The sequence below is a fragment of the Nocardioides euryhalodurans genome, from assembly GCF_004564375.1.
Classification (GTDB): Bacteria; Actinomycetota; Actinomycetes; order Propionibacteriales; family Nocardioidaceae; genus Nocardioides; species Nocardioides euryhalodurans.
The window spans coordinates 2,445,139-2,897,015 of record NZ_CP038267.1 but is presented as its reverse complement, the minus strand read 5'-3'; the positions used below and the strand labels follow the sequence as shown (position 1 = coordinate 2,897,015).

Genomic DNA, 451,877 nt, shown 5'->3' with positions numbered 1-451,877 from the left:
ACAGGTTGTCCGACGTCCACGATCCGACCACGGAATTCCCGGCCGGGGGCGACCCGCGAGTAGCCACTAGGGTGGCAGGCATGCCGATCGCCACTCCTGAGAAGTACGCCGAGATGCTCGACGCGGCCAAGTCCGGCTCGTTCGCGTTCCCGGCCATCAACGTCTCGTCCTCGCAGACCCTCAACGCCGCCCTCAAGGGCTTCGCCGACGCCGAGTCCGACGGGATCATCCAGGTCTCCACCGGCGGTGCCGAGTACCTCTCCGGGCCGTCGGTGAAGAACATGGTGACCGGCTCGGTCGCCTTCGCCGCGTACGCCGCCGAGGTGGCCAAGGCCTACCCCGTCAACATCGCGCTCCACACCGACCACTGCCCGAAGGACAAGCTCGACGGCTTCGTCCGGCCGCTGGTCGACATCTCCGCCGAGCGGGTCGCCCGGGGCGAGGCGCCGCTCTTCCAGTCGCACATGTGGGACGGCTCCGCGGTCCCGCTCGACGAGAACCTCCAGATCGCCGAGGACCTGCTCGCGCGCTGCGCGGCCGCCCACATCGTCCTCGAGATCGAGGTCGGCGTCGTCGGCGGCGAGGAGGACGGGGTCGCCAACGAGATCAACGACCAGCTCTACACGACCCCCGAGGACGCGGTCGCCACGGTGCGCGCGCTCGGAGCGGGCGAGAAGGGTCGCTACCTCACCGCGCTGACCTTCGGCAACGTCCACGGCGTCTACAAGCCCGGCAACGTCAAGCTGCGCCCCGAGATCCTCAAGGCCGCCCAGGAGGCCGCCGCCCAGGAGCTCGGCCGCGACACCGGCGACCGTCCCTTCGACCTCGTCTTCCACGGCGGCTCCGGCTCGACGGCCGAGGAGATCAGCGCGGCCGTCGACTACGGCGTGATCAAGATGAACGTCGACACCGACACCCAGTACGCCTTCACCCGTCCCGTCGCCGGCCACATGTTCGGCAACTACGACGGCGTGCTCAAGGTCGACGGCGAGGTCGGCAACAAGAAGGCCTACGACCCTCGCGCCTGGGGCAAGGCCGCAGAGGCCGGCATGGCCGCCCGCGTGGTGGAGGCCTGCGAGAACCTCCGGGCCAGCGGCCACACCCTGCGCTGACCGGGATCACGACCCCGCAACGATCCGTGACGGGCTGACGCCGACGCGGCCGGGGCTGTGACATGCTCGGCGGCGGTCGGCGGCCGGGTGTGCCGCCGGCCTTCGTGGGAAGCGGGGGTAGGCAGGCGGATGGACGAGCAGGTCGCCGGATGAGGCTGCCCGCGACCCTCGCGCTCGTCCTGCGTCGCGCCGGCGCCAACCCCGCCCCGGTCGTGTCGGTCGCCGTCAACGTCCTGGTCGTCTGCACGCTGGTCGCCGGCCTCGCGGCCAGCCTGACCCTGCTCCAGCGCGAGGCGCTCGCCTCCGCCCTCGCGGTCGCCCCTGCCGAGGACACGGTGCTCGCCGCCTCCGCCCCGTACGACGCCGACGACCCGGCCGGGCAGGACGCGGCGGTCCGCGCGGTGCTCGACCCGGTGGTCGGGGTGGCCGGCGGCATCGTGGTCGGGCTCTCGGGCTCCGGCACCTACGACCTGCTCGGCCCCGCCGCCGGGCGCGATCCCGGCCGGACCTTCGCCACCGTCGATGGTGCCGAGGACCGGCTCGACGTCACCGAGGGCCGGCTGCCCGCCGACTCCTCCGGGCCGCTCGAGGTCGTCGTCCCCGCGAGCGGCGACCTCGCCGTCGGTGACGAGCTCCGGCTCGTCGGTCGCGCCGACGAGCGGCGGGTCGAGGCCGTGGTGGTCGGCCGCTGGGGGCTGCCGCCCGGCACCGAGCGCTGGCTCTCCGGGCTCGACCCCGAGGCGCTGCTGGTCGCCCCGGAGCGCTTCGCCGACGTCGCCGGCACCGGGACCGCCGCGCGGTGGCGCGCCGTGCCCGACCTCGAGGCGCTCGGACCCGACCAGCTCGCCCCGCTGGTGGACGAGGTGGTCGCCGCGTCCGCCGAGCTCGAGGCCGTGGGCGAGGAGCTCTCGACCACGGTGCAGGCCGAGACCGGGCTGGTCGAGTCGCTCAGCACCCGGGCCCGGGAGCTGACCGTGCTGCGGGCGCTGCTGGTCCCGGCCGGGCTGCTGGTGCTGGTCGCCGCGGCCGGGCTGGTGCTCGTCGCGGCCGGCCTCGCCGTCGTGCGCCGGGACGACGAGGCGCTGCTGCGCTCGCGCGGCGCCGGCCACTGGCAGCTGACCGGCCCGACCACCACCGAGACGCTGCTGCTGTGCGGCGCGGGCGCCGTGGTCGCGCCGCTGCTCGCCTCCGCGGTGGTCCGCATCGGTGACGTCCGGCCGCCGCTGACGCTCTCGGCGTGGGTGGCCAGCACCGCCGCGGCCGCGGCCTGCGCGCTCGCGCTGTCGGTGCCGGTGGCCGTCCGTGCCGTGACCGGCGACCGGGGGCAGCAGCTCAGCGTGGAGCGGCAGCGCCGGCGTACGCTCACCGTCCTGCTCGCGACCGTGCTGCTGGTGGCCGCGCTCGGGGTGCTCGCCGTCGTCGAGCTGCGGGCCTTCGGCGGGTCCGTCGAGTCCGCGACCACGACGTCGACCGTCGACCCGCTGCTGGTCGCCTCCCCCGCGCTGCTGATGCTGGCCGTGGCCGTGCTCGTCGCGCTGCTCGGCCTGCCGCCCCTCTTCCGGCTGCTCGCGCGGCTGGTGGGCTCGCGCGGCGTGCCGCTGGCCCTCGGCTCGCGCTTCGCCGCCCGCGCCGTGTCCCGCACGGTCCCGCTCGCGCTCGCGGTCACCCTCGCCTCCGGCACCCTCGCCTTCGCCGCGGTCGAGCGCAGCAGCAGCGAGGCCGCCCGGTCGGAGCGCGCGTCGTACGTCGCCGGGCCGGACGTCCGCGTCACCGCACCCCCCGACGCGCAACGGGCCGGGGTCGAGGCGGAGCGCGAGGCACTCGCCGCGGTGACCGGCGTGGAGTCGGTGAGCCCGGTGGACCGGGACAGCCTCTTCGTCGACGACCTGCCCGCCGACGCGCTGCTCGCCGACCTGTCCGCGACCGACCCGGCCGACCTGGTCGGCGACGCCGACGTGGACCTCTCTCCCCTCGCCGACGGCACCGGCGACACCGTGCCCGTGGCCGTCACCGAGGACCTGGCCGACGACGCCTCGCTCGACGTCGGCGACACCGTGACGCTGTCGGTGTTCGGAGTGCCGACCGGCCTCGAGGTCGCGGTCGTGCTGCCCGCGCTGCGCACCGTCACCGACGGGAGCGGCGGCATCCTGATGGACGCCCGCGCCGCGGGGCCGGTCGTGCGGGCCGCCGAGGAGCCCGACGAGTGGTGGCTGACGGTGGCGTCGGGCCGCGAGGACGACGTGGCCGACGCGGTCCGGGAGCGTCCCGACCTCGCCGCCGACGTCCTCACCCGCGACGACGTGCTCCGCCGCCTCGACGACGACCCCAGCACCGGCGGCGCGGCCCTGGCGCAGGTGCTGGTCCTGACGGCGGCCGGAACGCTGGTGGTCGGCACCCTGCTGCTCGTCTCCGTCGTGCTGCTGCGCCGACGGGAGCGGGCCGACCAGGCACGGATGCTCGGCGCCGCCGGCGGTGACCGACGGTCGCTGACGGGGGTCCTCGCCTGGGAGCATGCCTTCGTCACGGGCGCGGGCGTCGTGGTCGGCGTGCTCGCCGGTACGGCGGTCGCCGCGGTGACCCTGGTCTCGATGACGCTCGGCCCCGACGGCCGGCTGCTGCAGCCCGAGCCGCAGCTCGTGGTGCCGTGGCTCCCGCTCCTGCTGCCGCCCCTGGTCATGGTCACGCTGCCGCTGCTGGCCCTGGTCTGGCTGGTGCGCCGCGACCACGGCCCCGGCCTCTCCGCCCCCGACACGGGAGGTGGCCGATGAGCGGCCTGATCCCCCGCGCCAGCCTCGCCGAGCGCGGGATGGTGCTGCTGGTGACCAGCCTCTGCACGCTCGTGGTCGCGGCGGCGGCCGGCACCGGGCTCTGGCTGCGCAGCAGCGCCGACGACCTGGCGGCCTCGCTCTTCGAGAGCGCGAGCTACGGCAGCACCCAGCTGCAGGTGACCTACACCGCCGTGACCAACGACGCCCTGCCGCCGACGGTGAGCGACCGCGTCGAGGAGGCGCTCGCACCGCCCCTCGCCGCCTTCTTCGACCCGCCCCGGGCCCTCGCGGTCACCACGGAGATGGCGCCCGACCGGTTGCCGCGCCGGCCCGGCGAGCCCGCCTTCCTGTCGGTGGCGGGTATGACCGATCCCGAGCCCCTCGTCGACGTCGTCGAGGGCCGGCTGCCGCGCCCCGGCAGCGCGGTCCGGACGCTGCCGCCGAGGATCGCCGCCTCCTACGACGGCCCCGCCGACTCCGCGGTGGTGGAGGTCGTGCTCGAGGAGTCCGCGGCGGTCGAGATGGAGCTCCCGGTCGGCAGCTGGGTCGCCCTCGACAGCCCGACCTACCGCGGCGACGTCGCACCACCCGCGGTGCTCCGCGTCGTCGGGACCTTCCGCGGGGCCGACCCCGCCCCGACGGCGCTCGACGACGTCACCGCCCTCCGCAAGCCCAACATCTCGGTCCAGCCGGAGTTCAACCTGGTCCGCGCCACCGCCCTCGCCGCCGACGTCGACACCGTGCTGGGTGCGCCCTGGCTCGGCGACCCGAGCGTCCTGGTCACCTTCGACCCGGCCGGGACCCCGGCGGCCGGTGACGCCGAGGTGCTGGTGGAGGAGGGCCGGCAGGTGCAGCTGCAGGACTGGCCGCCGGCGGTCGAGGCGGCCGGGGTCGGGGCCGCGACCGGCATCGCCGACCTCGCCCAGGACGTCGTCGACCAGCGCCGGACCAGCGACGGGCTGATCGTCCTGACCGCCACCGCCCTCGCGACGGGGGCGCTCGCGGTGCTCCTCGCCGCGGCCACGGTGCTCGGCGGCCGACGTACGCCGGTCACGGCGGTGGTGCGCGCCCGCGGCGCCTCGGGCCGGTGGCTGGTGCTGCGCCGCGGGGCCGAGGCGCTCGCGATGGCGATCCCTGGCGTGGCGGTCGGGCTGGCAGGCGTCTGGCTGGCCTCCGGCAGCACCCCGTCGGGCTCCGACCTCGCCGTCGTCGCCGCGGCGGCCGCCGCCTGCGTCGTGGTCGTCACGGCAGCCCAGGTGGTCCCCCGCTCCTCCGGCGACGGACAGCTGCAGGCCGTCGTCGCCGACGCGCTGCAGGTCGTGGCCGTCGTGCTGGCCGGGGGCGCGACCGCGCTCGTCCTGGTCGGCGGCGCCCTGGCGCCGGGCGACCCGTTGCTGCTGGCGCTGCCGCTGCTGGTTGGTGCGGCCTCGGCGGTCGTGACGGTCCGGCTGCTCCAGGTCGGCCTCGTGGCGCTGCGCCGGGTGGCCCGCCGCAGCCGGTCTGTGTCACCTGTCGTCTCCCTCACCGAGTCGGTCGCCGTGGCCCGGCAGGTCGTCGTCGCCAGCACGGCGATGGTGCTCGCGGTCGCCGCCGCGGTGCTGGCCGTCTCCGCGACCGACACGCTCCGCCGCGGCGCCGAGCTGGCCGGCTGGGAGCAGGTCGGCGCCGACGTCGGCATCCTCGCCGGCGGGCTCGACGACGAGGACGTCGACCGGCTGGCCGCGCTCCCGGGCGTCTCGACCGTGGCGCCGGTCTTCAGCGCCGACAGCACCTCCTTCTCCACCCGCACCGGGGTCGAGGGCGTGCAGCTGGTCGGGGTCGACCCCGCAGCCCTCGCCCGGGTCGGCGACGGCTCGCTCTCCGGGCTCGACCTCGCCCCGACCGCCGACGGCACCCTCACCGGCGTCGCCTCCCCCGACCTCTCCCTCGACGACGATCGCGGGCTGCTGCGCTACGCCCAGTCGCAGGTCGACGTCGAGGTCGTCGACCGCGTCGACTCGCTCCCGGGCATCAGCCAGGGCGGCTCGTTCCTGCTGGTCGACGTGACCCAGCTCGAGGAGGCGACCGACCGCGACCTCGGCTCCTACGAGATCGTGCTGCTGGGAGGCAGCCCCGACATGGCCGACGTCGTCGAGACCGTACGCCGGAGCGACCCGCAGGCCATCGTCACCAGCCGGGCCGGGATCACGGCCGAGCACCTCGAGGCCCCGGCCGTCGCCCGCACGCTCTCCACGCTGACCGTCGCGCTGGCCGTGGCCGGGGCGCTGGCGGCCTTCGCGGTCCTCCTGACCGCGGCCCTCGGGGCACCGTCGCGACGCCGGGTCGCCCGGGTGCTCGCCGCGATCGGCGCCGACGCCGGGGCCGCCCGCCGGATCGGCGTGTGGTCGCTGGTGCCGATCGTGGTCGCGTCCGTGCTGGCCGCCGCCGCCAGCGGGCTGCTCCTGACGGCCGTGGCGGGCGGCGGCTTCGACCTGGCCGCGCTCAGCGGCACCCGGGACGCTCTCGCCGTACGCCCCGACCTGCTGACCGCGCTCGCGATCGCCGCCGGGCTCGCCGGCCTCGTCCTCCTCGCCGTGCTCGCCGCGCGTGCGGGCCACCGACCTCCCGCCACCGACCGACCGGACCCGGAGCCGCGATGACGACCACGACACACCCCCAGCCCGAGACGCAGATCGAGTGCGAGGGCCTGGTCCGCATCTACAAGCGCAAGGGCGTCGAGGTGGTCGCCCTGCAGGGCCTCGACCTGCACGTACGCCGGGGCGAGCTGGTCGCGATCGTCGGCGCGTCCGGCAGCGGCAAGTCCACGCTGCTCAACATCCTCTCGGGGCTCGACAGCCCCAGCGCCGGCCGGGCGCTGGTCGCCGGGCACGACCTGCTCGGGATGGGGCGTTCCGAGCGCCGCCACTACCGGCTGCGCACCTGCGGCTTCGTCTGGCAGCGGGCCACCGACAACCTCGTCCCCTACCTCGACGTCGCCCAGAACGTCGACCTCCCCCAGCGGCTCGCCGGCAGCCACCGCGGCGAGCGTGCGACCCGGACCGCGCTGCTGCTCGACCTGCTCGGCATCGCGGACCAGGCCGGGGAGCGGCCGGCCGACCTGACCGGCAGCCAGGCGCAGCGCCTCGCCATCGCGGTCGCCCTCGCCAACGAGCCGCAGGTGCTCTTCTGCGACGAGCCCACCGGCGACCTCGACTCCGCCGAGTCGCACGAGGTCTACACCGCCCTCCAGCAGGTCAACGAGGCCCACGGGACGACGGTCGTCGTGGTCACCCACGACCCGGCCGTGGCCGGCGAGGTGCGGCGTACGGTCGCGATCCGCGACGGCCGGACCGCCTCGGAGACGCTGCGCCGCCGGTCCGGCGAGGGCGGGGCCGACCACCACGTGCTGTCCGAGGAGTTCGCGGTGCTCGACCGGGTCGGGCGGCTGCAGCTGCCGCGCGACTTCGTGACCGCGCTCGGGATGCGCCACCGGGTCCGCGTCGAGCTCGCCGAGGACCACATCCAGATCTGGCCCGAGGAGCCGCCGTCGTGAGCAGCCCGATGATCCGCATCCGCGACCTGCACAAGAGCTACCACCACGGCGGCGGCGACGTCCACGCGCTCCGCGGGGTCGACCTCGACGTCGCCCCCGGGCAGCTCACCGTGCTCACCGGCCGGTCCGGGGCCGGCAAGTCGACGCTGCTCAGCCTGGTCGCCGGCCTGCGCCGGGCCGACCGCGGCGAGATCGAGGTGGACGGCCGTAGCGTCACCGCCGCCGACGAGGGCGAGCTGGTCGCGCTCCGGCGTACGACGGTGGGGGTGGTCTACCAGGACTTCGCGCTGCTCCCGCTGCTCACCGCCGAGGAGAACGTCGGCCTGCCGCTGCGGATCACCCGCACCGACCCGGCCGAGCGTGACGCCCTCGTCGCCGAGCTGCTCGACCGGGTCGGGCTCGCGGCGCACGCCGGCCAGCGGCCCGACGAGATGTCCGGCGGCCAGCAGCAGCGAGTGGCGATCGCCCGGGCGCTGGCGATCCGGCCGACCGTGCTGCTCGCCGACGAGCCGACCGCCCAGCTCGACTCCGAGACGGGTGCGCAGGTGATGGACCTGCTCCGCACGCTGGTCGCCGAGCAGGGCACGACCGCGATCGTGGCCACCCACGACCCGGCGGTCGAGGGCTACGCCGACACGGTCGTGCACCTCGACGACGGGACGCTGACCCCCGCGGCGGTGGCTGGGGGGTAGGGGTCGGTGGTCCCCCCTCGTTTGTTGGGTAACGGTGGATCCGATGCGCTCCACACGGCCTGCAACGCGTGTGGAGCGCATCCGAGCACCCGTTGGCCAAGTCGCCACCGGCCGTTACGGTGGACCGCATGCTCGCGCAGCGCCTCGACGGCATCCCGCCCACGATCTTCACGACCATGTCGGCGCTGGCCGTCCGGACCGGGTCGGTCAACCTCGGGCAGGGGTTCCCCGACGACGACGGGCCGGCCGGCATGCTCGAGGCGGCGCAGCGCGCCATCGCCGCCGGGCACAACCAGTACGCACCCGGCACCGGGGTGCCGCCGCTGCGGGAGGCGATCGCCCGCCACCAGCAGCGCCACTACGGGCTCGACGTCGACCCCGACACCCAGGTGACGGTCACGACCGGGTGCACCGAGGCGGTCGCCGCCGCGCTGCTCGGGCTCGTCGACCCGGGCGACGAGGTGGTCGTGCTCGAGCCCTACTACGACTCCTACGTCGCGATGATCCAGATGGCCGGAGGCGTACGTCGGCCGGTGACGCTCCGCTCCCCCGACTTCCGGCTCGACCTCGACGACCTGCGGGCCGCGGTCACCCCGCGGACCCGCTTCGTCCTCCTCAACTCCCCCCACAACCCGACCGGCACCGTGCTCACCCGGGCGGAGCTGAAGGCGGTCGCCGACCTGGCGATCGAGCACGACCTCGTGGTGATCACCGACGAGGTCTACGAGCACCTCGTCTTCGACGACGCCGAGCACGTGCCGATCGCGACCCTGCCGGGGATGTGGGAGCGCACCCTCACCCTCTCGAGCGCCGGAAAGTCCTACTCCGTCACCGGCTGGAAGATCGGCTGGGCGACCGGCCCGGCCCACCTCGTCGACGCCGTCACCGCGGCCAAGCAGTGGCTCAGCTTCTCCTCCGGCACCCCCGCCCAGCACGCCGTCGCGCACGCGCTGGACCACGAGGCGGACTTCCCGCGCCGGCTGGCGCAGACGCTCCAGGGCCACCGCGACCTGCTGTGCGAGGGCCTCGTCGAGGCGGGGCTCACCCCGCGGGTGCCCGAGGGGACCTACTTCGCGCTCACCGACGTCGGCGACCTCGGGTGGGCCGACGGGATGGAGTTCTGCACCTCGCTGCCGGAGCGGGCCGGGGTGGTGGCGATCCCGTGCCAGGTCTTCCACGACGACCAGGACGCCGGGCGCCACCTGGTCCGTTGGGCCTTCTGCAAGGAGCAGTCGGTCATCGAGGACGGCCTGGTGCGGCTGCAGAAGGCCGACCTGCGACGGTGAGTCAGGGGCGGCGGGCGCTGGCCCGCTGCATCCGGAACCACTCGCGGGCGGGCTTGGTCAGCAGCAGCAGGAACGTCGTCACGCAGGCGACCAGCGTGATCACCGCACCGGCCGCGAGCACCGACACCGTCAGCGACACCGAGCCGGCCACCGCCGAGGACAGCAGCAGCCCGACCCGGCCACCCGGCGACCCGCGCAGCACGAGCACGGCGAGCAGCATCGAGATCACGCACCAGAGCAGCAGCAGGCCGAACGCGACGATCACCGACCCGCGAGCGAGGCCCTCCGGGATCCGGGCGTCCTCCACGATGACGGGGTAGAGGGCGAGGTAGACCAGCGTCAGCGCGCTGACCGTCAGGGCGATCATCCCCGCCCCGGTGACCGATCCCGGCCGGGTCAGGTCCGGCGGCCCGCCGGCGGCTGCGTCAGGCAACGGGAGAGCGCGTCATGCCACCGTGGTTGGCACCACTGGGGCCGGCGAACCACGCGCTCGCACCACCCGCGAACAGGCACACGATCACGGCGACCGAGGCGGCCAGGGTGACGATCGAGCCGCCGGAGGCGATGCTCACCAGCGACAGCAGCGCCACCAGCGCGGACGACACGACGAGCGCGATCCGTGCGCCGTTGGAGCGGCGCATCGCCAGCACGGCGAGCACCATCGCGACGACGCACCACACCGCGAAGGCCCCCATCACGACGACCATCACCGACACGACGTCGCCGGGCGAGATGCCCTCGAGGCCCGGGGTCGTCGCCATCTCGTCGACCATCTCGTCGCGGGCGACCACGAAGGCGACCAGGACGACGACGAAGAGCAGCAGCGAGAGCCCGGAGCTGATCAGGGTGATGATGCCCGCGGCCGTCACGGTGCCGGGCCGCTTGCCCGGGTCGGCGCCCGGCTGGCCGTACGTCGGCTGGCCATAGGCCGGCTGGCCGTAGGCGGGCTGCGCGTAGGGCTGCTGGCCGTACGCCGGCTGCTGGGCGTAGGGGTCAGCCTGCGGGGGCTGGCCGTAGGGCGAGGACTGCTGCGCCGGCTGGCCGTACGGCGAGGGCTGCTGCGGCTGGCCCTGTCCGTAGGGCTGCTGCTGCGGCGGCGGGTAGGCCGGCGGCTGCTGGGAGCCCTGCGGGTCGGGCTGGTCGTGGGAGTCGTGCCCCGTCGTGTCGCTCATGGCGTCATTTCATCACGGATCGCGGCGCCGCCGGACGGAACCAGGCACGCACCTCCGGGCGCGACAGCAGCGCGACCGTGGCCAGGCAGCCGCTGGCGGGCACCAGCATCACCGCCGAGCTGAGCGTGGCCAGCAGGCAGAAGCCGGCGGCGATGCCGGCACAGACGAGCAGGGCGATCCGGGCGCCGCGGGAGCGCCGCAGCACGAGCACGGCGAGGGTCCCGGCGGCCAGCGTCCAGGCCACGACGACCCCCATCGTCACGTACGTCGCCTGCACCAGGCTGTCGCGGTCCAGGCCGCTGCGGGCCGCGAGGTCGGGGTCCTGGCGCTGCAGCTCGTCCCAGACGACGCCGGGGTCGGCGACGAGGAGGGTGAGGCTGGCGCCGACGAGGACGAGGGTGACGCCGCAGAAGGCCCACGTCAGCACGCACGCCCAGAGCACGGCGTCGGGACGGCGCTCGGGCCGCGACGGGGCGGCGAGGGCGGGAGGCGGCCAGGCCCCCTGCGAGGAGGTGTACGGCGGCGGCTGCCCGGGGCCGGCGTACGGCGTGGTCGGGGGCGCGGCGGGCGGGCCGGCGGGCGGCGGCCACTCCGGGCGGGCCTCCGGGCGGTTCTCCGGGCTGGTCGGAAGCGGCGGTGGCCACTCGGGCCGGGAGGCAGGCGTGTCCCCGCGCTGCCCGGGCCGCGGTCGGGACGGCGCCTCGGGCTGGGGCACGCCGTCGAACCACAGCTTGCTGGGGCCGATCCACAGCAGCATGGAGGCGGCGGCGACGAGCGAGGTCAGGAAGCCGCCGGTGGCGAGGCCGCCGACGAACAGCGGCACCGCGAGCACCGACAGGCCGATCCGGGCCCGGTGGCTGCGCTGGAGCACGTGGTAGCCGAGCACGGCGGCCGCGGTGGCGCACCCCGCCACGACCATCAACGCCACCCGGAGGAAGGCGAGCGCACCGGAGACGTCGAGGCCGAGCGCGTCGCCCGGCGGCTCGGCGAGGAAGGTCTGGACCGCCTCCCGGGTCTCGAGCGAGCTGAGCCCGCTGAGCTGCTCGGCGACCGTGAGCACCACGAAGACCGAGCCACCGATCACCATGCCGGCGGCCATGGTGGTGTGGGAGGGGCGCGGAAGGGTGTCGCTCACACCTGACATTGCATCACGCGGGCCCTGAGGGCTCCGCGTCCCGGGCCTCCGGGGCGGCCCGGTCCGGGCGCGCGACGGCCCGACCGGCCGACTTCACCCGGCGGCGCAGCCGTCGGACCTGCTCGTCGACCGGGCGGCCGAGATAGGTGCCGAGGGTGGCGCCCGCGGCGATGCCGAGCGCGACCAGGATGCCGACGAACAGGGTCCGGCCGCCCGCGACGATCGCCGGGTTGCCAGGATCCTGGGCCATCATCTTGAGCAGCCCGTTGAGCAGCGTCAGGCCGGGGACCAGCGGCAGCAGGGCGCCGCTCTCCATGCCGAAGCCGGGTGCGTTGGTGCTGCGGGTGATGACCGTCGCGAGGAAGCCGACCACCAGCGCGGCGGTCGTGTTCGCGACGATCTCGGAGGAGTTCGAGCTCGCCAGGGCGACGTACACCGACCAGCCGACGAGGCTGATCGAGGTCGTCAGCGCGATGGTGCCGATGTCGGCGTAGCAGTAGACGGCGAAGGAGAGGGCGATGACGCCCGCGCCGGCGTACTGCGCCCAGAGCGGAGCGGTCGAGGTCGGGCTGTTGACGATCTCGAAGGCAAAGCCCTGGCTCTCCAGGATGGTCAGCGCGACCAGGATCCCCGCGGTGATTCCGGCGGTGCGCATCACCACCTCCAGCATCCGGGCCGAGGCTGTGACGTAGAACTGGTCGATCGCGTCCTGCACGGCACCGACGATCATCACGCCGGCGAGCAGCATCACGATGCCGCCGACGACGATCAGCGTGGGATCGAGGTCCTCGAAGAGCCACCAGCCGCGCTGGCCGAGCTGGAAGACCCCGGCCGCGACCATCGTCATCGCGCCGGCGACGAGCGCCTGGCCGAAGAACGGCGGCACCCGCTTGCGGTTGAGGACGCCCATCAGCCGGTCCATGGAGGCGGCCGCGACGAACGAGATGAGGACCAGCACCCAGGAGGTGGAGAAGGTGAGCGAGGCGCCGGCCGCGATGCCGCCGCTGCCGAGGTTCGCCACCCAGGCGGGGTACGGCGGCCGGGCGAGCGAGATCTGCTCGTACTCCAGGGTGGCGCGGTCGATCGACAGCCCGTCCTCGATCCGGGCGAGCAGCTGGTCGAGGTCGCGCACCTTGGTGTAGTTGACGGCGAGCGGCTGCACGACGCGGACGATCGACAGCGGCTGCCGGGTCGGACCGCGGTGGTGCGTGACCGAGATCGAGGTGTAGGTCAGGTCGACGTGCACGCCGGAGAGCCCGTACGCCCGGGTCACGCGCAGCATCTGCACCACGACGTCGTTGGCGGACATGCCGGACGCCAGCAGGTGGTCACCCACCCGCATGGTGAGGTCCAGCACAGGCATCGAGGGCACCCGCGTGGTGACGCGGGGCCGGCGCTGGGTGGAGGTCACCAGACGATGGTGGCAGCCCGGAGGCCCCCGTTCACAACCCGTGTGATGGTGCGTTCTGCCACACCCGTCGCACGTGCTCGATCGCGGCGACGGCCGCTATTCCAGCTCACCGTCGATCCGGCGGCGCAGCCCCCAGGGGTTGTCGTCGCGGACTGCCTCGGGGAGCAGGTCGGCCGGGACGTCCTGGTAGGCGACCGGCCGCTGGAAGCGCTCGATCGCGAGGCTGCCGACGCTGGTGGTGCGGCTGTCGGAGGTGGCGGGGAACGGCCCGCCGTGGACCATCGCGTGGCCGACCTCGACGCCGGTCGGCCAGCCGTTGAAGAGGATCCGGCCGGCCTTGAGCTCCAGCGTCGGGAGCAGCGCGGCGGCCTCGGCGCTGTCGGCGGCGGTCGCGTGGATCGTCGCGGTGAGCTGGCCCTCGAGGGCGTCGAGGTGCGGCAGCAGCGAGGCGACGGAGTCGTAGCGGACGACGACGCCGGAGGCGCCGAAGACCTCGTGGGCGACCGCGCTGTCGGCGTCGGCGAGCAGCTCGGCCGGGGCCTCGCTGACCATCGGCGCCGGGGCCTGGTCGCCGCCCTCGTCACCGCTGGCGACGACGCGGACGCCGTCGGTGTCGCGCAGGGCCGAGGTGCCGGTGGCGTAGGCCTCCGCGATGCCGGGCGTCAGCATCCGCTGGCCGGTCACCGCGGCGACGGCCTCGGCGGTGGCCTCGAGGAACGCGTCGCCGGCCTCGCCGGCGGGGAGGAAGAGCAGGCCGGGGTTGGTGCAGAACTGTCCCGAGCCGAGCGTCAGCGAGCCGACGTACGCCTGGGCGAGGGCGGTGGTGTCTGCCTCGGCGAGGGCGCCGGGGAGCACGACGACCGGGTTGATCGAGGACATCTCGGCGTAGACCGGGATCGGCTCGGGGCGGGCGGCCGCGGTGGCGGCGATGGCGAGCCCGCCGCCGCGGGAGCCGGTGAAGCCGACGGCCTTGATCCGCGGGTCCTGCACGAGGGCCTGGCCGAGCTCGACGCCGTCGCCGAGGACGAAGGAGAAGGTGCCGGCGGGCAGGCCGGCCTTCTCGACGGCGCGGCTGACGGCGCGGGCGGTCAGGGTGCCGGTCACCGGGTGGGCGGGGTGGCCCTTGACGACGACCGGGCAGCCGGCGGCCAGGGCGGAGGCGGTGTCGCCGCCCGCGGTGGAGAAGGCGAGCGGGAAGTTGCTGGCGCCGAAGACGGCGACCGGGCCGAGCGCGACCATCCGCTGCCGGATGTCGGCGCGGGGCATCGGGGCGCGGTCGGGCATCGCCGGGTCGATGCGAACCCCGAGGTGGTCGCCGCGGCGGACCACGCCGGCGAACATCCGCAGCTGACCGGTGGTGCGCCCGACCTCGCCGGCGATCCGGGCCTCGGGGAGGTTGCTCTCCGCGACGGCCGCCTCGACGATCGCGTCCTTGTCGGCCTCGATCTCGGCGGCGACGGCCTCGAGGAAGTCGGCGCGCTGGGTCGGGGTGGTGGCGCGGTAGGTCGAGAACGCCTCGGCGGCGGCCAGGGTGGCGGCCGCCACGTCGGGGGTGTCGGCCTCGGTGCCGGCGACGATCGAGCGGGCCTGGTCAGCAGTGCTGGTCATGGTGTCCTCTCAGGAGATGCGGGCGATCAGGTCGCGCAGCTCGTCGACCTCGTCGGCCCGCAGGTCGGTCAGCGGGGGGCGGACCGGGCCGGCGGGGCGGCCGACGGCGGCCAGGCCGCCCTTGACGATCGAGACGGCACAGCCCGACGTACGGTCGCGGATGTCGAGGTACGGCAGCACGAACTCGTTGAGTCGACGGTAGACCTCGTCCCGGTCCTGGGCACGCACGGCCTCGTAGAACTCGATCGCCCAGGCCGGCACCGAAGTTGAAGAGCGCCGAGGAGTAGGTGCTCACGCCGAGCTGCAGCAGCGGGCAGTGCGAAGGTCTCGGCGGTCGGGAGGCCGCCGACGTACGTCAGCCGGTCACCGACGCGGGCGTAGGTGCGCGTCATCTGCTCGATGTTGCCGACGCCGTCCTTGAACCCGATCAGGGTCGGGTTGCGGTCGGCCAGCACCTCGACCGCCTCGTCCTTGAGCACGGCGTTGGCGCGGCTGTAGACGACGACGCCGAGGTCGGTCGCGGCGCAGACCCGGCTGACGTGCTCGACGAGCCCGGCCTGGCTGGCCTCGGTGAGGTACGGCGGCATCAGCAGCAGCCCGTCGGCACCCGCGGCCGCGGCCGCCTCTGCCTGCGCGACGGCGTTCTTTGTCGACCCGGTCGCGGGAGCGAGGACCGGCACCACCCCGGCGACCTCCTCGACCGCGGTCCGCACGACCTTGTCGGTCTCCTCGAAGGTCAGGCTGAACCCCTCCCCCGTGGCGCCGGCGGCGAAGAGCCCTGCGACAGGGTGCTCGCCCAGCCACGCGAGGTGCTTGCGGAAGCCCTCCTCGTCGAAGGCGAGGTCCTCGGTGAAGTGGGTGACGGGGAACGAGAGCAGCCCGCTCTTGAGCTGGGCGGCCAGGTCGGTCGGGCTGTAGGCGGTCACGCGGCGTCCTTCGGTCGTGGCGATCGGTGCTCGCCACGCCAAGGAGCAGGCATGATGCCTGTCTAAGCCCGATTTTGTATCTGGTGATGCTTGGGAGGCATTGTCGCTTCGGGGCGCGCTCTCACCTCCGGACCGGGCGCCCCACTTCGCCGCCCATGTCGCGCCCTTGCCCACATGCGGAGGGATGCGGGTCTCGGGAAGAATGATCGCGGCCGGCACGGGTCGCGATGGCGGCCTGCATTCCCCACTTCGGCGCGCGGCGAACAGCGACAAACGTATGGTCACCTCATCAGGTCACTTGCTCAAGCATGATCAGAGGGAGATCCGATGGATGCGTCTAAGTCGGATGCGGCCCAGACGGATGACCAAGAACTGCCACTCGGCGTCCTGCTCTTCATCCCCAGTCGGGCGATGGAGGCCGCCACGATGGAGGGGTTGGCGCGTGCGGGGTACACCGACATGACCGTGGCCCAAGCGCGCATCGCGGCCCGGGTGGCGCCGGGCGGGTCAAGGGTCACCGAGCTGGCCGAAGCCGCCCACGTCACCAGGCAGAACGCCGGCTTCCTGGTTGAGCAGCTGGAACGCGCCGGCTACGTCGAACGCGTTCCCGACCCGGCTGACGGCCGCGCCCGGCTGGTCAGGATCGCCGCCCGGGGTCACGCCGCGCGGGCAGCGGTCCTCCCCGTCCTCGCTGAGGTCGAAGCACAGTGGTTGGCCCACCTCGGACCCCAGCGGATGACGCAACTGCGCGAGACCTTGAATCTCTTGCGCGAGATCACCGACCCCTTCCTGAATGACTAGACCACCATTGCAATTAGGCAAATCATTTGTCTAATCTGCAGGGAATGGCCGAGTCCTCAGGAGAAGCGCCATGGGCACCGAAGCGAGCATGGGCGTCAACGAGAGCTGGCAGGTGGTCGTCGATCAGCGACTGGCGATCGCCGAGATGCTGGCTGGACTGTCCGAGTCGCAATGGGAGCAGCCGTCCTTGTGTGCCGACTGGACAGTGCACGACGTCGCCGCCCACGTCACGTTGATCCCCATCCCGCCATCGCCTGGCAGCATGGTCGTCGACTTCGCAAAGGCCCGCGGCAACTTGGCCCGGGCAAACACCGTGGCCACCCGACGTCGCGCCCAGCGCACGCCCACCCAGATCCTGCAGGACCTCCGGTCCAGCGCCGAGTCCCGCTCGGTCCCCCGGCCGGCCAGCCCGGCTAACGTGATGTGGGACATCCTGGTGCACGCCCAAGACATCGCGATCCCGCTTGGCATCGACTTCCCCACCCCGCCGACCGCCGGTGCCGCCGCCGCCACCCGGATCTGGGAACTCCGCTGGCCCTTCTCATTCGGCCCCAAGCGCCGCCTCGGCGCGTACAGACTTACGTCGTCGGACGCCGACTGGTCCGTCGGCACCGGTCCTGAAATCGCCGGCCCGATCTCGGCAATGCTCCTTCTCCTGACTGGCCGCACCGCAGCGGCAGTCCCACTACTGACCGGCCCGGGCGTGTCTGGCCTAACGACCTCCCCACCCTGACCAACCCTCCCGCAGTCCCGGAGGACTGGGCCTTCTTGCTGCGTACCGTCCGGGGCGCGACATCGCGCCGCGTACGGGCCGGCCAACAAAGCTAAAGTCGCGGCAGTTGGACACGAGGTCGCCATTCTGATTGGTAGTCGGCATGGTCCGCATAGCGGGCTGCCATCAAGTTCAAGGCTTCTGACCCAAGTCGAGTCACCGGCCCGCTCTCGAAGGACGAGGCGCCGGCGGCCAGGGATCCTTGCTCATCCCGCATCGCTTCAAGGTGCAGAGCGACCAAGGCTTGGTCTGTTTGCACGCGATGCAGCAGAGCCCTGCGATCGAGGAACCGCCGCTCGAACTTGGCGTCGTTCACTTCGAGGCCGAACATCGGGGTGTCCGAAAGGATCAAGCCGATGTCTTGAGTGAGGCGATCTTGAAGGAAGCGGAGAAGACTCAGATCGGTGGTCATACCGCCGCCTTTCGGCGCGAGCCCAACTCGGCGCCCCGGTGTCGGGACCAACGATGAACTGCTGGAACGGCGTCCGTTGGATGCGGCGCCGCGCAAGCGCCGACGGCAAACCGCCGTGCGCGGACCTGGAGGAAGCGTCAGTTGCTGCCTCTACCTTCCACTCCTCTGCTCGTACGACGAAGAGCTCCTGGGGCAAGGGCGGCTAAGACGGCTCCGGTGACTGCCATGAACCAGGGGCCTCGGCGTCCGCCGTCGCCGAAGAAGGTCTCCGCGACCCCGAGACCAGAGAGCGTGTAGACCACCGCGAACACTGGGCCGGTGAGCAGCATCGTGAGCGCGAGGATCCACCCGGTGCGGTACTTCTGTACGGGCGAACGCAGGAAAGCGCCACGCACAAACATCGTGAGTACTCCGACGACGAACACGGCCCATGCGGCCAATTCGCATGCCCTGATCGCGGTCATCGCGTCAGGGTAATCCTGATCCCGCGCCTCGCAACGAGGCGACGCACGTCCGGATATCCGGCAATGCTGCGTCACTCCGCCGCGAGCCGCGCGCACGGCGCCAATGAATGCCAGGACTCTCGGTGGGCTCGGCGGAAGGCACCCCCTGGGGTACCACTGCACTCACGGCAGCCCTGTGGAACGCGCCGCTCGTGGGCGCCCCGGATGAGGCGACCACGAGGTCGTCCTCGAAGAACAACTGCAAGCGACCGGATCACACTTCGGCGGTGGCTCGATAGACAGAACGTGGAGACCAGCTCCGAGTGAGCCGAGGAATCTCGGGCAACCGCTTCCACGGATGCCGCGTCGGACGGGATACGTTCGGACCGTCAACGCATCGCCGGCCGTCCGGCGTCCGGACGCACGCGTTGGTCGGGGTGCCGAGACCGCCCCTCGTTCGAAGCCCCGACCAAGCTTCTTCAGCGTCCCCGCGCGCCGCCACGGCACCGTTGGGACGGCAGCCCCGTCAGCTGATCGCGGCTCGCATCTGCACCGCTTCCATGCTGATGGCCGCGGTCTCAGCGATCTCCAGCACCGGGTACAGGCTGAACTCGAAGAACGGCCCGAACGTCGCCAGGTCCTTGGCGACGAGCGCAGGGTCACTGGTCTCGACGACCGCGAAGCCACCTCGACCGTCGACGCGACCGAGGAACTGCTGGAAGTCCGTGCCCTCTGAGGGCGACCATCTGCTGAACACCTGGAGCCCGCGTGCCTGGGTCTCCTCACTCGTCGACTGACGCGTCTCCCACATCACTACGTATTTCATGGCTCATCCCTTCGCGGACCGCTGCTGCGCCGGGATGACGCGTGTGCGGCGCCACTTGCCAATCAACTCCTCAACGACGTCGCGGTCAAGGTGTGCACAGCACGGTTAGCAGCCGTCAAGGGTGTGGATGATGAGTGCGGGCGATTGGTTGTCCCGTCTCGTTCGACGGTCACCGCCTGCCCTCGCCGTGGAACCCTGGCTGATGGATGCCCGCGTCTTCCCGCCGAGTGGCTACACCACCCGCCCGACCCCCGGTAGGCGCGTCACGGCGTACCCGACCGCGAAGCACACGGGTACCGCGACGATCGACACGACGACGAACTTGACCTCGGCGCCCAGGGGCAGCGCCCGGAAGGCGAGCATCACCGAGACGAGCACGACCGGGTGCAGCAGGTACGTCGCGTAGGAGCCCCGACCCGCCTTCGTCATGAGCGGGCCGTGGGTGGGCCAGCGGCGGCGCAGCCAGGCGAGACACCACAGCGTGAACGCGATCGAGACGACGCCGTAGAGGACGGCGAAGGAGATGCTGGCCCAGGTGAGACCCCCCAGCGCCAGATCGAGCTGGTCGCGGGCCCCGGCGTAGGAGACCAGCACCAGGGTGAGGACGAGGCCGAGCGCGGCGACCTGGCCGAGCCTCTGCTCGACGTGCCGGGACAGTCGTCCGTCCCACTCCGCCTCGGCCGCCATCACCCCGAGCGTGAACAGGACCGCGCCCTGGGTCCAGGCGCTGACGCGCGCGTTGAGCAGGTGCGTGTCCAGCAGCGTCGTGAGCTGCCACACCGCCAGCGACCCGACCGAGATGACCGCCGCCGCCACGACCAGCGACCTCCCGCCCGGTCGCGGGCGAGGACCGGTGAGCGGTCGGATCGACCGGAGCGCGGCGTACCCCAGCGAGCAGGCGAGCAGCGCCACGACGAACCACATGATCGAGAACTCGGTGACGGCCAGGTAGTCGAGGAAGCCAAGGCGCTCGTCCCACAGGTTGCCGAGGTAGTCGGCCAGCGGGTTCACGACGAGCAGGAAGAAGACGAGCGGGACCCCCAGCCGGAGCAGGCGGCTCCCCACGAAGCCCGCCGCCCCGCGGCGCACCATCGACCGGACCGAGAACCACCCCGCCACCACGAACAGCGGGCCGAGGCCGAAGACCCCGCCCATCAGCGCCGGAAGCGCGAGGGCGATGGACAGGCCACTGCTCGTGACACGCTCGTCGTCGTAGTAGTAGCCGGCGAAGTCCGTGACGTACGCAGTCGCGGTGTGCACCACGATGACACCCGAGATGAGCACGACCCGCAGCGTGTCGACCCACTGCTCGCGCTGGTCGACCCGCACCGCCTTCTCGTTCGAGGTCATGGAGCACCCCCCGGCCCTGCTTCAGGGTGCGCGCGCCGGGGTTCTCACGGGCAGGGGCGGAGGACCCGACCTGACGGGCCGCGGTGCCCGTGAGCCGTCAACTCACCAACCCCCACCCTGGGTCCCGGCAACCAGGGCAGCGATCTCTCCAGATGTGACGGTCGTTCCAAGCGTTATGAGTGCAGACGTGTCGGAACGGTAGATGGGGATCGGGGGCTCGGACTGCGCCGAACCATCGCCAGTCGACCCGGTGCACCGCCACACCGGCGTTCAGTGGAACGTCATTCCGCCGCGTATGTCGTAGACGCTGTCGCTCTGCTCTGACCGGTCCTGCTGAGCCCGCGTTGGGCGTCGCCGCCAAGGCCGCCAGCGGACCGGCAATGCAGGCTTGCCAGCTCCGCGCTATCGCAGGTCGGCCCACCCCACCTGCGTACGAACGGGGGTGTCTACCAGTCGTGCAATCGGCGTACCTTGAGACGATCCGTGGAACGAGGAGGGGGCATGGGTAACGGATTCGCGCAGGAGCAGGACCCGATCGTCGCGGGTGTCGGGGAGGCCGCTGATCGGTGTGCGAGCTTGGGCATCGACTTCAGCCCAACGGTCTTGCAGCAAGCCGAGGCAATGGTGCGAGGAACGATTGGGGAGCTCGGTCAACCGAGTCCCCTGGCCATCAATCTCTTCAGCCAAGTCGTGACGACAGCGACCCTCGCCCGATCCGTCAACGCCGAGCCCGATCTCGGGTACGAGGAGATCATGTCGTTCGGGTCCGGCATGCGGGCGCTGATGAACAGCTGGTGGCACGAGCTCTAAGGCCTTGTCATGCCTGAAGATGCCGGCGTCGAACCCGGTCCCGGCTCGACAGCAGCCGCGGCGGACGCCAAGGTGGAGGCTGCAGAAGAGCGCCCGACCAACGCCGAGAAGGCGGCTTGGTATGCGAACCAAGCGCAGTTGACGACGTACGTCGGTGGTGGGCTTGCAGGCACGGCTGTTCTGAGCGCGGAGTACATCGGAAGTGGCGCCTTCCTGGAAGACCACGAATGGATGCGCGCCGTGTTCTTCGGGCTCATCCTCGCGAGCGGAGGACTCCTCGGGTGGGCGTACAGCAAGCTCCATCAGGACGCGGTGTCGTTGAGCAGGACCAATGAGGCGGACCCGGATTTCGGGACGCGAGAGTTCAACCGGGATGACAGTCCCCCACAGAGATGGACCAAGGGGGTCTACGCCGCGGGACTCTTCGGTGTCGTGGCCACGGCGACCTGGTTGATGGTCATCGCCATTGCCGACTCACTCTGCTGAGCCTCGCCCACGACGTCGATCAGTGCTGCCGGCCCCAGCGGGAGCTGCGCCCGAACCGAGCGAGCAGTTCCGCCTGCCCATCCCCCGCCACCTCCACCCGCGGCGCGATCATCCCGGCCGAGCGATAGAGCTCCTCACGCTCGGCGAACCACTCCGCAACCGCCGCCACCAGGTCGTCGTCGAGAGAGGTGTCGCTGCCCGTCGCCGCGGCGAGGTCCCAGGCGTGGACCAGGTGGTCGGCGGTGAGCTGGGCGACGTACTCCTCCATCCGCTCCTCGCCGTAGGACAACCGGACCGTCCCCTGCGTCGGTAGCCTGTCGGCCACGGCGCGGATCGCCTCGGCGGCCGCGTCGGCCGCGGCTCGGCGCGGGTCGTCGCCGAGCAGGTCGCCGTCGAGTCGGTCGCCCACCTCCTCGATCGTCGAGCCGCGCATCAGCGGATCGGTCCACCGGTCCTCGCCGACCACGTGGTTGACCAGGGCGCGGACGTCCCAGTCCTCGCACGGGGTGGGCAGCGCCCACTGGTCGGGGCCGACGGCCTCGACCCGGGCGGTCCAGCCGTCGACGGCACGGCGATAGGCGATCTCCTGGTCCATCATCCTGCTCCTCTCTCGATGGCCTCCCGTGCCTGCCCGATCCACCACGCGAGGCTCGCGCGCTCACGCTGGCGCACGTCGTCCTCGTCGCTCTCCACGATGTCGAGCGCCTTGTTCCACCCCAGCCAGCACAGCGCGGAGAGCAGCGCCAGCCGCATCGAGCCCTCGTCGTACGCCGGGCCGGCGGCCGCCGCGTACGCCGCGATCACCTCGTCCGGGGACAGGTCGATCACATGGCCACAGCCGACCAGCAACCGCGCGACGTCGAGCGCTCCCGGCGCGGCGACCGGCATCGCCCAGTCGAGCAGCACCAGCTCCTCGCCCGGCAACGCCAGGTTCACCGTCGCGAGGTCGCCGTGCGCGAGGGTGACGGGTCCCTCGCGCAGCCCGTCGACCAGTGGTCGTACGTCGGCGTGCAGCGCGAAGACCGCGTCCGAGACGTCGGTCGGCACCAGCGCGGGGTCGGCGAAGTAGTCCCAGCCGCGCATCGCCGCCGCCAGCAGCTCGTCGCCGGCGTCGGCCAGGCCGGCGATGCGGTCGGGGGCGAAGAGACCGAGGGCGGGCGCCAGCGGCACGACCGCGTCGGGCGGGTCGCCGAGGTAGGCGCGGTGCAGGGCCGCGACACGCTCCAGCACCCAGCGACACGTACGCGCGTCGAGCCGGTCGTCCCAGCCGAGGACCGTGTCGCCGAGGTCGCGCATGACCAGCACCGTGGTGTCCTCGCCCTCGGTCCAGCCGTCGAGGATCGCGTGGCCGACTCCCTCGGGAAGACGGTCCAGCCCGCCTGACTGCCACAGCAGCAGCTCCTGGGCGACCGGCTGGCCGAGGAAGGCTTGGGTCAGGTCGGTCGCGGGCGTGATCCGCTTGACCACGACCGTGCGCCCGTCGGCGAGCGTCACCCGCTCGAGGGCAGCACCCGACTTCCCGACGTGCTCGGCCAGCTCAGCGCGCCCGATCGCGTCGTCCAGCAACCCCCCTGGCGCCACGTCTCCACGGTCCCACCACGGGCGCCCGGGCGCCACTGCTCGACGGGTCCCTCGTGCAGGTCCACACTGATCAGATGGCCTCCGGGTTCCACGACGGCAGCCGATCCCTGCAGGACCGGTTCGACACCCGCGCGCTCGCCGACCGGATCGACGGGCTGCTCGTCAGCGACACCATCAGCGACGGTGACCGCGCCTTCATCGAGGCCCGCGACATGTTCTTCCTCGCGACCGCCGACGCCGAGGGGCGGCCGACCTGCTCCTACAAGGGCGGCGAGCCGGGGTTCGTACACGTGCTCGATGAGCACACGCTCGCCTTCCCCAACTACGACGGCAACGGGATGTACCTCTCCACCGGCAACGTCCTGCTCAACCCCCACGTCGGCCTGCTCTTCCTCGACCTCGAGAAGGGCCACCGGATGCGGCTCGAGGGCGAGGCGAGCATCGACCTCGACGACCCGCTGCGGTCCTCGTGGCCCGAGGCGCAGTTCGTCGTACGCGTACGGGCGCGGGCCGTCTACCCCAACTGCCCGCGCTACATCCACCGCTACGAGCTCGTACGCCGGTCTCGGTTCGTGCCGCAGCAGGACTGCCTGACGCCGGTGCCCGAGTGGAAGCGGTCGGACTGGGCGATCGACTCGCTCCCCGCCGACGACCCCGCGCGGGACCCGGGCGAGCGGGACGTGCTCGGTCGCTGAGACCCCGGCCGGCGTACGCAACTGAACCCGGGAGGGGCGGGACGGCGTTGAGGTAGGTAGGGATCCACGAGGGGGCGGCATGCGTCAGGACGACGAGGAGCGGTTCACCGCCTTCGTGCACGCCCACCACGCAACGCTGTTCCGGACCGCCTACCTGATGACCGGTGACTACCAGCGAGCCGAGGACCTGCTGCAGACGACGCTCGTACGCCTCTACCAGCGCTGGCCCCGCGTCGAGGCGATGGAGCGACCCGTCGGCTACGCGCGAAAGGTGCTGCTGAGCCAGGCCGCCTCGTGGTGGCGCAAGCGCTCCTCGCACGAGTCGCCCGTGGTGCTGCTCGACGAGCCCGCGTGGGGCGGCGAGGTGGACGACGTCGTGGAGCACGACCGGGTGTGGAGCGCCGTGCTGCGGCTCCCGCCACGGCAGCGTGCGGTGACGGTGCTGAGGTACTACGAGGACCTGAGCGAGGCCGAGATCGCCGCGACCCTGGGCATGGCGCCCGGCACCGTGAAGAGCCACAGCCACGCGGCGTCACGCCGGCTGGCGGAGCTGCTCGGGGAGCCCTCCGTCCACCCGCCACTCCCGACCGAGGAGGCGACGCCATGAGCCTCGACCAGCGCCTGAGCCGAGCCGCCCACGAGGTCGCGGACCGCGTCGTCGTCCCCGAGGTCGACCTCGACGCCGTGCGGTCGCGGGCGCGGAGGAAGCGCCGCGCCACGGTGGCCGCGGCCGGCGCGGCGGCCGTGACGGCGGCGGTCCTGGCAGTCGTTCTCCTGGTGGGGGCTCCGGACGCCGACGAGCCGGCGCCCGTGGACCCGAACCCGTCCCAGATCCTCGGACCCCGCGGTCCGGTCTGGTGGGACGCCGCCGGCCTCCACCACGGCCGACGCGTCGAGCCGACCCCGGTCGACCTGATCGGGCAGACCGGGGTGAGGGACGGGGCGGCCGGCGGCGTGCTGGCGCTCGTACGCACCGGCGCGCTCTACCGCGACCCGGCGACCGACGACGTGTGGTTCCACCCGTGGGACGGCAGGCCGCGGGTCGTGGGGCAGGGCTCGGCGACCGGCCCGGGCGGCGACCCCCACGGCGACCTCGCTGCGTGGTTCGAGGGTGAGGAGCTGGTCGTGTACGACACGGCGGCCGGGCGCCAGGTCTCCCGGACCACCCAGGTCCCGGTCGACGACGCGTTCGTCGCCGAGCACGTGGCCGGCGGCAACGGGTTCATGCACGTCTCCACCGAGGAGGTGGTGTGGCGGACCGAGGCCGAGACCGGTCACGACACCGTGCACCGGTTCGACCTCGCGACCGGAATCACCTCGCTGCTCTTCGAGGAGCAGACGGACGTGGAGTACCCCGACCGGCTCCAGGACGTGCACGACGAGACCCGCGTCTGGGGGGAGTTCACGCCCGTGGCCCTCGTCATCGAGCACACGGGGGGCGAGACGGCGGCGCCGCCGGGCGTGGAGCCGGACGGGCGGCTCAACGCCGACGGCTCGCTGCTGCTGTCGCCGACCGAGATCGACGGGTCGCACGGTGCGGCCGTGGTCGACGTACGCAGCGGTGAGATGTGGCCGCTTCCCGGACGCAAGTCCTATGCCTGGATCTCGTGGTCCTACCGCGACCTGGCCGTCATCGACGTCCAGCGCGACGGCCGGGACGTCCTGCTGGCCTGCGACGCAGCGACGCGCGAGTGCACCGGGCTGCCGCGCGCGGGGACCGTGGTCCTGCCCACGTCCTGAAACACGGGTGAAACCCGGGCATCGCAGAATGGTCCCGTGCTCCTGACCGTCTCCCCCGCGGACTTCGCCGACCCCCGGCTCACGGCCTTCCTGCAGGCCCACCTCGACGACCTCGCGCCGACCGCGCCGCCCGAGAGCCGGCACGCGCTCGACGTCAGCGCCCTGCAGGCGCCCGGCGTACGACTCTGGGTCGCGGCCGGTCACGACGAGATCGCCGGGACGGTCGCCCTCGCGGCACTGGAACCGGGGCACGAGGAGCTGAAGAGCATGCGGACCGAGCCCCGGCTCCGCGGCCACGGCGTCGCCGGCCGGCTGCTCGCCCACGCCGTCCAGGACGCCCGGGCGCGAGGGGTCCGCCGGATCTCGCTGGAGACGGGGAGCATGGAGTTCTTCGTCGCGGCCCGGACGCTCTACGCGAAGGCGGGGTTCGTGCCCTGCCCGCCGTTCGGGGCGTACGTCGAGGACCCGCACAGCGTGTTCATGTCGATGGCACTGGCGGACACCCGGCGTCGCGCCGGGTGACCTCGTCGCTCAGCCGCGGGCGTCGGCCAGGGCTCGCAGGAGCCGTCCGGTGGCGGCGTCGGCCGGGAAGAACGTCTCGATCGCGATCTCGTCGAGCGTGACGTCGCGCGGCGAGCCGAAGACCGTGGCCGCATAGAGCAGCGACAGGTCGCCGTACGGCGTGGCCAGCTGGAGCGGTACGACGAGGTCGTGGTCGGCGTCCTCGGAGGGGACCTCGCCGTCGCCGTACCCCTCGAGCTCGGCGAGCAGCTCGCCGAGCCCGTCGGCGGCGGTGCGCTCCAGCTGCCGGCGTACGCGTCGCAGCACGTGGGACCGCCACTGCCCGAGGTTGCGGACCTGGGGCGCCAGGCCGTCGGGGTGCAGCGTCGCGCGCAGGATGTTGACGGGCGCGCGGCCGAGCTCGTCTGGGAGCCCGTCGAGGAAGGCCAGCATCGCGTCGTTGGCCGCGAGCATGTCCCAGCAGACGTTCACGGCGACGGCCGGGTTGGGTTCCATGCCGGTGAGCACCGCGTCGACCGCCTGCCTCGCCGCACCGAGGTCGGCGAACGGCCGCTCGGGGTGGGCCGGCGCGAAGCCGGCAGCGAGGTGGAAGCGGTTGCGTTCGCGCAACGGCACGTCCAGCTCGTCGCAGATCCGCTCGATCATCTCCGGACTCGGTGTGGAGCGTCCGGTCTCGATGTAGCTGAGGTGGCGGGTCGACAGGTCCGCGGCCAGGGAGACGTCGAGCTGGGAGCGACGACGCCGTTCGCGCCACCGCTTCACGAGCAGCCCGACGGTCTCCTCCTGGTCCACGGCGATCGCACTCACGAGGGCAACGATGGCGCGGCCGCCGACGCCGGGCAATGACCTCCGACGTCATTGCAGGGCCCTCTGGCCGGATCCACAGTGGTCGTCGCGCCGCCGTTCCCGGCGGGGCACATACATCCGATCGACAAGGAGATCCACCATGTCCGACACCACCACCCAGGCGCCGACCTCGCCCGGACTGCAGGCCGTCCAGCGGTACGTCGCCTTCTGGAACACCGCCGACCCCGACGAGCAGATCCGTCTCGCGGCGGAGACCTTCACCGACCACGTCCGATCGCACGTCCCCGTGGGCGTGCTGCGCGGGTCCGAGGAGCTGATCGGCTTCCGCAACCGCTTCGCCCAGCACGCGCCCGACTACTCGTTCCGGGCCCGGGTCGAACCCGACGCCCACCACACCCGCGCCCGGCTCCAGTGGGAGCTGCTGACCGGCGGGACCACGTTCGCCACCGGCACCGACGTGCTCGAGCTCGACGGTGCGGGCCGGATCGCGTCGATCACGGGGTTCCTCGACCAGGCGCCGGAGGGGTTCGATCCTGACGCGCCGCACGACTGACCGGGTCGGACCGGAGCGACACGGCGGTTCTCCACAGATCCGATCTCAACCTGTTCCTCGAACATATGTTCGACTAGGATAAGGCATGACAGCGGTGCTCGACCTCCACCCCACGCCCGGCCACCCGGCCACGGCGGTGGCGATCGTGCACGAGGCGCTGGACGGGATCGAGGTCGAGGCGCTGGCGCCCGACCAGTACGCCGCGACCATCGCCGAGCTGGCGCGGGCCCGGTCACGGCTGCACGCGCTGGAGCTGAAGCTGGTGGCCGCGGCGGAGCGGGCGAGGGTGGCCGCGGAGGCCGGGTGCGCGTCGACCGGGGCCTGGCTCTCGCGGCAGACCCGGTCCGGAGGCGCGGCCGCCGCACGGGCGGTCAAGCTCGCCACCGACCTCGACGACCGCCTTCCGGTCACGGCCGAAGCCCTCTCCGACGGAGCCGTGTCCCCCGAGCACGCCTCGGTGATCGCCCACGCCACCTCCCGGCTCCCCGCCGGGCTCACCGGTGACCAGGTCGCCACGGTGGAGGCCTCGTTGGTCGCGAAGGCTCGCCGGGTCGATCCCGTCCAGCTCCGCCGGCTCGCCCGCCGGGCGCTGGCTGCGGTCGAGGAAGACACCTCGGCCGTCGACGCCCACGAGGACGCCCAGCTCAGGGACGAGGAGGCTGTCGCGCTGGCCAGGACGCGACTCACGCTCCACGACAACGGCGACGGCACCACCAGTGGTCACTTCACCGTCCCGACCCTGGCGGCCTCGATCCTGCGCAAGGCCCTCGACGCGATGACCGCTCCGCGCCGGGGCCGACTCGGCGCCACCCGTGCGCAGGCGGGCGACGCACGCGTCGACCGCGACTGGGCCCACGAACGCGGCCTCGCCTTCACCGACCTCCTCGAGCACCTGCCGACCGACCGGCTCCACGGCAAGGTCGCCGCGACCCTCGTGGTCACGCTCGACCTCGACACCCTGCGCGGTCAGCTCAAGGCCGCCGGCCTCGACACCGGCGACCTCGTCTCCGCCGCCGAGGCGCGGCGCCTCGCCTGTCAGGCGGGACTGGTCCCCGCCGTGCTCCGCGGCCAGTCCCAGCCGCTCGACCTCGGACGCTCCAGCCGACTCTTCACCGAGGCGCAGCGGGTCGCCGGCGCCACCCGCCACACCAGCTGCTCCGCCGACGGCTGCGAGGTGCCGTACGCCTGGTGCGAGCTCCACCACCGACGACCCTGGAGCCGCGGCGGCCGGACCGACCAGGCCGACATGGTGCCGCTGTGCGGGTTCCACCACCGGCGGATCCACGACCCCGGCCACCTCCACCAGCGACTGCCCGACGGGTCGGTCCGCTTCTCCCGGCGGACGTAGGAGAGGTATGCGTCCTGACGACTTACTGGCCGACGCGACCGTCGACCCGCTCACGCAGCAGGTCGGCGTGGCCGCAGTGCCGTGCGTACTCCACGACCTGGGCCACGAGCATCTCGCGCATCGACAGGTCCGCGCCGTCCGGGCCCAGGTCGGAGACGCCGGCGTTGTGGACACCGAGGTCGGTGACCCCGTCGAGGAGCCGGTCGGACGCCGCCATCTCGGTCCGCCACTGCTGCCAGGCGTCGTCGACGACGGCGGGGTCGGCGACCGCGCCGTTCCAGTCGCCGTCGCGGTCCTCGGCGGTGCAGTAGAGCTTCGGCGCGTCCTCACCGGCCATCACCCGGCGGAAGTGCCGCTCCCCCTCCGTCAGGTGTCGGACCAGCCCCAGCAGCGACATCGTGGAGGGAGGGGACGACCGGCGAGCCAGCTGCTCGGCGTCGAGGTCGGCGCACTTCAGCTCCAGGGTGAGCCGGTAGTAGCGCAGGTAGTCCAGCAGCACCGCCCGCTCGTCGTCGCTGTCGACCTCGGTCTCCCGCGGGTCGTCGTCCGGGTCCACCCACATGTCCGCGAAGACGGTGGCCTCGGTCCACCGCGTCGCCTCGTTGCCCGTTTCGTCCGCAGGTGTGCTCATGCGCGGATTGTGGACGCTGCCCGACCGCTCGCGACAGCGAATATCCGCCACAGACCAACCCGGGAGCGCGGGCAGGTGATCCCCGCTCGACACCCGCGTCCCGCCGCGACACGATGCCCGCATGCCGACCCGCGACCACGTCCTCGAGGTGCCGCTCGACCACGACCGACCCGACGGACCGACCATCTCGGTCTACGCCCGCGAGGTGGCCGAGCACGGCGGTGAGGACCGGCCGTACCTCGTCTTCCTGCAGGGCGGCCCCGGTTCGGAGAGCCCGCGCCCGAACGCCTTCGAGCAACCCGCCTGGATCGCGCGGGCGTTGCGGGACTTCCGGTTGCTGCTGCTCGACCAGCGCGGGACGGGGCGGTCGACGCCGGTCGGGTCGTACGAGCAGGTCCCCGGCGGGGACGTGCACGCGAAGGCGGCGTACCTCACCCACTTCCGCGCGGACGCGATCGTCCGCGACTGCGAGCTGCTCCGCGAGCACCTCGGGGTCGAGCAGTGGAGCTTGCTCGGCCAGTCGTTCGGCGGCTTCACCGCCACGACCTACCTCTCCCTCGCCGCCGAGAGCCTGGCCGCGGTGCACATCACCGGCGGGCTCCCCGGCATCGGCTTCACCACCGAGGAGATCTACGCCCAGACGTACGTGACGATGCAGGCGAAGTGCGAACGGTTCTACCGCCGCTTCCCCGGCGACCGCGACCGGCTGCGCGCCGCGCTCGACCTCGCCGGGGCCGGCGAGCTGCGGCTCCCGAGCGGCGACGTGCTGACCCCGCGGCTGCTGCGCTCGATCGGCGGCGCGCTCGGGATGGACGGCGGCGAGGAGCGGCTGCACCACCTGCTCGAGCTCGACCCGACCTCGCCGGCGTTCTCCCACGACGTCGCCGCCCAGCTGCCCTTCGGCGCCCGCAACCCGATCTACACCTTCCTCCACGAGTCGTGCTGCGCGGACGGCCAGGCCACCCGCTGGGCCGCGCACCAGGTCCGGCCCGCGGCGTACGACGAGGACGAGACGCTGCTGAGCGGCGAGCACATCGCCCCGTGGCACTTCGAGGATTGCCCCGACCTGCGCCAGTACGCCGAGCTGGCCGAGGTGCTGGCCGCGCACGAGTGGCCGCGGCTCTACGACGAGCAGGCACTGCGTCAGGCCGACGTCCCGGTCGCGGCGTGCGTCTACTACGACGACGCGTTCGTCGACCGCGAGATGTCGCTGCGGACCGCGGCGCTGCTCCCGCGGGTGGACACCTGGATCACCAACGAGCACGAGCACAGCGGCCTGCGGACCTCCGGGGAGCGGGTGCTCGACCGGCTGATCGGGCTGGCGCGGGAGGTGTGATCCCTGCCCGGGCTCGATAGTCCGCCGCCCGATGCGTCACCGGAGCCCGGGAAGAGACGCATCCGGCGGCGGACTATCGACCTAGCGCAACACCAGCCCGTTCTCGTCGGCGTCCACGGTGACGCTGCCGCCGTCGGTCACCTCGCCGGCGATCAGCTGCCGCGCGAGCGGGTCGCCGATGGCGGTCTGGATCAGGCGGCGCAGCGGCCGGGCGCCGTACGCCGGGTCGTAGCCGGTCTCGGCGAGCCAGCGCTTCGCGGCGTCGGTCACCTCGATCGTGATCCGCCGGACCGCCAGCCGCTTCCCGAGCAGCGCGAGCTGCAGGTCGACGATGTGGGTGAGGTCGTCCTTGGAGAGCGCCTCGAAGACCACGATCTCGTCGAGCCGGTTGAGGAACTCCGGCTTGAAGCTCGACCGCACCACGCCCATCACCGACTCGCGCTTCTTGTCGGGGTCGAGCGTCGGGTCGACGAGGTACGCCGAGCCGAGGTTGCTCGTCAGGATCAGCAGCGTGTTGCGGAAGTCGACCGTCCGCCCCTGCCCATCGGTGAGCCGGCCGTCGTCGAGCACCTGCAGCAGGATGTCGAAGACCTCCGGGTGCGCCTTCTCAACCTCGTCGAGCAGCACCACGCTGTAGGGGCGCCGGCGCACGGCCTCGGTCAGCTGGCCGCCCTCGTCGTAGCCGACGTAGCCCGGAGGGGCACCGACCAGGCGCGAGACCGAGTGCTTCTCGGAGTACTCGCTCATGTCGATCCGGACGATCGCCCGCTCGTCGTCGAACAGGAAGTCGGCCAGCGACTTGGCCAGCTCGGTCTTACCGGTGCCGGTCGGGCCGAGGAAGAGGAACGAGCCCGTCGGGCGGTTCGGGTCCGAGATGCCGGCCCGCGACCGACGTACGGCGTCGGAGACGGCGTTGACGGCCGCGCGCTGCCCGACCAGCCGCTCCCCCAGCACCGACTCCATCTCAAGCAGCTTGGCGGTCTCGCCCTGCAGCATCCGGCCGGTGGGGATCCCGGTCCACGCCTCGACGACCTCGGCGATCTGCTCGGCCCCGACCTCCTCACCGACCAGCGGCTCGAGGTCGACCGCCTCGGCCCGCTCGGTGTCCTCGATGCGGTGCATCAGCTCCTGCTTGAGCGCCCCGATCTCGGAGAGCCGCTTGAGCATCGGGATCCGCTCGACCTCCGAGATGCCGGCCTGCAGGCCGCTCTCGAGCTGGCGCTGCTCGGTGGACAGGGCGTCGACCTGCTTGCGCAGCTCGCCCTCCCCCTCCAGCAGCGAGCGCTCCCGCTCCCACCGCGCCTCGAGCCCGCGCAGCTCCTCCTCGTGGTCGGCGAGGTCACGGCGCAGCACCTCGAGCCGCTCCACGGAGGCGTCGTCGGACTCCTTCTCGAGCGCGAACTCCTCCATCTTGAGCCGGTCGACCTGCCGCCGGAGCTGGTCGATCTCCTCGGGCGAGGACTCGTGCTCCATCCGCAGCCGCGAGGACGCCTCGTCGATCAGGTCGATCGCCTTGTCGGGCAGCTGCCGGCCGGAGATGTAGCGGTCGCTCAGCGTCGCCGCAGCAACCAGCGCGGCGTCGGTGATCCGCACGCCGTGGTGGGCCTCGTACTTCTCCTGGATGCCGCGCAGGATCTGGATGGTGTCCTCGACGCTCGGCTCGCCGACGAAGACCTGCTGGAAGCGGCGCTCGAGCGCGGGGTCCTTCTCGATCCGCTCGCGGTACTCGTCGAGCGTGGTCGCGCCGATCATGTGGAGCTCGCCGCGGGCCAGCATCGGCTTGAGCATGTTGCCGGCGTCCATCGCGGAGTCGCCGCCGGCGCCCGCGCCGACGACCGTGTGGAGCTCGTCGATGAAGGTGATGACCTGCCCGCCGGCGTCCTTGATCTCCTCGAGCACGGCCTTGAGCCGCTCCTCGAACTCGCCGCGGTACTTCGCGCCTGCCACCATCGCGGCCAGGTCGAGGCTGAGCACCCGCCGGCCCTTGAGGCTGTCGGGCACGTCGCCGGCGACGACGCGCTGCGCGAGGCCCTCGACGACCGCGGTCTTGCCGACGCCGGGCTCGCCGATGAGGACCGGGTTGTTCTTCGTACGCCGGGAGAGCACCTGCACCACCCGGCGGATCTCGGCGTCCCGCCCGATCACGGGGTCGAGCCGGCCGTCCTCGGCCGCACTGGTGAGGTCGACCGAGTACTTCTCCAGGGCCTCGTACGTCGACTCCGCGTCCTGGCTCGTGACGCGCCGGTTGCCGCGCACCGCCGTGAGCCCCTCGCGGAGCCCGTCGGCACTGAGGCCCACCTCGGTGAGCAGCTGGCGGGCCGGGGACTCGATGGTCGCCAGCGCGATGAGCAGGTGCTCGGTGGCGACGTACTCGTCCTTCATCGAGGAGGCGAGGTCGATCGCGGAGGCGAGGACCCGCGTGAGCGAGGCGGACGCGGCCGGCTGCTGCACGGTCGTGCCGCTGGCGCGCGGAAGCTGCTGGACGGCCTTCTCGACGCGCGCACCCAGGGCGGCCGCGTCGACCCCGGCCTTCCCGACCAGGTTGCGGGCGGTCCCGTCCTCCTGGCGCAGCAGCGCGGCCAGCAGGTGGACCGGCTCGGTCGTCGTGTTGCCCGCGGTCGTCGCCGCCAGCTGGGCGGCCTCGATGACCTCACGGCTGCGGGTGGTGAACTTCTCTGCTCCGAACTGGCTCAACGTGCCCCTCCTGGCTCTTTGGCACCTCGTGGTCCCGTCGATCACAACGCTCACAAAGTTGAGTCTGTTCCACTCAACTTTCGCTTTTACCGACCGGTCCGCCCAGTCTCACCCGTGGCGGCGCCCTCCACGGCTAGGATCCTCCTCTGACGAGGGGAGGGCGACCATGGCACTCGGAAAGCTGTTCGGGAAGGGCCGGAAGGCGGAGACGGAGACCGTCGAGCCGGAGCCGGAGCCGGTGGCCCCTGCCCTCAAGGTCGTCATCGTCGACGACGACCCCGACGCGCGCGACTTCATCCGGATGGGGCTCGAGGTCGGCGGCTTCGACGTCGTCGGCGAGGGCGGTGACGGCGCCTCGGCGGTGCAGGCGGTCCGCGAGGGCGAGCCCGACCTGGTCCTGCTCGACCTGCACATGCCCGACATCGGCGGCATCGAGCTGCTGCCCCAGCTGCGCGAGGCGCACCGTCCGGCCCGGTTCGTCGTCGTCTCCGCGATCGGCGCGACCCACATGGTCGAGGCCGCGATCGAGGCCGGCGCCGTCGGCTTCATCGAGAAGGGCGTCTCGCCCCGCAGCGTGAACCTCCACCTGCACAAGGTCGCCTCGATGGGCGCGGTCAAGGTGGTGCGGCCGTACCCGCTCAACAGCGAGTACCCCTAGCACGGTTATTTCCCATGAGGTGTGGGTTGCTGCACACCTCGCCCGGCAGGTCGAGCGTGAGAGGCGGGCACTCTCCAACATCACATGGGATATGCCCGCCCACGACCTCACCCCACCGACCCCGGACCACCCGGTGGTCCGTCGTCGGCCAGCAGCACCGCCTCGCAGAAGTCCACGCCGAACGGCGTCAGGTGGATGCTGCGCCGCAGCACCTTGGTGAAGCGCTGGGCGTGCATCGCCTCGAGCACGTCGGGCTGCGCCTCCAGCACCTGGTACTCCATCGGGTCGTCGAGCTGCTCCCGCGAGAACCACACCAGCCCGAGCCGGTGCAGGTTGTCGAGGTACGCCGGCACGCGGTCGACGTGACGCAACCCGGCCCGCGCGCCGACCATCGTCAACCCCGGCGCGATCAGCTGGCTGTGGACCCGCCCGACGGGGCCGCCGCTGCGGACGTCGACGCTGGGCTGCGGCCCGGAGCGGGCGAGCAGCACCAGCACCCGCGCCTCGTCCGGGGCGAGCTCCTCGAGGATCCGGGCGTACGCCGGGTGCTCCTGCTGGTCGTCCCACACGTCCCGCGAACGCGCCAGCAGCTCGGCTCCTCGCTTGCGCAGGGAGCCGTCGCGGCGCTCGTCGACCTCGCCGGCGACGACCTGCGCCTCCTCGACCTCCACCGCACGGGCCAGCGCCTGCGGCACCGGCGTGCCGCCCGCCACGGCCCGGGCCAGGTCGAGCACGGTCGCCACCGTGACGCCCAGCTCCTGGGCGAGGGCGGCCGCGGCGGCCGGGTCGCGCAGCGCCTGCAGCAGCCGGCGGCTCAGTCGCAGCGTGGTGAGCAGCCCCCACCGGGTCGCGTTGAGCCCGGTGGCCGCCGCGATCCGGGTCAGACCGGGCAGGGCGCCCACCACCGCGCCGGGCCGCGGCAGCGCCGGCACCGGGGACGGGACGGTCGCCGGCACGACGTGGTCGTCCGGGACGTCCTCGCCCGGGTCCGGGTCCACTGCCTCTGTCATCCGCCACCTACTCCGAAGATCCACAAGTGCAGCACACCGCCGCCGAAGCCCATGATCGCGCCATGGGCGTAGAGCATCCACTCGTCCTCCCGGATCGCGGCCCGCATCATCTCCACGAAGTCGCGCGGCGGGAGCTCCCGGGTCCGCGTGGCGACCAGGGCCCGGATCTTGTCGGCCTGCTCGCGGCTGAAGTCCTTGTCGCGGAACGGAGTCATCGTGTACTCGACGCCCTCGCGGGCGATCGCCGCCCGGATCGCGTCGTAGCGGCCGCGGCCGAGCGCCACCCGTACGGCGGGCCGGGCGACCCCGGCGGCGCGGTCGATCGCCGGACCGAGGGCGACCGCCAGCATCTGCCGGGTCCGGTCGCCCCGCGGCCCGTTGAGGAGGAAGTCGCCGATGTTCTCGAGGGTGATGACGTCCTCGGCGATGATCGCGGCGTACACCTCGGCGGCCTCGCGCTGGCGACGCGGGAAGAGGCCGTGCACCTTGACGCCCCACACCCGCCGTGGCTCCGGCGGCTCGAAGATCAGCCACATGCCGAGCGCGTTGGTGGCCCAGCCGACGACGACCCCGAGCACCGGCAGCAGCCACCACTGGTGGAGGGTGAGGTCGAGCACGGCCACGGGGATGCCGAGCAGGAAGCCGAAGATCCCTCCGAACCGGACCATCAGGTCGAGCTCGCGCTGGCCGAAGTCGCGGAAGATCCGGACCACCAGCGCGGGGTCGGCCCGGAAGTGCTCGATCACCATGATCTTGGGGTCGAGCAGCTGGTCGATGTGGTTGCCGATCTCGGTGGTGATGCTCCGGACCACGCCGGGGAGCTGCTCACGGACGCGGCCGATCACCGCCCGTCGGCCTGCCGGGGGCAGGTCCCGCCAGAGCGCGGGGTGCTCGGCCTGCATCACCTCGTCGATCAGCGCGGGGAGCTCGGGGCTGAAGATCTCGACGATGTGCTCGGCGATCCGGTCCGGCTCCAGCTGCTGGTAGAACTCGGCCGGCGTCCCGAGCTTGGAGATGGCCTTGTCGACGGCGATCGAGCCCATCTTGGCGGCCCGCGCGGGGATGATCCCCTGCCAGCCGAGGCCGCCCTGCATCACGCCGGGCACCTCCTGCAGCTTGTGCGGGAGGACCGAGGACAGCGCGCGCAGCCCGGGGAAGGTGACGCCCCGGAAGCGGACAGGGCTGAAGAGCATGACCAGTCCGGTCCAGTTGATCAGCCACCCGATGACGCCGGTGAAGACGGGGATCGACCAGAACGCGAGCCAGTCGACCTCGGCGAGCCACTCGCTCGACGTCCTCACCCCCTCCGGCTGATCGGTGTGCAGAGCGTAACGACCGCGCGAGGAGGTGGACACGGCCTAGCATGGGGTGATGCGCGAGCCGGAGCTGGTGGCCGACTGCAGCCGCTGCTTCGGACTCTGCTGCGTGCTCCTCCCCTTCAGCCGCGCCGGCGGGTTCGGTGCCGACAAGGACAGCGGCGACCCCTGCCACCACCTCGACCCGCACGACCGCTGCGGCATCCACGACCGGCTCCGCGAGGACGGCTGGCCGGGCTGCACGGCCTTCGACTGCTTCGGTGCCGGGCAGCACGTCTCCCAGGTGACGTACGCCGGCACGTCGTGGCGTGAGCACGACAACCTCGGCGAGATGGCGGCGGTGCTGTCGGTGGTCCGGCAGCTGCACGAGATGCTCGCCCACCTGACCGAGGTGCAGCGACGGGCCCCGCACGCCGGCGCGGCGGCGGTGCGCGAGGAGCTGCTCGCCCTCACCCACACCGACCCGGTGACGCTGCTCAGCGCCGACCTCGACGAGGTCCGGAGCCGGGTGAGCCCGGTGCTGCGCGACGCCACGAGGCGGCTCCACGGCCCGGGTCGTCCGATGCCCGACGACCTCGCCGGCGCCGACCTGCGGTCGAAGGACCTGGTCCGGGCCGACCTGCGCGGCTCGCTGCTGATCGCGGCCGACCTCCGGGGGGTCGACCTCGCCCGCGCCGACCTGCTCGGGGCGGACCTCCGCGACGCCGACGTCCGGGGGGCCAGGCTCGCGGACTCCTGGTTCCTCACCCAGGCTCAGCTCAACACCACCCGAGGCGACCTCGCCACGACGCTGCCTGACCACCTGGCCCGGCCCGCTCACTGGCAGGCGTAGCCGGCGACCCTGCGCGCGAGCAGCGTGCGGGCTGCGTCGGGAGCGACCGGCCGGGCCTCCGGGAGCAACCACGTGCCCTCGGGCCCCGACCGCACCGAGGTCCGCTGCGGCGGACCGGCGCCACGGCGACCGAGCAGCACCGTGACGAGCAGGCTGCGGTCCGCCGGCTCCGGCGGCGCACCTGTCCCGGGGGCCGCGTCGGGGACCACGGCGGCCGCGACGACGAGGTCGGCGAGGTCCTCGCCGCGGGCCAGGGCACACCGGCTGCCACCGGCGGCGTCGACCTCCTCGAGCAGCACCACGTCCTCCACGACGTGGGCGAGCCACGTGTCGCTGCCGCCCCCGGCGGTCCGGACCAGCGAGACCCGCAGCCGGGCGGCGTCGCGCAGCGCCGCCACCTCCGGGGCCGCCGCGTCGACGGGGACCGCCTCGGTGCCCATCAGAAGAGGTCCCCGAGCGCGTCGAGCCGGTCGCGCGCCCAGGCGACGGACTCCTGGACCTCGCCCGCCGCCCCGACCGCCTGCTCCCCCGCCCAGACCGTGACGTCCTCCGCGGCCGCCTCGACCTGGTCCCAGTGGTCGGCGACATAGGTGCCGGCCTGCCACGCGCCGTACGCGAGCACGGCCGCACCGCCGGCGACCACGACCCCGGGCGCCAGCACCGGCGCCAGCATCACGGCCCCCGCCCCCGCCGCGCCGGCCAGGCCGAGCCCGCGGGTCGCCCACCCGCGGGCCCCGTCGTGGCCACCGCCGCTGGCGGCGTCCTGGACTCCGTTGACGACGGTGAGGGGCAGGAACACCTTGCCCATGGCCTTGCCGAGCGGTCGGCTCCGGCTCCCCTCGCCGAAGGACCGCAGCGCAGCGGCCGCCTCGGACGACCCCGCCGCCCCGACGCGGGCCAGCGAGCCGTAGGCCGTGAGCGACCGGCCCCTGGCGACCATCCCCAGCACAGCCCGCGCGGTCTGGCCGGCGACCACCGCACCTCCGACCGTGCCGAGGGCCGCGACCGGGTCACCGAGCTCCAGCGTCCGCGCCACGTGGGCCCGCATGGCGGACTCCGGCGTCTGGTGCAGCGGCAGCGCCACGAGGGCGTCCGCGAGGCGCTCGTCGACGGCCGCGACCTCGTCCAGGCACCGGTGTACGTCGGCCTCGGCGGCCACGCGCCTGGTCTCGACCAGCGCCGCGGCCTCGACCCGCTCGGGCAGCTCGGACGGCGGCGGGACCAGGGCGCCGTCCGGCCGTGGGGCCGGCGGGCTCGTCACCTCGCCGTCCGGCCCGACGACGAACCCCTGCTCGCGAGCCCGCGCCACCGTGTCGAGCAGCCGCGACCGCGCCGCGGCGAGCTCGGCCGCCCCCGACCTGAGGGTCGACGCGGCCGCCCCGAGGTCGTCGGCGAGTTCCACCCCCACCCGCGCCTCCTGCTCGGCCCGCGACCCTGCCGTCGTCGCCCAGGCGCCGCCGCCGACCGCCATCGCCTCGTCGAGGTGACGGCGTACGGAGGCCGCCTCGAGCGCGACCACCTCCGCGGCCCGGTCGAGCTCGTCGGCCGCCACCAGGAGGGGCTCGGTCCGCCACGCCTCGACCTGGTCGAGCGCGGGCGCGCTCACGGGGATCCTCCGCCGGGGAACCGGTCGGCGACCACGCCGTCGGTCACGGCCGCGTCACGGGCCACCAGGCGGGCGCTCTCGCAGAGCTCGACGAGGTGACCTGCCCAGACCTCGAGCGAGGCCTCCGCCCGGCTGCCGAGCCACCGGCAGCCCTCGACGGATGCGGACCCCGGCAGCGCCGCGGCCACGTCGCCGAGCGCCCCGGACACCTCCAGCCGGCTCACCGCGCCGGCCGCGTCGGCGATCCGGGCGGCGGCGTCGGTGAGGACGAGGGGGTCGACGGCGAACATGCCCCAGTCCTACCTGCTCGCGGCCGCCGTCACACCCGCCCCTCCACAGGCCTGCCCACCGCCGGGTCTCGAGGCTCGGCCGTGGCCGGCCTCGCACCTCGCCCTCCGGTCCCAGGCGGGAGCGGGATCAGAAGCCGCGGCGCCAGACCACGACGGACTGCCCGGGGTCGGGCGGTCGCAGCACCGGGAGCCGGTCGGCGGGCGCCCGGGTCGCCAGCGTGCGGCGGAGCGCCTCGCGCGTCGCCTCGAGCTCGGCGACGAGCTCGGCGTTGCGGGACTGCAGTGCCTCGAGCTGGTTCTCCAGCTGCAGCAGCCGGCGTACCCCCTCGACGCCGACGCCGGCGGAGGTCAGCTCGGCGATGGAGCGCAGCCGCTCGACGTCGCGGTGGGAGTAGCGGCGCCCGCCGCCGACGGTGCGGCCCGGCGTGATCAGGCCCATCCGCTCGTAGGCGCGCAGCGTCTGCGGGTGCAGCCCGGAGAGCTCCGCGGCGACACTGATGACGTACACGGCGACCTCGGGGCCGGGCGCCTGGAACTGGGTCACGAGCCGGCGTCCCCGAACAGGTTGGCGCGGAGCCGGGAGCCGGACGTCGCCCGGCGGTAGGCCTCGACAGCCTCACGGGCGGCGGGGTCGAGCACGGCCGGTACCTGCACCTCGACGGTGGCCAGCAGGTCGCCGACGGTGCCGTCGTTGCGCCGCGCCCCCTTGCCGCGGACCCGGAAGGTGCGGCCGTTGGGGGTGCCGGCGGGGAGCTTGAGGGTGACCGGCGTGCCGGTGAGCGTCGGGACCTTGATCTCGGCGCCGAGGGCGGCCTCGTCGAACGAGACCGGGACGTCGAGGGTGAGGTTGTCGCCCTTGCGCCCGAAGGTCCGGTGGGGACGGACCTTGACGGTCACGAACAGGTCGCCGGCCGGGCCGCCGCTCTCGCCGGCCGCGCCCTTGCCCTTGAGCCGGATCTTCTGGCCGTCCTTCACCCCGGCCGGGATCCGGGCCTGGATGGTGCGTGCCGACATCCCGCGCCCGGAGCCCTGGCAGGTCGGGCACGGCTGGTCGTAGACCAGCTGGCGACCGCCGCACGCGGGGCACGTCTCGTTCATCGAGAACGCGCCGCCGGTGGAGACGACGACGAAGCCCGCGCCCTCGCACTCGGTGCAGATGTGGGGCGTGGTGCCGGGCTTGCCGCCGGTGCCCGAGCAGTCGGGACAGGGGGCGTCGGAGGTGAGCCGCAGCGAGATCGTGACGCCCTCGAGGGCCTCGGTGAAGCCGATCGTGGCGGTGGTCTCGACGTCGGCGCCGCGCCGCGCCCGCGGCTGGGCGGAGGTGCGTGCCCGACCACCGCCGAAGAGGTCGCCGAACATGTCGCCCAGCCCGCCGCCGGACCGCGCCCGGTCGCCGAAGAGGTCGCTGACGTCGAAGCCCCCCTGGCCGGCGTCGTAGCCGCCCCGTGGGAAGCCGAAGCCCCCCGAGGCGTACGCCGCCCGCACCTCGTCGTACTTGGTGCGCTTGTCGGGGTCACCGACGACGTCGTAGGCCTCGGCGACCTCCTTGAATCTGGCGTGCTTGGCCCTGCTGTCGGGGGAGTCGCCGGGGTTGGAGTCGGGGTGGTTCTCGCGCGCGAGGGTGCGGTACGCCTTCTTGATGTCGGCCGCGCTCGCGTCCTTGGGCACGCCGAGGACCTGGTAGAAGTCCTTGGTCGCCCAGTCAGGGCGTACGCCCTCGCTCGTGCTCACCTCACCCCGCTCCTCTCCGCCTCGTCGGTCGTGGTCGCTCGTCCGGTCAGGACGCCGGGTCGACCACCAGCACCTGCGCGGCCCGCACGACGCGGTCGCCGATGCGGTAGCCCGCCTTGGCGATCACCTTGCAGGTGGTCACCGCCACGTCAGGATCCTCCCCGATGTGGGAGAGCGCCTCGTGGAGGTTGGGGTCGAACGGCTCGCCGACCTCGCCGAACCGGGCGAGCCCGAGGCCGGTCACGACCCGCTCGAGCTGCTCGGCGACGGCACGGAAGCCGTCGTCGAGGTCGCCGTGCTCCTTGGCCCGGTCGACGGTGTCGAGCACCTCGATGATCGGGACGAGCACCTGGTAGCGGGCGTTCTCCGCGTGGAGCTCGCGGTCGCGGTCGACCCGCCGCTTGTAGTTGAGGAACTCCGCCTGCAGCCGCTGCAGGTCGGCCGTACGCTCCGCGAGCGCGACGGCCACGTCGTCGCCGGCAGCAGCGACCTCCTGCTCGACCTCGGCGACGTCGGACGGCTCGAGCGGCCCGCCCTCCTCGACCCAGTTGTCGACGCCGCTGATGTCCTGGCCTTCGGCCGGCTCCTCGGCGGCCGGGGCCGAGGCGGCCTGCTCGCGCAGGGCCGCCTCGACCTCGGTCTCGTTGGCCATCTCGGCCGCCTCGTCACCGAACCCGTGGGGGCTCTGGGTCACTTGGACTCACCCTCGGTGGCGTCGCTGCCGCCCTCGTCGGTCTCGTCGACGATCTCGGCGTCGACGACGTCGTCGTCGGCGTCACCGGTCGCCTCGCTGGTGCCACCGGCCGCGGCCTGGTCGGCCTCGGCGGCGGCGTACATCGCGGCGCCCATCTTCTGGCTGGACTCGCCGAGCTTGGTCACGCCCGCCTGGATCTCCTCGGCGGTCGCGTCCTCGCGCTCGAGCGTCGCCTTGAGGGCGTCGACGTCGGTGCGGACCTCGGTCTTGACGTCCTCGGGGATCTTGTCGTCGTTGTCGCCGAGGAACTTCTCGGTGGAGTAGACGAGCGAGTCGGCCTGGTTGCGCGTCTCGACGGTCTCGCGGCGCTTGGCGTCCTCCTCGGCGTACTGCTCGGCCTCCTTGACCATGCGGTCGATCTCGTCCTTGCCGAGGGCCGAGCCGCCGGAGATGGTCATCGACTGCTCGCGGCCGGACGCCTGGTCCTTGGCGGAGACGTGGACGATGCCGTTGGCGTCGATGTCGAAGGTGACCTCGATCTTCGGCACGCCGCGCGGGGCCGGCGGGAGGCCGGTCAGGTCGAAGTTGCCGAGGGGCTGGTTCTGGGCCCACATCTGGCGCTCGCCCTGGGCGACCTTGATCTCCACCGACGGCTGGTTGTCGTCGGCGGTGGTGAAGATCTCCGAGCGCTTGGTCGGGATCGTGGTGTTGCGCTCGATCAGGGTGGTCATCACGCCGCCCTTGGTCTCGATGCCCAGGCTCAGCGGGGTGACGTCGAGGAGCAGCACGTCCTTGACCTCGCCCTTGAGCACGCCGGCCTGGAGCGCGGCGCCGACGGCGACGACCTCGTCGGGGTTGACGCCCTTGTTGGGCTCCTTGCCGCCGAGCAGCTCCTTGACGACCTCGGTGACCGCCGGCATCCGGGTGGAGCCGCCGACCAGCACGACGTGGTCGATGGCCGACACGGCGACGCCGCCGTCCTTGAGCACCGACTGGAACGGCGCCTTGGTGCGGTCGAGCAGGTCGCTGGTCATCTTCTGGAACTCGGCGCGGGTCAGCTTCTCCTCGAAGTGGAGGGGGCCGGACTCGCCGTGGGTGATGTAGGGCAGGTGGATGGTGGTCTCGCTGGAGCTCGACAGCTCGATCTTCGCCTTCTCCGCGGCCTCCTGGAGGCGCTGCTTGGCGATCTTGTCGGCGGCCAGGTCGACGCCGTTGCCCATCTTGAACTTGTTGACCATCCAGTCGACGACGCGGGCGTCCCAGTCGTCGCCACCGAGGTGGTTGTCACCGGAGGTCGCCTTGACCTCGACCACGCCCTCGCCGATCTCGAGGAGCGACACGTCGAAGGTGCCGCCACCGAGGTCGAAGACGAGGATCGTCTGGTCGTCGCCCTTGTCGAGGCCGTACGCGAGGGCGGCCGCGGTGGGCTCGTTGACGATGCGGCTCACGTTGAGGCCCGCGATCTCGCCGGCCTCCTTGGTGGCCTGGCGCTGCGCGTCGGAGAAGTACGCCGGCACGGTGATGACCGCGTCGGTCACCGGCTCACCGAGGTAGGCCTCGGCGTCGCGCTTGAGCTTCTGCAGGACGAAGGCGCTGATCTGCTGGGGGGTGAAGGACTTCTCGTCGATCTTCACGTCCCAGTCGGTGCCCATGTGGCGCTTGACCGAACGGATGGTGCGGTCGACGTTGGTGACCGCCTGCCGCTTGGCCACCTCGCCGACGAGCACCTCGCCGGACTTGGCGAAGGCGACCACCGAGGGGGTGGTCCGCGCACCCTCCGCGTTGGCGATGACGGTGGGTTCGCCACCTTCGAGGACCGCGACGACGGAGTTCGTCGTCCCGAGGTCGATGCCGACCGCACGAGCCATGATCAGTGTCCTTCCGTTGGTGCGTGGGTGCCCCGGGTCGGGGCTGCTCAGGGAGTTGAGTCCTACTGGCTCAACTTATGTGTGCCACGGTAACGCAGCAGTCGCAACGGATTGTTCCCGGGTCCCGCACCGGGTTCCCTGCCTCGTCGTCCACAGGTCGTCGCGGCGACGTGAGGTCCGCCGGGGCGGGCCCTACAGTGGGGGCAGCGGCCGTGGGGGCCGCAGGCGCGCGGGGACTCGCGCCGACGAGTGGGGGTTTGTCCATGGGGTCCATCAGGAGACGGTTCACGGCTGCGCTGCTGGCGCTGGCCTCGACAGGGCTGGCGCTCACCGTGCCGCTGGCCGCGACGCCCGCCGAGGCGGCGTGGAGCAACGCCGGCGGGCTCACCCGCTTCCAGGTGTGCCGCGCCCCGGCGCCGACCGGCCACGGCTGGGTCGTCCTCGCCAAGGTGCGCAAGCGCGCCGGAAGCCCTGATGCCCGGGCGGGCATGACGGTGCTGCACGGCCGCGAGGAGCGCCAGCGCTGGTCCTCGGGCTGGCTCCCCCGCCACCGTGCCGAGCGGGGCTGGGTGCGCAGTCGCCGGGGGCCCGACGTACGCCTGCGGGTCTGGCAGGAGGCCGGCGACCGCGACTCCCCCGTCGGCACGGCGCTCGAGGTCGCCACCTACGACCTTCGCAGCCTGCGTCGCTGCGCGGCCTGACCCCGCCGGGGAATACTCACGGCCGCTTCATTGTCGGCCCTGCATGACGGTTCCGACGATCACCCTCCATGACCAGACGACCATCCCCCAGCTCGGCTTCGGCGTCTTCCAGGTCCCGCCGCCCGAGACGGCGCGTGCCGTCGAGCAGGCCTTCGAGGTCGGCTACCGCCACATCGACACCGCGCAGATGTACGGCAACGAGGCCGGTGTCGGTGACGCGATCAAGGCCTCCGGGCTCGCCCGCGAGGACCTCTACGTCACCTCCAAGCTGAACAACGGCTTCCACCGGCCCGACGACGCCCGCCGCAGCTTCGGCGAGAGCCTCGACCGGCTCGGGCTCGACCGGATCGACCTGTTCCTCGTCCACTGGCCGCTGCCCACCCGGTACGACGGCGACTTCGTCTCGACGTGGCGCACGCTGGCCGAGTTCGTCGAGGACGGCCGGGCCACCTCGATCGGCGTCTCCAACTTCCAGCCCGACCACCTCGAGCGGATCATCTCCGAGACCGGCGTGGTCCCGGTGGTCAACCAGGTCGAGGCCCACCCCTACTTCCGCAACGAGGTCGTCCGCGCCGCGGACGCCAAGCACGCGATCGCCACCGAGGCATGGTCCCCGATCGCCCAGGGCGCGGTCCTCGACGACCCGGTGATCACCGGCGTCGCCGACGAGGTCGGCGCCACCCCGGCGCAGGTCACCCTCGCCTGGCACCTGCAGCGCGGCGACATCGTCTTCCCGAAGTCGACCCGGATCGAGCGGATGCGCGAGAACTTCGCCGCCCTCGACGTGCAGCTGTCCGCCGAGCAGATGGCGGCGATCAGCGGCCTCGACCGTGGCGAGGAGGGCCGGACCGGCCCGAACCCGGACGAGTTCGACTACATCCCCGGCTGACCGCCTCCCGCTCGGGGTGCTGAGAGGATCGGCCGGGTGACCCAGGCCCCCGCCGCGTTCCGGCTGCGCGACGTCGCCCTGGCGGCGTACGGGCCGACGCTGGTGATCTCGATCGGGCACGGGGCCGTCATGCCGGTCACCGCGCTGCGGGCCCGCGAGCTCGGGGCCGACGTCGGGACCGCCGCCCTGGTGGTCGCGATGCTCGGCCTCGGGATGCTGGTGGCCTCGCTCCCGGCCGGGGCGGTCGTGGCCCGGATCGGCGAGCGCACCGCGCTGCTGCTCGCCGGGCTGCTGGACGCCGCCGCCATGACCGCGGCCGCGCTGACCGACAGCGTCGTGGGCCTCGCGGTCGCGGTCGCGGTGAGCGGGTCGGCGTACACGATGTTCCTGATCTCGCGGCAGGGCTTCATGATCGAGGCGGTCCCGCCGGACTTCCGGGCCCGTGCGCTCTCGACGCTCGGCGGCAGCTTCCGGGTGGGGGTCTTCGTCGGCCCGCTCCTCGGGGCCCTGCTGATCAGGACCTCCGGGCTGCCGGGCGTCTTCTGGATGGCGGCCGGACTGTCGGTCGTCGCCGCGTCGATGGCGCGACTGATGCCCGACCTGGGTGCGGAGAGCCGCGCCCAGGAGCAGGCTGCCGGCCACGCCTCGGTCCGGTCGGTGCTCGTCGCGCACCGACGGACCTACCTCACGCTGGGGGTGGCCGTGATCGTCCTGGGCGCCTCGCGCTCGGTGCGCAACGGCCTGCTCCCGCTCTGGGCCGAGTACGTCGGTCTCTCGGCAGCCACCACCTCGCTGATCTTCGCGCTGGCCGCGGCGGTCGACATGGTGCTGTTCTATCCGGGCGGCTGGATCATGGACCGCTACGGCCGGGCCGTGGTGGCCGTCCCGGTGGTGCTCTCGGTGGCGATCGCCTGCCTGCTGCTGCCGCTCACGTCGGGCGTCGTCGGCGTGGCCGCCGTGATGATGCTGATCGCCGCCGGCAACGGGATCGGGTCGGGCATCGTGATGACGATCGGCGCCGACACGGCTCCGGTCCGGGGCCGCTCGCAGTACCTCGGCGGCTGGCGGCTGTGCGGGGACATCGGCGTCTCCGGCGGCCCCCTGCTCGTGGGCGCGGTGGCGGCGGTGGCGCCGCTGGCGACCGCGTCGGTGGTCGTCGGCGTGCTCGCCCTGGGCGGGACCGCGTGGGTGGGCTACTGGACCGCCCGGCTGGACCGCTCGCGCGCGGTCAACCGATCGTGACCTTGACCTCGTTGGAGGGCTTGCCGGTGTCGGTGTCGACGACCCGGAAGCGGTTGGGGCCGGTCTGGCCCGTCTGGACGTAGGTCGTGAAGGTCCCGTTGCTCACCGAGACGGTGACCGGGAAGTCCTGCCAGCTGCCGCCCTCGAAGCGCTGCACCTGGAGGATGGCGCCCTCGCCGCCGGGGTAGACGCCGGTGAGGTCGATGTTGTCCATCGGGCTGACCGTGCTCTGGGCGACCTGCAGCGAGATCCCCTTGGCCGGCTTGTCCGAGGACTCGTCCTCGGAGGGCTCCTGCTCCTCGGGCTGCGCGGTCTCCTGCCCGGGGGCCAGCGTGATCAGGGGCCCGCGCGGCCCCTTCGTCGGCTCGGGCTTGGGGAGGAACAGCGTCGCCCCGCCGCCGTTGCCGTCGCCGGAGGGCGACTCGTCGCCGAGGCCGGCGACGCGCGCGCCGGCCAGCGCCGCCATGCCCGCGATCAGGCCGACGACGATGGCCACGCCGACCAGGGCGAGCAACCCGAAGGCGACCGGGTGCTCCTCGCGCTCGAGACGATCTGTCACGCGGCCATTGTCACGGACAGTCCGGGTGGGGCCAAACGGGCGATCACTCCGCGGGCCCGCCGTGATCCCCGGCCGGCCGGGGATCCTGTGCCGGGGTGGGTCGGACCTGGTGGGCGAGTCTGTCGGTTGGAGGGGGATGCTTCCCCCTCCAGGCGTCGGTTTCCCCGCTCAGGCGGGGAATCCGACGCCGCCGCGACGCGACACCCGCACCCGCGCACCCCGCCGCGGCACGCTCGTGATGTTGCGGACCAGCGGTTCGTCGGCGCCGACCGACTCCACGTCGTACGCGGAGAACACCTCGCGGAGCACCGCCACCCCCTCCATCAACGAGAACCCCGCGCCGATGCAGCGCCGGACGCCGCCCCCGAAGGGGATCCAGGTGTTGGTGGCGGGGTTCTGCCCGAGGAAGCGCTCGGGCCGGAAGGCCTCCGGCTCGGGGTGGTTGTCGGGCCGGCTGTGGGCGATGAGGATCGACGGTCCGACCGTCACGCCGGCGGGGAGGTCGAGGCCGCCGACCGTCGCCGGCCGCATCAGCGTGCGCACCACCATCGGGATGACCGGGTGGAGCCGCATCGACTCCTTGAGCAGCGCCTCGAGCCAGTCGTCGTCCCCGTCGCGGGCGGCGGCCCGGGCGCGCTCGCGCTGCGCCGGGTCGCGACCGACCTCGTGGAGCGTCCACGCCAGCGCGCTGGCGGTCGTCTCGTGACCGGCGAGCAGCAGCGTCACCAGCTGGTCGCGGAGCTCCTCGTCGGTGAGCCGGTCGCCCTCCTCGTCGGTCAGGATCAGCCGGGACAGCACGTCGGTGCGGTGCTCGAGGTCGGGGGCGTCGCGACGCTCACGGATCTCGGCGTACATCAGCCGGTCGAGCGCGTAGGCGTTCTCGACCGTCGCCCGCCAGCGGCCGAAGCGCTGCAGCCAGGGGTAGCCCCAGCCCAGGAGCACGCTCGGTCCCACGTCGACCGTGGCGTTGACACGCGGTCGCAGCGCGGCGAGGCGCTGCACGTCGGTGACGCCGAAAACGACGCGCAGGATCACCTCCAGCGTCAGCGCGTTCATCCGCTCCAGGGAGCGGAAGTCCTCGCCGTCGCGCCAGGTCGCGACCTCCGCGCGCGCCACGTCGGTGACCAGGTCCTCGTACCCGCGCAGGGCGTGGCCGTTGAACGCCGGCATCAGCAGCCTGCGGGCCCGCTTGTGCTCGCCCGCGTCCTGGAGCAGCAGCGAGTGCTCGCCCATGATCGGGCCGAGGATCGCGTTGCCCTTGCCCGCGTGGAACACCTCGGGGTCGCCGGCGAAGATCTCCTTGGCGTGCTCGGGCCGCGTGAAGAGCACCAGCGGCCGCCCCTTGGGGAGGATCCGGACGGTGAAGACGTCGCCGTAGCGCCGGTGCAGCCAGGGGACGAACCGGTGCCGGAAGCGCAGCAGGCCGATGCTCTGCAGGATCAGCGGCCACCGCGGCCCGGGTGGCAGTCCCGCGGTGCCGATCGGGTGCGGCGCGTTCCCGCCGAAGGGACGCATCTTCGCGAACCGCTCCTCGGTCAGCCGGGTGACGTCGTCCTCGAGGGTCGCCATCTGGGCATACTACGAGTATGTGATCGCGAGGTCACCCCCTCGGCGGCTCAGGCGCGGACGAACGCGGCGATGCCGTCGGCCTCGCGGACCCGGGACTCCTCGTGGAGGTAGGGCATGTGGCCGGTCTCGAACCAGTCGTGCTCGATCCGCTCGCGTTGCTCGGGCGTCAGTCGCAGGTGGGCGACCATGTCCTCCGCGGCCCCGAACGGCGTCGCGAGGTCGTAGTAGCCGTACTCGACCCGGACCCGCAGGTGCGGGTTGGCGCGCATCAGCCGCTCCAGCTTGTCCGAGACGTTGACCGGCCGGCCCTCGAACTCCTTGTAGGACCACTCCTTGATCTGGTTGGCGAAGACCTCGTAGGGCAGGTCGAGGTCGCTCTCCAGCTCGGCGCGGAGGTAGTGGTGCAGGGCCGCGGCGTACGGCCCGACGATCGCGTCGATGGACGGGTCGGCGTCCCACATCTCGGCGACGCGGGAGTGGATCGGCCCGGTGAACCGACCGTCGATCCTGCCCACCACGAGGCCCTCGTCGCGGAGCAGCTCGGTGCAGAACCGGACGTGCTCGACGCGGAGCTCGCTGCGGTCGACGTACTCCTCGGAGATGCCGGCGAGCCGAGCGACGGTCGCCACGACCTCCTGCCGCTCCTCCCGGGTCAGCCGCGAGCCGCGGCCGAGCGCCCAGCGGTAGCGGTCGCCGGCGAACCGGTTGGCCTCCTCGACGACGTCGTCGAGGGAGCGCCCCTCGTGACGACCGTGGTAGTGGGCGATGGCGGCGTACGTGGGCAGGAAGTTCTGGCAGGCCTCGTCGGCGCGGTGGTAGCTGAAGTCCTGGGAGCCGAAGTCGAGCACGCTGGAGACCAGCACCAGCCCGTTGAGCGCCATCATGTGGGTGCTCCACAGCCGCTCGGCGACCGCGACGGCGCGGATCGTGCCGTAGGACTCGCCGATGAGGTACTTCGGCGACATCCAGCGGTCCTCGCGGGTGCACCACAACCGGATCAGCTCGGCGACCTGCTCGACGTCCTTGCCGAACCCGTGGAACTCCTTGGCCTTGCCGCCCTCGACGGCCCGGGTGTGACCGGTGGACATCGGGTCGATGAAGACCAGGTCGGAGTCGCGCAGCAGGGTCTCCGCGTTGTCGACCAGGCCGTACGGCGGCGGCGCGAGCGACCCGGCATCACCCATGTCGACGCGGCGGGGTCCGAGCAGCCCGAGGTGCAGCCAGATCGACGACGACCCGGGACCGCCGTTGAACACGAACGAGATCGGCCGCGCGGTGACGTCGACCCCGTCGAGGGTGTACGCGGTCACCGACATCTCGGCGCGCGCCTTCCACCCGGTGAAGACGTCGTCCTCGAAGGCCTCCTCGCGCAGCACCACGCGTCCGGTGCGCGCGGTGTAGCGGAGCTCGCCGTCGGGCGTGGCGAGGCTGTGCCGGGTCTCGACGAGCGCGTCCGCCGGCTCGGGCTTCTCCTCGGTGGGGGCACCCTCGCGGGGCTTCTCGCTCATGACGCCGAGACTAACCGCGCCTGACGTGGAGCACCTCGTGCTGCGGGACGGGGTTCTCGCGCCCGGCCCGGCAGGTGAGCCGGTGCTGATCGGCGCCGGGACGGGTCCGTACGGCGACCTCCCACGCGACGCCGCCGACGGCGAGCACGACGTGGCGCGTGTCGCCGTCCCGGCGCTGCGAGACCAGGCGGACGGCGTCGACGCGGGTCTCGCCGAGCTGTCGGCGGAGCGCGACCTCCGCCGCCTGCACCGGCATCGGCCAGCCGGACCGGCCACGGAGGTGGTCGAGGTCGACGTGGCCCACGAGGTGGTCGCCGGCCACCGCCACCGCCGTGACCGCGTCGAGCCTGCCGTAGTACAGGCCGTGGGGCAGGAAGAGGGCGTTCCCGGCGAAGCGGTCGCCCCCGATGTGGGAGATCTCCCAGGCCTGCTCCGGGTGCGCCGCCGCGAGGGCCGCCGCCACCGGGCGCCCGAGCTCCGCGCAGCAGGCGTCGTGGCGGCCGTGGGTGCAGACGCAGAGGAGGCTCTCGTCGGTCGGCTCGAGTCCCGGCGACCGACCCTCCCCGAGCGCCGCGAGGTCGAGGTCGAGCAGGTCCGAGGGCGCGTCGAGCACGGCGGTCTCGAGCCACGGCTCGGCGCCGTCGGCCCAGGCGGCGAACACCCGGAAGCCCGTACGGGGCGCCGGCTTCCGGTGACGGCGGACCAGGTTGAGCCGGACGCCGGCAGCACGGGCGGCGGCCGCGAGCGGGCGCTTGACGTCCTCGGGCAACCGGTTGTCCCGGACCGCGTCGACGCCCCACGGGCCGGGGTTCTCGACGAGCAGGAACGCGCGCACCGTGGAGGCCGTCCCGGCGAGCTCGTCGCCGCGCAGGAGCCCGGCGGCGGCGCAGCGGAACGGCTCGCTCACCCGGTCACCACGGTCAGCAGGCCCTCGCGCACCAGGCGCCGGCACAGCACCAGCCTGCTCTCCGGGTCGAGGTGGTCGGCGAGGTCGGCCGGCGCGAGGGTCTCGCGCTCGCGGACCAGCTCCAGAGCGGGGCGAAGCCGGGCGGGGACGTCGAGGGTGCGGTCGCCCAGCAGCACCCGCAGCCCCGAATCGGTGTCGACGAGGACGCAGGGGTGGCCGGCCCGCCGGCGCAGCACCGTGTCGTCGTCGAGGTCGCTGACGGCGAGCAGGTCGCGCAGGCCGCCGGGTAGCCGGGTGCCGCGCGAGGACAGGAACCGCTCGACGCGCTGGTCGACGACCTCGGCGGCGTCGAGCCGGCGTACGGCCTCGGCGACCTCGTCGAGCCGCTCCCGCAGCCCGGCGACGAGACGCTCGGGGTGGTCGAGGTAGCCGGCCGGGAGGTGGTCGTCGGGCACGGCGGCCACGACGTCGAGGAGCGTCCGCTCGAGGACGCGGCGCCAGGTCACCTGGTTGATCCCGATGGTGACGTGCAGGGACGCGGACTCCTCGGCGCGCGCCGCATGGGGCGTGCCGGTCGGCAGGTACATCGAGAGCCCGGGCTCGAGCAGCACGTCGTCGACGCGACCCTCGGTGTGGATCTCCCAGCGCTTCTGCCCGTGGGTCTGGAAGACGAAGACGTCGTGGGTGTCGGAGTGCACGGCGAAGCCCTGCGAGCCCGGCGGGGTGAGGTAGGCGTTGGCCTGGCAGGGGTGGCCGAGGTCCAGCTCGAGCTGGGCGACGAGGTCGCGCAGCGGCGGCCAGGAGCGGTGCAGCCCCTGGAGCACGGCGGTCGCGCCGTCGTCGACCTCCGCCAGCAGCCGCCGCGCGTCGACCAGGCCGGTCAGCGGGGCCCCGGCGAGCGAGGCCCCGCGGCGGGTGTAGCGCGACTCGGGCAGCACCGACCCGTCCCGCGCCAGGCGTACGGAGGGCGTGCGGATCGCGGTCTCGGTCAGCAGGTGGTCGACGTCGTCGAGCGAGAGCAGGCCGGTCAACCGCGAGGGCTCGGTCTGGTGGAGGTGCACGCGGGTCGCCCAGACCTTCGACAGGAAGGTCTGGGCGTCACCGCTGAGGAGGTCGAGCGCGTTCAGTGTCCGGCACCGTCCGTGCCGTCGGCGTCACCGTCGGTCCCGTCGGCGTCACCGTCGGTCCCGTCCGCGTCACCGTCGGTCGCGTCGGTCGAGTCGCCGTCGGTGCCGTCGGCGTCGCCGTCGGTGCCGTCCGCGTCACCGTCGGTGGCGTCCGTGCTGTCGCCGTCGGTGCCGTCGGCGTCCGCCGCGTCGGCGTCGGCGTCGGACGGGGTCGAGGAAGCCTGCGGGGTGGCGCCGGTGGTCATGTCCTCGTCGCTGAGGGGTTCCTCGGGGCTGTTCGACATCGGGTCTCCTCCACTGTCCGGGCGGCCGTTCCGCCCCCTGGCCCGAACCTACCGAGCCGGGCATGGGCGAGGACACCCACCGAGGGGTGAAGTCAGCCAAGCAGGCCGTCGCGGCGCGCGATCGCCGCCGCCTCGGTCCGGCTCGCGGCGCCGAGCTTGCCCAGGATGTTGGAGACGTGCACCGACACCGTCTTGGTGCTGATGAACAGCTGCTTGCCGATCTCACCGTTGGTGCGGCCGGCGGCGACGAGCGCCAGGATCTCCTGCTCGCGCGGGGTCAGCACCACGCTCCCCGGGCCGTGCCGTTCGCGAGCCTCACCGAGGTCGCCGAGCTGCTCGAGCAGCGGCGTGGCCCCCAGGGCCAGGGCGGTCTCACGCACGGCCGCCGCGACCTCGCGGGCGGCGGCGACGTCGCCGGTCGCGCGCAGCACCCCGGCCAGCACCGCCCGGACCCGCGCGAGCTCGTGGACGTCGCCGAAGGCCTCGGTCAGCGCCTCCGTCCGGCGCCACGCCCCGAGCAGGTCGGCCAGCGATGGCGGGTCACCGGCGAGCCAGCGCAGCCGCAGGTGCTCGGCGTCCAGCCGCTCGGCCCACGCCTGGCCCTCGGGGCCCCAGAACGACGCCTGGCCCTGGGAACGGTCGAGCACCACGTGGCCGTCGGCGTGCAGCCGGTCGGCGGTGGCCAGCAACCACGTACGCCGCTCCCCGGTCGCCTCGGGAGCGAGCTCGGCGAGGGCGTCGAGGGCGACCGCGGCCAGCCGGATCCGCGCGCCGAACCACGGGTGCCAGAGCCGCGACAGGATCGCCACCGCGTCGTCGTAGGAGGTGAGGACACCCTCCGCGTCGCCCCGCCGGCCGGCCACGCGCATCTCGAGCGCACTGGAGTGGATGACGATCAGGCCCTCGTCGGCCCAGTGCCGGCGCAGGGACGGCAGCCGGTCGCCGACGTCGAGGCCGCGGGCGAGCTCGACCTGCAGGGGGAAGACCGCCAGCATGTCGCGCCCGATGGGCGGCGGGTCGCCCGCCGCCGCGACCAGGTCGAGCGCGGCGTCCCACTCGCCGCGCACGACGAGCTGGAAGGCGAGGAACCACCGGGACTCGAAGGCGAACGGCGCATAGGGCAGGCCTGCCTCGACGGCCCGGTCGATGGCCCGCCGGTAGGCGGTCTCGGCCTGGTCCCACTCCCCGTGGTCCTGGAAGGACCGCCCGAGCAGGTAGTGGCCACGCAGCTCGGCAGTGACGGACCCGGACCGCCGGGCGGCGTCGACCGCCTCGCCGAGTGCCTCCCGGAGCCCCGCCCGGGGACCGGTCTGGCGCGCCTGGGTGAGGGTCAGCACGAGGTCGGAGGCGAGGTCGGTGAGCTGCAGCCGCTCGGCCATGGTCAGCCCCTCGAGGCCGACCTCCTCGGCCTCCTCGAAGCGGTGGTAGCCGACCAGCACCCGTGCATGGGTGGCGAGGGCCCGGGCACGGACCGCGTTGTCGCCCTCGGGCGCGAGCCGGACGGCCTCGGCGGTCAGGTCGCTGGGCTCCTCCTCGGACTCGGTGATGAGGAGGAGGTAGCCGCGGGCGGAGAGCATCCGCGACCGCCACGCATCGGGGGCGTCGGCGGGGAGCCGGGCGAGCTCCTCGGTGAGCAGGGCGACCGCCTTGTGGGGACGGCCCGAGGAGGTCAGCGCCTCCGCGAGGGCGACGACGAGGGCCGCCCTGTCGACGGCGGTGTCGCCGCGGCGACGCGGGTCGGCGACCAGGGCGAGGGCCTGCTCGAAGTGGTGCACCGCCTCGTCCGGCCCACCGACGGCGACCGCGTCGTGGCCGGCCCGGATGCTGGCCAGCAGCGCGGTCTCGAGATCGTGGGCGAGCCGCGCGTGACGGGCCAGCTCCGCGGCCGTCCCCGCCACCGCGGTGCCGCTGAGCGCAGCCGCGAAGCGGTCGTGCAGCCCCACCCGCTCACCCGGCAGCAGGTCGTCGTAGACGGCCTCCCCGAGCAGCGCGTGGCGGAAGGCGTAGCGGTCGCCGTCGGGCACGAGGACGTTCATCTCCACGGCCTGCCGCAACCCCTCGTCGAGGGCAGGACCCTCGAGCCCGGAGACGGCGGCGAGCAGCTCGTGGGAGACCTTGCGGCCGGCGACGCTCGCGGTGCGGACCACCTGCCGCGCGTGGTCGTCGAGCCGGTCGAGGCGCACCAGCAGCACGTCGGCCAGGTCGGCCGGCACCCAGCGGCCCGGACCGGCGGCCGCGCTGGTCAGCTCCTCGACGAAGAAGGCGTTGCCCTCGGCACGGTCGACGATGTCGTGGGTCTCGGCGGTCCCGAGCCCCTGCGGGGCGAGCTCGGCGATCAGGAGGCGTACGGCGTCCTCGGCGAGCGGCCCGAGCGTCATCCGGCGTACGCCGGGAAGGCGGGCCCACTCGGCCACCTGGGTGCGCAGCGGGTGACGCCGGTGGAGGTCGTCGGCCCGGTAGCTCACCACCACCGCCACCGGGCCGGCGAACCGTCGGGTCAGCAGGAAGGTCAGCAGGTCGCGGGTCGAGCGGTCGGCCCAGTGGGCGTCCTCGACGACCAGCAGCAGCCCGTCACCGGCGGCCTCCTCGAGCAGCCCGCGGACCGCCTCGAAGAGGTCGGAGCGGTCGACGCCCGGACCCTCGGAGCCCTCGGCGGCGAGCACCCGGCGCCCGGGCTGGAGCCGCGCGAGCGCGGGATGGCGGCCGGCGACCACGGCCACCGCGTCGGGCTGCTCGGCAGCGAGCTGGCCCAGCACCTCGGAGAACGGGAGGTAGGGAAGGGCGGTGTCGCCCAGGTCGAGGCAGTGGCCGACGACCACGCGCCAGCCGTCGAGGGCGAGCCGCTCGCGGGCCTCACCCAGCAGCCTGGTCTTGCCGACCCCGGCGTCACCGGCGAGCAGCACACCCGTGACCGCGCGCCGGCTGCCGTCGGTGTCCGGGGACTCGCCGAGCCAGGACAGCAGCTCGGTGAGCTCGCCGTCACGGCCGACGAGGGTGCTGGTGTGGGTCGCCACGACCGCCATCATGTCGTGGCCGGCCGACACCATGCGTCAGCGGACCGTGCCGCGCCGCAGGATGCGACGCCGGCGGGGGTTCTGCCCGCTGCGGATCGCGTGGTGGTGGTCGTCGGGTCCGCCGCGGCCGGTCAGCCGCTCGTTGCGGTAGGCCAGCTCGTAGGCCAGGTAGGTGTTGTCGATCTCGTACATGGTCTCGCTCCTCGTGTGGTGGTGAGGTCGAGACTCGTCCTCTGAGGTAGCCCCCCACATCGGGCAGGTGCCCTAGGTGGGGTCGACGGCTACCTCAGATCCTCAGCCGGGCCGGCCCGCCTGCCAGACGCCGGCGACCAGCGGGACGCCCGGCCGGTAGGCCAGGTGGACGTACGACGGGGCGTCGAGCAGCACCAGGTCGGCGCGTCGGCCGGGGGCGATCACCCCGACGTCGTCGCGGCCGAGCGCCCGGGCACCGCCGGCCGTGGCCGCCCAGAGCGCCTCGGCGGGCGTCATCCCCATCTCGCGGACCGCCAGGGCCAGGCAGAACGGCACCGAGCTGGTGTAGCAGGACCCGGGGTTGCAGTCGCTGGCGATCGCCACCGTGACCCCGGCCGCGAGCAGCCGGCGGGCGTCGGGGTAGGGCTGGCGGGTCGAGAACTCCACCCCGGGAAGCAGCGTGGCGACGGTGCCGCTGTCGGCCAGCGCGGCCACGTCGTCGTCGGCGAGGTAGGTGCAGTGGTCGACCGCGGTCAGCCCGAGCTCGGCGGCCAGCCGGACACCACCGCCGTACGTCAGCTGGTTGGCGTGGAGCCGCCCGCGCAGTCCCGCGGCCTCGCCCGCGGCCAGGACCGTGCGCGCCTGGTCGACGTCGAAGGCGCCCTCCTCGCAGAACGCGTCGATCCAGCGGGCGTACGGCGCGGCCGCCTCGAGCATCGGACCGGTGACGAGGTCGACGTAGGTGTCGGGGTCGGTGCCGGCGGGCACCACGTGGGCTCCGAGGTACGTCGTCTCCTCGGTGAACTGCCGCGCGACCGCCAGGCTGCGGGCCTCGTCGTGGACGGTCAGCCCGTAGCCGCTCTTGATCTCGAGGGTCGTCGTGCCCTGGCGGCGCATCTCGGCGACGAGCCGCGCGACGTGGCTGGTCAGCTGCTCGTCGGAGGCGGCCCGGGTCGCGGCGACGGTCGTCCTGATTCCTCCGGCGGCGTAGGACTCGCCCGCCATGCGGGCCGCGAACTCCGGCGCCCGGTCGCCCGCGAAGACCAGGTGGCTGTGGCTGTCGACGAAGCCCGGCACGACCGCGCGGCCTCCCGCGTCGACCTGCTGGTCGGCCGCGGGCGCCTCGGCGGCGCCTCCGACCCACGCGATGTGGCTGCCCTCCACGACGACCGCGGCGTCGGTCAGCGGGCGGTCGTGGCCGGGGGCGTGCGTGGTGAGCTCGCCGATGCCGGTGATGACGGTGGTGGTCATGCGTGCACGCTCCTGATCGCGTCGTCGAGGTCGCGACCGAGGTCGTCCCGGTCGTCAGCGGTGGCCACGACCCGGCCCTCGACGACCACGTGGGTGACGTCGGCGGCGGTGGCGGCGAAGACGGCCGTGTGCTCGTCGGCGCCGGTGCCGGCCGTGCGCGGGCTGGCGGTGTCGAGGGTGACCAGGTCGGCGCGCCGACCGACCGCGATCTCGCCAGCGTCGTCCCAGCCGAGGCTGCGATGGCCGTCCGTCGTCGCGGCGGTGAGCAGCTCGCCGGCGGTCCAGTGGCCGCGCTGCTGCCTGGCCAGCCGCTCGTCGAGCTCCAGCGCCCGCAGCTCCTCGAACGGGTCGACCACCGCGTGGCTGTCGCTGCCCAGGGTCAGTCGGACCCCGGCCTCGTGCAGCCGCCGGCCGGGACCGATCCCGTCGCCGAGGTCGCGCTCGGTGGTCGGGCAGAAGCCGGCGTACGCCTGCGCCTCGGCAAGCAGCCGGACGTCGTCGTCGGTGAGGTGGGTGGCGTGCACGGCCGTCGTGAGCGGGCCGAGCACGTCGTGGTCGGCGAGCAGCTCGACCGGCGTGCGTGCGTAGGCGGCCACGCAGGCGGCGTTCTCGGCGACCTGCTCGGAGACGTGGGCGTGCAGCGGCCTGCCACGGGCCCCGTCGACGACCGTCGGCATCGCCTCGGGCGGGACCGCGCGGACCGAGTGGATCGCCGCACCGTGCTTCAGATCGTCGCCGTCCGACAGCCGCTCGACGCGCTCCCGCCAGCGGTCCGCGTCGCCGTCGGAGAACCGCCGCTGCACGCCTGCGGGTGGTTCGCCGAACCCGCTGGAGAGGTAGCAGGTGTCGAGCAGGGTCAACCGGATCCCGGCCTCGCGTGCCGAAGCGACGAGGGCGTGGGACATCGCGTTCGGGTCGTCGTACGGCGTCCCGTCGGGCTGGTGGTGGAGGTAGTGGAACTCCCCCACGCTGGTCATCCCGGCCGCCACCATCTCGCGGAAGACGGCCGTGGCCAGCCGGTGGTAGGAGTCCGGGTCGAGCCGCTCCGCGACGGCGTACATCTGCTCGCGCCAGGTCCAGAAGGTGCCCCGCTCCCGCTGCGTCCGTCCGCGCAGCGCGCGGTGGAAGGCGTGGCTGTGCGTGTTGGCGAGGCCGGGGAGGGTGAGGCCGGGGAGCGTGTCGGCCTCCCCGCCTGAGCGGGGAGACCGACGCCTGAAGGGGGAAGCATCGGCCGCCGGGTGACCGACTCGCCCACCGGGTTCGACCCGGCTGAACCGCCCGTCGACGATCTCGACCAGCACGTCGTCCCGGACCGCGCCGCCGACCCAGGCCCGCTCGAGCAGGAACGAGGTCGTCACGACAGCAGCCGCTCGAGGGTGTCGGCGAGCGCGGAGACGCCGACCAGGCAGTCGGCGGTCTCGGCGTGCTCGTCGGGGGAGTGGGAGACGCCGGTGGGGTTGCGGACGAACAGCATCGCGGTCGGTACGCCGGCCGCCGCCAGGATCCCGGCGTCGTGGCCGGCAGCCGTCGGGATCACGGGCCAGTCGCCCTCGGCGTGGTCGGTGGCGATCCGCGAGGCCAGGTCGGCGTCGAAGCCGACCGAGCCCGACACCGACTCCGGGGTGACGACGAGCGCGGTGCCGTCGCGGCTCGCGCGGTCGCCGGCCTGGCCGGAGATCGCCTCGACCAGCGCCTCCAAGGAGCCCTCGGACTCGGCGCGCGCGTCCAGCCAGGCGGTCACCCGCGAGGGCACCGCGTTGGTGCCGTTGGGCTCGACCGCCACCCGTCCGAAGGTCGCCCGCTGACCGGCCAGCCGCGCCTGCTTGTTGGCCGCGAGTGCCGTCATCGCATAGCTGAGCATCGGGTCGTGCCGGTCCTCCATCCGCGTCGTCCCGGCGTGGTTCGCCTCGCCGGTGAAGTCGAACCGGTAGCGCCCGTGCGGCCAGATCCCGCTCCCGACCCCGACCGCCGCGCCCCGGTCGACCAGGTCGCGCCCCTGCTCGACGTGGAGCTCGACGAAGCAGCCGACCCCGTCCAGCTCCGCCCACCGTCCGCCCTCCCCCAGTCCCGAGGCGGCCAGCGCGTCGGGGAGGAAGACGCCGTCGCGGTCGCGCAGCTCGCGGGCCTGCGCCCAGTCGAGGGTGCCGGTCGCCAGCCGTGAGCCGAGGCAGGCGAGCCCGAAGCGCGAACCCTCCTCCTCGACGAAGACCGAGACGCCGAGCGGCCGCGCCGGCTCGACCCCGCGCTCGCGGAGCAGGTCGACCGCGGCCAGCGCGGACACGACGCCGAGCGGACCGTCGTACGCCCCGCCGTCGAGGACGCTGTCGAGGTGGGAGCCGGTGAGCACGCCGGGACCGGTGCCGGCGTCCCACCAGGCGACCTGGTTGCCGATCGGGTCGGTCTCCAGCCGCAGCCCGCGGGCGATCGCCGCTTCCGCGAACCACGCCCGCAGCTCGCCCTCCGCCGAGGTCCAGGGCTGCCGGAAGTAGCCCCCCGAGGAGTCCGAGCGACCGACGGGTGCGATCTCGTGCCACATCTCCTCGAAGCCCATGGGGTCAGTCCATCGCCGCACCGGTGCGGCGGCAAGCACCGAGCGGTGGCCCGGGTCTCGGATCCGAGATCACCGACGCCACCGGCCGCGGTGGACGAGGTCCTGCCACGGCCGCCGGGGGCGTCGGGACGGCGACCCGGCAGGGCCGGCGTCCTCGAGCCGGTGGCCGAGGGTGATCGCCCCGACGGGCAGCCGGTCCCCCGGCACCCCGAACGCCTCGCGCAACGCCGCCACCCGCCCCGGCGGGATCCCGAAGAAGCACGCCCCCAGCCCCTCGTCGACCGCGGTCTGCAGGACCAGCAGCGAGGCCATCCCCGCGTCGACGTACCAGAACGGCACCGGCCAGCGGCCCGGGTCGCGGTCGGTCCAGCCCTTGTCGGCCTCGGCGTACCGGTCGAGGTAGGCCTCCCGGCTCGTCAGCGGTACGACGACCACCGGGGCGGACCGCATCCCCCTCAGCCAGGAGCTCTCGGCTCCGGCATCGGCGGTCACGTCCCAGAAGCGCGCGACCTGCTCCCGCTCGTCGAGCACGAGGAACTCCACGGCCTGCGTGAAGCCGGCGCTCGGCGCCCGGGAGGCGTGCTCGAGGGCGCGGTCGACGAGGGCGGGATCGACCGGTCGGTCGGCGTACCGCCGCACCATCCGACGCCGCCGGACCACCTCACGGAGCTCCACGACCCACCGCCGTCCTCACACGTTCACGAGCGTGTCCCGCCACCCGCAGGAGGCTAGGGCACGACCGTGCCAGGTGGCAGCAAGGAGTCACCCCGGATTTGCAACCTGACCCCGGAGCAATCACGGTTGTGCGGTTGTCGAAAAGCCACAGGAAGGTAACAACCATGGCCACGACCGTCGATCCGCAGCCTGATCAGGCCCGAGGGGAGGACGCGCCCCCGCCCCGCAGGCGACGCCACCCGGCCCTCGACTTCCGCTTCCGCGACGAGTCGACCAAGGACCTGCCGATCGATGCGTTCGTCTTCGGCGTGACCGCGACGATCGCCGTCGGCTTCCTGCTCTGGGGCTTCCTCAGCACGGCCTCGCTGTCGTCGGCCTCGAGCACCGCGCTCGGCTGGACGATGCAGGGCCTGGACTGGTTCTTCGTCCTCATCGCCTCCGGCTTCGTGGTGTTCTCGCTCTGGCTGGCCCTGGGCAAGTACGGCAACATCCCGCTCGGCCGTGACGGCGAGCGTCCGGAGTTCCGCACGTCGTCGTGGATCGCGATGATGTTCTCCGCCGGCATGGGCATCGGCCTGATGTTCTACGGCGTCAACGAGCCGCTGACGTTCTTCGCCGACGGCGGCGACTTCGCGGTCCCGGGCACCAACGGCCTGACCCAGGCCGAGCTGGCCGACGTCGCGATGGCGCAGACGCTGTTCCACTGGACGTTCCACCCGTGGGCGATCTACGCGGTGGTGGGCCTCGCGATCGCGTACGGCACCTTCCGCAAGGGTCGCCGCCAGCTGATCAGCGCGGCGTTCATCCCGCTGCTCGGCAAGCGTGCCGAGGGCCGGGCCGGCAAGGTCATCGACATCCTCGCCATCTTCGCGACCCTCTTCGGCTCCGCCGCCTCGCTCGGTCTCGGCGCCCTGCAGATCCGCAGCGGCCTGCAGATCGTCGCCGGCCTCGGCGAGACCGGGAACGCCCTGCTGATCGGCATCATCGCGGTGCTGACGGTCGGCTTCGTGCTGTCCGCGGTCTCCGGTGTCGCCAAGGGCATCCAGTGGCTCTCCAACATCAACATGGTGCTCGCCGTCGCGCTGGCGGTCTTCGTGTTCGTGGTCGGGCCGACGCTGTTCGTCCTCGACATCGTGCCGTCCGCGATCGCGGCGTACTTCGGCGAGCTGCCCGAGATGGCCGGCCGGACCAACGCCCAGGGCGGCAACGTCGCGACCTGGCTGTCGTACTACACGGTCTTCTACTGGGCCTGGTGGATCTCCTGGACCCCCTTCGTCGGCATGTTCATCGCCCGCATCTCGCGCGGTCGCACGATCCGCCAGTTCGTGACCGGCGTGCTGCTGGTGCCGAGCCTGGTGAGCCTCGTGTGGTTCGCCATCTTCGGCGGGTCCGCGATCAAGCTGCAGATGGACGGCACCGACATCTACGGCGCCGGCGGCGTCGAGGCGCAGCTGTTCACCCTGCTGGAGAACTTCCCGTGGGCGACCGTCACCAGCATCCTGGTGATGGTCCTGGTGGGCATCTTCTTCGTGTCCGGCGCCGACGCCGCTTCGCTCGTGATGGGCACGCTGTCGCAGAACGGTGCGATCGAGCCCCGCAAGGCGGTCGTCGTCTTCTGGGGCGTCGCGACCGGTGCCGCCGCGGCGGTGATGCTGCTGGTGGGTGGCGAGGACGGGCTCAACGGCCTCAAGACCATCACCATCGTCTCCGCGGTGCCCTTCGCCGTGGTCATGGTGGGCCTGTGCGTCGCCCTGGCCAAGGACCTCTCGCAGGACCCGCTCGTCGTGCGTGCCGACTACGCGAAGGCCGCCGTCCACGAGGCCGTGGTCGCCGGCGTCACCGAGCACGGTGACGACTTCCGGCTCGCCGTCGAGCAGGACACCCCCGGTGCCGCCGGCGACGAGGTAGGCGACCGCGCCGAGCAGCGCTAGCTCCTCCTCCGGATCACCCCCTGCCTCGTATCCTGTCGGGGCAGGGGGTGATCTCGTTGTCGGACCACGACAGCCGTCCTGAGCGGGTGGAACGCACCCGCGACGCACGCACCGGCGACCCCGCGGCCCGGGCCCGGATGCGTGAGCAGCACACCTGGGTCGACCTGCAGGTGCGCCGGGCCATGGAGCGCGGTGACTTCGACGACCTGCCCGGTGCGGGCAAGCCGCTGGGGGACCTCGGCGCGGACCACGATCCCGACTGGTGGCTCAAGCAGCTCATCGAGCGCGAGAAGGTCACCGGCGTGCTGCCGCCCGCGCTGCAGCTGCGCAAGGACGACGCCGAGCTCGACGCGCTCCTCGACGGGCTCGCCAGCGAGCGAGACGTACGCCGCGAGATCGAGGACTTCAACGCCCGCGTGATGCGCGCCCGCTACACCCCCGTCGACGGACCGCCGCTGGTCACCCAGCCCCGCGACGTCGACGCCGAGGTCGCGCGGTGGCGGGAGCGACGCAGCACGCGGCACACTGGGCACCAGGCGCCGGAGACGGCGGATCAGCCGCGGCGCAGGCGCTGGTTCCGCCGCTGAGCACGGTCGGCGCCGGGGGAGGCTCAGGTGTCGGTCGCGGCCGCCAGGGAGGCGTACGCCCGTGGTGACTGGCGGGCCGCCTACGACGCGCTCGACGCCGACCGTGCCACGCTCGACACGGGCGACCTCGACCTGCTGGGCGAGGCTGCCTGGTGGCTCGGTGACTCCCCCGGCTCGATGGCCGTCTCCGAGGAGGTCTACCAACGCCTGGTCGCGGCCGGGGCCGAGCAGGAGGCGGCGGACCGCGCGCTGCGCCTGACGCTGGAGTGGTTCACGCGTGGCGACGTCCAGATCGCCCTGGCGTGGCTGGCCCGGGCCCGACGGCTGCTCGGCTCGCTGCCCCGCTGCGCCCTGCACGGCTACCTCGCCTACCTCGACGCGGCCGCGGACCTCGAGCTGACGGCCGACCCCGAGCTCGCCGAGGTCGCGGCGGCCGAGCTCCGGGCGTTCTCCCAGGAGTTCGACGACCCCGCGCTCGCCTGCTTCTCGCTGGCGCTGAGCGGCCTCGCCGGCATCCGCCGCGGGCGCACCGCGCACGGGTTTGCCGACCTCGACGAGGCGATGCTCCCGGTGCTCGCGGGCCACGTCGACCCGCTGTGGTCCGGCGACCTCTACTGCACCGTCATCCACCTGTGCGACGAGCTGGCGGACCTGTCGCGGATGCGGGCGTGGACCGACGCGCTCGCCCGGTGGTCGCGGCCCCGGTCGGAGACCTTCCTGTTCGCCGGCGTCACCCGGGTCCACGAGCTGCAGCTCGCCGCCGCCGAGGGCGACTGGGTCACAGTCGAGCAGGAGCTCGGCGAGCGCAGCGCCGACCTCGTCGGGAAGCACGGCTGGCTGGCGGGCGAGGGCTACTACACCCTCGGCGAGGTACGTCGGCTGCGGGGTGACGCGGCCGGGGCGCGCACGGCCTTCGGGCAGGCCCGCGAGCTCGGCCACGCCGCCCAGCCCGGCGAGGCGCTGCTGCTGGCGTCGGAGGGACGGTGCGCGGAGGCGCTCGACCAGCTCCGGGTCGCCCTCGCCGAGCGCGACACCCTGGCGCGGGCCCGGATGCTGCTGCCCGCGGTCTCGCTGGCGCTCCGCGAGCAGGAGCCGGCGTACGCCATGACGCTGGCGGCCGAGCTGGAGTCGACCGCAGCTCGGTTCGGGACCCCCGGGCTCCGGGCCGCGGCGGCCCAGGGGCGCGCCACCCTCCACCTGGCAGCCGGGGACGCAGCGGCCGCGCTCCCACTCCTCACCGACGCGCTCGCCACCTACCGCGACCAGCGCCACCGTCACGCGATGGCCCTCGTCCACGAGCAGCTGGCCGCCGCCCACCGGGCGCTGGGTGAGGTGCACCGTGCCGCGGCCGACGTGGCCACCGCCCGGGCGATCTACGGCCGGCTCGGCGCCGAGCCGGACCTGGCACGGACGGCACCGGCGCAGCGACCCGGCGGGCTCACTGCGCGCGAGGTCGAGGTGCTGCGCCTGGTGGCCGGCGGCGCCAGCAACCGCGACGTCGCCGCAGCTCTCACGATCAGCGACAAGACGGTCAGCCGCCACCTCGCCAACATCTTCACCAAGCTCGATGTCAGCTCCCGGACGGCCGCTGCCGGGTGGAGCCGCGAGCACGGCCTCTGAGTGCACGATTCACCTCACGAGCACGGGTCCGGGATGGGGCATCCGGTCGAGGCGACGGCCGCGGCTGCGCTCCTAGCGTCGGAGGGCGCCGGCGACCCTGCCGGGCGCCCGCCCACCCTTGGAGGACACCATGACCGCGCTCGACAGCCCGACCACGACCGCAGCCGATCCCGAGGAGGTCGCCGGCCGCATCCTGGGGATCCTCAACGACGGCGCCATCTGCATCCTCACCAGCCTCGGCCAGCAGCTCGGCCTCTTCGACACCCTCGCCGCGCTGCCGCCGGCGACCAGTGCCCAGCTCGCCGACGCCGCCGGGCTCGACGAGCGGTACGTCCGCGAGTGGCTCGGCGGTGTCGTGACCGCCGGCTTCGTCCGGTTCGCACCCGCGTCGGGCACGTACGAGCTGCGCCCCGACCACGCGCCGTTCCTCACCGGGACCGGGCCGGACAACCTCGCGCGCCAGACCCGTTACGTCGCGCTCATGGGCGAGGTCGCTCCACGGATCGCCGAGAAGTTCCGCACCGGTGGTGGCCTCGGGTACTCCGACTACCCGGGCTTCCACGACCTCATGGCCGCGGACAGCGCGGCCGTCAACGACACCTCGCTCGTCGACACGATCATTCCGCTGACGGGGCTGGCCGACCGCCTGGAGGCGGGCGTCCGGGTGGCCGACGTCGGCTGCGGCGAGGGCCACGCGATCAACCTGCTCGCCCGCACCTACCCGGCGAGCCACTTCGTCGGCTACGACTTCAGCGAGGAGGCGCTGGTCGCCGCGCGGGCTGAGGCCGCCACCTGGGGGCTGCCCAACGCCCGCTTCGAGACCGCGGACGTCGCCCAGCTCGGTGCGGCCGCGGAGTACGACCTGGTGACGGCCTTCGACGCGATCCACGACCAGGCGCACCCCGCGACCGTGCTCGCCAACATCCGCCGCGCGCTGCGGCCCGGGGGCACCTTCCTGATGGTCGACATCAAGGCGGACAGCACCCTGGAGGGCAACCTCGAGCTGCCGTGGGCCTCGTTCCTCTACGCCGTCTCGACCGTGCACTGCATGTCGGTCTCGCTCGGTCAGGGCGGCGACGGTCTGGGCACGGTGTGGGGCGTCCAGACCGCGACCCGGATGCTGCACGAGGCGGGATTCGCCGAGGTGACCCTCCACGACCTCGAGGAGGACCCGTTCAACGCCTACGTCGTCGCCCGCGCCTGAACCCGAGGTGTCACCTTCGTCATACCGACGGCGAGCGGGCCGCTGCTAGGTTCCGCGGCATGCGCCCCGCCAAGGACTTCTTCCGCCCGCTCGCCGTCGGTGCTCCCGAGCCACTCCGCGAGGTCCCGGCGCGTCCCAGCCGGGCGATCCACTTCTTCGACCCGAGCAACCCCAAGATGGCGGCCAAGGTCCCCGACATGGTCGGCACGGTCGACGTCCTGCTCGGCAACCTCGAGGACGCCGTCAAGGCCGACCGCAAGGAGGCGGCCCGCGCCGGGCTGGTCGAGATCGCGCAGGCGACGGACTTCGGTCCCACCCAGCTGTGGACCCGGATCAACGCGCTCGACAGCCCGTGGGTGCTCGACGACCTGACCACCCTGGTCACCGAGATCGGCGACCGGCTCGACGTGGTCATGGTGCCGAAGGTGCAGGGCGCCGAGGACATCCACTACGTCGACCGGCTGCTCGCCCAGCTCGAGGCGAAGGCGGGGCTGGAGCGGCCGATCCTCGTCCACGCGATCCTCGAGACCGCCCGCGGCGTGGCGAACGTCGAGGAGATCTGCGGCGCCAGCCCGCGGATGCAGGGCCTCTCGCTCGGCCCGGCCGACCTCGCGGCGGACCGGCGGATGAAGACGACGCGCGTGGGCGGCGGCCACCCCGGCTACCTCGTGCGCGAGGACCCGGTGCTCAACGCCGACGGCGTGGAGTCGCGCGAGCGCGCGACCTTCCAGCAGGACCTGTGGCACTACACGATCGCCCGGATGGTCGACGCCTGCGCCATGCACGGGATCTACCCCTACTACGGCCCCTTCGGCGACATCGCCGACGAGGTCGCCTGCGAGGACCAGTTCCGCAACGCCTTCCTGCTCGGCTGCGTCGGCACCTGGTCGCTCCACCCCAAGCAGATCGCGATCGCCAACCGCGTCTTCAGCCCCAGCGTCGAGGACATCCGTCACGCCCGCCGGGTGGTGGCCGCGATGGGCGACGGCACGGGGGCGGTGATGCTCGACGGGAAGATGGAGGACGACGCGTCCCTCAAGCAGTGCCTGGTGATGGTCGACCTCGCCGAGCAGCTCGCCGCGGTCGACCCCGAGCTCGCCGCGAAGTACGAGGAGCTCGGCGATGAGTGACTTCCGCCCCCGCCGCTCGGTCCTCTACATGCCCGGCTCCAACGAGCGGGCCCTCGAGAAGGCCCGGTCGATCCCGTGCGACGGGCTGATCCTCGACCTCGAGGACAGCGTCGCCCCGGACGCCAAGCCCGCCGCCCGGGAGGCTGCGTGCGCGGCCGCCGCCTCCGGGGCGTACGGCGCCCGCGAGGTCACCATCCGGGTCAACGCCGCCGACACCGACTGGCACGCCGACGACCTCGCTGCCGCGTGCGCGGCAGGCCCCGACGCGATCGTGGTGCCCAAGGTCGACAGCGCCGACGCGGTGCTGCGGCTGGTGGACGCCATGGCAGCCCACGACGCCCCCGACCGGACCACGCTGTGGGCGATGATCGAGACGCCTGTCGCCATGCTCCACGCGGAGGAGATCGCCGCCGCGTCCGAGCGCCTGACCGTCCTGGTGATGGGCACCAACGACCTCGTCAAGGAGCTGTACGCCGAGCACGTCCCGGGCCGCCAGCCGCTGCTCCCCGGGCTGGGCCTGGCGCTGCTCGCCGCCCGCGCGACCGGCAAGGTCGTCCTCGACGGCGTCTACAACGACGTCAAGGACACCGACGGCTTCCTCGCCGAGTGCGACCAGGGCCGGCAGCTCGGCTTCGACGGCAAGACGCTGATCCACCCCGGCCAGGTCGAGGGCGCCAACCGTGCCTTCGCGCCGAGCGAGTCGGCGGTGGAGGAGGCGCGCGGGATCCTGCAGGCGTGGGAGGAGGGCAAGGGTTCCGGCGTGGTCACCTACCGCGGCCGGATGGTCGAGAACCTCCACGTCGAGTCGGCGGAGCGCATCCTGCGGATCCACGACGCGATCGGCGCCCTGGCGCCCGGCGGCGCCTGAGCGGAAACGCCCGCGCGCGGTCGGCAAACCTCTGCCACCATCGGCGCATGGTCGCCGGCGTCGTCCTCGTCGCACTGCTCCACGAGGGGCAGGTGCTCGTCGTCGACGGCCGGCTGCCCGAGGTCGAGGTCGACGAGGACGCGGACGACCGCTTCCCCACCGCGCTCGAGCGGGTCGGCGCGGACGTCTACCTCGCGCCGGTGCTGCGGTTGGGCGTGGACCGGTTCCTCGACGTCGTCGGCTGCCGCTCCCTGCCGGTGCCGCACGGCACGTGGGTGGCCCCTGCCGACCTCGCCGACACCGAGGTCGCCGAGCTCCTGGGGCGGACCCTGCGCGAGCGCGAGGAACCACCACCGTTGCGCCCGCCGTGGTTCCTGCCCGGCTGGTACGACGAGGTCGAGACGTGGGTCGACGAGCAGCTGTCCCGGGCCGGCCGGCCGCGTACGGGCGTGATGGTGGTCCACCGGGTCTGGAGCATCTCGGCGGTGCTCCGGGTGCCGACCGGATCCGGCGTGCTGTGGTTCAAGGCGCCGTGCGACCTGTTCGGTCGCGAGGCCGCGATCCACCGGGTCCTCGCGCGGCACTTCCCCGACGACGTCCCGGTGCTGGTCGCCGCCGACGAGGAACGCGGCTGGACGCTGATGGAGGCGATGCGCGGGGCCGGTGAGTCCGACCGGTCACCGGGTGCGGCGGCCGCGCTCGCAACCCGCTGGGCGGAGGTGCAGCTCGCCTCGCTCGACGTGGTCGACGAGCTCCGGGAGGCCGGTGGGCTGGTGCGCGACGCCGCGGCGACGCTGGCCGCCCTCCACCGGGTGCTGTCCGGCAGCCCCGAGCTCGGCTCCCTCGACCCCGACGAGCTCGCGGCGGTAAGAGCGGTGGTCGGCAGGGTCGAGGACCTGGTCCGTGAGCTGTGGGACTGCGGGCTCCCGGACACCCTGTGCCACGGCGACCTGCACCTGGGCAACGTCGCCTACGACGGCCACGAGCTCCGCGTCTTCGACCTGACCGACTGCTGCATCGGCCACCCGTTGCTGGACGGCTGCCACCTCGCGCACTTCGACGAGGGCCGGCCCGCGGACGACGACCTCTTCGCGGCGTTCGCCCGCCCGTGGCGCGAGGCGTTCCCGGAGGCCCGGATCGACCGCGCCGCGGCGCTCGCGCCCGTGGTCGACCTGGTCTTCCAGCTCGACGTCTTCGACCGGATCGCCGCCGCCACCGAGCCCGCGTCGGCGTACGAGCTGGGCGGTGTCGTGGCGTGGCTGCTGAAGCGGCTGCCGGGGGCGGTGGCCGGGCTGGAGCGATAGCTGACCGCGATCATCATCACCTTGCCGGCGGGAGCGATGATCTTCGCGGTCAGGTATCGCGCGGCGGGGGCGTCCGCCACCACGGCGGAGGGGCCAGCGTCCACTGCCGCTCCGAGGGGCTCCCGAAGCGGGCGCGCGCCCGCGTCGACCGGATGCGGTCGACCACCAGCCGCTCGTCGGAGAGGTCGCCCGCCACCACCGTGAAGTACTCCAGCCCGACGTCGCGGAAGCACTGCTCGCGCGCGACGTCGCGACGGTGCCGGTCCCGCCCGCGGTGGGCGGCACCGTCGTACTCGCCGACCACGCCGGCGACGGGGTCGAGCAGGTCGGGGTATCCGAGCAACCGGCCGCGGAGGTCGAACACGGGCCGGTTGACCAGCGGGACGGGCAGGCCCGCGTCGAGCACCCAGCGCAGGAACAGGTAGACCTCCGGACCCGACCGGAAGCCCTCGCTGCTGAGGGCCAGCGCGTCGCGGAAGAGCGGGATGCCCTCCCAGGCGACCCGCAGCTCGGCGTACTCGCGGAGCTGGCGACGGGTCGTGATCCCGGAGGCCAGAGTCATGCAGATCGCGGCCACCGCCGGCCGCAGGGTCCGCCGCCGCCGTACCTCGTCGAAGAGTGCGCGCTGGGCGGTCGTGCACCACAGGCCGTGCACGAACTGGCGGTCGTACGGCGGCAGCTGCCGCCGGCTGCGGCGGGCACGGTCGTCCTCCCACGGGTGGTAGCCGGACCGCTGCAGCAGATCGACCGGCAGCACCGTGCCGGCCGCGTCCACCGTCCCGTCGAAGTACGCAGCCCCCAGCCATCGCAGCGCGGCCCACCCGGTCACCGCACCCGTGCCCCGCACACGCATCCCCTGCTCGAGGATGCGCTGCTCGACCCTGCTCGAGTCGACGTCCGCCGGCACGTACCAGCCGTGCGACACCTGCCGGAACCGGCCGCGCTGCGTCTGGCCCCGCGTGGGACCGGTGAGCCCCGCGGGGTCGATGCGCGCGGGCCGCACCAGGTCGGCGGGCAGCGCGCCGCGTGGTGACCAGTGTGCTCCGTCGTCGTGCTCGTCCCCCCGGGCACGGTCCGCCCGTTCCTGTCGTCACGCACCCGGGTGACGGCCCGACTGTGGACAACCTCGTCCGGACGCAGGCTGTGGATCACGACGGGTGGATAGCTGACCGCAGAAATCATCACCGGCCGTCCGCGAAGGATGATTTCCGCGGTCAGGTATCCCCTACTCCGCCATCGGCACCCGCACCCCGCGCTCGGCGGCCACCTCGATCGCACGGTCGTAGCCCGCGTCGACGTGGCGGATCACGCCCATCCCCGGGTCGTTGGTGAGCACCCGCTCGATCTTCTGCGCCGCGAGGTCGGTGCCGTCGGCGACGCACACCTGGCCGGCGTGCAGCGAGCGGCCGATGCCGACGCCGCCGCCGTGGTGGAAGGAGACCCAGGTCGCGCCGGAGGCGGTGTTGACCAGCGCGTTGAGGACCGCCCAGTCGGCGATCGCGTCGGAGCCGTCGAGCATCGCCTCGGTCTCGCGGTAGGGGGAGGCGACCGAGCCGCAGTCGAGGTGGTCACGGCCGATCACGACCGGCGCGCTGAGCTCGCCCGAGGCGACCATCTCGTTGAACTTCAGCCCGGCCCGGTGGCGCTCGCCGTAGCCCAGCCAGCAGATGCGGGCCGGCAGACCCTGGAACTCCACCCGCTCCGACGCCATGGTGATCCACTTCCGGAGCTTCTCGTCCTCGGGGAACAGCTCGAGGATCGCGCGGTCCGTGGCGGCGATGTCGGCGGGGTCGCCGGAGAGCGCGGCCCACCGGAACGGCCCCTTGCCCTCGCAGAACAGCGGCCGGATGTACGCCGGGACGAACCCGGGGAACTCGAAGGCCCGGTCGTAGCCGCCCTTGCGGGCCTCGTCGCGGATCGAGTTGCCGTAGTCGAACACCTCCGCGCCCCGGTCCTGGAACTCCACCATCGCTCGCACGTGCGCGGCCATCGACGCCTGCGCGGCCTTGGTGAACGCCACCGGGTCGGCCTCGCGCTGCGCCTGCCACTCCTCGAACGGCACCCCCACCGGCAGGTAGAACAGCGGGTCGTGCGCGGAGGTCTGGTCGGTGACGACGTCGATCGGGGCACCCTGCTCGAGCAGCGCCGGCACCATCTCGGCAGCGTTGCCGAGCACGCCGATCGACAGCGGACGGCGCTCGTCGCGAGCGGCCACCGCGAGCTCGAGGGCGTGGTCGAGCGAGTCGGCGCGTACGTCGAGGTAGCGGTGCTCGATCCGCCGCTCGATCCGGGACTCGTCGCACTCGATGCAGATCGCGACGCCGTCGTTCATGGTCACCGCGAGCGGCTGCGCGCCGCCCATGCCGCCGAGTCCGGCCGTCAGGGTGATGGTCCCGGCCAGCGTGCCCCCGAACGTCTTGTCAGCGACGGCGGCGAAGGTCTCGAAGGTGCCCTGCAGGATCCCCTGGGTGCCGATGTAGATCCACGAGCCGGCCGTCATCTGGCCGTACATCGTCAGGCCGAGGTCCTCCAGCCGGCGGAACTCCTCCCAGTTCGCCCAGTCGCCGACGAGGTTGGAGTTGGCGATCAGCACGCGCGGCGCCCACTCGTGGGTCCGCATCACCCCGACCGGCTTGCCGGACTGCACGAGCAGGGTCTCGTCGTCACCCAGCGTGCGGAGCGTCCGCACGAGGGCGTCGTACGCCTCCCAGCTGCGGGCGGCCTTCCCGGTGCCGCCGTAGACGACCAGGTCCTCGGGGCGCTCCGCGTTGGCCGGGTCGAGGTTGTTCATCAGCATCCGCAGCGGCGCCTCGGTCTGCCAGGAGCGGGCGGTCAGCGCGGTGCCGTGCGGGGCGTGGATGGGCAGGCGGTCGTTCACTGGAGGTCTCCGATCACGGACGAGGCGGCCGCGAGCACGGCGCCGGACTGGACGAGCGAGACGCAGGCCTCGATCTCGGGCGAGAGGTGGCGGTCGGGGCCGGGTCCCTCGATCCCGGCCTCCCGCAGCAGGCGGACGACGGCACCCGTGGCGGGCGAGGGCGTCAGCGGGGCCCGCAGGTCGAGCGCGCGGGCCGCGGTCAGCACCTCGACCGCGACGACGCGGGACAACCCGTCGACCGAGCGCCGCAGCTTGCGGGCGGCCGACCAGCCCATCGACACGTGGTCCTCCTGCATCGCGCTGGAGGGGATGGAGTCGACGCTCGCGGGGACGGCGAGCCGCTTGAGCTCCGAGACGATCGCGGCCTGGGTGTACTGGGCGATCATGTGGCCACTGTCGACGCCGGGGTCGTCGGCGAGGAACGGCGGGAGCCCGTGGTTGCGCGCCTTGTCGAGGAACCGGTCGGTGCGCCGTTCGCTGATCGAGGCCACGTCGGCGGCGACGATCGCGAGGAAGTCGAGGACGTACGCGACGGGGGCACCGTGGAAGTTGCCGTTGGACTCCACCCGGCCGTCGTCGGGGAGCACGACGGGGTTGTCGACCGCGCTGGCGAGCTCGCGGGTGGCGACGCTCGCCGCGTGCTCGACGGTGTCGCGGGCGGCGCCGTGCACCTGGGGCGAGCAGCGCAGGGAGTAGGCGTCCTGGACGCGGTTGCAGTCCGGTCCGCGGTGGGAGGCGACGACCGCGGAGTCCGCCATCAGCGCCACCAGGTTGGCGGCGGAGGCGGCCTGGCCGGGGTGGGGCCGGATCGCCTGCAGCTCAGGAGCGAAGACCCGGTCGGTCCCGAGCTGGGCCTCGACCGACATCGCGGCGGCCACGTCGGCGGTGCGCAGCAGCAGCCGCAGGTCCTCGACGGCCATCACCAGCATGCCGAGCATGCCGTCGGTCCCGTTGATGAGGGCGAGCCCCTCCTTCGCCGCCAGCTCGACCGGCGCGAGCCCGGCCGCGGCCAGCGCGTCGGACGCCGGCACCAGCGCACCATCCGCGTCGCGGACCTCGCCCTCCCCCATCAGCGCCAGGGCGCAGTGCGACAGCGGCGCGAGGTCGCCCGAGCAGCCCAGCGAGCCGTACTCGCGGACGACGGGGGTGATGCCGTGGCTCAGCAGCCCGGCGATCAGCCGCGCGGTCCCGAGCCGGATCCCGGTGTGGCCGGTGGCCAGGGTCGAGAGCCGGAGCAGCATCAGCGCCCGCACCACCTCCGGCTCCACCTCCGGACCCGACCCGGCGGCGTGGGAGCGCACCAGGGACCGCTGCAGCTGGGCGCGCAGCTCGGTCGGGATGTGGCGGGTGGCGAGCGCGCCGAAACCCGTCGAGATGCCGTACGCCGGCGTCGGCGCCTCGGCCAGCTCGTCGACGACGGCCCGGGCGCGCTCGATCGCAGCCTCGGCCTCGGGGGTGAGCGTCACCGGCGCACCGTGGCGGGCGACGGCGAGGACCTCGGCGAACGAGACCGGGCCGACGCCGACGGCGACCGGGCCCGGCGAGGAGTGGGTCGTCATGGCCCCATCCAACGACCGCCCCGTCCCCCGCGCCAGACCGACGGCGCCCGACCTGTCTCGGATCCGAGACGAGCTCGAATCCCGTTGCCGCCCACCGCGGCGACTCCCTCCAGTGAGGAAGGTGGGGGGAGGGGGGACCATGCCCACCGTGCGGCTCAGCGAGCCGAGGCAGGTCGCGTTGACGGCCCTGCTCGCCCTCGAGCCCGCTCCCGACTCCGCTCGCGCCGACCGGCACCCCGACCGACGTACGCTCGAGGCGCTCGGGCGCCTGATCCCCTGCGACGTGATCGGCCTCGGCGTCGTGGACGCGGACACCGGCACCCTGCTCTACTCGGTCTCGCTGCCCTCGTGGCGCGCCTGGGTCCACGACGAGGGCCTCGACGAGGAGTGCCCCGAGGGCGTCCTCCACGAGCTCGACGACCCGCGGTTCCGACCCCAGCTCGTGCGGACCGGCATGAGCGACGGCCTGCTGCTGTGCTTCCGCGACGGGCGCGACCGGGTGGTGCAGGTGTGGCTGGACCGGGAACGCCGCCCGTTCACCGAGGCCGACCTCGCCCTGCTGCGGATGACCGAACCGATCCTGCGCCGGCTGCTCCGCGAGCGGCCCACCCTGCGGCTCCACGCCGACCTCACGACCCAGGAGCGGCGGGTGCTGCGGCTCGTCGCCACCGGGATGTCCAACGCCGACGTGGCCGCCCGGATGTCGGTGGCGCCGTGCACGGTCCGCAAGCACCTCGAGCACGCCTACCGCAAGCTCGGCGTGACCAACCGGATGGCGGCCGTGCAGGCCTTCGAGGGGCGGCCGGCGTACGCCGTCACCCGTGGCCAGACCTTCGCCTGATCGCGAATAGCCACCGGACCTGCGCGGCTCCGAGACTGACAGGGCCAGTCGTACGTCCGAGGGGGCCCACCATGTCCGTCCGCCGTCACCTGCTCGCCGCCACCGCCTGCCTGGCGCTCGTGGTCCCGCTGGGACCCGCCACCGCCGGCGGCCACCCGCCGGGACACGACGACGCGGCAGCCGCGGCGACCGCCGTCGCGTGGCAGCGGATCGCCCTGCGCACGATCTACACCGAGGGCCTCTCGTCGCCCCCGGTGGGCATCCTCTACCTGGCCTTCACCTCGATCGCCGTGGACGACGCCGCGGATCGCGTGCAGAAGCGTGGCGGGTCCGCCGAGGCAGCCGTGGCCGCGGCCGCGCACGGCGTGCTGAGGGAGTACTTCGCCGCGACGTCCGCCGCCAACCTCGACGCCGACCTCGCGAGCACGCTCGCGGCCGTCCCCGACGGACCCGCGGAGGCCAAGGGCGTCCGCATCGGCGAGAAGGCCGCCGCCCGCATGGTCGAGAGTCGCGAGGACGACGGACGCAACGACCTGAGCGTCATCTACTCGCAGCCCGACGAGGTGGGCTACTGGCAGCCGCCGCCGGGCGCACCGACCACGGGGGGCGGCATGGCCGGCGCATGGATCGGCTTCGTCGACCCGCTCGTGCACATCCGTCGGGTCAAGCTCGACGGTCCCGACCCGCTCGACAGCCACGCCTACGCCGTCGACTACCAGGAGGTGCTGGAGACGGGCTCGTCCACCCCGACCCCCGACCTGGCCGACGAGGCGGCCACGGCTCGCTTCTTCGCCTTCAACCCGCCGGTGATGTACCGCACCGCGGTGTGCGACCTGCTGACGGCCGAACCGATGGGGCTCAGCGACACCACGGAGCTCTTCGCCACCATCGACACCGCCGTGGCGACGGCGGCCATCGAGACCAACCGGCTCAAGTTCGAGATCGGCTTCTGGCGCCCGTTCCAGGCGATCAACGACCTCCGCGACGACGGCAACCCCGCCACGACGCCGCAGCCGGGCTGGGCGCCGCTGGTCCCGAATCCCTTCTACTCCGACTACACCAGCGGACACGCGTCCGCGACGGCACCGTTCGCCGAGGTGATGCGGAAGGCCTTCGGTGACGACGTCACGCTGACCCTGAAGAGTCCCCTCCTGGCCGACCCCGCGCAGCGAGAGCGGACGTACTCGTCCCTGTCGGACATCGAGCACGACGCGCTGCACGCCCGGATCTGGGGCGGGCTGCACTTCCGCGATGCCATGGACGACGGCTACCTGCTCGGCCACAAGACCGCGCGGCGGGTGATGCGTGCCATGCGCTGAGGTCCGGCCGGCCGCCGTACGTCTCGGATCCGAGACCACACCCTTTCAGGTGTGCCTGCCGTCCCGCCGCCGACCTAGGTTGGGAGGTCCGCCCACCAGGAGGTAACCCATGGACACCAGCCAGATCGTCTGGATCGTCGTGGCTGTCGTCGTCGTCCTCGCCCTGATCGGGCTGGCCCTGACGATGTCGCGCAAGCGCAAGGCCGAGCAGAACCGTCAGCACGCCCAGGGCCTGCGCCAGGAGGCACACGCCCAGCAGGGCGCCGTGCAGCAGGAGGAGCTGAAGGCCCGCGAGGCCGAGCTCGAGGCAGAGCGCAAGCGGCTCGAGGCCGAGCGGGCGGAGGCGGAGGCCGAGCGGGCCCGCCAGGGCCACCTGCAGGAGCACGCCAAGGTCGAGGACCAGGTCCGGGAGGCCGACCGGGTCGACCCCGACGTCGACCACCGCTCGCCGGACTACGCCCCGGGCACGACGCCTGCCGCCGGGCCCACCGGCACGCCTGCGGAGGGCACCAGCACGCCCACCACCGGGACCACCGGCGCGCACGCCTCCCCGACGCCCGACGACCGTGTCGCGGAGGACCCGCACCACGAGCGGACCACCGAGGAGCCCGGCTCCGGCACCCACCGCGCCTGATCCCGCCGCCGGCACCGCACGGCTCGTGACAGCATTCCCCACATGAGCCAGGTGCCGGCGGCCACGCGCACCCTGCGGGTCCTCTCCTTCCTCGCCTCGCAGCCCGACCCGGCCCCGCTGGACCGGATCATGCGGGCGTGCGACCTGCCGCGGAGCACGGCGTACCACCTGCTGCGCACGATGGTCGACGAGGGTTTCGTGGTGCACCTGGTCGAGGAGTCCCGCTACGGCCTCGGCCCGGCCGCCCACGAGGTCGGGGGCGGTTGGGTCCGCCAGGCGCCCCTGGCCCGGATCGCCCGGCGTCCCCTCGCCGACCTCTCCGACGAGTCCGGGCACAACGCCCACCTGGCCGTGCTCCACGGTCGCGACGTGCTGTACGTGATCGAAGAGCGCGCCGCCGGCCAGCCCAGCCTGGTCTCCGACGTCGGCGTCCGACTGCCGGCGCACCTGACCGCCAGCGGCCGCGCCATCCTCGCCGCCCTGAGCGCCGCGCAGGTGCGAGCCCTCTATCCCGACCGGGACGCCTTCACGCTGCGCCACGGCACCGGGCCGGCCTCGCCCAGTGCGCTCCGGGCGGTGCTGGCCGAGACCCGGCAGCGCGGCTACGCGACCGAGGACGGCGACGTCACCCCCGGCTTCGCCAGCGTGGCCGCCGCGGTGCTGGACCACACCGGCCATCCCGTCGCCGGGGTCGCGATCACCGTCGACGTCCGGACGGCCTCGCCCGAGACCTACGTCGAGGCCGTACGCCGTGCGGCCGCCGGGCTGACCCGACGGCTCGGCGGCACCGCCGGCGAGTGACCCCGCGCACCCTCCGTCGTTGAGCCGGGCGACCCGCCACCCGGAGGTACGCCCGTGTCCGACCGCCGTCCGTCCGTGCGCCGCGTGCTCGTCACGGGCCTCGCCGCCACCGCCCTCGTCGCGGGCGCGCTCACCGCCGCCCGTGCCGGCGACCGGGTCGGCGACCTGCCGTCCCGCTACGACCGCTCGGTCCGCGAGGCGGCCGCCGAGGTCGCCGAGCAGCGACCGCACGCACACCGCGAGCCCCGCGCCGGAGGTGACGGTCACGGCCACGACCACACCGACGGGGCGACCAAGAACGCGCTGTCCCGCGCGGGTGAGCAGGGCGCCGAGGACCCGACGAGCGCCGTCACGCGAGCGGCGCACATCGCGGCCGTCGCCCGCGGCCGCCAGACCCCGGAGCCCGAGCTGACCACCGTCCCGCTCCGTCAGCGTCGGGACCGCCACCCGGGGACGCGGTACGCCATGGCGGGCGGCTGCTACACCCTGGTCCGGGGCGGCGAGCCGCTGTTCTTCCAGGCGACGGACCTCGGCGACTACCTGCTGCAGGACACCCGCCGCCGCTTCGTAGCCTCCGGTGGCGGCACAGCCGCGGAACCCGCCGACGACACGGTCTGGACGGCCCGCCGCGCCGGCACCTTGACCACGTTCACCAGCCACGGCACGACGTTGAGGCGCGCCGGCCGCAGCCGGTTCCTGCTGACCCGCGCGACCGGCTGCTCCTCGTTCCCGGAGGCGCGGGTCAACGTGTCGGGCGATCCGTTCGTCGGCGTCTCGCCCTTCCAGGAGGTGCGCGGCTACGTCGACGCCCACACCCACGGGATGGCCTTCGAGTTCCTCGGCGGCGAGGCCCACTGCGGCAAGCCGTGGGACCGGTTCGGCGCGCCGGCCGCCCTCGTCGACTGCGAGGACCACCAGACCGGCACCAGCGCGCTCGAGACGCTGCTCTCCGGAGAGGCGCGGCACGACCCCGTCGGCTGGCCGACCTTCCGCGACTGGCCGGCGCCTGACTCGCTCACGCACGAAGGCACCTACTACAGGTGGATGGAGCGCTCCTGGCGTGGTGGGCAGCGACTGTTCGTCAACCTGCTCGTCGAGAACAACCAGCTGTGCATGCTCTATCCCTTCAAGCGCAACTCGTGCGACGACATGGACTCGATCCGGCTGCAGGCGCAGCGGATGTACGAGCTGCAGGACTACGTCGACGCGCAGTGGGGCGGCCCCGGCAAGGGCTGGTACCGCATCGTCACCAGCCCGTGGCAGGCGCGGCGGGTCATCAACGCGGGCAAGCTGGCGGTGGTCATGGGCATCGAGACCAGCGTCCCCTTCGGCTGCAGCTTCACCGCCGGGCCGACCGGCGACCGGCCCGACGCCCGCTGCACCGAGGCGTCGATCGACCGGCAGCTGGCCGAGGTGCACCGCCTCGGCGTGCGCCAGATGGAGCTGGTCAACAAGTTCGACAACGCGCTGTCCGGGGTGGCCGGCGACGAGGGCAGCACCGGGGCCGCGGTCAACGCCGCCAACTTCCTGGAGACCAACACCTACTGGGACATGCGCCACTGCGAGCCGGCGCACCCCGACGCGCACGACCGCAACCAGCTCGCCGCGCCGTCGATCTCGCCGGACCAGCAGGACGCGCTGTTCGGCGCGATCGGCAGCCTGTACGGCGCGGTCGGCTCGGCGCTGCCCGTCTATCCGCGCCCCGACCACTGCAACGAGCGCGGCCTCACCGGCCTCGGCGAGCACCTCGTCGGTCGGCTCGCCGAGCGCGGCATGCTGGTCGACCCCGACCACATGAGCGTCAAGGCCCGCGACTCGCTGCTCGACCTGGTGGCGGCCCGTCGCTACTCCGGCGTCGTGTCGAGCCACTCGTGGTCGACCGAGGACGCCTACCCGCGGATCTACGAGCTGGGCGGCTACATCGCGCCGTACGCCGGCGACTCGACGGGCTTCGTGAAGAAGTGGCGTGCCCACCTCGGCTGGGCCGACCCGCGCTACTACTTCGGGTTCGGCTACGGCGCCGACATGAACGGCCTCGGCGCCCAGGGCGACCCGCGCGGCGCCGACGTGCCCAACCCGGTCACCTATCCCTTCGAGGGCCTCGGCGGCGTCACCGTCGACCGGCAGCGCGCCGGCCGCCGGGTCTACGACCTCAACACCGACGGCGTGGCGCAGTACGGCCTCTACCCGGACTGGATCGAGGACCTGCGCCTGGTCGCCGAGGCCGAGCAGGGCGACGGCGAGGCCATCGTCACCGACATGGCCCGGGGTGCGGAGGCGTACCTCCAGACGTGGGAGCGGGCGCAGGGCATCGACCCCGACTCCTGCCGCAACCCCGACCTGCGCCGCACCGTGGCCGCCTTCCGGACCGCGGCCACGCGCGGGCTGCCGATCCGGGGGCTGCTGCAGCGGGTGGGGCAGCCCTACCTCCGCCAGGACCTGACCTACACCTACTGCGTCCGCAGCGCCTCCGACCCGGAGCTGCGCGTCGTGGTCGACCTGACCGCCCGCGGGCGTGTCGCCGGGGTCCGCGTGGCCCGGTGAGGGCCTGGTCCGCCCCGGCTCCCGGCGTCTGGTTACTCGGAAGTAGCCTGTTTCACACAGCTCGCCCGCTGACCGCGGCGCCGGATCGCCGTAGTCTCGGCGCGACGCACCGCGTCGTCGCCCCCTGCCCCGAGGAGACGTTGTGAACTGGGTCCTGATCGTCGGCCTGCTGCTGAACCTGGTCCTGCTGCCGATCGCAGCCCGACGGGTGGTGTGGCTCTACCGCCTGATCACCAGCGGCCAGCCCGACCCCGGCCGTGTCGAGGGCGTGACCGGTCGCGTCGGCCAGGTGGTGAAGACCCAGCTGGTCGAGGTCTTCGCCCAGCAGAAGCTGCTGAAGTGGACCGTCCCCGGTGCCGCGCACCTGTTCGTCTTCTGGGCGTTCCTGATCCTCGCGACGGTCTACCTCGAGGCCTACGGCGTGCTGCTGGTCTCGGAGGACTTCGCGATCCCGCTGATCGGCCACTGGGAGGTGCTGGGCTTCGCCCAGGACCTGATCGCCGTCCTGGCCCTGGTCAGCCTCGGCGTCTTCGCCCAGATCCGGCTGCGCAACGCCCCCGAGAGGCTGGGCCGCCGGTCCCGGTTCTCGGGCTCGCACCTCGGCGGGGCCTGGATGGTCCTGTTCATGATCTTCAACGTCATCTGGACGATGTTCCTGTTCCGGGGCGCCGCCTCGGCACTGGGCAACCTGCCGTACGACGGCGGCGCGTTCGTGTCGGTGGCGCTCGGCAACGCCCTCGACGGACTGTCCGAGGACGCCCTCCACGTGCTGGAGGGGATCGGCCTGCTGCTCCACATCGGCGTGATGCTGGTCTTCCTCGTGATCGTGCTCAACTCCAAGCACCTCCACATCTTCGTGGCGCCCCTGAACGTGATGTTCAAGCGCCAGCCGGTCGCGCTCGGCGCCGCCCGCCCGCTCACCTCCGGCGGCAAGGCGGTCACCCTCGACGACCTCGAGGACATGGACGAGGACACCAAGCTGGGCATCGGCTCCATCGAGGACTTCTCGTGGAAGGGCATGCTCGACTTCGCGACCTGCACCGAGTGCGGGCGCTGCCAGGACCAGTGCCCGGCGTGGAACACCGAGAAGCCGCTCTCGCCCAAGATGCTGATCATGAACATGCGGGACCACGCGTTCCACATCGGTTCCTACCTGCAGGCCGACCAGGCCAAGCGCGACTCCATGCTCGAGGCCGACCCCGAGCTCGCGGCCGAGGTCGAGCGGGCCCTGGTCGGCGCGACCGAGGGCGAGGCGTGGCACCCCACCGGCGGCGCGGTCATCGACCCCGACGTGCTGTGGTCCTGCGTCACCTGCGGCGCCTGCGTCCAGCAGTGCCCGGTCGACATCGAGCACGTCGACCACATCATCGACATGCGGCGCCACCAGGTGCTCGTGGAGAACAACTTCCCCGCCGAGCTCAACCAGCTCTTCAAGGGTCTGGAGTCCAAGGGCAACCCCTGGAACCTCTCCCCCAACATGCGCATGGACTGGGCGCAGGGCCTCGACTTCGAGGTGCCCGTCGTCGGCGAGGACCTCGAGTCGCTGGAGTCGGTCGACTGGCTGTTCTGGGTCGGCTGCGCCGGGGCGTACGAGGACCGCGCCAAGAAGACGACCCGGGCCGTGGCCGAGCTGCTCGACATCGCCGGCATCTCCTTCGGCGTGCTCGGCAAGGGCGAGACGTGCACCGGCGACTCGGCCCGCCGAGCCGGCAACGAGTTCGTCTTCCAGGGCCTGGCCCAGCAGAACGTCGAGACCTTCAAGGAGTTCAAGGTCAAGAAGGTCGTCTCGACCTGCGCCCACTGCTTCAACACCCTCAAGAACGAGTACAAGGAGTTCGGCATCGAGCTGGAGGTGGTCCACCACACCCAGCTGCTGAACCGGCTCGTCCGCGAGGGCAGGCTGACCCCGGTGGCGACCGGCGAGGGCGCCGCCAAGCGGTCGATCACCTACCACGACCCGTGCTACATCGGACGCCACAACCAGGTCTACGAGCCCCCGCGCGAGCTGCTGCAGGTGCTCCCCGGTGCGGAGTTCGTCGAGATGGAGCGCAACTCCGAGCGGTCCTTCTGCTGCGGTGCCGGTGGCGCCCGGATGTGGATGGAGGAGACGATCGGCGAGCGGATCAACACCAACCGCTCCAGCGAGGCCGTCGGCACCGGTGCCGACCAGATCGCGGTCGGCTGCCCGTTCTGCCGGGTGATGCTCTCCGACGGAGTCACCGCCCTGCAGGACCAGGGCGAGGCCCGCGAGGAGGTCGAGGTCCTCGACGTGGCGCAGATGCTGCTCGCGTCGGTGAAGGGCGAGCCCGCCACGCGCCAGAAGAAGGCGGCCGCCTCGGCGTCCGCGGCCGGTGGCACGGCGACCGCGACCCTGACCCGCGACGAGGAGACTGCCGCCGAGCCCGAGGCCGGCGACGCCACTCAGACCGAGGGGACCATCACCGAGACCTCCGACGCCGGCCCGGCCGCCAAGGCGAGCGGTGGATCGTCCCTCTTCGACCTCGGTGGCGACGACGAGCCGGGGACGACGTCCGCGGAGAAGTCGGTGCCCGAGGAGGCCGCGGCCGCCAAGCCCGAGACGTCCGGAGGTTCGCTCTTCGACCTCGGCGGCGACGAGCCGGCAGCCGAGCCGGAGCCGGAGAAGCCGGCCGCTGCTGCCGACGACCTCGGAGCGAGCGGCTCCCTCTTCGACCTCGGCGGTGACCAGCCCGAGGCCGAGCCGGACAAGCCTTCCGCTGCTGCCGACGACCTCGGAGCGAGCGGCTCCCTCTTCGACCTCGGCGGCGACCAGCCCGAGGCCGAGGCTGAGCCGGAGAAGGCGGCACCCGTGGTCGAGGAGACGACCGCCGAGACGGAGCCCGAGAAGCCCCGGGCCGACCTCGGATCGGGTGGCTCGCTCTTCGACATCGCCGCCCCGGAGCCGGAGCCGGCGCCCGCCGCGGAGGCGTCGCCCCAGCCCGGGCCTGCCGCCGCGGAGGCCGAGGCGCCGGAGGCCGAGGCGCCGGAGGTCGACGCTCCGGAGACCGACGCCTCCGAGCCCGCCACGGCCCCCGCGTCCTCCGAGATCCCGGAGGGTAGGTCGCTGTTCGACATCCCGGCACCCGAGCAGGCCGAGAAGTCCGACGCCCCGGAGGTCGAGGTGCGAGGAGCGTCAGCGACGAACCTCGAGACCCCTGACGCCGACGAGTCGGCGTCCGACGGCGCCGCGCTGAGCGAGGCCGCCACCGCGGCGGCGACCGACGACGCGCCGACGGCTGGCGAGGAGCCGCAGGCTCCGGCCGAACCCGATGCGGAGTCGGACTCGGAGCCCGAGCCGGCGACGGACGAGACGACCGACGAGTCGAGCGAGGAGACCACCGAGGACGAGGAGTCCCCGGAGGAGCCGAAGCCGTCGAGCAGCGGCCCGTCGCACCAGCCTCGTACGGACGCCGACATCAACGAGTCGGGATCGCTCTTCGACCTCTGACCGATCGGCTCACCGCGCTCGCCAGCCCGGCGACGAGGGGGACGGCCAGGCTCATCCCGACGAGGACCAGGATCGCGCCCACGAGCCACAGCCCGCTCTCGTCGGACGCCTGCGCCTGGAGGGACAAGGCCGTCGTGTAGGCCACCGGCATGACGACGGTGGCGGCCCAGAAGTGTCCACGGACGCCTGCCACGACCGCGACCCCGAGCAGGGTGAGGACGCAGCCGGCGACCTGCCAGACCTGGTAGGGGCCGCTGACCGCACCGGTGCTCGGGTCACCGTCGTACTCCACGTCCCAGCCGAGCCAGACCCAGTGGGCCGCGAACGAGGCGGCGGTGAGCACGACGGCGGCCACCAGGAAGCGGCCGACGGCGTGCCGGGGACGGTGCGGGCGGGAGGTGCTGACGTCGGTGGAGGTCACGTCCACCAGGGTGACGCCCCTGACCCGGGTCCCGCCTGAGCCCGGGCACTCAGCCGGGCGCCGTCGCGGTCAGTGCTCCGGACGCGCCTTGAACTCGTCGTGGTCGACGGTCGCGGGCACGACGATCGGGCGCAGCCGGGCCCAGGCGAGGAAGATCGCGCCGACCGCGAGCAGGACCAGACCGGCCCAGAGGTTGGCGTTGGGGCCGCCGGTCTTGTCGGTCTCCGGGTCGCCGAAGAGCCCCATCAGGGTCAGCACGACGCCGTAGATGCCGAGCAGCGAGCCGATGATCGTACGGACGTCGAACGCGCCGGCCTTCTTGGTCCCGGACTCGGCCTGCGGGGTCTGCGAGGTGTCGGACATGCGGAGCTCCTCAGAACAGGATGTTCAGGACGGTGACCATGGCCAGGGCGACCCCCGCGAGCGGCAGGGTACGGCGGTACCACGGCGCCGACGCCTCGTCGGGGTCGGTGCGCATCTCCTTGGGCGTCTCGGAGTAGACCAGCCCGACCAGCGAGCCCTCCGGCTTGGGACTGGTCACCAGGGAGATCACGATGCTGAGCAGCACGTCGACCACGAAGGCGGTCGAGGCGGCGAGGAACGCGGCCCCCTGCCCGCTGATCGGGATCACCCCGAGGCTGAGCGACCCGAAGGCGTCCTCGCTCAGCAGTGCCACCAGCACCGCCGACAGGGTGCCCGCCACCAGGCCCATCCAGCCGGCGGTCGCGGTCATCCGCTTCCAGAACATGCCGAGGATGAAGGTGGCGAAGAGCGGGGCGTTGAAGAAGCCGAACAGCGTCTGCAGGTAGGACATGATGTTGGAGAAGCTCGCCGCGAAGGTGGCGGTGCCGATCGCGACCACGGTCGCGCCGACCGTGGCGAGCCGCCCGATGCGCAGGTAGTAGCCGTCCTCACGGTCCTTGACGACGTACGCCTGCCACAGGTCGTAGCTGAAGACGGTGTTGAAGGCCGAGATGTTGGCCGCCATGCCTGCCATGAACGCGGCCAGCAGGCCGGTGATCGCCAGCCCCAGCAGGCCGTTGGGCAGCAGGTCGCGCATCAGGTAGAGCAGCGCGTCGTTGTAGGTGACCTCCGCGCCGGTGGCCACCCCTTGTGGTGTCTCTCCTGCCTTCAGGTCGGCGATCTCGGTGACGAGCACCGCGGCGATCATGCCGGGGAGGATCGTGATGAAGGGGACGAACATCTTGGGGAACGACCCGATGATGGGCGTACGCCGCGCGGCCGAGATCGAGTCGGTGGCCATGGCGCGCTGGACCTCGACGAAGTTGGTCGTCCAGTAGCCGAAGGACAGCACGAAGCCGAGCCCGAAGACGATGCCGATCACCGACAGGATCGGCGAGTCGAAGCCGGACAGCGCCTGCCCGGGCCAGGAGTTCAGCTGCTGCTCGGCCGGCGGGCCCGCCCCGGCGTCGGCGGCCTCGGTGATCCGCGCGGTCAGTCCGTCCCAGCCGCCGACGTTGTGGAGCCCGAGCAGGGTGAGCGGGAGCAGGCCCGCGACGATCACGAAGAACTGCAGCACCTCGTTGTAGATCGCGGCCGACAGTCCGCCGAGGGTGATGTAGGAGAGCACGATGACCGCGGCCACGACCAGCGCGACCCAGAGCGACCAGCCGAGCAGCGCCTGCACGATCGTCCCGAGCAGGTAGAGGTTGACGCCGGCGATGAGCAGCTGGGCCAGGGCGAAGGAGAGCGAGTTGACCAGGTGGGCGGCGGGACCGAAGCGGCGGAGCATGAACTCCGGGACCGAGCGCACCTTGGAGCCGTAGTAGAACGGCATCATCACGACGCCGAGGAACAGCATGGCCGGGATCGCGCCGACCCAGAAGTAGTGGACCGTCGGGAGCCCGAACTCCGCACCCGAGGCCGACATGCCCATGATCTCGACCGCGCCGAGGTTGGCCGAGATGAAGGCCAGGCCCGTCACCCAGGCCGGCAGCGAGCGGCCGGACAGGAAGAAGTCGACCGAGTCGGACACGTGGCGCCGGGCCAGGATCCCGATCCCGAGCACGAAGGCGAAGTAGGTCGCGAGGATCGCGTAGTCGACCAGACGGGCGTCGATGAGGGTCTCCGCCATCACCGTCAGCTGCACGGACACGTTGCCTGACACCTCCGAGACGTCGCTCGCTGGCCGGTCCCGGCCCGCCGGACCACCGTAGACCACCGGAACCTGCGGCAGGCTGACGCCATTCGCTGTCATCCAGCCCTTGCCGTGACGTCACAGTGATGTCATAGTGGTGCGCATGGACATCACCCCGTACGTCGAGAGCCTCCGCCAGGACCTCGTCGCCGCCGCCGAGGCCGGGGGCGACGACATCAAGCAGGCCGCCGAGCGCCTCGTCCTCGCCCTGGCCCCGGCGACCCGGCTCGCCCTGATGGAGGCGATCTCCCAGGCCGCCGCCGAGATCACCGCCGAGCTGCCCGACGGCGGCGTCGACGTACGCCTCGACGGCCGAGAGCTCGACTTCGTCGTCCACTCGGCGGCCCAGGCCCCGTCGGCGCCTGCGCCGCCGGCCCCGCCCGCTCCCCCGGAGGAGACCGACGAGGGCGGGCTCGCCCGGGTCACCCTCCGGATCCCCGAGTCGGTCAAGGCCCGGGCCGAGGAGAAGGCCGCCCGCGCCGGCGACAGCCTCAACACCTGGCTGGTCAAGGTGGTGCGTGCCGCCACCCGCGACTCGGCCGTCGACGTCGACATCGACCTGTCGAGCATCCCGTTCCCCGACGGCTTCGACGTCTTCCGCAAGGGGAGGGGCAGCCGCCGCATGACCGGCTGGATCTGACCCGGCACCACCACCCACCCACACCCTCACGGGACCGGCACCGGCCGGCCCCCTGGTCCCGCACACCCTGGAGGAACCATGACCGAGCACCACTTCCAGACCCCCGAGCCGGTCCGGCTCGCGGTCGAGAACGGCTCCGGCCACGTGCACGTCACCGCGGCCGACACCACCGAGTCCCACGTCTCCATCTCCGGCCGTCACGCCGAGGAGGTCGAGGTCGTCCAGGACGGCCGCACGATCCGGGTGACGCCGCCCCACCGGAGGACCGGCTTCTTCAGCGGCGACGACGGGCTCGACATGACGATCACGGTCCCGGCCGGCAGCGAGGTCGCCGTGAAGACCGGCAGCGCGGACGTCGAGCTGCACGGACCGGTCGGCACCACCCAGGTCAAGACCGGCTCGGGAGACGTCGACGTCGAGCACGCCGCCGGGGACCTGCAGGTCAAGTGCGGCTCGGGCGACGTACGCCTGGGACAGACCGACGGCTCGATCGCGGTCTCGACGGGTTCGGGCGACGTCGAGGTCAGCCGCAACCTCGGTCCGGCGGTCGTCAAGACCGGCTCGGGGGACGTCCGCTTCCGCGAGGCCACCACCGAGGTGTCGGTGATGACCGGCAGCGGCGACCTGATGATCGACACCGCCCGGCACGGACGGTTCCACGCCAAGGGAGCCTCCGGCTCCGTCCACGTCGGGATCCCCGCCGGGGTCCCCGTCTGGACCGACATCTCCACCGTGTCGGGCCGCATCCACTCCGACGTCGAGGGCGCCGGCGAGCCGGTCGAGGGGGCCGAGCACATCGAGCTCCGCGCCAGCACCGTCAGCGGCGACGTCGTCCTCACCCAGCGCTGAGCACCGCCCACGAGAGGAGCACCGCCATGTCGCTCTACCTGACCGAGGCCGAGGAGCTCGTACGCCAGCACCACGAGGCCGAACGGCACCACCGGCCCCGCCACCCCGCGGCCCCGCACGTGCCGACCCGCACCAGGGTGGCCGCCCGGCTGCGACGGGTCGCCGACCGCCTGGAGCAGTGAGCGGTCCGTCTGCAGGGATCGCCCGTCGATGTGACGGGTGGGGCGGCCGGCCTCAGGAGCGCATCGCGACGCCCTGGCGCCAGTAGCCCATGAAGGCGACCTGGCGGCGGCCGATCCCGAGCTCGGTAACCAGGTGGCGACGCAGCCTGGTGACCACCTTCGACTCGCCGGCGATCCAGGCATGGAGGTCGTCGTGCCGGCCGGGCGTCACCGCCGGGGCGTCCTCCTCACCGGAGGAGGAGTACGTCGGCGTCTCCCAGACGTTCGGGTCGACGTCGTCGTCGACCAGCCCCACCGCCACCGGCGCCGCCCCGAGGTGGGCCACGACCGCAGCGTGCAGCCGCTCCCCCAGCACGGCACCGTCGCGCGGCAGCCAGACCACCTCGACGCCGACCGGCGCCTCGACCTCCAGCACGTCGGCCCCGACCGGGACCTCGAGGAACGCCGTCCCGCGCGAGCCCTCGGGCAGGCACTCGAGGATCGCCGAGATCGCGGGTACGGCGGTCTCGTCGCCGGCCAGCAGCAGGTGGCGTGCGGTCCCGGGCGCGAACTCGATCCCCCCGAAGGCCTCACCCTTCCGCGGCGCGATCAGCACCAGCCGGTCGCCCACCCGGGCACCCGCCGCCCAGCGACCACCCGGGCCCGAGGCGCCGTCCTCGAGGTGCAGCACGAAGTCGACGACGAGCCGCGTGTCGACGCCGGTCCCGCGCACCTCCCGGACCGTGTAGGTCCGCATGTGGCCGCGCTCCGCCTCGGGGATGTCGAGCCAGGTGCTGAACCACGACTCGTCGGCACCGGAGAAGGACGCCAGTCGACCGGCGTCGTTGGGGAAGACGAGCTTGATGCGCTGGTCGTACAGGGGCCCGTCGACGCCGAAGTCGGCGAGCACGGCGGCGCCGAGCTCGACCCGGACGAAGCTCGGCGAGAGCTGCTCGACGCGGACGACCTCGACCTCGTCGAGGATCATCGGGAGACGGTCGGTGGTCATGGCGGTCAACGATCGGCCTTTCGTGGGGATCGCCCCAGCGGGACGACCAGCGGGGTCCCCGAGACGGGGTCGGGGATGACACGGCACGGCAGCCCGAAGACCTCGCGCACCGTCTCTTCGGTCAGCACGTCACCCGGGTCGCCCGCGGCGACGATGCGGCCCTCGCACATCGCGACCAGGTGGTCGGCGAACCTGGCCGCGAGGTTGAGCTCGTGGAGCACCATCACGATCGTGGTGCCACGAGCCTCGTTGAGGTCGCGCAGCAGCTCGAGCAGCTCCATCTGGTGCGCCACGTCGAGGTACGTCGTCGGCTCGTCGAGCAGCAGCAGGTCGGTGCCCTGCGCCAGCGCCATCGCGACCCACACCCGTTGCCGCTGGCCGCCGGAGAGCGCGTCGACGTCGCGGTCGGCGAGGTCGGTCGTGCCGGTGAGGGCCAGCGCCTCGGCGACGGCAGCGTCGTCGTCGTGGCTCCACCGCCGCGTCGCGCCCAGGTGCGGGTGCCGGCCGCGGGAGACGAGGTCGACGACGCTCACGCCCTCGGGCGTGACCGGCGCCTGCGGCAGCAGCCCGAGCGTGCGGGCGACCTGGCGGGTCGGCGCGCGGTGGATCTGCTGGCCGTCGAGCAGCACCGAGCCGGCAGTCGGACGGAGCAGCCGCGCCATGCCGCGCAGGAGCGTGGACTTGCCGCACGCGTTGGCGCCGACGACGGCCGTGACGGCGCCGTCGGGGACGACCAGGGAGAGCCGGTCGACGACGGTGCGGTCGCCGTACCCGAGGCTGACGGCGTCGGCGACGAGCCGCCCGTCGGGAGCCAGCGGGTCGGTCGAGGTCTGCGGGTCGGTGGTCATGGCGGTCACGCCACCCTCCTTCCGGTTCGGCCGCGGGCGAGCAGCCACAGCAGGAACGGCGCCCCGAGCGCACCGGTGACGACGCCGACGGGGAAGTTGATGTCGGCGAGCAGGTAGTCGGCGACGTAGTCACCCGCGACCACGATCAGACCGCCCGCGAGACCGGCACCGACCAGCGTGGTCCGTCCGCGGTTGAGGGCCCGGGCGATCGGCGCGGCCAGGAACGAGACGAAGGCGATCGGGCCGGCGGCAGCCACGCCCACGGCGCCGAGCAGCACCGCCAACATCAGGAGCAGGTCCGTACGCCGGGGCGTGATGCCGAGTCCGGCCGCCGCCTCGTCGCCGAGCTCGGTGGCGCGCAACGACCGGGCGAGCAGCGCGACCGCCGGGAGCAGGAGCGCCAGCAGCAGGACCAGCACCCGGATCGTCGGCCAGTCGGCGCTGCTCACGCTGCCGGTCAGCCAGCGCAGCACGAGCTGGGCGTCGTACTCGTCGGCGCGGGTGAACACGTACTGGATGACGGCCTGCAGGGCCGAAGCGACCCCGATCCCGACCAGCACCAGCCGGTAGCCGGCACCCGGGCCGGCGGCGACCCGGACGAGCACGGCGATCCCGATGGCGCCGGCCACGGCGGCGACCGAGACCGGCACGCCCTGCAGGTCCAGGAGCACGATCGCGACCACCGCTGCCGCACTGGCGCCCAGGTTGATCCCGATGATGTCGGGGCTCGCGAGCGGGTTGCGCAGCGTGGTCTGGAAGATCCCGCCGGCGACGCCGAAGGCCACGCCGACGAGGACGGCGAGCACGGCGCGCGGCAGCTTGCTCTCCATGACGATGTAGGAGGCGCCCGGGATCTCGGTGCCGGTGAGGATCCGCAGGAAGTCGGGGATGGTGACCGTGTAGTCGCCGAGCAGCACGCGGGCGCCGAAGGCCAGCAGCAGCGCGACCGCGAGGCCACCCACCACGAGGCTGCGGCGGCGGGCGGTCCGGCCGCGGGCCCGGCGTACGACCTCGACGTCGGGGGTGTCGCGCTCGGGGGCGAGCAGGAGGGCCGTCACAGCGAGGCCGTCCCACCGCGCCGGATCAGCACCAGGAAGACGGGCACCCCGACGATCGCGGTCATGATCCCGACCTGGACCTCGGCGGGGGGCAGCACGATCCGGCCCAGGGTGTCGGCCAGCACCACCACGACGGCTCCGGTGACGGCGCTGAGCGGCAGCACCAGCGCGTAGCTGCCGCCGACCATCGCGCGGACCGCGTGGGGAGCCATCAGCCCGACGAAGGCAATTGGTCCGGCCAGCGCGGTCGCGGTGCCGGCGAGCAGCACGATGGCGACCCCGATGACGACCCGGTCGAGGACCGTACGTCGGCCGAGGCTGCGGGCCAGGTCGTCGCCCAGCGCCAGCGCGTTGAGCACCCGCGCCCCCGAGAGCGCGAGCAGCGCGCCGACTGCCAGGAACGGCAGGCCGAGCAGGAGCACGTCGAGGTCGCGGCCGCCGACGGTCCCGACCTGCCAGAGACGGAAGGTCTCCATGGTGCTGCGGTCGATGAGCAGGACGCCCGAGGTCCAGCTGGTGACGGCGGCGGTGACCGCGGCACCCGCGATCGCCAGCTTGACCGGGGTTGCGCCCTCGCGGCCGAGCGAGGCGACGAGGTGGACGACCACGGCGGCGACGGCGGCGCCGAGGAAGGCGAACCAGACGTAGCCGGTCACGTCGGAGATCCCGAGGACGGAGATCGCGACCACCATCGCGAAGGCGGCACCCGCGTTGATGCCGAGGATGCCGGGGTCGGCCAGCGGGTTGCGGGTCAGGCCCTGCATGCAGGCTCCCGCGAGCCCCAGCGCAGCACCGACGGCCAGGCCGAGGAGGGTCCGCTCGATGCGGGCGTCGACGATCGCCCGGAGCGGGTGGTCGGGGTCCAGCGCCGCCGCGACGGGAAGCGTCCTCGCCCCGACGAGCACCGACACCGCCGAGACCCCGACCACCGCCGCGACCAGGGCCGCGACGGTGATCGGGGTCCGGGAGCGGGGCGCCGCAGCAGGCGCCTCGCCCTCCGGACGGGTCGGGGCCAGCGTCACGAAGCGTTGCCCTCCGCTGCGTCGACGACGTGGGGCAGGAAGTCCTCGATGATGACCGGGATCGACAGCGGGGACGGGTTGGTCACGGCCAGGCCGAGCTCCTTGTCGGGCTCGGCGTACGCGTGGCCCTCGGCCAGCGCCGGCACCTGGCCGACCAGCTTGTCCTCGGTGAAGGTCTGCAGGTCGTCGGCGGCCTCGGCGTAGGTGATGAGCACGTCGGACTCGAGCTCGGAGGCTCGCTCGGCCGACACCGTGCCGTAGAACTGGCCGTCCTTCGCCAGCTCCTCGACCATCGGCGCGTTGGTCATGCCGAGGTCGTTGAGGATCGCCACGCGCGGGTCCTGCGGCATGTAGAACCCGACGGACGAGAGGTCGGCGGCGGAGAGGAACGCGAAGATCAGCGACTTGTCCTGGATCTCCGGGTTGTCCTCGCGGGCCTGCTCGATCGCGGCCTCGGTGTCGGCCGTCACCTCGGCGGCGATCTCGGCCCGGCCGAGCGCCTCGCCGGCCATCGCCAGCGAGTCCTGCCACGGGGTCACCCACGGGGCGTCGGGGTAGGCGACGACCGGGGCGATCTTGCTGAGCTTCTTGTACTCCGCCTCGGTGATGCCGGAGTTGGTCGCGAGGATCAGGTCGGGCTGCGCCTCCGCGACGTCCTCGATCGGGGCGCCGTCCGCGTCGTCGTAGCGCACCGGCGCCTCGGCGTCGAGCTCCTCCACCTCGGCGTCGAACCAGTCGGAGGAGCCCTGCTCGTTGCCGCCCCAGGTGAGCTTGGTGGCGGCGACCGGGACGACGCCGAGGGCGAGCGCGTTGTCCTGGTCGGTCCAGCCGAGGGTCGCCACGCGCTGCGGCTCCTTCTCGATCGTGGTCTCGCCGAAGGCGTGCTCGATGGTGACCGGGTAGGCGTCCGCGTCGACCTCGGTGACGGTCTGGGCCTCGACCTGCTCGGTCGTGGAACCGGTGGCGCAGGAGGCGAGGACGGGAGCGCCGAGGGCGGCGACCAGCGCCAGCGCCGTACGGCGGGGAAGACGGGCCATCACGGGATCCTTTGAGTTAGGTGAGCCTTAGGTTGGTGAGGCTAGCCTAACTTCCTCGCCCGATGGCCAGGCGGGGTCCCCTCCGTGGGACGCCGGGAGTCAGATCGAGGTGCGGTGGAAGCCCTGGAAGGAGCGCGAGGGGGTCGGGCCTCGCTGGCCCTGGTAGCGCGAGCCGTACTTCTCCGAGCCGTACGGGTGCTCGCTCGCCGAGGAGAGCCGGAAGAAGCAGAACTGCCCGATCTTCATGCCCGGGTAGAGCTTGATCGGCAGCGTCGCCACGTTGGCGAGCTCGAGGGTGACGTGACCGGTGAAGCCCGGGTCCACGAAGCCGGCGGTCGCGTGGGTGAGCAGCCCGAGCCGGCCGAGCGAGGACTTGCCCTCGACCCGGGCCGCGACGTCGTCGGGCAGCCCGACGACCTCGTACGTCGACCCGAGCACGAACTCCCCCGGGTGCAGGATGAAGGGCTCGTCGCCCTCGGGCTCGACCTGGCGCGTGAGGTCGGACTGGTCGGCCGCGGGGTCGATGTGGGGGTAGCGGTGGTTCTCGAAGACGCGGAAGAAGCGGTCGAGCCGGACGTCGATCGAGGACGGCTGCATCATCGCCGGGTCCCACGGGTCCATGGTGATCCGTCCGGCGTCGATCTCGGCCAGGATGTCGCGGTCGCTGAGCAGCACGGGCGACAACCTACCGGCCCCCACCCGGACCCGCGGGGCGTCGGGTACGATCCATCCGCACTGCGGATGTAGCTCAGTTGGTAGAGCGCGACCTTCCCAAGGTCGATGTCGCGAGTTCGAGTCTCGTCATCCGCTCCACGTCCCCACCGGCGATCGGGCCACCGGCGCCTCCCCGGAGATCGAGGTGCGAAGGCCGCCCAGGCCTGAGCCACGAGATCCCCGCACCCGCGCACCCCCCTGCCTCCCTCACCGGGTCTCGAGGCTCGCTCCGCTCGCACCTCGACCACCGGCGCCACCCCAACGGCCCTCACAACTGTGAAACTTGACGATTCGTGTGACCAGTGGGGACAGTGTTGTGTCACCTTCCCCGACACCGAGGGCCCCCGCCATGTCTCGGAACCGCCTCCACCTTCCCCTCCGACCCACGCCCGGCACGCTCGTCGCGGCCGCCGTCGTGGCGCTCGCGCTGGTCGTGACCATGGCGACGTTCCTGCCCGACGGTCGCCACCGCGACGGCGCGCTGACCCCGGCGACGGAGCAGGAGTACGCCGCCACGTCCGGCGCCCCCGGACCGGGCACCGTCGACGCGGCCGCCCGTGCCGAGATCGACCGGGTCCTCGCCGACTCCCCTGACGGCACCAGCGCCCGGACGACCCTCGCCGGGCAGGCCGCCCAGCTGATGCGCTGTGCGGAGTTCGAGGGCCAGCGCTACTGCCTCGGGCGCGGGTGGACGCAGGCGGAGGAGTCCGAGGTCCAGGCCCGGGCGGCGGCGAGCGCCTCCCGGCGTACGACTGCCACCGAGACCACCGGCGACCTCAGCGACGCCGACTTCCTGGCGCAACGTGCTGCCCTGGACCCCGCCGAGCGGGAGGCCGCCGAGCGCGCCGAGCTCGAGGCCGCGGCGCGGTCGGTCGCCAAGGTCGTCCTGCTCCGCCACCAGGTCCTGGGTGAGCCGCTCCCCGCCGGCTTCCTCGAGCGCCACCCCGAGGCGCGCGCCACCACCACCGCCCAGACGACCTCGGCGCGCCAGGCAGCGGCCCGTCCCAAGCTGATCCGCGACTACCCGCGCCGGTCGACCGTGCTGCTCCCGCGCCGGACCTCCGAGCAGGTACGCAGCTACTGGTGCGGCCCCGCCACGATGCAGATGATCACCTGGGGCTGGAGCCACCGCCAGCGCTCCCAGAAGCACTGGGCCCGCCGGCTCGGCACGACCACCAGCGGCAGCGCGATCTCCGAGATGGTCCGCGTCGTCAACCAGGACACCGGCTGGGACCGCGACAGCCGTGCCGGGCGGTACGTCGTCCTCGACATCTCCGACTACGGCTACAAGAAGTGGCTGCTGCTGACGATGCGCCACATCGAGGACTACCGCGCCCCGATGGTCTACCACCCGATCCTGCTCAAGCGCTTCTACCCCTACCTCGACGACGACGCCTCCGGGCACTTCCAGGTCGGGCGTGGCTACGACAAGCGCGGTCGCAAGCCGGCCGACGTCGGCTACTTCGAGCCGTGGAACCAGCAGCGCTTCGACCCCTCGGAGCCCTACATCAACCGGGTCCAGTGGCGCAGCGCCTACCGCAGCTTCCGCGCCAACCAGGCCCACCCGCACCAGAACATCGGCGTGTGAGGTGAGGCGGCTCCTCCTCCCGGTCGCGCTCGCGGCCGCGCTGCTGGCCGGGTGCTCCGGCGACGACCCGGCGCCCACCCCGGCACCGGAGCCGACCGCCTCGGACTCCCCCACCAGCACGCCGGACGAGCCGTCGCCGAGCCCCACCGACGAACCGCCCTCGAGCCCGACCCGCGAGCCCGGCGCCGGCGCCCTCGACTGGCAGCCGGTCGCAGGCCCGGTCGAGGACCTGGTCACCGTCAGCGGACCGTGGACCCTCACCCAGGGTGAGGACGGCTCGTCGGCGGAGCTCAGCGGTCCCGACCCGCGGACCGTCGGGGCACCCGCCGGCTTCCGGATCACCGACACCCTCATCGACGGGGAGTACGCCGTCGTCGTCGCCGGCCACGAGCAGGAGACGAAGCCGGGCATCGCGACCGTGGTCGAGCTCGCCACCGGCGACGTGACGCGCATCGACGGCTCCTCGGATCCGGCCACCACCAACGGCGGTTCGTGGGCGCTGGGCTCCGGGTTGCTCACCCACGCCACCGTCCGGAAGGGCGACTACTGCCTCGCCGTGGTCGACCTCGTCGCCGGCAGCAGCCGGCTCGGCCCGTGCGCCCCACCGCGCAGCGGCTTCAACAACGTCACGACCACCGCGGCCGGCACCTCCGCGATGACCTTCGACTCCGGCCGCCCCTCGTGCCGCACCCTCAACCGGGTCGAGGGCGCCTCCTTCGTGCCGCTCGCCGGGGTCACCGACTGCGTCGGCTGGGACTCCGCCGTCACCGAGGTGGCCCAGGTCTGGTCGGAGATCCCGGACGAGCGGCGGATCGAGGTGGCCGAGTTCTTCACCGACGACGGGAACGGCACGGTCGAGCTCGGACCGGGCACCTCCGGCACGCTGACCTGGTGCGGCGACGCGGCGTACTTCGTCCGCGACCCGCAGCGCGACAGCGACCCGGCCCGGCTGGTGCGGGTGCTCGACGGCGAGGCCGAGGTCGTCTACGAGTCCCCCGGGACCGGCCGGGCCTTCTTGAGCGCACCGCGCTGCGGCGGCACCGACCTCACCCTCACCGCCTTCAGCGCGGCCGGCGACGAACAGGTCACCACGTCCCTGCGCTGACCCCGCCGCCCGGCCTGCGTAGGGTCGTGGCGTGGACGAGTTCACCGGCTTCCCCGTCAGCGCGCTCGACTTCTACGACGACCTCGAGGTGGACAACACGAGGTCGTTCTGGGAGCAGCACAAGGCGACGTACGCCGAGGCGGTGCGCGCCCCGATGACCGCCCTGGTCGCGGCGCTGGAGCCGGAGTTCGGCGAGGCCAAGGTCTTCCGCCCCTACCGCGACGTGCGCTTCGCCAAGGACAAGACGCCCTACAAGACCCACCAGGGGGCGTTCGTCGCGGCCGGCCCCTCGACCGGTTGGTACGTCGAGATCTCGGCGCGCGGCACCCGCGTCGGCGCGGGCTTCTACGAGGCGTCCGGCCCGCGGCTGGCCGCGATCCGGGCGGGCATGGCCCACGACCTGCACGGTCCCCGGCTGGAGGAGCTGCTCGCCGGGCTCGAGCGCCAGGGCTTCGAGATCAGCGGTGACCAGCTCAAGACCAGCCCCCGCGGCTACGCCGCCGACCACCCCCGGATCGGGCTGCTGCGCCACAAGCAGCTCTTCGCCGGCAAGCCGTACGGCTTCGGCAGCGAGGCCATCGGGGAGGAGCTGCTCGAGCAGGTGCGCACCGACTGGCGGTCGCTGCGACCGCTCGTGGAGTGGATCGCCGACCACGGCGACCGCGCGGAGTGACCCGCAGCGTCAGTGCGGCTGCCAGGCGTCCTCGTCGACCGTGCGTGAGGTGACCGCCTCGGGGAGCTCGCCCACGGCGAGGTCCTGGATCGACACGTGCTCGAAGACGTCGCGCAGCGAGCGGCGGGCGGCGATCCACACCTGCTGCAGCGCGGCCGCCTGCTCGTTGTAGGTGACCGCCTCGGGACGCAGCCCGTAGACCGACACCAGCGGGCCGTCGACCGCGCGGATCACGTCGGCCACCGGGACGCTGTCGGCCTCGCGGGCCAGCCGCCAGCCGCCGGACTGCCCCCGCTGGGAGATGACGATGCCCGCGCGCCGCAGGTCGGCCAGGATCGCCTGCAGGAAACCGTGGGGGATGTCCTGCCGACGACCGAGCTCCTCCGCGCTCACCGCACCTCCGTCGGACTGGCGGGCGATCTCGATCAGCGCCCGGAGGGCGTAGTCGGACTTGGCGGAGACGCGCATGGGGTCAGTTTGTCAGACGGGCGGGGACGTGCCGTACGTCACACGGCGGGCGAGGGCAGCGCGATCTCCTTGCGTGCGGAACGGTGCCGGGCGATACTGGATGTTACCGACGGGTAGGCATCCCGCGACCCGTCACCCACGACCCCGAGAACGAACAGGTGGAAGCAGTGAGCCACTACCAGAGCAACCTTCGCGACATCGAGTTCAACCTCTTCGAGGTGCTCGGTCGCGACGAGGTCCTCGGCCAGGGCCCGTTCGCCGACGTCGACGGCGAGACGGCCCGCTCGATCCTCGCCGAGGTCGACCGGCTCGCCCGCGAGGACCTCGCGGCGTCGTACGAGGACAGCGACCGCAACCCGCCGGTCTTCGACCCGGCCACCAACACCGCGCCGCTCCCGGAGTCCTTCAAGAAGAGCTACCAGGCGTGGATGGACGCGGAGTACTGGCGGCTCTCGATCCCCGAGGAGATCGGCGGCACGCCCGCCCCCTCGACCCTCAACTGGGCGATCGGCGAGATGGTGCTCGGCTCCAACGCGCCGGTCTGGATGTACGCCTGCGGCCCGAGCTTCGCCTCGATCGTCCACCGCAACGGCAACGAGCGGGACCAGCGGATCGCCGAGCACATGGTCGAGCGCGGCTGGGGCGCCACGATGGTGCTCACCGAGCCCGACGCGGGCTCCGACGTCGGCGCCGGCCGCGCCAAGGCCACCGACAACGGCGACGGCTCGTGGAACATCGAGGGCGTGAAGCGGTTCATCACCTCGGCCGAGCACGACATGAGCGAGAACATCATCCACCTCGTCCTGGCCCGCCCGGTGGGCGTCGAGGGCGTCGGCGGCCCCGGCACCAAGGGGCTCTCGCTCTTCATCGTGCCCAAGCACCACTTCGACCACGAGACCGGCGAGCTGACCGGTGAGCGCAACGGCGCCTACGTCACCAATGTCGAGCACAAGATGGGCATCAAGGTCTCCAACACCTGCGAGGTCACCTTCGGCGACCCGTCGGTGGGCGGCGGCGAGCCGGCCCGCGGCTGGCTCCTCGGCGAGGTGCACGACGGCATCGCCCAGATGTTCCAGGTGATCGAGAACGCCCGGATGATGGTGGGCTCCAAGGCCATCGCCACGCTGTCGACCGGCTACCTCAACGCCCTCGAGTACGCCAAGTCGCGCGTCCAGGGTGCCGACCTGACCCAGGCGGCCGACAAGACCGCGCCCCGCGTCACGATCACCCACCACCCCGACGTCCGTCGCTCGCTGATGACGCAGAAGTCGTTCGCCGAGGCGATGCGCGCGCTGGTCCTCTACACCGCCACCTGGCAGGACCGCATCCAGATGGCGGAGCACGCTGCCGTCGAAGGGGGCGAGAAGGACGACCTCGCCGCCGCCGTCAACGACCTGCTGCTCCCGATCGTGAAGGGCTACGGCTCGGAGCGCTCCTGGGTGCTGCTCGGCACCGAGTCGCTGCAGACCCTCGGTGGGTCGGGCTTCCTCACCGAGTACCCCATCGAGCAGTACGTCCGGGACGCCAAGATCGACACCCTCTACGAGGGCACCACCGCGATCCAGGGCCAGGACTTCTTCTTCCGCAAGATCGTCAAGGACCAGGGCCGGGCCCTGGGCCACCTCGCGAAGGAGATCGAAGGGTTCGTCGCGAGCGAGGCGGGCAACGGTCGCCTCAAGACCGAGCGGGCGCTGCTCGCCGGTGCCCTCGAGGACGCCAACGCCCTGGTCGGCCACATGATCAACGACCTGATGTCGGCCGATGCCTCTGCCGAGGGTGGGGACCTGCGCAACATCTACAAGGTCGGGCTCAACACCACCCGGCTGCTGATGGTGCTCGGCGACGTGGTCTGCGCGTGGCTGCTGCTGCGCCAGGCCGAGGTCGCGCTCGGCAAGCTCGCCGGCGAGGTGTCGGCGAAGGACAAGCCGTTCTACGAGGGAAAGGTCGCGGCGGCGCAGTTCTTCGCGCAGACCAACCTGCCGCGGGTCCGGGCCGAGCGGAAGATCGCCGAGGGGATCGACCTGTCGCTGATGGACCTCGACGAGTCGGCCTTCTGACCCGCGCCCCCGACCGACGTACGTCACGGCCCCGCCCGGCACCACCGGGCGGGGCCGTCGTCGTTGCGGGGTGGAGCGCCCGGGTGGGACTACCCTGCCGGGAGCACCCCCACTCACCGAGGAGTCACCATGGGAATCGGGATCGGCATCCTGCTGCTCGTCATCGGCCTCATCCTGCTGACCGACGCGATCTCGCTGCCCGACGCGGTCACCGACGTCGTCGACGCCCAGACGGTCGGTTGGATCTGCACGATCGTCGGCATCCTGGCGATCGTCCTGGTCATGGTGATGAACCAGCAGCGCTCCCGCACCACCCACGTCGAGAAGCGCCGGCACGGCTGAGCGGCGCCGGGTGACGCGCACGATCGGGATCGTCTCGCCCGGCGCGATGGGGTCGGCCCTCGGCCGCGCCTGGGCGGCGGGAGGAGCCCGTGTCGTGACCACGGTGGCCGGCCGCTCGCCGCGCACCCGCGACCTCGCCCACGGGCTGGAGCTGCTGCCCTCGCTGGCCGACGTGGTCGCGTACGCGGACGTGGTGGTCAGCGTGTGCCCGCCGGCCGCGGCCGCCGAGGTGATGGACGACGTGGTCGGCGCGACCGGTTCCGACCGCCCGCTCCTGGTCGACCTCAACGCCGTCTCGCCGACGACCATGACCGGCCTCGAGCAGCGTGCACGCTCCGCCGGCCTCGACCTGGTCGACGGCTCGATCAGCGGCGGTCCACCCCGCCCGGGCGGCGACACGATCGTCTACCTCAGCGGCACCCGTGCCCGGGAGGTCGCGGACCTGGCCGGCGACGGGATCCGGGCCACGGTCGTCGGCGACGAGGTCGGCCGGGCCTCGGCGGTCAAGATGTGCACCGCCTCGGTCTACAAGGGAACGACCGCGGTCTGGGCGCAGGCGCTGCAGACGGCGTACGCGCTGGGCGTGCTCGACGTGGTCCTGGCGGACCTGGCCGAGGAGCACCCCGACCAGGTCGCGGCCGCCGGGCGGCGGATCGCCGTGGCCACCAGCAAGGCGGACCGCTTCGTCGGCGAGATGGACCAGATCGCGGCGACCCAGGGCGCGGCCGGCGCCTCCCCGGAGCTGTTCGCCGGGATGGCGGCCGTCTACGCGCGCCTCGCCGCCACCGACCTGGCGGCCTTCCCGCCGGAGCAGGCCGCCGACCTGGCCGACCTCGCCGACGTGCTGCGCCGGCTGTCGCCCTGATCCGTCAGCGGGTGGAGGACGCGGGCTTGCCCCAGGTCTCGTGGCGGTCGGGGCGCCGACCCTGGGTGCGGTGCGGCTTCCCGCCCTGACGGCCGCGGTTGCCGGCATACGGGGTCCGGCTGCCGCGCGACGGTGCCCCTCCGCCCTGCTGGCGGACAGGACCGGGCCGGCCGGACGCGGCGAGCGCGTCGGCGGTCATCGGCTGCGGGGCGGTGCGCAGGTCGTGGTGGAGCACCTCGACCCCGGCGTCGCGCTGCAGGCGTGCGACCTGCTGGACGAACTTGGGGGTCGAGAGCGTGACCACCATGCCGTCGGCGCCGGCGCGCGCCGTACGCCCGGAGCGGTGCAGGTAGGACTTCGCGTCGTTGGCGGCGTCGAAGTGGACGACGAGGCCCACGTCGTCGACGTGGATGCCGCGGGCGGCGACGTCGGTCGCCACCACGGCCTGGGCGTCGCCGCGCGAGAAGCGGTGCAGGTTGCGCTCGCGCACGCGCTGGCTGAGGTTGCCGTGCAGGTCGACGGCGGAGACGCCCGCCTCGGTCAGCGCGCCGGCCAGCTCGACCGCGCCCTCCCGGGTGCGGGTGAAGACGATCGAGCGGCCGTTGGCGGCGATCAGCCGTCGGGCGGCGTCGACCTTGTCGCGGAAGCCGCCGACGACCAGCGTGTGGTGGGTCATCGTGGTGACCGCGCCGGCGTTGGGGTCGAGCTCGTGGCGACGCGGCTGGCGCAGGTGACTGCGGACGAGCCGGTCGACGTCGCCGTCGAGGGTGGCCGAGAGCAGCAGCCGCTGGCTGCCGGCCGGGGTGCCGCCGACCAGCCGGTCGACCGCGGGGTAGAAGCCGAGGTCGCACAGGTGGTCGGCCTCGTCGAGGACGGTCAGCTCGATGTCGTCGAGGTGGACGTGGCGCTTCTCGATCAGGTCCTCGAGGCGACCGGGGGTGGCGACGACGATGTCGGCACCCTGCCGCAGCTGGCGCACCTGGCGCTCGTACGGCGTGCCGCCGTAGACGGTCGTCAGGCGCAGCCGGGTCGCCTGCGCGAGCGGTCGCAGCGCGCTGGTCACCTGGTTGGCGAGCTCGCGGGTCGGGACGACGATCAGGGCGCGCGGGTGCCCGGGGCGGCTTCGGCTGCCCGCGAGACGGGCCAGGGCGGGGATGCCGAAGGCGAGCGTCTTGCCCGAGCCGGTGCGGGCGCGGCCCAGCACGTCGCGGCCGGCGAGCGCGTCGGGGAGGACGGCAGCCTGGACGGGGGTCGGGTCGGTGATGCCCTGCTCGGCGAGCGCGCTGACGATCTCGCGGGGCAGGTCGGGGAACAGGTCGGCAAAGGACACGGTGGAGCTTTCGGGTCGGGTGGGATGTCGTCTCCGGCACCCGTCCAGCTGGTCTCTGCGCGAGTGACTGCGCACCACACCGGGTCTCGTGAGAAGGCGGCGCCACTCCTCAGGGGCGCCGCGGTGGCTCCATCCTCCCAGCGCAGGGCGTGCGCCACCCAAACGCGGGGACGGTGCGCTCCGTCACTAGGGTCGGAACATGAGCGACTCGGAACGGCTCGGCGGCTTCGTCGAGGTCTGGTGGCAGGCGATCCACGACTTCACGGGCCTGCTGGAGGAGCTCACGCCGGAGGACTGGACACGCCCGACCGACCTCGCCGGCTGGGACGTCCTCGCGGTGGCGGCGCACGTCGCGCACCTCGAGGCCATGCAGGCCGGCCGGCCGCTCGAGGAGGTCGAGGTCGGCGACGCCCCGCACGCGCAGGGCCTGATGGGGGCCTTCACCGAGCAGGGCGTGGTGGCCCGCCGCGGCCACGGTCCCGACCAGCTGATCACCGAGATCCGCGAGTGCGCCACGGCCCGCCACACCCAGCTTCTCGACGAGCCGCCGCGCGACGGCTCGACCCCCGCGCCGGGCGTCTTCGGCGCCATCGGGTGGACCACCGAGGTGCTGCTCCGCAACCGGCCCCTCGACGTGTGGATGCACGAGCAGGACGTACGCCGCGCGGTCGGCCGTCCCGGCAACCTCGACGGCCCCGCCGCGGTCCACACGGCCGACTACCTGGCCGAGAGCCTGGGCTTCGTGCTCGGCAAGCGGGTCGGGGCCACCCCCGGCACGTCCCTCGTCGTCGACGTCGCCGGCCACCCGACCCGGGCGGTCGCGGTCGGCGAGGACGGCCGGGCCCGACCCACCGAGGTGCCGGCCGAGCCCACGACCCGGCTGGCGATGGACCGCGAGACGTTCATCGTCCTCGCCGGCGGCCGACGTACGCCGGAACCCGGGGCAGTCACCGTCAGCGGGGACGTGGCGCTCGGGCAGCGGGTCGTCGAGCTGATGGCGGTCACCCCGTGACGTGGTCGGGATCCTGGCGGCTGAGCGACCTGCCCGACCAGACGGGGCGGACGACGGTCGTGACCGGCTGCACCGTCGGCGGCCTCGGCTTCCACACCGCGCTGGAGCTCGCGCGCGCCGGCGGCGCCGTGGTGCTCGCCGGCCGGTCCTCGGACCGGCTCGCCGAGGCGGAGGCGGCGATCCTGCGTGAGGTGCCGACAGCGGTGCTGACGCCGCTCGTGGTCGACCTGGCCGACCTCACCTCCGTCAGGCTCGCCGGCAGCGAGGCCGCGACGTTCGGCCCGATCGACTGCCTGGTCAACAACGCGGGCGTGATGGCGCCGCCGTACTCCCGGACCGCCGACGGCTTCGAGCGCCAGCTGGGCACCAACCACCTCGGCCCCTTCCTGCTGACCGGTCTGCTGCTGCCCCAGCTCGCCGAGAGCGGCGACGGCCGGGTGGTGACGGTGTCGTCGCAGCTCCACCGGATGGCTCGCTCGGCCCCGCTCGACGACCCGCGCCAGCAGCAGGGTCGCTACCTGCGCTGGCCGGCCTACGCCGGCACCAAGCTCGCCAACCTGCTCTTCACCTTCGAGCTGGACCGTCGGCTCACCGCCGCCGAGCTGCCGGTGAGGGCCCTGGCCGCCCACCCCGGTTACGCCGGCACCCACCTGGTCGCCAACGGCCGGTTCGGCCGCTCCTCGGGCGGGGTCGCGTCGATCGTCGACGCGGCCAACCGCGCCCTCTCGCAGTCGGCCGCCGACGGCGCCCTCCCGCTGCTGATGGCGGCGACGGCCGAGCTGCCCGGCAGCACCTACTGCGGGCCCGGTGGCCCCGGCGAGGGCCGCGGCCTCCCCCGGGTCGTGGGCACCGGCCGCAGGGCGACCGACCTGACCGCCCAGCGAGCCCTCTGGGAGCTCAGCGAGCGGGCGGTCGGGATCACCTACCCCTGACCGTGCCCCCGCGACCGAAGTCGTCGCGGTGCCGACCATCGTCCGATGTGTCGCGGCCGAGGGCTGCCTAGCGTGGTGGCATGCAGACCTGGACGCTGACCGTCGACGGGCGCGAGCACCGCGTCACCGCGGCGGGAACGTTGCGCCACGCCGTGGAGTGGCAGGTCGACGGCGAGGTGGTCGCGCTCAAGAAGGCGGCCGAGGAACGGATCCGGCTCGAGGCCGACGACCATGGCTCGATGGACGTCCGCTTCTCGACGACCGGGTCTCCCCGCCGCGCCACGTGGCACGCCCCGGACGCCGACGCCGCGGGCCTGGCCGGGATCGGTGGCCTCGACCTCGAGCCCGAGCCGGGCTCACCCGCCGCGGCGTACGAGGAGCGGGTCCGCGCCCACCCGCGCCGCTACGCGACGATCCAGACCGCGGGCGGGGTCGGCAAGGTCGTCGTCCCGATCCTGTTGACGCTGCTGGTGATCACCCTGCCGTGGCCCTCGATCCCCTGGCCCGACCTGCCGTCGATCCCGCTGCCGGACCTGCCGGAGGTCCCGTGGCCGGACCTCCCCGCGATCCCGTGGCCCGACCTCGACCTCCCCGACTGGCAGCTGCCCGGGTGGGTGCGGTGGGTGCTCGACAACGCCACGTACGTCGTGCCGATCGTCCTCGCCTTCGTGCTCGCCCGGGTCGAGCTCCGCCGCCGCCGTCACCAGGACGAGCTGCGCGAGCAGCGGCGTCGGGAGCTCGACGACCGGGACCAGGACCAGGCCTAGAGGAGGCCGCTGATCTGGTCGCGCAGCTGCTGCACAGCCAGCACCAGGAACACCAGCGCCGTCGCCGCCATCAGCACGTTGGAGAAGAGCTTGTTGCGCCACCGGCCCGGCACCCGGTCCGAGTTGAGGATCAGCAGCAGTGTGATCGCGAGGAACGGCATGAAGAGCGCACCGAGCACGCCGTAGAGGAGGATCAGGTAGAACGGCTCGCCCATCAGCAGCGGCACGATCGGCGGGATCGTCAGCCACAGGATGTAGCCCTTGTAGGCCGTGCCGTGCGGGCCGCGCTCGACGTGGTCCTCGGGCAGCTTGCGGACGTGGCCGAGGAAGTCGGCGAACATCATCGAGACGCCGTTCCAGACCCCGACCAGCGACGACATCGCCGCGGCCCAGAAGCCGATCAGGAAGATCGTGCCCGCGGCGGCGCCGTAGCGGTCCTCGAGCACGTTGCCGAGGTCGAGCAGCCCCTGCTCCCCCTCGGAGATCGCGATGTTGGCGGAGTAGAGCAGCTCGGCACCGACGATGAGGGTGGCGACGACGAAGAGGCCGGTCACGAGGTAGGCGACGCCGTTGTCGAGCCGCATCACGCGCATGTGGGACTCGGTGCTCCAGCCCTTCTCACGCACCCAGTAGCCGTAGGCCGCCAGCGTGATCGTGCCGCCGACGCCGCCGGCCACGGCGAGGGTGGTGAAGAGCGCGCCGTCGGGCACCATCGGCGCCAGCCCGGTGGCGAGCTCGGGGAGGTTCGGCACCGTGAGCGCCGCGGCCATCACCATCGCCACGAACATCAGCCCCACCAGGGCGGCGCACACCTTCTCGAAGAAGCCGTAGCGGCCGCTCCACACCAGGGCGAGGCCGAGCAGCCCGGAGATGATCCCCCACGCCTCGATCGGCAGGAACGGCAGCAGCGAGGCCAGCGGCAGCCCGGTGCCGGCCATGGCGGCGGCGCCGTAGACGAAGCCCCAGATCACGATGTAGGGGGCGAAGTACCAGGTCGTCCAGCGACCCAGCGAGGCCCAGCCCTCGTAGATGGTGTGCCCGGTGGCGAGGGTGTAGCGACCGGCCCCCTCGACGAGCACCACCTTCATCAGGCACCCGATCACGACCGCCCAGAGCAGCGCGTAGCCGTAGTTGCTGCCGGCGATCAGGGTGGCGACGAGGTCGGCTCCGCCGACTCCGGTGGCGGCGACGACGATGCCGGGGCCGATGAGGGACCAGCGGGGCTTGGTCTCACGGGTCGACGGTGCGGACGAGGTGTCCATGACTGCTCCTTGGCCGAGAACGGGGGCGCCAGCACCGTACCCGAGACGCTCGGCGGTGGTGGCGGGCCAGCCCGCAGGCCATGATGGCGACATGCCTCCCGAGAGCCGCGCCGGCCAGCCCGCCACCGAGTCCGACCTCGTCGACGTCGAGGCGTTGCTGGCGGCGTACGCCGACCGGCAGCCGGACCCCGACGACGTCGACCAGCAGGTCGCGTTCGGCACCAGCGGCCACCGGGGCACGTCGTTGCGGACGTCCTTCAACGAGCACCACATCCTGGCGACGACGCAGGCGATCTGCGAGTACCGCCGCGACCAGGGCTACGACGGCCCCCTCTTCCTGGGCCGCGACACCCACGCCCTGTCCGAGCCCGCCTGGCACACCGCACTCGAGGTGCTGCTCGCCCACGACGTCCGGGTCATGGTGGACAGCCGCGACGGCTTCACCCCGACCCCCGCCGTCTCGCACGCCATCCTGCGCGCCAACGGCGGCCGCACCACCGGCGCCGGCCTCGCCGACGGGATCGTCGTCACGCCGTCGCACAACCCGCCGGGTGACGGCGGCTTCAAGTACAACCCGCCCCACGGCGGCCCGGCCGACAGCGACGCCACCTCGGTGATCGCCGCCCGCGCCAACGAGCTGATCCGCGACAGGCTGCGCGGGGTGCAACGGGTCGCCGACGTGTCGGGCGCCGGGCGCTACGACTTCCTGGCGGCGTACGTCGACGACCTTCCGCAGGTGCTCGACCTCGCCGCGATCCGCGACGCGGGGGTCCGGATCGGCGCCGACCCGCTCGGGGGCGCGAGCGTGGCCTACTGGGGCGAGATCGCCGACCGGCACGGGCTCGACCTCACCGTCGTGAACCCGGAGGTCGACCCGACCTGGCGCTTCATGACCCTCGACTGGGACGAGAAGATCCGGATGGACTGCTCCTCGCCCTACGCGATGGCGTCGCTGATCGCGCGCCGCTCGGAGTACGACGTCGCGACCGGCAACGACGCCGACGCCGACCGCCACGGCATCGTCACGCCGGACGTCGGCCTGATGAACCCCAACCACTACCTCGCCGTGGCGATCGGCCACCTCTTCGGCGGGGCGCGACCCGGCTGGCCGACCTCGGCCCGGATCGGGAAGACGCTGGTGTCGAGCTCGATGATCGACCGGGTCGCAGCCGCGGTCGGCAAGCCGATGGTCGAGGTGCCGGTGGGCTTCAAGTGGTTCGTGCCCGGCCTGATCGACGGCTCGTTCGGGTTCGGCGGCGAGGAGTCGGCCGGCGCCTCCTTCCTCCGCCTCGACGGGACGGTCTGGACGACCGACAAGGACGGCATCATCTTGGCGCTGCTCGCCTCGGAGATCCTCGGCCGGACCGGCCGCAGCCCGAGCGAGCACTACGCCGACCTCGTGGCCGAGCACGGCGACCCGGCGTACGCCCGGATCGACGCCCCGGCCGACCGCGCCCAGAAGGCCAAGCTGGCCGCGCTCTCCCCCGAGGACGTCACGGCGACCACGCTCGCGGGGGAGCCGATCACCGCGCGGCTCACCGAGGCGCCCGGCAACGGCGCCCGGATCGGCGGGCTCAAGGTCACCACCGAGAACGCGTGGTTCGCCGCCCGCCCGAGCGGCACCGAGGACGTCTACAAGATCTACGCCGAGTCGTTCAAGGGGCCCGACCACCTGGCCGAGGTGCAGGCCGAGGCGCGCGAGGTGGTCTCGGCGGCGCTGGGCTGAGGACTACCCCACCCGCCGGGTCTCGGTGAAGAGCGCCGAGTAGGCGTTGAGGGCGGGCTGTCCGCCGAGGTGGGCGTAGAGCACGGTCGAGTCGCGGCCGATCTCGCCGTCGCGCACCAGGTCGACCAGGCCGGCCATCGACTTGCCCTCGTAGACCGGGTCGAGGATCACGCCCTCGAGCTGCCCGGTCAGCCGGATCGCGTCGAGCGTGCTCTGCACCGGGATGCCGTACGTGTCACCGGCCCAGCCCTCGAGCACCGTCAGCTCGTCCTCGCGCAGGTCACGGGGGACGCCGATGAGCTCTGCCGTACGACGGGCGATGCGCTCGACCTGGTCACGGGTCTTCTGCAGCGTGGCCGACGCGTCGATCCCGATCACCCGGCGCGGCCGGCCGCCGGCGGCCTCGAGGTCGGCGAAGCCCGCGATCATGCCGGCATGCGTGGACCCGGTGACGGTGCAGACCACGACGGTGTCGAAGAAGACCCCGAGCTGTTCCTCCTGCGCCGCGACCTCGTGGGCCCAGCGGGCGAAGCCGAGGCCGCCGAGGCGGTGGTCCGAGGCGCCGGCGGGGATGGCGTACGGCACGCCGCCGCGTGACCGGACGTCCTCGATCGCCTGCTGCCAGGAGTCGCGGAACCCGATGTCGAAGCCCGCCGGGTCGAGCCGCACCTCGGCGCCCATGATCCGGCTGAGCATGATGTTGCCGACGCGGTCGTTGACGCTGTCGGGCCAGTCGACCCAGCGCTCCTGCACCAGCACCGCCTGCAGCCCGAGGTGGGCGGCGACGGCGGCGACCTGCCGGGTGTGGTTGGACTGGTAGCCACCGATGCTGACCAGGGTGTCGGCGCCGCTCGCGAGCGCCTCGGGGACGAAGTACTCGAGCTTGCGGGTCTTGTTGCCGCCGTAGGCGAGACCGGCGTTGCAGTCCTCCCGCTTGGCCCAGACACGGGCACCACCGAGGTGGTCGCTGAGCCGGTCGAGAGGGTGCACCGGGCTCGGCCCGAAGGTCAACGGGTGGCGTGGGAAGTCGGCGAGAGCCATGTCAGGTCCTGTCGGTGGGAAGGGAGTGCCAGGTGTCGAAGGCGACCGCCGCGGCGGCCTCGGCCTCGCCGGCAGCACAGAGCCGGAGCAGGTCGTCGTGCCGGTCGATCGAGTCGCGACCGGCGAGAGACGAGAAGCGCAGCCGCTCGGCCCGTCGTACGACGGGGGTGTACTGGTCGAGCACCGCGGCGACGGCCCGGTTGCCGCTGACCTCGACCGGCACCCGGTGGAGCCGGTCGTCGGCGGCCAGGGCGGCCGGGACGTCGCCGGCGCGGATCGCAGCCGCGAACTCGGCCGCCGCCTCCTGCATGGCCCGCAGGTGATCGGCGGAGAGCCGGCCGACCGCGTCACGCACCGCCACCTCGTGCATCGCCGCGACCACGTCGCGGGCGTCGCGGACCGCTCGTGCGTCCAGCGAGCTCACCACGGTCGAGGTTCCCGGACGGGCGACCACGAGGCCGGCCTCGGCGAGCATGAGCAGGGCCTCGCGGACCGGTGTCCGGCTCACGCCCAACCAGCTGGCGAGCTCCTGGTCGCGCAACGTCTCACCGGGTGCGAGGGCACCGCCCACGATCGCCTCGCGCAACCGCACCAGCACCTCGTCGCGCAGCAACGAGCGCGGGACAGCGGCCTCGGCGGTCAGTGGCATGCAATATATTAGACGCAGGCGACGTCGAAGGAGACAACCCCTGCGGGCGGATCCGTCAGCAGATCCAGCGCCCCCGGTGCATCACCCGGCGCACCCGCAGGTCCTCGTCCAGGGCCACCAGGTCGGCATCGGCACCCGGCCTCAGGGCGCCGGTGCGGGCGAGCCCGTGCAACCCGGCCGGCGTGGCAGTGGCGGCACGGACCGCGTCCTCCAGGCGGAGCCCGGCGGCCCGCACGGCGTAGCGCACCGAGGTGGCCAGCGTCGCCGTCGACCCGGCGAGGGCACCGCCCGGGAGCCGGGCGACGCCGTCGCGCACCTCGACCCCGAGCGCCCCCAGCCGGTAGTCGCCGTCCTCCGCGGCCGCGGCTGCCATGGCGTCGGTGACCAGCACGGTGTGGTGCGGCTTGGCGGCGGCCGCGAGGCCGATCATCGCCGGGTGGACGTGCACGCCGTCGGCGATCAGTTCCACGTGGGCGTCGGGGTGCTCGAGGAGTGCCGCCACGGGTCCGGGCTCGCGGTGGTGGAGGCCCCGCATGGCGTTGAACAGGTGGGTGCCGGCGGCCGCCCCGGCATCCAGCGCGGCCCGCGCCTGGTCGTACGTCGCGTCGGTGTGGCCGATCGCCACGACGACCCCGGCTGCGACGAGGCGGCGGACCGCCTCGGTCGCCCCGGGCAGCTCCGGCGCCAGCGTGACCATCCGCAGGTGGCCGCGGGCCGCCTCGACGAGCCGGTCCACCGTGGCGGCGGTCGGGGTGCCGAGCAGCGCCGGGTCGTGGGCACCGGGGTGGTGCGGGCTCAGCCATGGCCCCTCGAGGTGCACGCCGGCGAGCAGGCCGTCGTCGACGAGGTCGGCCAACCGCCCTGCCGACCGCACCAGCCCGTCGACCGTGTCGGTGACCAGGCTCGCCAGCAGCGTGGTCGTCCCCTGCGCCCGGTGGGCGCGCACCACCTGCTCGACCGCGGCCGGGTCCCCGCCGTCGAAGGCGGCTCCCCCGCCACCGTGGACGTGGCTGTCGACCAGGCCGGGCACCAGCGTCGATCCGACGAGATCGACGTCGGCCACGCGTGGCGGGGCTCCGGCGCCGACGTCGGAGATCGTGCCGCCGACCACGTGCACCCAACCCGGCGCGAGCACCCGGTCCGGCGCGACCAGCCGGTCGGCGCGCAGCACCAGGTCGGCCATCAGAGCACCCGGCGGATCGCCTCGGTCGCCGCGGCGAGGTAGCGGTCGACGACCTCGCGCTCGGCGTCGCTCAGGCCCCGGTCGAGCTCGTCGAGGGCGGCGAACATCGGCATCAGGTGGCCGAGCACGTCCCGGCGACCGGACTCGGTCAGGACCACCTGCGTCCGTCGGCGGTCGGCCTCGTGGGGCACCCGCTCCACGTGCCCCCGGGCGGCCAGCCGGTCGACGATGCCGGAAGCGGCGGCCGAGGTGACCCCGAGGTGCCGGGCGAGCTCCCCGGGCCCCCACGCCTGACGGGTGAGCATCTCGAGGGCGGTGAGCTCGGTGTGGCTCAGCTCGGCACGCCGCGCCACGGCGGGACCGCTCTGCTGCGCGACGTCGAGGAGGCGTCGGAGCAGCTGCAGGGTGGAGGTCCCCATCGCCTGCTCGACGTCGTCCGGCGACATTCCCGACTGGATTTCGCTCACCAACTTAGTTAATTTGGTTACTCACCTGCTGAGCGATCCAGTCTACTCAAGGAGCCGTCCCGTGTCCCGGACCTCGACCCCCCGCGTGCTCCGTCCCGGCGTCGCCGTGACCGTCGCGCTGCTCGCGCTGCTGCTGTCCGGGGCCCTGATCGGTGCGGTCGGGGAGGCCGAGCGCTCACCCTCCGCCACCGACTCGCTGCCCGACGGTTACGACTCCACGACCGTCACCGAGCTCTCCGCCGAGCTGCCCAGCGGTGAGGGCTCGGTCGCCCTGGCGCTGTTCACCTCCGACGACGGCACGCTCGACCGGGCCACCCTCGCCGAGCTCGAGACGGTCTACGGCTCCCTCGTCACGGAGGCGACCGCCGGCGCCGAGGGCGGTCCCCCGCCCGGCACCGAGGGCGGCGGCCTCCAGGTCAGCGAGGACGGGACGGCCGCCATCGGCGTGGTCCCGGTGCCGGTCGAGGGTGCCACCGAGACCGCCGACGTGGTGGCCGACCTCCGCGGCGTCCTCGACGCCGACGTCCCCGACGGCGTCACGGGCAGCCTCACCGGGCCGGCGGCGATCGAGGCGGACCTGGCCGGGGTCTTCGACGGGGCCGACCTCACGCTGCTCGCCGCCACGGCGACGGTCGTCGCGGTGCTGCTGATCATCACCTACCGCAGCCCCTTCCTGTGGCTGGTCCCGCTCGCGGTCGTCGGGATCGCCGACCGCGTCGCCGCGGTCGCCGCCACGCACACGCTGGCAGCCTTCGAGGTCGCCTGGGACGAGTCGACCGTCGGGATCCTCAGCGTGCTGGTCTTCGGCGCGGGCACCGACTACGCCCTGCTGCTGATCAGCCGCTACCGCGACGAGCTCCGTACCCACGACAACCGCTACGCCGCGATGGCGGCAGCCGTCCGCGGGACCGCCGAGGCAGTGCTCGCCAGCTCCACCACGGTCGTGCTCGGCCTGCTGACGCTGCTGCTGTCGGTCGTGCCGACCACCCGCGGGCTGGGCCTGGCCTGCGCGGTCGGTGTCGTGGTGGCGGCGACCTTCGCGCTCGTGGTGCTGCCGTGCGCGCTCGTGCTCTTCGGCCGGTGGGTCTTCTGGCCGCTGGTGCCCCGGGTCGGACAGCCCGTCCTGGTCGACTCCCGGAGCTCGCTGTGGCGCCGACTCGGCGACCGCGTCGCCGGTCACCCGGCCCGGTTCGCCACCGTGGCGGTGCTGCTCGTCGCCGGGCTCGCGACCGGGCTCACCCAGGTCGAGCAGGGCCTCTCGCAGTCCGAGCAGTTCCTCGAGACGCCCGAGTCCATCGTGGCGGCCGAGCGGCTCGGCGAGTCCTTCCCCGCCGGCACCGTCGACCCGACCGTGGTGCTGACGCGTTCCGACGCCGAGGAGGTGCTGCGGGCCGCGGAGCAGACCGACGGCGTGGTCTCGGCCACCCCGGGGGCGTCCTCGGACGACCTGGCCCGGATCGACGTCGTCCTGGACGCACCGGCCGGCTCCGAGGCCGCCCAGGCGGCGATCGTCGAGCTGCGCGGCGAGCTGTCGTCGTACGACGACACGTGGGTCGGTGGCAGCGAGGCCCAGGCCGTGGACGCCATCGCCGGGGCCGAGCGCGACCGGCAGCTGCTGATCCCGCTGATCCTCGCGCTGGTGCTGCTCGGGCTCACCCTGCTGCTGCGCTCCCTGGTGGCGCCGTTGCTGCTGGTCGCGACCGTGGTGGGGACGTTCTTCGCCGCGCTCGGGGCGTCGTGGTGGATCTACACGGGCGTCTTCGGGTTCGAGGCGATCGACGTCGGCGTCCCGCTGCTGGCGTTCCTGTTCCTGGTCGCGCTCGGCGTCGACTACAACATCTTCCTCGTGACCCGGGCGCTGCAGGAGGCCGGCAGCCACGGGGTGCGCGAGGGGATGCTCCGGGCACTGACCGCCACCGGCGGGGTCATCACCAGCGCCGGGATCCTGCTCGCGGCTGTCTTCGCGGTGCTGGGCGTGCTGCCGCTGGTGGTGCTCGCCCAGCTCGGGATCGTGATCTTCGTGGGCGTCCTGCTCGACACCCTCGTCGTCCGCACGGTGCTGGTCCCGGCCCTCGCGCTGATCCTGGGTGAGCGGTTCTGGTGGCCGCGACGGGTCACGGGCCGGGCGACGGGGTCCAGCGCCGTCGGGGAGGACGCGGTGGCATCAGCCGCTGTCCGGACGGACCCGCAGGAGCAGGCGTCGCCCCGGTGACGAGGCCTGGGCCGCCCAGGCCTCGGCGACGTCCTCGAGCGGCCGGGTGACGTGGTCGACGAGGAGCCGGCCGGCGGCGAGGTGGCCGAGCACCTCGCTGTAGCGCTCCCGCCGCAGGGACAGGTCGTCCATCGCGGTGGAGATCGCCCGGACGACGGCACGGTGCCCGCGCAGGGGGACCGACGGCATCTCGACGCTGGTCCCGGCGGCCTGACCGACGTTGACCAGTCGTACGCCGAGGTTGCCCGCGGCCAGGGCAGCGACCGCCGGCTCGCCCCACAGCGGGTCGACGACGACGTCCACACCTCCCCCGGCCGCCTCGCGGAAGGCCGCGGCCAGGTCGGCCACCGACCGGCCGTCGAGCTCGACGGCGGCGTCCGCGCCCAGCACGGCGACGGCCCGCCGGAGCTGTTCGGGGTTCCGACCGGCCGCGACGACACGACCCGCACCGCGAAGCCGGGCGAGCTGGACGGCGACCGCCCCCACGGCGCCGGTGGCCCCGAGGACGAGCACCCCCTCCCCGGCGCCGAGGTCGGCCAGGTCGAGCGCCCGCGCCGCCGTGATGCCCGCGACCCCGAGCGCGGCCGCGTCGTCGTCGGCGACCGAGGCCGGCAGCTCGACCATGCTCTCGTCGTCGACGACCACCTGCTCGGCGAGCGCACCGTTGCCGCCGTAGCCCGGGTGGCCGAGCTCGAAGCGGACCCGGGTCCCGGCCGGGAGGTGGTCGGACTCGAGCACGCGCCCCACGCCCTCCACACCGGGGACGTAGGGCACCTGCGGCGGGCCCTGGAAGAACCCTCCCGAGGCCACGTGGAGGTCGATCGGGTTGAGCGCTGCGCAGGTGACCGCGACGAGCGACGACGCGCGCTCGGACGGCGGTCGTGCCGGGGCGTCGCCGTGCTCGATCGGGAACCTGGGCGGGACGGTGGTGGCCCGATCCGGGTACGCGAAGGTGCCGAACAGAGGAGGACTGCCGACCTCGCGGACGGCGGCCGCCCGCATGCCTCCGGTCACGGTGCCGGCTTCTCCCCGACCGGCGCCGCCTCGGCGATCGTGGCGTCCTCGACCTCGGTCTCCGACACCGTGCCGCCGAAGTACATGGTCGCGAGGTCGGGATCCGAGAGGATCTCGGCGGCAGGTCGCTGCGTGATGACCTTCCCGCTCTCCATGACGATGCCGTCGGTGGCCATCCTCATCCCGAACCGCACGTTCTGCTCGACCAGCAGGATCGTCTTGCCACTCCGGCTGAGCACCATCACCGACTCGTACAGCACCTGCAGTGCCTTGGGGTCCAGCCCCAGCGACGGCTCGTCGAGCAGCAGCAGGACGGGGTCGAGCATCAGCGAGCGCGCGAACTCCACCATCCGCCGCTGGCCGCCCGAGAGGTTGCCGGCGTTCTCGTTGCTGCGGTCGGCGACGATCGGGAACAGCGAGGCGACCTCGTCGTAGCGCTTCTTGATGAGCGCCTTGTCGCGCCGGATGATGTACGCGCCCAGCAGCACGTTCTCGCGCACCGTCATCGTCGGGAACAGCGCGTTGGACTGCGGCACCTGCGAGACGCCCCGCTCCAGGATGGTCGCCGCGGAGAGGGTGTGGATCGGCTCGCCCTGCAGGTGCACCTCTCCCAGCCGGGGCGTCAGCAGGCCGCTGACCGTCTTGAGGACGGTGGACTTGCCGGCACCGTTGGGCCCCACGATGCAGGCCACCGACCCCTTGGCCACGGTGATGTCGACTCCCTGCAGCACGTCTCCGCCGCCGTACCCGGCGACCACGCCGTGCATCCGCAGCATGGGCTCCTCGCCCGGGGTGCCCGTCATGGCTGGACCGCCTTCTCCTCGGCCACGAAGTCGTCGCCCAGGTAGGCGTCGATCACCGCGGGATCGCTCTTGATCTCGTCCGGCGTCCCCGACGCCATCGTGCGGCCACGGCCCAGCACGTGCACCGGGTTGCACAGGCCGAGCACGAACGGCATGTTGTGCTCGACGATGAGGAACGTCTTCCCGTACGAGTTGAGCTCCCGGATCATCTCGCCCATCCGGTCGATCAGCACCGGGTTGATGCCGCCGGCCGGCTCGTCGAGCAGGATCAGCTTGGGGTCGAGCATCAGGATCTGCGCCAGCTCCACCAGCTTCTGCTGGCCGAACGAGAGCGCGCGCGCCGGCTGGTCGCGGAAGTCGCGCATCCCGACGAACTCCAGCAGCTCCTCGGCGGCCCGCGCCTCCTTGCCGCTGACCGCGATCCGGCCCAGGCCGGACACCGAGAAGGAGCGCTGGACGGCGACGACGTTCTCGAGGACGGTCATCTCGCGGAAGAGGCGGGTGATCTGGAAGGTACGGCCGAGGCCGAGGTGCGCGCGCGACCACGACGGCTTGCCGTCGATGCGCTCACCGCCGAGCCAGATCTCGCCGGACTCGGCCCGGATGGTGTCGTCGATCAGGTTGAACAGCGTCGTCTTCCCCGAACCGTTGGGCCCGATGAGCCCGGTGATCGAGCCCTCGGGCACCGAGAACGAGGCCCCGTCGACCGCCTTGACGCCACCGAAGTGGCGCTTGAGGTCCTTCACCTCGAGGAGCGGTCGGTCCGGCAGCGTGCTGCGGTCCACGAGCTCGACCCGGTCGGTGAGCGAGGCGAGGCTGCCCCCGGTGCCGATCCGGGCTCCGACCAGGCCGGCCCGGCCGCGGGTGCGCAGCCAGTGCAGGAACGACTCGATCGCGGGGAGGATGCCCTTCGGCAGGAAGATGACCACCGCGACGAGCAGCCCGCCGAACAGGAAGAGCCGGATGTTGCCGCCGCCCCACTCGTTGTTGGCGGTCTCGTTGAGGTACTCGACCAGGAAGGCGCCGAGCACCGGGCCCCAGAGCGTGGCCTTGCCGCCGATCAGCATCGACAGCACCAGCTGGACGCTGACCAGGATGCTGAACATGCCTCGCGGGTCGATGAAGGTCAGGTAGTAGCCGTAGACCGCGCCGGCCATGCCGACGAACACGGTGCTGGCCATGAAGGCGATGATCTTCTCGGTCGGCAGGTTGATGCCGATCGTGGCCGCCTTGCTCTCGTCCTCGCGGATCGCGATCAGGCCCATGCCGAGCTTGGAGCGCCGGATCCACCACGTCATGAGCAGCTGCAGCGCCAGGATCGCTACGAGCACGTAGTAGAACGGCAGGTTGCCCAGCTCGGGGTCCCAGTCGGGCAGCGGGAGCGTGAGCCCGGCGGTGCCGTTGGTCAGGAAGTCCCAGTTGACGGCGAAGACCTGGACGAGGAAGAGGAACGCGACGGTGATGATCACGAACGCCGGACCGCTGGAGCGCAGGGAGACGAACCCGAGCACCAGGGCGACGACGGCCGTCACCAGGCCGGCGACGGGCACGAACAGCCAGGGACTGGACTCGGGCATCCGGGTCGCGAGGACGCCGATCGTGTAGCCCCCGAGGCCGATGAAGGCTCCCTGTCCCAGCGAGATGTAGCCGGCGAACCCCGAGATGATGTTCAGCCCGCTGGCACCGATCGCGAAGACCAGCGCCAGGATGATCATGTTCTGGTAGTAGAGGTCGTCGCTGGCCAGCGGGAAGACGACCAGCAGGATCCCGGCCACGAGCGCGATCGCGCGCCCCGTCCACAGGACGGGATCGCGACCGGGACGGCGGTGGCCGGAGGAGTCGGCAGGGTCGCCGTTGTCGCCGTCGTTGCTGGTGGCCACCGGGGTGGTCGTGCTCATGTCGCGACCGCATCCTCTCGAAGTCGGGTGCCCATCAGGCCATGCGGCCGCACCAGCAGCACGGCGAAGACCACGGCGTACGGGACGGCCGTCGCCCACGAGGGCGACCAGTACGCGGCGGTGAAGGTCTCGGCGAGGCCGAAGAGCACCGCACCGAGGACGGCTCCGTTGAGGCTGCCGAGGCCCCCGAGGACCACGATCGCGAGGAGCCGGGCGATCCACTGGTAGTGGGAGCCGGGGACGAACGGGTAGAGCACCCCGGTGATCGCTCCGGCCGCCCCCGCCGCGGCGATGCCGAGGGCGAACACCAGGGCCGCGACAGCTGCGACCTTGATGCCCACCAGCTCGGCCGACGACGGGTTGCTCGCGGCCGCCCGGATCGCGCGGCCGAGCCACGACTTGGTCAGGACCAGCCACAGCAGGACCAGCACCAGCACCGCGATCAGGCCGCCGTACACCTGCGCCTTGGGCAGGAAGAGCCCGGCGAAGGTGAACGACTCGTCGGCGTACGACGGCCTGATCGCTGTGGAGTTGTTGCCCCAGATCTCGCCCATCGCACCCTCCAGCACCAGGGCCAGGCCGAAGGTGAGCAGCACGGTCGACGACATCGGGGCCGTGCGGATCGGTGAGACGACCACCTTGTAGGTGACCCACCCGAGCGCGAACACGATCGGGGTCGTGATCACGATCGCCAGGAGCGGGTCGATGCCGTAGGCGTCCCACAGCGAGAAGGTGATGAAGCCCGCCAGCACCACGAACGCACCGTGGGCGATGTTGATCACCTTCATGACCCCGAAGATCAGGGTCAGACCGCTGGCTGCGAGGGCGTAGACGCCGCCGAGCAGCAGCCCGAGGGCGAGGGTCTGGAGCAGCTGGGTCATCAGCCGGTGCCTCCAGGCTGCCAGCCCTGGATGAAGGTGTCGGTCGTGGCGATGCTCTCGGGGAGGACGAACTCCACCGAGTCACCCTGCCACTGACCGATCAGGAACTCGCCCGTCGGGGAGCCGTCCTCGTTCCAGCTGAGGTCACCGAGGATCGTCTCGACCGAGTTCTCACGCAGCCAGTCGGCCATCGCCGTCTGGTCCTCGAGGTCGCCCACGGCCTCCACGGCCGCGGCCAGCACCTGGCCCGAGGCGAAGGCGTCCGCGGCGTCCTCCGGCGGCTCGCCGCCGAACATCTCCTCGTACTTCGCGACGAACTCCTCGTTGCCGGGGGTGTTGGCCTTCGGGGAGTGGCTGATGCCGAAGAGGATGCCCTCGGTGTTCTCCGGGCCGATGGCGTCCGCGTACTGCTCGCCCAGCGAGGGAGCGGTGGTCTGGTAGAGCCACTGCGGCTTGAAGTCGGCCTTGAGCATGGCGCGCACCATGCCGACACCGTCCTCGAAGACCGAGCCGTGGACGACGACGTCGGCGTCCTCGCTCTTCATGGAGGTCACGATCGAGTCGAAGTTCTTGGTGTCGATCGCGTACGTCTCGGTGTAGACCGTCTCGATGCCACCGGCCTCCATGATCTCGCGCATGCCCTCGACGGCCGGCAGGGCGAACGGGTCGTCGATGCTGGGGTACGCGGCCGTCTCGGGCTTCTCGCCCTCGGGGAGCCCGGCGAGGTACTCGGCGAACAGCTTGCCCTGCAGGTCTGCCGTCGCCTGCTGGGTGAAGAAGAGGTACTTGAAGCCCCGGCTGAACATCTCCGGGGAGCCGCCCGCCGGCTCGACGTAGAGCATCTGGTTCTTCTCGGCCACGGCCGACGCGGGCAGGTTGAGCAGCGAGGAGAAGGTCCCGAGGAGGAGGTCCACCTCTTCCTGGCTGATCAGCGCGTTGTAGTCGGCCACGATCGTGTTCTGGTTGGAGGCGTCGTCCTTGACGACGAGCTCCACGTCGCGGCCGAGCAGGCCGCCTTCGGCGTTGATCATCTCCTGCCAGACCTCGTAGCCCTGCTGGGCCGCCAGTCCCGGCTGGGAGAACTCGCCGGTCAGGGGCAACGAGGTCCCGATCCGGATCGGTCCGTCCTCGCCGCCGCCGCTGCCGCCGTCATCGCCGCCGCACGCGGCGAGGCCGACGGCCAACACACCCGTCAGGGCCGTGGCCACCAGGCCGCGGCGCCGGAAGATCTTCGCCATACTTCCTCCTCGGTGAAGCCGCAATCGATTGCGGCATCCTCAGTGTTGTGATGCGGCCCACACCGTGTCAAGGGGGCGTGACCGATTTGACGCTGACCGCTCCCCGATTGATGCAAACGGTTGTGGATCGAGCCCTTCAGTGGGGAAGGGCCGCCAGCCGCTCGCGCATCCAGTCCGCCATCATCGGCCGCACCGCGGCCGAGAGGTTCGAGCAGCCGTGGTTGCCGTCGTCGTAGGCGAGCAGCTCCGAGCCGGCGGTGGCCTCGGACTGCTGCCGCGTCTGCTCCCACGGCACGAGCCGGTCGAGCTTGCCCGTGACGTAGAGCGCCGGGACGTCGATCCGCTCGCACACCCCGGTGAGGTCGAGCAGGGCCGCCCGGTCACGCGCCTCCCCGGAGGAGGTCGCGTGCGACTTCACCGTCCACGTCTCCCGGGTCATCGGTGGCAACGAGTCCCACAGGTCACCCCAGCGGTAGGGGCCGGCCATGGCCACCATGGCCCGGACCCGCGGCTCGTGCGCCGTCACGCGCGGGGCGTAGTACCCGCCGAGGCTCACGCCGTAGAGACCCGTGCGGGCGAGGTCGAGGTCGTCGCGGCCGGCGAGCACGTCGAGCAGCGCCGACACCGCGACCTCGTAGTCGTGGCGCGCCGGCAGCAGGGCAGCCGTCTCCCCCTGCCCGGGACCGTCGAGCGACACCGTCGCCATGCCGCGGTCGAGGAAGGACTGCTCGAGCCAGAAGAACTCCTCCTTGGTGGAGTCGAGCCCCGGCACCAGCACGACGAGCGGCGGCCGCGGCACCCCGGGAGGCCGTCGCAGGTTCGCCACGACCTGCTCTCCGTCCAGGGGGACGGCGACCCGCTCGGCGGTCGGGTCGAGGTGGGCGTGGGCGTGGTACATCGCGGCGACCGCGCGGTCGCCCGCCGCGGCGGCGAGGTCCCTGTCCACCATCCACACGAACTTCCCGAAGTGGTGGCACACCGCCGCCCGGAGCCAGGCGTGGCCGGCGCTCAGGGACCGGTCGCGCGCCTCGCACTCCTGCGCCTCGCGCTCGTGCACCGCGGCGGTCCTGCTCCACTCGGGGAGCCAGTCCTCCCACGACGAGACCCGGGCGGTGGTCGCGACGAAGTCGTTGTAGTCGACCCCGTTCTGGATGAACCTGGGCGCCCAGTGCTCGAGCGCGGCGGCGACGCGTGCGTCGGTCATCGGATCACGCTCCCGCTCGTGCCGCGACGACGTCGGCCAGCTTCGACCCGCGGTCGTCGAGGATGACTTGGGCCGCGTTGCGGCCCGGGGCACCGGTGATCGAGCCGCCGGGGTGCGTCGTGGCTCCTGTCTGGTAGAGCCCGCGGATCGGCGTCCGGTGCTGCCCCCAGCGGGGCGCGGGGCGCAGCGCACCGATCTGGGCGATGCCGCGCTCGCCGCCGTGGAAGGAGCCGTCGACCATGTGGGGGTTGCCCTTCTCGATGTCGCGCGGGCTCTTCACCAGCCGGGAGAGCACGTGCTCCTCGGCGAGGTTGGGCACCAGCCGGCGTACGTGCGCCAACTGTCGTTGCGCGTGCTCCTCCTTCACCTCCTCCCACGGACGGCCGTCGTCGGGGTCGGGCCGCTGCATGCTCAACAGCTTCACGGTGTGGTGCCCCTCGGGCGCCCGGGAGGGGTCCACCAGCGTGGGGGTCGCCACCAGCAGCCAGGGCACGCCGGTGACGAACTTGCCGTCCTTGAGGTCGCGGCCGTACTGGACGACGTCCTCGAGCCAGCCCACGGTGCCGGCCGAGACGGCCGACTGCGAGGCGTCCTCGGTCTCGAACACCGGGGCCGCGTCGGTGGCCAGGTAGACCGCGAACGCCGAGAGACCCAGGTCGTAGGTCGAGATCCCGTAGAGCCAGTCGTCGTCCCACGCCTCGGTGGGCGCCATCTCGGTGAGGTGCTTCACGTGGATGGTGGAGACCACGCCCTCGCGGGCGCGGTAGACCTCGCCCGAGGCCGTGCGCACCCCGACGCACCGGTCGCCCTCGAGCACCAGCTCGGTCACGGTGGTGTCGCAGACGACCACCCCACCGAGGTCCTCGAAGGCTCGGACGAGGGCGGCCGTGAGCGAGCCGGACCCGCCGCGCGGGATCGTCCAGCTGCGCTTCTGGCGGCCGGCCTGGATGGAGATCGCGAGCATCCCGGTGCCCCCGGCGTCGATGGGCTGCGCGGTCTGGAAGGCCTGCCAGGCCAGGTACGCCTTGACGTGGCGGCTCTCGAACTCCCGGTCGATGACGTCGGCGGCGGTCATCATCCGGCGGCGCAGCCAGCGCCCGGCCCGCGGGTGCGCCTCGAGCGCGGCGGGGAGAGGGGTGCCGTAGCCGGGCGGGGTGAAGTTGGCGTCCCGGAGCAGCCCGGAGATCTCGCCGTAGTCGGTGATCATGCGGCGGTACGTCTCGGCGTCCGCGCGCGAGTGCCGGGCGAACTGCTCCACGGTCCGGTCGAGGTCGAGCCAGCTCGTGAACGAGCTGCCGTCCGGCAGCACGACGTGGGCGATCGGGTCCGGCATGTCGTACGTCAGCCCGTAGTCGGACAGCAGGCCCAGCTCGTCGTCGGCGAGCAGCGGGTTGGCCTGGATGAGCGTGTGGCCGGTCGAGCAGCTGTCGAAGCTGTAGCCCGGGCCGAGGAGCTCCTCGCTGGCCGCACCTCCCCCGGGGATGCTGCGGGCGTCGAGCACCAGGCACTCGTAACCGGCCCGGGCCAGGTAGGTGGCGGTGATCAGGCTGTTGTGCCCGCCTCCCGCGATCACGAAGTCCACGGTCTCGCTCATGCTGGGCCTCCCAGGTGGGCGCACCAGGGCGCCGCAATCGATTGTGGCGATCCTAGGCCCAGAGTGACGCGGCTCACAAGAGTCGTTTACCGACAGGAGAAATGATTCTTCTCCTCCGGGTCAGCCCAGGGTGCGCCCGACCCACGAGAAGCCCTCGGGCATCGCCATGTGCTCCTCGAGCAACCGCTCTGCCCGGACGGCGTCGCGGTCCAGCGCCGCGTCCAGGAGCGCCCGGTGCTCACCGGCCACGTCGCGCTCCGACTCCTCCGGGTCGGCGACCCAGAGGCGGTGCAGCTCCGCGGAGTCCCAGAACCGCTCGCACACCTCCAGCATCAGGGAGTTGCCACAGGCCTGGAGCAACGCCCGGTGGAAGGCGGAGTGGGCCCTCGCCCACTCCGGGTTGCGGCGGTCGGGCTGCTCCGCGGACTGCCGGGGCTCGCGGGCCAGCCGGTGGTGGGCGGCCACCACGTCGGACTCCCAGTCGAGGTCGCCACGACTCACCGAGAGCCTCAGCGTGATCCCCTCGACCAGGCCCCGGGCCTCGACGACCTCGGCGAAGGACTGCTCGGACAGGGGCGTCACGCAGTAGCCGCGGTTGCGCTCGAGCCGCACCAGACCCTGGGTGGAGAGCAGGCCAAGCGCCTCGCGCATCACCCCGGCGCTGACCCCCAGCCGGCGGCCGATCTCGAGCTGCTTGAGGCGCTCGCCCGGCTGCACCTGCTGCTCGAGGATGTCGGCGCGCAGCTGCTCGTAGACCTCGAGGGCCAGACTGTCGCTGTCACCACGCCGTGCCACGGCCAGAGTCTAGCGCCGGAATCGATTGTCGGGTCAGCGCGCCAGGAGGGCCGCCAGCGCCTGCTCGGTCTCGCGGACGACCTGCTCCTCGTCGATGTCGACGAGCCGCCCGCCGCGCTTGCGGATCCGTCCGTCGACGATCACGGTGTCCACGTTCTCCGCCCCGGTCGCGAGTGCGAGCGTGTTGGGGACGTCGGTCACCGGCGCGGTGCCGATGTCGTGCTCCCGGACCAGGATCAGGTCGGCCCGCTTGCCCGGCGTGAGCGAGCCAACGACGTCGCCGAGCCCGAGGCTGCGGGCGGCGTCGACGGTCGCCATCTCCAGGACCCGGCGGGTGCTGATCGACAGCTCCTGCTCGGCGATGCCGCGGTGCAGGCCGGTCGTCAGCCTGAGCACGGACCAGAGGTCGGCCGACCCCGTGAGCGGGAGGGTGTCCACCGACAGGGTCAGCAGCAAGCCGCTCGCCTCCATCTCGGGCACCGGCGTGACGCCGTACCCGATGAGGAGCTCGGACCAGGGGCTGATGCTGACCGAGGCACCGGTCTCGCGGACCAGCGCCCGCTCGGCCTCGGTGGTGTAGAGCGCGTGGATCAGCTGGGTGTCCGGGGTGAGCATCGACTGCTCGCCGAGCTGCCGGATCATCCCGAGCGCGCCCTGGGCGCGGGTCGAGTTGGCGTGGTAGCTGACCGGGATGCCGAGCTCGCGTGCGGCGTCGTACTCGGGACGGAAGACCGACTCCGGCGCGAGTCCGGGCGGTCGGCCCGCGAGCCCGAGGTGCATCAGGGGCAGCCTGCCGGACGCGAACCACTCGTCCTGGACCCGGGCGATGTCGGCGAGGTCGATGATCTGCGTCAGCGGGTAGCCCTGCGGGGTGCCGTAGGAGAAGCGGCCGCGCAGCCCGATCTCCTCGTGCGCCTGCAGGTTGCCGTCCGCGTGCTCGGGCGAGCGCAGGTTGTGGGCCCAGTCGTGGACCGTGGTGATGCCGGTGTTGAGGGCGTCGACCAGCCCGAGCCGGGTGCCGTGGAAGAGGTCGGAGGGGAGGCAGCGCACGCCGTTGCGCACGTTGAGCGCGAAGTACGCCGTCTCCGGCGAGGAGCTCGACATCGACCGGTAGAGGGTGGTCCACAGGTGCCAGTGGGTGTCGACGAGGCCCGGCATCGCGATCATGCCGCGGCCGTCGACCTTGGGAGCGCGGACCTTCAGCCCCCGGCCCACCGCGACGATCTCGCCGTTGCGAACGTGCACGTCCCCGTCGGGCAGGTCGCCGATCGTCGGGTCCATGGAGATGACGTGGGCGCCGGTGACGACGAACTCGCGGTGGCGGTGGTCGCGGCGCTGCCCCCGGCCTGCCGTCGCCGGCGCGGCCACCCCCGTGGCCGTCCCGAGCGCGCCGGCCGCAGCCGCCCCGCCCAGCACGGACCTCCTGGTGATCTCCATGGTGTCTCCCTCTCGCAGGACTGCCCCGAGCCGGACGGCTCCGGGCTCAGGCGAGCAGCCGCACCGGCCGCTCCAGAAGCTCCGTGAGCACCGCCAGCCAGCGTGCCGCCACGACACCGTCGACCGGCCGGTGGTCGACCGAGAGGGTCAGCGTCATGACCTTCCCCGCGACCACGGCGCCGTCCTCGACGACCGGCTCCTCGCGGACCGCACCCACCGCGAGGATCGCGGCGTGGGGCGGGTTGATGATGGCGGCGAACTCCTCGACGCCGTACATGCCCAGGTTGGTGACCGTGATCGAGCCGCCCTCGAGCTCGGCCTGCTTCAGCCGGCGCTGCCGCGCCCGGTCGGCGAGGTCGCGCACCACTGCGGCGAGCGTCGTGATCGGCAGGCTGCCGACGTCACGCACGACCGGGGTCAGCAGGCCGTGCTCCGTCGCGACGGCGACGGCCACGTCGGCCGCCCGGTGCACGCGGACCGCCTCGGACGTCCAGGTCACGTTGAGCTCGGGCACCCTGCGGTGGGCCACGGCGACGGCCCTCACCACCAGGTCGTTGACCGAGACCCGGACCTCGGCGCCGTCGTTGAGCTCCTCGCGCAGGGCGAGGAGCCGCTCGGCGCGGACGGTCGTCCGGAGGTAGAAGTGGGGTGCCTGCTGCTTGCTCGCCACCAGTCGGTCGGCGGTCAGCCGACGGGCCCGGGTGTGCGGCACCTCCTCGTACGCCCCTCCCACGTCGGGCCGGAGCGGCGCGGCCGTCTCCGGCGGCGAGGCCGAGCGGTGGGCGATCGCAGCCTCGACGTCGCGTCTCAGCACGCGATGGCGGGGCCCGGTGCCGTCGATCTCCTCCACCGGGATGCCGGCCTCGCGCGCCATCTTCCGCGCCAGCGGGCTCGCGAACACCCGCCCGTTCGGCGCCGGCGGCACCGGCGCAGGTGTCTGGTCGGGCGTGGGGGTGGGGGTGGTGACCGGCCCGGGCTCGGGTACGGGGGACCCCGAGCCCGGGTCGGTGTCTGGGACGTCCCGGCGGTCCGGGACGACGGGGGCGGAGGCTTCGGCGACGCCCAGCTCCCTCAGGAGGGCGTCGAGGTCGTCGACCTGCTCGCCGGGGCTGCCCAGGACGGCGATCGGCGCGCCGACGTCGACCTGCGCCCCGGGCGGGACCAGCGTCTTGAGCACCACGCCGGCGGCGTCGGCCTCGACGTCGACCAGCGCCTTGTCGGTCTCGACGGTGGCCAGGGCCTCGGCGGCGGCGAACTCGGCGTCCTCGGCGACCAGCCACTCCGCGAGCACCGCGGCCGTGGCGTCCGCCGAGACGCCGGGCATCCGCATCACGCGCGGCACCTCAGTACCTCGCGATCTCGGCGAGCTCGGCGATGACCTCGTCCTTCTGGGCGATGGCCGCGCGCTCCAGCACTCTGCTGATGCTGGGCGAGGCCTCGGCCCCGGTCACCCGGCGGACGGGCGCGTCGAGCAGGTCGAAGAACCGGCGGTGGATCTCGTCGGCCAGCCAGCCGCCGTACGACGTGCCGACCGCACCCTGCTCGGCGATCAGCAGCTGGTTGGTCCTGGTGAGGGATGCCTCGATGGTGTCCCAGTCGATGCTGGCCCGGTCGAGCCAGCGCAGGTCGATCACCTCGGCGTCCACCTGCCCGAACTCCTCGACCGCCTCGAGGACGTACGGCACCATCCCGAGGTAGGTCAGGATCGTGACGTCCGTGCCCGCTCGGCGCACGGCCGCCTTGCCGACGGGCAGGCAGTAGTCGAGGTCGTCGACGGGTCCGGGACCGGTCGAGGTGTAGAGGTCGACGTGCTCGAGCACCACCACGGGGTCCTGGCAGCGCAGGGCGGAGTTCATCAGCCCGACGTAGTCGTAGGGCGTGGACGGCGCGACGATCCGCCAGCCCGCCGAGGTGGCGAGGATCCCCGCCGGATCCATCGAGTGCTGGGAGCCGTAGCCGGTGCCCATCGCGACCTTGCTGCGCAGCACCAGGGGCACGCCGTTCTCGCCGCCGTACATGTGGCGGGCCTTGGCCACCTGGTTGAAGAGCTGGTCGGCCGCGACCCACATGAAGTCGGCGTACATGAACTCCACGACCGGGGTGAAGCGGCCGTCGAGGGCCACGCCGCAGGCGAGCCCGGTGAAGGCGTTCTCGCTGATCGGGGTGCCGAGCACCCGCCCCGGGAAGCGGTCGGCCAGGCCGCGGGTGGCGCCGTTGGTGCCGCCGTTGAGGCGGTGGACGTCCTCGCCCATGACGACCACACCCGGGTCGGTCTCCATGCGGCGACCCATCACCGCGGCGACGGCGTCGATGAAGCGGGTCTCCTCGACGTCGACCGCGAAGCCGTCGGGCGCGACCACGGGGGCGTCGTCGAACTCGCCCAGGTCGCCGCGAACGCCGACGTCGACCCACGTCGGGTCGGGCCACTCCTGCTCCTTGATCCGACGCTGGCCGGGCTTGCCCCCGGGGACGGGCTCGAGCAGCTCGGAGCCGACCTGCTCCATCACCTCGCGCGCCTGCGCGGCCGCTCGCTCGGTCTCCTCAGGCGTCATCAGCCCCAGCCGCTGCAGCTGGGCCGCGGTGGTCACCAGCGGGTCGCGCTCGCGCCAGGCCTGCTCCTCGGCCTTGTCGCGGTAGCCGAAGGCACTGCCCGCGAAGCCGCCGTTCTGGTGGAAGAAGCGGTAGGTGTCGACCTCGACGACCGTGGCGCCGCGGCCGCGCCGCATGTGCTCCACCGCCTCGGTCATCGCGAGGTGCACGGCCAGCGGGTCCATCCCGTCGACGCGCCACGAGGCCAGGCCGAAGCCGGCGCCGCGCCCCGACAGCCGCGGGTCGGCGGTCGCCTCGGCGACCGAGGTGGAGACGGCGTACTGGTTGTTCTCGACGAAGAAGCAGACCGGCAGCGACCAGGCGCCGGCGAGGTTCATCGACTCCAGGGTCGAGCCGATGTTGGCGGCGCCGTCCCCGAAGTAGGTGACCGCCACCGCGTCGGTCCCGGACCGCTGGTGGGCGAAGGCGAAGCCGGCCGCCTGCGGCACCCCGCCGCCGACGATGGCGTTGGTGCCCATCGCCCCGGCCTCCTTCCACTGCAGGTGCATCGACCCGCCCCGGCCGTGGCTCCACCCGCGGTCCAGCCCGCAGATCTCGGCGAGCGTCCGGAGCAGCACGTCGCGGGCCTCCGGCGACGGCGGCGCGAGCGGGTCCATGCCCTTGGGCTCGACGTGGTGGAGCGCCTTGGCGAGGAACTGGTGGTGGCCCCGGTGGGAGCCGTTGACGGAGTCCTCGCTGGTGAGCGCCAGCACCGAGCCCACCGCGCCGCCCTCCTGCCCGATGCTCGAGTGGGCCGGCCCGTGGACCAGCCCGGCGCCGGCGAGCTCGAGGACGTACTGCTCGAAGGCCCGGATCCACACCAGCTGGGCGTAGATCGTGCGCAGCAGCCCGGGGTCGGCGACGTCCCAGTCGGCGTCGGTCGCGACCATCTCCACCCAGGGTGCGGCGGGCTGGAGCGGGTGGTGCTGAGGCATGCGTCCTCCTGCGGTGCGGGGCGCCCGGGTCTGGCCACTGTGACACACGATTGGATCCAATCGCTACCCTCGGAGGTGATGGACATCGCACGAGCACGCGTGCTTTGCTGGTGCGACCAGTCATTTCGGATCCAGAAGGGGTACGCATGGGCCTGCCCGGGTTGCGACGGCTGGACCACGTGGGCTTCACCGTCCCCGACCTCGCGGAGGCGCACCGCTTCCTGGTCGAGGTCCTCGGCTGCGAGTACCTCTACTCCCTCGGACCGTTCTCCCACCCGGACGAGGGGGACGACTGGATGACCACCCACCTCGACGTCCACCCCGACGCCGTGATGGTCGAGAACCGCTGGTTTCGCTGCGGCGACCAGACCCTCCTCGAGGTCTTCCACTACTCCTCCCCCGACCAGCGCACCGTCCGGCCGCGCAACAGCGACGTCGGCGGCCACCACCTCGCGCTGTACGTCGACGACCTCGACGTGGCCGTCGCCCACCTGCGCGACCACGGCGTCCGCGTGCTCGACGGCCCCACCGCCAGCAGCGGTCCGGCCGAGGGAAACCGGTGGATCTACTTCTTCGCCCCGTGGGGGATGCAGCTCGAGCTGGTCTCTGCCCCCGGTGGCAAGCGGTGGGACCGCGAGCGCGCCCGCCCCGCGAGCGACGAGAATCCGGTGCCATGAGCGAGACCAGCAGCGGCATCGGCAGCACGCGGGTGGCGGCGTACCTCCGGGAGGCGATCCTGGGTGGGGAGCTCCGCCCCGGCGACCGGATCCGCCAGGAGGAGGTCGCCGAGCGGCTCGGGGCCAGCCGGCTGCCGGTGCGCGAGGCGCTGCGGATGCTCGAGGCGGAGGGCCTCACCGAGCACGAGGCCCACAAGGGCGCTCGGGTCCCGCGGCTCTCCCAGCACGAGGTCGACGTGATCTACCAGATGCGGGAGCGCCTGGAGCCGCTGGCGCTGGTCGAGAGCCTGCCCCGGCTCAACGCCGCGGACCACGAGCGGCTCGAGGAGGTGCAGCAGCGGATCGAGGACAACGACGACCTCGAGAAGTTCCTCGACCTCGACCGCGAGTTCCACATGCTCACCTACTCCGGCTGTGACATCGACCCGCTCATGACCAACGTGGCCCGGCTGTGGAACTCCACCCAGCACTACCGTCGGACCTACGTCGCGCTCGGCGGGCGCAACCGGATGTGGGTCGTCAACAGCGAGCACCGGCTGATCCTCGACGCCGTGGTCCGCCGGGACGTGCAGGACGCGGAGCGCTACCTCGGCGGCCACATCCGGCGGACCCGGATCGAGCTCGCCCAGCACCCGGAGGTGTTCGCCGGGCCATGACCGAGGTGACCGTCAACGGCGTCGCCGTCACCCTGACCAGCGACGGGGACACCCCGTTGCTCACCGCCCTGCGCGACGAGCTGGGCCTGGTCGGGACCCGGTTCGGCTGCGGGCAGGGTCTGTGCGGGGCGTGCTTCGTACGCCTCGACGGCGACGGCGGCACCGCGGTGGTGCCGTCGTGCCAGACGCCGGTGTGGCAGGTCGAGGGCCAGGCGGTCACGACGGTCGAGGGGCTCGCCGGCGACGGCTCCCACCCGGTGCAGCGGTCGATCCTCGAGCGGCAGGCCGCCCAGTGCGGCTTCTGCCTCTCGGGCATCGTGGTCCGGGCCGCGGCGCTGCTCGACGAGGAGCCCGACGCCGACGCCGCGCGGGTCGCCGAGGCGCTCGACCGCAACCTCTGCCGCTGTGGCACCCACCGGCGGATCGTCGAGGCCGTGCTGGCCGCGGGAGATCCCGGATGAGCACGGTGCCGGCCCACGTCGAGGCCAATCCCCGACTGGGCACCTGGATCTCCGTCGCGGACGGGCAGGTCGAGGTCCACGTCGGCAAGGTCGAGCTCGGGCAGGGCATCCTCACCGCGCTCGCCCAGGTGGCGGCCGACGCCCTCGCCCTCCCGCTGGCCCGGGTCCGGATGGTGACCGCCCACACCACCCGCGGCCCCGACCAGGGGCTCACCGCGGGCAGCCTGTCGGTGCTGCAGTCCGCCCCCGCGCTGCGCCGCGTCGGCGGGGTGGTCCGCGCGCTCGCCGGCCCGACCGCCCCCGAGGCGGCGTACGTCGACCGCGTCGCCGCCCTCGACCCCGACACCGACCTGCGGGAGGTCGCTCCTGCAGACCCGGCTCCCGTGTCGGTCGTCGGACGCAGCGAGCCGCGGCTCGACCTGCCCGACAAGGTGCTCGGCCGACCCCGCTTCCTCGCCGACCAGCGGCCCCCGGGCCTGCTCCACGGCCGGGTGCTCCGGCCACCCTCTCCCGGCGCGCGGCTGCTGGCCCTCGACGAGGACTGGAAGGCGCCCGGTGTCGAGCTCGTTCGCGACGGCTCGTTCCTCGGGGTCGTCGGCGAGCGGGAGGTCGACGTCGACCGGGCGCTCGAGCGGCTCGGGCGCGACGCCCGGTGGGACGAGGGCGACCTGCTGCCCGACGAGGACGACCTGGTCGCCTGGCTGCGCAGCGGGGAGCACGAGGAGGTGCCGGTCCTCGACGAGGGAACCCTGCCGGAGCCGACCCTGTCGGCGACGTACTCCAAGCCGTTCCTGGCCCACGGCTCGATCGCCCCCAGCACGGCCATCGCCCGGTGGGACGACGACCTGCTGCACGTGATGAGCCACAGCCAGGGCATCCACGCGCTGCGCGACGCGCTGGCCGCGGTCCTCGGGATCCCCGCGGTGGACGTCACCGTTGAGCACGTCGAGAACGCCGGGTGCTACGGCCACAACGCGGCCGACGACGCGGCCCTGGATGCCGCGCTGCTCGCCCGTGCGGTCCCGGGTCGGCCGGTGCTCGCCCGCTGGACCCGCCCCGACGAGCTGACCTGGGGGCCGCTCTCCTCGGCGATGACCGCGACGCTCTCGGCGACGCTGGAGGGCGGACGGGTGACCGGTTGGAGCCACGACGTGTGGAGCCAGGGCCACAGCTCGCGCCCCGGCTTCCGCGGCACGCCGGGTCTCCTGGCAGGAGCCCACCTGGCCGAGCCGACGCCACTGCCGCCCGCGCACGACCCGCCGCTGGCCGCCGGCGGCGGGACCACCCGCAACGCCGTGCCCGGCTACACGGTGGGTCCGCGCCGGGTCGCCGGCCACCGCAAGCTCGACTCCCCGCTGCGGACCTCGGCGATGCGGGCGCTGGGGGCCTACCTCAACGTCTTCGCGATCGAGTGCTTCCTCGACGAGCTCGCCGACGCGGCCGGCGCGGACCCGCTGCAGCTCCGGCTCGACCACCTCGACGACCCCCGCGGGGTCCGTGTCCTCGAGACCGCCGGCCGGCTCGCCGAGTGGGGTGCACCGCTGCCCGAGGACGTGGGGCGCGGCCTGGGGTACGCCCGCTACAAGGGCACCGGAGCCCACTGCGCGGTCGTCGCCGAGGTGGCCGTGCACAGCGAGGTCCGCGTACGCCGGCTCACGGTCGTCGCCGACGTCGGCGAGGTGGTCAACCCCGACGGCGCCCGCAACCAGCTCGAGGGCGGCGCCACGCAGGCCACCAGCTGGACGCTGCACGAACGGGTCCGGTTCGACCGGCATCGGCTGCTGACGACCGACTGGGAGACCTACCCGGTGCTCCGCTTCTCAGAGGCGCCGCCCGTGGCGGTCGAGCTCGTGGCGAGCGCCGAGCCGCCCGTGGGGGCCGGTGAGGCCGCCCAGGGACCGACCGCGGCCGCGCTCGCCAACGCCGTCCACGCGGCGCTCGGCGTCCGCGTGCGCGACCTCCCCCTCACCCCCGACGCCATCGTCCGCGCCATCGAGGCGGCCGACGCCTGACCCGCACCACCCGACCGAGAGGACCCACCATGCCCCGCATCAGCTACGTACCGATGGACGCGATGGACGAGGAGATGCGCACCGAGATGGAGCGCTGCGCCCGCGAGGGCACACCCCGCCCGGAGAGCTCGGCGATCCGGGCGCACGCGCCCGAGGTCTTCAAGACCTTCACCCCCTACTGGCACGCCACCTTCCGCGAGGGCGAGCTCGACCACGCCACCAAGGAGCTGTGCCGGCTCTACATCACCCGGACGACCAACTGTCAGTTCTGCGGCAACCAGCGCTCGTCGACCGCCGGCCTGCCGGAGTACGCCGACGACGACCTGCTCAACTTCGAGGCCGCCGCCGGCTACGACGACCGCCAGAAGGCGGCGTTGGCGTACGCCCAGGCGATCGCGTGGGGCGAGCAGGACCTCGACGGCCTGTGGTCGCGGCTGCACGCACACTTCACCGAGCGGGAGCTGGTCGAGCTCGGGTGCTTCGTCGCGCTGACCTTCGGGCAGCAGTCGTGGATCCGGCTGCTGGGGATCGGCCACCAGGAGTACGACGTCGAGGGCATCGACTCGACGGCCGGGATCGCGCCGGGCGTCAGGAGCTGACGGCCCGCTCGACCAGCGCGGCGATGGTCGACTCGTCGGCCGGCGTGAGGTCGGTGACGGCGTACGCCGTGGGCCACATCGTGCCGTCGTCGAGCGTCGCCGGGTCGTTGAAGCCGAAGGTGGCGTAGCGCGCGTCGAACTTCGCGGCCGCCTGGAAGAAGCAGACGATCTTCCCGTCCCGGGCGTAGGCCGGCATCCCGTACCAGGTCTTCGCACGGAGCTCCGGGGCCACCTCGGTGACGATGGCGTGGATCCGCTCGGCGAGCCGGCGGTCGTGGTCCGGCATCTCGGCGATCTTGTCGAGGAGGGCCTGCAGGTCGTCGGCCAGCTTCCGGCCGCCCCTGCCGCTCGCGCGCAGCTCGGCGGCACGCTCCTTCATGGCCTCGCGCTCGGCGTCGGTGAATCCTGATGACTTCTCGGTCGGCATGGGTCCGACGCTACCCACACAGAGCGCTCCCGGCTTCTCGGATCCTGATCGGTCCGACAGCCGTACGATCCGGGCATGGCCGACCACGCGGAGTCCCCCGAGGACGCGCTGACGCGGACCGTCGGCGCCCGGATCCGGGAGGCGCGAGAGGCGCGGGGGACGTCGCTGCGCTCGCTCGCCGCGGTGGTCGGGGTCTCCCCGGGCATGCTCTCGCAGATCGAGACCGGTCGGGCGCGACCCTCGGTCGGGACCTTGTGGGCGCTGGTGAGCGAGCTCGGGCTGTCCCTGGACGCGGTCTTCCCGGACGGCAGCAGCCGCCGTTCGTCCTCACCGGTGGTGCAGCGGGCCGGGGCGCGCGAGCCGCTCGAGCTCTCGGGCGGCGTGACGTGGGAGCACCTCGGCAGCAAGGACGACCCGGGCGTGGTCTTCGCGCACGTGACCTACCGGCCAGGCGAGCAGTCCGGCGGCGGTCACGAGGAGCTGCCGCTGGCGCGGCACCGGGGCTGGGAGTACGGCTACCTGCTGTCCGGCCGGCTCGCCGTCGAGGTGCGTGGCGAGAGGGTCGAGCTCGGTCCGGGCGACGCGATCAGCTTCGGGTCCGACGTCCCCCACCGCTTCCACGCGCTCGGCGAGGAACCCGCCCGAGCGGTCTGGTTCAACCGCCTCGGCTGAGGTAATCTCGGGCTATGTTTAATCAGATTGAACAGGTCGGCTTCGTCGGCCTCGGCGCGATGGGCAGCGGCATCGCCCGCCGCCTGATGGAGGCCGGCCATCCCGTCACCGGCTGGAACCGGACCAGGAGCAAGGCCGAGGACCTGCTCGCCGCCGGCATGGGCTGGGCCGACACGCCGCGCGAGGTCGCGGAGCGGTGCGACGTGGTCTTCACGATGCTCACCAACACCGCGGCCATCGAGGGCGCCGCCCGCGGCGAGGACGGCCTGCTGGCCGGACTCCGCGAGGGCACGGTCTGGGCCGACCTGAGCACCATCTCCCCCGAGGCCAGCGTGGCGCTGTCGGAGGAGGTCGCGGCGACCGGGGCGTCCTACCTGGACACGCCCGTCTCAGGCAGCCCGGCCACCCTGGCCGCCGGCCAGATGTCAGTCATGGTGGGCGGCGACCGCGCCGCCTTCGACCACGTCGAGCAGCTGCTCCACGCGATCGGCCCCAAGGTGACCTACATCGGCCCCCACGGCCACGCCATCCTCACCAAGGTCGCCATCAACCTCGCGCTGGTGGTCTCGGTGACGGCCTTCGCCGAGGCCGTGACCCTGGTCGAGAAGGCCGGCGTCAGCCGAGCGGCCGTCGTCGACGCGGCCCTCAAGAGCGTGATCGCCTCGCCCGTGATCGGCTACCGCGCGCCGCTCCTCGTCGACGACGACACCGTGTACGCCGACGTGGAGCTGCAGCAGAAGGACCTCGTCCTCGCCCAGGAGCTCGGCCGCCGCTACGGCGCGATGGTGCCGACCTGCTCGGCGGCCAGCGAGATGCTCAGCGCCGCGCGCAGCAGCGACCTGAGCGACCGCGACTTCCTGGTGAGCGTCGCCGACGTCTACCGCCGGGCCGCGGGGGTGGAGGTCCGATGACCGTCAGGCCTCCCTTCCGGACCACCGTCGCCGACGTACCGCTCGAGCAGAACCTGCGCGAGGACGAGGGCTGGGTCGACATGCAGGTCCAGTACCTCGTCAACTCCGAGCGCGGCGGCTCCGACGGGCTGACCGTGGGCCGTACGGTGCTCCCGCCGGGCGCCCGTCACGACCGCCACCTCCACACCGACGCCGACGAGTTCCTGGTCGTGATGTCGGGCCGTGGGGAGATCCACACCAACACCGGCCGCGAGCCGTCGCAGGCCGGCGACGTGATCTTCACGCCGCGCGGCAACTGGCACGGCTTCGTCAACACCGGGGACGAGGACGTGCTGCTGATCTGGGGCTGGAGCGGCGCCGGCTCGCTGGCAGCCGCCGGCTACGGGCTGCCGTCCGACGACGACGAGTTCGACGACCCCTCGTGACCCCGCTCGATCCCAGGATCGCCCGCGGCACCACCCGGATGCTGGCGGCCCGCTCGGCCGCGCTCGAGGCGGGGGACGCCCACCTCGGCTGGAAGGTCGGCTTCGGCGCACCTGCCGCCCTGGCGACGTTCGAGCTGGACCGCCCGCTCGTCGGCTTCCTGACCCGGGAGCGGTTGCTGACCTCGGGGGCGACGGTCGACGTCTCGGGCTGGACCAAGCCCGTGCTCGAGGCCGAGGTCGCCGCCCACCTGGGCTCCGACGTCGGCGCCGGCGCGTCCGGGTCCGAGGCGCTCGCCGCGGTCGCCGGCTGGTCGGTCGCGATCGAGCTCGCGGACCTCGACCACACGCCGTCGGACGTCGAGCGGATCCTGGCCGGCAACATCTTCCACCGCCAGGTGCTGCTGGGGCCGGTCGTGGCCGACCTCCCCTCGCCCGGTCGCTTCTCGGTGTCGCGCGAGGGCGTCGCCGTCGCGTCGACGACCGAGCCCTCCGCGCTGACGGGGGAGCTCGGGAGCGTGCTCGCGTCGACGGCGGACACGCTCGCAGCCTGCGGTGAGGGCTTGCGCGCCGGCGACGTGGTGATCACGGGGTCGGTCGTGCCACCGGTCGCCGTCGCCGGGAGCGGGGTGTGGGAGGTCGCGGCGAAGGGCCTCGGCAGCCTGTCCGTCCGGCTCCCCTGAGCCGGGCGCTCCGGTCAGCCGGGCACGACGGTGGCGACGTCTCCGGCATGGATCCGGCCGGGCACGGTGACCTCCGCGTCCACGCCGAACACCGGCTCGCCCCGGGAGGAGCGACGGTCGGCGAGCGACGACAGCAGGGCCAGGTCGCGGACCCCGGTCTCCGGGTGGACGTCGACCACCGCGCAGCGGGGCACGACGCCGCGGACGCGGACCTCGGCCACGCCGATCCGCACCCGACGACCCACCCACTCCTGCTCCGCGTCCGGGTCCAGCTCCCCGCCGTCCAGCTCGAAGGTGGCCCGGAACCGGGCGGCGTCGACGGGCGCGCCGACCTCGTCGGCCAGCCGGGCCAGCGACGCGCTCGTCACGAGGGTGACCGGACCGCCGTACACGAGGTCACCCGGGGCGCCGGAGACCAGCACGACCTCGCGGCCCAGGTGGGCGGAGTACGCCGCCGCCCACGGTCCCGCCACGACCTCAACGGCGGTGGACCTGCCCCAGTAGTCGACGTGGTGGACCTCCCCGGTCGCGACCGGCGTGCCCTCGACCACGCCCGAGGGGAGCGCCACGGACAGCACCGTCCAGTCCCAGACGGCGGAGGTCTGGAGCAGGGTCGGGTGGTGGACCGTGCGCAGGCAGCGGCCGGCCGCCAGGTCGACCAGGCAGAACCTCCGGTCTCCCTGCGGCCCGCCCCGGGTCAGGCTCACCGCAGGGTGGGTCAGGTGGCGACCTCCCTTGACGGGCGTGAACCCGATCCGCGCGACCCGCATGCGCCCACCCTGCCACCCGTGCGTCGGGGCGCCCGTCCGACCGCTGCCGAACAGGCGCCCGCGCGCTCAGCCGAGGGTGGCGGTGTCGATGACGAACCGGTAGCGGACGTCGGAGGCCAGCACCCGCTCGTACGCCTCGTTGACCTGGTCGGCGGCGATGACCTCCACCTCGGCGCCGATCCCGTGCTCGGCGCAGAAGTCGAGCATCTCCTGCGTGAGGGCGATGCCGCCGATCATGGAGCCGGCGAACGAGCGACGGTTGCTGAGCAGCGAGAACACGTTGACGCCCAGCGGCTCGCTCGGGGCGCCGACGTTGACCAGCGTGCCGTCGACACCGAGCAGCCCGAGGTAGGCGTCCAGGTCGATGCTCGCGCTGACGGTGTTGACGATCAGGTCGAACCGGCCGGCGAGGTGATCGAAGGTGTCCGGGTCGGAGGTGGCGAAGTAGTCGTCCGCCCCGAGCCGGAGCCCGTCCTCCTGCTTCTTCAGCGACTGCGACAGCACCGTGACCTCGGCGCCCATCGCGTGGGCGATCTGGACGGCCATGTGGCCGAGCCCGCCGAGCCCGACGACGGCGACCTTCTTGCCCGGGCCGGCCTGCCACTTCCGCAGCGGGGCATAGGTCGTGATGCCGGCGCAGAGCAGCGGGGCGGCGGCGGCCGGGTCGAGGGCCGCAGGGACCGAGAGGACGTAGTCGGCGTCGACGACGACGTGGGTCGAGTAGCCGCCCTGCGTCGTGGTCCCGTCGCGGTCGGTGCCGGCGTACGTCGGGACCATGCCCTCGACGCAGTACTGCTCGTCACCGTTGGCGCAGTTCACGCACTCGCCGCAGGAGCCGACCATGCAGCCGACGCCGACGCGGTCACCGACCCGGTGCCGGGTGACGTCCGCGCCGACCTCGGCGACGGTGCCGACGATCTCGTGGCCCGGGACGACCGGGAACGGCTGGGGACCCCAGTCGCCGTTGACGGTGTGGATGTCGGAGTGGCAGATGCCGGCGTACTCGATGTCGATGAGCACGTCGCGGGCGCCGACGTCGCGGCGCTCGATCGTGGTCGGGGCGAGCGGCTGGCCCGAGGCGGGCGCGGCGTAGGCATGGACGTTCGTGGGCATGGTGGTTCCTCCCGTGGGGGGTTGGGTGGTCTGGACGTCCTGGGTGTGCGGGGCTACCGCGAGCCGGACTGCTTGAGCTCGTCGGCCAGGGCGCGGGCCCTGCCCGAGAGCCGGTCGGCCCGGGCGGTGTCACCCGCCCCGACGGCCTTCCAGTAGTCGATCTTGATCCGGACGTACTGCTGGCGCAGCGCGAGCTGCTCGGCCTCGGCTGCGAGCCGACGCTCCTGCCCGGCGAGGAGATCGACCTGCTCGCCCGCCGCCTCCGCACCGAGTCGGCCGTTGGCGACGTACGTCTTCATGTCGGCCACGGACATCCCGGTCGCGGCGAGGCAGGCGATCCACATCAGCTGGTCGAGGTCCGCGTCGTCGTAGACACGGTGCCCGCTGCTCGCGCCGCGGCTGACCGGCGCGATCACGCCGATCGACTCGTAGTAGCGCAGCGTGCTGGCCGGAAGACCGGTCAGCGCGGCCGCCTCCTTGATGGAGAAGGTGCGCCGGGCAGCTCGTGTGCTCACGTCCTCGACCGTAGGAACTTCAAGTACTCGAAGTCAAAGCTGTCCTCGCCCACATCTGTCGCCTCCTAGCGACCGCAGCGGTCCACGCGCTCCCAGGGCCAGTCCGTGGCGAGCCAGCGGGCGACGGCGTCGGCGAGGGGGACGTCGAGCGCCGAGCGGTCGGCCCGTACCCAGGACTGCACCGTGACGTCCCAGTCCTCGGAGTGCGAGGGATACAGGTAGACGCACCCGATGACGTCGTCGTCACCCGGGTCGAGGACGGTGAAGGTGAAGCCGGCTCCACGCGCGAAGTCGTCCGCGTGGCGACGGAGGTCACCGAGGTTCTCCTCCAGCGTCATGCCGCCGAGCGGGGGCCAGGTGCCGTCCGGATACCCGGCGGTGGAGCGGATGTGCTCGATGCTCGAGGTCCAGGCGGCATGGTCGGCCCCGTTGTGCTGGGGGCCCAGGGGTTCGAGGCGGAACTGGTCGGTGGCGAGCGAGGTGGGCGCCTCGAAGCCTGCGGGCACGAACGCGTGCGAGGTCATGCCGTGAACGTACTGCGCCGGCCGCCGATCCGGCACCCGCGTTCTCCCCCCGGCAGCGAGCCGGCCGGGCGCCTGCCCTGCGTCACCGGCGGACCGCCACCCACACCTCCTCGGCCGGCCACCGGGTCGCCCAGTCCTTCGACACGATCTCGTAGAACGTGTGGTCGTGCGCCTGTGCCGGCGCGTAGACCTCGCGCAGGGCCGCGACCACGAAGCCGGATCCGCGCAGCAACCGCACCCAGTCCCCGTGCGAGGGGTGGAACTCGGCCCCACCGCCGGGCCACCGCACCCGGTACGCCTCACGCTGACCGCGGAGCAGTCGCTCGCCGGCGACGCCCTCCTCGAGCGGGACGCACAGTGCCGAGAGGAGGCTGTTGGTCAGGAAGACCAGCCGTCCTCCCGGTCGGAGCAGCCTGGCGGCCTCGGGCAGCCAGCGCTCCGGATCACACCACGCGGCCGCTCCGTGCTCGCTCACCACCAGGTCGTAGGCGCCGCTGCGCAGGGGGACCCGCTCCCCGTCACCCTGGACGAGCGGGAACGCCGGTCCGACCTGGGCCTGCATCCTCCGCGCAGTCGTGAGCTGCTCGTGCGAGAGGTCCACCGCGACCGTCCGCGCACCGGCCCGGGCGAGCCACGCGGAGAAGTAGGCGGTGCCGCAGGCCAGCTCCGCGACGTCGAGTCCGCGCACCTCCCCCAGGACTCCCAGCTCCCGCTCCGGGACGGAGAAGAGTCCCCAGACGGTCTCCGGCCGCGACCACATGTCCGCGGCGGCCGCGTCGGTGAAGCGCTCGTTCACCACCGCCCACAGGGCCCGGTTCAGCGCCTTGTCGGAGTCGCTGACCTCGGCCATCCGGTCATGCTAGGTCCGCGAGGCTACTCAGCGTCCCGTCCCGTCGGTACGGTCGACACCGGAGGAGGCGGGCCATGGGCAGCCGGTCGGAGGACGTGGACGCCGTCACCGAGGTCGCCACGGAGTACTTCCAGGCGTGGTTCGCCGGCGACGGTGATCGGATGCGTGCGGTGCTGCACCCAGCACTGGCGAAGCGGACCCGCGCGGCACCAGGCACGCACTCCCTGGCGCTGCACGAGGACCCGGTCGAGACCCTCGTCGCCGACACCGCCGGGGGCGAGGGGACCGGCTTCGTCCCGTGGCAGGAGGTGACGGTCCTGGACGTCGTCCGGGACATCGCGACGGTGAAGGTGCACTCCGAGCCCTTCGACGAGTACCTCCACCTGGCCCGGTTCGCCGACGGCTGGCTGATCGTGAACGCGCTGTACCTGACCGCGGAATGACGCGCTCGCGGGAGAGCAGGACGAGCACCTGTGTCAGCACGCGAGCATGTGACACGTTCGCACACGGTTGTAAGACCGGAGGGACCTGTACAGCCCGCCGTTGACACGTTCTCGCCGTGTGGCTAGCGTCACAAGTTGCTACTGCTGCATACGTTTGCAGTCATCCATGCGGGAAGAAAGCAAGCGGTTCCGACATGAAGAAGATCGCAGTTCCCTGGCGGGGCACGGTCGTGCTGGCCTCCACGCTGGTGCTGGCCACCTCGGCCTCCATCGTCGCCAGCGCCGGGCCAGACAGCTCCCGCCGCGCCACGCCTGACGCCTCCGCCCAGCGACCAGCAGACATGGTGCTCCTGGACGGCAAGATCTCCATGCTCGACGACGCCAACCGGACGGTGTCGGCGCTCGCCATCACCGACGGCCGCATCGTGCAGGTCGGCTCGGACAGGACCGTCCGCAAGCTCGCCGGCAAGGGCACCGAGGTCGTCGACCTCGACGGGCGGCGGGTCATCCCCGGCCTGATCGAGGGCCACCTCCACGCCCTGCGCACCGGCTACCACTGCTGGACCCAGACCGTGCGCCTCGACCAGGTCACCACCCGGGCGGACGCGCTCGCCGCGTACGCCGACAAGGCCGCGTCCCTGCCCGCTGGCGCCTGGATCTGGACCACCGCCGGTGGCTGGAACATCGGCCAGCTCGACGACCCGGCTCCGTTCACCCTCGCCGAGCTCAGTGCCGCCGCGCCCGACAACCCCGTCTGGGTCACCGGGTCCGGCATCACCGGCGCCCGGGTCAACCAGGCCGCCCTCGACGCGATCGGCCTCGGGGCGGGCGACCCCGGGGTCGAGGTCGACGGATCGGGCAATCCGACCGGCGGGATCTCCGGTGCCGCCAACACCGCGGCCGGGACCGCGATCCGCGCGCAGCTCGACCAGCTGGGCATCGAGGGCGAGGCCGCCTGCCTCTCCGACTTCCTCGACGAGGCGGCCAGTCGCGGCCTGACGTCGATCAAGGACGCCGGCGGCAACAACGCGCCCTGGGGCACGACCGGCGCCATCAGCGACGGACTGCACGGCGAGGAGCCGGGCATGTACCTCTATCGCAACGAGGGCCTTCCGGTGCGGATCGCCTACCACCAGATGTCGCGCTACGCCGGACCGGCCTCAGCGATGGAGGACCTGCGCAACGCGGTGGGCTTCCTCGGGGACGACTGGTTCAAGTACCTCGGCCCCGGTGAGGACACCATGGCCACCGACGCCGGCTACGCCGACTTCACGACCATGGCCGCCCGCAAGCAGCTCAGTCTCGAGACCCACGTGGGCAACGTCGACGCCATCCTCGCCGGCTTCGAGGCAGCAGCAGCCGTGGCGCCGGTCGAGGACCTGGAGTGGCGGATCGCCCACCCGGCGGACGGCCAGCCCACGGACGAGCAGCTCGCCCGGGCAGCCGCCCTCGACGCGGGGTGGATCCTCACCTTCTCGTCAGTGCGCAACGGCGCCACCGGTCCCCGCTACAAGTCGGTGCTCGACGCAGGCGCGAAGTTCTGCCTCGCCTCGGACGCCATGAACGTCGCCCCGTGGCAGCCGTTCCAGAACCTCTGGTACGTCACGACCGGCGACACCATGCTGCCGGGCGTCCCCGGCGTGCCGGCCGACCAGCAGCTGACCCGGCTCGAGGCGTTGCGCCACCAGACCGTGGAGTGCGACTGGGCGATCGACCAGGAAGGAGAGATCGGGTCGCTCGAGGTCGGCAAGCTCGCCGACCTGCTGGTGCTCGACCAGGACTACTTCACGGTGCCTGACGACCGGATCCGCACGATCAGGCCGCTGCTCACCGTGGTCGGCGGCAAGGTCTCCTACTCCGCCGGGCCCTACGGAAAGCTCGGCTGACCACCGGCTCGGGGCCGCGCCGTCCCCCCGCCGGCCGGCCCCGAGCCCCTACTGTTGAGTCGTGCCCTCCGAGCATCCGACCACCGTCGTCCTCTTCGGCGCCACGGGCGACCTGAGCCGTCGCAAGCTGCTGCCCGGGCTGCTGCACCTGTTCAAGACCGGGCTGTTGCGCGACATCCGGGTCGTCGGGACGTCCCTGGACGACTACACGACCGAGACGTTCCGCGACTTCGCGAAGGAGGCCGTGGACGAGTTCGGCGGCGACGACGGGGACAAGGAGGCGTGGCCGGAGTTCGCGCCGCTGCTGCACTTCGCGCCCGGGTCCGAGGGCGCGGCCGGGTTGCGCCGGACCGTCGAGGAGGTCGAGGCGACCTGGCCCGACGGCACCGACCCTCGCCGGCTCCACTACCTCAGCGTCCCGCCCAAGGCGGCGTTGTCGGTGGTCGACCAGCTGCGCGAGGCGGCCCTGGTCGAGCGCAGCCGGATCATCATGGAGAAGCCGTTCGGCACCGACCTCGCCTCGGCGACCGAGCTGAACCGGCAGCTGCACGAGGTGTTCGAGGAGGAGCAGATCTTCCGGATCGACCACTTCCTCGGCAAGGAGGCGGCGCAGAACATCCTCGCCTTCCGGTTCGCCAACGGGCTCTTCGAGCCGATCTGGCACCGCCACCACATCGACCACGTCCAGATCGACGTACCCGAGGAGCTCGGGCTGGCCCAGCGGGCGAGCTTCTACGAGGCCACCGGCGCCTACCGCGACATGGTCGTCACCCATCTCTTCCAGGTCCTCGCGTTCACGGCCATGGAGCCGCCCACCGCGCTGGAGCCGGCGGCGATCTCGGAGGAGAAGAACAAGGTCTTCCGCTCGATGCTGCCCATCGAGCCGCACGACGTCGTCCGGGGCCAGTACGTCGGCTACCGCGACCTCGACGGAGTCGCCCGCGACTCCGAGACCGAGACCTTCGTCGCCCTCAAGTGCTACGTCGACAACTGGCGCTGGGCCGGCGTCCCGTTCTACCTGCGCACCGGCAAGCGGATGGCGCAGGGGGCGCGGATCATCTCCATCGCCTTCAAGGAGCCGCCGCGCTCGATGTTCCCCGCCGGTTCCGGGGTGGGCGACCACGGCCCCGACCACCTGACCTTCGACCTGGCCGACCAGTCGCGCATGTCGCTGTCCTTCTACGGCAAGAAGCCCGGCCCGGGCATGGCGCTGGACAAGCTGTCGATGCAGTTCGCGATGCACGACACCGGCTGGGCCGGATCGGTGCTCGAGGCGTACGAGCGCCTCATCCACGACGCCGCCCGCGGTGACCACACCCTGTTCACCTCGGCGCGGGGCATCGAGCGGCTGTGGGAGATCTCGACGCCGCTGCTGGAGAACCCCACCGTGGTCCGGCCCTACGCCCCCGGCTCGTGGGGACCCAACCAGATCCACCAGCTGGTGGCGCCGTTCACCTGGCGGCTGCCGTTCGAGCGGAGCTGGCGCGACCCGAACGTCGCCGGCGCCTGACCCTCACCAGGACACGGCGACGTACTTGCTCTCCAGGTAGTCGAGCATGCCCTCGTGCCCGCCCTCACGGCCGATGCCCGACTGCTTGGTGCCACCGAAGGGGGCGGCCGGGTCCGAGACCAGACCGCGGTTGAGGCCCACCATCCCGGAGTCGAGCCGCTCGCTGACCCGCAGGCCGCGGGCGAGGTCGCCGGTGTAGACGTAGGACACCAGGCCGAACTCGGTGTCGTTGGCCATCGCCACCACCTCGTCCTCGTCGGTGAACGTGACCACCGGGGCGACCGGGCCGAAGATCTCCTCACCGAGGATCTCGGCGCCACGCGGGACGTCGACCAGCACGGTCGGGGAGTAGTAGAAGCCCTCCCGCTCCGGGCGGCCACCGCCCACGACCACCTGCGCGCCCGCCGCCACCGCGCCTCGGACCAGGTCGTCGACCTTGGCCGCCGACTCCTCGTTGACCAGCGGACCCACCTCGGTCGCGTCGTCGGTGCCGGGGCCGACCACCATGCCCGCCATCCGGTCGGCGAGCCGGCGGGAGAAGTCGGCCGCCACGTCGGCGTGCACGAAGAACCGGTTGGCGGCCGTGCAGGCCTCGCCGGCGTTGCGCATCTTGGCGACCATGGCGCCGTCGACGGCGGCGTCGAGGTCGGCGTCCTCGAAGACGAGGAACGGCGCGTTGCCGCCCAGCTCCATCGAGCAGTTGACCACCTGGTCGGCCGCCTCGCGCAGCAGCACCCGCCCGACCTCGGTGGAGCCGGTGAAGGACAGCTTGCGCACTCGCGGGTCGTGCAGCATCGCCGAGACCACCTCGCCCGAGCGGCGGGCGGGCAGCACGTTGACCACGCCCGCCGGTACGCCGGCGTCGTCGAGGATCCGTGCCATCAGGAGAGCCGTCAGCGGAGTGTCGCTGGCCGGCTTCAGCACCACCGTGCAGCCGGCCGCGAGCGCCGGGCCGATCTTGCGGGTCGCCATCGCCGCCGGGAAGTTCCAGGGCGTCACCAGCACCGCGATGCCGACCGGCTGCTGCAGCACCACGATGCGGTTGGCACCGGACGGCGCCGTCATCACCGAGCCCGCGGCGCGGACCGCCTCCTCGGCGTACCAGCGGAAGAACTCCGCGGCGTACGCCACCTCGCCGCGCGCGTCCGGCAGCGCCTTGCCGTTCTCGAGCGAGATCAGGTGGGCGAGCTCGTCGGACCGCGCGGTCATCAGCTCGAACGCCCGCCGCAGCACCTCCGCCCGCTGCCGCGGCGCGGTCGCCGCCCATGCCTCGGCCGCCGCCGCGGCCGCGTCGACGCACGCCATCGCGTCGTCGACCGTGCCGTTGGCCACGGAGGTCAGCACCTCGCCGGTCGCCGGGTCCAGGACGTCGAAGCGTCCCTCGTCGGAGGCGGGCACGGCGCGGCCACCGACCCACAGGTCGAGCGGCAGGTCGGTCAGCGAGGACAGGGAGAAGTCGCCCATGGCACACCTTCGAAAGTCAGTAGGGATTGGTGACGAAGAGCTCCTGCGCCGGGAAGAGGGTCATCACCTGGGGGCCGTCCTCGGTGATCACGATCTCCTCCTCGATGCGCGCGGCGGAGACGCCGTCGCTGGCGGGGCAGTACGTCTCGAGCGCGAAGACCATGCCGACCTCGAGCTCGACCGGCTCCTTCATGGAGTTCAGCCGCGAGATGATCGGCCGCTCGTGGAGACCGAGACCGAGCCCGTGGGCGAACTGCAGCCCGAAGGCCTCCATCTCGCTGGCGAACCCGAACTCCTCGGCCCTCGGCAGCAGCGCGGCGACCTCGTCGGTCCCGACGCCGGCCTTGATGCCCTCGATCCCGCGGTCCATCCACTCCCGTGCCCGCGTGTAGGCGTCGCGCTGAGCGGGCGTGCTGCTGCCGACCGCGAAGGTCCGGTAGTAGCAGGTCCGGTAGCCGTTGAAGGAGTGGATGATGTCGAAGAACGCCTGGTCGCCCGGCCGGACCAGCCGGTCGGTGAAGTTGTGCGGGTGCGGGTTGCACCGCTCCCCCGAGATCGCGTTGACCGCCTCGACCTGGTCGGAACCCATCTCGTAGAGGCGCTGGTTGGCCAGCGCCACGATCTGGTTCTCGCGCACGCCGGGCTTCAGCGCCTCGGTGATGTCCTGGTAGACGCCGTCGACCATCGCGGCCGCCTGGTTGAGGAGCATGACCTCGTCGGCGTTCTTGATGACGCGGGCGTCGAGCATCAGCTGCTGCGCGTCGGCGACCCGGAGCCCCTGCCGCTCCATCTCGAACAGGAAGGGCGGCTCGACGATGTCGAGGCCCACCGGCAGGTCGGCGACCCCGGCCTCGACGAGCAGCGACTTGATCTCGGCGACGGCCGTCTGCATCAGGCCCACCGACGGCGCCACGGCGCCGCGGAACCCGAGGAAGCCGGCCCGGTAGTTCTCCTCCGGCACCCACTGCGAGTAGATCTTGTGGTGCTTGACCGCCGACCCGAAGTCCCACAGCACCGGGTCCTTGCCACGCGCGAGCAGGACGTAGCGGATCATCTTGTCGCCGAGGGCGCCGCCGATCCAGGTGTGGGTGGTGTAGCGGATGTTGTAGAAGTCGAAGAGCAGGAACGCCCCGCACTCGCTCGACTCGAGCGCCGCTCGGGCCCGCTCGATGCGGTAGCGCCGGAGCCGGTCGAAGTCGACCCGCTCCTCGTAGTCGACCCCCATGTGGCCGGGTGCCGAGAGCCTCCCGGACGGCCCTGTGGTGCTCATCGCCGCCTCCGCCTCACGCCTCGTCGGCGGCGGAGAGCCCGTCGTCGACCGGCGCGTCCTCGGGCTTGAGGGTGATCCCCGACGCCGCGGCCTGCTGGTCCAGCAGGATCGCGAAGTCCTCCTCGACCCGACCACTGCTCACGCTGGCCTGCACGGCGGCAGCGGTGGCCGCCGCGACCGGCATCGGGACGTCGAGCTCGTGGGCGGCCTGGAAGCCGAGGTCGAAGTCCTTGCGCAGCAGGATCGGTGTGAAGGTCGGCGTGTAGTCGAGGTGCACGAAGGCCGGGCTCTTGTAGCGGGTGAACACCGAGCCCATCACCGAGTTGTTGAGGAACTCCAGGAAGGCCGCCCGCGGCATGCCGCCCTTCTCGGCGAGCACCGTCACCTCGGCCATGCACTGGGTGACCACCCCGAGCATCAGGTTGTGGCAGATCTTGGCGAGCCGGGCGACGTCGCCCTCGCCGACGTACGTCGCGCCCTTCCCGAGGTGGGCGAGCAGCGGCGCCACCCGCTCGTAGGTCTCCTCCGGCCCGGAGACCACGAGGCTCAGCCCCCCGGCGCGCACGACCTTGCCGTTGCCGCTCACCGGCGAGGCGAGGAAGTCGACGCCACGCTCCGCGCACGCCGCCCGCATCGCCGCGGACGACTCGGTCGAGACCGTCGAGCAGTCGACGACGGCGCCGGGGACCTGGTCCGGGTCGGCGAGCAGCCCGTCGGGGCCGGTCAGCACCTGCTCCAGGTCGGCCGGCGTGGAGACCATCGTGAAGACGACGTCGTGGCCGCGCAGGTCCGCGATCGTGTCGGCGACGGTGCACCCGACCTCGGTGAGCGCCTCGGCCTTGGACCGCGTGCGGTTCCAGACCGTGACGTCCTCGCCTGCCCTCGCCAGTCGCGACGCCATGGCGGCGCCCATCCGGCCGGCTCCGATCCAGCCGACACGAACGGTGCCGGGGGTGGCAGCGTCGGAGGTGTCCATGGTCATCCTGCTTTCGTCATCGAGGGGGTCGGAGCGACGTCGGTGAGGCTCGGCTCGGGACCGCCGGCAAGCCGGGCGACCAGCCAGTCAGCCGTCCGTGGGCGGTGCTGGTCGGCCACGTTGGCGCAGCCGTGGTTGCCGTCCTCGAGCATCAGCAGCGTGGCCGGCCCGGCGGCCCGCAGGTGCAACCGGTCCGCCTGCTCCCAGGGGATCAGCCGGTCACGGCGTCCGAAGACGACGAGCAGCGGTGCGACCAGGTCGTCGACCACGTCGGCGAGGTCGAGGGTCAGCGCCACCGCACGCGCCTCGTCGTCGCTCGCGGCGCCGGAGCGCAGCCGGAAGGTGTCGCGGGTCAGCTGCGGAAGCCCGTCCCAGCACTCGCCGAAGCAGAACGGACCGCCCAGGGTCACGCAGGCGGAGACGCGATCGCCCAGCGCGGCCGCCACCCGGGCGGCGTAGTAGCCGCCGAGGCTGACCCCCCAGACGGCCAGGCGGGCCTGGTCGAGATCGGGCTCGTCGCGCACCGTCGACCACACCGCTTCGGCGACGGGCGCCCAGTCACCGCGGATCGCGAGGTCGTACTCCGCCTCGCCCTGGCCGGGACCGTCGAGCGTGAAGGTGGCGAGGCCACGGTCGAGGAAGGTCTGCTCGGTGGAGCCGAGCTCCTCCTTGGTGGAGTCCAGCCCGGGGACCAGGACCACGACGGGGTGGGGCCCGGCCCCACGCGGGGTACGGACCACGGCCACCAGGCGGCTCCCCTCGAAGGGGATGCAGACCCGCCGGCCGGGCGGGTCGAGGTGGGGCAGCGCGTCGGTGAGGCAGCCGACGGCTCGCGCGTGCGCAGCGCGCATCTGGTCGGGGTCGACGACGAAGACGAACTTCGCGAAGTGGTGGTAGACCGCGGCCCGGGCGAGGTGGCCGCCCGCCGAGCGGGTGCGCCCGTCCGCGAGCGCCTGCCGGCCGAGGTCCTCGTGGACCGACCCGGCCAGGCTCCAGGCCGCGCACCAGTCCTCCCACCGCTCGAGACCGGCGGTCACCCGGGTGAAGTCGGCCTCGGTCACGCCGTTGACGGTGAACCGGGGACCCCAGTGCGCGATGGCCGAGGCCACCCGCTCGTCTTGCGACATCACCACTCCTCCCGTTGCTCGGCACGCGGTCGTGGGCACGATGCAATCGAGTGCAGCCTTGCTCACCGGGAAGGGGGCTGTCAAGACAACGATTCTTGCGTGGGAGCAGCGGAACGGCGTGTCTGCAATCGAATGCACTACACTCGCCAGCCATGACAGCCTCGCGGCCCCCGGACCCGCCCACCGTCCTGACCGTGGGCACCTTCACGCCGTCGGTGCTGCTCGCCGTCGCGCGGACCACCGGAGCCCTCGCCGCCGCGGGGCTCGACGTCGACGAGCGGCCGGTGACCTCGTCGCCGGCGCAGTTCGCCTCGCTGCGCGACGGCGAGCTCGACGTCGCGATCACCAGCCCCGACAACGTGCTCGCGTACCGGTTCTCCCCCGGCAACCCGCTCGGGACGCTGCTCGACGTCTCGATCGTCTCCGGGATCGACCGCGGAGTCGGCCTGGGCCTCTACGCGCGACCGGGGCTGGACCGTCCCGACCAGCTGCGTGGGGCCGTGATGGGGGTGGACGTGCCGGTGTCCGGCTTCGCACTGGCCCTGTACGCCCTCGCCGACGCCCTGGGCGTGGGGCGGGAGGTCTACCGGCTCGAGACCCTCGGGTCCACGCCACGCCGGCTCGAGGCGCTCCTCGACGGCCGCTGCGACGCGACGATGCTCAACGCCGGCAACGAGATCCGGGCCGAGGCAGCCGGCTGCCACCTGCTCGCTGCCGCCTCGGAGCACTGCTCCCCCTACCTCGGCACCGTCGTGGCGGTCCTCGGGACCGCGCACCTCGACAGCGCCACCCGGCTCGGCGACGCGCTCGCCGCGACCGCCCGCCGCGTGCTCGCCGGTGAGCTGGACGACGAGACGAGCGCGGCCGCCGGTGAGGTGCTCGGGCTCGAGGGCGCGCTGGGGCGCCGCTACACCGAGAAGCTCAAGGACCCCGCCGAGGGGCTCACGTCCGGTGAGGTCGACCTCGAGGCACTGGCCACCCTGATCTCGCTGCGCCGCCGCTACCTGCCGGAGGCTCCCGGCACCGCCGATCCCTGGGACGGCGCCCTCGACCCCGGGCGCGGCCTGCTCGCCACGGCCGCCGGCCGGGGGTGAGGGGTGGCACGCCGACCCCACGACGGATCTCACATCGGGTTGCTGCAGGTCACCACCTTCGTCAGCACCACAGACCGCTTCGTGATGCCGCCCATGCTGGTGGCCATCTCGCTCGACCTCGGCATCCCCCTGTCGGCGGCCGTGCAGGCCGCCGGCGCGTACTTCCTGGCGTACGGCGTCATGCAGCCCGTCTGGGGTGTCGTGTCCGATCGCGTGGGCCGGGTCCGCACCCTGCGCCTGACCCTGCTGCTCGCCGGGCTGGCGAGCATCGGCTCCGCCTTCGTCGCCACCCCGCTGCTGCTCGGCATCAGCCGGGCCGTCGCCGGCGGCTTCTTCGGGGCCGCCTACCCCTCGACCCTCATCTACGTCGGGGACACCGTCCCGCTCGGGGTGCGTCAGCCCGCGATCGCGCGCCTGATGGTCGGCGTCGCCCTGGGTGCTGCCCTCGCCTCCGCCGGGGCGGGGCTGCTGGCGGACGTGACGTCGTGGCGGCTCGGGTTCGTCGCGACCGGGGGCGCTGCCCTGGTGCTGGTCGTGATCCTGCGCAGGCTGCCGGAGCCGGAGCAGCCGGACGGCCCCCGCCCGACGCCGCTGGCCATGCTCGGTGCGGTCGCCCGGTCCCGCGTCACGCTGTTCGTCCTGGCGCTCTCGTTCGTGGAGGGGATGGTGCTGCTGGGGACGCTGACCGTGCTGCCGCCTGCCAGTGAGGCCGCCGGCGCGACCAGCACGCTCGCCGGCCTCCTGACCGGCGTCTACGGCGTCTCGGTCTACCTCAGCTCACGCATGGTGCGCACCGTCTCGATGCGACGCCACCCTGCCTGGCTGCTCGGCGGCGGATCGCTGGTGCTCGTGGTGTCGATGCTGCTGCTCGCCCTCTCGCAGGGCCCCTTCGCCGCGGCCGGCGCGGCGCTGCTGGTCGGCGTCGCCTGGGTGTCGATGCACTCCACCCTGCAGACCTGGGCGACCGAGGTGCTGCCGGGGGCCCGCGCCACGGTGATCTCGCTGTTCGCCGGGGCGCTGTTCGCGGGCAGCGCGCTCACGGCCGCCCTGGTGGCCGCACCCGCCGAGGCGGGTCGCTACGACCTGATCTTCCTCGCGGGGGCGGCCATCGCCGTACCCCTCGGCGTGGCGGCCACCTGGGGCCGGTGGCGGTGGCGCAACCCCTCCCCCGGGCAGCGCGCTGCCGGAACCTCCGACGACTAGGCTCACCGGCATGTCGACACCGACCCTGCGCGACGTGGCCGAGGCCGCGGGCGTGCACGCCGCCACCGCCTCGCGGGCGCTCAACCCCGCCACCCGGGGGCTGGTCAACGCCGACACCGCCAAGCGCGTGATCCGGGTGGCCGAGTCGCTCGGCTACCGCCCGAACCCGATCGCGCGCAGCCTCAAGACCGCGAAGTCAGGGACCATCGGCCTGGTCATCCCCGACCTCACCAACCCGCTCTTCCCGCCGATCGTGCGGGGGATCGAGGACGTCCTCGAACCCGCCGGCTACAGCGGGCTGATCGTCAACACCGACAACGACCCCCACCGGGAGCGCGCCCAGATCGACCTGCTGCGTTCCCGGCAGGTCGAGGGACTGATCGTGGCGACGGCCATGCTCGACCACCCGCTCCTCGAGCAGCTGCACCGCGAGGGCGTGCCGATGGTGATGGTCAACCGGCGGCCGGAGGGGGTCGACGTCCCGTCGATCACGCCCGACGACGCCACCGGCGTGCAGCTGGCCGTGGAGCACCTCGCCTCGCTCGGCCACGAGCGGATCGCCCACCTGGCGGGACCCGTGGCGACCTCCACGGGGGTGGCGCGCGCCCGCGCGTTCCGCGGCACGGTGCGCGACCTCGGGCTCGCCGACGACCCGTCGCTGGCCGTGCCCTGCGACTACTGGACCGAGGAGGCGGGTGCCGCCGCGCTCCGCTCCCTGCTCGACGCCGGCGAGTCCTTCACCGCGGTCTTCGCGGGCAACGACCTGATCGCCCTCGGCTGCTACGACGTGCTCGCCGAGCGCGGGATCTCCTGCCCCGGGGAGCTGAGCATCGTCGGCTTCAACGACATGCCGTTCCTCGACAAGCTGGCCCCGCCGCTGACGACCATCGCGATCCCGCACCAGCAGATCGGCGCCGAGGCCGCGCGGCTGCTCCTCGACGCGATCGCCGACCCGGACCGGGCCGCACGGTCGGTGCTGCTGCCGCTGTCGCTGGTGGTCCGGGGATCGACGGCGCCACCGCCCTGACCTCGCAACCCGCGTGGTCCGCAGGCACCACGGTCACGGCGAGACCCGCCGTCCCTCGAGGGAAGCCTGCGCCGGACCTGCGGTCGGCAGGTCGACGAGGTCGTGCCGGAGCCATCCCCGGTAGACCGAGACGAAGATCAGCGAGGGCACGACCGTGGTCAACGGCCAGAGCACGTAGAAGAACAGTGCCGTCGTCGTGGGCAGCCCGCCGATCGTGCCGGTGCCCTCCGCCGTGGCGTGGGCGGCGGCGAACAGGACCAGCGTTGCGGCACCGAAGAGCGCGATCTGGGTGACCGACGACCGGGACCAGCGACCGGCCCGGTTGAGTGCGCCGAGCAGCATCATCGACGTGGTGAGGACCGGGACGGCGTAGTAGACCGGCTGCCACCAGTCCCAGACCATGCCGGCCGTGGCGGCACCGATGGTGAGGAAGGCGACGGCCACCAGTGTGTCGACGCGGCGGGGGTGTCCGCCGAGCCCGTCGGACGCGCTGACACCGAGCTCGACGAACTGTCGGGACGAATCCGCGGAGGGCACCGCGACCGACAGCGCCACGAAGATCAGGATCCCCAGGCAGATGACCGCCCCACCGGCCTGGAAGTAGGCCGGCAGCGTGAGCACTCCCTCGGTGGTCAGGATCGTCACGAGGAGGTTGGCCACGATGCCGAAGGTGACCGCCACGGTGGTGGCGAGCGCTGTCGCGCGACGCCAGTAGAGGCCCAGCACCAGCGGCCCGAAGATCGCGGCAGCGAACGCCGCCCAACCGATGGCCCCGAGGATGAAGACGACCTGGCTCAGGTAGAGGGCGAAGACCAGCGAGCACAGGACGACGAAGGTGCTGGCGATGCGCGCCCACCGCAGTTCGTGGCGGACGGTGATCCCGAGGGCGCCGGTCAGGTCGCGCATCAGGGCCGAGGCGCCGACCGCGATGAAGGAGTTGGCGCTGGACATGATGGCGGCCAGGAGCCCGGCGAGCACGAACCCGGCGAAGGCGGGCGAGACCATGCTGTCGAGGTACCAGGTGGCGGTGTTGTCGATGTTGTCGAGCTCGGGCGCCCGCCCGGTCATGGTGAGGCCGCGCATCGTCAGCCCGATCCCCAGCGCGAACAGGGTCGTCACGGCGTACGCGACCGCCGCCACGAGCGCCCCCCACTTCAGCTCCGAGGGGGAGCGCAGCATGAGGAACTTGGTGACCAGCTGGGGTTGGGCTGCCGCGCCGAGGATCGCGAGCAGGACGAACGTGAACACGTAGGTCAGTGGCTGGCTCCCGTCGAGCCTGAGGAACGACACGTCCTGCGCGGCGATGGTGTCGAGCGTGGCTCCCCACCCGCCGAGGGTGTTCGTGGAGACGACGAAGACGCCCACCGACATCGCGACCATCAGCAGACCCTGGACGAAGTCGGTCCAGGCTCCGGCCAGCATCCCGCCGACGACCGTGTACAGGGCCACCACCGCCGAACCCACGATGGCCCCGACCGTCACCGAGGTACCGAAGATCAGGCTCATGATGACGCCGATCGCGGTCACCTGCGCCGTCATGTAGGCGACCGACCCCACGAACATCGCCACTGACATGGACAGGTGGGCCGCCCGTCCCGGGTACCTGAGCCGGATCACGTCGGGCACCGAGTACACGTCGTGGTGGCGCGCGAGGCGGTAGAGCCGGCTCCCGAGCAGGAACCAGGACAGGGCGAACGACAGCGGCACGAACAAGGCGGCGGCCACCAGGGCCTGGACGCCCCACGCATAGGTGTTGGCCGTGTGGCCGATCATGCCGAAACCGCTCTGGATCGAGGAGAACGTGCCGACGGCCATGACGAGGAAGCCCAGCGTCTGGCCCGCGACCAGGAAGTCCTTGGACGAGGTGACCCGGGACCTGGCCCAGGCCCCGATCCCCAGCATGAGGGCGAAGTAGACGAGGACGATCGTGATGGCTGAGCTCATGGTGGGGTGCGCCTCCCGAGGGCCCGACCACCGAGCTCTGGTCGGTGGTCCTGTGGAGTGATACTACGTAGTATTATGTGACGCGACCCACTCTCGTCAACCGCCCAGGAGTCCCGATGAGCGCCGCCACACCACGCGAGGCCGGGACCGACGGCCGGAGGACGCAGGCCCGCGCACGGGTCCTCGACGCCGCTGCGGAGGCCTTCATGCGCGGTGGTTTCGGCGCCACGACGATCGACGACATCGCCGAGGAGGCGGGCGCGACCAAGGGCCTCGTCTACTACCACTTCCGGTCGAAGTTCGACGTGTTCCTGGCGGTGTACGGCGAGGGGATGCGCCGGGTCCGGACCCGGGTCGAGCCCCACGCCACCGGGCCGGGCACCGGGCGGGCACGGCTCTCGGCCATGTCCCACGCGCACCTGATGAACCTGATGACAGACCTCGCCTACCACCACGTCGTGCACCAGGGTGTGCGCGCCCAGGACTCCCCGGAGCTGCGGATCCGGCAGCGCGACGCCCTCAGCGCGCTCAACGAGCTGCGTGGCGGCTACGAGCTGATGTTCCGGGAGGTCGTGGTCGAAGGGATCGCCGACGGCTCCCTGCGCGAGGTGGAGCCTGCGCTGGCGACACGCACCCTGCTGAGCAGCCTGAATGCGGTCGACGTCTGGTTCCGCAGGGTCGACGCCCAGCCCGAGTCGGAGCTGGAGGAGCTGGCCGGCCGGGTCGTCGACGTCCTCGTCGGCGGGCTGGGCGCAGCACCCTCCGCCCGCTGAGGCCGAGGCTCAGGCCGCGGCGCCCACCTGCTTGCCCGCCTCCTGGCGCTTGGCGAGCTGGGTCAGCCGGGCCTGGGCGGCACGGCGGACCTTGGGCCCCTTGGTCGACATCGCCCACAGCGTCTTGAGCTGCGAGGGCAGGTTCTTCCTGTTGGTCGTCGCGAGCCAGCCGTTGGGCAGCGACAGCCGGACCACCTTGTGCCAGGCGGAGTAGACCTGCGGCACCAGCGGGCGGGAGCAGTAGGTCAGGTCGTACTTCTCGAAGAGCGCCTGCACCTTGGGGGCGATCTCGGCGTAGCGGTTGGACGGCAGGTCCGGGAACAGGTGGTGCTCGACCTGGTGGGAGAGGTTGCCGCTCATCACGTGCAGCGCCTTGGAGCCGGAGATGTTGGCCGAGCCGAGCATCTGCCGGACGTACCACTCGCCCTTGGTCTCGCCGTCGATCGAGCGCTTCTCGAAGGTCTCAACGCCCTCGGGGAAGTGGCCGCACAGGATGATCGAGTTGGACCAGAGGTTGCGCACCACGTTGGCGGTGAAGTTCGCCGCCAGCGTCGGCAGGAACGAGCCGGTGGGCAGCGACAGCAGCGGGTGGACCACGTAGTCCTTGGTCGCCTGCTTGCGGATCTTGGCGACGACCTCCTTGGCCCGGCGGCGGAACTCCGGGTCCTTGGTCTGCTTCTTCTTCACGACGGCGCCGAGGTCGAGGTCGTACGCCGCGATGCCGTACTCGAAGAAGACGGCGTTGATGAAGCACCAGACCGGCTGGCCGAGGTGGAAGGGCGACCAGCGCTGGTCCTCGTCGACGCGCATGATGCCGTAGCCGAGGTCGTTGTCCTTGCCGATCACGTTGGTGTACGTGTGGTGCACCTGGTTGTGGCTGTGCTTCCACTGCTCGGCGGGCGAGGCCATGTCCCACTCCCACGTCGTGGAGTGGATCTTGGGGTCGCGCATCCAGTCCCACTGGCCGTGGAGGATGTTGTGGCCGATCTCCATGTTGTCGAGGATCTTGGCGACGCTCAGGCCGGCGGTGCCGACCACCCAGGCCGGCGGGAAGGCGCTGAAGAGCAGCACCGCGCGGCTGCCGAGCTCGAGGCCGCGCTGGGTCTTGATCATCCGGCGGATGTAGGCCGCGTCGTCGGCACCGCGGGAGTCGATGACGTCCTGCCGGATGGCGTCGAGCTCCATCCCGAGCTGCTCGATGTCCTCGGGGGTGAGGTGGGCGATCGGGTTGTCGGCCTTCTTCTGGATGACAGTCATGACTCTCCTGTGATCAGTGGTCGATGTGGCAGGCGCCGGCGGCGGCGCTGATGCAGGTCTGGATCTTGATGGCGCCGCTCTCGCCGGGGATGGCGGTGGTGACCTCGCCGTTGCGGAGGTCGCGGACGGTGCCCTCCTTCATGGGGAGCACGCAGCCGAAGCAGATGCCCATCCGGCACCCGCTCGGCATCAGCACCCCGGCGTCCTCGGCGGCGTCGAGGATCGGGGTGGAGCCGTCGGCCTCGAGGGTGCGGCCGTCGGCGAAGGTGACGGTGCCGCCCTCGCCGGCCTCGACGCGGGTGGTGCGGAACTGCTCGGTGAACAGCTCCAGGCCCTTGTCCTCGTGGAAGTGAGTGAGCGCGTCGAGCAGGCCGGCCGGTCCGCACGCGAAGGTGGTGCGCTCGGCGAGGTCGGGCACCATCGCCGGCAGCTCCTCGACGTCGAGCAGGCCGTGCTGGTCGTCGTAGCGGGGAACCAGCCGGATCGCGCCGGCCTCGGCCAGGGCCTCGAGGTCGCGGAGGAAGATGGAGTCGGGGCGGCTCGGCGCGACGTGGACGACCACCACGTCGTGGTGCGTGGTCCGGTTCGGGCGCAGCACGCCCTCGTCGGTCGAGGGGAAGAGGTTGCGCAGCATGCCGATCACCGGCGTGATGCCCGAGCCGGCGGTGACGAAGAGGAACCGGCCACCCTGCGGCGGCAGCACGAACTCACCGGCCGCCTGCTCCAGGTGGACCATCGTGCCGGGACGGGTGCGGTGGACCAGGTGGTGGCTCACCAGCCCGTCTGGGACGGCCTTGACCGTGATCGCGATCCGGCCGTCGGGCCGCGGACCGTGGGTGAGGGAGTAGGCGCGCCACTGGCGTACGCCGTCGACGTCGATGCCGATGCGGAGGTACTGGCCCGGGACGTGGCCGGCCCAGTCGGCGCCCGGCCGGATCACCAGCGTGGCGGCGTCGCGGGTCTCGGGGATCACCTGCTCGATGCGGCCGCGCAGGTCGGCGCCGGCGCGCAGCGGCGCGAAGAGGTCCAGGAAGTCGGCCGGCACGAGGGGGGTGGTGGCAGTCTCGGCCAGCCGGACCAGGCGGGACCGGAGTGCTGACGTCATGGCACCAGCCTGACTGAACGGTAGGCTCAAGGCATGACCAGCAGGCGTGAATCTCGCGCCGTGTTTTGTTCGGAGATGACAAATGACGACATCCTCGGCCTCACGCCGCCTCGACCACGAGGTCCTCGAGCTGCTCCGGGGCACGCTCTCGGACGTCGCCCAGCACACGATCGCGGCGGTCCGCGAGGAGGTTCCGGCGTACGGCGAGGGGCTCGGCGACCAGCTCGCCGCCACCATCGAGCAGGCCGTCCAGATGGCGCTCGCGGGCTTCCTGCGCGTCGCGAGCAGCACCACCGACCCCGGGACGCCCCTGACGCCGACGCTCGAGGGCGCCTACGCGCTGGGCCGCGGTGAGGCCCGGGCGGGGCGGTCGGCCGACGCGCTGCTGTCCGCCTACCGGGTCGGGGCGCGGGTCTCGTGGCGCGAGCTCTCGGCGACCGCGGTGGCGGCCGGGGTGCCGGCCCAGGCGGTCGCGTCGTTCGCGGAGCTGGTCTTTGCCTACATCGACGAGCTCTCGGCGGCCTCGGTCGCCGGCCACACCGACGAGCTGGAGACCTCCGGCCGGGTCCGGCAGCGCTACCTCGACCAGGTGGCGGCCGGGCTGCTGCGGGGCGAGTCGCCGGAGTCCCTGGCGCCCGACGTCGAGCGCGCCGACTGGAAGCCGCCGCGCACGCTGACCGCCGTCCTGCTCCCGGAGGCGCAGGTGAGGCCCGTGCTCGGGCTGGTGCCCAGCGGGGCACTCGTCCCCAGCGAGCACGGGCTGCCCGAGGAGGGGCTGGCGGCGGTGCTGGTGCCGGACATGGAGGGGCGCTCCCGGACCCGGCTGCTGCGGGTGCTCACCGACCGGCACGCGGTGGTCGGCCCGGCCCGGCCGTGGCCGGAGGTGCGGGCGTCCTTCGACCGGGCGGTGCGGGCGCTCCCGCTGCGGCGGACGGCGAGCACGGTGGACACCGACCAGAACCTGCCCGCGCTCGTGGTCAACGCCGACCCCGAGGCGCTGGCCGACCTGCGCGCGGTCGCACTGGCGCCGCTGGCCGACGTACGGCCGTCGACCGCGGAGAAGCTCGAGGCGACGCTGCGCTCGTGGCTGCTGCACCAGGGCCGGCGCGAGGACGTCGCGGCCGACCTCTTCGTGCACCCGCAGACGGTGCGCTACCGGATGAACCAGCTGCGGGAGCTCTACGGCGACCGGCTCGAGGACCCGGACACGGTGCTGGCCCTGACGCTGGCGCTGGCCTGAGCCCCGTCCGGCGTTACAGCGAGCCGTGGACCAGCTCCCCCGCCACCCACGTCGCGTGGACCGAGGTGGCGAGCAGGTGCTTGGCCTCCTCGGCGGGGTCGGCGCGGGGGGACAGCGGGTCGCTGTCGAGCAGCACCAGGTCGGCGGGGTGGCCGGCCGCGACCGTGCCGAGCCCGTCGGTCGAGGCGGCGAGCGCCTCGCGCGGGGTGATCGCCTGCTCGGGGTGCCACGCCTCGCGGTCGTCGGCAGTGCGGTGCACGGCGGCGGCCATGGCCAGCCACGGGTCCAGCCGCGCGACCGGGGCGTCGGACCCCAGCGCCAGCCGGACCCCGTCGTCGATCATCCAGCGCAGCGCGAAGCAGCGGTCGCCCCGGCCCGGCCACAGCCGTTCGCTGACGTCGCGGTCGTCGAGCAGGTGGGCCGGCTGCACGCTCGCGGTGACGCCGAGCTCGGCCATCCGGCGCACGTCCTCGCGGCGTACGAGCTGGGCGTGCTCGATCGAGCCGTGCGCCGCCGTCTCCGCGAAGGCGTCGAGCGCGTCGCCGACGGCCCGGTCGCCGATCGCGTGCACGGCGACGGACAGCCCGTGGCGGGTGGCCCGGCGCAGCAGCCCGCGCAGCTCCTCGGGTGTCTGGTTGGGGTGGCCGTGCGGGAAGCCGAGCGGCGAGGGCCCGGCGTACGGGTCGCAGCACCACGCCGTCTTGGTGTTGAGGGAGCCGTCGCTGATGATCTTGAGCGGCCCCATCCGGGCGCGGTCGTCGCAGCCGGGCAGCAGGTCACCGGTCCGCAGACCGGCCCCGATCACGCCGTCCAGCCCGTCGGCGTACGTCGCCATCCGGATCCGCAGCAGCCCGGCGCCGGCCACCCAGCGCTCGGCCCACTCCTCGTGCCCGCCGCTGAACTCGAAGTCGGTGAGCCCGACCACGCCGAGCTCGGCGGCGGCCTCCATGGTGCGGCGGTAGGCCTCCGGGCCGGTGCCGTCGTCGCCGAGCACCGACGCCAGCCGGCCGTACGCGCGGAACCACTCGGCCTCGGCGACGACGCCCTCGCGCAGGGGCATCGCCAGCATCATCAGGGCGGTGGAGTTGAGCCAGGCGTGGTGGCCGTCGCCGGCGATCAGGATGATCGGCTGGTCGGTCCCGATCGCGTCGAGCATCGAGACCACCGGCTCCTCCGGCCAGGCCGTGGGCCGGTGCCCCCACCCGATCACGGGGAGGTCGGGCCACTCTGCGAGCCGCTCGCGGACCAGTGCCACGGCCTGGTCGGCCGAGCGGGCGCCGGCGAGGTCGAGACGCGCGCTGGCGAGGGTCCACTGCGCGAGGTGGACGTGGTGGTCCCACAGGCCGGGCATCAGCCAGCGGCCGTCGGCGTCCACCTCGGGCAGGCCGGGGTCGGCGACGTCGGCGCCGACGGCGGTGACGACGCCGGCGGTCACGCGGACGTCCACCGGTTCGCCCGGCCCTCCCGCGCCGTCGACGTCGACCAGCCGGGCACGGCGCAGCAGGAAGCTCGTCATGGCGTCACGGTAGGACGGCGCGGCTCACACCGGGCAACCGGACGCAGGGCGAGACGGGACGCGGTGACCCCGGTCGCGACGACGGGGCGGCTCAGTCGACGTGCCGCCTCGACTGCACGACCCGGAACCGCGAGGCGACGTAGGCGCCGTCGGTGTAGGAGGCGTTGGCCGCCGGGTTGGCGCCGGTGCCGTGGAAGTCGGAGTAGGCCGCCGACTGGTTGACGAAGACCCCGCCGAGCAGGTTCTCGCTCAGCGCGACCCCGGCGTCGAGGGCAGCCTCACGCATGGCGGCGACCACGTCGTCGGAGGTGGAGTAGACCGAGGCCGTCATCGCGCCGTGCCGCTGGACGGTGTCGCGGAAGAGGTCGATCGACTGGTCGGTGCCCTCGGTGGAGATGAGGTAGGCCACCGGGCCGAAGCACTCCTGCTCGTAGACCTCGGCGTCCTCCGCGGTCAGCCCGACGATGGTGGGCGTCCGCACGGTGGCGTCGGCGTACGCGGGGTGGGTGACGGTCCGCGACGGGACCAGCACCTCGCCGTGGGACCCGGCAGCCTCGAGCCGCTCGAGCACGCCCGGGTTGACCACGCCGCCGAGCAGCTCGACCGCACGCGCGTCGTCACCGAGCAGCTTCTCGAAGGCGGCGCCGATCCCCGCCGCGACCTCGGTGGGCGTCTTCACCCCGTCGTCGGTGCTGATGCCGGCGGCCGGGAGGTAGACGTTCTGGGGCGCTGTGCACATCTGGCCGGTGTAGAGGGCGAAGGAGAAGGCGAGGTTCTGGCACATCGCCCCGAAGCTGTCGGTGGAGTCGACGACGACGGTGTTGACGCCGGCCTTCTCCGTGAAGACGGTCGCCTGCCGGGCGTGCTCCTCGAGCCAGTCGCCGAACGCGTTGCCGCCGGTGAAGTCGATCAGCCGCACCTCCGGGCGGACGGCGAGGACGGCCGCCAGGCCGTCGGCAGGGTCCTCGGCGGCCAGCGTCACGAGGTCGGGGTCGAAGCCCTCCTCGGCCAGCACCTCGCGGCACGCCTGGACCGTGATCGCGAGCGGCAGCACCGCTCCCGGGTGCGGCTTGACGACGACCGGGTTGCCGGTGACCAGCGAGGCGAAGAGGCCGGGCCAGGAGTTCCAGGTGGGGAAGGTGTTGCAGCCGACGACCAGCGCCACGCCGCGGGGCACCACGGTGAAGGTCTTCTCCATCGTGATCGGCACCCGTCCCGGCTTCTCCCAGCGCGCCGTGCTCGGCGTCCGGGTCATCTCGACCCAGGAGTAGGCGATCGCCTCGAGGGCGCGGTCGAGAGCATGGGCGCCCCCGGCCTGGAAGGCCATCACGAAGGCCTGGCCGCTGGTGTGCTGGACGGCGTTGGCGAGCTCGAAGACGCGGCCGTGCAGCCGGTCGAGGATCTCCAGGCAGACGCCGGTCCGACCCTCGGGCCCGGCGTCGCGCCAGTCGCGCATGCCCGCGGAGGCAGCGGCCAGCAGCGTGCCGACGGCCTCGTCGGTCGCCGGCACGCGCGGGTAGCGCACGCCGAGGTCGATCCCGAAGGGCGACTTCTCGGTCGCCACCGTGCCGACGCTCCCCGGCGTCTCCAGCGGGAAGGCCTGCCCCAACCAGGCGTCGAACGCCGCCTTCCCGGCGGGCGCCGCGTCCTCGCCGTAGACCCGGGGCGACGGCGACTCGTCGAAGGCCGAGAAGTACGCCCGGGTGGCGCTGGCGGCGACCGCGGCGTCGAGCCGGTCGCGGTGCTGGGAGAGCAGGTCGTGGGTCATGGGCCACACCCAACCACAACGGCCACTACGGTGACCCCGTGAGCGTACGGGGACTCGGCCTGGTGCTGGTCCTGCTCGCCCTCGGCGTCCTCGGCGGCTACGCGTACGCCGGCCTCGGCCTCGACCCGGTCCGCTCCGACGGGGCGCCCGCGCCGCTGGAGGCGGCCGACCCGGCCCTGCCGTTCACCCCGCCCGAGAAGGTCAACCCGGACGCCGACCTGCCGCCCGTGGCCACCGACCTGCCCGTCGCCCCGGCACGGGTCGGGAGCCCGCCCGAGGGCGTCGTCGTGCCGGCTCCGGTCGGCTGGGAGCGCACCGACCTGCCGACGACCGAGTCACGGTGGAGCGCCCCCGGCCGGCCGATCGGGAGCTACGGCGTCCGGGTGCAGGTGCTCGACCGCAACCGTTCGATCCCGCAGGCCGTGGCCGAGCGCGCCGCGGCGCTCCCGCTCGACCCGCTGGTCAGCGACCTCGAGGTGCTCGACCAGTCAGGCGACACGCTGCGGGCGTCCTTCATCCTCGACGGCTACCGCAAGCTGACGATCATCCGCTGGGTCAGCTTCGACGGCGGCATGGTGGACGTCGAGATCGCCGCGACCGGGCGGCTGATCGACCAGCCCGGGCTCGAGGCGCTGGTGGCGCGGATGGCGACCGACGTACGACGTCAGCCGGAGCGCGGCGAGCCGGAGGAGTAGGGGCGGCGCGCCTCGCGATCCTCAGCCGTCCCGCTGCTCGCGCTTCGTCGCGATGGCGCGGCCGGCCCGGAAGGCCAGCAGCGGCGCCATCACCACGGCGACGGCGAGCACGACGAAGATGACCGCCACCAGCACGATCTCCCCAGCACCCATGGGGCGAGCATAGGCCGTGGCCCGCCCGGGGTCAGAACCCCGGGACCTCCACCGAGCCCAGCACCTCGTAGGCCCGCGACCGGCTGTCGCTGCGGACCTGGATCCACAGGGAGCGGTTGCTCGCCACCTGCCGGACGCGCTCGACGATGACGCCCGGACAGCCGAGCGAGACCTGGGTGAGCAGCGGGTCCTGGCCGACGGTGTCGCCGACCGGCGCGAGGACCGTCTCGCACTCCTCGTGGCCGGGCAGCTGCTCGGGCAGGTCCTCGGCCGCGAGCACGCCGACGAAGACGCCCTCTGCACCGGCCTCCCCGTGGTGCCAGTCGGGGTCGGTCCCGACCGACAGCGCGGGCAGGACCTGCGACTGCCCGGGCGGCCTCCACTGGCCCGCGACGGTCGAGCCCGACCACGTCTCGGGGACTGTCACCCTCAGCGAGCCGGTGACGTCCTCGACCTCCACCGCGCGGTCCTGCCCCCGCCGGAGCGCGTAGCCGGCTGCCGCTCCGGTGACCACGACCAGCACCGCCACCAGCGCGAGCGCGAGCACCCGGGCCCGGGTCGGCCGGGGCCGCGTGGGTGGTTCCGGCGGCGTCAGCGGCTCCTCGTCGGGCAGCGACGTCGGCCGAGGACCGGGCTGGGTGAGGTTCGGGTCGAGCGGCAGCCACGGTCCCGGCAGCCCGGGCGCACGCCCGTCCGGCTCCGCGCCCAGCTGCGGCTGCAGGGCGGCCTCGAGGGCGGACACGAACGCCGCGACGTCGGTCCAGCGCTGCTCCCGGTCCGGCTCCAGCCCCCGGCGTACGACGGCCTCGACCTCGGGCCGGAACGGCCGCTCGGGCTGCGACAGCCCGGGAGCGGGGCCGGGGTCGGCAGCGGCCGAGAGCGACGCGTGCGTGAAGGGTGCCCGGCCGGAGAGGAGCAGGAAGGTGAGCGCGGCCAGGGAGTAGAGGTCGGCGCGCCCGTCGAGCCGCTCGCCCTGCGCCTGCTCCGGCGCCACGAACGACGGGGTCCCGGCGATCACGGTCAGCCGCGAGGACATGTCGAGCGCCTTGCCGAGGCCGAGGTCGGCGAGCATCGCGCGGATCTGCTGGCCGCCGCCGCCCTCGCGCGTGTCGACGGTCCGGAAGAGGACGTTGGCCGGCTTCACGTCGCGGTGGAGCACGCCCCGCTCGTGGAGCGCGGTCAGCCCCAGCCCGACCTGGCGGACCACCTCGAACGCCTGGCCGGTCGTCAGCCCCTCGACCTCCAGCCGGTCGGCCAGGGTGCCCTGGTCGGCGTACGACATCACGAGGTAGGGACGGCCGTCGTCGAGCTCACCGGCGTCGTAGACCGCCACCACGTGGGGTGACTCCACCTTGCGGAGGAACCGACCCTCCTCCTGGAAGCGGCGCCGGACGTGGCCGTCCTCGGTCCAGTTCTCCGCGAGCACCTTCACCGCGACCGGGGAGTCCAGCTCCTCGTCGTAGGCGAGCCACACGGTGGCGAACCCGCCCGACCCGATGCGTCGACGCACCGCGTAGCGGCCGATCCGAGAGGGCATGGACACGACTGCATTATGTTCGACGGCACGGGGAAGGAGGCGCAGCATGACGAGGAGCACCGCAGGCGGCGCGACGCCGGACGAGATCGACGACCTAGCCCGACGCGCCCAGCTGGGCGACCGCGAGGCGCTCGAGGACCTGCTCGCCGCGGTGCGGCCCCGGACGCTGAACGTGTGCCGCGGGGTGCTCCCCCACAGCGCCGACGCCGAGGACGCCTGCCAGGAGGCGCTGGTCAACGTCGCCCGCCGGATCGACTCGTGGAGCGGCCACGGGCGCTTCACGACCTGGCTGCACGTGGTGGCGGTGAACGCCGCACGGTCGACCTACCGCCGGCTCAAGAACCAGGCCGTTCCCACCGACGTCGGCCCCCTGGAACGACCCGACCCCCGCACGACCAGCGTCATCGCCGGCACCCGGCTCGACCTGCTCGAGGCGATGGAGTCCCTGGAGCAGGAGCATCCCCAGTTCGTCGAGCCGCTGCTGCTCCGTGACGTCTACGGCCTCCCCTACGACGAGATCGCGGGGCTGCTCGACGCGCCGCTCGGCACGGTCAAGGCGCAGGTCCACCACGGTCGCCGGCTGGTCAGGCCGATGCTGCGCGGCGACGCCTGACGCGGCGCGTCCGCCGGCGCGCCACGGCGGTTACCCTGCCGTCGTGACCGACCGGCTCTCCGCCCACGCCCTCGTCGACCTGGTGCTCGACGAGGGTTCGTGGCAGGGCTGGGACACCCCGCCCGACCGGACCGGCGTCTCCGACGCGTACGCCGCGGAGCTGGACCGGGCCGCCGGGCGCAGCGGCGTCGACGAGTCGGTCGTCTGCGGCGAGGGCCTGATGCGCGGGCGCCGGGTCGCGGTGCTGGTCGGCGAGTTCGGCTTCCTGGCAGGCTCGATCGGACGGGCGGCCGCGGACCGGCTGGTCACAGCGGTCGAGCGCGCCACCCGCGAGGGACTGCCGCTGCTCGCGGCGCCGGTCAGCGGTGGCACCCGGATGCAGGAGGGCACGCCCGCCTTCGTCCAGATGGTCCGGATCTCGCAGGCGGTCGCGGCCCACAAGTCTGCCGGCCTCCCCTACCTCGTCTACCTCCGCAACCCGACCACGGGCGGGGTCATGGCGTCGTGGGGCTCGCTCGGCCACGTGACGGTCGCCGAGCCGGGCGCGCTCGTGGGCTTCCTGGGCCCGCGGGTCTACGAGGCGCTCTACGGACGGCCGTTCCCCGAGGGGGTGCAGACCGCCGAGAACCTCTACGCCCACGGGATCATCGACGCCGTCATCGCCCCCGACCGGATCGCCGACATCCTCGACCGCGCGCTGACGATCCTGATGGCGCCCCGGCTGGGCATCGGAGGTGTGCCCGAGCCCGGCGACGACCCGGTCCCCGACGTCGACACGTGGGACGTGGTCACCCGCTCCCGACGGACCGACCGGCCCGGCGTACGCCGGCTGCTGAAGTACGCCGCCACCGACGTCGTCCCCCTCAACGGCACCGGCCAGGGCGAGGCCGACCCCGGGCTGATGATCGCGCTGGTCCGCTTCGGCGCGGCACCGTGCGTGTTCCTCGGCCAGGACCGTCGCGGCCAGACCACCGACCACCCGCTCGGCCCCGAGGCGCTCCGGGAGGCGCGCCGCGGGATGCGGCTGGCCAGCGAGCTCGGACTGCCGCTGCTGACCGTGATCGACACCCAGGGCGCGGCGCTCTCCCCCGACGCCGAGAACGGTGGGTTGGCCGGCGAGATCGCCCGCTGCCTCTCCGACCTGGTGACCCTCGACGCGCCGACGCTGTGCCTGATGCTCGGCGAGGGCAACGGCGGCGGGGCGCTCGCCCTGCTCCCCGCCGACCGGGTCGTCGCCGCCCAGCACGCCTGGCTCTCGCCGCTGCCGCCGGAGGGGGCGAGCGCGATCGTCCACCGCGACACCGCGCACGCCCCCGACATGGCCCGCGCCCAGCAGGTCCGCGCGATCGACCTCCACCGGCTCGGTGTCGTCGACCGCATCGTCGCCGAGCTGCCCGACGCCGCCGACGAGCCCGAGGCGTTCTGCCAGCGCATCGGCGCCGTGCTCGAGCACGAGCTGGCCACGCTCCTGGCCACCGGACCCGGCTCTCCCGCCGACCGCGCCAGCCGCTACCGCTGACCCACGGTCAGGGGGCGAGCAGCACCACGTCGTGGGCCGCACAAGAGTCGGCGAGGTCCTCGCCGGGCGTCTCGGTGACGAGGGTCCAGGGGCCGGGCATCCGGGTCCAGGAGGGCGCGGTGGCGCCGACCTTGGAGGCGTCGGCGAGGACCAGGGTCTGCAGCGCCACGCTCGCGACCCGTTCCTTGAGGGTGGTCTCCTCGATCGTCGGCTCGCCGACCCCACGCGCCGGGTCGACGGCATCCGCACCGAGGAAGGCGACGTCGAAGGACATCCGCTCCAGGGCCAGGTCGGCCATCGGCCCGACCAGCCCGTGGCTGAGCCGGCGCACCTGACCACCGAGGAGGTGGAGCTCCACGTGCTCGGCGTCGGCCAGCACCACCGCCGTCTCGAGCCCCCGGGTGACGACGGTCAACGGGCCGAGCGTCTCGTCGGCGGCGAGCAGCCTCGCCAGCGCACCGCAGGTCGTGCCGGCGTCGAGGAACACCCGGGCGCCGGGCGTCACCAGCGGCCGGGCCAGCCGCGCGATGGCCGCCTTGGCCTCGGTCCGGACGCGGGCGCTGTCGCCCACCGAGCGCTCGTGGAACGGCGTGACCATCGCGCCGCCGTACGTCCGGGCCACCGCGCCGTCCTCGCGCAGCCGGGCGAGGTCGCGCCGCACCGTCGAGGCCGAGACCCCGGAGCGAGCAGCGAGCTCCTCGACGGAGGTCACGCCCTCCCGCAGCAGCCGCAGCAGGACGGCGTGGCGGGCGCGGGTCCCGGCCCGGGCGGTGCTCATGTCAGGAACCGTAGGCGCTGCGCATCCGCGGCACGAACGGGGCGTAGTCGACCGCCGCGAGGTACGCCGAGCGCATCGTGCCGTGGTCGGCCCGCCCGGTGCCTGCGATGTCGAAGGCCGTGCCGTGGTCGACCGACGTGCGCAGGATCGGCAGCCCGACGGTCACCGAGATGGTGCCGTCGAAGTCGTAGGTCTTGGCGGCGATGTGGCCCTGGTCGTGGTACTGCGAGAGCACGCCCTCGAAGCGACCCTCGAGCCCTTGGTGGAACACCGAGTCGGCGGGCACCGGCCCGTGGACCGGCAGCCCCTCGGCCCGCAGCTCCTCGCAGGCGGGGATGATCTCGTCGAGCTCCTCGCGCCCGAACGCGCCGTTCTCGCCGCCGTGCGGGTTGACCGCGGCGACCGCGAGCGTCGGCTGGTCCACGCCGTAGACCTCGAGCGCCTGCAGCGCCCGGCGGATCGAGTCGACCTGCCGGTCCTTCGTGAGCTGGTCGAGCGCCTTGCGCAGCGACACGTGCCGGGTCGCGAAGAAGACGCGGAGGTGGTGGTCGGGGGCGTGGCGGGACCGGACGACGAACATGGTGTCCTGCTTGGTGACGCCGGTGAGCTCGCCGAGCATCTCGGTGTGGCCGAGGTGCTCGCTGCCGCTCGCCCAGATCGCCTCCTTGTTGATCGGACCGGTCACCACGCCGTCGACCTGCCCGTCGAGCGCGGCCTTGGTCGCGACCTCGATGGCGGTGACAGCGGCCCTGCCGGCCGTCGCGTCGACCTGGCCCCAGGCGAGCTCCTGGTCGCCGAGGACCCCGATGTCGAGGACGTCGACGACGCCCTCCCCGGCCGACGGGGTGTCGAACCCGGTGACCTCGCGGACCTCGACGTCGAGCCCCGTCGCGGCGACGGCGCGCCGTACGGCGGCCGCGTCACCGACCGCGATGCCGTGGTGGCCGGGGTCGCCGGCGTACTCCGCCAGGGTCCGGACGGTGATCTCCGGTCCGATGCCGACGGGGTCGCCGAGGGTCAGGGCGAGGACGGGGGTGCTGGGCTTCGTGGTCATGGGTTCTCCTCCGTGGGGTTTCAGCGGACGCGGGTCCGCGCGGGCTGGACGTGGCGGCGGCCGGCCTCGGCTGCCTGCTCGAGGAAGGCGAGGCAGGCGACCGTGGTGTCGTCGTCGCCGACCAGGCCGCCCTTGGTGACGACCGGCAGCCCGGACCACGGGCCGCCGACGAAGCTCCCGGCGACGGCGAGCGGGACCACCTCGTCGGCGACGTCCAGGCCGTCGGCCGCGAGCTCGGTGAAGCAGGCAGCGGCGAGGTCGCCGCCGGTGAGGTAGAGGCCGTCGACGCGCTCGGACTCGAGGGCCCGACGGGCGGCCCGTGCAAGGGCGGCGGGCACCAGCGAGCGCACCGCGGGGGCGAGCAGGTCGCCGTCGCCGAGCGCCGAGGCCAGCAGCACGACCTCGCCGGCACCGGCAGCGGCGATCGCCGGGACGAGGGCGGCCGTGGTCGCGTCGGCGTCGGGGAGCCCGTCGGCGTCGAGCGCGAGACGGACGACGTGGACCGGCCGCACCGCCTGCAGCCGGGCGAGCTGGCGCCGGGTGAGATCGGTCGCGGAGCCGCTGACGGCGAGGTACGGCGACCCCTCGCTGCCGCTCCCGAGCCCGAGCGCACGTGCCAGGGCGACCGTCGCCGGGCCGGGGTCGACGCTGAGCCAGGTCACCCGCTCGACGCGTACGGCGGCCGCCGCCACCCGGTCGACGTGGTCGAGGGTCAGCGCGTCCGCCACGACGATGCCCGCCCCGGAGCGGACCGCCTCGGCGAGCGCCTCGACCAGCCCCTCGACCGGGCCGGTGACGGTCTCGAGCGGGAGCGACACGATCGGCAGGTCGGTCTGGGCGGCGAGCAGCCCGGCCACGTCCGAGCGGGCGATCGGTGAGCGCGGGTCGGCGGCGAGCTCGGTCTCCTCGAGCCGGCGGCCGGCGAGCAGCTGTACGCCGGCCACGGTCTGCCGCTGCGCGTCGGGATGGGCCGGGACGCAGAGCGCGACGACCGGCCCCGCGACGAGGTCGCGCAGCTCCTCGACGAGCGCCTGCGTGGTGGCGCCGATGTTGCCGCGCAGCGTGGAGTCGATCCGGTTGGCGACCAGGGTCGCCGGCCAGCCGGCCCGCACCGCCCGGCGTACGTCGTCGGCGGCTGCCTCGGGGGTGGCGTGCCGGTTGTTGGCCGAGACGACCACCGCGTCGAACCGGGACACGAACTCCGCGACGACCTCGGGATGGTCGGCGTCGGTCACGGTGACCGCCCGCAGCCGGGCCCGTGCGAGCCCGGCCGCGGTGGCGTTGGCGCCGGTCAGGTCGTCGGCGACGACCAGCACCGTGCCCCGCTCGGCGGCCTCGGTCACAGCAGCCAGCCTGCCAGCAGCACCAGCGGGATCGAACCGGCCCAGGCTGCGGTGGTGATGCCGGACCAGCCCTTGAGCGCCGCCACCCCGTCGAGTCCGGTGAAGCGGGTGACGACCCAGAAGTAGGAGTCGTTGAAGTAGCTGAAGACCATCGACCCGGCGCAGCAGGCGAGCGCCGCAGCGAGCGGGTCGAGGCCCAGCCCGGTGACCAGGGGCGCCGAGACACCGGCCGCCGTGATCATCGCGACCGTGCCGGAGCCCTGCGCGAGCCGGACCAGCGTCGCCACGAGGAACGGCACCAGGATGCCGGGAAGTCCGGTGCCGGCGATGGCCTCGGCGAGCTCGTCGCCGACGCCGGAGTCGCGGAGCACCTGGCCGAGGGCGCCGCCGGCGCCGGTGATCAGCAGGATCAGGCCGGCCGACGCGGCGGCGTCGGCGAGCCAGCCGCTCACCTTCTCGCGCGGGGTCCAGCGCGGCAGCAGCACGTAGACGGCCAGCACCAGGCCGATGAGCAGCGCGACGACGGGGTTGCCGATGAAGGCGAGGGTCGCGGCCCAGCCCGACGCGGTGTAGTCGTCCTCGGGGCCGAGCACGCCCTGGTTGCTCCGGTCGATCGCGGTGGCAGCGGTGTTGAGCACGATCAGCAGGAGCGGGACCAGCAGCGGCAGCGAGGCGACGCCGGCGCCGAGCTTCTTGCGCTCGGGACGCTCCCCGGAGGAGGTGGCCGGGTCGTCGACGACGGTCCCGGTCCCGGTCCCGCCGTGGCCGCCGCTGCCGACGGTGGCCGACTCGTAGACCGCGTTGCGGACCTCCGCGTTGATCTCCGACTCGAGCTTGGGGCCGATCCACTTCGCGTACGCCACGACGACGGGGAGCAGCAGCACCGAGAAGAGCAGTCCGACCAGGATCAGGCCGCCGAGGTCGGCGCCGAGGATGCCGGCGACGCCGAGCGGGCCCGGTGTCGGCGGGACCAGGTGGTGGGTCAGCGTCATGCCGCACCCGAGCGCCAGGGCGAGGGTGACGTAGCCGCCCTGCTTGACGCGGGCGATCGAGCGGGCGAGCGGGTTCATGATCACGTAGCCGGAGTCGCAGAACACCGGGATCGAGACCAGCGCACCGGTCGAGCCCATCGCCCACGGTTCGCGGCCCTTGCCGAAGGCCCGGAGGAAGGCCTTCGCGAGCGAGTCGGCACCTCCCGAGACCTCGAGGATCTTGCCGACCGCGACGCCGAGGCCGATCACGATGCCGATGCTCCCCAGCGTCGTACCGAATCCGGTGGTGATCGAGGTGATGGTGTCGGTGGGGGCGGAGCCCGCGATGGAGCCCGTGACCAGGGCGGCGATCAGCAGCGCGGCGAAGGCGTCGAGGCGGGTGCGCAGCACCAGCACGACGATCGTCGAGATGCCGACCACGAGGGCGAGCAGCAGCTGGATGTCCATGTGTTCCTCCTGTGTGACTGCGTTCACCATCTCAGGAAGAACTTGGTTGTTGCAAGCAGTTCGGACCCCCTAATTGCGCATTCTGCGCAATTAGGGGGTCCGACACGCTGCGGGTCAGCCCGTGGCGGCGAGGCGGGCCGGAGCGGGACGCCGCGCCGGGACCGGCAGCCCGTAGTGGTCGCGCAGCGTCGAGCCGGTGTACTCGCGGCGGAAGAGCCCGCGCTCCTGGAGGATCGGGACCACGTGGTCGACGAACGCCTCGAGGCCCGACGGCAGCACGGCCGGCATCACGTTGAAGCCGTCTGCAGCACCGGCGCCGACCCACTCCCCGATCGTGTCCGCGACCTGCTCCGGGGTGCCGACGAAGGCGCGGTGCCCCCGCCCGCTCCCCAGCCGAAGCAGCAGCTCGCGGACCGTGAGCCGGTCGCGACGCGCCATCGCCACGGTCAGCTCGTAGCGCGCCTTGTTGCCCTGCTGCTCGGCAACCGGCCGGATGTCGTCCGGGAGCGGCGCGTCGAGGTCGAGCTCCTCGACCGGGATGCCGACATCGGCGGCGAGCTGCCGGAGCGGGTGGTCGAGGACCACGAGCTCGTCCAGCCGGCGCTCCAGCTCCCGCGCCTCGGCCTCTGTGCCGCCGAGGACGGGCACCAGGCCCGGCAGGATCCGGAGGTGCTGGGGGTCGCGGCCGGCAGCCGCCGTCGCGTCCTTGAGCTTCCGGTAGAACGCCCGGCCCTCCTCCAGGGTCGGCTGCGCGGTGAAGACAGCCTCGGCGTACGCCGCCGCCAGCGCGACGCCGGGGCCGGAGGAGCCGGCCTGGACGATGACCGGCCGACCCTGCGGGCTGCGTCCGACGTTGAGCGGGCCGGCGACGGAGAAGTGCTCACCGACGTGCTCGAGCGGCTGGATCCGGTCCGGATCGGCCCAGACCCCGCGCTCCCGGTCCGCCACCACCGCGTCGTCCTGCCAGGTGTCCCAGAGTCCCAGCACGGCCTCGAGGAACTCGGTCGCGCGGGCGTAGCGCTGGTCGTGGCTCGGCGGCTCCGCCCAGCCGAAGTTGGCCCCCGCCCGCAGGTCGGCCGACGTGACCACGTTCCAGCCCGCGCGACCGCCGCTGAGCGCGTCCAGCGACGCGAACGTCCGGGCCAGGTTGTAGGGCTCCTCGTACGTCGTCGAGGCCGTGGCGACCAGCCCGATGCGCTCGGTGGCCACCGCCATCGCCGCCAGCAGGATCGCCGGCTCGAGGGCCTCGGCGGGACGCCGCGCGACGTCGGTCATGATCGAGGGGCTGTCGGCGAAGAACACCGAGTCGAGCCGGCCCCGTTCGGCGGTGCGGGCGAGCTCCTGGAAGTAGCGGGCGTCGCGGGTGACGGTCGGGTCGGCCCCCGGCAGCCGCCAGGAGGCCTCGTGGTGCCCCGTGCTCATCAGGAAGGCGTTGAGGGTGATCGACGTGCTCATGGTCCAGCTCCTGTCGTGGTCGGTGGATGGTCAGGCACGCCAGCGGGAGAACCGGCGCTCCAGCGCGACCAGTCCGTAGTTGACCGCCAGGCCCAGCAGGGTGGTGGTCAGGATCGCGGCGTACATCTGCGGGATGAGGAAGTTGTTGTTGGAGTAGTTGATGAGGAAGCCGATGCCCACGGTCGCGCCGATCATCTCGGCGGCGATCAGCACCAGGATCGCGGCGGCGCCGGAGATCCGGATGCCCGTGAAGATCGTGGGCACCGCCGCCGGGAAGACGACCTTGCGGAAGGTCTCCACCGAGGACAGGCCGAGCACCCGCGCCGTCCGGAGCAGCTGGACGTCCACGGCGGCCACGCCCGCGATCGTGCTGAGCAGGATCGGGAAGAAGCACGCGAACAGCACGATCGCGATCTTGGACGTCTCGCCGATCCCGAAGACCAGCATGAAGACCGGCAGCAGCGCGAGGGCCGCGGTGTTGCGGAACGCCTCCAGCACCGGCGTGAGCAGCTGGCGCACGGGGGTGTACCACGCGATCGCGGCCCCGAGCGGGATCGCGGTCGCGACCGCGAGGCCGAACCCGGCAGCGGAGCGCACGAGGCTGGCACTGATGTGCTCCCACAGCTTTCCGGACTCGACCAGCCGGCCCATCGCACCGAGGACCTCGGAGAGCGGGGAGACGAAGTTCGGGTCCAGCAGGCCCCACCGGGGAGCGAGCTCCCAGACGGCGGCGAGCAGCACGACACCGGCGAGCCCTCGCCAGACGCGGGTCAGGTTGCCGCGCGACGGCGTGTGGCGCACCCGCGCCGCCTCCTCCTGGCGGGGGTTGGGTCGCGCCTCGGTCCTCTCGGTCAGCAGGTCAGGCAACGCGCTCGACCTCCTCGAGGCGGGCCCGCTGCCCGGCGCTGCGCAGCAGCGTCCAGATCTCGTGACGGTGGTGGGCGAACTCCGGGGCCGAGCGGATGTCCTGACGGGTGTCGTGCCGGTCCAGGGCGATGTCGACCACCGCGCTGACCCGGCCCGGGCGGCCGCTCATGACCGCGACCCGCTGGCCGAGGAAGACGGCCTCCTCGATGTCGTGGGTGATGAAGACGACCGTGGTCCCGGTCTCGCGCCAGATGCCGATCAGCTCCTCCTGCAGGTGCTCGCGCGTCTGGGCGTCGAGGGCACCGAAGGGCTCGTCCATCAGCAGGACCTGCGGCCCGTGGGAGAGGCTGCGGGCGATCGCCACCCGCTGCTTCATGCCGCCGGAGAGCTCGTGCGGGTAGCGCGTCGCGAAGTCGGAGAGCCCGACCAGGTCGAGGTACTCCCTCGCCCGGTCGGCCCGCTCGCGGCGGTCCATCCCTCCGGCGGCCTCGAGCGCCAGCTCGACGTTGCCCTGGGCGGTCCGCCAGGGCAGCAGGGTGTACTGCTGGAAGACGACGCTGCGGTCCAGGCCCGGCCCGGTCACCGGCTGGCCACCGACGAGCACCCGGCCGCTGGTCGGGATCGTGAGCCCCGCGACCAGGTCGAGCACCGTCGACTTGCCGCACCCGCTCGGGCCGACCACGCACACCATCTCTCCCGGGTCGACCCGGAGGTCGAGGCCCTCGAGCGCCACGAACTCCTCCGGCCGACCGTCCACGTCGCTGCGGACGCGGAAGACCTGCCCCACGTCCTCCAGCTCAATGCTGCTGCTCATCGGTTGCTCCTCTCCCCCGCTGCGGGGTTGAACTCGTTGGTGTACAGATCCGGGATGCTGAGGTCGTCGACGTCGATCTGGCCCTCCGCCTCGAGCCAGTCGGTCCAGAGCTCGAAGTCCTCGTCGCGGAGGACGCCTCCGGGCGTGGCGATGCCGTTGCCCTGCCAGGACTCCAGGACGGGGAGCTCGTCCGACCGTCCGTGCTCCTCCAGCCACCGCGCGAAGACCTGTCGGGTCTCCGCGAGCGAGTGCGCCTGCTCGAAGCGGATCGCCCGGACCAGCACCCCGACCAGGGTGCGGGTCAGCTCCGGGTGCGCCTCGATGAAGGAGTCGCGCAGGACGTACGAGCCGCCGTTGTAGTCACCCACGAGGTCGACGTCCCTGACCAGCGATCGGAGGTTGCCGTGCTTCATGGCGAAGTCACGGGCCGCGCCGTTCATGAGCGCGGCGTCGACCTGCCCCTCACGCAGGGCAGCCTCCTGGTTGATGCCCGGGAGCGGGACCAGGGCCACGTCGTCGATCTCGTCCTGGGTCAGCCCCTCCTGGGCGAACCAGGTGTCGAGGATCGCCTCGGCGTTGGCGCCGAGGGTGTTGACCGCGACCTTCCCGCCGATCAGGTCGCGGGCGTCGTCCAGGCCGCCGTCGTCGAGCGTGACCACGTCGAAGGTCCGGCCCTCCGCACGGTTGGAGCCGTACGTCGCGGCGACGGCCGTCAGGTCCACCCCGGTGGAGACGACGCGGGCCGTCGCACCCTGGAACGGCCCGACCCCCAGGTCGGTCTGGTCGGTGGCGACCGAGCGCAGGATCTCCGGCCCGCCCGCCACCGGGCCCTCGTAGTCGAGCTCGATCCCCGTGCCCTCGAGGTAGCCGAGCGCGTCGGCGAGCTCGAGGTGGTTCATCAACCCGGGGCCCGAGTGGTACCGGATGGTCATGGCCTGCTCGGTCGGTCGTTCGCCGGGCGCTCCCAGCGCCTGGCACCCCGTCAGCAGCCCCAGGCACAGCACGGCGGCCACCAGCCAGGGGGGTCTGGCACGCGACATCCCCGTCTCCCTTCTCAATCTCTACTGAATCTGTAGAGATACTAGAGAAAGAATCCGGGAATGCACGCACCGGGTCGGCGTGTGACGCGCCACAGTCGGCGCCGGGAACGACGACGCGCGGCCACCCGCACCGACCGCCGGTCGCTCAGGACCGAGTGGGTGCGGATGGCCGCGCGTGGCGGCGCAGCCTCAGAAGAGCAGTGCGGAGGCGGGGTCCTCGAGGATCCCGGCCACGTCCGCGAGGAACCGCGAACCCTTCTCGCCGTCGATGTGACGGTGGTCGAACGAGAGCGCCAGCGTGGTGAGCTGGCGGATCCCCAGCTCGTCCTCGCCGGTGGGGCCGGTCACGACCCACGGCTGCTTGCGGACGGCGCCGAAGCACAGGATCGCCGACTCGCCGGGGTTGATGATCGGCGTCCCGGCGTCCACACCGAAGACCCCGACGTTCGTGATCGTGAAGGTGCCGCCGCTCATCTCGGCAGGCTGCGTCCTCCCCTCGCGGGCGGTGGCGGTCAGCTGGTTGAGCGCACCGGCCAGCTCGAGGAGGCCGAGCTGGTCGGCATCCTTGACGTTCGGCACGACCAGCCCACGGGGGGTGGCCGCAGCGATGCCGAGGTTGACGTAGGACTTGTAGACGACCTCCTGGGCTGCCTCGTCCCAGAACGAGTTGATCTCCGGCGTACGACGCATCGCGAGCATCACCGCCCGCGAGAGCACCAGCAGCGGGCTGACCTTGACGTCGCGGAACTCCCGACGCGCCTTGAGCCGGTCGACGAACTCCATCGTGCGGGTGACGTCGACGGTGATCCACTCGGTGACGTGGGGGCTGGTGAAGGCCGACTGGCTCATCGCCTGGGCCATCATCTTGCGGACGCCCTTGATCGGCTCGCGGGTCTCACGCTCGCCGCTGCTGCGCGGCGCCGGGACCACGGTGGACGGGCCGGTCTCGGCCTGGACGGGGGCGCCGGCCGCAGCCTCGACGTCGCTCCGCGTGATCACCCCGCCCGCACCCGAGCCGGACAGCGTGGCCAGGTCGACCCCGAGGTCCTTGGCGAGCTTGCGGACCGGCGGCTTGGCCAGCACCCGCGCCTCCTCCTGCGACCGCGCGGGAACGAGCGCCTCGGCGGGCTCGGACCGGTGCCGCGCGGAGGTCGCCGGGACCGGCTCCTCGTCCGCGGCCACGACCTCGTCGGAGCGGGCGCCACCGGGGGCGAACGCCCCCTGCAGCTGCAGCTGGGCGTTGGCCCCGGCCTCGGAGGCCGGCGTCACGGGGCCCTTGCGGGCCCGGCGTACGGGTCCGCGGTCCGCCTTGTTGCGGCCGACCAGGCTCTCGCCCTCCCCGCCACCGCTCGCGGCGGGGTTGGAGAGGTCGATCTCCAGCTCGGCGGCCTCCTTGGCGGCAGCCTTCTCGGCCATCCCGAGGTACGGGTCGGACTCGGTCTGCGGGGTCGGGACCGCCTCCGAAGGATCACCGATCGCGATGATCGGCGTCCCGACCGGGACCATCTCGCCCTCCGCGACCATCAGCCGCTGGACGGTGCCGGCAAACGGCGAGGGCAGCTCGACCAGGGACTTCGCGGTCTCGATCTCGACGATGATCTCGTTGATCCCGACAGTGTCGCCCTCCTTGACCTTCCAGGAGACGATCTCGGCCTCGGTGAGGCCCTCACCGACATCGGGCAGCTTGAACTCGGCCATCAGAACTCCAGGCTCCTGTCCACGGCGTCGAGGACCCGGTCGAGGTCGGGGAGGTAGTCCTCCTCGATCCGCGACGCGGGGTAGGGGGTGTCGAAGCCGCCGACGCGGAGCACCGGCGCCTCCAGGGAGTAGAAGCACTCCTCGGTGATCCGGGCGGCCACCTCGGAACCCATGCCGAGGTTGACGTGGGCCTCGTGGGTGATGACCGCACGGCCGGTCCGGCGCACGGACTCCAGGACCGGCGCCATGTCGAGCGGGCTGAGCGTCCGCAGGTCGATCACCTCGAGGCTCTTGCCCTCACCGGCAGCCGCCTCCGCGGCGGACAGCGCGGTCTTGACGGTCGGGCCGTACGCCAGCACCGTCACGTCGCTGCCCTGCCGGACCACCCGGCTGCTGAAGAGCGGCTCGGGGGTGGCGGTCTCGTCGAGCTCGGCCTTGTCGGCGTGGTACTGGCGCTTCGGCTCGAGGAAGATGACCGGGTCGTCGGAGGCGATCGCCTGCTGGATCATCCAGTAGCCGTCGATCGGGTTGGAGCAGGCGACGACCTTGAGGCCGGGTGTGTGCGCGAACTGCGCCTCCGGGCTCTCGGAGTGGTGCTCGACCGCGCCGATGCCGCCACCGAAGGGGATCCGGATGACCATCGGGATCTTGTACCTGCCCTTGGAGCGGTAGTGCATCTTCGCGACCTGGCACACGATCTGGTCGTACGCCGGGTAGACGAACCCGTCGAACTGGATCTCGACGACCGGTCGGTAGCCGCGCAGCGCCATGCCGATGGCGGTGCCGACGATGCCGGACTCGGCCAGCGGCGAGTCGATGACGCGGTCCTCACCGAAGTCCTTCTGCAGGCCGTCGGTGATCCGGAAGACTCCGCCGAGCTTGCCGACGTCCTCACCCATGAGCAGGACCTTGGGGTCGTCCTCCATCGCCTTGCGCAGGCCCATGTTGAGGCCCTTGGCGAGCGTGATCTTCTGCGTGCCCATCAGTGGTGGCCCCCCTCGAAGGTCTCGAGGTACGACGCGAAGCCCTCGCGCTGGACGCGCAGCTCCTCGGTCTCCTCGGCGTAGACGTGGTCGAACATGTCCATCGGCTTCGGGTCGGGCAGTGCCTTGCACCCCTCGCGCAGGTGGTGTCCGAGCTCGTCGGCCTCCTGCTTGAGCTCGTCGACGAACGCGTCGTCGACCAGGCCGTTGCGGCGGAGGTAGACCTCGAGCCGCGCGATCGGGTCCTTGAGCTTCCAGTGCTCGACGTCGTCGTTGAGCCGGTAGCGGGTCGGGTCGTCGGTCGTGGTGTGCGCGCCCATCCGGTAGGTGTAGGCCTCGACGAAGGTCGGGCCCTGCCCCTCACGGGCGCGCTGCAGGGCGGCCTGCGTGACGGCGTACGTCGCGAGGACGTCGTTGCCGTCGACGCGGACGCCCGGGAAGCCGAAGCCGAGCGCGCGCTGGTAGAGCGGGATCCGCGACTGGCGCTCGATCGGCTCGGAGATCGCCCACTGGTTGTTCTGGCAGAAGAAGACGACCGGCGCGTTGTAGGAGGCGGCGAAGATGAACGCCTCGTTGACGTCACCCTGGCTGGAGGCACCGTCGCCGAAGTGGGCGATCACGGCCGCGTCGCGGTCGGGGTCACCGGTGCCGACGTCGCCGTCGCGCTGGATGCCCATCGCGTAGCCCGTGGCGTGCAGCGCCTGGGCGCCGATCACGATCGTGTAGAGGCCGAAGTTGTTCTCGTTGGGGTCCCAGGCGCCGTGGTCGACACCGCGGAAGAGGCCCAGCAGGTTGAGCGGGTCGACGCCCTTGCAGTAGGCGACGCCGTGCTCGCGGTAGGTCGGGAAGACGAAGTCCTGCTTCTTCAGGGCCCGGCCGGCGCCGATCTGCGCGGCCTCCTGGCCGAGCAGCTGCGCCCAGATGCCGAGCTCGCCGTGCCGCTGGAGCGCGGTGGCCTCGGTGTCGATGCGCCGGGTGAGCACCATGTCGCGGTAGAAGCCGCGCAGCTGCTCGGCACTGAAGTCGAGGTCGAGCTCCGGGTGGTGGACGCGCTCGCCCTCCGGCGTCAGCAGCTGGATGAGGTCGGGGCCGCCGTCGCGCTGGGAAGGACCGAAGACCTCCACCAGGTCGGGGCCGAATCCTGCCGTGGTCACAGGCACTCCTTTTCAGGTCACCGGCACTCGCGGGGTCTCCGCTCTCGCCGAGCTGGGCGTCGTGCTTCCGCTTGTGACGGGGGACACAACGTGTGCGTCCCAACGTACCGGCGCGGCCGGTCGAGCCGCCAACCGAGGTGTGCCCCGTTGTCCCTGTCGGTCGGGACATCCGGCCCGGCACCGTCCTTCCACACCACCTGGAAAGGAACCACCGTGAGCACCCACGTCACCACCCAGAACCTGGCCCGCGCGGACGTCGCCGACGACGCACCGGCCCCCACCGAGCGCCGTACGGGGTCGCGGGGCTGGGCCCTGGCCGGCATCGGCGCCGGCATCTGCGGCATCGGCACCATCGTCTTCTCCGGCATGGTCGACGCGATCTACGACCCGGCGCTGGTGGGAGACCCCGCCGGCATCACCGCGAAGCTGGCGACCCAGACCGGCGCGATGTACGCCTTCCACACCTTCACGACCGTCGGGGCGGTGCTGCTGGTCGTCTTCGCCGCCGGGCTCCACCGCCGGCTCCGGGCCGCCCTGCCCGACTCGGCGATCCCCACGGTGGCGCTGGGCGGCCTGCTCGGCACCGCGGTCGTCTCGATCATGGGCAGCGGCCTGGACACCGAGTTCATGATGGGCGTCACCGAGCCGGACCTGGTCCAGGACGCCAACGCCGCGATGTTCAACCACTGGATCGGCACCATCCCGTGGTTGTGGACGCTGGCCGGGCTGGCCGGCCTCGCCCTGTGGGCGACCTTCCGCCGGGGCGGCGTGCCGCGCTGGATCGGCATCGTCGGCCTCGTGCTCGGCGGCCTCACCGTGCTGCTCGGCGTCTCGCCGGCGCAGTACATGGCCGGCATGACCGGGCCGCTGTGGCTGCTCGTCACCGCGATCGGCTTCACCGTCGGCGACCGGGCCCACCGGGCGTGACCACCGCGGGCCCCGCGCCCACCGACGACGTCGATCCGTCCCTGCGAGGGGCGGGTCGGCGTCGTCGTGTCCCGGCACGACCGCCCTCCGCGCGCCACAATGTCGCGGTGACCACAGCACGGGGGCGCCGTTGGGCAGCGGTCGGCCTCGCCTCGCTCACCGTGACGGCGTTCGTGCTGACGGTCGTCCTCGACACGCTCGAGCCCGTCGGCGGCGAGCCGTTCCCCCTGGCGCCCGACCCGGGCTGGGTCTTCGCGGCCAACGGCGTCGTCCTGGGCGCGCTCGCCCTGGTCGTGCTCCACCACGACCCTCGTCACGGCTTCGGCTGGGCGCTGTCGTGGCTCGGGCTGTTCTGGGCGCTCGACGGCCTCGCCCAGGCGTACGTCAGGGTCGGCCTGTCCGCTGACGAGGCGTGGCCGGGGATGACGTTCGCGCTGTGGTTCCTGCTGCGGTTCACGTCGTTCCTGCCGGTCACCATCGCCGCACTGCTGCTGATCTTCCCCACCGGCCGCTTCCTGCCCGGACGGTGGGGCCTGGCCGGCAAGGTCAGCCTGGCGCTGCTGTGCGGCATCTGCGTGCTGGTGATCGTGGCGCCGGCGACGGGCTTCCTGGACGTGGCGGTCCCGCCCGGGGTCGACCTGGAGCCGACGACGGTCCCGGTCTCGCCGGGCATCGGCAGCACCGTCGCCGGCGGCGTCCGCGTCCTCGCGGTGCTGCTGTTCCTGGTCCCCATGGCGACCGTCGTGGTCCGCTACCGGCGGGCCACCGGCGTCGAGCGCGACCGGATGCGCTGGCTGCTGTGGGCCGTCGTGGTGATGGCGCTGACCATCCTGCTGACGACCGTGGTCCGGGTGCCGCAGCTGGAGCACCTGGTGACCTTCGTGATCATGGTGCTGCCGGCCGGGGCGATGACGGTGGCGATCGTGCGCCCCGACCTGGTCCCCATCGACGACCTCTTCGGCACCACCCTCGTCTACGGCTCGCTGTCGGTGATCGTCGTCGGTGTCGACCTCGCCGTGCTGGCGGGCGTCACCGAGCTCCTCGGCGACGCCCTGGCCCAGCAGCAGGTCGTGCTGCTGGTGCTGCTCCTCTCGGCGCTGCTCTACGCACCGCTGCGCGACCGGCTGTGGCGGGGCGTACGCCGGCTCGTGCTCGGCGAGCGCGACAACCCCTACGACGTGGTGGCCGGCTTGGCCTCGACGCTCGAGACCACCGGCGACGGGGCGGACCAGCTCGCCGCGGTGGCCCGCGCGGTCGCGACGGCCTTCGGGGTCCCCTACGTCCGGGTGGAGGTCGACCGTGGCGGCGGGGAGCGGCTGATCGCCACCCACGGCACGGCCCCGGCCGAGACCCGGACGCTGCCCATCACCTACCGCGGCGACGCCGTCGGGCGGCTGGTGCTGCCGGCGCGCGGGCTGCGGAGCCGGCTCTCGCGGCGCGACGAGCAGCTGCTCGGCGACCTGGTGCGGCAGGCCGCCACGGCGGTCCGTACCGGCCGGCTCGCCGCCGAGCTGCAGGAGAGCCGGGAGCGGCTCGTCGTGGCGCGCGAGGAGGAGCGGCGACGGATCCGGCGGGACCTCCACGACGGGCTGGGGCCGGCGCTGAGCGGGGTCGTCTTCCGGCTCGAGTCGGCCCGGCTCCTCGTCGAGCGCGACCCGGCCGCGGCGGCCGACCACATCGAGGCGACCAGCGAGCACGTCCAGGAGGTCGTGGCCGACGTACGCCGGCTGGTGCACGACCTGCGGCCTCCCGCCCTGGACGACCGCGGGCTGGTCGGCGCGCTCAGCCAGCTCGGGGAGCGGGTCGCCACCGGGGGGCTGGCGGTGCGGGTCGAGGCCACCGACCTCGGGCCGCTGCCCGCAGCGGTCGAGGTGGCGGCGTACCGGATCGCCGGCGAGGCGCTCACCAACGTCGCCCGCCACGCCCACGCCTCGCTCTGCGTGGTCGGTCTCGCGGTCACCGACGGCGACCTCGTCGTCGAGGTGGTCGACGACGGTCGGGGCATCCCGGCCGACGCCGAGGCCGGGGTCGGCCTGGTGTCGCTGCGCGAGCGGGCCGCCGAGCTCGGCGGGAACAGCGAGGTCACCTGTCCTCCCGGCGGCGGCACCGTCGTCCGGGCCCGGCTACCGATGGGGAGCAGCACGTGAACGACGAGACGCCACCCGTCCGCGTGGTCGTGGCCGACGACCACCAGATCGTCCGCGACGGACTGGTCGCGCTGCTCGGGGCGCTCGACGGCCTCGAGGTCGTCGGCACCGCGGCGGACGGGCGCGACGCCGTCCACGTGGTCGGGGAGACCCGGCCCGACGTGGTGGTGATGGACATCCAGATGCCGCACCTCGACGGGATCGAGGCGACCCGCTTCATCACCGGCGCGCACCCCGACGTCCGGGTCGTGATGCTCACGATGAACGAGGACGACGAGACCGTGCTCAGCGCGATCCGGGCCGGCGCGTCGGGCTACCTGCTCAAGGGCTCGGGTGCGAGCGAGGTGCTGCGGGCGGTGGAGGCCGCCGCGGCCGGGGGGATGGTGTTCGGTGCCTCCCTGGCCGGGCGGGTGGCGACGTACCTCGCCGGCGGCGGCCCGGCCCCTGCCGAGCACCCCTTCCCCGACCTGACCGAGCGCGAGCGCACGGTCCTCGACCTGCTCGCCGCGGGCCGGACCAACGACCAGATCGCCCGCGAGACCTACGTGTCGAACAAGACGGTCCGCAACACGGTGTCCTCGATCTACGCCAAGCTCCACGCCGCCGGCCGGGCCGAGGCGATCATCAAGGCGCGCGAGGCCGGGCTGGGCCAGGAGCGATAGCTGACCGCGAAGATCATCGTCCTCGGTCTCCAGGTGATGATTTCTGCGGTCAGCTATCGGGAGGGTCACGCTGGAGCACCGGCCGGAGGGTGTCGAGCACCCCGGCGTCCTCGATGGTGCTCGGGACGGCCGCGTCCTTGCCGTCGGCGATCTCGCGCATCGTCTTGCGCAGGACCTTGCCGCTGCGGGTCTTGGGCAAGCCGTCGACGACCGCGACCTCGCGGAAGGACGCGACGGCGCCGATCTCGTCGCGCACCATCTGCACCAGCTCGGCGCGCAGCGTGTCGGGATCGGCCTCGGCACCGGCCTTGAGCACGACGAACCCGCGCGGCAGCTGGCCCTTCATCGGGTCGGCGACCCCGATCACCGCGCACTCCGCGACGGCGGGGTGCTGGGCGATCACCGCCTCCATGCTCCCGGTCGAGAGCCGGTGTCCGGCGACGTTGATGACGTCGTCGGTGCGACCCATGACGTAGAGGTAGCCGTCGGTGTCGACGTAGCCGCCGTCGCCGGAGAGGTAGTGCCCCTCGAAGGCCGAGAGGTACGACGCCACGAACCGCTCGTCGTCGTTCCACAGCGTCGGCAGCGCGCCCGGCGGCAGCGGCAGCCTCAGGCAGATCGCCCCCTCGGTCCCGGGGGCGACCTCGTCGCCGTGCTCGTCGAGGATCCGGACGTCCCAGCCCGGCACCGGCACCGACGGCGACCCGGGCTTGATCTCCAGCGGCTCGAGCCCGCGCAGGTTGGCCGCGATCGCCCAACCGGTCTCGGTCTGCCACCAGTGGTCGACCACGGGCACGCCCAGGGTGTCGGTGGCCCACTGCCAGGTGTCGGGGTCCAGCCGCTCGCCGGCGAGGAAGAGCGTCTCCAGCGACGAGGTGTCGTACGACGCCAGCTGCGCTGCCTCCGGGTCCTCCTTCTTGATCGCCCGGAACGCGGTCGGCGCGGTGAAGAGCGCCTTGACGCCGTGGTCCTCGACCACCCGCCAGAAGGCGCCCGCGTCGGGCGTGCCGACCGGCTTGCCCTCGTAGAGCACGGTCGTCGCCCCGGCGATGAGCGGCGCGTAGACGATGTAGGAGTGGCCGACCACCCAGCCGACGTCGGAGGCGGTCCACCAGACGTCGCCCGCCGCCACGCCGTAGATGTTGGGGAGCGACCAGGCCATCGCGACCGCGTGACCGCCGTTGTCGCGCACGACGCCCTTGGGCTTGCCGGTCGTCCCGGACGTGTAGAGGACGTAGAGCGGGTCGGTGGCCCTCACCTCCACGCAGGCGGCGGGGCTGGCCCGGCCGGCACGCATGACGACGTCCCAGTCGAGGTCGCGCCCCTCCTGCATCGAGGCCGCCACCTGCGGGCGCTGCTTGAGCACGACCGCGTCCGGCTGGTGCGTCGCGAGCTCGAGCGCGCGGTCGACGTACGGCTTGTACTCGACGACGCGGCTCGGCTCGATCCCGCAGCTGGCGGTGACCACGACCTTCGGCTGCGCGTCGTCGATGCGCACCGCCAGCTCCTGGGGGGCGAAGCCACCGAAGACGACGCTGTGCACCGCCCCGATCCGGGCGCACGCCAGCATCGCGACGACGGCCTCCGGGATCATCGGCAGGTAGATCACCACCCGGTCGCCGTGGCCGACCCCGAGCGCCTGCAGCACCCCGCCGAAGGCCGCGACCTCCTCCAGCAGCCTGGCGTACGTGAAGGTCTGCTTCGTGCCTGTGACGGCGGAGTCGTGGATCAGCGCGACGCGCTCCGCGTGGCCCGCGGCGACGTGGCGGTCCAGGGCGTTGAAGCAGGTGTTGAGGGTGCCGTCGGGGAACCAGCGGTGGAAGGGCGGGTTGCTCGAGTCGAGCACCTGCCGGGGGCGCTGGATCCAGTCGACCAGCCCGGCCTGCTCGCCCCAGAACCCCTCGGGGTCGGAGATCGATCGCTCGTACGTCGCCCGGTAGTCACCCATGGCGCCACCCTGCCGCGAACCGCCCGTGCCGTCCACGCCGCGCCACGGCCGTGTCGCCGAGCGCGGCCGGGTGTGCGGTCAGTGGACCTCGCCGAGGTGCTCGTGCTCCTGGTGGCGCATCGGCTCGACCTGGAAGGTGGCGTGGTCGACGCCGAAGTCGCTGGCCGCGCACGCCGAGAGCCGGTCCAGGATCGCGCCGACCCCCTCCGCCGCCAGGGCCTCGTCGGTCACCCGGACGTGGGCGCTGACGCTCGGGATGCCGCTGGTGATCGTCCACGCGTGCAGGTCGTGGACGTCGACGACGCCCGGCACCGCGCACAGCCGGCGCTCGAGCTCGGCGAGGTCGAGGTCCTTGGGGGCGATCTCGAGCAGGACCACGGCCGAGTCGCGCAGCAGCGAGAGCGAGCGCGGCAGGATCAGCACCGCGATCAGCAGGCTGGCGATCGGGTCGGCACGGTCGAAGCCGGTCAGCCAGATGACCACGCCCGCGAGCAACGCCAGCACCGAGCCGACGAGGTCGGCGAAGACCTCGGCGGTGGCGCCGCGCAGGTTGAGGTTGTCGCTGCCCGACCGCTGCAGCACCAGCAGCGAGACGCCGCTGGCCAGTGCCGCCACGCCCGCGAAGAGCACCATCGGCCCGCCCTCGACCGGCTGGGGGTCCAGCAGCCGGGAGACGCCGGCCCAGGCGAGGTAGGCGCACACGACCAGCAGCACCGCCGCGTTGAGCAGCGCGGCGAGGATCTCCGCACGGTGCCAGCCGAAGGTCGAGCGGGGCCCGGCCGGGCGGGTGGCGACGTACGACGCCCCGAGCGCGAGCACCAGCGCGGCGACGTCGGTCGCCATGTGGGCGGCGTCGGCCAGCAGCGCCAGCGAGCCGGCGTACCAGGCGCCCACCAGCTCGACCACCAGCACCGAGCCGGTGACCGCCAGGACCAGCCTGAGCCGGGCCCGGTCCTCGGCCCGTCCGGCGGCGTGGCCGTGCCCGTGGCCCATGGTCCCGGGTCCTCAGCCCCGGCCGTGGGGCGTCAGCCAGACGTCCGGGTCGGGGCCGGCGGGGACGACTCCGGTGGGGTTCACGTCACTCTGGACGCGGTAGTAGTGCGCCTTGATCTGGTCGAAGTCGGTGTTGTCGCCGAACCCGGGCGTCTGGAACAGGTCGCGCGCGTAGCCCCACAGGTGCGGCAGCTCGGTCAGCTTCTGCCGGTTGCACTTGAAGTGGCCGTGGTAGACCGCGTCGAAGCGGGCCAGCGTGGTGAAGAGGCGTACGTCGGCCTCGGTGATCGTGTCGCCCATGAGGTAGCGCCGGCCGGCCAGCCGCTCCTCGAGCCAGTCCATCGCGTCCCACAGCCGACGGTAGGCCTTCTCGTAGGCCCCCTGCGTGCCGGCGAAGCCGCAGCGGTAGACGCCGTTGTTGACCTCGGTGAAGACGTGCTGCATGACGTCCTCCATCTCCTCCCGGACCGCGGCGGGCCACAGGTCGGGAGCGTCCTCGCGGTGGTGGTCGGACCACTCGAAGAAGAAGTCGTGGGTGATCCACGGGAAGTCGTTGGTCACCAGCTGCCCGCTGGGGACGTCGACCATCGCCGGCACCGTGATGCCCCGGGGGTAGTCGGGGAACCGGGCGACGTAGGCCTCCCGCAGCTGCTCGATGCCGAGCACCGGGTCGCGGCCACCCTCGTCGAGCTCGAAGGTCCAGCTGTCCTCGTCGTGGACCGGGCCGGGCATGCCGAGCGAGATGACGTCCTCGAGGCCGAGCAGCTGCCGGACGATGATCGCGCGGGTCGCCCACGGGCACGCCTTCGCCGCCACCAGCCGGTAGCGCCCGGGCTCGACCGGCCAGCCGTCACGGCCGTCGCGCGTGATCCGGTCCGGGACGTAGTTCATGTCCCGGTTGAAGTGGTCCTTCTCGACGTACGGCATGGGGCAAGCCTACGGGCGCGGGGCGCCCGGCCCGCGAGGACCGGAGCGGCTCAGCGGGGAAAGCGGCGGGCCAGCTCGACGACCCGGTCGTTGGCCTCCGGCTCCCCGATCGAGACGCGCGCTCCCTCACCGGCGAACGGCCGGACCACGATGCCGAGCTCGTCGGCGACGACCGCGAAGTCGGCCGTCCGGTCCCCCAGCTCGAACCACACGAAGTTGCCCTGGGCCTCGGGGACGTCCCAGCCCACCTCCCGCAGACCCGCCACCAGCCGCTCGCGCTCGGCGACCAGCGCGGCCACCCGCTCGAGCAGCGCCTCCTCGGCCGCCAGCGAGGCGACGGCCGCCGCCTGGGCCACGCTCGAGACGCCGAAGGGCAGCGACACGGCGCGCAGCGCGGTGGCGACCGGCTCGGGCCCGACGGCGTACCCCACCCGGAAGCCGGCCAGGCCGTAGGCCTTGGAGAAGGTCCGGGTCAGCAGCACGTTGTCGTGGCTGCGGTACGTCGCGATGCCGTCGATCGGGTCGGAGGAACGGACGAACTCGACGTACGCCTCGTCGACCACGACCAGGACGTGGGGCGGGACCTTCGCGAGGAAGGCGTCGAGCTCCGCCTGCGTCACGGCAGGACCGGTCGGGTTGTTGGGGGTGCAGACCAGCACCACCCGGGTCCGGTCGGTGACCGCCGCCGCCATCGCGTCGAGGTCGTGACGACCGTCGGCCAGCACCGGCACCCGGACCGAGGTCGCCGCGGCAGCGGTGACGGCGATGGGGTACGCCTCGAAGGAGCGCCAGGCGTAGACGACCTCGTCGCCGGGCTCGCAGAACGCCTGCACGAGCTGGTAGATCAGCGCGACCGAGCCGGTGGCCAGGGCGAGGTGCTCGCGGGGGACCTCGAGCCGCGCGGCGAGGGCGTCGTAGAGCTCGCTGCTGCCCATGTCGGGGTAGCGGTTCATGCGGGCCGCGGCCTCGGTGGCGGCCTCGACGACCCCGGGCAGCGGCGGGTAGGGGTTCTCGTTGGAGGAGAGCTTGAAGACCGTCAGGCCCTCCCGCGGCCGGGGCGGCTTGCCCGCGACGTAGGCGGGGATGGCGGCGACGGTGGGGCGGGGCTGCGGTCCGGTCATGAGCCGCAGGCTAGTGCCCTAGCGGCGCCGCCACGGCCGCAGCACCACCGACAGCAGCAGCCCTGCGGCGAAGCCGATCGCGGCGCCGATCACGTTGTCGACCAGGTCGGTGACGTCGCAGGCGCGGTCGATGCGGGCCAGCTCCAGCTGCACCAGCTCGATCATCAGGGAGTACGCCGCCAGGGCGAACAGGCCGAGCGGCGCCATCACCCACCCGATGCGCCAGCGCGCCGACGCGACCACGAGCAGCGCGCCCGCCGGCACGAAGAGCGCGGTGTTGAGCAGCCGCTGGCCACCGGAGAAGATCCAGAAGCCCTCGGGAGCCGGCCCGCCGTAGTCCAGCGAGCACGTGTCCGAGCGGGTCTCGGCGGGGACCGCCAGGTCGATGCCGTAGAGCGGCACGAGGGTGACCAGGGCGATGACGACCAGCCACCAGGCGAGGCCGCACCACGACCACGCCGCGACCCACCCGACCCGTCGCTGGAGACCGGCGGCGAGCAGCGCGAAGAGCAGGCCGGACACGAACGCGCCCGCCACCATGCTCTCGGTTCCGCCGATCTCCACGCGGCGAGGCTAGTCGGCGCTCCCCCGCGAGATGGGCAGATGTCACGCTCGAGATGGGCCGGCGTTCCCATCTCGTACGTTGCGGGGGCCCATCTCGGCGACCGGGGTCAGGGGATGACGACCTCGCCGCCGGGGACGACCGGCAGGTCGCGACCGAGCCGGACGTCGAGCGGGTTGGTCAGGCACCGGATCGAGCCGCCGCCCTTGTGGAACTCCGAGAGGTCGAGGATGCGCACGGCGTAGCCCCAGTCCTCCAGCTGCGCCCGGACGTGGTCGGGGCAGGCCGGCATCAGCACGGTGTCGCCGACCACGATGGAGTTGGCGGCGAAGGTCGAGAGCGCCTCGGCCTCGGTGAGCACCAGCGGCTCGGGCACCATCGCCATCAGCGCCGCGGCCGAGGCCTCGTCGAAGGCGTCGGGGCAGACGATCGCGCGGGTGCTGTCGATCGGGCAGAACGCCAGGTCGAGGTGGTACATCCCCGGGTGGGTGATCCGCAGGCCGCGGACGCGGACCCCGAGGTCGGTGGCGAGGTGCTTGAGCCCCAGCTCCTCGGTGCGGGGGCCGTAGCCGACGACGAGCGCGTCGCCGAAGGCGAAGGCGTCACCGGCCTCGAAGTGGGCACCGACGCCGTCGCGACCGACGTACGAGGTGGTCGCGCCGAGCCCGGCGAACCACGGCTGGGCGGTCAGGGTCTCCATCCGCCGCTCGGCGTAGCGCATGTGGGACAGGACGACGTGGCGCGTGCCGTCGTGGCGCTCGACACCGAGGCCGAGGTTCATCGCGTAGACCATGTCGGGGGCGTCGGGCCGCTGGTCGAGGACGTGCACGGTCCCGCCCAGCTCCTCGATGGTGGCGACCAGGGTGTCCCACTGCTCCCGGGCCCGCGCCGGGTCCGGCTGCACGGTGGGATCCATGAACGGGTTGATCTGGTACTCGACGCGGAAGTGGTCGGGTCGGACGGCGACGTACGTCGTCCCCCATGCCAGCTGCTCGCCCATGGTTCGCCTCCGTTTCGGGGATGTTTCAGGAGTGTTACGGATTGTCAGACAATCTGACACTCGAGTATAGACACACGAAGGGGTCCGGGGACAAGCCGCCGCCGCCACGACCCGGGGGCGGGTCGCGGCGGCGGTGAGGGGACCTGAGGTGGGAGGGGTCAGCTGACGGTGATGGTGGCGCCGCAGCCGGCCGTGGACCCGAGCCGCTCGGCGCGGAACCGGAAGGTGTCACTGCCGGCGGTGTCGTTGCGGAAGCGCTCCACGTCGAGGTCGCCCTCGTGGTCGGCGCGCAGCACGTTGCGGTAGAACCGGTTGCCGTCGTGGCGGAGCACGACGCGCCACCGGGAGCCGGGCTCGACGCGGTCGACGTCGGCGGAGACCTCGAAGCCGCCGTCCTCCCGGTCGACGCTGAGCTCGTAGGTGCCGCCGCCGCAGGAGCCGTGGCGTTCCACGTCGGCGTTGGCGGGCGTGGCGACCGCGAGGGCGGTGGGGACGGCGAGTGCGGCAGCGGTGCCGAGGGCGATCGTGGTGCGCTTGACGTTGAGCTTCATGACGTGCTCCTCCAGGGGCTGGTTGCGATGACAGGAGGAGCGTCACAGCGGCCCCGCTAACCGCGAACCATGCGACCGCTAACGGCAGGCAAAGGTCAGCGCGGGGCGCCGATCCGCACCTCGGTGCGTGCGCCGCCGAGGTCCGAGCGCAGCAGCCGGACCTCGCCGGCCGACTCCTCCGCGGTCGCCGCGACGATGCTCATGCCCAGGCCCGTCGACCCGCCACCGCTGACGCCGCGGTGGGTGACGTCGAGGTCGGCCGGGTAGCCCGGACCGGCGTCCTCGACGACGAGCAGCGCCCCGCCGCCCGGGGCCGGCGTGAGGCGGACGCGGACCGCGGCCCCCTCGGGCGTGTGCGTGAAGACGTTGTCGAGCAGGGCGTCGAGCAGCGCGGCGAGGTCGCCCTCGCTCGTCGAGACCGGGATCGGCCCGCCGGGCACGACCACCTCGAAGGCACGTCCCTGGTCCTCGGCCAGCGGCTCCCAGAAGCGGGCTCGCTCGCCGAGCACGGCCACCGCATCGCTGCGCGCGACGAGCCCCTCCCGCTCGGAGCGGCGGGCCTCGGTCACGAGGTGGTCGACCATCCCCTCGAGCTCGTCGAGGTCCGCCTGCAGCCGGGTCGCCTCGGTGGGGTCACCGAGCCGCTCCACGCGCAGCCGCATCGCGGTGATCGGCGTCCGCAGCCGGTGGGAGAGGTCCGAGACACCGCGGCGCTCCCGCTCGAGCAGCACCTCGATCCGGCCCACGAGCCGGTTGAGCGCACCGCCGAGCGCCTGCACCTCGGCCGGCCCCTCGACCGGCACCGCCGCGTCCTCGCGACGGGGGTCGCCCAGGGTCTCCGCGCGGGCTGCCAGCGCCGCGATCGGGCGTACGAAGGAGCGGCCGAGGCGATCGGCCAGCACCACCGCCCCCACCCACAGCACCAGGCCGAGCGCGGCGAGGATCAGCCACGCGCGCAGCACCCCGGACCCGAGCCCGGGCTCGCCGACCTCCACGCGCACCACCGGGGTGAGCTCCGGGAGCGTGCTGTTGCCGCCCAACGACACGGGCACCAGGATCTGCGCGCCGTCACCGGCGTCGTCGACCCGCGCCCGGCCGGTCCGGCGGGCCTCGGCCACGCGGTCGTCCTCGCCGGGGGTGGGCCCGATCGCGGTCCCGTCGGGGTAGAGCACCGTGGTGCGGATGCCGGTCCCGGCGTCGTTGACGCTGTCGAGGTAGACCGACACGGCTCCCTTGTCCTGCCCCGACACCACCGTCTCGGTCGCCTGCACCTCCAGCGCGGCCTGCGCCAGCCGGTCCTCCAGCGCATAGCTCTGGACCAGCACCGCCATCGGCACGAGCATCGCGACCAGCACCATCGCGACGGTGGCCGCGACGGTGACGATCAGGCTGCGCCGCACGGGAACCTCACTCCCCCGGGGCGGCCAGGCGTACGCCGACGCCGCGCACCGACGTCAGGTAGCGCGGCTCGGCCGCGGTCTCGCCCAGCTTGCGGCGCAGCCACGACAGGTGGACGTCGACGGTCTTGTCGGAACCACCCCACGCCTGGTGCCAGACCTCGGTCAGCAGCTCCCGCTTGGTGACGACCTCGCCGGCCCGGCCGGCCAGGTGGGCGAGCAGGTCGAACTCGCGCGGCGTGAGGTCGAGCAGCTCGCCCCCGAGCACCGCCCTCCGCGAGGCGACCTCGATGCTCAGGTCCCCGACCACCACGGCCCGGTCGGCGGTCCGTCCGGCTCCGGTCCGCCGCAGCACCGCCCGGATCCGCGCCTCGAGCTGGGCGGTCGTGTAGGGCTTGACGACGTAGTCGTCGGCACCGGCGTCGAGGGCTGCCACCAGCGAGGGGTCGTCGTCGCGGGCGCTGGCGATGATGACCGGCACCTGGCTCACCGCCCGCAGCATCGCGAGGACCTGCGTGCCGTCGACGTCGGGGAGGCCGAGGTCGAGCACGACCACGTCGGGCCGGGTGTCCACGGCCAGGGACAGGCCCGACATCCCGTCGCGGGCCGAGTCGACGGCGTGGTCCTGGTCGCGCAGCGAGCGCACGAGCAGCGTCCGGATCCGCTCGTCGTCCTCGATGATCAGCACGTGCGCCACGGGGCGAAACTACCGGTCGCCGGCCGGCCTCCCGGGCCTCCACAGCCGGAAGCGCGGGACGTTATCCCTGCCTTAACCGCGCGCTAGGGATTCCCGGCCTCCCACCCCGGCACAATCGTCGGGTGGACAGCAGGAGGCTCGGCTACGTCGTCGCGTGGATCGTCGCGGCCACCCTCGCGGTGGCGGTGGGGATCGCCGCGGTCTCGACCGTCGGCGCCTCCATCCGTGGCCGCGGACCGCTGGGCAACGAAGTGGTCCGCGACGTCGGTCGTGGCGAGCGGGTGCCGGCCCCCGACCCCGAGGCCTCGCTGGTCGAGGACAGCGTCGACGGCCAGCACGGCTCCTTCGTCGTCGGCTGCCGTGGGGTCGTCGCCTACGGCCTGGCCGCGGAGCCGGCCCCCGGGTGGAGCGTCGTCAGCTACGAGCAGGGCCCCGACGACGACGTGGACGCCGTCTTCAGCAGCCGTGGCCGGTCGATCGACATCGAGGTCTTCTGCAACCAGGGCGAGCCCACGGTGGCCGAGATCGAGCGCAACACGCTCCCCGACGACTGACCGTGCACCGTCGGGGTGAAGCCCGAGCAGGCGTCGTGGGGGACAATGCGCCCATGCCGGGAACCGAGCCGTTCACGACGCTCAACCTCGACCTCGAGCACGTCTCCACGGTCGACCGCGCCGCCGACGAGCTCCGGCGGGCGGTCTTCGACGGCGAGCTCGAGTCCGGGACCCCGCTGCGCGAGGTCGCCATCGCCGACTCCCTCGGCGTCAGCCGACCCACCGTCCGGGAGGCCCTCGGCGTCCTGGTCGGCGAGGGACTGGCCACGCGCGAGCCCAACCGCGGGGTGTCGGTCGCCACCCCCGACCCCGACTCCATCCACGACGTCTGCCGGGCCCGGCTGGTGCTGGAGATCGCCGGCGTGCGTTGCTGGCCCGAGGCCGACGAGGAGCAGCGCGACACGGTCCGCGAGGCGCTCACCGCCCTCATCGAGGCGGCCGACACCCAGGCGTCGTACCAGGTCCTCAACGAGCGCCACCTCGCCTTCCACCTGTCCCTGGTCGGACTGGCGGGCTCCCCGCGGCTGGAGGCGATGGCGATGAACCTGTACGCCGAGCTGCGGCTCGCCCTCGCCCAGGTCGACCGCGCCCGGCAGAACGCGCCCGACCAGGCCGGCTCCCACACCCTTCTCGTCCGGCTCCTCGAGAGCGGCGACATCCCCGCCACCGTCGCCGAGCTCGAGCGGCACCTGGCCGGGGCCGAGGTCGCGATCCTCGAGCGGTTGCACCTGCAGGCCTGACCCACCCACCACTGCTGCACCTAGGCTGGGCGCATGAGGATGCTGACGTGGCTGCTCACCAACACCCTCGCCGTGGCCGCGGCGGCCTGGCTGGTCGAGGGCATCTACATCACCGGACCCCGGCAGTGGCCGGCCGAGCTGGAGGAGAAGTGGCTGACGGTGCTGGCCGTCGGCGTGATCCTCGGCCTGGTCTCGATGTTCGTGAAGCCGATCGTCCAGGTCCTCTCGATCCCCTTCATCGTGGTGACGCTCGGCCTGTTCCTGTGGGTCATCAACGCCGGGATGCTGATGCTGACCGCCTGGCTGGCCGACCTCTTCGACCTCGGCTTCCACGTCGACGACTTCTTCTGGGCCGCCCTGCTCGGCGCCCTGGTGATCACGGTCGTCAACTGGGTCGTCGACGGCGTGCTGATGAACGACTGATGCTGCCGGCACCCCGGACACCGGGCCACTACCGGATCGCCCTGGTCTGCCTCGGCAACATCTGCCGCTCCCCGATGGCCCACGTCGTGCTCGAGCGGCAGCTGGCCGAGGCCGGGCTCGCCGGGACCGTCGCCGTGACCAGCTCCGGCACCGGCGGCTGGCACGAGGGCAACCCGATGGACGAACGGGCCGCGGCCACCCTGAGCGGGGCTGGCTACGACCCCACCCGCCACCGTGCCCGGACCTTCGACCAGGACTGGCACGACGCCCACGACCTGGTGCTGGTCATGGACCTCGCCAACCTGCGCGACGTCGGCGGCGCCGGCGAGCGCGTGCGGCTCTTCCGCGACTTCGATCCCGTCGAACCTGGTGGTGAGGTGCCCGACCCGTACTACGGTGGGGACGCCGGCTTCCAGGAGGTGCTGCGCATGGTCGAGCGCACCAGCACGTCGCTCGTGACGACGCTGCGCGAGGAGCTGTCCCCGACATGACGCGGCAGCCGCTGATCGCCAAGCGCGCCGAGGACCTCCTCGGGGCGTCGGTGATCGCGACCGCGCCGGTCGCCGGCGGCGACATCTCGACCGCGACCCGGATGCGGCTCAACGACGGCACGACTGCCCTCATGAAGACCCACCACCACGCCCCCGACGGGTTCTTCGACGCCGAGGCGCGGGGGCTGACGTGGCTGGCCGAGGCCACCGCCGAGGGCGGGGTCGCCGTGCCCGAGGTGCTCGCCCACGACCACGAGTGCCTGATCCTGCGCTGGGTCGAGCCCGGCAAGACGACCGTCGACGCGGCCAGCGGCTTCGGCCGCGCCCTCGCCCGGACCCACCGCGCGGGCGCCCACGCCTTCGGCGCGGAGCAGGACGGCTTCATCGGCCGGCTGCCCCTGCCCAACCGCACCGCGCCCACCTGGGCCGAGTTCTACGCGACCCGACGGGTGCTCCCCTACCTCAAGCTGGCCCGCGACCGCGGTGCCGCCACCGCCGAGGACGCCGCCGCCGTCGAGGGGGTCCTGGGGCGGATCGCCGCCCTGGTCCCCGACGAGCCGCCGGCCCGGCTGCACGGCGACCTCTGGAACGGCAACGTGCTCTGGGGACTCGACGGCGCCTGCCGCGTCGTCGACCCGGCGGCGTACGGCGGCCACCGCGAGGTCGACCTCGCGATGCTCGCGCTGTTCGGGCTGCCCCACCTGCAGCGCGTCACCGACGCCTACGAGGAGGAGCACCCGCTCGCGGACGGCTGGCGCGACCGGGTCGGACTGCACCAGCTGTTCCCGCTGCTCGTCCACGCCTGCCTCTTCGGTGGCGGCTACGCCGCGCGCGCGGCCGGCGTGGCCCGCAAGCTCGGGTGAGGGCGCCCCCCGACTCTCAGTGACGACTCAGGCGAGACTGGCACAGTAGGGGCGTGAGTCCTGTCGCCCGCCCCCGCGTCCTCGTCGTCGACGACGACAAGGCGGTCCGGGAGTCGCTGCGCCGGTCGCTGGAGTTCAACGGCTACGACGTCGCGCTCGCCGCCGACGGGGCCGAGGCGCTCGCCACCATCGCCACCGTCGGCCCCGACGCCGTGATCATGGACGTGATGATGCCCAGGCTCGACGGGATCGAGGCGACCAGGGCGATGCGCTCGGCCGGGCACGACCTGCCGATCCTGGTGCTCACCGCCCGCGACGCCGTCGGCGACCGGGTCGAGGGCCTCGACGCCGGCGCCGACGACTACCTCACCAAGCCGTTCGCCCTCGCCGAGCTGCTCGCCCGGCTGCGCGCACTGCTTCGCCGGGTCGTGCTCGACGCCGACGAGGACGAGGTGCTGTCCTTCGCCGACCTCTCCATGGACATCGCCACTCGCGAGGTCCGTCGCGGCGACCGTCCGATCGAGCTGACCCGCACCGAGTTCACGTTGCTGGAGATGTTCCTGCGGCGGCCGCGCCGGGTGCTCGAGCGCTCCTTCATCCTCGAGGAGGTGTGGGGCTACGACTTCCCGACGACCGCCAACTCCCTCGAGGTCTACGTCGGCTACCTCCGGCGCAAGACCGAGGCCGAGGACGAGCCGCGCCTGATCCACACCGTCCGGGGCGTCGGCTACGTGCTCAAGCAACCATGACCGAGGCCCCCACCACCGGCCGCTGGCACTACCGCCGCTCGCTGGCGAGCCGGCTGATCGTGCTCGTCACGCTCGCCGTCGCCCTGGCGGTCGGCTTCGTGGCCTTCGGGGCGTTCTGGACGGCCAAGATGCAGATGCAGTCGACCCTCGACGAGTCGCTCGTCGACCGGGCGACCAAGGCGGCGTACGGCGGGATCACGCTGGACGCCGAGGTCCCGTCGTGGGCGCTCGGCGCCGCGGACATCCGGATCCTCTACATCACCTCCGACAAGCGCTACCAGACCTTCGACCAGTTCCCGAACCTCCGGCTCGGCGAGGAGGAGTTCGACGTCGCGGGCGGCACCTCGGAGCAGAGCGTGCGGACCCTGGTCGACGAGAACGGCGAGCACTACCGCGTCGTGGCGGTGCCGGCGCGGGTCCCCGGCCAGGCGCTGGTGCTGGCGCAGTCGCTCGAGCCGCAGCGGCAGACCCTGGCCAAGCTCGGCGGGGTGATGCTGCTCTTCGGCATCGCGGGGGTCGTGGGCGCGGCCGCGGCCGGGTGGGCGGTGGCGCGCAACGGGCTGCGGCCCGTACGCCGGTTGACGCGCAGCGTCGAGGAGATCGCCCGCACCGAGGACCTCCGGCCGCTGCCCGTCGGGGGTGACGACGAGATCGCCCGGCTGGCCACGGCCTTCAACCACATGCTCACCGCGCTCGCCGCGTCCCGCGACCGGCAGCGCCAGCTCGTGGCCGACGCCGGCCACGAGCTCCGGACGCCGTTGACCTCGCTGCGCACCAACCTCGACCTGCTCTCCCAGGCCGGGGCCGACCTGCCCGAGGAGGCGCGGGCCGAGCTGCTCGACGACGTCGGCGCCCAGATCGAGGAGCTCACCACGCTGATCGGCGACCTCGTCGAGCTCGCCCGCGACGAGCCGATGACCACGACCGTCGTCGAGACCGTGGACCTGGAGGACGTCGTCGACCGGGCGCTGGCCCGCGTCCGGCGGCGCGCACCGACGGTCGAGTTCGACGCTACCACGGAGCCCTGGTGGCTGACCGGGGACCGGGCGGCGCTGGAGCGGGCGGTGACCAACCTGCTCGACAACGCCGCCAAGTGGAGCCCGTCCGGCGGCACGGTCACGGTGCGGCTGACCCACGGCGTGCTCGTCGTCGACGACCAGGGCCCGGGGATCTCCGAGGAGGACCTGCCCCACGTCTTCGAGCGGTTCTGGCGCTCGCGGGAGTCGCGGTCGATGCCCGGCTCCGGGTTGGGCCTGGCGATCGTGGCCCAGGTGGTCGGCCGCCACGCCGGCACGGTCACCGCGGGGTCGGCGCCCTCCGGCGGCGCCCGGCTGACGATGACCCTGCCGGGGGGCTCGACCGAGCCCGTGACCTGATCCCTGCCGCGAGCATCACCCCTCGAACACCGCGCGCAGCCGGTCGGCCTTCCACGCCGCCTCGGCGTACTCGCTCGCGACGTCGGAGTGCACCGTGATCCCGCCGCCGGTGCCGAGGGTCCAGGTGCCGTCGCCGGCGGAGACCAGGCTGCGGATCACCACGCCGAGGTCGGCCCGCCCGTCGGCGGCGATCCACCCGAACGCCCCGGAGTACGCCGAGCGCGGCGTCGTCTCGACCTCCTCGACGATCTGCATCGTGCGCAGCTTCGGTGCCCCGGTCATCGAGCCGGCCGGGAAGAGCGCGCGCAGCGCGTCGAGCGTGGACACCCCCTCGCTCAGCCGACCCCGCACGGTGCTGACCAGCTGGTGCACGCCGGTGTAGGTCTCGACCTCCATCAGCGTCGGCACCTCCACGGTGCCCGGCTCGGCGACCATCGAGACGTCGTTGCGCAGCAGGTCGACGATCATCAGGTTCTCGGCCCGGTATCGGGGATCGGTGGCGAGCTGCTCGCGGTGGTGCGCGTCCGCCTCCGGGGTGGACCCACGGGGCGTGGTGCCCTTGATCGGCTTGGTCTCGATGGTGCGGTCGGCGGCGACCAGCGCGTAGCGCTCGGGGCTGGAGCTCAGCAGCCAGGCCCGCGCGCCGGGCACGTCGTGCTGGAGGAAGCCGGCGTACGGCGCGGGGTTGAGCGTGCGCAGCCGGAGGTACGCCGACGCGGGGTCGAGGTCGGAGGTGAGGGTGTCGCGATGGGTCAGGTTGACCTCGTAGGAGTTGCCGGCGTGGAGGTGCTCCTGCACCCGCTCGAAGGCGGCCGCGTAGGCGGCGGTGGGAGGAGCGTCGGCCCGGCGCGGTGCCGCGGCCGGAGCGGCGGCCTCGGTGGCCGGCGGGTGCTCGAAGAGCCGGACGTGGCGCGGCCGCAGCCACACCGCGTCGGGCACCGGACCCCCGGTGCGGGCGGGCAGGTCGGGACGGCAGGCGTAGCCGAGGTAGCCGAACCACTGGTCACCCTCGGCGCCGGAGGCGAGCTCGTCGCGGAGCACCTCGAAGACGTCGCCGCCGACCACCTCGGCCACGCCCCCGGCGTGCCGGGTCACCTCGCGGGAGGCGGCGTCGTAGGTCAGCGAGACGTCGTCCTCGTCCAGCCAGCCCACGATCGAGCGACGGCCCGACCAGTGGCGCGCCCCACCGCCGTCGAGCCAGAAGCAGCGGGCGTGGCGGGCGGCCACCTCCAGGAAGGACGACGACGGGTCGGTCACCGCACACCAGCCAGGAAGCTGCGCACCATCGCCGCGCCGTGCTCGGAGAGGATCGACTCGGGGTGGAACTGCACGCCCTCGAGCGGCAGCTCGCGGTGGCGTACGCCCATCACGGTGTCGCCGGCCCGCGCGGTCACCTCGAGGCAGGCCGGGACCTCGACCGCGGCCAGCGAGTGGTAGCGCACGGCCCGGAAGCCCTGGGGCAGCCCGGTGAGCACGCCGCGGCCGTCGTGCTCGACCAGCGCCACCTCCCCGTGGGCGGGCACGTCACGGCCGACGGTGCCGCCGTACGTCGTCACCAGGCCCTGCATGCCCAGGCAGACGCCCAGCACCGGCCGGGTCGCGGCCAGCAGCACCTCCCGACCCACCGCGAAGTCGGCCGGGTCGTCGGGCCGGCCGGGACCGGGCGAGAGCAGCACGTGGGAGTGGCGCAGCACCTCGGCGGGCTCGACCTCGTCGTGCTGGACCACCTCCGGCAGCTCGCCGGTCACGGTGGCGACCAGGTGCACGAGGTTCCACGTGTAGGAGTCGTGGTGGTCCACGACCACGACGTCCGGCACACCCCGACTCGACACCGGCTCAACCTACTGTCAGCGGGTCAGCCTCCGGCAGTGGTCCGGCACCTCCTCGTCGCGGGTGAAGCGCTGGCACGCCTCGAAGCGCGCGAGCCGGTCGGTGAGCAGCCTGACCTGAGCCCGGTGGGCCGGGTCGGCGTAGCCGTTGGTCCGCTCCCAGCCGACCCGGGTGTAGTCGTAGAACTCCCAGGCGTGGTCGATCCCCTCCCAGGTGGGGTCGAGGTCGTAGCGGACCAGCAGGCCGGTACGGCTGCGGACGGCGAGGTAGGACGGGATCAGGTCCATGGTGCCGCCGGCGTACATCGCGTCCGGATCGGTGCCGAGGGAGCGCGCCCAGGTGTGCTCGACGAAGGCGAAGCGACGCCGGTCGAGCTTGGGGTCACCGAAGGTCGGCAGCAGCGAGGTGCCCGACCGCCACGGCGACGGCGGCAGGCCGGCGAGGTCCTCGAGGGTGGCGGCCAGGTCGAGGTTGGAGACGACCTCGCTGCGGGCGCCCGGGGCGACCCCGGGACCGGTGACCAGCAACGGCACCTGCACGTCGGAGGTGAAGGCCGTGCCCTTGCCCTGGCCGAGGGCGTGCTGGCCGAGGTGGAAGCCGTTGTCGGAGGTGAGCACCACGTAGGTGTCGGGACCGACCTCGTCCCGGATCCGCGCGACCATCCGGTCGATCGACTGGGCCATCTGTGCCCGGGCGCGCAGGGCGGCGACCGCCTTGTCCTCGTCGGGCGTCATGCCGAGCGGACGCCAGGGTGCGGCGGGAGTCCCGTCGGAGCGGAGGGGCTCGTTGTCGGCCTGCGGGTCGCCGAAGCCCGGCAGGTCGTCGACGCCGAGCGAGGCGCAGGCGACCGGCCCGCAGTTGCCCGGCCGGCCGGCCGAGGGCCGGTCGCCGAAGGCGGGCGGGAAGCCGGGGTCGCCGGGATAGGAGGGGTCCGGCCCGACGCGCGAGTGGGTGCCGTACGGCGCGACCGTGAGGAAGTACGGCGCCCGGTCGTCGCGGTGCTCGCGCACGAAGTCGACCGCGCGGTCGGCGATCACCGTGCCGGCGTACGCGGCGTCCTTGGCGGCGTCGCTCGCCTCTGCCGGCGGAGCGTCCACGTGCTCCACACGGACCCCGTCCGCGTCGGCGTGCAGCAGGTCGAAGTCCCAGCCGTCGTAGGCGTTGCCGAAGACCGGCTGCCAGTCCGACCAGCCGGGCGGCACGAGCGGCAGCTCGCCGCCGGGGCTGTAGTCGTACTCGTTGAGGAACTTGCCGACGAAGCCGGTCGTCCAGCCCGCCTCCCGGAGCTGGAGGTTGACGCTCCGGGAGGCGTTGCCGTAGGCGGCGAAGGCCTCCCAGCCCCCGAGCGGACCGAACGCGTTGGGGGTGTTGGCGGTGTTGGTGAGCACCCCCGTCTGGTGGGGGTACTGGCCCGTGAGCAGGCTGGAGCGCGAGACGCAGCACAGCGAGTCGACGACGAAGGAGTTCTCGTACGAGGCGCCGGCGCGCGCCATCTCGCCGGCCTCGTCCATGGTCTGCAGCAGCTCGGTCGAGAGGTCGTCGACGAGCACGAGCACCACGCTGGCAGGCCCGGCGGGCGCGGCCGGAGCACTGGTGGCGCGCGGCTGGAGCCGGTGGCCGTCGACGACCGGGGTCCGCGGCTGTGGATCCGCCTCGACGGGCTCGCGGCGCGCACCGCACCCTGCGACGAGTGCCGTCACCAGCACCGCCACCGCGGCGCGCGCCACGATCCGCATCGTTCCCCCGGTCCGTGTCTCCCCTGTCACAGGAGTAGACGCGGCACCGGGGCCGGAGGTTGCCTCAGCGGCCGATGAGATCCCGGACCAGGTCGTGGATCAGGTCGTAGCCGCGCTCGGTGAGGATCGACTCGGCGTGGAACTGGATGCCCCGGTAGTGGGGGCCGCGCACCAGGTGGACGTCACCGGTCGCCTCGTCGGCCTCGACCTCCACCCCGTCGGGGAGCGGGCCGGAGACGCGGGCGACGAAGGTGTTGTAGAAGCCGACCCGCTCGGTCCGCCCACCGATCCCCACCGGCGACTGCGTGCCCTGGAAGACGATGTCCTTGTAGCCGAGCTCGAGCCCGAGCCGGTGGCAGAGCGCCTGGTGGCCGAGGCAGACCGCGAGGAACGGCTGCTCCCGCTCGAGCAGCCGGTCGACCGCCGACCGCAGCGTGGCCATCTTGGGGTCGTCCCCGTCGCGCGGGTCGCCCGGGCCCGGGCCGACGACGACCAGGTCGGCCTCGTCGAGCCGTCCGGGCTCGTACGCCTCGTGGCGCACCACCTCCGTGGTCATGCCCAGCACACCGAGCACGTGGCGCAGCATGTTGACGAAGTCGTCCTCGCCGTCGAGCACCACGACGTGTCGCCCGCGCAGCGACGGGTCGGGCGGGGAGCCCGCCTGGTCGGTCAGCCAGAAGCTGCTGAGCCGCCGGTTGCGGGCGTTCAGCGCCAGCAGCACGTCCTCGTCGCTGACCAGCTCGGCGAGGTCGACCGACGGGACCGGCGCGGGCGGCACCAGGCCGAACGCGCTGAGGATCCCGCCCGCCTTCGCGTGGGTCTCGGCCACCTCGTACGCCGCGTCGGAGTCGCGCACCAGCGTCGCGCCGGCCGTCACCGTGAGCCGGCCGTCGAGGTCGACGTCGGCGGTCCGGATCACGATCGGGGAGTCCACCATCCGGCCCCCCTCGGGGTCGCGTCCGAGCAGCGCCAGGGCCGCTCCGTAGTAGCCGCGGCCGGTCGACTCGTACTGCTTGATCAACCGGCAGGCGTTCTCGACGGGCGAGCCGGTGACCGTGGCGGCGTACATCGTGTCGCGCAGCACCTCGCGCGGGTCACGGGTCGTCCGGCCGGCGAGGAGGTACTCGGTGTGGACCAGGCGGCTCATCGGCTTGAGGAACGGTCCCAGCACCTGCCCGCCCTCGCTGCAGATGTCGCACATCATCTTCAGCTCCTCGTCGACGACCATGAAGAGCTCGTAGATCTCCTTCTGGTCGTGGAGGAAGTCGAGGAGCGGCCCGCGCACGTCGCCCTCCCGGGGGATCCGGAAGGTGCCGCTGATCGGGTTCATCCGCACGTCGCCGTCGTGGATGGAGACGTGACGCTCCGGGCTGGCGCCGATCAGGTAGCGGTCACCGGTGAAGAAGACGTAGGTCCAGTACGCGCCCCGCTCCTGCTCGAGCAGCCGCCGGAACACCGTCAGCGCGCGGTCGGGCCCCCAGTCGGCCACCGTGGCGCGGTAGTGGCGCCCGACGACCAGGTTGGCACCCTCGCCCTGCCCGATCTCGTCCTCGATGATCCGCGCGACCGTGCGGCCGTACTCCTCGTCGTCGGTCTCGAAGCCGCCCGCGTCGGCCAGCACGACGTCGACCTCGTCGATCGCGGCCACCACCTCCGCGACCGAGAACTCCTTCTCGGAGTCGACCTCCACGACCACGAGGGGGGTGCCGTCGTCGTGGGCCTCGAAGCCGCGCTCGCGGACCTGGCGGAACGGGACCGCGAGCAGCCGGTCGGCGATGTGGCCGGCCTCGGGCACCCCCGTCTCGAGGGGTACGTCGAGCAGCGACTCGACCACGGTCCGGCGACCGCCGACCAGACCGACCGTGTCGCGGTCACCCGCCCGCGTCGAGCGCCGGATGATCGCCCACGCCTCGTGCTCCCGCAGGGCCGCGATGGCTTCCCGGGCGGACGTGGTGTTCGGCATGGGGTGCAGCCTACGGATCGACGCGGCGTGTGCCCGAGACCGGCACCGGCGCCGGTCTCAGGCACACGCGGCGGCTCGGCGCTGGCACACTCCGGAGCGTGCACCACTCCCACCAGGCCCAGCGGCGCGGCCTGGTCGAGGTCGTGTGCGCCGGCGTCCTGTGGGGCACCGGCGGGCTGGCGATGCAGCTGCTGCGCGAGCACGACCCGATCTCCCCGCTGGCGGTCATCTTCTGGCGGGCCCTGATCGGCGCGGTCGTCGTGCTGCTGGTGCTCGCGGCGCTGCGCCGCGGACACGAGCTGGTCGCGCTGGGACGTCGTCACCCGTGGCGGCTGCTGGCGGTGGGGACCGGGACCGCCGGGATCCAGGCCTTCTTCTTCCTCGCGGTCCCGATGGCGGGCGTCGCCGTCGCGACGGTGGTGGGCATCGGGCTCGCCCCGGTGCTGCTCACGGTCACCGACGCCGTGCGGTCCCGTCGGCCCCCGACCCCGGCCCGCGCAGCGGTCCTCGTCACCGCGCTGACCGGGCTGGTGCTGGTGAGCGTCGTGGCCGGCGCGGCCGGCACCGGCCCCCGTCCCGTCGCCGGGGTGGTGTTGGCGGCGGCCTCCGCGACGACCTTCGCCCTCACCACCACCCTGGCCGGGGGCCGGATCAGCCGCAGCGCCTCACCCCTGGTGCTCACCGGCGGGATGGCGATGGTCGGGGTGGTCGTGGTGACGCCGACCCTGCTCCTGGTCGACGGGTCCGTGACCAGCCGCGACCCGGCGGTGTGGGCGTGGCTGGTGTACCTCGGGGTGTTCACGCTGGTGGTCGCGTACGTGCTGCTCTACTCGGCGCTGCGCGTGACCCCCGCGAGCACCGCGGTGACGGCCACCCTCGTGGAGCCGGTGACGGCGACGCTGGCAGCGGCGGTCGTGCTGCAGGAGCCGATCGGCGTCGTCGGGGCGCTCGGGGTGGTGCTGGTCCTCGCCGGCGTGGCGGGGCTCGGGCGGCCCGCCGCGGCGGCCGGGCCGGTCGTCAGCCCACCGTCGTCAACAGCTGCGTCGCCCGGGTGAGCACGACGTAGAGGGTCGCCCGTCCCGTGGCGGACTCGTCCTCGATCTCCTGCGGGCGCACCACCACGATCCCGTCGAACTCCAGACCCTTGGTGTCGAGGCCGGTGAGCACGACGATCCGGTCCTCGCCCGAGGGCGAGACCGAGGAGTCGACGGCGGCACGAGCGCCGGCGGCGTCCTCGGCGTGCTCGGGCCAGGAGGCCAGCCAGGCGTTGACGTCGGAGCGCCGGGCGACCGGCACGACGATGCCGACGGTGCCGGCCACCTCCTCCGCGATCGCCGAGACCGCCTCGCGGGTGGCCTGCTCGAGGTCGGTCACGTCGGTGACGACGCGGGGCTCGACGCCGGTCGACCGCACCGCGGTCGGCAGGTCGGCGTCGAGGCCGACCCGCTCTGCGTAGGCGGCGGCGTGGGCGTAGATCTCCGAGGAGTTGCGGTAGTTGGTCGACAGGTGGAAGTCGTGCTGCTGCTTGCCCTCGAGCACGGCGGCGCGGGCCTCGGCCGCCTCGGCCGGGACCGGCCAGGACGACTGGGCGGGGTCACCGACGATCGTCCAGGTCGCGGCTCGTCCGCGACGGCCCACCATCCGCCACTGCATCGGGGTGAGGTCCTGGGCCTCGTCGACGAGGACGTGGGCGTAGCCGTCGTCCTCGATCCGGTGGCTCGGCGGCGACCACGAGCGGCCCCGGGGGGCGTACTCGCGGTCGGAGGCGGTGGTCAGCTCCTGGAGGTCGGCACCCACGTGGTCGTCGAGCTCGTGGTGGTCCTCGTGGCGGGCGGGGATGTCGCCGAGCGCGTAGCGCAGCTCGTCGACGAGCGGCACGTCCTCGACCGCCAGCGACCCGTCGCCGCTCCACGCCTTGCTGAGGATCCGCTGCTCCTCGGGCGTGAGCACGCCCTCCGCGACCCGGCTGAGCATCTCGGGCTCGCGCAGCCAGCCGAACACGTCGGTCGCCGCCAGTGGCGGCCACCACTGGACGGCGAAGTCGACGAAGTCCTGGCGGGAGAGCATCTCGTCCTCGAACGCCTCGCGGCCCCGCTCACGACCGCGCTCGCCGCGGACCTGGCGCCACATCGCGTCGAGGAGGGTGCTGGCGACGCGGGGGAGCTGGCGGTTGCGCTGGCCGTGGGACATCAGCTGGCGGCGCAGCCGGCCGAGCACGGCCCGGTCGAGGTGGATCACGTCGTCGCGCCAGAACACGCGGAACTCCTGCGGGGTGCCGGGCGCCTGCTGGCGGGCGACGCGGCGCATCAGCTCGGCCATCCGGGCCGACCCCTTCAGGTCGGCGACCGCCGGGTCGTCGTGGCGGGTGGCCCGGAGGCCGTCCACGACCTCGCCGAGCGAGCGCAGCGCGACGGCGGTCTCGCCGAGCGAGGGCAGCACCCGCTCGATGTAGCGCATGAAGACCCCGCTCGGGCCGACGACGAGCACGCCGCCGCTCTCGTAGCGGCGCCGGTCGTTGTAGAGGAGGAACGCAGCGCGGTGCAGCGCGACCACGGTCTTGCCCGTCCCCGGACCGCCGGAGATCGAGACCACGCCCTTGCCCGGCGCGCGGATCGCCTTGTCCTGCTCGGCCTGGATGGTGGCGACGATGGAGTGCATCGACCGGTCGCGGGCGCGGGAGAGCTGCGCCATGAGCGCGCCCTCGCCGACGATCGGCAGGTCGGTCTCGACGCTGTCGTCGAGCAGCTCGTCCTCGACCCCGAGCACGGTGGGGCCGCTGCAGCGCAGCACCCGACGGCGTACGACGTCCTGCGGGGTGGCCGCGGTCGCCTGGTAGAAGACGGCGGCAGCCGGGGCACGCCAGTCGATCAGCAGCGAGTCGCGCTGCTCGTCGCGCAGCCCGATCCTGCCGATGTAGCGCGGCTCGGGGTCGCGCTCGGGGCGCAGGTCGAGCCGGCCGAAGACCAGCCCCTCGTGGGCGGCGTCGAGCTGGGCGATCCTGCGCGCAGCCTGGAAGACCATGGCGTCCCGCTCGACCAGCCCGCCCTCGTGGCCGAGCCGCCCGCGGCCGTGGCCCTCGCGGGCCAGGGCCTGGGCGGCCTCGGCGGAGTGGCGCAGCTGGACGTGGACGCGGTCCACGAACTCCTGCTCATCTGCGATCTCGCGCTGGGCGAGGTCATCGGTCACGTGCTTGTCCCTGTCCCCGTGGGCCTGATCCGGCAAGTCGACAAGCCTACAAGGTGGTCCGGACACGGTCCGCAGCATTCCCCGATTCAGTCGAGCCGCTCGTAGACCGCGAGTCCGAACTCGGCGCCGGATGGGACGGGAGCGCCCCGGGTGCGCACCCGCATCGTGACCGTGTCCCCGGGCTGCAGCAGCTCCCGGATGTCGGACCCCCCGAGCCCGCCCGAGGTCCGCTCGAAACCGCCGTCCGGCGTGACGAGCTCGAGGCTGCCGCGCCCGATCCTGCTGAAGGAGCCGACGACCAGCAGGTTCCCGCCACCCTCGTTGCGGTAGGCGAGCCGGTCCTCCCCCGAGGAGGACGTGGCCGTCTCCACGAACTGCCACCGGTGTCCCTCGTGCTCCACGACGGGCTGCATGTCCCACCCGGCCACCTGGGCAGCGGGCTCGCCCCGGGCGTAGAGCCCCAGGGCCAGTCGGGCTCCGGGGGCCTCGTCGACAGCCTCGTCACCCAGGCTGCGCCGCGTCAGCCAGACCCGGACGTCCACCGTCTCGCCGGGTGCCCCGGCGTCACCCTCGTCGAGGAACGTGGCTGACCCGACGGCGGCGTCGAAGCGAGCCTCGTCGCAGCCAGAGCTCGCGCTCCCCCCGTCACCGTTGATCGACAGGTTGATCCAGAGGTCCTCGGGCACCCCCGAGCAGAAGTCGGCCAGGCGCAGGTCCCCCTCCGGCAGGGTGGTGCGGAAGATCAGCTCGGTGTCGCCGACCTCGCTGAAGGCCGCCTCGACGAGCTGTTCGCTGTCGACCTGCTCCCGGAAGAACACCCCGTCCTGCTCCGCACCGGGCGGCAGGTCGTCGGTCAGCTCGTAGACGGCGAGCCCCACGTCCTCGCCACGGGCGCGGACCGACCAGCGCCCGCTCTCCGCCCCGTCGACGATCGCGAAGTCGTCGAACTCGGTCCGGTCCGACCTGGTCCGGTCGTAGGGCGTGTCGACGAGCACCTGCTCCGCGTCGGAGGCCCAGGTGATCAGCCGGGGGCCGTCGGCACGCAGCAGCCGGAGCGAGGCCCGATTCCCGTCGCCACTCTCGACACCCTCCACGAACTGGTAGGTGTAGCCCAGCGAGGTGAGCTCGGCCGGCGCGACGTGCCCGGCGAGCAGCCGCTCGGCCGGCACGGGCGGCGTCGTGTCGACGAGCATCGGGACAGAGACGATGCCGACGACCACCGCGACGGCACCGGCGACGACCGCGCCGGCCCGCTGCCGGCGTACGCGCCGGGCGCGGCCGCGGACGGCGGCGACCCGGGCGGAGACGGGGTCGTCGTGGACGGCGCCGGCGTGGGCGTCGAGCGTGGCGCGGAGGTCCTGGAGCGTGTTCATCGGGTGGGTCCCCCTTCTGCGTCGACCAGGGACGGGTCGATCCGGAGCTTGGCGAGCGCCTTGCTGGTCTGGCTCTTGACGGTGCCGACCGAGATCGCGAGCAGCTCGGCGGTCTGGGCCTCGCTGAGGTCCTCGAAGTAGCGGAGCACGACGACGGCCCGCTGCCGGCGGGGCAGCCGGCCGAGCGCGTCCCAGAGGTCCCCGGACTCCCCGGCCCGGTCGTCGTGGTGGCCGGTCTCGGGCAGCTCGTCGGTGGGCTGCTCACCGTTCCACTTGCGGCGCCACCACGACGAGAAGGTGTTGACCAGGATCCGCCGGACGTACGGCTCGGGGTCGCCCTCGATCCGCTCCCAGGCGAGGTACGCCTTGGTGAGCGCGGTCTGCAGCAGGTCCTCGGCCAGGGAGTGGTCGTGGGTGAGCAGGTAGGCCGTGCGCAGCAGCCGCGAGGAGCGGGCGGCCACGAACTCCTCGAACGCCGGGCTCCCCACGTGCGCCCTCCCCGAGACGGTCATGGTGGTCATGCCCCCGAGGACCGGTCGGAGGCTGCGGAAGGTTGCCCGCTCCGGGCTACTTCTTCTTCCGCTCCAGGAACGCGGTCATCGCCTCGCGTGCCTCCTCGCTCGCGAACAGCCGGGCGCTGAGCGCGGCGAGCTCCTCGCCCCGGGCGTCGATGGCCGCCACGAGGTCGCGGTTGAGGATCGCCTTGGACTCGCGCAGCCCCTGCGCCGCCCCGGTCGCGAGGCTCGCGCAGGCACGACCGACCTCGGCGTCCAGGTCCGCCGCCGGCACCGCCCGGGTCACCAGCCCGTACGCCGCCGCCTCGGCGCCGCTGAACACCTCGCCACCGAGCGTGGTGAGCGACGCGGCGCGGGGTGACATCCGGTGGTGGACGGTGAGGCTGATGATCGCCGCGGCGAGGCCGAGCTTGACCTCGGTCAGCGCGAAGGTCGCGTCCTCGGCGACCAGCGCCACGTCACTGGCCGCCACGATCCCGATCCCGCCGGCGCGGACCGCGCCGAGGACCTCGGTCACGACGGGCTTGGGCATGGTCGCGATGAGCCGCTGCAGCTCCACGATCCGCAGGGCGCCCTCCTCCATGCCGTCGGCGGTCGCCTCGGACAGGTCGGCACCGGAGCAGAAGACCCGGTCGGCCGAGCGCAGCAGCACCACCTTCACCCCGGGGTCGACCGCCGCAGCCCGCAGGTGACCGAAGAGCTCGCTGACGAGCTGCCGGCTGAGCGCGTTGCGGTTGTGCGGCGAGTCCAGCGTGATGGTGGCCAGCCCACCGCCGTCGAGGGGGGTCACGTCGAGGTGCACGAGCTCGGTCATGGCCTCATCGTGCCCGACGGCGACCCATCCCTCGACACGTCCGCTCCGAATGCCCCGTATGAAGCAGCGACTGACGTACGCCGGGTTCGGCATCCTCGCCACGCTGGTGGGGATGGCCGCGGGCCACCTCGTGGCCTCCCTCATCGACCCCGCGTCGTCCCCCGTCCTCGCGGTCGGTTCGACCGTCATCGACCTCACCCCCACCCCTGTCAAGGAGTGGGCGGTGGCGCAGTTCGGCACCGCCGACAAGCCGATCCTGGTCGGCTCGGTCATGGCCGGGGCCGCGGTGCTCGCCGCGATCGGGGGCATCCTCGCTCGTCGACGCTTCTGGCTCGGCGCGAGCGTCCTCCTGCTGCTGGTCGTCGTGGCCGCCGCCGCCGCCGTGCTGCGCCCGGGCGCCGGCCCCCTGGACGCCGTCCCCGCCCTCGCCACCGCCCTCACCGGCGTCGGCGCGCTGTGGTGGCTCACCCATGCCGCGTCCGCCGCCGACCGCGAGGTGGAGTCCGACGCACCCGGGCCCAGCCGTCGCGGGGTGCTGATCGCCACCGGTGCACTCGCCGTGGCTGCGGCGGCGATGGGCGGGGTCGGCCGACTCGTCACCGGCCTGCGTGCCGACCCGAGCGACGTCACGCTGCCGAAGGCCACCGACCCGGCGCCGGCGTTCCCGCGGGGCCTGGAGGAGAAGTACCCCGGCATCGCGTCCTTCCGCACGCCCACCAGCGACTTCTACCGGATCGACACCCGCCTCAGCCTGCCGACGCAGGGCATCGAGGACTACACGCTGGTCATCGACGGCGACGTCGAGGAGGAGCTCACCCTCACCTTCCAGGACCTGCTCGACATGGACCTGATCGAGCGCGACATCACCCTGACCTGCGTCTCCAACGACGTCGGCGGCCCGTACGTGGGTGGGGCCCGCTGGCTCGGAGTCCGGCTCACCGACCTGCTCGACCGCGCCGGTGTCGGCGGCAGCGCCGACCAGATCCTGTCCACCGACGTGGACGGCATGACGATCAGCACCCCGCTGGACGTCGCGACCGACGGCCGCGACGCGATGATCGCGGTCGGCATGAACGGGGCGGCGCTCCCGCGCGAGCACGGCTTCCCCGTGCGGATGGTCGTGCCCGGCCTCTACGGCTTCGTCAGCGCGTGCAAGTGGCTGACCCGCATGACGCTCACGACGTACGACGAGCAGGAGGCGTACTGGACCGAGCGCGACTGGGCGATCGACGCCCCGATCAAGATCTCCAGCCGGATCGACACCCCGAAGTCCTTCGAGGAGATCGGCTCCGGCAAGACGTTCATCGGCGGCGTCGCGTGGGCCCAGGACCGCGGCATCGGCAAGGTCGAGGTCCAGGTCGACGGCGGCGACTGGCAGACCGCCGAGCTCGGCCCCTCGGCCGGGGTCGACTACTGGCGCCAGTGGTACCTGCCGTGGGAGGCCGAGTCCGGCCAGCACACCCTCACCGTCCGGGCCGTGAGCCAGGAGGGCGAGGTGCAGTCACCCGCCCGTGCGATGCCCTTCCCCGAGGGCTCCAGCGGCTACCAGCAGATCATCGTCCGCGTCGGGTGACCTGACCGGTGCCTCACCGAGGTCGCGCACGTCGCCGAGCCTCGAGGCCCCGCCCCCGACCGCCCAGCTCGACCCCCGGGCAACGGCCCGGAAGAAATGTGGAGAACCGGCAATCCGGACTCCGCACAGCACCGAACACCCAGTGTTCAACCACCAATGGAAGGTATGCAGCTATGAAGCGCACCACCGTACTCCGCACCAGCGGTCTGGCCCTCGCGGCTCTCACGATGTCTGCCGGTCTGGCTGCCTGCGGCGGCGACGACGAGCCCGCCGACGCCACCGGGACCGACACCTCCTCGGAGACTCCCATGGAGGAGGAGGAGACCCCGATGGAGGAGGAGTCCGACTCGGGCGAGATGGACCCCGCCGCGAACCTCTACGGGCCGGCCTGTGCCGAGGTCCCGACCTCCGGTGACGGCTCGGTCGAGGGCATGGCCACCGCGCCGGTCGCCTCGGCCGCCAGCGCCAACCCGCTGCTGTCCACGCTGGTCTCCGCGGTCACCGCGGCCGACCTGGTCGACCCGCTGAACTCCGCCGAGGAGCTCACCGTGTTCGCCCCGGCGAACGCGGCCTTCGAGCCGATCCCGAAGAAGGACCTCGACGCGCTCCTGAAGGACAAGGAGACGCTGACCCAGGTGCTCACGCACCACGTGGTCCCGCAGCAGATCTCCCCCGACCAGCTGTCGGGCGAGTTCGAGACGCTGAACGGTGACATGCTCACCATCAACGGCTCGGGCGAGGAGGCCACCATCGGCGACGAGAAGGCCACCGTGCTCTGCGGCGGCGTCCAGACCGCCAACGCGACGGTCTACATCATCGACACCGTCATGATGCCCTGATCTTTCCTTCGGACATCGAAGACGCAAGGATCGAGCCTGTGGACCACCTGCGCGCCGTACCTGCCGGCGTCTCCCCCTCCGGGGAGGCGTCGGTGGGCCTCGGCCTCTCCGACCTGTTGAAGCGATCCTCTCGCGGAGACGGTGCGGCCTTCGCCCAGTTCTACGACGAGACCTCGACGAGGGCCTTCGGGCTCGCGGTCAGGGTCGTCCGCGACCGGGCCCAGGCCGAGGAGGTCACCCAGGAGGCGTTCCTGGAGGTCTGGCGCAGTGCCAGCCGCTACGACGCCGCCAAGGGCAGCGCGATCGGCTGGCTGCTGACCATCGTCCACCGCAAGGCGGTGGACCGGGTCCGCTCAGCGGAGGCGGCCAGCCGCCGTGACACCTCGTACCACCAGGACAACCACGCGGTCGCACACGATGCGACCGCCGAGGCCGCCGAGGCCACGATGGAAGCACGCCGGGTGCGGTCAGCACTCGGGGAGCTCACGCGAGTCCAGCGTGAGGCCCTGGAGCTGGCGTACTTCGGCGGATACACACACACGGAGGTGGCGAGCATGCTGGACCTACCGGTCGGCACCGCCAAGACCCGCATCCGCGACGGACTGATCCGGATGCGCGACGCGATGGGAGTGAAGGGGTCATGAGCGACGTCCATGCCTTGGTCGGCGCCTACGCCGTCGACGCCGTCGACGACCTCGAGCGCGCCGCCTTCGAGCGTCACCTCGCCGAGTGCCCCGCCTGCCAGCAGGAGCTGCAGGGCCTGCAGGAGACCGCGGTGCTGCTCGGCACCACCACCGAGACCGCCCCTCCGGCCCACCTGCGCGACCAGGTCCTCGCCGGCATCGAGACCATCCGGCCGCTCCCTCCCCGGGTCGAGACCCCTCGGGACGCGGCGGTCGGACGCGGATCCCGCCGATTTCGCCCGGCGACGTTGGTCGCTGCGGCAGCCGCGGTGATCGCCCTCGGCGTCGGTGGCACCGTCGCCTGGCAGCAGGTCACCGAGGACCAGACGAGCCAGCCGCCCCAGGTCAGCGCTGCCGACCAGGTCCTCGCCGCCGACGACGCCGAGGAGTACACCCAGACCCTCGACGACGGCACCGAGGTGACCATCGTCCGGTCGCCGTCGCTGAACCAGGCCGTCCTCGTCGCCGACGACATGGCTCCCGCCCCCTCGGGCAAGGTCTACGAGCTGTGGCTCAACCACGACGGCGTGGGCATGGTCCCGGCCGGCCTGATGACGGGCACCGAGGAGCAGGTCGTGTTCGAGGGTGACCCCGCCACCGCCGTCGGCGCCGGCATCACCATCGAGCCCGAGGGCGGCTCGGAGGAGCCGACGCTGCCTGCCGTCATGACCTTCGCCTTCAAGAACGTCTGATGGGTACGCCCCGACACGTCGCCGTCATCGGGTCCGGCGTCGCAGGACTCCTCGCTGCCCACGTGGCCGCGCGGACGGCCCACGTGACCCTCCTCGAGGCCGACGACCGGATCGGGGGCCACGCCGACACCCACCAGGTCGACGACCTGGCCATCGACACCGGCTTCATCGTCCACAACCGGCGGACCTATCCCACCCTGCTGCGCCTCTTCGCCGAGCTCGGTGTCGAGACCCAGGAGTCGGAGATGTCGCTGTCGGTCAGCGACGACGAGACGGGCGTCGAGTGGGCCGGCGCGCTGGGTGCGCGCGGCCTGTTCCCGACGTCGGCCAACCTCAAGCGGCCGGCGTACCTCCGGATGCTGACGGAGATCCCCCGCTTCCACCGCCGCGCGCGTCGGCTGCTCGCGACCGAGGCCGGCGCCGGTCCGGAGCAGACGCTGCGCGACTTCCTCGCCGAGGGTCGGTTCACGCCCTACTTCGAGCGCCACTTCATGGAGCCGGTGGTCGCAGCCGTCTGGTCCTGCGACCCCGCGGTCGCCCTCGACTACCCCGCGCGCTACCTCTTCACCTTCCTCGAGCACCACGGGATGCTCTCGGTCTTCGGGTCGCCGACGTGGCGCACCGTCACCGGCGGCTCCCGCGCCTACGTGTCCCGGGTCCTCGAGGGGCTCCCCGACGTCCGGACCGGCACCAAGGTGACCTCGGTGCTGGAGACGGCCGGCGGCGTCGAGGTGACCGACGGCAACGGCGTCACCACGACGTACGACGCGTGCGTGGTCGCCACCCACCCCGACCAGGCCCTCGCGATGCTCGCCGAGCCGAACGCCCGGCAGCGCGAGGTGCTCGGGGCGCTGCCCTACTCGACCAACAGCGCGCTGCTGCACACCGACACCACCCTGCTCCCGGGCGCCGACGGCGCGCGCGCCTCGTGGAACTTCCGCCGCGTCGCCGGCAAGGCCGGTGAGGTCACCGTGACCTACGACCTCACCCGGCTGCAGCGGCTGCCGACCGCGACCCACTACCTCGTCACGCTCGGCGGCGACGACCTCGTCGACCCGCGGAGCGTGATCGCCCGGCGCGAGTACGCCCACCCGCTCTACACCCCCGCCTCGGTCGCCGCCCGGGCGCAGCTCCCCGAGATCTCGACCGACCGGGTCGCCTTCGCCGGCGCCTACCACGGCTGGGGCTTCCACGAGGACGGCGCCCGCTCCGGGGTGGCCGCCGCCGAACGGCTGGGCCTGAGCTGGGACGACCCGCCGGCACCCGAGGTCGGCGAGGGGCGCGTCTACGACACGACGATCTCCCACACCCGCCGGCGTCCGTTCCGGCGTACCTTCACCCACCGGTCGCACACCTGGCTGGTCGACCTCGACCGGCTGCCCGACCGCGGAGTGCTCGCGCGCTTCGAGGCGCGCGACCACCTCGGCGCTCCCGACCGGTCGATCCGCGGCAACGTCGAGGCCCTCCTCGAGCGTCACGGCGTCGCGCTCGACGGCGGCCGCGTGCTGATGGCCGCGATGCCGCGCGCCTTCGGCTACTGCTTCAACCCGATCAGTGTCTTCTGGTGCTTCGGGCCCGGCGGCGAGCAGCGCGCGACCGTGGTCGAGGTGCACAACACCTACGGCGACCGGCACGCCTACGTCGTCCATCCCGACGGCCAGGGCCGCGCCCGAACCGACAAGCAGCTCTACGTCTCCCCGTTCCACGGGACCGACGGGCACTACGAGCTCGCGGTCCCGGTCCCCGGCGACAGGCTCGACGTCGCGGTGTCCCTGCACACCGACGACGGCGCGCTCTTCACCGCCACCCTCAGGGGCGAGGTCGGCGACGCCGGGCCGCTCCGCGCGGCCCCGGCGGCGCTCCGTGCCTCGCTGCTCATCCGCGCCCATGGAATCGTGCTGTGGCTGCGCCGGTTGCCCGTACGCCAGCGCCCCTCACACCACCAGGAAGGTGTCTCCCGACCATGACCCTCAGTCCCTCCCGCCCGACCGCCGACAGCTGGCCGGGGCTCTTCGACCTCCCCAGCGGTCCGCGCAACGCCGTGGCGAGCCCCATCGCCCGCCGGCTGTTCCGCGCTGCGGTCTCACGGCTCGACGTGACCGTGGAGATCACCCTGGGCCCCGGCCGCCGCGAGGTGCTCGGCCGGGGTGGGCCGCTGATGCGGATCCACCGGCCCGAGGAGTTCTACGCGCGCATCGGCCGCGACGGGCTCATCGGCTTCGGCGAGGCGTACATGACCGGCAGCTGGGACGCCGACGACCTGGGTGGGTTCCTCACGGTGCTCGCGGCCGAGATGGCCACGCTGGTCCCGGCCTCGCTGCAGCGGGCGCGCGCGCTCGTCGTCGCCCGGACCCCCCACTTCCACAAGCCCGACCGGGACCGGTCGCGCGACCTCATCGCCCACCACTACGACCTGTCCAACGACCTGTTCCGACTCTTCCTCGACCCGACGCTGAGCTACTCCTCGGCGCTCTTCGAGTCCGACCCCTCCGGCCGGCCGCTGCTGCCCGCCGACCTCGAGACCGCCCAGGTCCGCAAGATCGAGCGGCTGCTCGACGTCACCGGCGTCGGCGAGGGCACCCGGGTGCTCGAGATCGGCACCGGCTGGGGCGAGCTGGCGCTGCGTGCCGCGCAGCGCGGCGCCCACGTCCACTCGGTGACGCTGTCGACCGAGCAGCTGGAGCTGGCCCGAGAGCGGGTCGCCACGGCCGGCGTCGCCGACCGGGTCGACATCGAGCTGTGCGACTACCGCGCGATCCCCGACCAGCACCCCGGACGGCAGTACGACGCGGTGCTGTCGGTCGAGATGATCGAGGCCGTGGGGGCGGAGTACTGGCCGTCGTACTTCTCGACCATCGACACCGTGCTGGCCCCCGGTGGCAAGGTCGGCATCCAGGCGATCACGATGCCCCACGACCGGATGCTCGCGACGCGTGGCCAGTACACCTGGATCAACAAGTACATCTTCCCCGGCGGCTTCCTGCCGTCGGTGCGCGCGATCGAGGAGGTGACCCGCGACCACACGACGATGCGGGTCGCCGACATCCTGGGCTTCGGCCAGCACTACGCCGAGACGCTGCGGCAGTGGGACACCCGGTTCCTGGCCGCCCGCGACGAGCGCGCCGAGCTCGGCTTCGACGAGGTCTTCGAGCGGATGTGGCACCTCTACCTGGAGTACTCCCGGGCCGGCTTCGCCTCGGGCTACCTCGACGTCAACCAGATCGTCCTCGAGCGTCCGCAGGAGAAGGCATGACCGTCACCGAGAGCCGGGCGGCCACCTCCCACGGCGTGGCGCAGCGTCTCGCTGACGCGCTCCGGCCCTTCGTCGGCGGCGACCTGCCGGTCCGGCTCCGGGCCTGGGACGGCTCCGTGGCCGGCCCCGAGCACGCGCCCGAGGTCGAGCTCCGCACCCCCGACGCGCTGCGTCGCGTGCTCTGGCACCCGGGCGAGCTCGGGGCGGCGCAGGCCTACGTCACCGGTGAGCTCGAGGTCCACGGCGACCTCGGCGCGGCGCTGACCCACTCCTTCGCCGTCGCCGCCGACCGTGGCCTGACCGGGCGACCCACCCCGAAGGCGCTGGTCGGCGCGATCCGTGCCGCGGCGGACCTCGGGGTCCTCGGCCGACCGCCCGCACCCCCGGCGACCCAGGCCCGGTTGCGCGGCCGGCTCCACTCGCCGCTGCGCGACCGGCGGGCCATCTCCCACCACTACGACCTCTCCAACGAGTTCTACGAGCTGCTGCTCGACCCCGCCATGGCCTACTCCTGCGGATACTGGACCGACCGGGACGACCCGGCGTACGACGTGGCCGACGCGCAGCGCGACAAGCTCGACCTCGTCTGCCGCAAGCTCGGGCTCGAGCCGGGGATGCGGATGCTCGACGTCGGCTGCGGCTGGGGCTCGCTGTCGCTCCACGCCGCCGAGCACTTCGGTGCGCAGGTCACCGGCGTCACGATCGCGGCCGAGCAGAAGCGCTTCATCGATGCGAGGATCGCCGAGCGCGGGCTCGCGGACCGGGTCGAGATCCGGCTCCAGGACTACCGCGAGGTCCCCGAGCGCGACCACTTCGACGCCGTCGGCTCCCTGGAGATGGGCGAGCACGTCGGCGAGGGCAACTACCCGACGTACGCCGAGGTGCTGCGCCGGTCGGTGAAGCCGGGCGGCCGGGTGCTGGTGCAGCAGATGTCGCGCCCGAAGGGCCGCTGGCCCGGCGGTGGACCGTTCATCGAGAGCTTCATCGCCCCCGACATGCACATGCGGCCGGTGGGCGAGACCGTCGGCTTCCTGGAGCGCGGCGGCCTCGAGGTCCGCGACGTGCACGCGATGCGCGAGCACTACGTGTGGACGGTGCAGGCGTGGCTCGACACCTTCGAGTCCAACCTGCCCGCCGTGATCGACCTGGTCGGCGAGGAGGCCTCCCGCGTGTGGCGGCTCTACCTCACCGGTGGCATGCTCACCTTCCGTGACGGACGGATGGGGGTCGACCAGGTGCTGTGCGTGAGGCCCGGGGGTGACCACACCCTGGCGCCGGTGCGCGCCTGGTGAGCGACGCCCTCGTCGTCACCGCGACCGCGCTCGTCACCGTCGCCCTGCTGATGACCGCGACCGCGCTCTGGTCGCGCCGGGTCGGCCGCGTCGCCGTCGTCGACATCACCTGGGGCCCGGCGTTCGTCGTCGTCGCCCTGGTGTCCGCCTTCGTGGGGCTCGTCCTGGGCGCCGGCGACGACCTGCGGCGCTGGCTGGTACCCGCCCTGACCGCCCTGTGGGGACTCCGGCTGGCCTGGCACATCCGCGGCCGCGCCGGCTCCGGCGAGGAGGACCCGCGCTACGCCGAGCTGCTCGGCGACGGCGGCTTCCGGGTGGCCGTCCGCAAGGTGTTCCTGGTCCAGGGCGTCGCCGTGTGGCTGATCTCGCTGCCGGTGCAGGCCTCGGGCGTCACCGAGGTGTGGAGCTGGTGGCTGGTCGGGCTCGGCGTGCTGGTGTGGGCCCTCGGCATGGTCTTCGAGGTGGTCGGCGACGCCCAGCTCGCGGCGTACCGAGCCGAGCCCCGCGACGCCCGCCCCCCGGTGATGGACCGCGGGCTGTGGGCCTGGACCCGGCACCCCAACTACTTCGGCGACGCCTGCGTGTGGTGGGGCCTCTGGATCGCCGGGGCCCTCGCCTCCGGCTGGCTCCCCGGACTGCTCACGGTCGTCGCGCCGCTGGCGATGACCCACTTCATCCGCAACGTCACGGGCGCCCGGCTCCTCGAGAGGACCATGTCGCAGCGGCCCGGCTGGGACGCCTACGCCGCGCGGACGGCGTACTTCTTCCCGCGCCCGCCACGCCGCCGGGTCGGGTGACGGCGGCTCGACTGCGCTCCACACGGGTTGCAGCGCGTGTGGAGCGCCCCGGATCCCCCGTTACCGGGTGCGGTCGCGCGACACCTGCTCGATCTCGTGGGTGTCGCCGTCCCGGCCGTCGAAGCGGACCGTGACCGTCTCGAAGCCCTTGTGGCGCTGGGCCTGGGCATAGAGGGCGTACGCCTTCCGGTCCGCGTCGGTCAGGTCGACGGCGTCGGTGAACGGGGTCAGCAGGGCGCGCGGCCAGAGCCGGCGGGCGAGGACGACGTTGATCTCGATGCCGAGCACGGCCGTCAGGGAGGCGATGAAGATCAGGCCGATCAGCCCGAGGACCAGCCCGAAGGTCTGGTTGAGGGCCGAGGTCCCCGCCAGGACCGAGGTGGCGTACATGGCACCGACGTTCTGGAGGACCTGCCAGCCCACGGCCGTGAAGAACGCACCCGGCAGGGCGCCTACCCAGGAGTGGCTCCGGGCGGCGGCGAGCCTGAAGAGGGAGGTCAGCACCGCGGTGAGGATGAGGACCGTGCCGATCCGGATCAGCCAGGCCACCGCCGCGTTCCCTGCCGGCCCGAAGACCTCCGCGTTGCTGCCGAGCGCGGAGAAGATGGACAGGCCGAGCACCGCCGTGCCGGCGAGCAGGAGCAGCAGCAGGCTGCGCAGGCGCATCAGGACCGGGTTGGGCCGGCTGTTGCGGGGGACCGACCAGGCCGCGTTCATGACGTTCTGGATCGCCTGCCCGAGGCCGAGCGCACCGTAGATCGCCGCGAGCGACCCGACGACCACGGCCGTCACCGACCCGGTGAGGCCCTCCGGCCGGCCGAGCTGGTCGCCGATGATCGGGAACTGCGCCAGCGCTGAGTTGAGCGCCGCCTCCTCCAGGTCGGGCCGGCCCTGGAGCACGAAGCCGAAGATCGAGGAGGCCAGCAGCAGCAGCGGGAAGATCGCGATGAAGGCGTAGTAGGTCGCCATCGCTGCGAGGAAGTTCCCCTGGTCCTCGAAGAACTTGTAGATCACCGCGATCGGCACGCCCAGGACGGGGTGCCGGCGCTGGAAGCCGTCCACTCCCCCGGTTGCCATGGCACCAGTCTGCCCGGCGGTAGGTTTCCGGCGTGGACCTGACTGCCCAGGAGGACACGAACCGTCGCATGCTGCGAGCCCGTGACGAGATGGACCGCCGCTACGCCGAGCCGCTGGACGTCCCGGCGCTCGCCGCGATCGCGCACCTGTCGGCCTCACGCTTCGGGCGGGTCTTCAAGGAGGTCTACGGCGAGACGCCCCACCGCTACCTCCAGCGTCGGCGGGTCGAGCGGGCGATGGCCCTGCTGCGCCAGACCGAGCGGCCGGTGACCCAGGTCGCGTGGGACGTGGGCTTCGCCAGCCTCGGCACCTTCAGCCGGACCTTCAGCGCGGTGGTGGGCTGCTCGCCGAGCGAGTTCCGGGCGCAGGCCGAGCCCGTGGACGTGCCGACCTGCTTCGTCGCGGCGTGGACCAGGCCCCGGGAGAGGACGACGTTTTCGGAGAAGCAGGACGGGGCCGCCGCTGACTAGCGTCGTCGGCATGAACACACACGTCTCCTCACTCCGCATCACCAGCGTCAAGGTCCTCGACCAGGACGAGGCGCTCGACTTCTACTGCGGCCGGCTCGGCTTCGAGGTCCGCGACGACGCCGACCTCGGCTTCATGCGCTGGCTCACGGTCGCCCTGCCCGGCCAGGACTCCCCGCAGCTGCTCCTCGAGCTGCCGGGTGGACCCCACCAGGACGCCGAGACCGCCGCGCAGGTCCGGGACCTGCTGACCAAGGGCGCGCTCGGCGGCGTCTTCCTCACCAGCGACGACGTGCACGCGACGTACGCGCAGCTGCGTGAGGCCGGCGTCGAGATCACCCAGGAGCCCGTCGAGCAGCCCTACGGCACCGACTTCGGGATCCGTGACCCCTTCGGCAACCACATCCGCGTCAGCCAGCTCTCGGGCGCCACCGACCGGGAGATCGAGGAGAGGTACCGCGAGCAGGCGAAGGCGTGAACGAGGCCTAGCCTGTCGGCCGGTCGACCTGGGCGGCGAGGTGCTGTGGCGCCTGCAGGCAGTAGGAGTCGGTCAGCAGCTCGGCCAGCTCCTGCCAGTCGGTGTCGTCGTCGAGCAGCATCCCGACGGCGTTGCCGCTCCAGCCGACGGTGAAGTAGGGCTCGCCGAGGTGTCCGAAGGCCATCACCTCGTCGGGCTCGGCGCGGAAGGTGATCCGGAACAGCTGGTCCTCGCCGCCGAAGACGTGGGCGACGGTCGCCTGGCCGACGCGCCAGCGGGTGCCGACCCAGGCGCTCTCCTGGTGGACCCGGGGCAGCCGACCCAGGATGGCGTCGAGGCGGAGCACCCACTCCTCCGGCACGAGCGGACGCTCGATCTTGCGGGCCACGGGACGACCCTGCCACGGGACACCGACACCCCGCCACGTGGCAGAGTCGGAACCATGGACGCGGTCGCCTCGGCCTTCGCGGCCCACCCGCGGGAGGGCTTCCTGCCGCCCGCCGAGCGCGGGCGGGCGGCGTACGACGGCCCGCTGGTCATCGGCCACGGCCAGACCAACAGCCAGCCGCGGACCGTGGCCGCGATGCTGCGCCTCCTCGACGTCCGGCCCGGGCAGCGGGTGCTCGACGTCGGGGCCGGGTCGGGCTGGACCACCGCCCTGCTCGCCCACCTCACCGGGCCCGAGGGTCGGGTGCTGGGGGTCGAGCTCGAGCCGGACCTGGTCGAGTTCGGGTCGGCCAACCTCGCCCGGACCGGCCAGGCGTGGGCCTCGATCCGGCAGGCGGAGCCCGGCGTGCTCGGGCTGCCCGCGGCGGCGCCGTACGACCGGATCCTGGTCTCCGCGGAGCCGCGGACGCTCCCCGACGAGCTCGTCGAGCAGCTCGGCGAGGAGGCCGTGATGGTGATCCCGGTCGCCGGCGAGATGCTGCGCGTCACCACGCCCGGGCCGTCCGTCACCCGGCACGGGGGCTACCGGTTCGTGCCGCTGCGCTGACACGGTGGTCAGGACGCGCCCCCGTGCGACAGCTGACCGCGATCATCATCATCCGGTCACCGCGATCGATGATCTTCGCGGTCAGGTATCCCACCCCGGCCGAACCTGAGCCGCTCCACCGACGCCGGGACCGGGAGCGCCTCCTGGCCGGGGGTCGGCTCCGGTTCGCCGTACGCCGGCTGCACCGGCACCACGCCGGTCCACACGTCGGCGGGCACGTCGGCGGGGTCCTCGCCGGTGCCGCCCGTGCGCACCTTGAGGATCCAGTTGTCGTCGGTCAGGTCGAGCGCGAGCGCGACGGTCGCCGCCACCTCCTTGGCGAGCATCGGGCGCACCTCCTCGCGCCGGCCCGGCAGCAGCCCGTCGGACACCGCGTCGAGGGCGGCCCAGGCCTCGTCGCCGGTGAGCGTGACCAAGGGTCCGCGGACCACTGCCGAGCGGTAGTTGGCCGAGTGGTCGAACATCGAGCTCGCCAGCACCAGCCCGTCCACGGCGTACGCGCAGAAGGCGGCCTCGGCACCGGCCGCCACCTGCCGCAGCGCCCCCGCCCCGGTCGAGCCGTGCAGGAGCAGCCGGTCGCCGTCGCGGGCGAAGAGCATCGGCACCACCCAGGGGCGGCCGTCCTGGGTCACCGTGGACAGGGTCCCGACCAGCACCTCGTCGAGCAGGGCGTCGAGCGCCGCCCGGTCCTGGGCGCGGCGGTCCTTCTTGCGGGTCAGGTCCTCGAGGGTCACGGGGCGATGCTGCCCGATTTCCGCGGCGTGTGCCCGAGGCCGGTCCATGGGCCGGTCTCAGGCACACGCGGCACCCTCAGTAGGACTTGGGCAGCCCCAGCGAGTGCATCGAGACGAAGTTCAGGATCATCTCCCGGCTGACGGGGGCGATCCGACCGGCGCGGGTGGCGACCAGCAGCCCGGCCATGCCGTACTCCTGGGTGATGCCGTTGCCGCCGTGGGTCTGCACGGCACGGTCGGCCGCGTCGCAGGCCGCCTCGGCGGCGGCGTACTTGGCCATGTTGGCCGCCTCGCCGGCGGCCAGGTCGTCACCGGCGTCGTAGAGGGCGGCCGCCTTCTGCGTCATCAACCGCGCCATCTCGACCTCGATGTGGCTCTGGGCCAGGGGGTGCGCGACGGCCTGGTGGGAGCCGATGGGTCCCTGGAAGACCGTCCGCTCCTTCGCGTACGCGACCGCCCGGTCCAGCGCGAAGCGCGCCAGTCCGGTCGAGAACGACGCCGCCATGATCCGCTCGGGGTTGAGGCCGGCGAAGAGCTGCACGAGCCCGCCGTCCTCGTCGCCCACGACCGCGTCGGCGGCCAGCCGGACGTCGTCCATGAACACCTGGAACTGCAGCTCCGGGCTGACGATCTCCATCGGGATCGGCCGCGCCTCGAAGCCCTCGGCGTCGGTCGGGACCACGAAGAGGACCGGCTTGACCTTCCCGGTCCGGGCGTCCTCGGCACGGGCCACGACGAGCACGTGATCGGCCTCGTCGACCCCCGAGATGTAGGTCTTGCGGCCGTTGAGGACCCACTCGTCACCGTCGCGGCGGGCCGTGGTGGTGATGTTGTGGGTGTTGGTGCCGGCGTCGGGCTCGGTGATCGCGAAGGCCATGGTGCCGGTGCCGTCGGCGATCCCCGGAAGCCAGCGCTGCTTCTGGGCGTCGGTGCCGTAGCGGGAGATGATGGTGCCGCAGATCGCCGGGCTCACGACCATCAGCAGCAGCGGGCAGCCCTGGGCGGCGAGCTCCTCGCAGACCGCCGCGATGTCGCCGATGCCGCCACCACCGCCGCCGTACTCCTCGGGGATGTTGATGCCGAGGTAGCCGTTGCGGCCGATCTCGAGCCACAGGTCGGTGGTCTTCTCCCCGGACCGCGCCTTCTCGGTGAACCACTCGCGGCCGTAGGTGCCGGCCAGCTTGCGGACCTGCCGGCGCAGCTCGGCCCGCTCCTCGGTCTCGGTGAACGCGATCTCGGTCATCCCTGCTCCTCTTCCACGACTGCCAGGACCTCTCCGGCGGCGACCTGCGCGCCGGGACGTACGTCGATCTCGGTCACCGTGCCGGCGTGCGGCGCGGCGACGGGGTGCTGCATCTTCATCGCCTCGAGCACCAGCACCTGCTGACCGGCCTCGACCACGTCTCCGACGGCGACCGCGACCCGGACGACCGTGCCGGGCATCGGCGCCAGCAGGCTGCCGCTCGCGACCGCGTCGGCCGGGTCGGTGAACCGCGGGCGCTCGACCAGCCGCGCGTGACCCACGGGGCCGTCGACCTCGACTGCCGTGCCGTCGACCCGGACGGCGTACGTCGCCGCGATCCCGTCCTGGACGAGCGTCACGGAGCGCGGGGTGACCGAAGCGACCTCGAGCCCGTCGACGACGTAGCCGTCGCGGCCTCCGTACCAGGCGACCTCGAGGTCCGGCTCGAAGGTGGTCACCTGCGGCTGCGAGGTGACGTTGCGCCAGCCGACAGGGACCCCGTGCTGGACGACCCGGCGGTCGCGCCGGGCCTCGGCGAGCGCGACCGTGGCGGCCACGAGCAGCTGCCGCGGCGGCTCCCCGGTGTCGCTGGCAGCGACGACCGAGGTGCGGTCGAGGAAGTCGGTGGCGACCCGGGCGGCCAGGAAGTCCGGGTCCCGCAGGATCCGGACCAGCAGGTCGCGGTTGGTGGTGACCCCGTGGATGCGGGCCCGGTCCAGCGCGCCGGCCAGCCGCCGGGCCGCGGCGAGCCTGGACGGGCCGTGGGCGATCACCTTCGCGAGCATCGCGTCGTAGTGGGTGGAGACCTCCGACCCGGCGGCGAATCCGGCCTCCACCCGGAGGCCCTCACTCACGGGGATCTCGAACGCCGTGAGGACACCGCTCTGGGGCTGGAAGTCCTGCGTGGGGTCCTCGGCGTAGAGGCGGACCTCGATGGCGTGACCGAACGGCCGCAACCCCGCGGCGTGTGCCTGAGGCCGGTCCATGGACCGGCCTGGGGCACACGAGGCGCCCTCGGCGACGGCGAGCTGCAGCGCGACCAGGTCGACGCCGAAGACCTCCTCGGTCACCGGGTGCTCCACCTGCAGCCGGGTGTTCATCTCCAGGAAGAAGAACCGCTCGGTCTCCGGGTCGTAGAGGAACTCGACGGTCCCGGCGCCGACGTAGCCGATCGCCGTGGCGGCGGCGCGCGCGGCCTCGTGCATCGCGGCCGCGACCGTGCGGTCGAGGTCGGGCGCCGGGGCCTCCTCCACCACCTTCTGGTGCCGGCGCTGGATCGAGCAGTCGCGCTCGCCGAGCACGAGGACGTCGCCGTGCCGGTCCCCGACGACCTGCACCTCGACGTGGCGGCTCCGCTCGACGTACGGCTCGACGAAGACGGTGCCGTCGCCGAAGGCGCTCTCGGCCTCCGCCGTCGCCAGCGCCACCTCGGCGTCGAGGCGGGCCAGGTCACGCACGATCCGCATCCCCCGCCCGCCACCCCCCGCGGAGGCCTTCACGATGAGCGGCAGGTCGGAGTCGCTCGGCTCTGCTGGCGCCTGCAGCACCGGTACGCCGGCATCGCGCATGATCCGCTTCGCCCCGATCTTGGAGCCCATCGCCTCGATCGACTCCGGCGAGGGGCCGACCCAGGCCAGGCCCGCGGCCCCGACCGCACGGGCGAAGTCGGCGTTCTCGGACAGGAAGCCGTAGCCGGGGTGGATCGCGTCGGCGCCGGTCCGCTTCGCCGCGTGCAGCAGGGCGTCGACGTCGAGGTAGGTCTCGGACGGCGCGTTGCCGGGCAGTCGGACCGAGACGTCGGCCTCGCGGACGTAGGGCAGGCCGGCGTCGGCGTCGGAGTGGACCGCCACGGTCTGGATGCCGAGGCTGCGGCAGGTGCGGAACACCCGGCTGGCGATCTCGGCCCGGTTGGCGACGAGCAGTCTGGAGATCATCGCCATCACATCCTGAAGACGCCGAAGCGGTCGGTGCCGGCGTACGCCGAGGTGTCGATCACGGACAGGCAGATGCCGAGGACGGTACGGGTGTCGCGGGGATCGATGACGCCGTCGTCGTAGAGCATCCCGGAGAGCGCGAACGGCAGCGACTGCTCCTCGACCATCTGCTCGACGTAGGCGCGCATGCCGGCGTCACCCTCCTCGTCGTAGGCCGTCCCCTTCGCCTCGGCCGCGGCGCGGGCCACGATCGAGAGGACGCCCGCGAGCTGGGCCGGGCCCATCACCGCCGACTTGGCGGAGGGCCAGGTGAAGAGGAAGCGCGGGTCGAAGGCGCGGCCGTTCATGCCGTAGTTGCCGGCTCCGTAGGACGCACCCATGATCACGCTGAGGTGCGGGACGGTGGAGTTGGAGACCGCGTTGATCATCATCGCGCCGTGCTTGATGATCCCGCCCTGCTCGTACTCCGCGCCGACCATGTAGCCGGTCGTGTTGTGGAGGAACAGCAGCGGGGTGTCGACCTGGTTGGCGAGCTGGATGAACTGCGTCGCCTTCTGCGCCTCCTCGCTGAACAGCACGCCCTGGGCGTTGGCGAGGATGCCGACCGGGTGGCCGTGGATCCGCGCCCAGCCGGTCACCAGCGACGGACCGTAGAGCGGCTTGAACTCGTCGAAGGCCCGGCCGTTGGTGGCCGAGGCGCCGTCGCAGATCCGCGCGATCACCTCGCGCGGGTCGAACGGCTCCTTGAGATCGGCGGGGATCAGGTCGAGCAGGCCGTCGGGGTCGCTGTCGGGCTCGGCGTACGCCGTCGGCGCGGTGCGCGCCTTGCGCCAGTTGAGCCGCGCCACGATCCGCCGCCCGATCCGGATCGCGTCGCGCTCGTCCTCGGCGAGGTAGTCGGCCAGGCCGGAGGTCCGGGCGTGCATCTCGGCACCGCCCAGCGACTCGTCGTCGGACTCCTCGCCGGTGGCCATCTTCACCAGCGGCGGACCGCCGAGGAAGACCTTCGCCTGCTCCTTGACCATCACGGTGTAGTCGCTCATGCCGGGGACGTAGGCACCCCCGGCGGTGGAGTTGCCGAACACCAGCGCCACCGTCGGCTGCCTGGCCGCCGAGCTGCGGGTGATGTCGCGGAACAGCCGGCCTCCGGGGATGAAGATCTCCTTCTGGGTCGGCAGGTCCGCGCCGCCGGACTCCACGAGCGCGACCGTCGGCAGCCCGTTCTCCTCGGCGATCTGGCTGGCGCGGAAGATCTTGCGGACCGTCCACGGGTTGCTCGCGCCGCCCTTCACCGTGGGGTCGTTGGCGGTGATCATGCACTCGACGCCCTCGATCACACCGATGCCGGTGACCACGCTGGCGCCCACCGTGAAATCGCTCCCCCAGCCGGCCAGCGGCGAGAGCTCGAGGAAGGCCGAGCCCTCGTCGACGAGCAGCTCGATCCGCTCGCGGGGCAGCAGCTTGCCGCGGGCGTGGTGGCGGTCGACGTACTTCTCGCCGCCACCGGCGACCGCCCGCGCGTGCTCGGTGTCGAGCTCCGCGAGCTTGTCGAGCATCGCCTCCCGATTCGTCACGCCTGGCCCTCCTCCAGGACCGCCTTCATCCGCTCCAGCGTGGTGCGCATGCCGTTCTCGTTGGTGCGCTTGCGCAGGAAGCCGAGCGCGGTCCAGTAGGCGCGCATGGGCAGCGAGGTCTCGAGCCGGAAGTACTCCGTCACGAGCGTGCCGCCGTCCTTCGGCTCGAGCCGGTAGCCCCAGTTGTTGACCTGCGTCCCGTCGGTGCCGACGGAGAACTCGAAGAGCCGCTCGGGCTCGCAGGCGGTGACGGTGCAGGCACTCCAGTACGTCGGGCCGACGCCGTTGCGCCTCACGTGGCCCTTGAACTTGGCACCGACCTCGGGGCCGTCGTACCCGCGCCGCCAGCGGGCCTCGAACGTCTCGGGGCTGAACTCGCCGATCCGGGTCACGTCGCTCACGAGGTCCCAGGTGGCGGCGGGGGTGGCGTCCATCCAGACCGACACCTCGCCGGTCGGCGGCGGGAAGAGCGTGGTCACGGTGCGCTTGATCATGGTGCGTAGCCCATCAGTCGTGCGGTCAGGTCGGTCAACACCTCGGTCGCTCCTCCTCCGATCGGCAGGATCCGGGCGTCGCGGTAGTGCCGCTCCACCTCGGTCCCGGTCAGGTAGCCGGTGCCGCCGTGCAGCTGCACCGCCTTGTCGCAGACGTACGTCGCGCACTGCACCGCGGTCTGCTTGGCCAGGCACGCCTCGGCCACGACGCCCTCCCCGGCGACGTGCCGGCGGGCGACCTCGTGGGTGTAGGCCCGGGCGACCTCCACCTGGCGCCGCATCTCGACCAGCGTGTGTCGGACCACCTGGTTGCTCACCAGCGGGCGGCCGAAGGCCTCGCGCTCGCGGACGTAGGCCGCCGTCAGCGCGAGGCTGCGGGCCGCGATGCCGTAGCCGTGGACCGCCAGGGCGAGCCGCTCGACGACGAACTGCTCGGCGATCTGGGCGAACCCGGTGTCCTGCCGACCGACCAGGTTCGCCGCGGGGACCCGGCAATCGGCGAAACCGAGCTCGGCGGTGTCGGAGCAGTGCCAGCCCATCGTGGTGAGGGCACGGTCGACGGTGAAGCCGGGCGTGCCCTTCTCGATCACGAGCAGGCTGAGGCCGCCGTGGCCCTCGCCTCCCGTGCGGACGGCGGTGGTCACGAAGTCGGCGCGGACGCCACTGGTGATGAAGGTCTTGGTGCCGTTGACGACGAGGTGGTCCCCGTCGCGCCTGGCGGTGGTGCGGATCGAGGCGACGTCAGACCCGCCACCCGGCTCGGTGATCGCCAGGCTGCCGATCAGCTCCCCGGCGAGCGTCGGCCGGACGAACCGCTCGACCAGGTCGGCGTCGCCCGAGGCCGCGATGTGGGGCAGCGCGATGCCGCTGGTGAACAGCGCTGCCATCAGGCCGCTGGACGCGCCCGCCTCGAAGCAGCCCTCCATGGCCGCGATGCTCATCAGCAGGTCACCGCCCTGGCCGCCGACCTCCTCGGGGAAGGCGAGACCGAGCAGGCCCTGCCTCGCCGCTGCGCGGTGCAGGTCGCGCGGCACCTCGCCAGCCGCCTCCCAGTCGTCGAGGTGGGGGGCGACCTCGCGGCGTACGAACTCGGCGGCGGTCTGCTTCAGCGCTTCGTGGTCGGTGGTCATGGTGTGTCACCTGCTGGGCATTTCCCATGAGATGTAGGGAGGTGCTCACTTCTCATGCTCGGTCGGCCGTGAGAGATGAGCACGCGGCAACAGAACATGGGAAATACGCAGGCCCTCACAGCAGCCCCTCCTCGATCGACACGAACCGGGACCGCACCCACTCGCCCAGTCCCTTGGCCTGCGGGTCGAAGCGGGTCGAGGCGGCGACGCCCTGGCCGAGCAGGCCGTGCAGCACCACGTTGACGCCGCCGAGGTCGGGCAGCAGGAAGACCTCCACGTCGAGGTCGGCCGCCTCGGGGACCAGCTCCCGGATCCGCTCGGGAGTGATCAGCTTGGACAGCCACGCCACGCGGGCGGCGTGCTTCTCCGGCGCCGCGGAGTCGTGGGCCACCCACAGCCCGAGATTGGCGTCGCCTCCCTTGTCGCCCGAGCGGGCGTGGACGAAGGTGCCGAGCGGCACCCGGCGGGTGAGGGTGTCGATGGGGTGCGGGTACGGCGAGGGCCGGGTGCCGGTCCGGTCCTCCGCGGGGTGCGGCGTGGTCGGCGGGTCGGGCACCACCTCGCGCCGGCCGTCGGCGTGGACGACGGTGTGGCGGACGGCCGAGCGGTCGACGTACGCCGCCCGGAAGATGCCGTACGGCGTCGCCGGGCCGGGCGGCGCCGTCATCGTGAAGCCGGGGTAGGAGGCCAGCGCCAGCTCGACGGCCGCGGCCGTGAAGGGGCGGCCGACCCGCTCGGCGTCGGGGTCGCGGACGGTGCACCGGAACAGCACCGACGCGGACTCCTCGGTCGCGGCGTCGGTCGCCGGGGCGACCACCGGCGACCAGTCGACGTCGGCCGGAGCCGGGTCCAGCGCGGCCTCGAGCTGCTCGCGGACCCACGCCGCCTTCGCCTCGACGTCGAGGCCGGTCAGCACCAGCTCGACGGCGTTGCGGAAGCCGCCGAGCTCGTTGACGCCCACCTTCAGCTGCTCCGGCGGCGGCGACCCGCGGACGCCGCTGATCGTGACCCGGTCGGGGCCGGTCTGCTCCAGCCGGACGGAGGCGAGGTCGACGGTGACGTCGGGTCCGAGGTAGCGGGTGGACTGGATCTCGTAGAGCAGCTGCGCGGTGACGGTGTCGAGGGTGACCGCGCCACCGGTGTCGTCGTTCTTGGTGATGACGCTCGACCCGTCCCCGGCCACCTCGGCCACCGGGAAGCCGAGGGGCCGCGAGCGGGCGGCGGCGGGCAGCGACGCGAAGCCGGAGAAGTTGCCGCCGGTCGCCTGCGTGCCGCACTCCAGGACGTGCCCGGCGACGACCGCGCCCGCGAGCGCGTCCAGGTCGCCGGTCGTCCAGCCGTGGTGGGCGACCGCCGGCCCGAGGACGAGCGAGGCGTCGGTGACCCGGCCGGTGACGACCACGTCGGCGCCGGCGGCGAGGGCGGCGGCGATGCCGAAGCCCCCGAGGTAGGCGTTGGCGGTCAGGGCGCCCTCGAAGGACAGCTCGCGCACGTCGTCGCCCTCGACGTGGGCGATCGCGGGGTCGAGGCCGAGCCCGCCCGCGACCTCGCGCAGCCGGGCGGCGAGGCCGGCGGGGTTGAGCCCGCCGGCGTTGGCCACGATCCGTACGCCCCGCTCCAGCGCGAGACCGAGGCAGTCCTCGGCCTGGCGCACGAAGGTGCGGGCGTAGCCCAGCGACGGGTCCTTCATCGTGTCGCGGCCCAGGATGAGCATCGTGAGCTCGGCGAGGTAGTCGCCGGTGAGCACGTCGAGCGAGCGGCCGTCGGCCGAGCCCTCCAGCATCTCGCGCATCGCGGAGAGCCGGTCGCCGTAGAAGCCGGAGCAGTTGCCGATCCGCAGGGGCTCAGCCATCGGAACCCGGCTCCCGACCGCCGCCCGGCGGGCCGGCGAAGCACTGCGCGATCTCCAGCCAGGTGTTGGCGTCGCGGCCCTGTGCGACCAGGGCGGTGTCGAGCCGGTGCACGCGCTGGGTGACGAGCAGGCAGAAGTCGTACGCCGACCCCCTCACCGACTGCGCCGCGTCCGCGGGCCCCCACGTCCACAGGTCTCCGCTGGGCGCCGTGAGCTCGACCCGGACCTCCTCGGTCGGAGCCTCCTGGCCGTGCACCACGAACGCGAAGCCCCTCGTCCGTACGCCGAGGTGGGCGACGTGCCGGATCCGGTCGGTCGGCTCGGGGCGTGCGCCGAGCCCGTCGTGGACGTCGAGGCCGTGGGCCCAGGTCTCCATGAAGCGGGCGGTGGCCATCGAGGTGGCCGACATCGGCGGTCCGAACCACGGCATCCGCCCCCCCGGAGGGTGGGCGCGCAGCGCATCCGCCAGCGACCGCCGCGCGGTGTGCCAGCGGGCGAGCAGCGCCTCGGGCGGCACCCGACCGCCCTCGAGCGCGGTGCGGTCGACCACTCCCTCGGGGTCCTCGAGCATGTCGAGGAGCAGCGTGTCCCACGCCGCCTTGTCGGTCGCGGCGAGGACGGCGGCCTCGTCGGTCCACGCGAGGTGGGCGACCTGGGTGGCGACGTCCCACCCGTGGGCCGGCGTCGGGCGCCGCCAGTCGTCCTCAGGGAGGTCGTCGAGCAGCGCGTCCAGCCGGGCACCCTCGGCGTCGAGGTCGGCGAGCACCTGCTCCAGCACGTCGTTCATCGGGTCGCCTCCAGCTCGCGGTCGAGGACGGCGGCCCAGTGGTCGAGGATCCGGGCGCGCCGACGCGCGTCGTCGGTGATCGTGTCGGCCAGGCCGAGGCCGCGCACCAGGTCGAGCGTCGCCTGCACGAGCTCGCGGCTGCCGGGCCGGGACTCGTCGACGCCGAGCGCCTCGACGGTGAGGCGGTGGGTCTCGCGGCCCACGCGCTGCTCAAGCGGCGCGACCGCGGCCAGCAGCAGCTCGTCGGTCCGGGCGGCCACCCACAGCTCGAGCGCGGCCACGAACACCGGCGAGCTGAAGTGGTCGCCCAGCACCCGCACGACCGCCTGGGTCCGCCCCCTCCCCCTCGGCAGCCGCCCGAGGGCCTGCTCGAGCTCGAGGCCGCGGAGCTCGGTGAGGTGCTCGACCGCGGCGACGACCAGGTCGTTCTTGGTCGGGAAGTGGTGGAGCTGGGCGCCCCGGGAGACCCCGGCCCGCTCGGAGACCAGCGTGGTGGAGGTGCCGGAGAAGCCACGCTCGACCAGCAGCTCCACGGTCGCCTCGAGCAGGCGCAGCCGCATCGCACGCGTGCGGTCGGCCTGCGGCACCCGGGTCGTCGCGGTCACGGGTCCATCGTGTCGGCGTACAAACAAACAGTCAAGCCTGACTGTTTGTGTGACGGTTCCCCGGACCAGCTGGCGGGGTGGAGCCCCCCTCGCCATCCAGCATCCGCGCGGTCTCCGCGTCCGCGTGGTCGCGCTCGCGCCACAGCCTGGAGGGCCACCAGATGGCCGGCCCGACGTCGTACGCGAGCGCGGGGACCAGCAGGGAGCGGACGACCAGCGCGTCGAGCAGGACGCCGAACGCCACGATGAAGCCGATCTGCGCGAGGAACAGGATCGGGACGACTCCGAGCGCGGCGAAGGTCGCGGCCAGCACGATCCCCGCGGAGGTGATCACGCCGCCGGTCGCGGACAGTCCCTTGAGGATGCCCGGGTGGGTGCCTTGCCGGATCGACTCCTCGCGCACGCGCGTCATCAGGAAGATCGAGTAGTCGATGCCGAGCGCGACCAGGAAGACGAAGCCGATCAACGACGTCGACGGGTCGGAGGCGGGGAAGTCGAAGACGTGCTCGAAGACCAGCGCCGAGATGCCGAGCGTGGCGCCGAAGGAGAGCACGTTGGCGACGATCAGCAGCACCGGCGCGACCAGTGCCCGGAGCAGCAGCGCGAGCACCACGAAGATGACGATCAGGATCGCCGGGATCACCTTGGCCCGGTCGCTGCCGGTGACGTCACGGGTGTCGAGGTTGATCGCCGTGGAGCCGCCGACGAGCACGTCGGTGGACACCTCGTCGAGGTCCGTACGCAGGTCGCGGACCGTGTCGCTGGCCGCCTGGCTGTCGGCCGGGTCGTCCAGTGTCGCGAGGACGATCGCCTCGCCGTCGACGATCCGTGGGACGGTCGGATCCCCAGGGGACGGCAGCGGGAAGACCGCGGGCTGGGACGGCTGGCCGGGTGCGCCGGGCGACCCGGAGTCCGCGATCCCGGGGTGGGTCGAGACCAGCTCGAGGGTGGCCTGCAGGTGCTCCTCCGGAGTGACGATCTGCACCGGCGAGGCGTTGTCGGCCTCGAAGTGACGGTCGATCACCTCCTGCGCGGTCACCGACTCGACCTCGGTGAGGAACAGCTCGGTCTGCGGGACCTGCTCCTCGTCGAGCTGCGTCACGAAGGCCGCCGAGCCGGCGAGGACGAGGAAGGTGACCAGCCAGACCACGCGTGCCCGCGCCCGGATCAGCCGCGCCAGCCGTCCCCAGAGTCCCTTGGTGTCGGTGTGCTCGGAGCCGTAGCGAGGGAGGAACGGCCAGAAGGCCCATCGGCCGAGCAGCACCAGCGCCGCCGGCAGCAGGGTCAGCGAGCTGAGCATCGCGCCGGCGATGCCGATCGCCCCCACGGGCCCGAGGCCGCTCAGGGAGGCGAGGTCGGAGAGCAGCAGGCACAGCAACCCGAGGATGACGGTCGCCCCCGAGGCGACGATCGGCTCGAAGGCCCCCTTGTAGGCGACCCTCATCGCGTCGTACTTGGACTCGTGGTCGCGCAGCTCCTCCCGGAAGCGCGCGACGACGAGCAGGGAGTAGTCGGTGGCGGCGCCGACGGCGAGGATGAAGAGGATGCCCTGCGACTGGCCGTTGAGGGTCAGCACGTCGCCGGCCGCCAGCCCGTAGATCGCGGCGGAGGCGACGCCGAGCGCGAGCACGGCGGAGAAGACGACCACGAGCGGCAGGATCGGGGTCCGGTAGACGACCACCAGGATCAGCAGCACGACCGAGATCGCGACGACGAGCAGCACGCCGTCGATCGCGCCGAAGGCGTCGACGAAGTCGCCCAGCACCCCGCCCTGACCGCCGACCAGGGCGGTGAGGCCGTCGGGCGGGTCGGCCAGCACCTCGCGGACGCCCTCGACCGCGGTGATCAGCTCCTCGCCGTCGGTGGTCGCGACCTGGACCACCACCTGCGCGGCCTCGCCGTCCTCCGAGGGGATCGGCTGGCCGACCCCGCCCTCGGCGATCTTGTCGACCTCGGCCAGCTCCTCGGCGTACGCCGCGATGGCCTGCTGGTCCTCAGGCGTCAGCCCGCCCTCGCGCTCGAAGACGACCGTGACCGGGATCGTCTCCTCGTCCTGGAAGCCGACCAGGACGTCGAGCACCTCGGTCGACTCGGCGCTCTGCGGCAGGAACGCCGCGTTGTCGTTCTCCTGCACCTCGGCCAGCCGGCCGGCGAAGGAGCCGAGCGGTCCACCGACGAAGAGCCACAGCAGCACGACGAGCAGCGGCCAGATCCAGAGTCGTCGCGTCTCCCTCGCCATGGGGGAGATTCTGGCGGACCCGTGTGAACGGCGGGTGACCGAGGCCTAGTCGATCCGTGCCACCAGCGGCAGCCGGGACCGGGTGGTGAGCCCGACCACCAGCGCGGTGACCAGCGGCAGCGCGACCACGAGCGAGCCGATCAACAACCACGGCACGTCGAGGAAGTGCGTCGGCAGGGACGGGTCGGTCTCCCCGCTCCAGCCCGTGAGCGGATAGGTCACCGCGATGCCGGGGATGAAGCCGACCGCGGCGCCCAGCGCGGCGCCGACCAGCCCGATGACCGCCGCGTACGACGCCGCCACGCCACGACGGGTCCGCGGCGCGGCCCCGATCGCCGCGAGCGTCGCCAGGTCGGGCCGCGCGTCGGAGAGCGAGAGGAAGGTGGCCGTGAGCGTGCCGCCGAGCATCAGCACCCCGCCGAGGGCGCCGAGCACGAGCAGGACGATCACCGTCTCGTCGTCGGCCTGGTAGCCACGCTCGACGTAGAAGGACAGGTCCTCCGACACCGCCGCCAGCGCCTCCTGTACGTCCTGCTCCTGGGCCTCGCTGATCGGGACGCCTGCGACGAGCAGCCCCGTGGCCTCCGGCTCCACGCCGACCGCCTCGGCGGCCTCCGCGGACAGGACGCCCTGGAACGACGTCTCGAGCGGGCTCACCTGGACCGTCGCGGCCGGGACGGTGGCGCGCACCCGCGCCTCGGACCGGTCGCGGGGTCCGTACTCGCGCACGACGACGGTGGCCTCGTCGACGGTGAGGTCCTCGTTGACGAAGACCACGACGCCACCCCGGGACAGTGCGTCCTCCGCTCGTGCACGCTCGTCGTCGTCGAGGCCGGTCACCACACCCGGGAGAGCACCGCCGGCCTCAGCGACGGGGATGCTCGTGCCGAGCGAGGACCCGTAGGAGGACAACCAGGAGGGCTCGCCGTCGAGGCGGAAGGTCACCTCGGTCCAGCCGGACCGGTCACCGGTGTCGTCGACGCCCTGCACCGGCGTGACCTCCGCGCCGGGCACGAGCTTCTCCGCCACGGCCCGATAGGCGTCCCAGTCGGCACCGTCGCGGTAGGTCGTCAGCGAGGCCTGCCCCATCGGCAGGCTCTGGGCGTACGTCGCCTCGTTCTCGGCCGCGTCGCTGGCGTTGGCGATGCCGAGGGCGACCACGCCGGCGACCGTGGCCGCCACCGCGGAGACGGCCGGGACGGTCCGGGTCCGGTGGCGGGCCGCGTCGCGGACGGCGTAGCGCAGCGGTAGCGGCAGGCCGCGGGCGACCCGGGCCAGCGTGGCCACGACGACCGGCACCAGCAGGATCATGCCGAGCACGGCGACGATCGCGGAGCCGGCGATGACGTACTCGCCGTTCTGCCGGCTCACGGCACCGTAGGCGGCGCCACCTGCACCCGCGGCGAGCAGCACCAGCCCGAGCAGTGGCGAGCGCAGCGAGGGCCGTGCGTCGCCACGCCGGCCGGCCAGCACCGCGACCACGTCCTGCCGGGAGGCGAGCCACGCCGGGACCACCGCCGCGAGCAGCGCCGAGACCAGCCCGAACGCCGCGATGCCCAGCAGGTGGAGCCACGGGACGTCGTACGGCCCGAGGTAGCTGTCGGAGAAGCGCTGCACGACCGGCAGGGCCAGCCACGCCGCCAGCAGGCCGAGGCCGACCCCGAGCGCGGCGCCCGCCGTGCCGAGGACCAGACCGCTGGCGAGCACGACCCGTCGCGCCTGTGGCGGGGTCGCGCCGGTGGCCGCCATCAGGGCGAGGGATCGCTGCAGCCGCCGGGCGATCACCGCGAACGCCGGGCCGGCGAGCAGCACGACCTCCAGCAGCGCCATCGCGACGACGAGGACGGCCACGGCCACGACGGCGTCGTCGGTGCCGGTCGCCCAGCCCAGCTCCGGGTCGAGCTCGGAGTCGGCGGGCGGGTCGATCAGCACCGCCCGCGACAGCACGGTGGCGCCGATCGCGTTGAGGGCCCGGACGTCCTTCCACGCGACCTCCCCACCCGCGTCGACCAGCCAGGTGTGGCTGCCCGCCGTCGTCCGCAGGTCGAAGGTGCCCGGCTGCGCGACCGCGATCGAGTGGCCGCGGTACGACGTGTTCTCGCCGATCCCGACGATCGTCAGGTCGGCCAGGCCCTCCCCCTCGAGCTCGTCACCGAGGGCGTAGCCGCGCTCCGCGAGGTGGCCGTTGATGGCGACCTCGCCGGCCTGCTCGGGCATCCGGCCCGCGGTGAGCCGGTAGGTGCCCTCGACCAGGTCGGAGGTCCAGTCGGTCTCGGTGACCGCGACGTCGGCGCGGCCGGCGTCGGTCTCGACCAGGACCCCACCGGTGACGAGCTCGACCGCCTCGACCTCCCGGCCCAGGGCGTCCTCGACGTCGTCGAGGGTCCTCGGCGCCTGTCCGCGCCCGCCACCGCTCCAGCTCAGGCCCCCGGTGTCGGGGTCGGCGGTCTGGGCGACCTGACCGGTGCCGCGCTCGACGCTCACGCGCGCGTCGGCCGTCCCGATCCGCCGCTCGATCGCCTCGGCCCCGCTGATCTCGGAGGTCTGGATCACCACGTCCGCGGCGGTCACCCCGAGGACCGGCAGCGCGATCATCACCAGCACGAGGATGCTGCGCCCACGCGAGCGCAGGGCCTCCCGCCGGGCCACCCGCAGCGCGGGCGCCCAGCGTTGCCGCGGGCTCACCGAGCCAGTCCGGGTTCGAGCAGCGCCTCGACCGGGGCGGAGCCGGTCTCGTCGATCACGACGCCGTCGCGCAGGAAGACCACCCGGTCGGCCCAGGCGGCGTGCCGGGCCTCGTGGGTGACGAGCACCCCTGCCGCCCCGGCGTCGCAGCGGGCGCGGATCAGCCGCAGGATCTCCTCACCGGTCTCGGTGTCGAGCGCGCCGGTCGGCTCGTCGGCCAGGATGAGCCGGCGCTCGCCGACGACCGCCCGCGCGATGGCGACCCGCTGCTGCTGGCCGCCCGACATCTCGTCCGGGTAGCGGTCCGCGAGGTGGCCGATGCCGACCTCCTCGAGCGCCTGCCGGGCCAGCCGGCCGGCCGCGCGGGCCTTCTCGCCGTCGAGCTCGCGCGGGAGCGAGACGTTCTCGGCAGCGGTGAGGGCGGGGATCAGGTTGAAGTCCTGGAAGACGTAGCCGATGGAGGTACGCCGCAGCCGGGCGCGGCCCTTCTGGCCGAGCGGGCCGAGGTCGGTGCCCTCGACCGAGACGGTGCCGGTGGTCGGCTGGTCGAGGCCCCCGGCCAGGGTGAGCAGCGTCGACTTGCCCGAGCCCGAGGGGCCCATCACGGCGACCAGCTCGCCGGCGTACGCGGCGAAGGAGACCCGGCGCAGGGCGTGGACCTCGGTGGCGCCCTCGCCGTGGGTGCGGGAGACGGCCTCGAGCTGGAGCACGGCGCTCATCGCCGGACCTCCTCGGCGTCCGTCGCGGTCGGGGTCTGCGCCGAGCCCGCGGCGGGGCGCAGGTCACCGGCACGGCGCAACCGGGCCTCGCAGTGGTCGAGCCACCGGACCTCGGCCTCGGCAGCGAAGACCAGCGAGTCGAGCACCAGGCTCCACGCGAGGTCCTCGGCGACCTCGGGGCTCGCGGCACGGCCGGAGCGCTTGAGCCGGGTGTAGTCCTGGAGCGCGCCGATGGTGGCGGAACGCTGCTGCTGGATCACCGCGCCGACGTCGACGCCCGGCACGGTCACGGCCAGCGCGAGCTTGATGGCGAGCTCGTCACGGGGTGGCTGGGTCCGAGGCACCGGCGTGGTGAACCACTCCGACACCTCGGCCCGGCCCGGATCGGTGACGCGGTACATCACGTGGGCGTCGTCCTCGGCGGGACCTGGGGTCACGTCGAGGGGAGCCTTCTCCACGAGCCCGTCCCGCTCGAGCCGGGCCAGGGTCGTGTAGACCTGCCCGACGTTGAGCGGCCAGGTGGCCCCGGTGCGCTGCTCGAACTCGGCACGCAGCTGGTAGCCGTACATCGGGCCCTGCTCGAGCAGCGCCAGGAGCGCCTGCCTGACCGACATCCTCGTCCTCCGATCGTCGCTCCACGACTCCCCCGCGAGTGGTGGATACGCAGTATGTATACCACGTATGCACGAGTCCGGCGAGCAGACCGCGGCGTGTCCCGGCCAGACTGGCCGCATGACGACCACCCTCATCACCGGCGCCTCCTCCGGGCTCGGCGCCGAGATGGCCCGCCAGCTCGCCGCCCGGGGCCAGGACCTCGCCCTCTGCGCCCGCCGCACCGACCGGCTCGACGAGCTCCGTGCGGAGATCCTGGCCGCCCACCCCGGCCGACGGGTCGAGGTCCGGGCCCTCGACGTCACCGACGACGACGCCGTCTTCGCGGTCTTCCGCGACTTCGCTGCCACCTTCGGCCGGATCGACCGGGTCGTCGTCAACGCCGGCGTCGGCAAGGGAGCCCCGCTCGGCACCGGCCGCTTCGAGGCCAACCGCGAGACCGCCGTGACCAACTTCGTCGCCGCGCTCGCGCAGACCGAGGCCGCGATGGAGCTCTTCCGCGCCCAGGAAGGCGGCCACCTGGTGATGGTCTCGTCGATGTCGGCGATGCGGGGCATGCCGAAGTCGATGACGACGTACGGCGCCACCAAGGCAGGTGCCGCCCACCTCGTCGAGGGGCTCCGGGCGGAGTTCCACGGCAAGGACGCCTACCGCTTCACCGTGCTCTACCCGGGCTGGATCGCCTCGGAGATGAACGCCGGTGCCGCCGGCCGGAACCGGATGATGGTCTCGACCGAGAAGGGCGTCACCGCGATGGTGGCCGCCATCGAGAAGGAGCGCGCCTCGGCGTGCGTCCCGCCGCTGCCCTGGGCGCCGCTGTCGGTGGTCCTCAGGCACGCGCCGATGCCGGTGTTCCGCCGGCTGGTCTGAGGGGGTTCGGCCGCCTTCCCGGGGAAAGCCCCCCGCTCGCCAGCCTCACCCCATCGTCTTGTGCCCGTCGATCGCCTCCCGGATCACGTCGGCGTGGCCGGAGTGCTGGGCCGTCTCGGCCACGATGTGGAGGAACGTACGCCGGGCGCTCCGGGTCGCGCCGGGCTCGAACCACGGCGCCTCGGGCAGCGGCCAGGCCCGGTCGAGGTCGACGGTGGCGACCAGCTCGTCGGTCCGGGTGGCCACCGCGTCGTACCGGGCGAGGACGTCGGCCAGGGTCTCGTCGTCGGTCAGGCTGAACTCGCTCTGCCAGGCGGAGTAGTCGCCGTCCTCGGGCGGCGCCATCGACTCCGTCCCGTGGACCACGAAGTCCGCCCAGCCCCTCTCGGTGGCGGCCACGTGCTTGACGAGCCCGCCGAGGGTCAGCTCGCTGACGGTGCTGCGCGTGCGCGCCTGCTCCTCGGACATGCCCTCGGTCGTGGAGCGGAGGAACCACCGGTGCAGGCGAAGGGTCTCCAGCAGGTCACGTCGTTCCTGGCTGAGGTCGGGCTCGGTCATGGTGGTGGCTCCTCGCGTCTGCTCGTGCTGTCAGGCACCACGCTAGGAGGGATTGCGGCCACTTCCTGACCGGTGCGCTCAGCGGTAGGTGATCATCTCGGCAGGCAGGTGCTGGTGCTCGTTGTAGGCGACCAGGGTGAGGCCGCTGCGACCCGAGACGATCCTGGTGACGCCGGTGTTGACCGTGGTCGGCAGCAGCCGGGCGTACGTTGCCGGGCCCCCCGCCAGCAGCTGGGTCACCAGCGCCGAGATCGGCCCGCCGGAGGAGGCGACGACCACGGTGCCGGCGCCGGCGACGTCGGCGAGCGCCGCGGCCGCCCGGTCGTGGAAGGCGGCATAGCTCTCGGTGTAGTCGTCGTCGTGCTCGCCGCCGCTCCACCGGCCCATCGCCGCCTCGTACCACCGCTGGAAGGCGACGGCGTCGGACTCGTCGGGCACGGCCTCGATCGTGGCGAACTGGGCGAACTGGTCGAGCTCGTCCCACCGTCGGTCCTCGTGCAGCGGGGCCGACCAGCCGGCGGCGTCCGCGGCCAGCTCGGCCGTGTGGCGCTGGCGCCGCAACGAGCCGTGCACCACCAGGTCCGGCTCGAGGTGCGCCAGTGCCCGGCCGACGACCCGCGCCTGCTCCTCACCCGTCCCCGAGAGCACGTCGTAGTCCTCGGCGCCGAACGACGCTTGTCCGTGCCGGACCACCACCACCTGGCCCATCAGGCGCCGACCACCCGGCGGCAGCGCTGCTCGAGGTTGCCGACCGCGGGACCGAAGACGGCGTACGCCTCGTTGGTGGTCTGGCCGAGCGCGTAGCGGTACCAGATCTGCTGGGCGATCACCGCCAGCCGGAACAGCCCGAAGACCTCGTAGAAGCGCCACTGCTCGGCGGTGACGGTGCGGCCGGTCCGCTCGGAGTAGTAGTCGACGACCTGCTCGCGTGACCACATGCCCGGGGCGTTGGACGGCTGCCGCCGGAACCGGCGGAAGAAGTCGTCGTCGTCCTCCTGCACCCAGTAGGACAGCGATCCGCCGAGGTCCATGAGCGGGTCGCCGACGGTGGCCATCTCCCAGTCGAGGACGCCGGCCAGCCGGACCGGGTCCTCCGGCGAGAGGACGACGTTGTCGAGCCGGAAGTCGTTGTGCACCAGGCAGCCGGCCACGTCGGCGGGCTGCTGCTCGTCGAGCCAGCCGGTGATGTCGGACCAGTCGCCGAGGTCGTCGGTGCGGGCGTTGCCGAGCCGGGTGGTCCAGCCGCTCACCTGGCGAGCGACGTACCCCTCACCCCTGCCGAGCGTGTCGAGCCCGGCGGCCTCGAGGTCGACGGAGTGGAGCTGGACGAGGACGTCCCAGAAGTTGCCGCACAGGGTCGCGGTCTGCCGGGGGTCGAGGTCGACCCCGAGCTCGCGCCGCGGGATCACGCCCTCGACCCGGGTCATGACGTAGAAGGGAGAGCCGATCACGGCGTCGTCGTCGCAGTGGGCGACCATCTCCGGCACCAGCGGGAAGACCGGGGCGAGCGCCGCCTGGATCCGGTGCTCGCGTCCCATGTCGTGGGCCCCGCGGGCCTTCGCGCCCCCCGGTGGCCGGCGCAGGATCACCGCGTCGTGCTCGTAGGTGAGCAGGTACGTCAGGTTGGAGGCGCCCCCGGGGAACTGCCGCACCTCCGGCGTCCCCCTGAGCCGGTCACGCCAGCCCTCGGCGGCGTGCTCGCGCAGCCACGCCGCCACCGCCCCCACGTCGAAGGCGTCCTCGTCGCGGACGTCCGTGGTCCGGTCGCTCACTCAGCCCAGCTCCTCGAGTCGCGCGGCCTGCCGCCGCAGCTGTGCGTCGTAGGCCGGTCGGTCGGCCTGCTTCAGCTCGTACGCCGCCCGGGCGGCCGGGTCGGGAAGGATCAGCTCGTCGCCGCGGTCGAGGCCCTCGAGCACGGCAGCCGCGATCTCGTCCGGGCCGAGCGGCGCGTTCTCGACCAGCGACGCGATCACGGCGCCCAGCGCCCGGTCCTCGCCCTGCATCCGCTCGACCAGCCCGGTGCGGAAGTAGGACGGGCAGACCACGCTGGCCCGGACGCCGTACGCCGCCAGCTCGTGGCCGGTCGTCTCCGTGAGTGCGACGACGGCGGCCTTGACGGCGTTGTATCCGGCCATGCCGGCGGGGTGCACCAGCCCGGCCAGGGAGGCGATGTTGACGACGTGGCCGGAGCGCTGCTCCTTGAGCATCGGCACGAAGGCTCGCGTGCCGCGCACGATCCCGAACAGGTTGATGTCGGTGATCCGGCGCCACTCCTCGAGCGTGGCGACGTCGAGCCGCCCGCCACCGGCGACGCCGGCGTTGTTGACCAGCACGTCGAGGCCACCCCAGACGTCCGCGACGTGACGTACGCCGACCGCCCAGTCCTCGTCGCTGGTCACGTCCAGGCGGAGGTCGACCTCACCGTCGAGGTCGGTGGCCAGCACCTCGTCGCCGCGGTCCCGGAAGGCAGCGGCCAGCGACGCTCCGAGGCCGCGGGCGGCGCCGGTGACGAGGACGCGGCGAGGCCGCGTGTGCCTGTGACCGGCCCGGGCGCCGTCCTCAGGCACACGGGACGTCACCGGTATCTCCCCAGCTCGTGCCGCGCGACCAGCCCGCGGTGCACCTCGTCGGGTCCGTCGGCCAGCCGCAGGGTGCGGGAGTTGACCCACGACATCGCCAGCGGGAAGTCGTCGGACATGCCGGCGCCGCCGTGGAGCTGGATGGCCATGTCGATCACGTCGAGGGCCATCCGCGGGACCGCCACCTTGATCTGGGAGACCTCCGAGACCGCGTTGGCCGAGCCGCCCTGGTCGAGCTTCCAGGCGGCGTGCAGCACGAGCAGGCGGGCCTGCTCGATGGCGATCCGGGCCTCGGCGATCCGCTCGCGGTTGCCACCCAGGTCGACCAGCGGCTTGCCGAACGCGGTCCGTTCCAGCCCGCGGCGACAGGCGGCCTCGAGCGCCACCTCCGCTGCGCCGATCAGCCGCATGCAGTGGTGGATCCGGCCGGGGCCGAGCCGTCCCTGCGCGATCGAGAAGGCCTGGCCGGGCCCGGAGAGGATGTTGCCGACCGGCACCCGGACGTCGGTGAACGACACCTCGCCGTGGCCGATCGGCTCGTCGGCGTACCCCATGGTCGTGAGCAGGCGCTCGATCCGGACGCCGGGGGTGTCACGCGGGACGAGCACCATCGTGTGCCGGTGGTGGCGGTCGGCGTCGGGGTCGGTGAGCCCCATGAAGACGAAGATCGCGCAGTCGGGGTGCCCGACCCCGGTCGACCACCACTTGCGGCCGTTGATGACGACCTCGTCGCCGTCGACGACCGCCGTCGCCTCCATGGTCGTGGCGTCGGAGCTCGCGACCCCGGGCTCGGTCATGGTGAACGCCGAGCGGATCCGGCCGTCGAGCAGCGGCTCGAGCCAGGTGTCGCGCTGCTCCTGGGTGCCGTAGCGGAGCAGCACCTCCATGTTGCCGGTGTCGGGGGCGTTGCAGTTGAGGACCAGCGGCGCGATCGCGGAGCGGCCGGTCAGCTCGGCTAGCGGAGCGTAGTCGACGTTCGTCAGCCCCTCGCCGCCGTCGGTGCCGAAGCGGCGGGCGTACTCCCCCGCGTGCTCGCGCGGGAGGAACAGGTTCCACAGGCCCTGGGCACGGGCCTCGGCCTTCAGCTCCTCGATCACCGGGAGCGGCGTCCACTGGGTCCCGGCGAGCCGGGCCTCGGCGAGGTCGCGGTGGTAGGCGGCCTCGACGGGCTCGACGTGCTCGGCCAGGAACCCAGCGACCCGCTCGCGCAGGTCGGCGGCCCGAGGGGAGGGGGAGAAGTCCATGGCATGTCACCCTAGGGCGTGCCCCAGCTCGCGGTCGTCGGCCTGCTCCTGGTCCTGCTGGCCGCCTGCTCCTCGTCCGGCGACGGTGAGCCGGAGCCCGCTGCCGTCACCGGCAGCCCGGACCAGACCGCACTGCGCCAGGACCTCGCCACGCTCTTCGCCGGGGACTCCCCCCGGCCTGCCGATGTCGCCGACGGCGAGTGCTTCGCCGACCGGCTGCTCGCCGACACGACGCCCGAGCAGCTCCAGGAGGGCGGCCTGACCGACTCGTCCGGGCAGCTGGTGGGCGAGCTCCCCTCCCTGCCGGAGGAGCTCGCGGGGACCGTCGCCGACGCCCAGCTCGCCTGCATCGACGTCGTGGAGTCCTCGACCCGCGCCCTCACCGCGGCCCGCAAGGGCGACCTCGACGCCGAGGCGTACGCCGACTGCCTGCGGCGCGACCTTCCGCCCGACACCCAGCGGGAGGCCCTGGTCGCGACGCTGATGGGCGAGTGGGACGACCCCGCGCTCGGCCGGCTCGCCGACGCGCAGCTCGCCTGCGTCGACGAGCAGCAGCGGCCCTGACGGCTCTAGCCCGCCACCACCGTGACGACCCGGGCACGGATCTCCGGGACCGCCCACCGGTGCGAGGACCGGACCAGCCGGATCGAGGACCAGGTGAGGAACAGGATGGCGAAGAAGACCGAGATCGCCGGCTCCGGGACCCTGGCCAGGCCCGAGAACACCAGCCCGGTGAGCGTGGTGACGATCGCGAGCCGGGCGGAGTAGCCGACCATCACGATCGGCGGGGCGGGGGTGGCCCGGGCGCTGCGGAGGTCGACGGGGTAGGGACGCTGCTCGGACCACCGCATCGACGCCCCGACCACCTGCACCGTCACGACGACGATCGTGCAGAGCAGGGCGGTGAGCTCGCTCGGCGAGGGGATGCCTGCCCGCAGCGAGCCGAGCAGCACGGTCACCAGCGAGGCCAGGGCGAGGAACTCCGCCAGCACCAGCACGCGCACCCAGAAGATCAGCGTCGGGGACACCGGGAGGTTCTCCCGCCAGAGCACCCCGCGGGCGTCGAGGCACCACGCGTTGACGCCGAACAGCAGGGCGCCGCCCGAGACCACGAGCCCGGGAAGGATCGTCATCGATGGCCAGGGGAGGTCGCCCAGCAGCGCGACCAGGCCGGGACCGACGGCGAGCACGGCGAGGCCGCGCCGCATCGGGACCGCCCGCCACACCGAGGAACGGTCGAGCCGGAGCAACGCGGTGAGGTCGGACCAGGGCATCCCGCGCGGGGTGTGGGTGTCGGCCTCCATGTGGAGCTCGTCGTGGGGCATCCGGCGCGAGGCGAGCGTCACCGGGACGACGCCGAGCAGCACCACGAAGACCAGCAGCACCAGCTCGAGGGCCAGGGTCGTCGCCCAGCGGCCGCTGACGCCGTCGATGCCGCCGACCACCAGCCAGAGCGTGGGGATCCGGTCGAGCAGGTCCGTGGTCCGCCCGGTCAGCTGCACCAGCAGCGCACCCAGCGCGAACCCGGCGAGCGCCACCCGCACCGCGACGATGCCGTGGCGCCGGCGACGCACCATCTCGACGGTCCACGCCACCAGCTGGCCAGCTGCGGTGGCGAGCGCCAGCCACAGCACCAGCACCGACTGCACGGTCACCAGCTGCGACGGCCCGAGGGCGTACGCCGCGGAGCCGAGCAGCACCCAGGCCTGGATCAGCCACGCGATGTTGAGCGGCGCGAGGATCAGCGCGCCGAGGTGGTCGGTCGCCGGGCTGACCGGGAACGCCACGCCTTGGTCGCGCGGGACCAGCTCGCGGCCGCCACCCGAGGCAATGGCCGAGACGATGGCGATCAGCAGCAGGCCGGCCATGCCGGTCGGGAGCAGCACGGCGATCTGGAGGCGTCGCTCCTCGTCACCGGCAGGCAGGTACGCGGGGCCGATCGCGGCGACCAGGGTGAGCCCGACCATGACCACGGTGGCCCACCAGAAGGCCGCGCGGCGACGTACGGACGCGGAGCGGAAGCGGAGCAGGTGCCCGACGTCGAGGACCGGCCGCAGCCAGCCGACCTCGCGCCGGGCGCTGGCCGGAGCCTCAGTCGAGGAGAGCGCGGTAGGCACGCGCCCCCTCCTCCCCTGCCATCTCGTCGGCGGTGAGCATGGCGACCTGCGAGCCCCCACGCAGCACGAGCACGTCACCGCAGGCCTCGATGGCCAGCTCGCGCAGGTGGGTGGAGACCAGGACGCAGGCACCGCGGGCGCGGGCGTCGGCGATCGCCTCGAGCGTCGCCTCGACACCGAGGGGGTCGACGCCGTCGAAGGGCTCGTCGAGCAGCAGCACCTCGGGCTCGTGGAGCGTCGCGAGGACGACCGAGAGCCGTCGGCCCATGCCGTGCGAGAAGCCGCCCGTCACGCGGTGGGACGCGTCCCCCAGCCCGAAGCGCTCGAGCAGGTCGCGGCCGCGGTCCTCCCAGCCCACGAGCCGGCGCAGCCGGGCCGCGAGCTGCAGGTGCTCCCACGCGGTCGCGCGCGGCACCAGGCCGCCCACGTCGGGGCAGTAGCCGGTGGCGCGCTTGACCGCGACCGGCTCCCGGCGTACGTCGAAACCGGCGACCGTGGCCGAGCCGGCGGTCGGCGGCACCACGCCCGCCAGCACGCGCATGGTGGTCGACTTGCCGGCGCCGTTGCGGCCCAGCAGCGCGGTCGCCTGGCCGGCTCCGGCCGCCAGGTCGACACCGGCGACGGCCTCGACGTCGCCGAAGCGGACGTGCAGGCTGCGCACCTCGACGGCAGGGGGCTGGTCGTTCACCCGCCCATCCTCCCCGAAATCACGCGGCGTGTGCCTGAGAACGGCCTATTGGTCGTCCTCGGGCACACGCCGCGAGAGGAGTCAGGCGGGGAAGGACTCGCCCTTCGCGACCAGGTCGCGGAGGTACGCCGAGGGCCGGAACCGCTCGCCGTAGGCGTCGGCCAGCTCGTCGGCCCGGTCGCAGAACGCCGCCAGCCCGATCGGGGCGTCGGTGTCCTCGGGGTCCTGGTAGCCGGTCATGAACTGGGCCGCGCCCCCGGTGTTGGGCGGGAAGCCGATGCCCATGATCGAGCCGATGTTGGCCGCGGCAGCCGAGGTGATGACGCCCTCGTCGAAGCACTTGGCGGTCTCGAGCGCCTCGAGGAAGAGGATCCGGTCCTTGACGTCGCGCAGCGGGATCTGCTGCTCGGCGACCGGGAACACCTCGCCGAGGCCGGACCACAGGCCCTGCCGGCGCCCGTTCTCGTCGTACTCGTAGAAGCCGGCGCCCTTGAGCCGCGAGGGCCGCCCGATCTCGATCATCGTGGTCACGACGGCCGAGCCCGGGTGCTCCTCGTAGGCGAGCCCGTCGCGCTCGGCGGCGTCGCGGGTGGCCTTGCCGATCTTGGCCATCAGCTCCATGTTGAGCTCGTCGGACAGCTGCAGGGTGCCGACCGGGTAGCCGGCCTGCGTGGCCGCGCGCTCCAGCGACACCGGGTGCACGCCCTCGGCGAGCATCGCGAGCCCCTCGTTGACCATGAAGCCGATGACGCGACTGGTGTAGAAGCCCCGGCTGTCGTTGACGACGATCGGGGTCTTCCTGATCTGCTGCACCACGTCGTACGCCTTGGCGAGCGCGACGTCGGAGGTCTCCTCGCCGCGGATGATCTCGACCAGCGGCATCTTGTCGACGGGCGAGAAAAAGTGCAGCCCGATGAAGTCGGCCGGTCGGTCGACGCCGGTGGCCAGCTCGGTGATCGGGAGCGTCGAGGTGTTGGAGCACAGCAGCGCGTCGGCGTCGACGTGCTTCGCGGCCTCGGCGAAGACCTGGTGCTTGAGCGAGGGGTCCTCGAAGACCGCCTCGATGACCAGGTCGCAGCCTGCGAGGTCGGCGTAGTCGTCGGTCGGGTGGATCCGCGCCAGCAGCTCGGCGGACTTCTCCTCCGTCAGCCGGCCGCGGCCGACCGCCTTGGCGTTGAGCTTCTCGGAGTAGGCCTTGCCCTTCTCGGCGCTCTCGATCGCGACGTCCTTGAGCACCACCTGCATGCCGGCGCGGGCGCAGGAGTACGCGATGCCGGCGCCCATCATCCCGGCACCGAGCACGGCGACCTTGGTCGCCTTCCACGGCTCGATGCCCTGCGGCCGCAGCGACCCGGCGTTGATCGCCTGCAGGTCGAAGAAGAACGCCTGGATCATGTTCTTGCTGTTCTGGTTGACGATCAGCTTGGTCAGGTAGCGCGACTCGATCCGGCTGGCGGTGTCGAAGTCGACGGTCGCCCCCTCGACGGCCACCGCGAGGATCGCCTTCTGCGCGGGGTAGTCGGCGCCCTTGACCTGCTTGCGGAGCAGCGCCGGGAAGGCCGGCAGGAACTGCGCCAGCTTCGGCGAGGTCGGCGAGCCGCCGGGCATCCGGTAGCCGGGCGCGTCCCAGGGGTTCTGCGCCTGCTCCGGGTTGGCCTTGATCCACGCCTTGGCCGCGGGGACCAGCTCCTCACGGGTGGCGACCAGCTCGTCGACCAGGCCCTTGCCCTGGGCCGTCTGCGGGTCGAACTGGGGGCCCTGGAGCAGCACGTCCATCAGCGCCGACTGCAGGCCGAGCATCCGTACGGTGCGGGTCACGCCGCCGCCGCCCGGGAGGAGACCCAGGCTGGCCTCGGGCAGCCCGATCTTCACCGACTGGTCGTCGACGGCGATCCGGCGGTTGGTGGCGAGCGCGATCTCGAGGCCGCCGCCGAGGGCGGCGCCGTTGATCGCCGCCACGACCGGCTTCGGGAAGGTCTCGAGGCGGCGCAGCGTCGCCTTCATCGCCTCGACCTCCTCGAAGATCCGGGGTGCGTCGTCCTTGGTCGCCTGGCTCATCAGCTTCAGGTTGCCGCCGGCGAAGAAGGTCTTCTTGGCGCTGGCGACGACCACGCCGTTCACCTGGTCCTGCTCGGCGTAGAGCCGCTCCACCGCGGCGTCCATGGACCGCTGGTAGAGCTCGTTCATGGTGTTGGCGCTGGCCGTCGGGTCGTCCATCGTCAGGGTGACGATCCCGTCCTCGTCCCGCTCGTAGCGGACGGCGCTCTGCTCGGTCTGGGTGGCAGTCATGTGAGGTTCTCTCCTGGAGTACGGCGGGTCAGACGAGCTCGACGATGGTGGCGATGCCCATGCCGCCACCGACGCAGAGGGTGGCGAGGCCGCGGCGCAGGTCGCGGCGACGGAGCTCGTCGACGAGGGTGCCGAGGATCATCGCGCCGGTGGCGCCGAGCGGGTGGCCCATCGAGATGGCACCCCCGTTGACGTTGGTGACCTCGTGGCTGATGCCCATGTCACTCATGAACCGCATCGCGACGGCGGCGAAGGCCTCGTTCATCTCCCAGAGGTCGATGTCGTCGACCTCGAGGCCGGCCTTGGCCAGCGCCTTGCGGGAGGCGGGGGCCGGGCCCGTGAGCATGATCGTCGGGTCGGCGCCGGAGACGGCCGTCGCGAGGATCCGCGCCCGCGGGGTCAGCCCGAGGTCCTGGCCGACCTGCTCGCTGCCGATCGCCATGATCGCGGCGCCGTCGACGATGCCCGAGGAGTTGCCGGCGTGGTGGACGTGGTCGATCGCCGGCACCCAGTGGTACTTCTCGAGCGCGACGTCGTCGAAGCCCGCGTCCGCGCCGATCTGGGCGAAGCTCGGCTTGAGGCCGGCGAGGCCCTCCGGGCTGGTGTCGGGGCGGATCAGCTCGTCGTGGTCGAGCACGGTCAACCCGTTGCGGTCCTTGACCGGCACGACCGAGTCGGCGAAGTAGCCGTTGGCCCAGGCCTTGGCCGCGCGGTGGTGCGACTCCGCGGCGTACGCGTCGACGTCGCTGCGGGTCCAGCCGCCGAGGGTGGCGATCAGGTCGGCGCCGATGCCCTGCGGGACGAAGCCGGTCTGCAGGGCGGTGGCCGGGTCCATCGCCCAGGCGCCGCCGTCGGAGCCCATCGGCACCCGGCTCATCGACTCGACACCACCAGCGAGGATCAGGTCCTCGAAGCCCGAGCGGACCCGCATCGCGGCCTGGTTGACCGCCTCGAGCCCGGAGGCGCAGAAGCGGTTGAGCTGCACGCCCCCGACGGTCTCGGGGTAGCCGGCGGCCAGGGCCGCCGTCTTGGCGATGTCGCCGCCCTGCTCGCCGATCGGGGTGACCACGCCGAGCACGACGTCGTCGACCCGGTGGGGGTCGAGCGTCGGGTTGCGATCCTTGATCTCGTCGAGCAGGCCGACCATCAGGTCGACCGGCTTCACCTCGTGCAGCGAGCCCACCGCCTTGCCCTTGCCGCGTGGCGTGCGGATGTGGTCGTACACGAATGCTTCAGCCATGGTCCATCCTGTCCTCGACGCTTGCCTGACCCCGATTGTGACACCGATACTGTCAGGGTCGTCAACGTGGTACGGATCACCCAGACCGACGCGCCGAGGAGAGACGTGGACGAGAGCATCGAGTCGCTGCGGGAGCTGCTGACGCTCGACGAGCTGACCAACCGGGTCGGGCTCAGCGTCCGCAACGTCCGCTTCTACACCACCAAGGGGCTGGTGCCGCCCCCGATCCGGCGGGGTCGCTCGGGCTACTACACCCCCGACCACGTGGCCCGGCTCGAGCTGGTGCAGGAGCTGCAGACCCACGGCTTCACGCTCGCTGCGATCGAGCGCTACCTCTCGCGCATCCCGACCGACGCCACACCCGAGGACATCGCGCTGCACCGCACGATGCTGGCGCCGTGGCAGGCCGAGGCCCCGGTCGAGATGAGCCGGACCGAGCTGGACCGGCGTACGAACCGCACGCTCTCCGACGACGACCTGGCCACGCTGGCGGCCCTCGGCATCGTGCTGCGCACCAAGCGCGGCCGCTACCAGGTCGCCGTCTCACAGCTCTCGGTCGGGCTGGGGCTGCTCGACCTCGGGTTCCCGACCGAGGCGGCCCTCGCCGCCGCCGACGTCTACGCCGAGCACGGCCGTCAGATCGCCAAGGAGCTCCACGACCTCTTCCGGACCATGGTCTGGCCGCTCTACAAGGAGTCCGGCGCCCCGCCCGAGAAGCTCCGCGAGGTCGTCGAGCGGCTCAAGCCGCTCTCGATCGCCTCGCTCGTGCAGGCCTACGAGTCCGCCATGGACGAGACCAAGCGGGAGAGCATCGCGCAGCGGGCGCGTTGAGGGGTGCGCCCTAGGGTGAGGGCATGACCCCACCCCGGACCGTCCTCGTGACGGGAGCGACCGGCTTCATCGGACGCCGCCTGGTCCCCGTCCTGGTCGAGGAGGGCCACGAGGTCCGTGCCATGACCCGGCGCCCCGAGGAGTACGACGGACCCGGCACCCCGGTCGCCGGCGACGTCTTCGAGCCGGAGAGCCTCACCGGTCCGCTCGCCGGCGTCGACGTCGCGATCTACCTCGTGCACTCCCTCGACGACCCCGACTTCGAGCGCAAGGACGCCGAGGCGGCCCGCACCTTCGCCCGTGCGGCCGCCGACGCGGGCGTCGACCAGATCGTCTACCTCGGCGGCCTCGGCGCCGAGGGTGAGGACCTCTCGCCCCACCTCCGCTCGCGTCGCGAGGTGGAGAAGCTGCTCGGCAGCACCGGCGTCCCGGTGACGGTGCTGCGCGCCGCGATCATCGTGGGCGCCGGCGGGATCTCCTGGGAGCTGACCCGCCAGCTGGTGAAGAACCTGCCCGCGATGGTGGTCCCGCGCTGGGTCGCGACCCGCACGCAGCCGATCGCCGTCGACGACGTGATCCGCTACCTCGTCGGCGTGACCGGGCGCGAGGAGGCCCGGGGCCGGGTCTTCGAGATCGGCGGCCCCGACCAGATGACCTACCTCGAGATGCTGCAGGTCGCGGCCGAGATCTCCTCGGGCCGCCGGGTCCCCATCGTCAAGGTCCCCGTGCTGACGCCGCGGCTGTCGTCGTACTGGCTGGCGCTCGTGACCGACGTCGACGTCACCACCGGCCGCAACCTCATCGACTCGATGGGCACCGAGGTGACGGTGACCGACCACGCGATCCGCGACGTCGTGCCGGGGGACCCGCTCCCCTACGACGAGGCCGTACGCCGGGCGCTCGCCGACCACTGACCACGATCAGCCGAAGACCAGCGGCAGCACGAAGAGCATCGTCAGCGACCACGTGCAGTGGGTGAGGATCGGCCCGAGGATCCCGCCCGACGCACGGCGTTGCAGCCCGACCACGGCACCGAGCAGGACGGCCGCGAAGCTGAGCATCACGTTGCCGGTCGCGAGCGTGGCGATGGTGTAGGCGACGGTCGTCCACACGACCGGGTGCCGGGTGATGGCGGCGTACGCGGCGCCGCGGAAGAAGAGCTCCTCGGCGATGCCGTTGACGAGGGTGATGAAGGCCAGGATCGGCAGCGACCCCTGCTCGGCGAAGTCGAGGACGCTCGTGACCTGGTCGCCCAGGAACGGGATCTCGCGGACCACCAGGGCGCCCACGACGAAGACCCCGGCCAGGCCGAGCCCCAGCAGCACCGGCGCGACGACCGGTCGTACGTGGACGTCGTCGCGCGCGATCCGGCCGAGGTGGAGCGGCCCGGAGGCGAAGGCACCCACGGTCCACACGGCGGCCAGCCCGAACGTGGCGGGGTAGAACCAGGGGCTGCCCGGCTCGATCCGCAGGCTGACGCCGAGGAGGGTGCCGCCGAGGACCACGACGGCGGCCGTGACGACCTGGCGCCGGCGCAGGGCCGAGGGCGTCTGCCAGTGGTCGCGCGGGACCTTCTCCCACAGGGCGTTGCGCAACCACACCCGCACCGCCGACCACCTCCCTCGCCGTCGCGACTCTACGTCGGGCACGCACAGCGGCGCCCCGCCTCCCGGGGGAGACGGGGCGCCGCCGATCAGGTCCGGCTACTTCTTGAACGCGTCCTTGGCGTCCTTCGCCGCGTCCTTGGCCTTCTCGCCGGCGTTCTTCATGGACGCCGAGGCCTGGTCGCCCTTGCCCTCGCCCTCGAGCCGGGAGTTGCCGGTCGCCTTGCCGGTGGCCTCCTTGGCCTTGCCCTTGAGGTCCTGTCCCTGGTTCGAGGCCTTGTCGTCGATACCCATGTCGATGCCCTTCGTCGGTGTCACCCCAACCTTGCACGGGCTGCCTGACGGGGCCTCACCCGAGGGGGCGAAGCGCGACAGGGTCAGCGACGACCGCTGAACGACGCCGCGCTGTGGCTGCCGCTGCCGGCACCCCGCGGGGCACCGGCGCCGCTGCCCGATCCGCTCCGGCGACGCGACCGGTTGCGGCTCGGCTTCTCGGCGGTCTGCTGCGCGGACCGGGACTGGCCCGACGCGGTGCCGTTGCCCTTGCCGGCGCCCTTGCCGCGACCGCGACGCGAGCGGTTGCGGCCGCTGCCACCGTTGCGGGCCTCACCCTGCTCGCCGGCGGAGCGGCCGGCTGCCGGGGCCGGCGGCGCGAAGCCGCCCGGGACCAGGCTGCGCTCGCCGGGGGCGAGCTCGACCAGGATCGGGTGGGCCGGGCCGGGGACCTTCGTGGTGACCGGCTTGATGCCGGCCAGCCGCGTCAGCTGTCGGACGTCGCGCACCTGCTCGTCGGTCATGAAGGTGATCACGGTGCCCGACGCGCCCGCGCGGGCCGTCCGGCCCGAGCGGTGCAGGTAGGCCTTGTGCTCGACCGGCGGGTCGGCGTGGACCACGAGGGCGACGTCGTCGACGTGGATGCCCCGGGCCGCGATGTCGGTCGCCACCAGGGTGGAGGCCTTGCCGGAATGGAACGCGTCGAGGTTGCGCGTGCGGGCGTTCTGGCCGAGGTTGCCGTGCAGCTCGACGGCCGGGACGCCGTTCTTGTTCAGCTGGCGAGCCAGCGCCTTGGCGCCGTGCTTGGTGCGGGTGAACACCACGGTCCGGCCCGGCGCACTGGTCAGGTCGACCAGGATCGGGAGCCGCTGCTCGCGCTGCACGTGGAGGACGTGGTGGGCCATGCTCGAGACCGGCGACTGCGCCGAGTCGGCCTCGTGGGTGACGGGGTCGACGAGGAACCGCTTGACGATCACGTCGATCGCGTTGTCCAGCGTCGCCGAGAACAGCAGCCGCTGGCCGCCGCGGGGCGTCCGGTCGAGCAGCCGTCGTACGCCGGGGAGGAAGCCCAGGTCGGCCATGTGGTCGGCCTCGTCGAGCACGGTGACCTCGATCGCGCCGAGGTCGCAGTGACCCTGGCCGATCAGGTCCTCGAGCCGGCCGGGGCAGGCCAGGACGATGTCGACGCCCTTGCGGAGCCCGGCGACCTGGGGGTTCTGGCCGACGCCGCCGAAGACGGTGATGGTGCTGAGCCCGGCCGCATCGGCGAGGGGCTTCAGCGCGGCCTGGATCTGGCCGACCAGCTCACGGGTCGGGGCGAGGACCAGGGCGCGGGGCCGGCGCGGTGCGGCGGACCGCTCGCTCGCGACGAGGCGCGCCACGAGCGGCAGCAGGAACGCGTACGTCTTGCCGGAGCCGGTGCGGCCACGGCCGAGCACGTCGCGGCCCGCGAGCGAGTCGGGGAGCGTCGCGGCCTGGATCGGGGTGGGGGTGGTGATGCCCTGTCCTGCCAGGACGGCGGAGAGGACAGTGGGGACGCCGATCTCATGGAAGGAGGTGGCGTCGAAGGACTGCGTGGTCAAAGGGAAGTCTTCCGGTTGGTGTCTCACCAACGCGCGTCCGCCGGTCGGCGGGGTCGGCAGCCCTGCAGCTGCAGCGTGTGCCTCGCGAGGTCGCGAGGGGCGCCTCCTCGACGGGTGCGCCGACGACCCGAGGCAAGACTGGACGGGTCGCGTACGCCCAGCCTAGGGCAGCCGGGCTGCTGCCCGCGCATCGACGCCGCGTGACCTCGGGCACGCCGGGGCGGCTCCCCAGGTCAGTGGAAGCGGAGCACCCCGTCGTCGATCGGCGAGCGCCGGATCGACCGCACGTCGTGGAAGTAGTTCTGGCGCAGCCGCCACGGCTCGCGGTCGCCCTGCTTGGGCAGCCGCTCCATGGAGCGCTGGACGTAGCCGGGCGTGAAGTCCATGAACGGGGCCTCGGTGACGCTCGGGTCCGGCACCGGTACGGCGACGGAGTGGCCGGTCGCGTCCAGGTGGGCCAGCAGCCGGCAGACGTAGTCGGCGACCAGGTCGGCCTTGAGCGTCCACGACGCGTTGGTGTAGCCGATCGTGAAGGCGAAGTTGGGGACCCCACCGAACATCAGCGCCCGGTAGGCCATCTTCTCCCGCAGGTCGACGGGCTCGCCGTCCACCGAGAGCTCGGCCCCGCCCATGATCTTGAGGTTGAAGCCGGTGGCGGTCACGACCACGTCGGCGAGCAGCTCGTCGCCCGAGCTGACGCGCACCCCCTTCTCGACGAACGTCTCGATGGTGTCGGTGACGACGTCGACCCGGCCCTCGCGGATGGTGCGGAAGAGGTCGCCGTCGGGCACCAGGCACAGCCGCTGGTCCCACGGGTCGTACGTCGGCCGGAAGTGGACGTCGACCGGGAAGTCCTCGGGCAGCTGGCGGGCCGCCGCCTTCCGGATCACCTTCCGCGCGAACCGCGGCCATCGTCGGCTGACCTGGAAGCTGGCGACCGCGACCCCGATGTTCTTCCACCGGGTCGCCCAGTAGGACAGCCGCTCCGGCAGCCAGCGACGCAGCACCCGCGCCACCGGGTCCACACCCGGCAGCGCCAGGACGTACGTCGGCGACCGCTGCAGCATCGTCACCTGCCCGGCCCCGGCGTCGGCGAGCGAGGGCACCAGCGTCATCGCCGTCGCCCCGCTGCCGATGACCACCACCCGCTTGCCGGTCGTGTCGAGGTCCTCGGGCCAGTGCTGCGGGTGGACCACCGTCCCGGCGTACTGCTCGAGGCCGGGGAGCTCGGGACGGTAGGGCTCGTCGTAGTCGTAGTAGCCGCTGCAGGCCCACAGGAACCCGGCCGTCAGCCGCACCTCGCCGTCGGGAGTCGTCGCGGTGACGGTCCAACGCGCGGAGGCGGAGTCCCAGGCGGCGGCCGTGACGCGGTGCTGGTAGCGGATGTGGCGGTCGACGCCGTAGGCCGTCGCGGTGTCGCGGACGTAGGCGAGGATCGAGGGGCCGTCGGCCAGCGCCCGGTCGCTGCGCCAGGGCCGGAACCGGTAGCCCATCGTGAACATGTCGGAGTCGGACCGGATGCCGGGGTAGCGGAACAGGTCCCAGGTGCCGCCGCTGACCTCGCGCGCCTCGAGCACGGCGTAGCTGCGCTGCGGGTGCTCCTGGGCGAGCCGCGCCGCGGCTCCGATGCCGGAGAGGCCCGCTCCCATGACGAGGACGTCGACGTGCTCGGGGGGTGGGGTCATGGTCTCGCGTACCTCTCGACGAAGGTGGCCAGCATCCGGGGCGGCTCGGTCACGACGCTGCGCCGCGCCATGTCGATGAAGGCCTGGGCCTGTGCTGGTGGAAAGTACCCGTACTCGCGGTACGTGTCGATGCGCAGCACCAGTCCCTCGACGTCGAGCTCGGGGTGGAACTGCGTGGCGTAGACGTGCTCACCGAGCCGGAAGGCCTGCACCGGACAGGTGGTCGACGACGCGAGCAGGACCGCGCCCTCGGGCAGCCGGCGGACCGCCTCCTTGTGGCCGAGGAACACGTCGAAGCGCTCGGGGAGGTCGACGAGCAGCGGGTCGGCCCGGCCCTCGTCCGACAGCGTCACCTCGACGCAGCCGATCGGCTCGCCGTGGGTGCGGTCCACCAGTCCGCCCCTGATCCCGCCCAGCACCCCGATGCCGTAGCAGGCGCCGAGGAAGGGAAAGTCGGCGTCGACGACCTGCTCCGCCAGCCGGGCCAGCTCGGCCTCGGCCCGCCGCTGGACGGCGGACTTCTCCTCGGCCGGGTCGCTCACGTTGAAGGGGCCGCCGCCCAGCAGGATCCCGGACCAGTCGTCGAGCACGACCGGACCGAGCGCCTCGCGCTCGAGCCGCACCCGGCGTACGTCGGTCTCGGCCAGGCCGGTGCAGCGCAGGATGGCGGCGTACTCGCTGTCGGCGGCCTCGTCCTCGGCGCGGGTCCCGAGGAACAGGAAGGGCCTCACGGCCGGCTCACGCCTGCACCGCGGTGCCCGAGGCGAGCAGCGCGTCCACGTCGTCGATCCCCCACGCAACCAGCGCCTCGCGGGTGTGGGCCCCGGGGGCGTCGGGCGCCATCGAGACCGCAGCCGGGGTCCGGCTGAAGCGGGGCGCGGGTGCGGGCTGGGTGGTGCCGTCGACCTCGACGAAGGTTCCCCGGGCAGCGAGGTGCGGGTGGGTGACCGCCTCGCTGAGCCACAGCACGGGCGCCACGCAGGCGTCGGTGGCGTCGAACACCGCGGCCCACTCGGCCTGGGTCCGCTGGCGGAAGGTCTCGGTGAGGAGCTGGCGGAGCTGGGCGTGGTTGGCGGGGTCGTCGCGGTCGGGCGCACTTCCCTCGAGGCCGAGCAGCCGGATCATCTCGGCGTAGAACTGCGGCTCGAGCGGGCCGACGCTGACGTGGCGACCGTCGGCGGTCTCGTAGAGGTCGTAGGAGGGGGACCCGCCGTCGAGCGGGCCGCTGGCCCGGGTCTCGGGCTGGAGCCCCAGCGCCGCGAACGTGCTGCCGGTCGCGTTGAGGCTGGCGACGCCGTCGACGATCGCGGCGTCGACGACCTGGCCCCGGCCGCTGGTGCGGGCCTCGAGCAGGGCTGCGAGGACGCCGATGACGAGGTACGTCGAGCCGCCGCCGAAGTCGCCGAGCAGGTTGCCCGGGAAGTGGGGCCGGGCGGGGTCCTGACCGGCGGCGGCGAGGGCGCCGGTGATCGAGAGGTAGTTGAGGTCGTGGCCCGCGGACCGCGCCCACGGACCGTCCTGCCCCCACCCGGTCATCCGCCCGTAGACGAGCCGCTCGTTGCGCGCCCAGCAGTCCTCGGGGCCGATGCCGAGACGTTCGGCCGAGCCGGGACGCATCCCCTCGACCAGCACGTCGGCGGCGGCCACGAGGTCCAGGACGGTCCGGACGGCGTCAGGCTGCTTGAGGTCCAGCGCCACGCTCGGACGGCTGCGCGCCGTCACGTCGTACCGGCCCATGCTCAGGAACCCGCCGCCCGGGCGCTCCACGCGGATCACGTCGGCACCGAGGTCGGCCAGCAGCATGCAGGCGTGCGGCCCGGGACCGATCCCCGCGATCTCGACGACCTTCACCCCGCGCAGCGGGCCGGTCCCCTGTCCGAGTGCGTAGCTCATGGGGCGATCCTCACAGACCGCCCGGGTGGTGGTGGGGCGCCGCGCATTTCCCATGAGATGTGGGTGGGGGCTCGCTCCTCATGGCTGATCGTGCGTGAGCAGTGACCAGACCCCTGCATCTCATGGGAAATGCGAGAAACCCCGACCAGCTCAGTGGTGGCCGGCGTGGTGCATCTCGTGGACCACCGCGTGGCCCTTGCCGCGGCCGATCATCCACTTGTTGACCGGGACGGTGACGACGAAGGCGACCGCGAGGGCCACGGCCAGGGCGCCCCAGAAGAGGCCGCTGGCCAGGCCTGCGGCCATGGCACCCGGGACCACCAGCAGGATCGCGTTGTCGACGATCTCCATCACCAGGATCGAGACGGTGTCGGCCGCCAGCGCGGTGCGGACGGCGGTGCGCACGTCCAGGCCCGCGCGGCGGACGCCGACGAACGTGAGCAGGTAGCCGAAGAAGAAGGCGAGCCCCACCGCCAGCGCGATGCTCGCCAGGTCACCCCAGCCCCACCACGTCGCCAGCACCATGCCGAGCACCTCGCCGATGGCACAGCCGGTGAGGCAGTGCAGTGTCGCGGAGATTGCCGTGCGCCAGGTGTCCATGACTCAGCAACATATACCCCCTAGGGGTATGTGGTCAAGTGATCCGGACCACGGATGGTTGCAACTCGTTGCATAGGTCGGGCAGAGTCCCGCCCGTGGCCCTGGAGCACGCCCTCCTCGTCGCCCTGCGCGAGCACCCCGCGTCCGGGCTGGAGCTGGCGCGCCGCTTCGACCGCTCCATCGGGTTCTTCTGGCACGCCACGCACCAGCAGATCTACCGCGTGCTCGCCCGGATGGAGGGCGACGGCTGGCTGACCGCCCGGGCTGTCACCCAGAGCGGCCGGCCCGACAAGAAGGAGTACGCCGTCTCGGCCGCCGGCAGGCAAGCCCTGGCCGACTGGCTGGCCGCGGACAGCGACGTCGAGCCGTTGCGCAGCGAGCTGGCCGTCCGGCTCCGCGGGGCGTCGTACGGCGACCGGGCTGCGGTCCGCGCGCAGGTCGAGCGGCACCTCGCCGAGCACGGGGCGAGACTGGCGGCGTACGAGCAGATGGCGCGACAGCAGTACCCCCACCCCGACCGGCTCGCCGGCGCCGACCTCGACCGCTGGCTGGTGCTCCGCGGCGGGGTCCGGCTCGAGGAGTTCTGGGTCGGCTGGCTCACCGAGTACCTGGAGGCGACGTGACGTACGAGAACCTGCTGAGCCCGATCCGGCTGGGCGACCTCGAGCTGCGCAACCGCGTGGTGATGGGCTCGATGCACACCGGGCTCGAGGACAAGCCGTGGGACGTGCCCAGGCTGACGGCGTACTTCGCCGAGCGCGCCCGCGGCGGCGCCGGCCTGATCATCACCGGCGGGTACGCCGTCAACAAGCGCGCGTGGCTCAAGCCGTTCGCCGGCGAGATGACCACCCGCCTGCAGGCGATGCGGCACCGTCAGGTCACCGACGCGGTGCACGAGGCCGGTGGCGCGATCGCGCTGCAGCTGCTCCACGCCGGGCGGTACGCCTACCACCCCTTCGGCGTCGGCGCCTCCGCCATGAAGTCGCCGATCACGCCCTTCACCCCGAAGGCGCTCTCGACCCGCGCGGTCCACCGCACGGTCGACGACTTCGCCCGCTCGGTCGTCCTGGCCCGCAAGGCCGGGTACGACGCCGTCGAGATCATGGGTTCCGAGGGCTACCTCATCAACCAGTTCCTGGCCGCGCGGACCAACGACCGCACCGACGAGTGGGGCGGGTCGGCGTCGGCCCGGATGCGGTTCCCCGTCAGGGTCGTGGAGCGGGTCCGCGAGCTGGTGGGCGACTTCCCGGTGGTCTACCGGATCTCCCTGCTCGACCTGGTCGAGGGCGGCCAGACGTGGGACGAGGTCGTGGAGCTCGCGCAGCGGCTGCAGGAGGCCGGCGTGACGGCGTTCAACACCGGCATCGGCTGGCACGAGGCACGGGTGCCGACGATCATCACCCAGGTGCCGCGCGGCGTCTGGGCACCGCAGACGGCGAAGCTCCGCGAGGTGGTCGACGTCCCGGTCATCGCCTCCAACCGGATCAACACCCCCGAGCTGGCCGAGCAGCTGCTCGCCGACGGCTCGGCCGACCTGGTGTCGATGGCCCGCCCGTTCCTCGCGGACCCCGACTTCGTGCGCAAGGCGGCCGAGGGGCGGGCCGACGAGATCAACACCTGCATCGCCTGCAACCAGGCCTGCCTCGACCACACCTTCGCCAACCGGACCGCCTCCTGCCTGGTCAACCCGCGGGCCTGCCACGAGACGACGCTCGTCCTCGCCCCCACCCGGCGCCGCGCCTCGGTGGCCGTCGTGGGGGCCGGTCCGGCCGGTCTCGCGACAGCCGTGTCCGCCGCCGAGCGCGGCTTCCCGGTCACCCTCTTCGAGACCGGCCCCGAGCTGGGCGGCCAGTTCCGGCTCGCCATGGCGGTCCCGGGGAAGGAGGACTTCGCCGACACGCTGCGCTACTACGCGCGGCGGCTGGAGGTGCTCGGGGTCGACGTACGGCTCTCCACCCGGGCCGGCGTCGACGACCTGGCCGCGTACGACGAGGTCGTCGTGGCCACCGGCGTCGAGCCTCGGATCCCGGACATCCCCGGGATCGACCACCCCTCCGTCGTGTCGTACGCCGACGTGCTCTCGGGCCGCGTGGTGCCCGGCCGTCGGGTCGCCGTGATCGGGGCCGGCGGCATCGGCGTCGACGTGTCCCACTGGCTGACCCACGACCCGGCGGACACGGTGGAGGACTGGCTCGCGCACTGGGGCGTCGGCGACCCGGCCCTGCACCCCGGCGGGCTGACCGAGCCCAAGCCGCGCACCCCGGTCCGCGAGGTGACCCTGGTGCAGCGGAAGACCACGCCGATCGGGGTCGGCCTCGGCAAGACCTCGGGCTGGGCGCACCGCGCGGTGCTGCGACAGGCGGGGATCGTCCAGGTGAGCGGAGCGAGCTACGACCGGGTCGACGACGCCGGGCTCCACGTGACCGTCGACGGCGCCCCCCGCCTGATCGAGGTCGACCACGTCGTCGTCTGTGCCGGACAGGAGTCGGTGCGCTCCCTCCACGACGAGCTGCTCGCCGCCGGGGTCTCCTCCCACCTCGTGGGCGGTGCCGACGTGGCCGCCGAGCTCGACGCCAAGCGGGCGATCGCCCAGGGCACCGAGGTGGCAGCGGCGCTCTGAGGTGGCGCGGTGGGACCGGCCGGTTAGCGTGGTCGACATGATCCGGGACCTGACCGACGAGGAAGCCCGCCGCGCGCTGGTGCTCAAGTGGGGCTCGGTCGAGCCCGACGTGCTGCCGGCCTGGGTGGCCGAGATGGACTACGCCCTGGCGCCACCGGTGGCCGAGGCCCTGCAGCAGGCGGTCCTCGACGGGGTGACCGGCTATCCGCCGGACGCGGTCGACGGCCCGCTCGGCGAGGCGTACGCCGGCTTCGCGCTGCGGCAGTACGGGCAGAAGGTCGATCCCGCGCAGGTGCTCCCGACCGTGGACGTGACCGCGGGGGTGCGGATCGCGCTCGAGGTGCTCAGCGACCCGGGACCGGTCGTGCTGCCGACGCCGGCGTACCACCCCCAGCTCGATGTCGCCGGCCTGTCGGGCCGCGAGACCTGGGAACTGCCCGTCGACCCGGGAGCGGACTCGGCGATGCCCGACCTCGACCGGCTCGACGACCTCTTCGCCCGGGGCGCACGCACGCTGCTGCTCACCCAGCCGCACAACCCGCTGGGCCACGTCCACACCCGGGCCCAGCTGGAGGCGCTCCGCGACGTCGTCGTCCGCCACGGCGCCCGGGTGGTCAGCGACGAGATCCACGCGCCGCTGGTGCTGCCGGGGGCCGAGCACGTGCCCTACCACTCCCTCGACGGGACCGCCGACCACGCGGTCGCGGTCCTCGCCGCGAGCAAGGCGTTCAACACCCCCGGCCTGCGCTGCGCGCAGATCGTCACCGCGGACCTGGCCACGCGCGACCGGCTGCTGGCCGAGCCCCTGGCACGGAACGACTCGTGGTCACCGCTGGGCGAGATCGCCGCGGTGGCCGCCTACCGCGAGGGCGACGCCTGGCTCGCCTCGCTCGTGGAGCGGCTCGACCAGCAGCGGTCGCTGCTGGCGCGGCTGCTGGCCGAGCACCTGCCGGCGGCCCGGATGCGGCCGCTGCAGTCGACGTTCCTCGCCTGGATCGACCTGCGGGCGTACGGCCACGCCGACCCCGCCGCGGTCGCCCTGGCGCGGGGCCGGGTGCGCGTCGAGGGCGGCGGCCGCTTCCAGCACGGCCTCGAGGGCCACGTCCGGGTCAACGTCGCCACCTCGCCCGAGCGGCTGACCGAGATCGTCCGACGGCTGGCGCTCGCGCTGGCCTGAGGCGTCGCGGGACGTCAGCCCTCGGCCGGCGCGTTGGCGGAGGGCTGGGCGGCGATCATGTCGGCGTACCAGCGGAAGGACTTCTTGGGTGTCCGCACCTGGGTGTCGTAGTCGACGTGGACCAGGCCGAAGCGCTGCTTGAAGCCCTCCGCCCACTCGAAGTTGTCCATCAGCGACCAGGTGTAGAAGCCGCGGACGTCGACACCGCGCTCGATGGCCGTGGCGACCGCCCGCAGGTGCGCGTCGAGGTAGTCGATCCGACGCTGGTCGTCCACGACGCCGTCGGCGTCCGGGCCGTCGTCGTAGGAGCAGCCGGCCTCGGTGATCATGATCGGCGGCAGCGCGGCGCGGTAGCGCGCGCGGAACATGATCAGCCACTCCCGCAGCGCGGTCGGCACGATCGGCCAGCCGAAGTCCGTGGTCGGGTAGCCCAGCAGGTCCAGCATCTCGAACGGCATCGCCGCGTCCTCGGGAGCCGCCGCCACCTTCAACGGGTTGTAGTAGTTGACGCCGTAGAAGTCGAGCGGCTGCCGGATCGTCGCCATGTCGCCCGGCTCGACCAGGTCCTCCAGGATCGGCGCGAGGTCGGCGGGGTAGCGGCCGAGCAGCATCGCCTCGATGAAGGTGCCGTTCCAGAGCGCGTCGAAGAGCTTGGCGGCGCCGACGTCGGCGTCGCTGTCGCTGGCCGGCCAGATGGGCGCATGGTTGTTGGCGCAGCCGACGCTGGTCGCACCCGCCTCGCGGAGGGCGATCGCGGCCCGGCCGTGGCCCACCAGCAGGTGGTGGGCGACCCAGAGCGCGTCGAAGAGCAGCGCCCGGCCCGGGGCGTGGGTGCCGATCGCGTGGCCGAGCATGGTCACGACGTTGGGCTCGTTGACGGGGATCCAGTGCTCGACGCGGTCGGCCAGCCGGCGACCGACGATGTCGGCGTACGACGCGAAGTGCTCGATCGTGTCGCGGTTGAGCCAGCCACCGTCCTCCTGCAGCGCCTGCGGCAGGTCCCAGTGGTAGAGCGTCACCATCGGCTTCACGCCCGCCTCGAGCAGCGAGTCGACGAGCCGGTCGTAGAAGTCGAGCCCGGCCCGGTTGACCTCGCCCTTGCCCGTCGGCAGCACGCGTGGCCAGGAGATCGAGAAGCGGTAGCCCTCCGCCCCCAGCTCCTTCATCAGCGCGACGTCCTCGGGCCACCGGTGGTAGTGGTCGCAGGCCACGTCACCGGTGTCACCGTTGGCGATCCGGCCCGGCTGGTGGCTGAAGGTGTCCCAGATGCTGGGTCCCTTGCCGTCCTCGGTCGCGGCGCCCTCGATCTGGTAGGCGGCCGTGCTGGTCCCGAAACGGAAGCCGGCGGGGAATTGCGGGAACACGGGATCATCTTTGTCCATGAGCACCGAGCTGCGTCGCGGAACTCGACGATTGGTCAGCCGGGAGGCGGGTCGGGAGACGTTCCACTCGTTCTCCTTCGGCCCCCACTACGACCCCGCGAACCTCGCCCACGGCCCCCTCGTCTGCCACGACGAGCACCGGCTGGAGCCCGGCGCGGGCTTTCCCGACCACCGGCACACCGACCTGGAGATCGTCACCTGGGTGGTGAGTGGCGAGCTGGTCCACGACGGCACCTCGGTGCTGCGCGCCGGTCAGGTCGCGGTCCAGTCAGCCGGGTCGGGCGTGGTGCACAGCGAGGTCGCGGGCGGTGAGGCGGTCCGCTTCGTGCAGGCCTGGCTGCGCCCGGACGCGGTCGGTGGCACCCCCTCCCGCGAGGTCGCCGAGGTGTCGTACGTCGACGGCGCCCTCACACCGGTCGCGGGCGAGGGCAGCGCCCTGCCCGTGGGGGTGGCGGGCGCGACGCTGGCCGCGGGCCGGCTGCGCGAGGGGGACGCGGTCACCCTCCCGCAGGCGCCCCTCCTCCATGCCTTCGTCGTGACCGGCCGGTTGCTCGGCGACGACGGGGCCCTCGACGCCGGGGACGCGCTGCGGCTGACCGCCGAACCGGGCCCGACGCTGACGGCCGCCGAGGACGCCGAGCTGCTGGTCTGGACCTTCCACGCCACTGTGTGACGTCCTGCGCGTCGGGTCAGGGCAGCAGCACCGTCAGCGCACCGGGGAGCAGCTCGACCACGGCGGGCTCCTCGGTCAGCCCGGGCAGCACGCCGAGCGGCTCGCCGTCGCCGCCCACTGGGATCGGCTCGCGACCGCGACCACGCAGCTCGACCCTGGTGCCGGTGAGGACCTGCACCTCGTCACGCTCGACGTGACGGCCGTCGTAGACGCTCGGTAGCGCCCGGACCAGGGCGAGCCGCGAGGCGGCACCGACCACGACGACGTCGAGCAGCCCGTCGCCGACCGAGGCGGAGGGGGCGATCCGCATGCCCGAGCCGTAGTACGCCGAGTTCGCGACCACCACGGTCGCCGCCGTGACCTCCTGCTCGAGCCCGTCGACCGCCAGCCGGTAGCGGCCGGCCCGGTGGCCGGCGAGGGCGCGGACCGCCGCAACGGGGTAGTGCAGCGCCGAAGGCAGCCGGTGGGCGCGGCCGACCAGCTCCGCGGCCCGGGCGTCGACGCCGGCGTACACCGATCCGGCGACGACGTGGTCGCCGTACGCCAGCAGGTCGACGCGACGGGTCCGACCGGCCAGCAGCAGGGCAGCCTGCTCCGCCGGCGACGCCGGGAGGCCGAGCATCCGCGCGAAGTCGTTGCCCCGGCCCGCGGGCAGCACCCCGAGCACCCCGCCGGCCCGGGCGACCGGCCCGGCGACGGCCGAGAGCATCCCGTCGCCACCGACGCTGACGACCGTGTCGCCCCGGCCGAGGGCGGCGTCGACGAGGTCACGGATCGCCGCCGGTCCGGGAGAGTAGCTCACCTCGACCCGGGCGCCCGCGTCGCGGAGCAGCCGCGCCACCGGGACCACGGCACCGGCGGCGGCGCCCCCGCCCGAGGCAGGGTTGACGAGGAGGGAGAAGCGCCTGGGGGGTTCCGTCACGGGACCAGGACACCCGGGTTCATCACGCCGACCGGGTCGACCGACCGCTTGACCGCCCGCAACAGCTGCACCCCGACCGGACCGATCTCCTCCGCGTACCAGGGCAGGTGGTCGGTGCCGACCGCGTGGTGGTGGGTGATCGTGGCGCCGGCGGCCACGATCGCGTCGGAGGCCGCGGTCTTGGCGACCTGCCACTGCGCGACCGGGTCGTCGCCCTGCTTCGCTGCCACGGTGAGGTAGAGCGAGGCGCCGGTCTCGTAGACGTGCGAGACGTGGCAGAGCACCATCGGGCCGTCGAGCGTGGCGTCGAGCGCCGCGCGCACGCCGTCGTACACCGCGTCGAGACGGGACCAGAACGTCGCGGTCTCGAGCGTCTCGACCAGCACCCCGGCGTCGAGCAGCGCGTCGCGGAGGTACGGCGCCCCGAAGCGCCCGCGCTCCCAGGCCACCCCCGGCTGCTCGCCGAGGCCGGTCCCGCCCAGCCCGGACAGCACGGCCGTGACCGCGTCCCGCCGGGCGGTGACCGCCGTCGGGGTCCCCTCGTAGCCGGTGATCATCAGGCAGCCGCCCTGGCCGCCGGAGCCGCCGATCGCGTCGGGGTCGGCGAGGTTGACGGCCGTCTCGTTCTCGTCCGAGAGGCGCAGCACCGTGGGCAGCAGTCCCGCCTGCGCGAGGGTGCGCAGCGCGGTCACGCCCGCCGTGAAGGACGGCCACCGCCAGCCCTCGTGGACGGTGGTCTCGGGCACCGGGCGCACCCGCACCGTCACGGCGGTGATCACGCCCAGCGTGCCCTCCGAGCCCAGCAGCAGCTGGCGCAGGTCGGGTCCGGCCGCACTGGCCGGGGCGGTGCCGAGGCGCAGGTCGCCCGAGGGGGTCGCGGCGGTGAGCCCGACGACCATCGCGTCGAACCTCCCGTTCCCGGCGCTCGCCTGGCCGCTCGACCGCGTGGCGGCGAAGCCACCGATCGTGGCGAACTCGAAGGACTGCGGGAAGTGCCCGAGCGTCAGCCCGTGCTCGGCCAGCAGCGCCTCGGCCTCGGGGCCGCGCAGGCCGGGCTCGAGGGTCGCGGTCATCGAGACCGGGTCGACGTCCAGCAGCCGCTTCATCCGGACCAGGTCCAGGGAGACCAGGCCGGCGAAGCCGTCGCGCCGGGCGGCGAGGCCACCGGTGACGCAGGTGCCGCCACCGAACGGGACCACGGCGATCCGGTGCTCCGCCGCGTACGCCACGACCGCCGCGACCTCCGCGTGGTCTCCGGGCCGGACCACGGCGTCGGGGGCATCGGCGAAGTCCCCGGACCGGTTGCGGAGCAGGTCGGGCGTCGACTTGCCACGCGTACGCCGTCGACGCACCTCGTCGTCGGTGAGCACGTGCTCGCGACCCACCACCGCGCGCAGCCCGTCGAGCACGGCGTCGTCGAGCCGGGTCGCCGGCAGCTGCTCGGGGCCGGGCGCCGGCTCGGTGGTGGCAGCCGGCCCGAAGGCGAGCTCGACCAGCTCCCGGGCCGTCGGGGTCAGCGGGGCGGCAGCGGCCGGGTCGCCCCAGCGCTCGGGGTCCATCTCGGGGATCATGCGTTACAGTGTGACACATGACGTCAGTTCGTAACATCCGTGCCGAGCGTGACCCGCGCGACGCCTACCTCGACGCCGCCCGTGCCTGCATCCTCGACGTCGGCTGGCGGCGCACCACCCTCACCGAGGTGGCCCGGCGGTCGGGCGTGAGCAGGATGACGATCTATCGCGCCTGGCCGGACATGCCGACCCTGCTCGGCGACCTGATGACCCGGGAGTGGACCGGTCTCGTGGCGGGGCGTCAGCCGGCCGGTCCGGTGGCCGCGGTGGTGGCGACGGTCAGGGCGCTGCGCGAGAACGAGCTGTTCGTCCGCATCGTCGAGCTCGACCCCGAGCTGCTGCTGCCCTACCTGCTGGCGCGGCGGGGACGCTCGCAGGAGCTGGTCGTCGGCCTGCTCGCCGAGGAGGTGGCGGACGGCCAGGCGGCGGGCGAGGTCCGCGAGGGAGACCCGGTCACGATCGCGCGGGCACTGGTGCTGGCCACGCACGGCTTCGTCCTGAGCGCGCAGACGATGGTGGACGACCGGGTCTCCCTCGACGACCTCGACGACCAGCTCGCCACGCTGCTGACCCGGGCGCTGGCCCCGTGATCGCGGCGCCCCGGATCGGTCACGGCACGGCCGACCTCGCCCCGTCGTACGACGTGGTGGTGGTCGGCCTGGGCGTGACCGGCGCCGGGGCCGCCCTCGACGCGGCGAGCCGTGGGCTGCGCGTGCTGGCGGTCGACGCCCACGACCTGGCCTTCGGCACCTCCCGCTGGTCCTCCAAGCTGGTCCACGGCGGGCTGCGCTACCTCGCCCACGGGCAGGTCGGCGTCGCCCACGAGTCCGCCGTCGAGCGGGGCGTGCTGATGGAGACGACCGCGCCCCACCTCACCCGGCCGCTGCCGATGCTGATGCCGCTGACCTCCGGGGTGTCCCCGGCGCAGGCCGCGCTCGCCCGGGGCGGCTTCGTCGCCGGCGACCTGCTGCGGCGGGGCGCACGCACGTCCCGCGAGACGCTGCCGCGCCCGCGCCGGGTGTCGGCCACCGAGGCGCTCGCCCTGGCCCCCGGACTGCGGCGCGCCGGGCTGCGCGGCGGCCTGCTCTCGTGGGACGGCCAGCTCGAGGACGACGCCCGGCTGGTGACGGCGATCGCGCGGACCGCCGCGGCCCACGGGGCGGAGGTCCGCACCCGCGCGCGGGTCGTCGCCACCGACGGGACGAGCGTCACCCTGCGCGACGGGCTCACCGGGGAGGTGATCCGGGTCGGCGCCCGCGGGGTCGTCAACGCGACCGGGGTGTGGGCCGGCGACCTGGTCGACGGCCTGGTGCTGCGACCCAGCCGCGGCACCCACGCGGTGCTCCGCGCGGGGGCGTTTCCGGCGCTGCGGACCGCCGTCACGGCCCCGGTCCCGGGGTCGTCCAGCCGGTTCGTCCTGGTGCTGCCGCAGCCGGACGACACGGTCTACGTCGGCCTCACCGACGAGCCCGTCGACGGGCCGGTGCCGGACGTGCCGCAGCCGACCGAGCCGGAGATCGGCTTCCTCCTCGACGTGGTCTCGGCAGCCTTCGACCACGACCTTCGGCGCGACCACGTCGTCGGGGCGTACGCCGGCCTCCGCCCGCTGCTCGACGCCGGTGACCGGGCGACGGCCGACCTGTCGCGCCGTCACGCCGTGGTCACCTCGGCGACCGGCGTGGTGAGCGTGGTCGGGGGCAAGCTGACCACCTACCGCCGGATGGCCGAGGACGCGGTCGACCGGCTGGTGGCCGAGCGGCGGCTGGACGCCGGGCCCTGCCGAACCCGCGCGCTGCCGCTGACCGGAGCCGCCCCGCGCACGGAGCTGGCCCGGGTCGAGGCACCCTCCCGGCTCGTGCGCCGGTTCGGCACTGAGGCGCCGGCGGTCGTCGAGGTCGCGCGCGCGGTCACGCGGCTGCCGGACGGGGAGCTGCTGGCCCCCGTCGCCGCCGGCGTCCACGTCACGCTGGCCGAGCTGGTCTTCGGCGCCACCCACGAGGGTGCGGTCGACGTCGACGACCTGCTCGACCGCCGGACCCGGGTGGGACTGGTCCCGGAGGACCGCGCGTCGGCGGTGCCCGCGGCCGAGCGGGCACTCGCCCTGGCTGCCGGGAGCACCCCGATTTCCGGACACCGATGAGTTCTCCCGTCGACGCGGGTCCACCTCTCTTGGCACACTGACCGAGCCGGAGGAGCCAGCCACATGAGGACGGCCACGTTGACCGCGGACCAGACGACCAGCGAGCTGCAGGACTTCGACGCGCTCACCGCGCGCTACGAACGCGAGCTGCTCGCCCACTGCTACCGCATGAGCGGGTCGGTCCACGAGGCCGAGGACCTGGTCCAGGAGACGTTCCTGCGCGCCTGGCGGGCGAGTGCCGACTTCCAGGGTCGCTCGAGCGTGCGGACCTGGCTCTACCGGATCGCCACCAACGTCTGCCTGACCAACCTCGAGGGACGGCCCCGACGTCCCCTGCCCACCGGGCTCGGCGCCCCCGACGTGGGGGCCCAGGACGCGCTCGACGCGCAGCCGGAGATCCCCTGGCTGGAGCCGATCCCCGACGCGGCCGTGCAGGTCGAGGAGAAGGACTCGATCCGACTGGCCTTCGTCGCGGCGCTCCAGCACCTCCCGGCCCGGCAGCGGGCGGTGCTGATCCTGCGCGACGTGCTGCGCTGGTCGGCCGCCGAGGTGGCCGAGGCGCTCGACACCACCGCCGTCGCGGTCAACTCGGCCCTGCAGCGCGCCCACGCCCAGCTCGACAAGCAGCACCTCTCCCCCGACGGCGTCTCGGCCGACCTGACCGCCGCCCAGCGTGAGCTGCTCGACGACTACGTCGAGGCGTTCTGGCGCAAGGACATCGACCGGATCGTCAGCCTGCTCACGGCCGAGGCCACCTGGGAGATGCCGCCGTTCACCGGCTGGTACTCCGGCGCCGGCACCATCGGCGACCTGATCGCCCAGCAGTGCCCCGGCGGCAGCCACGACATGCCGATGCTGGCGACGCACGCCAACGGCCAGCCGGCGTACGGCCTCTACATGCGCAGCGCCGAGGGCGACTTCGTCCCCTTCCAGCTGCAGGTGCTCGAGCTCGACGGCGAGCGGGTCCGCCACGTCAGCGCCTTCCACGGCACCGCGCTCTTCGAGCGGTTCGGACTGCCCGCGCGGCTGCCCGCCGACCATCGCTGACCCGGCGATGAGGAGCGCGCTCGCGGGCGCGGTCGAGCTGCTGGACCGGTCCCTGGCCTACACGCGGACCGCGCTCGCCGCGGTCACGCCCGACCGGCTCGACGCGCCCACCCCCTGCGCCGACTGGGACCTCGACGCCCTGCTCGAGCACATGGACGACGCCCTGGACGCCTTCACGGAGGCGGCCACGGGCTCGGTGGCGCTGGTCCCCACCACCGGGGCGCCCCGGCTGGCGTCGATCCGCGACAAGGCCTGCGCGCTGCTGGGCTGGTGGTGCGAGCACCCGCCGTCGAGCGTCGCCGTCGGCGGGGCCGCGCTGCCGGCCGACCTGCTCGTGGGTGCCGCAGCGCTGGAGATCTCGGTGCACGGCTGGGACGTGCACCGGGCCCTCGGCCACGACGAGCCGCTCCCCGAGGAGCTGGCGCGGGTGCTGCTGCCGCTGGCCCGGCTGCTCGTGGGCGCGGAGGACCGACCGTGCCGTTTCGCCCCTCCTGTCACGCCCGCACCGTCCGCCACGGCGAGCGAGCAGCTGCTCGGGTTCCTCGGGCGGAGCTGAGCCGTCCGCGAAGGTGAAGGTTTCGCCGTTCGCCCTCGGTGGGACCGGGTCCGTCCCTACCCTGAGCGCCATGCTGGTGACGCCGACGTCGGCCGTGTCCGAGCTCGTCCGAGCGGGTCGTATCGCCGACGCCCTGGCGGTGCTCGCGACCGGTCCGGAGCCCTCGGTGGCCGCGTCGACGCTGGCGATGGAGTGCCGGCTGGCCCGCGGTGAGATCGACCTCGCGCTCGGCCTCGGCGAGGCGCTCGCCGACGCCGTCGAGGGTGCGGACGGGGCCCGGGCGGCCCACGCCCTCGGGGAGCTGGCGGCCGCGACCGGCCGCGACGACGACGCCGTGGGGCACTTCCTGCGGGCGGGCGAGCTCGCGACCGGCGACGAGGACGACCCCGTCGAGCTGCCGTGGCGCGCCGGCGCCGCCCTCAGCCTGATCCGGCTCGGCCGCCACGACGAGGCCCAGCAGCACGCGCAGGCCCACCGGGTGCTCGCGGCACGGCAGCGGTCGGCGTACGCCCTGGCCGGTGCGCTGCGGACCATCGCCGCCGTCGGAGCCGGCGGGCGGCGCGAGGACCTGCTGCGCGAGGCCCGAACGCTGCTCGGCGACGGCCACGCCCGGCTCGCCGCCACCATCGACACCGACCTGGCCGGGCTGCTCGCGCTCATGGGCGGGGCGGTCGGCCGGCAGGAGGCCGTCGTCCTGCTCCGCTCGGCCGAGGTGTACGCCGACATCGAGGACCTGTGGCCGCTCCACGGCCGGGTCCGGCGGCTGCTCGAGCGGCTCGGCGAGCAGCCCGCGACCCTGCGCTGCGAGGCGATCGCCCGCCTCACCGACCTCGAGCACCACCTCTCGCGGCTGGCCGGCACCGGCTCCAGCAACCGGCAGATCGCCGAGCAGGAGGGGCTCACCGTCAAGGCGGTCGAGTGGCACCTCTCCCGTGCCTACCGCAAGCTCGGCATCCGCAGCCGGCGCGAGCTGCCGCGGTCGCTCAAGCTCGTCTGAGGTCTGCTGCGCATTTCCCATGAGACGAGGAGACCTGGTCGCTTCTCATGGTCGACCGACCGTGAGAAGTGCGCACCTGGCGCCAGGTCATGGGAAATGCGCGGCCCTGCAGCTCACAGCAGCCGCATCGACGCCCCGTGGCCATGGGTCCACGCGGTCGCCCGGCCGTCCACCCCGAGCACGAAGGTGGCCAGGCCCTCGGGCACCTCAGGTCCGGTGGCGGTCACGCCCGGCAGCACGCGCGGGGCCTCGTTGCTCACCCAGTGACAGCGCCCGGCAGCCACGAGCGAGGCCATCAGCGCGGCGAACCGCTCCCGGTCGTCCGGCTCGAGGTAGGCGATGACCGCGCTGTGGAAGACCACCACGGGGCCGAGCTCGGCTGCCTCACCCACCAGCTCGGGCAGCTCCTCGAGCAGGTCACCCGTCACGAGGCGGGGCGGGTCGGCCCGGGCGATCCCGATCGCCGCCGCCAGCCGCTCGCGGCGCTCGTCCTGCTCGGGCCACACGAGGTTCGTCAGCCACGCCATCGCGTCGTCGTCGCGCACGTCGAGGGGGTGCAGGTCGATCCCACCGCGCCAGGCGACCCTGGGCGGCTCGGTCCCGACCGGCAGCTCGCCGGTCACCTCGCACCGCAACAGCGGTCCCGCGCCCGCCGTGACCGGACCGGCCGAGGTGTCCCAGGCGTAGGAGAACCGGTCGGGATAGAGGCACAGCCCCGCACTCGCGCCCACCTCGAGCAGCGCCAGCGGCCGGCCCGCCTCGACGCCGAGCCGCGACAGCGCCGGAACCAGCGTGGCCAGCCGGCCCACCTCGTTGGTCTGGGTGGCCCGCGCGCGGATGGTCGCCCGGATCGACCCCCGGTCAGCCAGGAGCGCCTCGCGGAGGCCGGCGTACGGCCCGGGGGCGGGGACGCCGTGCCAGCGTGCCGCCGCGAACACCAGGTTGGGCTGCTGCTTGAGCGGCGGCAGCTCCCCGATCCACGCCAGCACCTCCGGGTCCTCGGCGACCGCCAGCGCCCAGGCCTGGAAGCACGGCGAGTCACCGGCGTACGCCGCGAAGTCGGCGTACTGCGAGGCGACGTCGGTGTAGAGCTCCATCAGCCTGCCGGCAGCGCGACGTACGTCGTCTCGAGGTACTCGTCGATCCCCTCGAAGCCGCCCTCGCGGCCGAAGCCGCTCGCCTTGACCCCGCCGAACGGCGCGGCCGGGTTGGAGACCAGTCCGGTGTTCACCCCGACCATGCCGAAGTCCAGCGACTCGGCCAGCCGGATGGTGCGCGAGAGGTCGCGCGTGAAGACGTAGGACGTGAGGCCGTACTCGCTGGCGTTGGCCCGCTCCACCGCCTCGTCCTCGCTGGCGAAGGTCGTGATCGGCGCGACCGGCCCGAAGATCTCCACCTCGTTGATCCGTGCCTCGGCCGGGACGCCGAGCAGCACCGTCGGGGCGTAGAAGTGGCCCGGCCCGTCGGGGGCGGACCCGCCCGTGACGACCGTGGCGCCGTCGTGGACTGCGTCGGTGACCAGCTCCCCGACGGACTCGACGGCGTCGGCGTTGATGAGCGGGCCGACGTCGACCCCGTCGTCCTGGCCGCGTCCGACCGTCAGCGCCCCCATCCGCTCGCCGAGCTTCTGCGCGAAGGCGTCGGCGATGCTCTCGTGGACCAGGAAGCGGTTGGCGGCGGTGCAGGCCTCGCCCATGTTGCGCATCTTGGCGACCATGGCGCCCTCGACGGCCGCGTCGAGGTCGGCGTCCTCGAAGACCAGGAACGGCGCGTTGCCGCCCAGCTCCATGGAGACCCGCTGCAGCTCGTCGGCGGACTGGCGGACCAGGATCTTGCCGACGGCGGTGGAGCCGGTGAAGCTCACCTTGCGCAGCCGGTCGTCGGCCATGAGCGTCTTGCTCAACCCGGCGGAGTCGCTCGTGGTCACCACGTTGAGGACGCCCGGGGGCAGCCCTGCCTCCTCCATCACCGCGGTCAGCGCGAGCATCGTCAACGGCGTCAGCTCGGCCGGCTTGACCACCATCGTGCAGCCGGCCGCGACCGCAGGGCCGATCTTGCGCGTGCCCATCGCGATCGGGAAGTTCCACGGCGTCACGAACAGGCACGGCCCGACCGGCTTGCGGATCGTGAGCAGCCGGCTGCCGCCTGCGGGCGCCTGCATCCAGCGGCCGTGGATCCGGACCGCCTCCTCGCTGAACCAGCGGAAGAACTCCGCACCGTAGGTCACCTCGCCCCGCGCCTCGGCCAGCGTCTTGCCCATCTCCAGCGAGATCAGCTGGGCGAAGTGGTCGGCGCGCTGCGTGATGAGCTCGTACGCCGTCCGCAGGATCTCGCCACGCTCGCGCGGTGCGGTCCGGGCCCAGTCGTGCTGCGCGGCCGCCGCCGCGTCCAGGGCGTCCATCGCGTCGCCGGGTGAGCCGTCGGCCACGTCGGTCAGGACGGTGTCGTCCGCGGGGTCCCGGACCACGAACCGCTCGCCGCCGTCGGCCTCGCGCCACGAGCCGTCGATGTAGAGGTTGCGCTGCTCGTCCGGCAGCAGGGTGAAGTCGGTCATGATCCCAGCCTCGCACCCCCGTCCACTTGCGCGATACGGGGTGACACCGGGCACGACAGCGTGGGATTCTGCTGCCGTCGGTTGCGGAGGGAGCACTCTGCGTCGACCCGGACCCCTCGCCGACCCCATGCGGTGGGGGGTCCGGCTCATTTCCCCACCCGATCTGCCCCTTGCCAACGGCGCGCGAGCGGAGTTGCCTTCGCTGTGGAGGTGGCGACATGGCCGAGAAGGGGAACCCACGCAGACCACCCGGGCAGGACCTCGCGGCGAGCAGCCCGGACCGGATCAGGAACGTCGTGCTGGTCGGGCCCGGAGGCTCCGGCAAGACCACCCTGGTCGAGACGCTGCTCGCCACCGCCGGGGCGGTGACCCGGACCGGCTCGGTCACCGACGGGACCACCGTGAGCGACCACGACCCCAGCGAGCAGCGCCACGGGCGGTCGAGCGGGCTCACGGTCGCGCCGCTCGTCCACGACGGGGTCAAGGTCAACCTGGTCGACACCCCGGGCTACGCCGACTTCGTGGGTGAGCTCCGCGCCGGGCTGCGCGCCGCCGACTGCGCCCTGTTCGTCGTGGCCGCCAACGAGACCGTCGACGACGCGACCCGCACCCTGTGGCGCGAGTGCGCCGAGGTGCGGATGCCGCGCGCGGTGGTGGTCACCAAGCTGGACCAGGCGCGCGCCGACCACGAGGGGGTGCTGGCGCAGGCGCAGGCGGCCTTCGGCGAGACGGTCGTCCCGCTCTACGTACCCGTCCGCGCCCCGTCGACCGGCTCAGGGCAGGCGGGCGAGGTGACCGGGCTCGCGGGGCTGCTGGAGCCCTGCGACGACGACCTGGCCGAGCTCCGGGGCGCCCTCATCGAGGCGGTGATCGAGGAGTCCGAGGACGAGACGCTGATGGACCGCTACGTCGGTGGCGAGGAGATCGACGCCAAGATCCTGCTCGCGGACCTCGAGCGGGCGATGGCCCGCGCGACCTTCTTCCCGGTCGTGCCGGTCTGCTCGATGACCGGCGTCGGCTGCCGCGAGCTGCTCGACCTGGCCGTCCGCGGCTTCCCCTCCCCGGCCGAGCACCCCTCCCCCGAGGTCTTCACCCCCGCCGGCAAGCCGGCCGACGGGCTGACCGGCGACCCCGACGGACCGCTGGTCGCCGAGGTGGTCAAGACCACCAGCGACCCCTACGTCGGCCGGCTGAGCCTGGTCCGCGTCTTCAGCGGGACGCTGCGACCCGACGCCGCCGTTCACGTGTCCGGCCACTTCACCTCGTTCTTCGGCGACGCGGGCATGGGCGCCGGCCACCCCGACCACGACGAGGACGAGCGCGTGGGCGCGTTGTCGTACCCCTTCGGCAAGCAGCTGCTCCCCGCACCCCAGGTCGTCGCCGGCGACATCGCCGCCATCGGCCGGCTCACCCGCGCCGAGACCGGCGACACCCTGTCCGACGTGGAGCACCCCGTCGTGCTGCGGCCCTGGTCGCTGCCCGAGCCGCTGCTGCCGGTGGCCATCGCGCCGCGCAGCAAGTCCGACGAGGACAAGCTGATGCAGGCGCTGGGCCGGATCGCCGCCGAGGACCCGTCGCTGCGGATCGACAACGACGCCGAGACCCACCAGCTGGTCGTGTGGGCGATGGGCGAGGCCCACGTCGACGTGACCCTGGAGCGGCTGGAGGAGCGCTACTCGGTCCACGTCGACCAGGAACCGTTCGTCGTGTCCCTGCGCGAGACCTTCGCCGGGCCGGGGTCGGGGCACGGGCGCCACGTGAAGCAGTCCGGGGGCCACGGCCAGTACGCCGTGTGCGACCTGACCGTCGAGCCGCTGCCCGAGGGGTCGGGGTTCGAGTTCGTCGACAAGGTCGTCGGTGGCTCGGTGCCCCGCCAGTTCATCGCCAGCGTCGAGAAGGGCGTCCGCGCCCAGATGCAGCGGGGGGTCCGGCTCGGCCACCCGGTCGTCGACATCCGGGTCACGCTCACCGACGGCAAGGCCCACAGCGTCGACTCCTCCGACGTCGCGTTCCAGACCGCGGGCGCGCTCGCGCTGCGGGAGGCGGCCGCCGCGACCACGATCACCATGCTGGAACCCTTCGACGCGGTCGACGTCCTCGTGCCCGACGAGCTGGTGGGCGGGGTGATGAGCGACCTCTCCGCACGCCGCGCGCGGGTGCTCGGCACCGACAAGGTCGGCGAGGACCGGACCCTGGTCCGCGCCGAGGTGCCCCAGACCGAGCTGGTCCGCTACGCGACCGACCTGCGCTCGGCCACCCACGGCGCCGGAACCTTCACCCGCTCCTTCGCCCACTACGAGCCGATGCCCGAGGACGTCGCCCGCGCCCTGCAGCCCCGCCCCCGTTGAGGTGGGCCCCCGCAACCGTTGAGGTGGGCCCCCGCAACCGTTGAGGTGGGCCCGCGCAACCGTCGAGAGGGGGCCGGCCCCAGCTCCGCGAGACGTTGGCCCATCTCGAGCGTTGCGGGGGCCCATCTCGACATCACTCGGCGCGGAGGAAGGCCTCCAGGATCGGACCGGCGGTGCTCGACCCGGACTCCCCGGTCTCCACGAAGACGGCCACGGCGAGGCCGTCCTGGGCGCCGATCATCCAGGCGTGGGTGCGGAGCGCGCCGCCGTCGTCGACGTACTCCGCGGTGCCGGTCTTGGCGATCACCGGGCCGCCGGGGACGTCGGCGAGGGCCGCGCCGCTGCCGCTGGTCACCACGCCGCGGAGCATCGCCTTCAGGTCGGCCGCCTCACCCGGCTCGAGGGCGGGTACGTCGGCCTGCTCGACCTCGTGGTCGCGCACCAGCGACGGGAGCACCGTGCTGCCCGACTGCACGGAGGCGATCACCGCCGACATCACCATCGGCGAGGCCAGCACCTTGCCCTGCCCGATCATGTCGGCCGCCGCCTCCGTCTCGGACTGCGCCGGCGGCACCTGGCCGAAGTACGACGGGAACCCGAGGTCGTGGTCGACGCCCAGCCCCAGCGAGGCCGCCGCGTCGGCGAGGTCGCCGCGACCGAGCTGCCCGCGCTCGTCGATGAAGGCGGTGTTGCAGGAGTTGGCGACGGCGGTCCGCAGCGGGATGGTCCCGATGCCGCTCGCGGGGTAGTCGTCGTAGTTCTCGAACTGCTTGCCGTCGACCACGGTCGTGTCGCTGCACTCCACCGACGCGTCCGGGCCCAGCCCGGCCCGCAGCAGCGCCAGCGTGCTGACCGCCTTGAAGGTCGACCCCGGCGCGAACTGGCCGTACGTCGCGACGTTGTAGCCCTCGGTCCCGGGCCCGTTGGCGGCGGCCACGATCTCACCGGTCCCCGGCCGCATCGCGACCAGCGCGCTCGCCGGTCCGACCGGCGCCAGCAGCCGCTCGGCGGTCTGCTGCAGCCCCGGGTCGAGGGTCAGCCGCAGCGGCCGTCCCCGCACCGGCTTCTCGCCGAACAGCTCGCGCTCCTTGTCGTCGGAGGCGATCGCGACGACGCTCACGCCCGGCGTCCCGGCGAGCTGCTCGTCGTAGCGGGCCTGCAACCCGGAGAGCCCGGCCTCGTCGCCGGCCTGGTAGCGGTCGGGATCCTCCTCGACCATCTCGGCGGTCACCGGGCCGACGGTGCCGAGGATCGGCGCCGCGAACTCGCGGGTGGGCGCGAGCGGCATCGTGTCCTGCACCGCCAGCGCCCCGCGGATCCGCTGGTAGCCCGACCCGACCCGGAGCGGCACGTCCTCGCGGCGGTAGACGATCCCCTCGACGAAGGCCTCGTCGCCGGAAGCCTTGACCCGCTCGACGTACGCCGGCGCGTCGATGTCGAGCAGCGCCGCGAGCTCCCGGGCCGAGACGACCGCCCGCTGGTCGGGAACCGCGGACTTGTCGATCCCGAAGCGGGTGACCGCCCGGTCGGTGACGAGCCGCTGGCCACCGGCGCCGACGATGTCGGCCCGTGGCGGGGTCACGCTGCGCAGCGCGAGCGTCCCGCCGGTGCGCAGCGACGGCTCCACGACGGCGGGCTCCCAGGTGACCTGCCAGGTGTCGTCGACCAGCGACATCGCGGCCTCGGTGCTGTAGGTCCAGTCCTGCTCGCTCACCGGCCAGGACCACCCCAGCGTGGCGGTCGCCGTGTCGCCCTCGCCCTCGGTGACCTCCTCCACCGTGACCGTCGGCGTGACCTCGCCGAGCCCCTCGACGATCGCGGCGTAGTCGGCGCCGGCGTCGACGGACTCAGCAACGGCGACCTCGTCCAGCTCTCCCGACGCCAGTCCGGTGGCGAGCTGCTCGGCGGCGTCGGCCGGGTCGGGCCCGGTGACGCCGTCCACGGCACCGGTGCAGCCGGTCAGCAGCAGGACGAGGGCGGCGGCGGTCAGGCCGCGGTGGGACCGAGACATGACGCCATTCCACCACCCGCCCGGGTGGGGACGAGTGAGCCCGCGGGCTCAGTGTCGGGCGAGCCAGCGGTCCAGGTCGATGCCACGGGCGCGGGCGACGGGCCGCAACGAGGCCCGCGTCGGCGCCCGGAACACCTCCGGCTCGATGGCCGCGTCCACCTCGGCGTACGCCCGCTGCCGGGCGGCGAGCTCGTCGGCCTGCGCGGTCGCCGCGGCGACGGTGGCCCGGTCGACGGTCACGGTCGCGCTGGTCAGCAGCGGGCTCACGGTCGGCGTGTAGCCGGAGGAGTGACCGGGCTTGTTGGGGTGGTAGCTCTCGGCGATCGGATAGCTCAGCCCGTTGATCCACTCCGGGTTGTCGCAGACCGCGTGGCCGATGAACCGGCTGGTCGGGTTGGCGAAGGCGAAGCCGCGGGCGGACGCCTGCGTCGAGGTGCGTGCGTTGAGCAGGTCGGCGGTCTGGTTGAGGCGGGTCTGCTCCTGCGGGGAGAACCAGGTCCCCGCGTTGCAGTCCTCGCCCATGAAGATCCGCGGGTAGCCCACCACGACCACGCGGGCGTTGGGCGCCTTGGACCGGATCGCGGCGTAGAGCGTGGACAGCCGGCCGGGCAGGGTGTTGGTGATGAAGGCCCGGGCGTCGTCGATCGCGCCGTTGCAGTCACCGGCCCACCACGGGGTCGCGCACTCGGTCAGCACGTCCGCGAAGCCGGCGTCGTTGCCGCCGACCGAGATCGTGACGTACGTCGTCGCGCTGCTCAGCGCCGACAGCTGGGCGTTCGTGACGTCGGCGACCTTCGCCCCGGAGCAGGCGCGGAAGGTGAGGGCGTAGCCACGGGCGGCCGCGATCAGGCTGGGGTAGGCCGCAGCGGAGCGCTGGCAGCTCGACCCGTCGGCGAGATAGCTGCGGGTGCCGGTGCCGGAGGCGTAGGAGTCACCCAGCGCGACGTAGGACGGCGCGGCGCCGTGGCCCGTCGGAGCGACGAGCAGCGGGGCGAGGAGGCCGAGCAGCGCTGCGGGCAGCAGCCGGCCGAGGGCGGAACGTGCGGACATGGGGTCCCTTTCCCGAGAAGGCCACCCGAGTGTGGCCGTGGCTCAATCTAGGGAGCGGACCCCATGTCCGCCAGAGGTGAAGCGTCAGCGGCCCAGACCGGTGCGGTCGACCTGGCGGTGGAACCGCATGCCGGCCAGTCCGCCGAGCATCGCGCCGACCAGCGCCACGAGCGCCACCACGACCGCGCCGACGACCACCGTCGTGGTGCCGTCGACGGTCACGTTCGGGAAGCCGTCGATGCCGACGTACTCGGTGCCGGCGACGGCGGCGACCACCGCCACCGCGATCGCGATCACCAGGCCCCAGCCCCAGACGGCCACGCCCTGCTTGATGCCGTCGAAGCGCGCCATCCGTCCGGCGACGTAGCCGCCGGAGTAGTAGGAGACGAACCAGATGAGGAGCGCGACGACGATGCCGACCACGCCCAGCTCGTCCAGGTCCAGGTCGAGCGCGGCAGCAGCCTCGCCGGCGCTGTCCGTGCCACTGGCCTCGCTGGCGAGCAGGCCGGTGGCCGCGACGATCGCGCTCAGCAGCACCGCCATGCCGGTGGCGGCCAGCCAGCCGAAGAAGGCCGAGCCGATCTTGACGCCGCCGTGCTCCTCGCGCTCGCGGCCCACGACCTCGCCCCGGGTCTCGGTGACGGTGCGCTCGTGCTGGACCGGCTCGCCCGTACGGGTCTCGTCGGCGGTGTGGTCCTTGTGGTCAGCCATGGTGTCTCCTTCGTCGTGAATCCCTCCCCGTACCCCGAACCCAACCACGCCATGCTCGGGTCACTCCACCGTGACCGACTTCGCGAGGTTGCGCGGCTTGTCGATGTCGTGGCCGAGGTGGAGTGCCGCGTGGTAGGCCAGCAGCTGCAGCGGCAGGGTCAGCAGGATCGGGTCGAGCTCCCGCTCGCACGCCGGTACGTCGATCCGGGTGGCGGTCAGGTCGCCGAGGTCGACGGTCGCGTGGGTGACCACGACGAGCGGCCCGCCCCGCGCCGCGATCTCGTGCAGCGCGGCGACGTTGCGGTCGGCGAGCTCGTCGTCGGGGACGATCGCCACGGTCGGCACCGAGGCCTCGATCAGGGCGAGCGGCCCGTGCTTGAGCTCGGAGGTCTGGTAGGCCTCCGCGTGGCGGTAGGAGATCTCCTTGAACTTCTGGGCGCCCTCGCGGGCGACCGGGTAGCCCCGCACCCGGCCGACGAAGAACAGGCTCTCCGCCTCGGCGAGCTGCTTGGCGATCGTGGCGTACTCGTCGTCGTGCCCGAGGATCTGCCGGATGTGGTCCGGGATCCGCTGGAGGCCCTCGATCAGCCGGCGGCCGTCGGCGATGGAGAGGTCCCGGACCCGGCCCAGCTGCAGGGCGAGCAGCGAGAAGCCGAGGAACATCGTGGTGAGCGCCTTGGTGCTCGCGACCGCGACCTCGGGGCCGGCGTGCAGGTAGATGCCGCCGTCGCACTCGCGGGCGATCGCGCTGCCCACGACGTTGACCAGGCCGATCACCCGGCCGCCCTTGCGGCGGATCTCCTGCACGGCGAGCAGCGTGTCGACGGTCTCGCCGGACTGGCTGACCGCGACGTAGAGGGTGTCGGGCTCGATGATCGGGTTGCGGTAGCGGAACTCGCTGGCGGCCTCGGCGTCGGCCGGGATCCGCGCCAGCTCCTCGATCAGCGAGGCGCCCATCTGGCCGACGTAGTAGGCCGAGCCGCAGCCGAGGATCTTGACCCGCGAGATCGCCCGGGTCTCGCGGGCGTCGAGGTTGAGGCCGCCGAGGTGGGCGGTGCCGAAGCGCTCGACGAGCCGGCCGCGCAGCACCCGCTCCGCCGAGTCGGGCTGCTCCAGGATCTCCTTGAGCATGTACGACGCGTGCTCGCCCGCGTCGAAGGCCGCCGGGTCGATGTCCAGCGGCGCCGCCTCGCGGTGGGTGGCGGTCAGGTCGCGGCGCATGGTCGTGAAGCCGGTGGCGGTGACGGTCGCCAGCTCGCCGTCCTCGAGGTGGGCGACGGTGGTGGTGTGGCGGACCAGGGCGGCGAGGTCGGAGGCGACGTACATCTCGCCGCCACCGACGCCGACGATGAGCGGGCTGCCGTTGCGGGCCACCACCATCCGGTCGGGGAAGTCGGCGTGCACGACCGCCAGGCCGTAGGTGCCCTCGACCGAGGCGAGCGCGTCGCGGACCTTGCCCTCGAGGGTGTCGGCGTCGGACCGGGCGACGAGGTGGGCGACCACCTCGGTGTCGGTGTCGGAGGCCAGCTCGACCCCGGCGTCGGTCAGCGCGGCCCGCAGCGTGGAGGCGTTGTCGATGATGCCGTTGTGGACCACCGCGACGCGGCCGTCGACGTCGGTGTGCGGGTGGGCGTTCGCGTCCGTCGCCGGCCCGTGCGTGGCCCAGCGCGTGTGCCCGATCCCGAGCTTCCCGGAGAAGCGCTTCGGGAGCGCCTCGGAGAGGTCACGCACCCGCCCGGCCCGCTTGCCGACCCGGACCCCGCTGCCACCGAGCACAGCCACACCGGCCGAGTCGTAGCCGCGGTGCTCGAGCCGGGTCAGGCCCTCCAGCAGGATCGGCGCAGCCTGCTGGCTGCCGACGTACCCCACGATTCCGCACATGGTGCCTCCTCTGTCCCTATCCGTAGACGAGCCGCCGCAGCTGGCGCTCGCTGAGCTCGGGAGCCGCGACCAGCCGCTGGCCGAGCTCCTCGCTGATCCGGGCGAAGATCTCGGGGTTGCGCAGCCCGTAGGTCTTCAGGTGGGCGTGCCGACGGCGTACGTAGTCGGCGACCGGCTCGGCCTGGAACGCGAGCACGTCCTCGACGACCCTCGCGGCCACCGCCGGGCTCAGCCCGGTGGTGGCGGCGACATGGTCGACGAGGTCGGGATCGGCACGCACGGCGACCAGAGTGCCGCTGAGACTGTCCAACGGCAAGTTCCTGCCCGCAATCGGGCAGGAACTCGTCGTCCGACCTCCCGGAAGTGGCCCTTCCCGACCGCGCCGAATCGCCCTAGGTTGTCGAGAGCGGGCCGCGGTCCCGTACCCCGGGGCCGAGGAGCCTGCCTCACGAAAGGATCCCGAGGATGACCCGTCGAACTGCGTCACCGCGCGCGCGCACCAGGACCCGGGCGGTGGCCGCCGCGGCTGCCACGGTGCTGCTCGCGGCACTCGTACCACTCAGCACCCAGACGGCCGAGGCCAAACCGAAGCCCGACCGTGGCGGACACGCCAAGTCCTGCGACAAGCAGAACAACAACACCTACCAGAAGCTCCTCAAGTGCATCAGCGCCGACGGAGTGATGGAGCACGTCGAGGCGTTCCAGGCCATCGCCGACGCCAACGACGACCCCAACTACCCGGGGACCCGCGCCGCGGGCACGGCCGGGTACGCCGGGAGCGTCGACTACGTCAAGCGCACCCTGACGAAGGCCGGCTGGACGGTGACGCTCGACCCGGTCGAGTCCACCTACAACTTCCCGGTGACGCTGCAGCAGCTCACGCCGGTGAACGCGGAGTACGAGTCGGGCGCCTTCACGGGCAGCGGGTTCGGCACCGTGACGGGCAGCGTCATCCCCGTCGACATCAACCTGACGCCCCCGCGCGCGAGCAGCAGCGGCTGTGAGGCCGCCGACTTCGCCGGCCTCGACTTCTCCGGACCGGCCGACATCGCGCTGACCCAGCGCGGCACCTGCAACTTCGGCGACAAGGCGTTCTTCGCCGAGCAGGCGGGCGCGGAAGCGGTCATCATCTTCAACCAGGGCAACACCCCGGACCGCGAGGGACTCATCGTCGCCAACGCCTCGACCCTCACCGACGGCACGTCCGTGCAGCACGGCATCCCCGTCGTGGGAGCCAGCTTCGCCCAGGGTGAGGCGCTGGCCCAGCCCGGCTCGACGGCCTTCGTCGACGTGCTCGAGCCGGAGACCCGCATCGACTACAACGTCATCGCCGAGAAGCCCGGCAAGAACGACGACAACGTGGTCATGGCAGGCGCCCACCTCGACTCGGTGACCGAGGGACCGGGGATCAACGACAACGGGTCCGGGTCCGCGGCCCTGATCGAGCTCGCCCAGAAGATGAGCAAGGTCAGGAACGTCAACACCCTCCGCTTCGCCTGGTGGGCCGCCGAGGAGCAGGGGCTGGTGGGCTCGGAGTCCTACGTCGCCAACCTCCCGCAGGAGGAGCGGGACCGCATCGCGTCGTACGTCAACTTCGACATGATCGGCTCGCCGAACTTCATCTATGGCGTGTACGACGCGGACGAGTCCAGCTTCCCGGCACCGGCCGGCGTGCCGATCCCCGACGGCTCAGCGGCCCTGGAGGACCTGTTCGAGATCTTCTTCACCTGGCAGGGGATCCCCTACGAGGACAGCGAGTTCTCGGGTCGGAGCGACTACCAGGCGTTCATCTTCAACGGCATCCCCGCGAGCGGCCTGTTCACCGGCGCGGAGGTCCCGAAGACCGACGAGCAGGAGGCGATCTGGGAGGGCGTCGCTGGTGAGTCCTACGACCCGTGCTACCACCAGGCGTGCGACAGCCTCACCCCGGTCGCCGACGGCGCGGACGCGGACGTCTACGCCGAGCTCGGCGCCGAGAACGACCTCGAGGGCAACGTGTCGCTGGAGGCACTGGGCGTGAACAGTGACGCCATCGCCTTCACCGTGCTCACGCTGGCCTACTCGACCGAGGACGTGAACGGCGTCCCGGGCAAGCGGGTGCCGGGCAGCCGCGGGCTCGACCTCCCCGAGCCGGGCGGCCCGGAGGGCACCGTCGGCTCCGACGGTGGCGACCAGCACGACCACGTGGGACCGGCTTCCTGACCCACGCCAGCATGTAACGCCGGGTTCTGTGCTGTTCCCACCACGTTGCACCACGGTGGGAACAGTCACGAACCCGGCGTTGCAGCACGGGTGCCGCGCGGTTGAATGACCCCATGACCCTCTCCCCGACCCAGCTGCTCGACCTCGACACGCTCGTCGGCGACGAGGACCGCGCCATCCGCGACACGGTCCGCAAGGTCGTCGACGAGCGGCTGCGCCCCGACATCGCGGGCTGGTTCGAGTCCGGGGAGACGCCTGTGCGCGAGCTCGCCCGCGAGTTCGGGGAGCTGGGGCTGCTGGGCATGCACCTCACCGGGTACGGCTGTGCCGGCACCAGCGCGACGGCGTACGGGCTGGCCTGCCTGGAGCTCGAGGCCGGTGACAGCGGGCTCCGCTCGATCGTCTCGGTCCAGGGCTCGCTGGCGATGTTCGCGATCTGGAAGCACGGCTCGGACGCACAGAAGGAGGAGTGGCTGCCCCGGATGGCGACGGGCGAGGCCATCGGCTGCTTCGGGCTGACCGAGCCCGACTTCGGCTCCGACCCCGGCGGGATGCGGACGAAGGCGGTCCGGGACGGCACCGACTGGGTGCTGACCGGCTCCAAGATGTGGATCACCAACGGCTCGGTCGCCGACGTCGCCGTCGTGTGGGCGCGGACCGACAGTGGGATCCGCGGCTTCGTCGTCCCGACCGACACCCCCGGGTTCTCCGCGCCGACGATCAAGCAGAAGCTGTCGCTGCGCGCGTCGGTGACCAGCGAGCTCGTGCTCGACGACGTACGCCTGCCCGCGGAGGCCGTGCTGCCGGAGGCGCAGGGACTCTCGGGACCGCTCTCCTGCCTCACCGAGGCGCGTTTCGGCATCGTCTTCGGCGCCCTCGGCGCCGCCCGCGACTGCCTGGAGACCACGATCGCCTACGCCCGCGAGCGCGACATCTTCGGCCGCTCGCTGGCGTCCTACCAGCTGACCCAGGCCAAGCTGGCCGACATGTCGGTCGAGCTCTCCAAGGGGCTGCTGCTCGCCCTCCACCTCGGACGACTCAAGGACGGAGGCGCGCTGCGTCCCGAGGCGATCAGCGTCGGCAAGCTCAACAACACCCGCGAGGCGCTGCGGATCGCGCGCGAGTGCCGCACGCTCCTCGGCGCCAACGGGATCACCCTGGAGTACCCCCTCATGCGGCACGCCAACAACCTCGAGTCCGTGCTGACCTACGAGGGCACCGCCGAGGTCCACCAGCTGGTGATCGGCCAGGCACTGACGGGCGAGTCCGCCTTCCGCTGAAGATTTCTCCCCGGGGCGGAATAGATCCGTGATCAGGGTGTTAGAACTGGTACAACGTTCAACTAACACCGACTCCCCGGAGGCCCCAGCATGAGCACCACCGACTTCGACACCCCCACCACCGCCGTCCAGGACATCGCCGGCGACTACGCCCTCGACGTCTCCCACTCGCGCCTCGGCTTCACCGCTCGCCACGCGATGGTCACCAAGGTCCGCGGCCAGTTCGGCCAGTTCGAGGGCGCCGCCCACATCGACACCGCCAACCCGGCCGCCTCCTCGGTCGAGCTGTCCATCGACGCCGCGTCGATCAGCACCGGCAGCCCCGACCGTGACGGTCACCTGCGCTCGGGCGACTTCTTCGACGTCGAGCAGTACCCGACCTGGACCTTCCGCTCCACCGACGTGGCCCGCGACGGCGACACCTGGAGCATCACCGGTGACCTGACCATCAAGGACGTCACCAAGTCCGTCACCATCGACTTCGAGCAGACCGGCTCGGCCGTCGACCCCTTCGGCAACACCCGCGTCGGCTTCGAGGGCGACGTCACCGTCAACCGCAAGGACTGGGGCCTCACCTGGAACGCGGCCCTCGAGACCGGCGGCGTCCTGGTCTCCGAGAAGGTCAAGCTGGAGTTCGACATCTCCGCGATCCGCAACGCCTGATCGCTCTCGCACCACCCCGACGGGGCCGCCGGATATCCGGTGGCCCCGTCGGCACGTGTGGCGCCACCATGGGGTCATGGAGCTTCCCGACGGGCTGACGTCCCGCCCCCTCGAGGCCCGCGACGCGCGAGCCGTCTTCGAGGTGATGGCGGCACAGGAGATGGCCGACCTCGGCATGGTCGAGATCGAGGAGGCCGACATCGTCGGCGACTGGGGACGGCCCAGCTTCGACGTCGGCGACTCGACGGTGGGTGTCTTCGACGGTGACCGGCTGGTCGCGTACGCCGAGATCTCCGGGCACGACCGGGGCGACGCCGCCCTCGACCCGGCGATGCGTGGCCGCGGGATCGGCACCGCCCTGGCGCTCTGGATGCAGGACAAGGTGCGCTCCCGCGGCGGGTCCGTGATCGGCATGCCGGTCCCGGAGGGCTCGCCGGGCGACCGGCTGCTCGAGGAGCTCGGCTACCGCGTGCGCTGGACCAGCTGGGTGCTCAAGCTCCCCGCCGGTGCCACCATCGTCGAGCGGCCGCTGCCCGACGGGTACGCCGTCCGGGCCGCCGAGCCGGCCGAGTACCCCGCCGTCCACACGGTCGCCGAGGACGCCTTCCTCGAGTGGTCGGAGCGGGAGCGGGAGCCCTACGAGGACTTCATCGCCCAGATCACCGGCCGCCCCGGCTTCGAGCCCTGGCAGCTGCGGGTCGTGGTCGACGGGGCCGGCGAGGTGGTCGGCGTGGCCCACGTGACGCTCGCGCTCACCGAGGACGAGCGGCCGCCGGAGGCCTACGTCGCGCGCCTCGCCGTACGGCGCGACCAGCGGCACCGCGGCCTGGCGCAGGCCCTGATGGTCGACGCGTTCGCGGTCGCGCGCGAGCACGGTGCGGAGTCCTCGTGCCTCTCGACGGACTCGCGCACCGGGGCGCTCGGCCTCTACGAGAAGGTCGGCATGGAGGTCACCTCGGTGTGGGTCAACCGGGCGATCGACCTGTGAGTCTCACGCCGGGCGCGACTGGTCGCTGACCCGCGGGAACGGCTCGGTCGAGAAGACCACCTCGACCGGTACGCCGAAGAAGTCGGCGATCCGGAGGGCGAGGTGCAGCGAGGGGTTGTACTCGCCGCGCTCGAGGTAGCCGACGGTCTGGTAGTGCACGCCGAGCTCGTCGGCGAGCGCGCGCCGGCTCACGCCCTGCTCCGCGCGGAGCAGGGCGATCCGGTTGTGGACCGACTCGCTCACTTGACCCACTGCATGCTCGCCTCGCGGGCCGCCTGCACCTGGGAGCCGGTCTGCTTGCGGGCCATCCGCCGTAGCACCACGGGGGTGAGGAGCGCTCCTGCCACTGCCCACAGACCCAGCACCGTCACCGTCTCGACGGTGCGCCACGAGCCCCCGATCTCCAGCGCCGCGGCGCTGTCGGGCAGGAACGCCGACCGCATCCCGAGGCCCATCCAGTACATCGGGAAGGCCTGCGCCACGACCTGCACCCAGCCCCACAGCTGCTGCACGGGGTAGAAGATCCCGGAGATGCCGGCGAGCACCATGATCGGGAGCATCCCCCACATGCCGACCTTCTGGACCCCCGGCACGAGCGAGCCGATGACCATCCCGATCGGCAGCGAGGCGAGCAGCCCGAGCACCGTCACCCAGACCACGGTGAACCAGCCGCTGGGGTCGGCCATCAGGCCGTCGAACAGGATCAGGCTCGGCACCAGGATCACGACCAGCTGCGGCACCAGGCTGAGGCTGTGGAAGAGCAGCTGGCCGCTGAAGTAGCCCACCAGGCCGTCGGGGATCGCCCGGTGCCGCAGCAGCGTGCCGTCCTCCTTCTCCATCGCCAGGCTGTAGGCCGGCCCGACCACCACCCCGAAGGCGATGAGTGCCCCGAGGATGCTGGGGAGGGCGACGGCGGCGAAGGGGATGCCCTCGACGCCCGTCTCGGCGTCGCGGCGGATCCACAGGTAGCCCAGCGTCAACGCCGCCGTGAACATGTAGAACCACTGGTCCTGGGTCGACCGGATGCTCTGGACGAGCTCCATCCGGCCGCGGTTGAGCCCGAGCCGCACGGCGTGGACCTTGTGCTCGAGCGAGGTGCCCGTCCCCTGCGTGGTCATCGGGTCACCTCCGCGAAGGAGCGGGCGGCCTCGGCGGCGGCGCCGGCCTCGTGCTGCTGGACCAGGGTGAGGTAGGCGTCCTCGAGGCTGGCCCGGTGGACCTCGAGGTCCTGCACCGCGTCGCCGTGCTGGACGAACAGGTCGCGGACGAAGCGGGTCGCCTCGGTCGTGGCGTGGACGAACCGCTCGCCGTCCCGCGTCCACCGCACCTCGGACTCGCCCGCCACGCGCAGCGCCAGCCCCTCCGCGCTGTCGTCGGCGACGATCCGGCCGCCGGCCAGGATCACGACCCGGTCGGCGAGCTTCTCGGCCTCGTCGAGGTCGTGGGTCGTGAGCAGGATGGTGGTGTTGTCGAGGTCGGCCAGCCGGTGGACCAGGTGGTGGAAGTCGCGCCTGGCCTGGGGGTCGAAGCCCGCGGTCGGCTCGTCGAGGAAGAGCAGCTCGGGCCGGCCGATGATGCCCATGGCGACGTCGAGCCGTCGGCGCTGGCCGCCGGACAGGGTGCCGATCTTCTGGTCGGCGAACTCGGTCAGGCCGACCAGGTCCATCAGCTCCTCGAGGTCCCACGGTCGCTCCTGCGTGGGGGTGGAGTACGGCGCGTAGTAGCCGCCCAGCTGGGTCAGCAGCCGCCGCGCGGTCCAGCGGGGGTGGTCGCGCCAGGACTGCAGCACCACGCCGGTCCGCGCCCGCCAGGGCTCCCCCGCGTGGGCCGGGTCCTCCCCCAGCACGCTCACCTCGCCGGCGGAGCGGATCCGGAAGCCCTCGAGGATCTCGATCGTGGTGGTCTTGCCGGCTCCGTTGGGTCCGAGGAGGCAGAGCACCTCGCCGGCGTGGATGTCGAAGTCGACGCCGGTCAGGACGTCGGTCGTTCCGTAGCGCATGCGCAGGTCGCGGACCTGCACGACCGGGTCACCGGCCGCCCCGGGGACGTGACCCGCCCCCGTCGATGTCTGGATCACGGGACGAATGTAGTAGAGGTGCTACATCGGTAGCAACCCTGTAACGGGGTCGTCCGACGTCACCAGCGCGCGGAGTGCGGTCGGGAACGGTGCCCCCCGCAGCTGCCACGCGTGACGAGGAACCACACCGCGAGCCCGATCAGGACCAGCGGGAGGTGGGTGAGCACGGCGATCCCCGCGAGCACGACGAGCACCACCATCAGCGGGAACGGCGGCCGGCCACGGCGGCGGCGCGGTGTGCCCGCCGGTCGCGGCGGCGCCCAGCCGGGGTCCGGGGCGTGTCCGGGCAGGTCCACGAAGACCGGGTCGAGCTCGGCCCGGGTCCGCGCCGCCCAGATCCGGTCCAGCCGCTCGGCGTGCTCGGCCTGGTCGAGCCGGCCGACGGCGTAGTGCTCGGCGAGCTCGGCCGCGGCCCGCTCCCGCTCGGCGTCGCCGATGCGCAGCTGGGCTCCGCGGTCGGCGGGCTGGTCGAAGGGCCAGCCGCCCTGCCGGGGGCTCATCGCGGGTCCTCGTCGGCGAGCAGCCCGTAGAGCTTGCGCCGGGTCTCGATCAGCACCGCCATCGCGTCCTTGCGCTGCTGGTCGGTGCCGCTGGAGAGGATCTGCCACAGCGCCGACATCAGCTGGCCGGCCTCGGACTTCAGCAGCGACAGGTCCGGCCCGTCCTCGACCGGGCCCTCGACCTCGAACGGCTCCCACACGGCCGCGAGCTCCTCGGGGTGCTCGGCGACGTACGCCTCGCCCTCCGGCGTCAACCGCAGCGTCCGGCCCCGCTCCTCGTCGCCCACGATCAGGCCCTCGTCCTCGAGCTGGCTGATCGTGGGGTAGACCGAGCCGGGGCTCGGCTTCCACTGGCCGCCGGTCCGCTCGGCGATCTGCTGGATCACCTGGTAGCCGTTGAGCGGCTCCACCGCGACCACGTCGAGGATCGCCGCGCGGACGTCGCCGCGGCGGACCCGGGGCCCGCGCGGCGGCTCGGGCTGGGCCATCCCGAAGAGTCCGGCCAGCCACGGCGGCGGCCCGGGACGACCTCGTCCGGGCGGTCCACCCCAAGGCCCGCCGGCACTGCTCCACCCGCCACCCCACTGGTGGCCCCACTGTCCGTGTCCCACGCCTGCCCCCTCCGAACGACCCGTCGGCGACTGTCGCCGATATATCGCGATAGTACGGCGGTGGTCGAGCGCGGACAAGGGGGTTGTCCTCCGGGCCAGGGGCCTCAGTCGGCGAGCTGGTCCCTCCGCCGGGCCAGCCACGACCTCTCTGCCGGGTTGCCGGCGGTCGCGATCGCCGCGTCGTACGCCGCCCGGGCGTCACCGGACCGGCCGAGCCTGCGCAGCAGGTCGGCGCGGGTGGCGTGCCAGGCGTGGTAGCCCTCGAGCGGGAGCCGGTCGACCTCGGCCAGTGCGACCGACGGGCCGTCGAGCTCGGCGATCGCCACGGCCCGGTTGAGCCGCACCACGGGCGAGGGGTCGATCGCACTGAGCTGGTCGTAGAGGGCGGCGATCTGGCCCCAGTCGGTCTCGCGGACGTCGGCGGCGTCGGTGTGAACGGCGTTGACCGCCGCCAGCAGCTGGTAGCGGCCCGGCGGCTGCCCGGTCGCGTGGGCGCGAGCGAGGCACTCGCGGACCAGGTCGTGCCCTTCGAGGACGAGGGCGCGGTCCCAGCCGGCCCGGTCCTGCTGGTCCAGCGGCACCAGCTCGCCCCCCGCGAAGCGGCTCTCCCGCCGCGCGTCGGTGAGCAGCATCAGGGCCAGCAGGCCGGCGACCTCGGGCTCCTCGGGCAGCAGCGACCGCAGCACCCGGCCCAGCCGGATCGCCTCCCCGGTGAGCTCCTGGCGTACGGGGGCGTCACCGGTGGAAGCCAGGTAGCCCTCGTTGAAGACGAGGTAGACGACCGCCAGGACGCCGGCCAGCCGGGCCGGCAGGTCGGAGAGTGCGGGCACGCGGTAGGGGATCCCGGCGCCGGCGATCTTGCGCTTCGCACGGGTGATCCGCTGCGCCATGGTCGTCTCCGGGACCAGGAAGGCGGCGGCGATCTCGGGCACGGTGAGCCCGCCGAGCAGCCGCAGCGTGAGGGCCACCCGCGCCTCGGGGGCGAGGGCGGGGTGGCAGCAGGTGAAGATCAGCCGGAGCCGGTCGTCCTCGACCGGCCCGGTGGGCTCGTGGGGCTCGGGGTCGATGATCATCTCTGCCTGCTGGTGCTTGTCGTCGCGGCGGGACTCCCGACGGAGCCGGTCGATGGCACGGTTGCCGGCGGTGGTGGTCAGCCAGCCACCGGGGTTCGGCGGGATGCCGTCCATACGCCACTTCTCCAGGGCCACGACCAGCGCCTCCCCGGCGGCGTCCTCGGCGAGGTCGAGGTCGCCGAAGCGGCGGGCGAGGGAGGCGACGACCCGGCCGAACTCGGCCCGGAAGATCGCCTCCACCCGGCTGTCGACGGAGTCGCTCACGCTAGTCCTGGAAGGGCCGGACCTCGACCGGACCGCCGCAGGCCCGTGAACCCTGGGAGGCCCACTCGAGGGCTGCGTCGAGGTCGGGGGCCTGGATGATCCAGTATCCGCCGAGCCACTCCTTGCTCTCGGAGAACGGCCCGTCGGTCACGACCGGTGCGTCACCGGTGTTGTCGACGGTGGTGGCGATCTCGCGCGGCATCAGGCCGCCGGCGAACACCCACGAGCCGGACTCCCTGAGCCGCTCGTTGAAGGCGCCGACGTCGGCGAACATCCGCTCCATCTCCTCGCCGGCCGGCATCTCCTCGCCGACGACGTGGTGGACGGACAGCATGTACTCGGGCATCTCGTTCCTCCTGCGTACGGACCCCCGGCGGGTCCTCTCACCTGGTCCACGAACGGGGAGACGTCGGCACGACACCCCGCGCCGGGATTCTGCCCGAACCCGGTCAACCCTGGCCGCACACCCTCGTCATCGTCCGCAGGTAGCGCTCGTACGGCGGCAGCCCGGCCGCCTCACGTCGCTCGTCGAGCCCTTCCGGGTCCTCGATCTCGGGCTGGGCCGGCGTGCCCTTGCGCGTGCAGCCGGTCTGGGTTCCGTAGAGCTGCGGCTCGCCCCGACCCGCGCGGACCCGGTCCTCGAGGTAGGCGAGGTTGCCCGGCGAGGCCTGGCCGTCGGCCACGGCCGCCCGCAGCAGCTCCAGAGCCTCGGCCTGGAAGTCGGGGTCGAGGTCGGAGTGCTGGGCGATCAGCCAGGCGGCGTCCTCGCCCTCCTGGCCGACCAGGTCGTACGTCGGCCAGCCGTGCTCGTCCACGATCTCCCGGAGCCGGTCGGTGCGTTGCTCGTCGGTCAGCGGTGCGCCGCTGGTCCGCTCACCCTGGTCCTGCTCGGCCATCGCGAGCAGCTCGTCGCGCAGCTCCTCGTCGAGCTGGGTCGCCACCGGCACGCCGGGCTCCGCGGTCGGGACCCGGTCCGACCCGGTGCCGCCCGTGCACGCACCCAGCAGCAACGCCGCTGCGAGGAGGGCGGACCACCGCACCATGTCCCGGTTCTACACCACCCGGGCCCCGATAGTCAGTCACGGATCGGTCGTCGTACGCCCGAAGTCGCGACACGTCCGTGACGGACTATCGGGACGGCCGGCCGGTCAGAGGCCCTTGCGCTTGCGGCCGACCCCCCGGAGCAGCGACCGGGCACCGCGCTCGATGTCCCGGTTGGCGGTGGACCCTCCGGTCGTCGGCCTGCCGGTGGGGCGGGCGGTCCCGCCCGCGACGCCGCGGCGTCCGCCACCGAGGGCTCGGTTCACCAGTCCACGGATCATGCGGTTCTCCCTTCGTCGAGAACCGGACCCGTACCCGTCTCGTGCCGCTCCATGCGGAGCGGTCCTCCTCAGCTGGCGATCTCCCAGATCTGGCCGGCCGGATCGCGGAAGCTGGCGGTCCGCGGACCCCACGGGCGGGTGATCGGACCGTTGAGCAGCTCCACGCCCCGCGCGAGCAGCCACTCGCAGCGGGCGTCGACGTCGTCGACGTGGAGCGTCAGCACGCTGCGATGGCCGGCCGGCGCGCCCACCGGAGCCGGGTCGATCAGCTCCGGGGCGGCGGCGACGTCGAGCAGGTTGACCAGCGTGTCGCCGAACCGGAAGACCGCCGAGCTCTCGTCCTCGAAGTGCACCGGGAGGCCGAAGACCTCGGTGTAGAACGAGCGGGTGGCGGGGAGGTCCTCGGCGAAGATCGTGATCGCCCCGATCGGTCCGGAGGGGTCCCAGCGGCCGGTCACGCGGGCGCCCCCTCACCGGCGATGTTGACCAGCCAGCCGATGCCGTACCGGTCGACGAGCATGCCGAAGGTGTCACCCCAGACCTGCTGCTTGAGGGCGTCGACCACCGTCCCGCCGTCGGACAGCTTCTCGAACCAGCCGGTCAGCGCCTCGGTGTCGTCGCCGGAGAGGCTGATGTGCACCGAGCCGCCGGGCGCGGCGGTCTCTCCCGGGGGTGCGTCGGAGGCCATCAGCGTGAAGCCGTCGGGCGTCTCGAGCTGGGCGTGCATGACGCCGTCGGCGGGCTCGCCCCCCATGTCGCCGAAGGTCATCACCTGGAGCTCGCCACCGAACACGTCGCGGTAGAACTCCATGGCCTCCCGGGCCGTGGCCTGGAAGTTGAGGTAGGGGTTGAGGCGTGAGCCCATCGTCTGCTCCTTCGCGTGGTCGTCGTCGGGCAGACCTCGACCGACGAGCGGATTCATCGGGCGGTGCGGCGCCGACCCTACGCCTCGCGCCAGGGGTCGGTCAGCGCCCTGAGGTCGAGCAGCGCGCGCCGGAGCTCGCGCATCCGGGCAGGGCCGAGGTGGGCCTCCCACTCCGCCTCGACGACCGCCTCCATCTCCCGGGCCCGCTCCTGGGCGCGGATCCCCCGCTCGGCGAGGACGACGAGCCGGGCGCGGGCATCGGTCGGGTCGGGTCGCCGCTCGACGTAGCCCGCCCGCTCGAGCTGGTCGACGAGGAACCCGGCCGTCTGCTTGGTGACCTGGGCGGCCGCGGCGAGGTCCGTCAGTCGCGTCCCGTCCGGCCCCAGGCGGGCGGCGATCCGGCCCTGCGCGAGCGTCAGGTCGTCGAACCCGCCGGCGCGGAGGTGCTCGAAGATCCGGGTCTCGAGGTGGCGTCCCGCGACGAACATCCACACGCCCGTGCTCGTCTGCTGCTGCTCCACCCGTGAACTCCCTTGACAGAACTGGTCAGTCTCTCTGACCATAACAGTCAGAGAGACTGACCAGTCCAGGAGGCGCGCCATGGACAAGGAAGCCGTGTGGGACGTGGTCGTGAGCGAGCGGCACGCGCTGCTGGAGCACCTGCGGGTGCTGACCCCGGAGGAGTGGGACCACCCCTCGCTGTGCGCGGGGTGGCGGGTCCGCGACGTGGCGGCCCACGTGATCTCGGCCCCGCAGCTGCGCTGGCGGGCGACCGGCCGCGTGATGACGCAGATGTGGCGCGGCTACAACGGCGCGATCCTCCGCGACGGCCTGCAGCGCGGAGCGGCACCGACCGCCGAGATCCTCGCCCAGTACGACCGGTGGGCAGGCGTACGCCGGGGGCCGCTGACCGTCACCCACGTCGAGCCGCTGGTCGACGTCCTCGTGCACAGCCAGGACATCCTGCGCCCGCTCGGCCGGGTGCACGTCCCCCCGCCCGAGGCGGCCGTGGTCGCGGCCGACCGTTCGCGGTTGCTCGCTCCGCTGGTCGGCTCCACGCGCACGGTGCGCCGGGTCCGGATGCGGGCGACCGACACCGAGTGGGAGCGTGGCCGCGGTCCGGTCGTCGAGGGCCCTGCGCTGGAGCTGCTGATGCTGTGCGCGGGCCGCGAGGCCGAGGCGACCCTGCTCGCCGGCGAGGGTGTCGAGGTCATCACGCCGGCCTGATCAGCCGCGCGCCACCGCCACCTCGCCGCCCCACGACCAGCCGTCGGACAGCGGGAGGTACTCGCCGCTCCAGAACGTGCCGGGGTCGTACCAGTGGGCCTTGCGGTCGGTCTCGAGCAGGCCCATCTCCTGGAGGGTCAGCGCGACCACCTCGGCGCAGTACGCCGCCTCGGGACGCGGGCGTGGCCGGTCGCGGTCCCGCCTCGGCTGGTAGCCGTCGCGCCCGCGCAGCCACCGGCCTGCCAGTCGTGCGGTGCTCGGGAAGGACACCCCGTCGAGCCGGGCGACCGCCCGCAGCGCCGCGTCCTCCTCGGCCCGACCGGCCAGCGGGTCGAGCTGCCGCAGCCAGGCCTCCTGCTCGTAGACCTCCTGCCATCGGGTCACGGCGTCGCGCAGGTCGTGGAGCTGGACTCCCCGGTGGTGGTCGCCGGTCCACAGGTCGGGCAGCGAGCGGCCGAGCTCGGCGTGCCACATCAGCGGCGGCAGGTCGTCGAGCACCAGCGCCATCCCCACGTGGTTGACCGGCGCGTTCGTGAGCGTCCGGATCGCCCGGTCGGCGGCGCTGCGGCCGCGGAACAGCCACAGGTCGCCGGTCCGGGTGAGCGACACGGCCTCGTCGAGGGACAGCGCCCCGGAGCTCTTCACCATGGGTGCAGTCTGCCGAAGCGGCGCCGTACTCTCGTGGCATGGCGGGCGCGTGGTGGAAGTGGCTGGGTCTGGCCGGGGTCGTGGGCGTCGCCGCGACCGGGGCCGCGATCGCGCGCCAGGAGCGCCAACGGCGGTCCTACTCCCCCGACGAGATCCGCTCCCGCCTCCATCAGCGGCTCGCCGAGGCGGAGGCCTCCTCCCCGGACTGAGCCCGCTCCGAACGCCGCGACGCCACCAGGCTGGTGACCGTGGTGACCGCGAGGATGCCGACGACCACCAGCAACGACGGGAGCGTCGCGATCTCGGGCACCGCCGGCCACTGCAGGTGGGCCCAGTGGAGCCCCAGCTTGACCCCGATGAAGGCCAGGATCGCGGCCAGGCCGTAGCCCAGGTGGACGAGCTTGCCGAGCGCGCCCTCGAGGACGAAGTAGAGGGCCCGGAGGCCGAGGAGGGCGAAGGCGTTGGTCACGAAGACCAGGTACGGGTCACCGGTGATCCCGTACACCGCCGGCACGGAGTCGACCGCGAAGACCAGGTCGGTGGCCAGCACCGCGACGACCACGACGGCCAGTGGTGTGATCGCCCGCCGCCCGTCGATCCGCGTGAGCAGCCGGGTTCCTTCGTAGTCCTCGGTCACCGGCACCAGCCGACGCAGCACGCGGACGCTGCGCAGCCGGGAGACGTCGACCTCGTGGTCGGTGCCGCGGACCGCGTCGCGCAGGATCTTGGCCGCCGTCACCACCAGGACCAGGCCGAAGACGAGGAACACCCAGTCGAAGGCGGCCAGGGCAGCGGCGCCCAGGGCGATGAAGACCGCACGCATCACGAGCGCGCCCACGATGCCGTAGAGCAGCACCCGCTGACGCAGCTCGCGCGGTACGGCGAAGGCACCGAGCAGCAGGATGAAGACGAACAGGTTGTCCACGCTCAGCGACTTCTCCACGAGGTAGCCGGCGTAGTACTCCAGGCCACGGTCACCGCCGAACGCCGTGACGACGTAGATGCCGAAGAGCAGCGGCAGCGCGAGGTAGAACGCCGACCAGCCCAGCGCCTCGCGCATCCCCACGTCGTGGGGCCGACGGGTCAGCAGGAAGTCGATGACGAGGAAGCCGACGACGGCAGCGATCGTGACCGCCCACAGGGTGGGCGTGGCGACGGTGTCGACGGCGGACGGGGACGCAGCGGCGTTGAGCACGGGACTCCTCAGGTCGGGACGGCCTGAGGTCTCCTTCGCCGCACGGGCTCCCGCCCGAGGCGCCGTCCACGGCGCCGGAATGACCGGACGAGGATCGAGAAGTACTCCCCTCCCGGCAAATGCTAGCGAACAGGTCGACATCGCCCAAACCCGGGTTGTGCCGATCCGGCTCGCGAGGCAGGGTGGCAGACATGCCCCTCTCGGAGCACGACGTCCTCGCGTTCGACGTCTACGGCACCCTGGTCGACACCGCCGGGGTGGTCGAGCAGCTCCGCGGGGTGGTCGGCGACCGGGCGGCCGAGTTCTCCGACGCGTGGCGCGCCCACCAGCTCGGCTACTCGTTCCGTCGGGCGCTGATGCGCGACTACGTCGAGTTCGGGACGTGCACCGCGCAGGCGCTCGACCACACCGCGGCGACGATGGGCGTCGAGCTCACCGACGCCGACCGTGAGGAGCTGCTGGCGGCGTACGGGCGGTTGCCGGCGTTCCCCGACGCGGCTCCCGCTCTCGCCGGCCTCGCGGCGGCCGGTCGTCGGCTGGTGGCCTTCTCCAACGGGCCAGCCGGAACGGTCACGGCCCTGCTGGACCAGGCAGGCCTGAACACGCTCCTCGACGACGTCGTCAGCGTCGACGAGGTCGGCAGCTTCAAGCCCGACCCCGCGGTCTACCACCACCTGCTCGAGCGGGTCGCGTGCCGGGCGCAGCGGGTGGTGATGGTGTCCGGCAACTCCTTCGACGTGCTCGGGGCGAAGTCCGCGGGGCTGCAGGCCGCCTGGGTACGGCGCACGGAGGCTGCCCTGCTCGACCCGTGGGGCATCGAGCCGGACACGGTCGTCACCGACCTCGGCGGGCTGCTGCCCGACTGACAGGATGGCGGCGTGCACCACTCGCCCCGCCAGCTGCTGCTGCTCGGCGCGGGGTGCGTCGTGCTCGGCGCCGGCGTCGCCCTGCTGCTCACCGCCGACCTGGGCTCCGACGGGTTCTCGACCCTGGTCAACGGCGTCTCGCTGCGCGCCGACATCTCCTTCTGGACCGCCAACGTGCTGGTCTCGCTCGCCTTCCTCGCGGTCGCGGCCGCGCGCCGCGTGGTGCCGGGGCTCGGCACGGTGGTGCAGGTGGTCGTCGTGGGCGGCAGCGCGTCCCTGCTCCTGGAGGCCCTCACCACCCCCGACGGGTGGGGCGGCCGGATCGCGATGCTGGTGGTCGCGCTTCCGGTGCTCGGCGTGGGGATCGCCACCTACCTCGGCAGCAGGACCGGCGCCGGACCCGCCGAGGCGGCCGGCCTCGCGTGGGACCCGCCCATCCCCTTCAAGTGGAGCTACAGCCTGGTCCAGGGCGGCGGCGCGCTCGGCGGCTGGCTGCTGGGCGCCACCATCGGGCCCGGGACCGTGGTCGTGATCGTCCTGCTCGGCCCGCTGGTCGACCTCACCAGCCGGCTGCTGAGGCTCGACGTCCACCAGACGGCCACCTGACCGGGCATCGGAGCGCGACGCGCCCTACCCTTGCTCGGTGTGACCGGCTTCGATGACCTGTTGGCTGCCAACCGCCGCTACGCCGAGAGTTTCTCGATGAGCGGCTTCGACGGGATCGCCCACGCGGGAGTCGCGATGGTGACCTGCATGGACTCGCGGATCGACCCGCTGCGGATGGTCGGGCTCGAGCCGGGCGACGCCAAGATCCTGCGCAACCCCGGCGGCCGGGTGACCGACGCCGCCCTGGTCGCGCTCGTGCTCGGCGTCTCGCTGCTCAACGTGAGCCGGATCCTCGTGGTCCAGCACACCCGCTGCGCGATGGCCTCGGCCGGCGAGGCCGAGCTCCAGGCCCGCGTCGGCGAACGCCTCCAGCAGGACGCCTCGTGGCTCTCGATCGGCGCCATCACCGACCAGCGGCAGGCCCTGCGGGCCGACGTGCGCCGGGTGCGCAGCCATCCGCTGATGCCCGCCGAGGTCGAGGTCGGCGGGTTCCTCTACGACGTCGACACGGGGCTGCTCGGCGATCCCGTGGGCTGAGGTCTCAGCCCACGCTGACGACCAGCTTGCCGCGGGCACGCCCCTCGGCGAGGTGGTCGATGGCGGCAGCCGCGTCGGGGAGCGGCCAGGTCCGCTCGACGGCCGGGACGAACGCACCCTCCTCGGCGAGCGCCACCAGACGCGCCAGCTCCGTCGCCTTCTCCGAGGCGACGAAGAAGCGCAGCCGTTGCCGCACCAGCGGGGAGAGGGCGGCGGCGCCGAGCTGGCGCTGGATGCCGCTGAGCCACGGCCCGCCGGTCTCGCCGCCGACGATCACGAGCGTGCCCCGGGGCGCCAGGACCCGCCGCAGCCGGCGGATCGACCGGCCACCACCGATGTCGATGACCACGTCGTAGGCCGCCGGCGTCCCGTCCTCGCCCGGAAGGTCGGCCCCCGGCCCGTGGGGCAGGACCCTGTCGGCCCCCAGGCCCCGCACGAACTCGGCCTTGGTGGCGCTGCAGACCGCGTCCACACGGGCGCCGGCGTGCCGGGCGAGCTGGACGACGAAGCTGCCCACGCCACCGGACGCGCCGAGCACCAGGACCCGCTGGCCGGCCCGGACCCGGCCCACGTCGTGGACGGCCTGGAGGGCGGTCAGGCCCGAGATCGGGACGGCCGCGGCCTCCTCGAAGGTCCAGGCGGCCGGCTTGGCCACCAACCGGTCAGGGCTCGTCACCGCCAGCTCGGCGAACGTCCCGCCGGGAGCGGTGCCCATCACCTCGTCCCCGACGGCGAGGCCGGTCACCCCCTCGCCGAGGGCGGCGACCACCCCGGCGACGTCGCGACCCAGGACCGGCCGGCGGGGCCGGCGCAGGCCCGTGGCGAGTCGCATCAGCCGCGGCTCGCCGGTCATCAGGTGCCAGACGCCACGGTCGACGCCGGCCGCCCGCACCACCAGCAGCACCTCGCCCGGGCCCGGAACCGGGTCCGGCCGGTCGGCCAGCACGACCCGGTCGGTGCTGCCGTACTCGGTACGCACGATCGCCTTCATGTCCATCCTCTCCCTTACGCTGTAAGAAGACAGTAGCCTTACGTTGTAAGCCATCGCAAGAGGAAGGACCGGACCTGTGCCGACCCGGACCCCGCTGAGCCGCGAGCGCATCCACGCCACGGCCCTCGAACTGGCCGACGAGCACGGCCTGGCAGGGCTCTCGATGCGGTCGCTCGCGACCGCCCTGGGGGTCGAGGCGATGTCGCTCTACCACCACGTCCCGGGCAAGGACGCCCTGCTCGACGGGCTGGTCGACGCGGTCTTCGCCGAGTTCCACCTGCCGGTGGTCGGGGAGGACTGGACCGAGCAGATGCGGGCCCGGTCGGGCTCGGCCCGCGAGGCGATGAAGCGGCACCGCTGGGCGATCGGCCTCATGGACTCCCGGCGCACGCCGGGGCCCGAGACGCTCCGCCACCACGACGCGGTGCTCGGCTGCCTCCGCGCGGCCGGCTTCTCGCTGGAGCTGGCCGGGCACGCGGCCGCGCTGCTCGACGCCCACCTCTACGGCTTCGTCGTGCAGGAGGTGAGCCTGCCGTTCCAGGACGAGGGCGAGCTGGCCGACCTGGGGTCGGAGATCCTCACCGGGCTGCCGGAGGGGGAGCTGGTCCACTTCCGTGAGTACGCCGTGGACCGGGCGCTGCAGCCGGGCTACGACTTCGGCGACGAGTTCGGCTGGGGGCTGGAGCTGGTCCTCGAGGGGATCGCCCGCCGGCTGGCCGAGGAGCAGGCGTGAGCGCCCGGGGCTACGTCGGCGTCGTCGGCCCGAGCGGCGAGCCGGCCGCCGAGGTGCTCGCCGCTGCCGAGGAGGTCGGTCGCCTGCTGGCCGGGGCCGAGGTCGTGGTGGTCACCGGCGGTGGCACCGGGGTGATGGAGGCCGCGTCACGGGGCGCCACCTCCGCCGGCGGCACCGCGCTCGGCCTCCTGCCCGGGAGCGACCGGCGCGAGGGCAACACCCACCTCACGGTCGCCGTCGCGACCGGGCTGGGCGAGATGCGCAACGCGCTGCTCGTGCGGGCGGTCGACGCGGTCATCTCGGTGGGCGGCAGCTGGGGCACCCTGAGCGAGGTCGCGCTCGCCTGCCGCACCGGCGTGCCGGCGTACGCGCTGCTCGGCTGGGAGCTGCCCGCCGAGGGCGGTCCGGTCGTGGTCGCCGACGCGGCCGAGGCGGTGGCCCGCGTGCTCGACGTGCGGTGACTCAGGCGTCGTGGATCGGCTGCTTCGGCAGCTTCTTGACCCGTTGCCGACGCTTGCGGCGCTCGGGGATCATCGAGCGCATCTCCTCGAGCTTGCCGAAGCACAGCAGCCGGTCCTCGGCCTCCAGCACGGTGGAGGCACGCGGGTTGGGCAGGACCTGGGCGCCGCGGTGGAGCGTGAGGACGGTGATGTCCTTCTCGCGCAGGCCGGAGTCGGTGATGGACTTGCCGACGATGTCGGCCTCGCCGTGGACGGCGAGCTCGGCCACGCCGTACCCGGTGGAGACGCTCAGCCGCTGCCGCACGTCGATCTGCGGGAACGCGACCTGGTTGTCGATGTGGTCGATGATCGCGCCGGCGATGTCGAGCTTGGTGGCGTTCTCGATGCCCTCGAGGCCGGGCGAGGAGTTGACCTCCATCACCAGCGGGCCGTCGTTGCCCTCGAGCATGTCGACCCCCGCGACCTTGAGGCCCATGATCTGGGCCGAGCGCACGGCCGCCTCCTCGAAGACCGGGTCGAGCTCGACCGCCTCGACCGAGCCGCCGCGGTGCACGTTGGAGCGGAACTCGTCGCCCTGCGCGACGCGGCGCATGGCCGCGACCACCCGGTCACCGACGACGAGCGCCCGGATGTCGCGGCCCTTGCTCTCCTTGACGAAGCGCTGGATCAGCACGTTCTGCCGGGTGCTGTGCAGGGTCTCGATGATGGCCTCGGCGACCTTGCGGTCCGGGGCGAGGATCACGCCGATGCCCTGGGTGCCCTCGAGCAGCTTGATCACGACCGGCGCACCGCCGACCCGCTCGATCGCCGGGATCACGTCGGCGCGGTCGCGCACGAAGGTGGTGGCCGGCATCAGCACGTTGTGGCGGGACAGGATCTGCGACGCCCGCAGCTTGTCCCGCGAGTTCGTGATGCCGGCGGCGGTGTTGGGCGTGTAGACGTCCATCTGCTCGAACTGCCGCACCACCGCGGTGCCGAAGTAGGTGATGGAGTTGCCGATCCTCGGCAGGATCGCGTCGTAGTCCGAGAGCTGCTTCCCGCGGAACTGCAGGTCCGGCTCGTCGTGGCTCAGGTCGATGCCGAACCGGAGGGTGTTGAGCACCTTCACGGTGTGCCCGCGGTCGAGTGCGGCGGTCCGCAACCGCTGCGTGCTGTAGGCACGGGGGGAGACCGAGAGGATGGCGAGCTTCATGTCAGCAACCTGAGAGGATCGAGGGGTGACTGCAACGGACGCATCCGCTCCATCCAACACCATCGTCGGGTGGCGGGAATGGGTGAGCCTCCCGGGCCTCGGCGTCTCGTGGATCAAGGCGAAGGTCGACACCGGCGCGCGTACCTCCGCCCTCCACGCCTTCGACCTCGAGGAGTTCGAGCGCGACGGCGAGGTGTGGGTGCGCTACTCGGTCCACCCGTGGCAGGACTCCGACGAGGACGCCGTCGACTGCGAGTCGCGGGTCCTCGACCGACGGGAGGTGCGGAGCTCGAGCGGCCACGCCGAGGAGCGGTACGTCGTGCAGCTCGACGTCAGCCTGTGCAAGCACGTGGTCGACGCCGAGGTCACGCTGAGCAAGCGTGACGAGATGGGCTTCCGGATGCTGGTGGGCCGTGAGGCGCTGTGCCAGGGCTTCCTCGTCGACCCCAGCCGCTCCTACCTCGGCGGCCGTCCGAAGGTGTCCGTGCGCCGCCGGAACCGGGGCCGTTGATGCCGCGGGAGTCCTTCGGGATCGGCAACGTCCGGATCCGGGTGGGGACCTCACGTTCGCTCGAGCTGCCGATCACCCGGCTGGTCACCGGCGCCGACGTGAGCCTGCCGGTCCGGGTCTTCCACGGACGTGAGGACGGGCCCACCGTCTGGCTGGACGCCGCGATCCACGGCGACGAGGTGGTCGGCGTCGAGGTGATCCGCCAGGTGCTGGCCGGGCTCGACCCCAAGGAGCTCCGCGGCACGCTGATCGCGGTCCCGATCGTCAACGTGCTCGGCTTCATGACCGGCGACCGCTACCTCCCCGACCGGCGCGACCTCAACCGCTCGTTCCCCGGCTCGGCGCGTGGGTCGCTGGCGAGCCGGATCGCGCACCTGTTCATGCAGGAAGTGGTCGCCAAGTGCGAGGTCGGGATCGACCTCCACACCGGCTCGGACCGCCGCTCCAACCTGCCGCAGATCCGGGCCGACCTCGACGACCCGCGCACCCGATCGCTGGCCGAGGCGTTCGCGGCGCCGGTCATGCTGCACGCGAGGATCCGCGACGGCTCGCTGCGCCACGCCGCCCGCGAGCGCGGCGCCACCGTGCTGCTCTACGAGGCGGGCGAGAACCTCCGCTTCGACGGCTATGCGATCGACGCGGGCGTCGCCGGCGTACGCCGGGTCCTCGCCTCGCTCGGGATGGTGGACGGCCCCGCCGAGCCCGACCACGAGCCGAGCGTGGAGTGCCGCTCCAGCGGCTGGGTCCGCGCCCGGCGTACGGGCATCCTCGACCTCGACGCCCGGCTCGGCCAGCGGGTGACCGACGGGGAACGGCTCGGCGCGCTCGTCGACTCGTTCGGCCGGACGCTGCGGCTGGTCCACGCCAACCGGGACGGCATCGTCATCGGCCGTACCGAGGCGCCCCTGGTGAACTCGGGGGACGCGATCGTGCACATCGCGACCTGAGGGGCTGGGGGCCACCGGGGCGGCGCAGCGACTCAGCCCTCGTCCTCCCACGCCCGCCGGACGAGCCGGGCCAGCGTCGGCTCGTCGACGTCGGCCAGCCGCTTGACGTAGAGACAGCTCTTGCCGGTGCTGTGGGGTCCGAGCTGCACGAGATCGGCGCTGTCGTCGTCCGGCGGCAGCACCCCGTAGAGCACCAGCGCGGCCTTGCGGGGCGAGAGGCCGACCGCGAACCACGCGCGCTCGACGCCGTCGGCGGTGGTGTACGGCCGATCACCGAAGCCCACGATCGAGGTGCCCCACATCCGTGGCTCGGTGCCGGTCACCTCGCGCATCAGCGCGACCACCGCCTCGGTGTCCTCGCGCCGCCGGTCGTCGGTGATCCCGGCGACGAACTCGCCCACGTCACCGGCCCGGGCAGTCGTCCTGCGGTCCGCCATGGACCGAGCCTGCCACCGGGTGCCGATGCCCGTCGAGGTCGGCTGACTCCGAGCACCCGGTCAGTCCTGGCCGAGCTCCTGGAAGAGCGTCAGCTGGATCCCCGCCGGCGCCTGCAGCCGCGCGTTGCGGGAGTTCCACGGCGTGAGCGTCGGGGGCGCGATGCCCTCGGCCCCTGCGTCGAGCGCGACCCGGGTCGCCGCCTCGCAGTCGTCCACCTCCAGGGCCACCCGGAAGTGGGGCGCGACCCGGCGGCCGACCTCGACCCGGTCGATCAGCTCGACCTGGGGGGTGTTGGACAGCTCCAGGGTGGCCCGCCCGGCGTCCAGGATCATCACCTGCGCACCTCCCTCGCCGTCGTAGGCCTCGGCCACCGGAAGCCCCAGTGCGTCGCGGAAGAACGCGACCGCCTCGTCGTAGTCCTCGGCGTGCACCACGAGGCGGAGCTGGGACACGCGGGGGGAAGGGTTCTCCGTCATCAGTCCAGACTGCCACCGCTCACCGCAGGTCGACCACGGCCTCCCGGGCGAGGAAGGCTCCGTAGCGCGCGGCCGCGCGCTCGACCGGCACCAGGTGGTCGTCGTGCCACGAGGCGTACGGCGCGAGCTCGAATACCACCTGCCGGGCGGTGACGGAACGCTTCATGGCGGCGACCAGCTGGCCGTCGACGAGTGCCATCCCCATCGCGCTCTCGCGGCCGCGCGGGACGACGCCGGCCGCGTCGAGCACCCAGCGGGAGGCGGTCGCGTAGCCGCGGTAGGTCTCGTCCAGGATCTGCAACAGGTGGGCGGCCGGCTCCGTGGGGCCAGTCGGTGGCTCCTGGTCGGGCGGGTGCCAGAACGTCCGGTCGTCGTGCTCGAAGGTGGCCAGCCCGTCCGCGGCCGCGGTGAGGCCGGCCCGCGCGTCCGGGAGCGACAGGCTGGCCCAGTAGGCCAGGTCCTCGGCCGTGACCGGTCCGTGGCCGGTGGCGTAGCGCAGCGCGAGCTCGGCCAGTCCCTCGTCCCGGTCGAGACGTCGGGGCGCGCGCACCCGGTCCGCGACGAGCACGTAGCTGTGGGCTCCGTCGACCACCGGGCCGCTGCACACCAGGGCCCGCAGCTCGAGGTGGGCCATCAGCAGCATCAGCTCATGGCCCGGCACCTGCTCACCGGCCTCGACGAGCAGCGCGGCGAGCTGTGGCCGGGTGAGGTGCCGGCCCGCCAGTGCGTCCACCACCAACCCCGAGAGCCGGTCCAGCTCGGCGTCGTCGTAGACCTCGGCCAGCTGCTGGGCGGCGGGCCGGCCCGCTCCGGGGGCGGTCAGCTCGACCAGCCACACCAGGTCCTCGGCCGTGACGTAGTGCCAGGTGGACCGCAGCACGTGGACGCGCACGACCCGGCCCTCGTCGAGGGCGGCGCCGAGGTCCGACGGGTCGGGGGCCGCGGTGCGGGCGGCGACGGCCCACGCGGACTGGGCGGGGTTCTCGGCCTGGACGCCGAGCAGCGACCGTACGACGCCCTCCGCCGACGTGGGCCCAGACCCGACCAGGTGCTGGCTGCGGAGCCGCCAGCGGGCGATGTCGACGTCGGTGACCACGTCGCCCAGTCTTCCAAATCCGACGTCAGCCGGCGTGTCCCCTGAGCAGGCTCTCGAACGCGGGCGGCTCGGGGAGCTCAGAGCCGGAGCGGCGGGGGCGGGTGGCCAGGTCGGGGGCGAACCCGCCGACCCCACCGGACCCGCCCACCAGCAGGGCAGCCAGCTCGGCGGCCGCGCGGCGGATCCGCTCCTCGAGGCCGGCGTCGCCGAAGTCCTCGGTCGCGGCGAACACCCCGGTCGGCACGACCACCGCCCGCAGGTAGGTGAACAGCGGCCGCAGCGCGTGGTCGAGCACGAGGGAGTGCCGGGCGGTGCCGGCGGTCGCGGCGACGAGCACCGGCATGCCGTTGAGCGCGTCGGGGTCGAGTGCGTCCACGAACATCTTGAACAGCCCGCTGTAGCTCGCGCTGAAGACCGGCGTCACCGCCACCATGCCGTCGGCCGCCGACACCAGGTCGCGGGCGCGGGACAGCGCAGGCGTCGGGACGCCGCCGCTGGTCATCGTGGTCGCGAGGTCGTGGGCGAGCTCACGCAGCTCCAGCACGTCGACCGAGACGTCCTCGCCGCGCGAGGACACCTGGGCGCGTACGGCGTCGGCCAGCTGGTCCGCCAGCAGCCGCGTCGAGGAGGGCTCGGCCAGGCCGGCCGCCAGGACCACCAGTCGGCGCGTCATCGGGTGCTCCCGGCCACCGCGTCGACCTGGGCGCGCTCGGCGACCGGGGCGACCAGGTGGTGCTCGGACTCCGGTCCGGCGGCCACCAGCGACGCGTGGGTCGGCGGGTCGCTCGGCACGTGGGCCGGACGACGGCGAGCGAACTCCTCGCGCAGCACCGGCACCACCTCGCGGCCGAGGATCTCGACCTGCTCGAGCACCACGTCCGTCGGCAGCCCGGCGTGGTCGACCAGGAACAGCTGGCGCTGGTAGTCACCGACGTAGTCGGCGAACCCGAGGGTCCGCTCGATGACCTGCTCCGGCGTCCCGACCGTCAGCGGCGTGAGCTCGGAGAAGTCCTCGAGCGAGGGGCCGTGGCCGTAGACCGGCGCGTTGTCGAAGTAGGGCCGGAAGACGCGCTTGGCCTCCGCCTCGGTGTCGGCCATGAACACCTGGCCACCGAGGCCGACGATCGCCTGGTCGGCAGCGCCGTGGCCGTACGCCTCGAAGCGGCGCCGGTAGAGCGCCACCATCTGCTGGGTGTGCTCCTTGTTCCAGAAGATGTGGTTGTGGAAGAAGCCGTCGCCGTAGTACGCCGCCTGCTCGGCGATCTCGGGCGAGCGGATCGACCCGTGCCACACGAAGGGCGGCGTGCCGTCGAGCGGGGCGGGCGTGGCGGTGAAGCCCTGCAGCGGCGTGCGGTACGTGCCTTCCCACGTCACGACGCGCTCGCGCCAGAGCCGACGCAGCAGGTGGTAGTTCTCGACCGCGAGCGGGATCCCGTCGCGGATGTCCTTGCCGAACCAGGGGTACACCGGGCCGGTGTTTCCGCGGCCCATCATCAGGTCGACGCGGCCCCGCGAGAGGTGCTGGAGCATCGCGTAGTCCTCGGCGATCTTCACCGGGTCGTTGGTGGTGATGAGCGTCGTGGAGGTGCTCAGCAGCAGCTTCTCGGTCTGCGCCGCGATGAACCCGAGGTGGGTCGTGGGGCTGCTCGGCACGAACGGCGGGTTGTGGTGCTCGCCGGTCGCGAAGACGTCGAGCCCGACCTCCTCGGTCTTGAGCGCGAGCCGGGTCATCGACTCGATCCGCTCGCCCTCGGTCGGCGTACGACCGGTGGTGGGGTCGGGGGTGACGTCCCCGACGGAGAAGATGCCGAACTGCATGGTCGCCCCTTCTGGTTGAAAGTTGTATCAGGTTAACCGGAAGGGGCGCCGGAGCATTCCCCGCGGTGGTGCGGTGTCAGTCACCCAGGGGCGCGAGCACCGCCTTGTCGTCGTCGTACGCCACGAGCAGCAGGTCCATCATCGTGAACCGGCCGGGCTTGCCGCCCAGCGTGGGTCGCCAGTCGGGGTGGCGGACGATGGAGTGGCGCGAGCCCTCCATGGCGCGGTGGAAGGTCTCGGCCACGATCCGCGCGCCGACGCCGCTGAGCTTGCCGCCGTTGAGCTCGGCCTCGCGCAGCACGTAGAACCACAGCGGGGTCTCCTTCGCGAACCGGTCCTTCTCGGCGGCGGTGAGGCTGTCGAGCGAGGCGCCGTCGCCGCCGCTGCCCAGGATCTGCGCCTTGGTCAAGGCGGTCACCGGCACCCCCTTGCGACGCAGCAGCCTGACCATGTCCTGGCCACTCGCGAGCCGGACCATGTTGGCCCGCACCAGGTTGCGGAAGGCCAGGTGGGCGGCCATCGCCCCGAACCCGTCGCGCTTCCCGCCGAAGGCGCCGCTGGGCAGCGCGGCGAGCGGCGGGGTGAGCAGCGTGTCGATCCGGCGCGCGAGGTTGAACTCGCCCGCCGGCGGCTTCAGGTCGCCGCGACCGATGCTCGAGAAGCGGTAGAGCCGTCGCCAGTCGGCGATCCAGTTGCTCGGCAGCGCCAGCGGGCCGCCGCCCAGGAAGCCCGAGGTGCCGGAGAAGTCGAACAGGAAGAACAGGTCGCCCTGACCGTTGGGGAACTCCGCGTTCCAGTCGTACGCGCCCCGCACCATCGAGTGCCCGAAGCGGAACGCCGCCACCGAGAACTCCACCGGCATCGTCGGCACGCTCAACGGGTCGGCCCCGACCTCGAACAGCTTGCGGCCGTTGCTGAAGACGTCCGTGACGACCGTGCTGTCGCAGATCTTGGGGAGGTAGTCGGTGCGCAGCATCCACTGGTAGTGGAGGACGACCTGCCGGCGGGCGCGGCGGAAGCGCTGGTTGGCCGGCACCGAGGCGTCCAGGCCGTCGACGACCCGGTTGTGGAAGCGGGTGAACGCCAGGTGGGTCTGCGCGACCGCGAGGTTCTCGTCGTTGCGGAAGTCGGGGATCACGGCGCGACGTCGGTTCTCCTCGTCGTCGCTGCCGTCCCCGAGGCGCGGCAGGTCGTACTCGCGGCGGGCCTGGAGCGGCGCGGGCCCGAGCCGGACCGTCCTCCCGACGGCGAGGTGGCGGTCGTCGCGGTAGAACTCCGCGGAGACCGGGTCGGCGGGACCGAAGCCGTACATGCTGTCGAGGTCGAGGCTGGGTGATCGGCCCTGGAGCAGGTCGGCCGGCGCGACCGAGTCGCCGAGCGCGACCGTCGTCTGGTCGAAGGTGAGGTCGTGGTCGACGAACTGCCCGAGGTAGGTGTAGCCGGCCGCGATCGTGCCGTTGCCCCCGTCGTCCCTCGTGGCCATCGCCGTGGCGACCTTGCGGAGCAGCCCCTCGGGGAGCTTGCTCCCCCGCGGGCCGAGGCGTGAGAAGCGGAAGTCCTCGGCCCGGGCGGCCGCGGCAGTCCGCGCGCCGTCGTCGACCGGGGCGGTCTCGGGCACGGTGGCCGGATCGCCGACCAGCCCCTCGCCCTCGATGAAGAAGTGCTCGCGTCCGTGACGTTCAGGTCCTCGACGCTTGGCGACCGGCATGGTGGTTCCCCCTCGGAGTGGGCCCGGGGGGCCGGGGGGCCGACGGCCACCCTCCCGCGGGCAGCGACTGCCGATCAGCGTAGACCTGCTGGGACCCCCGCGACACCGGCAGTTCTCGAGGCTCAGCGCCGCGCGGTGGTCCGGATCAGCTGCTCCATGAGCGCGGCGGTCGCCGGGACCTGCTCGGCGCCCGGCCGGTAGGCGAGGCCGACGTGCCGGCTGCCGAGGGTCCGCGAGGAACGCACCACCACCTCGGGGTGGCGGAAGGCCGTGAGCGCCGACTGCGGCAGCATCGTCACGCCGAGCCCGGCGGCAACCAGCGCCTGCACGGCGACGTAGTCGTCGGTGGCGTGGGTGACGCGCGGCTCGAAGCCGGCCTCGCGGCACCGCTCCACGAGGTGCTGGCTGCAGCGCGGGCAGCCGGCGATCCAGGTGTCGTCGGCGAGCGAGGCCAGGGAGAGGCGGGAGCGGGAGGCCGCGGGGTGGTCCGGCGGGAGGACCAGCTCGACCGGCTCCCGGGTCAGCGGCAGCCAGGTCAGCGCACCGTCGTCCGCCGGCGCGCCGTCGTAGGCGAAGACCAGAGCGAGGTCGGCCGTGCCCTCGCGCACCGCCGTGGCCGCCTCGGGCGGCTCCGCCTCGGCGAGCGACACGTCCACGGCCGGGTGGCCGGCCCGGAACAGCCGGAGTGCCTCCGGCACGATCGTCGCCACCGCCGAGGGGTAGGACACCAGACGTACGCGTCCGCCGCGCAGCTGCGCCAGCGCGGCGAGCTCCTCCCCCGCCATGTGGAGCTCGCCCGCGAGCGCGTCGGCGCGACCGAGCAGCAGCCGGCCGGCATCGGTGAGCGTGACGCCCCGGGTGCTGCGCAGCACCAGCGGTCCGCCGACCTCGTGCTCGAGCCGCTGCAGCTGCTGGCTGACGGCCGGCTGGGTCCAGCCGAGCTCCCGTGCCGCGGCGCTAAGCGAGCCGGCCCGGGCGACGGTCCGGAACACGAGCACGCGACGAGGGTCCACACCTCCAAGTGTGGCTTATGGCTCGACGAAGCAGAAGGGGTGTTCCTTGGACCGTCGTCCTGGGTGACCATGGGGTGGTGAAGACGATCGGACTCATCGGCGGCATGAGCTGGCACTCGACCGCGAGCTACTACCGGATCATCAACGAGACCGTGGCGCAGCGGCTCGGCGGCCACTCCTCGGCGCAGATCGCCCTGCAGTCGCTCGACTTCGCGGCCGTCCGGCAGTGCCAGGTCGAGGACGACTGGGCGGGCGCGGGGGACCTGCTCAGCCGCGCCGCCGCCGGCTGCGTCGCCGGTGGGGCCGACGTCGTCGCGATCTGCACGAACCTGATGCACAAGGTCGCCCCCGCGGTCGAGGCGTCCGTCGACGTGCCCCTCCTCCACATCGCCGACGCCGTCGCCGGCGTCGCTGCCGCGCACGGCTGGGACCGGCTCGGCATCCTCGGTGCCCGCTGGGTGATGGAGGAGCCGTTCTACGCCGAGCGGCTCGCCCGCCACGGCATCACTGCGATGGTCCCCGAGGCGGACGACCGGACCCTGGTCGACCGCGTCGTGTTCGACGAGCTGACCCGGGGCGTGGTCGCCGCGGAGTCCCGCGCCGCGTACGTCGGCGTCATCGACCGGTTGGCGCAGCGCGGCGCCCAGGCCGTGGTGCTGGCCTGCACCGAGATCGGCCTGCTGGTCGGTCCGGACGACAGCCCGCTGCCGGTCGTCGACTCCGCCGAGGCCCACGCCCGGGCCCTGGCCGAGCTCGCCCTGACGGAGCGCGTCCCCGCCTGAGCAGCAGGCTCAGCCATAAGCGCCACTGATGGCTGGATCGCCTGATCGCGGGTTCTCCTCGTGGTCGACGTTGTGATTGCCTTCACACGCCCGACCCCCCCCAGCCGAGGAGCACGTCTTGATCGTCCTGCACGCCACGATCGCCATCCTGGCCGTCGTCCTCCTGATCATCGTGCTCAAGGTCGACCCCGTGATCTCGCTGGTCACCGGCTCGCTCTACCTCGGCCTGGCCGCCGGGCTGGGGTTCGAGGGAACCGTGACGGCGATCGTCGACGGGTTCGGCGGGATCATGGCCGAGGTGGGCCTGCTGATCGGCTTCGGCGTCCTCATGGGGTCGTTGCTGTTCGCCATGCAGGCGCTGCAACGGCTGGTCCGGCTGCTGCTCACGGTGCTCGGTGCGACCCGCCTGCCGTACGCCATGGCCGCGGTCATGACGACGCTCTTCCCGTCGATCTACGTCGACGTCCAGCTGGTGCTGGCCTCCCCGCTGGCCCGCTCGGCCGCGCCGCAGCTCGGCCGCAACGGCCTGGGCCTGATGGGCGGCGCGATCACCGCCGGCATCCTGGTGGGGTACGTCTTCGTGGTCCCCGGTCTGGGCACCATCTCCATCGCGGGCCTGCTGGACATCCCGCTCGCCACCATGCTCGGCTTCGGCCTGCTGATCGGTCCGCTGACAGCGGTGCTCACCGTCTTCGTCTACAGCCAGCTGCTCAAGCTCGGCTTCTGGAACCCCGAGGGTGACGAGCACGCCTCCGAGGCGCTGCTGGAGGCCGAGGCGCTGGCGGACGAGCACGCCGAGGAGCTCGCCGGAGGCGGTCACCGCTCCGTGCCGTCCCTCTTCGTCTCGCTGCTCCCGGTGCTGGTGCCGCTCGCGCTGATCGCCTTCGGCGCGATCGCCGAGGCCGCCGGCTTCTCGACGCCGTTCATCGCCTTCCTCGGCAACCCGGTGCTGGCGCTCTTCCTCGGCCTGGTCGGCGCCTACGCCCTCGCCAAGACCAGCATCGGCAACACCCTGACCGACGAGGCGATGAGCAAGGGCTTCGACACCACCGGCCAGATCCTGCTGATCACCGGCGTCGGCGGCTCGCTCGGCGCGGTGATCGCCGCGACCGACCTCGAGCAGGTGCTGGGCGACCTCTTCTCGGCCGAGGCGGGCGCCCCCGTGGTCGTCAGCATCCTGCTGGCGTGGCTGATCGCCGCGGTCCTGCACCTGGCCATCGGGTCGATCTCGGTCGCCGCCATCACGGCCGCCGGGATCATCGGCCCGATCATGGGCCAGCTCGACGCTCCCACCGTGATCATCGGGCTCGCCATCGGTGCCGGCGCGCTGTTCGCGCTGCAGGTCAACAGCAACTTCTTCTGGATGTTCCAGACGTTGCTGGGGGTCTCCACGCGTGGCGCCCTCAAGGCGCTGACGTTCGTGACGGCGTTGGCGTCGGTGATCGCGCTGCCGTTGATCATCGGCCTGAGCTTCGTCGTCTGAGCGGGGCCGGCCGGAGGGAGGGAGAAGGATGCAGCCACTGCAGGGCATCACCGTCGTGTCGCTCGAGCAGGCGATCGCGGCACCGTACGCCAGTCGCCAGCTCGCCGACCTCGGCGCCCGCGTCATCAAGGTCGAGCGGCCACTCGTGGGGGACTTCGCCCGCAGCTACGACACTCGGGTCGAGGGGCAGAGCTCCCACTTCGTGTGGACCAACCGGAGCAAGGAGTCGCTCACCCTCGACATCAAGGACCCACGCGGGCTGGCGGTGCTCCGGCAGCTGCTCGCCACGGCCGACGTGTTCCTCCAGAACCTCGCCCCCGGCGCGGCGGCCAGGGCAGGCCTCGGGGCCGAGGAGCTCCAGGCCGCCAACCCCGGGCTGGTGGTCTGCGACATCTCCGGCTACGGGCTCGGCGGGCCCTACGAGTCGATGAAGGCGTACGACCTGATGGTGCAGGCCGAGGCCGGCGTCCTCTCGGTGACCGGCACCGAGGACGAGGTCGCCAAGGTCGGGATCTCGGTCTCCGACATCGCCGCGGGGATGTACGCCTACAGCTCGATCCTGGCGGCCCTCATCGAGCGGGCGCGCACCGGCCGGGGCGCGCGCCTCGACGTCTCGATGCTCGAGGCAACCGTGGAGTGGATGGGCTTCCCGCTCTACTACGCCTACGACGGCGCGCCGCCGCCACCGCGCGCCGGCGCGGCCCACGCCACGATCTACCCCTACGGCCCGTTCGTCGCCGGCGACGGCGTGACGGTGATGATGGCGATCCAGAACGAGCGCGAGTGGCGCAGGTTCTGCGAGCGCTTCCTCGGCGACGTGACCCTCGCGGACCGTGAGGAGTACGCCACCAACGCGGCCCGCAACGACCACCGCGAGTCGCTCGGGCGCATCATCGCCGCCCGCTTCGCCGAGCTCACCGGTGAGGGCGCCGCGACGGCGCTCGCCGCGGTCCCGGTGGCCCACGCGCGGGTCAGCACCATGCAGGACGTGTGGGACCACCCCCAGCTCGCGGCCCGGGACCGCTGGCACCGGGTCGCCACCCCCGGCGGCGAGGTCCGGGCCCTGGCGCCGCCCGGCGTCGTGGACGACACGCCCCGGATGGACCCGGTCCCGGCCCTCGGCGAGCACACCCGCGCGATCCTCGGCGAGCTCGGGCTCGGGCGCGACGAGATCGACGCGCTCGCCGCCGACCACGTGGTCTGAGCGAGGATCGGGCCGTGGACGTCCTCCAGCTGCGCTACCTGATCGCCATCGTCGACGCCGGCAGCCTGTCCCGCGCCGCCGATGGGCTCCGGGTCTCGCAGCCGGCGCTGAGCCAGCGGATGACCCAGCTCGAGCGGGAGCTGGGGGTGCAGCTGGTGGAGCGCGGACCCCGCGGCGTACGGCCCACGCAGGCGGGGCTGGAGTTCTACCGGGACGCCCACCGGCTGGTGCGGCAGTTCGACCACCTCGCGTCGGCGGCCGCCGAGCTCGACCAGGTCCGGGGCCTGGTCTCGGTCGGGCTGCCGAGCGGGGCCGCGGCCCACCTGGCCGCACCGCTCTTCCGCTGGACCCGCGCCCACTGCCCCGGCGTGCGGCTGGAGCTCTTCGAGTCGATGAGCGGGTACGTCGACGAGCTCTTCGCCCACGGCCGGATGGACCTCGCGGTGATGTACGTCGGCCCGTCGGCCGGCCGCGCCGACGACGTCCCGCTCTACACCGAGGACCTCTACCTGGTCGGCGAGCCGCCGGTGCCGCCGACCCGGCCCGACCGGATCTCCGTCGCCGAGCTCGCGGGCGTGCCGATCGTGGCGCCCGGCAGCCGCAGCAGCCTGCGCCGGCTGCTCGAGCAGGCGCTGCGCCAGCACGACGTCGAGCTCACCGTCGTCGCCGACGTCGAGTCGCTGGGGACGATGCTGCGGATCGCCGAGGGCGGCGACGCCTGCGCGATGCTGCCGCTGTCGACGACGTCCGGTGCCGAGACGGTCGCGATCCGCCGGATCGAGCCGGTGATCAGCCGCCGGGCGGTGCTCCGCACCGCGACCGATGCCTCCGCCCCGGCCGAGGCCGTCGCCGCGGTCCGGAGCGGCATCCTCTCCGTCACGCACGAGCTCGCCGAGGCCGGCCGGTGGCCCGGCATCCGACCCGAGGGAGACCCCCGATGACCGCGACCCTGCTCTTCGTCCCGGGCGACCGACCCGAACGGTTCGACAAGGCGGTCGCCAGCGGCGCCGACCTGGTGGTGCTCGACCTCGAGGACGCGGTCGCCCCCGGGGCGAAGGACGCCGCCCGCACGGAGGTCGTGCGCTGGCTGGAGGCCGGGGGGCGGGCCGCCGTACGCATCAACGCCGCCGAGACCGCTCCCCACGACCCCGACGTCGAGGCGCTGGCCGGCTACGCGTGCCCGGTGCTCGTGCCCAAGGCGGAGGGCGACGTCGCGCTGGCCGGGCTCGTCGAGCGCCTGCACCCCGACACCCGGCTGCTGGCGCTGGTCGAGACCGCGGCCGGGGTGCTGGCCGCTCCCTCGCTCGCCCGCGTCGCCGGCGTGGACCGGCTGGTGCTCGGGACCTACGACCTCGCGGCGCAGCTCGGCGTCTCCCCCGACGACCGGGAGGCGATGGCCGGCGCCCGGCACGCCCTGGTCCTCGCGTCGGCCGCCGCGGGCCTGGCGCCGCCGGTCGACGGCGTCACCGGCGACGTGGCCGACGACGACGTGCTCCGCGACGACCTGGCGTACGCCGTCCGGCTGGGCTTCGGCGGCAAGCTCTGCATCCACCCCCGGCAGGTGCCGACGGCCCGCGAGGCGTTCCTGCCGACCACCGAGGAGGTCGCCTGGGCCCGGCGGGTCGTCGAGGCCGCGGCCGGCGGCGGCGTGGTGCTGCTCGACGGCCGGATGGTCGACAAGCCCGTGGTGGACCGGGCGGAGCGGATCCTCGCCGCCCGCGGCTGACCCTGCGGTCAGACCCAGTACGTGTCGTGCTGGAGCATGAACGCGGCCCGCTCGTCGTCGGTCATGGTCGCGCCGTGCCCGAGCGAGCCGAGGGTCTCGAAGTAGTCCTCGCGCGGTGCTCCCGGCGTGAACATCAGCAGCATCCGGGCGTGGTCGGAGCCGCGGAAGCCGTGGATCCCGCCCTCGGGGACGTGCAGGAAGTCGCCGCCCTTCGCGGTGATCCAGTCGTGGCCGTCGTAGAGCCGGACGGTGCCCTCGAGGACGTAGAACGACTCGGTGATCGCGCGGTGGAAGTGGGGGTCGGGACCCGACTCGGTCTCGCCGAAGGACCAGCGGTACAGGCCGTAGAGGCCGCCTGTCTGGTCGCCGGTGGCGAGGTACTCGCACGTTCCGCCGTTGCGGTAGGTCAGCTCCGGATCGGTCTCGTCGCGGCGGATCCACGCCGTGGCCTCCCCTCCCTCGCCGGTGTAGACGTCGTCGGGATAGGGCCGGTGCAGCGGGTTGGGCAACGACATGGGACCCATCCTGCAACGGCCGCACCGGCGATCGCGCGCGCGACATGGCTAGCGTGGGTCGCATGGACATCCCCAGCCACGAGCTCAACGACGGCCACCGGCTCCCGGCGATCGGCTTCGGGACGTACCCGCTCAAGGGCGACGAGGGCGTGGAGGCGATCGTCTCCGCGATCCGGGTCGGGTACCGGCTGCTCGACACGGCGGTCAACTACGAGAACGAGCAGGAGGTCGGCGAGGCGATCCGCCGCTCCGGCGTACGCCGGGACGAGCTGCTCGTGTGCAGCAAGATCCCCGGTCGCGACCACGGCTATGACGACGCGGTGCGCTCGACCCACGAGTCGCTCGGCCGGCTCGGGCTCGACCACCTCGACCTGCACCTCATCCACTGGCCGAACCCGAGCCGGGGGAGGTTCGTCGAGGCGTGGCAGGCGCTGGTCGACCTGCAGCGCGACGGCCTGGTCCGCAGCATCGGCGTCTCCAACTTCACCGCCGACCACCTGCACACGATCATCGAGGCGACCGGTGTGACCCCCGCGGTCAACCAGCTCGAGCTGCACCCCTACTTCCCGCAGGTGGAGATGCGGCGCACCGATGCCGACCTCGGCATCCGGACCGAGTCCTGGAGCCCGCTCGGCAAGCGGCAGGCGCCCTTCACGGAGCCGCCGGTCGCGGAGGCCGCCGAACGCCACGGCGTCGCGCCCGGCCAGGTGATCCTGCGCTGGCAGGTGCAGCTCGGCTCGATCCCGATCCCCAAGTCCGGCACCGCGTCGCGCCAGCAGGAGAACCTCGACGTCTTCGGCTTCGAGCTCTCCGACGACGAGATGGCGGCCATCACCGGACTGGGCCGTCCGGACGGACGGCTCTTCGGGGGCGACCCCGACACCCACGAGGAGATGTAGGCCATGACGAGGTACGGCGCCCAGTTCGGACCGGACATCACCTTCCTCGGGGTCGACGCGTGCGACCTCGACGACGAGGCGTCGTACGCCGATGCCGACGTGGTCGTGCTGGGGGCGCCATTCGACGGCGGCACGTCCCACCGTCCCGGCACGCGCTTCGGCCCGCAGGCCATCCGGTCCACGGACTACCTCGGCCACGACGGGTCCCGCCCCTCGCTCGCGCTGCGCACCGACGGGCTGACCGACCTTCGGGTGGTGGATGCCGGCGACGTGGAGATGCCGCCCGGCGACATCGAGGTCGCGCTGCCGCGGCTCGAGGCGGCCGTCGAGAAGGTCGCCCGGGCCGGGGCGATCCCGGTCGTCCTGGGCGGTGACCACTCGATCGCCTACCCCGACGCCAAGGGCGTCGCCAACGTGCTCGGCCACGGCCGGGTCTCGATGATCCACTTCGACGCCCACGCCGACACCGGCGACATCGAGTTCGGCTCGCTGTGGGGGCACGGCCAGCCGATGCGGCGGCTCATCGAGTCGGGGGCGCTGCGCGGCGACCGGTTCCTCCAGGTCGGGCTGCGCGGCTACTGGCCCGGCCCCGAGACGCTGGACTGGATGGCCGCGGAGCGGATGCGGTCCTACGAGATGACCGAGATCGGCCACCGCGGCCTCGAGGCCTGCCTCACCGAGGCGTTCGGGATCGCGACCGACGAGTGCGAGGGGGTCTTCCTCTCCGTGGACATCGACGTCTGCGACCCCGGCCACGCACCCGGCACGGGCACCCCCGAGCCCGGCGGCCTGTCGGCGCGCGAGCTGCTCGACGCCGTACGCCGGATCTGCCTGGAGCTCCCCGTCGTCGGCGTCGACGTGGTCGAGGTGAGCCCGCCCTACGACCACGCCGACATCACCGCCGCCCTCGCCAACCGCGTCGTGCTCGAGGCCCTCTCGGCGATCGCCCGCAAGCGCCGCGACGAGCGCGACGGCACGACCTGGGACCCGTCCCGCCCCCTCCTCGACCGTTGAGATGGGCCCCGGCAACCCGCCAGCTGGGCCTCTGCAACGTCCGCGGCGTGGCACGCGGCCAGCTCGAGCGTTGCGGAGGCCCATCTCGGCGAGCGGGGGGAGGCCGGCGACTAGCGTGAACCCATGGCACCTCACGAGCTGACACAGCAGGACGCGCGCCGGATCGCGGTCCGCGCGCAGCTGCTGGACGCCGAGCGACCGACGGGCTTCGAGGAGGTGCTCCACCACCTCACGCTGCTCCAGGACGACCCGTGCGCCGCGGTGGTGCCGAGCGCCCACCTGGTGCTGTGGAGCCGGCTCGGGTCGTCGTACGACCGGGCCACGCTCGACGAGGCGGTGGAGTCGGGCCGGGTCGTCGAGCTGCACCAGATGCTGCGGCCCGCTGCCGACATCGCCCTCCACCGCGCCGGGATGGCCAACTGGCCCGCGGTCTTCGACGACTACCGCGACATCCACGACGCGCTGGCCGGCTGGCTCGCCGCCAACGACGACACCCGCCGCGACATCCTCGAGAAGCTCTACGACGAGGGGCCGGTCACCTCGCGCGCGCTGCCCGACACCACGCTCGTGCCGTGGCGCTCGAGCGGGTGGAACGACGACCGCAACGTGCGGATGCTGCTGGAGAACATGGTGGGGCGCGGGGAGGTCGCGGTCGCCGGCAGGCAGGGTCGCGACAAGCTGTGGGACCTCGCCGAGCGGGTCTACCCCGACGATCCGGTGCCCGACCTCGAGGACGCCCGCCGCGAGCTCGCCAGGCGACGGCTCGCCGGGCTCGGCATCGCGCGCCCGAAGGCCGCGGTCGTCCCCGGTGAGCCGACCAGTGTCGGCGAGGCCGGGGAGGAGGCCGTGGTCGAGGGGGTGCGCGGCCGGTGGCGCGTCGACCCCGCATACCTCGAGGACCTGGCCGGGTTCGGGGGCCGCGTCGCGCTGCTCTCACCCCTCGATCGGCTGATCATCGACCGCAAGCGGATGGTCGAGCTGTTCGCGTTCGACTACCAGCTCGAGATGTTCAAGCCGGCGGCCAAGCGGCGCTTCGGCTACTGGGCGATGCCGGTCCTGGTCGGCGACCGGCTGGTCGGCAAGGTCGACGCCACGGCCGAGCGCGAGCGGGGCGTGCTGCGGGTCGACGCGGTCCACGAGGACGAGCCGTGGGGGGCCGACGTACGCGCTGCGGTGGACGCGCAGGTCGAGGACCTCGCGCGCTGGCTCGACCTCGAGGTCGAGCGGTCCTGAAGCCGGCTCGGGTCAGGCGGAGGTGCTGGTCCTGCGGCCCTGCCACCAGCTCCAGGCGAGGGTCACGAGCAGCGCGCCGCAGATCGACCCGATGATGCCGCTGGGCCGCAGCTCGAGCCCGTCGCCCGCGAGCAGGCTGATCAGCAGGCCGCCCACGAAGGAGCCGAGCAGACCCGCGACGAGGGCCGTGGTCCAGTTGATGCCCTTGACGCGGGCGCCGAGCAGCAGCTGGGCGGCGGCACCCACGAGCATGCCGAAGAGCAGGAGACCGAGGATGAGCATGGCCTGACGCTACCGCCTCGCCCCCCTCTTCCGGTGGCATCATGGCCGCCGTGAGCCACGTCGTCCCGGACCTGGGGCACCGCCGTCGCCGGCTGAGCGGCCGCGACCCCGGCGAAGCACACCGCAGCGCCACGCCTCTCGAGCTCCTCTACGACCTCGTCTTCGTCGTCGCCTTCGGCCAGGCCGCCAACGAGCTCGCCCACTACGTCGCCGAGGACCACGTGAGGACCGGCGTGCTCGGCTTCGCCTTCGCCGTCTTCGCGATCTCGTGGGCGTGGATCAGCTACAGCTGGTTCGCGTCGGCCTACGACGAGGACGACTGGGTCTGCCGGCTGGCCACGATGGTGCAGATGGTCGGCGTCGTGATCCTCGCGCTCGGCCTGCCCGAGGTGTTCGCGTCGTTCGAGGAGGGCGAGACCCTCGACAACGGCGTGGTCGTCGCGGGCTACGTCGTGATGCGGGTGCCGATGGCCTTCCAGTGGCTGCGCGCGTCCCGCCACGACCCGGAACGGCGACCGGCGCACCTCACGTACTTCTGGACGATCATCGTCGCGCAGGTCGGCTGGACCGCGCTGGTCTTCCTCTCGCTCCCGATCGGCACCACGTTCCTGTGCGCGAGCGTGCTCTACGCACTCGAGCTCGCCGGCCCGCTCGTCGCGCAGCGTCTCAAGGGCGGCACGCCGTGGCACCCCCACCACATCGCCGAGCGCTACGGACTGCTGGTGATCATCACGCTCGGCGAGGGGATCATCGGCACGGTCGCGACGCTGTCGGCCGTCGTCCACGGACCCGAGGGTTGGAGCACCGACGCGGCGCTGGTCCTCCTCGCGGGCGTCGGTCTCACCTTCGGGTTGTGGTGGATGTACTTCACGATCCCCTCGGGGCACGCCCTCGCGCTGCGGCGCGACCGGGTCTTCTTCTGGGGCTACGGCCACATCGCGATCTTCGGGGCGCTCGCGGCGGTCGGCGCCGGGCTGCACGTCGCGGCGTACTACCTCGAGCACCACACGGAGATCGGCGCGGTCGGCACGGTGCTCAGCGTCGCCGTCCCTCTCGCGGTGTTCGTGGTGATGCTGTACGCCACGTGGACCGCGCTGCTGCGCCGCCGCGACCCCTTCCACCTGGCGCTCCTCGCCGGCACGGCGACCGTGCTGGTCCTGGCCGTGGTGCTCGCGCAGGCCGGGGTGTCGATGGCGTGGTGCCTGGTCGTGCTCGCGCTCGCCCCGGTCGTCACGGTCGTGGGTTACGAGACCGTGGGCCACCGGCACCAGGAGGCGGCGCTGACGCGGCTGAAGCAGTCGCTCTGAGGGAGGTCCGGGTCAGGCGCTGGTCCTGCTCTTTCCGGCCACCGACTCAGCGACGCCGATCAGCAGCACGGACGCCACGACGGCCAGGACGAAGCCGATGACGTTGAGCTCCCAGATGGACCCGGTCCCGAAGAACTGGGCGATGGAACCGCCGATCAGCGAACCGACCAGGCCGAGGCCGAGGGTCGCGAGGATCCCGAGGTCCTGCTTGCCGGGCTTGACGAGACGAGCGAGGGCGCCGATGACGAGCCCGGCGACGAGGAATCCGACCATGCCGCCAGCGTAGGTCGCCGGTCCCAAACAGGCAGCGCCCCGCGTCTGCCCCCGGTCAGGTGCGCGCCACCCGGGTGCCTGCGTAGGCCCAGGCGGCGCAGAGTGCGGCGACGACCAGCGGCCAGACCCAGAGGGGCGGGTCGACGAGCTCGGCGAGCTGGGCCAGCAAGGCGAGCGCCCCCGCGAGGGCCATCGGCGCCAGCCACGGCAGCGGTGTGCGGGCGACCCGCAACCCGATGGCCAGCACGACGTAGGCCACCGGGACGCCCACGAGGAGCATCAGGATGCCGGGGCCGGCACAGGCGAGGACCCCGGTGGAGTCGCAGGTCGACCGCTCGACCAGCTGGTACCACGCCGCGGCGTAAGCCCCGGACACCACCAGTCCGGCGGTCCCCGCGCCGAGTGTCGAGACCTGGCTTCCCGAGCGTGACAACGTTCTGGTTCCTTCCTCTCGTGGCATCGGCGGTCGGCGCCGGACGCCACGTTTCCACGGCCGCGGCGGCGCTCGCCTGAGCTGTGCTACTCAGACGTGCCCTGGCGCGCGACGGCCCCGAGGGTCACGCCGCGGGCCCGCAGAAAGCGCGGTCGAAGGCAGCCTCGGGCTGGTGTCCGACCCGTTCGCGGTGTCCGTGGCGATGCCTCGAGCGAAGGGCGCAGGTCCCGACGGAGCCGGCGCATCACGTCCGCCGTTGGAAGCGCAGGGTGCCGTCAGCGAGGCGTCGCTGGTCGTAGCGGTGGTCGTGGGCGCGATGGCGTCAAGGACCGCCCACTTCTCCACGCCGCGCGTGGAGAACACGCGACTGGGTACGGTCCCGTCATGAAGCTCCTGAGAGGTGCGGCCGCCCTGAGCGCCGCCAAGATGGTCTACGACCAGGCCCGCAAGCCGGAGAACCAGGCGAGGCTGAAGGCCGCCGTCGCCAAGGCGCGGGAGTCGCGGACAGGTCGTCGGCCCTAGGACCTGCCGACCTGGAGCTGGCGTCAGAGCGCGGCAGGACCTGGCACCAGGTCGAGAAACGCCGGCCCACGGCGGGCGAAGGCGCCCGGGGTCACGCCGTGGGCCCGTCGGAAGGCACGGTTGAAGGCGGCCTCCGACTGGTAGCCGACCCGCTCGGCGACCCGCGCGAGCGGCAGTGCCTCCTCCCGGACGAGCCGGGCCGCGAGGTCCATCCGCCAGGCCGTCACGTAGGCCATCGGCGGCTCGCCGAGCCGGTCGCTGAACCGGGCGGCGAACGCCGACCGGGACATCCCGGCCTCGCCGGCCAGCGAGGCGAGCGTCCAGGGGGCGCCGGGTTCGGCGTGGAACGCCGCGAGCGCCCGGCCGAGCAAGGGGTCGCGGAGGCCTGCGAGCCAGCCGCGGTCGGGCGTAGCCGACTCCAACCACGAGCGCACCACCTGGACCACGAGGATGTCGGCGAGGCGCGCCGTCACCACGTCGCTGCCGGGTCGCGACTGCCGTGACTCCGCCCCGATCACCTCGAAGGCGGCGCGCATCCAGGCCGCGTCCTCCCCCCGCCCGGCCGGGAGCACGGCCGGCAGGCTGCGCAGCAGGCGGGCGACCCCGACCCCCGTGAAGCTGACCGCCCCGCACACCAGCTCGGTGCGCGGTCCCGGCCCGGGGATCCGGAGCCGCTCGTAGCGCTCGCCGACCTCGTCCCGCGGCAGGTCGAAGAGCGGTGTGGTCCGACTTCCGGGCGCATCCGTGATGGCGTGCCCGGTGCCGTGCGGGACCAGGACGATGTCGCCGGCGGTCATCCGCGTCGTCTCGCCGTCGACGTCCAGGACGAGCTCGCCGTCGGTCACGAGGTGGAAGACGATCGTGCCCGGCATCGGCGGGAGCGCGATCCCCCAGGGCGCCGCCAGCTCGGAGGCGGCGTAGAAGACGCCGGTCATGCCGAAGTCGGTCAGCGTCTCGCTCAGCAGGTCGCGTTCCACCTGGCCAGTATGAGCACTCCGTGGACGAATGAGCAAGAGTGGCGGTCCTACAGACATTGAACGTCCAGCGCCGGCGGCCGACTCTGGAGGCAGTCCCGGAAGCGGTCCGGGACCCGAGTCGAGGAGGAACCATGAAGGTGCTGGTGGTGGGAGCGAGCAGGGGGACAGGCGCGGAGCTGGTCAGCGAGCTGGTCGAGCGTGGACACCTGGTGACCGCGTACTCGCGCCACGGAGGTGCGGACGACGACCAGGTACGTCAGGTCGCCGCCGACGTGCTCGACCGGGAGGCGCTCGGCAAGGCGATGATCGGACAGGATGCGGTGGTCGTGACGCTCGGGATCCCGGAGAACCCCTTCCGGGTCAGGCTCACCCGCCGCGCGAGCTCTCCCCTCGACGTCCGCTCCCGGGGCACCCGGGCCGTGGTCGAGGCCATGCAGGAGCACGGCGTGCGGCGGCTGGTCGTGCAGTCGACGTACGGGATCGGCGAGACGTACGCACAGCTGCCGCTGGCGTTGAAGGCGTTCTTCACCCTGGCGATCCGACCGCAGGTCGACGACCACGAGCTGCAGGAGCACCTGGTTCGCGAGAGCGGCCTGGCCTGGACGATCGTGCGGCCGACGGTGCTGCACGACGACCCGACCGAGGAGCCGGCGTACGTCGGCACCGACGACCACGCCCCCACGATGCGGGTCTCGCGCCGCCAGGTCGCGCGGGTCGAGGCGGACGCGCTCGAGCGCCGCGAGCTGAGGGGTCAGGTGCTGACCGTGACCGCGGCAGCGACTGCCTGAGGGTGCGCTCGGGCCGGGCGATCAGCTGCCGTCGTACGCGGCCCGAAGCGCCGCGACGTCGATCTTGTGCATCGTCAGCATCGCTTGGCAGACGCGTTGGTTGGCCGGTGTCGAGTAGTCGCCGGACAGCTCCTCGAGCTCGCGCGGGATGACCTGCCACGAGACGCCGAACTTGTCCTTGCACCACCCGCACGGACCCGGCTCGCCGCCGTCGGCGGTCAGGAGCTCCCAGTAGTGGTCGACCTCGTCCTGACCCTCGACGCCGAGGTAGAAGGAGAACGCCTCGTCGAGCTGGAGCTCTGGCCCCGCGTTGAGCCCGACCACCTCGTGACCGGCGACGGTGAACTCGACGACCTCCGCGACGGCGTTGTCGGGGTCGGTGCGGGCCGTGAAGACCTTCCTGACCGCGGAGTCCGGGATGTGCTCGGCATAGAAGGTCGCCGCCTCGACGGCCTTGTCGTTCCCGAACCACAGGTGCGTGCGTACGGATGGCATGTCGGCTCCTCGTGTCCGAGACCCTCCCGGCGGGGTCGCTCGCAGGAATGGACCGCGCCGGAGCCGACGACTCATCGGCCGGGGGCGGGCCCGGCTAGCGTGGCGGACCCACCCCGATCCGGAGGTCCGCCGAGATGACCAGCAGGTTCACCGAGCTCGCGATCGACTGCGCCGAGCCCCACGCCCTGGCGCGGTTCTGGTGCGCCGTCCTCGACTACCAGGTGCAGGACGACGGCGATGACGACGGCGACGTCGTCACCATCGGCCCGGCCGCCGACGGCGGCGAGCAGGTCCCCGGGCCCGTGCCTCCGACGCTCACGTTCGCCCGGGTGCCGGAGGGCAAGGCCGCCAAGAACCGGCTCCACCTCGACCTCAGCCCCAGCGACGTCGACCAGGACGACGAGGTACGACGCGTGCTCGCGCTGGGTGCCCGGCACGCGGACGTCGGTCAGACCGGTGACGAGAGCTGGGTCTGCCTCGCCGACCCGGAGGGCAACGAGTTCTGCGTGCTGGCGGGTCGTCGCCCCTGACCGGGGCGACGACCCGCCTGCTCCCCCCGCAGGTCAGGCCGGGCGCCGGCCCCAGGTCACCGCGTGCATCGGCGTGATCGAGACGTGGCCGATGTCGGTGAAGCCGTGACGCGCCAGCAGGTCGTCGTACGCCGCCCGCGGCAGCAGCTGGTCGTCGATCTGGGCCTCGAAGACCTGGATCCCGCTCATCACCCGGCCCGGGACCGACTGCAGTCCCTCGTCGGTGTCCGGGAACGGGAAGTCCGAGATCACGAACCAGCCGCCCGGCTCGAGCGCGGCCTTGACCCGCTCGGCGACGCGGTCGATGTCGCGGCACTCGTGCATCGAGATGTTGTTGATGACGACCGTGGCCGGCTCGTCGAGCACGAAGTCCTCGAGCGGGCTGGTCACCAGCTCGACCCGGTCCGACAGCCCGGCCTCGGCGACCAGCTTGCTGGCCCGGTCGATCGAGTGGGCGTCGCCGTCGACGCCGACCACCTCGGAGGCGGGGTACGTCGTCGCGAGCCGGACGACCCCCGCGCCCGCCCCGCACGCGGTGTCGACGACCCGGACTCCGGCCTCGAGCCGCTCGACGAGCCCCGGGATCTGCGCGAGCCCGCCGGGGACGAGCCGGGTGTAGAACGGCCGGCCGGTCTGGCCGACGCCGGCGATCCAGTCGGGGCTGGTCTCGTCCCACCACATCCGCTCGCCGGTGGCGAGGTTGGCGGCGAAGCGGTCGAAGATCTCCGGCTGCAGCACCAGCGGGAACAACCCGCCGACGTACGCCGGGGACGTGGTGTCGAGCAGCAGCGTGTCCAGGTGCGGCGCCAGCCGGAAGCCGTCCCCGTCGCGTTCGAGCACCCCGGCCGCGAAGGCACCGCGCGCCCAGACGGCCACGTAGAAGTCGTCGAGACCGAGGGTCTCGGCGAGCTCGTCGGCGGTGCTGCCGGGTGCGGCCGCGAGGGCGGCGACGAGCCCGGAGGCCAGTCCCGTCTCGACGGTGCGGACACCCATGTGGCCGGCGACGAGCTGCAGCATCTGCCCTGCCTGGGCCTGCGGCGTGATGGTCGCGTCCGGTGCGGGTGCGGTCTGTGTGGTCATGTCGTGCGTGTCCCTCCGTGTCGGGGCACCGCCCCCTGCGGGCCCTCACCGACCACGGTGCCGGGCGGACCCCGCCGCGCCCAGTTCACGGATCGGCACCAGACCGGTACTGGATCTGTACTAGCCGCCCGGGTCCGGACGGTCGTAGTTTCGGTCCAGGAGGGGGTGGCCGGGATGACGGGATACGGACAGTTCTGTCCCATCGCCAAGACGATGGAGGTCCTCGACGAGCGGTGGACGGTGCTCATCATCCGGGAGCTGCTGGCGGGGAGCCACCACTTCAACGAGCTGCGGCGCGGCGTACCCAAGATGTCGCCGGCGCTGTTGTCGAAACGGCTGCGCAGCCTGCAGCGCGCGGGGATCGTGATGCGGCTGGGCGATGGCAACCGGGTCCGCTACGAGCTGACGCCCGGCGGCAAGGAGCTCGGGCCGGTGGTGATGGCGCTCGGCGAGTGGGGGATCCGGTGGCGGACCCAGCTCGGTGACGAGGACCTCGACCCGCACCTGCTGATGTGGGACGTGCACCGCAGCCTCGACCTGGACGCCATGCCGGACGGCCGGACGGTGCTGCGCTTCCTCTTCCCCGACGTGGAGCGGACCACCCGCGAGTGGTGGATCGTCGTGCAGGGCACCGACGTCGACCTGTGCGACTTCGACCCGGGCCACGACGTGTCGGTGTCGGCGGAGTCGTCGCTACGGACCATGGTCGACATCTGGCGCGGCGAGCTGGCGTGGCAGCCGGCGCTGCGGTCCGGCGACCTGACGCTCCAGGGCCCCCAGGCCGTACGCCGGGCGCTGCCCCACTGGCTGAAGCTCTCGGCCTTCGCCCACGTCCCACGGCGGGAGCCCGAGCCCGTCGGCTGAGCTGCCCCTCCTAGGGTGTCCGCCATGACGCGGATCGGAGTGGCCACGGCGGCCGAGGTGCCCGACCTCGACGACGAGGGGCAGCTGCTGCTGGCGGCGCTGCGCGCGCGGGGCGTCGTGGCCGACCCGGTCGTGTGGGACGACGCCGACGTCGGCTGGCCGGACCTCGACGTGGTCGTGGTCCGCTCCACCTGGGACTACCACTCCCGCCCCGAGGAGTTCCTGGCCTGGGCCGACCGGGTGTCGTCGGTGACGCGGCTGCTCAACCCGGCCGAGGTGCTGCGGTGGAACACCGACAAGCGCTACCTCGCCGAGCTGGAGCGGGCAGGGATCCCGATCGTCCCGACCCAGTTCCTCGCCCCCGGCGCCGGACCGGCCCATCGCTACGAGGGCGTGGAGCACGTCGTGAAGCCGGTCGTCTCGGCCGGCTCACGCGACACGTTGCGCCTCGGCGCGGACGACGTGTCCCGCTCCCACGAGCATGCCGTGCGGCTGCTCGACGCGGGCCGCGGCGTGATGGTGCAGCCGTACCTCCATGAGGTCGACGAGCACGGCGAGACCGCGATGCTCTACCTCGACGGCGAGTTCTCCCACGCGATGCGCAAGGGCCCGCTCCTCACCCCCGGCATGGGACTCGTCGAGGGACTCTTCGCCGAGGAGGAGATGTCGCTGCGCGACCCCTCGGCCGCCGAACGCGCCCTCGCGGACGCCGTGCTCGCTGCGATGCCCGAGCGCTTCTCGGCCGACCTGCTCTACGCCCGCGTCGACCTGCTCCCCTCCCCCGCCGGGCCGCTGCTGCTGGAGCTCGAGCTGACCGAGCCCTCGCTCTTCCTCGACCACCACCCGCCGTCGGTCGACGTGCTCGCCGAGGCGATCGTGGGCCGGGCGCTCGCACCTCGGCGATAGCTGACCGCGATCGTCATCATCCTGCGGGCGCAACCGATGATCTTCGCGGTCAGCTATCCGCGACGGGGAGCGCGGGAGTGCGGTCCCGGGACCCGGTCAGCTCGTCGTCAGGTCCTCGGCGAGCATGACGAGGATGCCGCTGGGGCCGCGGAGGTAGGTGAGCTTGTAGATGTCGCCGTAGGTCGCGACTCCGCGCAGCGGGTGGCAGCCGTGCCTCGCGGCGATCTCCAGGGCGGCGTCGAGGTCGTCGACCGAGAAGGCGACGCGATGCATGCCGATCTCGTGGGGAAGGGTGGGCTCGGTCTCGATCGCGTCGGGGTGGACGTACTCGAACAGCTCGAGGCGGCCGTTGCCGTCCGGCGTCTGGAGCATGGCGATGTGGGCGTGGTTGCCGTCGAGGCCGACCGCGGTGTCGGCCCACTCCCCGCTGACCGTGTCACGGCCGAGCACGGTCAGCCCCAGGTCGGTGAAGAAGGCGATCGTGGCTTCGAGGTCGCGCACGGCGATCCCCACGTTCTCGAGCTTGATGGCCATGCCGGCAACCTATCGAGCCAAGCCGGTCCGGTGTCGCCCCGCGAGCGTGTCTGGTTTGTGGTCGCGGGTGTGGTCCCGGTAGGAACGCACACACGCCACGAGGACGGGACCACGGTGACACCCAGCGACCACGACAGCTTCGCGATGACCTGCGCGGCCGAGTCCGAGACCGGTCCCTCCGCCGGGGAGGCCCCGACCAGCGGGCGCTCGGCCCTCGTCGTCCTCGAGGGCGGCTGAGGTGCGAGCCGTCGTGGTCGACGCCGTCCGGTCCCGGCCCGAGGTACGAGAGGTGCCGAGGCCCTCGGCCCCCGCCGGCGGCGTCGTCGTCCGGGTCGTCGCCACGGGCCTGTGCCGCAGCGACTGGCACGCCTGGGCCGGCCACGACGAGATCACCTTCCCGCACGTGCCCGGCCACGAGCTGGCCGGCGAGGTCGCGGAGGTCGGGCCGGGCGTGACCCGGTGGAGCGTCGGAGACCGGGTCACCGTGCCGTTCGTCTGCGGCTGCGGTCGCTGCCGTTGGTGCCTGACGGGGAACGCCCAGGTCTGCCCCGACCAGGAGCAACCGGGCTTCACCCACTGGGGTTCGTTCGCCGAGTACGTCGCCCTCCACGCTGCCGACACCAACCTGGTCGCCGTCCCCGAGCAGGTGGCCCTCGCGACCGCGGCCGCGCTCGGGTGTCGGTTCGCCACGGCGTACCGCGCTCTCGTCGGACGCGCGCGGATCACCGAGGGCGAGTGGGTCACCGTGGTCGGAGCCGGTGGAGTGGGCCTCAGCGCGGTCATGATCGCGCGCGCGCTCGGCGCCCACGTCGTCGCGGTGGACCGCAACCCGGAAGCCCTCGCCGTGGCCACCGGCCTCGGAGCCGAGCACACCCTCCTGTCCGACGGGACCGACGTCCCGTCCGCGGTGGGCGACCTGCTCGAGGGTGGCAGCGACGTCGCGATCGACGCCGTCGGCAGCGAGGAGACCTGCGCCGATGCGATCCTCAGCCTGCGACGTCGCGGCCGGCTGGTCCAGGTCGGGCTGCTGCCACCGATCGACGGGCATCCGCGGGTGCCCATGGCACGGGTGATCGGCTGGGAGCTCGACGTCCTCGGCAGCCACGGGATGGCAGCGGCCGACTACCCGGGCATGCTGGCGCTGATCGAGGCCGGAGCGCTGCGACCCGAACGGCTCATCGCGCGCACCATCGGTCTCGACGGTGCCGCAGCGCTGCTGCCGGAGTTCGACCGGGCGACGGTTGCCGGGATGACGCTCATCGACCCGGCCCGCTGATCAGGTCGGCGCGCCGCCACTGAGTGGATAGGCTGGACAGGATCAGTCGAGGCCCACTGTCCGGAGTCGCCATGCCCGGTAGCAGCATCGCCGCGTGCCCGCTCCGCGGCCAGGTGGATCCGCGCCTCGTCCGGTTCAGTGCGGGTGCCACGGCCGGCGTCCTGGCCGTGGTGCTGCTCGTCGTCGACGTCGCTCGACCACTGGGCCTCGGCCTGCTCGGATCCCAGGTCGCGGTGTTCGCGTTCACGGCGTTCGTCAGCTTCCAGTGGTCCGTGTGGGCGCAGCTCTACGCCCGCTACGTCTGGCCGCGGATCGGGCCGCCGGCCGAGCTGGCGGACGCCCGGCCGCCGAGGTTCGCCCAGCTGCTCGGGTTCGTGGTCACCGCTCTGGCCCTTGCCTGCTTCATCGTCGGCGTCGACGTCGCCGGCTACGGCCTGACCGCACTCGCGTTCGGCGTCGCCGCCCTCGACGCCGCCACCGGGACCTGCCTGGGCTGCCGGGGTTACCGACTGGTCCGTCGCCTGCGATCGGCCTGACCGCGGAGCTCAGCAGGCAGGTGGCGGTCCCTCGCACGGCTCGACCGTGGCATCGACCGGTCCGGCGGTGACGACCCTCATCAGCAGCGAGCGGAAGGTCGCGGCGTCCTCCTCCGAGAGCCCGCCGAGGACGGCGCGCTCGACCGCCTCGATCCGGCGGGACGCTGCGCCGAAGGCCTGACGGCCCTCCTTCGTGAGCACCACCTGACGGGCACGGCGGTCGGCGGGGTCGGGGCGGCGCTCGACCAGGCCGGCCTGCTCGAGGTCGTCGACCAGGTAGGTCATCACCGTCCGGTCCAGGCCCAGGCTCTCCGCAATCCTCGCCTGGTTGGTGCAGGAGCTGCCCGCCGCGATCGACATCACCTGGAAGCCACGCGGACCACCGGGGAGCTCGCTGACCACATCACGCGCGCCGTCGAGGTAGGTCCGCAGCAGCGCGCCGAGGGCCTGGCCGAAGTCGACGGACGTCGACTCGGCTCGCTCCTCGACCACCTTGCTCATGCCCCGAGTCTAGCCCTGTCCTCGGACATGAGGATCATCACACAAGACGATCATCGTTGTTTCAGATGATCTTGTGGTTAGACTATCTCCGAACTGGACCTCGACCCCCAAGGAGCATCGCCATGAGCAGCATCTTCCGGCTGGACGCCAGCATCCGGCAGGACGGTTCGGTCACCCGAGCCGTCGCCGACACCCTCGAGGCCGCCATCGTCGAGGACCTCGACCGGGTCGAGGTCGTACGCCGCGACGTCGGCGCGACGCCGCTCGACGGCACGGTCTGGGGTACGGCGGCCTTCGCCGGCTGGACCCCCGAGGACGACCGCTCCGAGGCGCAGCGGGCCGCGCTCGCGGTCAGCGCCGAGCTCGCCGACGAGCTGGTCGCGGCCGACGTCCTGATCTTCGCCGTACCGCTCTACAACTTCGGTGTCTCCCAGCACTTCAAGACCTGGTGGGACGTCGTCGGCACCGACCCGCGCTTCGCGCCGGGCTCGACCACCCTGGCTGGCAAGCCCGCGTTCCTGGTGACCGCCCGTGGCGGCGGCTACGGACCCGGTACGCCCCGCGAGGGCTGGGACCACGCGACCGGCTGGATGCGCCGGGTGCTGGAGGACGTCTGGGGACTCGACCTCGACGTCATCGAGACCGAGCTGACCCTCGCCGACGTCACCCCCGCCATGGCGGAGCTGCGCGACCTCGCTCGCGCCCAGCTCGCCGAGTCGCACGACGCGGCCCGCAACAGCGCCCGCTCGGTCACGCTGCGGCTGCGTCGCGCCGCCTGACCCGGGGCCCTCAGTAGACCTGGGGCACGAACGTCTGCTCGTGCATCGGCGGGCGGACGTACGGCAGGTTCTTCATGTCCGGCAGCGTGACGACGTCGGGCGCCACGTCCTCGTAGTCGAACTGGCTGAGCAGGTGGGAGATGCAGTTGAGGCGCGCCGCCTTCTTGTCGTCGGAGGGGACGACGTACCAGGGCGCCTGCTTGATGTCGGTGAACTGGAAGGTGGTGTCCTTCGCCATCGAGTAGCGGACGTAGAGCTCGTGCTCGGCGAGGTCCATGTCGGAGAGCTTCCAGCGCTTGAGCGGCTCGGCGTTGCGCGCCTCGAAGCGACGGCGCTGCTCCTCGAACGAGACGGAGAACCAGTACTTCAGCACGACGATCCCGGACCGGACCAGCATCCGCTCGAACTCCGGGCACGAGCGCAGGAACTCCTGGTGCTCCTCCTCCGTGCAGTAGTCCATCACCCACTCGACGTTCGAGCGGTTGTACCAGCTGCGGTCGAAGAGGACCATCTCGCCGGCGGCCGGGAGGTGCTCGACGTACCGCTGGAAGTACCACTGCGTCCGCTCGCGCTCGGTGGGCTTGGGCAGGGCGACGACGCGAACCGTACGGGGGCTGGTGCGCTCGGTGATCCGCTTGATCATCCCGCCCTTGCCGGCCGAGCCACGGCCCTCGAAGATCACGAGCACCTTGAGGCCCTGGCTCTGGATCCAGTACTGCAGCAGCACCAGCTGCTCCTGCAGCCGCGCCATCTCGTCCTCGTAGAAGGCGCTGCGCAGCTGGCCCTTCTGCGTGTAGTGCTTCGGGTCGTGCTGCGTCCTCGCCCGGTGGTGGACGTCGTCGGCGCCCTCGGGCGGAGTGCTGTGCGCTGCCATGACGGTCCTCCCCGGGGACACGGTCCGTCCCACGTGGGATCACCCTGCTCCCGGTCCTCGACCGTGCGCAAGGACCTCTCCCGACGGACGACCGACGCGCGGGCCGGGGGCCGCTGGACGCCCGTTCCCCCGAGGGCGACCATGGACCATGCGGTTCGACCTCGAGACCGTGGCCACTCCTGAGCAGGTGAGGCGCGCGTTGACGGACTTCAGCGAGCGTCGGGGGCAGATCTGGAGCCGGACGCTCGATGCGAACGCGTACGAGCTGCGCGAGCTCGGCGACACCTGGGCGGTCGCCCGGGAGAGCACGTCCGGGTCGCCGTTCTGGGTGGTCGCGCGCTACGACTGGTCGGACCCGGACGTGGTGCGCTGGACGGTCGTGGAGAGCAGCTACGGCGGGGGCGGCGAAGGACTGGTGCGAGCCGACCCGAGCGTCCGTGGCGGGAGCAGGGTCCACGTCGAGTGGACCAGCACCGGTGCCCGCGGCTGGCAGAAGCCGATCGTCTTCCTGCTCCACCACGGACCGGCGGGTCGGCTCTTCGCCCGGATGTGGGCCTCCACGTTCGACCGCTACGCCCGGACCGACCCCGCCTGACTCGCACGGGCGCGGCAGCAAGGCGGGAGTGGGCGGTGGCTGGTGCGCCGTCCGGTGCTGCCGAGGTCAGTCCAGGCAGAACTCGTTGCCCTCGACGTCCTGCATCACGATGCACGAGTCGGTGCCGTCGTAGAGCAGGCGTACGCGGGTCGCGCCGAGCGGGAGCAGCCGGGCGCACTCGGCCTCGAGCACGGCCAGCCGCTCCTCGCCGACCAGGCCGGTGCCGACGCGTACGTCGAGGTGCAGCCGGTTCTTGGCGACCTTGCCCTCGGGCACGCGCTGGAAGTACAGCCGCGGGCCCACCCCCGTGGGGTCCGTGCACGCGAACGACGCGTCCCGTTCCTCGGGCGGCAGGGAGTCGTTGAGGGCGTCCCACGACGCGAATCCCTCCGGCGGCGGAGGGGGGACGTAGCCCAGCACCTCGCACCAGAAGCGGGCGAGGCGCTCGGGCTCGGCACAGTCGAAGGTGACCTGGACCTGCTTGACCGATGGCACCCGACAGAGCCTAGGGAACCGCCCTCGTCTCTTGCACGCGACTACCCGGGCGCCCTCAGGCCGTCCCGTGCCGCGCCAGCGGACCGATCAGCTCGCGCTCCTCGTAGGCCAGGTGGGAGAGCAGCGTGTCGGTGAGCAGGTCGACGGCGTGCTGGACGTCGTCGAGCGCCTGCCGGCCGGACTCGCCGGTGCCGTCCCTGCCGACCAGCTGCACGAGCGCGCGGTCGAACTGCTCGAGCACGTCGTGGATCACGTCGTGCTCGTGCGCGAGCCGGTCGAGGACCGGGCCGAGGCCCGGTTCGCTGCGACGCAGGTGCGGGAAGAGGCTTCGGTCCTCGAGCGTGTGGTGGCCGGTGACGATCCGGCAGTAGGACTCGCAGTAGGCACCCAGCGTCCAGTTGTTCTGCCGCATCGTCATCGTGTTGATGACCGACCGCGCGGCACCGACGCTGACGTGGCCGCGCCGGACCTGGTCGAGCACGTCGCGTACCTGGGCCAGCTCGGCCCGCAGCCCGTCGTGGATGTCGACGAGGTGCTGGGCGGCGAGCTGGGTCGCCGGGTCGTACGTCGCGTCGACGGGCTCGTCGTGGCTGGGCCGTGCATCCTCCTGCCACGCCAGCGGGCCCGTGAGCCGGGAGCCGTCGTCGGGCGTCGGCGTGACCGCGAGTGCCGACCCGCCGGCCGCCACCGGCTCGACCGGGGCGGGCGGGACGGCAGGCCCCTCACCCGAAGCCCGCCGAGCGCGCTCGGCGTCGACCAGCTCCCGGGTCGCCGGGGCGACCTCGGCCGCCCACCGGCGTACGTCGTCGGGGTCGTCGGTCCCGAGGACGTAGCTGCTCATCCCGACCTCGAGCGTGAGCTCGGCCAGCTGCTCCGCCCACTCCTGCGGCCGGCCGCGGAGGAAGCCGCTGCCGGTGCCGAACTGGCCGAAGACGTTGTAGACCCGCTTGACCGAGGCCGGCGACCGACCGGCCGCGACGGCCGCCTCGTCGACGGCGGCGGCCAGGTCCGGCAGCGCGGCCGGGTCGGCGTAGCCCATGCTCGGAACCCAGCCGTCGGCCAGCCGACCGGTCAGCCGCAGCATCCGCGGCTTGTAGGCGCCCAGCCAGATCGGGATGTCGTGGGCAGGCTGCGGCCCGGCGTGCAGCCCGACCGCCCGGTAGTGCTCGCCCTCGAAGCGGACCGTGCCGCCCGCCCAGAAGGCCTTGATCAGCCGGACCGCCTCGGTGAGGGCATCGACCGCCTCCCCGGGCGTTCGCCGGGGTCCGCCGGCCGCGACGATCGCGTCCCAGAACGCACCGGCACCCAGGCCGAGCTCGACCCGCCCGCCGGTGAGCAGGTCGAGCGTGGCGGCGGCCTTGGCCAGCACGACCGGCTGCCGCAGCGGCAGGCTGGCCACGTTGGGGGCGAGTCGGATCGAGCTGGTCCGCGCGCCGAGCACGGACAGCAGCGTCCAGGTGTCGACGTGCCTGGCCTGGTAGGGGTGGTCCTGCACGGACACGAGGTCGAGACCCTCGACCTCGGCCAGCTGGACCAGCCCCAGCAGGTCCTCGATGCGCGCCGCGTCCGGCGTCGGGAAGATCCCGAACTCCAGCTCCTGCTCGAGGTCCGGCATCAGGCGGCGGCTCCCAGCGCGGTGGCCATCCTCCGCGCGCCGTCGGCCTCCGCGAGCCGGGAGGACCGCTCGAGCGCGCGGGCGAGCAGCAGCGCTGCGTAGGCGTTCGTGGGGTCGTGCTCGAGCGCGTCCCGCGCGGCCTCGACCGCCCGGCCCAGCTGGGCCGAGTGGTAGTAGCTGCGGGCGAGCAGCTCACGCGCCTCGCCCAGCTCCGCGTCGTGCGGGTGGGTGTCGACGAGGTGGCGCAGCACGTCGGCCGCGGCGTAGTAGTCCTTGTGCTCGAAGAGGTCGAGGGCCCAGCGCCAGGCGTCGTAGGCGTCGAGGCGCTCCAGCATGGCGGTGACGTTCATGGTCATGGTCGTGACCCCTCTCTTCTCGTGGTGCGAGGACACAACAGAGCAGGGGCCTCAGGTGTTCCGCAGCGGGATCCGCAGCTCGAAGCGGGCGCCCGGCCCGTCCTTGGGCACCAGCCGCGCCGACCCGTGGTGGGCCGAGGCGATCGCCGCCACGATCGCGAGTCCCAGCCCGGCACCGGAGTGGTCGCTCGTGGGCTCGGCGCGCTGGAACCGCTCGAAGATCCGCTCCGCCTCGCTCACCGGGACCCCGGGCCCGGTGTCGTCGACCCACACCACCGCCTGCCCGTCACGGCCCTGGACCCCGAGCCGGACCGTGTCGTCCGGACCGGTGTGCTTCACCGCGTTGTCGGCCAGCTGCAGCAGGGCTTGGGTCAGCCGGTGCCGGTCGGCGAGCACCGGCACCTCGTCGTCCACCTCGAGCAGCCACTCGCGGTCGGCGATCGCGGTCGCCTTGCGGTGGGTCTCGCGCACCACCTCGGCCGCGTCGAGGGGCTGCAGGGTGACGAAGTCCGGCTGCTCGGTCCGCGCCAGGGTGAAGAGTCCGTCGACGATGGTGCCCATCCGGTCGACCTCGTCGGTGATCAGCGCGACCGTCTCGGCCCGCCCCTCGGGACCGTCGGCCAGCTCGAGCAGCTCGGCGTGCCCACGCACCACGGTGAGCGGGGTCCGTAGCTCGTGGCTCGCCTCGTCGAGGAACCGCCGCTGGTTGGTCAGCGCCGCCTCGAGCCGGGTGAGCATGTCGTTGAAGGTGGCGGCGATCTGCGAGGCCTCGTCGTTGCCGGTGACAGGGATCCGCTGGGACAGGTCGGTCTCGGAGATCTCGCGCGCCGTGGTCGCCAGGTCGCGCAGCGGCCGCAGCACCCGGCCGGCGAGCACCAGGCCCAGGCCGGCCGCCACCAGCAGCGTCAGCAGCTCGATCGTGAGCCGCAGGCGTACGGCCTCCTCGATCTCCTGCTGCTCGAACGAGGGGAAGTTGGCCACCACGAACAGCCCCTCGCTGCCGTCGCGGCCCGTGACCGGGATCGCGACGTAGCCGGCCTCGCCGAGGGCGGTGTCGATGGTGCCGGAGCGCTCCTGCTCCAGCGACTGCCAGTACGCGATCGGCTCGGCCAGCTGGGTCACGGCGGCACCGTCCTGGGCACGCCGCGAGTCGTGGAGGTCCTCGCCGACGAAGGCCAGCAGGGTCTCGCCCTCGTCGGGGACCTCGCGCGAGAAGTAGACGTCGAACAGCGACTCGAGGTCGGCGAACGGCTCCCCGGTCGCCGGGTCGGTCCCACCCTCGAGCAGCCGGAACTCCGCTGCCTCCTGCTGGAGGTCGACCCGGATCTCCTCGTCGAGCTGCTCGAGCAGCACCGTCCGCAGCACGATGCTGGAGCCGACCGCGGAGAGCAGCAGCAGCCCGACCACCACCGCCAGGATCCGCACCCGCATGCTGCGGGGGGTCAGGGAGTGCGGCAACCGCCAGGTGGGCATGAGGTGATCGTGCTGGTAGCGGCGCCGGCAGTCGAGAGGCGCGCCCGAGGCAGCGGCTCAGGCTCCCGCGAGGTCGCCGAGCACCGACCGCAGCCGCGCCAGCGACGGCCGCTCCGCGGGGTCGAGCGCGACGCAGGCGCGGAGCGCCCCCGCCAGCTCCGGAGGTACGTCGGTCGGCAGGGCGACCGGTTCGCGCGGGTGCGGCCGGTGGACCAGGGGCAGCCGACGCCGGCTCTCCCAGGTGGCCTCCTCGCCGTAGGGCAGCTCGCCCGAGAGGCACTCACTCAGCGTCACGCCCAGGCCGAAGACGTCGGTCGCGGGCGAGAGGCCGCGGCCGACCGCCTGCTCGGGCGCGAGGTAGCCAGGCGTCCCGGCGCCGGACCGCCCGGTGCCGGGTCGGCCGGCGAGGCTGAGGTCGATCAGCACCGCGCGGCCGTCCTGCACCACGACGTTGCCGGGCTTGAGGTCGAGGTGGAGCCAGTCGCGGCGGTGGAGGTAACCGAGCACCGAGACCAGCTGCAGCCCCAGCTGCGTCACGTCGGCGGCGCCGATCGGCTGCTCCTCCACGAGCGCGCCGAGCGTCGCCCCCGTGAGCGTCTCGAGGACCACCGCGGGGAGCGGCTGCTCGACGACCTCGAAGCCGCGAACCAGGTGGGGGTGGGCCAGCGTCGTGACCAGCCGGCCCTCCTGGAGCACCGACGCGACCACGTCGCGCTCGTGCCGACGGTCGGCCCGCAGCACCTTGACGACGACGCGGCAGTCACGGTCCTCGTCCCAGGCGTCGTAGGTGTCGAGCCGCTTGCCGTGGGCGAGCAGCCGCACCACGCGGTAGCCCGGCAGCAGCACCTCGCCTGACTCCACCGGCGCGAAGGGCAGGGAACGGGTGCGTCCGACCAGCATCAGACCGGCTCCCTGTGGGTCTCGGTGGCGGGGTCGAGGACGACCACGCTGTCGACGTACGGCAGCACGCGTGGGTCGTGGGTCATCACCAGGACCGTCCGGCGCTCGTCGCGGGCGACCTCCGCCAGCGCGGCGAGGAAGCGCTCGGCCGAGGCGTCGTCGAGGCCCGTGGTGGGCTCGTCGAGGACGAGGACCGGGCTGCCGCGCAGCAGCGCCCGGGCGAGGGCGAGCCGCTGCCGCTGGCCGCCGGAGACCAGCCGGCCCCGCTGGCCGACGCGGGTGTCGTAGCCGTCGGGGAGCCCCTGGATGAAGTCGTGGGCGTCGGCCGCCCGCGCGGCCCGCTCGACCTCGGCGTCGGTGGCGCCCGGTCGGGCGAGCGCGATGTTGGCGCGGACGGTGTCGTCGAGCAGCAGCGTCTCCTGCAGCACGACCGTCACCGCCTCGCGCACCGAGGTGGCGGTGCAGGACGCGACGTCCTGGCCGTCGACGGTCACCGAGCCGGAGTCGGCCTCGAGCTGGCGGGTCAGCAACCGGACCAGCGTGGACTTGCCACTCCCGCTGGCCCCGGTCACGGCCAGTGCCGCCCCACCGGGCACGTGCAGGTCGAGGTCGCGCAGCACCGGCAGGCTCGCTCCCGGATAGCTGACCGTGACCCGGTCGAGCCGCAGCTCGCCGGCGTCCACCCGGAGCTCCCGCGCGCCCGGTACGTCGGTCGGCAGCGGCTCCTCCAGCAGCTCGACGACCCGCTCGATGCCGGCGGTCGCGGAGAAGAGCGCGGGCAGCAGGTCCGAGAGCTGCCGGATCGGCCCGTAGCAGGTGATGAGCAGGGTCATGAAGGCCAGCAGCCCGCCGAGGGTGAGCCGGTCGGTCGCGAGCGCCCAGACGCCCATCGACACGACCAGCAGGATGGCCACCAGCTCGATCAGGTCGACCAGAGGCAGGAAGATGGAGCGGATCTTGGAGCCCGAGAGCTCGGCGTCGGCGATCCCCTTGTTCTGCCGGTGATAGCTCTCGACGGCGGCGTCGTCGGCGTTGTAGAGCTGCATCAGCGTGGCGTTGCCCAGGCTCTCCTCGGTGACCGTCGTCAGCGAGCCGCCGCGGCGCCGGCGCTCCCGTGAGGCCGTCTTCGTGAACGCGGCGAACCGCGAGGAGACCCACCACAGCGCGGGGGCCGCCAGCAGCGACGCGAGCGCGAGCTCCCACTGCATCCAGAAGAGCGCGCCGACGAGCAGCACCAGCCGGACCACCGCGCCGATGCCCTCGGTGAGCTGGCTGACCATGAACCGCTCGACCGTGCTCACGTCCTGGGTCAGCCGGGAGATCACGTCACCGAGCCGCCGGCGGTCGTGGATGTGCGACGGCAGCGAGAGCACGTGACGGAAGACGTCGCGCCGGAGGTCGACGAGGAAGCGCTGGGAGACCCAGGTCGCGAGGTAGTCGTCGAGGCCGGACACGACGCCGGAGAAGAGGTTGAGGCCCACGTACGCGAGGGCGAGGTAGACCAGCGGCTGGTACTCGACGGGGACGAGGACGTCGTCGACCAGCCGCTGGAAGAGCAGGATCTCGGCGATCTCGATGAGGGGTGCCACCGCGAGCAGCAGCAGGCTCAGCAGGAGCCAGCCGCGCAGCGGGCGCAGCCTGGGCCAGAAGCGCCGGAAGACCTGGGCGAGGGTGAGGGCGGCGGCGTGGTCGATCAGGGCGTCGTCGTCGCGCCGGGGCCGCATCCAGTCCCCGAGCCGTTGCCAGCTGGTCACCATCTCGTCATCCTTCGTGAAGGCGGGTGGGTGGCTCGTTGCGTGAGCCACCCACCCGCTGCCCCTCGTCCGTGGTCGGACCGTCAGTTGCTGCGGCTGCGGCTGCGGCTGCGGTTGCGACGGTTCCGACGACGACGACGGCGCCGCCGGCGCCGGTCGTTGGACCGGCTGTCGGAGTCGGCGACCCGCGCCATGCGGGCCGGCTGGAGAGCGGTGAAGAGACCGGACGTGGCCATTGCGTTCCTCCTGGTTTCTCGTGACCGGGGTCCTTCCCCGATGACGAGAACACTCGCGGCCCGACGTGGGAGGGCCATGAGCCCTCCATGAGAGGGCTTTCACTTCATGAGAGGACGTTCAGGCGCCGCGCCACTCGTGCTCGAGGAGCCCGAAGACCAGCAGCGTCGACCACTCCCCCTTGAACCACTCACCCTCGACGTACGTCGCCTCGAGCCGCATGCCGAGCCGGCCCACGACAGCAGCCGAGGCGGTGTTGCGCTGGTCCATCCGGGCGCTGACCCGGTGGGCGCGGAGACCGTCGAACGCCAGGCGCAGCAAGGCCTCCGCCGCCTCGGTGGCGAAGCCCTGGCCGGCGTGGTCGGGATGCAGCTCGTAGCCGATCTCGGCGTGCCCGTCGGCGGCGCTGTGCCAGAAGAGCACGACGTCGCCGACCGGCTGACCGGTGTCGCGACGCTCGACGACCAGCGAGATCACCTGCCCCTCGGCGTCGATCACCGAGCGGGTCCGCTCGGGGTCGGTGAGCCGCTCGGCGATGGCCTCGCGCGACTGCGGGTCGAAGGGGGTGTAGCGGCAGACCTCCGGCAGCGACCGCCAGGAGTGGATCGTGTCGACGTCCTTCTCGGGGTGGAGCGGCCGCAGCGCCAGGCGCTCGGTGAGGACGGGGTAGTCGGGCGAGAGCCACGACCGGGCGATGGTCATCTCGACCCAGTCCTCACCGTCCTCCACGAACCGGGAGGTCTCCCGGAAGCCGGCCGTCGCGTACGCGCGGCGGGCGCGCGGGTTGCGGGCGAGCACGCCGAGGGTGATGAAGTCGAGCCCGACGGTCCGCAGCCCGTGCTCGACCAGCAGCCGGGTCGCCTCGGTGCCGAGGCCCCGGCCGTACCACGCGGGTCCGCGCAGGGCGATCCGGAAGTTGGCGCTGTTGCGCTCGGCGTCGTACTCGTTGAGCACGGCCTCCCCGGCGTACTCCCCGGTCGCGGTGTCGACGACGGCCAGGTCGAGCCGCTCGTCCTGGGCCGTCCGCGAGGCGCACCACGAGGCGACCTGTGCGCGTGTGAAGTCGGCGGTCGTCGCCGTCAGGTCGTTGCCCTCCGGGTCGGTGACCTCCTCCCACATCGCCTCCGCGTCCTCGGCCGTGATCGGCCGGAGCACCACGTGCTCGCCCGTCAGCACCGGCTTGCGCCAGCGCCCCCTCACCTCGGTCACGCCGACCTCCTGACCTGGTCCAGCATCCGCCGTACGGCCAGCACGTGGCCGCGGCTCCCCACCACCGCCGCGCGGTAGGCCGCACCGCGTGGACCGGGGAAGTCGGCGTACGTCACCGCGACCACCCGGGTGCCGGTCACGGCCTCCTCCAGGCGCAGGTCCAGCGCGTAGCGGGAGAAGCGGTGCCGGCCGGCGAGGCCGACCAGGTGCGGCGGCTCCTCCTCGACGACCGAGAAGCCGGCGCGCGGCTCGGCACCCAGCAGCAGCGCGAGCCGGCTGCCCTCGCCCCGGACCAGGAGCCGGTCGACCCAGGCGCGTACCGCGCCCCACGCATCGCGCAGGGGTACGCCGAGCACCGTCGCGTGCTCGTCGACGAAGCGCGGCCGGACGCGTCCCTCGGCCGCGCGACGGAAGCCGTCGTCCTCGGTCGCGAGCGCGCTCCGCAGCGCGCCGCCGGCGAGGCGCGACAGCACGGGCGCGGTCCCGCCCTCGAGGTCGAGGACGAGCGTCGTCCGGCAGCCGCCGTCGACGGGCTCCACGTGGTGGCCCGCGACCAGGGTCGTGCCGAGGGCCGCTGCCTCCCACGTGAGCTGCCGCGGTGGCTCGAGGGTGGTCACCGTCCAGGTGGCCGGGCGCCGCCGGGGCTGGGTGACCCTCGCCGTGCTCCCGACCCGCAGGGGCCCTCCGTCGAGCCGCTCCACGCTGGTCATCGTCGGGGTGAGGGTCGGCCAGGACTCCAGGTCCTCCGTCAGCGCCCACACCCGCTCGGCGGGGGCGAGGACGAGGTGGGTGTGGGTCAGCCGCATGGCTGCCATCTAACCGTGCCGCGCACGAGGTGGGCACGACCTAGTCTGGTCGGCATGAGGCGGGTCCACGTGGTGGTGCACGGCGAGGTGCAGGGCGTGTTCTTCCGCGACAGCTGCCGGCACGAGGCGCAGGCCCGCGGTGTGACGGGCTGGGTGCGCAACACCGCTGCCGGCACGGTCGAGGCCGAGCTCGAGGGCGAGGCCGGTGCGGTCGACGCGATGATCGGCTGGTGTCGGCAGGGTCCGCGGCACGCGCGCGTCGATCGGCTCGACGTCCGTGACATGGACCCGACCGGCGGCAACGGGTTCGAGATCCGCTGACCCTCCCCCCGCCCCCGGAGCACGTCAGCCGCGGGCGGCCGCCTCGGCGGCGATCTGGGCGCGCTCCTCGGCGGTGAAGGCGCGCAGCACGCAGAACTCGTTGCCGTCCGGGTCGGCCATGACGACCCACGACACGTCGTCGCCCTGGCCCACGTCGACCCGCCGCGCGCCCAGTCCCTCGAGCCGGGCGACCTCGGCCGCCTGGTCGGTCGGTCGCAGGTCCGGGTGCCACCGGTTCTTGACCGTCCTGCCCTCCGGGACCCGCAGGAAGAGCAGGTCCGGGGCGACCCCGTCCTGCGGGCTGCCGGCGGGTGGCTCGAGGACCACCTCGTCCGCATTCTCGTAGGTCCGCCGCCAACCCAGCGCCTGCTGCCAGAAGCCCGCGATGCGGTCGGGATCGGTCGTGTCGAGGTTGAAGCACTGGATCGTCAGGTCCGTCATGCGTGCAGGCTCCCACCAGCAGGGCAGGCCGGGCACGCGGTTTTCTGCTCGCCGTCGGAGCGCGACCCGGACTACCGTGCCGGCATGACCGAGGCCGACGTACGCCTCGCCACCCCTGCCGACGCGGGCGTGGTCGGGCAGCTGCTGTGGGACTTCAACACCGAGTTCGAGACCGAGACCCCCAGCGCGGAGGAGTTCTCAGGTCGGTTCACGCGGCTGCTCGCGCGCGAGGACGTGATCGTGCTGCTCGCCGGCGGGGCAGACCCGGTCGGCTTCGCCTACCTCACGCTGCGGCCGGCGCCCTACTTCGACGGCCCGCTGGCCCAGCTCGAGGAGCTCTACGTCCGGCCGCACCTGCGCGACCGGGGCATCGGCACCGCGCTGCTGACCCGAGCCATGGACCTGTGCCGCGAGCGGTCCGCCGGCGAGATGCACATCAACGTCGACGAGGACGACGTCGACACCCGACGCTTCTACGAACGGCACGGGTTCCTCAACATCCTGCCCGGCAGCGACTACCGGATGCTGTTCTACGAGACCGAGCTCTGACGGAGGAACGCTGGACACCTCCTGGCGGGAGCGGCAGGGTGCTCGGCATGCGCACTCATCTCGGGATCCTCCTCACCACCCTCGCCACCGCCGCCGTCACCGTCGCGGCCGTGCCCGCCCAGGCCGACCGCGACCGCGGTCCCGACCGGGACCTCCGCTGGCAGCGGGGCGTCGTCGACACCGACCAGTCCTTCCGCGGTCTCGACGCCGTCGACCGGCGTACGGCGTGGGTCAGCGGCGGCAGCATCAGCGGCGGTGACGGCTCGGTGTGGCGTACGACGGACGCCGGCCGGACCTGGGAGGAGGTGAGCCCGCCGGGCACCACGGGGCTGTCGCTGCGCGACGTGGAGGCGAAGGACGCCGACACCGCCGTCGTGATGTCGATCGGCAACGGCGAGGACTCCCGGATCTGGCGCACCGACGACGGGGGTGCGACCTGGACCGAGACGTTCCGCAACACCGAGGAGGCGGCGTTCTACAACTGCCTCGACTTCTACCCCGGCGGGCGGCGCGGGCTGGCGGTGAGCGACCCGGTCGACGGGAAGTTCCGCGTGATCGCGACCGAGGACGGTGGCCGCTCCTGGGAGGTGCTGCCCGACGCCGGGATGCCCGACTCGACCGGTGAGTTCAACTTCTCCGCCAGCGGCGACTGCCTGGTCATCGCCGGCCGGACCGCGTGGTTCGGGTCGGGCGGCTCGGCTGCGCGGGTGTTCCGCTCCGCCGACCGCGGCCTGACCTGGACCGCCACCGACTCGACGCTGCGGGCGGACGAGACGGCCGGGGTCTTCGGCCTGGCCTTCCGCACCCCCCGTCAGGGCGTCGCCGTCGGCGGCGACTTCGACCCGGCCGTCGTCGAGCCGGACGGGTCGGCGCTCACCCGCGACGGTCGCACCTGGCAGGTCGGCGGCGACCTCGCCCACCTCGGCGAGGACGCCGCCTGGGTCTCCCGCAGGCTGCTGCTGGTGACGGGCGAGTCGGGCCCCGAGGCCGGGACCAGCCTCAGCACCGACGGCGGCCGGACCTGGGAACGGCTGAGCACGACCGGCTACCACACCCTCGACTGCACCCGTGACGGCTCGTGCTGGGCCGCCGGCGGGGGTGGCCGGGTGGCGCGCGCGTCGGCCCGCTGACCGGACCCGAGCAGCGCGGGCCAACGTAGGCCTCCCGGAGCGAGAAATGCCAGGCGAGGATGTCGTGAGCGGCGGTCCCCGTTCGTGGAGCAGGTGAGAGCACCCACCACCACTCGAAGGAGCAGATGATGCGCACCCTGGTCGTCACCGAGTTCATGTCCCTCGACGGCGTCGTCGACAGCCCCGGCGGGGAGGAGGGCTACGCCCACTCCGGCTGGACGTTCAAGGACGTCCGGCCCGAGATGGCGGCCTACGAGCTGAAGGCGCGGGAGCAGGAGGAGGCCGGTGCGCTGCTGGTCGGCCGGGTCAGCTGGTCGGCCTTCCACGAGGTCTGGCCGACCATGGCGGAGTTCGAGCGCTACAACCAGGTCCCCAAGTACGTCGTCTCCTCGACGCTCACCGAGGAGCAGGTGGCCGCCTCGCCCTGGCAGCCCACGACGCTGCTGCGCTCGCTCGAGGACGTCGCCGCGCTCAAGCAGACCGAGGGCGGCGAGATCCAGGTCCACGGCAGCGCGACCCTCGCCCAGGGCCTCGCCGCCGCCGGGCTGGTCGACCGCTACCACCTGCTGGTCTACCCGCTGGTGCTCGGCACCGGTGGGAAGCGGCTCTTCGCCGACGACGGGACGAAGGCGACGCTGGAGCTGGTGGAGCAGGAGTCCTACGGCAACGGCATCCAGAAGCTCTGCTACGAGGTCGTCCGATGAGCACCCGCGTCACCGCCGACATGGCGGTCTCGCTCGACCTGGTGGGCGCGGGGCGCGACCAGTCGCTGGAGCATCCGTTCGGGCCCCGGGTGGGTGAGCGGCTGCACCAGACCTGGATGTTCGACCACCGCGACGAGCACGCCGAGGAGATCGCCGCCATCACGCACGCCCGCGCGTACGTGATGGGCCGCCACATGTTCGGCCCCGACCGCGGCCGCTGGGACCTCTCGTGGACCGGCTGGTGGGGTCCGGAGCCGCCGTACCACGGCCCGGTGTTCGTGCTCGGCCGTGAGCCGCGCGACCCGGTCGAGATGGACGGCGGGACGACCTTCCACTTCGTCACCGACGGCATCGAGGCCGCGGTCCGGCGGGCCGTGGACGCGGCCGACGGTGGCGAGGTCTCGATCGCCGGGGGCGTCACCACCCTCAACGCCGCCCTCGCCGCCGGCCTGGTCGACGAGCTCAGGCTGCACGTCGTCCCGTTCACGGTGGGTGAGGGGCTGCGGGTCTTCGACGGCGTCGACGACCTCAGGCTCGAACCCGTCGCCAGCCGCGCGACGCCGCACGTCACCCACCTGACGTGGCGCCGTCCCGCTCAGTAGTCGGAGTCCTCCACCACCCGCATCGCCGACGACTCCGGGCCCTCGCCGTCGTACGCCTCGTCCTCGCCGGCCTCGCCGCCGAGGACGTCGCGGTCGGCCGGGATCGCGTCGGGGTCGTCGCCGCCGACCATCCGGGCCGCGTCGCGCTCCGCGTGGTCGTCCGGCGCGCCGTAGGCGGTCCCGGGGTCGGGCTGCTCCTGGTGGATCCGCTGGTCGAGCGTCTCGCCCCCGTCGGTCTCGACGCCGACGAGCTCGGACCCGCGCGGCTGGCGGTCCGGCGGGCTCCAGGGCTCGTCGTCGCCCGCGCTCGGGTCGTCGAGGAACCGCTCGGCGTCGGCCCGCTCGTGGGGATCGAGATCGTTCTCGCCCCAATCGCCCTCGTCCTTGGTGCGGTTGTCGCTCATGACCCCCACCCTGCCCCGTCGTCGGCGCCGGGACAAACACCCGTCCGGGTGGGGGGTCAACCGGGCGTGACGCCCTGCGCGAACCGGGCGACGGCGTCGAGGGTGAACGCCCCCGGCGGATCGCCGAGGCGCGAGCGCAGCTCACGCCGCAGCACCTCGCGACGGTCCTCGGGGAGCGAGACGCACCAGGTGCCGGCGGGGCCGACGCCACCGAGGAAACCCGCCCACAGCTCGTCGAACCCGGCGTACGTCGAGGCGACGCGGAGCGTGTCCTCGCGGACGTCGGTGAAGCCCGCGCCCTGGAGCAGCGAGGACAGCTCGCCCTCCTCGCCGAAGGACATCGTGCGTGCCTCGTCGGGGGCCTGGCCGTCCACGGTGAGCGCCGCGTCCCAGAAGAGTCGCAACATCTGCATGCCCCGGGCGAAGTCCCACACCGACGCGGCGAAGGTGCCGCCCGGCCGGAGCACCCGGGTGATCTCGGCCGCCGCCGCGGCGGGGTCGTCGACGAAGTGCACGACCAGCTGAGCGAGCACCACGTCGAAGGCCCCGTCGTCGTAGGGCAGCGACTCGGCGGCGGCCACCTCGACGGCGACGCCGGGGTTCCGCCTCGCGCACGTGGCCGCGAACGGCGCCGACGGGTCGCAGGCCCGGACCCGCTCCGCACCCACCCGGTCGGCGAGGACCCCGGTCAGCGCACCCGGGCCGCAGCCGACGTCGAGCACCCGGTGGGTCGGGCGCACGCCGACGGCGTCGGCGAACGCAGGGGCCAGCGCGACCGCCCAGCGGCCCATGAACCTGTCGTACGCCTCCCCGGAGACGACGAAGCCGGAGGCACCCACGAGGTCATGATGACCCCGTCGAGTGCCTCCGGCCAGAGGCTCGTGCGCTCAGGCGTCGGAGAGGCGACGCTTGAGGTCGCTGCCCGGCTTGAAGGCGGCCGAGGTGCTGGCCGCGATCTCCATCGACTCGCCGGTCTGCGGGTTGCGGCCCTGGCGGGCGGCCCGGTGGCGGGTCTCGAAGGTACCGAAGCCCGGGATGGTCACCTTGTCGCCGGCCACGAGGGCCTCGGCGATCGAGTCGATGACGGCGGCGACGGCCTTGTCGGCGTCGGTGCCGGTCAGACCCGCCTTCTCGGCGACGGCGTTCTTGAGGTCCGTACGGTTCATGCTCACTCCTGAAATAGGTCGAGGACGGTCCGCACCCTACGACCCCGGGCACGGAAAGGGGGTACGCGGGCCGCTCAGTCGCGGTCGAGTCGGTCGATCTCGTCGGCCGTCAGGTCCAGCGAGGCCGCCGCTGCGGAGTCGCGGATCGACTGCGGACGCTTGGCCCCGGGGATCGGGATGACCACCGGGGACTGGGCGAGCTCCCACGCCAGCGCGACCTGCTGCGCGCTCACGCCACGGGCCGCGGCGACCTCCGCGAAGGCGGGGTGCTTCTCCGCCAGCTCCTTGGCGTCGGCCAGCCCGCCGAGCGGGCTCCACGGCAGGAAGGCGAGCCCCAGCTCGGTGCAGACGTCGATCTCCTTCTGGCTGCTCCGGAACTTGGGGCTGAACTGGTTCTGGACGCTGACGAGGTGGCTGCCGAGCGCGTCGTGGGCGGCGCGGATCTGGTCGGGGTCGGCGTTGGAGAGCCCGATCATCCGGACCTTGCCGGCCGCTGCGATCTCGCCGAGGGTCCCGATCACGTCGGCGTAGTCGACGTCGGGGTCGGGACGGTGGTGCTGCCACAGCGCGATCTGCTCGACCCCGAGCCGCTCGAGGCTCGCGTCGACCGCCGCGCGCAGGTGGTCGGGGGAGCTGTCGGTGTCCCAGCCGCCACCGTCGGTACGGACGTGGCCGCCCTTGGTGGCCAGCAGCACCTGGTCGCGGACGCCGAGCTCGTCGAGCAGGGAGGCGATGAGGCGTTCGTTGGCCCCCTGGGCGTCGGCGCCGAGCTCGTCGCCGGGCCCGTACGCGTCGGCGGTGTCGAAGAGGGTCACCCCGGCGTCGAGGGCGGCCCGGACGGTGTCGAGGAGCTGCTCGCGCGGTTGGGTCCCGGTCTGGTCGAACGTCATCAGGCCGAGGCCGATCGCCCCGACCTCGATGCGTCCGGTGGTGTCGTTGCCGATGGTCCGTGTCTGCATGGGCATGCGCTCGACCCTACGAGGAGGGTGATGGGCTCCGGCTCACCCGGAGGGGCAAGCGGACCTCAGTCCCAGTCCAGGCCGCCGCGCCGCCACTCGTACGCGTAGACGGCCCCGATGGTGGCCAGGAACAGCACCATCGCGAGGAGGCCGAAGGAGCCCATGGCGTCGAAGTGGATCGCCCAGGGGATCAGGAACATGATCTCGACGTCGAAGATGATGAAGGTCATCGCGACCGTGTAGAACCGCACCGGGATCCGGGTCTCCGGCGGGCGCTCGACCGGGACGATGCCGCACTCGTAGGTCTCCAGCTTCGCGCGGTTGTAGCGCCGGGGACCGACCAGCTGGCTGAGCACGATCGAGCCCACCGCGAACACCGTGGCCAGCGCGCCGAGGACGACGACGGGGGCGTAGACCTCCATCAGGTTCCTTCCGTCGATGGGCCGGCTCGTCGCGCCCGCCGGTCGCGGGGCCACAGAACGGCAGTGCCGATGGCCGCCGCGAGCAGCGAGGCGGTCAGGACTCCCACCTTGCCGACGTCCTCCAGGGACGACCCCGGATAGCTGAGCTCGGTGATCAGGAGCGAGACGGTGAAGCCGATCCCGGCCAGGCTCGCGAGGCCCAGCACGTCTATCCACTCCAGCGAGTGGTCGAGGTCCGCGACCGGGAGCCTCGTGACCAGCCAGGCCGTCCCCGCGATCCCGAGGATCTTGCCGATGACGAGCGAGACCACGATCCCGACGGCGACCGGCGACCCGAGCGACTCCACGAAGCCGCTCGTCCCACCGACGGCGACACCGGCGGAGAAGAAGGCGAACACGGGGACGCACACCCCGGCCGACCACGGCTGGACCCGGTGCTCGAGGGTCTGGGCCAGGCCGTCCTCCAGGGCTCCCCCGTCGCCCCTCACCGGCGCCGTGAGCGCGAGGGCGACGCCGGCCAGGGTGGCGTGCAGGCCTGACTCGTGCACGAGGGCCCAGGTGACGGCGCCCAGTGGGAACAGCATCGCCCAGGCCGCCCACGGTGTGTCGACGAGCAGGTCGGCGCCGCGCCGTGCCAGCAGTGCGAAGCACACGAGCGGAACCACGGCCAGCACGAGCGGGCTGAGCGCCAGGTCGGCCGTGTAGCCGACCGCGATGATCGTGATCGCGATCAGGTCGTCGACCACGGCCAAGGTGAGGAGAAAGGTACGCAGCGCAGGTGGGAGGTTGCGCGCCACCATGGCCAGCACCGCCAGGGCGATCGCGATGTCGGTCGCGGCCGGGATCGCCCAGCCCTGCAGGGCGACGTCGTCGCCGGCGTTGATGGCCACGAAGAGCACGGCGGGGACCACCACCCCACCCACGGCCGCCGCGACCGGGACGAGGGCCTTGCGCGGGTCACGGAGCTCGCCGGCGACGAACTCGCGCTTGAGCTCCAGCCCGACCAGGAAGAAGAAGACGGCCAGCAGCCCGTCGGCCGCCCAGTGTGCGACCGTCAGGTCCAGGTCCAGCCCCAGCACCTCGCCACCGACCGACCGGTCCCGCAGGGCGGCGTACCAGCCACCTGCCGGGCTGTTGGCGAGCACCAGGCCGGCCGCGGCCGCCCCCAGCAGCAGCCCACCGCCGACGACCTCGCGGGACAGGAAAGCCCGCGCCCGCTCCACGGGTCGCGTCGCGGGGTCCAGGAGGGAGTGGCTCACCGTCGGGGTCCCTCTCGGTCGGCAGGCCGGCGCGTCGAGCAGCCGGTGGGTCCGCTCTCAACCGTGCAGAGCCGGGAGAGTCGGGACCATGGGGTCTGCCACCCATCCCGGTGCGGTCAGCGCGCCGGCAGCCGCATCACGACGCGGGGAAAGCCCCCCGAGACGGCATCGGTCGGCGAGGCCAGCGTGAAGCCGGCCGCCTCGAAGACCGCACGGGTGCCGACGTACGCCATGGTGAGGTCGACCTTCTCGCCCCGGTTGTCGACGGGGTAGCCCTCGACGGCCGGGGCTCCCTGCTCGAAGGCGTAGTCGGCAGCGCCACGGACGAGGAGGTGGCTGATCCCCTGCCCGCGGTGCCCGGGGCGCACCCGCACGCACCAGACCGACCAGACCGGCAGGTCGTCCACGTGCGGGATCTTGCGCGAGCGGGCGAACGGCAGCTCCGCGCGGGGCGCGACCGCGGCCCAGCCGACCACCTCGTCCCCGTCGTAGGCGAGCACGCCGGGGGCGACCGTGCGTCCGAGCAGCTCGCGGACGTACTCACCGCGCTCGACACCGACCAGCGACTGGTTGGTCCTCGCGTCGAGCCGGTGGCTCAGGCACCAGCAGACGTTGGAGGTCGGCTTCTTGGGGCCGACCATCGTCTGGACATCGGCGAAGCTCCGCGCCGGCCGGACCTCGATCCCGCTCACGGGCGCTCGCCGAGGACCATCCGGACCTCGACCAGGTCGCCCGTGCCGATCGCCTCCGCCTTGCGGACCTTGTCCTTGAGGGGGACGAGGTAACGGCCGTCCTTGGGGAACAGCGAGGTCGTCCACTCGGTGTCGCCGACGACCACCCGGGCCGGGATGACGCCCCACCCGTAGGTCAGCATCGGCGAGGCCTCCCTGATGTCCTCGCTGTCGTCGTCGGGCACGGCGACGTAGTAGTAGGGCGCCGGTCCGCGCCACTCGAAGACGTCCCCCGTGAACTCGACCTCCATGGCGGCAGTCTGTCCGAGGGTCGATGACGGCGTCGAGAGCCGATGTGGCGCTGCTCTAGGGTCGTGGCCCATGTCGACGACGACCATGGAGGACGAGCGCGGACTCGCACGGTTCGCCCAGCGCAGCGCGGCCTGGACGGAGAAGTGGTTCCCCGACGCCTACGTCTTCGCGCTCGCGGGCGTGGTCCTGGTGGCGGCCGCCGCCATGGTCAACGGAGCCAGCCCGGCGACGGTCGCCGAGACCTTCGGCGACGGCTTCTGGGACCTCGCCGAGTTCACGCTGCAGATGGCGATGGTGGTCCTGACCGGCTACATCGTGGCCACGTCCGCCCCCGTCGCGCGGATCATCGAGCGGATCGCGACCTACCCCGCCACGCCACGGGGAGCGGTCGCCTTCGTGGCGCTGATGTCGTGCCTGGTCTCGATGGTCAACTGGGGCCTCAGCCTGGTCTTCAGCGGCCTGCTCGCCCGTGCGATCGCGCGGCGCTCGGACCTGCGCGCCGACTACCGCGCGCTCGGCGCGGCTGCGTATCTCGGCCTGGGCGCGGTGTGGGCGCTCGGGCTGTCCTCCTCGGCCGCCCAGCTGCAGGCGACCGCCGAGTCGCTGCCGCCGGAGCTGCTCGAGATCACCGGCGTCCTGGACTTCGGCGCGACCATCCTGACCTGGCAGTCGTTGCTGATGGCGGCGATCCTGATCGCGCTCAGCGTGGCCGTCGCGTGGGCCTCCGCGCCGCAGGGCAAGGCGGTGCGCACCGCGGAGGACATGGGCGTCGACCTCTCCGACTCGGTCGAGCGGCTCGCCCCGCGCTCCCGCCCGGGCGAGTGGTTGGAGTACTCCTGGATCCTCCCGGCGCTGATCGGGCTGCTGACCCTGGGCTGGGTGGTCATCCAGTTCGCGACGCTGCCGTTCCTGTCGGTGATCAGCAGCCTCAACGGCTACCTCATGGTCTTCCTGATCCTGGGCCTGGTGCTGCACGGTTCACCGAGGGCGTTCCTCAACGCCACCGGCAAGGCGGTGCCGACGACGGCCGGCGTCCTCGTCCAGTTCCCGCTGTACGCGGCGATGGCGGCCATCCTCACCCGGGCCGAGGGCAGCGGCGGGCTCACCGTCTCCGACCAGCTCGCCGACCTGTTCACCAGCATCGGCGGCGGCGGCGCGTTCGCGGTCGTGATCGCGCTCTACACCGCGCTGCTCGGCCTGCTCGTCCCCTCCGGTGGCGGCAAGTGGCTGGTGGAGGCGCCGTACGTCATGCAGTCGGCGACGGACGTCGGCATGAACCTCGGGTGGACCGTCCAGATCTACAACGCCGCCGAGGCGCTGCCCAACCTGATCAACCCGTTCTTCATGCTGCCGCTGCTGGCCGTGCTCGGCGTGCGGGCCCGCGACCTGGTCGGGTTCACCTTCCTGCAGTTCCTCTTCCACCTGCCGGTGGTGCTGCTCCTGCTCTGGCTGCTCGGCATGACCTTCGAGTTCGAGCCACCGGTGATGCCCTGAGGCTCCGCCGGAGCCGGTCGTGGACCGGCTCTGGCGGCGCCGGGCGACGCAGGTCCATACTGAGGAGCGCCCGCTGACGAGCATGGGGCCCTGACCGAGTCGGCGGCTTGTCAGGGGGACCCCAAGATGCCGTGGAACGAGCTCAGCCAGACCGTACGCCTCCTCGCCCTCCTCGGCCGGGTCCGGCCGGAGGTCTTCGACGCCTTCCCGCCGCACGGCCCGGTCCTGCGCGACCGCTTCGAGGCGGTCGGCCTCAACCCGCAGCCGCTGCCGCCACGCGACCCGCTGGTGGTCGGCGCGGTCACGATGGCCGGCCGGGTCGCGACCCTGGCCGTCGAGGCCGACGTACGAGGTGAGGAGCCGGCGCGCTGGGTCCGCGACTTCGTCGCCGACTGGTGCGAGACGCCGTGGCCGCGCCGGTGGCCGTGGCCGGGCCCGGGTCCCGGGCCGGACGGCCCCCAGCCCGACCCGTGGTCGGTGAACGCCGCCCGGGTCGCAGGCGCCTCGGTGCTGGCCTCGGTGGCCGCCGGGCTCGGCGCCGGTGAGCTGCGCGACGCGCTGGCCCACGGTGCCGAGCAGCTCGCGGACGTCGCCGGCCGGGAGCTCTGAGCTCCGGCGATGGCGACGCCGGTCACGGTCGAGTTCATCCGTCTGTTCTGCTACCACGGCGTCGACGAGGACGTCTCCGAGCCGTACCTCTGGGTCATCGGCTTCACCCTCGACGGAAGGACCATCACCCACACCCCGGACTCACCGAAGCTCACCGGCGCGCCGGACTACTTCTTCTCGCCGGGCAGCCACGACAACATCGGCGGCGGCATGGGGATCGGGAGCACCCGGTTGCTCCCCCCGGCGGTGGGGACGTTCGCCACCACGCTGCAGCCGATCGTCCTCAACGCGGGCGGCCAGGCGGTCGAGGTGCCCGGGTGGATCGGGCTGATCGGGGTGCTGCTGGAGGAGGACTCGACCTCCGACGTCGGCGCGGAGGCGGCGCACCAGGCGATCAACAACCTGGTCCGGACCGAGATCAACGAGGCCGTCGAGGACATCAACCTGGCCGGTCTCGGAGCGGAGATCCTGGCCGCGGTCAACGCGGGGACCAGCCCGGTCGCGGCCGCCACGGCGATCTTCACCGCGAAGATCGACCGGCTCATCGCCCGGATCGAGCGGTACGCGCAATCGGCGGCCGTCAACGCGATCGTGTCGAACCTCAGCTTCCCGGCCGCGATCGTCGAGGGTGCGGACCCCGACGAGTTCATGGGCATCTCCGTGCGCATCTACGGTGAGCCCGACCTCGCGGCGACGACGCACACGGAGCGGCTCGAGTTCACGGACATGATCGTCGAGCCCAACATGCACCCGGAGTCCTCGGACTTCGCCTACAACCTCCACGGCCAGGCCTGGCAACGGATCGAGGTGTTCTGGGTGCCGTTCACGGACCAGGTCCCCCCGGGCCGGTGGCAGGTGACCGGGCTCCAGCGCAGCGGCCGGCCGGGCAAGCAGTTCATCAGCCAGCTGGGCGGCAACTTCGCCGACGGCACACCCTGGGTGCAGACCAAGGGTGCGGTGATGGACCAGCTCTCGGTCGGGTCGCACAGCTACTTCGTGCGCGGTGCCTCCGGGGTCGAGGCCGACGTGATCATCGAGCCGGAGCCGCTCAACCCCTTCTTCCCCTCGCTCACGACCACGGCCGACGACGACCCGACCAACAACCTCGGCTCGCTGCCGCCGTGCCCGCTCGGGACCCGGCACACGCGGCCGGTGGGCTGACCCGCGCGTCAGCCGACGGGCGGACCGACCAGCAGGGCCACCCCGGTGAGGGTGGCGACCGCGACGACGCCGACCCCGGCGCCGGCCGCCGGGTTGCGGACCAGCCAGGCCAGCACCCGCTCGGCCGGCGTACGCCCCGGCGCCTCGCGGAGCCGCCAGGTGGTGGGCAGCTCGTGCCGGCGGTCGGCCGAGCGCTCGAACCAGATCGTCATGAACGGCGGCACCGCGCTCACGAGCGCCAGCAGCGTCCGGCCCGGCGACCAGCGGGCGTCGACGGCCACGGCCAGGGCGGTGAGGACGTACGCGACGAAGACGACCCCGTGGAGCATCCCGCCGATCCGGACCCCGAGCTCGGTGGTCCCCGTGACGTACTTGAGGAACATCCCGGTGAGCAGCAGCCCCCAGGTGACGGCCTCCGCGACGGCGGTGGTGCGGAACAGCAGGCGGGGGGTCATGGGTCTCCGTCGGGGCTGGGCGGCGGTGCGCCCTCATCGTCTCAAACGGCCCACGTGGAGAGTCCGCCGGTGTGGTGGGGAACAGCTCAGGCGAGCCGGGCGTCGAAGAAGGCGATGGTCCGGTCCATGGCGGCGTTGAAGGCCGGACCGAAGGCGTGGCCGTCCTCGTACCAGGCGAGCTGCGAGTCGACGCCCGCCGCCACCAGCGCTCGCTGGGTCGCGGACGCCCACGGCGGGGGGCAGGTGTCGTCGTAGCGGCCGTGCACCATCAGCACCGGCTCGGTGATCCGGTCGAAGGCGGGGCGCGAGGAGTTGTCGCGCCAGAAGTCCGGGTTCTGGGCCGGGGTGCCGTGGCTGACCATCGCGGCGTCGGAGGGGTCACCCGCGATGAACTGCCGGTAGTTGTCGGCCTCCAGCGAGGAGACCGACGCCCAGGGCGCGGCGGCCTGCACGAGCCCGGGCTCCACGACGAGCGCCTTGAGGATGACCCCGCCCCCCATCGAGCGTCCGAACATCGCCATCCGGTCGTCGTCGACCGGGACGTCGGGCGAGGCCCGCAGCGCCTTGACCGCGTTGATGACGTCGGCGGTGTAGCCCAGCCGCATCCGCCGCTGGTAGTCCGGGTCGTCGTCGGACTCGGCGTGGTTGCGGTAGTCGACGTGCAGGGCGACGTAGCCGCGGGAGGCGAGGTAGCCCCGCTCGCGGGTCATCCCCTGGCCGCGGACGTAGACGTCGGGGTCGATGTAGCCGTGGGCGAGCACCACCGCCGGGAACGGCCCGCGCCCGGTGGGGACGTTGAGGACGCCGCTGATCGTGTAGCTCTCCTCGCCACCTCCGGGCAGGCTGCTGCGACTGCGATAGGTGATGTCGTACGACGTGTACGCAGCCGTCTGCTCACGGACCGCCCCGAGGCGCAGCCGGTCGCCGCGGTGGCGTTGCTCGGCCAGGCCGAGGACCGAGATCGGGCGGACCGGCTCGGGAGCGATCGTGTCGCCGTCCTCGGACTCCTGGGCCGGGGCCGGGTCCGACGAGTCCGGCTCCGCCGGGGCGCTCGTGCCGGTGGGACGGTCGGCCGACGGCTCGGCGGGCGTCCCGCCCTCGGCGCCGTCCTCGCTGCTGCAGCCGGCCAGCACCAACGCCACCAGCACCAGCGCGGCGGCCGGCCCTGATCGACCCGGACGTGTCAGGTTCCGCACGAGGACTCCCGTCGGTGGCGGTCTGTGAGCCCATTCTGGTCGATCGACCCAACCCGGGCCGTGACGGACCCGGGCCGGTGTCAGCCTCGGGGACGCGGCCGGCCGGACGGTGGGACCTCAGTCGCCCAGGGAGGACGCCTCCGACGGCTGGTCCTTGACGAGGTGGAGCAGGGCGTCGTCGCCGGTGTCGATGAGGGCGTAGCGGCGCGATCCCTCCCGGCCGTGCAGCACGAACACCGAGCGCCGGTCGTTGCGGTCCTCGAGCTCCCACCAGCCGGTGTCGGCGATCCGCTTGTCGACGTCCTCGTACGTCGCGTGCTCGAGCTCGTGGTCGTCGACCGGCACCGCGAGCCGGTCGTGGCGGTGGTGGGTCGGCAGGCCGCGGGGCACGGCCCACGACCGCAGCACGCCGTCCTCCTCGAGCCGCAGGTCGAAGTGGTGCTGGGGCCGGTCGTGCTCGTGGAGCACCCACACCGGCCGGCCGGCCGTGTCGCTCGCCACTGCGCCTCCGCCCCTCGTGGGCCGTCGGGACAGAAATTGGGGGGGTCCCATCGGGCCCCGACAGGCCTAGTGTGTCCACCATGACATCTCGGGCTGTCACTGTGTCAGGTTGCGCTCTCGTGGCGATCGCGCTCACCGCGTCCGCCGCCCTCGGGGCCCCGGCCCCGGATGCTGCCGAGAGACCCGACGAGCCGGGCACGCAGCAGCCCTTCAACCACTGGCGGTACGACCACTGGCCGCAGGTCCAGCCGTGGCAGGAGCAGCAGAGCGACGCCGAGCTGTCCCGGGTCCGGGCGCGTGGTGGCGTCGGGAAGCCCGGCTTCCCCGCCCCCGTCGACCCGCAGGAGTGGGAGAACCCCGACCACATGACCTGGTCGGACTACACCCCCATCCCCGGGACCGACTGGGCCGACCCCGAGCAATCGGGATCGGAGCGGACGTTCCGCGGCGCCCTGGTCGTCGTCGACTACCCCAACAAGTCGTTCGCCGTCTCCGAGCCGGCCAACTCCACGGTCTTCGGCAACCCCAGCACCGAGGCGAGCTCGATCCCCCGCGAGGACGTACCCGCCTTCTACCGCGACTTCCTCAACACGCCCAACCAGCTCAACCGCGGTCACACGATCCACGAGTACTGGATGGAGGACTCCGGGGGCCGCTACGGCGTGGAGCTCACCGAGTTCGGCGCCTACGAGATGCCGGGCAAGTCCCACGAGTACGCGATGGAGTTCCAGGGCGAGGGGTCCTGCCCCACCGGTGACTCCTGCGACAAGGACCTGCGTGCCGACGCGTTCGCGGCGTGGCAGGCGGCCGAGGGCACCGACGTCCGCGACGACTTCGACTTCGTCTACATCCTCAGCGCCGGTCAGGACGAGTCCTCCACGTGGCAGGAGTTCGGGCCGATGAAGTGGGAGGAGCGGGAGCAGGTCACCGACCCGTTCGGCCCTCCCGACGAGTCGCTGCCCAACTGGTCCGAGACCCGCTACGTCGACTGGACCTCGTGGGCGTCGGGCTCGACGCTGTGGCCCAACGCCGGCGGTGGCTCCACCACCCAGGCGGAGAGCTCCGGCATGGGTGTGTACGCCCACGAGCTCAGCCACGTGCTGGGGATCGGGGACAACTACAACAACCCGTTCGGCAACCCGCCCCGCCGGACCTACACCGGTGTCTGGGAGATGCTCAGCCGTGGCTCGTTCAACGGGCCGGGCGGTCCGCACAGCCGGTGGACCATCCCCGCCACCGGCGGCGGCTCGATGGGCGCCCAGCACATGCTGCGCAACAAGATGAAGCTCGAGATGGTCAGCGAGCGCCACGTCCTGCGGCTCGGCCGCGGGGCGCTCGACGACTCCGGCCTCGTCGTCGCACGGGTGACGGCCCGCGCCGTGGTTCCGCAGCGGCGGGGACTCTCCGGCATCAACCTCGACCTCGGTGGCCCGGGTGACCTCAGCGGCCCGTGCGACCCGGCCACCGACCCGATGTGCGACGGCGGTGGCTACGACAACTACACGCTGGAGGTCGTGGACCGGATGGGCACCGACTCCTTCACCCCCGACTCCGGCACGCTCATCGCGAAGACCAAGGACCTCGACCGGTCGCCCTTCGCGTGGGTCGTCGACGCCAACCCGCAGGACATCGGCATGACCGACTTCGTGCGGCCCGACGGCACGGAGGTGCCGATCACGATCGGTGACTACCGCCAGCTCTCCGACGCCCTGCTGCACGCCGGCACCGAGTCTGGCAGCGAGTTCGAGTACGTCGACGAGGCGAACCGGTTGCACTTCTACGTCCTGGAGAAGGACCGCGACCGCCGGGGGCAGCTGAGCTACCTGCTCGGCATCCGCTCCCTCGACGGCTCGGGGCCGCAGACGCGGGGTGTCGGCCTGCGCTCGGGCAGCGCGGTCGCGGACCGGCGTGGCCTGGCGACGTGCCGACTCCCGCTGACCAACACCGGGCGGTCGCGGAGGATCGTGGGCGAGCACCCCGAGGGTGTCGCGCCGTACGTCCGCAACGACATCTACCGGCTCTCCGCCCGGGTGCGTGGCGCCGGCTGGAGCGCCCACCTCCCGCAGCAGCTCGCGACGACCGCGTTCGGCTCGACGACGAGGGTCACGGTGTACGCGCGCAACGACTTCGCGCGGGCGGAGCCGGGCCGGGTGCGGCTCACCGCCCGCTCCGAGAGCGACCCCGACGTGGTGGCGCGGGCGACCTGCCGGGTGCGGATGCGGTGAGTCGGGTCGGCGTCAGGCGTTGAGCCCGGCGAGGGCGAGCACGTCGTCGGGGCCGTCGAGGTCGCGGGTGGCGAGGAAGACCGTGGAGACACCCTCGCCGGCGAGGGCGGCCCAGCGGTCGCGGTGGTCGGCGACGGTGCCGGCGTGGGTGCGGGCGGCGTACGCCGGCGCCGCGGTGCGGCCGCGATGCCGCTCGACCCGGCGCCACACGTCGTCGCGGTCGCGCCCGACGACCGGGAGGTCGAGCACCGTGACGGCGACCTCCGCCGGGTCGCGACCGACCGCGGCGCAGTGCTCGTGCAGCACCCCGACCTTGTGGCGCACCACCTCGGCCTCGCCGGTGCGCAGGTTGCACGCGTCGCCCAGCCGCGCCGCGATCCGCAGGGTCCGGCGCTCGCCGCTGCCCCCGACGACGACGGCGACCGGGCCGGCCGGCCGCGGATAGCCGGTGGTCTCCGGCAGCACGACCCCGTCGCCGTCGTACGCCTTGGTGCCCTTGGCCCACAACGCCCGCATGGTGACGATCGCGCGCTCGAGCTCGTCGAGCCGCTCCTTCGCGGTCGGGAACGGCAGCCCGTAGGCCGCGTGCTCGCGCTCCCACCACCCGGCCCCGATGCCCACGAACGCCCGGCCGCCGGTCAGGGCGGAGAGCGTCGCGGCCGCCTTGGCGGTCACCCCGGCGGGGCGGAAGGTGACCGGGGTGCACAGGGTGCCCAGCTCGAGTCCGGTGCCGAGCCCGGAGAGGGCCCCGAGGGTGACCCAGGGCTCGGGGATCGGTTCCCACGCGCGGCCGACCTGGGGGATCTGGATCAGGTGGTCCATCAGGGCCAGTCCGGCGAAGCCCGCCTCGTCCGCGGCGCGGGCGACCCCGCCCAGCCAGGCCAGCGGATCATCGCCCCAGGGGAACCGGGAGACCTGGAGCACCGTCCGTAGCCCGAGGCTGCTGGTCCGGTCGGCCCTGGGGACCGGGGACGGGGCCGGCGTCGCCGGTGGGGGCGCCGTGGTGTCCGCGACCGGCACCACGAGGTCCCAGCCCTCGACGCCGAGCTCGTGACCCACCTCGCGGACCTTGCCGAGCTGGGCGGTCAGGGCCGGGGCGGGGACGGGCCGGTCGCGCGCGGCGTTGCGCCGCCGGCACTCGGCCGCCTCGGTCGCGACCAGCACCGCCACGGCCGGCAGGCCGGCGGCCCGTGCCGCTGCCCGCCAGGCGCGCCGGCGCTCGGCGTCCAGGCCGAGGGTGTCGACGACGGTCGTCAGGCCGCGGCCGAGCCGGGCCGCGACGATCGTGTCGAGCAGGGTGAAGGCGTCGGCCGAGGCGTCGAGGTCGTACGGCCCGCTGCCCACCACCCCGCGCAGCCCGTCGGACGACACGACCTCCTCGGCCCGGTAGTGCTGCTGCGCCCAGGTCGACTTGCCGGCCCCCGACGCACCGACCAGCACCACGAGGGCCGGGTCGGGGAGCCGCACGGTCACCGCGGGCTCATCCGCCCAGCAGGGAGCGCCGGACCAGAGCGTCCAGCGCCCGGTCGGGGAGCACCCGGCCGAGCCACGCCTGGGCGACGGCGTCCTTGCCGACGAGGTACCTCGTCCGCGGGCGCGGCGCGGTCAGCGCGCGCCCGACCACCTCGGCGACCGCCTCCGGCGGCAGGCCCTCCCGTGCAGCCTGGTCGGCGAGCCTGCGCACCGCCTCGACGAGGCGGGCGTACCGCTTCTCCACTGCAGGGTCCACGCCGTCCCAGCGGCGATCACCGGCGACGCGCCCGCGCTCCCAGATCGGGGTGGCGATCGCACCGGGCTCCACGGCCACGACCGACACCCCATGGGGCGCCACCTCCTGTCGCAGCACGTCGGTCAGCGCCTCGATGGCGAACTTCGAGGCCGCGTAGGGCCCGAACAGCGGTCCGGCCACCCGCCCCGCGACGGAGCTCATCATCACGACCCGGCCACGGCGCTCGATCAGGAGGGGCAGCAGTGCGCGGGTGACCGCCACCTGGCCGAGCACGTTGACCTCGAGCTGCTCGCGCCAGTCCTCGACCGTCAGCGCCTCGACCGGGCCGACCACCGCGGTCCCGGCGTTGTTGACCAGGGCCGCGAGCGGAACGGGCGCCGAGGCCACGCCCTCGGCCAGCGCCGCGACGTCCCGTGGGTCGGTGACGTCGAGCCGCACGGCGCGGATCCGCCCCGACCACGACTCCACCAGCTCGGCGTCCTCGTCACGACGTACGCCGGCCAGCACGTCGAAGCCCAGGCCCGCCAGGCGGCGGCACGTCGCCGCCCCGATCCCCGTCGACGCGCCGGTCACCACCACCGTGCCCGCCGCCATCCCTGCACGGTAGCGAGAAACCAGGCTGCCGGTCGTGTGCGTGCCCTCAGGTGACCTCGGAGCGGCGCAGGGAGAGCAGCCCGACGACGAGGGGGATGACGATCCAGATCAGCGTGGTCGAGCCGAGCATCGCCCACTCCTCGCCCGTGTTCGTCGCGCCCTCGAGGAGCTCCACCTGCGTGTAGTTCCAGTCGATCCACGGCTGCAGCTCCTCGAACCAGGAGCGCACCTGGGCCAGCAGGACGAGGATCCCCGGCATGACCAGGGAGACGACGAAGTAGGCCACGATCGCGGCCGCGGAGTTGCGCAGCACGACGCCGAGGGTGAAGCCGACGGCCATGCCGATCAGGTTGAAGAGCACCATCTGGGACGCCATGACCCACGAGATGTTCCACACGGCGTCGAGGCCGGCGAGCGCGGAGCCGGCCACGTTGCCGAGCGCGCCCACCGCGAAGGCGACGGCCACCGAGCCGACGCCCACCAGGAGGGTCGCGAACGCCTTGGCGCCGATCACCCGTCCGCGGCTCGGCACCAGCGTGAACGTCGTGAGACCGCTGCGCTGGCTCCACTCACTCGTGACGGCCAGGATCGCGATCATCGGCAGGATCACCGACATCGGGAACCCGCTCGCCCTCGTGAAGCTCTCGTAGGTGACGTCGCTGTCGGGAGCGAAGACGAGGACCGACCCCGCCGAGATGGGCGACAGGAGGCCGATGCTGACGAGCAACCAGAATCCCGAGCGGGTGTTGAACATCTTGCGCAGCTCCACGCGGACGAGCCGCGTGGTCGGGATGGGGCGGGCGGAACGCCGGACCGGTGCGGTCTGCGTGGTGGAGGCCGAGTGGCCGATCGTGGCGGTCATGCCGCAGCTCCTTCGCGCTGGGTGTCGGCGGTGAGCGACAGGAACATGTCCTCGAGCCCGGCGCCGTCGGCGGACCGGAGCTCGGTGAGGGCGATGCCGGCGGCCAGGGCCGCGGCCCCGACCCGGGCGGGTTCGGCATCCGTGCGGACCGAGCCGTCGCCGGCGAGCGTGCTGGGGAATCCGGCCTGCTCGAGCGCGTGGGCGAGGTCGCGCGGTGACGTCGCGCGGGCCAGCGTCCCGGAGGCCGCGAGCAGCTCCTCCTTGGTGCCGGACGCGACGATCCTGCCGCGGCCGATCACGACCAGGTCGTCGGCGATGGCCTCGATCTCGTGCAGCAGGTGCGAGGACAGCAGCACCGTGCCGCCCTGCCCGGCGAAGCCCGTCAGCAGGTCGCGCATCCACCGGATCCCCGCGGGGTCGAGCCCGTTGGCGGGCTCGTCGAGGATCAGCGCCCGCGGGTCGCCGAGCAGCGCGGTGGCGATGCCGAGGCGCTGACGCATCCCGAGGGAGTAGTGGCGCACCCGGCGCCTGGCCTCGACGGGGGTGAGGCTCACCAGCTCGAGCATCTCGTCGACCCGGGTGCGGGGCAGGCCCATGGTGTCGGAGGCGGTGGTCAGGACCTCGCGTCCGGTGCGGCCGGCGTGCTGGGCCGAGGCGTCCAGGAGGACGCCGACCTCGAGGCCGGGGTTGGGGAGGTCGGCGAAGCGGACGCCGTCGATGGTGGCCGTGCCGGACGTCGGGGCGGTCAGACCCACCATGACGCGCATCGTGGTGGACTTGCCGGCACCGTTCGGACCGAGGAAGCCGGTCACGCGGCCGGGCTGGGCAGTGAAGGAGATGTCGTCGACGGCGGTGAAGCCGGCGTACCTCCGGGTCAGGGACTCGACAGTGATCATGGGACGACGCTCGCCGGTTCGAGCCCGCGGGGCATCGGTCGTGAGGCTCCGAGCCGGTCGTGCCTTCGGCCGGTGGGCGGGTCAGACTTTCGGCTGGTCCCCCGGCGGCGCTCGATCCCTAGGCTGAGTGGGTGAGCAATCCGCTGCGGGCCCTGCTGGAGGAGCCTCGGCCCTCCGCCCCGCCGGTGCGCGTGCGGCGCGACTGGGCGCTGCTCGCGGCCGTGGCCGTCTTCGCGGTGCTGGAGGGTGTCCTGCGCGAGGACCTGCCGCTCCCGGTGCTGTCGGTGGTGCTGACCGTCGCACTGGCGCCGCTGCTGCTGTGGCGGCGTACCCATCCTCTGGCCGTGGTCGTGACCACCTTCGGCGCGATCGCGGTCGTGGACCTCGTCCTGGTCGTGGCCGACGCCCCGGTCCTCGACGTCTACACGATGCTCTACGTCCTGGTGCTGCCCTACGCCCTCTTCCGGTGGGGCTCCGGACGAGAGGCAGTCACGGGCCTGGCGATCATCCTGGTGCCGGCGACCCTCGCGCTCGTCGGCAGCTGGCCCGGGGTGGCCCCGGCCATCGGCGGCGTCGGTGTGCTGGTGTCCGCCCTCGCGCTGGGCTGGGCCGTGCGGACCCAGCAGGACGCCCGGGAGCGGACGCTGGAGCAGGTGAAGTCGGAGGAGCGGGTGCTGCTGGCGCGTGAGCTGCACGACACGGTGGCCCACCACGTCTCGGCCATCGCCGTCCAGGCCCAGGCCGGGCGCGCCCTCGCGGCGACGAGTCCCTCCGCGCCGCTCGAGGCCCTGGAGGTGATCGAGGTGGAGGCGTCGCGCACGCTCGCGGAGATGCGCGCCATGGTGCGCGTGCTGCGCAACGAGGCCCCGGTCGACTACGCCCCGCAGCCCGGGGTGGCCGACCTCGAGCGGCTCTCCGGCACCTCCCCCGCCGGCCCTCGGGTCGAGGTCACGGTCTCGGGGGACGTCGCCGCCCTCCCCGCGGCGGTCGACGCCGCCGTCTTCCGGATCGCGCAGGAGGCGGTCACCAACGCCCTGCGGCACGCGCGGAACGCCACCCTGGTCGACGTACGCGTCGCCGGCGACCAGTCGACGGTCAGCCTCGTCGTGCGCGACGACGGCGACCCGGCCCCGGCGGACCCCGCCCCCGACGCGGGCTTCGGGCTCACCGGGATGGTCGAACGTGCGGTGCTCCTGGGTGGCTCCTGCCAGGCAGGTGCCTGCCCCGGTCGCGGCTGGGCCGTCAGCGCGACCCTGCCGCGGCGGGTGCCCGCATGAGCATCCGGGTGCTGGTCGCCGACGACCAGGACCTCGTGCGCACCGGTCTGCGGCTGATCCTCGGCACCCTCGACGGCATCGAGGTCGTGGGCGAGGCCCGTGACGGCCAGGAGGCGGTGCGGCTGGCGCGCGAGCTGCGTCCTGACGTGTGCCTGATGGACATCCGGATGCCTGTCCTCGACGGCGTCGAGGCGACGCGGCAGCTGGCCGGACCGGGTGTCGCCGACCCGGTCGCGGTCGTCGTCATCACCACCTTCGACCTCGACGAGTACGTGCACGGTGCGCTGTCGGCGGGCGCCACCGGCTTCCTGCTGAAGGACTCCGGACCCGAGCTGCTCGGCGAGGCGATCCGGGCGGCCACCCGAGGTGACTCGCTCATCTCGCCGAGCATCACCCGCCGACTGCTGTCGACGTTCGCGGGCACGGGTCGGGCAGCTCCTCCGGCCCAGCCGCTCGACCCGCTCACCGAGCGCGAGGAGCAGGTGCTGCTCACCCTCGCGCGGGGTCGCACCAACGCAGAGATCGCCGCCGAGCTCCACATCAGCCTCAGCACGGTGAAGACCCACATCGGCAGCCTGATGGCCAAGCTCGGCGCCCGTAACCGGGTGGAGGTCGCGATGTGGGGGTACGAGACCGGCAGGGTCAGGGAGTAGCGGTCGGCCTGCTCTGCCGACTGGAAGGCCGGAGGGGGTCAGTGGGCCATGTCGACGAAGCGGGAGTAGTGGCCCTGGAAGGCGACGGTGATGTCGCGGGTCGGGCCGTTGCGGTGCTTGGCCACGATCAGGTCTGCCTCGCCGGGGCGGGTCGACTCCTTCTCGTAGACGTCGTCGCGGTGGAGCAGGATCACCATGTCGGCGTCCTGCTCGAGGGAGCCGGACTCACGCAGGTCGCTCATCATCGGCCGCTTGTCGCCGCGCTGCTCGGGACCACGGTTGAGCTGCGAGAGCGCGATGATCGGCACCTCGAGCTCCTTGGCGAGCAGCTTGATCTGGCGGGAGAACTCCGAGACCTCCAGCTGACGGGACTCGACCTTCTTGCCCGAGGTCATCAGCTGCATGTAGTCGATGACGATCAGCTTGAGGTCGTGGCGCTGCTTGAGCCGCCGCGCCTTGGCCCGGATCTCCATCATCGTCATGTTGGGCGAGTCGTCGATGAACATCGGCGCGCTCGACACCTCGCCCATCTTGCGGGCCAGCTTGGTCCAGTCGTCGTCGCTCATCGCGCCGTTGCGGATGTGGTTCAGCGGCACCTTCGCCTCGGCCGAGAGCAGCCGCATCGTGATCTCCGAGCGCGTCATCTCCAGGCTGAAGAAGCAGCTCGTCATGTTGTTGTGGATCGAGGCCGCCCGGCACAGGTCGAGCGCCAGCGTCGACTTTCCCATGGCGGGCCTCGCCGCCACGATGATCATCTGGCCGGAGTGGAGACCGTTGGTCAGGTCGTCGAGGTCGGCGAAGCCGGTCGGGACGCCGTAGAGGCCGGCCTCCCGGTTGCCGATCGCCTCGATCTCGTCGAGGACGCCGTCCATGATGTCGGAGAGCGGCGCGTAGTCCTCGGCCGTGCGGCGGTCGGTGACCTTGTAGACCTCGGCCTGCGCGGCGTCGACCACGTCGTCGACCTGGCCCTCGCCGGCGTACCCGATCTGGACGATCTTGGTCCCCGCGTCGACCAGCCGGCGCAGGATCGCCTTCTCGCGGACGATCTCGGCGTAGTAACCGGCGTTGGCGGCGATCGGGACGTTGGCCGAGAGGGTGTGGAGGTAGGGGGCGCCACCCACCCGCGGCAGCTCGCCCCGGCGCTGCAGCTCCGCCGCGACCGTCACCGGGTCGGCCGGCTCACCGCGGCCGTAGAGGTCGATGATCGCGTCGTGGATCAGCTCGTGGGCCGGACGGTAGAAGTCGACGCCACGGACCGACTCCGCGCAGTCGGCGATCGCGTCCTTGGAGAGCAGCATCGCGCCGAGCACGCTCTGCTCGGCCGCCTCGTCCTGCGGCGGCATCCGGCCGCCACCGGACTGCTGCGGGGCCTGGCCGGGCGCGTACGCCGCGGGACCGTCGCCCCACTCCTCGTAGGGGTCCGCCACACCGGCCTGGTCGTGCTCGGTGACGCTCACCAGACCTCCTCGTGTGACGGGCGCGGGCGCGCCGACGTGATGCCCACGACGTTAGGGAGGACCTCTGACACCGGAGACAACCCGGAGGAACCTACGTGCCCGCACCACCCGGATGGAAGCCAGTCCTCCACAGGGGCTGGGGATAACCGGCCACGGGTGGTGGACGACACGCGTGCAGGTGTGCACGCACTGGGGAGAGGGCTGTGGACCGAGGACGACCTTCGACGCCCGGATACCTTCTGACCTGCGGAAACGCTGACCACAGGCTGTGGACACGAAACTGTCTCGACGGCTGGCCACCATCTGGGATCGGGGTGGGCGGATTGTCGACATACCACGCCCCCGCCCCTGTCCGCCGGATAATCCACTGTTCATGCACAGGTCGGCTGACTAGCCGATGTGAGACACAGAGTCCGTATCTGTCCCTTACCTGACTAGTCTGGAGCCATGACCCGGGCCCATGACCGCGAGATCCTCCGCCTCGCCGTCCCCGCCTTCCTCGCCCTCGCCGCCGAGCCCCTCTTCCTGCTCTCGGACGCCGCCATCATCGGCCACCTCGGCACCGAGCCGCTCGCAGGCCTCGGCATCGCCGCCGCCGTGCTGCAGACCGCGGTCGGCCTGTGCGTGTTCCTCGCCTACGGCACCACCGCCAGCGTCGCCCGCCACCTCGGCGCCGGCGACACAAGGGGAGCGCTGGCCCAGGGGGTCGACGGCATCTGGCTGGCCGTGGTCATCGGCACCGTCACGACCCTCCTCGGCGTCGCCCTCACCTCGCCGCTGGTCGAGCTGTTCGGCGCCGGCGAGGCGGTGAGCGACCAGGCCACGACGTACCTCCGGATCGCGTTCCTCGGCACCACCCCGCTGCTGGTGATGCTCGCGACGACCGGCGTCCTGCGCGGCCTGCAGGACACCCGGACCCCGCTCTACGTCGCCGTGGGCGGCAACGCCGCCAACATCGTGCTCAACGTGCTCCTCGTCTACGGGCTGGGCCTGGGCATCGCCGGGTCCGCGTGGGGCTCGGTCCTCGCCCAGGTCGCGAGCGCCGCCGCCCTCACCGCGGTGGTGGTCCGCGCCGCCCGGCGTGAGGGCGCCCCGCTCCGCCCGGACAGCGTCGGGATCCGGGAGGCCGCCCACGCGGGCGTCCCGCTGGTGATCCGGACGCTCACCCTGCGGGCCGCGCTGCTCGTGACGACGTACGCCGTCACGCTGGCCGCCCTCGACGAGGCCGACCAGGCCGTCGACCTGGCGACCCACCAGCTCGCCCTGACGCTGTGGACCTTCCTCGCCTTCGTGCTCGACTCCATCGCCATCGCCGCGCAGGCGATCACCGGCCGCTACCTCGGCGCCGGCGACGTGGCCGGGACCCGGGCCGTGACCGACCGGATGGTCCGGTGGGGGATCTGGTCGGGCGTCGTCACCGGGCTGCTCCTCGCCGTCAGCAGCCCGCTGCTCGGGCCGCTCTTCACCGACGACGCTGCCGTCCAGGACCGCCTGGTGGGCGTGCTCCTCGTCGCGGCGCTCGGCCAGCCCGTCGCCGGCGTCGTCTTCGTGCTCGACGGCGTCCTCATCGGGGCCGGTGACGGGCGTTACCTCGCCTGGGGCGGGGTGGTCGTGCTCGTCGTGTACGCCCCGGTCGCGCTGCTGACCGTCCTGCTCGGCGCCGGCCTGCTGGGGGTCTGGGTCGCGTTCGCGGGCGTCTTCATGGGGGCCCGCTGGGTCGTGCTCACCCGGCGGGCGCGCAGCGACGCCTGGCTGGTCACGGGAGTCGCGAGCACTGCCTAGAGTGACGCCCATGCGACCCCTCCAGGCGATCGGCATGGGCCTGGTCATCGTGGTCCTCACCGCCGACCCGGGCGGCCGTGACCTCGACGTCCTCCCGGACCCCCTCGGCTGGCTGCTGGTCCTGCACGGCGCCACCCGCCTGCCCGCCGAGCTCGCGCACCGCCGGCTCCTCCTCGCCACCGGCGCGCTGGCCGCCCTCGTGTCGGTGCCGCTGTGGATCCCCCCGGTCGCCGGGGAGCTCCGTGCGGCCGATCCCTCGCTGCTGTGGGTCCTCGACCTCCCGCAGGCCGGCTTCGTCCTCGTGCTGTCCCTCGCCCTGGCCCGGGCGGCGGAGGCCGGGGGCGACACCGCTGCCCGCGGCTGGTGGCGGCTCGTGCTCGCAGGCACGGCTGTCGTCGCGGTGCTGCCGCCGGTCGTCCTCGGCGCCGGCGTCACCGCCCTGGCCGCCGTCGCGGCCGGGCTGGCGATCCTGGTCCTGGTCACCTGCCTGGTGCTGTGCTTCGCCCACTCCGGCCGCCCGTGGATTCACGTGGAACGAGCCCCGGACGCAGCAGGACCGCCCCTCCGTGAGGAGGGACGGTCCTGAAGGGACTGCGTGGGTCAGGCCGGGATCACGTTGAGCGTGACCCTGGCTGCCACCTCGTCGTGCAGCTTGACCGACACCTCGTGGGAGCCCAGCGACTTGATCGGGTTGCCGATCGCGATGGTGCGACGGTCGACGCTCTCGCCGGACGCCTCGCCCAGGGCAGCAGCGATGTCGGCGGAGGTCACGGCGCCGAAGAGGCGACCGCTCTCGCCGGCCTTGACCTTCACCGCGACGGGCTCGGCCTCGAGGCGGGTCTTGATCTCGACGGCGTGCTGCTCGTCGCGGACCGCACGCGAGGAGCGCGCGGCCTTGATCGACTCGGCAGTCCGCTCCGCGCCCTTGCTCCAGCGGATCGCGTCGCCGCGGGGCAGGAGGTAGTTGCGGCCGTAGCCGTCCTTCACCTCGACGACGTCGCCGGGGCCACCGAGGCCGGAGACCTCCTGGGTCAGGATGATCTTCATCAGGGGACTCCTCTCAGCGACCGGTGGACGTGTAGGGCAGCAGGGCGAGCTCGCGGGCGTTCTTGACCGCGATCGCCACGTCCCGCTGGTGCTGGACGCAGTTGCCGGTCACCCGACGGGCGCGGATCTTGCCGCGGTCGGAGATGAACTTGCGGAGCAGCGTCGTGTCCTTGTAGTCGACGACGGTCGCCTTCTCCTTGCAGAACTGGCAAACCTTCTTCTTGGGCTTGCGAATCACTGCCTTGGCCATTGTGGTGCTCTCCTTTCAGAGCCCGGCGTGAGCCGGAATGGTTCAGGTGGGTTGTCGGGTCCCGGAGGTCTCACGACCGCCGGGGGTGTGGATCAGAAGGGAGGCTCGTCCGAGCCGCCGCCCGCGGGAGCGCCCCACGGGTCGGCCTGGCCGCCACCCTGGCCGCCGCCGGCGCCGCCGCCCTGCGGGGCGTTGGTCGCCCACGGGTCGGCCTGGCCGCCACCGCCGCCACCGCCCTGCGGAGCGGAGCCGTAGCCGCCGCCACCGCCGGAGCGCTGGGCCCGGGTGACCTTCGCCGTGGCGTACTTCAGCGACGGGCCCACCTCTTCGACGTCGATCTCGAAGACGGTGCGCTTCTCGCCCTCACGGGTCTCGTACTGACGCGACTTGAGCCGGCCCTGCACCACCACGCGCATCCCCTTCTGGAGGGACTCCGCGACGTTCTCCGCGGCCTGGCGCCACACCGCGCAGGAGAGGAACAGCGCGTCGCCGTCCTTCCACTCGTTGGTCTGGCGGTCGAAGGTCCGCGGCGTCGACGCGATCCGGAAGTTGGCCACGGCCGCACCCGAGGGGGTGAAGCGCAGCTCCGGGTCGTCGACGAGGTTGCCGACGACGGTGATGACGGTCTCGCCTGCCATGTCAGTTCTCCCTGGTCTGTTCCACTGGTCGTGTCGGCCGGGTTCGCAGCCTCAGCAGAGGCTAGGCACCCGCACCCACACACGAAAGGTCTCGTCCACAGCCTCAGGCCGTGGGGCGCAGCACCTTCGTACGGAGCACGGCCTCGTTGAGACCGAGCTGGCGGTTGAACTCCTTGACCGTGGCGGGCTCGGCGTTCAGCTGGATCACGGCGTAGATGCCTTCGGCGTTCTTGTTGATCTCGTACGCCAGGCGCCGACGGCCCCAGACGTCGACGTTGTCGACGCTGCCACCGTCCTTGCGGATCACGTTGAGGTACTTGTCGAGCGACGGCTCGACGGTGCGCTCTTCGAGGCTGGGGTCGAGGATGACCATCACTTCATAGGCACGCATGCGGTCTCCACCTCCTCTGGACTCAGGCGGCCACGGACTCTCCGTGGCAGGAGGGCATTGCGTTCGTCGCCGGGACCTGACCCGGCAACCGGACGAGGTTAGCAGCGGCCGCGACCGGCCACGGAATCCTCGGTCGGTGGGGACGCCTAGGGTGGAGCCATGCAGATCGGAGCCCACGTCGACCAGACCGACCCGATCGCCGAGGCCGGGGCCCGCAGCGCCCCGCTGGTGCAGTTCTTCCTCGGTGACCCGCAGGGCTACAAGGGCCCCGAGATCCGGTACGCCGGGGGCACCGACGGCCTCCGCGACGACGCAGCCGCCGCCGGGGTCGACCTCTACGTGCACGCCCCCTACATCGTGAACGTGGCCACCACCAACAACCGGATCCGGATCCCCAGCCGCAAGCTGCTCCAGCAGCACGTCGACGCGGCGACCGCGATCGGCGCCAAGGGGCTGATCGTCCACGGCGGCCACGTCAACAAGGACGACGACCCCGAGACCGGCTTCGACAACTGGCGCAAGGCCGTCGACGCGGTCGACCTCACGCTGCCGCTGCTGATCGAGAACACCGCCGGCGGCGACAACGCCATGACGCGCTACCTCGAGCGGATCCGGGGCGTCTGGGACGCGATCTCCTCCTGCGAGCAGGCCGACCTGGTCGGCTTCTGCCTCGACACCTGCCACGCCCACGCGGGCGGCAACCCCCTCGAGACGGTCGTCGACGACGTCCGGGCGATCACCGGCCGGATCGACCTGGTGCACTGCAACGACAGCCGCGACGACTTCGACTCCGGCGCCGACCGGCACGCCAACTTCGGCGCCGGGCGGATCGACCCCGACCTGCTCGCCGCCGTCGTCCGCGACGCCGGTGCCCCCGTCGTGTGCGAGACCCCGGGTGGCGCCGACGAGCACGTCGCGGACTTCGAGTGGCTCCGCGAGCGGCTCTGAGCCCGGAGTCACCGGTCGTCGCCGTCGTGAGCGTCACCAGACGGGTGTGATGGCAAGGTGGAGTGCCGAAGACGGGCCGGGGCCCGTCGAGGTGCGACAACGCCGCCAGCGCGCCCGGATGGGGGCGCGCAACAGGCGAGAGACCGGTGACTCCGCGCTCAGACCACCGGCTAACCTCGACGGGTGACTGCCAGCGACCTCACCGTCCGGACCCTCACGCCTGCCGAGCACCTCGACTTCGTGCGGCGCCAGGCGTCGGTGAGCTTCCTGCAGACCCCCGCCTGGGCCAAGGCCAAGCCCGAGTGGCGGGCCGAGTCGCTGGGCTGGGTGCGGGGCGGCGAGGTGGTCGGTGCCGCGCTGGTCCTCTACCGCCAGCTGCCGAAGGTCAAGCGCTACCTCGCCTACCTCCCCGAGGGTCCCGTCATCGACTGGGACACCGACGACCTCGCCGGCTGGCTGGCGCCGATGGCCGCCCACCTCAAGCAGCAGGGCGCCTTCGGCGTCCGGATGGGCCCGCCGGTCATCACCCGGCGCTGGAGCGCGGCCCAGGTCAAGGAGGGCATCGCCGACCCGGAGGTCCACCGGCTCGACCAGGTCGCCCCGCTGGAGCGCAGCGAGGCCGGCGCCCGGGTCGTCGCCCAGCTGCAGGAGCTCGGCTGGCGCCCGCAGGCGGTCGACGGAGGCTTCGCAGCCGGTCAGCCGCAGCACAACTTCTGGATCCCGCTCGCAGGTCGCACCGAGGACGACGTCCTCAAGGGCATGAACCAGCAGTGGCGCCGCAACATCAAGAAGGCCACCAAGGTTGGGGTGGAGGTCTCGGCCGGGACCGACGCCGACCTCAAGGCCTTCCACGACCTCTACGTCCACACCGCCGAGCGCGACGGCTTCACGCCGCGGCCGCTGGCGTACTTCCAGGCGATGTACGACGCGCTGGCCGCCGAGGAGCCCGACCGTATCCGGGTCTGGTTCGCGCGTCACGAGGGTGACCTGGTCGCCTCGACGATCGCGATCCGGGTCGGCACCCACGCGTGGTACTCCTACGGTGCCTCCTCCACCGAGAAGCGCGACGTGCGCGGCTCCAACGCCGTGCAGTGGGCGATGATCCGCGACGCGCTCGCCGCGGGTGCCGACGTCTACGACCTGCGCGGCATCACCGACACCCTCGACAGCGACGACCCCCACGTCGGGCTGATCCAGTTCAAGGTCGGCACCGGCGGCGAGGCGGTCGAGTACGCCGGCGAGTGGGACCTCCCGCTCAACGGCCTGCTCTACAAGGCGTTCGACACCTACATGAGGCGTCGCTGATGGCGCTCACCCTGACTGTCGACGGCGATCGCTGGCGGCAGCACCTGCGCGCGGTGGCGGAGGCGACACCGGGGCTGGTGCCGGTCTGCAAGGGCAACGGCTACGGCTTCGGGCTGGGCCGGCTCGCCCGGCGCGCCGGCTGGCTGCGGGACCAGGGCTTCGACGTCGACACCATCGCCGTCGGCACCTACGAGGAGCTGCCCGAGGTCGCCCAGCGCTACTCAGGCGACCTGCTCGTCCTCACCCCGTGGCGGCCCTTCGGCGCCGCGCTGGAGCTGCCGGCCGAGCTCTCCGGCCGGGTGGTCCACACGGTCAGCCGCGAGCAGGACCTCGTCGACCTGCTGGGCCGGCAGCCCGGGGCCCGGTTCGTGCTCGAGCACCTCACCAGCATGCTGCGCCACGGCATGACCGGCCGGCAGCTGCGCACCGCGGCCGACCACCTGGCCGGCGCCCGGGCGGGCCGGCTGGAGGGGATCGCGCTGCACCTCCCGCTGGCGCAGGGCTCCCACCTCGGCGAGGTACACCGGTTGCTCAACGACGTCGTCGCCGCCGGACTGGCGCCGACGACGATCTGGGTCAGCCACCTCACCCCCGAGGAGCTGGCGACGCTCCGCGCGTCGTACGCCGACTTCCGGATCCGGCCTCGGATCGGCACCGACCTGTGGCTCGGTGACCGGGGCGCGCTGCGGGTGACCGCGACCGTGCTCGACGTCCACGAGGTCGACCGCGGCGACGTGTTCGGCTACCGCGGCCGTACCGCTCCCAAGGCCGGCCACCTGCTCGTCGTCAGCGGCGGCACCGCCCACGGCATCGGGCTGGAGTCCCCCACCGGTGACAGCAGCCTCAAGGCGCGGGCCGCGACCCTGGCCCGCGGTGGCCTCGACGCGGTCGGCTTCGTGCGCAGCCCGTTCACCATCGACGGCAAGCAGCGGCTCTTCGCCGAGCCACCCCACATGCAGGCCTCGATGCTCTTCCTCCCGCACGGCCCCCGGGTGCCGCAGGTCGGTGAGGAGGTCGAGGTACGGGTGCGCTACACCGCGACCGGTTTCGACCGCGTCCTCGTCAGCTGACGCTCCTCCCACACCGGGTCGTGGGCGGGGTGCATCACGTCGCGCACGACGATCCCGGCGAGGTAGAGCTGGGCGGCCACGCGCAGCAGGATCGCGATCCAGTAGAAGCCGGCCTCGCCGCCGCCGGCGGGTGCGAGGTAGCCGCCGAGGTACCACCAGACCGCTGCGAAGTAGAGGACCTCGCCCGACAGCCACACCAGCTGGTCGCGCCAGCGGGGCCGGGCCAGGGCGGCGAGGGGCAGCAGCCACAGCACGTACTGCGGTGAGTAGACCTTGTTGACCAGCAGGAAGCCCAGGACCACCAGGAACGCGAGCTGCGCGAAGCGGGGGGTGACCGGTGCGCGCAGGCCGAGCACCAGCACTCCCGCACACCACGCCGCGAGGAACAGCCACGACACCAGGTTGATGGTCGAGGGCGAGGTCGTCGTCCCGGCCGCCTGGTCGAGCACCAGCCACAGCGAGCCGAGGTCGGCACCCCGCTCTGAGTTGAAGCGCCAGAAGTGGAGCCACTGCTCCCACCCCGTCAGCATCGCCGGCAGGTTCGCCAGCAGCCACGCGGCCACGGCCGCACCGAGCACGCGCGCGAAGACCGGGAGCCGCCGCTCGCGCAGGCAGATCACCAGCACCGCCCCGAGCAGGAGCAGCGGATAGAGCTTGGTCGCCGCGCCGAGGCCGATCAGGACACCGGTCAGCACCGGCCGGTCGCGCGCCCACGCCCAGGCCGCGCCCGCGACGAGCGCCACCGCCAGCAGGTCCCAGTTGACGAGTCCGGTCAGGGCCAGGGCGGGCGAGACCGCGAGGATCGCCGCGTCCCAGGGTCGTCGCCGGTGCACGCCGGCGAGGAACCAGACGGCCAGCAGCGTCAGCGCCGCCAGCCCGGCCGCGTTGACGACGACGTACAGCGTCGCCTCCCGCTGCACGTCGGCCTCACCGGCCAGCGCGTCCGCGGGGAGGGCGTAGCGCGGCTCGAGGTCGGGCGAGCCGCTGAGCCAGTGGGTGGCCCAGGCGGTGCCCCACGCCCAGTAGGTGATCCCGGCGGGGTACTCCATCACCTCGTAGCGCGCCCGCACCTGCTCGTCGCCGGTGTAGGGCCAGCTCAGCTCCGCGAGCCCCCGGCCGGTGTAGAGGTAGGGGATGTCGGAGTAGCACATGTGGGCGTAGCGCTGCTCCCCGTCCTGCCACGCGTCCTGGTAGCAGCTGGTCTTCTGGACCATGCCGAGCGCGAAGCAGACGGCGGTGAGGACGAGCAGCACCCGGACCGGGGTCCACCACGGGTGGCGGCCGGCGTGCTCCCCGACCGGTCCCCCCACGCCCTCGCTGAGGGCCCCCACGACAGGGTCGTCACGGGTGGGGTGGACCGGACCGGTCACGAGTCGTAGCGCTCGCGGGTGGCCGGGGCCGTGCCGCCGCCGCCACCCCCGCCACCACCGCCGGAGCCGCCACCGCCGGAGCCGCCGCCGCTGTTGCCGGGCGGGTCCTCGGTCTCGCACGGCGGCTGGAGGGGTCCGCCACAGGTCGGCTCGGGCTCCTCGGTCGGCGTCGTCGGCTCCTCGGTCGGCGTCGTCGGCTCCTCGGTCGGCGTCGGCTCCTGCGTCGGCGTCGGCTCCTGCGTCGGGCTCGGCTGCTTGGTCTGGGTCGGGCTCGGCGCCTGCGTCTGGGTCGGGCTCGGCGGCGGCGTGTACGGCTCGTGGCCCTCGTCCGGCGCGTCGCCGTCGACGTAGACCGGCTCGGGAAGCTGTTCGACCGGCATCCCCTCCAGCGCCCGCTGCATCACGGCGGTCCAGGTCTCGGCCGGGTAGGAGCCACCGAAGTACTCCGGCAGCCAGCCCTGAAGCTGCTCGTTGCCCTTGCCCCGGACGTACATCACGGCCGTGCTCAGCTGCGGCGTGTAGCCCGCGAACCACGCCGAGGACACGGCGCCCTCCCCGGTGGTGGCGGTGCCGGTCTTGCCGGCCGCCGGCCGGTCGAGCGCCAGCGCGGCCGTGCCGGAGCCGCTCTCGACGACCTGCTGCAGCGCGAAGCTGACGTCCTTGGCGATGTCCTGCTCGACCGCCTCGGTGTCGGCGACCCGGTGCTGGTAGCGGGTCTCACCGCTCTGGTCGACGACCTTCTCGATGATGTACGGCTCGGCCGCCCGGCCCTGGTTGGCGATCGTGGCGTAGGCGTTGGCCATGTTGATCGGGCTCACCGTGGCGCTGCCCAGCGCGACGCCCGCGTTGGGCTCGAGGCCCGGCGAGGTGCTGGGGAAGCCCGGCCCCCGGCGCCCGGCCTCGGCCGGCGGGATGCCGAGCCGGTTCGCGGCGTCGACGACCTTCTGGGGTCCGTTCTCCATCGACATGGTCATGTCGATGAAGGCGGTGTTCACGGAGTTCTCGGTCGCCTCGATCATCGAGATCGACGAGCCGTAGTCGGTGTCGCCCTGGTTCTCGAAGTCGGTGCCGTCGGGGAGCACGATCGGGGAGTTGCCCTCGAAGGTGTCCTTGATGGAGAAGCCGTCCTCGACGGAGGCGACGAGCGCGGAGGCCTTCATGGTCGACCCAGCCTGGCCGCCCGCGACCGCCCAGTTGATCTGGGAGTCGAGGTAGTCCTGGCCGCCGTAGAAGCCACGGACGGCGCCGGTGCCGGGCTCGACGCTGGCCACGCCGACGTGCAGGTCCTTGTCGCCCGAGCCGGGCTCGGTGTTGCCCTCCTCCACGCCGGGGATCGCGGCGGGGAGTCCCGTGGGCCGGACCTCCTGCACGCCCTCCTGCGCGGCCGTCATCGCCTTGCGCGTGAACGTCGTGGTGACGCGGAGCCCGCCGCCCTCGATCTCGTCCTCCTTGAAGCCGAGCTTGACCAGCTCGTCGCGGACCATCGTCAGCACGTGGCCGCGCTGGCCGCCGTACTGGCTCTCCTGCTCGATCTCCGGGAAGGCCGGCAGCCGGCGGGCCGCCCGCTCGGCCTCGCCCGCCGGGACCATGCCCTCCTCGGCCATGCCGGACAGCACGTACTGGTAGCGCTCCTTGAGGTCCGCCCTCGCCTGCTTGCCGTTGGCGGGGTCGTAGCCGGACGGGTTGTTGAGCACGGTGGCCAGCACCGCGCTCTGCCGCAGGTTCAGGTCCTTGGCCTCGATGTCGAAGTACGCCTTGGCCGCGGCCTGGACGCCGTAGGCGCCGCGCCCGAAGTAGATGGTGTTGAGGTAGCCCTCGAGGATCTCCTCCTTGCTGACGTCGCGCTGCAGCTTGAGGGAGATGATCGCTTCCTTGATCTTGCGGGTGAGCGTCTGCTCCTGCGTCAGGTAGAGGATCTTCACGTACTGCTGGGTGATCGTCGACGCGCCCTGCGTGGAGTTGCCGCGGGCGTTGCTGAAGGCCGCGCGCAGGATGCCCCGGGGGTCGATGCCCTGGTCGGTCCAGAAGGTGCGGTTCTCCGCCGCGACGACGGCGTCCTTCATCGAGTCGGGCATCTGGTCGAGCGGGATCGACTCGCGGTTCTGGGTCGCGAAGGTGCCGATCTGCTGCTCACCGTCGGCGTAGTAGACGAAGCTCGTCTGGGTCTCGAAGTCCTCGTTGGGGTCGGGGACGGCGATCGCCTGGTAGAGGACGACGAAGCCGGCCACGGCCACGAGGGTGCCGACGAGAGCCAGCACCAGCAGCCACTTGCCGGCACGGCGCAGCCGCGAGCCCTTCTTCACGGGTCGCTTCGGCTTCTTCGTCATGGGCGGGCCGTCGGCCCGTCGCTTTCCACTCAAGGTCTCGTACTTCCGATCAGGTGGCGCTCGGGGGTGCGCGCCCCGGCTCTGCCGTGGGCGCGTGCGCCCATCAGGGTACGCAAGGGCCCGGAAGGGGGACGAAATCCCGCGGGAACGGCTCGCCGGGGACCTGGGTCCGCGTGCGCCTGGATATATCGGTACGATAGGTCGCATGACACGTCGTGGCGAGACCATCGAGCTGGCAGTCCTCGGACTGCTGCACGAGGGTCCGATGCACGGCTACGAGCTGCGCAAGCGGCTCAACCTGATGCTCGGGTGGGGGCGGGTGCTGTCCTACGGCTCCCTCTACCCGGCGCTGAAGAAGATGCTGCGCGCCGGCCTGATCGAGGATACGAAGGAAGCCACGACCAGCCGACGGCCCCGGATCGCCTACCAGCTGACCGAGGCCGGCAACGTCGAGTTCCAGCGACTGATGTCGGAGGTCGGCCCGACCGCGTGGGAGGACGACACCTTCGACATCCGGTTCGCGTTCTTCGGCCGGACCGACATGGAGATCCGGCTGCGGGTGCTCGAGGGACGGCGCAGCCGGCTGCAGGAGCGGCTGGAGAAGGTGCAGAAGCAGCTGGCGATGACGCAGGAGGAGGTCGACCGCTACGCGGCCGAGCTCCAGCGTCACGGCGTCGAGTCGGTCGAGCGCGAGGTGCGCTGGCTGTCCGAGCTGATCAACGCCGAACGGACCGAGGGCCAGCGGGACATCCCGCCCGGCCAGAAGACGAACACGGGTCAGTCGCAGGGCTGACCCAGGACCAGCAGGACCGAGGAAGGAACACTCGCATGGGTGCGGTACGAGTAGCAATCGTCGGTGTGGGCAACTGCGCCACGTCCCTGATCCAGGGCGTTGAGTACTACAAGGACGCTGACCCGGCCGGCACCGTGCCCGGCCTGATGCACGTCATGTTCGGCGACTACCACGTCTCCGACGTGGAGTTCGTCGCGGCGTTCGACGTCGACGACATGAAGGTCGGCAAGGACCTCTCCGAGGCCATCAACGCCTCCCAGAACAACACCATCAAGATCTGCGACGTCCCCACGCTGGGCGTCGAGGTGCAGCGCGGCCACACGCTCGACGGCCTCGGGAAGTACTACCGGGAGACCATCGAGGAGTCGGCCGCCGAGCCGGTCGACGTCGTCGCGACGCTCAAGGAGCGCCAGGTCGACGTGATGGTGTCCTACCTGCCGGTGGGCTCGGAGGAGGCGGACAAGTTCTACGCGCAGTGCGCCATCGACGCCGGCGTCGGCTTCGTCAACGCGCTGCCGGTCTTCATCGCCTCCGACCCCGAGTGGGCCAAGAAGTTCGAGGACGCCGGCGTCCCGATCGTGGGCGACGACATCAAGAGCCAGGTCGGCGCGACCATCACCCACCGGGTGATGGCCAAGCTGTTCGAGGACCGCGGCGTGGCCCTCGACCGGACCTACCAGCTCAACGTCGGCGGCAACATGGACTTCAAGAACATGCTGGAGCGCGACCGCCTGGAGTCCAAGAAGGTCTCCAAGACCCAGGCCGTCACCTCGAACCTCCAGGGCGAGCTCGCCGGCAAGGTCAGCGACCGCAACGTCCACATCGGCCCGTCCGACTACGTGCAGTGGCTCGACGACCGCAAGTGGGCCTACGTCCGGCTCGAGGGCCGCGCCTTCGGTGACGCCCCGCTCAACCTCGAGTACAAGCTCGAGGTCTGGGACTCCCCCAACTCGGCGGGCATCATCATCGACGCGATCCGCGCGGCGAAGATCGCCAAGGACCGTGGGCTCGGCGGCCCGCTCATCGGGGCGTCGTCGTACCTCATGAAGAGCCCGCCGGTGCAGCTCCCCGACGAGGAGGGCCGTCGACGCGTGGAGGCCTTCATCACGGGCGAGGAGTGACCTCTCACAGCACGCGGTGAGGCAGGGCGGTGACCGGTCGGTCACCGCCCTGTCGCTTTCCTGACCGCTACCCCTCCCGCCAGCCTCCCGACAGGTCTAGCGTGGACAGGAGCGATGGGGGTCGTCATGAACGCCGACAGTCCGAACCACTACCGGTTCCTCCCGCACGGGCGCGGCAGCGCCGAGTCCACGAGCATGGATCCGCGGTTGCAGCGCCTGGTCGCGATGCGTCGCCTCGGACGCTCGAAACCCTCGACCGCGAGCACCGACGAGAACGAGGTCGCCGTCATCGCCAAGGTCGCCTCCGTCGAGGCGTTCGAGGCGCTCTCCGAGGTCACGCCCGGCGTCCGGCTCGGCGACGTCGCCGAGGACGGCACCACGATCGTGACCGCGCGGGTGCCGGTCGCCAGGATCGACGCCGTCCGCGCCCAGGAGGGCGTGGTCAGCCTCAAGCCCGCCCAGCGGCTGCGGCCCGCGCTCGCGGCCACGACCGCCGAGATCGGCGCCCGGCCCGAGGACCTGCCGGCCGGGACGCCGCGCGGCGACGGCGTGGTGGTCGGGGTCATCGACTTCGGCTGCGACTTCGCCCACGAGAACTTCCTCCGCGACGGGGGCGGGACCCGGCTGCTGAGGCTGTGGGACCAGAACGGCTCCGGGAACGGCTCGCCCGGTTTCGCGTACGGCGACGTGCACGCCACCGCCGCGATCGACACCGCCCTGGCGACCCCCAACCCGTACGTCGCCCTCGGCTACCGGCCCGGGCCGCGGTCGCACGGGACCCACGTGATGGACATCGCGGCCGGCAACGGCCGCGGGACGGGCGCGCCGGGGGTCGCGCCACAGGCGGACCTGGTCTTCGTGGAGGTCGCCAGCAGCGACATCCCCTGGGGCGGGGCCGAGGCGGTGGGCGCCAGCTTCGGCGACTCGGTGCAGCTGCTGGAGGCGCTGGCCTTCGTCTTCGAGAGCGCCGGGAGCTCCCCGTGCGTGGTCAACGTCAGTCTCGGGACCAACGGCGGCCCCCACGACGGGACCACCCTCGTGGAGCAGGGCATCGACCGGCTGCTCACCCAGGCCCCGGACCGGGCGGTCTGCATCGCCGCGTCCAACGCCTTCGCGGACGGCATCCACGCGGCCGGCACCGTCTCGGCGACCGCACCGCTCGAGCTGGCCTGGGTGGTCGCGGACCAGGACCAGACAGACAACGAGCTGGAGCTGTGGGCGCCGGGAGCCAGCCGGCTGAGCGTGGACCTGGTCGCGCCCGGTGGCCAGGTGGTCGGGACGCTCGGGCCGGGCGAGAGCGGGTCGGTGACCCGGGAGGGCGAGCTGGTCCTCTTCGCCGCGAACCGGCTCGACGACCCCAACAACCACGACAACACCATCGGGGTGTTCCTCTCCCCGAAGGTGCCGGTCGGACGCTGGGTGCTGCGGCTGACGTCGCTGTCGGGGGACGACGTACCGTTCCACGCCTGGATCGAGCGCGACGACAACGGGCCCTCGACCTTCGAGGAGCCGCTGGACAACACGCACACCATCGGCTCCATCTCCTGCGGGCAGAAGAGCATCGTGGTGGGGTCCTACGACGCCCACAAGCCGGCGGCGCCGATCTCGTGGTTCTCCAGCGCCGGTCCCACCCGCGACGGCCGGGAGAAGCCCGAGGTCTCGGCGCCGGGCCACGACGTGGTGGCCGCGTCGTCGACGACCGGGACCGGGACGACCCGGAAGTCGGGGACGAGCATGGCCAGCCCGGCCGTCGCCGGCTGCGTCGCGGTGCTGCTGGCCGAGGCGGCCCGCCGGCAGCGACAGCTCGACGTCGACGAGATCAGGTCCATCGTGGCCGCGAGCTGCCGGCCCGACCCTCCGGTCGCGGGTGCCTGGGACGACCGCTACGGCGCCGGCCGGGTCAGCCTGGCCGCCATGGTGAAGGCGCTGGCGGGCCCGTGACCACGACCGGCACGGGCACCGCGAGTACGCTGCGAGCGTGCCCGAGCCGTTGCAGTTCGACGCCGAGTCCGGGGAGGAGCCCGACGCGGCCGCTCCCGACGCGGACGCCGAGCCGACCCGGGTGATCGTCAAGGTGTGCCGTCCGGGCTACGTGCCCGAGGGGTTCACCGTCCGTGCCCGGGTCGACGACGTGCTGTTCACCGCGGAGGCGTCGGCCTCGGCCGTGCTCGCTGCCCGCGACGACCCGGAGGTCGAGGCCATCGAGCACTCCCGCCCGCTCTCCCTCGACGAGGAGTAGGGGTCAGGCCTCGGCGTCGGCCTTGATCCGGCCGAGGGTGTCGCGCATCCCGTCGCGGAGCTCGCCGGTGAACCGGCCGACGCCACCGAGCACGGCGTCCTGGAGCCGCAACGAGATCGGCGTGATGCCGTCCGGGGTCTCGCGCTGCTGGGTCACCCTGGTCCCGGTCGCGGTGGGCTCCAGCCGGAAGGACCAGATCACCCCGTTGTCCAAGATGTGGAACGCGAAGTCGCGGTGCGGCTCGAAGCGGACGACCTTGGAGCGGGTCGGCCAGAGCAGGACGCCCCGGCGGTTGACGTTGACCGCGCGGGTGCCGAGCTCCACCGGGCCGCGGACGAAGGTGCGGACCACCTGCGGGCTCCAGGACGCCATCCGCGGCAGGTCGGTCACCAGCGACCAGACCCGCTCCGGCGGGGCGCTGATCTCGACGGTCTCCTGCAGGGCCTCGATGTCGGTCATCCGGCGAACCTAGCGGGGACGGGACGCCCTGCGCCGTGACCCGGACCACGTGCGGCGCGCGGGCCCCGGGCCCCGGGTCAGCCGACCGCGGCGGCCACCAGCTGCCGGGCGCTCTCCCGGGCCTGGTCGGCGACGGCCGGGTCGGCCTCGAGGGCGCCGTCGGCCAGTCCGCCGTCGAGCAACAGGGTCAGCGCCCGGGCCAGGGCGTCGGGCCGCTCGGCCCCCGCGTCGGTCGCGAGGTCCTGCACCCACGTGCGGACCCCACGCTTGTGCGCCACCGTCCGCTGGTGCACCGGACCGCCGGGCGTGGACTCCGCGGCGGCGTTGAGGAAGGCGCAGCCGCGATAGCCCTCCCGCCGGCACGCCGTGCCGAGGGCGTCGAAGAGGCCCACGAGCTGGTCGGCCGGGCGGGTGCCCGCGGCCGACGCCGCCGCCCGGAGCTGACCGGTCCACACCTCGTCGACCCGGTCGAGGTAGGCGAGCACCAGGTCGTCCTTGCCCGGGAAGTGCTTGTAGAAGGTCGCCTTGGCCACGCCCGACTCCGCGATCAGCAGGTCGACGCCCACCGCCCGCAGCCCGTGGCGGTAGAAGAGGCGGAACGCCGTGTCGAGGATGCGCTGCCGCGCGGGGGACGGTGCCACGCGTTGATAGTAGACAGATCTGTCTGCTACGGTCCAGCCAACGACAGGCAGACCGGTCTGTCTACCCCTCGTCAGGAGCAGCAGATGAAGATCGCCGTCCTCGGCACCGGCATGGTCGGGCAGGCCCTCGCCGCCCGGCTGTCCGGACTCGGCCACACCGTCACCGTCGGCACCCGCGACCCGGAGGCCACGCTGGCGCGTACCGAACCCGACGTCGGCGCGTGGCTCGGCGAGCACCCCGAGGTCACCCTCGCCCCGTACGCCGAGGCGACCGCCGGTGCCGAGCTGGTCGTGCTGGCGGGCAACGGCGCGGCGTCCCACGACATGCTCGCTGCCGCCGGGGGCGACCACCTCGATGGGACGGTGGTGCTCGACATCTCCAACCCGCTGGACTTCTCCGCCGGGTTCCCACCCAGCCTGTTCGTCAAGGACACCGACTCGCTGGGCGAACAGCTGCAGCGCCGGTTCCCGGGACTGCGGGTCGTCAAGAGCCTCAACACCCTCAACGCCTCGCTGATGGTCGAGCCCGCAGCGCTGGGCACGTCGAGCACCGTGTTCGTCTCCGGTGACGACGCCGGGGCCAAGGCCCTGGTCGTCGCACTGCTCGAGTCGTTCGGGCACGACGACGTGATCGACCTCGGGGGGATCGAGACCGCCCGTGGCACCGAGATGGTGCTGCCGCTCTGGCTGCGGCTGATGGCCGCGCTGGGCACGCCCCACTTCAACCTCAAGGTCGTGCGTCGAGCCTCCTGACGGCTCAGGGGGTGCGGGAGGCCCACCACTCCTGCAACCGGCGGCCGGCCTCGTCCTCCCCCAGCGGTCCCTCGTCCATCCGCAGCTCCAGCAGGAACCGGTAGGCCTCGCCCACCTCGCGACCCGGGCCGATGCCCAGCAGCTCCATGATCTGGAAGCCGCTGAGGTCGGGCCGGAGGGAGGCGAGCTCCTCCTCCTCGGAGAGCCGCTCGATCCGCGCCTCCAGGTCGTCGTAGCTGCGCCGCAGCCGCTCGGCCTTGCGGCGGTTGCGGGTGGTGCAGTCGGCGCGGGTCAGGATGTGCAGCCGCTCCAGCTGGTCCCCGGCGTCCCGGACGTAGCGGCGCACGGCGGAGTCGGTCCACTCACCGCCGCCGTAGCCGTGGAACCGCAGGTGCAGCTCGACCAGCGTCGCGACCGCGTCCACCTCCGCGCTGGAGAAGCGCAGCGCCTGCATCCGCTTGCGCGTCATCTTGGCGCCCACCACGTCGTGGTGGTGGAAGGTGACCGTGCCGTCGTCGACGAACCGTCGGGTCCGCGGCTTGCCGACGTCGTGCATCAGCGCCGCGAAGCGGACGACGAAGTCAGGCGTCCCGGGCAGCCGGTGCTCGAGGTCGATCGCCTGCTCGAGGACGGTCAGCGTGTGCTCGTAGACGTCCTTGTGCCGGTGGTGCTCGTCGCGCTCGAGCGCCAGCGCGGGCAGCTCGGGCAGCACGTGGCCGGCCAGCCCGGTCTCCACCAGGAGCGCCAGCCCGCGGCGGGGGTGGGGCGCGCACACCAGCTTGACCAGCTCGTCGCGGACCCGCTCGGCCGAGATGATCGAGATCCGGTCGGCCATCGCGGTCATCGCCGCGACCACCTCCGGGGCCACGGCGAAGCCGAGCGTGGCGGAGAACCGGGCCGCGCGCATCATCCGCAGCGGGTCGTCGGAGAAGCTGTCCTCCGGCCGGCCCGGGGTCCGGAGCAGTCCGTGGGCGAGGTCCACCACGCCGCCGTAGGGGTCCTCGAACGAGCGGTCGGCCACGTTCACGGCCATCGCGTTGACGGTGAAGTCGCGACGACCGAGGTCGCCGGCGAGGTCGTCACCGAAGGCGACGTCGGGCTTGCGGGACGTGGGGTCGTACTCCTCGGAGCGGTACGTCGTGATCTCGACCTGCCACGGGCCCTTGCGGGCACCGATGGTGCCGAAGGCCCGGCCCACGTCCCAGACGGCGTCGGCCCAGCCGGTGACCAGCCGCTCGGTCTCCTCCGGCCGGGCCGAGGTCGTCAGGTCGATGTCGACGCCCTGCCGACCGAGCATCGCGTCGCGCACCGGGCCCCCCACGAGGTGGAGGGCGTGGCCGGCAGCCGCGAACCGCTCGCCCAACGGCTCGAGGAGCGGGGCGAGCCGGTCCAGCTCGGCCCGCATCGACTGCTGTGCGTCGACCATGCTGACGACGGGCGGGACGGGCTCGGACACGACCGCGAACTCTATCGTCCGGAGCCGCCGCGGGTCGCACCGGCGAGCTGCCGCGGCCGCCCCGGGAGCAAGCCGGGGACGCGTCGGTGACCCGCGCCCACGGGCAGACCGGGGCGCCACCGGCGCCGGATAGAGTCGGCGCCGTGCCCCGACCGCCGTCCCTGCTGCCTGCCCTCGTGGCCGCAGCAGCGGTGCTGGCGGTGGTGCCGGCAGCCCCGGCGGCAGCGGCTCCGATCGACCCCGAGGACCCGCTCCTGGTGACGATCGAGGAGCTCACACCGGGGGAGCTCCCCGAGCGTGGACCGGTCACCATGCGCGGCACGGTCACCAACGTCAGCGACGAGCGGTGGCGGGCCATCAACGTGCACGCCTTCATCGACGACGTACCGCTGACCACCACCGACGAGCTGGCCGCCGCGGCCGAGGTCCCGACCGACGTCGAGGTGGGTGACCGGATCACGACCGTCGGCACCTTCGACAGCATCGGGTCGCTCGACCCGGGTGAGACCACGTCGTACTCCATCCGGCTGCGGCGCGACCAGATCCCGGTCGACCAGCCGGGCGCCTACTGGTTCGGTGCCCACGCACTGGGCAACACCACCGCCTTCCGGGACGGCGTGGCCGACGGACGGGCCCGCACCTTCCTCCCCCTCGTGGAGCAGTCCGCGCGGCCCGTGCGGACCGCCCTGGTCGTCCCGATGCGCCGCGCCGTCCGGCACGCCCGCGACGGATCCATCACCGGGACCCGCAGCTGGGTGGACGCCCTCTCCACCGGCGGCTCGCTCGAGACGCTGGCCGACCTCGGCGCAGCCGCCGGGTCGCGCCCCCTCACCTGGCTGGTGGACCCGGCGGTGCCCCAGGCGGTGCAGCGACTGGTCGCCGGCAACCCTCCGCGCAGCCTCGCCGACACCGTCGAGGACGATTCCGCCCCCGAGCCGAGCGAGGAGCCCAGCGAGTCCCCCAGCGGGTCGGGGTCGACGGCCTCCGAGGACGAGGAGGCCGCGGCCGACGACCCGGCCGCGGTGCAGGGGACCGCCTGGCTGGAGCGCATGGACGAGGTGCTGGTCGGCGACCGGATCCTCACGCTGGCCTACGGAGACCCCGACGTCTCCGCCGCCACCGACCACGGCCAGGACCTCCTCACCGCCGCCCGGGAGCGCTCCGGTGAGGAGGTCGCCGCCTTCGACCTACCTGCGGAGCCGGTGGTGGCGCCGCCGGAGGGTCTCCTCTCGCCCGACGCCCTCGCCCGCGTGCCGTCCGGCACGGTCACCCTGCTCGGCGACGACAGCCTCCCGGAGGAGCGCACCGGCAACGTCTTCGACGTCGACGGGCGGGTGGTCCACGTCGCCGACTCGGACGTGTCGCTCGGTGGACCGGGCCCCGAGGACCCGCTCACCGCCGTGGCCCTGCGGCAGCGGCTGCTCGCGGAGGCCGCCGTACGCACGCTGTCCGGCGGGCGGCCCACGCTGGTCGCGGTGCTCCCCCGCGCGTGGTCCCCCGCCGACCCGCGCCAGTTCTTCACGGGCCTGGACGTCGACTGGGTCGACCTGACCGACCTCACCTCCCTCACCGGCGCCAGGGAGCTCGCCCCCGATGCGCTCGCCTATCCCCCGGAGGAGCGGGAGCGCGAGCTGCCGGCGGCCAACTTCCTCGCCGCCGAGGCCCTGCTGGAGGGTGGCGCCACCCTGGCCAACGTGCTCACGCAGAACGACGTGGTCGACCGGCAGGTGTCCGACGAGGCACTGGCCTCGCTCTCCTACTTCAACCGCGACGTGGCCGAGCGGGTGCGGACCCAGACCATGCGCTCGCAGGAGTGGGTGGAGCGCCGGCTGTCCGCAGTGCGGGTCCGTGCCCCGCTGGGGGTCACGCTGTCCAGCGCGACCGGCGGCTTCGTCACCACCGTCACCAACCGGCTCGACCACCCGGTGACGGTGTCCCTCAAGGCGATCACCGACGCCGCGCTGTCGGTCGAGGTGCCCCAGACCATCGACCTGGCCCCCCGGGGACGCCAGACGGTCCAGCTCGACGCGAGCGCCGACCGGCCGGGCGTCCACTACGTACGCCTCGTCGTCACCGACGACACGGGGACGCCGCTGGGGTCCTCGGCCACGCTCCCGGTGCGCTCCACCCAGGTCAGCGAGGTGATCTGGGTGATCCTCGGGATCGGCGTGGGCCTGCTGTTCCTGGCGATCGCCGTCCGCCTGGTGCAGCGGATCCGGAGCGAGCGCGCGTGAGCGACTCCAAGATCCTCTCCTCCACGGCGGTGATGGCGGCCGGCACGGTCGTCTCGCGGCTGAGCGGCTTCGTCCGCTCCGCCCTGCTGATCGCGGCGCTGGGCGCGGGGCTCCACGCGGAGCTCTTCAACGTGGCCAACACCGTGCCCAACATGCTCTACATCCTGCTGGCCGGCGGCATCTTCAACGCGGTGCTGGTCCCGCAGCTGGTCCGGACCATGAAGAACGACCCGGACGGCGGCGAGGCCTACACCAACCGCGTCGTCACGCTCGCCGCCACGTTCCTGGGCCTGGTGACGATCGTGCTGGTCGTCGCGGCGCCGTGGGTGATGCAGCTGTTCCTGAGCCCGGAGTTCGACACGCCGGAGCTGGCCGCCCACGTCGACTCCATCAACGCCTTCGCCCGCTGGTGCCTGCCCCAGGTCTTCTTCTACGGCATGTTCGTCCTGGCGGGCCAGATCCTCAACGCGCGGGGCCTCTTCGGCCCGATGATGTGGGCGCCCATCGCCAACAACCTGATCGCGATCGCGATGCTGGCGACCTACCTGCTCACCTTCGGCCCGGCCGGTCCCGAGGAGCAGGGCGGGCCCTTCACCCCCGGGCAGGAGGCGATGCTGGGACTCGGGTCGACGCTCGGCATCGTCGTGCAGCTGCTGGTGCTGCTCCCGTACCTGCGCCGGGTCGGCTACCGCTTCCGGCCGCGCTTCGACCTGCGCGACTCCGGGCTCGGCCACACCCTGCGGCTCAGCGTCTGGACGCTGCTCTTCGTGATCGTCAACCAGATCGCCTACGCCGTGGTCGTCAAGCTCGCGACGGGCGGTCCGGCCAGCACCCTGGGCGAGGCGCCGGGCGCGACGGGCTACACCGTCTACTCCTACGCCTTCCTGATCGTGATGGTCCCCCACTCGGTCATCACCGTGTCGCTGGCGACCGCGATCCTGCCCCGGCTCTCCGAGCAGGCGGCCGCCGACGACCAGGCCGGGCTGTCGCGGACGCTGGTGATGGCGCTGCGCACCGCCCTCGCGGTGATCGTCCCGTTCGCGCTGCTGCTGCCCCTCGTGGCCCGCGACGCCGCCCACGTCATCTGGGGGTACGGGGCTGGCCGCGACAGCTACCAGAACTTCGCCCCCACGCTCGCGCTCTTCGGGATCGGGCTGGTGTTCTTCACCGTCCACTACCTGATGCTCCGCGGGTTCTACGCCCTCGAGCGCACCCGCACCGTGTTCCTCATCCAGTGCGTCATCGCGGCCACCAACATCGCCGTCGCGGTGCTGCTGGTCCGGGAGTCGACCGCGGCGCAGACCTCGCCCGCCCTGGTGCTGGCGTACGGCTCGTCGTACCTCGTCGGCGCGATCGTCTCCTCGGTGGTGCTCGTGCGCCGGTTGCGTGCCGACGCCGGACCCGGCACCCGCGTGCCCGGGTCCGCGGCGTCGCTGCTCGGCTTCGTGGGCCGGTTGCTGCTCGCAGCCCTGGTCTCCACCGCGGCCGCGTACGTGGTCCACCTGCTGCTCGGCGTGCTCGGCCCGGACCCGCACCTGGTGGTCGCGCTGCTCCGGGCGCTGGCGGTCACCACCGTCGACGTGGTCGTGTTCGTGCTGCTGGCGCGCCTGCTGCGGCTCGAGGAGGTCACCGGGGTGCTCGACACGGTGCTGCGGCGGCTACCGTCGCGACGACAGGCATGAGGCGACCTACCATGACGACGAGCGAGCGCTAGGGGGTTCGGAGGACCGTGACGCAGGCAGCGAGGCCGGGTGACGTGCTCGCCGACCGCTACCGGCTGGTCGACCTGCTCAACGAGAGCGGGAACGGCCGGTTCTGGCGGGCCCACGACCGCGTCCTCGACCGGCACGTCGCCCTCCACTGCATCGCCGACGACGACGACCGGGCCCCCGGCCTCACCGAGGCGGCCCGGCTCTCGGCGACGGTCCTGGACAGACGGCTGCTCCGCGTCCTCGACGCCGACCAGCGCGACGGCATGTCCTACGTCGTCAACGAGTGGGGGGCCGGCACCTCGCTCGACATCCTGCTGCCGCTGGAGGGGCCGCTGCCGCCCCGACGCGCGGCGTGGATCGTCTCCGAGGTGGCCGCCTCGATCGCGGTCGCCCACGAGCAGCGGGTCGCCCACGGCCGGCTGGTGCCGGAGAACGTGCTGATCGACCACAGCGGCTCGGTGAGGGTGATCGGCTGCTGCGTGGACGCGGCCCTGCGGGGGCTCCCGGCCGGCCGGGTCTCCGACGACGTGACGGACCTCGGCGGGCTGCTCTACTACACCCTCACCGGCAAGTGGGCCGGCAGCTCGACCTCGGAGGTGCCGGTCGCACCGCAGGCCCAGGGCCACTGGCTGCGGCCCCGGCAGGTACGGGCCGGGATCCCCCGGGTCCTCGACGCGATCTGCGACCAGGTCCTCAATCCCTTCGCGGCCTCCCCCTCGAGCTCCCGGCACAACCTCCACACGGCCGCCGGGCTCGCCGACGCGCTCCACGACTACGTCGGCGACCCGACCGGGATGGTGCAGGCCTCGCCCCTCAACGGTGTCCACGGGGCCGGGGCGCTCGCCGTCCCCGAGCGACGTCCGCCTGAACGCCGGCCGCCCGACCCCGAGGCCACCCAGGCGATGGCGTCCCCCGAGCCGGAGCCCGAGCCCGAGACCGAGCCGGAGGCACCGGGCGTCGGGGGGACCGAACGGGACGACGTCCCCGCGGACACCGGCCTCGCGCCGACGCTGGCGACGCCGGCCGTGCCGCCCGCTGCCCCGCCCACACCGGCCGGGGGCACCACGCCCGCCGACGCGCCCGCACCGCTCGACGACGACACCGCCGACCAGTCCGACCCGGTCGACCAGCCCACCCAGGCCGGGATGCCGATCTTCGACGACGAGGAGGACGAGGTCAGCTGGTTCTCGGCCCGCCAGGGACCGCCCCCGCCGCCCCCGCCGCTCGAGGACCCGCCCGAGCGCCCGCTCTTCGCCCCCGAGCCCGAGGACGGCGGTCCCGCCCGGCGGCCCCGGCCGGGCGCCGCGACGCCCGGTCAGCCGGACTACTGGCCCTGGGACACCGCGACGGGAGCCGCGGCCGGGACCGGCAGCGGCGTGATCCCCGTGACCGAGGACTCCGACGACGAGGACGCCGTCCCCGGGCGCTCCTGGATCCGGCTCGCTGCGCTGATCGGTGTCTCGCTGCTGCTCCTGGTCGCCGTCGTGATCGCCTACAACCTCGGCCGCGGCAAGACACCCCTCGGCGCCGAGCCGGAGCCCGACTCCCCCAGCCCCACCCAGGCGACCGAGGAGCAGCAGCCGCTGCAGGATCTGGAGATCGCCGGCGCGCGCGACCTCGACCCCCAGGGGGACCCCGCGGAGGAGAACAGCGACTCGGCGCCCCTCGCCGTGGACGGGGACCCGGCCACCACATGGCCGACCAGCACCTACGACCAACAGTTCGGACCGGGCGGCCTCAAGACCGGCGTCGGGCTGGTGGTGGACCTCGGATACACCCAGGAGGTCGCCGAGATCGACCTGACCACGGTGGGGGCTCCCACCGGCGTCACCTACTACGTCACCGACGAGGACCCCGCCGGCGTCGGCGAGCTGGAGCCCGTGGGCTCCGGCACCGTGGGGGGCGACCGACTGCGGACCACGCTCGAGGAGCCCGCGTCGGGCCAGTACCTCGTGGTGTGGCTGACGTCGCTGCCGGCGGTGTCCGACGGGTTCCGTGGCGAGGTCGCCGAAGTCGCGGTCCGGGGATGATCCCCTCCGACGAGCGGACCGACGCCGAGCTGCTCGCGGCGCACGTGCAGGGCGACACGGCGGCCTTCGGACTGCTCTTCAGCCGCCATCGCGACCGGTTGTGGGCGGTCGCGCTGCGCACCATGGGCAGTCCCGACGACGCGGCCGACGGGCTCCAGGACGCGATGGTGGCGGCGTACCGCCGGGCGGGCTCGTTCCGCGGCGAGGCCGCGGTCACGACCTGGCTGCACCGGGTCGTGGTCAACGCCTGCCTCGACCGCCTGCGCGCCGCGAAGGTGCGCCGCGTCGAGCCGCTCCCTGACGACCTCGACGAGCGGGGCGACCGGGGCTCGCTCGCCACCAGCACGCCGGCCGACCCCGCCGAGGAGGCCGAGCTCGCCGAGCGGCGCCGGCTCGTCGTCGCCGCCCTGGCCGAGCTGCCGGCCGAGCAGCGGGCCGCCCTCGTCCTGGTCGACATGGAGGGCTACTCCGTCGCCGAAGCGGCGACGATCCTCGACTGCGCGGAGGGAACCGTGAAGTCGCGGTGCTCGCGCGGCCGCACCCGGCTGGCCGGACTCCTCGGCGTGCTCGCCCCGCCGCGTGAGCACGGTCACGACCTGCCGGGGAACCCCCCGTCGGGCCCGGCCGTCCCATCCCCGGAGCCGCGTGGACCCCCGTCCGGCTGACGATCCCGCGCCCGACACGACCCCGACCGACCCGAGGAGGTGACCCGCATGGAGGACGAGCTGACGCCCGCGCAGGCCGAGCGGGTACGCCGCCTGCTCGCCGACGCGCGGCACACCGACCCGGTCCCGGACGAGGTGGCCGCCCGGCTCGACCGGGTGCTCGCCGGGCTGGGCGAGGAGTCCCCCCGCGAGGACGTCGTCCTGCAGCTGGCCGACCGGCGACGCAAGGGCGGCCGGCTGCTCCTGGCCGCCGCCGCCGTGGTGGTGGCCGGGGTCGGTATCGCCCAGGTCGTCGACACCGGCGGGAGCGACGAGGCGTCCACGGCCGGCGACGCCGGCGCCGACGAGTCCCTGACCGCGCCCGACCGGGCTTCCGGTGGCGAGGAGCGCGAGGAGCCCGCCGCGGGCCAGGCGGGTCCCGGCGCGGTCGCCCAGAGCCAGCGCTCGGTGTCCGGGCAGGAACCGCAGCGGATCCGGCCCGAGCAGTTCGTCCGGGACGCCCAGCGCGCCCGGGCCGGCGCGCGGTCGTCGTACTCCGCCGAGGTCCGGGGCGACGCACAGCTCGACGCGCTGGGCTGCGAGCCGGGCGCGTGGGGTGGCGGCCGCTACGTCGCGATCACCTACGACGGCAACGGCGGCTGGCTGGTCTTCCGGGCCCCGCGGGGCGACACCCAGGTGGTGGACCTGTTCCTCTGCGACGAGGACGACGCCGAACGGTCCGCGACCCTGCGATTCCGCTGACCCGTCCCGATCCCCACGTGGCCGCCGCCACGATCCGGCCGGGAATGGGCCTCACCTACGATCGGTTGAGACCGGTGGACCCACCAACGAGGAGCAGCATGTCCGACACGCCCCGCAACGTCATCGTCATCGGCTCCGGGCCGGCGGGCTACACCGCAGCCCTGTACACCGCCCGAGCGTCCCTCGAGCCCCTCGTCCTCGAGGGCTCCGTGACCGCCGGCGGCGCGCTGATGAACACCACCGAGGTCGAGAACTTCCCCGGCTTCCGCGACGGCATCATGGGCCCCGCGCTCATGGACGAGATGCGCGCCCAGGCCGAGCGCTTCGGCGCCGAGCTGGTCGCCGACGACGTCGTCGAGGTCGACCTGAGCGGCGACGTCAAGGTCGTGCGCACCGCCACCGAGACCTACACCGCGCGCTCGGTGATCCTGGCGACCGGCTCGGGCTACCGCAAGCTCGGCCTGCCGCGCGAGGAGGAGCTCTCCGGACGCGGCGTCTCGTGGTGCGCCACGTGTGACGGGTTCTTCTTCCGCGACCAGGCGATCGCCGTGGTCGGCGGCGGGGACTCCGCCATCGAGGAGGCGACCTTCCTGACCCGCTTCGGCACCAAGGTCTACCTGATCCACCGCCGCGACGAGCTCCGCGCCTCCAAGATCATGCAGGAGCGGGCGTTCGCCGACCCCAAGCTCGAGATCGTCTGGAACGCCGAGGTCGCCGAGATCAACGGCGACGACCGGCTCGAGTCGGTGACGCTGCGCGACACGGTGACCGGCGACACCCGGCCGCTGGAGGTGACCGGGCTCTTCATCGCCATCGGCCACGACCCGCGCTCGGAACTGCTCCCCGGCCAGGTGGACCTCGACGAGAACGGCTACGTGCTCGTCGACCACCCCTCGACGAAGACCAACCTGCCTGGCGTCTTCGCGTGCGGCGACCTCGTCGACCACCACTACCGGCAGGCGATCACCGCGGCCGGGACCGGCTGCGCGGCAGCCCTCGACGCCGAGCGCTTCGTCGCCGCCCTCGACCACGAGGCGTCCTCGGCCGGCTCCGCCGACGAGACCGCGGAGGTCGTCCGCGAGGCGGTGCAGACCGCCGGGGCCTGACCCCGCGAGCCGGGGAACATCTGTCGCAGGGCTGGTGTTCACTGGAGGACAGACTTCCCGGGACCACCAGTCCCCCGATCCGAAAGGTGCCGCAGTGGGCAACATCGCAGCCGTGACCGACGCCGAGTTCGAGGCCCAGGTCCTCAAGTCCGACAAGCCCGTCCTCGTGGACTTCTGGGCCGAGTGGTGCGGCCCGTGCCGCCAGGTCGCCCCGATCCTCGAGGAGATCGCGGCCGCGCACGGCGACCAGGTCACCATCGTCAAGATGAACGTCGACGAGAACCCCGTGACCCCCTCGTCCTACCGCGTCACCGGCATCCCGACCCTCAACCTCTACCAGGGTGGCGAGGTCGTGAAGTCGATCGTCGGCGCGCGTCCCAAGGCCGCGCTCCTCAACGAGCTCTCCGACTACATCAGCAACTGACCCGGCGTCAGTGACCTGACCGCGGCGCGCCCTCCGGGGCGCGCCGCGGTCGTTTCGCGGGGCGGACGACACCCACGAGCCGCTCCAGGGCTGCCTCGACCTCGTCCTTCCAGGTGACGGCGCTGCGCAGGTCCATCCGCATCCGCGGCGTCGTCGGGTGGGGCCGGTGCGTCCGGAAGCCGACTCCGCTCAGGAAGTCGGCCGGCACCTGGCAGCGCCCACCGGTCCGGGCGGTCGTCCCGAAGGCCTCGACGGCCCGGATGTCGCGCTCGACGAGGTCGGCCGCCATCGCCCGTACCAGCATCCGGCCCACGCCGCCGCCCCGGGCGGGCGGGTCGACGTACACCGTCGTGAGCAGCACCGCGTCCGCGGACGCCGGTGACGTCGCGAACCCGGCCGCGCCCGGGACGAACCCCGCCGGCGCGTAGACGAGGTAGCCGACCAAGGCGTCGTCGACCAGGGCCACGCGACCGCACGAGCCCCACTCCCGGAGCACCTCGGAGACCCAGGCCTCCTTCTCGGCCGCCTCGTCCTCGAGCTGGCCGCGCCGGACCGGGTCTCGCTCCCAGAACAGGCACGATCGGCACGGCGCGGGGAGCGCGTCGAGGGTGTCCAGGGTCAGCTTGACGGCGGTGCGTGACACGTCGGCCTCCTCCCCACCGATGGTAGGCCGGACACCGGGCCCGTCGACAGGGCACGCCTGAGAGGATGGCGCCCGTGCGACCCATCCGGCAGAGCAGGAAGCTCCACAACGTGCGCTACGACGTGCGGGGGCCGATCCTGGCCGAGGCACAGCGGCTGGAGGCCGAGGGCCACCGGATCCTCAAGCTCAACATCGGCAACCCGGCACCGTTCGGCTTCGAGGCGCCCGAGGCGATCGTCGCCGACATGGTCCACCACCTCCCGGAGGCCCAGGGCTACAGCGACTCGCAGGGCATCTACCCCGCGCGCACCGCCGTCGCGCAGTACTACCAGCAGCGCGGGCTGCGCGACGTCAACGTCGAGGACGTCTTCATCGGCAACGGGGTCTCCGAGCTGATCTCCATGGTGCTGCAGGCCTTCGTCGACGACGGCAACGAGATCCTGGTGCCCGCGCCCGACTACCCGCTGTGGACGGGGGCGGTCACGCTGAGCGGCGGCGTGCCCGTGCACTACCTCTGCGACGAGGACGACGACTGGAACCCCGACCTGGCCGACATCGAGTCCAAGATCACCGAGGCGACGCACGCGATCGTCATCATCAACCCCAACAACCCCACGGGTGCCGTCTACAGCCGTGAGGTGGTGGCGGGGCTGGTCGACATCGCGCGCCGCCACCAGCTCGTCGTCCTCGCCGACGAGATCTACGAGAAGATCCTCTTCGACGACGCCGTCCACCACCACGCCGCGGCAGCCGCCGGGTCCGACGTGCTGTGCTTGACGTTCTCGGGGCTGTCGAAGGCCTACCGGGTGTGCGGCTACCGCGCCGGCTGGGTGATGATCTCCGGCCCCCGCGAGCTGGCCAGCGACTTCCTCGAGGGGCTCACGCTCATCGCCAACATGCGGATGTGCGCCAACGTGCCCGCGCAGCACGCGATCCAGACCGCCCTGGGCGGCTACCAGTCGATCGAGGAGCTGATCGTCCCCGGCGGCCGGTTCTACGAGCAGAGCATGCTGGCCGACCGGCTGCTCAACGAGATCCCGGGTGTCTCCTCAGTGCGCCCCCGCGGTGCCCTCTACTGCTTCCCACGGCTGGACCCGGCGGTCTACGACATCGACGACGACCAGCAGCTCGTCATCGACCTGCTGCGCTCCAAGAAGCTCCTGGTCACCCACGGGACGGGCTTCAACTGGCCGCGGCCCGACCACTTCCGGATGGTCACCCTCCCCGACGTGGCCGTGCTCGAGGAGGCGATCGGCCGGATCGCCGACTTCCTCGCCACCCGGCGCTGACGGAGCGGACCCCTGGGCCGACGGAGCAGGCCCTACGCTGAGCCCGTGCGTGACCTCACCTATCCCCCGATCATCGTCGCCTGCAAGCTGGGCTTCCGTCTGCTGGGCCAGCACATCGACCTGGCGGGTGGTCACCACGTGCCCCGGACGGGCGGAGTGCTGCTGGCGGTCAACCACGTCGGGTACGTCGACTTCGTCTACGGCGGGCTGGCCGCCAACCCGTCAGGCCGCAAGGTGCGGTTCATGGCCAAGCGTGAGCTCTTCGACCACCGCTGGACCGGTCCGCTGATGCGCTCCTTGCACCACATCGAGGTGGATCGAGACGCCGGGGTGGCCTCCTACCGGAAGGCCGTGGACTACCTGCGGGCCGGCGAGGCCGTCGGCATCTTCCCGGAGGCGACCATCTCCCGGGCCATGGAGCTCAAGGAGTTCAAGACCGGGGCGGTGCGGATCGCCGCCGACGCCCGCGTCCCGGTGGTGCCGGTCGTGCTGTGGGGGACCCAGCGGATGATGACCAAGGACCACCCGCGCGACTTCTCCCGCGGCACCACCATCGTGATCCGGGTCGGGGAGCCGCTGCGGCCCACCGGCGAGGACCCCACCGCGGAGACGGCCGAGCTCAAGGCCAGGATGACGGGCCTGCTCGAGGAGGCGATCCGTGCCTACCCCGCCGAGGAGCAGCCGCCCGGTTCGTGGTGGGTCCCGCAACGACTGGGCGGCAGCGCTCCCACCCTCGCCGAGGCCGAACGCCTCGACGGCGAGGAGAAGCGCGCCCGGGCTGCCGCACGACGGGCGAAGCGGAACCGACAAGCCGACTAGTCTCTTTGTCGACAAATCGACGTATCGGCTTGACGTCCCTCAGATCGGGCGATCGGTGCGGTTGCGCGGATCCATGACGTCGACGATCCGCCGCAGGTCCTCCAGCGAGGCGAACTCCACGGTGATCTTGCCCTTGGACTTGCCGAGCTGGACCCGGACCCGGGTCTCGAGCCGGTCCGAGAGCCGGTCCGACATCTCCGCGAGCCCGGGCGCCACCGGTCGGCTGCGCCGGGTACGCGTCGCCGTGCCGCCGGTCTCGCCCACCGCGACGATCTCCTCCAGACCGCGCACGCTGATGCCCTCGCTGACGACCCGCGCGGCCAGACGGTCCTGCAGGTCCGGGTCCTCGACGGCCAGCAGCGAGCGGGCGTGGCCGGCCGACAGCACCCCCGCGGCCACCCGGCGCTGGACGGCCGGCGAGAGCTTGAGCAGCCGGAGCGTGTTGCTGATCTGGGGTCGCGACCGACCGATGCGGGAGGCCAGCTCCTCGTGGGTGCAGCCGAAGTCCTCCAGCAGCTGCCCGTACGCCGCCGCCTCCTCCAGGGGGTTGAGCTGGGAGCGGTGGAGGTTCTCCAGCAACGCGTCGCGCAGCATGTCGTCGTCGCCGGTCTGGCGCACGATGGCCGGGATCGTCTCCAGGCCCGCCTGCTGGGAGGCGCGCCACCGTCGCTCGCCCATGACGAGCTCGAAGGCGTCGCCGACCGGTCGGACGACGATCGGCTGCAGCAGGCCCACCTCGGCGATCGAGGTGACCAGCTCGGCCATCGCCTCCTCGTCGAAGACCTGGCGCGGCTGGACGCGGTTGGGCGTGATCGAGGCGAGCGGCAGCTCGGTGAAGTAGGAGCCACCGACCAGCTCCGGCGCGGCCTCGTCCCCCGTCGGGGCGGACCCGCCGGCGACCTCACCGTACGACGACTCGCCGACGGCATCCGGCACCTGGGTCGGCGCGTCGTCCTCGGCCGCAGGCGCCGGGCGCGCGGGACCGGTGGGGATGAGGGAACCCAGGCCGCGCCCGAGGCCGCGACGCTGCGAGGTGTTGGTGGGCGGCTGGCTCATCGGTCGGGTGCTCCCTTGCTGGCGATCTCGCGGGCGGCTTCGAGGTAACAGAGGGCTCCTGGCGAGCCCGGGTCGTAGGTCATCACGGTCTGGCCGTAGGACGGGGCCTCGGACACCCGGACCGAGCGGGGGATCGTGGTCTTGAGCACCTGGTCGCCGAAGTGCTCGCGCACCTCGTCGGCCACCCCGGAGGCGAGCCGGGTGCGCGCGTCGTACATGGTCACCAGGATCGTCGACACCGAGAGCCGTGGGTTGAGGTGGGCCCGGACCATCTCGACGGTCTCGAGCAGCTGGCCGAGCCCCTCGAGGGCGTAGTACTCGGCCTGGATCGGGATCATCATCTCGGCGCCCGCCACGAGGGCGTTCAGCGTGAGCAGCCCCAGCGACGGGGGGCAGTCGACGAGCACGAAGTCGTAGCGCTCCTCGCCCACGTCGTCCGCGCCCCCCACCCACGGGTGGCCCTGGATCGCCTTGTTCAGCCGGTTCTCGCGCGCCACCACGCTCACGAGCTCGATCTCCGCGCCGGCGAGGTCGATCGTGGCGGGCACGACCCACAGACCGGGGATGTCGGGGCACTCGGTGGTCACCTCGGCGAGGGGCACCCCGTCGACCACGGCGTCGTACGTCGACGGCACGCCGCGCCGGTGCTCGACGCCCAGGGCGGTCGAGGCGTTGCCCTGTGGGTCGAGGTCGACCACCAGGACCCGCTGCCCGAGCTGCGCCAACGCGGCCGCGACGTTCACCGTGGTGGTGGTCTTGCCGACGCCGCCCTTCTGGTTGGCTACCACCATCACCCGGGTCCGGTCCGGACGGGGCATCGGGGGACGCATCCGCGCCCCGAACCGCGCCAGCACTGAGTGCTCGGCGGCGCGGGCGAGGGGCGTGGTGTGGTCGTCGAACCCCGGTTCCCTGGCGGCGATGTCGGCGGCCGTCCGCACCGGGCCGGACGACGCGGCAGGGGCTGTTTCACGTGAAACCACGGGCGTGCTCTCTGTCGGGCGGGCTGCGTCGCTCACCGCAGCCTCCTGTGGATAAGTCGGGTCCGTATGTGGAGAACTGCGCTCAGAGGGCCACCCCAGACCGGTGGATAACTCCTGCCTCCCGGAGTCCGACCGCTCATCGAGGGGCCAGCCGAGGGAGCCGTCCGTGCTGCGGGGAGGACTCTGCGACAACGACCTGACACCTTCCGTACGCGCGCCCCGGGCGACGGCGACGTCGGGCGCGAAGGCCTCAACCTACCTGCGTCGGGTCGGCCCAAGCCACCCGGACCACCGTCGTCGGTGGATCGACCGTGCCGACGCCCAGCGAGAGGACCTCCGGGGGAGCGCACCGCAGGCGACGCAGCCGGTGGCGCGCGGCCTCGATCTCGTCGGTCACCGACGAACCCTTCATCGCCACCAGCGCTCCCGTGGGAGCCACCAACGGCATCGACCAGCGGAGCAGCCGCTCCAGCGGCGCCACCGCCCGTGAGGTCACCACGTCGAACCGCTCGTGGCCGTGCAGGTCCTCGGCGCGACCCCGCCGTACGTCGCAGTGGTCGAGGCCGAGGTCGGCGACCACCTCCTCGAGGAAGGTGGTCCGGCGCAGCAGCGGCTCCACCAGCGTCACCCGGACGTCGGGGCGTGCGATCGCGAGCACCAGGCCGGGCAGCCCGGCGCCGGAGCCGAGGTCGCACACCGTGGCCCCCTCGGGCACCGCGTCGGCCAGCACCGCACAGTTCAGCAGGTGGCGCTCCCAGAGCCGGGGCGTCTCGCGAGGCCCGATCAGGCCGCGGAGCACCCCGTCCCCGGCCAGCCAGGCGGCGTACCGCTCGGCGAGGGGGAGTCGGTCCTGGCCGCCGGACGCGAACGCCCCCCGCGCCTCCGGAGGCGCGGGGGGCGTTTCACGTGAAACGTCGTCCGTCATCAGTTCGGGAGGACCACCACGTAGCGACGCGGCTCGACGCCCTCCGACTCCGAGGTCAGGCCGGCGGCCGCCACGGCGTCGTGGACCACCTTGCGCTCGAACGGCGACATCGGGTCGAGCGATGCCGACTCACCGGACTCCTTGACGGTGGCGACCGTCTGCGCGGCCAGCTTCTCGAGCTCCTCGCGCTTCTCGGCCCGGTAGCCGGAGACGTCGAGCATCAGCCGGGAGCGCTCGCCGGTCTCGCGGTAGACCGCGAGCCGGGTCAGCTCCTGCAGCGCCTCGAGCACCTCGCCGTTGCGACCCACGAGCTGCTGCAGGTCGGCGCCGACCACCGACACCGAGGCCCGGTCGCCGTCGACGTCCATGTCGAGGTCACCGTCGAGGTCGGCGATGTCGAGGAGCTCCTCGAGGTAGTCGGCCGCGATGTCGCCCTCGTTCTCGAGCAGCTCGCGGCGCGACGGCTTGTCGCGTGCGGGCTCAGCGTCGTCGTGCTGGTCGTGCTGGTCGTGCTCGGGGGACTCGTCCTGAGGGGTCGCGAGGTCTTCGTCGCTGACGGCCTGGTCCTGATCGGTCATGCCTGGGTGTCCTGCCTTCCGGGTGTCGATCACGTGTTCTTGGGTCCGGAGCCACCGGACTTCTTGCGCTGCTGGCGGGTCTGACGCTTGGGCTGCTGCCGGGGGGCGGGCCGCTGCTCCTCCACGACCTCGGTCGTGGTGGTGGCCGCCTCCGGTGCGTGGCCGTGCTTGGCGGCCTTGGCCGCGTCGCGCTCCTCCTTGGCCTTGAAAGCGGGTGTGCCGGGGGCCGGGTTGTTGCGGATCACGTAGAACTGCTGGCCCATGGTCCACAGGTTGGAGGTGGTCCAGTAGAGGAGCACGCCGATCGGGAAGGCGATGCCACCGACGGCGAAGACGAGCGGGAGGATGTAGAGGAGCAGCTTCTGCTGCTGGGCGTAGGGGCCGGTCAGCGCGTCGGCGGGCATGTTCTTGCTCATCAGCTGGCGCTGGGTGAGGAAGGTCGTCGCCGTCATGGCGATCACCAGCAGCGCCGCCATCACCATGACGCCGATGTCGCCGCCGGCGCTGATGAAGGTCTCGGAGAGCGGCACTCCGAGCAGCTCGGCCTCACCGAACTGCTGGGCCTGCAGCGGCGTGAGCACACCCTTGGCCTCGCCCCGCGAGGCGTTGTTCAGGATGCTGAACAACGCGAAGAAGATCGGCATCTGCAGCAGGATCGGCAGGCACGAGGCGAACGGGTTGGTGCCCGACTCGCGGTAGAGCTTCATCGTCTCCTGGGCGAGACGCTCCCGGTCGTGGCCGTACTTCTTCTGCAGCTCCTTGACCTTGGGCTGGATCAGCTGCATGTTGCGGCTGGACTTGATCTGCTTGACGAACAGCGGGATCAGCGCCGCCCGGATCACCAGCGTCAGGCCGATGATCGACAGCGCCCAGGCAGCGCCGCCCGCGGGGTCCAGGAACGTGCTGAAGGCCTGGTGGAACAGGTCCAGCACGAACGAGATCGCGTAGTACAGCGGCGCCATGATGAAGCCGCCGATTTCCTGGAAGAAGTCGATCACTCAGGCTCCTTGGCTCTGGGTTCGGCTCGGGGAACCGGGCACGCTCGGCCCGGTGGTGCGGGGAGGGACGGGGTCGTAGCCGCCGGCGGCCCACGGGTGGCAGCGCGTCAGCCGGCGACCGGCCAGCCAGCTGCCGCGCAGGCTGCCGTGGACCGTCACCGCCTCCAGGGCGTACGCCGAGCAGGAGGGGTGGTAGCGGCAGACCTGGCCGTACAGCGGGCTGATCACCAGCCGGTAGGCCTTCAGCAGGCCGATCAGGACGTACTTCACGACGCCACCCGTCGCAGGCAACGGTCGAGGTCGTCCCGGAGTTCCCCGGAGGAGGCCTGCGCCGCGGCCGGGAGGGCCCGGACCACGAGCACGCCGAAGCCCGGGAGCAGGTCGAGCTGCTCCCGGACGAGGTGTCTCAGTCTGCGCTGCACGCGATGGCGGACGACGGAGTTCCCCACCGCCTTGCTGACCACCAGCCCCACCCGGGGGCCGGCGTCCGTGGTCTCGCGGACCAGGTGCAGCACCAGGGTGCGTGACCCCGCCCGGCGTCCGTCACGGATGACGGTACGGAACGTCGGGCCGTCGGTCAGGCGGTGTGCTGCGGGCAGCACGGCAGCGGAGTGATCTCAGACGGCCAGGCTCTTGCGGCCCTTGCGGCGACGCGAGGACAGAATGCTGCGGCCGGCGCGGGTGCGCATGCGCAGGCGGAACCCGTGCACCTTGTGGCGGCGACGGTTGTTCGGCTGATAGGTACGCTTGCTCACGGCTTTCTCTTTCGTGGTGGTGGCAGAAGATCGTCCGGTTCGGTGGGACCGGCAGGCTCCGAGGAGCACGCCGGATCGGCACGGCTTTCGGCCGGCACCGCCCACCCACGGCCGGAGTTCCTCCGTGGACATGCGGCACCCGTCGACACCAGGCGACCGGCCAACGGTACGCGGGCGGCTCGTACAGGGTCAAACCCGCGCACGGCGCCGTCCGGGACCGGTGTCACCACCCTGCCACGTGCCTGTGGAGAAAGTCTTGCCGCGGCCCGCCGCCGCTTGTTACGTTCGCCCCTTCCGGGCTTCCCCGCCGGCACCCGATCTGCTCGGTTCTCCCCAGCACGTGACGGGGGTCACAGAACCGCACAACAAGGTCCTGACCTGCAGAAACGTTGATGTGCGCAGGTCTGGTCGGGCGTCGGGACCGCCTTCCTCCACATGGAGTGAGGTGGGTTCACAGACTGTGGACAAAGCTGTGGACCGAAGAGCGGTACATCGGCGTAGAACTTTGGTGGAAGGCAGACACGACGTGGAGCAGCCCACAGCAGACCTGGACGCGGCCTGGCGCGGCGTCCTCGGCGACCTGCAGCCCAACCAGCGGGCCTGGATGAGGTCGAGCGAACCGGTGACGCTCCACGAGAGCACCGCGATCATCGCCGTCCCCAACGAGTTCACCCGCAACCAGCTCGAGGGCCGGCTGCGCGGTCAGCTCGAGGACGCGTTGACCGTCGCCTTCGGCCGCGAGATCCGGATCGCGGTCACGGTCAACCCGGCGCTCGACCAGGAGGACGGCGTCGAGGCGCCCGAGCCCCACGTCGAGGAGTCGACACGTCGAGACAGCGACATGTCGACAAAGTCACACGAGCCCTCGCTGCCGACCCCGCGGGTCCCCCGCGACGACCACGCCCCGTCCGGACCCACCGGTCCGAGCACCACCTCGCTCGAGACCCGCCTCAACCCGAAGTACACCTTCGAGACCTTCGTCATCGGCTCGTCGAACCGGTTCCCGCACGCAGCGGCCGTCGCCGTCGCCGAGGCGCCCGGCAAGGCCTACAACCCGTTGCTCGTCTACGGCGACTCCGGACTCGGCAAGACCCACCTGCTCCACGCGATCGGCCACTACGTCCGCAGCCTCTACTCGGGCGCCAAGGTGCGCTACGTGTCGAGCGAGGAGTTCACCAACGAGTTCATCAACGCCATCCGCGACGACCGCCAGGACCGCTTCAAGCGGCGCTACCGCGACGTCGACGTGCTGCTGATCGACGACATCCAGTTCCTGGAGGGGAAGACCCAGACCCAGGAGGAGTTCTTCCACACCTTCAACACGCTCCACAACGCCAACAAGCAGATCGTGCTGACCTCCGACCGCCCGCCCAAGCGGCTCGAGGCGCTCGAGGACCGGCTGCGCAACCGGTTCGAGTGGGGGCTGATCACCGACGTCCAGCCCCCCGACCTCGAGACCCGGATCGCGATCCTGCGCAAGAAGGCCGCCATGGACCGGCTCACCGCGCCGCCGGACGTGCTGGAGTTCATCGCCTCCAAGATCCAGACCAACATCCGCGAGCTCGAGGGCGCGCTGATCCGGGTCACCGCGTTCGCCAACCTCAACCGCCAGGAGGTCGACATGACCCTGGCCGAGATCGTCCTCAAGGACCTGATCCCCGAGGGTGGCGAGCCGGAGATCACCGCCGGCCTGATCATCGCCCAGACCGCCGCGTACTTCGGGCTCTCCATCGAGGAGCTCACCGGGCCCAGCCGCGGCCGCCACCTGGTGATGGCACGCCAGATCGCGATGTACCTCTGCCGCGAGCTGACCGACCTGTCGCTGCCCAAGATCGGCGCCGAGTTCGGCAACCGGGACCACACGACGGTGATGTACGCCGACCGCAAGATCAACACGCTGCTCGCCGAGCGGCGGGCCGTCTTCAATCAGGTCAGCGAGCTCACCAACCGGATCAAGATGCAGGCCCGGCAGGGCTGACGAATCACACGCCCGGGTCTGCCTCATCGCTGTGGAGGACTTGTGGTTCGTCGGCCCGATCTTCTGCACAGCCTGTGCACAACCGGTGAGTGTTGCGGCCGCCGTCATCTCTCGTTCACATGCCACGGTGGCTCGTCGTCGCTCGCTGCACACCCCCTGTGCACCAACGACACGCAGCCTGACCTGCGCAGACGATGGTTCTCCACAGATTCCACCGACGCTATGACTCCTACGAGACCACATCCGGATCGATCATCGGTGAATGTCCACTCGACCGCCCTTCTGGGGACAACTCCGGTCATCGGTGCTCGATCGGGGCACACCGCCGCACCGCCCTGGCCGGTGCGTGACCCCCGACCCCATGCGAACCACACGGTGTCGTGGCAGGATTCACCTCCCACGCCCCTCCCGACCTCGAAGGACCCCGCACCGTGAAGTTTCGCGTCGAACGCGACGTCCTGGCTGACGCCGTCGCCTGGGCTGCCCGCAGCCTCCCGGTCCGTCCGAGCGTCCCGGTCCTCGCCGGTCTGCTGATCCAGGCCAGCGACGAGGGGCTGGTGCTCTCGACGTTCGACTACGAGACCTCCGCCCGCGCCACGCTCACCGACGCGCAGGTCTCCGACGAGGGCCAGGCCCTGGTCAGCGGCCGACTGCTGGCCGACATCTGCCGCAGCCTGCCCGCCAAGCCGGTCGAGATGGTGCTGGAGGGGCCGCGGGTCTCGCTCACCTGCGGCTCGGCGCGCTTCAGCCTGCAGACGATGCCGGTCGAGGACTACCCCTCGCTGCCGGCGATGCCCGCCGCCACCGGCACGGTGCCGAGCGACCAGTTCGCCCACGCCGTCGCCCAGGCCGTGACGGCCGCGGGCCGCGACGACATGCTGCCGGTGCTGACCGGCGTCCGGATCGAGATCGAGGGCTCGAGCATCTCGCTGCTCGCCACCGATCGGTTCCGCCTCAGCCACCGCGAGCTCGACTGGAGCCCGCGCACGCCCGACGAGACCGTCGCGGCCCTGGTGCCGGCGAAGGTTCTCGGTGACACGGCCAAGTCGCTCACCGCGGGCGGCGAGGTGACCATCGCGCTCTCGGCCTCCGGATCGGGCGAGGGCATCATCGGCTTCGAGGGGGTCGGCCCCGGCGGCGTACGCCGGACCACGACCCGCCTGCTCGACGGCGAGTTCCCCAAGGTCCGCAACCTGTTCCCCAGCGAGCACCTGACGACGGCCAAGGTCGACAAGGCCGACCTGATCGACTCGGTCAAGCGCGTCGCGCTCGTCGCGGAGCGCAACACCGCGGTGCAGCTCGCCTTCACCGACGGCCAGCTCACGCTCGACGCCGGGTCCGGCGAGGAGGCCCAGGCCTCGGAGTCGATCCACGCCGAGATCGACGGCGACCACCTGGTCACCGGCTTCAACCCGCAGTTCCTGCTCGACGGCCTCACCGCGATCGACGAGTCGGTCGTGGAGCTGGCGTTCACCCAGGCCTCCAAGCCGGTCGTCATGAGCGGTGCCGCGGGTGAGTCGGGCCAGGACCCGGCCTTCCGCTACCTGCTGATGCCGCGCCGCCTGCTGTCCTGAACCACGCCCGCGACCGGGTCGCCCCGGTGCCGTAGTTTGGTCTCGTCAGGCCCCCTCGGGGACCCCGCGACTTCACAGGAGCAACCACATGGACATCGGGATGGTCGGCCTCGGCAAGATGGGCGGCAACATGCGGACCCGGCTGCAGCGGGCCGGGCACACCGTCGTCGGCTTCGACCGCAACCCCGAGGTCTCCGACGTGGGCAGCCTCGAGGAGCTCGTGGCGGCCCTCCCCTCCCCCAAGGTCGTATGGGTGATGGTGCCCTCGGGCGACGCCACCCGTGCCACGGTGCGCGAGCTCGGAGAGCTGCTCGGCGAGGGTGACCTCGTCGTGGACGGCGGCAACTCCCGGTGGACCGACGACCAGGCCAACGCCGAGATGCTGGCCGGCAAGGGTGTCGGCTTCGTCGACTGCGGTGTCTCGGGCGGCGTCTGGGGCCTCGACAACGGCTACGCCCTCATGTTCGGCGGCTCCGCCGACGACGTCGCGAAGGTCCAGCCGGCGCTCGACGCGCTCAAGCCCGAGGGCGACTTCGGGGCGGTCCACGCGGGCAAGGTCGGCGCCGGCCACTTCTCCAAGATGGTCCACAACGGGATCGAGTACGCCGTCATGCAGGCGTACGCCGAGGGCTGGGAGCTGCTCGAGAAGGCCGAGGTGACCGACAACGTCACCGAGGTGTTCCGGTCCTGGCGCGAGGGCACCGTCATCCGCTCCTGGCTGCTCGACCTGCTGGTCGCCGCCCTCGACGAGACCCCGGCGCTGGAAGGGATCCGCGGCTACGCCGACGACTCCGGCGAGGGCCGGTGGACCGTCGAGGCCGGCATCGAGAACGCCGTCGCGACCCCGGCGATCACGGCCGCGCTCTACGCCCGCTTCGTCTCCCGCCAGGACGACTCCCCCGCCATGAAGGCGGTGGCGGCGATGCGCAACCAGTTCGGCGGACACGCCATCCAGACCTCGCCGCCGCAGGGCGGCGACGCCTCCGGCGACAGCTGAACCTCCCGTGCACGTCGCCCACCTGACCCTCCACGACTTCAGGTCCTACCCCGACCTCGAGGTCGAGCTGGGGCCGGGGGCGACGGCGTTCATCGGCCGCAACGGTCAGGGCAAGACCAACCTCGTCGAGGCCATCGACTACCTCTCCCGGCTCGGCTCCCACCGGGTCGCCACCGACGCCCCGCTGGTGCGGGCCGGTGCCGACCAGGCGGTGGTGCGGGCGGCGGTGGTCCGCGACGGGCGTACGGCGGTGCTCGAGGTGGAGCTCAACCCCGGCCGCTCCAACCGCGCCCGGGTCAACCGGTCGCCCCTGCCCAAGGCGCGCGAGCTGCTCGGACTCGTGCGAACGGTGGTGTTCTCGCCCGAGGACCTCACCCTCGTCAAGGGTGACCCGGGCGACCGGCGCACGTTCCTCGACGACCTGCTGGTGCTCCGCACGCCACGGCTGGCGGGGGTGCGCTCGGACTACGACCGGGTGCTGCGCCAGCGCAGCTCGCTCCTCAAGACCGCCGGGCTCGCCCGCGGCAGCTCGCGCGAGTCGGCGCTGTCGACCCTCGTGGTGTGGGACGCCCACCTGGCCCGCACCGGCGCCGAGCTGCTCTCGGCGCGGCTGCAGCTCGTCGACCAGCTCCGCCCCTACGTCGGCAAGGCGTACGAGACCGTCGCCCGCGGTGCCTCGCGCGACGACGCCTGGATCGACTACGCGCCCTCCTTCGAGCTGGACCCCGAAGTGGCCCGCACCGCCGACCGGGCCGCGCTGACCGACGCGCTCCTCGAGGAGCTCGAGCGCCGGCGGGGTGACGAGCTCGACCGCGGGGTCTGCCTGGTCGGGCCGCACCGCGACGAGCTCCGGCTCACGCTCGGTGACGCCGCCGCCCGGCTCCCGGTGAAGGGGTACGCCTCCCACGGGGAGTCGTGGTCCTTCGCGCTCGCGCTGCGGCTGGCGTCGTACGACCTGCTGCGCGCCGACGGCGACGACCCGATCCTGATCCTGGACGACGTGTTCGCCGAGCTCGACTCCGAGCGGCGGGCGCAGCTCGCCGACCTGGTCTCGGGCGCCGAGCAGGTCCTGGTCACCGCGGCGGTCGCCGACGACGTGCCCGCCGCCCTGGCCGGGGTCCGCTACCTCGTCGCCGACGGGGAGGTGACCCGTGACGGCTGAGGAGGAGACCCCCACTCCCCCGCCGGAGGAGCGTCGCGACGACGGGCTCGACCTGGCCCGGGCGATGTCGCGCGCCTCGGCCCGCTCCACCCCGCAGCAGCGGGCGCGCAAGCGGGCCCGCTCGCTGCCACCGACCAAGGCCCGCTCGACCGGGGCCCATCCGGACGAGCGCGACCCGCAGCTGCTCGACACCACCGTCGGCCGGCTCGTCGAGGACCACGGGTGGGAGGTCGACCTGCGCGTGCACGGAGTCTTCGGCCGCTGGCCCGAGCTGGTGGGCTCCGAGGTCGCCGCCCACAGCACGCCCGAGAGCTTCGACGACGGCCGGCTGGTCGTCCGGACCGACTCCACCGCTTGGGCCACCCAGCTCACGCTGCTCGCGCCCACCGTCGTACGCCGGCTCAACGAGGAGCTCGGCCACGGGACGGTGACCGTGATCGAGGTGCGCGGGCCGCGTGGACCGTCGTGGAAGAAGGGCCCCCGGTCGGTCCGCGACGGTCGCGGCCCGCGCGACACCTACGGCTGACCGCCGGCCCGGCTCCCGCGCGGCGCCGCAGCCGATCCAGGAGCCTCGCCGACGTACTGGGACCCACACGGCACCCTGCGCGGACGTGCGAGCGGCGGTTCCGCGCCGCTGAGAGCCATCTTCTGCCCACAGATCCCCCCGTCCTGCGGCCCGGCACGTGGATTCAGGCCCTGCAGGGGGTAACATGGACAGTCGGGTCGCGACCTCTCCAGGCGCGACCCGTGCCATGCCAGAGCGGCACCGCGGCCACGGCCCGGGCCCTACGCGTTAGAGGTGCGTGTGACCGACGAAATCGCCGTCGAGAGCAACGAAGAACCCACCCCCAGCACCGCCACTCCCGTCCCGGACGAGGTCTCCTACGACGCCTCGGCGATCCAGGTCCTCGAGGGGCTCGAGGCCGTCCGCAAGCGGCCGGGCATGTACATCGGGTCGACCGGTGAGCGCGGGCTCCACCACCTGATCTGGGAGATCGTCGACAACGCCGTCGACGAGGCGCTGGCCGGCCACTGCGACCGGATCGTGCTGACGCTGCTCGCCGACGGCGGGGTGCGGGTCGAGGACAACGGCCGTGGCATCCCGACCGACACCGCGCCCGGGCAGGAACTGCCCGCGCTCACGCTGGCGCTCACGGTCCTCCACGCCGGCGGCAAGTTCGGCGGCGGCGGCTACAAGGTCTCCGGCGGCCTCCACGGCGTCGGCGTCTCGGTCGTCAACGCCCTCTCCTCGCGGGTCCTTGCCGAGGTGCGCAACCGCGGCCACCTGTGGCGCCAGACCTTCACCGTGGGTGTCCCCGACGGTGAGCTGGAGCAGGTCCGCCCGATGGCCGACGGGGAGGAGACCGGCACCACGATCACGTACTGGGCCTCCCCCGACGTCTTCGAGACGACCACCTACTCCCTGGAGACCATCACCTCCCGGATCCGCGAGTACGCCTTCCTCAACAAAGGCCTCGAGATCGTGGTCCGCGACGAGCGGCCGATCGCGGCCGAGCTGCTGGAGGCGGTGGCCGACGAGACCGTCGACGCCTCGGTCGACCAGGCCGGCCCCGACGCGATCAAGCCCGGCGAGGGCGGTGGCCTCGAGCAGGTCTTCAAGTACGACCGTGGCCTCGTCGACTACGTCGAGCACCTCAACCGCCGCAAGGACAAGGCCAACCCGACGGTCATCAACTTCGAGGCCGAGACGCCCGAGGGCGCCGAGAGCCACATGAGCCTCGAGGTCGCGATGCAGTGGAACACCAGCTTCACCGAGTCGGTGCACACCTTCGCCAACACCATCAACACCCACGAGGGCGGCACCCACGAGGAGGGCTTCCGCTCGGCGCTCACCAGCCTGATCAACAACGCGGGCTTCGACTGGGGCCTGATGAAGAAGCAGGAGGACCGAGTCTCCGGCGACGACATCCGCGAGGGCCTGACCGCCATCATCTCGATCAAGCTGGGCGAGCCGCAGTTCGAGGGCCAGACCAAGACCAAGCTCGGCAACACCGAGGCGAAGGGCTTCGTGCAGCGGCTGGTCAACGACCAGCTCGGTGCCTGGCTCGAGGAGAACCCCGCCGAGGGCAAGGACATCGTCCGCAAGGCGCAGGCCGCGGCCAGCGCCCGGATCGCCGCCCGCAAGGCCCGCGACCTCGCCCGCTCCCGCAAGGGCCTGCTCGGCGGCGGCGGCCTGCCCGGCAAGCTGTCGGACTGCCAGTCGACCAACCCCGCCGAGTGCGAGGTCTTCATCGTCGAGGGGGACTCGGCGGGCGGCTCGGCCCGCCAGGGCCGTGACCCGCGGGTCCAGGCGATCCTCCCGATCCGCGGCAAGATCCTCAACGTCGAGAAGGCACGGCTCGACAAGGTGCTGGCCAACACCGAGGTGCAGGCCATCATCTCGGCGCTCGGCACCGGCATCCACGAGGAGTTCGACCTCGAGAAGCTGCGCTACCACAAGGTCGTGCTGATGGCGGACGCCGACGTCGACGGCCACCACATCAACACCCTGCTGCTGACGCTCCTCTTCCGCTTCATGAAGCCGCTCATCGAGCACGGCTACGTCTACATGGCGCAGCCGCCGCTCTACCGGATCCGCTGGAACAAGCCGGCCGAGCACGAGTTCGTCTACAGCGACGCCGAGCGGGAGGCGCTGACCCGCGACGGGCTCGCCCAGGGCAGGAAGCTGCCCAAGGAGAACCCCGTGCAGCGCTACAAGGGCCTCGGCGAGATGAACGCCGAGGAGCTGTGGGAGACCACCATGAACCCCGAGCAGCGGCTGATGCTCCAGGTGACCCTCGACGACGCCGCGCGCGCCGACGAGATCTTCTCGATCCTCATGGGCGAGGACGTCGAGCAGCGGCGGTCCTTCATCCAGCGCAACGCCAAGGACGTCCGATTCCTGGATATCTAGATCTCTAGCACGAGACCTAGATTCCAGTAGAACCGACCAGAGAGACGAAGACACGTGACGGAACAGACCGGAAACCTGCTCGGCGGCGACGGCGGCGAGGGCGGGGGCGGCCGGATCGAGCCGATCGAGCTGCAGACCTCGATGCAGCGCGCCTACATCGACTACGCGATGGCCGTCATCGTGGGCCGGGCGCTCCCCGACGTGCGCGACGGGCTCAAGCCGGTGCACCGCCGGGTGCTCTACGCGATGTACGACGGCGGGTACCGCCCCGACCGCGGCTTCTCCAAGTGCAGCCGCGTCGTCGGTGACGTGATGGGTCAGTACCACCCGCACGGCGACACCGCGATCTACGACACCCTGGTCCGGCTCGCCCAGCCCTGGGTGATGCGAGCCCCGCTGGTCCACGGCCAGGGAAACTTCGGCTCCCCGGGCAACGACGCCGCCGCGGCGATGCGCTACACCGAGTGCCGGATGGCCCCGTTGGCCCTCGAGATGGTCCGCGACATCCAGGAAGACACGGTCGACTTCCAGCCCAACTACGACGGGCGCTCGCAGGAGCCGACGGTGCTGCCGTCGCGCTACCCCAACCTGCTGGTCAACGGCTCGGCCGGCATCGCGGTCGGCATGGCCACGAGCATCCCGCCCCACAACCTCCGCGAGGTCGCGGAGGGTGCCCGGTGGGCGCTCGAGAACCCCGAGGCCACCCGCGAGGAGCTGCAGGACGCCCTCATCGAGCGGATCAAGGGCCCCGACTTCCCCAACGGGGCGCTGATCGTCGGGCGGGAGGGCCTCGAGCAGGCCTACCGCACCGGGCGCGGCTCGATCACCCAGCGCGCGGTCATCGAGATCGACGAGGACGCCAAGGGGCGGACCTGCCTCTCGATCACCGAGCTCCCCTACATGGTCAACCCCGACAACCTCGCGCTCAAGATCGCCGAGCTCGCCGACTCCGGCAAGGTCCAGGGCATCTCCGACGTGCGCGACGACTCCTCGGGACGCACCGGCCAGCGGCTCGTCGTGGTGCTCAAGCGCGACGCGGTCGCGCGGGTCGTGCTCAACAACCTGCTCAAGCACACCGAGCTGCAGACCAACTTCAGCGCCAACATGCTGGCGCTGGTCGACGGCGTGCCGCGCACGCTGACCATCGACCAGTTCGTCTCGAACTGGGTCACCCACCAGATCGAGGTCATCCAGCGCCGGACCCGCTTCCGGCTCGCGGAGGCCGAGCGCCGCGCCCACATCTTCCGGGGTCTGGTCAAGGCGCTCGACATGCTCGACGAGGTGATCGCGCTGATTCGTCGCTCCCCCGAGGTCGACGACGCACGACAGGGCCTGATCGAGCTGCTCGAGATCGACGAGATCCAGGCCAACGCCATCCTCGACATGCAGCTGCGCCGGCTCGCGGCGCTGGAGCGGCAGCGGATCATCGACCAGCTCGCCGAGATCGAGCTCGAGATCGCCGACCTCGAGGACATCCTCGCCAACGAGGGCCGGCAGCGGCAGATCGTCAACGACGAGCTGACCGAGATCGTCGACAAGTACGGCGACGACCGACGTACGCAGATCATCGCGGCCGACGGCGACCTGTCGATGGAGGACCTGATCCCCGACGAGGAGCTGGTCGTCTCCATCACCCGCGGCGGCTATGCCAAGCGGACCCAGCGTGCGTCCTACCGCAGCCAGAAGCGCGGCGGCAAGGGTGTCCGGGGGGCGACGCTTCGCGGCGACGACGTCGTCGAGCACTTCATCGCGACCACCAACCACCACTGGCTGCTGTTCTTCACCACGGCCGGGCGGGTCTACCGCACCAAGGCCTACAACCTGCCCGAGGCCGCCCGGGACGCGAAGGGCGGCCACGTCGCCGGCCTGCTGTCCTTCCAGCCCGACGAGGACATCGCCCAGGTGCTGGCGATCCGCGACTACGACCAGGCCCCCTACCTCGTGCTCGCCACCCGGGAGGGGCTGGTCAAGAAGACGCGGCTGGCCGACTACAACAGCCCGCGGCAGGCGGGCGTCATCGCGATCAACTTCCGCGCCGACGACGACGAGCTGATCGGCGCCGAGCTGGTCAACGCAGACGACGACATCCTGCTGGTCTCCCGCAAGGGCCAGGCGATCCGCTTCAAGGCCGACGACTCCCAGCTGCGACCGATGGGGCGCGCCACCTCGGGCGTCACCGGCATGAAGTTCCGCGACGGCGACGCGATGCTGTCGATGTCGGTGATCCGGGCCGAGCAGGTCGCCGCCGAGGAGGCAGCTGCCGAGGCGGCCCAGGCGGCCGGCGAGTCCACCGACGCCGGTGAGCTGCCCGGGGTCAAGGAGCAGTACGTCTTCACCATCACCGACGGCGGCTTCGCCAAGCGCTCGCGGATCTCCGACTACCGCCTGCAGTCGCGAGGCGGGATCGGCATCAAGACCATGTCGCTGGCCGACGAGTCCCGCGGCACGCTCGTGGGCGGGTTCATCGTCGAGGAGGGTGACGAGATCATGTCGATCACCCAGTCCGGACAGGTGGTCCGGACCCCCGTCGACGAGGGCCTGCGACCCATCGGCCGCTCGACCAAGGGCGTCGGCTTCGTACGCCTCAAGAAGGGCGACGCGGTCGCCGTCGTGGCGCGCTCGGTCGAGGCGAAGGTGACCGAGGAGGCGGGCGACGAGGCCGCCGAGGCCGGCGCCGAGGGCGAGCCCGCGCTGTCCGGCGCCGACGCCGTCGAATCGCCGGATGCCGGTGCGGGTGCAACAATCGAGGGATCGCAGACTGACGACGGCCCGGACGACGCGGGCTCCCAGGAGGACTGATGTCGGACCGCAGCGCCGAGCGGACAGCCGTCCGGGGCACCGACAGCACCGAGGACACCGCCACCCGGCCCCCGCTCACCGAGCGGATCCAGGCCAAGCTGGCGAAGGCCGCCGACGAGCACCGCAAGAGCGCCGAGGCGCCCTCCAAGCCGGTGACCGCCCGTCGTGCCCCCGCAGGTCAGGACAAGAAGGGGCCGCGTCGGGCGCGGCTCCGGCTGACCCGCGTCGACCCGTGGTCGGTGATGAAGACCTCGTTCCTGCTCTCCGTCGCGTTCGGGATCGTCACGGTGGTCTCGGTCTTCATCGTGTGGAGCGTGCTCGGCGGCGCCGGGGTCTGGGACTCCATCAACGCCACCGTCGAGGACATCCTCGGCAGCGAGGCCGGCGGGTTCGACGTCACCGACTACGTCGGCACCTCGCGGGTGCTCGGCTTCACCATGCTCGTGGCGGTGGTCGACGTGGTGCTGCTGACCGCGATCGCGACGCTCAGCGCGTTCCTCTACAACATGGCGGCCGCGCTGCTCGGCGGGATCGAAGTGACGCTGTCCGAGGACAACTGACCCGCGACCGAGCCGCTGGTGCCGTTTTGGGACGGCGGATCGGGCTGCGGTAATGTCTCCCCTCGGTCGCCCACGGGCGGCCGTCGGCGTACGACGCCACTCACGGGCCTATAGCTCAGACGGTTAGAGCGCTTCCCTGATAAGGAAGAGGTCACAGGTTCAAGTCCTGTTAGGCCCACCAGTCACCGCGAGCCCCCGGTCACCGACCGGGGGCTTCGTCGTCCCCGACGGCGTGCGTCGCGAGGAAGTCGCGCAACCGGACCGCGGGCGGCGACAGCGGCCGGTCCTCGCGCCAGGTCAGCCCGATGGTGCGGCGCGCGGCCTGCGAGGTCAGGCGTACGCCGACGGTCCCGGACTGGCCCGCGAACTGCTCGGGCACCAGCGCCACGCCGAGCCCGGCGGCGACCAGTCCCTCGATCGTCGCGAGGTCCTGGCTCTCGAACGAGATCGTCGGGGAGACGCCGGCGGCCCGCAGCAGGCCGTCGACGAGCGTGCGGAACCCGAAACCGACCGGTGTGGTGACCAGCTCCTCGTCCGCGAGGTCGGTGAGCGAGACCTGCCGCCGGTCCCGGAGCCGGTGCCGTGGCGGGACGACGAGGACCAGCCGCTCCTCCTGCAGCGGTACCCAGCCCCAGCCGCGCGGCCTCTCGGAGGTGATCGCGAGGTCGGCCGCGCCGGACTCGAGGTCGCGCAGGATCTCGTGGGCGGGCTCCTGCCGCAGCTCGACCCGGGTGCGGGGGGCGGCGGCGTGGAAGGAGCGCAGCAGCCGGGGCACGAGCGAGGTCGCCATCGAGTCCAGGAAGGCGAGCCGGACCACGCCGGCGTCGGGGTCGAGCAGCCGCCCGAGGTCGGCGAGCAGCTGGTCGTAGCGGCCGGTCAGCTCCCGCGCCGCGGCCACCACCACCTCGCCGGTCGGCGTCACGCGTACGCCGGCGGGGCCTCGCTCGAAGAGCCGTGCGCCCAGCTCGGACTCGACGCGGGCCAGCGCGCGGGAGAGCGTCGGCTGGCTGGTGCCCAGCACCTCGGCCGTCGTGGTGACGTGGCCGTGCTCGGCGAGCGCGACCAGCCAGGTGAGGTCCCGGACCAACATGGGCCGACCATACGCCTCACGCATGATGATCCGCGTCGGGACACATTGGACGCATCGTCGCCGACGACGGAGAGTGGGTCCGGTGACCATGTCCGCCGAGCGCGCCGTCGAGGGCTACCGCCCCGGGACGACGGAGTACCGGCGGGTGCTCGTCGCGCTCTTCGCGGCCGGCCTGGCGACCTTCGCCCTGCTCTACAGCACCCAGGCGCTGCTGCCCGAGCTGGCGCGGGAGTTCGAGGTCTCGACCGCGCAGAGCACGCTCTCGATGTCGCTGACGATGCTCGGCCTGGGCCTGGCGATCCTGGTCGCGGGTCCCTGGTCGGACGTGGTCGGGCGCACCGGACCGATCCGGCTGTCGATGACCGCCTCGGGCGTGGTCGCCGTCGCGTGCGCCCTGGCCCCGTCGTGGGAGGCGCTGCTGGCGCTGCGGTTCCTCGAGGGCGTGGTGCTGGCCGGGCTGCCGGCGGTGGCCACGGCGTACCTGCGCGAGGAGCTGCACCCTTCCACCCACGCCCGGGCCGCCGGCCTCTACGTCGGGGGCACCGCCATGGGCGGCATGGCCGGCCGGCTGGTGACCGGCCCGTTGGGTGAGCTGGCCGGCTGGCGGTGGGCGCTGGCGGGAGCGGCTGCCCTCGGCCTGGCCTGCGCGCTGGCCGTGCACCTGCTGCTCCCCGCCTCGCGCAACTTCGTCGCGGCCCCGACCGGCGTACGACAGCTGGCCTCGATGGCGCGCCGCGCGGTGTCCGACCCTGCGCTGCTCGCGCTCTACGCCATCGGTGGCTGTGCGATCGGTGCCCTGGTGGCGGTGTTCAACACGATCGGGTTCCGGCTCGCGGAGCCTCCGTTCGACCTCGGACTGGGGGCCGCGAGCCTCGTCTTCCTCGTCTACGCCGTCGGCTCGGGGAGCTCGGTGGCCTCGGGCAGGCTGGCCGACGCGCTCGGCCGCCGGGCCGTGCCGCCGGTCGGGTGCGCGGTCGCGATCGCGGGGCTGCTGCTGACCCTGGTGCCGTCGCTGCCGGTGGTGGTGCTCGGGATGGCGGTCCTGACCGCGGGCTTCTTCGCCGTCCACAGCGTCGCGAGCGGGTGGGTCCCGGCGCGAGCGCACGCGGGAGGGGTCAGCAGCGGCCAGGCGGCCTCCCTCTACCTGTTCACCTACTACCTCGGCTCGGCGGTCTTCGGCAGCCTCGCCGGGCAGGCCTGGAGCGTCGCGGCCTGGCCGGGCGTCGTCGGGCTGGCCACGCTGCTGATGGTCCTCGCCGCGGGGCTCGCCCTGCTGCTCCGGCGTACGCCGACCCTGCTGGTCGCGCCGACCACGTCCCGGCCCGGTGCCATCCCTGCGTCGCGGCCGCACTAGAATCGGCGCGGCCCTGCCGGTGGGCCCGAGCCGCGAGACGGAGGAGCGTCGATGAAGAAGATCCTGATGGTGCTGGTCGCCGCTGTGGGCGCCGCCTTCGCGAAGAAGAAGCTCGACGAGTCCCGCTCCGAGCAGGCGCTCTGGGCCGAGGCCACCGACCACGTCGAGCCGACCGACCGGGCCTGACACCCGCACCACCCGGGGCCTTGGCGCAATTGGTAGCGCACCTGCTTTGCAAGCAGGGGGTTAGGGGTTCGAGTCCCCTAGGCTCCACCACCACGACCACACGCCGGACGGCGTCCAGCTGACCCGCCTCTCGTCCGTGCCGAAAATCGGGGCCGCGGGCAGCCCTCGACCACCCCTATCCTCGGGGGAGACGTCTCGGGGGAGACGACGCGAGGAACGGGGTGGACGGCCAGCCGGAACTTCACCTGCACGTGCTCGGCGAGCTCACGGCCACGCGGGCGGCGTCAGCGCGCCGTGCTGGCGGGGCTGATCATCGCGCGGGACGAGGTGGTGCCCGCCGATCGGCTCGTCGACTGCGTGTGGGGTGATGAGCCACCGACCAGTGCCAACGGGGCGCTGCAGGCCTACGTGAGCCACCTGCGCCGGCGACTCGAGCCGGACGCGACGGCCCGGCACCGGGGCGGTGTCATCGCGCGCGCCGGTCCCGGCTACGCGCTGCGGCTCCCGCCCGACGCCGTCGACGCCTGGGCCTTCGAGGCGGCGGTGGAGGCGGCGGCCGGCCTGCCGCCCGCGGACGCGGTGTGCACCCTGGAGCCCGCGCTCCGGATGTGGCAGGGACCGGCCTACGCCGACTACGCGATGGAGCCCTGGGCGGAGGCGGAGGCCGCGCGGCTCACCGAGCTCCGGGCGGTGGCCCGCGAACGCCTCCTCGCCACGCGCCTCGAGCTCGGTGAGGCACAGCTCGTCACCGGCGAGCTCGAGGCCCTCGTCAACGAGGACCCGCTGCGCGAGGAACGCTGGCGCCTCCTCGCCCTCGCGCTCTACCGCGCGCACCGGCAGGCGGCGGCGCTGGCGGCGCTGCGCCGGGCACGTCAGGTGCTCGCCGACGAGCTGGGCGTCGACCCCGGGCCGGCGTTGCGCTCGCTCGAGGCGGAGGTGCTCGCCCAGTCGCCCGGCCTCGACGTGCCGACCATCGCCAGGACCGACGGCGCGACGCAGCGGGTCCCGCGGCCGAGGACGCCGGACGGGCTCGTGGACCGCGAGCGCGAGATGGAGGTCCTGCGCGCCATGGTCGACGACCTCGAGGAGGGGAGGCCGGGTTGCCTGCTGGTCGAGGGACCCTCGGGCATCGGCAAGACGCGTCTGCTCGACGAGCTGCGTCGGCTCGCGGTCGGTGCCGGCGTCTGGGTGCGGTCGGCGCGGAGCAGCTCCCTCGAGCAGGACTTCGACTGGGGAGTGGTCCGGCAGCTGCTGGGCGCCGGCGCGGACGAGTCGGTCGGTCGCGACGAGCGGTTCGCCGCCCTTCGCGGGCTCTGCGAGGTCACGACGAAGCTCGCCGACGACGCCCCGTTCGTGCTGTGCATCGACGACGTCCAGTGGTGCGACGAGGCGTCCCTGCAGTTCCTCGCCTACCTGGTCAGACGCCTCGAGGGGCTTCCCGTGCTGGTCGTGCTGGCGGTCCGCACCGGTGAGACGCACCGGGCCGACGACCTGCTGGCCGAGCTCGCCGGCAACGAGGCGGTCTCGGTGCTGCACCCCGCTCCGCTCACCGAGCAGGGCACCGCCGCCCTGGTCGCCGACCGGCTCGGGCCCGGCGCCGACACCTTCGTCGCGACCTGCCACCGGATGACCTCGGGCAACCCGTTGCTCCTGCGGCAGCTGCTGCGCGCCCTGGCCGACCAGGGCGTCCCGCCCGACACCGCCCACGTCGACACGGTCCGCGCGGTGGGGTCGCGGGCGATCACGTCGTTGGTGACGCTCCGCCTGCGCCGCATGCCGGCGACCGTCACCGCGGTCGCGCACGCCGTGGCGGTGCTCGGCCCGCTGGCCGACCTCGTGACCGTGGCCGAGCTGGCGCAGCACTCGGAGGAGGACGTCGCCGCCGCCCTCGACGTGCTCGCGCGCAGCGAGATCCTCCTCGACGGCCAGCCGCTCGACTTCGTCAACCCCCTGGTGCGCGACGCGATCCACGCCGACATCCCGGCGGGTGAGCGCGCGCTCCTCCACGAGCGGATGAACCGGAGGCTCAAGTCATCCTCAAGTCAGCCGGGGCACGCTGGGGTGCCCCGATCGTGAGGTGGTGACGGTGGCCGAGACCGAAGCGCTCCGCGGGCTGGCCGGCGGTGCCGTCCACCTGCCCGGGGACGCCCTCTACGACGAGGCGCGGATGCCCTGGAACCTCCAGGTCGACGAGCACCCGGCGGCGGTCGCCTACCCGGCCGACCCGCAGGAGGTCGCCCGGATCGTCGAGGCCGCCGCGGCCTCCGGTCTCCGGGTGGCTCCCCAGGGGACCGGCCACGGGGCCCCGCCGCTCGCGGGCCGGCTCGAGGACGCCGTGCTGCTGCGCACCTCGGCGATGACCGACCTCCGCGTGGACGCAGCCCGTCGTACGGCGCGCGCCGGCGCCGGTGTGCTGTGGGGCGACGTCGTCACCCGGGCCGGCCGGGTCGGGTTGGCGGGGATGCACATGTCCAGCCCGGGTGTGGGGGTGGTCGGCTCGTCGCTCGGCGGCGGGGTGAGCTGGTACTCCCGCCAGCACGGCCTGCAGTGCAGCGCGATCACGGCCGTCGAGCTGGTGCTCGCCGACGGGACCTTCGTGCGCGCCACCGAGACCCAGGACGCCGACCTGCTGTGGGCGGCGCGCGGCGGCCACGGCGGCTTCGGCGTGGTCACGTCGCTGGACTTCGACCTGCTGCCGATCGCGACCGCGTACGCCGGGATGCTCGCGTGGGACTGGAGGCACGCCCGCCACGTCCTCACCGCGTGGGGCGAGTGGACCGAGGGCGCGCCCGATTCGGTGACGAGCGTTGCCCGGATCTTCCAGGTGCCCGACATCGAGTGGCTGCCGGGCACGCTGCGCGGCCGGAAGATGGTCATGATCGACGCGGTGGCGATCGGCGACGCCGAGGCGGGAGCCCGTTCCATCGCCGCGCTGCGGGCGCTGCGGCCCGAGGTCGACACGTTCGCGCAGGTGCCTGCCGCCGACATCGCGCACCTCCAGCTCGACCCCCAGGAGCCGACCGCCGTCTACGCCAACAGCGTCCTGGTCGACGGACTGCCGCCGGACGCCGTGGAGGCGCTGGTCGCGTCGGCAGGTCCCGAGTCCGGCAGCAACCTGCTCTTCGTGGAGCTGCGCCAGCTCGGTGGCGCGCTGGCGCGGCCCGCCCCGCGCGGGGGCGCGCTCGACCACCTCGACGGCTCCTTCCTGGTGCTCGGCGTCGGGCTCGACGTCGGCACGGGCTGGAGCGCCGTGCGGGAGGACGCCACGCGGGTCCTGGACTCGCTCGCGCCCTGGACGTCCCGGGCGTCGTACCTCTCGATGGCCTACGAGGCCGCAGCCCGGCGCGGCTGGTCGGCTGCGTCCTACGACCGACTCCTTCGGATTCGTCAGTCTGCGGACCCGAATGGACTGTTTGTGTTGCCCCAGGCCCCCTCCGACGACTGATTCCGCAGCACAGCTCAAGTCGCATCCAAGTCCGGCTCAAGGGCGCGGGTGCACCTTCGTGGGGTCAACGAGGACAGCACACGGAGGAACCATGACCATCGCACAGACCAGCACCGCGTCCGACGTACCGTTCGAGGAGCTGGACGCACTCACGATCGGCACCGTCGCGGTGCCCGGCGAGAAGAGGTACGACGCCCTCGTCTCACCGTGGAACGTCGCCGTCCCGGTCCGCCCCGCGGCCGTCCTCGCGGCGCACGACGCCCAGGACGTCGTCGAGGCCGTGCAGTTCGCGGCCCGGCACGGGATGCGCGTCACCCCGCAGGCCACGGGCCACGGCCCGATGGCCGACCTGACCACCGAGCTGCTGGTCGTGACCAAGGAGCTCGACGAGGTCGTCGTCCACCCCGAGGGCTGGGCTCGCGTCGGGGCCGGCGTGAAGTGGCTCCGGGTCGTGGAGGCCGCAGCGCCGTACGGCCTCGCGCCCCTGTCCGGCTCGATCACCGACGTCGGCATCGTCGGCTACACCACCGGTGGCGGGCTGGGGCCGATGGCCCGCACCTACGGGTTGGCGAGCGACAAGGTGCGCGCCATCGAGGTCGTCACCGGCGACGGTGAGCTCCGGCGAGTGACGCCCACCGAGCACCCTGACCTCTTCTTCGCCCTGCGCGGAGGCAAGGGCATGCTGGGCATCGTCACCGCCATCGAGTTCGACCTGGTCCAGCAGCCCCGCTTCTACGGCGGCTCGCTGTGGTTCGACGGCTCGGACGCCGCCGCGGTCATCGACGCCTGGCGCGCCTGGTCGGCGGAGCTGCCCGAGGAGGGCACCACGTCCTTCGCCCTCTTCCAGCTGCCCGACATGGAGGGGGTGCCGCCGATGCTCGCCGGGCGGCTGACGCTGTCGGTGCGCTTCGTGTGGACGGGGTCCGCCGACGAGGGGGAGCGCAGGTTCGCCGCGATGCGTGACTCCGCCCCGGTGATCCTCGACGACGTGGCCGACAAGCCGTACGCCGCGATCGACTCGGTCCACACGGACCCGCTCGACCCGACCCCCGCCCACGAGGCCGGCCACGTGCTCACCGAGTTCACGGCGGAGACCGCGGACGCCCTGCTCGCGCTCACCGGGCCGGGCGCGGCCTCACCGCAGGTCCTGGTCGAGGTGCGCCAGCTCGGCGGTGCCTTCGCCCGGCCGGGGGAGCACCCGAGCGCCTTCGCCTCGCGCGCGGCGGCGTACTCGCTGCTCGTCGTCGGCATCTCGGAGATCCCGGGCGTGGAGGACCACGCCGCCGCGATCCTCGAGGCCGTGGCGCCGTGGGTCGGTGACCACCGGCTGCCGAACTTCACGTTCACGCCGGAGCAGTACCGCGACGCGTACGACGAGGTGACGCTGGCGCGGCTGCGCCGAGCCCGCCGCACCTACGACCCGGACGGCGTCATGAGGATCGGCGGCGTGCTGGCCTGACCCGCTGCGGCTCGTGGCCCCCTTCGGAGGGGCCACGAGCCGCGTCACGTGGACAAATTTTGGCGATTTCCTCATGCTGTCCACAATGGCTCCTATTCTGGAGCGGTCTCTAGGGGTCGGCAGTCGGCTTCGACGTGCCAGCAAGCAGCACCATCTACATGGGGGAACACCGTGATCTCGGGCAAGGTTGTCAAGAAGTTCGTCGCGGCCACGTCGGTCGCGGTCTCAGCCGTGCTCGTCACGGCCTCGGTGGCGCCGGCGGCGCAGGCGGACGTCGAGAGCACCAGCAACCGGGTGCTCCAGTCGGTCTCGGTGGCGATGTCGCCGGACGGCACGCTCACCGGCGTCGACGGATCCCTCGTCGAGACCAGCGGCAGCGCCGAGGACGCAGAGGCGCAGGCGTCGTCCTACGCCCCGTCGGACGTGGCGACCGACCTCCCCGTCCGCGTGCTCACCGCCTGGCGGACCTCCGAGGGCGCAGGCACCGACCTGTCCGACCTGCAGGGCTACTCCGGACGGGTCGCGATCGACCTCACCGTCCAGAACCTGACGGTCGAGCCCCAGATGCTCCAGTACGACGTCGACGGCACGTCCCGGTCGCAGGCCGCCCTGGTGGGCTCGCCGCTGACGATCACCGCCTCCGCCGGTCTGGGTGACCTGGCGCCGGCCACCATCGTCACCGACGACGAGGACACCGGCCGCAACGTCACCAACGGCGTGATCGGCCGATCCGCCGACGGCACCACCGTGCAGTGGGCCGCCATGCTCGCGCCGCCGACCCTGAGCTCGTCGGCCGAGCTGAGCCTGGTCGTCGACGCGAAGAACTTCGACGTCCCCGAGTTCGACCTCAGCGTGCAGCCCGGCCTGGTGACCGACCCCTCGATCGGCGCGCTGGTCGACTCGGCCTTCAACCCCGGTTCCTCCGACGAGCTGGAGCTGCAGTCGCGCACCATCTCGCTGATCGGTGAGGTCAACGCCGTCCTGGCCCGGGCGAGCGGGACCATCTCCGACGTCCGCTCCAACCTCACCAGCTCCGCGGAGACCCTCGGCACCCAGACGGTCGCCGACCTCCAGTCCAGCACGGAGAGCGTCACCTCCAACATGCGTGCTCTCGACGGCGCGCTCCAGGGCCTGCAGGGCGACCTGTCCTCGACGCTGGAGTCGACCGGTTCCTCGGCCGTCGCCGAGCTCGACCAGGCGGTGACCGCCGTCGACCAGATGCTCGGTGACACCTCGGCGCCCGTCCCCACCGCCCAGGTCGACGGCAACGGCTGCCGCACCACCGTGGCCCCGCCGAAGGGCAGCCAGAGCATCTACGGCAACCTGCTCCAGGTCGCCGGCCAGCTCAAGGGCTACGCCGAGGCGACCGAATTCTGCAAGGAGCAGCTCAGTGACTCCCTCGCCACGACGATCGGCGACGAGGAGACCATCGACGACTGCGACCCGCAGGCGCAGACCCAGTCCGCGACCTGCTCGCTGCTCGGCGCCAAGACCTCCTTCACCGACATCGCCGAGGACCTGCGCGGCCTCGCCGACGACGCGGTCGAGCTGCTGAACCCCGACCTCTACGGGCAGGCGCTCGACGCCTCCCAGCGACTGGGCACCGCCGTCGGACAGCTCGAGACCCTGACCGGCCTCCTCGACAGCGGCCGCCTGGTGACCCTGCAGACGCTGCGGGACGCCAAGAACCTGGTCCGAGGCGACGACCCCGAGACCCCGCAGGACGAGACCGGCCCGCTGGCCCGCGAGGCCGCGATGATCGGCGCCGAGCTCGACGCCATCCACACCGACGCCATCGCGCTCGAGGGCGCGCTCGACCTCGAGGGCATGCAGACGCAGGGGGCGGAGGCGGCGGCCCAGGCGGCGACGCTGTGCGGCGCCGTCCTCACCCCCGAGCAGCGGGAGGCGCTGGACGCCACGCTGGTCGGGCTCCGCGGCACCGACTGCGACGACGCGGACCCCACACCGGACGCCCGGGACGCGCTGGTCGAGCGCCTCGACGCGGACAACTACCCGCAGCTGCAGGAGATCATCGAGTCCAGCGACGTCGAGGGTGGCGCTGCCGGGGCTGCGGCCGCGCTGTCCGAGATCGAGGACATCCGGGTCGACCTGGACGAGGGCATCCAGGAGGCCCTCGACCTCAAGCGGGGCAACCCGCCGCGGACCCTGGAGGAGATCAGCCAGGCGCTCGGGACCGCGTTCGACGAGCTCAGCATCGCCAAGACCGACCTCGACGACGCCGTCGAGGACCTGGAGCAGGTGAGTGCCGACGTCCCCGAGATCGAGGCCGAGATCGACGCCGCGGTCGACGCGGCGAAGGCGGAGATCGAAGCCCAGCTCGGTCGCGACATCGGTGGTCTGGCGACCGCCCGCGACTCCGCCGACGAGGAGCTCGGCACCATGTTCGACCGCTCCCGCGAGGGCCTGAGCAACTCCGCCGACGCCGTCGTGCGCGACGGTCGCAGGACCCTGGCCGGGCAGAAGCAGGACTTCGCCCGGGCGCAGGCCGAGGCCGGCAACCGGATCTCGAGCGAGATCGAGGGCGGCCTGTCGCAGATCAACCAGGGCGTCAGCGCCTCGACCCGCGACATGGAGGCGGCGACCGCGCTGCTCACCGCCGACCTGCGCAAGGTGCTGCTCGACCTCGGCGCCCGCGAGGTCGACGGGGGCGGCCTGCTCGGCGCGATGGCGACCAACGCCGCGACGGCCCGCACCGCCGACTACCAGCTCGCGCTGGCGACCAACGCGACGACGGCGTACGCCAACGTCCGCAGCCGCGACATCGGCGGGATCCTGCTCCAGCAGGCCCAGACCGACGCCGCGCTGCAGATGCTGGCCGACCTGCCGGCCTTCGAGCTGGACCTGCCGGCCGGATCGGTGCACCGCACCGTCTACAGCTACCGGATCGGGGACGGCCAGTGAGCGCCCGTCGTCCGCTCCTGGTCCTGGCCACGGTCGCGCTGCTCGCGACCACCACGGCCTGCACCGAGGAGGAGAAGCCGGCGGAGACCGGACGACCGGTCAGCCCGGTCTCGGTGGAGCTCTCGCCCGACGGCGTCCCCGAGGAGGTGCCGGTCGGCGTGGTGGTCAGCCTCAGCTCGGCCCCCGACGAGGGCCGGCAGTGGAACGAGGCGGCCGAGGGCGCGCGGGTGGCGGCCTACCGCTACCAGCTCGGTGGCGTCGACGTGCCGATCCTGGCCCGTGACGACGCCGGCACCATGAAGGGCGCCGCAGAGGCCGTGCGCGAGCTGGTCGACGAGGGTGTCGCCGGGATCGTGCTGGCCACCGAGGGCGACCACGTCTCCGGCGCGCTCGACGCTGCCGCCGAGGCCGGCGTCCCCGTCCTGATGCCGTACGCCGGCGGCGGCGACCCGGCGGCCGGGTCCTGGTCCACCGGCGCCTCGCAGGAGCAGGTGGGCGCCGCGCTCGGCGCCGCGCTCGACGCGGCCGGCGCCAGCCAGCCGGCGCTGGTCGACCTGGGGGGCGGCGACCTGCCGGGCCTCCCGACCGACACCACGATCCGGGTCCGGCCCGGCGGCGCCAACGCCGACCTGGCGCGCAACGCCGCCCGGGCCGCGCGGGGTGCCGACGCGATCGTCGTCTCCGGGCCGGCCGAGCTGCAGGCGCCGCTGGTCCAGGCGCTGCAGTCCCGCGACGTCCAGCTCCCGGTGTTCCTCAGCGACGACGCCGTCAGCCCGGCCTTCGCCGACACGCTCGCACGCTCGGGCGCCTCGCTGAGCTCCCCGCTGACCACGGCCGGTCTCGACACCGACGACGTGGCCGCGCTCGACTCCGGCACCAGCGGGGCCGCGGTCTCGGCCTACCTCGCCGCGGTGCGGGTCACGGCCGAGGACGGCGAGGTGACCGACTTCTTCGACAACGAGCCGTTCGAGACCGTCGCCGGTGCCGCCGACGTGCGCAGCCACGACGCGGTCGTGGCGCTGGTGACCGCGGCGGCGGCCGCGGCCAGTGCCGACCCCGCCGACGTGCAGGAGGCCCTGGCCTCGTTGACCGTCGACCACACCGACGGCGCTGCCGGCCCGACGCTGGAGTTCGGGTCGGCCTCGACGGTCGCGGCCGACTCCGTCGTCCCGCTCCAGGCCACCACCCAGGACCCCGGCCTGCGGCCGGTCTCGCTGGCCGGCACCCCGCGGCTCTACTGGTTCGCGGCGCCCACCGACTGATCCGACCGGGTCGCAGCCTGGTCACCACGACCGACAAGGAGACGACGCGTGCGCCTCGCGATCGAGCTGGACGGCACCCGCCACGAGGTGGAGACGTCCCAGTACGCCGAGACCGCCACGCTGGGGGACCTGGTCGAGGCGGTGTGCGGGGTCGCGGTCGACGGCGAGGACACCCTCTGGGTCGACGACCGTCAGCACACCGCCAACGCGCGGCTCTCCGACGTGCTCCTGCTCGAGGGGTCGCGGGTCGCCCGGTCCTCGCTCGAGCTGCCGCCGCAGGTCCGGGGCTGGGCGGCGCTGATGTCGGGTGGCCTCGCCGCCGGTCAGACCGTCGCCGTACCGGCGAAGCGGCCGCTGCTCATCGGCCGGTCGCCCCAGGCCGACCTGACCGTCGACTCCGTGAGCGCGTCGTGGAGCCACGCCAGGGTCGAGAGGGCCACCGAGGTCGAGGGCAGCGACGAGGGCGACGAGGACGAGCCGAAGAAGAAGAAGCAGCCGGATGACGAGCCGCCTCCCGAGAAGAAGACGATCCACGGCCTGCGCGTCACCGACGACGGCTCCACCAACGGGACCTACGTCGACGGGGTGAAGGTGCCCGAGGAGGGCATCTTCGTCACGAGCGAGGCGGTGGTCGTCGTCGGCGGGACGGCGGTGACGCTCCGGCCCGACCTTGCCGAGTCGCTCGCCCCGGCCCCCGGCAGCCTGCACAACGTCACCACCGCCGGAACCGCCCCGTTCAACCGGCCGCCGCGGCCCGGCCGTCCCGCCGAGCCCGACGCGGTGGTGCCTCCCGTCCACAAGGACCCGCCGCCGCCCAACCGGTTCAGCATGGCGACGGTCGTCGCCCCGCTCCTGCTCGCGGTCGTCATGGTCATGATGATGGGTCCGCGGATGGCGGTGATCGCGCTGATGAGCCCCGTCATCGCGATCGGCACCTGGTGGGAGCAGAAGCGGCGACGCAGGTCCGACGTCGAGGAGGAGGACGAGCGCTTCGCCGAGGCGCTCGACGGCTTCCGCGAGGACCTCGCCGAGGCGACCACGGCCGAGCGGTCCCGACGCCGCGACCAGGTCCCCGACCCCGCCACCGTGATGCGCCGCGCGGCGCTGCCGACCACGAAGCTCTGGCAGCGGCGGCCCGTCGCCGGCGAGATGCTGCGCCTGCACGCCGGCGTGGGCGACGTGCGGTGGGACGCCCCGCTGGACACGCAGGCGACCGGCAACAAGCTCGAGGACGCGGTCCGCGACGTGGTCGACGACACCAGCATCCCGGCCGCGCCCGTCGAGGTCGACCTCACCGACGCAGGCGTCGTCGGCATCGTCGGTGACCGTGAGGGCGCGCTGGCCGTCGCCCGCAGCCTGGTCTGCCAGGCCGGCGTGCACAGCGGGCCTGCCGACCTCACCATCGGCGTCTTCTGCGACGCCGGCCGTGACGAGGCCTGGTCGTGGACGACCTGGCTCCCCCACGTCCGTCACATCGGCGACGGCGCCGGCGGCCAGTGGCTCTCGGCGGAGCGTGGCCGCAGCGAGGCGCTGCTGCGGGGTCTGCGCGACGGCATCGACTCCCACATCACGCCGACCGTGCTGCTCGTCATCGACTCCGACGTGCTCACCGAAGGTCGCGACGCCCCGGCCCGGAGCCTGCTGGGCCACGGCCGGCCCACCGGCAGCGGACTGGGGCAGACCCGTGAGACGACGCAGGTCTCCGGCATCGTCATCGCCGCCAACGAGGAGGCACTCCCTGCCTCCTGCACCACGGTCGTACGCGTCCAGCCCGACGCCCACGGGACCGTCACCCGCCCCGACGACCTGACCACCGTCGACGACGTGGTGCTCGCCGGGGTCGACGTCGACACCGCCCGCCGCTGCGCGACCGACCTCGCCCGCTTCGACGACCCCGAGCTGGTCGTCCCCGGCGCGGCACTGCCGGGCCTGGTGCGGCTGCCGCCGCTGCTGGGGCTGGAGGAGATGACGGCCGAGGCGATCCGCAAGAGCTGGGCCTCCTCCACCCGGATCTCCACGCCGGTCGGCGTCGGCGAGAACGGCACGTACGGCATCGACCTGGTGCGCGACGGCCCGCACGGCCTGGTGGGCGGCACGACCGGGTCGGGCAAGAGCGAGTTCCTCCGCTCCCTGGTGGCCGGCCTCGCGGCCCGCAACGACCCGACCCGCCTCACCTTCATCCTGATCGACTTCAAGGGTGGGGCGGCGTTCGCGACGTGCGAGCGGCTGCCCCACACGATCGGCACCGTCAGCAACCTCGACGAGCAGCTGGCCGACCGCGCGCTGCGGGCCCTCGAGGCCGAGATGCGCTACCGGCAGCGGGTGTTCGCGGCCGCGGGGGAGGGCATCGACAACCTCGACGCCTACCTCGCCACGAACCCGGCCGAGCCGATGCCGCGGCTGCTGCTGGTGGTCGACGAGTTCGCGATGCTCGCCAAGGAGTATCCGGACGTGCTGTCCTCGCTGGTCAGCGTCGCCGCCGTCGGTCGTACGCTCGGCGTCCACATGATCCTCGCGACCCAGCGTCCCGCGGGCGTGGTCAACGAGGACATCCTGGCCAACACCAACCTGCGGGTCGCGCTGCGCGTGCAGAGCCGGGACGACTCGATGAACGTCGTCGGCGTCCCGGCGGCCTCGGCCATCGGCCGCACCCAGATGGGTCGGGCGTTCGTGAAGCTCGGCCAGGACGACATCACCCCGGTGCAGACCGCGCTGGTCACCGGCCGTTCGGAGTCCTCTGCCTCGACCCTGGTCGACGCCCATCCCCTCGGCTTCGGCGAGGTGGTCAAGCCCGCGAGCCGCGTGGTCGTCGACGAGGACGCGCCGACCGACCTCGACCTGCTCATCGACGCCATCGTCGGCGCCAACGAGGACGCGGGCTACGGCCCGCCCCGCCCGGTGTGGCCCGAGCCGCTCGGCGAGCACCTCGAGCTGACCCCCACCCTCTCCCCGGAGGCGGCGGCGAGCGGCGTCCGTTCGGTCGGTGGCGTGGACGGGAGGATCGTGCAGGTCGGGCTGGCCGACGACCCCGACCGGCAGCGGCAGATCCCCGTGGGCTGGGACCTCGACGGCGGCAACCTGCTGCTGATGGGCATCCCCGGCAGCGGCACGAGCACGACGCTGGCCAGCCTGGCGCTGACCCTCGCCTCGGAGCACGCGCCCGACGAGCTCGACCTGATCGTCCTCGACATGGGGTCGCGCGACCTCGCCCCGCTCGCCGAGCTGCCGCACACCGCCGCGTACGTCGGCTCCGGCTCGGCCTCGCGCGAGCAGCAGGTGCGGCTGATGAAGCACCTGCGCGCCGAGCTCGACCGGCGGCGTACGGCCCCCGGACCGCACCGCCGCACCGTCGTGCTGATCGACGGCCTGGCCGCGCTCCGCGACGAGTACGACGACTTCGAGGGCATCAAGCTGCTCGAGGGCCTCTACCGCGCCTACGCCGACGGCCCGGACGTCGGCATGTGGTGCGCGGCGACGACGTCGCGGGCCAAGTCGGTGCCGGCAGCGATCGACGAGGTGACGACGCAGAAGTGGCTGTTCCGCCTCGCGGACGCCTATGACTACTCCTCGGCCGGCGTCCCGGTGAAGCTGGCGCCGGCCCCGGTCCCCGGGCGCTGCGTCTTCGCGGAGACCAAGCTGCAGACCCATGTCGCCTCGCCCTCGACGTCGCTGTCGGAGGCCGTCACCACGGTCGGCCAGCGGTGGCCTGATGCCGCACCCAAGGCGAGCGTCGTCGGCCAGCTGCCCGAGGAGGTCACCGTCGCCGAGCTCGGCGCCCACGCCCAGGTCACCGGTGAGCCGTGGCGGATCCCGGTCGGCATCCGGGAGTCCGACCTCGAGCCGGCCGTCCTGGAGACCTACGAGGGCGAGCACGTGCTGATCGCCGGGCCGCCCCGTTCGGGCCGGTCGACGCTGCTGCTCGCCATGGTGGAGTCACTGCGCGCCGGGGCCGCGGCCGACGGGGTCGACCTGGCGGTCTGGGGGATCTGCGGGCGTCGCTCGCCGCTCGCGGACGCCGGCCTGGACAAGTGCGTCGTCGGTGACGACGGCCTCGCCCCGCTGCTCGCGTCCGCCCGCGTCCACCGAGGCCCGCTGGTGCTGGTGGTCGACGACGCCGAGCAGTTCGACGACTCCGACCAGGCGATCGCCGGACTGATCACGGCCCGGCCGACCGATCTGCTGGTGATCGCCGCCGGACGTTCCGACGACCTCCGCTCGCTCTACAGCCACTGGACCAAGACGGTGCGCAAGTCACGTACGGGAGTCCTGCTGCAGCCCAACGTCGACTACGACGGCGACCTGCTCGGGGCGGCGCTCCCGCGACGGTCCCCGGTCGCGGTGACCGTCGGTCGGGGCTACCTGTCCTCGGCGGGCAGCCTGGAGTTCCTGCAGGCGGCGAGCCCCACGCCGGAGTCCTGACGCGGATCCCTACGATGACGGGCATGATCTCTCGGGCGAGTGTGGTGGCGGCTGTCCTGGCGGTGACCCTGGCAGGCTGCGGCGGCGGGGACGACTCCGACGCCGGCCAGCCGGCGGCGAGCGGCGCGGTGGAGACGCTGCCGTCGTGCGAGGAGACGTGGGTCGTCGGCGAGACGCTGCCGGCCGACTACGACGGCTGCGTCATCACCGGCAACGAGGTGCAGGTCTTCAGCCCGGGCGAGTGCCCCAGCGGGGCCCAGTACGCGACCTACGAGGATCGCTACTTCGCCATCCCGGGCGAGGCTGTCCAGGAGGTCACGAGCGGCGACATCTTCAGCGACCCGGACTTCACGGAGTTCACCGAGAGCTGCTGAACCAGGGCGCCCGGCGCCCGGCGGTCAGGTACGGGCACCGAGCTGGCCGAGGCGGGCGACCAGGAGGCCGACCGTGGTCCGCTCCATGTGGGAGGCGTCGACCATGCCGCTCGCGGCGTCGCCGACGCGCTGCAGGTACGCGGACAGCTCCTCGTCCGCGACCCGCTTCTCGTCCTCGGACCGGGCGACCATCAGGCGCTGCAGCAGGACGCCGGCGTCCCGGGCGAGCTCACCCTCGCCCGCAGCGCTGAGCGCATCCGCCAGCAGGCCCAGGGCGCCGACGCTCGAGGTGCCGCGGGACTCCACGAGGCGGCGGGCGCGACGCTCGACGTCACCCCGGTCGATGTCGCCGTCGTGGCGCCGGTCGGCCGTGGACGCGGGTTCCGAGTCCTCGGCGGACGCCCCGCGCCACAGGCCCGTCCCGCCGTCCCACCCCAGGTCGGCCGCCAGCACGACCGGGGCCGCGTCCTGCCGGTGTCCGCCGAAGAGCTCGGCGATCAGACGGGTGGGGTGCGAGGTCACGCTCCGCTGTGCCTGCCCGGCGGACCCGGGCGTCGGGTGCTCGACCTCGTAGACGGCGCGTCGCCGCACCAGGCCCTGGTCCGGCAGCCGGCGCGCACGCACGCGCGGCGAGCCCTCCGGCGCCGGCCTGCTCACGATGCCCGGACCGTGATCCGCGGCATCACCGCAGGTCCCCGGCCGCCTGGATGTCCTGTGAGTACTGTCCGTAGCCGCTCACCTGGTCGAGCTCCATCCCGTAGTAGGGCCCCGTTCCGCCGGTCCACCCGTCGGGCATGCCGATGTCGACGAGGTTCTTGCCCTCCATCATCTGGTAGTTGATCCACTTCTTGTTGATCCACATGTTGGCTCGCTCGGCCACGCTGTCGGGCAGGTGGTTGTCCATCGCGTTGTAGAGACCGGTGGGCGTGCCACGGTAGTAGCCGAACCCGTGGGTGTCGGCGTACGGGATCACCCTGGTCTCCATGAACCGCCCCATGGTCATCGTGCTCGACCCCGGGTTGTGGGTCATCGAGTTCATGATCCGGCCGCCGATGGCGTGGCCCGCTCCGCCGCCGGCGCCGCCGAGGAGGGCCCCCGAACCGGTGCCGATGATCGTGGCGCGGGCGAAGCCCCCCGGCGTGTGCGGACCCGGACCGGTGGCGTACTGGTAGCCGCTCATCACGCCGCCGCTGATCCCCCCGGAGGACACCCCGGCCACCACGGCTGCCCTGGTGCCGGTGAGGCCGGCGCGCGCGGCGATCCCCGCCCCGCCGAAGCCACCGAGGGCACCTGCGACGGCGACCTGGCCCCAGTTGACCTCGCCCGTCGTGGCCTTCTGGATGATGGTGTCGGCACCCGCACCGATGAGCATCATCCCCGCCGGGCCGCCGACGCCGGTGGCGACCAGGACGCCGCCGGCGATGACCATCGCGCCACCCGCGACGTACTCCCAGTTGTCGGCCATCCAGTCGCCCGCCGCAGCCAGGGCGCCGTTGTTGGCAGCGGCGTACGCCGCCAGCTCGGCGTCCGTGACCGGACGGAGGCCGGTGGGGTCGAGGGCGTGGAGCGGGTCGTTGCCGGCGTAGGCGTAGGGGTTGCCGGACCAGCCGGAGCCGACCACCGGGTCGAGCGGGTCGACGGACAGGAACCCGCGGCTGGAGGGGTCGTAGACCCGGGCGCCCAGCCACTCCAGGGGGTCCGCGCCGCCGAGGCTCAGCTCGCCCGCGGCTCCGATCTCCCAGCCGGCGGCGAGCGCGTCCCCCGAACCGGTGACGGGTGGTTGCAGGGACCAGGGGCCGGTGGGGTCCTGGGACCGCGAGGTCCGCCAGCCCGCTGTGGCCCACTGGTCGCCGATCCCGGTCACGGGTCCGGCGGCGATGACGGGGGTGTCGCCGGCCTGGACCAGGCCGGGGGCGTAGGGATCTGCCGAGTCCCAGAGCATCGCCTGCTCCGGCTCCTCGCCGGACGCGATGGCGGCGAGCTCGCCGCGGGCGTCGACGTGCACCCGGGTGTGGGTCACCCGGTCGCCGACGCGGTCGGTGACGCCCGACAGCCAGCCGGTGGCGGACCACTCCAGCTCGCGCACCCGTCCGTCGGGGTGCTCGGTCCGGATCCTGCGGCCCAGCTCGTCGTGGTGGTGACGGGTGGTCCCGCTGGGGTCGGTGACGGACACGAGCTGTCCGGCGGCGTCGTGGGCGTACGCACGCCCCGGGCCGTCGGTCGACTCGGCGACCAGGCGGCCGGCGGCGTCGTAGCGCCACTCGACGACCGCGTCGTCGGTCCGGGCCTCCACCAGCTGGCAGGCCTCGTCGTAGTCGTAGGCGATCGTGGCGTCGTCACGGTCGAGGGCGATGATCCGCCCGCTGTCGTCACGCGTGATGGTGGTGCGGGACAGACCGTCCGCGTCGCCCACGGTGTGGGCGACGACGAATCCCTCGCGGTGCTCCCAGGCCTGGAGCATCCCGCCCGCCGAGGCCGCGACCAGCCGGCCGGACGCGTCGCGCTCCAGGGTCGCGGTGCCCAGCAGCGGGTGCTCGACCCCGACCAGGCGTCCTGCGGTGTCGCGCCGGTAACGGGTGGTGCTGCCGTCGGGCGTGGTCATCGACGTCCGGCGCCCGTCGGCGTCGTAGTCCCACGAGACCTCGAGCTCGTCGCGGCGACGGCTGACCAGCTGCCCCCGACGGTTCCAGGACGTCGTGTGCTGCACGGCCCGGCCGTCGGGGCGGGTGTGGTCGGACACGACCAGGCGCCGGGCGCGGACGTCGCGCTCGATGGTGGTCATGGTCCGGCCGTCGACCGCGGTCCCGGCCAACCGCCCGGACGCGTCGTAGGTCCAGGTCGTACGCCGGCCGGTCGGGTCGGTCTGCCAGGCGATCCGTCCGCTCTCGTCGTAGCCCGCGCGGGTGGTGCGGCCGAGCGGGTCGGTCTCCGCGATGCAGCGGTTCATCGCGTCGAACTCGCGGCGGGTGACGTTGCCGAGCGGGTCGGTGATCTCGACGGCCCGGCCGTTCCCGTCGTAGCCGTAGCGGGTCACGCCCCCGTTGCCGTTGACGACCTCGACCAGCTGTCCGGCGGCGTCGTGGCGGTAGCGCCGTCGGCCGTACCAGGTGTCGGAGGACTCCACGACGCGGCCGGCCCGGTCGTAGCGGTAGCGCGCGATGCCCTGCCCGGGCTCGAACCGGGCGGTGACGCGCCCGGTCGGGTCGTAGTCGGTCCAGGCGACCTCGCCCGTGGGCAGCACGCGGCGCACGACGCGGCCGTCCACGTCGTACTCCTGGGTGGTGCGCGCACCCTCGGGGTCGACCAGGGCGGCCAGCCGGCCGCAGGCGTCGTAGTCGCGGGTGGAGCGCGCTCCTCCCGGCGTCGTGACCGCCACGACGCGACCGGCTGCGTCGCGCTCGATCCGGGTCAGTCCGCCGTCGGCGTCGAGCAGCTCGACGGCTCGCCCGCAGCGGTCGTACGTCGCCATCGCCGTCGATCCGTCGGCCTGCTCGCGGGCCGTCAGCCGACCGAACGCGTCGAACCGGGAGCCCAGGGACGCGTCCCCGTCGCCGACTGTCAGGGTGCCAGCGAGGCGGTCCGTCACGAGGTCGTGGCGGACCCCGGTGGGGTCGACGGTGGCCGAGACCTGACCGGCCGAGTCGTGCTCCCGCGTCCAGTGGGAGCCGGCGGGGTCGACGGTCTCGACGAGCCGGGAGAGGGCGTCGTGGGTGAACTCCCAGCGGGTGCCGTCGGGCAGCTCGACCGAGGCGAGGTTGCCGAGGTCGTCGAGGTGGCGGGTGACGGCACGACCCAGCGGGTCGACGGTGCGGGTCTCCTCGCCGTGCGGGCCGTGCTCGATCTCGGTACGGGCGCCGAGCGGGTCGATGGTGGCGGTGAGCCGGCCCGCGGCGGTGTGCTCGTAGCGCCACACGGCGCCGTCCGGGTCCTGGCGCGCGGCGAGCAGCCCGGAGGGCGCGTAGGTGAAGGTGGTCCGGTGGCCGCTCGGGGTGATCGCGGCGGTGACCCGTCCGGTCGCATCGCGCTCGACCCGCGCGGTGTTGCCGAGCCCGTCGGTGGTGGCGACCAGGTCGCCGTGCTGGTCGTGCTCGAAGCCCACGACGACCCCGGTGGGGTCGACGAGCTGGGTGAGCAGCCCGTCGACCCAGGTCATCCGGGTGACCCCGCCCTCGGGGTCGGTGATCGCGACCGGTTCGCGGGCCTCGCCCTCGTAGGAGTACTCGGTGACCGCGCCCGACTCGGCGACCACGGTGGTGATCCGGTCCAGCTCGTCGTAGCCGAACGTGAGGTCGGCACCGGACGCAGTCACGGTGCGCGTACGCCGGCCGCGGTCGTCGTACTCGTGGACGGTGGTGGCGTCGTCACGCTCGGTGACGAGGACCACGTTGCCGTGAGCGTCGTAGCTGGTGGACTGGCGTTGCTCGTGGGCGTCGACGACGCCGATCAGCCGGCCCTTGGAGTCGTGGAGCCAGGTGTTGGAGCGGGTGCCGTCCTCGTCGGAGACGACCGTGACGTTGCCGGGCAGGTAGGCGAACCGGGTGCGGCGGCCGAAGGCCGAGCGCTGGTGGGTCACCCGCCCGTGCTCGTCGTAGGCGTTCTCGGCCTCGACCACCCCGTCGGCGTCGGTGACCGAGGAGATCAGGCCGGCGTCGTCCCAGGCGTAGGAACGGGTGCCGGCCGGTCCGGTGACGCCGGTCAGCCGACCGGAGTCGTCGTAGGCGTAGTCGAGGTGGCGGCCGTCCGAGGCGGTCGCGCCGGTCACCCGGGTGCCGGCCTCGTCCCACGACAGGTCGACGGCGCGGCCGCGCTCGTGCTCCAGGCGGAGCAGCCGGTCGTCGTCGTGGACGAGCCGGATGGCCGCACCCGGCCGGGTCGCGAGCTCGACGAGACGACCGCGGTCGTCGTACTGCCACCAGGCGCCCTGGTTGTCACGGGCGCGGGATCCCCGGGCCGTGGCCTCGAGCCACAGGTTGGCCCCGGTGGCGCGGTCCCAGCCGGTGCCGAGCCGCGGGAAGACGATGACGCGACCGTCGGGCAGCGTCATCCGGGCGGCCTCGTCGTCCAGCGCGAGGCCGGCCTCGGTCCACGAGGACCAGCCCGGACCGAACGCCCCCGCGGAGGAGTCGAAGGAGTTGTAGGTCCGGGTGAGCGCGAGGGCCGAAGCGGCTCCGGGGAAACCGAGGTCGGTCTCGTTCTCGAGGAAGTTGCCGGTCGCGGTGTTGACCGGGTCGTTGGCGTAGCCGCTGGTGGGCGGTGCGCCGTAGGCGGTCGGCGGGTCGATGACGATGTCCTGGCGCGAGGCGTCGACGCCGGCGGCCTGGAGGGTGGCCAGCAGCGCGGAGTCGGACAGGGTCGAGACCGCACCCTCCCCGCCCGCGGCGGCGAACGCGTCGGCGACGAGCGTCGCCCAGCGGACGTCCTCCTCGTTGGCCGTGACGTACTTGTCGAAACCGGTGAAGACCCCCGAGGCGTCGATGCTGCCCCACTGGCAGCGCGCCGAGAAGCTCGAGTAGCGGCTGCGCAGGGTCGCGGGCTTGGAGTCGATGGCCCGGTTGGCGCCACGGGAGCCGTTGGCGAAGGCCCGCAGGTCCTCGGGCCTGGCCGAGGAGGTGCCGCCGCCGCCCCCACCCCCGCCCGAGCCGGGGGTGGGAGTCTCGCGGGTGCCGTTGACCGGCGCCGACACCGGGATCGTGGGCTCGGCGGCCGGCGGACCGACCGGCGGGTCGTCGCCACCGAACACGGCGTCGACACCCTTGTCCCACAGGTTGCGGTCGTCCTGCTCCTGCTTCCACTGCCTCGCGGTCTCGCGGCGCTGCTGCTCCTTGCGCGCCTCCTCCTTGAGCAGGCGTACGCCGGTGGCGACCTCCCGCAGCCGGGAGGCCAGCTCGGTGGCGTCGGCGGCGGCGACCGAGGCGTTGGAGCGGAACAGCTCGGAGAACGCGCCCCGGAAGTCGGTCAGCGCGGTGTTCTTCCACGACGCCCGCGACCCGGCCTGGCCCTCGATCACGTCGGCCGCCGAGTCACACCCCTGACTGAAGGCGTCAGCGGTGGCGTCGTCGAAGACGACGTCTTCCTCGATCGCACCCAGGTCGGCCACGACTCAACTCCTCTGCAGGTGTACCCGGACTACTGCTGCAGCGCGTGCACCGGGCCGGTCGTGCGGCCCGGGCCCACGGCACCACACCGATCACTCGCCCGGGTGGGGGCGAGTGGTCAGTGAAGCGCCGCGTGGCTCAGGCGCCGCCGCCGGCGGACATGATGTTCTGCGAGATCTGGGTCAGCTGGCTGCGGAGCTCCTCGAGCTCCTGCTTGGCCTTGTCGAGAGCCGCACGCGTCTCGGGCCAGGTCGAGCCGCGGAACTTCTCCGCCAGCGGCCCGTCCCACACGTTGGGGTCGGACAGCGTCTTGCCCTGGGAGTCGAGCTGGCTGATCTGGTCGGTGAAGCCACCGTTGATGATCGCCTGCATCTGCTGGATCGAAGTCTTGGCCTGCTCGGTGGAAAGAACGCGAGACATGTCACACCCTCACTGTGCCGACCTTCGCATGATCGGCGTCGTCGTCGGTCAGGACACGAGGACGACTCGTCCGGCGCCGGGACAGGCACCACCCGAGAGACCCCCGTCGGCCCCCGATGATGCCACGTCCTCAGCCGCGGGTGGAGGGCTCCCGGGTTAAATCGGGGCTGGACCTCGGCGGCACCTGCGAGGGGGTGAAGCCGCCCTCATCGGGTACGCCGGGCCGGCCCGTCGGTCCGCTGCAGCGCCGGGGGGCGCATGTCGGCCACCTGGCGGTCCCCGTGCCACGGCAGGCCGGGTGCGCGCTGCCCGGTGCTGCGGAAGTGCTCGACCGCCCGCAACGCCGGGTCGACGGTGGTGGTCTGCGGGCCGCGGAAGCGACCGGGCCAGCCCGCGATCGTCACGGCCACCTCGTCCTCGTCGGCATCACCGTCAGGAGTCGTCAGGTGGTGCCAGGTGGTGCGGTGGTCGGTGTGGTCGTCGGACTCGTAGACCATCATCGCCCCCCGCGCGTCACCACCGACGTCGAGGCGGGCCGCGCCCCGCAGGATGCTGACGACACTGCGCCGGTCACCGTCCAGGGCCCGGACGGCCGCTGCCACGCGCTCGGCGCTCGGGGCCTCGAGCCGGTGTTCGTCGTCCCCGTCGGTCCAGGTCAGGAGCACCGACCCCGCAGGGGGAGGCTCAGGCGAGGACCGTCGGCCGCCGGGCCGCCGGGACCGTGCATCGAAGAGCACCGAGCCGACCACCAGCCCCGCGAGCAGGGCCAGGGACCAGCTGAGGTTCCACGCGTCCGGCAGGCCCATGGTCTGTCCGACGGCGACGCCTCCGAGCAGGCCGACCAGCACGGCCACGCCGCGTGCGGCTCCCGACAGGATCCCGAGGGCGGCACCGATGACCAGGCCGACGGCCACCGTCACCGCCACGGTCAGGGGCGACACCTCGCGGAAGAGCGGGACGACGATCCCGAGCCCGAGGCACAAGCCCACGACGGCCACCTCGACGGCGCCGAACCGAGCACTGGTCATGGCGCCAAACCTAGTCGCTGAAGACGTCGTACGTGGCCCCCTGCGCCGCGCCCGCCCCGCCCTGGAGGTACATCGACTGGGTGTTGGTGCCGCCGAGGTTGAAGGCGCCGCTGACCGTGCGCGGACCGAAGTAGGAGGTCTGGTTGAGGGTGGTCATGCCCGAACCCGAGGGCATCGTCACCGACGAGACCGCTCCGGTCGCGGTGTTGACGCCGCCGGACAGCGCAGCCTGACCGTAGTTCACGGGCTGACCGTTGATCGTCTGGTTGACGACGGATCCGCTGAACCCGCCGAAGAAGTTCACGCCGCCCGTGGCCGCGTGGGCGGTCAGGCTGGTCGAGCGCTGCCCCAGCTGGGTGGCCAGCGTGCCGCCGGACGGACCTGCCGCGCCGCCGATCGCCCCGGAGACGAAGCCGCCGGCCCCGGCGCCGACGGCGCCCTGCCAGGTCAGGTTGCCCCGGTTGTTGATGACGTACGCCGCCTCGGCCCCGGCCGCGTTGACGCCGCCGTTGACGAGCATGGTGGTGCGCAGCGCGGCCGTGCCGTTGACGCTGGCGCGGGTGGCCCACGCAGCCCCGGCTCCACCCACGAGCCCGAGCCCGCCCGAGACGGCGACCTGCCCCCAGTTCACCTCGCCGGTCGTGGCCTTCTGGATGATCGTGTCGGCACCGGCGGCCACCAGGGCCATGCCGACCGGACCGCCGAAGCCGGTGGCGATCATGATGCCGCCGCCGATCACCATCGCCCCGCCGACGAGGTACTCCCAGTTCTCGCTGACCCAGCCGTTGTTGGCGTCCTTGTAGGCCTGGAGGTCCGCGTCGGTGGCGGGCCGCAGGCCGGTGGGGTCGAGGGCGTGGAGCGGGTCGTTGCCGGCGTAGGAGTAGGGGTTGCCGGCCCAGCCGGCCCCGATGACCGGGTCGAGCGGGTCGGTGGAGAGGAAGCCGCGGCTGGCCGGGTCGTAGACCCGGGCGTCCAGCCACTCCAGCGGGTCGACGCCGCCGATGATCAGCTCGCCGGCCGCCCCGATCCCGAGCCCGGCCGGCAGGCCCGGCACCACGGGTCGTCCCGGGCCGCCGGAGACCCCGGCCTGCCACGGGTCGGTGCCCTCGCCGCGACCGGTGCGCCAGCCGGCAGGGATCCAGTCCTCGCCGACGCCGGTGACGGCGCCGACCGGCAGGAGCGGAACCTCACCCACCTGCAGCAGGCCCCGGCCGCGGGGTGAGGCCGTGTCCCACCAGAGCTCGGTGTCGCCGACCCACGCCAGCTGACCGGTGGCGTCGACGTGGAGCTCGGTGCGCTCGACGTCGTCGCCGGCGCGCTCGGTGACCGCCGAGAGCCAGCCCGTGGCCGTCCACGAGAGCTCGCGGACGCGGCCGTCGGGGCGCTCGGTCCGGACCCGTCGGCCGCAGCCGTCGTAGTCGTGCCGCGTGGTGAGGCCGTCCGGCCCCCGGGTCGCCAGCAGCTGGCCGGCCGGGTCGTGGGTGTGCCCCCGGACAGCGCCGTCGACGGACTCCGTGACCAGACGCCCCGCGGCGTCGTAGGACCAGCGGGTGACCGAGCCGCCCAGCCGGGACTCCACCAGCTGGTGGGCCAGGTCGTAGGCGTACGTCGTCCGCTCGCCTGCCCTGTCGATGCCGGTGATCCTGCCGTCCTCGTCACGGGTGACCTCGGTGCGGGTGGCGCCACCGGCATCGGTGTGCACGTGGGCCACGACGAAGCCGTCGAGGCGCTCCCAGGTCTGCAGCGTGCCGTCGGCGGTGGCCCGGACCAGGCGTCCGGACCCGTCCCGCTCCAGCACGGCCCGGCCGAGGAGCGGGTGCTCGACGACGGACACGCGGCCGGCGGCGTCGCGCTCGAAGGTGGTGCTGCGGCCGTCCGGCGTCGTCAGCGAGGTCCGGTTCCCGTCGGCGTCGTAGGCCCACGTGGTCGCCCGGTCGTCGCGCACGTGCCGCACCAGCTGGTCGCGACGGTTCCACTCCAGGAGGTGGGTGGTGGTGCGGTGCTCCTGGGTGTGGTCGGAGATCCGGACCGTGCGCGCGCGGGGGTCGTGCTCGACCGAGGTCACGAGTCGGCCGTCGACGACCTCCGAGGCGATCCGGCCGGCGGTGTCGTGGGTCCACTCCACCCGGGAGCCCGTCGGGCTCTCCTGGAAGGCGAGGCGACCGGCGGCGTCGTAGCCGGCGCGGGTCGTGCGGCCCAGCGCGTCGGTCTGGGAGACGGGTCGGTCCAGCTGGTCGTAGCTCCGGCGCGTGGTGTGGCCCAGCGGGTCGGTGACCGCCACGGCGCGACCGCGGGGGTCGCGCTCGAAACGGGTGACGCCGCCGTTGCCGTTGACGACCTCGACCAGCTGACCGGCTGCGTCGTAGCGGAACCGGCGGCGTCCGAACCAGGTGTCGCTGGACTCCACGACCCGGCCCGCGGCGTCGTAGCGGTAGCGAGCCACGCCGCGACCCGGGACGGAGGCGGCGGTGACCCGGCCGCAGGGGTCGTGCTCGGTCCAGGCGACCTCACCGGTCGGCAGCACCTCGCGGACCAGCCGTCCGTCCGCGTCGTGCTCGTACGTGGTCCGGGCCCCGGTCGGGTCGACGAGGGCGGCCAGCCGACCTCGGGCGTCGTACTCGAAGCGGGTGACGGCGCCGGTGGGCGAGGTGACGGCGACAGCACGCCCTGCGGCGTCGCGCTCGATCCTGGTCAGGCCCCCGTCACCGTCGAGCAGCTCGACGGGACGACCGCAGGCGTCGTGGACGGTGACGGCGGAAGTGCCGTCGGGGTCGGTGGCGGCGGTGGCGCGACCGAGCGGGTCGAAGGACCAGGTCCGGTCCGCCTCGCCGTCCCCGACCGTGAGCGTGCGAGCCGGCCGGTCCACGGAGGCACCGATCCGGACGCCGGTGGGGTCCGTGGTCGCGGTCAGGTCGCCGTTGGCGTCGTAGTCGTAGCGCCACTCCGCGCCGGCAGGATCGGTCGCGGCCACCAGCCGCGACAGTGCGTCGTGGGTGAACTCCCAGCGGCTGCCGTCGGGCAGCTCGACCGAGGCGAGGTTGCCGAGGTCGTCGAGGTGGCGGGTGACGGCACGACCCAGCGGGTCGACGGTCCGGGTCTCCTCGCCGTGGGACCCGTGCTCGATCTCGGTGCGGGAGCCGGTCGGGTCGATCACGGCCGAGAGCCGGCCCGCGGCGGTGTGCTCGTAGCGCCACACGGCGCCGTCCGGGTCCTGACGCGACCCGAGGTGCCCGTGGGGCAGGTAGGTCCAGCGGGTGCGGTGACCCAGCGGCGACACCGAGGCCGTGACGCGACCTGTGGGGTCGCGCTCGAGCCGGGCGGTGTTGCCCAGGGCATCGGTGGTGGCCACCAGGTCGCCCCGGTCGTCGTAGTCGAACCGGACGGTGACGCCGACCGGGTCGACCATCTCGGTGAGCAGGCCGGCCCGCCAGCTGAACCGGGTCCGGCCGCCCTCCGGGTCGACCATCAGCGAGGGGTTCCGGTCCGCGCCGTCGTAGGAGTACTCGACGACGCCGCCTGACTCGGCGACGACCGTGGTGATCCGGTCGGCCTCGTCGTAGCCGTAGGTGAGGTCGGCGCCGGACGGGGTCACGGTGCGCGTACGCCGGCCGCGGTCGTCGTACTCGTGCACGGTCACCGAGCCGTCGCGCTCGGTCACCATGACCGGGTTGCCGTGGGCGTCGTAGCTGGTGGACTGGCGGCGCTCGTCGGTGTCGACGACGCCGATCAGCCGGCCGCGCTGGTCGTGGAGCCAGGTGTTGGAGCGGGTGCCGTCCTCGTCGGAGACGACCGTGACGTTGCCGGGCAGGTAGACGAACCGCACCACCCGACCATGGGGCGTGCGCTGGAGCGTCACCCGTCGGTGGGCGTCGTAGGCGTTCTCGGCCTCGACCACCCCGTCGGCGTCGGTGACCGAGGAGATCAGGCCGGCGTCGTCCCACGCGTAGGAACGGAGGCCCGCCGGCCCGGCCGCCGTGACCAGGCGCCCGGAGTCGTCGTAGGCGTAGTCGACGGTGCGGCCGTCGGAGCCGGTGGCCCGCACGATCCGCTCGTCGGCCCACGTGAGGTCGACGGAGCGACCGCGCTCGTGGACGACCCGCACCAGGCGACCGGCGTCGTGCTCGAGCCGGACGGTGGTGCCGGCTCCGTGGGAGAGCGCCGAGAGCCGCCCGGCTCCGTCGAAGGTCAGCACCTTCCCGTCGTTGGTGGTCGCCTGCAGCCCGGCGTCGTCGCGCGCCAGCCACATGTTCTCCCCGGTGGCGCGGTCCCAGCCGGTGCCGAGCCGCGGGAAGACGATGACGCGACCGTCGGGCAGCGTCATCCGGGCGGCCTCGTCGTCCAGCGCGAGGCCGGCCTCGGTCCACGAGGACCAGCCCGGGCCGAAGGCGCCGGCCTGCTGGCTGAAGGAGTTGTAGGTGCGGTCCCAGACCAGGGCCGCGGTGGCGCCCGTGAAGGACAGGTCGACCTCGCGCTCGAGGAAGTTGCCGGTCGCGGTGTTGACCGGGTCGACGCTGTAGCCCGTGGTCGGGGGGTGGCCGTAGGCGGTCGGCGGGTCGATGACGATGTCCTGGCGCGAGGCGTCGACGCCGGCGGCCTGGAGGGTGGCCAGCAGCGCGGAGTCGGACAGGGTCGAGACCGCACCCTCCCCGCCCGCGGCGGCGAACGCGTCGGCGACGAGCGTCGCCCAGCGCACGTCCTCCTCGTTGGCGTCGAGGTACTTGTCGAAACCGGTGAAGACGCCGGAGGCCTCGAGCCGGCCCCAGCCGCACCCGGCCTCGAAGGTGGTGTAGGCGGAGCGGCACATGGCCGGCTTGGCGCTCAGCGTCTGGTTGGCGCCGCGGGAGCCGTTGGCGAAGGCCCGCAGGTCCTCGGGCCTGGCCGAGGAGGTGCCGCCGCCGCCCCCACCCCCGCCCGAGCCGGGGGTGGGAGTCTCGCGGGTGCCGTTGACCGGCGCCGACACCGGGATCGTGGGCTCGGCGGCCGGCGGACCGACCGGCGGGTCGTCGCCACCGAACACGGCGTCGACACCCTTGTCCCACAGGTTGCGGTCGTCCTGCTCCCGCTTCCACTGCCGCGCCGTCTCGCGGCGCTGCTGCTCCTTGCGGGCCTCCTCCTTGAGCAGGCGTACGCCGGTGGCGACCTCCCGCAGCCGGGAGGCCAGCTCGGTGGCGTCGGCGGCGGCGACCGAGGCGTTGGAGCGGAACAGCTCGGAGAACGCGCCCCGGAAGTCGGTCAGCGCGGTGTTCTTCCACGACGCCCGCGACCCGGCCTGGCCCTCGATCACGTCGGCCGCGGCGTCGCAGCGACTCGCCAGCGTGTCGGCCGCCCCGTGGTCGAAGCGGACGTCCTCGTCGATCGCACCGAGGTCAACCACAGCTCACACCCCTCATCGTCGTCCCGCACCACGCCCACGAGCGCGCGCCACCACACCGATCACCCGCCCGGGTGGGGCGAGTGGTCAGTGAAGCGCCGCGTGGCTCAGGCGCCGCCGCCGGCGGACATGATGTTCTGCGAGATCTGGGTCAGCTGGCTGCGGAGCTCCTCGAGCTCCTGCTTGGCCTTGTCGAGAGCCGCACGCGTCTCGGGCCAGGTCGAGCCGCGGAACTTCTCCGCCAGCGGCCCGTCCCACACGTTGGGGTCGGACAGCGTCTTGCCCTGAGAGTCGAGCTGGCTGATCTGGTCGGTGAAGCCACCGTTGATGATCGCCTGCATCTGCTGGATCGAAGTCTTGGCCTGCTCGGTGGAAAGAACCCTCGACATGGTCACCCTCACTGTGCCGACCCCCGTGGGCCGACGTCGTAGTCGGTCAGAAACGACCGAGGAAAACCCGTCGATGCCGGGACAGGCACCACCCGAGAGACCCCCGTCAGCCCCCGATGATGCCATGCAGGGCCGGGCCGCGGGCCGGGAACCCCGGTAAAATCAGCCGCCGCGGGTGACGATCTCGAAGGTGTTGCTGGGGGTGTCGGGGAGGTTGCCGATGCTGGCGATCACCGTGCACTCCGCGGCCACGTTGACGGCCGTGACCTCGAGCCCGCCGGTCACGGCCAGCGCGCCCGCACATCCGTCGCTGAACCGGACGCCCTCCTCACCTCCGGCGATCGCCGTGAGCATGCTGCTGGGCTCGCCGAAGCTCGGGCTGCGGTAGAGCGGGTTGAACGCGTCGGGCCCGCTGGCCCAGACCGGCAGCACGGTGAGCTTCAGCGGCGTACCGCTGACGGTCCGCGACGGCGCGACCACCTGGATGTCCTGGAGTCGCTGCACCGGGTAGCTGGGCTCGGTGACCCGGGCATCGGTGATGGCGCTCTGGGTGCTTCCCTGCGCGGTGTCGAGCCACTCCTGGAGTGCGGACGTCGGGTCCTCGTCCCCGAAGCTGAGCGGCACCTGGCCGGTGACGGTCACGCTTCCCTGCTCGGGCACGGGGCCGGGGTCGACCGACCAGCCGCAGTCGACGTCGACCCCGCTGGTGTCGCGGAGGTTCGGCTTCTGCTGGACGCCCTCCCAGGTGATGGTCGGGCACGACGAGCCGTCGGTGCCGGGCACGACCTCGAGGAACGGCCCACCGAGGGGAGCGTTCTGGGCGGCGTACGTCAGGGTCAGCTCGACCGTCTCGGTCTCGGCGTCGTAGGACGCCTCCCGGCTGACGGTGAGTCCGGTACGCGTGGTCGGGTCCGTGTTCTCGGCCTCGACCACCGTCGGCGTCGACGGGGTGGGCGTGTCGTCGGTCGGGCTGTCGCCGGTGGTCGTCGCGTAGGCGACGGCTCCGCCGAGGAGGACCACCGAGGCGGCGACCAGGGCGAGGGCCCGCGGGTCGCGCCAGGCAGGTCGCTTCTTCTTCTTGTGCGCGACGCGCTGCCCGGCGGTCGGCGCCTCCTCCCGGACCCGGCGGGGCGCAGTCATCGGGCGTAGCAGCGTGCCCTGGTCAGGGGTCCCGAGGTCGAGGTCGTGAGGCGGGTCCGGCTCGTCGGGGTCCGCGACCGCGGCCGGGGCGGGGGCGACGTCGGGGACCATGCCGCGGACCATGGTGACCGGGCCCCGCGCCGTGTCGAAGTCCTCCGGGGGCGCCTGGGGCGTCAGGGCCGGGAGGTCGGCGAGCGTGGGAGCCAGTCGACGCAACGCCGCGGCGGCCTCGCCTGCCGTGGGACGGGCCGCCGGGTTCTTGTCGAGCATGGCGTCGAGCTGGGCCAGGAGGGCGTCCGGGAGCGGTAGCGCCGGGGGGAGACTGACCACGTGCCGGTGGGCGACGGTGTAGTCGGTGCCGGGTCCCGCGAACGGCGTACGGCCGGCGAGGAGCTCGTAGAGCAGGATGCCCACGCCGTAGACGTCGGCGGAGAGGTCGCAGCGACCGGTCACGAGCATCTCCGGCGCCATGTACTCGGGGGTGCCGAGCAGGCCGGTGGTGGTTCCGGCGCCCTCGGCGACCATCCGGGAGATGCCGAAGTCGGTGAGTTGGACGGTGCCCTCGCCGAGTGACTGCCAGTCGCGGGTCAGCAGCACGTTGTCGGGCTTGATGTCACGGTGCAGGACGCCTCGCGAGTGCGCCACGGCGAGGCCCTCGAGCACGGCCGCCACGACCTCGATGGCCCTCGCGGGCGGGAGCGGGCCGTCGACGCGGAGCACGTCGCGCAGCGAGCCGCCGTCGACGAGGTCCATGATGATCGCCAGCCGGTCGCCCTCGACGACCAGGTCGCGCACGGCCACCACCGAGGGGTGGCGCAGGCCGGTCAGGATCGAGCGCTCGCGTACGAACCGTCCCACCAGGTCCTGGTCGGAGGCGTGCTCGCGGCGCAGCAGCTTGGCGGCCACGACCTCGTCGGTGCGGCGGTCGACGGCACGCCACACCTCGCCCGTGGCGCCCTGCCCGAGCCGCTCCTGCAGCCGGTAGGAGGCGCCGAGGGCGTCGTCGAAGCCTTCCGTGTGCACGCTTCCCGTCCCCTCCGAGATCTACGCTGTCGCCTCACCCGCGGCCGTCCCGGCGACTCGCGCGGGCGGGCGTGCCCAAGCCTGACGGCTCAGCGCAAGATAACCGAATCCGGTCCGCCTCCGAGGGGGGTTGCGCGGATTGGGTCGCCCGTCACACCGGTGGTCGCTGCGCGCTAGCGCCAGGAGGCCTCGGTACGGCGCACCGCGTCGTCGACGACACCGGCCAGGCTGCCCGAGGACTCGTACGCGCGACGCTGCTGCATCGCTCCGTTGCCGCGGGCCAGCAGCCGCTCGACCTGGTCCTCCGCGAGCGCGAGGTCGCCGGCCGCCTCGAGAGCGGGGCGGACGTGGTCGACCAACGACTCGACCGCCGCGCGGGCCGGCACCAGGCAGAGCCCGGTGGGGCTGACCAGCCGGTCGGCGAGGCCGAAGCGGGACGCCCGCCAGCTCGCGGCACGCAGCAGGTCGCCCCGCCACCCGCGGATGCGGTCCCCGTCCGCCTCGGTGGCCACGAGTGCACGCGCCAGGGCCGTGACGAGCACGGCGTCCTCCACGTCGGCGCAGACGTCGGCCACGCGGATCTCCACCGTGGGGTAGTCCTGCGAGAGACGGGCGTCGAAGTAGACCATGCCGTCGTCGAGGCCGGCGCCCCACTCGACCAGCCGCTCGGTCACCGCGCCGTAGGAGGCCAGGTCGCCGAACCCCTCCTGGGTGCCGTGGGTCGGCCAGCGGCTCCACGTCTGGTAGCGCCAGCTGGCGTAGCCGGTGTCCCGGCCCCGGGCGTACGGCGAGTTCGCGCTGACCGCCAGCAGCACCGGCAGCCAGGGGGCGATCCCGTCGAGCACCCGGAGACCCTCGTCCTCGTCGGCGACGTCGACGTGCACGTGCATCGCGCAGGCGAGCGAGGTACGGGCGAGCTCGCCGTACTCCTCGACGATCCGCCGGTAGCGCGGCTTCGGCGTCACCCGGGTGTCCGCGTCGACCAGGACGGCCGTGCCCGTCGCGACGGCCGCCGCGCCCGCGCTGCGTGCCGCCTCGCCCATCGCGCGACGGCTCGCAGCGAGCTGGCCCGCGACGTCGGTGACGTCGTCGGTCGGCGGCGTCTGCGACTCGATCTGCTGGAGGAACAGCTCGGCCTCCACCGGCGCCTCCTGCTCCCCGGGTCGCTCCTCGTGGGCGCGCAGGGCGTGGCCTGCGACGGCGGTGAGCATCCCGGTGGCCGGATCGACGAGCATCAGCTCCTCCTCGACCCCGACCTTGCGTGTCTCCATGCCGCGATCGTGCCCGATCGCCGAGCGCGCACACGATTCGGCAGCCTGCGCCGCGGGAGGACCACGGGGGCCGGTGGCCCCGCGGGCACCCGCCCCGTGCGGCTAGCGCGAGGCGCCCTCGGGCTGCCTGGCCGGCCCCAGGACGTCCTCACCGACCGTCTCGTCGAGCGGCGTGAGCAGCGATCCGACCACGACGATCACCAGGTTGGCGACCAGCCCGATCAGGCCTCCGGGGACCCCGGGCACCAGCGTGAGGTCGGCGATGGTCAGCCCGCCGGCGATCAGCGCGCCGACCAGCATCCCCCAGAAGGCCGGCCGAGCGGCCATCCGGCGCCAGTAGAGGCCCAGCATGAACACCGGTGCCACCTGGACGATGAGCTCGAACTTGAGCACGAACAGGCTCAGCAGCGTGGTCGGCGGGTTCCACGCCAGGGCGAGCAGGACGCCGATCGCGGCGATGCCTGCCATCTTGCCGACCAGCACCTTCTGCTTCTCGGGTGCGTCCGGGGCGATGTGCTGTCCGTAGACGTCCTTGGACACGATCGAGGAGAAGGCGAGCAGGGCCGAGTCGGCGGTGGACACGATCGCCGCGATCACGCCGCCGAAGAGCAGGATCATCAGGACGTACGTGAACACGTTGATGGCGGCCACCTCGTTGGCGATCCGGCCGACGAGCTGCTCGGACTCGGCCACGTCGAGCCCCGGGAAGAGGACCAGCCCGGTCAGGCCCACGAGGAACACCACGGCGGTCGTCGCGAACGGCAGCCACGCCATCACCGCGAGCGAGCGCTTCAGGGTGCGCTCGGTGCGGGCGGCGTACACCCGCTGGATCGCGTGCGGGTAGACCGCGGCGCCGAGGCCGATCAGGATCGTCATCGAGAGCCAGTTGACGGAGTACTCGTTGTCAGGGGCGCCGATGGTCTCCGGGGCGTTCTCCGCGAGGTAGCTCGTGAGGCTGCCCAGTCCGCCCCCGGTGAGGTAGAGGGCGCCGCCGAGGAGCACGACGATCCCGACCAGGAGCGCCACTCCCTGCATCACGTCGGTCATCGCGACCGCCCGCATGCCTCCGCTCCACGAGTACGCCAGCATCACGCCGACGAAGACCACGACCCCGAGCTGGTACGGGACGGTCTCGCCGGTGAGGCCGGCGATGCCGTGGCCCATGGCGACCAGCTGCTCGAGGAGGTAGTTGCCCAGCCCCCACAGCATCAGCCCGGAGCTGAGCAGGCACAGGGCGCTGGAGCCGAAGCGCGCCCGCACGAAGTCGGTGGGCGTGACGAAGGAGCGCCGCTTGGAGACCGCGTACAGGCGGGGCGCGAAGAGCAGGTAGCAGGTGATCACGGCCGTCATGAACGGGACCGACTGCCACCAGCCGAAGCCGCTCCGGTAGGCCTCCGGGGCGTAGCCGACGATCGCGTTGCCGCTGTACTGGGTGGCGTAGAGGGTGAACAGCAGCGTGATGAAGCCCAGGCTGCCGCCGCTCACGTAGTAGCTGCGCGCGGTCGTGGTGCCGTCGCTCTCGCGGTCGCGACCGGCGAGGAACCCGACGCCGAGCATGATCACGGCGTAGGCGATGAGCACCACGATGCCGCCGGTGCCGGAGAAGGAGAGGTCGTCCATCAGCTCGTCCTCCCTCCGACGGCCTCGCGGGCGGCGGCCGCCGCCTGCTCCTCCTCGTCCTCGACCACGTTCCAGCCGGACAGGCAGGCCCAGCAGGTGAGGCCGGAGAAGACCAGCGAGGCGACCACCGAGACCACGAACCACGCCGGCAGTCCGAGCACGAGCGGCTCGATGCTCCCGTCCGGGGCCCACCAGGGGACGATCACGAGCAGGACGCCGACCAGGGCGACCCAGAGCCACGGCATGCGGATCGGCTCCCGGGTCTCACGGGTCTCGTGCGGACGGACGGGTGGTGCGGACATGTTCACTCCCGAGGTGTGGATGGAGGTGCTGTCGGTCTGGGGACTCAGATCACGCCGAGGTCGCGCCATCGGCGCAGCTGCGCCGCGTCGGCGCCGAGCAGGTCGGCGTACACGGTGTCGGTGTGCTCCCCGAGGGCCGGGCCGACGTCACGGACGGCGCCGGGGGTGTCGGAGAGGTGCGGGACGACGTTCTGCATCGGGAACTCGCCGAGGTCGGGGTGGGCCAGGGTGACCAGCGCCTCGCGGGCCGCGAAGTGGGGGTCGGCGACCATGTCGGCCGCCGTGTAGACCTTGCCCGCGGGCACCCCCGCGTCGTGGAGGGTCTCGAGCAGCTCGTCGGCCTTCTGGGTCGCCGTCCAGTCGGCGATCAGCGCGTCGAGCTCGTGCTGGGCCTCACCGCGCCCGACGTGGGTGGCCAGCGGGCCGGCGAGGAGGTCGGTCCGGTCCATCGCCTCGGTGAGGCGGGCGAACACGGTGTCGCGGTTGGCGCCGATCAGGACGTCGGCCCCGTCGGCGGTGGGGTAGGCGTTGCTGGGGGCGACACCGGGCAGGATCGAGCCGGTGCGCCGCCGCTCCTTGCCCGCGACGACCCACTCGGGGACGGTCGCCTCCATCAGCGCGAGCACCGCCTCGTAGATCGCGGTGTCCACGACCTGGCCGCGGCCGGTCTGCGTCCGGGCGTGGAGTGCGGTGAGCACGCCGAGGGCGGAGAAGGTGCCGGCCAGCGAGTCGCCCAGCGAGATCCCGACCCGGCTGGAGGGCTGGTCGGGCTCGCCGGTGACGTGCCGGACCCCGCCCATCGCCTCGCCGATCGAGCCGAAGCCGGCGCGTGAGGCGTACGGACCGTGCTGGCCGTAGCCGGTGACCCGGGCCACGATCAGGCGGGGGTTGAGGCGCGCGAGCTCGTCGGGGCCGAGTCCCCAACGCTCGAGGGTGCCGGGACGGAAGTTCTCGACCAGCACGTCCGCCTCCGCGACCAGGTCGCGCAGGATCTGCTGGCCCGCAGGCGTGCGGAGGTTGCAGGTCACCGAGCGCTTTCCGCGCGCCAGGATCGGCCAGCTCAGCGAGTGGCCGTCGACCATCTCGCCCCAGGTGCGCATGGGATCACCCGAGCCGGGGTCCTCGACCTTGATCACGTCGGCGCCGAAGTCGGCGAGCAGGTGGCCGCAGAAGGGCCCGGCGATCAACGAGCCGGTCTCGATCACCCGGACGTCGGAGAGGGGGAGCTGGTCGGTCATCGCGACTCCTCGGAGATCGGGTGGGCGGGGGCGGTGGCGTGGTCGGGACCTGCCTCGAGGTCGAGCCGGAAGGTGCTGCGGGCCGCACGCAGGTGAGCAGTCATGACCGCGGCGGCCCAGGCGCCGTCACCGGCGGCGACGGCGGCGACCAGCTCGCGATGCTGGGCAAAGCTGCGGCGCATCTGGGCCTGGCTGTAGCGGTGGAACGTCCGCCGCACCAGCGGGACCTCGATCAGCCCGGACAGCAGCTCGGGGACCAGTCGGCCCCCGGCGGCGTGGACGGTCCGGTGCAGCCGGAGGTTGAGCGCGGTGATCTCGTCGTAGGCCGCCCCAGCGTCACCCACCCCGGCCTCGATCCCCGCGGCCAGCTCCTCCATCCGGTCGCACAGGGAGAGCAGCTCGGCGACGTCTGCGGTGCCGCTCGCGGCCGCCCGGGCCGCGGCGTGGGACTCCAGCAGCTCCCGGAGGTCGAAGATCTCCTCGTAGTCGGCGGCCTCCCACCGGCGGACGACGGCTCCCCGGTGCGCGACCACGGTGACCAGCGAGTCCGCCTCGAGGCGGCGGAGGGCCTCGCGCACGGGTGTCCGGCTGACGCCGAGATCGGCGGCGAGCTGCTCCTCGCGGAGTCGGCTCTGGGCCGGCCGGGTCCCGTTGAGGATCTCGCTCCGCAGCGTCCGGTAGACGCGGTCCGCGGACTGTGACACAGGCCACCTCCTCAAGATTGTGCACAATCTAGAGAGGAAGTAGGCCGAGCACAACCCTCGCGTGCGCTCGCAGGCCGTGATTGACTGCGACTGCGCACCAAACTTGTGTACAAGAATCGGAGGAGTCCTCGTGGAGATCGTGGAGGTGGGCCCGCGGGACGGGCTGCAGAACGAGGATGGCCTGGTCCCGACCCGGACCAAGGTCGAGCTGGTCCAGCGGGCCGTGGCGGCGGGGTTGCGCCGGATCGAGGCGACCTCGTTCGTGCACCCCGGACGGGTGCCCCAGATGGCCGACGCCGAGCAGGTGATGGCGGCGGTGCCGCGGGTCGACGGGGTCTCCTACAGCGGGCTCGTGCTCAACGAGCGGGGTCTCGACCGCGCCCTGGATGCCGGTGTCGACGAGGTCAACTACGTCGTGGTCGCCACGGAGACCTTCAGCCAGCGCAACCAGGGCGCCCCGGTCGAGGAGGTGCTGGCCCGGTGGGAGCGGGTCGCGGCCCGTGCACACGCTGCCGGTGTCCGGCCCACGGCGACGCTGGCCGTCGCGTTCGGATGTCCGTTCGAGGGCGAGGTCCGGGCCGAGGGCGTGGCCACGCTCGTCGACCGGATCGCCGCCGCCGGGCCGGTCGAGATCTCGCTCGCGGACACGATCGGCGTCGGCGTGCCCAGCCAGGTCACCGAGCGCGTCGGACGGTTGCGGGAGGACCACCCGGAGATCGCGGCCCGCTGCCACTTCCACAACACCCGCAACACCGGCTACGCCAACGCCGTCGCGGCGGTGGAGGCCGGGGTCAGCGCCCTGGACGCCAGCATCGGCGGCCTCGGCGGCTGCCCGTTCGCCCCGGCCGCGACCGGCAACGTCGCCACCGAGGACCTCACCTACCTGCTCACCGGCCTGGGCGTGCTCCACGGCCTCGACCAGGAGCTGCTCGCCGAGGCGGGCACCTGGACCGGCACCTGGCTCGGCGCGCAGGTGCCGGCCCTGCTCGGGCGAGCCGGCACGTTCCCGGCGGTATCGGCCGTGCGCTGAGCGCGGTGGGTTCTCCCCAGACTGGGGAGAACCTGTGGAGAACTACAGGCGTGTAACTCTCCACAGTGTTGTTCACAGGTGTGGATGGGGGCGTCAGGTCATCGGTTCCCCGCTCAGGCGGGGAAACCGTCGCTTGGCGGCCGATGCTTCCCCCTCCGAGCGCGCGACTCGCCACCAGGTTCACCCGGGCAGGGGCGCGACGGGCGAGCGGCAGGGCCGCGTCAGAAGGTGGCGCTGCGGGCCACGATCGCGGCCACGAGGAGCGCGCCGATCAGGCTGAGGCCGGCGACCTGCCAGGTCGTGCGGTGCTGCCGGGGGGCGTAGACCAGGACGGCGGCGATGAGCAGGCCGCCGAGGAAGCCGCCGAGGTGGCCCTGCCAGGAGATGTTGGGGAGGGTGAAGGTGATGACGGCGTTGATGAGCAGCCAGACACCGATCTGGGAGACGTTGCCCCCGACCTTGACCGCCACGACGAGCAGCGCGCCCATCAGGCCGAAGACCGCACCGGAGGCACCCAGGGTCTGCACCTGCTCACCCGTGAACCAGTAGACCATCGCGGAGCCGGCGAGCCCGGAGAGCAGGTAGAGCGCGAGGAAGCGGGCCCGACCGATGGCCATCTCGAGCTGCGGGCCGAGGAACCACAACGCCAGCATGTTGAACGCGAGGTGCCAGATCTCGACGTGGGTGAACGTGCTGGTGGCCAGCTGCCACCAGGCTCCGTCGGAGACCCCGCTCACCCAGGTGACGCCGCCCTGGAGGTTGCAGGCCTGCTCGGGGGCGTTGGGGTAGTAGCCGCCCCCGCCGGTCTCCTCGCAGCGGCCCTGCACCAGCAGCGCCAGCCGGTCGACCAGCAGGCTGCTGCGGCCGCCGGTGACGACGATCGCGAGCCAGACCCCGACGTTGACCGCGATCAGGGCGATCGAGGTGATCGCCGGGTTGCTGGGCCGCTTGCCGCCGTACGCCGTGCGGGCCTGGCGCGTCGTCCTCGCCCCCTCCGCCACGCACGAGGGGCACTGGAAGCCCACCGACGCGTCGCGCATGCAGTCGGGGCAGATCGCGCGCTCGCACCGCTGGCAGCGGATGTAGGACTCCCGGTCGGGGTGCCGGTAGCACGTCGGCACCCCGCTCCCGGGGGTCTGCTGCGGAGGCTGTGTGCTCAGGAGCCGACGACCTCGACCGACTCGATCACCATCGGCTCCGTCGGGCGGTCGCCCGCGCCGGTCGTGGTGGCGGCGATGGCGTCGACCACGTCGCGGGAGGCCTGGTCGGCGACCTCGCCGAAGATGGTGTGCTTGAAGTTCAGCCACGGGGTCGCGCCGACCGTGATGAAGAACTGCGAGCCGTTGGTGCCGGGCCCGGCGTTGGCCATGGCGAGGAGGTACGGCTTGTCGAAGACCAGCTCGGGGTGGGGCTCGTCCTTGAAGGTGTAGCCCGGGCCGCCGGTGCCGGTGCCGAGCGGGCAGCCGCCCTGGATCATGAACCCGGGGATGACCCGGTGGAAGGTGAGGCCGTCGTAGAACGGCCCGGTCCGGTCGGTGCCGGCGTCGTACTGCTTGCTGCCGTCGGCGAGGCCGGTGAAGTTGGCCACGGTCTCGGGTGCGTGGTTCGGGAACAGGGTGATGGTGATGTCGCCCTGGTTGGTCTTGAGGATCGCCTGCTGGTCGGCCATGGGTATGTCTCTCGTCAGTCGGCGTACGGGGTGTCCTGGTGCGCTCAGATCCTCGCAGATGCGCCAAGTCACCCGCAGGGGTGGCTGGTCCGGGTTGGCCAGACGTGGTCGAATGAGGGGGAGAACCGAGCGAGAGGAAGATGACCAGCATGGGCATCCGCAAGAAGAAGACCCTCATGGAGCAGGCGTCCGACTACGTCGAGCAGGTACGCCCGCACGTCGAGCAGGCCGTCGAGACCGCACGTGACCGTGCGGTGCCGCTCCTCACCGAGGCTCGGGACAAGGCCGTACCGGTGCTCGAGGACGCTCGCGACCGGGCCAAGCCGATCATCGCCGACGGCGCCGCCATCGCCGCCGAGAAGGCCGCCCAGGTGGCGGAGGTCGCCCAGCAGAAGGCGGCCGAGAGCCGTGACCTGGCCACCGCCAAGGTGGCCGAGCTCAAGGGCGAGGAGCCGGAGAAGAAGAAGGGCGGCAAGCTCAGGAAGTTCGTGATCTTCGGCGGGATCGCCGCCGCGGCCGCCTTCGTGGCCTCCAAGCTCCGGGGTGGGCAGGACAGCTCCAGCTGGAACTCCTCCTACACCCCGACCCCGCCGCCGGCACCGGCCGCGCCGCGGCCCGTCGTCGACGACAGCGCCGGCTCCTCGCCCGACGAGGCGCTGGCCGACGCTGCCGAGTCGGCGCACGACGTCACCACCCCGGACGACCCGGCCGAGGAGGTCGTCGTCGACGAGGGCGGCGCCCACAAGAAGGACTGACCCGCACCACTCAGGACCGGCTGGAGGAGAGATCCTCCGGCCGGTTCTGCTCTATCCAGGCGTCGATCCGCTCCCACCAGTCGAAGAGCCACTCGATGCGCTCCTCGCGCCCGGCCGGGATCTCCTCGCGCGGGACCTGCCACCAGCGCATCACGATCCGCTTGTCCATCGGCAGCTCCCGCCACAGGTCCGCGACGGTGCTCAGGTGGTCCAGCCCGGTGTGCGCCACCAGCACCACGTCGGCGTCCGGGGCGCCCTCGAGCGCCGCGATGAAGCCGCCCGGACGCGGTGCGATCACGTGGGTGAGGGACTCGGCGCGCCGGGCCATCCGCTCCAGGCCGAGCCGGCGCAGCCGGTCGATGCCGCGCTGCCGCCGGGCCGGCGTGAAGTTGCCCCCCTCGGGGAAGATCACGAACGCGTCGTTGGCGTCCAGCCCGTGAGCCAGGGCGGTGATGTGGGCCTCGAGGTCGGCCCCGCGACCGGGCTCGGGCGAGATGAAGCGGGCCGGGATCCGGCCGAGGAGCACGTCGATCACCGGGTCCCACGCCAGCGCGTCCTTGAGGACCACCCGCGGCTCGCGCGCGTACCAGTGCATGAGGGCGTGGATCAGCGTGAACGAGTCGCCCGGTCCGGCGTGCCGGCAGGCCACGAGGAGCGGGACGCCGGGGTGGGCGTCGGGGCTGGGTCCGTCGGTCTCGATGGTCAGCCGCAGCACCCGCCTCGCCTCGCGGGAGAAGACCCACATCACCCCCTGCACCAGGTCGTAGTGGATCCCCTCGAAGTACGGCGTGCGCACCCACCGGCCCAGCCCGGAGGAGAACCACAGCCCCAGCAGCACGACCAGCAGCACCGTCTCGCAGGTCAGGTAGAGCATGAAGATCCACAGCAGCCGCAGCGCCCGCCAGCGGCCGGGCAGCACCGGCGAGAGGACGGCGGCCACGATCAGCCAGCCCGGCAGCGTCAGCCACATCAGCACCGTCAGGGCGATCACCGCCGGCGCGACGACCAGGCGGCGGACGGCGTGCACGAGGAAGCCGCGGGTCACAGCCGGTCCAGGTAGTCCGAGGTGGCGTCGTACGTCGCCTCGATGCGCTGCTCCACCCCGGTGAAGTCGCGGTGGCCCCGCAGCGAGTCGTCGCGCGCGGAGGTGCCGCGGGCGGGGAGGACGTGCGCCTCGACGTGCTCGGGGAGCTCGGCGATCTCGCGGGTGAAGCGGTGCCGTCGCGCGATCTCGAAGGAGACCCGGGCCACCTCCCAGGGTCGTCGCGGCACCGTCAGCGGCCTGTCGATCCGGCCGACCTGCAGCACGAAGATGCGGTCGGCGCCGAGCTGGGCGGCGCGGGCGACGGGGATCGAGTTCACGATGCCCCCGTCGAGGAAGTGCTCGTCACCGACGCGCGCGGGCGGGAGCAGCCCCGGCACGGCCGCGCTGGCGACGACCGCGTCGACGAGCCGGCCGGAGTCGAACCAGTGCTCGGCCGCCCGTTCGATGCTCGCGGCGCAGGCCTGGAAGCGGACCGGGAGGTCCTCGATGAGGGTGTCGCCGAACTCCT

The 451,877-nt window shown here is 72.9% G+C and carries 431 protein-coding genes and 3 tRNA genes (1 of these 434 running past the window's edge); 188 read left to right on the top strand and 246 right to left on the bottom strand.

The window, feature by feature from the left end; genetic code table 11:
- Positions 1–80: 80 nt before the first annotated feature.
- From fbaA to EXE57_RS13815, 6 genes are all read left to right on the top strand, one after another.
- Complete coding sequence (fbaA, locus tag EXE57_RS13845) at positions 81–1,112, top strand: class II fructose-bisphosphate aldolase (protein ID WP_135078434.1); 1,032 nt, start codon at positions 81–83, stop codon at positions 1,110–1,112.
- Positions 1,113–1,261: 149 nt separating this feature from the next.
- A complete protein-coding gene (locus tag EXE57_RS13840) occupies positions 1,262–3,880 on the top strand; it encodes an FtsX-like permease family protein (protein ID WP_135078432.1) in 2,619 nt (872 codons plus the stop codon).
- The gene (locus EXE57_RS19990; protein WP_208542856.1) at positions 3,877–6,519 is read left to right on the top strand and encodes a hypothetical protein; all 2,643 of its coding nucleotides are present in this window, start codon (positions 3,877–3,879) and stop codon (positions 6,517–6,519) included. The genes EXE57_RS13840 and EXE57_RS19990 overlap by 4 nt, the downstream gene beginning before the upstream one ends.
- Positions 6,516–7,412 (top strand): ABC transporter ATP-binding protein, encoded by an 897-nt coding sequence (locus EXE57_RS13825; RefSeq protein ID WP_208542855.1) that lies wholly within the window; start codon positions 6,516–6,518, stop codon positions 7,410–7,412. The genes EXE57_RS19990 and EXE57_RS13825 overlap by 4 nt, the downstream gene beginning before the upstream one ends.
- On the top strand, positions 7,409–8,104 hold the full coding sequence (locus EXE57_RS13820; RefSeq protein ID WP_244246838.1) for an ABC transporter ATP-binding protein: 696 nt from the start codon (positions 7,409–7,411) through the stop codon (positions 8,102–8,104). Before EXE57_RS13825 ends, EXE57_RS13820 begins: the two co-directional genes overlap by 4 nt.
- Positions 8,105–8,232: 128 nt before the next feature.
- On the top strand, positions 8,233–9,390 hold the full coding sequence (locus EXE57_RS13815; RefSeq protein WP_135078428.1) for a pyridoxal phosphate-dependent aminotransferase: 1,158 nt from the start codon (positions 8,233–8,235) through the stop codon (positions 9,388–9,390).
- Between the two features lies 1 nt (position 9,391).
- On the opposite strand, the gene EXE57_RS13810 is transcribed toward EXE57_RS13815, so the two are convergent.
- The 6 genes from EXE57_RS13810 to EXE57_RS13785 all read right to left on the bottom strand — a co-directional run bounded on the left by EXE57_RS13810 (position 9,392) and on the right by EXE57_RS13785 (position 15,642).
- Positions 9,392–9,823, bottom strand: coding sequence for a hypothetical protein (locus EXE57_RS13810; protein WP_135078426.1), 432 nt, complete (start codon positions 9,821–9,823; stop codon positions 9,392–9,394).
- On the bottom strand, positions 9,816–10,562 hold the full coding sequence (locus tag EXE57_RS13805) for a hypothetical protein (RefSeq protein WP_135078424.1): 747 nt from the start codon (positions 10,560–10,562) through the stop codon (positions 9,816–9,818). The genes EXE57_RS13810 and EXE57_RS13805 overlap by 8 nt, the downstream gene beginning before the upstream one ends.
- A gap of 4 nt (positions 10,563–10,566) precedes the next feature.
- Positions 10,567–11,697: a hypothetical protein gene (locus EXE57_RS13800; RefSeq protein ID WP_135078422.1), complete on the bottom strand. Its 1,131-nt coding sequence runs from the start codon at positions 11,695–11,697 to the stop codon at positions 10,567–10,569.
- Positions 11,698–11,710: 13 nt separating this feature from the next.
- Positions 11,711–13,108, bottom strand: a complete 1,398-nt coding sequence (locus EXE57_RS13795) for a threonine/serine exporter family protein (RefSeq protein ID WP_135078420.1) — start codon at positions 13,106–13,108, stop codon at positions 11,711–11,713.
- A 96-nt stretch (positions 13,109–13,204) separates the two neighbouring features.
- Complete coding sequence (locus EXE57_RS13790; RefSeq protein WP_135078418.1) at positions 13,205–14,716, bottom strand: aldehyde dehydrogenase (NADP(+)); 1,512 nt, start codon at positions 14,714–14,716, stop codon at positions 13,205–13,207.
- 68 nt (positions 14,717–14,784) lie between these two features.
- Positions 14,785–15,642, bottom strand: a complete 858-nt coding sequence (locus EXE57_RS13785; RefSeq protein WP_244246837.1) for a dihydrodipicolinate synthase family protein — start codon at positions 15,640–15,642, stop codon at positions 14,785–14,787.
- Positions 15,643–15,969: 327 nt separating this feature from the next.
- On the opposite strand from EXE57_RS13785, the gene EXE57_RS13780 reads away from it, so the two are divergent.
- Together EXE57_RS13780 and EXE57_RS13775 are read left to right on the top strand one after the other, a co-directional pair.
- A complete protein-coding gene (locus EXE57_RS13780; RefSeq protein ID WP_135078416.1) occupies positions 15,970–16,443 on the top strand; it encodes a MarR family winged helix-turn-helix transcriptional regulator in 474 nt (157 codons plus the stop codon).
- A gap of 70 nt (positions 16,444–16,513) precedes the next feature.
- Positions 16,514–17,176 (top strand): maleylpyruvate isomerase family mycothiol-dependent enzyme, encoded by a 663-nt coding sequence (locus EXE57_RS13775; RefSeq protein WP_135078414.1) that lies wholly within the window; start codon positions 16,514–16,516, stop codon positions 17,174–17,176.
- A 91-nt stretch (positions 17,177–17,267) separates the two neighbouring features.
- Here the strand turns inward: EXE57_RS13775 and EXE57_RS13770 are convergent, their stop codons facing one another.
- The 4 genes from EXE57_RS13770 to EXE57_RS13755 all read right to left on the bottom strand — a co-directional run bounded on the left by EXE57_RS13770 (position 17,268) and on the right by EXE57_RS13755 (position 20,246).
- Entirely contained in the window at positions 17,268–17,627 is a 360-nt protein-coding gene (locus EXE57_RS13770) for a DUF6221 family protein (protein ID WP_135078412.1), read from the bottom strand.
- Between the two features lie 137 nt (positions 17,628–17,764).
- Positions 17,765–18,091 carry a hypothetical protein gene (locus EXE57_RS13765; RefSeq protein ID WP_135078410.1) on the bottom strand — a complete coding sequence of 109 codons (327 nt, stop codon included), beginning with the start codon at positions 18,089–18,091 and terminating at the stop codon, positions 17,765–17,767.
- Positions 18,092–18,596: 505 nt separating this feature from the next.
- Positions 18,597–18,896, bottom strand: a complete 300-nt coding sequence (locus EXE57_RS13760; RefSeq protein WP_135078408.1) for a DUF3303 domain-containing protein — start codon at positions 18,894–18,896, stop codon at positions 18,597–18,599.
- A 231-nt stretch (positions 18,897–19,127) separates the two neighbouring features.
- Positions 19,128–20,246 (bottom strand): acyltransferase family protein, encoded by a 1,119-nt coding sequence (locus EXE57_RS13755; RefSeq protein ID WP_135078406.1) that lies wholly within the window; start codon positions 20,244–20,246, stop codon positions 19,128–19,130.
- An 819-nt stretch (positions 20,247–21,065) separates the two neighbouring features.
- Here EXE57_RS13755 and EXE57_RS13750 point away from each other — a divergent pair.
- On the top strand, positions 21,066–21,542 hold the full coding sequence (locus EXE57_RS13750; protein ID WP_135078404.1) for a hypothetical protein: 477 nt from the start codon (positions 21,066–21,068) through the stop codon (positions 21,540–21,542).
- A 19-nt stretch (positions 21,543–21,561) separates the two neighbouring features.
- Here the strand turns inward: EXE57_RS13750 and EXE57_RS13745 are convergent, their stop codons facing one another.
- Both EXE57_RS13745 and EXE57_RS13740 read right to left on the bottom strand, forming a co-directional pair.
- Positions 21,562–22,140, bottom strand: a complete 579-nt coding sequence (locus EXE57_RS13745) for a TIGR03086 family metal-binding protein (protein ID WP_135078402.1) — start codon at positions 22,138–22,140, stop codon at positions 21,562–21,564.
- Complete coding sequence (locus tag EXE57_RS13740) at positions 22,137–23,123, bottom strand: hypothetical protein (RefSeq protein ID WP_135078401.1); 987 nt, start codon at positions 23,121–23,123, stop codon at positions 22,137–22,139. Before EXE57_RS13740 ends, EXE57_RS13745 begins: the two co-directional genes overlap by 4 nt.
- Positions 23,124–23,197: 74 nt before the next feature.
- Between EXE57_RS13740 and EXE57_RS13735 the strand changes: the two genes are divergently transcribed.
- From EXE57_RS13735 to EXE57_RS13720, 4 genes are all read left to right on the top strand, one after another.
- Positions 23,198–23,818, top strand: coding sequence for a pyridoxamine 5'-phosphate oxidase family protein (locus tag EXE57_RS13735; protein ID WP_135078399.1), 621 nt, complete (start codon positions 23,198–23,200; stop codon positions 23,816–23,818).
- A gap of 79 nt (positions 23,819–23,897) precedes the next feature.
- On the top strand, positions 23,898–24,425 hold the full coding sequence (locus tag EXE57_RS13730) for a SigE family RNA polymerase sigma factor (protein WP_135078393.1): 528 nt from the start codon (positions 23,898–23,900) through the stop codon (positions 24,423–24,425).
- Positions 24,422–25,558 carry a hypothetical protein gene (locus EXE57_RS13725; RefSeq protein WP_135078391.1) on the top strand — a complete coding sequence of 379 codons (1,137 nt, stop codon included), beginning with the start codon at positions 24,422–24,424 and terminating at the stop codon, positions 25,556–25,558. Before EXE57_RS13730 ends, EXE57_RS13725 begins: the two co-directional genes overlap by 4 nt.
- Positions 25,559–25,594: 36 nt before the next feature.
- A complete protein-coding gene (locus tag EXE57_RS13720; RefSeq protein WP_135078389.1) occupies positions 25,595–26,080 on the top strand; it encodes a GNAT family N-acetyltransferase in 486 nt (161 codons plus the stop codon).
- 9 nt (positions 26,081–26,089) lie between these two features.
- Here EXE57_RS13720 and EXE57_RS13715 read toward each other — a convergent pair whose 3' ends face one another.
- The gene (locus EXE57_RS13715; protein ID WP_244246836.1) at positions 26,090–26,887 is read right to left on the bottom strand and encodes a helix-turn-helix domain-containing protein; all 798 of its coding nucleotides are present in this window, start codon (positions 26,885–26,887) and stop codon (positions 26,090–26,092) included.
- 139 nt (positions 26,888–27,026) lie between these two features.
- Between EXE57_RS13715 and EXE57_RS13710 the strand changes: the two genes are divergently transcribed.
- Positions 27,027–27,440 carry a nuclear transport factor 2 family protein gene (locus tag EXE57_RS13710; protein ID WP_135078387.1) on the top strand — a complete coding sequence of 138 codons (414 nt, stop codon included), beginning with the start codon at positions 27,027–27,029 and terminating at the stop codon, positions 27,438–27,440.
- An 85-nt stretch (positions 27,441–27,525) separates the two neighbouring features.
- Positions 27,526–28,788, top strand: coding sequence for an HNH endonuclease signature motif containing protein (locus tag EXE57_RS13705; protein ID WP_135078385.1), 1,263 nt, complete (start codon positions 27,526–27,528; stop codon positions 28,786–28,788).
- A gap of 22 nt (positions 28,789–28,810) precedes the next feature.
- On the opposite strand, the gene EXE57_RS13700 is transcribed toward EXE57_RS13705, so the two are convergent.
- Positions 28,811–29,419, bottom strand: a complete 609-nt coding sequence (locus EXE57_RS13700) for a DinB family protein (RefSeq protein ID WP_208542854.1) — start codon at positions 29,417–29,419, stop codon at positions 28,811–28,813.
- 121 nt (positions 29,420–29,540) lie between these two features.
- Between EXE57_RS13700 and EXE57_RS13695 the strand changes: the two genes are divergently transcribed.
- Positions 29,541–30,755, top strand: coding sequence for an alpha/beta fold hydrolase (locus tag EXE57_RS13695; protein WP_135078383.1), 1,215 nt, complete (start codon positions 29,541–29,543; stop codon positions 30,753–30,755).
- Positions 30,756–30,836: 81 nt separating this feature from the next.
- Here EXE57_RS13695 and clpB read toward each other — a convergent pair whose 3' ends face one another.
- Entirely contained in the window at positions 30,837–33,449 is a 2,613-nt protein-coding gene (clpB, locus tag EXE57_RS13690; RefSeq protein WP_135078381.1) for an ATP-dependent chaperone ClpB, read from the bottom strand.
- Positions 33,450–33,615: 166 nt separating this feature from the next.
- Between clpB and EXE57_RS13685 the strand changes: the two genes are divergently transcribed.
- Positions 33,616–34,107: a response regulator transcription factor gene (locus EXE57_RS13685; protein WP_167305909.1), complete on the top strand. Its 492-nt coding sequence runs from the start codon at positions 33,616–33,618 to the stop codon at positions 34,105–34,107.
- A gap of 107 nt (positions 34,108–34,214) precedes the next feature.
- Here the strand turns inward: EXE57_RS13685 and EXE57_RS19985 are convergent, their stop codons facing one another.
- Both EXE57_RS19985 and EXE57_RS13675 read right to left on the bottom strand, forming a co-directional pair.
- Positions 34,215–35,117: an Abi-alpha family protein gene (locus EXE57_RS19985; RefSeq protein ID WP_208542853.1), complete on the bottom strand. Its 903-nt coding sequence runs from the start codon at positions 35,115–35,117 to the stop codon at positions 34,215–34,217.
- A complete protein-coding gene (locus EXE57_RS13675; RefSeq protein WP_244246835.1) occupies positions 35,114–36,418 on the bottom strand; it encodes a DUF445 domain-containing protein in 1,305 nt (434 codons plus the stop codon). Before EXE57_RS13675 ends, EXE57_RS19985 begins: the two co-directional genes overlap by 4 nt.
- A gap of 70 nt (positions 36,419–36,488) precedes the next feature.
- On the opposite strand from EXE57_RS13675, the gene EXE57_RS13670 reads away from it, so the two are divergent.
- Entirely contained in the window at positions 36,489–37,265 is a 777-nt protein-coding gene (locus tag EXE57_RS13670; RefSeq protein ID WP_135078377.1) for a pentapeptide repeat-containing protein, read from the top strand.
- Here the strand turns inward: EXE57_RS13670 and EXE57_RS13665 are convergent.
- The 7 genes from EXE57_RS13665 to dnaK all read right to left on the bottom strand — a co-directional run bounded on the left by EXE57_RS13665 (position 37,250) and on the right by dnaK (position 43,454).
- On the bottom strand, positions 37,250–37,705 hold the full coding sequence (locus tag EXE57_RS13665; RefSeq protein WP_135078375.1) for a hypothetical protein: 456 nt from the start codon (positions 37,703–37,705) through the stop codon (positions 37,250–37,252). The genes EXE57_RS13670 and EXE57_RS13665 overlap by 16 nt on opposite strands.
- Positions 37,705–38,871, bottom strand: coding sequence for a hypothetical protein (locus EXE57_RS13660; RefSeq protein ID WP_135078373.1), 1,167 nt, complete (start codon positions 38,869–38,871; stop codon positions 37,705–37,707). Before EXE57_RS13660 ends, EXE57_RS13665 begins: the two co-directional genes overlap by 1 nt.
- Positions 38,868–39,161, bottom strand: a complete 294-nt coding sequence (locus EXE57_RS13655; protein ID WP_135078371.1) for a hypothetical protein — start codon at positions 39,159–39,161, stop codon at positions 38,868–38,870. Before EXE57_RS13655 ends, EXE57_RS13660 begins: the two co-directional genes overlap by 4 nt.
- 127 nt (positions 39,162–39,288) lie before the next feature.
- Positions 39,289–39,705, bottom strand: a complete 417-nt coding sequence (locus EXE57_RS13650) for a heat shock protein transcriptional repressor HspR (protein ID WP_135078369.1) — start codon at positions 39,703–39,705, stop codon at positions 39,289–39,291.
- The gene (gene dnaJ, locus EXE57_RS13645; RefSeq protein WP_135078367.1) at positions 39,702–40,892 is read right to left on the bottom strand and encodes a molecular chaperone DnaJ; all 1,191 of its coding nucleotides are present in this window, start codon (positions 40,890–40,892) and stop codon (positions 39,702–39,704) included. The genes EXE57_RS13650 and dnaJ overlap by 4 nt, the downstream gene beginning before the upstream one ends.
- A 46-nt stretch (positions 40,893–40,938) precedes the next feature.
- A complete protein-coding gene (gene grpE, locus EXE57_RS13640) occupies positions 40,939–41,586 on the bottom strand; it encodes a nucleotide exchange factor GrpE (protein WP_244246834.1) in 648 nt (215 codons plus the stop codon).
- Positions 41,583–43,454, bottom strand: coding sequence for a molecular chaperone DnaK (gene dnaK, locus EXE57_RS13635; RefSeq protein WP_135078365.1), 1,872 nt, complete (start codon positions 43,452–43,454; stop codon positions 41,583–41,585). The genes grpE and dnaK overlap by 4 nt, the downstream gene beginning before the upstream one ends.
- Before the next feature lie 263 nt (positions 43,455–43,717).
- On the opposite strand from dnaK, the gene EXE57_RS13630 reads away from it, so the two are divergent.
- Genes EXE57_RS13630 through EXE57_RS13620 form a run of 3 tightly spaced genes read left to right on the top strand, consistent with a single transcriptional unit; the run spans position 43,718 to position 46,286 of the window.
- Positions 43,718–44,155: a hypothetical protein gene (locus tag EXE57_RS13630; RefSeq protein ID WP_135078363.1), complete on the top strand. Its 438-nt coding sequence runs from the start codon at positions 43,718–43,720 to the stop codon at positions 44,153–44,155.
- A gap of 43 nt (positions 44,156–44,198) precedes the next feature.
- Complete coding sequence (locus tag EXE57_RS13625; RefSeq protein ID WP_135078361.1) at positions 44,199–45,044, top strand: aldo/keto reductase; 846 nt, start codon at positions 44,199–44,201, stop codon at positions 45,042–45,044.
- Between the two features lie 36 nt (positions 45,045–45,080).
- Entirely contained in the window at positions 45,081–46,286 is a 1,206-nt protein-coding gene (locus EXE57_RS13620) for an MFS transporter (protein WP_244246833.1), read from the top strand.
- Here the strand turns inward: EXE57_RS13620 and EXE57_RS13615 are convergent.
- The 12 genes from EXE57_RS13615 to EXE57_RS13565 form a co-directional block, all read right to left on the bottom strand.
- Positions 46,273–46,845, bottom strand: a complete 573-nt coding sequence (locus EXE57_RS13615; RefSeq protein ID WP_135078359.1) for a hypothetical protein — start codon at positions 46,843–46,845, stop codon at positions 46,273–46,275. The two genes, EXE57_RS13620 and EXE57_RS13615, sit on opposite strands and share 14 nt — an antisense overlap.
- Positions 46,846–47,013: 168 nt before the next feature.
- On the bottom strand, positions 47,014–48,414 hold the full coding sequence (locus EXE57_RS13610; RefSeq protein ID WP_135078357.1) for a cytochrome P450: 1,401 nt from the start codon (positions 48,412–48,414) through the stop codon (positions 47,014–47,016).
- 47 nt (positions 48,415–48,461) lie between these two features.
- The gene (locus EXE57_RS13605) at positions 48,462–49,922 is read right to left on the bottom strand and encodes a S10 family peptidase (protein ID WP_135078355.1); all 1,461 of its coding nucleotides are present in this window, start codon (positions 49,920–49,922) and stop codon (positions 48,462–48,464) included.
- 10 nt (positions 49,923–49,932) lie between these two features.
- Positions 49,933–50,829, bottom strand: coding sequence for a sucrase ferredoxin (locus EXE57_RS13600; RefSeq protein ID WP_167305908.1), 897 nt, complete (start codon positions 50,827–50,829; stop codon positions 49,933–49,935).
- Entirely contained in the window at positions 50,826–51,890 is a 1,065-nt protein-coding gene (locus EXE57_RS13595) for a cupin domain-containing protein (RefSeq protein WP_244246832.1), read from the bottom strand. The genes EXE57_RS13600 and EXE57_RS13595 overlap by 4 nt, the downstream gene beginning before the upstream one ends.
- A 62-nt stretch (positions 51,891–51,952) precedes the next feature.
- On the bottom strand, positions 51,953–52,240 hold the full coding sequence (locus tag EXE57_RS19980) for a hypothetical protein (RefSeq protein WP_208542852.1): 288 nt from the start codon (positions 52,238–52,240) through the stop codon (positions 51,953–51,955).
- 92 nt (positions 52,241–52,332) lie between these two features.
- Positions 52,333–55,254 carry a helix-turn-helix transcriptional regulator gene (locus EXE57_RS13585; RefSeq protein ID WP_167305907.1) on the bottom strand — a complete coding sequence of 974 codons (2,922 nt, stop codon included), beginning with the start codon at positions 55,252–55,254 and terminating at the stop codon, positions 52,333–52,335.
- Positions 55,255–55,290: 36 nt separating this feature from the next.
- Positions 55,291–55,446, bottom strand: coding sequence for a hypothetical protein (locus EXE57_RS19805; protein ID WP_167305906.1), 156 nt, complete (start codon positions 55,444–55,446; stop codon positions 55,291–55,293).
- A 102-nt stretch (positions 55,447–55,548) separates the two neighbouring features.
- Positions 55,549–56,697 (bottom strand): imidazolonepropionase, encoded by a 1,149-nt coding sequence (hutI, locus tag EXE57_RS13580; protein ID WP_135078347.1) that lies wholly within the window; start codon positions 56,695–56,697, stop codon positions 55,549–55,551.
- Positions 56,694–58,055 carry a formimidoylglutamate deiminase gene (locus tag EXE57_RS13575; protein ID WP_135078345.1) on the bottom strand — a complete coding sequence of 454 codons (1,362 nt, stop codon included), beginning with the start codon at positions 58,053–58,055 and terminating at the stop codon, positions 56,694–56,696. Before EXE57_RS13575 ends, hutI begins: the two co-directional genes overlap by 4 nt.
- Entirely contained in the window at positions 58,052–59,248 is a 1,197-nt protein-coding gene (locus EXE57_RS13570; protein ID WP_135078343.1) for an allantoate amidohydrolase, read from the bottom strand. Before EXE57_RS13570 ends, EXE57_RS13575 begins: the two co-directional genes overlap by 4 nt.
- A gap of 69 nt (positions 59,249–59,317) precedes the next feature.
- Positions 59,318–59,923 carry a nitroreductase family protein gene (locus EXE57_RS13565; RefSeq protein ID WP_135078341.1) on the bottom strand — a complete coding sequence of 202 codons (606 nt, stop codon included), beginning with the start codon at positions 59,921–59,923 and terminating at the stop codon, positions 59,318–59,320.
- Positions 59,924–60,087: 164 nt separating this feature from the next.
- Here EXE57_RS13565 and EXE57_RS13560 point away from each other — a divergent pair, with 164 nt between their 5' ends.
- The 7 genes from EXE57_RS13560 (at position 60,088) to EXE57_RS13530 (ending at position 68,567) form a co-directional block, all read left to right on the top strand.
- Positions 60,088–61,854 carry a BCCT family transporter gene (locus EXE57_RS13560; RefSeq protein WP_135078339.1) on the top strand — a complete coding sequence of 589 codons (1,767 nt, stop codon included), beginning with the start codon at positions 60,088–60,090 and terminating at the stop codon, positions 61,852–61,854.
- 86 nt (positions 61,855–61,940) lie between these two features.
- On the top strand, positions 61,941–62,441 hold the full coding sequence (locus tag EXE57_RS13555) for a DnaJ family domain-containing protein (RefSeq protein ID WP_244246831.1): 501 nt from the start codon (positions 61,941–61,943) through the stop codon (positions 62,439–62,441).
- A 27-nt stretch (positions 62,442–62,468) separates the two neighbouring features.
- Entirely contained in the window at positions 62,469–64,061 is a 1,593-nt protein-coding gene (locus EXE57_RS13550; protein ID WP_135078337.1) for a helix-turn-helix domain-containing protein, read from the top strand.
- Between the two features lie 130 nt (positions 64,062–64,191).
- On the top strand, positions 64,192–65,265 hold the full coding sequence (locus EXE57_RS13545) for a class I SAM-dependent methyltransferase (protein ID WP_135078335.1): 1,074 nt from the start codon (positions 64,192–64,194) through the stop codon (positions 65,263–65,265).
- A 59-nt stretch (positions 65,266–65,324) separates the two neighbouring features.
- On the top strand, positions 65,325–66,395 hold the full coding sequence (locus tag EXE57_RS13540; RefSeq protein WP_135078333.1) for an HpcH/HpaI aldolase/citrate lyase family protein: 1,071 nt from the start codon (positions 65,325–65,327) through the stop codon (positions 66,393–66,395).
- Positions 66,388–67,263 (top strand): HpcH/HpaI aldolase/citrate lyase family protein, encoded by an 876-nt coding sequence (locus tag EXE57_RS13535; RefSeq protein ID WP_135078331.1) that lies wholly within the window; start codon positions 66,388–66,390, stop codon positions 67,261–67,263. Before EXE57_RS13540 ends, EXE57_RS13535 begins: the two co-directional genes overlap by 8 nt.
- Positions 67,264–67,310: 47 nt before the next feature.
- Positions 67,311–68,567: a phosphotransferase family protein gene (locus tag EXE57_RS13530; protein WP_135078329.1), complete on the top strand. Its 1,257-nt coding sequence runs from the start codon at positions 67,311–67,313 to the stop codon at positions 68,565–68,567.
- A 49-nt stretch (positions 68,568–68,616) separates the two neighbouring features.
- On the opposite strand, the gene EXE57_RS13525 is transcribed toward EXE57_RS13530, so the two are convergent.
- From EXE57_RS13525 to hutH, 3 genes are all read right to left on the bottom strand, one after another.
- A complete protein-coding gene (locus EXE57_RS13525) occupies positions 68,617–69,570 on the bottom strand; it encodes a hypothetical protein (RefSeq protein WP_135078327.1) in 954 nt (317 codons plus the stop codon).
- A gap of 222 nt (positions 69,571–69,792) precedes the next feature.
- The gene (gene hutU / locus EXE57_RS13520) at positions 69,793–71,445 is read right to left on the bottom strand and encodes a urocanate hydratase (RefSeq protein ID WP_135078325.1); all 1,653 of its coding nucleotides are present in this window, start codon (positions 71,443–71,445) and stop codon (positions 69,793–69,795) included.
- Complete coding sequence (gene hutH, locus EXE57_RS13515) at positions 71,442–73,004, bottom strand: histidine ammonia-lyase (protein ID WP_135078323.1); 1,563 nt, start codon at positions 73,002–73,004, stop codon at positions 71,442–71,444. Before hutH ends, hutU begins: the two co-directional genes overlap by 4 nt.
- A gap of 139 nt (positions 73,005–73,143) precedes the next feature.
- On the opposite strand from hutH, the gene EXE57_RS13510 reads away from it, so the two are divergent.
- The 6 genes from EXE57_RS13510 to EXE57_RS13485 all read left to right on the top strand — a co-directional run bounded on the left by EXE57_RS13510 (position 73,144) and on the right by EXE57_RS13485 (position 82,609).
- On the top strand, positions 73,144–73,845 hold the full coding sequence (locus tag EXE57_RS13510) for a helix-turn-helix transcriptional regulator (protein ID WP_167305905.1): 702 nt from the start codon (positions 73,144–73,146) through the stop codon (positions 73,843–73,845).
- 71 nt (positions 73,846–73,916) lie between these two features.
- Complete coding sequence (locus EXE57_RS13505; RefSeq protein WP_135078319.1) at positions 73,917–75,164, top strand: vanadium-dependent haloperoxidase; 1,248 nt, start codon at positions 73,917–73,919, stop codon at positions 75,162–75,164.
- A 109-nt stretch (positions 75,165–75,273) separates the two neighbouring features.
- Complete coding sequence (locus EXE57_RS19800) at positions 75,274–75,798, top strand: hypothetical protein (RefSeq protein WP_167305904.1); 525 nt, start codon at positions 75,274–75,276, stop codon at positions 75,796–75,798.
- Positions 75,799–75,840: 42 nt separating this feature from the next.
- Positions 75,841–76,599 carry an IclR family transcriptional regulator gene (locus EXE57_RS13495; protein ID WP_135078317.1) on the top strand — a complete coding sequence of 253 codons (759 nt, stop codon included), beginning with the start codon at positions 75,841–75,843 and terminating at the stop codon, positions 76,597–76,599.
- Between the two features lie 54 nt (positions 76,600–76,653).
- Positions 76,654–79,143, top strand: coding sequence for an amidohydrolase family protein (locus EXE57_RS13490; protein WP_135078315.1), 2,490 nt, complete (start codon positions 76,654–76,656; stop codon positions 79,141–79,143).
- Between the two features lie 142 nt (positions 79,144–79,285).
- Entirely contained in the window at positions 79,286–82,609 is a 3,324-nt protein-coding gene (locus tag EXE57_RS13485) for a (Fe-S)-binding protein (RefSeq protein WP_135078313.1), read from the top strand.
- On the opposite strand, the gene EXE57_RS13480 is transcribed toward EXE57_RS13485, so the two are convergent.
- The 3 genes from EXE57_RS13480 to EXE57_RS13470 form a co-directional block, all read right to left on the bottom strand.
- Positions 82,578–83,030 carry a hypothetical protein gene (locus EXE57_RS13480; RefSeq protein WP_135078311.1) on the bottom strand — a complete coding sequence of 151 codons (453 nt, stop codon included), beginning with the start codon at positions 83,028–83,030 and terminating at the stop codon, positions 82,578–82,580. The two genes, EXE57_RS13485 and EXE57_RS13480, sit on opposite strands and share 32 nt — an antisense overlap.
- Before the next feature lie 69 nt (positions 83,031–83,099).
- Positions 83,100–83,393 carry a hypothetical protein gene (locus EXE57_RS13475; RefSeq protein ID WP_135078309.1) on the bottom strand — a complete coding sequence of 98 codons (294 nt, stop codon included), beginning with the start codon at positions 83,391–83,393 and terminating at the stop codon, positions 83,100–83,102.
- A 10-nt stretch (positions 83,394–83,403) separates the two neighbouring features.
- Positions 83,404–85,128, bottom strand: a complete 1,725-nt coding sequence (locus tag EXE57_RS13470; protein ID WP_208543096.1) for a sodium:solute symporter family protein — start codon at positions 85,126–85,128, stop codon at positions 83,404–83,406.
- 163 nt (positions 85,129–85,291) lie between these two features.
- Between EXE57_RS13470 and EXE57_RS13465 the strand changes: the two genes are divergently transcribed.
- The 3 genes from EXE57_RS13465 to EXE57_RS19795 all read left to right on the top strand — a co-directional run bounded on the left by EXE57_RS13465 (position 85,292) and on the right by EXE57_RS19795 (position 86,859).
- Positions 85,292–85,828 carry a toxin-antitoxin system HicB family antitoxin gene (locus tag EXE57_RS13465; RefSeq protein WP_135078307.1) on the top strand — a complete coding sequence of 179 codons (537 nt, stop codon included), beginning with the start codon at positions 85,292–85,294 and terminating at the stop codon, positions 85,826–85,828.
- Positions 85,829–85,906: 78 nt separating this feature from the next.
- Positions 85,907–86,677 carry a DUF4097 family beta strand repeat-containing protein gene (locus EXE57_RS13460; RefSeq protein WP_135078305.1) on the top strand — a complete coding sequence of 257 codons (771 nt, stop codon included), beginning with the start codon at positions 85,907–85,909 and terminating at the stop codon, positions 86,675–86,677.
- 26 nt (positions 86,678–86,703) lie between these two features.
- The gene (locus EXE57_RS19795; RefSeq protein ID WP_167305903.1) at positions 86,704–86,859 is read left to right on the top strand and encodes a hypothetical protein; all 156 of its coding nucleotides are present in this window, start codon (positions 86,704–86,706) and stop codon (positions 86,857–86,859) included.
- Positions 86,860–86,911: 52 nt separating this feature from the next.
- Here the strand turns inward: EXE57_RS19795 and EXE57_RS13455 are convergent, their stop codons facing one another.
- From EXE57_RS13455 to dcd, 6 genes are all read right to left on the bottom strand, one after another.
- On the bottom strand, positions 86,912–87,847 hold the full coding sequence (locus EXE57_RS13455; RefSeq protein ID WP_244246830.1) for a siderophore-interacting protein: 936 nt from the start codon (positions 87,845–87,847) through the stop codon (positions 86,912–86,914).
- Between the two features lie 5 nt (positions 87,848–87,852).
- Positions 87,853–88,695, bottom strand: coding sequence for an ABC transporter ATP-binding protein (locus EXE57_RS13450; RefSeq protein ID WP_135080971.1), 843 nt, complete (start codon positions 88,693–88,695; stop codon positions 87,853–87,855).
- Positions 88,696–88,700: 5 nt separating this feature from the next.
- A complete protein-coding gene (locus EXE57_RS13445; protein WP_244246829.1) occupies positions 88,701–89,753 on the bottom strand; it encodes a FecCD family ABC transporter permease in 1,053 nt (350 codons plus the stop codon).
- Complete coding sequence (locus EXE57_RS13440) at positions 89,750–90,775, bottom strand: FecCD family ABC transporter permease (RefSeq protein ID WP_244246828.1); 1,026 nt, start codon at positions 90,773–90,775, stop codon at positions 89,750–89,752. The genes EXE57_RS13445 and EXE57_RS13440 overlap by 4 nt, the downstream gene beginning before the upstream one ends.
- Positions 90,772–91,812: an iron-siderophore ABC transporter substrate-binding protein gene (locus EXE57_RS13435; protein WP_135078303.1), complete on the bottom strand. Its 1,041-nt coding sequence runs from the start codon at positions 91,810–91,812 to the stop codon at positions 90,772–90,774. The genes EXE57_RS13440 and EXE57_RS13435 overlap by 4 nt, the downstream gene beginning before the upstream one ends.
- 99 nt (positions 91,813–91,911) lie before the next feature.
- A complete protein-coding gene (dcd, locus tag EXE57_RS13430; RefSeq protein WP_135078301.1) occupies positions 91,912–92,487 on the bottom strand; it encodes a dCTP deaminase in 576 nt (191 codons plus the stop codon).
- 62 nt (positions 92,488–92,549) lie between these two features.
- Here dcd and EXE57_RS13425 point away from each other — a divergent pair.
- The 4 genes from EXE57_RS13425 (at position 92,550) to EXE57_RS13410 (ending at position 95,892) form a co-directional block, all read left to right on the top strand.
- Positions 92,550–92,625 (top strand) — tRNA-Gly (locus EXE57_RS13425).
- Positions 92,626–92,875: 250 nt separating this feature from the next.
- The gene (locus tag EXE57_RS13420) at positions 92,876–94,114 is read left to right on the top strand and encodes a cysteine peptidase family C39 domain-containing protein (RefSeq protein WP_135078299.1); all 1,239 of its coding nucleotides are present in this window, start codon (positions 92,876–92,878) and stop codon (positions 94,112–94,114) included.
- Position 94,115: 1 nt separating this feature from the next.
- Complete coding sequence (locus EXE57_RS19790) at positions 94,116–95,219, top strand: hypothetical protein (protein ID WP_167305902.1); 1,104 nt, start codon at positions 94,116–94,118, stop codon at positions 95,217–95,219.
- 31 nt (positions 95,220–95,250) lie between these two features.
- Positions 95,251–95,892: a DUF2461 domain-containing protein gene (locus tag EXE57_RS13410; protein ID WP_135078297.1), complete on the top strand. Its 642-nt coding sequence runs from the start codon at positions 95,251–95,253 to the stop codon at positions 95,890–95,892.
- Positions 95,893–95,901: 9 nt separating this feature from the next.
- On the opposite strand, the gene EXE57_RS13405 is transcribed toward EXE57_RS13410, so the two are convergent.
- Complete coding sequence (locus EXE57_RS13405) at positions 95,902–96,360, bottom strand: RrF2 family transcriptional regulator (protein WP_135078295.1); 459 nt, start codon at positions 96,358–96,360, stop codon at positions 95,902–95,904.
- Positions 96,361–96,527: 167 nt separating this feature from the next.
- Here EXE57_RS13405 and EXE57_RS13400 point away from each other — a divergent pair, with 167 nt between their 5' ends.
- From EXE57_RS13400 to EXE57_RS13390, 3 genes are all read left to right on the top strand, one after another.
- Positions 96,528–98,417 (top strand): acyl-CoA dehydrogenase, encoded by a 1,890-nt coding sequence (locus tag EXE57_RS13400; RefSeq protein WP_135078293.1) that lies wholly within the window; start codon positions 96,528–96,530, stop codon positions 98,415–98,417.
- Positions 98,418–98,546: 129 nt separating this feature from the next.
- On the top strand, positions 98,547–98,759 hold the full coding sequence (locus EXE57_RS13395) for a DUF6458 family protein (RefSeq protein ID WP_135078291.1): 213 nt from the start codon (positions 98,547–98,549) through the stop codon (positions 98,757–98,759).
- 10 nt (positions 98,760–98,769) lie between these two features.
- Positions 98,770–99,624: an NAD(P)-dependent oxidoreductase gene (locus tag EXE57_RS13390; RefSeq protein WP_208542851.1), complete on the top strand. Its 855-nt coding sequence runs from the start codon at positions 98,770–98,772 to the stop codon at positions 99,622–99,624.
- Positions 99,625–99,628: 4 nt separating this feature from the next.
- On the opposite strand, the gene EXE57_RS13385 is transcribed toward EXE57_RS13390, so the two are convergent.
- Positions 99,629–100,954 carry a DEAD/DEAH box helicase gene (locus EXE57_RS13385; protein WP_167305901.1) on the bottom strand — a complete coding sequence of 442 codons (1,326 nt, stop codon included), beginning with the start codon at positions 100,952–100,954 and terminating at the stop codon, positions 99,629–99,631.
- 199 nt (positions 100,955–101,153) lie between these two features.
- Between EXE57_RS13385 and EXE57_RS13380 the strand changes: the two genes are divergently transcribed.
- From EXE57_RS13380 to EXE57_RS13370, 3 genes are all read left to right on the top strand, one after another.
- On the top strand, positions 101,154–101,966 hold the full coding sequence (locus tag EXE57_RS13380; protein WP_135078287.1) for a maleylpyruvate isomerase family mycothiol-dependent enzyme: 813 nt from the start codon (positions 101,154–101,156) through the stop codon (positions 101,964–101,966).
- Positions 101,963–102,898, top strand: a complete 936-nt coding sequence (locus EXE57_RS13375) for an oxidoreductase (RefSeq protein ID WP_135078285.1) — start codon at positions 101,963–101,965, stop codon at positions 102,896–102,898. Before EXE57_RS13380 ends, EXE57_RS13375 begins: the two co-directional genes overlap by 4 nt.
- Positions 102,899–102,978: 80 nt before the next feature.
- Positions 102,979–103,665, top strand: coding sequence for a hypothetical protein (locus EXE57_RS13370; protein ID WP_135078283.1), 687 nt, complete (start codon positions 102,979–102,981; stop codon positions 103,663–103,665).
- On the opposite strand, the gene EXE57_RS13365 is transcribed toward EXE57_RS13370, so the two are convergent.
- Complete coding sequence (locus EXE57_RS13365) at positions 103,662–104,927, bottom strand: Nramp family divalent metal transporter (protein WP_135078281.1); 1,266 nt, start codon at positions 104,925–104,927, stop codon at positions 103,662–103,664. The two genes, EXE57_RS13370 and EXE57_RS13365, sit on opposite strands and share 4 nt — an antisense overlap.
- Positions 104,928–105,018: 91 nt before the next feature.
- Here EXE57_RS13365 and pgm point away from each other — a divergent pair, with 91 nt between their 5' ends.
- The gene (pgm, locus tag EXE57_RS13360; protein WP_135078279.1) at positions 105,019–106,653 is read left to right on the top strand and encodes a phosphoglucomutase (alpha-D-glucose-1,6-bisphosphate-dependent); all 1,635 of its coding nucleotides are present in this window, start codon (positions 105,019–105,021) and stop codon (positions 106,651–106,653) included.
- 3 nt (positions 106,654–106,656) lie between these two features.
- On the opposite strand, the gene EXE57_RS13355 is transcribed toward pgm, so the two are convergent.
- From EXE57_RS13355 to EXE57_RS13340, 4 genes are read right to left on the bottom strand one after another with little or no spacing between them, the layout of a single operon-like run.
- On the bottom strand, positions 106,657–107,694 hold the full coding sequence (locus EXE57_RS13355; RefSeq protein ID WP_135078278.1) for a 1-aminocyclopropane-1-carboxylate deaminase: 1,038 nt from the start codon (positions 107,692–107,694) through the stop codon (positions 106,657–106,659).
- A gap of 1 nt (position 107,695) precedes the next feature.
- Positions 107,696–108,343: a GntR family transcriptional regulator gene (locus EXE57_RS13350; RefSeq protein WP_135078276.1), complete on the bottom strand. Its 648-nt coding sequence runs from the start codon at positions 108,341–108,343 to the stop codon at positions 107,696–107,698.
- 55 nt (positions 108,344–108,398) lie between these two features.
- The gene (nagA, locus tag EXE57_RS13345) at positions 108,399–109,526 is read right to left on the bottom strand and encodes an N-acetylglucosamine-6-phosphate deacetylase (RefSeq protein ID WP_135078274.1); all 1,128 of its coding nucleotides are present in this window, start codon (positions 109,524–109,526) and stop codon (positions 108,399–108,401) included.
- Positions 109,526–109,993: a MarR family winged helix-turn-helix transcriptional regulator gene (locus tag EXE57_RS13340; RefSeq protein ID WP_244246827.1), complete on the bottom strand. Its 468-nt coding sequence runs from the start codon at positions 109,991–109,993 to the stop codon at positions 109,526–109,528. Before EXE57_RS13340 ends, nagA begins: the two co-directional genes overlap by 1 nt.
- A gap of 61 nt (positions 109,994–110,054) precedes the next feature.
- Between EXE57_RS13340 and EXE57_RS13335 the strand changes: the two genes are divergently transcribed.
- Positions 110,055–112,205: an MMPL family transporter gene (locus tag EXE57_RS13335; RefSeq protein WP_135078272.1), complete on the top strand. Its 2,151-nt coding sequence runs from the start codon at positions 110,055–110,057 to the stop codon at positions 112,203–112,205.
- On the opposite strand, the gene EXE57_RS13330 is transcribed toward EXE57_RS13335, so the two are convergent.
- The 11 genes from EXE57_RS13330 to EXE57_RS13280 all read right to left on the bottom strand — a co-directional run bounded on the left by EXE57_RS13330 (position 112,158) and on the right by EXE57_RS13280 (position 126,593).
- Positions 112,158–113,219 (bottom strand): quinone oxidoreductase family protein, encoded by a 1,062-nt coding sequence (locus tag EXE57_RS13330; RefSeq protein WP_135078270.1) that lies wholly within the window; start codon positions 113,217–113,219, stop codon positions 112,158–112,160. The two genes, EXE57_RS13335 and EXE57_RS13330, sit on opposite strands and share 48 nt — an antisense overlap.
- The gene (locus tag EXE57_RS13325; RefSeq protein ID WP_135078268.1) at positions 113,216–114,022 is read right to left on the bottom strand and encodes an ABC transporter ATP-binding protein; all 807 of its coding nucleotides are present in this window, start codon (positions 114,020–114,022) and stop codon (positions 113,216–113,218) included. Before EXE57_RS13325 ends, EXE57_RS13330 begins: the two co-directional genes overlap by 4 nt.
- On the bottom strand, positions 114,019–115,920 hold the full coding sequence (locus tag EXE57_RS13320) for a branched-chain amino acid ABC transporter ATP-binding protein/permease (RefSeq protein ID WP_135078265.1): 1,902 nt from the start codon (positions 115,918–115,920) through the stop codon (positions 114,019–114,021). Before EXE57_RS13320 ends, EXE57_RS13325 begins: the two co-directional genes overlap by 4 nt.
- The gene (locus tag EXE57_RS13315; protein ID WP_135078263.1) at positions 115,917–116,801 is read right to left on the bottom strand and encodes a branched-chain amino acid ABC transporter permease; all 885 of its coding nucleotides are present in this window, start codon (positions 116,799–116,801) and stop codon (positions 115,917–115,919) included. The genes EXE57_RS13320 and EXE57_RS13315 overlap by 4 nt, the downstream gene beginning before the upstream one ends.
- Entirely contained in the window at positions 116,801–118,039 is a 1,239-nt protein-coding gene (locus EXE57_RS13310; RefSeq protein ID WP_135078261.1) for an amino acid ABC transporter substrate-binding protein, read from the bottom strand. The genes EXE57_RS13315 and EXE57_RS13310 overlap by 1 nt, the downstream gene beginning before the upstream one ends.
- 136 nt (positions 118,040–118,175) lie before the next feature.
- Positions 118,176–119,243 (bottom strand): alpha/beta hydrolase family protein, encoded by a 1,068-nt coding sequence (locus EXE57_RS13305; protein ID WP_135078259.1) that lies wholly within the window; start codon positions 119,241–119,243, stop codon positions 118,176–118,178.
- Positions 119,244–119,247: 4 nt separating this feature from the next.
- Complete coding sequence (locus EXE57_RS13300) at positions 119,248–120,837, bottom strand: phytoene desaturase family protein (RefSeq protein ID WP_135078257.1); 1,590 nt, start codon at positions 120,835–120,837, stop codon at positions 119,248–119,250.
- 120 nt (positions 120,838–120,957) lie between these two features.
- Positions 120,958–121,632 (bottom strand): GntR family transcriptional regulator, encoded by a 675-nt coding sequence (locus EXE57_RS13295; RefSeq protein ID WP_135078255.1) that lies wholly within the window; start codon positions 121,630–121,632, stop codon positions 120,958–120,960.
- Between the two features lie 33 nt (positions 121,633–121,665).
- Positions 121,666–123,069 carry an amidohydrolase family protein gene (locus tag EXE57_RS13290; RefSeq protein WP_135078253.1) on the bottom strand — a complete coding sequence of 468 codons (1,404 nt, stop codon included), beginning with the start codon at positions 123,067–123,069 and terminating at the stop codon, positions 121,666–121,668.
- A 46-nt stretch (positions 123,070–123,115) separates the two neighbouring features.
- Complete coding sequence (locus tag EXE57_RS13285) at positions 123,116–124,399, bottom strand: dihydrolipoamide acetyltransferase family protein (RefSeq protein WP_244247092.1); 1,284 nt, start codon at positions 124,397–124,399, stop codon at positions 123,116–123,118.
- A 13-nt stretch (positions 124,400–124,412) separates the two neighbouring features.
- On the bottom strand, positions 124,413–126,593 hold the full coding sequence (locus EXE57_RS13280; RefSeq protein WP_135078248.1) for an alpha-ketoacid dehydrogenase subunit alpha/beta: 2,181 nt from the start codon (positions 126,591–126,593) through the stop codon (positions 124,413–124,415).
- Between the two features lie 146 nt (positions 126,594–126,739).
- On the opposite strand from EXE57_RS13280, the gene EXE57_RS13275 reads away from it, so the two are divergent.
- From EXE57_RS13275 to EXE57_RS13255, 5 genes are read left to right on the top strand one after another with little or no spacing between them, the layout of a single operon-like run.
- A complete protein-coding gene (locus tag EXE57_RS13275; protein ID WP_135078246.1) occupies positions 126,740–127,270 on the top strand; it encodes a VOC family protein in 531 nt (176 codons plus the stop codon).
- Positions 127,267–127,926 (top strand): GntR family transcriptional regulator, encoded by a 660-nt coding sequence (locus EXE57_RS13270; protein WP_135078244.1) that lies wholly within the window; start codon positions 127,267–127,269, stop codon positions 127,924–127,926. Before EXE57_RS13275 ends, EXE57_RS13270 begins: the two co-directional genes overlap by 4 nt.
- The gene (locus EXE57_RS13265) at positions 127,923–128,387 is read left to right on the top strand and encodes a (2Fe-2S)-binding protein (protein ID WP_135078242.1); all 465 of its coding nucleotides are present in this window, start codon (positions 127,923–127,925) and stop codon (positions 128,385–128,387) included. Before EXE57_RS13270 ends, EXE57_RS13265 begins: the two co-directional genes overlap by 4 nt.
- Complete coding sequence (locus EXE57_RS13260) at positions 128,384–130,399, top strand: xanthine dehydrogenase family protein molybdopterin-binding subunit (protein WP_135078240.1); 2,016 nt, start codon at positions 128,384–128,386, stop codon at positions 130,397–130,399. Before EXE57_RS13265 ends, EXE57_RS13260 begins: the two co-directional genes overlap by 4 nt.
- 29 nt (positions 130,400–130,428) lie before the next feature.
- On the top strand, positions 130,429–130,998 hold the full coding sequence (locus tag EXE57_RS13255) for a carboxymuconolactone decarboxylase family protein (RefSeq protein ID WP_135078238.1): 570 nt from the start codon (positions 130,429–130,431) through the stop codon (positions 130,996–130,998).
- Here the strand turns inward: EXE57_RS13255 and EXE57_RS13250 are convergent.
- Positions 130,988–131,425: a DUF1801 domain-containing protein gene (locus EXE57_RS13250; protein WP_135078236.1), complete on the bottom strand. Its 438-nt coding sequence runs from the start codon at positions 131,423–131,425 to the stop codon at positions 130,988–130,990. The genes EXE57_RS13255 and EXE57_RS13250 overlap by 11 nt on opposite strands.
- Positions 131,426–131,500: 75 nt before the next feature.
- On the opposite strand from EXE57_RS13250, the gene EXE57_RS13245 reads away from it, so the two are divergent.
- Genes EXE57_RS13245 through EXE57_RS13230 form a run of 4 tightly spaced genes read left to right on the top strand, consistent with a single transcriptional unit; the run spans position 131,501 to position 134,113 of the window.
- On the top strand, positions 131,501–132,097 hold the full coding sequence (locus EXE57_RS13245; protein WP_135078234.1) for a helix-turn-helix domain-containing protein: 597 nt from the start codon (positions 131,501–131,503) through the stop codon (positions 132,095–132,097).
- 14 nt (positions 132,098–132,111) lie between these two features.
- Positions 132,112–133,008 (top strand): NAD(P)-dependent oxidoreductase, encoded by an 897-nt coding sequence (locus EXE57_RS13240; protein WP_135078232.1) that lies wholly within the window; start codon positions 132,112–132,114, stop codon positions 133,006–133,008.
- Positions 133,005–133,433, top strand: coding sequence for a cupin domain-containing protein (locus EXE57_RS13235; protein ID WP_135078230.1), 429 nt, complete (start codon positions 133,005–133,007; stop codon positions 133,431–133,433). Before EXE57_RS13240 ends, EXE57_RS13235 begins: the two co-directional genes overlap by 4 nt.
- Positions 133,430–134,113, top strand: coding sequence for a fumarylacetoacetate hydrolase family protein (locus EXE57_RS13230; protein WP_135078227.1), 684 nt, complete (start codon positions 133,430–133,432; stop codon positions 134,111–134,113). Before EXE57_RS13235 ends, EXE57_RS13230 begins: the two co-directional genes overlap by 4 nt.
- A gap of 14 nt (positions 134,114–134,127) precedes the next feature.
- Here EXE57_RS13230 and EXE57_RS13225 read toward each other — a convergent pair whose 3' ends face one another.
- From EXE57_RS13225 to EXE57_RS13205, 5 genes are all read right to left on the bottom strand, one after another.
- Positions 134,128–134,883: an MOSC domain-containing protein gene (locus tag EXE57_RS13225; RefSeq protein ID WP_135078225.1), complete on the bottom strand. Its 756-nt coding sequence runs from the start codon at positions 134,881–134,883 to the stop codon at positions 134,128–134,130.
- A 66-nt stretch (positions 134,884–134,949) separates the two neighbouring features.
- Positions 134,950–135,996, bottom strand: coding sequence for an NAD(P)-dependent alcohol dehydrogenase (locus EXE57_RS13220; protein WP_135078223.1), 1,047 nt, complete (start codon positions 135,994–135,996; stop codon positions 134,950–134,952).
- A gap of 53 nt (positions 135,997–136,049) precedes the next feature.
- Positions 136,050–136,511 carry a MerR family transcriptional regulator gene (locus tag EXE57_RS13215; protein ID WP_135078221.1) on the bottom strand — a complete coding sequence of 154 codons (462 nt, stop codon included), beginning with the start codon at positions 136,509–136,511 and terminating at the stop codon, positions 136,050–136,052.
- Positions 136,512–136,576: 65 nt separating this feature from the next.
- Positions 136,577–137,035 (bottom strand): GNAT family N-acetyltransferase, encoded by a 459-nt coding sequence (locus EXE57_RS13210; RefSeq protein WP_135078219.1) that lies wholly within the window; start codon positions 137,033–137,035, stop codon positions 136,577–136,579.
- A gap of 82 nt (positions 137,036–137,117) precedes the next feature.
- Positions 137,118–137,885, bottom strand: a complete 768-nt coding sequence (locus tag EXE57_RS13205) for a class I SAM-dependent methyltransferase (protein WP_135078217.1) — start codon at positions 137,883–137,885, stop codon at positions 137,118–137,120.
- Positions 137,886–137,959: 74 nt separating this feature from the next.
- Here EXE57_RS13205 and EXE57_RS13200 point away from each other — a divergent pair, with 74 nt between their 5' ends.
- The 3 genes from EXE57_RS13200 to zwf all read left to right on the top strand — a co-directional run bounded on the left by EXE57_RS13200 (position 137,960) and on the right by zwf (position 141,724).
- The gene (locus EXE57_RS13200) at positions 137,960–138,328 is read left to right on the top strand and encodes a nuclear transport factor 2 family protein (protein ID WP_135078215.1); all 369 of its coding nucleotides are present in this window, start codon (positions 137,960–137,962) and stop codon (positions 138,326–138,328) included.
- Between the two features lie 194 nt (positions 138,329–138,522).
- On the top strand, positions 138,523–140,214 hold the full coding sequence (locus EXE57_RS13195; RefSeq protein ID WP_135078213.1) for an amidohydrolase: 1,692 nt from the start codon (positions 138,523–138,525) through the stop codon (positions 140,212–140,214).
- Positions 140,215–140,275: 61 nt separating this feature from the next.
- Entirely contained in the window at positions 140,276–141,724 is a 1,449-nt protein-coding gene (zwf, locus tag EXE57_RS13190; RefSeq protein WP_135078211.1) for a glucose-6-phosphate dehydrogenase, read from the top strand.
- A gap of 3 nt (positions 141,725–141,727) precedes the next feature.
- On the opposite strand, the gene EXE57_RS13185 is transcribed toward zwf, so the two are convergent.
- From EXE57_RS13185 to EXE57_RS13170, 4 genes are read right to left on the bottom strand one after another with little or no spacing between them, the layout of a single operon-like run.
- A complete protein-coding gene (locus EXE57_RS13185) occupies positions 141,728–143,188 on the bottom strand; it encodes an NAD-dependent succinate-semialdehyde dehydrogenase (RefSeq protein ID WP_135078209.1) in 1,461 nt (486 codons plus the stop codon).
- A 16-nt stretch (positions 143,189–143,204) separates the two neighbouring features.
- Positions 143,205–144,458, bottom strand: a complete 1,254-nt coding sequence (locus tag EXE57_RS13180) for a M24 family metallopeptidase (protein WP_135078207.1) — start codon at positions 144,456–144,458, stop codon at positions 143,205–143,207.
- A 13-nt stretch (positions 144,459–144,471) separates the two neighbouring features.
- Positions 144,472–145,434: an NAD(P)-dependent oxidoreductase gene (locus EXE57_RS13175; RefSeq protein ID WP_135078205.1), complete on the bottom strand. Its 963-nt coding sequence runs from the start codon at positions 145,432–145,434 to the stop codon at positions 144,472–144,474.
- A gap of 2 nt (positions 145,435–145,436) precedes the next feature.
- On the bottom strand, positions 145,437–146,561 hold the full coding sequence (locus EXE57_RS13170; protein ID WP_135078203.1) for an alpha/beta hydrolase family protein: 1,125 nt from the start codon (positions 146,559–146,561) through the stop codon (positions 145,437–145,439).
- Positions 146,562–146,713: 152 nt separating this feature from the next.
- Here EXE57_RS13170 and EXE57_RS13165 point away from each other — a divergent pair, with 152 nt between their 5' ends.
- The 3 genes from EXE57_RS13165 to EXE57_RS13155 are packed head-to-tail and all read left to right on the top strand — an operon-like array spanning position 146,714 to position 149,885.
- Positions 146,714–147,655 (top strand): substrate-binding domain-containing protein, encoded by a 942-nt coding sequence (locus tag EXE57_RS13165; protein WP_135078201.1) that lies wholly within the window; start codon positions 146,714–146,716, stop codon positions 147,653–147,655.
- Between the two features lie 3 nt (positions 147,656–147,658).
- Positions 147,659–148,858 (top strand): MFS transporter, encoded by a 1,200-nt coding sequence (locus EXE57_RS13160; protein ID WP_244246826.1) that lies wholly within the window; start codon positions 147,659–147,661, stop codon positions 148,856–148,858.
- A gap of 10 nt (positions 148,859–148,868) precedes the next feature.
- A complete protein-coding gene (locus tag EXE57_RS13155) occupies positions 148,869–149,885 on the top strand; it encodes a LacI family DNA-binding transcriptional regulator (protein WP_135078199.1) in 1,017 nt (338 codons plus the stop codon).
- Between the two features lie 33 nt (positions 149,886–149,918).
- Here EXE57_RS13155 and EXE57_RS13150 read toward each other — a convergent pair whose 3' ends face one another.
- Positions 149,919–151,829 (bottom strand): sodium:solute symporter family protein, encoded by a 1,911-nt coding sequence (locus EXE57_RS13150; RefSeq protein ID WP_135078197.1) that lies wholly within the window; start codon positions 151,827–151,829, stop codon positions 149,919–149,921.
- A 116-nt stretch (positions 151,830–151,945) separates the two neighbouring features.
- On the opposite strand from EXE57_RS13150, the gene EXE57_RS13145 reads away from it, so the two are divergent.
- Positions 151,946–152,602 carry a TetR/AcrR family transcriptional regulator gene (locus tag EXE57_RS13145; protein WP_135078195.1) on the top strand — a complete coding sequence of 219 codons (657 nt, stop codon included), beginning with the start codon at positions 151,946–151,948 and terminating at the stop codon, positions 152,600–152,602.
- Positions 152,603–152,611: 9 nt separating this feature from the next.
- Here the strand turns inward: EXE57_RS13145 and EXE57_RS13140 are convergent, their stop codons facing one another.
- Both EXE57_RS13140 and EXE57_RS13135 read right to left on the bottom strand, forming a co-directional pair.
- Positions 152,612–153,859: a fatty acid desaturase family protein gene (locus EXE57_RS13140; protein WP_135078193.1), complete on the bottom strand. Its 1,248-nt coding sequence runs from the start codon at positions 153,857–153,859 to the stop codon at positions 152,612–152,614.
- Between the two features lie 13 nt (positions 153,860–153,872).
- Positions 153,873–154,964: a ferredoxin reductase gene (locus EXE57_RS13135; RefSeq protein ID WP_135078191.1), complete on the bottom strand. Its 1,092-nt coding sequence runs from the start codon at positions 154,962–154,964 to the stop codon at positions 153,873–153,875.
- A gap of 82 nt (positions 154,965–155,046) precedes the next feature.
- On the opposite strand from EXE57_RS13135, the gene EXE57_RS20390 reads away from it, so the two are divergent.
- Positions 155,047–156,204, top strand: a complete 1,158-nt coding sequence (locus tag EXE57_RS20390) for a PucR family transcriptional regulator (protein ID WP_135078189.1) — start codon at positions 155,047–155,049, stop codon at positions 156,202–156,204.
- Positions 156,205–156,217: 13 nt separating this feature from the next.
- On the opposite strand, the gene EXE57_RS13125 is transcribed toward EXE57_RS20390, so the two are convergent.
- Both EXE57_RS13125 and paaN read right to left on the bottom strand, forming a co-directional pair.
- Positions 156,218–157,720 (bottom strand): amidohydrolase, encoded by a 1,503-nt coding sequence (locus tag EXE57_RS13125; protein WP_135078187.1) that lies wholly within the window; start codon positions 157,718–157,720, stop codon positions 156,218–156,220.
- Between the two features lie 91 nt (positions 157,721–157,811).
- On the bottom strand, positions 157,812–159,488 hold the full coding sequence (gene paaN, locus EXE57_RS13120) for a phenylacetic acid degradation protein PaaN (protein ID WP_135078185.1): 1,677 nt from the start codon (positions 159,486–159,488) through the stop codon (positions 157,812–157,814).
- 38 nt (positions 159,489–159,526) lie between these two features.
- On the opposite strand from paaN, the gene EXE57_RS13115 reads away from it, so the two are divergent.
- A complete protein-coding gene (locus tag EXE57_RS13115; protein WP_135078183.1) occupies positions 159,527–160,183 on the top strand; it encodes a hypothetical protein in 657 nt (218 codons plus the stop codon).
- Positions 160,184–160,204: 21 nt separating this feature from the next.
- On the opposite strand, the gene EXE57_RS20385 is transcribed toward EXE57_RS13115, so the two are convergent.
- Positions 160,205–160,336, bottom strand: a complete 132-nt coding sequence (locus EXE57_RS20385; protein ID WP_279633145.1) for a hypothetical protein — start codon at positions 160,334–160,336, stop codon at positions 160,205–160,207.
- A 31-nt stretch (positions 160,337–160,367) separates the two neighbouring features.
- Complete coding sequence (locus EXE57_RS13110; protein ID WP_244247090.1) at positions 160,368–161,873, bottom strand: serine/threonine-protein kinase; 1,506 nt, start codon at positions 161,871–161,873, stop codon at positions 160,368–160,370.
- A 46-nt stretch (positions 161,874–161,919) separates the two neighbouring features.
- On the opposite strand from EXE57_RS13110, the gene EXE57_RS13105 reads away from it, so the two are divergent.
- Together EXE57_RS13105 and EXE57_RS13100 are read left to right on the top strand one after the other, a co-directional pair.
- The gene (locus EXE57_RS13105) at positions 161,920–162,486 is read left to right on the top strand and encodes an RNA polymerase sigma factor (RefSeq protein ID WP_135078181.1); all 567 of its coding nucleotides are present in this window, start codon (positions 161,920–161,922) and stop codon (positions 162,484–162,486) included.
- A gap of 43 nt (positions 162,487–162,529) precedes the next feature.
- Positions 162,530–164,005: a carboxyl transferase domain-containing protein gene (locus EXE57_RS13100; RefSeq protein WP_135078179.1), complete on the top strand. Its 1,476-nt coding sequence runs from the start codon at positions 162,530–162,532 to the stop codon at positions 164,003–164,005.
- A 7-nt stretch (positions 164,006–164,012) separates the two neighbouring features.
- Here the strand turns inward: EXE57_RS13100 and EXE57_RS13095 are convergent, their stop codons facing one another.
- The 11 genes from EXE57_RS13095 to pdhA form a co-directional block, all read right to left on the bottom strand.
- Positions 164,013–164,783: a DeoR/GlpR family DNA-binding transcription regulator gene (locus tag EXE57_RS13095; RefSeq protein WP_135078177.1), complete on the bottom strand. Its 771-nt coding sequence runs from the start codon at positions 164,781–164,783 to the stop codon at positions 164,013–164,015.
- Position 164,784: 1 nt separating this feature from the next.
- Complete coding sequence (gene pdxA, locus EXE57_RS13090; RefSeq protein WP_135078175.1) at positions 164,785–165,837, bottom strand: 4-hydroxythreonine-4-phosphate dehydrogenase PdxA; 1,053 nt, start codon at positions 165,835–165,837, stop codon at positions 164,785–164,787.
- A gap of 20 nt (positions 165,838–165,857) precedes the next feature.
- On the bottom strand, positions 165,858–167,180 hold the full coding sequence (locus tag EXE57_RS13085; protein ID WP_135078173.1) for a four-carbon acid sugar kinase family protein: 1,323 nt from the start codon (positions 167,178–167,180) through the stop codon (positions 165,858–165,860).
- Positions 167,177–168,619 (bottom strand): GntP family permease, encoded by a 1,443-nt coding sequence (locus EXE57_RS13080; RefSeq protein WP_208542849.1) that lies wholly within the window; start codon positions 168,617–168,619, stop codon positions 167,177–167,179. The genes EXE57_RS13085 and EXE57_RS13080 overlap by 4 nt, the downstream gene beginning before the upstream one ends.
- Positions 168,620–168,733: 114 nt before the next feature.
- Positions 168,734–170,074, bottom strand: coding sequence for an LLM class flavin-dependent oxidoreductase (locus EXE57_RS13075; RefSeq protein WP_135078171.1), 1,341 nt, complete (start codon positions 170,072–170,074; stop codon positions 168,734–168,736).
- A gap of 30 nt (positions 170,075–170,104) precedes the next feature.
- Positions 170,105–170,941, bottom strand: a complete 837-nt coding sequence (locus EXE57_RS13070; protein WP_208542848.1) for an ABC transporter permease — start codon at positions 170,939–170,941, stop codon at positions 170,105–170,107.
- Positions 170,934–171,755, bottom strand: coding sequence for an ABC transporter ATP-binding protein (locus EXE57_RS13065; RefSeq protein WP_135078169.1), 822 nt, complete (start codon positions 171,753–171,755; stop codon positions 170,934–170,936). Before EXE57_RS13065 ends, EXE57_RS13070 begins: the two co-directional genes overlap by 8 nt.
- On the bottom strand, positions 171,752–172,795 hold the full coding sequence (locus EXE57_RS13060) for an ABC transporter substrate-binding protein (RefSeq protein WP_135078167.1): 1,044 nt from the start codon (positions 172,793–172,795) through the stop codon (positions 171,752–171,754). Before EXE57_RS13060 ends, EXE57_RS13065 begins: the two co-directional genes overlap by 4 nt.
- 189 nt (positions 172,796–172,984) lie before the next feature.
- The gene (locus EXE57_RS13055; RefSeq protein WP_135078165.1) at positions 172,985–174,493 is read right to left on the bottom strand and encodes a dihydrolipoamide acetyltransferase family protein; all 1,509 of its coding nucleotides are present in this window, start codon (positions 174,491–174,493) and stop codon (positions 172,985–172,987) included.
- Complete coding sequence (locus tag EXE57_RS13050) at positions 174,493–175,476, bottom strand: alpha-ketoacid dehydrogenase subunit beta (RefSeq protein WP_135078163.1); 984 nt, start codon at positions 175,474–175,476, stop codon at positions 174,493–174,495. The genes EXE57_RS13055 and EXE57_RS13050 overlap by 1 nt, the downstream gene beginning before the upstream one ends.
- Positions 175,476–176,636, bottom strand: coding sequence for a pyruvate dehydrogenase (acetyl-transferring) E1 component subunit alpha (pdhA, locus tag EXE57_RS13045; RefSeq protein ID WP_135078161.1), 1,161 nt, complete (start codon positions 176,634–176,636; stop codon positions 175,476–175,478). The genes EXE57_RS13050 and pdhA overlap by 1 nt, the downstream gene beginning before the upstream one ends.
- Positions 176,637–176,843: 207 nt before the next feature.
- Here pdhA and EXE57_RS13040 point away from each other — a divergent pair, with 207 nt between their 5' ends.
- The 3 genes from EXE57_RS13040 to EXE57_RS13030 all read left to right on the top strand — a co-directional run bounded on the left by EXE57_RS13040 (position 176,844) and on the right by EXE57_RS13030 (position 180,366).
- Positions 176,844–177,557, top strand: a complete 714-nt coding sequence (locus EXE57_RS13040; RefSeq protein WP_135078159.1) for a hypothetical protein — start codon at positions 176,844–176,846, stop codon at positions 177,555–177,557.
- A gap of 107 nt (positions 177,558–177,664) precedes the next feature.
- A complete protein-coding gene (locus EXE57_RS13035) occupies positions 177,665–179,704 on the top strand; it encodes a histidine kinase (RefSeq protein WP_135078157.1) in 2,040 nt (679 codons plus the stop codon).
- On the top strand, positions 179,701–180,366 hold the full coding sequence (locus tag EXE57_RS13030; protein WP_135078155.1) for a response regulator transcription factor: 666 nt from the start codon (positions 179,701–179,703) through the stop codon (positions 180,364–180,366). Before EXE57_RS13035 ends, EXE57_RS13030 begins: the two co-directional genes overlap by 4 nt.
- A 49-nt stretch (positions 180,367–180,415) precedes the next feature.
- Here the strand turns inward: EXE57_RS13030 and EXE57_RS13025 are convergent, their stop codons facing one another.
- From EXE57_RS13025 to EXE57_RS12985, 9 genes are all read right to left on the bottom strand, one after another.
- The gene (locus tag EXE57_RS13025; RefSeq protein ID WP_135078153.1) at positions 180,416–182,314 is read right to left on the bottom strand and encodes a propionyl-CoA synthetase; all 1,899 of its coding nucleotides are present in this window, start codon (positions 182,312–182,314) and stop codon (positions 180,416–180,418) included.
- Between the two features lie 78 nt (positions 182,315–182,392).
- On the bottom strand, positions 182,393–183,307 hold the full coding sequence (locus tag EXE57_RS13020) for a cation diffusion facilitator family transporter (protein ID WP_135078150.1): 915 nt from the start codon (positions 183,305–183,307) through the stop codon (positions 182,393–182,395).
- Between the two features lie 12 nt (positions 183,308–183,319).
- On the bottom strand, positions 183,320–184,234 hold the full coding sequence (locus EXE57_RS13015; RefSeq protein ID WP_135078148.1) for a glutathione S-transferase family protein: 915 nt from the start codon (positions 184,232–184,234) through the stop codon (positions 183,320–183,322).
- A 50-nt stretch (positions 184,235–184,284) separates the two neighbouring features.
- On the bottom strand, positions 184,285–185,355 hold the full coding sequence (gene hisC, locus EXE57_RS13010) for a histidinol-phosphate transaminase (RefSeq protein WP_135078146.1): 1,071 nt from the start codon (positions 185,353–185,355) through the stop codon (positions 184,285–184,287).
- Positions 185,356–185,373: 18 nt separating this feature from the next.
- Positions 185,374–185,919 carry a VanZ family protein gene (locus EXE57_RS13005; RefSeq protein WP_135078144.1) on the bottom strand — a complete coding sequence of 182 codons (546 nt, stop codon included), beginning with the start codon at positions 185,917–185,919 and terminating at the stop codon, positions 185,374–185,376.
- Between the two features lie 107 nt (positions 185,920–186,026).
- Positions 186,027–186,917 carry a dimethylarginine dimethylaminohydrolase family protein gene (locus tag EXE57_RS13000; protein ID WP_135078142.1) on the bottom strand — a complete coding sequence of 297 codons (891 nt, stop codon included), beginning with the start codon at positions 186,915–186,917 and terminating at the stop codon, positions 186,027–186,029.
- Between the two features lie 158 nt (positions 186,918–187,075).
- The gene (locus EXE57_RS19785; RefSeq protein WP_167305900.1) at positions 187,076–187,468 is read right to left on the bottom strand and encodes a hypothetical protein; all 393 of its coding nucleotides are present in this window, start codon (positions 187,466–187,468) and stop codon (positions 187,076–187,078) included.
- Positions 187,469–187,563: 95 nt separating this feature from the next.
- Entirely contained in the window at positions 187,564–188,868 is a 1,305-nt protein-coding gene (locus tag EXE57_RS12990) for a sensor histidine kinase (protein ID WP_135078140.1), read from the bottom strand.
- Between the two features lie 7 nt (positions 188,869–188,875).
- Positions 188,876–189,562 (bottom strand): response regulator transcription factor, encoded by a 687-nt coding sequence (locus EXE57_RS12985; RefSeq protein ID WP_135078138.1) that lies wholly within the window; start codon positions 189,560–189,562, stop codon positions 188,876–188,878.
- Positions 189,563–189,684: 122 nt separating this feature from the next.
- Between EXE57_RS12985 and EXE57_RS12980 the strand changes: the two genes are divergently transcribed.
- From EXE57_RS12980 to EXE57_RS12950, 7 genes are read left to right on the top strand one after another with little or no spacing between them, the layout of a single operon-like run.
- Positions 189,685–190,116, top strand: a complete 432-nt coding sequence (locus EXE57_RS12980) for a hypothetical protein (protein ID WP_135078136.1) — start codon at positions 189,685–189,687, stop codon at positions 190,114–190,116.
- A gap of 53 nt (positions 190,117–190,169) precedes the next feature.
- The gene (locus EXE57_RS12975; protein WP_135078134.1) at positions 190,170–190,856 is read left to right on the top strand and encodes a GntR family transcriptional regulator; all 687 of its coding nucleotides are present in this window, start codon (positions 190,170–190,172) and stop codon (positions 190,854–190,856) included.
- Positions 190,857–190,889: 33 nt separating this feature from the next.
- Positions 190,890–191,279: a phage holin family protein gene (locus tag EXE57_RS12970; protein WP_208542847.1), complete on the top strand. Its 390-nt coding sequence runs from the start codon at positions 190,890–190,892 to the stop codon at positions 191,277–191,279.
- On the top strand, positions 191,279–191,770 hold the full coding sequence (locus tag EXE57_RS12965; RefSeq protein ID WP_208542846.1) for a low molecular weight protein-tyrosine-phosphatase: 492 nt from the start codon (positions 191,279–191,281) through the stop codon (positions 191,768–191,770). The genes EXE57_RS12970 and EXE57_RS12965 overlap by 1 nt, the downstream gene beginning before the upstream one ends.
- A complete protein-coding gene (locus tag EXE57_RS12960; RefSeq protein WP_135078132.1) occupies positions 191,767–192,633 on the top strand; it encodes a fructosamine kinase family protein in 867 nt (288 codons plus the stop codon). Before EXE57_RS12965 ends, EXE57_RS12960 begins: the two co-directional genes overlap by 4 nt.
- 53 nt (positions 192,634–192,686) lie before the next feature.
- Positions 192,687–193,382 carry a response regulator transcription factor gene (locus EXE57_RS12955; protein WP_135078130.1) on the top strand — a complete coding sequence of 232 codons (696 nt, stop codon included), beginning with the start codon at positions 192,687–192,689 and terminating at the stop codon, positions 193,380–193,382.
- Positions 193,379–194,758, top strand: a complete 1,380-nt coding sequence (locus EXE57_RS12950; RefSeq protein WP_135078128.1) for a sensor histidine kinase — start codon at positions 193,379–193,381, stop codon at positions 194,756–194,758. Before EXE57_RS12955 ends, EXE57_RS12950 begins: the two co-directional genes overlap by 4 nt.
- A gap of 15 nt (positions 194,759–194,773) precedes the next feature.
- Here EXE57_RS12950 and EXE57_RS12945 read toward each other — a convergent pair whose 3' ends face one another.
- The 4 genes from EXE57_RS12945 to EXE57_RS12930 form a co-directional block, all read right to left on the bottom strand.
- On the bottom strand, positions 194,774–196,015 hold the full coding sequence (locus tag EXE57_RS12945; protein ID WP_135078126.1) for an anthranilate synthase component I family protein: 1,242 nt from the start codon (positions 196,013–196,015) through the stop codon (positions 194,774–194,776).
- Positions 196,012–196,590 carry an anthranilate synthase component II gene (locus EXE57_RS12940; RefSeq protein ID WP_244246825.1) on the bottom strand — a complete coding sequence of 193 codons (579 nt, stop codon included), beginning with the start codon at positions 196,588–196,590 and terminating at the stop codon, positions 196,012–196,014. The genes EXE57_RS12945 and EXE57_RS12940 overlap by 4 nt, the downstream gene beginning before the upstream one ends.
- 15 nt (positions 196,591–196,605) lie before the next feature.
- Complete coding sequence (locus tag EXE57_RS12935) at positions 196,606–198,315, bottom strand: sulfatase-like hydrolase/transferase (RefSeq protein WP_135078125.1); 1,710 nt, start codon at positions 198,313–198,315, stop codon at positions 196,606–196,608.
- Between the two features lie 73 nt (positions 198,316–198,388).
- Positions 198,389–200,287 (bottom strand): anthranilate synthase family protein, encoded by a 1,899-nt coding sequence (locus tag EXE57_RS12930; protein ID WP_135078123.1) that lies wholly within the window; start codon positions 200,285–200,287, stop codon positions 198,389–198,391.
- A gap of 98 nt (positions 200,288–200,385) precedes the next feature.
- Here EXE57_RS12930 and EXE57_RS12925 point away from each other — a divergent pair, with 98 nt between their 5' ends.
- The gene (locus EXE57_RS12925; protein ID WP_208542845.1) at positions 200,386–201,342 is read left to right on the top strand and encodes a DMT family transporter; all 957 of its coding nucleotides are present in this window, start codon (positions 200,386–200,388) and stop codon (positions 201,340–201,342) included.
- Here EXE57_RS12925 and EXE57_RS12920 read toward each other — a convergent pair.
- The 4 genes from EXE57_RS12920 to EXE57_RS12905 form a co-directional block, all read right to left on the bottom strand.
- Positions 201,305–203,473: a HelD family protein gene (locus EXE57_RS12920; RefSeq protein ID WP_135078121.1), complete on the bottom strand. Its 2,169-nt coding sequence runs from the start codon at positions 203,471–203,473 to the stop codon at positions 201,305–201,307. The genes EXE57_RS12925 and EXE57_RS12920 overlap by 38 nt on opposite strands.
- 86 nt (positions 203,474–203,559) lie before the next feature.
- Positions 203,560–204,846: a hypothetical protein gene (locus EXE57_RS12915; protein ID WP_135078119.1), complete on the bottom strand. Its 1,287-nt coding sequence runs from the start codon at positions 204,844–204,846 to the stop codon at positions 203,560–203,562.
- Positions 204,843–205,367, bottom strand: coding sequence for a SigE family RNA polymerase sigma factor (locus EXE57_RS12910; RefSeq protein WP_135078117.1), 525 nt, complete (start codon positions 205,365–205,367; stop codon positions 204,843–204,845). Before EXE57_RS12910 ends, EXE57_RS12915 begins: the two co-directional genes overlap by 4 nt.
- A gap of 46 nt (positions 205,368–205,413) precedes the next feature.
- Positions 205,414–206,175 (bottom strand): enoyl-CoA hydratase-related protein, encoded by a 762-nt coding sequence (locus EXE57_RS12905; protein ID WP_135078115.1) that lies wholly within the window; start codon positions 206,173–206,175, stop codon positions 205,414–205,416.
- A 58-nt stretch (positions 206,176–206,233) separates the two neighbouring features.
- Here EXE57_RS12905 and EXE57_RS12900 point away from each other — a divergent pair, with 58 nt between their 5' ends.
- The 8 genes from EXE57_RS12900 to EXE57_RS12865 all read left to right on the top strand — a co-directional run bounded on the left by EXE57_RS12900 (position 206,234) and on the right by EXE57_RS12865 (position 215,304).
- Complete coding sequence (locus EXE57_RS12900; protein ID WP_135078113.1) at positions 206,234–207,748, top strand: molybdopterin-dependent oxidoreductase; 1,515 nt, start codon at positions 206,234–206,236, stop codon at positions 207,746–207,748.
- Between the two features lie 173 nt (positions 207,749–207,921).
- A complete protein-coding gene (locus EXE57_RS12895; RefSeq protein ID WP_135078111.1) occupies positions 207,922–208,587 on the top strand; it encodes a fasciclin domain-containing protein in 666 nt (221 codons plus the stop codon).
- Between the two features lie 38 nt (positions 208,588–208,625).
- Complete coding sequence (sigK, locus tag EXE57_RS12890; RefSeq protein WP_135078109.1) at positions 208,626–209,231, top strand: ECF RNA polymerase sigma factor SigK; 606 nt, start codon at positions 208,626–208,628, stop codon at positions 209,229–209,231.
- Positions 209,228–209,962 carry an anti-sigma factor gene (locus EXE57_RS12885; RefSeq protein ID WP_135078107.1) on the top strand — a complete coding sequence of 245 codons (735 nt, stop codon included), beginning with the start codon at positions 209,228–209,230 and terminating at the stop codon, positions 209,960–209,962. The genes sigK and EXE57_RS12885 overlap by 4 nt, the downstream gene beginning before the upstream one ends.
- Positions 209,962–211,929, top strand: a complete 1,968-nt coding sequence (locus EXE57_RS12880) for an FAD-dependent oxidoreductase (RefSeq protein WP_135078105.1) — start codon at positions 209,962–209,964, stop codon at positions 211,927–211,929. Before EXE57_RS12885 ends, EXE57_RS12880 begins: the two co-directional genes overlap by 1 nt.
- On the top strand, positions 211,926–213,215 hold the full coding sequence (locus EXE57_RS12875) for a class I SAM-dependent methyltransferase (RefSeq protein WP_135078103.1): 1,290 nt from the start codon (positions 211,926–211,928) through the stop codon (positions 213,213–213,215). Before EXE57_RS12880 ends, EXE57_RS12875 begins: the two co-directional genes overlap by 4 nt.
- Positions 213,212–214,507 (top strand): SAM-dependent methyltransferase, encoded by a 1,296-nt coding sequence (locus tag EXE57_RS12870; protein ID WP_135078101.1) that lies wholly within the window; start codon positions 213,212–213,214, stop codon positions 214,505–214,507. The genes EXE57_RS12875 and EXE57_RS12870 overlap by 4 nt, the downstream gene beginning before the upstream one ends.
- The gene (locus EXE57_RS12865) at positions 214,504–215,304 is read left to right on the top strand and encodes a DUF1295 domain-containing protein (RefSeq protein ID WP_244246824.1); all 801 of its coding nucleotides are present in this window, start codon (positions 214,504–214,506) and stop codon (positions 215,302–215,304) included. The genes EXE57_RS12870 and EXE57_RS12865 overlap by 4 nt, the downstream gene beginning before the upstream one ends.
- A 60-nt stretch (positions 215,305–215,364) precedes the next feature.
- Here EXE57_RS12865 and EXE57_RS12860 read toward each other — a convergent pair whose 3' ends face one another.
- Entirely contained in the window at positions 215,365–216,381 is a 1,017-nt protein-coding gene (locus tag EXE57_RS12860; RefSeq protein ID WP_135078099.1) for a YihY/virulence factor BrkB family protein, read from the bottom strand.
- Between the two features lie 32 nt (positions 216,382–216,413).
- Between EXE57_RS12860 and EXE57_RS12855 the strand changes: the two genes are divergently transcribed.
- Entirely contained in the window at positions 216,414–216,851 is a 438-nt protein-coding gene (locus EXE57_RS12855) for a helix-turn-helix domain-containing protein (RefSeq protein ID WP_244246823.1), read from the top strand.
- Positions 216,852–216,861: 10 nt separating this feature from the next.
- Positions 216,862–217,326 carry a VOC family protein gene (locus EXE57_RS12850; RefSeq protein WP_135078097.1) on the top strand — a complete coding sequence of 155 codons (465 nt, stop codon included), beginning with the start codon at positions 216,862–216,864 and terminating at the stop codon, positions 217,324–217,326.
- Between the two features lie 7 nt (positions 217,327–217,333).
- Here the strand turns inward: EXE57_RS12850 and EXE57_RS12845 are convergent, their stop codons facing one another.
- Complete coding sequence (locus EXE57_RS12845; RefSeq protein ID WP_244246822.1) at positions 217,334–217,714, bottom strand: MmcQ/YjbR family DNA-binding protein; 381 nt, start codon at positions 217,712–217,714, stop codon at positions 217,334–217,336.
- A gap of 54 nt (positions 217,715–217,768) precedes the next feature.
- On the opposite strand from EXE57_RS12845, the gene EXE57_RS12840 reads away from it, so the two are divergent.
- Positions 217,769–218,320, top strand: coding sequence for a protein-L-isoaspartate O-methyltransferase family protein (locus EXE57_RS12840; protein WP_135078095.1), 552 nt, complete (start codon positions 217,769–217,771; stop codon positions 218,318–218,320).
- 56 nt (positions 218,321–218,376) lie between these two features.
- Here EXE57_RS12840 and EXE57_RS12835 read toward each other — a convergent pair whose 3' ends face one another.
- From EXE57_RS12835 to EXE57_RS12775, 13 genes are all read right to left on the bottom strand, one after another.
- The gene (locus EXE57_RS12835; protein WP_208542844.1) at positions 218,377–219,054 is read right to left on the bottom strand and encodes a pyridoxamine 5'-phosphate oxidase family protein; all 678 of its coding nucleotides are present in this window, start codon (positions 219,052–219,054) and stop codon (positions 218,377–218,379) included.
- A 76-nt stretch (positions 219,055–219,130) separates the two neighbouring features.
- On the bottom strand, positions 219,131–220,297 hold the full coding sequence (locus EXE57_RS12830; protein WP_135078091.1) for an acyl-CoA dehydrogenase family protein: 1,167 nt from the start codon (positions 220,295–220,297) through the stop codon (positions 219,131–219,133).
- Positions 220,294–222,231 carry an acetyl/propionyl/methylcrotonyl-CoA carboxylase subunit alpha gene (locus tag EXE57_RS12825; protein ID WP_135078089.1) on the bottom strand — a complete coding sequence of 646 codons (1,938 nt, stop codon included), beginning with the start codon at positions 222,229–222,231 and terminating at the stop codon, positions 220,294–220,296. Before EXE57_RS12825 ends, EXE57_RS12830 begins: the two co-directional genes overlap by 4 nt.
- A gap of 5 nt (positions 222,232–222,236) precedes the next feature.
- Positions 222,237–223,787, bottom strand: coding sequence for an acyl-CoA carboxylase subunit beta (locus tag EXE57_RS12820; protein WP_135080941.1), 1,551 nt, complete (start codon positions 223,785–223,787; stop codon positions 222,237–222,239).
- 14 nt (positions 223,788–223,801) lie between these two features.
- Positions 223,802–224,299 (bottom strand): SRPBCC family protein, encoded by a 498-nt coding sequence (locus EXE57_RS12815; RefSeq protein ID WP_208542843.1) that lies wholly within the window; start codon positions 224,297–224,299, stop codon positions 223,802–223,804.
- On the bottom strand, positions 224,296–225,429 hold the full coding sequence (locus EXE57_RS12810) for an acyl-CoA dehydrogenase family protein (protein ID WP_135078086.1): 1,134 nt from the start codon (positions 225,427–225,429) through the stop codon (positions 224,296–224,298). The genes EXE57_RS12815 and EXE57_RS12810 overlap by 4 nt, the downstream gene beginning before the upstream one ends.
- A gap of 115 nt (positions 225,430–225,544) precedes the next feature.
- Positions 225,545–227,281 carry an acyclic terpene utilization AtuA family protein gene (locus tag EXE57_RS12805; protein WP_135078084.1) on the bottom strand — a complete coding sequence of 579 codons (1,737 nt, stop codon included), beginning with the start codon at positions 227,279–227,281 and terminating at the stop codon, positions 225,545–225,547.
- Positions 227,274–228,068: a TIGR03084 family metal-binding protein gene (locus EXE57_RS12800; protein WP_135078082.1), complete on the bottom strand. Its 795-nt coding sequence runs from the start codon at positions 228,066–228,068 to the stop codon at positions 227,274–227,276. The genes EXE57_RS12805 and EXE57_RS12800 overlap by 8 nt, the downstream gene beginning before the upstream one ends.
- Positions 228,065–228,628, bottom strand: coding sequence for a TetR/AcrR family transcriptional regulator (locus EXE57_RS12795; protein ID WP_135080937.1), 564 nt, complete (start codon positions 228,626–228,628; stop codon positions 228,065–228,067). Before EXE57_RS12795 ends, EXE57_RS12800 begins: the two co-directional genes overlap by 4 nt.
- A gap of 76 nt (positions 228,629–228,704) precedes the next feature.
- Positions 228,705–230,912 carry an MMPL family transporter gene (locus EXE57_RS12790; RefSeq protein ID WP_135078081.1) on the bottom strand — a complete coding sequence of 736 codons (2,208 nt, stop codon included), beginning with the start codon at positions 230,910–230,912 and terminating at the stop codon, positions 228,705–228,707.
- 45 nt (positions 230,913–230,957) lie between these two features.
- On the bottom strand, positions 230,958–233,597 hold the full coding sequence (locus tag EXE57_RS12785) for an ABC transporter permease (RefSeq protein WP_135078079.1): 2,640 nt from the start codon (positions 233,595–233,597) through the stop codon (positions 230,958–230,960).
- On the bottom strand, positions 233,594–234,316 hold the full coding sequence (locus EXE57_RS12780) for an ABC transporter ATP-binding protein (RefSeq protein WP_135078077.1): 723 nt from the start codon (positions 234,314–234,316) through the stop codon (positions 233,594–233,596). Before EXE57_RS12780 ends, EXE57_RS12785 begins: the two co-directional genes overlap by 4 nt.
- Complete coding sequence (locus EXE57_RS12775; RefSeq protein ID WP_135078075.1) at positions 234,313–234,930, bottom strand: PadR family transcriptional regulator; 618 nt, start codon at positions 234,928–234,930, stop codon at positions 234,313–234,315. Before EXE57_RS12775 ends, EXE57_RS12780 begins: the two co-directional genes overlap by 4 nt.
- Before the next feature lie 118 nt (positions 234,931–235,048).
- On the opposite strand from EXE57_RS12775, the gene EXE57_RS12770 reads away from it, so the two are divergent.
- Positions 235,049–235,798 (top strand): SDR family oxidoreductase, encoded by a 750-nt coding sequence (locus EXE57_RS12770; RefSeq protein WP_135078073.1) that lies wholly within the window; start codon positions 235,049–235,051, stop codon positions 235,796–235,798.
- Positions 235,799–235,843: 45 nt separating this feature from the next.
- Here EXE57_RS12770 and EXE57_RS12765 read toward each other — a convergent pair whose 3' ends face one another.
- The 5 genes from EXE57_RS12765 to EXE57_RS12745 form a co-directional block, all read right to left on the bottom strand.
- On the bottom strand, positions 235,844–236,356 hold the full coding sequence (locus EXE57_RS12765; RefSeq protein ID WP_135078071.1) for a DinB family protein: 513 nt from the start codon (positions 236,354–236,356) through the stop codon (positions 235,844–235,846).
- 78 nt (positions 236,357–236,434) lie between these two features.
- Complete coding sequence (locus tag EXE57_RS12760; protein ID WP_135078069.1) at positions 236,435–237,064, bottom strand: histidine phosphatase family protein; 630 nt, start codon at positions 237,062–237,064, stop codon at positions 236,435–236,437.
- Positions 237,064–238,128 (bottom strand): phosphotransferase family protein, encoded by a 1,065-nt coding sequence (locus EXE57_RS12755; protein ID WP_135078067.1) that lies wholly within the window; start codon positions 238,126–238,128, stop codon positions 237,064–237,066. The genes EXE57_RS12760 and EXE57_RS12755 overlap by 1 nt, the downstream gene beginning before the upstream one ends.
- Positions 238,129–238,935, bottom strand: a complete 807-nt coding sequence (locus EXE57_RS12750) for an SDR family NAD(P)-dependent oxidoreductase (RefSeq protein WP_244246820.1) — start codon at positions 238,933–238,935, stop codon at positions 238,129–238,131.
- The gene (locus EXE57_RS12745; RefSeq protein ID WP_135078065.1) at positions 238,932–240,179 is read right to left on the bottom strand and encodes an acyl-CoA dehydrogenase family protein; all 1,248 of its coding nucleotides are present in this window, start codon (positions 240,177–240,179) and stop codon (positions 238,932–238,934) included. The genes EXE57_RS12750 and EXE57_RS12745 overlap by 4 nt, the downstream gene beginning before the upstream one ends.
- Positions 240,180–240,197: 18 nt before the next feature.
- Here EXE57_RS12745 and EXE57_RS12740 point away from each other — a divergent pair, with 18 nt between their 5' ends.
- Entirely contained in the window at positions 240,198–240,743 is a 546-nt protein-coding gene (locus EXE57_RS12740; RefSeq protein WP_135078063.1) for a hypothetical protein, read from the top strand.
- A gap of 5 nt (positions 240,744–240,748) precedes the next feature.
- On the opposite strand, the gene EXE57_RS12735 is transcribed toward EXE57_RS12740, so the two are convergent.
- The 4 genes from EXE57_RS12735 to EXE57_RS12720 all read right to left on the bottom strand — a co-directional run bounded on the left by EXE57_RS12735 (position 240,749) and on the right by EXE57_RS12720 (position 246,513).
- Entirely contained in the window at positions 240,749–242,296 is a 1,548-nt protein-coding gene (locus EXE57_RS12735) for a hypothetical protein (protein ID WP_135078061.1), read from the bottom strand.
- Positions 242,271–242,984, bottom strand: coding sequence for an ABC transporter ATP-binding protein (locus EXE57_RS12730; RefSeq protein ID WP_135078059.1), 714 nt, complete (start codon positions 242,982–242,984; stop codon positions 242,271–242,273). Before EXE57_RS12730 ends, EXE57_RS12735 begins: the two co-directional genes overlap by 26 nt.
- An 81-nt stretch (positions 242,985–243,065) precedes the next feature.
- Positions 243,066–245,273 (bottom strand): 3-hydroxyacyl-CoA dehydrogenase NAD-binding domain-containing protein, encoded by a 2,208-nt coding sequence (locus EXE57_RS12725; RefSeq protein ID WP_135078057.1) that lies wholly within the window; start codon positions 245,271–245,273, stop codon positions 243,066–243,068.
- Positions 245,274–245,301: 28 nt separating this feature from the next.
- On the bottom strand, positions 245,302–246,513 hold the full coding sequence (locus EXE57_RS12720) for an acetyl-CoA C-acetyltransferase (protein WP_135078055.1): 1,212 nt from the start codon (positions 246,511–246,513) through the stop codon (positions 245,302–245,304).
- 105 nt (positions 246,514–246,618) lie between these two features.
- Here EXE57_RS12720 and EXE57_RS12715 point away from each other — a divergent pair, with 105 nt between their 5' ends.
- Together EXE57_RS12715 and EXE57_RS12710 are read left to right on the top strand one after the other, a co-directional pair.
- Positions 246,619–247,344 (top strand): MerR family transcriptional regulator, encoded by a 726-nt coding sequence (locus EXE57_RS12715; RefSeq protein WP_135078053.1) that lies wholly within the window; start codon positions 246,619–246,621, stop codon positions 247,342–247,344.
- A gap of 23 nt (positions 247,345–247,367) precedes the next feature.
- Positions 247,368–248,258, top strand: coding sequence for an NAD(P)H-binding protein (locus tag EXE57_RS12710; RefSeq protein ID WP_135078051.1), 891 nt, complete (start codon positions 247,368–247,370; stop codon positions 248,256–248,258).
- A 6-nt stretch (positions 248,259–248,264) separates the two neighbouring features.
- Here EXE57_RS12710 and EXE57_RS12705 read toward each other — a convergent pair whose 3' ends face one another.
- The 7 genes from EXE57_RS12705 to EXE57_RS12675 form a co-directional block, all read right to left on the bottom strand.
- Entirely contained in the window at positions 248,265–248,951 is a 687-nt protein-coding gene (locus EXE57_RS12705; RefSeq protein ID WP_135078049.1) for a CPBP family intramembrane glutamic endopeptidase, read from the bottom strand.
- Between the two features lie 96 nt (positions 248,952–249,047).
- Entirely contained in the window at positions 249,048–249,242 is a 195-nt protein-coding gene (locus EXE57_RS12700; protein WP_135078047.1) for a CsbD family protein, read from the bottom strand.
- An 83-nt stretch (positions 249,243–249,325) separates the two neighbouring features.
- Positions 249,326–250,804, bottom strand: coding sequence for a DEAD/DEAH box helicase (locus EXE57_RS12695; protein ID WP_135078045.1), 1,479 nt, complete (start codon positions 250,802–250,804; stop codon positions 249,326–249,328).
- A 233-nt stretch (positions 250,805–251,037) separates the two neighbouring features.
- Positions 251,038–252,489: a flavin-containing monooxygenase gene (locus EXE57_RS12690; protein WP_135078043.1), complete on the bottom strand. Its 1,452-nt coding sequence runs from the start codon at positions 252,487–252,489 to the stop codon at positions 251,038–251,040.
- A complete protein-coding gene (locus tag EXE57_RS12685; RefSeq protein ID WP_135078041.1) occupies positions 252,486–253,220 on the bottom strand; it encodes a glutamine amidotransferase in 735 nt (244 codons plus the stop codon). Before EXE57_RS12685 ends, EXE57_RS12690 begins: the two co-directional genes overlap by 4 nt.
- Positions 253,221–253,227: 7 nt before the next feature.
- Positions 253,228–254,382 (bottom strand): CaiB/BaiF CoA transferase family protein, encoded by a 1,155-nt coding sequence (locus EXE57_RS12680; RefSeq protein WP_135078039.1) that lies wholly within the window; start codon positions 254,380–254,382, stop codon positions 253,228–253,230.
- A gap of 150 nt (positions 254,383–254,532) precedes the next feature.
- Positions 254,533–254,982, bottom strand: coding sequence for a DUF4396 domain-containing protein (locus tag EXE57_RS12675; RefSeq protein WP_135078037.1), 450 nt, complete (start codon positions 254,980–254,982; stop codon positions 254,533–254,535).
- Between the two features lie 95 nt (positions 254,983–255,077).
- Here EXE57_RS12675 and EXE57_RS12670 point away from each other — a divergent pair, with 95 nt between their 5' ends.
- From EXE57_RS12670 to EXE57_RS12660, 3 genes are read left to right on the top strand one after another with little or no spacing between them, the layout of a single operon-like run.
- Positions 255,078–255,605, top strand: coding sequence for a PadR family transcriptional regulator (locus EXE57_RS12670; RefSeq protein ID WP_135078035.1), 528 nt, complete (start codon positions 255,078–255,080; stop codon positions 255,603–255,605).
- Entirely contained in the window at positions 255,602–257,602 is a 2,001-nt protein-coding gene (locus EXE57_RS12665; RefSeq protein WP_135078033.1) for an NADPH-dependent 2,4-dienoyl-CoA reductase, read from the top strand. The genes EXE57_RS12670 and EXE57_RS12665 overlap by 4 nt, the downstream gene beginning before the upstream one ends.
- A 37-nt stretch (positions 257,603–257,639) precedes the next feature.
- On the top strand, positions 257,640–258,779 hold the full coding sequence (locus EXE57_RS12660; protein WP_135078031.1) for a MalY/PatB family protein: 1,140 nt from the start codon (positions 257,640–257,642) through the stop codon (positions 258,777–258,779).
- A gap of 14 nt (positions 258,780–258,793) precedes the next feature.
- Here the strand turns inward: EXE57_RS12660 and EXE57_RS12655 are convergent, their stop codons facing one another.
- A complete protein-coding gene (locus EXE57_RS12655; RefSeq protein ID WP_244246819.1) occupies positions 258,794–260,143 on the bottom strand; it encodes a GH1 family beta-glucosidase in 1,350 nt (449 codons plus the stop codon).
- Positions 260,144–260,159: 16 nt separating this feature from the next.
- Between EXE57_RS12655 and EXE57_RS12650 the strand changes: the two genes are divergently transcribed.
- A complete protein-coding gene (locus tag EXE57_RS12650) occupies positions 260,160–260,834 on the top strand; it encodes a pirin family protein (protein WP_135078027.1) in 675 nt (224 codons plus the stop codon).
- A 16-nt stretch (positions 260,835–260,850) separates the two neighbouring features.
- On the opposite strand, the gene EXE57_RS12645 is transcribed toward EXE57_RS12650, so the two are convergent.
- Positions 260,851–261,756: a diacylglycerol/lipid kinase family protein gene (locus EXE57_RS12645; RefSeq protein ID WP_135078025.1), complete on the bottom strand. Its 906-nt coding sequence runs from the start codon at positions 261,754–261,756 to the stop codon at positions 260,851–260,853.
- Positions 261,753–263,327: an FAD-binding oxidoreductase gene (locus EXE57_RS12640; protein WP_244246818.1), complete on the bottom strand. Its 1,575-nt coding sequence runs from the start codon at positions 263,325–263,327 to the stop codon at positions 261,753–261,755. The genes EXE57_RS12645 and EXE57_RS12640 overlap by 4 nt, the downstream gene beginning before the upstream one ends.
- 17 nt (positions 263,328–263,344) lie before the next feature.
- On the opposite strand from EXE57_RS12640, the gene EXE57_RS12635 reads away from it, so the two are divergent.
- The 5 genes from EXE57_RS12635 (at position 263,345) to EXE57_RS12615 (ending at position 268,067) form a co-directional block, all read left to right on the top strand.
- A complete protein-coding gene (locus EXE57_RS12635) occupies positions 263,345–263,917 on the top strand; it encodes a TetR/AcrR family transcriptional regulator (protein ID WP_135078023.1) in 573 nt (190 codons plus the stop codon).
- Positions 263,914–265,467, top strand: a complete 1,554-nt coding sequence (locus tag EXE57_RS12630) for a glycerol-3-phosphate dehydrogenase/oxidase (RefSeq protein WP_135078021.1) — start codon at positions 263,914–263,916, stop codon at positions 265,465–265,467. The genes EXE57_RS12635 and EXE57_RS12630 overlap by 4 nt, the downstream gene beginning before the upstream one ends.
- A gap of 63 nt (positions 265,468–265,530) precedes the next feature.
- Positions 265,531–266,514 carry a sigma-70 family RNA polymerase sigma factor gene (locus tag EXE57_RS12625; protein WP_135078019.1) on the top strand — a complete coding sequence of 328 codons (984 nt, stop codon included), beginning with the start codon at positions 265,531–265,533 and terminating at the stop codon, positions 266,512–266,514.
- A gap of 7 nt (positions 266,515–266,521) precedes the next feature.
- Positions 266,522–267,070: a TIGR03086 family metal-binding protein gene (locus EXE57_RS12620; RefSeq protein WP_135078017.1), complete on the top strand. Its 549-nt coding sequence runs from the start codon at positions 266,522–266,524 to the stop codon at positions 267,068–267,070.
- A gap of 70 nt (positions 267,071–267,140) precedes the next feature.
- Positions 267,141–268,067: a helix-turn-helix domain-containing protein gene (locus EXE57_RS12615; RefSeq protein ID WP_135078015.1), complete on the top strand. Its 927-nt coding sequence runs from the start codon at positions 267,141–267,143 to the stop codon at positions 268,065–268,067.
- Between the two features lie 113 nt (positions 268,068–268,180).
- Here the strand turns inward: EXE57_RS12615 and EXE57_RS12610 are convergent, their stop codons facing one another.
- Together EXE57_RS12610 and EXE57_RS12605 are read right to left on the bottom strand one after the other, a co-directional pair.
- Positions 268,181–269,164 carry a DUF2332 domain-containing protein gene (locus tag EXE57_RS12610; protein WP_135078013.1) on the bottom strand — a complete coding sequence of 328 codons (984 nt, stop codon included), beginning with the start codon at positions 269,162–269,164 and terminating at the stop codon, positions 268,181–268,183.
- Complete coding sequence (locus tag EXE57_RS12605; protein WP_135078011.1) at positions 269,164–270,621, bottom strand: NAD-dependent succinate-semialdehyde dehydrogenase; 1,458 nt, start codon at positions 270,619–270,621, stop codon at positions 269,164–269,166. Before EXE57_RS12605 ends, EXE57_RS12610 begins: the two co-directional genes overlap by 1 nt.
- Positions 270,622–270,839: 218 nt before the next feature.
- Between EXE57_RS12605 and EXE57_RS12600 the strand changes: the two genes are divergently transcribed.
- Entirely contained in the window at positions 270,840–272,969 is a 2,130-nt protein-coding gene (locus EXE57_RS12600; protein ID WP_135078009.1) for an elongation factor G-like protein EF-G2, read from the top strand.
- A gap of 133 nt (positions 272,970–273,102) precedes the next feature.
- Here the strand turns inward: EXE57_RS12600 and EXE57_RS12595 are convergent, their stop codons facing one another.
- The 5 genes from EXE57_RS12595 to EXE57_RS12575 all read right to left on the bottom strand — a co-directional run bounded on the left by EXE57_RS12595 (position 273,103) and on the right by EXE57_RS12575 (position 278,902).
- On the bottom strand, positions 273,103–274,980 hold the full coding sequence (locus EXE57_RS12595; RefSeq protein ID WP_135078007.1) for a penicillin-binding transpeptidase domain-containing protein: 1,878 nt from the start codon (positions 274,978–274,980) through the stop codon (positions 273,103–273,105).
- Positions 274,981–275,028: 48 nt separating this feature from the next.
- Positions 275,029–276,030: an SGNH/GDSL hydrolase family protein gene (locus tag EXE57_RS12590; RefSeq protein ID WP_135078005.1), complete on the bottom strand. Its 1,002-nt coding sequence runs from the start codon at positions 276,028–276,030 to the stop codon at positions 275,029–275,031.
- An 84-nt stretch (positions 276,031–276,114) separates the two neighbouring features.
- Positions 276,115–276,741 carry a hypothetical protein gene (locus EXE57_RS12585; RefSeq protein WP_135078003.1) on the bottom strand — a complete coding sequence of 209 codons (627 nt, stop codon included), beginning with the start codon at positions 276,739–276,741 and terminating at the stop codon, positions 276,115–276,117.
- 60 nt (positions 276,742–276,801) lie between these two features.
- Positions 276,802–278,622 (bottom strand): glutamine--fructose-6-phosphate transaminase (isomerizing), encoded by a 1,821-nt coding sequence (gene glmS, locus EXE57_RS12580; RefSeq protein WP_135078001.1) that lies wholly within the window; start codon positions 278,620–278,622, stop codon positions 276,802–276,804.
- Between the two features lie 16 nt (positions 278,623–278,638).
- Entirely contained in the window at positions 278,639–278,902 is a 264-nt protein-coding gene (locus tag EXE57_RS12575) for an HU family DNA-binding protein (protein WP_208542842.1), read from the bottom strand.
- 185 nt (positions 278,903–279,087) lie between these two features.
- On the opposite strand from EXE57_RS12575, the gene EXE57_RS12570 reads away from it, so the two are divergent.
- From EXE57_RS12570 to EXE57_RS12555, 4 genes are all read left to right on the top strand, one after another.
- The gene (locus EXE57_RS12570) at positions 279,088–280,824 is read left to right on the top strand and encodes a M28 family peptidase (protein ID WP_135077999.1); all 1,737 of its coding nucleotides are present in this window, start codon (positions 279,088–279,090) and stop codon (positions 280,822–280,824) included.
- Between the two features lie 113 nt (positions 280,825–280,937).
- The gene (locus tag EXE57_RS12565; protein WP_135077997.1) at positions 280,938–282,104 is read left to right on the top strand and encodes an acyl-CoA dehydrogenase family protein; all 1,167 of its coding nucleotides are present in this window, start codon (positions 280,938–280,940) and stop codon (positions 282,102–282,104) included.
- Between the two features lie 90 nt (positions 282,105–282,194).
- The gene (locus EXE57_RS12560) at positions 282,195–282,767 is read left to right on the top strand and encodes a YceI family protein (RefSeq protein WP_135077995.1); all 573 of its coding nucleotides are present in this window, start codon (positions 282,195–282,197) and stop codon (positions 282,765–282,767) included.
- A 76-nt stretch (positions 282,768–282,843) separates the two neighbouring features.
- Positions 282,844–283,755: a GNAT family N-acetyltransferase gene (locus EXE57_RS12555; protein ID WP_135077993.1), complete on the top strand. Its 912-nt coding sequence runs from the start codon at positions 282,844–282,846 to the stop codon at positions 283,753–283,755.
- A 3-nt stretch (positions 283,756–283,758) separates the two neighbouring features.
- Here the strand turns inward: EXE57_RS12555 and EXE57_RS12550 are convergent, their stop codons facing one another.
- The 12 genes from EXE57_RS12550 to EXE57_RS12500 form a co-directional block, all read right to left on the bottom strand.
- Positions 283,759–283,998 carry a helix-turn-helix transcriptional regulator gene (locus EXE57_RS12550; RefSeq protein WP_135077991.1) on the bottom strand — a complete coding sequence of 80 codons (240 nt, stop codon included), beginning with the start codon at positions 283,996–283,998 and terminating at the stop codon, positions 283,759–283,761.
- Entirely contained in the window at positions 283,995–284,873 is an 879-nt protein-coding gene (locus EXE57_RS12545) for an ABC transporter permease (RefSeq protein WP_135077989.1), read from the bottom strand. Before EXE57_RS12545 ends, EXE57_RS12550 begins: the two co-directional genes overlap by 4 nt.
- Positions 284,870–285,832 (bottom strand): ABC transporter ATP-binding protein, encoded by a 963-nt coding sequence (locus tag EXE57_RS12540; RefSeq protein WP_244246817.1) that lies wholly within the window; start codon positions 285,830–285,832, stop codon positions 284,870–284,872. The genes EXE57_RS12545 and EXE57_RS12540 overlap by 4 nt, the downstream gene beginning before the upstream one ends.
- 59 nt (positions 285,833–285,891) lie before the next feature.
- Positions 285,892–286,332, bottom strand: coding sequence for a DUF1707 SHOCT-like domain-containing protein (locus EXE57_RS12535; protein WP_135077987.1), 441 nt, complete (start codon positions 286,330–286,332; stop codon positions 285,892–285,894).
- A complete protein-coding gene (locus EXE57_RS12530; protein ID WP_135077985.1) occupies positions 286,329–286,820 on the bottom strand; it encodes a PadR family transcriptional regulator in 492 nt (163 codons plus the stop codon). Before EXE57_RS12530 ends, EXE57_RS12535 begins: the two co-directional genes overlap by 4 nt.
- 227 nt (positions 286,821–287,047) lie before the next feature.
- Positions 287,048–288,280, bottom strand: a complete 1,233-nt coding sequence (locus EXE57_RS12525; protein WP_135077981.1) for an RNA polymerase sigma factor — start codon at positions 288,278–288,280, stop codon at positions 287,048–287,050.
- A gap of 1 nt (position 288,281) precedes the next feature.
- The gene (locus EXE57_RS12520) at positions 288,282–288,626 is read right to left on the bottom strand and encodes a YciI family protein (protein WP_135077979.1); all 345 of its coding nucleotides are present in this window, start codon (positions 288,624–288,626) and stop codon (positions 288,282–288,284) included.
- Positions 288,627–288,729: 103 nt separating this feature from the next.
- Positions 288,730–289,323: a DUF6624 domain-containing protein gene (locus EXE57_RS12515; RefSeq protein WP_208542841.1), complete on the bottom strand. Its 594-nt coding sequence runs from the start codon at positions 289,321–289,323 to the stop codon at positions 288,730–288,732.
- Between the two features lie 105 nt (positions 289,324–289,428).
- A complete protein-coding gene (locus EXE57_RS19780; RefSeq protein ID WP_167305897.1) occupies positions 289,429–289,602 on the bottom strand; it encodes a hypothetical protein in 174 nt (57 codons plus the stop codon).
- A 68-nt stretch (positions 289,603–289,670) separates the two neighbouring features.
- Complete coding sequence (locus EXE57_RS12510) at positions 289,671–290,060, bottom strand: VOC family protein (RefSeq protein ID WP_208542840.1); 390 nt, start codon at positions 290,058–290,060, stop codon at positions 289,671–289,673.
- Complete coding sequence (locus tag EXE57_RS12505; protein ID WP_135077977.1) at positions 290,057–290,467, bottom strand: VOC family protein; 411 nt, start codon at positions 290,465–290,467, stop codon at positions 290,057–290,059. Before EXE57_RS12505 ends, EXE57_RS12510 begins: the two co-directional genes overlap by 4 nt.
- A gap of 77 nt (positions 290,468–290,544) precedes the next feature.
- Complete coding sequence (locus EXE57_RS12500; RefSeq protein WP_244246816.1) at positions 290,545–290,988, bottom strand: MarR family winged helix-turn-helix transcriptional regulator; 444 nt, start codon at positions 290,986–290,988, stop codon at positions 290,545–290,547.
- A 79-nt stretch (positions 290,989–291,067) separates the two neighbouring features.
- Between EXE57_RS12500 and EXE57_RS12495 the strand changes: the two genes are divergently transcribed.
- On the top strand, positions 291,068–291,694 hold the full coding sequence (locus EXE57_RS12495; RefSeq protein ID WP_135077975.1) for a maleylpyruvate isomerase family mycothiol-dependent enzyme: 627 nt from the start codon (positions 291,068–291,070) through the stop codon (positions 291,692–291,694).
- Here EXE57_RS12495 and EXE57_RS12490 read toward each other — a convergent pair whose 3' ends face one another.
- Positions 291,695–292,342: a hypothetical protein gene (locus tag EXE57_RS12490; protein ID WP_135077973.1), complete on the bottom strand. Its 648-nt coding sequence runs from the start codon at positions 292,340–292,342 to the stop codon at positions 291,695–291,697.
- A 38-nt stretch (positions 292,343–292,380) separates the two neighbouring features.
- On the opposite strand from EXE57_RS12490, the gene EXE57_RS19775 reads away from it, so the two are divergent.
- Positions 292,381–292,551 carry a hypothetical protein gene (locus EXE57_RS19775; protein ID WP_167305896.1) on the top strand — a complete coding sequence of 57 codons (171 nt, stop codon included), beginning with the start codon at positions 292,381–292,383 and terminating at the stop codon, positions 292,549–292,551.
- Here EXE57_RS19775 and EXE57_RS12485 read toward each other — a convergent pair.
- Positions 292,512–293,537, bottom strand: coding sequence for a TerC/Alx family metal homeostasis membrane protein (locus EXE57_RS12485; RefSeq protein ID WP_244246815.1), 1,026 nt, complete (start codon positions 293,535–293,537; stop codon positions 292,512–292,514). The genes EXE57_RS19775 and EXE57_RS12485 overlap by 40 nt on opposite strands.
- A 191-nt stretch (positions 293,538–293,728) precedes the next feature.
- Here EXE57_RS12485 and EXE57_RS12480 point away from each other — a divergent pair, with 191 nt between their 5' ends.
- The 3 genes from EXE57_RS12480 to EXE57_RS12470 are packed head-to-tail and all read left to right on the top strand — an operon-like array spanning position 293,729 to position 295,546.
- Entirely contained in the window at positions 293,729–294,403 is a 675-nt protein-coding gene (locus EXE57_RS12480; RefSeq protein WP_135077969.1) for a haloacid dehalogenase type II, read from the top strand.
- A 12-nt stretch (positions 294,404–294,415) separates the two neighbouring features.
- Entirely contained in the window at positions 294,416–295,009 is a 594-nt protein-coding gene (locus EXE57_RS12475; protein WP_135077967.1) for a DUF6198 family protein, read from the top strand.
- A 39-nt stretch (positions 295,010–295,048) separates the two neighbouring features.
- Complete coding sequence (locus EXE57_RS12470) at positions 295,049–295,546, top strand: beta-class carbonic anhydrase (protein ID WP_244246814.1); 498 nt, start codon at positions 295,049–295,051, stop codon at positions 295,544–295,546.
- A 4-nt stretch (positions 295,547–295,550) separates the two neighbouring features.
- Here EXE57_RS12470 and EXE57_RS12465 read toward each other — a convergent pair whose 3' ends face one another.
- A complete protein-coding gene (locus EXE57_RS12465; RefSeq protein WP_135077965.1) occupies positions 295,551–296,537 on the bottom strand; it encodes an NAD(P)-dependent alcohol dehydrogenase in 987 nt (328 codons plus the stop codon).
- Between the two features lie 76 nt (positions 296,538–296,613).
- Between EXE57_RS12465 and EXE57_RS12460 the strand changes: the two genes are divergently transcribed.
- Both EXE57_RS12460 and EXE57_RS12455 read left to right on the top strand, forming a co-directional pair.
- On the top strand, positions 296,614–297,270 hold the full coding sequence (locus EXE57_RS12460) for a TetR/AcrR family transcriptional regulator C-terminal domain-containing protein (RefSeq protein ID WP_244246813.1): 657 nt from the start codon (positions 296,614–296,616) through the stop codon (positions 297,268–297,270).
- The gene (locus EXE57_RS12455; protein ID WP_135077963.1) at positions 297,267–297,731 is read left to right on the top strand and encodes a TIGR00725 family protein; all 465 of its coding nucleotides are present in this window, start codon (positions 297,267–297,269) and stop codon (positions 297,729–297,731) included. Before EXE57_RS12460 ends, EXE57_RS12455 begins: the two co-directional genes overlap by 4 nt.
- A 1-nt stretch (position 297,732) precedes the next feature.
- Here EXE57_RS12455 and EXE57_RS12450 read toward each other — a convergent pair whose 3' ends face one another.
- Positions 297,733–298,923 carry a RimK family alpha-L-glutamate ligase gene (locus tag EXE57_RS12450; RefSeq protein WP_135077961.1) on the bottom strand — a complete coding sequence of 397 codons (1,191 nt, stop codon included), beginning with the start codon at positions 298,921–298,923 and terminating at the stop codon, positions 297,733–297,735.
- Between the two features lie 82 nt (positions 298,924–299,005).
- Here EXE57_RS12450 and EXE57_RS12445 point away from each other — a divergent pair, with 82 nt between their 5' ends.
- The gene (locus EXE57_RS12445) at positions 299,006–299,434 is read left to right on the top strand and encodes an ATP-dependent zinc protease family protein (protein WP_244246812.1); all 429 of its coding nucleotides are present in this window, start codon (positions 299,006–299,008) and stop codon (positions 299,432–299,434) included.
- Positions 299,434–300,381, top strand: a complete 948-nt coding sequence (locus EXE57_RS12440) for a succinylglutamate desuccinylase/aspartoacylase family protein (RefSeq protein WP_135077959.1) — start codon at positions 299,434–299,436, stop codon at positions 300,379–300,381. Before EXE57_RS12445 ends, EXE57_RS12440 begins: the two co-directional genes overlap by 1 nt.
- 32 nt (positions 300,382–300,413) lie before the next feature.
- On the opposite strand, the gene EXE57_RS12435 is transcribed toward EXE57_RS12440, so the two are convergent.
- From EXE57_RS12435 to EXE57_RS12405, 7 genes are all read right to left on the bottom strand, one after another.
- Positions 300,414–300,818 carry a DUF1801 domain-containing protein gene (locus tag EXE57_RS12435; RefSeq protein WP_135077957.1) on the bottom strand — a complete coding sequence of 135 codons (405 nt, stop codon included), beginning with the start codon at positions 300,816–300,818 and terminating at the stop codon, positions 300,414–300,416.
- Between the two features lie 60 nt (positions 300,819–300,878).
- Complete coding sequence (locus EXE57_RS12430; RefSeq protein ID WP_135077954.1) at positions 300,879–301,295, bottom strand: VOC family protein; 417 nt, start codon at positions 301,293–301,295, stop codon at positions 300,879–300,881.
- A gap of 19 nt (positions 301,296–301,314) precedes the next feature.
- Complete coding sequence (locus EXE57_RS12425; RefSeq protein ID WP_167305894.1) at positions 301,315–302,391, bottom strand: winged helix DNA-binding domain-containing protein; 1,077 nt, start codon at positions 302,389–302,391, stop codon at positions 301,315–301,317.
- 25 nt (positions 302,392–302,416) lie between these two features.
- Positions 302,417–303,064, bottom strand: a complete 648-nt coding sequence (locus EXE57_RS12420) for a CE1759 family FMN reductase (RefSeq protein WP_135077950.1) — start codon at positions 303,062–303,064, stop codon at positions 302,417–302,419.
- Positions 303,061–304,209 carry an LLM class flavin-dependent oxidoreductase gene (locus EXE57_RS12415; protein WP_135077948.1) on the bottom strand — a complete coding sequence of 383 codons (1,149 nt, stop codon included), beginning with the start codon at positions 304,207–304,209 and terminating at the stop codon, positions 303,061–303,063. Before EXE57_RS12415 ends, EXE57_RS12420 begins: the two co-directional genes overlap by 4 nt.
- Before the next feature lie 76 nt (positions 304,210–304,285).
- The gene (locus EXE57_RS12410; protein ID WP_135077946.1) at positions 304,286–305,917 is read right to left on the bottom strand and encodes a peroxidase family protein; all 1,632 of its coding nucleotides are present in this window, start codon (positions 305,915–305,917) and stop codon (positions 304,286–304,288) included.
- 122 nt (positions 305,918–306,039) lie between these two features.
- Positions 306,040–306,930, bottom strand: coding sequence for a LysR family transcriptional regulator (locus tag EXE57_RS12405; protein WP_135077944.1), 891 nt, complete (start codon positions 306,928–306,930; stop codon positions 306,040–306,042).
- 77 nt (positions 306,931–307,007) lie between these two features.
- On the opposite strand from EXE57_RS12405, the gene EXE57_RS12400 reads away from it, so the two are divergent.
- The 5 genes from EXE57_RS12400 (at position 307,008) to EXE57_RS12380 (ending at position 312,125) form a co-directional block, all read left to right on the top strand.
- On the top strand, positions 307,008–307,712 hold the full coding sequence (locus EXE57_RS12400; protein WP_135077942.1) for an aspartate/glutamate racemase family protein: 705 nt from the start codon (positions 307,008–307,010) through the stop codon (positions 307,710–307,712).
- Between the two features lie 118 nt (positions 307,713–307,830).
- Complete coding sequence (locus EXE57_RS12395; RefSeq protein WP_135077940.1) at positions 307,831–309,195, top strand: GntP family permease; 1,365 nt, start codon at positions 307,831–307,833, stop codon at positions 309,193–309,195.
- 28 nt (positions 309,196–309,223) lie between these two features.
- On the top strand, positions 309,224–310,399 hold the full coding sequence (locus tag EXE57_RS12390; RefSeq protein WP_135077938.1) for a CaiB/BaiF CoA transferase family protein: 1,176 nt from the start codon (positions 309,224–309,226) through the stop codon (positions 310,397–310,399).
- 14 nt (positions 310,400–310,413) lie between these two features.
- Positions 310,414–311,340 carry a LysR substrate-binding domain-containing protein gene (locus EXE57_RS12385; protein WP_135077936.1) on the top strand — a complete coding sequence of 309 codons (927 nt, stop codon included), beginning with the start codon at positions 310,414–310,416 and terminating at the stop codon, positions 311,338–311,340.
- Positions 311,337–312,125, top strand: a complete 789-nt coding sequence (locus tag EXE57_RS12380; protein ID WP_135077934.1) for an HpcH/HpaI aldolase/citrate lyase family protein — start codon at positions 311,337–311,339, stop codon at positions 312,123–312,125. Before EXE57_RS12385 ends, EXE57_RS12380 begins: the two co-directional genes overlap by 4 nt.
- 8 nt (positions 312,126–312,133) lie before the next feature.
- On the opposite strand, the gene EXE57_RS12375 is transcribed toward EXE57_RS12380, so the two are convergent.
- Complete coding sequence (locus tag EXE57_RS12375; RefSeq protein WP_135077932.1) at positions 312,134–312,640, bottom strand: cupin domain-containing protein; 507 nt, start codon at positions 312,638–312,640, stop codon at positions 312,134–312,136.
- A 62-nt stretch (positions 312,641–312,702) separates the two neighbouring features.
- On the opposite strand from EXE57_RS12375, the gene EXE57_RS12370 reads away from it, so the two are divergent.
- The 3 genes from EXE57_RS12370 (at position 312,703) to EXE57_RS12360 (ending at position 315,786) form a co-directional block, all read left to right on the top strand.
- Positions 312,703–313,539, top strand: coding sequence for an aldo/keto reductase (locus EXE57_RS12370; RefSeq protein ID WP_135077929.1), 837 nt, complete (start codon positions 312,703–312,705; stop codon positions 313,537–313,539).
- A gap of 3 nt (positions 313,540–313,542) precedes the next feature.
- On the top strand, positions 313,543–314,553 hold the full coding sequence (speB, locus tag EXE57_RS12365) for an agmatinase (protein WP_135077927.1): 1,011 nt from the start codon (positions 313,543–313,545) through the stop codon (positions 314,551–314,553).
- A 123-nt stretch (positions 314,554–314,676) separates the two neighbouring features.
- Positions 314,677–315,786, top strand: coding sequence for a DNA glycosylase AlkZ-like family protein (locus tag EXE57_RS12360; RefSeq protein WP_135077925.1), 1,110 nt, complete (start codon positions 314,677–314,679; stop codon positions 315,784–315,786).
- Between the two features lie 12 nt (positions 315,787–315,798).
- Here EXE57_RS12360 and EXE57_RS12355 read toward each other — a convergent pair whose 3' ends face one another.
- Complete coding sequence (locus EXE57_RS12355; RefSeq protein WP_135077923.1) at positions 315,799–316,068, bottom strand: GlsB/YeaQ/YmgE family stress response membrane protein; 270 nt, start codon at positions 316,066–316,068, stop codon at positions 315,799–315,801.
- 50 nt (positions 316,069–316,118) lie between these two features.
- Between EXE57_RS12355 and EXE57_RS12350 the strand changes: the two genes are divergently transcribed.
- The gene (locus tag EXE57_RS12350; RefSeq protein WP_244246811.1) at positions 316,119–317,375 is read left to right on the top strand and encodes a low temperature requirement protein A; all 1,257 of its coding nucleotides are present in this window, start codon (positions 316,119–316,121) and stop codon (positions 317,373–317,375) included.
- A 12-nt stretch (positions 317,376–317,387) separates the two neighbouring features.
- Here EXE57_RS12350 and EXE57_RS12345 read toward each other — a convergent pair whose 3' ends face one another.
- Positions 317,388–317,648 carry a GlsB/YeaQ/YmgE family stress response membrane protein gene (locus EXE57_RS12345; RefSeq protein ID WP_135077919.1) on the bottom strand — a complete coding sequence of 87 codons (261 nt, stop codon included), beginning with the start codon at positions 317,646–317,648 and terminating at the stop codon, positions 317,388–317,390.
- Positions 317,649–317,703: 55 nt separating this feature from the next.
- Positions 317,704–318,081, bottom strand: coding sequence for a hypothetical protein (locus EXE57_RS12340; protein WP_135077917.1), 378 nt, complete (start codon positions 318,079–318,081; stop codon positions 317,704–317,706).
- 384 nt (positions 318,082–318,465) lie between these two features.
- Here EXE57_RS12340 and EXE57_RS19770 point away from each other — a divergent pair, with 384 nt between their 5' ends.
- The gene (locus EXE57_RS19770) at positions 318,466–318,603 is read left to right on the top strand and encodes a hypothetical protein (protein WP_167305893.1); all 138 of its coding nucleotides are present in this window, start codon (positions 318,466–318,468) and stop codon (positions 318,601–318,603) included.
- Between the two features lie 23 nt (positions 318,604–318,626).
- Here EXE57_RS19770 and EXE57_RS12335 read toward each other — a convergent pair whose 3' ends face one another.
- Positions 318,627–319,580 carry an AraC family transcriptional regulator gene (locus EXE57_RS12335; protein ID WP_135077915.1) on the bottom strand — a complete coding sequence of 318 codons (954 nt, stop codon included), beginning with the start codon at positions 319,578–319,580 and terminating at the stop codon, positions 318,627–318,629.
- A gap of 131 nt (positions 319,581–319,711) precedes the next feature.
- Between EXE57_RS12335 and EXE57_RS12330 the strand changes: the two genes are divergently transcribed.
- A complete protein-coding gene (locus EXE57_RS12330) occupies positions 319,712–320,368 on the top strand; it encodes an NAD(P)-dependent oxidoreductase (RefSeq protein WP_135077913.1) in 657 nt (218 codons plus the stop codon).
- A 21-nt stretch (positions 320,369–320,389) separates the two neighbouring features.
- Here the strand turns inward: EXE57_RS12330 and EXE57_RS12325 are convergent, their stop codons facing one another.
- Positions 320,390–320,863, bottom strand: a complete 474-nt coding sequence (locus EXE57_RS12325; RefSeq protein ID WP_135077911.1) for a VOC family protein — start codon at positions 320,861–320,863, stop codon at positions 320,390–320,392.
- A 134-nt stretch (positions 320,864–320,997) separates the two neighbouring features.
- Between EXE57_RS12325 and EXE57_RS12320 the strand changes: the two genes are divergently transcribed.
- Positions 320,998–321,393, top strand: a complete 396-nt coding sequence (locus tag EXE57_RS12320; protein ID WP_135077909.1) for a VOC family protein — start codon at positions 320,998–321,000, stop codon at positions 321,391–321,393.
- 33 nt (positions 321,394–321,426) lie between these two features.
- On the opposite strand, the gene EXE57_RS12315 is transcribed toward EXE57_RS12320, so the two are convergent.
- Positions 321,427–322,473: a class I SAM-dependent methyltransferase gene (locus EXE57_RS12315; protein ID WP_135077907.1), complete on the bottom strand. Its 1,047-nt coding sequence runs from the start codon at positions 322,471–322,473 to the stop codon at positions 321,427–321,429.
- Positions 322,474–322,647: 174 nt separating this feature from the next.
- Between EXE57_RS12315 and EXE57_RS12310 the strand changes: the two genes are divergently transcribed.
- Entirely contained in the window at positions 322,648–323,337 is a 690-nt protein-coding gene (locus EXE57_RS12310; protein ID WP_135077905.1) for a winged helix-turn-helix transcriptional regulator, read from the top strand.
- Positions 323,338–323,361: 24 nt separating this feature from the next.
- On the top strand, positions 323,362–324,243 hold the full coding sequence (locus EXE57_RS12305) for an ATP-grasp domain-containing protein (protein WP_135077903.1): 882 nt from the start codon (positions 323,362–323,364) through the stop codon (positions 324,241–324,243).
- A gap of 96 nt (positions 324,244–324,339) precedes the next feature.
- Here EXE57_RS12305 and EXE57_RS12300 read toward each other — a convergent pair whose 3' ends face one another.
- Positions 324,340–324,777, bottom strand: coding sequence for a VOC family protein (locus EXE57_RS12300; protein ID WP_135077901.1), 438 nt, complete (start codon positions 324,775–324,777; stop codon positions 324,340–324,342).
- Between the two features lie 114 nt (positions 324,778–324,891).
- Here EXE57_RS12300 and EXE57_RS20380 point away from each other — a divergent pair, with 114 nt between their 5' ends.
- The 3 genes from EXE57_RS20380 (at position 324,892) to EXE57_RS12290 (ending at position 326,589) form a co-directional block, all read left to right on the top strand.
- The gene (locus EXE57_RS20380) at positions 324,892–325,014 is read left to right on the top strand and encodes a hypothetical protein (RefSeq protein WP_279633142.1); all 123 of its coding nucleotides are present in this window, start codon (positions 324,892–324,894) and stop codon (positions 325,012–325,014) included.
- A gap of 1 nt (position 325,015) precedes the next feature.
- Positions 325,016–326,053 (top strand): alcohol dehydrogenase catalytic domain-containing protein, encoded by a 1,038-nt coding sequence (locus EXE57_RS12295; RefSeq protein ID WP_135077899.1) that lies wholly within the window; start codon positions 325,016–325,018, stop codon positions 326,051–326,053.
- Between the two features lie 71 nt (positions 326,054–326,124).
- A complete protein-coding gene (locus tag EXE57_RS12290; RefSeq protein WP_135077897.1) occupies positions 326,125–326,589 on the top strand; it encodes a DUF4395 domain-containing protein in 465 nt (154 codons plus the stop codon).
- 9 nt (positions 326,590–326,598) lie between these two features.
- On the opposite strand, the gene EXE57_RS12285 is transcribed toward EXE57_RS12290, so the two are convergent.
- On the bottom strand, positions 326,599–327,090 hold the full coding sequence (locus EXE57_RS12285; protein ID WP_135077895.1) for a MarR family winged helix-turn-helix transcriptional regulator: 492 nt from the start codon (positions 327,088–327,090) through the stop codon (positions 326,599–326,601).
- Positions 327,091–327,212: 122 nt separating this feature from the next.
- On the opposite strand from EXE57_RS12285, the gene EXE57_RS12280 reads away from it, so the two are divergent.
- Positions 327,213–327,869 carry an FMN-dependent NADH-azoreductase gene (locus EXE57_RS12280; RefSeq protein ID WP_135077892.1) on the top strand — a complete coding sequence of 219 codons (657 nt, stop codon included), beginning with the start codon at positions 327,213–327,215 and terminating at the stop codon, positions 327,867–327,869.
- 10 nt (positions 327,870–327,879) lie between these two features.
- On the opposite strand, the gene ppk2 is transcribed toward EXE57_RS12280, so the two are convergent.
- Positions 327,880–328,743 (bottom strand): polyphosphate kinase 2, encoded by an 864-nt coding sequence (gene ppk2 / locus EXE57_RS12275; RefSeq protein WP_135077890.1) that lies wholly within the window; start codon positions 328,741–328,743, stop codon positions 327,880–327,882.
- Positions 328,744–328,891: 148 nt separating this feature from the next.
- Between ppk2 and EXE57_RS12270 the strand changes: the two genes are divergently transcribed.
- Positions 328,892–329,338 carry a hypothetical protein gene (locus EXE57_RS12270; RefSeq protein ID WP_135077888.1) on the top strand — a complete coding sequence of 149 codons (447 nt, stop codon included), beginning with the start codon at positions 328,892–328,894 and terminating at the stop codon, positions 329,336–329,338.
- A gap of 66 nt (positions 329,339–329,404) precedes the next feature.
- Here the strand turns inward: EXE57_RS12270 and EXE57_RS12265 are convergent, their stop codons facing one another.
- The 9 genes from EXE57_RS12265 to EXE57_RS19975 all read right to left on the bottom strand — a co-directional run bounded on the left by EXE57_RS12265 (position 329,405) and on the right by EXE57_RS19975 (position 338,180).
- Positions 329,405–329,833 (bottom strand): VOC family protein, encoded by a 429-nt coding sequence (locus tag EXE57_RS12265; RefSeq protein ID WP_135077886.1) that lies wholly within the window; start codon positions 329,831–329,833, stop codon positions 329,405–329,407.
- A gap of 55 nt (positions 329,834–329,888) precedes the next feature.
- Positions 329,889–331,448 carry an LLM class flavin-dependent oxidoreductase gene (locus tag EXE57_RS12260; RefSeq protein ID WP_135077884.1) on the bottom strand — a complete coding sequence of 520 codons (1,560 nt, stop codon included), beginning with the start codon at positions 331,446–331,448 and terminating at the stop codon, positions 329,889–329,891.
- Positions 331,448–331,804, bottom strand: a complete 357-nt coding sequence (locus EXE57_RS12255) for a tetratricopeptide repeat protein (RefSeq protein WP_208542838.1) — start codon at positions 331,802–331,804, stop codon at positions 331,448–331,450. The genes EXE57_RS12260 and EXE57_RS12255 overlap by 1 nt, the downstream gene beginning before the upstream one ends.
- 51 nt (positions 331,805–331,855) lie before the next feature.
- The gene (locus tag EXE57_RS12250) at positions 331,856–333,277 is read right to left on the bottom strand and encodes a sensor histidine kinase (protein ID WP_135077882.1); all 1,422 of its coding nucleotides are present in this window, start codon (positions 333,275–333,277) and stop codon (positions 331,856–331,858) included.
- A 57-nt stretch (positions 333,278–333,334) separates the two neighbouring features.
- Positions 333,335–334,177: a serine/threonine-protein kinase gene (locus tag EXE57_RS12245; RefSeq protein ID WP_135077880.1), complete on the bottom strand. Its 843-nt coding sequence runs from the start codon at positions 334,175–334,177 to the stop codon at positions 333,335–333,337.
- A complete protein-coding gene (locus tag EXE57_RS12240) occupies positions 334,177–335,934 on the bottom strand; it encodes an ABC transporter ATP-binding protein (RefSeq protein ID WP_135077878.1) in 1,758 nt (585 codons plus the stop codon). Before EXE57_RS12240 ends, EXE57_RS12245 begins: the two co-directional genes overlap by 1 nt.
- An 80-nt stretch (positions 335,935–336,014) precedes the next feature.
- Positions 336,015–336,167 (bottom strand): hypothetical protein, encoded by a 153-nt coding sequence (locus EXE57_RS19765; protein WP_167305891.1) that lies wholly within the window; start codon positions 336,165–336,167, stop codon positions 336,015–336,017.
- 118 nt (positions 336,168–336,285) lie between these two features.
- Positions 336,286–337,374 (bottom strand): GNAT family N-acetyltransferase, encoded by a 1,089-nt coding sequence (locus tag EXE57_RS12235; RefSeq protein WP_208542837.1) that lies wholly within the window; start codon positions 337,372–337,374, stop codon positions 336,286–336,288.
- Entirely contained in the window at positions 337,371–338,180 is an 810-nt protein-coding gene (locus EXE57_RS19975; protein ID WP_208542836.1) for an SRPBCC family protein, read from the bottom strand. Before EXE57_RS19975 ends, EXE57_RS12235 begins: the two co-directional genes overlap by 4 nt.
- Before the next feature lie 54 nt (positions 338,181–338,234).
- Here EXE57_RS19975 and EXE57_RS12225 point away from each other — a divergent pair, with 54 nt between their 5' ends.
- Entirely contained in the window at positions 338,235–338,501 is a 267-nt protein-coding gene (locus EXE57_RS12225) for an acylphosphatase (protein WP_135077876.1), read from the top strand.
- A gap of 24 nt (positions 338,502–338,525) precedes the next feature.
- Here EXE57_RS12225 and EXE57_RS12220 read toward each other — a convergent pair whose 3' ends face one another.
- Positions 338,526–338,942, bottom strand: coding sequence for a VOC family protein (locus EXE57_RS12220; RefSeq protein WP_135077874.1), 417 nt, complete (start codon positions 338,940–338,942; stop codon positions 338,526–338,528).
- Positions 338,943–339,026: 84 nt separating this feature from the next.
- Between EXE57_RS12220 and EXE57_RS12215 the strand changes: the two genes are divergently transcribed.
- The 4 genes from EXE57_RS12215 to EXE57_RS12200 all read left to right on the top strand — a co-directional run bounded on the left by EXE57_RS12215 (position 339,027) and on the right by EXE57_RS12200 (position 341,927).
- The gene (locus EXE57_RS12215) at positions 339,027–339,491 is read left to right on the top strand and encodes a GNAT family N-acetyltransferase (RefSeq protein ID WP_135077872.1); all 465 of its coding nucleotides are present in this window, start codon (positions 339,027–339,029) and stop codon (positions 339,489–339,491) included.
- 47 nt (positions 339,492–339,538) lie between these two features.
- A complete protein-coding gene (locus tag EXE57_RS12210) occupies positions 339,539–340,621 on the top strand; it encodes a WD40/YVTN/BNR-like repeat-containing protein (RefSeq protein WP_135077870.1) in 1,083 nt (360 codons plus the stop codon).
- Positions 340,622–340,746: 125 nt separating this feature from the next.
- Positions 340,747–341,325, top strand: a complete 579-nt coding sequence (locus tag EXE57_RS12205; RefSeq protein ID WP_244246810.1) for a dihydrofolate reductase family protein — start codon at positions 340,747–340,749, stop codon at positions 341,323–341,325.
- Entirely contained in the window at positions 341,322–341,927 is a 606-nt protein-coding gene (locus tag EXE57_RS12200) for a dihydrofolate reductase family protein (protein WP_135077866.1), read from the top strand. The genes EXE57_RS12205 and EXE57_RS12200 overlap by 4 nt, the downstream gene beginning before the upstream one ends.
- Here EXE57_RS12200 and EXE57_RS12195 read toward each other — a convergent pair.
- The 8 genes from EXE57_RS12195 to EXE57_RS12160 form a co-directional block, all read right to left on the bottom strand.
- The gene (locus EXE57_RS12195) at positions 341,921–342,331 is read right to left on the bottom strand and encodes an adenosine deaminase (protein ID WP_135077864.1); all 411 of its coding nucleotides are present in this window, start codon (positions 342,329–342,331) and stop codon (positions 341,921–341,923) included. The genes EXE57_RS12200 and EXE57_RS12195 overlap by 7 nt on opposite strands.
- A gap of 56 nt (positions 342,332–342,387) precedes the next feature.
- Positions 342,388–343,170, bottom strand: a complete 783-nt coding sequence (locus EXE57_RS12190) for a class I SAM-dependent methyltransferase (RefSeq protein WP_208542835.1) — start codon at positions 343,168–343,170, stop codon at positions 342,388–342,390.
- 48 nt (positions 343,171–343,218) lie between these two features.
- A complete protein-coding gene (locus EXE57_RS12185) occupies positions 343,219–343,497 on the bottom strand; it encodes an HU family DNA-binding protein (RefSeq protein ID WP_208542834.1) in 279 nt (92 codons plus the stop codon).
- A gap of 74 nt (positions 343,498–343,571) precedes the next feature.
- A complete protein-coding gene (locus tag EXE57_RS12180) occupies positions 343,572–344,462 on the bottom strand; it encodes an aldo/keto reductase (RefSeq protein ID WP_244246809.1) in 891 nt (296 codons plus the stop codon).
- A 59-nt stretch (positions 344,463–344,521) separates the two neighbouring features.
- Positions 344,522–344,878: an NADH-quinone oxidoreductase subunit A gene (locus EXE57_RS12175; protein WP_135077861.1), complete on the bottom strand. Its 357-nt coding sequence runs from the start codon at positions 344,876–344,878 to the stop codon at positions 344,522–344,524.
- Positions 344,878–346,137 carry a Na+/H+ antiporter NhaA gene (gene nhaA / locus EXE57_RS12170; protein WP_135077859.1) on the bottom strand — a complete coding sequence of 420 codons (1,260 nt, stop codon included), beginning with the start codon at positions 346,135–346,137 and terminating at the stop codon, positions 344,878–344,880. Before nhaA ends, EXE57_RS12175 begins: the two co-directional genes overlap by 1 nt.
- Before the next feature lie 116 nt (positions 346,138–346,253).
- On the bottom strand, positions 346,254–346,829 hold the full coding sequence (locus EXE57_RS12165; protein WP_244246808.1) for a GNAT family N-acetyltransferase: 576 nt from the start codon (positions 346,827–346,829) through the stop codon (positions 346,254–346,256).
- A complete protein-coding gene (locus tag EXE57_RS12160; RefSeq protein WP_135077857.1) occupies positions 346,826–347,119 on the bottom strand; it encodes a DUF1905 domain-containing protein in 294 nt (97 codons plus the stop codon). The genes EXE57_RS12165 and EXE57_RS12160 overlap by 4 nt, the downstream gene beginning before the upstream one ends.
- A gap of 70 nt (positions 347,120–347,189) precedes the next feature.
- Here EXE57_RS12160 and EXE57_RS12155 point away from each other — a divergent pair, with 70 nt between their 5' ends.
- From EXE57_RS12155 to EXE57_RS12145, 3 genes are all read left to right on the top strand, one after another.
- Positions 347,190–348,614, top strand: coding sequence for a short-chain fatty acid transporter (locus EXE57_RS12155; RefSeq protein ID WP_135077855.1), 1,425 nt, complete (start codon positions 347,190–347,192; stop codon positions 348,612–348,614).
- Between the two features lie 126 nt (positions 348,615–348,740).
- Positions 348,741–349,223 carry a hypothetical protein gene (locus EXE57_RS12150; RefSeq protein WP_135077853.1) on the top strand — a complete coding sequence of 161 codons (483 nt, stop codon included), beginning with the start codon at positions 348,741–348,743 and terminating at the stop codon, positions 349,221–349,223.
- A gap of 9 nt (positions 349,224–349,232) precedes the next feature.
- On the top strand, positions 349,233–350,384 hold the full coding sequence (locus EXE57_RS12145) for a hypothetical protein (protein ID WP_135077851.1): 1,152 nt from the start codon (positions 349,233–349,235) through the stop codon (positions 350,382–350,384).
- An 8-nt stretch (positions 350,385–350,392) separates the two neighbouring features.
- On the opposite strand, the gene EXE57_RS12140 is transcribed toward EXE57_RS12145, so the two are convergent.
- The 3 genes from EXE57_RS12140 to EXE57_RS12130 form a co-directional block, all read right to left on the bottom strand.
- Complete coding sequence (locus EXE57_RS12140; RefSeq protein WP_135077849.1) at positions 350,393–350,839, bottom strand: DUF3817 domain-containing protein; 447 nt, start codon at positions 350,837–350,839, stop codon at positions 350,393–350,395.
- An 86-nt stretch (positions 350,840–350,925) separates the two neighbouring features.
- Positions 350,926–352,035, bottom strand: coding sequence for an alpha/beta hydrolase family protein (locus tag EXE57_RS12135; RefSeq protein WP_244246807.1), 1,110 nt, complete (start codon positions 352,033–352,035; stop codon positions 350,926–350,928).
- Positions 352,036–352,152: 117 nt separating this feature from the next.
- Positions 352,153–352,536: a DNA polymerase ligase N-terminal domain-containing protein gene (locus tag EXE57_RS12130; protein WP_208542833.1), complete on the bottom strand. Its 384-nt coding sequence runs from the start codon at positions 352,534–352,536 to the stop codon at positions 352,153–352,155.
- A gap of 119 nt (positions 352,537–352,655) precedes the next feature.
- On the opposite strand from EXE57_RS12130, the gene EXE57_RS12125 reads away from it, so the two are divergent.
- The gene (locus EXE57_RS12125) at positions 352,656–354,761 is read left to right on the top strand and encodes a M6 family metalloprotease domain-containing protein (RefSeq protein WP_244246806.1); all 2,106 of its coding nucleotides are present in this window, start codon (positions 352,656–352,658) and stop codon (positions 354,759–354,761) included.
- 12 nt (positions 354,762–354,773) lie between these two features.
- On the opposite strand, the gene EXE57_RS12120 is transcribed toward EXE57_RS12125, so the two are convergent.
- The 4 genes from EXE57_RS12120 to EXE57_RS12105 are packed head-to-tail and all read right to left on the bottom strand — an operon-like array spanning position 354,774 to position 358,842.
- Complete coding sequence (locus EXE57_RS12120; RefSeq protein WP_208542832.1) at positions 354,774–356,234, bottom strand: LLM class flavin-dependent oxidoreductase; 1,461 nt, start codon at positions 356,232–356,234, stop codon at positions 354,774–354,776.
- A 7-nt stretch (positions 356,235–356,241) separates the two neighbouring features.
- The gene (locus EXE57_RS12115) at positions 356,242–357,084 is read right to left on the bottom strand and encodes an SDR family oxidoreductase (RefSeq protein WP_135077843.1); all 843 of its coding nucleotides are present in this window, start codon (positions 357,082–357,084) and stop codon (positions 356,242–356,244) included.
- Between the two features lie 46 nt (positions 357,085–357,130).
- Positions 357,131–357,946: an ABC transporter permease gene (locus EXE57_RS12110; protein WP_135077841.1), complete on the bottom strand. Its 816-nt coding sequence runs from the start codon at positions 357,944–357,946 to the stop codon at positions 357,131–357,133.
- Entirely contained in the window at positions 357,943–358,842 is a 900-nt protein-coding gene (locus tag EXE57_RS12105) for an ABC transporter ATP-binding protein (protein ID WP_135077839.1), read from the bottom strand. Before EXE57_RS12105 ends, EXE57_RS12110 begins: the two co-directional genes overlap by 4 nt.
- A gap of 131 nt (positions 358,843–358,973) precedes the next feature.
- Here EXE57_RS12105 and EXE57_RS12100 point away from each other — a divergent pair, with 131 nt between their 5' ends.
- Together EXE57_RS12100 and EXE57_RS12095 are read left to right on the top strand one after the other, a co-directional pair.
- Entirely contained in the window at positions 358,974–360,119 is a 1,146-nt protein-coding gene (locus tag EXE57_RS12100) for a sensor histidine kinase (protein WP_135077837.1), read from the top strand.
- Positions 360,116–360,772 (top strand): response regulator, encoded by a 657-nt coding sequence (locus EXE57_RS12095; RefSeq protein ID WP_135077835.1) that lies wholly within the window; start codon positions 360,116–360,118, stop codon positions 360,770–360,772. The genes EXE57_RS12100 and EXE57_RS12095 overlap by 4 nt, the downstream gene beginning before the upstream one ends.
- A gap of 38 nt (positions 360,773–360,810) precedes the next feature.
- Here the strand turns inward: EXE57_RS12095 and dnaB are convergent, their stop codons facing one another.
- Complete coding sequence (gene dnaB, locus EXE57_RS12090; protein WP_135080902.1) at positions 360,811–362,115, bottom strand: replicative DNA helicase; 1,305 nt, start codon at positions 362,113–362,115, stop codon at positions 360,811–360,813.
- A gap of 561 nt (positions 362,116–362,676) precedes the next feature.
- Between dnaB and EXE57_RS12085 the strand changes: the two genes are divergently transcribed.
- Complete coding sequence (locus EXE57_RS12085; RefSeq protein ID WP_135077833.1) at positions 362,677–364,011, top strand: MATE family efflux transporter; 1,335 nt, start codon at positions 362,677–362,679, stop codon at positions 364,009–364,011.
- A 10-nt stretch (positions 364,012–364,021) separates the two neighbouring features.
- Positions 364,022–364,597 carry a hypothetical protein gene (locus EXE57_RS12080; protein ID WP_135077831.1) on the top strand — a complete coding sequence of 192 codons (576 nt, stop codon included), beginning with the start codon at positions 364,022–364,024 and terminating at the stop codon, positions 364,595–364,597.
- 14 nt (positions 364,598–364,611) lie between these two features.
- Here EXE57_RS12080 and rplI read toward each other — a convergent pair whose 3' ends face one another.
- From rplI to rpsF, 4 genes are all read right to left on the bottom strand, one after another.
- Positions 364,612–365,058, bottom strand: a complete 447-nt coding sequence (gene rplI / locus EXE57_RS12075) for a 50S ribosomal protein L9 (RefSeq protein ID WP_135077829.1) — start codon at positions 365,056–365,058, stop codon at positions 364,612–364,614.
- 13 nt (positions 365,059–365,071) lie between these two features.
- The gene (gene rpsR, locus EXE57_RS12070) at positions 365,072–365,308 is read right to left on the bottom strand and encodes a 30S ribosomal protein S18 (protein ID WP_135077827.1); all 237 of its coding nucleotides are present in this window, start codon (positions 365,306–365,308) and stop codon (positions 365,072–365,074) included.
- Positions 365,309–365,400: 92 nt separating this feature from the next.
- On the bottom strand, positions 365,401–365,946 hold the full coding sequence (locus tag EXE57_RS12065) for a single-stranded DNA-binding protein (protein WP_135077825.1): 546 nt from the start codon (positions 365,944–365,946) through the stop codon (positions 365,401–365,403).
- Positions 365,947–366,049: 103 nt separating this feature from the next.
- The gene (gene rpsF, locus EXE57_RS12060) at positions 366,050–366,337 is read right to left on the bottom strand and encodes a 30S ribosomal protein S6 (protein WP_135077822.1); all 288 of its coding nucleotides are present in this window, start codon (positions 366,335–366,337) and stop codon (positions 366,050–366,052) included.
- Between the two features lie 159 nt (positions 366,338–366,496).
- Between rpsF and EXE57_RS12055 the strand changes: the two genes are divergently transcribed.
- The 3 genes from EXE57_RS12055 (at position 366,497) to EXE57_RS12045 (ending at position 369,660) form a co-directional block, all read left to right on the top strand.
- Positions 366,497–367,285: a deoxyribonuclease IV gene (locus EXE57_RS12055; RefSeq protein WP_135077820.1), complete on the top strand. Its 789-nt coding sequence runs from the start codon at positions 366,497–366,499 to the stop codon at positions 367,283–367,285.
- Between the two features lie 183 nt (positions 367,286–367,468).
- On the top strand, positions 367,469–368,590 hold the full coding sequence (locus EXE57_RS12050) for a lipid II:glycine glycyltransferase FemX (RefSeq protein WP_135077818.1): 1,122 nt from the start codon (positions 367,469–367,471) through the stop codon (positions 368,588–368,590).
- Positions 368,590–369,660, top strand: coding sequence for an alanine racemase (locus EXE57_RS12045; RefSeq protein WP_135077816.1), 1,071 nt, complete (start codon positions 368,590–368,592; stop codon positions 369,658–369,660). Before EXE57_RS12050 ends, EXE57_RS12045 begins: the two co-directional genes overlap by 1 nt.
- Here EXE57_RS12045 and EXE57_RS12040 read toward each other — a convergent pair.
- Both EXE57_RS12040 and EXE57_RS12035 read right to left on the bottom strand, forming a co-directional pair.
- Positions 369,621–370,991, bottom strand: coding sequence for a glycosyltransferase family 87 protein (locus EXE57_RS12040; protein ID WP_244246805.1), 1,371 nt, complete (start codon positions 370,989–370,991; stop codon positions 369,621–369,623). The genes EXE57_RS12045 and EXE57_RS12040 overlap by 40 nt on opposite strands.
- Before the next feature lie 35 nt (positions 370,992–371,026).
- Positions 371,027–373,357: a transglycosylase domain-containing protein gene (locus EXE57_RS12035; protein ID WP_135077812.1), complete on the bottom strand. Its 2,331-nt coding sequence runs from the start codon at positions 373,355–373,357 to the stop codon at positions 371,027–371,029.
- A gap of 205 nt (positions 373,358–373,562) precedes the next feature.
- Between EXE57_RS12035 and EXE57_RS12030 the strand changes: the two genes are divergently transcribed.
- The 4 genes from EXE57_RS12030 to EXE57_RS12015 all read left to right on the top strand — a co-directional run bounded on the left by EXE57_RS12030 (position 373,563) and on the right by EXE57_RS12015 (position 377,510).
- Complete coding sequence (locus EXE57_RS12030; RefSeq protein ID WP_135077810.1) at positions 373,563–374,150, top strand: PadR family transcriptional regulator; 588 nt, start codon at positions 373,563–373,565, stop codon at positions 374,148–374,150.
- 35 nt (positions 374,151–374,185) lie between these two features.
- Positions 374,186–375,271, top strand: coding sequence for an inositol-3-phosphate synthase (locus EXE57_RS12025; protein WP_135077808.1), 1,086 nt, complete (start codon positions 374,186–374,188; stop codon positions 375,269–375,271).
- A 126-nt stretch (positions 375,272–375,397) separates the two neighbouring features.
- Positions 375,398–377,212: a S8 family serine peptidase gene (locus EXE57_RS20220; RefSeq protein ID WP_135077806.1), complete on the top strand. Its 1,815-nt coding sequence runs from the start codon at positions 375,398–375,400 to the stop codon at positions 377,210–377,212.
- A 37-nt stretch (positions 377,213–377,249) separates the two neighbouring features.
- Complete coding sequence (locus EXE57_RS12015) at positions 377,250–377,510, top strand: hypothetical protein (protein WP_135077804.1); 261 nt, start codon at positions 377,250–377,252, stop codon at positions 377,508–377,510.
- Between the two features lie 3 nt (positions 377,511–377,513).
- Here EXE57_RS12015 and EXE57_RS12010 read toward each other — a convergent pair whose 3' ends face one another.
- Both EXE57_RS12010 and EXE57_RS12005 read right to left on the bottom strand, forming a co-directional pair.
- Complete coding sequence (locus EXE57_RS12010) at positions 377,514–377,969, bottom strand: SRPBCC family protein (RefSeq protein ID WP_135077802.1); 456 nt, start codon at positions 377,967–377,969, stop codon at positions 377,514–377,516.
- A 77-nt stretch (positions 377,970–378,046) separates the two neighbouring features.
- A complete protein-coding gene (locus EXE57_RS12005) occupies positions 378,047–378,610 on the bottom strand; it encodes a TetR/AcrR family transcriptional regulator (RefSeq protein WP_135077800.1) in 564 nt (187 codons plus the stop codon).
- An 84-nt stretch (positions 378,611–378,694) separates the two neighbouring features.
- On the opposite strand from EXE57_RS12005, the gene EXE57_RS12000 reads away from it, so the two are divergent.
- Positions 378,695–379,363 (top strand): NADPH-dependent F420 reductase, encoded by a 669-nt coding sequence (locus EXE57_RS12000; RefSeq protein WP_135077798.1) that lies wholly within the window; start codon positions 378,695–378,697, stop codon positions 379,361–379,363.
- A gap of 4 nt (positions 379,364–379,367) precedes the next feature.
- Here the strand turns inward: EXE57_RS12000 and EXE57_RS11995 are convergent, their stop codons facing one another.
- The gene (locus EXE57_RS11995; RefSeq protein WP_425271713.1) at positions 379,368–380,768 is read right to left on the bottom strand and encodes a CCA tRNA nucleotidyltransferase; all 1,401 of its coding nucleotides are present in this window, start codon (positions 380,766–380,768) and stop codon (positions 379,368–379,370) included.
- Positions 380,769–380,962: 194 nt separating this feature from the next.
- On the opposite strand from EXE57_RS11995, the gene EXE57_RS11990 reads away from it, so the two are divergent.
- The 7 genes from EXE57_RS11990 (at position 380,963) to trxA (ending at position 389,731) form a co-directional block, all read left to right on the top strand.
- Positions 380,963–383,053, top strand: a complete 2,091-nt coding sequence (locus tag EXE57_RS11990; RefSeq protein ID WP_135077795.1) for a DUF6049 family protein — start codon at positions 380,963–380,965, stop codon at positions 383,051–383,053.
- Positions 383,050–384,735 carry a murein biosynthesis integral membrane protein MurJ gene (gene murJ / locus EXE57_RS11985; protein ID WP_244246804.1) on the top strand — a complete coding sequence of 562 codons (1,686 nt, stop codon included), beginning with the start codon at positions 383,050–383,052 and terminating at the stop codon, positions 384,733–384,735. Before EXE57_RS11990 ends, murJ begins: the two co-directional genes overlap by 4 nt.
- 47 nt (positions 384,736–384,782) lie before the next feature.
- On the top strand, positions 384,783–386,795 hold the full coding sequence (locus tag EXE57_RS11980) for a protein kinase family protein (RefSeq protein ID WP_135077793.1): 2,013 nt from the start codon (positions 384,783–384,785) through the stop codon (positions 386,793–386,795).
- A complete protein-coding gene (gene sigM / locus EXE57_RS11975; protein WP_135077791.1) occupies positions 386,792–387,460 on the top strand; it encodes an RNA polymerase sigma factor SigM in 669 nt (222 codons plus the stop codon). Before EXE57_RS11980 ends, sigM begins: the two co-directional genes overlap by 4 nt.
- Positions 387,461–387,508: 48 nt before the next feature.
- Entirely contained in the window at positions 387,509–388,201 is a 693-nt protein-coding gene (locus EXE57_RS11970) for a hypothetical protein (RefSeq protein ID WP_135077789.1), read from the top strand.
- Positions 388,202–388,299: 98 nt separating this feature from the next.
- A complete protein-coding gene (gene trxB, locus EXE57_RS11965) occupies positions 388,300–389,307 on the top strand; it encodes a thioredoxin-disulfide reductase (RefSeq protein WP_135077787.1) in 1,008 nt (335 codons plus the stop codon).
- A 94-nt stretch (positions 389,308–389,401) separates the two neighbouring features.
- Positions 389,402–389,731 carry a thioredoxin gene (gene trxA, locus EXE57_RS11960; RefSeq protein WP_135077785.1) on the top strand — a complete coding sequence of 110 codons (330 nt, stop codon included), beginning with the start codon at positions 389,402–389,404 and terminating at the stop codon, positions 389,729–389,731.
- Between the two features lie 7 nt (positions 389,732–389,738).
- On the opposite strand, the gene EXE57_RS11955 is transcribed toward trxA, so the two are convergent.
- Entirely contained in the window at positions 389,739–390,374 is a 636-nt protein-coding gene (locus EXE57_RS11955; RefSeq protein WP_135077783.1) for a GNAT family N-acetyltransferase, read from the bottom strand.
- 65 nt (positions 390,375–390,439) lie between these two features.
- On the opposite strand from EXE57_RS11955, the gene EXE57_RS11950 reads away from it, so the two are divergent.
- Together EXE57_RS11950 and EXE57_RS11945 are read left to right on the top strand one after the other, a co-directional pair.
- Positions 390,440–391,663, top strand: coding sequence for a pyridoxal phosphate-dependent aminotransferase (locus tag EXE57_RS11950; protein WP_279633139.1), 1,224 nt, complete (start codon positions 390,440–390,442; stop codon positions 391,661–391,663).
- A gap of 45 nt (positions 391,664–391,708) precedes the next feature.
- On the top strand, positions 391,709–392,482 hold the full coding sequence (locus tag EXE57_RS11945; RefSeq protein WP_135077779.1) for a lysophospholipid acyltransferase family protein: 774 nt from the start codon (positions 391,709–391,711) through the stop codon (positions 392,480–392,482).
- A gap of 39 nt (positions 392,483–392,521) precedes the next feature.
- On the opposite strand, the gene EXE57_RS11940 is transcribed toward EXE57_RS11945, so the two are convergent.
- From EXE57_RS11940 to rpmH, 8 genes are all read right to left on the bottom strand, one after another.
- Positions 392,522–393,538: a ParB/RepB/Spo0J family partition protein gene (locus tag EXE57_RS11940; RefSeq protein WP_135077777.1), complete on the bottom strand. Its 1,017-nt coding sequence runs from the start codon at positions 393,536–393,538 to the stop codon at positions 392,522–392,524.
- The gene (locus tag EXE57_RS11935) at positions 393,535–394,476 is read right to left on the bottom strand and encodes a ParA family protein (RefSeq protein WP_135080896.1); all 942 of its coding nucleotides are present in this window, start codon (positions 394,474–394,476) and stop codon (positions 393,535–393,537) included. Before EXE57_RS11935 ends, EXE57_RS11940 begins: the two co-directional genes overlap by 4 nt.
- Positions 394,477–394,768: 292 nt before the next feature.
- Positions 394,769–395,443 (bottom strand): 16S rRNA (guanine(527)-N(7))-methyltransferase RsmG, encoded by a 675-nt coding sequence (gene rsmG, locus EXE57_RS11930; RefSeq protein ID WP_135077775.1) that lies wholly within the window; start codon positions 395,441–395,443, stop codon positions 394,769–394,771.
- The gene (locus EXE57_RS11925) at positions 395,443–396,021 is read right to left on the bottom strand and encodes a Jag family protein (protein ID WP_135077773.1); all 579 of its coding nucleotides are present in this window, start codon (positions 396,019–396,021) and stop codon (positions 395,443–395,445) included. Before EXE57_RS11925 ends, rsmG begins: the two co-directional genes overlap by 1 nt.
- Positions 396,022–396,050: 29 nt before the next feature.
- The gene (gene yidC / locus EXE57_RS11920) at positions 396,051–397,019 is read right to left on the bottom strand and encodes a membrane protein insertase YidC (RefSeq protein ID WP_279633137.1); all 969 of its coding nucleotides are present in this window, start codon (positions 397,017–397,019) and stop codon (positions 396,051–396,053) included.
- Positions 397,020–397,289 carry a membrane protein insertion efficiency factor YidD gene (gene yidD, locus EXE57_RS11915; protein ID WP_135077771.1) on the bottom strand — a complete coding sequence of 90 codons (270 nt, stop codon included), beginning with the start codon at positions 397,287–397,289 and terminating at the stop codon, positions 397,020–397,022.
- Positions 397,286–397,621 carry a ribonuclease P protein component gene (gene rnpA / locus EXE57_RS11910; RefSeq protein ID WP_135077769.1) on the bottom strand — a complete coding sequence of 112 codons (336 nt, stop codon included), beginning with the start codon at positions 397,619–397,621 and terminating at the stop codon, positions 397,286–397,288. Before rnpA ends, yidD begins: the two co-directional genes overlap by 4 nt.
- A gap of 15 nt (positions 397,622–397,636) precedes the next feature.
- Positions 397,637–397,774 carry a 50S ribosomal protein L34 gene (rpmH, locus tag EXE57_RS11905; RefSeq protein WP_056156542.1) on the bottom strand — a complete coding sequence of 46 codons (138 nt, stop codon included), beginning with the start codon at positions 397,772–397,774 and terminating at the stop codon, positions 397,637–397,639.
- 508 nt (positions 397,775–398,282) lie between these two features.
- Between rpmH and dnaA the strand changes: the two genes are divergently transcribed.
- From dnaA to EXE57_RS11860, 9 genes are all read left to right on the top strand, one after another.
- Positions 398,283–399,752, top strand: a complete 1,470-nt coding sequence (dnaA, locus tag EXE57_RS11900; protein ID WP_208542831.1) for a chromosomal replication initiator protein DnaA — start codon at positions 398,283–398,285, stop codon at positions 399,750–399,752.
- Between the two features lie 431 nt (positions 399,753–400,183).
- A complete protein-coding gene (dnaN, locus tag EXE57_RS11895; RefSeq protein WP_135077765.1) occupies positions 400,184–401,326 on the top strand; it encodes a DNA polymerase III subunit beta in 1,143 nt (380 codons plus the stop codon).
- Positions 401,327–401,414: 88 nt separating this feature from the next.
- Positions 401,415–402,323 carry a phosphogluconate dehydrogenase (NAD(+)-dependent, decarboxylating) gene (gene gnd / locus EXE57_RS11890; protein ID WP_135077763.1) on the top strand — a complete coding sequence of 303 codons (909 nt, stop codon included), beginning with the start codon at positions 401,415–401,417 and terminating at the stop codon, positions 402,321–402,323.
- Between the two features lie 7 nt (positions 402,324–402,330).
- Positions 402,331–403,485, top strand: a complete 1,155-nt coding sequence (recF, locus tag EXE57_RS11885) for a DNA replication/repair protein RecF (RefSeq protein WP_135077761.1) — start codon at positions 402,331–402,333, stop codon at positions 403,483–403,485.
- Positions 403,475–404,011, top strand: coding sequence for a DciA family protein (locus EXE57_RS11880; RefSeq protein WP_244246803.1), 537 nt, complete (start codon positions 403,475–403,477; stop codon positions 404,009–404,011). Before recF ends, EXE57_RS11880 begins: the two co-directional genes overlap by 11 nt.
- Before the next feature lie 279 nt (positions 404,012–404,290).
- Complete coding sequence (gyrB, locus tag EXE57_RS11875; RefSeq protein ID WP_167305890.1) at positions 404,291–406,399, top strand: DNA topoisomerase (ATP-hydrolyzing) subunit B; 2,109 nt, start codon at positions 404,291–404,293, stop codon at positions 406,397–406,399.
- A gap of 141 nt (positions 406,400–406,540) precedes the next feature.
- Positions 406,541–409,198: a DNA gyrase subunit A gene (gene gyrA / locus EXE57_RS11870; RefSeq protein WP_135080888.1), complete on the top strand. Its 2,658-nt coding sequence runs from the start codon at positions 406,541–406,543 to the stop codon at positions 409,196–409,198.
- Positions 409,198–409,758, top strand: coding sequence for a DUF3566 domain-containing protein (locus tag EXE57_RS11865; protein WP_135077758.1), 561 nt, complete (start codon positions 409,198–409,200; stop codon positions 409,756–409,758). Before gyrA ends, EXE57_RS11865 begins: the two co-directional genes overlap by 1 nt.
- A 104-nt stretch (positions 409,759–409,862) precedes the next feature.
- Positions 409,863–409,939: transfer RNA gene (locus EXE57_RS11860), tRNA-Ile, on the top strand.
- An 18-nt stretch (positions 409,940–409,957) separates the two neighbouring features.
- On the opposite strand, the gene EXE57_RS11855 is transcribed toward EXE57_RS11860, so the two are convergent.
- Positions 409,958–410,848, bottom strand: a complete 891-nt coding sequence (locus EXE57_RS11855) for a LysR family transcriptional regulator (protein ID WP_135077756.1) — start codon at positions 410,846–410,848, stop codon at positions 409,958–409,960.
- Between the two features lie 88 nt (positions 410,849–410,936).
- Between EXE57_RS11855 and EXE57_RS11850 the strand changes: the two genes are divergently transcribed.
- The 10 genes from EXE57_RS11850 to EXE57_RS11810 all read left to right on the top strand — a co-directional run bounded on the left by EXE57_RS11850 (position 410,937) and on the right by EXE57_RS11810 (position 426,269).
- Entirely contained in the window at positions 410,937–412,202 is a 1,266-nt protein-coding gene (locus EXE57_RS11850) for an MFS transporter (protein ID WP_135080886.1), read from the top strand.
- 51 nt (positions 412,203–412,253) lie between these two features.
- Positions 412,254–412,388 (top strand): DLW-39 family protein, encoded by a 135-nt coding sequence (locus EXE57_RS20215; protein ID WP_244246802.1) that lies wholly within the window; start codon positions 412,254–412,256, stop codon positions 412,386–412,388.
- Between the two features lie 14 nt (positions 412,389–412,402).
- Positions 412,403–412,478, top strand: a tRNA-Ala gene (locus EXE57_RS11845).
- A 204-nt stretch (positions 412,479–412,682) separates the two neighbouring features.
- Positions 412,683–414,464: an ATP-binding protein gene (locus EXE57_RS11840; protein WP_135077754.1), complete on the top strand. Its 1,782-nt coding sequence runs from the start codon at positions 412,683–412,685 to the stop codon at positions 414,462–414,464.
- A gap of 10 nt (positions 414,465–414,474) precedes the next feature.
- Positions 414,475–415,833, top strand: a complete 1,359-nt coding sequence (locus tag EXE57_RS11835; RefSeq protein WP_208542830.1) for an FAD-binding oxidoreductase — start codon at positions 414,475–414,477, stop codon at positions 415,831–415,833.
- A gap of 91 nt (positions 415,834–415,924) precedes the next feature.
- Positions 415,925–417,292 (top strand): FAD-binding oxidoreductase, encoded by a 1,368-nt coding sequence (locus tag EXE57_RS11830; protein ID WP_135077752.1) that lies wholly within the window; start codon positions 415,925–415,927, stop codon positions 417,290–417,292.
- Between the two features lie 171 nt (positions 417,293–417,463).
- Positions 417,464–420,214, top strand: coding sequence for a hypothetical protein (locus tag EXE57_RS11825; RefSeq protein WP_135077750.1), 2,751 nt, complete (start codon positions 417,464–417,466; stop codon positions 420,212–420,214).
- Positions 420,211–421,476 carry a type 1 periplasmic-binding domain-containing protein gene (locus EXE57_RS11820; protein ID WP_135077748.1) on the top strand — a complete coding sequence of 422 codons (1,266 nt, stop codon included), beginning with the start codon at positions 420,211–420,213 and terminating at the stop codon, positions 421,474–421,476. Before EXE57_RS11825 ends, EXE57_RS11820 begins: the two co-directional genes overlap by 4 nt.
- Before the next feature lie 48 nt (positions 421,477–421,524).
- The gene (locus tag EXE57_RS11815) at positions 421,525–425,895 is read left to right on the top strand and encodes an FtsK/SpoIIIE domain-containing protein (RefSeq protein ID WP_135077746.1); all 4,371 of its coding nucleotides are present in this window, start codon (positions 421,525–421,527) and stop codon (positions 425,893–425,895) included.
- A gap of 23 nt (positions 425,896–425,918) precedes the next feature.
- On the top strand, positions 425,919–426,269 hold the full coding sequence (locus tag EXE57_RS11810) for a hypothetical protein (RefSeq protein ID WP_135077744.1): 351 nt from the start codon (positions 425,919–425,921) through the stop codon (positions 426,267–426,269).
- A gap of 24 nt (positions 426,270–426,293) precedes the next feature.
- Here EXE57_RS11810 and EXE57_RS11805 read toward each other — a convergent pair whose 3' ends face one another.
- From EXE57_RS11805 to EXE57_RS11750, 12 genes are all read right to left on the bottom strand, one after another.
- Positions 426,294–426,926, bottom strand: coding sequence for a hypothetical protein (locus EXE57_RS11805; RefSeq protein ID WP_135077742.1), 633 nt, complete (start codon positions 426,924–426,926; stop codon positions 426,294–426,296).
- A gap of 25 nt (positions 426,927–426,951) precedes the next feature.
- Entirely contained in the window at positions 426,952–432,366 is a 5,415-nt protein-coding gene (locus tag EXE57_RS11800) for a DUF6531 domain-containing protein (RefSeq protein WP_135077740.1), read from the bottom strand.
- A gap of 136 nt (positions 432,367–432,502) precedes the next feature.
- Positions 432,503–432,784 carry a pyrophosphorylase gene (locus tag EXE57_RS11795; RefSeq protein ID WP_135077734.1) on the bottom strand — a complete coding sequence of 94 codons (282 nt, stop codon included), beginning with the start codon at positions 432,782–432,784 and terminating at the stop codon, positions 432,503–432,505.
- A gap of 206 nt (positions 432,785–432,990) precedes the next feature.
- A complete protein-coding gene (locus tag EXE57_RS11790; protein ID WP_135077738.1) occupies positions 432,991–433,812 on the bottom strand; it encodes an Imm1 family immunity protein in 822 nt (273 codons plus the stop codon).
- A gap of 10 nt (positions 433,813–433,822) precedes the next feature.
- Positions 433,823–439,186: a DUF6531 domain-containing protein gene (locus EXE57_RS11785; protein WP_135077736.1), complete on the bottom strand. Its 5,364-nt coding sequence runs from the start codon at positions 439,184–439,186 to the stop codon at positions 433,823–433,825.
- Between the two features lie 104 nt (positions 439,187–439,290).
- Positions 439,291–439,572, bottom strand: a complete 282-nt coding sequence (locus tag EXE57_RS11780; protein WP_135077734.1) for a pyrophosphorylase — start codon at positions 439,570–439,572, stop codon at positions 439,291–439,293.
- A 162-nt stretch (positions 439,573–439,734) separates the two neighbouring features.
- A complete protein-coding gene (locus EXE57_RS11775) occupies positions 439,735–441,735 on the bottom strand; it encodes a serine/threonine-protein kinase (RefSeq protein WP_135077732.1) in 2,001 nt (666 codons plus the stop codon).
- 173 nt (positions 441,736–441,908) lie between these two features.
- Positions 441,909–443,006: a carboxylate-amine ligase gene (locus EXE57_RS11770; protein ID WP_135077730.1), complete on the bottom strand. Its 1,098-nt coding sequence runs from the start codon at positions 443,004–443,006 to the stop codon at positions 441,909–441,911.
- 102 nt (positions 443,007–443,108) lie between these two features.
- The gene (locus EXE57_RS11765) at positions 443,109–444,626 is read right to left on the bottom strand and encodes a sodium:solute symporter family protein (RefSeq protein WP_135077727.1); all 1,518 of its coding nucleotides are present in this window, start codon (positions 444,624–444,626) and stop codon (positions 443,109–443,111) included.
- Positions 444,626–444,928, bottom strand: coding sequence for a hypothetical protein (locus EXE57_RS11760; protein WP_135077725.1), 303 nt, complete (start codon positions 444,926–444,928; stop codon positions 444,626–444,628). The genes EXE57_RS11765 and EXE57_RS11760 overlap by 1 nt, the downstream gene beginning before the upstream one ends.
- 44 nt (positions 444,929–444,972) lie before the next feature.
- A complete protein-coding gene (locus EXE57_RS11755; protein ID WP_135077723.1) occupies positions 444,973–446,166 on the bottom strand; it encodes a CaiB/BaiF CoA transferase family protein in 1,194 nt (397 codons plus the stop codon).
- Positions 446,163–446,870: a GntR family transcriptional regulator gene (locus EXE57_RS11750; protein WP_167305888.1), complete on the bottom strand. Its 708-nt coding sequence runs from the start codon at positions 446,868–446,870 to the stop codon at positions 446,163–446,165. The genes EXE57_RS11755 and EXE57_RS11750 overlap by 4 nt, the downstream gene beginning before the upstream one ends.
- 130 nt (positions 446,871–447,000) lie before the next feature.
- Between EXE57_RS11750 and EXE57_RS11745 the strand changes: the two genes are divergently transcribed.
- On the top strand, positions 447,001–447,900 hold the full coding sequence (locus EXE57_RS11745; protein WP_135077719.1) for a hydroxymethylglutaryl-CoA lyase: 900 nt from the start codon (positions 447,001–447,003) through the stop codon (positions 447,898–447,900).
- Positions 447,901–448,121: 221 nt separating this feature from the next.
- Here EXE57_RS11745 and EXE57_RS11740 read toward each other — a convergent pair whose 3' ends face one another.
- Positions 448,122–449,021 carry a rhomboid family intramembrane serine protease gene (locus tag EXE57_RS11740; RefSeq protein ID WP_244246801.1) on the bottom strand — a complete coding sequence of 300 codons (900 nt, stop codon included), beginning with the start codon at positions 449,019–449,021 and terminating at the stop codon, positions 448,122–448,124.
- Between the two features lie 35 nt (positions 449,022–449,056).
- Positions 449,057–449,569 carry a peptidylprolyl isomerase gene (locus EXE57_RS11735; protein ID WP_167305887.1) on the bottom strand — a complete coding sequence of 171 codons (513 nt, stop codon included), beginning with the start codon at positions 449,567–449,569 and terminating at the stop codon, positions 449,057–449,059.
- A 140-nt stretch (positions 449,570–449,709) separates the two neighbouring features.
- On the opposite strand from EXE57_RS11735, the gene EXE57_RS11730 reads away from it, so the two are divergent.
- A complete protein-coding gene (locus tag EXE57_RS11730) occupies positions 449,710–450,324 on the top strand; it encodes a hypothetical protein (RefSeq protein WP_135077717.1) in 615 nt (204 codons plus the stop codon).
- A 10-nt stretch (positions 450,325–450,334) separates the two neighbouring features.
- Here EXE57_RS11730 and EXE57_RS11725 read toward each other — a convergent pair whose 3' ends face one another.
- Together EXE57_RS11725 and EXE57_RS11720 are read right to left on the bottom strand one after the other, a co-directional pair.
- Positions 450,335–451,369: a 1-acyl-sn-glycerol-3-phosphate acyltransferase gene (locus EXE57_RS11725; protein ID WP_244246800.1), complete on the bottom strand. Its 1,035-nt coding sequence runs from the start codon at positions 451,367–451,369 to the stop codon at positions 450,335–450,337.
- Positions 451,366–451,877: the 3' portion of a patatin-like phospholipase family protein gene (locus EXE57_RS11720; protein WP_135077715.1), read on the bottom strand. The gene runs 307 nt beyond the window's last position; the window shows 512 of its 819 coding nt (coding positions 308–819); the start codon falls outside the window, past its right edge; the stop codon is at positions 451,366–451,368. The genes EXE57_RS11725 and EXE57_RS11720 overlap by 4 nt, the downstream gene beginning before the upstream one ends.

Excerpts from the sequence above, each read along its gene's own strand:
- fbaA (WP_135078434.1), top strand. The coding sequence starts at position 81 with ATGCCGATCGCCACTCCTGAGAAGTACGCCGAGATGCTCGACGCGGCC.
- EXE57_RS13840 (WP_135078432.1), top strand. The coding sequence starts at position 1,262 with ATGAGGCTGCCCGCGACCCTCGCGCTCGTCCTGCGTCGCGCCGGCGCC.
- EXE57_RS19990 (WP_208542856.1), top strand. The coding sequence starts at position 3,877 with ATGAGCGGCCTGATCCCCCGCGCCAGCCTCGCCGAGCGCGGGATGGTG.
- EXE57_RS13825 (WP_208542855.1), top strand. The coding sequence starts at position 6,516 with ATGACGACCACGACACACCCCCAGCCCGAGACGCAGATCGAGTGCGAG.
- EXE57_RS13815 (WP_135078428.1), top strand. The coding sequence starts at position 8,233 with ATGCTCGCGCAGCGCCTCGACGGCATCCCGCCCACGATCTTCACGACC.
- EXE57_RS13805 (WP_135078424.1), bottom strand. The coding sequence starts at position 10,562 with ATGAGCGACACGACGGGGCACGACTCCCACGACCAGCCCGACCCGCAG.
- EXE57_RS13790 (WP_135078418.1), bottom strand. The coding sequence starts at position 14,716 with ATGACCAGCACTGCTGACCAGGCCCGCTCGATCGTCGCCGGCACCGAG.
- EXE57_RS13780 (WP_135078416.1), top strand. The coding sequence starts at position 15,970 with ATGGATGCGTCTAAGTCGGATGCGGCCCAGACGGATGACCAAGAACTG.
- EXE57_RS13775 (WP_135078414.1), top strand. The coding sequence starts at position 16,514 with ATGGGCACCGAAGCGAGCATGGGCGTCAACGAGAGCTGGCAGGTGGTC.
- EXE57_RS13770 (WP_135078412.1), bottom strand. The coding sequence starts at position 17,627 with ATGACCACCGATCTGAGTCTTCTCCGCTTCCTTCAAGATCGCCTCACT.
- EXE57_RS13765 (WP_135078410.1), bottom strand. The coding sequence starts at position 18,091 with ATGACCGCGATCAGGGCATGCGAATTGGCCGCATGGGCCGTGTTCGTC.
- EXE57_RS13760 (WP_135078408.1), bottom strand. The coding sequence starts at position 18,896 with ATGAAATACGTAGTGATGTGGGAGACGCGTCAGTCGACGAGTGAGGAG.
- EXE57_RS13755 (WP_135078406.1), bottom strand. The coding sequence starts at position 20,246 with ATGACCTCGAACGAGAAGGCGGTGCGGGTCGACCAGCGCGAGCAGTGG.
- EXE57_RS13750 (WP_135078404.1), top strand. The coding sequence starts at position 21,066 with ATGCCTGAAGATGCCGGCGTCGAACCCGGTCCCGGCTCGACAGCAGCC.
- EXE57_RS13745 (WP_135078402.1), bottom strand. The coding sequence starts at position 22,140 with ATGATGGACCAGGAGATCGCCTATCGCCGTGCCGTCGACGGCTGGACC.
- EXE57_RS13735 (WP_135078399.1), top strand. The coding sequence starts at position 23,198 with ATGGCCTCCGGGTTCCACGACGGCAGCCGATCCCTGCAGGACCGGTTC.
- EXE57_RS13730 (WP_135078393.1), top strand. The coding sequence starts at position 23,898 with ATGCGTCAGGACGACGAGGAGCGGTTCACCGCCTTCGTGCACGCCCAC.
- EXE57_RS13725 (WP_135078391.1), top strand. The coding sequence starts at position 24,422 with ATGAGCCTCGACCAGCGCCTGAGCCGAGCCGCCCACGAGGTCGCGGAC.
- EXE57_RS13710 (WP_135078387.1), top strand. The coding sequence starts at position 27,027 with ATGTCCGACACCACCACCCAGGCGCCGACCTCGCCCGGACTGCAGGCC.
- EXE57_RS13705 (WP_135078385.1), top strand. The coding sequence starts at position 27,526 with ATGACAGCGGTGCTCGACCTCCACCCCACGCCCGGCCACCCGGCCACG.
- EXE57_RS13700 (WP_208542854.1), bottom strand. The coding sequence starts at position 29,419 with ATGAGCACACCTGCGGACGAAACGGGCAACGAGGCGACGCGGTGGACC.
- EXE57_RS13695 (WP_135078383.1), top strand. The coding sequence starts at position 29,541 with ATGCCGACCCGCGACCACGTCCTCGAGGTGCCGCTCGACCACGACCGA.
- EXE57_RS13685 (WP_167305909.1), top strand. The coding sequence starts at position 33,616 with ATGGCACTCGGAAAGCTGTTCGGGAAGGGCCGGAAGGCGGAGACGGAG.
- EXE57_RS19985 (WP_208542853.1), bottom strand. The coding sequence starts at position 35,117 with ATGACAGAGGCAGTGGACCCGGACCCGGGCGAGGACGTCCCGGACGAC.
- EXE57_RS13670 (WP_135078377.1), top strand. The coding sequence starts at position 36,489 with ATGCGCGAGCCGGAGCTGGTGGCCGACTGCAGCCGCTGCTTCGGACTC.
- EXE57_RS13665 (WP_135078375.1), bottom strand. The coding sequence starts at position 37,705 with ATGGGCACCGAGGCGGTCCCCGTCGACGCGGCGGCCCCGGAGGTGGCG.
- EXE57_RS13655 (WP_135078371.1), bottom strand. The coding sequence starts at position 39,161 with ATGTTCGCCGTCGACCCCCTCGTCCTCACCGACGCCGCCGCCCGGATC.
- dnaK (WP_135078365.1), bottom strand. The coding sequence starts at position 43,454 with ATGGCTCGTGCGGTCGGCATCGACCTCGGGACGACGAACTCCGTCGTC.
- EXE57_RS13630 (WP_135078363.1), top strand. The coding sequence starts at position 43,718 with ATGGGGTCCATCAGGAGACGGTTCACGGCTGCGCTGCTGGCGCTGGCC.
- EXE57_RS13625 (WP_135078361.1), top strand. The coding sequence starts at position 44,199 with ATGACGGTTCCGACGATCACCCTCCATGACCAGACGACCATCCCCCAG.
- EXE57_RS13610 (WP_135078357.1), bottom strand. The coding sequence starts at position 48,414 with ATGGCGACCCTCGAGGACGACGTCACCCGGCTGACCGAGGAGCGGTTC.
- EXE57_RS13605 (WP_135078355.1), bottom strand. The coding sequence starts at position 49,922 with ATGAGCGAGAAGCCCCGCGAGGGTGCCCCCACCGAGGAGAAGCCCGAG.
- EXE57_RS19980 (WP_208542852.1), bottom strand. The coding sequence starts at position 52,240 with ATGTCGAACAGCCCCGAGGAACCCCTCAGCGACGAGGACATGACCACC.
- EXE57_RS19805 (WP_167305906.1), bottom strand. The coding sequence starts at position 55,446 with ATGTACGAGATCGACAACACCTACCTGGCCTACGAGCTGGCCTACCGC.
- hutI (WP_135078347.1), bottom strand. The coding sequence starts at position 56,697 with ATGACCACCACCGTCATCACCGGCATCGGCGAGCTCACCACGCACGCC.
- EXE57_RS13570 (WP_135078343.1), bottom strand. The coding sequence starts at position 59,248 with ATGGGCTTCGAGGAGATGTGGCACGAGATCGCACCCGTCGGTCGCTCG.
- EXE57_RS13560 (WP_135078339.1), top strand. The coding sequence starts at position 60,088 with ATGGCCACGACCGTCGATCCGCAGCCTGATCAGGCCCGAGGGGAGGAC.
- EXE57_RS13545 (WP_135078335.1), top strand. The coding sequence starts at position 64,192 with ATGACCGCGCTCGACAGCCCGACCACGACCGCAGCCGATCCCGAGGAG.
- EXE57_RS13540 (WP_135078333.1), top strand. The coding sequence starts at position 65,325 with ATGCGCCCCGCCAAGGACTTCTTCCGCCCGCTCGCCGTCGGTGCTCCC.
- EXE57_RS13535 (WP_135078331.1), top strand. The coding sequence starts at position 66,388 with ATGAGTGACTTCCGCCCCCGCCGCTCGGTCCTCTACATGCCCGGCTCC.
- EXE57_RS13530 (WP_135078329.1), top strand. The coding sequence starts at position 67,311 with ATGGTCGCCGGCGTCGTCCTCGTCGCACTGCTCCACGAGGGGCAGGTG.
- hutH (WP_135078323.1), bottom strand. The coding sequence starts at position 73,004 with ATGACGACCCACTCCTCGCCGGGCCCGGTCGCCGTCGGCGTCGGCCCG.
- EXE57_RS13510 (WP_167305905.1), top strand. The coding sequence starts at position 73,144 with ATGCCCACCGTGCGGCTCAGCGAGCCGAGGCAGGTCGCGTTGACGGCC.
- EXE57_RS13505 (WP_135078319.1), top strand. The coding sequence starts at position 73,917 with ATGTCCGTCCGCCGTCACCTGCTCGCCGCCACCGCCTGCCTGGCGCTC.
- EXE57_RS19800 (WP_167305904.1), top strand. The coding sequence starts at position 75,274 with ATGGACACCAGCCAGATCGTCTGGATCGTCGTGGCTGTCGTCGTCGTC.
- EXE57_RS13495 (WP_135078317.1), top strand. The coding sequence starts at position 75,841 with ATGAGCCAGGTGCCGGCGGCCACGCGCACCCTGCGGGTCCTCTCCTTC.
- EXE57_RS13475 (WP_135078309.1), bottom strand. The coding sequence starts at position 83,393 with ATGTCCGACACCTCGCAGACCCCGCAGGCCGAGTCCGGGACCAAGAAG.
- EXE57_RS13465 (WP_135078307.1), top strand. The coding sequence starts at position 85,292 with ATGGACATCACCCCGTACGTCGAGAGCCTCCGCCAGGACCTCGTCGCC.
- EXE57_RS13460 (WP_135078305.1), top strand. The coding sequence starts at position 85,907 with ATGACCGAGCACCACTTCCAGACCCCCGAGCCGGTCCGGCTCGCGGTC.
- EXE57_RS19795 (WP_167305903.1), top strand. The coding sequence starts at position 86,704 with ATGTCGCTCTACCTGACCGAGGCCGAGGAGCTCGTACGCCAGCACCAC.
- EXE57_RS13455 (WP_244246830.1), bottom strand. The coding sequence starts at position 87,847 with ATGACCACCGACCGTCTCCCGATGATCCTCGACGAGGTCGAGGTCGTC.
- EXE57_RS13450 (WP_135080971.1), bottom strand. The coding sequence starts at position 88,695 with ATGACCACCGACCCGCAGACCTCGACCGACCCGCTGGCTCCCGACGGG.
- EXE57_RS13435 (WP_135078303.1), bottom strand. The coding sequence starts at position 91,812 with ATGGCCCGTCTTCCCCGCCGTACGGCGCTGGCGCTGGTCGCCGCCCTC.
- EXE57_RS13420 (WP_135078299.1), top strand. The coding sequence starts at position 92,876 with ATGTCTCGGAACCGCCTCCACCTTCCCCTCCGACCCACGCCCGGCACG.
- EXE57_RS13405 (WP_135078295.1), bottom strand. The coding sequence starts at position 96,360 with ATGCGCGTCTCCGCCAAGTCCGACTACGCCCTCCGGGCGCTGATCGAG.
- EXE57_RS13395 (WP_135078291.1), top strand. The coding sequence starts at position 98,547 with ATGGGAATCGGGATCGGCATCCTGCTGCTCGTCATCGGCCTCATCCTG.
- EXE57_RS13380 (WP_135078287.1), top strand. The coding sequence starts at position 101,154 with ATGAGCGACTCGGAACGGCTCGGCGGCTTCGTCGAGGTCTGGTGGCAG.
- EXE57_RS13370 (WP_135078283.1), top strand. The coding sequence starts at position 102,979 with ATGCAGACCTGGACGCTGACCGTCGACGGGCGCGAGCACCGCGTCACC.
- EXE57_RS13365 (WP_135078281.1), bottom strand. The coding sequence starts at position 104,927 with ATGGACACCTCGTCCGCACCGTCGACCCGTGAGACCAAGCCCCGCTGG.
- pgm (WP_135078279.1), top strand. The coding sequence starts at position 105,019 with ATGCCTCCCGAGAGCCGCGCCGGCCAGCCCGCCACCGAGTCCGACCTC.
- EXE57_RS13355 (WP_135078278.1), bottom strand. The coding sequence starts at position 107,694 with ATGGCTCTCGCCGACTTCCCACGCCACCCGTTGACCTTCGGGCCGAGC.
- EXE57_RS13350 (WP_135078276.1), bottom strand. The coding sequence starts at position 108,343 with ATGCCACTGACCGCCGAGGCCGCTGTCCCGCGCTCGTTGCTGCGCGAC.
- nagA (WP_135078274.1), bottom strand. The coding sequence starts at position 109,526 with ATGGCCGACCTGGTGCTGCGCGCCGACCGGCTGGTCGCGCCGGACCGG.
- EXE57_RS13325 (WP_135078268.1), bottom strand. The coding sequence starts at position 114,022 with ATGACGGGCACCCCGGGCGAGGAGCCCATGCTGCGGATGCACGGCGTG.
- EXE57_RS13320 (WP_135078265.1), bottom strand. The coding sequence starts at position 115,920 with ATGAGCACGACCACCCCGGTGGCCACCAGCAACGACGGCGACAACGGC.
- EXE57_RS13315 (WP_135078263.1), bottom strand. The coding sequence starts at position 116,801 with ATGACCCAGCTGCTCCAGACCCTCGCCCTCGGGCTGCTGCTCGGCGGC.
- EXE57_RS13310 (WP_135078261.1), bottom strand. The coding sequence starts at position 118,039 with ATGGCGAAGATCTTCCGGCGCCGCGGCCTGGTGGCCACGGCCCTGACG.
- EXE57_RS13305 (WP_135078259.1), bottom strand. The coding sequence starts at position 119,243 with ATGACCGACGCACGCGTCGCCGCCGCGCTCGAGCACTGGGCGCCCAGG.
- EXE57_RS13300 (WP_135078257.1), bottom strand. The coding sequence starts at position 120,837 with ATGAGCGAGACCGTGGACTTCGTGATCGCGGGAGGCGGGCACAACAGC.
- EXE57_RS13290 (WP_135078253.1), bottom strand. The coding sequence starts at position 123,069 with ATGGAGATCACCAGGAGGTCCGTGCTGGGCGGGGCGGCTGCGGCCGGC.
- EXE57_RS13285 (WP_244247092.1), bottom strand. The coding sequence starts at position 124,399 with ATGCGGATGCCCGGCGTCTCGGCGGACGCCACGGCCGCGGTGCTCGCG.
- EXE57_RS13280 (WP_135078248.1), bottom strand. The coding sequence starts at position 126,593 with ATGCCTCAGCACCACCCGCTCCAGCCCGCCGCACCCTGGGTGGAGATG.
- EXE57_RS13275 (WP_135078246.1), top strand. The coding sequence starts at position 126,740 with ATGGGCCTGCCCGGGTTGCGACGGCTGGACCACGTGGGCTTCACCGTC.
- EXE57_RS13270 (WP_135078244.1), top strand. The coding sequence starts at position 127,267 with ATGAGCGAGACCAGCAGCGGCATCGGCAGCACGCGGGTGGCGGCGTAC.
- EXE57_RS13265 (WP_135078242.1), top strand. The coding sequence starts at position 127,923 with ATGACCGAGGTGACCGTCAACGGCGTCGCCGTCACCCTGACCAGCGAC.
- EXE57_RS13260 (WP_135078240.1), top strand. The coding sequence starts at position 128,384 with ATGAGCACGGTGCCGGCCCACGTCGAGGCCAATCCCCGACTGGGCACC.
- EXE57_RS13255 (WP_135078238.1), top strand. The coding sequence starts at position 130,429 with ATGCCCCGCATCAGCTACGTACCGATGGACGCGATGGACGAGGAGATG.
- EXE57_RS13250 (WP_135078236.1), bottom strand. The coding sequence starts at position 131,425 with ATGCCGACCGAGAAGTCATCAGGATTCACCGACGCCGAGCGCGAGGCC.
- EXE57_RS13245 (WP_135078234.1), top strand. The coding sequence starts at position 131,501 with ATGGCCGACCACGCGGAGTCCCCCGAGGACGCGCTGACGCGGACCGTC.
- EXE57_RS13240 (WP_135078232.1), top strand. The coding sequence starts at position 132,112 with ATGTTTAATCAGATTGAACAGGTCGGCTTCGTCGGCCTCGGCGCGATG.
- EXE57_RS13235 (WP_135078230.1), top strand. The coding sequence starts at position 133,005 with ATGACCGTCAGGCCTCCCTTCCGGACCACCGTCGCCGACGTACCGCTC.
- EXE57_RS13225 (WP_135078225.1), bottom strand. The coding sequence starts at position 134,883 with ATGCGGGTCGCGCGGATCGGGTTCACGCCCGTCAAGGGAGGTCGCCAC.
- EXE57_RS13220 (WP_135078223.1), bottom strand. The coding sequence starts at position 135,996 with ATGCCCACGAACGTCCATGCCTACGCCGCGCCCGCCTCGGGCCAGCCG.
- EXE57_RS13210 (WP_135078219.1), bottom strand. The coding sequence starts at position 137,035 with ATGACCTCGCACGCGTTCGTGCCCGCAGGCTTCGAGGCGCCCACCTCG.
- EXE57_RS13205 (WP_135078217.1), bottom strand. The coding sequence starts at position 137,885 with ATGGCCGAGGTCAGCGACTCCGACAAGGCGCTGAACCGGGCCCTGTGG.
- EXE57_RS13200 (WP_135078215.1), top strand. The coding sequence starts at position 137,960 with ATGGGCAGCCGGTCGGAGGACGTGGACGCCGTCACCGAGGTCGCCACG.
- EXE57_RS13195 (WP_135078213.1), top strand. The coding sequence starts at position 138,523 with ATGAAGAAGATCGCAGTTCCCTGGCGGGGCACGGTCGTGCTGGCCTCC.
- EXE57_RS13185 (WP_135078209.1), bottom strand. The coding sequence starts at position 143,188 with ATGGGCGACTTCTCCCTGTCCTCGCTGACCGACCTGCCGCTCGACCTG.
- EXE57_RS13180 (WP_135078207.1), bottom strand. The coding sequence starts at position 144,458 with ATGAGCACCACAGGGCCGTCCGGGAGGCTCTCGGCACCCGGCCACATG.
- EXE57_RS13175 (WP_135078205.1), bottom strand. The coding sequence starts at position 145,434 with ATGGACACCTCCGACGCTGCCACCCCCGGCACCGTTCGTGTCGGCTGG.
- EXE57_RS13170 (WP_135078203.1), bottom strand. The coding sequence starts at position 146,561 with ATGTCGCAAGACGAGCGGGTGGCCTCGGCCATCGCGCACTGGGGTCCC.
- EXE57_RS13165 (WP_135078201.1), top strand. The coding sequence starts at position 146,714 with ATGACAGCCTCGCGGCCCCCGGACCCGCCCACCGTCCTGACCGTGGGC.
- EXE57_RS13155 (WP_135078199.1), top strand. The coding sequence starts at position 148,869 with ATGTCGACACCGACCCTGCGCGACGTGGCCGAGGCCGCGGGCGTGCAC.
- EXE57_RS13150 (WP_135078197.1), bottom strand. The coding sequence starts at position 151,829 with ATGAGCTCAGCCATCACGATCGTCCTCGTCTACTTCGCCCTCATGCTG.
- EXE57_RS13145 (WP_135078195.1), top strand. The coding sequence starts at position 151,946 with ATGAGCGCCGCCACACCACGCGAGGCCGGGACCGACGGCCGGAGGACG.
- EXE57_RS13140 (WP_135078193.1), bottom strand. The coding sequence starts at position 153,859 with ATGACTGTCATCCAGAAGAAGGCCGACAACCCGATCGCCCACCTCACC.
- EXE57_RS13135 (WP_135078191.1), bottom strand. The coding sequence starts at position 154,964 with ATGACGTCAGCACTCCGGTCCCGCCTGGTCCGGCTGGCCGAGACTGCC.
- EXE57_RS20390 (WP_135078189.1), top strand. The coding sequence starts at position 155,047 with ATGACGACATCCTCGGCCTCACGCCGCCTCGACCACGAGGTCCTCGAG.
- EXE57_RS13125 (WP_135078187.1), bottom strand. The coding sequence starts at position 157,720 with ATGACGAGCTTCCTGCTGCGCCGTGCCCGGCTGGTCGACGTCGACGGC.
- paaN (WP_135078185.1), bottom strand. The coding sequence starts at position 159,488 with ATGACCCACGACCTGCTCTCCCAGCACCGCGACCGGCTCGACGCCGCG.
- EXE57_RS20385 (WP_279633145.1), bottom strand. The coding sequence starts at position 160,336 with ATGGGTGCTGGGGAGATCGTGCTGGTGGCGGTCATCTTCGTCGTGCTC.
- EXE57_RS13110 (WP_244247090.1), bottom strand. The coding sequence starts at position 161,873 with ATGCCCTCTCGGATCGGCCGCTACGCGGTGCGTCGACGCATCGGGTCG.
- EXE57_RS13105 (WP_135078181.1), top strand. The coding sequence starts at position 161,920 with ATGACGAGGAGCACCGCAGGCGGCGCGACGCCGGACGAGATCGACGAC.
- EXE57_RS13095 (WP_135078177.1), bottom strand. The coding sequence starts at position 164,783 with ATGAGCACCGCCCGGGCCGGGACCCGCGCCCGCCACGCCGTCCTGCTG.
- pdxA (WP_135078175.1), bottom strand. The coding sequence starts at position 165,837 with ATGACCACGAAGCCCAGCACCCCCGTCCTCGCCCTGACCCTCGGCGAC.
- EXE57_RS13080 (WP_208542849.1), bottom strand. The coding sequence starts at position 168,619 with ATGGACATCCAGCTGCTGCTCGCCCTCGTGGTCGGCATCTCGACGATC.
- EXE57_RS13075 (WP_135078171.1), bottom strand. The coding sequence starts at position 170,074 with ATGAGCACGTCGATCACCCTCAACGCCTTCCTGATGAGCACGGGGCAC.
- EXE57_RS13065 (WP_135078169.1), bottom strand. The coding sequence starts at position 171,755 with ATGAGCAGCAGCATTGAGCTGGAGGACGTGGGGCAGGTCTTCCGCGTC.
- EXE57_RS13060 (WP_135078167.1), bottom strand. The coding sequence starts at position 172,795 with ATGTCGCGTGCCAGACCCCCCTGGCTGGTGGCCGCCGTGCTGTGCCTG.
- EXE57_RS13055 (WP_135078165.1), bottom strand. The coding sequence starts at position 174,493 with ATGGCCGAGTTCAAGCTGCCCGATGTCGGTGAGGGCCTCACCGAGGCC.
- EXE57_RS13050 (WP_135078163.1), bottom strand. The coding sequence starts at position 175,476 with ATGGGCACGCAGAAGATCACGCTCGCCAAGGGCCTCAACATGGGCCTG.
- EXE57_RS13025 (WP_135078153.1), bottom strand. The coding sequence starts at position 182,314 with ATGGGTGACTACCGGGCGACGTACGAGCGATCGATCTCCGACCCCGAG.
- EXE57_RS13020 (WP_135078150.1), bottom strand. The coding sequence starts at position 183,307 with ATGGGCCACGGGCACGGCCACGCCGCCGGACGGGCCGAGGACCGGGCC.
- EXE57_RS13015 (WP_135078148.1), bottom strand. The coding sequence starts at position 184,234 with ATGCCGTACGTCGAGAAGGACCACTTCAACCGGGACATGAACTACGTC.
- hisC (WP_135078146.1), bottom strand. The coding sequence starts at position 185,355 with ATGACCGGACCGCAGCCCCGCCCCACCGTCGCCGCCATCCCCGCCTAC.
- EXE57_RS13000 (WP_135078142.1), bottom strand. The coding sequence starts at position 186,917 with ATGGGCGAGCAGCTGGCATGGGGGACGACGTACGTCGCCGTCCGACCC.
- EXE57_RS19785 (WP_167305900.1), bottom strand. The coding sequence starts at position 187,468 with ATGAAGCTCAACGTCAAGCGCACCACGATCGCCCTCGGCACCGCTGCC.
- EXE57_RS12975 (WP_135078134.1), top strand. The coding sequence starts at position 190,170 with ATGCCGGGAACCGAGCCGTTCACGACGCTCAACCTCGACCTCGAGCAC.
- EXE57_RS12970 (WP_208542847.1), top strand. The coding sequence starts at position 190,890 with ATGAGGATGCTGACGTGGCTGCTCACCAACACCCTCGCCGTGGCCGCG.
- EXE57_RS12965 (WP_208542846.1), top strand. The coding sequence starts at position 191,279 with ATGCTGCCGGCACCCCGGACACCGGGCCACTACCGGATCGCCCTGGTC.
- EXE57_RS12960 (WP_135078132.1), top strand. The coding sequence starts at position 191,767 with ATGACGCGGCAGCCGCTGATCGCCAAGCGCGCCGAGGACCTCCTCGGG.
- EXE57_RS12950 (WP_135078128.1), top strand. The coding sequence starts at position 193,379 with ATGACCGAGGCCCCCACCACCGGCCGCTGGCACTACCGCCGCTCGCTG.
- EXE57_RS12930 (WP_135078123.1), bottom strand. The coding sequence starts at position 200,287 with ATGCCGAACACCACGTCCGCCCGGGAAGCCATCGCGGCCCTGCGGGAG.
- EXE57_RS12915 (WP_135078119.1), bottom strand. The coding sequence starts at position 204,846 with ATGAACACGCTCCAGGACCTCCGCGCCACGCTCGACGCCCACGCCGGC.
- EXE57_RS12910 (WP_135078117.1), bottom strand. The coding sequence starts at position 205,367 with ATGACCACCATGACCGTCTCGGGGAGGGCGCACGTGGGGAGCCCGGCG.
- EXE57_RS12905 (WP_135078115.1), bottom strand. The coding sequence starts at position 206,175 with ATGACCGAGCTCGTGCACCTCGACGTGACCCCCCTCGACGGCGGTGGG.
- EXE57_RS12900 (WP_135078113.1), top strand. The coding sequence starts at position 206,234 with ATGAAGCAGCGACTGACGTACGCCGGGTTCGGCATCCTCGCCACGCTG.
- EXE57_RS12895 (WP_135078111.1), top strand. The coding sequence starts at position 207,922 with ATGAAGCGCACCACCGTACTCCGCACCAGCGGTCTGGCCCTCGCGGCT.
- EXE57_RS12885 (WP_135078107.1), top strand. The coding sequence starts at position 209,228 with ATGAGCGACGTCCATGCCTTGGTCGGCGCCTACGCCGTCGACGCCGTC.
- EXE57_RS12880 (WP_135078105.1), top strand. The coding sequence starts at position 209,962 with ATGGGTACGCCCCGACACGTCGCCGTCATCGGGTCCGGCGTCGCAGGA.
- EXE57_RS12875 (WP_135078103.1), top strand. The coding sequence starts at position 211,926 with ATGACCCTCAGTCCCTCCCGCCCGACCGCCGACAGCTGGCCGGGGCTC.
- EXE57_RS12870 (WP_135078101.1), top strand. The coding sequence starts at position 213,212 with ATGACCGTCACCGAGAGCCGGGCGGCCACCTCCCACGGCGTGGCGCAG.
- EXE57_RS12860 (WP_135078099.1), bottom strand. The coding sequence starts at position 216,381 with ATGGCAACCGGGGGAGTGGACGGCTTCCAGCGCCGGCACCCCGTCCTG.
- EXE57_RS12850 (WP_135078097.1), top strand. The coding sequence starts at position 216,862 with ATGAACACACACGTCTCCTCACTCCGCATCACCAGCGTCAAGGTCCTC.
- EXE57_RS12840 (WP_135078095.1), top strand. The coding sequence starts at position 217,769 with ATGGACGCGGTCGCCTCGGCCTTCGCGGCCCACCCGCGGGAGGGCTTC.
- EXE57_RS12830 (WP_135078091.1), bottom strand. The coding sequence starts at position 220,297 with ATGACCGAGATCGCGTTCACCGAGACCGAGGAGCGGGCCGAGCTGCGC.
- EXE57_RS12825 (WP_135078089.1), bottom strand. The coding sequence starts at position 222,231 with ATGATCTCCAGACTGCTCGTCGCCAACCGGGCCGAGATCGCCAGCCGG.
- EXE57_RS12820 (WP_135080941.1), bottom strand. The coding sequence starts at position 223,787 with ATGCTCGACAAGCTCGCGGAGCTCGACACCGAGCACGCGCGGGCGGTC.
- EXE57_RS12815 (WP_208542843.1), bottom strand. The coding sequence starts at position 224,299 with ATGATCAAGCGCACCGTGACCACGCTCTTCCCGCCGCCGACCGGCGAG.
- EXE57_RS12810 (WP_135078086.1), bottom strand. The coding sequence starts at position 225,429 with ATGACCACCGACCACGAAGCGCTGAAGCAGACCGCCGCCGAGTTCGTA.
- EXE57_RS12805 (WP_135078084.1), bottom strand. The coding sequence starts at position 227,281 with ATGGCTGAGCCCCTGCGGATCGGCAACTGCTCCGGCTTCTACGGCGAC.
- EXE57_RS12800 (WP_135078082.1), bottom strand. The coding sequence starts at position 228,068 with ATGAACGACGTGCTGGAGCAGGTGCTCGCCGACCTCGACGCCGAGGGT.
- EXE57_RS12795 (WP_135080937.1), bottom strand. The coding sequence starts at position 228,628 with ATGCGGCTGCGCCTGCTCGAGGCGACCGTGGAGCTGCTGGTCGAGCGT.
- EXE57_RS12790 (WP_135078081.1), bottom strand. The coding sequence starts at position 230,912 with ATGGCGAGGGAGACGCGACGACTCTGGATCTGGCCGCTGCTCGTCGTG.
- EXE57_RS12780 (WP_135078077.1), bottom strand. The coding sequence starts at position 234,316 with ATGAGCGCCGTGCTCCAGCTCGAGGCCGTCTCCCGCACCCACGGCGAG.
- EXE57_RS12775 (WP_135078075.1), bottom strand. The coding sequence starts at position 234,930 with ATGTCGGTCAGGCAGGCGCTCCTGGCGCTGCTCGAGCAGGGCCCGATG.
- EXE57_RS12770 (WP_135078073.1), top strand. The coding sequence starts at position 235,049 with ATGACGACCACCCTCATCACCGGCGCCTCCTCCGGGCTCGGCGCCGAG.
- EXE57_RS12765 (WP_135078071.1), bottom strand. The coding sequence starts at position 236,356 with ATGACCGAGCCCGACCTCAGCCAGGAACGACGTGACCTGCTGGAGACC.
- EXE57_RS12760 (WP_135078069.1), bottom strand. The coding sequence starts at position 237,064 with ATGGGCCAGGTGGTGGTGGTCCGGCACGGACAAGCGTCGTTCGGCGCC.
- EXE57_RS12745 (WP_135078065.1), bottom strand. The coding sequence starts at position 240,179 with ATGGACTTCTCCCCCTCCCCTCGGGCCGCCGACCTGCGCGAGCGGGTC.
- EXE57_RS12725 (WP_135078057.1), bottom strand. The coding sequence starts at position 245,273 with ATGACTGCCACCCAGACCGAGCAGAGCGCCGTCCGCTACGAGCGGGAC.
- EXE57_RS12720 (WP_135078055.1), bottom strand. The coding sequence starts at position 246,513 with ATGGCTGAAGCATTCGTGTACGACCACATCCGCACGCCACGCGGCAAG.
- EXE57_RS12710 (WP_135078051.1), top strand. The coding sequence starts at position 247,368 with ATGACCCCACCCCGGACCGTCCTCGTGACGGGAGCGACCGGCTTCATC.
- EXE57_RS12700 (WP_135078047.1), bottom strand. The coding sequence starts at position 249,242 with ATGGGTATCGACGACAAGGCCTCGAACCAGGGACAGGACCTCAAGGGC.
- EXE57_RS12690 (WP_135078043.1), bottom strand. The coding sequence starts at position 252,489 with ATGACCCCACCCCCCGAGCACGTCGACGTCCTCGTCATGGGAGCGGGC.
- EXE57_RS12680 (WP_135078039.1), bottom strand. The coding sequence starts at position 254,382 with ATGAGCTACGCACTCGGACAGGGGACCGGCCCGCTGCGCGGGGTGAAG.
- EXE57_RS12675 (WP_135078037.1), bottom strand. The coding sequence starts at position 254,982 with ATGGACACCTGGCGCACGGCAATCTCCGCGACACTGCACTGCCTCACC.
- EXE57_RS12660 (WP_135078031.1), top strand. The coding sequence starts at position 257,640 with ATGATCCGGGACCTGACCGACGAGGAAGCCCGCCGCGCGCTGGTGCTC.
- EXE57_RS12650 (WP_135078027.1), top strand. The coding sequence starts at position 260,160 with ATGAGCACCGAGCTGCGTCGCGGAACTCGACGATTGGTCAGCCGGGAG.
- EXE57_RS12640 (WP_244246818.1), bottom strand. The coding sequence starts at position 263,327 with ATGATCCCCGAGATGGACCCCGAGCGCTGGGGCGACCCGGCCGCTGCC.
- EXE57_RS12635 (WP_135078023.1), top strand. The coding sequence starts at position 263,345 with ATGACGTCAGTTCGTAACATCCGTGCCGAGCGTGACCCGCGCGACGCC.
- EXE57_RS12625 (WP_135078019.1), top strand. The coding sequence starts at position 265,531 with ATGAGGACGGCCACGTTGACCGCGGACCAGACGACCAGCGAGCTGCAG.
- EXE57_RS12620 (WP_135078017.1), top strand. The coding sequence starts at position 266,522 with ATGAGGAGCGCGCTCGCGGGCGCGGTCGAGCTGCTGGACCGGTCCCTG.
- EXE57_RS12615 (WP_135078015.1), top strand. The coding sequence starts at position 267,141 with ATGCTGGTGACGCCGACGTCGGCCGTGTCCGAGCTCGTCCGAGCGGGT.
- EXE57_RS12610 (WP_135078013.1), bottom strand. The coding sequence starts at position 269,164 with ATGGAGCTCTACACCGACGTCGCCTCGCAGTACGCCGACTTCGCGGCG.
- EXE57_RS12605 (WP_135078011.1), bottom strand. The coding sequence starts at position 270,621 with ATGACCGACTTCACCCTGCTGCCGGACGAGCAGCGCAACCTCTACATC.
- EXE57_RS12600 (WP_135078009.1), top strand. The coding sequence starts at position 270,840 with ATGGCCGAGAAGGGGAACCCACGCAGACCACCCGGGCAGGACCTCGCG.
- EXE57_RS12595 (WP_135078007.1), bottom strand. The coding sequence starts at position 274,980 with ATGTCTCGGTCCCACCGCGGCCTGACCGCCGCCGCCCTCGTCCTGCTG.
- EXE57_RS12590 (WP_135078005.1), bottom strand. The coding sequence starts at position 276,030 with ATGTCCGCACGTTCCGCCCTCGGCCGGCTGCTGCCCGCAGCGCTGCTC.
- EXE57_RS12585 (WP_135078003.1), bottom strand. The coding sequence starts at position 276,741 with ATGGCTGACCACAAGGACCACACCGCCGACGAGACCCGTACGGGCGAG.
- glmS (WP_135078001.1), bottom strand. The coding sequence starts at position 278,622 with ATGTGCGGAATCGTGGGGTACGTCGGCAGCCAGCAGGCTGCGCCGATC.
- EXE57_RS12570 (WP_135077999.1), top strand. The coding sequence starts at position 279,088 with ATGACCCGTCGAACTGCGTCACCGCGCGCGCGCACCAGGACCCGGGCG.
- EXE57_RS12565 (WP_135077997.1), top strand. The coding sequence starts at position 280,938 with ATGACCCTCTCCCCGACCCAGCTGCTCGACCTCGACACGCTCGTCGGC.
- EXE57_RS12560 (WP_135077995.1), top strand. The coding sequence starts at position 282,195 with ATGAGCACCACCGACTTCGACACCCCCACCACCGCCGTCCAGGACATC.
- EXE57_RS12555 (WP_135077993.1), top strand. The coding sequence starts at position 282,844 with ATGGAGCTTCCCGACGGGCTGACGTCCCGCCCCCTCGAGGCCCGCGAC.
- EXE57_RS12545 (WP_135077989.1), bottom strand. The coding sequence starts at position 284,873 with ATGACCACGCAGGGGACGGGCACCTCGCTCGAGCACAAGGTCCACGCC.
- EXE57_RS12535 (WP_135077987.1), bottom strand. The coding sequence starts at position 286,332 with ATGAGCCCCCGGCAGGGCGGCTGGCCCTTCGACCAGCCCGCCGACCGC.
- EXE57_RS12530 (WP_135077985.1), bottom strand. The coding sequence starts at position 286,820 with ATGGCCCAGCCCGAGCCGCCGCGCGGGCCCCGGGTCCGCCGCGGCGAC.
- EXE57_RS12520 (WP_135077979.1), bottom strand. The coding sequence starts at position 288,626 with ATGCCCGAGTACATGCTGTCCGTCCACCACGTCGTCGGCGAGGAGATG.
- EXE57_RS12515 (WP_208542841.1), bottom strand. The coding sequence starts at position 289,323 with ATGGTGCGGTGGTCCGCCCTCCTCGCAGCGGCGTTGCTGCTGGGTGCG.
- EXE57_RS19780 (WP_167305897.1), bottom strand. The coding sequence starts at position 289,602 with ATGATCCGTGGACTGGTGAACCGAGCCCTCGGTGGCGGACGCCGCGGC.
- EXE57_RS12505 (WP_135077977.1), bottom strand. The coding sequence starts at position 290,467 with ATGGGCTCACGCCTCAACCCCTACCTCAACTTCCAGGCCACGGCCCGG.
- EXE57_RS12495 (WP_135077975.1), top strand. The coding sequence starts at position 291,068 with ATGGACAAGGAAGCCGTGTGGGACGTGGTCGTGAGCGAGCGGCACGCG.
- EXE57_RS12490 (WP_135077973.1), bottom strand. The coding sequence starts at position 292,342 with ATGGTGAAGAGCTCCGGGGCGCTGTCCCTCGACGAGGCCGTGTCGCTC.
- EXE57_RS19775 (WP_167305896.1), top strand. The coding sequence starts at position 292,381 with ATGGCGGGCGCGTGGTGGAAGTGGCTGGGTCTGGCCGGGGTCGTGGGC.
- EXE57_RS12480 (WP_135077969.1), top strand. The coding sequence starts at position 293,729 with ATGCCCCTCTCGGAGCACGACGTCCTCGCGTTCGACGTCTACGGCACC.
- EXE57_RS12465 (WP_135077965.1), bottom strand. The coding sequence starts at position 296,537 with ATGAAGGCGATCGTGCGTACCGAGTACGGCAGCACCGACCGGGTCGTG.
- EXE57_RS12450 (WP_135077961.1), bottom strand. The coding sequence starts at position 298,923 with ATGAAGCTCGCCATCCTCTCGGTCTCCCCCCGTGCCTACAGCACGCAG.
- EXE57_RS12440 (WP_135077959.1), top strand. The coding sequence starts at position 299,434 with ATGCCGCGGGAGTCCTTCGGGATCGGCAACGTCCGGATCCGGGTGGGG.
- EXE57_RS12435 (WP_135077957.1), bottom strand. The coding sequence starts at position 300,818 with ATGGCGGACCGCAGGACGACTGCCCGGGCCGGTGACGTGGGCGAGTTC.
- EXE57_RS12430 (WP_135077954.1), bottom strand. The coding sequence starts at position 301,295 with ATGACGGAGAACCCTTCCCCCCGCGTGTCCCAGCTCCGCCTCGTGGTG.
- EXE57_RS12420 (WP_135077950.1), bottom strand. The coding sequence starts at position 303,064 with ATGACGCGCCGACTGGTGGTCCTGGCGGCCGGCCTGGCCGAGCCCTCC.
- EXE57_RS12415 (WP_135077948.1), bottom strand. The coding sequence starts at position 304,209 with ATGCAGTTCGGCATCTTCTCCGTCGGGGACGTCACCCCCGACCCCACC.
- EXE57_RS12410 (WP_135077946.1), bottom strand. The coding sequence starts at position 305,917 with ATGCCGGTCGCCAAGCGTCGAGGACCTGAACGTCACGGACGCGAGCAC.
- EXE57_RS12390 (WP_135077938.1), top strand. The coding sequence starts at position 309,224 with ATGCAGCCACTGCAGGGCATCACCGTCGTGTCGCTCGAGCAGGCGATC.
- EXE57_RS12380 (WP_135077934.1), top strand. The coding sequence starts at position 311,337 with ATGACCGCGACCCTGCTCTTCGTCCCGGGCGACCGACCCGAACGGTTC.
- EXE57_RS12375 (WP_135077932.1), bottom strand. The coding sequence starts at position 312,640 with ATGTCGTTGCCCAACCCGCTGCACCGGCCCTATCCCGACGACGTCTAC.
- EXE57_RS12370 (WP_135077929.1), top strand. The coding sequence starts at position 312,703 with ATGGACATCCCCAGCCACGAGCTCAACGACGGCCACCGGCTCCCGGCG.
- speB (WP_135077927.1), top strand. The coding sequence starts at position 313,543 with ATGACGAGGTACGGCGCCCAGTTCGGACCGGACATCACCTTCCTCGGG.
- EXE57_RS12360 (WP_135077925.1), top strand. The coding sequence starts at position 314,677 with ATGGCACCTCACGAGCTGACACAGCAGGACGCGCGCCGGATCGCGGTC.
- EXE57_RS12355 (WP_135077923.1), bottom strand. The coding sequence starts at position 316,068 with ATGCTCATCCTCGGTCTCCTGCTCTTCGGCATGCTCGTGGGTGCCGCC.
- EXE57_RS12345 (WP_135077919.1), bottom strand. The coding sequence starts at position 317,648 with ATGGTCGGATTCCTCGTCGCCGGGCTCGTCATCGGCGCCCTCGCTCGT.
- EXE57_RS19770 (WP_167305893.1), top strand. The coding sequence starts at position 318,466 with ATGAAGCTCCTGAGAGGTGCGGCCGCCCTGAGCGCCGCCAAGATGGTC.
- EXE57_RS12330 (WP_135077913.1), top strand. The coding sequence starts at position 319,712 with ATGAAGGTGCTGGTGGTGGGAGCGAGCAGGGGGACAGGCGCGGAGCTG.
- EXE57_RS12325 (WP_135077911.1), bottom strand. The coding sequence starts at position 320,863 with ATGCCATCCGTACGCACGCACCTGTGGTTCGGGAACGACAAGGCCGTC.
- EXE57_RS12320 (WP_135077909.1), top strand. The coding sequence starts at position 320,998 with ATGACCAGCAGGTTCACCGAGCTCGCGATCGACTGCGCCGAGCCCCAC.
- EXE57_RS12315 (WP_135077907.1), bottom strand. The coding sequence starts at position 322,473 with ATGACCACACAGACCGCACCCGCACCGGACGCGACCATCACGCCGCAG.
- EXE57_RS12310 (WP_135077905.1), top strand. The coding sequence starts at position 322,648 with ATGACGGGATACGGACAGTTCTGTCCCATCGCCAAGACGATGGAGGTC.
- EXE57_RS12305 (WP_135077903.1), top strand. The coding sequence starts at position 323,362 with ATGACGCGGATCGGAGTGGCCACGGCGGCCGAGGTGCCCGACCTCGAC.
- EXE57_RS12300 (WP_135077901.1), bottom strand. The coding sequence starts at position 324,777 with ATGGCCATCAAGCTCGAGAACGTGGGGATCGCCGTGCGCGACCTCGAA.
- EXE57_RS12290 (WP_135077897.1), top strand. The coding sequence starts at position 326,125 with ATGCCCGGTAGCAGCATCGCCGCGTGCCCGCTCCGCGGCCAGGTGGAT.
- EXE57_RS12285 (WP_135077895.1), bottom strand. The coding sequence starts at position 327,090 with ATGAGCAAGGTGGTCGAGGAGCGAGCCGAGTCGACGTCCGTCGACTTC.
- EXE57_RS12280 (WP_135077892.1), top strand. The coding sequence starts at position 327,213 with ATGAGCAGCATCTTCCGGCTGGACGCCAGCATCCGGCAGGACGGTTCG.
- ppk2 (WP_135077890.1), bottom strand. The coding sequence starts at position 328,743 with ATGGCAGCGCACAGCACTCCGCCCGAGGGCGCCGACGACGTCCACCAC.
- EXE57_RS12270 (WP_135077888.1), top strand. The coding sequence starts at position 328,892 with ATGCGGTTCGACCTCGAGACCGTGGCCACTCCTGAGCAGGTGAGGCGC.
- EXE57_RS12260 (WP_135077884.1), bottom strand. The coding sequence starts at position 331,448 with ATGCCGGACCTCGAGCAGGAGCTGGAGTTCGGGATCTTCCCGACGCCG.
- EXE57_RS12255 (WP_208542838.1), bottom strand. The coding sequence starts at position 331,804 with ATGACCATGAACGTCACCGCCATGCTGGAGCGCCTCGACGCCTACGAC.
- EXE57_RS12250 (WP_135077882.1), bottom strand. The coding sequence starts at position 333,277 with ATGCCCACCTGGCGGTTGCCGCACTCCCTGACCCCCCGCAGCATGCGG.
- EXE57_RS12245 (WP_135077880.1), bottom strand. The coding sequence starts at position 334,177 with ATGCTGGTCGGACGCACCCGTTCCCTGCCCTTCGCGCCGGTGGAGTCA.
- EXE57_RS12240 (WP_135077878.1), bottom strand. The coding sequence starts at position 335,934 with ATGGTGACCAGCTGGCAACGGCTCGGGGACTGGATGCGGCCCCGGCGC.
- EXE57_RS19765 (WP_167305891.1), bottom strand. The coding sequence starts at position 336,167 with ATGGCCACGTCCGGTCTCTTCACCGCTCTCCAGCCGGCCCGCATGGCG.
- EXE57_RS19975 (WP_208542836.1), bottom strand. The coding sequence starts at position 338,180 with ATGCGGCTGACCCACACCCACCTCGTCCTCGCCCCCGCCGAGCGGGTG.
- EXE57_RS12225 (WP_135077876.1), top strand. The coding sequence starts at position 338,235 with ATGAGGCGGGTCCACGTGGTGGTGCACGGCGAGGTGCAGGGCGTGTTC.
- EXE57_RS12220 (WP_135077874.1), bottom strand. The coding sequence starts at position 338,942 with ATGACGGACCTGACGATCCAGTGCTTCAACCTCGACACGACCGATCCC.
- EXE57_RS12215 (WP_135077872.1), top strand. The coding sequence starts at position 339,027 with ATGACCGAGGCCGACGTACGCCTCGCCACCCCTGCCGACGCGGGCGTG.
- EXE57_RS12210 (WP_135077870.1), top strand. The coding sequence starts at position 339,539 with ATGCGCACTCATCTCGGGATCCTCCTCACCACCCTCGCCACCGCCGCC.
- EXE57_RS12205 (WP_244246810.1), top strand. The coding sequence starts at position 340,747 with ATGATGCGCACCCTGGTCGTCACCGAGTTCATGTCCCTCGACGGCGTC.
- EXE57_RS12200 (WP_135077866.1), top strand. The coding sequence starts at position 341,322 with ATGAGCACCCGCGTCACCGCCGACATGGCGGTCTCGCTCGACCTGGTG.
- EXE57_RS12195 (WP_135077864.1), bottom strand. The coding sequence starts at position 342,331 with ATGAGCGACAACCGCACCAAGGACGAGGGCGATTGGGGCGAGAACGAT.
- EXE57_RS12185 (WP_208542834.1), bottom strand. The coding sequence starts at position 343,497 with ATGAACCGTACGGACCTCAAGAACGCCGTCGCCGAGAAGGCGGGTCTG.
- EXE57_RS12180 (WP_244246809.1), bottom strand. The coding sequence starts at position 344,462 with ATGCCCATGCAGACACGGACCATCGGCAACGACACCACCGGACGCATC.
- EXE57_RS12175 (WP_135077861.1), bottom strand. The coding sequence starts at position 344,878 with ATGGAGGTCTACGCCCCCGTCGTCGTCCTCGGCGCGCTGGCCACGGTG.
- EXE57_RS12160 (WP_135077857.1), bottom strand. The coding sequence starts at position 347,119 with ATGGAGGTCGAGTTCACGGGGGACGTCTTCGAGTGGCGCGGACCGGCG.
- EXE57_RS12155 (WP_135077855.1), top strand. The coding sequence starts at position 347,190 with ATGTCGACGACGACCATGGAGGACGAGCGCGGACTCGCACGGTTCGCC.
- EXE57_RS12150 (WP_135077853.1), top strand. The coding sequence starts at position 348,741 with ATGCCGTGGAACGAGCTCAGCCAGACCGTACGCCTCCTCGCCCTCCTC.
- EXE57_RS12145 (WP_135077851.1), top strand. The coding sequence starts at position 349,233 with ATGGCGACGCCGGTCACGGTCGAGTTCATCCGTCTGTTCTGCTACCAC.
- EXE57_RS12140 (WP_135077849.1), bottom strand. The coding sequence starts at position 350,839 with ATGACCCCCCGCCTGCTGTTCCGCACCACCGCCGTCGCGGAGGCCGTC.
- EXE57_RS12115 (WP_135077843.1), bottom strand. The coding sequence starts at position 357,084 with ATGGCGGCGGGCACGGTGGTGGTGACCGGCGCGTCGACGGGGATCGGG.
- EXE57_RS12110 (WP_135077841.1), bottom strand. The coding sequence starts at position 357,946 with ATGACCGCCACGATCGGCCACTCGGCCTCCACCACGCAGACCGCACCG.
- EXE57_RS12105 (WP_135077839.1), bottom strand. The coding sequence starts at position 358,842 with ATGATCACTGTCGAGTCCCTGACCCGGAGGTACGCCGGCTTCACCGCC.
- EXE57_RS12095 (WP_135077835.1), top strand. The coding sequence starts at position 360,116 with ATGAGCATCCGGGTGCTGGTCGCCGACGACCAGGACCTCGTGCGCACC.
- dnaB (WP_135080902.1), bottom strand. The coding sequence starts at position 362,115 with ATGCCGCCGCAGGACGAGGCGGCCGAGCAGAGCGTGCTCGGCGCGATG.
- EXE57_RS12085 (WP_135077833.1), top strand. The coding sequence starts at position 362,677 with ATGACCCGGGCCCATGACCGCGAGATCCTCCGCCTCGCCGTCCCCGCC.
- EXE57_RS12080 (WP_135077831.1), top strand. The coding sequence starts at position 364,022 with ATGCGACCCCTCCAGGCGATCGGCATGGGCCTGGTCATCGTGGTCCTC.
- rplI (WP_135077829.1), bottom strand. The coding sequence starts at position 365,058 with ATGAAGATCATCCTGACCCAGGAGGTCTCCGGCCTCGGTGGCCCCGGC.
- rpsR (WP_135077827.1), bottom strand. The coding sequence starts at position 365,308 with ATGGCCAAGGCAGTGATTCGCAAGCCCAAGAAGAAGGTTTGCCAGTTC.
- EXE57_RS12065 (WP_135077825.1), bottom strand. The coding sequence starts at position 365,946 with ATGGCAGGCGAGACCGTCATCACCGTCGTCGGCAACCTCGTCGACGAC.
- rpsF (WP_135077822.1), bottom strand. The coding sequence starts at position 366,337 with ATGCGTGCCTATGAAGTGATGGTCATCCTCGACCCCAGCCTCGAAGAG.
- EXE57_RS12055 (WP_135077820.1), top strand. The coding sequence starts at position 366,497 with ATGCAGATCGGAGCCCACGTCGACCAGACCGACCCGATCGCCGAGGCC.
- EXE57_RS12045 (WP_135077816.1), top strand. The coding sequence starts at position 368,590 with ATGGCGCTCACCCTGACTGTCGACGGCGATCGCTGGCGGCAGCACCTG.
- EXE57_RS12035 (WP_135077812.1), bottom strand. The coding sequence starts at position 373,357 with ATGACGAAGAAGCCGAAGCGACCCGTGAAGAAGGGCTCGCGGCTGCGC.
- EXE57_RS12030 (WP_135077810.1), top strand. The coding sequence starts at position 373,563 with ATGACACGTCGTGGCGAGACCATCGAGCTGGCAGTCCTCGGACTGCTG.
- EXE57_RS12025 (WP_135077808.1), top strand. The coding sequence starts at position 374,186 with ATGGGTGCGGTACGAGTAGCAATCGTCGGTGTGGGCAACTGCGCCACG.
- EXE57_RS20220 (WP_135077806.1), top strand. The coding sequence starts at position 375,398 with ATGAACGCCGACAGTCCGAACCACTACCGGTTCCTCCCGCACGGGCGC.
- EXE57_RS12010 (WP_135077802.1), bottom strand. The coding sequence starts at position 377,969 with ATGACCGACATCGAGGCCCTGCAGGAGACCGTCGAGATCAGCGCCCCG.
- EXE57_RS12000 (WP_135077798.1), top strand. The coding sequence starts at position 378,695 with ATGAAGATCGCCGTCCTCGGCACCGGCATGGTCGGGCAGGCCCTCGCC.
- EXE57_RS11995 (WP_425271713.1), bottom strand. The coding sequence starts at position 380,768 with ATGCGGGCCGAGCTGGACCGGCTCGCCCCGCTCCTCGAGCCGTTGGGC.
- sigM (WP_135077791.1), top strand. The coding sequence starts at position 386,792 with ATGATCCCCTCCGACGAGCGGACCGACGCCGAGCTGCTCGCGGCGCAC.
- EXE57_RS11970 (WP_135077789.1), top strand. The coding sequence starts at position 387,509 with ATGGAGGACGAGCTGACGCCCGCGCAGGCCGAGCGGGTACGCCGCCTG.
- trxB (WP_135077787.1), top strand. The coding sequence starts at position 388,300 with ATGTCCGACACGCCCCGCAACGTCATCGTCATCGGCTCCGGGCCGGCG.
- EXE57_RS11950 (WP_279633139.1), top strand. The coding sequence starts at position 390,440 with ATGGCGCCCGTGCGACCCATCCGGCAGAGCAGGAAGCTCCACAACGTG.
- EXE57_RS11940 (WP_135077777.1), bottom strand. The coding sequence starts at position 393,538 with ATGAGCCAGCCGCCCACCAACACCTCGCAGCGTCGCGGCCTCGGGCGC.
- rsmG (WP_135077775.1), bottom strand. The coding sequence starts at position 395,443 with ATGACGGACGACGTTTCACGTGAAACGCCCCCCGCGCCTCCGGAGGCG.
- EXE57_RS11925 (WP_135077773.1), bottom strand. The coding sequence starts at position 396,021 with ATGACCGATCAGGACCAGGCCGTCAGCGACGAAGACCTCGCGACCCCT.
- gnd (WP_135077763.1), top strand. The coding sequence starts at position 401,415 with ATGGACATCGGGATGGTCGGCCTCGGCAAGATGGGCGGCAACATGCGG.
- gyrA (WP_135080888.1), top strand. The coding sequence starts at position 406,541 with ATGCAGCGCGCCTACATCGACTACGCGATGGCCGTCATCGTGGGCCGG.
- EXE57_RS11865 (WP_135077758.1), top strand. The coding sequence starts at position 409,198 with ATGTCGGACCGCAGCGCCGAGCGGACAGCCGTCCGGGGCACCGACAGC.
- EXE57_RS11855 (WP_135077756.1), bottom strand. The coding sequence starts at position 410,848 with ATGTTGGTCCGGGACCTCACCTGGCTGGTCGCGCTCGCCGAGCACGGC.
- EXE57_RS11850 (WP_135080886.1), top strand. The coding sequence starts at position 410,937 with ATGTCCGCCGAGCGCGCCGTCGAGGGCTACCGCCCCGGGACGACGGAG.
- EXE57_RS20215 (WP_244246802.1), top strand. The coding sequence starts at position 412,254 with ATGAAGAAGATCCTGATGGTGCTGGTCGCCGCTGTGGGCGCCGCCTTC.
- EXE57_RS11830 (WP_135077752.1), top strand. The coding sequence starts at position 415,925 with ATGACCATCGCACAGACCAGCACCGCGTCCGACGTACCGTTCGAGGAG.
- EXE57_RS11810 (WP_135077744.1), top strand. The coding sequence starts at position 425,919 with ATGATCTCTCGGGCGAGTGTGGTGGCGGCTGTCCTGGCGGTGACCCTG.
- EXE57_RS11795 (WP_135077734.1), bottom strand. The coding sequence starts at position 432,784 with ATGTCTCGCGTTCTTTCCACCGAGCAGGCCAAGACTTCGATCCAGCAG.
- EXE57_RS11790 (WP_135077738.1), bottom strand. The coding sequence starts at position 433,812 with ATGACCAGTGCTCGGTTCGGCGCCGTCGAGGTGGCCGTCGTGGGCTTG.
- EXE57_RS11780 (WP_135077734.1), bottom strand. The coding sequence starts at position 439,572 with ATGTCGAGGGTTCTTTCCACCGAGCAGGCCAAGACTTCGATCCAGCAG.
- EXE57_RS11770 (WP_135077730.1), bottom strand. The coding sequence starts at position 443,006 with ATGGAGACACGCAAGGTCGGGGTCGAGGAGGAGCTGATGCTCGTCGAT.
- EXE57_RS11765 (WP_135077727.1), bottom strand. The coding sequence starts at position 444,626 with ATGGACGACCTCTCCTTCTCCGGCACCGGCGGCATCGTGGTGCTCATC.
- EXE57_RS11760 (WP_135077725.1), bottom strand. The coding sequence starts at position 444,928 with ATGTCCGCACCACCCGTCCGTCCGCACGAGACCCGTGAGACCCGGGAG.
- EXE57_RS11755 (WP_135077723.1), bottom strand. The coding sequence starts at position 446,166 with ATGACCGACCAGCTCCCCCTCTCCGACGTCCGGGTGATCGAGACCGGC.
- EXE57_RS11735 (WP_167305887.1), bottom strand. The coding sequence starts at position 449,569 with ATGGCCGACCAGCAGGCGATCCTCAAGACCAACCAGGGCGACATCACC.
- EXE57_RS11730 (WP_135077717.1), top strand. The coding sequence starts at position 449,710 with ATGACCAGCATGGGCATCCGCAAGAAGAAGACCCTCATGGAGCAGGCG.